We start from the raw sequence: 461,373 nt of genomic DNA on the forward strand, positions 1-461,373 counted from the left end.
CGGCACCGCCATAGACAAAGCGGGAGCGGTCGAGCAGTGTCGCCCCATCGGGCAGCAGCCTTTTATCCTTGTTGAGTTCCTCATAGCCACCCAAGGCGGATATGCCACCATAGAGAAATACGTTCTTACCTCTGTCGGAGAGAACAGGGAGCATATAGCCCACCTGTAAGAGTGCATCCTTGAGTTTTACGTTATAATCTCTGTACGGCATATTCTGCTGTTCATACTCAACTCCCACAAAGGTGTAGTTCTCCTTTTTGAGATAACGGGTTAGCGATATGCCTACACCGAAATTATCACCTGTAAAGAGTTTCTCACCCTTGATAAGTGGAACACTCCCTACGACCTCTATTCCCCTTTGCTTGGGTATCAGTCGCTGTGCCTGCGATGGCAGACTGAAAGCCATTGCCACCGCTGCACAAACCGATAAAATGATTTTCTTCTTCATAATGTCTACCATTTCAGTTTGAGGTTATCAATCTTCTTTGCTATCTGCAGGTCTTCTGCTGTTACATAAAAGGTCAGTGTACGCCCTCCGTTTCGCTCATAGAGTGTCACTTCAAGCTGCTTGTCTTCCGCCAAAGAAAACTGCTCGAGCGCAAACACAGTGTGTTCACTGCCCATGCCACGCACCTGCATCACCTGATGATAGGCACGAAGTGGCTGAAGCACCTGCTCTTGTATAGCGGTGCGCTTTGCCATCTTCTTATCAACCACCTTAAATGTGATAAAATCCACTGAGTACGGCATATTCGTACCGTTTTCCATACGGGTGTGGAAATACAGCAAGCCATTATGGGCATACAAGCCACGAAGCAGAAACTTCATGCCAAACTGCTGTGTGCCGATGTGCTTAATGCAGCGTCTGTCATTCTGATAGATAGTTTGCATCATCAGTTTTACTAATACGGGCGACTCGTTGCCGAGTTCCTTAAAGTAAATATCAGAGCGATTGCTTGGCAGTCTACCTTCCGTCGTGGAAGGAAAGTCTTTCATCTCGATACTTAACTTCTCTGGCTCATCGGCATATTTTACGTTGAAAGCATAAAAAGAGCCGTCCTCGCAGATGACACTCATATTGGTTTCCGTCTCAAAGTCCTTCACCGAAGCCTTTACACGCAGTACGTTCTCTGCATCCTCTGCCTTTCCTGCAATGATATTCTGTGAACCTAAGTCTACATAACGAATAGCAGAAGGGAAGATAAGATGCACGGTCTTGTCAAAGGTAACGTCCAGACCATACGGCAGTACGACACGTCCCGTTGGTATGGCACGGCTCATACCTTGAAACAGCTCTCCCGAAGTAAGTGGACGGTTTGGTGTCAGACCATCATTGTTTTCCTGTGCTGTGGCTGTTGCTCCCACCATGGCAAGCATAGCCATTGATAAAATAATTTTCTTCATTGTTCCTTTTGATTTGATGTTATTTTTTACTTATCATTTTCGATTGTTTTATTTGGACTGAACCAAGAAAAGGCGGTAGCCACCCTTGAGCGTTACCTTGATAGTACGCAGTTTCTTTTGAAGCAGCTGACTTGCACCCTGCATCACCCCACGGGCAGCCTCTGAGATAATTTGGTCTTTGGCAGAGGAAGCGAAGGTAAAGGATGTGCCCATTGAACCGCCGATGTTCGCCCCGACTTCCTTAAGCGCATTGATGTCCTCCGAACCTGGTATATACACACCCTCCTGTCCGTCCATGTCGTATGCCGAGAGTTTGACGGCTATGATGTGGCCGGACACTTCTATGCTTTTGATAAGCAGGTGCATACGGTTACCCTCAATCTTGGCAACGGCTATTAGTCGGCTCTGACGTGGAATGTGCAGTCCCTGTACCTTGGCACTTTCCAGCAGACGGAGTACGACATTGTCACCCTCCTTAAGAACAGTAGTCCTGTCCACTACAACTTTAAGCGTATTGCGCATTGTAGGTACAGCTGTGCTTGCGAGCGAATGAAAGCCCATATTACGAGCCTTCTTGCCGTATTCCTCCATAAAGTACACATCGCTCATAGGTTGGTCAAGTGAGGATACTATCTGTCTGCGCTCCGGCAGAACTTCCATTGCAGGCTTCTCATTCTGCATGGTCTTGCCCTTAGTAGCGTCAGAGCCACCAGCAGCTCCTTCCGTCTTCTCCTTTCCTGCCGTCAGACCATTATTGAAGGTAGGTGGAGTTGATGCTTTAGGGAGATACCTCGCTGCCATCTGATAGCTCTTTTCCATCAAGGCAAGCTGTCGTTTCTCTTCATTGTCCTCCCTGCTGTCTTTGGCAGAGAGTTCCTTTTTAAGGTTATCTATCTCCGAACGCAGGGCTTCACGCTCCTGCTCGTGTGGGTCGGGAGCGTAAAAGGAGTTCAAGAGGCGATTATTCTCCTCATAGCGATGCATGGAGCTTTCTATCTTTGCCGTAGAAGCAGCCGTCTCTGCACGCTGCGCCTCTGATGGAGCGGTGTTCTGTGCGAAATAGTCCGATAGTCTGCCCATCTCCTCACGGGTCTGTTCCTCCTCGTGTGCCTTGTCGCCTAATTCATAGGCTTTGAGCTTGTTTTCGGTGAGCTTTTCCGTCGTTGCCTGCGGGATGCTGTCATTGAGTCCCTGCTCCGCTGCAGTCTTATCCTTGCCCGAAGGCGCGAAGATAAACCACATCGAGAGGGCAAACAGCAGTCCCAGTCCTCCGAAGACCAAGCCTTTCTTCATTTGTTCTTTCTGTTTATTATCCATTTTCCTTGATTGTTTGATGATGTTGTAGGTAAAAATTGCCGTGTAACTCATGTAAAGTGCTGTCCGTCCGTATGGGACTGTCCGTCAGCTTTCCCGTGGGGATGGGTAGTTTCTCCTTCTTTGGAGGAAGGAAGAACTGCGCTATCATCCAAAGCGAGCAGAGCAGATAGATGAAACTCAGCCCATAGACGATTTCCTTTCTCTGCCTTATCGTGAGCCGTTCACACCGATGGCGGAGCCACAGGTGAAAGCGCAGATAGTGACGTGAGAGTAAAAAGTTTCTTTTCCTTGCCATAGCCTTATCGTTTATAAGTCTGTATGTCCCTGTTCTCCTTGACGAGGAAGTTCTCCATCAGGAAGCCTTGCGGGTTGTTGTCCGAACGGACAGAGTTCTGCAGCGTGCAGGTCGTAACAAGACTGCGCTCTGTAACGTTGCTCTGACGGACGATAAACTCCCGTGCATAAGTCGTTACCGTATAAGGGTAAGTATTGAAGTTGCAGTGGATAGAGTCCACCTCTATGCGCTGATTGACATTGCCCGATATGGCACGGTTATAATAGCCCTTCTCTGCCAAGTCCTTGTAATAGTTGAAAGCCGACTTGTCACACAGTACGAAGGCACGTTCCATGTTCTTCTCAATGGCATCCTTGTCAGGCGCAATGGTGAAGAACAGCTCATGGAAGCGACGTACATGCTCCCTTGCCTCTACGGGACGATTACGACTTGCATCCTGACTGAGGGCAAGCATGAGCGACTTTCCCTGGTCAAGCACATAGATTTTCTCCCGCTGCTCCTTAGCGAAACTGTACGAGGCATAGAGGGCATAACCACTTACTGCCACGCAGACGATGGCAAAGACAAAGGCGTAGAGCCTTATCTGTCTGAATGAGGTCTCGATGTTGTTGAGTGATTTGAATTCCATTTTTTTCTTTCCTTTTATAGCTGTTGATGAATTAAGCATTATTGCTCCATTTCTATTTTCCTTTGAGCAGCGCACCCTTGATACGTCCACCGACATTGCCGATAACCGACCCGGCACCTGCTGCGGCATATCGTCCGCCCGTGTAGGCACTTTGTGCACCGCGCTGTGCAGCTTGATTGACATTGCGACCATAAGAGCCGATACCGCCTCCTGCTTCGATAATCCAGCCTGCAACGGTGGGAACGCAGAAGTAACCCACGATACCGATAAGGAAGAAGACGATGTAGTACCACGTCCCCGAATCAGGCAGGTAGTTGGGGTCACTGAGCGCTTCGATGTCCTTCTGTACCATCAGCACCTGTATCTTCGTAAGCAGTGCCGTAAGGATAGAACTGACAGGCAGCCACAGGTATACAGAGATATAGCGTGAGAACCATGCTGTGAGCGAACCCGACAACCCGTCCCATACGGCAATGCCGAAGACTATCGGACCGAGAATGGCAAGAACGATGAGTATGAAGGTGCGCAGTGTGTCGATGATAAGCCCTGCAGCATGGAATAGGAGTTCTAAAAGGTCGTGTACCATCTTCATAATCCATTGCTTGGTCTGATAGGCAGCACGCTCGGCATACATACCCGCTATCGTCACGGCATCTTCAGGTCCGATGATGCCCATCTCCTCTATCTTTTGGTCGAACTTCTCGTTGGATACCAAGTAGGCTGTTTCGGGATTGCGCAGGTAGGCTTCCTCCTGCAACTTATCCCGTTTGGCGGTAAGCTCCGCCAAGTTGGTCTCCTGTTGGTGCACCATGCTTTCCGTTCCCTGCACTACGGGCGAGAGAACGGCATTCATCGTACCCAGTACGACTGTCGGGAAGAACATGATGCAGAAACCCAAGACAAAGGGACGGAGAAGGGGAAAGACGTCTATCGCCTCGGCACGGGCTATGGAAGCCCATACCCGAAGGGCAATATAAAAGAGCGCACCCAAGCCCGCAATACCCTTGGCAATACCCGTCATCTGGGCACAGAGGGGCATCATCTCGTCATAGGTCGAGTGTAGCAGCTCGTGTAAACTGGCAAAATCCATAAGCAAGTGTGTTTTATGAAAGTTCTTTCAAGTTCTTTTTTAGTCTGTGGATTTACCAATACCTGCTTGCCGTATTGCCGTAGAGTGCCTTGACGGAGGCAAGGTTGTTCTTTTCTCTTGCACGCACGTAGCTTACGGAGATGTTCTTCCTTGTGTAATACGACACGAGCGAGCGGTTTTCCCTAAGCGTGGTATAAATACGGTCGATGGCTTGCATACGCTCGTGGTCGTTCATCGAGAGGACACCCGACTTGACGATGGACTTGAGTTCCTTGAGACTCTCCCCACTCTGTTCCAAGAGCTTGGCATAGCCCGAAGCCATTGCAGCAAGTTCTGAAGGGCGGAAGTTCTTGTCCGAGAGCATTTTCTTATACGAGGTGACGTAAATCTCCGAGATGTCGCCCACCATCAGGATGCACTCCTTGACCTTGTAGGCATCTCCTATAAGGTTGTTCACCTTCTTCAGGGCATCATAATACTTCTTGGTGTCGTTGTAGAGTTTCTCCACCTCCTTGAATCCGTCAAGGGTGTTCTTCACCGTCTTGGAGGCGGTGGCAATCTCCTTGACCGAATTGACGATGTTGCCGGCAAAATTGCCGGGATCGGTTACCACCCACTGTGCGTGGGCCTTTCCGCTGAATAAAAGGACGGAGCCAATCAGCAGCATTAAAATTCTTGTTCTCATTGTTCTTTTTGTTTATGATGTGAATACTATGTTTGTCTGAATGTCCACTAAGGGATGTCTATTCAGCTTGCTGTTATAGGGATAAGTTGGACAAGTTAGTCCAAGTATTTGGACACGACTGTCTAATTGATTGGACACGTTTGTCCAATTGATTATCCACGTTTGGAGCATTATTTGTTTACGTTTGGCTAAACCAATACATTCTTTACATGTCTTGTCCGATTAACGATTTCGTGCAGCCCGTTTCTCTTGTGCAAGCTGCCGGATAGCCGTTTCGATGTCTCCACCGAGCTGTGCTGCCCTGTTCATTACCTCCACCTTCTCGGTTTCCTCCGTGGTGTAGGTCAGGTATTCCTCCATGCTCACTTCCGTGGCATAGACTGCACTCTGCATACCGCCCAAGCCTATCCATACCTCCTTGTAGAGCCTATTCGGGTCGTTGTTCTGGTTGATGGAGAGTATCTGGCTCTTCTCCTTTTCCGAAAGACCGAGCATCGCCTGTATGCCGTCGAACTTGGTCATGTACTTGCGCTGGTCAAGCAGTATCTTGCAGTCGGAGTTGTTGATGATGCTCTCCTTGACAATGGGTGATTGGATGATGTCGTCCACCTCCTGCGTTACGACAATGGCTTCCCCGAAATACTTTCTGACGGTCTTATACAAATACTTGATGTAGTCCGCCATGTTTGCCGAAGCAATCGCCTTCCACGCTTCCTCAATGAGTATCATCTTGCGGATACCCTTTAATCGGCGCATCTTGTTGATGAAAGCTTCCATGATGATAATCGTTACCACAGGAAAGAGGTCTTTATTATCCTTTACTTGGTCGATTTCAAAGACGATGAAGCGTTTAGAGAGCAGGTCGATGTTCTTGTCCGAGTTCAGCAGGAAATCATATCGACCACCACGATAGTATTGCTTCAATGTCGTAAGGAGGTTATTGATATTGAAGTCCGAGAGGGTTACCTTGATGTCTCGCTTTTCCATATCCTTTCGGTACACGTCCCGCAGATACTCATAGAAGGTATTAAAACAGGGTGTAACGCTGTGGTCAGCACATATCAGCTCGATATAGGAGTTTACGGCTGAACCAAGTTCGCCTGCCTCGGTCTTCGTGATATGCTCATCAGCACTCCTCCAGAGCGTGAGCAGCAGCGTACAGATACTCTCCCTTTTCTCTACATCGAAGAAGTAATCATCAGTATAAAAAGGATTGAAGGAAATCGGACTTTCATTGGTATAGGTGAAATACACACCGTCCTCGCCCTTGGTCTTGCGATGGATAAGTTCACACAAGCCTTGATATGAGTTTCCTGTATCAACCAAAAGGACGTGCGCCCCTTGCTCGTAATACTGGCGTACCATGTGGTTGGTAAAGAAAGACTTGCCACTGCCCGAAGGACCCAAGATGAACTTGTTACGGTTAGTGATGACTCCCTTTTTCATCGGTAAATCCGATATGTCCAGATGAACAGGTTTCCCCGAAAGGCGGTCAGCCATCTTGATGCCGAAGGGAGAGAGCGAATCCTTGTAGTTCGTCTCTGCCGTAAAGAAGCAGAGGGCAGGCTCGATGAAAGTATAAAACGACTCTTCTGCTGGAAAGTCTGCCGCATTGCCGGGTATGCCCGCCCAGTAGAGCGTTGCCGCATCAATGGTGTTGTGGCGAGGATGGCATTCCATAAGAGCAAGTGCAGAGCCCACGTCATTCTTGATCTGGCGAAGTTCTTCCTTATCGCTGCTCCATGCCAATACGTTGAAGTGGGCACGGATAGAGGTCAATCCCTGTGAGTGGGCAATATTGAGATACTCCTGTATCCATTCCTCGTTGATTTGGTTGCTACGGCTGTAGCGTGCCAGTGAGTGCATGTTTCTTGCCTGCTTTTCGAAGCGTTCCAAGTTGACATCGCTATCCTCGATGAAGAGATACTGGTTATAGATATGGTTGCAGGGCAACATCAGCCCTACGGGCGAGGCAAAGGACAACCTGCAATCCGAGCGGTCAGTGGACAGTCGCTCATATCGGCTATCCGTACTTACCGTTGTCGGCAGGTCATCCGTATCGGAAAGCGTATGCAGGCACAGGCGATTGTCGCCCACGCGCACAAGATCTGCTCCCAAGCGGATATCTTCCAAAGACGCATGCCCTTCTTCTGATAGAGAGAAATACCTGTCGAGTAGTCCACCCTTTTCATTTGTGCCAACCAACTCGTCTTCAATCATGCGGATAATCCTTATCTGTTCGGTATCATTGATGATACGCTCGAACTGGTCCACTGCTTCCATAAACTTCATCACCTCATCTTTGTTGGTGATTTCCTTGGGCAGCAGGTGTCCACGGCAGAGCGAAGAAAAATTGCTCTGCTGCGCCATACGCTGCTTGTTGGTCTTGGTCAGGAAGAGATAGACTGAGTGGTGGAGATACGGACGCTCATTGAAGTGCCGCTCAGAGGAACGGGCAAGGAAACTCAGTCCGCTATCAGAGAGCTTCCCTTGATAGTCCTCCTTGATGAACCAGTCCTGCTTGTGTACGATGCTGTAATTGGGTAGCACTTTTATAGCCTTGTGCCAGGCAGAGTGCATTGCTTCGTATTCTGTAGAGGTAACGGTAAAGAGTTCGGGCAGCTCCACACGGAAAGCCACCGTGATGTCAGCATCTTTGCTCACCATGCAGCCCTGCTCGATGGAGAGCAGCGGAAACTTCGACTCCAAGGTGGTTATCTTGCTTTTATTTCTCATTGCTTCGCTTTTTTTGGTTGAAGGTTACGGATAAGGTGGCAGACCGTACGGCGGTTCACAAGGTAGCGTGGGTGCATACGTACTGCTCCTTTTTTCATCAGCCCATATTGCCCGTACTTTCTATTCATGGTGAACGTTTGCCATACCACAAGGCTGGCACCCACTACGCCTATGATAAGACAGGTAATTTGGCTGACTCCACAGAGATAGAGAATGACCACAAGAATGAAGACGGCAAGCAAGCCTCCTGCAAAGAGGAAGAGATACTGTGCCTTCAAGCCCTTGAACTCTACCGTCCGGCCTACACCTTTGTTGATTTCAAATGCTGCCATCGCCTTACAGGAAGAAGCTTCTCAGGATAGTGGCAGCCACAATGAGGAAGATACACGCACCGAACCAAGAGGCTGCGGTCTTGCTCGTATCGGGGTCACCACTTGAAAACTTGTTGTATACTTTTATGCCTCCAATCAACCCCGCTACCGCCCCTACGGCATAAATGAGTTTCGTGCCGGGATCGAAGTAGGAGGTTACCATTTTTGTAGCTTCATTGATACCGGCAATACCATTGCCTTGTGCGTATGCTCCTATGGTGGCAGTCATCAGCAGGAGCATCATCAGTGTAATTTTTTTGTTCATTTGTATGTTATAATTTTAAGTGTGATAAAATTGCTTGTTCTTAAAAGGAAGGGGAAAGAGAGGCACATTTTCATGTGGAAACCTTGTAGCTGTTAATGAGCCGTTTTCTTTTCCCGCTTCCATCGTTGATTGTTTACAGATAATATGAAAGAGGCTTGTCGTCGTCATTATCGGATGAAGTGTCAGAAGCGCTTGAATCTGCCGGTATTGAGTTTTGAGAAAACAACATTGCTTGTTGCTCGCTTTGTTCTTCCGCTTTACGGATTTTCTCCAATAGCGAAGTTTGCTCACCCTGCATCTTGGCGATGTTCTCCTTGTACTTATCCAATAGATCTGAGTCTTGAAGCTGCCGAATGGTCTCTTTGACTTCTTTCTCATCAGCCTCCTCACAGTCCTTTGCCCATTTTTGCAGGCGGACTAAGTCACGTGCGAGGACGGACTGCCCTGACATCTCGGTTTCGTCCGATGTGGACTCAATGGGCAGAATTAATTCCTCACGGGCGACCTCATTCTCATCAACTCGCTCCATCTCGAAATCAACGTCCATCTCGTTGTCCCTTTCCTTCATGTCCTCTTTCTTTTCGGAGTTCTGAGGTGCAAAATTATTACTATTCTGCTCTGAATTTTCAGATGAAGAAGCAGAGGGAACTTGTGGGATAATAGGGGAAATGGAACGGCTTTTGCCAATCAGTACAAACTCGGCTTGATCTTCTTTTCCTTCTCCTTTTTGTCCGTCTTTTTCCTTCGTCGCTTCATTCTCCTTAGTCTGCTCATTGCCCTTTTTATTTTTCTTGATAAGGATGCCATACGGAGATACATACCGCATATAGAAGTACAGGATACCCAGCATTATCCAAATGATGATGAGTATCAGTATAAAACTGAAAAGTATTGTTTCCATCATAGTGTTATTGTTGTCTTGCGTCTTTGTTTTGCTGCCGCACTGTTGAGCAATTCCAAATGTTCACGCAGGTGTTCCCTAAGAATGTTGTCTATATATGCGGCTATGGAAACACGCTCCCCCAAGTCCTGCAACACGTTGCGCAGGTTCTGCAGCGTTTCCAGATTAATGGAGAAGGCTGTCCGCATTTGGGAGCGGACGGGATGAAAGTACAGGGAACGGTAGTCCTCTATGGAAAGGGAGGACACGCCGGGCTTTTCCATTCTCGGTTTCCTTTCCCGTTTCTGTTCCGTGTTCCCCGTTTCCTCTCTTTCAATTTCATCTACCAGTTTTTCTTTTGCTGTTTTCGTTTCTTTCGTCTCTTCTAAATTATTGTCTTCCTCCCCTGATGTTGCAGGGGAGGACTCAGTATCCTCGGAAGGGTCGAAGGAGTTTGGTATCGTGACAGGTTTCACCACGACATTGTCCTCTGCCATTTTCTTCAGCTTGTTTTCCAGCTGTTGCTTTCTTTCCTCAATCGTTGCCATTTTCTGTTTTCGTTTTTAGTTTGAGACGTTGAATTATCTCATTGACGAGTTCGTCCAGCCCCGTACCCGTTCGTAATCCCCTTGCAGGGGGCTGATAGGTAGAGCGGAACACTCCGCGCAGTCCGTATGTGGAAAGTTCGTGAGAGAAGCGGTGCGTGGCATATACATAGCCGGGCAGGAGCGTGAGTTCGTATTCGTCGATGAGCTTTGTATATTCATCGATGATGATGTTCCTTACTCTTCTGTCCACCTTGTTCCAGAACAGGATAATGTCCTTTATCCGAGAGTCGGACATCGAAACTCCAATCTCCGTGATAGTCTTGGCGTATGCCAGACATGAAACCAGCGACTGAATGTCGGCTTCAATCGGAGAAAGGATATAGTCCATCTGAAGGGACAGTTCCATCAGTTCGGTTGTTCCGGCATGTCCCGGGAAATCAAATATAACCAACTGGTACTTCTCGTTGCTGATACCGTCGATTTTACTTCGTGCAGTCCTGACGGCTTCCTTGGGTGCAGACTTGTAAATTCTGTATGCTTTTTTGCCAAGGTGATGAAAGTACTCCTGCATGGATTTGGAAAGCTCTTCGCTCTCCTGAACGATACTTTTCTCACGTTCCCTCAGTTTGTAGAAAGAGTCTTGCGACAGGTCGCAGTCCATCACGAAGAGGTTGATGCCTTGTTCGTAGTACAATATGCTGCTTACGATTTCGGCAAGAGTACTTTTTCCCACTCCTCCCTTTTGGGAAGAGAAGCCCAGAAAAAGGGGGCGTTGTTCTTTGTTCTCCATAATGATAATTTCTTAGTTCATATTATTTGTCTATTTGATGTTTGGATATTCTCTCATTATTAAGAGTCATCAGCAGACAGTTTGCTCTGACTGCGTATGGTTCGGGCGATAGTCCAAAAGGACGATTTCAAGTTCTTACAATTTGTTGTATTGACAATAGTTTGTCATGACAATAAATTGTTATGAATATGTATTGTTCCTTCTTGTCATCTTTGGTGCAAGCCAACGGTAATATGATATATTTTTTGCTTGTGTTATCATACCATTGTTCGCTCGTTCTGATTGCAAAATAAATGATATTTCTGCTGATTTTATTACAGCGATGAAGTGCAGGGAAATACGAGGAAAAAGAGTGAATATCTCTGATAATGAGATATTTGAAAATCTGACGTAACTTTGCAGGCGAGAATAATACATGGAGGTAACGTCCCGAAGCAGACACCCCAAAAGGGTGGATACTTCAATCGTATCAACTCTTGATATTGGCAAGGTGTGTCTTTGTCCGACAAACTCCGTTTCTGCCGACAAAGACCCTTGCCCCGAGGGGGGAGAGAATTACTCCAAAGTCGTAATTACAAAAAGGAAAGACAATGAATGATAAGATTGAACGATGGGACAGATGGGACACCCGTCTTCCCAATCCCAAAGACCAGCAGCGAGCGATTGATTTGTTTCAGCGTTCAGGGGCGCAGACCAAGTCGGATTTCGTGCGTGGTCGTATTCTTGGAGAGAGTTTCAAGGTGATAACGGTGGATAAATCCGCCGTGGAATATTACCGAAAACTCTCTGAACTGACGGCACAAATTCATAAGATTGGTGTGTTGTATAACCAGACCGTGCGTGCCATCAACAGCTATCACAGCGTAAAAACCGCACAGATTATGCTTGAAAAATTAGAAAATTTGTCGGCTCAAATTATCACCTTACAGGAGCAGGCTGTCAGTCTGACCATAGACTACCGCAAGAAATGATTGCCAAGATTTCTGCAACGGAGAACCTTGGAGGGGCACTCGGCTATAACTTCAAAAAGGTGGAGAAAGGGGAAGCAAGCATTCTCCTTGCCGCTGAGTTGTATCAGGACAAGGAGGGATATTATACGATGGAGGAGGTGTTTGCAGATATGGAAGCATTGATACCCAAGAAATGCCGTACCAAGAAAACGGTGTTCCATTGCTCCCTCAATCCTCACCCGGACGAGATACTATCCGATGAAACACTCACACAGATTGCCAAGGAGTATATGGAGGCACTGGGTTATGGCAACCAGCCTTATATCGTGTTCAAGCATAATGACATCGCCCGTGAGCATATCCACATCGTGTCGCTTCGAGTGGATAGCAAAGGACGAAAGATAAACGATAAGTTTGAGAAACGGCGAAGCAAGCAGATTACCGATGTCTTAGAGAGGAAATATAACCTTATTCCGAGTTCAAAGGTCAATGATAAGGAGGAAGCAGAAATGCCCAAGGTGGATATTGGTAAAGGAAACATCAGAGAGCAGGTGGCAATCGTTCTTCTCATGGTGCTTAAGCATTACCGATTCTGTTCCTTGGGCGAACTGAATGCCGTTCTTTCCGCATACAGCCTTACCGTGGAAGAAGTGAAGACGGAGTTTCGGGGAAGAAAATACGATGGGCTTGTCTATGTCCCGACTGACGACAAGGGCTACAAAATAAGCACACCCATCCATGCCTCGGACATTGGTCGTGGTATGGGCTATACTGCTGTACAGAACAGGATACAGAAATCAAAGCAAGCTATTAAGCCACTGATACTGGCAATAAGACACAGGATATTGGAAGTGATGTGTTCTTCTCCTCAAACAGAGAAGGCCCTACAACAAAGATTGGAAGAACAAGGCTTGCGTGCAGTAATCCGAAAGAACGAAAGCGGACGCATCTATGGCATCACATTCATTGACGATAAAGTGGGCGTTGTACTCAATGGCTCACGATTGGGCAAAGGATATGCCGCCAATGTATTCAACACCTATTTCTCTAATCCAACGCATAACCCATTCTTGGACAAGACGCTGTATGGCAGTCCTTCTGTCTGTTTGGAACAATCGGCAACTGTCCAGCCTTTACAATCCAATGCAGAGGAGGGTGATAACCTTGTCGATGAACTCATAGAGGATATGGTGGGGGACTCTTTCGTATCTACGGGCAACGATGATTGGAAAGAAGCGGCTTGGCAGCGTAAACTTCGCAGGCAAAGCAAAGTCAACCTCAGACGGAGGAAAAGATAGGTAAGGTATTTCAAACTTTGTTTGAGCAACATTCAAATGCAATTCAAATAACGATAATACAACAAATATAAAAGCAATACGATTATGGCACAAGAAGATGATTTAAGAGCATTGGGTAAAGTTATGGACTTTATGCGGGGCATATCGGTGATATTCCTCCTTATCAACTGTTATTGGTTCTGCTACGAGGCATTTCAGCAGTGGCACTTCACACTTGGTATCATCAATAAGATACTGATAAATTTCCAGCGAACGACGGGATTGTTTTCGTCTGTCCTCTGGACAAAACTCTTTTGCGTGGTTTTTCTTGCTCTCTCATGTTTGGGAACAAAGGGCGTGAAGGAAGAGAAAATCACGTGGCCGAAGATTTGGACGGTGCTTTTCTCTGGCTTTGTATTCTTCTTTCTCAACTGGTGGCTGTTGGTATTGCCCATCGGCAAGATCGGGGTAGCTTCCCTCTATATATTTACGCTGTCCGTTGGCTATATCTGTCTGCTGATGGGTGGCGTATGGATGAGCCGACTACTCAAAAACAACCTGATGGACGATGTTTTCAATACAGAGAACGAGAGTTTTATGCAGGAAACTCGGTTGATGGAGAATGAATACTCTGTCAATCTTCCTACACGCTTCTACTATAAGAAGAAGTGGAACAATGGTTGGATTAACGTAGTCAATCCGTTCCGTGCCTCAATGGTGCTCGGTACACCGGGTTCTGGTAAGTCCTACGCTATCGTGAACAACTACATCAAGCAGCAGATAGAGAAAGGCTTTGCCATGTACATCTACGACTACAAGTTCCCAGACCTTTCCGAGATTGCCTATAATCACCTGCTCCAGCATTTGGATGCTTACAAGGTAAAACCACAGTTCTATGTGATAAACTTTGACGACCCACGCAGAAGCCACCGTTGCAATCCCATCAATCCAGCCTTTATGACGGATATATCGGATGCCTATGAGAGTGCCTATACGATTATGCTCAATCTCAACCGCTCGTGGATTCAGAAGCAGGGAGACTTCTTCGTGGAGTCACCGATTATCTTGCTGGCTGCCATCATCTGGTTTCTGAAAATCTATGAGGACGGGAAGTATTGCACCTTTCCCCATGCCATCGAATTTCTCAACCGTCCCTACGCACAGATATTCCCGATACTCACTTCCTACGATGAACTTGCCAACTACCTTTCTCCTTTTATGGACGCATGGGAGGGTGGAGCGCAGGACCAGTTGCAGGGACAGATCGCCAGTGCCAAGATACCTCTATCACGCATGATTTCGCCGGCTCTTTATTGGGTGATGACGGGTGATGATTTCTCACTTGACATCAACAATCCTGATGAGCCGAAAGTCCTTGTTGTGGGCAACAACCCTGATCGACAGAATATCTATTCGGCTGCACTCGGACTTTACAACAGCCGTATCGTGAAGCTCATCAACAAGAAGAAACAACTCAAATCCTCGGTTATTATAGACGAGCTGCCTACCATTTATTTTCGTGGACTTGATAATTTGATTGCCACAGCCCGAAGTAATAAAGTAGCAGTGTGTCTGGGCTTTCAGGACTTTTCGCAGTTAACCCGTGACTATGGAGACAAAGAAAGCAAGGTGATTCAAAATACGGTGGGAAATGTTTTTTCCGGGCAGGTAGTCGGTGAGACGGCTAAGACGCTTTCCGAACGGTTTGGTAAGGTACTTCAGCAACGACAGTCCATGACCATCAATCGAAACGACAAATCCACCTCTATCTCCACACAGATGGACAGCCTTATCCCTGCAAGCAAAATCAGTAATCTCACACAGGGTATGTTTGTGGGTGCGGTGTCCGACAACTTTGACGAGCGTATCGAGCAGAAGATTTTCCATGCTGAGATTGTGGTGGATAGTGCCAAGGTATCTGCAGAAACAAAGACCTACGAATCAATTCCCACGATTGCAGACTTTACAAACGAAGATGGATCCGATAATCTCAAAGAGACCATCGAAGTCAACTATCGCAAGGTGAAGCAAGAGATACTATCGCTTGTGGAAACAGAGATTCAAAGGATAAAGAATACCCCTGTCTTATCCCATCTCTTTCCAGACAAGTAGCGCAAGCACAGATATAGCGTTGTGGATGTGGTGTGGTAATTAAAGAACAGAGTTATACTCACAAGTAAATTCTTATGATAGTTGTCAGTACTAACAAACTATGGCTGTAACAAATCGTTTTTCAATTTAGTCGTTTTAGGTGAGTGAGAAGTGTAAGATTGTACAGCTCGATATGGTTGGTGGAATGAAAAACGGGTATGGTGTATTTCCTAACTGATAAGATAGCCATAGTTTTTCAATTTATCGGTATAAATAAATTTGGCTTTGAAGAGGAAAGAGCTTTTAAGTATTACCAACAAAGTACGATTGGTACTCTGCCTACATTGAAGGCAACTACATGATTTATTTCTCTATCTTACAGCGATAGGCGGTTGTTTGATTTTACTTGCTATCTGTAAAATCCTTTTAAGCAAAGTGGTAACTGAAATTTCCAATACTCGTGCCATACTACAAATACCCAGCTCTTCTTTGGTCAGTTGAATGATTTCAGAATCAGTGTCAGGAAAATAGGCTTTGTCGGTGTAGCCGGTAATAACACGTTTCTGGCAATGTTTGCATTAGTAGCATTGTTTGCCATTGCGTTTCTTCTCATTTTTGATCATTTCCATTGAACAGCAATGTGGACATACTAACATGGATATTGCCCTCTTTCATCGCTTTATTACAATTAAAAAGGAAGTTACTGGACATTTATAATTCGCCCTATAATCCTTTGAAGTATACTTTCATTGCTTATTAATATAGATGCTGCACCAGTCATTCTGCTGATAATTTTATACTTGCAATCCGTTATCCTTACCTGCGCCATAAACACGCTGCCTTCTGCCGTTTGCCAAGGTGTATGTGATGTGGATGTTATGATACCATGGGCTGCTCCGTATGTTTCTGCATCGTAACCCTCAATTTCGATGCTTACCGTCATTCCTCTCGTTATCGTATTCACGTATTTATAGGGAATGTCTATTGTGCCTTGACGGGCATTTGTCATCTGTACCTTTGCACTGATGGTTTCGGGATAAGGTATAAAGTATGCACCTGCCAGTAGTCCCAATACCACAATGGTGATGATCGTGATGCCATAACGGACAATCCTTGATGGTATCTCTCCAATGATATGCCTTACCTTTTCGCTACGGAGTTCTATCTTGTCGTCTGCCATAATCTTCCTTTTTCTGCTGTTAGTTGCCCAATTCCAATTGATTCTTCACAAGGTTATAATATGCGCCTCTCTTTGCTGTGAGTACTTCGTGGTTGCCGATTTCTACCACCTTGCCTTTATCCAATACCACTATTTGGTCGGCATTCTTCACCGTACTTAGGCGGTGTGCCACGATAACTACTGTCTTGCCTTTGTAGAACTCGTCCAAATGTTCCACTATCATGCGCTCATTATTGGCATCGAGCGAGTTGGTGGCTTCGTCAAGGAAAATATAGTCGGGGTTCTTATAGACGGCTCTCGCTATCAATATACGTTGTTTCTGCCCTTGGCTCAATCCCACACCATCGCGACCAATCTTTGTGTTGTATTTTAAGGGCAGCCCCATCACATAATCGTGAATACAGGCTATCTCGGCAGCTTTCTGTAACCGCTGCTTGTCTATCTCGCCATCATCGACGGCAATGTTACGTGCTATCGACTCCGAAAAGATTACTCCGTCCTGCATCACCACCCCACACTGCCTGCGCCACCACTTCTTGTTGAGTGTGTTTATATCCGTTCCTCCAATGGTGATTTGTCCGCCCAATACGGGATAATAGCCTAACATCAGTTTGATAAGAGTAGTTTTACCGCTGCCCGATGCGCCCACAATGGCTGTTACCTTGCCTTTGGGGATTGTAAGGCTCACATCATCAATGATAGTTTTCAGTGCATGAGGGTCATACTTGAAGTTTACGTTTTCAAGGTCTATGCCTTGATTTTCTTCTTTCAGTGCCATTTCCAATCCTTGCTTTCCGTTCTCATCGTCCATGCGGTGTATCTCATTGATACGCTCAAGGCTTATTTTTACATCCTGCACCGAATAGAAGAAATTCATCAGTTGTTCTACGGGAGAGTTGAGTTGTCCGATGATGTATTGTACGGCGAGCATCATACCCAGTGTAAGCTGTCCGTGAATCACGGCTGTTGCTGCCACCACCGTGATGACGATGTTCTTCAGCTCGTTGATGCAGATGCTGCCCGCCTCCTGTGTCTGCTGGAGCTTCAGCGATTTCATCTGCACCCTGAAGAGGTCGGCCTGCACGTCCTCCCATTCCCAGCGACGTCGTTGCTCACAGTCCTGTAGCTTTATTTCCTGCATGGAAGTGATGAATTCATAGGTCTTGTTATTATTGATAGCCTGTTGTTCGAATAATTCATAGTCCAACACCTTTCTTCGTCTCAGGAAGAGCATCAACCATCCACCATATAAAAGGCTCCCCAAAAGGAAAATAAGGAATATTTGCCAATTATATGATAGCAATACAATACTGAATACGACGAATGTAAATATGGAAAAGGTGACATTCAGTGTCTGCTGTGTAAGGAAACTGTTAACGCGACTGTGGTCGTTCATTCTTTGCATGAGATCACCCATCATCTTTGTGTCGAAAAATGACATAGGTAACTTAAGCAATTTGATGAAGAAGTCGCTCACCAGCGAAATGTTTATCCGAATAGAGATCTGTAACAGCAACCAACGGCGAATAAAGTCAATAGCTGTACGGCTGAAGGTGAGCGTTAGTTGTCCCAGGAGTATCAACCAAATAAAACCAATGTCTTGGTTCTTGATGCCTACATCCACGATCGATTGGGTAAGGAAAGGTAGAATGAGCTGTAGTAGACTACCTACGAGTAGACCTAGGACAATCTGCCCGAAGTAACGGCGGTACTTTTTAATATAACCAAAGAGAAACTTGAAAGAGCGTTGCCCATTCTGATTATCTTTTTGAAACGGATTGGCATAGAATTTTGAAGTGGGTTCTAAAAACATTGCAATACCTTTTTCTTCGCTACCAGAACAGGTACTTATCCAATGCTTCTTGAATTCTTCTATATTGTATTCTACAAGTCCCTTACTTGGGTCAGCTATGTAGAAAGTTTTTCCTTTCTTAACTTTGTAGAGTACAACAAAGTGGTTTTGATTCCAGTGGAGGATGCAGGGAGAGGATATGTCTTTTATCTCCTCAACATTTATCTTACCGCATTCACAATCAAACCCCAACGCATATGCTGTGTTCCTGATGCTTAGCATGGATACGCCTTCTATTGTTGGACGGCACATCTTAGACAGGTAATTTGCAGAATATTTTTTTTTATAATACTTGCATATCATTTCTAAGCATGCTACTCCACACTGCATAGTATCATGTTGCAATTGATTTGGAAATTTATAACTTTTATTTAACAATGCCATCCTCATCGTCAATATTGTGAATCTTTTGCCTCAATGTTTGAGCTTTATGTCCTTTATTGAGGCTAAGCGAAACTTGTATATACACCATATTGGCTTTATCGGCATTCCACGATATGATGCTTTTGGTAAATTTGCTATTAGCATAATTCCTTTCGGAAAGCTTAATCTTACTTCTAAATGGATCCCATATCCCTGCGGTAAACATCCATTGTTTAAGGTGATAAGATGTAGAGAAATAGACAGCATCTTCTTGTGCTAAGTAAAGATTACCTCTAAATTCCTTACGGTTATTAATAATACCAAAATTCATACTCCAGTTCTTTGTTAAGTTCAAGTTACCCTCTACGTAGTAGTTCCATATTTTCTTCGAGTAGTCGAGATTGTCTTTCTGAAATAAAGTTTTTGAAAAAGCGCAGGATCCCGATAATGTTAATCGATCTTTAATAACTTCATAATTGAGAAAGGTACTTAGGGTATGAACTCGACTTTTATTATATTTATCCGTAACATAATAAATAGCACAATCATCAATATAGCTGTTCGGGGCAAAAGGATGGCGGCTGAACCTATACGAATAAGCTAGCTGAAAATATAATCTGCTGATATTGTAGGTGACATCAAGTCTATTATTATATTCTATGTAAGGACGTAAGTCAGGATTGCCCTTTTCTATCTCTATGGAATTCAACTTTCTTGTGATATTTGCCATATCTGTCAACTCTGGTATATGGGGAATAAGTTCTGTATTTAAAGAGAAAGTCAAATTATTGATTGGAGCATATGAAAATTTAATCATGGGGCGCATGAATCTTTTCGTATAGGAGATACTGTCCTTGTTATAGCTAACAATATTCCCTCCAAGTCCAATCTGATAACTTAGTTTCTTATAGCGACCAAGCAATTGTACATAACTAAACATGTCATAGCTGTCAGAATGGTCTTTCTTCATTATATCTTGGCTATAGTTGTTATTTGTTTTGGCATAATTTATCCTTACTCCTATAGAAAGATTATTCATGTCATTTATCTTATGTTCGTACAAGAGTTCCGGAATAAACGATAGACGCTTACCACGCACACCATACTGATAGTTAAATGAAATCATGGAAGACTGGTCCGTCTCCATAAAATTATATCTATAATTACTGGTTCTGCATGTTGTTAACAAGTCAAATATCAGATTATCCTTTTTCGAAATCTTTTGGAATGCATATATGTCAAATGAATATAAATTTGATTTGTACGTGGGTGTCAAAGCGGTGTTACTTATGAAGTTATTGAATGTGTACACTTTCTGTAAGGTTTCATCTTTGTTATTATTGTAGAATTCTGTGTTGAAATTAACGTTCAAAAGAAGTGATTTAGCAACATGACTATACACACCTTTAAGACTATGTTGCCGATAACTATAAACCGAGTTGTCGCCTTCTTTTATCTGTAAGAGCGAAAGCGGATCGGATACAAGCCTTGTGTCAATTCTGTTCTTGGTATAATGCCTGAGCTTATTGCTATAAATAAACGTGATTTGATCCTTTACGTTATTAAGTTTCAGAAAGATGTTATTTTCACTTGATAAAGTCGTGACAGCATCCATTGTTTTGAATCCGAATCCATAACCTTTTACCCCTTCCTTAGTCTTGACATTAAGGATTCCACCAAAATTTTGAGTAGCATATCTAACGCCAGGATTATCTATAAACTCTATCGACTTTATTTGGTTGGGTAAAATTGCAAGATATTCATCAGCAGTAGCTGGCATACCATTTATTTGATAGGCGACGCTTTTTCCATCAAACATTGTAATTCCCATTGACTCTTTGGAAATAATAGCATTAGGCAAATGGAGCTTATTAAGTACCCCCCATACATTGTTAGTACTTTCCCTAAGCTCTTTATTTGGATATATTATTAATCTATCCACCATTTTCTTATATCTTGAAGCTTTGATAACAACTTCTTTAAGCACTTGTGTCTCCTCTTCTAACATGATATTTACAGAGTCCTGTCCATCATATAGCCATGTTTTAGTTTTATAACCGATAGAAGAAAATGTTAATGTATTCCCTTTGGTAAGGTTGTTAATGGTGAACTCTCCATTTTCATCTGTTGTCGTCCCCCCCAAAGGTCTATTGTTATTCTGTACATATATTAAAATATTTACGAAAGGTATTGTTGCTTGTTTTGCATTTATTACTCTACCCTTAAGTCCTTCACCAAAAGATGTAAATGATATAGTCCCAAAAAGAATTAGCAGAAGATACCTCATATATATATATGCATTAAATTATTGATAAAAAGCTAAAGACACCTAATCTTATTTAGCTCTTTTTTTTGAGACTATTGAATTATTCAATAACTCAATAATATAGTCAACTTTTGAATAACCTTCTTTCAATACACAAAACTCTTTCGGTTCATCTAATAGAGACTGCGAACAACGTTTAGAACAGACAGGAAGCATATCACAATTTATGCATCGTTCAGGAATTTGTAAATTCATCCTGTTCATTAATTTAGTGTAGTCCCATATTATTACACCATCTTCTCTAAGAAATCCGCAAGAATTAGCTTCATTAAATTTTCGAGCTGTACACTTATAAACACGACCATCATAATTGATCACAACTTCATTTAGATTGTCGGCATAACAACTGCAAAGTTTATATTTCAAGTCAAGATATGTACATACAAATCCTCTTGTTTGACATTCCTTTACAAAGTTATTTATTATGCAATCGTCTATTTTCTTTTCATTCACTTGCCATACTTTATGTACGGCAATTGTTGCTCTTTGTGGATCCAAGAAAGGCTCTATATCAGATACCATTGATTGCAATCCTACACTTGTCTGTGGAGAAACATTTATGCGCAATACTAACTCATAATCAGAAAGATGCTCTTTTATTAAAGATAAAGATTCTAAGATTCTGTCATATGAACCAATTGCTTTCTTATCTTTGTACTTTCTTATTGTATTGTGAATATTTCTACATCCATCAAGAGTTATCTGGAATGTAGAATGGTATCCTTTTATTGCATCTACAAAATCTTTTGTTAATAGTGTAGAGTTTGTGGTAAAGTTTATGGTTATTTTAAACCCTTTAATGCTAGCAATAGGGTTTATTAGGGATAATATATGCAGAATCTTCTCTTTATACAATAAAGGTTCTCCTCCGAAAAAGCTTAAAGTCAACAACTCAAAGGGTGCTTTGTCATATTTTAACTTTATGTGCTTTATAATAGAAGAGATTGTATCTTCTCCTATCACAGAATTATCAATATGGTTTTCATAACAGTACCAACATCTTAAATTACAATCCATGGTCATATTGATAATCATGTGATAAGTTTTGCCCGAGAATTTCCTATCCATAACATCGCTAATATAAGTTGCTTTTTCATCAAAAAAATCAGGTATAAGCATACCTTTTTTACACAGATCATAGAATAGTTGGGGCTGTTCTTTCTCTAATTCTTCAAAATTCCCCATTAAAAGAAACTTATTTATATCTCTTTTATTGGTAATTAAAAAGGATACAGTATAGGCATTGAAGATAATACACGATTCTCCTTGTTCTATATAATGATTATATTTACTGATATTCATATTTAAATAATTTTGATAAGTGCAAGATTTCCTTGCACTTATCAAATTAATACTTCTGCTTATTTACAGTTACAATTGTCTAAGAATGTGTTTTCAGTAGACGAATCCTGTCTTGTGCATGAGCAATTATCCAAGAATGGAGATTCGATTTCTGTCCGATTGGATAATCCTCCGAGCGTTTCAGAGAGTAAGTCATCACTAAGAATTGTGATTTTATTAATCTTCTTCATAATTTTGATGTTTAATTTGCCTTCTTTTAGCTTCCGGCATTGCTTTGTAATGTCTGTTCAATAATATTGTCGACAAATTATCTTCTTGACGCTGCAAATATACATATACATATTGTTTAAAACAAGAAAAATAGTTTTTTTTTTTTTCAAAATTTGTATTTTCTTAGTATTTTAGCTACATTTGTAGCATTATTTACTATCTATACATTGTTTATATGGAAAAAAGATTTATTACATTAAAAGATTTCGAGATTACTCCCAACGAGAATGTTACTGAGCGTAGCCAAAAATTCCAAAGCTATATTGACCAAATGGAGCAGTTCGGCTGCAAGAGTTATTGGGTCATGGCAAAAACGGGAGTTGGAGCAAAAATGCAGATAGAGGGCTATGATGGTGAAGTTTCCGCATACATTTCCAATGATTACCTTGGTATGTCGCAAAGGACTGAGACCAAGGAGGCTGGCATAAATGCCGTCCTGAAATACGGTACAGGGGCAAGTGCCGCTCAAGCCATAGGAGGCTATTTAGACATCCATCAGCAGTTGGAACAAGGCATTGCAAAGTTCGTTGGTCAGGAAGATGCAATTCTCTTCTCATCTGGATTTGGTGCCAATGCAGGTTTGCTCCGTGCTATATTGGGAAAAAATGACATAGCCTACATTGATTCGTATATCCATACCAGTGCCACAAGTGGTTTAATTGGAACCAATGTAAAGCATATAGGACACAACGACATTGACTATCTTGACATGATCCTTGAACGGGAAACGGGAAAATATCAGACTCGATTGGTCATCATCGATGGGGTCTATTCCCAGAATGGAGATTTATCAAAACTTCCCCAATACATTGCGGTCTGCAAGAAACACAATTGTCTTCTTATGATGGATGACGCTCACGGCATTGGAGTTATGGGAGAAAACGGCAGAGGAACAGCCGAATATTATAATTGCTTGGGACAAGTAGATATTATTACAGGAACTTTCAGTAAGTCTTTCGGATGTGTCGGTGGTTTTGTTGCCGCGTCAGAAAAACTGATTCAGTATCTGAGATATTATGCTGACAGTAATGTCTTTTCCGCAGCAATGACTCCACAGGTTGCAGCATCTTCCCTAAAGGCACTGGAACTCATACAGACACAACCAGAGATTCGCAAGAAGTTGTGGACTAATGTCAATTATCTGCGCAAACGACTGACAGAGGAAGGCTTTGATATAGGCTGCTCCATATCAGCCATATTTCCTATTATGGTAAGAGACAATAAAAAAGTATACGAAATAGCACGAGAATTGCAAAAAAGATGTATCTTTGTAAGCGGTATCACATACCCTGCGGTAAGAACTAAGGAAGCACGGCTTAGAGTCAGCGTGTTGGCTTCCCATGAAACAGTACAGTTGGAACAATTGGTAACCGCTCTTGTGGAAATCAGAAAATCAATACCTTTTTAAATGGCAGAAGAAGAAAACAAAACCAAAAGATATAGAAGGACAAACGTCGACATACAGGCAGACATTATCAAGGCAGCAGAAAGTCTGATTAAGAAAAAAGGCTTTGCATCAATGCTGGTGACAGAACTTATTAAGAAAGCCAGGATTGAACCGCTTGTCTTCTATAACAGATATGACAATCTTAGCGAGTTTTATGATGAATTCGTTAAGAGATACGATTATTGGTTTAAGGGTGTCCTGACTGGAATTGAATTTCCGACAGATTCAAAATTAGGGTATATCAATATTCTCAAGAATCTGCAGGAGGAACTTCAAGAAAAATCTGTGATGTTAGAACTATTACGTTGGGAAATTGCAGAAGGGAATGAGACAACTGTTCGTACAGCCATGCTTCGTGAAATGCACACTTTGCCTCTTGTCAATATCTACGAGACAAAATTTAAGGATACAGACATCTCAGCCATATCTGCACTGATTATTGGTGGTATATATTACCTTAACCTGCATAGGGATCGCTCTAAATTTGCAGAAATAGACTTAAACACAGAGGTTGGTCGCAAACGCATAGAAAAAGCTTTGGAGGATTTAGGGAATATGATATTCCACTATCAAGATCTGACTGATTACAAACATACTGTTGCAGAGAAAATGAAAGAAAACGGCATTAGTGATGAAATCATTAAAAAATGCCTTAATTGAACGATACATAACAAGTATATTCCCCACTTATCTAGCGTGATAATTGGGGGATTTTTAAGTCGTCCAGTAAAACTTTTTTCTTCCAATCTGTGTAATAGAAATCGTCTTTAACACCACTTTTTTTGACTTTAAATCCAAAAAATAAGTCATTTTCTAATAAGAACAAGCATTTTTGTGATGCTTACTATTTGGAACTAAAATACAAGTCCCCATAGAGTAAAAATGCCTGTATCGCCTATAGATAAACGGTTTGCAGACTTTCAGTTTATTTTTTGTGAATAGCAATTGAATATTCTTATTATGGAAACGATATTCTAGCTAAGTGATTTTTGAGGTTATCCTGTAAACTAAGTACAACAGGTTATTTCACATAAATTCCTTTTATTTCCCACTTTTCCCGAAAACTTTTATATCTCTTCATATACCTATAATTTAGCTGCTTGATAAAAGTATTCACCATAAAAATTATCAAGCAATGGAATCAAACAGCAATGACAATTACGTGCTGGTCTTGGAAGACCGCACGGAAGTAAAAAATGAGCAGGAAGCGGGCAAGCTGTCCGTCGTGTCCGGTGTTGACGACAAGGGAAACCTCAAGACCACAGAGGCTGCCGCTGCCAATCAGGCAGCGTTCTTGAAGTTCAATAGCAAGGACGGACTTCTGAAGAACTTCATGGCCAACTTCCTCAAACAGTTTAATAACCCAACTCATTTTGGACTGTACAAAGTATTGGCAGACAATGTGGAGCAGGGCGTGGATAACCTGCGCACCATGCTGCAAAGCCGTGAGAAGCTCGAAAGCAAGCAGCAGCTGGCAGAGATTGGAGTGTCCTTTGAGGATTATCTGCCGCAAAAGAAGAATACCACTGCCATCGACCCCGAGAAAGTGGACTGGAAGATGCTCGACAACCTTGGACTGTCCCGTGAGAGATTGGAACAGAGTGGAGAGTTGGAAAAAATGCTTAACTGGCAGAAGACCAACCTCTTGACGATTGCCGTTCCCTTTGGCGAAACGACTATCTACACCGAAGCCCGCCTTGCGTTCCGTACGGACGATAATGGCAATATCGGTTTGGCAATTCATCCTTTGAGAAAAGAACCACAGCTTGACTTTCCCTATATGGGCTACAAGTTCTCTCCCGAAGAAAAGGAGCAACTCCTCACTACGGGTAATCTCGGCAAGACCATTGAAGTAACACCCAAGAATGGCGAACCTTTCTCTGCCTACGTCTCCATCGACCCGCAGACCAACGAAATTATAACCCTGCGTGCCGACCGTGTGAACATTCCCAAGGAAATCAAGGGCGTTACGCTCTCTGATGTACAATACAAAGACCTCGTGGAAGGCAAAGCCGTGAAGGTGGAAGGTATGACTGCCAAGAGCGGTAAGTCCTTTGATGCCACGCTTCAAGTTAATGCCGAGCGAAAGGGCATTGAGTTTATCTTTGGCGACAGCAAGAGTTTAAGAGAACGACAGGAACACAAACAGACACAGCAGCAAGGCATCCCACATAAGCTTTGCGGCTTAGAGTTATCAGATAAACAGCGTGAAGCCTTGGATAGCGGTCGTACACTATATCTAAAGAATATGGTGGATAAACAAGGGCAACCTTTCAACGCATACGTTCGTATGGACAAGGAGCAGAACCGCCCACGTTTTTACAAGTGGAATCCTGACAAGAAGCAGGAAACCGGCAAAGAAAAAGTGGTTACCGTAGCCGAAGAACACAAAACACAGGTAGCTGTCAATAACCACGGCAAGACGAATGAAGCCACCAAGGATGTGAAAGAGCCTCTCAAAACGGGACAGACACAACCTACTGCCGAGCAGAAGCAAAAGCAGGACGAGAACAAGCAGAAGAAGTCCCGTGGACGTAGATTGTAACCTTAAAACCATTCAGCACTATGACAACTTGTATTATTGCCGAGAAACCCTCGGTAGCCAGAGATATTGCCCGCATCGTAGGAGCAACGAGCAAGCAGGACGGATATATGGAAGGCTGCGGCTATGTCGTTACTTGGGCAATGGGACACCTCATCGCCCTTGCCATGCCCGAATCCTATGGTTTTTCCGCTTATAAGCGTGAGGACTTACCCATTCGTCCCAATCCCTTTCAGTTAGTGGTACGACAAGTGCGTAAGGACAAGGAGTATGTATCAGATCCAGCAGCATTGAAGCAACTCAAGGTGATACGCTCCTGCTTTGACAAGGCAGACCGCATCATCGTTGCCACCGATGCAGGGCGTGAGGGTGAGCTCATCTTCCGCTATATCTATCAATATCTAAATTGTCGAAAGCCTTTCGACCGCCTTTGGATAAGTTCACTCACAGACAAGGCTATCCGTGAAGGACTTTCCAATCTCAAACCTGGAAACTGTTACGACAATCTCTATCATTCCGCCAAGGCAAGAAGCGAAGCCGACTGGTTGGTGGGTATCAATGCAAGCCGTGCATTGTCTATCGCCCGCAAGGGAGGCTATTCTTTGGGACGGGTACAGACCCCAACACTTGCTATGGTCTGCCGTCGGTACATAGAGAATCGTGATTTTTCTTCCGTGCCCTATTGGAAATTATCCGTTCACACAGAAAAAGAGGGCTTGTCGCTGAAAGCCGTTGGCTGTAAAGACAATGAGAGTGAAGCATCGGCACAGACTGCTCTCGCTGCACTTCGCAGTCAGAGCCAGCTTACAGTGGAATCGGTCGTAAGAAAGGTGGCTGGTACACCGCCACCACTCTTGTACGACCTTACTGCCTTGCAGAAAGATGCCAACAGACGCCACGGCTTTTCTGCAGACAAGACCCTCTCGATAGCCCAAAGCCTCTATGAGAAGAAAATCACAACCTATCCACGCACAGGCAGCAGATATATCAGCGAGGACGTCTTTGAGGAAGTACCCGCCCTGCTCCACAAGATAGGTAAGCCCCTATCCAATCCGCTTAACCGCCACTCGGTGGACAACGCTAAGATAACCGACCACCACGCTATTATCCCCACGGGAGAAACACCTTCCGGCTTATTGGCGGATGAAGCAATCCTATATAATATGGTGGTAACCCGTTTTATCGAAGCCTTTTCGCCTGACTCCGAGGAAGAACGTATGCAGGTGCTGTTCACGGACGGCACCAACACCTTTACTTGGAAAGCATGCCGACAAATCTCCTTGGGCTGGAAAGCCGTGCAGAAAGAAGTCAAATCAGATGACGAGGAAGAGTTACTTGCCACATTGCCCAATTTAACAGAGGGTGAACTCCTACCACTTCTCAATGCCGAGATTACCGAACACAAGACCAAGTCGAAACCGCTCTATACCGAAGCCACCCTGCTCTCCGCTATGGAGAACGCAGGCAAGGAAGTGGAGGATGCAGAAAGCAAGAAGGCAATGGCGGAATGCGGTATTGGCACACCTGCTACAAGAGCCAATATCATCGAAACGCTCATCCTCCGTGATTATATCCGAAGGGACAAGAAAGCCATCATACCTACCGAGAAAGGGCTGGCAGTCTATGAGATTGTCAAGGACAAGAAGATTGCCAATGCGGAGATGACAGGCAGTTGGGAACTGGCTCTTGCCGCTATCGAGGCAGGTCAGATGCCGCCCGAAAGTTTTGCACAAGGTATCAACTCCTATATTAGTACCATCTGCGAGGAACTGCTCTCGCTTGCTTCTGAACAGAAGTCTTACCCGACCTACCGCTGTCCCAAGTGCGGCAGTGAGAGCGTGGGCATCTATGCCAAGGTAGCCAAGTGCAGAAACAAGGACTGCAACTTCCATGTTTTCCGCGAAGTCTGCGGCACGCTGCTCTTCGAGGACAATATCCGGGACTTGATAACCACAGGACGAACACCCGTCCTCAATGGCTTGACCAGCAAGGCCGGTAAGAAGTTCAACGCCCGTCTGGTGCTGAATGAAGAATATACCACATCCTTTGTATTTGAAAATAAGAAAGGAAAACAACGAGGGAGATAATCCCGACAGAAACGGAGAATTACAGATATAGGTTGGGAGATACAAGTATTGCCTCCCGACCTTTTTACCTCCACTTTATTAAAAGAAAACACTATGGCATACAATAAGAAAGAAGTCCTGCAAGCCAACACGGAAGCCATCCGTGTGGTCTTGCGATTAGAAAAAGAACGCCGCGAAGCCACCGAAGCTGAGAAAAGTATCTTACGGAACTATCAGGGCTTCGGTGGCTTGAAATGCGTGCTTAATCGCACGGACACCCCCGACGACATACGCTATTGGAGCAAGTCTGAGCAGAATCTCTTTGAACCTACCCAACAGCTCAAGCAGATGATTTATCGTGAAGCCTTAGATGCCAATACCGCCAAGCGGTATTGGGAGAGCATCAAGGCAAGTGTACTGACCTCCTTCTATACCGATACCCGTATCGTCACCGCCATTGCCGATGCTCTCACTTCTGTAAATGTACCCATACGTCGATGTTTGGATCCTTCGGCTGGCATGGGTGCCTTTGCCGAAACCTTTGCAAGGCAGGCTGGAGTTGTAGATGCAATGGAAAAGGACCTGCTCACTGCTCGTATCAGCCAAGCCCTGCACCCTTATGGCAAAGGTAACATTTTCGTCCGGAATGAGCCTTTTGAAGCCATTGGAGAGTTAGAAGACAAGGACAAGTATGACCTTGTAACAAGTAACATTCCCTTTGGTGATTTCATGGTTTATGACCGAGAATACAGCAAAGGCAAGGACGCTCTCAAGCGTGAGTCCACACGTGCCATTCACAATTACTTCTTCGTGAAAGGTCTGGACTGCATCAAGGAAGGTGGCTTACTGGCATTCATCACTTCACAGGGTGTTTTGGACAGTCCTCGCAATGAAGCCATACGTCGTTATCTCATGCAGAACAGCCGCCTTATCTCCGCTCTCCGACTGCCATCGGGTATGTTTTCAGACAATGCAGGAACGGACGTAGGCAGTGACCTCATCGTCCTGCAGAAGCAGACAGGTAAAGAAATCAGCAAGGGCATCGAACAGCAGTTCGTAGAAACCGTTTCTGTTCCCAAGGAAGAAGGCTCTTCTGTCGTCTTCAAGCATAACTCTCTTTTTGTAGGAGAATGGAAGGACATTTCTCATCGCACCATTGCCACAGAGCGCATAATGGGTACAGACCCTTACGGAAGACCTGCATGGGAGTATCGATTCACGGGAGGGATTGAGGAAATGGCAGAAAGTCTCCGAACACGAATCTCCCTTGAAATGGGACAACGTATCGACCGTAAGCTATATCAGACCGGTATACCGATGACAGAGGAAGAATGGCAGGTGAGGGTTGATGAAATGCTGCAAAAATTAGGAGTTTCCGTGCAGGCGGAAGGAAAACCGCAAATGCTGGAAACAAAGGAGGAAGACGATACTGACGCCCATAACCTCATGCCCGACAGTATCAGGAAACAGTTGCCAAAACTTTACAGCACGGAAAAGGAACTCATAGGCGATAAGGTTGCCTACGCACGCTATTTCTTCCCTATGGGAGCATACACAGCCTACCTTCTGGAATATGACCCCAAGAGCCGCATTGGTTTTGGTGCCGTCACGATGGGCTATGGCTGGGAACTTGGCAATATGTCCCTTGATGAGATGGAAGGCGTGAAGGTAAGAGGACTGGGGATTGAACGCGACCTGTATTTCTCTCCTAAGAAATTGCACGAGATAGCCGAGTTGGAAGAAATCGTCAGGGAACAATATACCAAAGAAGAAGTGGTGGCAGAGGAAATCAAGGAAGAAGCGGTAACAAATACAGAAGACACGGTTAAGAAGACTGTGAACGGTACTTCTGGAATCAAGATATCCAAGGAAGAGTTGGAAACTGAAACAGAAATTAATGTCGGGCAAGTCATAGAACCGGACGATTTTACCATTACCAAGGCACAGGCAACAGAAAATACCGTTTCCAATGGAGAGACTACTCCATTGCAACCACCATCATCGGAGTCTGTACCACAGCAATCTGTGTCAGAGCAACCATCCATAAACGTTGAACCTGCACCCGAAGGTGTACCCGCCTTGACACTTCACCGACAATACGAACAGGAAAGGTCGGAAATCCGTACGGATATTGAAGCCCCAAGAGAGATGAACGGACAGACGGTGTTCTTTGACGACGATCATCATCCAGTGGTGGACAATAATATGGAAGACATCGGACAACCGGAGCAGCTGTCACTGTTTGCCCCGGAAGAATACAGCCTTTGGACAAGAGAGGTCAGCCGTGTGAACAATGAAATCAAGGATAATTCAGGAACTTCACAGGCGCACCGTCCTGTAACACAAACTGCTCCCCAGAAACCATCGGAGTCCAAGATACAAAAGTCAGTAACCTCTCCTCAACGGCGTACCCGTAGTAGCAGGAAAGCAGCTTCTTCCTCTTCACGTGAGCCATCCCTTTTCGACTTCATGAACGAAGACGAGGAGCGCAAGCCAAAACCGATAGCGGAAGTCAGAAAGGAGTTTGACGCTTCCCCACGCCCTTTTCTCTCTTCGCCGGACTCTCACCTGAGGGACGGCTCCATTGTCGTGCAGAAAGGGCAGGTGGGGTTTCTTTCTGATCTGAAGCGACATCCCACCTTTAACCCGATGGACTTGCCGTATGCGCAGCTTTCCCGTCTAAAAAGCTATATCGAGATACGGGAGTGCTATCATCGTCTCTATGACTACGAGGCAGAGAACCATGCAGAAGACAGGGAAGACCGCAGCAGGCTCAACCACCTGTATGATGACTATGTTGCACGCTGGGGCTACTTTAACCAGAAGGCGAACACCGACATCATCAAGATGGATGCTACAGGCGTGGAAATGCTCTTCTTGGAACGCTCCGAAAACGGCAGGTACATCAAGGCGGACATCTTCGACCATCCAACGGCATTTTCTACCACGGAACTGACCGTTGCCGCAGACCCGATGGAGGCATTGGGTGCATCGCTCAACAAGTACGGTACGGTGGAACTTGACTATATGAGTTCGCTTTTACCTGATATGGAGGAAAGCGACATCATTTCTTCCTTGGAAGGTCGCATCTATTACAATCCCGAAGAGAATGCCTACGAAGTGGCGGACAAGTTCATTTCGGGCAATGTAATAGAAAAGGCGGAGCGTATCGAGTCGTGGCTCTTGGACCATCCCGACCACGAAGAGGCAAAGCAGAGCCTTGCTGCCTTGCGTGCAGCCACGCCAACACCCATTCCATTTGCAGACCTTGACTTTAATCTCGGTGAACGCTGGATACCTGCCAAAGTCTATGGCAGGTTCGCCTCGGAGTTCTTCGGGACGGATATTGGCGTATCCTACCATTCCAACATGGACGAGTATTCCATTGTCTGCGACCGAAAGAATGCCAATATCTGGCACAAGTATGCCGTACAGGGTGAGTTCCGCCGCTATGACGGTATCAATCTCTTAAAGCATGCCCTACACAATACCATTCCCGACATCAACAAGAGCAAGGAGATGACGGACAAGGTTACGGGAGAGACGAAAACTATCAAAGTAAGGGACGGACATGCCATACAGATGGCAAATGCCAAGATTGAGGAAATCAGGCAGGGCTTTGTTGATTGGCTCGGACGTACACCTGACACGTTCAAGCAACAACTCTCTGACCGTTATAATCGTCTTTTCAACTGTTTTGTGCGACCCAACTTTGACGGCACGCACCAGACGTTTCCCGACCTTGACCTCAGACGATTGGGTATTGCAGACCTCTACAAGAGTCAGAAGGATGCCGTGTGGATGCTCAAAACCAACGGTGGCGGCATCTGCGATCACGAGGTGGGAGCGGGAAAGACACTCATCATGTGTACGGCTGCCTACGAGATGAAGCGATTGGGACTCTCAAACAAGCCGATGATTATCGGACTAAAGGCAAACGTCTTCGATATTGCCGATACCTTTAGGAAAGCTTATCCTAATGCTAAGGTACTCTATCCAGGTAAGAACGATTTTAATAAGCAGAACAGACAACGTATCTTCAACGATATCAAGAACAACGATTGGGACTGCATCATCCTCACGCACGAGCAGTTCGGCATGATACCGCAGGCCTTGGAGATACAGGAAGCGATTATGCAAAAGGAACTGGATTCCGTGGAAGAGAATCTCGAAGTGTTGCGACAACAAGGAAGAGACATCTCCCGTGGGATGCTCAAAGGACTGGAAAAACGCAAGCAGACACTGGAAGCAAAGCTGCAGAACATACAGGACAGCATCGCTGAGCGTAAGGACGATGCCGTGGACTTCAAGATGATGGGTATTGACCACCTCTTTGTCGATGAGAGCCACCAATTCAAGAACCTGATGTTCAACACCCGCCATGACAGGGTGTCGGGCTTGGGCAATCCTGATGGCTCACAGCGTGCCTTAAACATGCTCTTTGCCATTCGTACCATACAAGAGAGGTCCGGCAAGGATTTGGGAGCCACTTTCCTTTCGGGAACGACTATTTCCAACAGTCTGACAGAATTGTATTTGCTCTTCAAATACCTCCGTCCGCAGGCTTTGGAGAAGCAGGGTATCAACAGCTTTGACGCATGGGCAGCCGTCTTTGCCAAGAAATCTACCGACTACGAGTTCTCCATCACAAACGACATCATTCAGAAAGAGCGGTTTAGGACGTTCATCAAAGTGCCCGAACTTGCCGCCTTCTATGCGGAGATATGCGATTTTCGCACTGCCAAGGACATCGGTATTGACCGTCCGGAGAAGAACGAGATACTACACAACATACCACCCACGCCCGAACAGGAAGTCTTTATCGGAAAGCTGATGGAGTTTGCCAAGAGTGGCGATGCCACGCTTTTGGGACGAGCACCTCTGAGTGAGAGCGAGGAAAGGGCAAAGATGCTGATTGCAACAGACTACGCCCGCAAAAGATTCAAGATATTTGTATCTTTCAGATAACCAATAAAATAAGAATGAATAATGGATAAATGGGTTACGACTTGGAAACGAGCGAGTTTCTTTCTCCTTCTTTATTCTGCAATGCCTCAAAGAACACTTAAATTGATTGTGCAAAGATAATGCTTTTCTGATGAAAACAGTGTGCTTTTACGGAAATAAATAGGAAACACACCTAAAAAATAATCACATACAAAGTCTAATGGGAGGAATTTGACGGGATTTTCAGCCTAATTATTAAGCCTGCAAAAAATACCCAGAATCAACTCTTTTGCATTGCAAAATAAGAAAAATGAAACTTTTTGGAGAAAAATCCTCCGAAAAATTTGGCAGATTGAAATAATTTGCATAATATTGCACTTATAAACACAGAACAAACGTTCTGTTCTAATTCTAGTATAATGAAATAATGGAAAAACAAATAGATAAAGAAAGCATAAGCAAAAGGGACATTATCCTTAATGAATCGTTCAGGCTGTTTCTGAAAAAAGGTTATGCAGCAGTATCATTTTCGGATTTAGTGGAAGCTACTGGCATTTCTCGTGGCAATATGTTCCATCACTTCAAGAATAAGGAGGATATATTCAATCATGCCGTTGATAGGTTTGTATTTGAATTCTTGACAAATGATGCTACAGACTTTCTTGAACTTACAAGCTCTACACCATTAAAGGACTTCATTGATAATCGTGTAGAAAACATCGGTCGCCGTATGAAATCATTTTTTATAATGACAAAAGGCACAGTCACTCCTGCCAATTTCATGTCATTTATCTTGTATCTGAAAGACAACTATCCGGATTGGAAAGAGAAATTTCAAGAATACGAGAAAAGAAAGAGCCTTGAGTGGAAAGAGGTGATAGAGCTTGCCAAACAGAAAGGAGAGATTACTCAAACTGTGGAAACAGAAAAGATTATATCTTCCATTAGAAATATATATCTTGGATTGTCATACAGAAGTGCATTGAGCAGCCAACTTTCTATTTCCGAATTGAAAGAGCAAATATACACAATATACTATTTAATAACCAAATAATATTCCTATGGAAAAAGCAGCATATATCAATAGCGTATCGGCATATCTTCCTAATTCTCCCATCGCCAATGAGGATATGGAAGACTATATCGGAAAAATTGGTGGAAATCCGTCAAGGGTTCGTTCCATTGTCCTTAGACAAAATGGCATCAAAACGAGATATTACGGGTTGGACAAAAATCAAAGCCTAACACACTCGAATGCAGAATTGGCAAAAGAAGCCGTATGTGGGCTGTTTGAAAATGGAAATATTCCTGACGACTTGACCCTTTTGGCTTGTGGGACAAGCACACCCGATCAATTGCTTCCTTCCCATGCGTCTATGGTTCATGGAGAATTAGCCAACTATCCTATGGAAATATTTTCCTCTGCAGGTGTATGCCTTACCTCATTGCAGGCATTGAAAATATGCTATAGCAATATTCTTGCAGGACTGCATCAAAAAGCTGTATGCGTGGCATCAGAATTAACTTCACCTGCATTGGTATCCAAATTTTATGACCCGGAGTATGAAGCTACACATGACAATCCTGACAAAGACCCTTATATGGCTTTTGAGAAGGATTTTATGCGATTTATGCTTTCTGATGGTGCAGGAGCGGTATTGGTGCAAGATCATCCCGAAGGAATATGTCCTCTCAAAATCGAATGGGTCGATATGACTTCCTATGCCAACGAACTACCTACCTGTATGTTCATGGCATCAGAGTTGCAAGAAGATGGGCGGCTCAAAAGTTGGAAGGAGTTCTCTCCTAATGAGATTAAGGAACGTGCCGTGCTTGTTGGCAAACAGGACATTCGGCAGCTAAAGAAATACATCATCAAGTACTGGGTAGACCATATCGAAACCGTACTTGCCAAACATCATGTAAAAGCAGAAGAGATAGACTATATTATACCTCATGTATCATCAATGTTTTTCTATGAGAAATTAAATGACGAAATTGCTGCTCGTAACATTGCTCTGACAAAAGAGAAGTGGTTTACAAACCTTACTTCTGTAGGCAACATCGGTTCGGCTGCCATTTATGTCGGATTGGAAGAACTCATAAGGACAAAAGAAATTAAACGTGGAAACAAGATACTTCTTCTTGTACCGGAAAGTGGAAGGTTCTCGTATGGAACAGTGCTTCTATCTGTATGATAGTTAGCCTCTGTATTTATGAAGTCCCTTGCAAGGAGTTTGTAAAAAACAAAAGAGAACGGAATAAGAATTAAAGAATAACTTGCATTTAGAAAAAATAAAAAACACAAGCTATTAGCTTGGAAGTTGCAGTTATCTGCAATGCAGTAATTCCTACCGAATAACTCGGGAAACTGTATGAAATAAAGGACGCGGATTCGAAAAGCGACATGAGTAGAATTATATAAACACTACTATCTATGATAGAAAATGATTTTATCACCATTATTGATGGAATTGAAAATTTAGATTCTAACTTAATGGGAATGTTGCATGGAGGTCTTTCTAACAACATGAATGATTGCAATTGTGGCTCGGGAAATAGCAATACGGAACAAACAGAACACGGTAGTAACGATTGTACTTGTGGATCAGCAAACAGTAACAAGATTGCAGCTCCTTCTGATTGCACTTGTGGGTCTGCAAATAGTAATAGTGCACATTCAACAATAAGACAATTACAATTTGGATAATCTTTATTAGCCATATCGAATTAGTTGGATTTAGTCCTGTTGATTTGATATGGCTTTTTATATATTCTTAAATATGAGTGATTTTATTATTTCTAAGTATTGCATTCCTTTTTTATCATCAGATGAAAAAGCTTATTTTTATTTGTCAAACAACAATTCTCTACATAAAGTGAGTCGTAAAATTTATGACTCGGTCTGCGAATGTAAAAAAAATCCTTCTTCAATAAGCCGTATTCCAGAGAAGATTTTCCAAAAATTGAAAACAGTCAATATCATTACCACTGTTGAAGAAGAAACCAATTATTACCGTAAAATAAAGATGGATTATTTTATGGAAGTTTTCTCCCATCAAAAACTACTTTTAACAATAGCACCAACAAGCGATTGTAACTTTAATTGTCCTTATTGTTTTGAAGAGAACAAAAGACCCATAAGAATGTCTGATGCCGTAATTGAAAATATAATTCTTTTTATAAAACGTTACAAACATCTTGAATATCTATATATTACATGGTATGGGGGAGAGCCGTTAATGGCAATAGATATTATAGAAAAAATTCTGAATAGAATTAGTATCGAGATACCAAATATTAAAATATCTCATCATTTCCTTGTTACAAACGGATATTTGATAAATGAAAAGATGCTTTCTCTTTTTTCCAAATATCCACTTAACTCAATTCAAATCACATTAGATGGCAATAAACCACGTCACGATAATTTGAGAAAACTAAAAAAAAGTGGGTTGGGAACTTTTGATAAAATAGTTAGAAATATTGACTGTATTTTGAAAAGCATGCCTAGTACGCAAATTTCTGTTCGCGTTAATCTTGACAAGGATAATGTTGGAGATTTTGAGAATATCAGAAATGAGTTGCTTGAAAAATGGAGTTCTTATCCAAATATAACAATATATCCAGGCATATTACGAATAGAAGACACTGTAAACAAATGTATGGGATGTCAATCTTTATTACACGATGACGTTCGAGATTTGTTTTATGGATTAACAGAAGCCGTCAATTTCTATCCTGTTTTACAAGGTAAAGGGTGTTCGGCAACTCATCTAAACTCCTTTTTAATTGGTCCTTTAGGAGAGTTATATAAATGTTGGAATGAACTTGGAGATAGCAAGAAAATAATTGGTTATATTAACGATCAAGACTTCAAAAACAAAGATTTAATACGAAAATATGTATTATCAGCCAATTGTTTTGAAGATGAAAAATGTAAGGATTGCGAATTTATACCTATTTGCATGGGAGGATGCGCCTTTTATCGAATCAAGAATATGTTTGACAATGGGAATTTTGACATTTGCTCACTCTACAAAGATAACGGAGTAATAGAAAAATGTATTTGTTTACATTTGGATAAACTGAGGATTAAAACACCTTCTATCTGAAATTTTAATATAATCTATATGCAAAGACTATTTTTGTTCGCGTTCATGGTTTGCACATTTAGCAACATAAATGCGCAGTATTCTATTATTGGAAAAGTCCTCATCGAGAATGGTGACACCCTTGAATCCAATGTAGAGCTGTACACCAAAAGCCATACGGTTGTCTCTGCCGTACAAACACAGAAAGGAATGTTTTCATTCTCAAATCTCGCAAAAAACAATTTTTATTATGTGGTTGCATCACATGTCGGATATACTACTGACACAATAAAGATAGACCGCATAACAAAGGATCTGAACATTGGGACAATGTTCCTTAAAGACAGTCTTACTACGTTGGACGAAGTTACCGTTGTGGGAAGCAGCATAAGTTTTCAAAATGGAAGCAAGAGAATTTTCCCCAATGAATTTCAAAGAAACAGTCCTGACGCTATGGTTATGCTTGACAAGATGAACCTGTCGAGGATTAATGTTGACCCACTAACAAAAAGCCTGACACTGAACGGTGGCGGAAGCGTTAAGACATTGCTTAACGGAAGGGAGGTATCAGCCGTTGAAATTGCTGCACTTTCCCCGGAAATTATACAGCGCGTAGAATACCACGACACGCCGGAAGCACGGTATGGCAATGCAGACGTGGTCTTGGATTTTATTACCAAAAACGACCAAGTTGGCGCAAGGGTTTACCTTTCTTTGTGGCAGGGGCTTTTAACGAGTTTCGGAGAGGACTACATTTCCTTGAAATTCAACCGCTGGAACAGCCAGTTTTCATTAGACTACAATATGGCATACCGCAATTGGAAACACCTCAGCAGGGAATATGAAGAGGACTTTAATCTGCAAAATGAGAACTTTTCGAGAACCGAACTGGGGCATCCTGGACGATACAGATACGACAATCACAACGTACATTTCAATTACAACTATCAGGAGAACAAGAAAATAATTAACTTTTCACTGGGGACAGCCATCCAAAATGCACCGTATAAAGAGTGGAACAGTGATTTACACTATAAAGGGACAGCACTCAACTTATACGACAATGCGAAATCATCGGCCACAAATCCTTATTCGCAACTATATATACAGTTGCCCATAGGAGAAAATCAACTATATGTAATGAATCTCTCTGGTCAATACAACAAAGGGAAATACAACCGTCTGTATCAGGAGGCAGACAACGAAAGTGAATCCAACCAATTCTGCAGTAATGTCCGTGAGATTCAAAAAGGCTATGCGCTGTCGCAATTATACGAGAACAGGCAGAATTGGGGAACTTTGACCATTGGAGCAAACTTCAACCAGCAGTTTACCAAAAGCGACTACAATTCAGTCCGAAACGATATGACACAGAAGCATCACACAGGCCAACGCCAGACCAACCTTTATTCTTATGCACAATGGGGAAAGGCATGGAGCGAACTTTATTGCCGAGTGGGCATTGGACTGAACCAGCGATGGATGCATGTGGGAGAACAAAAACAAAGCACCTTTACGATTCGTCCGATGCTATTCGTCCGTTATACCGTTTCTCCAAAAATCGAACTTCGTTATCAGGGGTCGGTCTCTAATATAATGCCTACACTTTCGGCTATTTCTGACTATTCACAGGATATAGATTTTATACAGATACAGCGAGGTAATCCTAATCTCAAGCCGCAGATTGATTTCTATAATGCGTTGGTATTCAATTATAAATTCACAAAAACAGCATTGGCTCTCTACTTGAATGAAACATATTCAAAGTCGCCAATCATGGAATGCACATATCTGGATAATGAAAAGGTGGTCAGAACCATGGAAAATCACAAGAATTTTCAGAACTATAATGCGGAATTTGAATATGGAGGGCAGCCTTTTGGCAATCTGCTGTCGTTCAAAGTTTATACCGGCTTAAAATTTTATAAAAGCAATGGCAACCAATACACTCACCGCAAAACAATACCCTACTATGGGGGTCAGGTTTCTGTTTACTATAAACAATTCACTATGAGATGGCAGTTTCGCAAGAATGTGCAGGACAGGTTTTGGGGAGAAACGCTTTATCGGTATGAAGACGGCCACATGTTGTCGTTTGGCTATCAGACAAATAAACTCAGCCTTTCTGCCGATGTGCTGAATCTGTTTTCTTTGAAGCATATTTCCGCACAAGAAAACTATTCAAGCGTGGCTCCTTACAAACGCTATGAATATCTTGATGAAACAAGAAATCTTATACGTTTAAACCTTACGCTGAACCTATCGTATGGTAAAAAATACAAGGAGGCTTCAAAACGCATAAACAGCAACACAAGCAGTGAATCATCCGTCATTAAAGGAGAGAAATAATAATAATTTTTGATTTTAATAATGAGTTTTGCAATAAAACGACAGCGAGATGCTATGGATTGCGGTCCTTCCTGTTTGGCGATGATAGCCAAACATTATGGACAGCAAGCTGATAAGGAGCAATTGCGGAAAATCTGTTCCTTAGGCAAAGAAGGTGTTTCTCTTCTTGGTATCAGCAAGGCTGCAGAAAACCTCGGTTTCAAGACCATTGGAGGACGTTTGAGTTTTGAAATGCTATACCAAGAGGATCCGATGCCTTGTATTATACACTGGAATCAGAACCATTTTGTCGTTGTCTATAAGATAAAAAAGCACAATAAAGGAAAATATACCGTATATGTAGCAGATCCGGGCAAGGGACTTGTTACCTATACCAAGGAGGAATTCTGCGAGCATTGGGTTAGTACCAAGACAAACGGTGAAGAAAAAGGTATTGTACTGCTCCTCGAGCCGACGGAACAATTCTATGCTCAAAACGATACGAAAGCAGTGCCGACTCAAAGGCGAGTGAAATTCCTCTGGAGCTATCTCAAGAAATACAAGCGTTTTTTTACGCAACTCATTCTCGGTTTGTTACTCGGCTCACTCCTGCAACTTGTCTTCCCGTTCCTCACCCAAGCTATTGTAGATACAGGTATAGGGGGAAAGGATGTCGGCTTTGTGTGGCTGGTGCTGCTGGCTGAGATGATGCTCCTCTTTAGCCGTACCGCCATTGACTTTATCCGCTCAAAGATACTCCTGCACATCTCCACCCGTATCAACATCTCGCTCATCTCAGACTTCTTCATCAAGCTGATGAAACTACCGATGAAGTTCTTCGATACCAAGCTGATGGGCGACCTTTTGCAACGCATTGAAGACCATCGCCGTGTTGAGCAGTTTCTTACCTCAAGCAGTCTAAGTCTGCTTTTCTCTTTCTTCACATTTCTGATCTTCGGTGTCGTTCTTGCTGTCTATAATCTCGGCATCTTCCTTGTCTTCTTGTTTGGGACATCGCTTTACGCAAGCTGGATAATACTCTTTCTCAAAAAGCGTAGACAGTTGGACTACAAATACTTTGAGCAGGCAGGGCGCAACCGTAATGTAACCTACCAACTCATAGGAGGTATGCAGGAAATCAAGCTGCAAGGATGCGAGCAGCGCAAACGTTGGGAATGGGAGGACGTACAAGCCGACCTGTTTAAGGTCAATCTGCAATCGCTCAATCTGCAACAAGTGCAACAGGCAGGAAGCATCACCATCAATGAGGTGAAGAACATCCTCATTACCGTACTTGCAGCCACAGCCGTAATACACGGAAATATGACACTCGGTATGATGCTGGCGGTACAGTACATCATCGGACAGCTCAACAGCCCTGTGGAACAACTCATCCAGTTTATCTACTCATGGCAAGACGTAAGCATCAGCCTTGACCGCATGAACGAAATCCACACCGAGACCAACGAGGAAAATGTCGAACGGACACATACCGCCTATACGGACAAGACCACCGAAGGACATTCCCTCACGATAAAAGACCTATTCTTCAAATATGATATCTACAGTCCGAAAGATATTCTCTCCGACATCAATCTCTCTATTCCCAACGGCAAGGTAACGGCAATCGTGGGAGCGAGTGGAAGCGGAAAGACAACGCTCGTAAAACTCCTTTTGGGATTCTATGAGCCATTAAACGGAAGTATTCAGATAGGCAATGCCAATTTGAGTGAATACAACCTCGGCTGGTGGCGAAGCCAATGCGGTGCAGTGATGCAGGAGGGATATCTCTTCTCCGATACCATTGCGAGAAACATCGCAATATCTGACGATGAACCCGACATCGAACGTATTCGTCATGCTGCCCGTGTAGCAAACATCGCAGACTACATCGAAGCCCTTCCTTTGGCTTACAACACAATGATTGGACAAGACGGACAAGGTATCAGTCAGGGGCAACGGCAACGCATTTTGATTGCAAGGGTAGTCTATAAGAATCCGATGTTCGTCTTCTTGGACGAAGCCACCAATGCCCTAGATGCCAACAATGAACGAGCCATTACTGAAAACCTTTCGGAGTTCTACAAGGGAAAAACCGTTGTCGTGGTGGCACACCGTCTTTCCACCGTCCGCAATGCCGACCAGATAGTAGTGCTTGACGAGGGCAAAATCACAGAAGTGGGTACACACGAAGAACTCACGTCCAAACGTGGCAAATACTTTGCCTTAGTGAAAAACCAATTAGAATTGGGTAACTGATATGGAAAAACAGGAAAATAAACAGGAACGGAGTTTTGAGCTCCGCAGCGAAAAAGTACGCAGCATCGTGGGGCAGATACCCTCATCTCTCGTTCGTTATGGTATTACTGCCATAGGAGCTATTTTGCTTTTTCTGTTAGCCGTAGCCTATTTCCTGCCTTATAAACAAGTGTATTTGGGAACGGCTACCGTACACGGAGCAACAACCGCAACACCAGCGGACAGCACAGATATAACCATCTTATTAAAGTTCGAGAATAAACGCCCCGACAATGTAAACGGACAAATGATTTATCTGCAATCTCCCTATAGAACGTTTGCCGGGCAGATACAGGACCTTTCTTCCGTCCGTGACACATTGGAGCGTCAGGAAGCCCTTTGCCGTTTCAAGGTAACTGAGATAAAATCTGTGGAAAACCAGACGGTAGATTTCCAGATAACTCGAACATCGGGCAATCTGCTGCAAAAAATGCTTGGGGGAATATAATCCCATCACACATTCCTTATCTCTCTCGATAGTCAATGGTTAAACTCACTGCTTTTTCACTACTCTTTTCCTTGATTTATCGCTTGCCATATTCTCTTATTTTTGTTTTTCTAATCACGACTTTGGAGTGATTTAATCCCCCCTTCGGGGCAAGGGTCTTTGTGGTACAAATGGCAATTTGTGGTACAAAGACACACCTTGCTGATGTAGAAAATGGGATTATAAGCCCATGCCGTGTTACTGCATTCACTGAATACAGTAACTCAGCGTAGGCTTGCATTCGAGGAATGCAGTACTTCAGAGTTTCCGCCATCTTTCCACATCATCTTTGTATTGGTCGAGATGTTCTCGAAGCACCTGCTCCACATATCCAGAAACGCTTGCTCCCTGCTCACCGATTTTCCTCACCACGAAGTCCAACTTTCGTTGAGTTTCCTCTGATACATACACGGCTTTGCGGTGGCTGTTGCGAAAGGGCTGGAGATATTTCCCCTGAAACTCGGATAATTGCTTCCTGTCCTTTGTTTTTCCCATTCGTTGATAATTCTCTTCGATAGAAGTAGCCCTTTCCGTTGGTGACAACTCTGTTTCTTGATAGGACGGTTGAGAATAGTCCTTGTGGCTCTCCTTGTCATTTTGTTCCTCAACTTTAACAGGCTCAAATCTTTTCTTTTCCTCTTCATAATCTATCGGCTGGTCAAAATCGGGCAACTCTTCGGGCTTGCGGAGCTTAACGCCATAATTGCCCATATCTCGAAGGGCTTGTTCCAGACGTTGTTTCCTTTGTTCATCTATTCTTGCCATAATTTCTTGGGTATTGCGTTATAATGTCTTTCGAGCATAGCTTGTATGTCGCTTTGCCTGTAAAGTATCTTGCCTCCGATTTTGCAGTAGGCTATCGTTCCGCTGTCCCGATAGTCCTGAAGTGTGCGGGTACTCAGACGTAACAGACTGCAAACCTCCTCGCCAGTGAGGTAAACCTCTCCGCCTAACATCGGTCGGGCTGTAGAACAATAACGCTCCAGTTTCTTCAAAGTACCCTCCATCAGTTGTGCAAACATCTGCATTTGAGGGTCTTGCTGTGTAATGATTTCATTCTCCGACATAATTCATTCATTGTTTGCGTTCAGTAAATTTGTGATGTCACTCTCCTTGTAATAACATTTATGCCCAATGATGGAAAAGGGTATTCTGCCTGTATCCCGATAAGATTGCAGGGTACGTTTGCTGATGCCGAGTCTGCGACATACGGCTTCGTTGTCGAGCCAATCGTCCTTTTCGGGCGGATTGCCGATGAGTTGTTCGATACGATGAATAAAGTCTGCAAAGTCGGAGCTGTGCCGCTCCCACGCTTTGCGGTCGATGATAATGAGTTTCATTTCCTTGATTTTGTTTTGATTACTTTATTGTTACTCGGCAAACGAACTAATATGCAGTCCATTGCCGTACTTATTGAGTGCAAAAGTAAACCCTCGGAAGCACCGCTGCAAGAAATGAGGAAAAGCAGGGAAATAGAAGGAAGAGAAGAGAAGTTAGTCTATCAGTCAGAAAAGCTCCTAAGCTTTCATTAAAAAGCTCTTAAGCTTTTTGTAAATTACTTATAAGCTTTTGTCAGATTACTTATAAGCTTTTTATAGATTGCTTATAAGCTTTTCATAGAAAGCTCCTAATCTTTAAGCGCAAAGGCTGGTAGCTTTCCCCATCAGATTTGGAGTCGCCGCAGAAAAACTCTTATGTTCTGTATAAGAATGGTATGATTGCGGTAATGAGAAGAGGTGCCGGTTCTTTCCTTTTATCACATAGCAATTATTCTCTCGACAGTTCGATAGTTCGACAAATCGATATGTAGAACTATCGATAGATAGTTTTATCGATAGATTATTTTGACGATATATAGTTTTGACAACAGATAGTCATGACAACAAATTGTACAAACAACAGATTGTCCGTATTATCGTCAGTCCTATCTGTTGTTGGTTGTTACGCCTTGCGTCCAAAGAGCCTGAGTATGCCGTATTCTTGTCGTGCCTATACTCTCTACGGCAGCCCTGCCCTGCAAGGTTGGGAGAGATGAATACAACCGCATGGCTATTGAAAATGGCAATACCACCTTGAAAAAGAAAAATCCTGCGGTGGAGATTCTTCTCTCCATCCGCAGGACTTGACCTTGTCAGGGCAGACAGGCTGCCGTTGTACCTTTGCACGATAAGAAACGGCATCAGGGACTTTGCGTGCGCCTTTGCTTACAACGCCTTCGGGCTTGCTTCCTCTGTCAGTCTGATTGTTGGTAGGTTGTTGCTCTCGATGAGCAGCACTATCGTGCCTGTGAGTTCGGTGTAAAGACGGTCGTATTGTCCGCTTGCGGCAAATGTGTCCGTCAAACCGAACTTGTCGAATGTGGCTTGAACAGCCTTGTTCGACAACAATATGGGTGCAAGCTTCTCAGGGAGTGGTGCAGGCAGTTCCCTCTCAAACTCGTTTTCCAACACGGATACAAGCGTATCATACTTGGAAAAATGCAAACCTTGATACAATACCTCACTTGCTATGCTCTCTGCTTCGGGGTGCGAAAAACCTTGTGCCACGGCATCGCAGTAAGCAGTGAGAGCCATGTCTGCCCGTGTGGTGATAAACTCCGTGTCGTGCAATCTTTCGGGGTGATGCTCACTCATATAACTTCTTAATTTCAACCGAAAGTAGGAAAGTTCCTGTTTGTTGTTCTCTTTCATAATCGTTTGGTTTTCAATCGTGAATAATAAATGTTTGGTAATTACTTCCTTTTTATGCTTGTTGCAATGGAACGTTCTGCCGTGCTATCGACTCACAATAACCTTCAAAGGCTGAATGCTCCCTGTCTGTGAGTGCAGTCATGTCCTCCTGTATCTTGTGGTCAGTTATCTTTCCGTATATTTGTGTCGTACCGATATTGCTGTGTCCGAGCATCTTGCTGAGCGTTTCCATCGAAATACCATTGGAAAGGCAAATCGTGGTTGAGAATGTGTGGCGAGCCATGTGAAAGGTCAAGCCTTTCTCTATTCGGCATATCTGCCCGATGTTCACACAAGCTAAAGATGCCTTCCTAATTGTGAGATTGGGGAATATCAAGTCGTCCGCTTTCTTGTCCTTGATATAGAGCGAAAGGATTTGCTTGGCAATGGGCAGAAGTGGGATAATCGCTTCCACATCGGTTTTCTGCCTTTTGATGCGGATTTCCGCCGTGCCGTCAGCATTATAGATGATATGCTTCGGTTTGAGCCGTTGCATATCCACACGAGCCAAACCGGTGAAGGCACAGAAAAGGAATAGTTGCCTTGCTCGCTCAAATTGCTTGTCAATGATGGGCGTTTGTAGTACTCGTTGCAGTTCCTCGGTTGTGAGATACCTGCGTGTTCGGTGTGGTAGTTCCGCCTTGTAGTCCACAAAGGGATCGATGCGGATGTATTTCTTCTGCTGCCCGATGCCGATGATTTTCCGTAAGAAAATGACAACAATCTGAATGGTGGCAAGGGAGAGATTGCGCTCTGATTTAAGGTAACCCGTTGGCGGAATTAATTTAGTGCGTATTTAATTCTTCCGATGGGTTTGTTATTAATAAAGTTGACATATTGTAATATGGTCAGCGCACTAATTTTCCCGATTATTCGGGCAAACAGACCATTTGTTATTTTCGCATAATTCCTGATAACCAAAAATTGATCTGTGAGTTGTGAGAAGAGAGTTTCAATCCTTTTTCTGGCTTTGGCAAAAGGGATTAATTTTGGTTTCCAATTCTTTTGGTTCAGCCTATATGGACATTCCAATCTAATGTGAGCCGTTTGGAAAAGATCGAGTTGAACATCAGCCCCTATATATCCCTTGTCGCCATAGATGTTACAGTCATGATAGACCAGCTTGACATCTTTCATATAATTGAGGTCATGCACGCTGGCCTTTGACAAGTCATAGGAGTGTATCACCCCACTTAACCCACAGAGTGCATTGAGTTTATAGCCAAAGTAATACATATTTTGAGATGCACAGAAGCCGAAATCCGGTGCTTGTGAGAAATCTCCCATTCGCCCCATCTTGCAACGCTTCCCTCTGGCAACCCTGCATACGGCTATCGGCTTGGAATCTACGAAGAATTGAGTTTCCCCACCGTCCATTTGGGCAGCGATTCTCTTTCGTATGTCTTCGCATAATCCTGCGGTATTCTTTCTACGGTCGTTGAATTGCCTGCGAGATATGAGGTTAGGTATTTTGTCTTTGTACTCCTGAAGCTTATAATCAAAAAGCCATTTTTCACTATCAATGCTCTCTGATTCCGCTGTCAAGGACAAGGCAACGACCTCCAAATCTGAAAATTTTGGCATGGGACCACGACGGGGTATATTTCCCTGCTCATTGACAAGGTTGTGAGAGAATTGCTTGCATATCTCAAGGATTTTGACGAATTTTGTGTATAAGTTGCACATACGAGGATTTGTACTTAATGGTTTTGACTTCACTAAGTTACTAAAAATCAACGATATGTGCAACTTTTTGTATATCATTATAGCTACATTTTAATTCCGCCAACGGGTTTAAGGTAGAAATCCAATCCTTCGATAAAGCCATAGTCCAGCTGTGCGTATCGAATATCTTCCTGGTCTAAGCGTTCACACAGATAGGATTTAATGAGCTGCGCTGCATAGATGTAATTGGCAAAAGTCGGCTTGGCAATCGTCAGTCCTACGCATGGACGCTTTTCTTCAATAAATAGTCGTGCTTCCTCCAAAAGAAAACCTTTGGGCTTGTCTTCTTCCATAAGTTCACGTTTCAGCAGCTCGGCAGTGATATAGCCACGTTGCCAGACTAATTCTTGATACTTCGCTTTGGCTTGTTCCTCTTTGCTTTGTAAATAGCGGTTGATTTCTTTTGTTTCTTCGCCTGTTCCTTTGCATCGTCCCTTATGGCTGTCCCAAAGTTCGGGAGCGATTTCCTTGCCCGTGCTGTATTGCACCTGCTCACCGTCTATGGTGATGCGTCCCATAATCGGGCAGCTGCCGTTTTTCTTTTGTTTGGAACGGTTGATATAGAATAGTGTCTTGAATGTGCTTCGTGCCATAATGTCAAAGTTTTAAGGTGAATGTATCTTGTATGCGTTGCTGCACTTTCTGCATATCTCGATGGATTCTCTCGGAGGAAACAGCTGCATAAATTTGTGTTGTTCTCAAATTTGTGTGTCCGAGCATACGGCTCACCGTTTCAATAGGAACGCCTGCCGAAAGCGTGATAAGCGATGCAAAGGTGTGTCTTGCCATGTGAAAGGTCAGCGGAGTTTCCATCCCGATGTTTCTCTGTATGTGGTGTATGCCATTGAGGATAACATCTGTGGTCGGCACGTCAAAGACAAAACCTGCACGCTTTCCCCTGTACCGCTCCATTATCGCCCAAGCAGGAGGAAGTACCTGTACACGGTATGGGGTCTTAGTCTTCATGCGCCTACCCTTGATGCAGAGTTCACCCTCTTCCAAGACGATGTTTTCCTCTCTGAGATTGCGCACGTCAGAGATAGCCAGTCCTGAAAAGCAGGAGAAGACGAACAAATCACGGACAATGCGGTAGTTCTCCCATTCAATCTCCAAGTCAATTATCTTTTGTAGTTCGTCTTGCGTGATGCTTCTCGGCTCGCCCTTTGGTCGCTCGTAACTGTAGCCCAAGAACGGATAGAAGTCCAGCACACCTTTCTTCACCGCCATGCGGACGATGGTCTGCAAAGTAGACAAGGTACTCGATATGCTGCTGCGTTTCAGTTGGCGGTCGATGGTAAGATAATACTCAAAACCCTCGATAAAGGTATTGTCCAACTGTGAAAGGGGAATGTCGCTTACCTTGTACTTCTTTTGTACATACTCACGGAGCAGGGAGAGTTGGTAGGTACGGAGTTTGAGCGTCTTTAAGGCTCGGTCGATACCGATACGTTCCTTTGTCTGTGTGAGATACTCCCCAAAACTCTCCAAGAGCAAGGCCTGACGGTGGATTTGCCCCTGATAGGCATCCCTCACGTCGGTGGCGGTAAAGGCTTCTTCTCTTTCACTGAATTCGTGAAAGCGTGCGTGAATGAGTGCGGTGCATTCACCGAGTTTCTGATTGACAGACACCGCCATTGCACTCTTGCCGACGAGCCGTTGCTTACGACTGTCCCAAAGAGTGAGAGGAGTCTTGCACTTGGTGGAGAATCCTGAATGGGTTCTGCCCACTGAGATGCGCCCGATGACAGGCACAAGTCCTTTCTTGTCGGTTCGTTTCGCCTGAACGAAGAACGATACTTTCAGCTTGTTTTCTTTCATTTTTCTGTCGTTTTTTCTAAATTTCCTTTGTTTGCAAAGGTACAGATGAACAAGTATTCCTGAGCGATGCAGAAAAATGAAAGATGAGGAATAAACACCTAAACAACAACTATTTACATTCAATCCGTAACCCCTTTTTGCTTTTTCTTCGATGGGTTACGATTTGGTAACGGAACTCCTGCCGTTTGATGCTCGTTTTTGCTAATCCCCATAATGGCAGGAAAATGCTAAATAATGATATTTCAAATAGTTACATTCCCTGTATTTCCCTCTGTTTCCCTTAATTCTTAATGACTGATTACGCCCGCAAGATGAGCCTTGACCTCAGAATGATAGATGAAAATGCTTACTCAGATCATATCGACAACAAGGCAAGCCATTGTGCCAAGATGCTCAATGACTATTACCGAAAGTTCGACGCACAGAAAGGTACACAGTTCGTTTTCTCTGATTTAGGTACTTATAAGCCCGGTGGACATTTCAATGTCTATTCGGAAATCAAGCGTAAGCTGGTAGAAGACTATCATATCCCGTCCTACGAGATACGCTTCATTCAGGAATGCAAGAACGAGAAGGCCAAGAAAGCGATGGTGGATGCCATGAACCGAGGCGACATCCGTATCATCTTCGGTTCTACATCCATGTTGGGTACTGGTGTGAATGCCCAGCAACGTGCCGTTGCGGTCCATCAACTTGACACGCCGTGGCGACCATCGGATCTGGAACAGCGTAACGGGCGTGCCATCCGTAAAGGAAACCTTGTTGCCAAGGAGTTTGCCGACAACAAGGTTGATGTGATTATCTATGCCGTAGAGCGATCGCTAGACAGTTATAAGTTCAACCTGCTTCACAACAAGCAGCTTTTCATCAATCAGCTGAAGACAAACACGCTTGGCAGTCGTACCATTGACGAGGGTTCAATGGACGAGGACAGCGGCATGAACTTCTCCGAATACGTAGCGGTGCTTTCTGGCAATACCGACCTTTTGGAGAAAGCAAGACTGGACAAGAAGATTACCACATTGGAATCAGAGCGCAAGAACTTCCTCCGTGAGCGTGATGCCGCAACGGGCAAGTTGGCAGAGATTGAGAGTTCTGTATCCTTCCATACGGACAAAATCAAAGAGGCACAGTCTGATTTAGCTCTCTTTGAGAAGTGTGTGGAGCGTGATGATGAAGGTACACCTATAAATAAACTGACAATCAAAGGTGTGGAAGACAGTACAGACATCAAGGCCATTGCTGCACGTCTGCAGGAGATAGACGAAAAGGCACGAACCAAGGGCGAGTACAACAAAATCGGTGAGATTTACGGCTTTTCCATCATGGTCAAGACAGAGAGTACTTCCAAGGACTTGTTCGACTGCTCGGTGAACCGCTTCTTTGTGAAAGGTCAGGAGAGTATTTACTATACCTATAATAACGGTAAGTTGGCAACAGACCCGAAACTCGCCTGCCAGAACTTCGTTAATGCTTTGGAGCGTATCCCGAAGGTGATAGAGTCGCATGAGAAGGAAATGGAAAAAGTAGCTGCTGGTAAGGAGGTTTACATTACTATTGCAAACAGCTCGTGGAAAAAAGAGGACGAGCTTCGCTCACTTAAAAGTGAAGCTGCGGAGCTGGACAGAAAAATAGTCTTAACACTTTCACCTCCGGAAGAGGAACAAGATGCAAAGGATGAAATGAAACAAGGAGAGGGTCTGTCCGGCAACAATCATTCTGTCGGGAAAGGGAATGATAACCTTTCTGTTCAGGATGCAGAAGAGGAGAAACATTCGCAGAGTTTCAAACCGAAATGGCGACATTATCCTTAATGTTATTCCTTAGTTCTCTCTATTAGATTTTGGCAAATAACGCTTGTTATTGCCAAAATCTAATAGATTACTTGTGTTGTTTACTATTTGCTTATCCTAAACCTTTCTTGAAGTTCGGATAGTGCATCTAACAGTTCTTCAAATGAAGGCTTTTTGCCATAAATCATTGATTCCATCATTGCCTGATAGTCTGATTTCCATTCTTCAAGAATATCTTTCCGGGGGACAATCCTGAGACGTTTGCGTACATCAGGAGTATAATCCACATCTTTCACTGAAGTATAAATTTCTCTATGATGACGAATAGATTCCCATAATGCATCATCTGCAATGGCTTTCTTTGCAAAATCTTTATTCATCATGACGTAAAGGTCATAAAGATGTCGGCTCTTGCGCTCTGCTATCATTCCGTGTCCGGGAATGGAGAAGAGTTCGTGAAGCAAAAACGCCTTTTCAAGGAATGTCTTTGCGGGAATAGCAGTATGAACGGCACTGTCAGCCAATGGTGTAATCGGAAGATGCTCTCCAATAATACTTTTAATTTGTATTGATTCTGTCGGTTCAAGCAATGAACGTGCACTCACTTCCAATACAATATCAGGGCGGAGATATGTAAGCTCCTTGTCAAAAACTGATTTATAGTGAAGATAAATCTGACGTGGTTCGGGATAGGTGGCGTCACCTTCGCCATTGGGTTGGGCATTAACTGTGACAAACGACTGCAAGCCTTGTCTTTTTAGTTCTTCACAAATCATAGGGGTTAGTTCCTCTAAAACAAAAAGCGATGATGCCTTGCGCAATTTCTTGATTTGTTTTTTTGTGAGATCTCCTTCAGGAGCACCAAGAAAAACAGGATTGACAGCAACATCTATATCTTCCGAGAATCGCTCTATAAGTTTCCAACCTTTGCTCAGACTTGTGCCGCCTTTGAAAACAAGATGCTCTGCTATAGGAAGTGAAAAGATAGTTTGCAAGATTGCAGTTACCCAAAAATCTTTCTCAATCACTTGTGCGGGTAACCCGACTTTATCTGCAATTGATTCATAGACGCTTTTCCGTTGTGAATCGGATAATCCAAGAAACCTATTCATATAGACCAACTATAAATTCCCTTACCTTTGAAGGCATCAGTTTGAGGTCGGCAACTTGAAGGTGAGGATTTTCGTTTAACTTCATTTTAATGGTAGCAACCTGCTCATCAGTCAGTTTCTCTACTTTCCAGTCTTTAAGGGCTGTTGTTAAGAGAAGGGCCAACCGGCTACGGATGGAGAAATATCTGGGAGAGGCGCGCTTGAATTTTATGTTTTTCCCTTCGCCAAGATTTATAGTACGTGAGACGCCATCGGTTAAGTAAGCTATGTTCATCGGTATCTGTTGAGTCAGTCCTAACTGGTATTGGGCATAAAGTCCCGTTGGGACAATTCTTGCGCCATCCCTTTTTGCCATTGCTTTGGCAATATCCTCAAGCGATGGAGGAACCATACCCAGGCCATATACTTTTTCCATTTTGGGGTAGCAATAAATGCCACGTGCAACCCTAAGCATCTGTCCTTTTTCTACGAGACGTTCCAAAGCCTTATTAACGGCATCTCGATTGCCATACGAAATAAAATCCCCCACAAAAAATACAGAACCGCGTCCGCACTTCTTTGATTTTATAAGTATTTTACTTTCAATGCTTTTTGTCATAATTATAATTGTATTTTGTCGCGAAATAATGCATTATTCACGACAACAAAGGTACATATAAAATCTCATAATCAGCACAAAAAACAGAGAAAAGTACGAGCTTAACGAGCTATGCCAGTATTAATGTACGTATTATCAATTTTGTAACCGTTATTTTGTAATGTAACTGCTTGCATTTACACAACAAAACAACAATAAAAACCAACAAATACGCATCACCAACTATCTCGCCTTCTCAGCATCTCGTCAATCTCTTCCCTGAGAAAAAGTAATCGTCCATTGGCTTTGAGATAAGGGATTTTTCCTGCCCAAACCCAGTTGTAAACGGTCTTTTGCTCCACTTTGAGAATCTTGGATACATCAATGATATCCAAGTATTCGGGTTTCAAGGGAGGATGGACTGTTGTATCAACAGATTGCTCTTGCAGGATCAGCAGGCGGTCGAGTTTGTCCTCGACACGCATCAGTTTATCAAACAATCGTTTCTGCCATGTATCTTCTGTATGATGTTCTAAGTACGACATAGTTCTCCTTTTTGATAGTTACCATTGGTATCTTGTGCCAAGATACGTTGTTCTTTCATATAGGCGATGTACTTCTTTGCGGTTCTGTCCTTGATTTCCATCTCGCGCATCAAGACCTCACAAAGTTATTGGTAAGTGAGCTTGAGGGGTTTTCTGAAAGCCTCTCTGACAACGCCGATAAGTTCATCGGTCTTGCGCTTTTCCTTGTCCTCCTTGGACTTCTCACCACGATAGACGTGCATGTCCTCTGTCTTATCCCAGCCGAAAAGCATCATCGGTACGTCCAACGGACTTCCGTCACGGACTTTCAATGCTTTTACGACCGAGTATTCGGGATTGTCGTCTTTCTCAATGGAGAGAATACCGGCCGCCTTGCGTTGCAGTTCCGAGCCTATATGACCACGGAGTTTGATACCATTCGGTACGAAGTGCAGCACGCAGATGATACAGGTATTATAAATCCCCGCCAAGCGATAAAGCTCGTCCACAATGGCAATACTTTCCGTTTCATCGTTGGCGGAACGTATTAAGTCGGCTATTCCGTCAATCACCACAAGATGGATGCCTCCATGCCTGTGATGGAACAAGTCCATACTCTCGCGGATAAGCTTCAGCCTGTCCTTGCGGGACAGAGAGGCAAGATACAGGGAATGGCAAAACTCCGGTACTGCCGTCAGAGAAGCCCTACGCAGTGTCTTACCCAAGTTCTTGTGCAGCTGTGCCTCGGACTGTTCCGTGTCATAGTGCAGGACTGCCAAGCCTTTGGGATTGGCGGTAATCTCCAATCCCAAGGTATTCTCTATCGGCAATCGTTTTTCTCCCAACGCTCCGGCAAGGATGGCTCCGACATAGTTGCTCTTGCCTGTCCCCTCACCTCCAGTAATGCAGAACAGATTGTCCTGCGTGCCGAGTGGCACACCGTTTACTGCTACTACTGATTTGGAAATGTCCGGTGGATTCTCATAGTCAATTTCACAGGAACGTAACATCATCATGGTTTGGCTGTATAGGTCTGAGAACATCTTGGCAAGCAGCTCTTTCAGTTCCTTTGCCCCGTTGCCCAAGGCAAAGAAATCTGAAATGTCTTTTTCAGACTTCGTACCACTTAGCGGAAGTGAAAGGTTCAATACTTTGTATTCTGCCAGATGTTCTGCTTGTCTGTGACTCTCGCGTACGCCTGTCTCGTCAGCATCATACAGAAGTATGATATGTCGAAAGCGAAGCTGAAGGCTCTCGATGATGCTTGTCGGTATCTGTGCCGTTTCACTGTTGAAGCAGATTGCATTGAAGCCGTGTGCATACAATGAGAGTACATCCTTTTCCCCGCCTGTAATGAAGAGCATATCTCCTTTGGCAGGAATCTGCTCCATTCCGAAGCAATAGGTGGCAGGCATCCGCCCACCATAAAGAAAGCGGATTTTCGGGCTGTGGGGACGGTATATTTTGACATACCCGTTTCCGATATAAGCAAAGATAGGTTCCGTAGGTGAGCCATAAAGTTCAAATTTTCTTCCATCAGAAGAAATACTCTCATAGCGTTTAAGACTCCGTACCCGAAAAAGGCGGAGTGTATCCTCATGGATGCCATAATGCCCCCAATAGTTCAGCAGCCCATTGTCAAATGGCTGTATCTCGAAACTGTATGGACGTTCTTCCTTACTTTCGGTAATGTCAGCCTTTGAACTTGGGATGACTAGACTTTTCTGAATCGGCGTAGCAATTTTGCCCTCACTACACCTCTCACCGTCATACAAAGAATACAGTCCCAGTTCTTGTACGATGATTTTCAAGACTTTTGGGAAATCGGTCTTCAGGTTTAGGCTGTGCAAGGTTGCCACAAACCAGAAACAGTCTCCTGAATAGGCGGTATCGCCATGATCATAGAACTTATAGGATGAGCTCTTCCTGTCATAGAAAATATGACAGGAAGCCCGCCTGTCATCATAGAAAGGACTGCGGAAGTTGCGATGAAGGTTCACCTCAAAGCCAAGGAAATGGGAGAACACGTTCAACCCTCCTTGTGTAAGCAAAAGTATTTGTTCTTTATCTATCATACTTTATCTATTTTTAGGATTAAGGCAAGAACTCATTATAAGATTGTCCTTGAAGCGGTTGAGTCGTCCGAGAATCTCATCGTTCCTCATCCCTGATACACGGAGCCGGCTACATTTCACGGCAATAATGATTGACTTGAAAAAGTAGCGCACATCGCCGCCCTCCGTGTAGCGGTAACGCACCAGCTGCTTCTTGCGCCAGCGGTAAAGGGTGGACTCTGAAACATTCAGAGTCCCGATTAGGTCTTTCGTGGTCATCTCCAGCTCGTCGTCAATGTCTTGGATAAGACGGGAGGTGCGCTCAACATACTGCTCAATACGATTGAGCTTGTCTATCAGTTCTTGATAGGCTTGGCTTTCTACTGCGATTATTTCCATCAGCGTAATCGTTTGGTTTTAATTGTTACATGTTCTATTCCGAGTTCACAGACTAACTGTGAAAGTCTTCTGAATGCTTCCTCAGTGAAAACCTCCAGGTGAATTTCTGCTATAGGTAAAGGATCAGTCTGCCCATTACGTGCAAGAAACTCGAATATTTTGGTAGGCTGGATGTCCACTTTAGAAGCGTACATCAGAACTTGATCAAGGGTCATTGCTGTCTTTCCTTTTTCCCAGCGCGAGATTCGGCTCGAACTAACTTTCAGAATAACAGACAGATACTCCTGCGAATAACCATTTTTCACTCTTGCCGACTTCAGCATTTCCAATAATTCTTTCATACTTATAAAATTACTAAAGCACTGTCACAAGAGCAACCCGCTACATGAAAATGTTTGCATACTATGCAATCTGTCTTGCAGCCAGTGCAAGTTTGTTTAACAGTAGCGGAACACATAATATATTGGCTAATATAATGATTTTAATCTGAAAAAAGACAATATGAAATACGGTTTAGACAATTAAAATTGTTTTAAAAAATACGCAGTGCAAGGTGCAAGACCCTTTATATATAAGGGCTTGCACCTTGCACTGGAAAATGTAGCAGTAAAATCTCTAAATATTTATGACGCAAAGATTTGGATGGTAGTACATTTTTATATATCTTTGTACCCAAGAAAAGAGAGCGGTTGAGCTTTCAATAGGTAGTCAGAATGGTAGTCATTAAGCGGTCAGAATACTGCTACAAAAATGCTACACTGATGATTTGTCAAAACATATAGAAAGTTTATATACAACGAGATACGAGAGTTTGGTTCACAAACCTCTCTGACTCTATTCTATAGTTAATAGAAACATATTCTTTCCGTTCACTTGTTGGTAGTATGTAGTCATATCGTAGTAACACACATAAGCAACTACTGACAACAACGTAATCCTTTTTCTTTCATCGGTTTATCTCATATTGTAGTAATGTAGTAAGAAAACAATGAAAGAAAAAGGATTGGAACATATTCAGCTATTGACACCCCTGTCATATATGATGATAGGAATGACAGAGTTCCTTGGACGCATCAACTCACTGCACACATGCCTTCTGAACAGGTGGGCTTCTATGCAGTCAAGTTGAAAGGAAAGGGCGATGATTGTCGGTAGTGGGTAAAGCGGTGCGTAGCCTCTTACCTCCTTATCTGTGGCAATCTTCCTTTCACCTGCATTCCTTTCATCTGGAGATAGGATGGAATCTTCGGTTATCGCCCGAAGTCTGCCACTGACTTTCTTCCATGTCACACCAAAGAACCTCGCAAGTTCGCCCTCGGTCATGGCTACATCGCCTGTACCCCTGCGGACAACCTGCATACCGTTTCCCCATTCAAAATAGCTGCGTGCTATGCTCTGTCGAGAATCTGTCCCTGTCTGCAATCTGTCTTCTGTATTCATGCCGTTTCCTCCATGCTTTCGTTTCTGCTTGCGTTAACAATCGTCATTGCCCCTATGGTAATAGCTTCCGTTTCCATTGTATCGTTTTCTTTGTTCTTCTCCTGATGTTTGGCGATGAGTTTGTTTATGTCCTCCGAAATCTTGCAGTCGGTTACCTGCGCATAAATCTGTGTACTTGCAATTGATGCGTGTCCCATCATCTTGGCGATGCTTTCTATGGGAATACCTGCACTTAGACACATCGTTCCGAAGGTATGTCTTGCCATGTGATAGGACAGGCGTTGCTTGATACCACAAGCCTTGCCTACGATGCTTAACTTCGCTGCTAACACACTTCTGCTGCAACAGGGTTGAAAGATAAGACGATTATCCATATCCGTATTATTGCCTTCTTCTTTCACCGCTTGTAGCTGCCTTTGTTGCTCGATAATCGTCTTGGCTATGGGATGTAACGGCACTATAAATTCTACTTTTGTTTTCTGACGCTCCTTTCTTATATACATCTGTCCGTCTGCGGCACTCTTGATATGCCCAAACATCAAGTGTTCCATATCCGTAATGGCTAAACCTGTGAAGCAGGAGAAGATAAACATCTGTCTGGCAAGCTCGGCATCACTATCACATATCTTCATAGCCATCAGTTTTTTCACATCACTCTTACTAAGAAAGCGGATAGCCTTTTCCACCTTTTCATATTCTGCATGCTCAAATGGATTATAACGAATGATGCGCTGGCTTACCGCACGGAACATTAAACGGCTCAGCCAACAAAGATAATTGTTGATGGTAGAGCCTTTCAATCCTTTCTTTTTAAGAAAGAAGCGGTATTTCTCAAACAATTCCTCTGTTACGTTTTGGATTTCTATATCCTTACCCCCTAAGTCCTTTATAAACTCGCACAGCTTCCTGTTAGCATAGCAAAGGTTAGTGTATGTACCTTCAGCCTTTGATTTGCCCACACCTTCCTTTACCGATTGTAGTTCTGTATTGCTAAACTCCAACAAAGTGGTGGGAGAAGTTGCAATGCCTTGCAATCTGTTTTTAAGCAGTTCAGCACTTACCACTCCGTCTTTAAGGAGCAGTTCCTGATAAGTATTCTCTACCAGTTCTCTAAATGATTGCAGTCGAAGATTGGTTTTCTTATTCGTTGTTGCTCCCTGTTTCGTGTTCCACTCCACAGCCTTACATTCTTCGTTTGTGGTAATGACAGAGTTCTTGCCATCTATCGTGATACGGCAGAGTATGGAGGTCAGACCGTTTGCCTTAGTCTTTTGTCTGTTGATATAAAACAGTGTTTTGAATGTACTTCTCATCATGTTTTTAGTTTTAATGCTACTATTGCTAAATGCTCATCTGCATATCCTCTGTGAAAGAAAGGAAACGCTCAAACTCCACAAACAGCTTCTGTGGCGTAACCTTTGCGTACCGCTCGGTCATACTCACGTTACTATGCCCCAACATCTTGCTTACCGTTTCTATCAGTACTCCTTGTTCAAGGGTAATGAGCGTGGCAAAGGTATGCCTTGCCGTATGCGTGGTAAAAGGAAAGGCTATGCCTGCTCTTAGGCGCAATGCTTTAAGATACGACTGATAGGTGGCATATTTCATCTGTGGCAATAGCCTTTCCCTTTCATCGCTCTTGTACTTCTCTATTATCCTGATGGCTTCGGGTAGCAACTTGATACGGCAGAGTACGCCTGTCTTCTGCCTGTTGAACTTCAGCCAAAGGCTTCCCTCTTCATCACGCATAAGATGTGCCTTACTTAGTTCCATCAAATCACAATAGGCTGCACCTGTATGACAGGCAAAGACAAACAAGTCCCTTGCGATTTCCATTTCCTCCTCCAACTCTCCAAACTGTATGTTCATTAGTTTGTCAAGCGAACACCTGTCAAGAGCTTTGGGTAGTTTCTTGTCGCCTTTGCTTACCTTGACTTTGTCAAACAATAAAATATCGGCTAATCCTTCACGATAAGCCAATCTGCATACCGTTTTCAGATGGGTAGCGGCATTATAGAACGTACTTTCCTGAAACCCACAAGTACCCATAAAGTATTGTTGGAAGTCGTAGATAAATTGTTCGGTAAGCTGTGAGAAAGCTAAATCAGCAACCTTATACTTCCTTTGTATAAAGTTCTGCAAATGGGTACGAGTGGAATAGTAGCCAAATATACTTTCCTCCTTGATGTCAATGCCGATATGGTTTTCTTTCTCTTTGATGAGTCTATCCAGTCTTTCAATAAGCATACACTTAGATTGAACGCTTCCTTGAAATTCCTCTTTTATATCAGTTGCATCAAATGGGCACCCTTTAGCTAATACAGCCTGATAAGCAGAATGGACGGACAATAATAAGTTTTCCAGCTTTCCATTCACTTCCACAGCCTCACGGCTCTTTCCGTCCATTCTACTTTCACGAGGATTCCACAAATCGGGATTGCAGGACAGTTTGCAACTGAACTGTGCAATACTCCTTCCAAGCGTGATACGTCCCATGATGGGAGCCTTACCTGACTTGTCCAAACTGCTCTTTTTGAGGTAGAGCAACACCTTCATCTTTACTGTTTTCATACGCTTTAATTTTTATGGGCAAAGTTACCCGAATTAAAGCGTTCTTCACTTATGCAGAAAACTGCCGACCAAAGCAACAAACACACGAACCAAATAATTTCAGTTACCTATATCTGCATTTAGTTACCTACTTCAAATCTTGGTAATGATTTAGTAACTGAACTTCTGCTTAAATCCGCACTTTCCTGCCTTTTACGAACAGAGCAGTTTTATGCAAATCATTTTGTTTCCTCCTCATTATCAGTAAGTTTGCACAAACTTAGATTTATCTTCATTTTCCTTGCTTACTTGCATCGCAAACAGGCATCAGTTGGCATACAAGTAAGCACTACTTGGAGTGTAAGTAGGCGTTGATTGGAACGCAGGTAACGGCTGGTTGCAAAACACTGTATCCCAGTCATGTCTTCAGCAGGCGTTCTGATACATGAAAAGAGGGCGTTCTGATGAATACAATGTAAAGTTCTTTCTTTATCAGACGCTTAATAAGAAAGACGCATGGCAGGTTCTAACAGTCACACATCATGCTACCATGACAACACTGCCGGACCGTTTTCAGAAAGCTGATCTCCATCCGGTGCAAACACTTCACTCTCCATCGCGGCAATTGTGTCGATACAGATCAGCTTGCCGTCATCCATCCGTATCATACGTCCACGTTCATCAATTTCCCTGACAATACCGGTGGCTATCATATATTTCCCACCTGATTTTTTCATATCTGGCTGGAAATAGGTAATCGAGACAACAGGATGTTCGGCCAGACGGAAGGAGAGACACGAGAGCTTGCGGTCGAGCAGCTGCCGGTCATCCTCCATCAGTTCCGCCTCCCGAACCGTACAGCGTGCCGTCTCGGCTATCGCTTCCTCATAGCCGGAAAGAGCAGCAAAAGGGGCGAACTGCGCTGCCCGACTATAGAGACTCATCTGTGGATGTCGCCTCGAAACGTGATGGTGAAGGTTGATAATGTCATCGTAATTACTGTCTTTCATGCCTTGTGCCCTCCTATCTGCCGGTTACGCTCCCTTGCCGTAGATCCTTCTTCAAAGTTCAGACCACGGAGCAGGGCGTTCTTTCCGAATCTTTTTTTGATGTTGATGATTGTCTCCTGCATCCTGCGTTCGCGGGTCAACAGTGTTTCTTCCTCCTTCCTGCGCTTCCTTACGGCCTCATAGTCCGTGAACATATCCAGTTCGACAGGTGCGGATGCAGCCTGCATCACTTGTTCTTCACAGACGACATGATTGGTAGAGATATTGAGCCTCCTGATGAGAAGTCTGCGGTCTGCAATTTCGTCATAAAGGGATAGGGCTGCCTTGGCAATCAGCTTCGATGAAGACGTGAAGCGGTGAAGAGCAGCCGACCCATGATCGCTTCTCGGGACCTTCCGGCCGTACCAGTCGACAGAGACCGGTCCCGTATATTCTCGCCCTGCCTGTAAGATGAGACTCTCACGGTCGTAGCCTATGGAAAGTACCAGCTGGTCGGCTACACAACGCTTCTCCACTAACTCCAAAGCGATAGCATCTGCCATTTCCTGCACGATGATTCTCGCCTTGTGGAAATCGTAAGCTTCTTGCAGTACCTGTCCGCTGCTCATCGAATTGTTTTCAGGCCGATAGGCTTTAATCATATCCATCGTACAGGGTTCCCATCCCCAGGCATGATCAATGAGCAGTTCGGCATTTACACCGAAAATCTTGTATAACAGTTCTTCTTGTTCGATGGAACAGCGGGCGATTTTCCCCATCGTGTCAATACCGTATGCCTGCAACCGTCGTGCGGTTCCTCTTCCTACACGCCAGAAGTCGGTAAGCGGCTGATGGTTCCACAGTTTCTCTCTGTAGCCCTGCTCGTCCAGCTCGGCAATGCGCACACCGTCCTTGTCGGCCGGGATATGCTTGGCGACGATATCCATTGCCACCTTGCAGAGATACAGATTCGTTCCGATGCCTGCCGTCGCCGTAATGCCCGTCTCGCGTAGCACGTCATGGATCATCTTCATTGCCAGTTCGTGCGCTGTCATCCTGTAGCTGTAAAGATAAGCCGTTGCATCTATGAAGACTTCGTCAATCGAATAGACATGAATATCCTCTGGTGCAATATAACGCAGGTAGATATTATATATCTGTGCGCTGTGCCGGATATAGTGTGCCATCCGAGGAACAGCGGCAATATAGTCTGCTTCCCAGTCCGGATGCAGCTCCAGTTCTTTCGCATTGCACGACTTTTCCGTCAATGTCTTCCCAGCCTGTTCCCTCCGTCTTCCGTTGACATCTCTCAGACACTGGATTACCTCAAACAGACGTGCGCGTCCAGGAATCCCATAGGACTTCAGTGAAGGAGATACGGCCAGACATATAGTCTTCTCCGTCCGGCTGACATCTGCAACGACAAGATTAGTCGTCAGCGGATCAAGTCCTCGCTCTGCACACTCCACACTGGCATAGAACGATTTGAGGTCTATGGCAATGTAGGTTTTCTTGTCTTCTCCGGCTTTTGTAGTCAACGCTGATAGTCCTTTGCAGTGTACGTCACATCAAACAGTACTTTCGATGGAAACTTCCCGGAATGATAGGTATATCTGAAGCTGAAGCCGGCATCCTTATACCCCTTGGTTCCCGGATCTCTTTTCAAAGCCTCACCCATAGCCTTCCGCAGTTCTGACTTTCTTGCAGCAACAGCCTGTCCGTTGTCTGCTGTCCCCAGGAGCGTATGGTAGTAATGGATGGTACGGGACGACGGCTCGAATACCATACTGTCCATCCTTGTATTGTTCACCTCGGGAGTCGGGCATCTCTTCGCCGTATATTCCTTACATTCCCGCGCCGCTCTGTCTTCCAGAGTACGGTGGCAGGCAGAGAGTGTCAACGGGAGCAGTGCGGCATAAAGCCATTGTTTCTTTCTCATTCGATTAATATTAAAAGCAGACCGGAGTACCTGTGCAAAGCTGTTGATGCACAGTTATTCCTCACCGCATATACGTTGCAAAGTTAATAAAAATTAGGCAATTTCTTATTTTCACGTTCTTAATTCTCAATAATAATGACTATATTTGCACTTTGAATTTATAGACAAACGGATGAATCATATAAGGAATTTCTGCATTATTGCCCATATTGACCATGGCAAATCTACTCTGGCCGACCGTCTTCTTGAACATACCCAGACGATCAGAATAACAGAAGGGCAGATGCTTGACGATATGGATCTGGAACGCGAACGAGGCATCACCATCAAGAGCCACGCCATTCAGATGGAGTACACTTCAGGGAAGGAGAAATATATTCTGAATCTTATTGACACGCCGGGACACGTCGACTTCTCCTATGAGGTCTCGAGGAGCATTGCAGCCTGCGAAGGAGCATTGCTCATCGTGGATGCGACCCAGGGCGTACAGGCACAGACTATTTCCAATCTCTATATGGCCATCGACCATAATCTGGAAATCATCCCCGTCATCAACAAGATAGACATGCCCAATGCCATGCCGGAAGAGGTGGAAGACGAAATCGTCGACCTCATAGGATGCGAACCGGAAGACATCATCCGTGCCAGCGGAAAGACCGGTGAAGGCGTACCGGAGATACTTGAAGCCATCGTCAGGCACATACCAGCTCCGAAGGGGGACGTGAAGGCACCGCTGCAGGCCCTCATCTTCGATTCCATCTTCAACTCTTTCCGCGGTATCATCACACTCTGCAAGGTCGAGAACGGCGTTATTAAAAAAGGAGACAAGGTGAAGTTCGTGCAGACAGGCATGGAATATACTGCCGATGAGGTGGGAGTATTGAAGATGGACATGATTCCTTCCTCGCAGCTGTCAACCGGCGAAGTCGGGTATATCATCTCGGGCATCAAGACTGCCACAGAGGTGAAAGTAGGTGACACCGTTACCCATATCGACACCCCATGCAAACACGCCATCGAAGGATTTCAGGAGGTGAAGCCGATGGTGTTCGCCGGTGTCTACCCTATCGATCCGAATGACTACGAGAATCTCCGTGCTTCTCTGGAAAAGCTCCAGCTCAATGATGCATCGCTGACTTTCCAGCCGGAAAGTTCACAGGCATTGGGATTCGGTTTCCGCTGTGGCTTCTTGGGACTGCTCCACATGGAAATCGTACAGGAACGTCTCGACCGCGAATTCAACATGGACGTCATCACCACCGTACCCAACGTAAGCTACAAGGTATATGACAAGCAGGGGAACGAAAAAGAGGTACACAACCCATCCGGTCTGCCCGACCAGACGATGATCGACCATATCGAAGAGCCTTACATCAAGGCTTCCATCATTACATCCAGCGAATACATCGGGCCGATTATGACACTTTGCCTTGACAAACGGGGCGAGCTTGTCAGCCAGAACTATGTGAGCGGCAACCGCCTGGAACTCATCTTCATGATTCCGCTGGGCGAGATTGTAATCGACTTCTACGACAAACTGAAGAGCATCTCCAAGGGATATGCCTCCTTCGACTATCATATCGACTCGTTCCGCCCGTCCAAACTGGCGAAACTTGACATCCTGCTGAACGGAGAGCCGGTTGATGCCCTGTCTACTCTGACCCACGAGAGTAATGCCGTCGTCTTCGGCAGGAGAATGTGCGAGAAACTGAAAGACCTGATTCCCCGCCAGCAGTTCGACATTGCCATCCAGGCAGCCATCGGTGCAAAGATTGTTGCCAGAGAGACCGTAAAACAAGTGCGTAAGGATGTGACGGCCAAATGCTACGGCGGTGATATCAGCCGGAAACGCAAGCTCCTGGAGAAGCAGAAGAAAGGTAAGAAACGCATGAAGCAGATTGGAAACGTACAGGTTCCACAGAAGGCATTCCTTGCCGTATTGAAGTTGGACTAAAGAAAAAAGAGAAACAAGAAAGGAAAGGAAAAATGAAAGAATTGGTAAACGATACAAGAGATATAGCACGCGAACTGGCGCGTAAATACAGTACAATGACCCACGAAGAACTGGATGTATTGGAAAGTATCCTCGTACCAATGAAATTCGCCAAAGGACAGATGATCCTCAGTGAAGGGGAAACCTGCAAGCATTTCTATTACATAGAACGAGGCCTCATCCGCCAGTTCTATTTCAAAAACGGCAAGCAGATCACTGAACACTTAGGAGAGGACCGGACCATCTTCATGTGCATTGAGAGCCTCTTCCGTGAAGAGCCTACGAGATTGCAGGTGGAAGCACTGGAGCCGACACTCGTCTATGCACTGCCCAAACAGAAGCTGGAGCAGGTGGCTCTCCACAATGTCAACATACAGATTCTCTACCGCAAGATACTGGAAGAGAGTCTCATCACCTCGCAGATACATGCCGACCTCGTGCGCTTCGAGACGGCACAGGCACGTTACAAACGGATGTGCAAGCTCAATCCGCAGGTCGTCCTCCGTGCTCCGCTTGTCTATATCGCCAGCTATCTGCAAATGACCCCCGAAACATTAAGCCGTGTACGTTCGTCGACATTGCTTGATGACTAAGTCGACATTGCCTGATGACTTTAGCTGATGACGACCAAGACAAAAGACAAATCTTTCTACCTTGCAGAATCTTCTGAGGTAGAAAGATTTTTTTTCGCTATCTTGTCCCGCTCCCGTTCTCTCTTCATTGACTGCCGGGAACGCCCCGGCAGCAGGAGAATAATCATCCGCCATAATGACTGTATCATCTTTTCAGGATAAAAAGCAGGCACTTCTTCTCATTCATTTGCAGAATAATAAGGAAGCTGCCATCTCATCTCTTTACATAACGACAAGTTATATAATGACAAGGTGCTCTTTACATAACGACAGGATGATGTATGAGCAAGACGACTTGCTGACAGCATACGTTCTGACAGAAAGACGGGGCTTCTTTTCCAACAATGTCAGAAGGTATAGGGCTATTCGGTGTAGAGGAACCGCTTGATGGATTTCTTGGGTGTCTTCTCGAACTCTTCCTCCTGGATTCTTATTTCAGCCACCTTGCAATAGGCCGGGACAATAGCATTCAGCTGCGTACGATTCTCCTCCATGATATTCTTAATATCTTCTGCATTAAGACCCAGGTTCTGGGCTTCGTCATAGTCAGGATGGACCAGCCCGAGGAGCTTCTCGCCACTTTGAATAACCAGGCATTCATTGACCAGCGGCAGTGAGTTCAGCTTGTCTTCAATCTCCTCCGGATAAATATTCTGACCGTTGCTTCCAAGAAGCATATTCTTCGAACGTCCCTTGATAAACACGTTTCCGTCATCGTCCATCAGGCCAAGGTCGCCCGTGTGGAACCACCCCTCTTTGTCAATCGTCCGGGCAGTATCTGCATCATTCTTATAGTAACCCAAAAGCACGTTAGGACCTTTCGTAAGGATTTCACCAGGCACATGAGACGGGTCAGTACTGTCAATACGAACCTCCTGATGAAGGGCAGCCTGACCGCAAGATCCCTGCCGGAAAGTATGCCAGTCACGATAACAGATTATGGGTCCACACTCCGTTGCGCCGTAGCCAACGGTGTAGGGGAAGTCAATACGGCGCAGGAAGCTCTCTATCTCACCGTTGAGCGCAGCACCGCCGATGATGATTTCATACAGATTGCCGCCGAAGGCCTGGTAAACCTGCTCACGTATTTTCTCACGTACCTTCTTGCTGATAACCGGCATGTTCAGCAGAAGACGCATACGGTTGTTCTGAATCTTCGGAAAAACTTTCTTACGGATGATCTTTTCGATGACCAGCGGCACTGCTATCATAATGACCGGTTTGACATCCAGCAGTGCCTGGGAGATAACGGCCGGTGAAGGGATGCGGGTCAGATAGAAGATATGGACACCTGACAGAAACTCGTAGATAAACTCAAAAGCCATGCCGTACATATGCGCCATCGGCAGAATACTGATCACATTACTGCCGGGCTTCACAACACCGCCCAGCACATGCTTGGCAAAGTCGGCATTGCTCCACAGAGAGCGATAAGGCAGCATCACGCCCTTGGAACGTCCGGTTGTCCCACTGGTATAGTTGATCAGAGCCAGTTCGTCCGGACTCTCTTCCCGATAGTAATGGACATGCTCCGGTCGGAAAAACTTCGGATACCGCTTGCCGAACTCTTCATTCAGATGTTCGCGGGCATAAGTCAGCTTGTCTGTACGGCTTACCACCAGAGAATAATCGGGTATGTAAATGATTCCTTCCAGCCCTGGCATCTTGGTGGCATCGATCTGTGTGACAACCACATCGCCGACAAAGAGGAGCTTCGCATCAGAATGGTTCACTATGTTATGAATCTGCTCCGGAAGGAACTCATGCAGGATGGGAACAGCTACGGCACCATAGGTAAGCACGGCCAGGAAAGCAGCAGCCCAGGCTGAAGAATTTCGGCCGCAAAGCGCAATCTTGTCGCCGCGCTGCACTCCGCTTGCCTCGAACATAATATGCAGTTTTTCTATTTTCCTGGCAACATCATGATACTGAAGGGTCTTCCCCTTATAATCTGTGAGCGCATCAAGGTCCCAATGGTCGATGATGCTCTTCTCAATCAATTCATTAAAACTCGGAATATGTTCCATTGCACATTTTTTCAATCTATGTGCAAAGGTACATAGTTATCAGCACATTTCAAAATATAATGTGCAGAAATATGCAATGAGCTGTCTATAATTCCTCATCCATAAGGAAGAAAATACAAAATGAGCAGTGCAGGACAGAATGTACCTCTGTCCCGCACTGCTTTAAATTTTATAGGACTTATAGGTGTCCCCTTTATTGATTCTGGACTTCCTGATAAAGATAACGCTTGATGCTCTTCTTCGGTGTCTTTGCAAACTCTTCATCACGCAATTCGATGGCAGAGAGTCTGCAGAAAGAGGGAAGGGCATCATTCAGCTCAATACGGTTCTGCTCCATGATATTCTCCAGGTCGGCTGTAGAGAAGTCCATTTCTTTTGCTTCCTCCATCTCGGGATAGACAAGTCCGACAAGTTCATTGCCACGTTGAATGATCACGCTCTCGCTCACCATGGTCATCGAGTTCAGCTTATCTTCAATCTCCTCCGGATAAACATTCTGGCCATTCGCCCCGAGAAGCATATTCTTGATACGTCCACGGATGAATACATGACCGTCCCTGCTCATTGTCGCAAGGTCGCCGGTATGATACCAGCCCTCTTCATCAAGCACCGCTTTCGTCGCTTCTTCATTCTTGTAATAGCCCAGCATGACGTTCTCGCCCCTGGCAAGAATCTCGCCCGGGATGTCTGCGGGGTCAGGACTTGCTATCTTCACTTCCATGTTGATGACAGGCGTTCCGCACGAGCCTCGTTGGAAATCCTTGTGGTCGCTGTAGGTTATCATCGGTCCGGTCTCTGTTGCCCCGTATCCGCTGGTGACGGGAAAGCCAATGCTTGTCAGGAAGTCTTCTATCTCCTTGTTAAGCGCCGCACCGCCAGTCATCACCTCATAGGCGTTGCCTCCGAAGACATCCGTCACTACGGCACAGATTCTCTCCTTCACTTTCCTGTTCACGACAGGCATCTTCAACAGCATCCGCGTAGCCTTGTTCTGCACCAGAGGAAAGACATTCTTACGAATGATTTTCTCGACAACCAGAGGTACGGCGACGACTATCGCCGGATGAATATCAGCACAGGCCTGGGCAATCAGTGAAGGACTCGGCAGACGAGTGAGGAAGAAAATGTGATTGCCGAAACAGAATTCGCAGATGAACTCGCAGATCATGCCGTACATATGTGCCATGGGTAGAATGCTGAGGACGTTGCTTGCCGGCTTGATATGCGGCTTAAAAGCCTCTGTCGCCCAGTCAAGATTGCTTCTCAGGCTGCGGTAGCTCAGCATGACGCCCTTTGAAAAGCCTGTCGTCCCGCTGGTGTAATTGATCAGGGCGAGGTCGTCCGGAGCATCCTTGAAATAGCACACATGCTCTGCATGAAAAAACTTCGGATACCTGTGCCCGAACATCGCATTGAGGTTTTCACGTGCATAGGTCAGTGTCTCCGAACGCGAAAGAATCAGGGAGGTATCCGGCAGATAGATGATACCCTCAAGAAGCGGCATCTGCTCCCCATCGATTGTCGCAGCGACTACGTCACCCACGAAAAGCAGTTTAGCCTCGGAGTGGTTGACAATATTATATATCTGTTCCGGCTTGAACTCATGCTGGACAGGAACAGCCACAGCCCCATAGGTAAGTGCAGCAAGAAAAGCAACCGCCCATGCGGAAGAGTTCCGTCCGCAAAGGGCAACCTTGTCTCCCCGCTTCAGGCCGCTGTTTTCAAAGAGGATGTGTAACTTCTCTATCTTCCGTGCCACGTCGTGGAATTGCAGTGTGGCCCCCAGATAATCGGTGAGTGCGTCCTTGTCCCAGTTATCCTTGATACTACTCTCTATATATGCATTAAAACTTTTTATGGATTCCATTGCACAAAAACATGATTTGCGTGCAAAGGTAAGTAAATTTCTGCACAGACACAAATGCTTTGTGCAGGAATTATATCCTCTGCCACCAAATTAGTTTTATTCATAAGCAGATGTCCATTATCAACTGCCTGTCTATTTATATTGTTTCTCAGGTCAGTCATAATAAGGAAACACGGAAAGCATCACATATACGTTGGATTCTGGACGGTGTATAAATTCACCGTGCAATTTCTGCATCAGGGAAAACGTCTGGTACCCCTGTTCCCGACCGGTCGGGAACAGGGGTACCAGATGCTGGGAACAACTGTCCCAGGCCTCGGGAACAGCAGTCCCATGTACCGGGATGAAATATGAATGTACACATGAAAACTGCGGAGAAGCATCAGACAGTGGAAAATATGGTCATAATCCGACGTTTCTCAGCTTTTTTTCGTACTTTTGCAAGCATGGTATGAGGACAGTTCCCATACACTCACGGAAAAGCTGGAACTTAATGGATAATAAGAAGGCAACGCTGGAACTGGGCACCAAGCCCGTCGGGAAATTGCTGGTGCAATATGCACTGCCGGCAATCATCGCCATGACGGCAGCTTCGCTCTACAATATCATCGACCGGGTCTTCATCGGACAGGTAGTAGGTCCGATGGCCATATCGGGGCTTGCCATCACCTTTCCGTTCATGAACCTTGCCAGTGCCTTCGGTGCGGCGGTCGGTGTGGGTGCCTCAACGGCCATCAGCGTCAAATTAGGACAACGCGACTATGAAAGTGCCGAGAATATCCTCGGCAATACCGTGACGCTGAACCTTATCATCGGAACTTCGTTCAGTCTGATCTGCCTCCTGTTCCTCAACCCGATTCTGCGCTTCTTCGGGGCAAGCGATGCCACGCTCCCCTACGCACGCAGTTTCATGGAGATCATCCTGGCAGGCAATGCCATCTCGCATATGTATTTCGGCATGAACGCCGTCCTTCGGGCAGCTTCCAAGCCGCGCCAGGCGATGATGGCAACCATCTTCACCGTGGTGATGAACATTCTGCTGGATGTCGTCTTCATCTGGTGGTGGCACTGGGGCATCCGGGGGGCAGCATCGGCCACGGTCATTTCACAGGTACTGGCACTCTGCTGGCAGATGAAGCAGTTTGCCAACCAGAAAGAGCTGCTCCATCTCAAGCGCGGCATCTACCGGCTGAAAAGCCATTTAGTAGAGAATATCATCGCCATCGGCATCTCCCCTTTCCTGATGAATGTATGTGCCTGTGTCGTTGTCATCTTCATCAACAACCAGCTGGTAAGATACGGTGGGGACATGGCTGTCGGTGCTTACGGAATTGCCAACAGCATTGCAATGATTTTCGTGATGTTCGTTATCGGACTGAATCAGGGCATGCAGCCGATAGCCGGCTACAACTATGGGGCGCAGCAGACCGACCGCCTGATGCGCGTGGTGAAGCTGTCCATTCTCGCAGCGACAGGCATCATGGTAACAGGATGGCTGCTGGCACATCTTGCCCCTTATTACTGTGCCCGTATGTTCACGACAGACAATGAACTGATACGACAGGCTATCAAGGCTATACGAATCAACATGATGATGTTCCCGTTCATCGGCTTCCAGATGGTAGTGACCAATTTCTTCCAGTGTATCGGGAAAGTGAAAATCAGCATCTTCCTTTCCCTCTCCCGACAGCTGCTGTTCCTTATTCCGCTGCTTGCTGTACTTCCCCGTTTCTTCGGACTGGACGGTGTATGGGCCTCCCTTCCGTCGAGCGACTTTACGGCCTCACTCGTTGCAGCCATCATCATGTCCGTCTATCTGCGGCGGCTGGTACGTCAGTCAAAGCAGTAACAAGATATTCAACCATAAAACCATAACCTGAAAGATGGAAAGAAAACTGATCATTACCGTAGGCAGACAAATCGGAAGCGGCGGCCGGGTTATCGCCAGAATGCTGGCGGAAGAATTCGGATGCCAGTTCTACGACCGTGAGATACTCAACCTTGCAGCCAAGGAGAGTGGATTTTCGGAAAAGTTCTTCGAACAGAACGATGAGCAGAAAGGGTTTCTGAAGACCCACTTCCACATACATCTCCCTCTCCTGGCAGACAATGATTTCTACAAAAACAATTTTTCTCAGGAAAGTCTTTACCAGTTCCAGAGCGATGCCATCCGTGAGGTGGCCGGGACAACCCCACGCTGTGTGTTCGTCGGAAGAACAGCCGATTACGTGCTGCGTGACAATCCCGACACGGTGAATGTCTTTATTACTGCCCCGATGGCCATCCGAATCGCCAATGTCCGTGAACGGCGAGGATGTACGGAAGAGGAGGCGAGGAAGGTCATCGAGAGCGGCGAAAGCGAGCGTGCCAGATACTACAACTACTACACGGCCAAGACCTGGGGCGCCGCCGAGAGCTACGACCTGTGTATAGATGCCGGCATCCTGGGACCGGAGGGAACAAAAGAACTGATTGGCGAGTTTATCAGAAAGAAAATCCAGCAATGAAGCGAATCGGCATAATTTCTGACACCCATGGCTATTGGGACGACAAATATGAATACTACCTCGGTGGATGCGACGAGATATGGCATGCCGGCGACATCGGTTCGATGGAGGTGGCAGACCGGTTCGAGGCTATGAAACCTCGCTTCCGTGCCGTCTGCGGCAACATCGACGACTATGACCTGCGTGCCCGTTATCGTGATATTCTGCGCTTCAAGTGTGAAGATGTTGATGTCCTGCTGAAACATATCGGCGGATACCCCGGACGTTATGACCGCTCGGTACAGGGGATGCTCTATGCGTCTCCCCCCGACCTGTTTGTCGACGGACATTCGCACATCCTCAAAATACAGTTCGACAAGACGTTGAATCTGCTGCACATCAATCCTGGAGCCGCCGGTATGCACGGATGGCACAAGGAACGTACATTGGTAAGACTGACCATCGAGGGCAATAAATTCACCGACTGCGAGGTTATTACATTAGGTGACAGGCTGTCAGGCCCGCAGACAACATAAAACAACAGACGACATGAAAATTTTCTTTATCTACGCCTGGCAGTTTATTGCTTATGCAGTTTCCTATGTTGCGATAACGTGGGCGATGAACGCATTATTCCGTACCTCAGCCTGCCCACCCGCCCTGTCGGAAAGGCTACTTACAAGGTGTGTTTTTCGCCATATTCATGACTGCAATAAACATGGTAGAATTCTGCTTTCGCAGATACAGGGACAAGAGAAGACGGCAGATCAGAGCAGAATACGACGAGATTCAAGACAGGAAAAAACAAACATATAATAATTAGTTATGAAAACCTATTTAGTAACAGGAGCTGCCGGATTCATCGGCGCCAACTACATCAAGTACCTGCTTCATAAGAAATATCTGGATGACGACATCAAGGTAATCATCCTCGATGCCCTCACCTATGCAGGCAACCTCGGAACCATCAAAGACGATATTGACGATAAGCGGTGCTTCTTCGTGAAGGGAGACATCCGTGACCGTGAACTCATTGACCGTCTGTTTGCAGAAAACGACATCGACTATCTTGTCAATTTCGCTGCAGAGAGCCATGTTGACCGTTCGATTGAAGATCCGCAGCTCTTCCTGTCTGTGAACATCCTCGGAACACAGAACCTCATGGATGCTGCACGCCGTGCGTGGGTGACAGGAAAGGACGGACAGGGCTACCCCACCTGGAAGGCCGGGAAACGTTACCATCAGGTGTCGACCGATGAAGTTTATGGCTCGCTGGGAGCTGAAGGTTATTTCACGGAACAGACACCGCTCAGTCCTCACAGTCCTTATTCTGCCAGCAAGACCAGTGCCGACCATTTCGTAATGGCTTACCGCGATACCTATCACATGCCGGTCAGCATCACCCGATGCTCCAACAACTATGGCCCCTATCATTTCCCGGAGAAGCTGATTCCATTGATCATCAACAACATTCTTGAGGGAAAGAAACTCCCGGTCTATGGTGAAGGGCTGAATGTCAGAGACTGGCTCTACGTTGAAGACCACTGCAAGGCAATAGACATGGTTGTGCGTGAAGGCCGTGAAGGAGAGGTGTACAACGTCGGCGGACACAATGAAATGAAGAACATTGACATCGTCAAGCTTACCATCAAGACCATTCATGACATGATGGAAAAAGACAAGAGCCTGCGCTCAATTCTCCGGAAGCAGGTGAAAGATGCCAATGGCGACATTGATATAGACTGGATCAACAACGATCTCATCACCCATGTGCCCGACCGTCTCGGCCACGATGCACGCTATGCCATTGACCCTGCGAAGATCAAGAACGAGCTGGGATGGTATCCGGAGACCCTATTTGCCGACGGTATCGTGAAGACAATCCGCTGGAATCTGGAACATCAGGACTGGATACAGGACGTGACCTCAGGTGACTACCAGAAATATTACGACAGGATGTATACTAAGAAAGGAAGATAATTAATACAGAGCATAAGAAGGAGACCGAGGAGTGGGCGGGAGTTAAAGACAAAATCCTTATTCCTGCATTCTTCCCGATGGATGGATTTGAGACCGGGACAATGGTTTGTTTTTCTCAGCTCCCCTCACTTTCTCACTCCCTTTTTCTCCTTTAACCTTATACCCCCTCTTATGAAGAAGATTTTGTTATTAGGATCAGGCGAACTGGGCAAGGAGTTTGCTATTGCCGCCAAACGTGCAGGGCAGTATGTCATTGCCTGCGACAGCTACGACAATGCACCGGCCATGCAGGTGGCAGACGAGGCTGAAGTCATCAATATGCTGGACGGTACGGCTCTTGACGCTGTCGTCGGATTTCACGAACCCGACCTTATCATTCCGGAGATTGAGGCCATCCGTACAGAACGGCTGGTAGACTATGAACGACAGGGCATACAGATAGCCCCTTCGGCACGTGCTGTCAACTTCACTATGAACCGCCGTGCAATACGCGACCTGGCCGCAAGCGAATTGGGATTGAGAACTGCAAAGTACTTCTATGCCAAGACCTACGAGGAATTCAAGGAGGCTGCAGACGAAATCGGCTTCCCATGTGTGGTAAAACCTTTGATGAGTTCCAGTGGGCATGGGCAGAGCTATGTTCACAATGACGACGAACTCCAGGAAGCGTTCAAGAATGCCATGGAAGGGGCACGCGGCGATGTAAAAGAAGTCATTATCGAAGAGTTCATCGACTTTGACAGCGAGTTCACCTTGCTTACCGTCACACAGAAGAACGGTCCTACCCTCTTCTGCCCGCCTATAGGCCATGTACAGAAGGGCGGTGACTACCGGGAGAGCTGGCAGCCTTATACCATTTCTGACGAGGCCTTACAACAGGCAGAACATATGGCCGACGAGGTGACGCGTGCGCTGACGGGCTACGGTATATGGGGGGTCGAGTTCTTCCTGACCAGGTCGGGCGAAGTCATCTTCTCGGAGTTGTCTCCCCGTCCGCATGATACAGGTATGGTGACACTGGCGCATACGACCAATTTCAGCGAGTTCGAACTCCATTTCCGTGCTGTGATGGGCCTTCCGATACCTGCCATCCACCTCGAACATGCCGGCTGTTCGGCCGTCATTCTCTCTCCTGTCGAGTCAGGTAAACCTCTGCCCTATAATCTGCTGGATGCCTGCAAGGAAGACCATACACGCCTGCGGATCTTCGGCAAACCGGTTGCACACATAGGCCGACGTATGGGTGTTGCGCTCTGCTATGATGAGATTGGAACCGACATGACCGCACTGCGTGATAAAACGAGACGTATTGCTGCAACCGTATTAGGCACTGATTCATATATGAAGAAGTGAAATATTGAAAGGATGGACTATTGAAATCGATGAATGATGAAGTAACTTCACTGGGGAAGATAATATCATTGCAGAAGGTTGTTGACCCTCGTGGTAACCTGACAGTAGCCCAGGGAATGAAGGACATCCCCTTTCACGTGGCTCGTGTTTATTGGACTTATGATGTCCCATCAGGTACTTCCAGGGGGGACATGCACATAAGCATTGCCGTGAATTCATTATTGCTGTAAGTGGATCATTCACCGTTACACTTGATAATGGGCATGAGAAAGAATCCTTCTTATTGAATCATCCTTATCAAGGATTACTTATTGAGACTGATATATGGCGTACACTCGATGATTTCTCATCGGGTGCCGTATGCCTTGTATTGGCTGAAAAAAACTTTGACGAGGCTGATTACATCCGCAACTATGATGATTTTATCGACTATTTAAGCCATAAGTAGTTATGAGGCAATACTTTTATCCCAGGATCAGCATAAGATTAATGGCCTTGATAGTACTGGTCTTTACGTGCTCGACAGAACCCGGCCTTTATTGAGCCACGTATTAATCTTGATATAGAATGTTTGAAGTAAGGCAATACACTAAAGAACAGGAATTTGAATGGGATGACTTCGTGCAGGAATCGAAGCAGGGGACATTCCTTTTCAATCGTTCTTACATGGATTATCATGCCGACAGGTTTCTTGATTGCTCGTTGATGATCTATCGGGAAGGACGGCTCTATGCCCTTTTACCTGCCAATAGAGTCGGTGCAACAATTTGCTCACATCAGGGACTGACCTATGGAGGACTTATTACAAATACAACTGCAACTGCCGTAGGAGTATGTGAGGCTTTCCTTGAAATCAACAAATTCCTCTATACACATGGAATACGGCGTGTCCTTTATAAATGCATCCCTTGGATCTACCATAAAATACCAGCGGAAGAAGATTTATACGCACTCTTTCACGTCTGTAGAGCGCACCTTAAATATCGGTATATAGCGTCTGCTGTTGATCAGACGAACCCTGTAAAATGGAGAAGAGATAGACGTCATGGTGTTAAAAGTTCCCTAAAAGAGAATCTGATAATCGAACGAAAGAGTGAGAAGTTAAGCCTATTTTGGAATATACTTACAGCAAACTTACGAGAAGTACATCATGCGAAGCCTGTCCATTCACTTGAAGAAATGACCTTGCTACATCGTCGGTTTCCCGACAACACTCCTTTGTATATGGCCAGACAAGACGAGAAATACCTTGCAGGAATCCTTCTTTATACCACACATAACGTCATTCATACACAGTATATATCTGCTACTTCGGAGGGGAAGGAACTTCATGCCATTGATGCCATTTGTTATCAGATTATCAAAGAAGACTATAAAGATGTACACTACTTCGACTTTGGCACTTCAAATGAGGACTCCGGATGTTTTCTCAATGCAGGGTTAATTCAGCAAAAGGAAGGCTTTGGAGGACGGGCTGTATGTTACGACCAATATGAATGGGAAATAACTGAAGATCTACTCACTTCTTCTTGTCTTCCAACAATACGTAAATAAAATGATCGACTACCTATCTCTCAAAGATATAACAGACCTCCACGGCGATGAAATCGCCAATGCCGTTGAGCGTGTCGTGCGTTCCGGATGGTATCTGCAAGGACAGGAAACAAAGCGATTCGAAGCTGATTACGCACAATTCATCGGCTCGGAACACTGCGTGACATGTGGAAATGGGCTCGATGCTCTCTCACTTATCCTCCGTGCCTACATGGACTCAGGACGGTTGAAGACGGGAGATGAGGTTATCGTACCAGCCAATACCTATATTGCCACTATCCTTGCCATTACCGAGAATAAATTGACTCCCATACTGGTTGAACCTGACATCAATACACTACAGCTTAACGATCAACTCATTGAGGCCGCTATAACATCGAAGACACGTGCCATCATGCTCGTACATCTCTATGGGCGATGTGCTTACACACCGCTGATCGGCGAGTTGTGTCAGTTTCACAACCTCCTTCTCATTGAAGACAATGCACAGGCACATGGCTGCTTTTGGGGCAAGAAGCGCACCGGATCCCTCGGTAATGCAGCCGCCCACAGCTTTTATCCGGGCAAGAACCTCGGCGCACTGGGCGATGCGGGAGCCGTAACGACTGATGACGAAGAGTTGGCACAGACAATCCGCAGTATTGCGAACTATGGCTCGGCAAGTAAGTATGAGTTCTCTTTCAAGGGTGTGAATAGCCGTATGGACGAGATTCAAGCAGCTGTTTTGGATGTGAAACTACACTATCTTGATCAAGAGAATAAGCGTAGAAAAGAGATTGCCAAAACTTACCAACAACGTATCAAGAATTCTTTAATCACAATGACTGCCGATGTCGACCGAGACAATGTATATCATATTTTCCCCGTCTTATGTGCCTCCCGTGACCGATTAAAGGTTTATTTAAATGACAAAGGGGTGCGTACAATGATCCACTACCCTATCCCACCACATCAACAAAAGGCTTATACAGAATGGAACCGGCTATCGTTTCCAACCACAGAGACCATCCATCAGCAAGAACTCTCCCTCCCTTGCAACCCGACAATGACTGATGCTGAATGTCAGAAGGTCATTGACTGTATAAATGAATATCAATAGAAAACTAATTATAACAAATATGAAACAGAAAATCTATATCGCAACGGTATGCCTTGCCCTCATTCCTTTTGGCACACAGGCAACCCATGCATCGACTATTGAAAACGCACCGGTCAGTTTGCTTACCTGTCCGGCTGATGCAGTGACGTTCACTTCCAAGCGTCCAAAGGAGACTGATAGACTCTTTAGGTCGGATGCTGTTGAAAAAGAAATACAGCGTATTGTGCGCCAACTAACAAATAAGCGTCTGGCCTGGATGTTTGAGAATTGCTTTCCGAACACGCTTGATACGACCGTACACTATGCTGAGGAAGCAGACGGAACACCTGATACTTTTGTATACACAGGCGATATTGCAGCCATGTGGCTGCGCGATTCCGGGGCACAGGTGTGGCCCTATGTTCAGCTGGCTGACAAGGATAAGAAACTGAAGAAGATGCTGGCAGGCGTCATCAACCGACAGATGAAGTGCATCAACATCGACTCTTACGCCAATGCTTTCAATAAGGAACCGGACCCGAATGGTGGCTGGATGAGCGACGAGACGGATATGAAGCCCGAGCTGCACGAGCGCAAGTATGAGATAGATTCGCTTTGCTACCCTATCCGCCTTGCCTTTGAATACTGGAAAGTGACAGGTGACACGAGTGTCTTTGGTGCAGAATGGCTCAAGGCCGTAGGTAATATTCTCAAGACCTTCCGAGAACAACAGAAGAAAGAGGGAAAGGGTAGCTACAAGTTCCTGCGCGTGACCGACCGTGCATTGGATACAATGAATAATGCAGGATGGGGCGCACCTGTAAAACCTGTAGGCTTGATAGCCTCTGCTTTCCGTCCATCGGATGATGCCACCACACTGCAGTTCCTCGTTCCATCTAACTTTATGGCAGTCTCGTCCCTGCGCAAGGCAGCAGAAATATTGACCAAAGTAAACAAAGAGTATAGACTCGCTTCCCAATGCACTGCCCTCGCCGATGAAGTAAGCGATGCGTTGAAGAAGTTTGCCGTATACAATCACCCGAAGTACGGAAAAATCTATGCCTATGAGGTAGATGGCTTCGGCAATTATTTCCTCATGGACGATGCCAATGTACCCAGCCTGCTCGCCATGCCTTACTTAGGTGACGTGAGTCTTGACGACCCGATATACCAGAATACACGCCGGTACGTATGGAGTGAAGACAACCCTTACTTCTTCCGTGGAAAGGCCGGTGAAGGTATCGGCGGTCCCCATGTAGGCTATGACATGGTATGGCCGATGTCAATCATGATGCGTGCATTCACATCACGTGATGACAATGAAATTCGCCGTTGTATAGAAATGCTGATGACGACGGATGCCGGTACGGGATTCATGCATGAAAGCTTCAATAAGGATGATGCGACAAAATTCACCCGTGACTGGTTTGCCTGGCAGAACACGCTCTTCGGCGAACTAATCGTGCGACTGGTGAATGACGGGAAATTAGACCTGCTCAATAGCATAAAGTAAGAACAAACATCCTTCTGATTATGCGTATGTAAAGTAAAAATGTTTATTAAGTGACAGATACTCCAGTGTTTTTATTTATTTAACATTATATATTTGCAGATATAACAAAATACAGATATCTTTGCAACGTGTTTTTCATGGTATTAGATTATTAAGGTTAGAAGATTACTTGTCGTGAGACAAGTAATCTTTCAGTCCCAGACGAACAGTCTGGGACTTTTTTTTTGCACAAATTTTCAGAAACCATGAACAAGGCAAGCATAGCTCGCAGTGCATTCTCTCCCGTCAGCTGAAGCCTTTTCTGTTTTTTGTAAAAGGTCATTGCGACAATTCTCTGGATTTTTTCGTTTCAGACTCATGGATTGCCTACATCTTTACTGCCAGAAAGACAGATATGGACAGCTTCGGTCTCTCCTCCTATCTATCTGCACAGTCTTGCTATGGAGATATACCGAGAGGATGTATAACCATGTCTTCAGAAAAGGAGAATCATATTTTAAAGCGTCTGGTACTCGCGGGAATAACGAAGCATTTGTTCCGTATATGTCTCTGTGTAATCCACCGTGATATCGCAGATTTTCCCCACCTTGTCATATACCGGTGTGAGCACCGGGTTGACAAATCCCTTGTAGGGAGCAATATCCAGATGCCTGTATCTGCGAAGCATCTCTTCATGGAGACCAGAGTCAAGATGAATAGCATATGTTTCAACCAGCTTCCGCGCTGCTTCAAAGTCACCCTCGCTTTTGATACGCTGTATCTCTGCCAGCTCGTATGCGAAGATTCGACGCAGTGCCGCATAATCATTGATGCGGACATAAGTCTTCCACTCCCTTGACTTTTCCTCTTCACGGGAGACCAGCTCGACAACATCTGAATCCGCTCCCAAGGCCATTGCCCACCGTGCGACAAGCGCACGGTTCTGCATATGCGCTTCCTCTATCTGCTTGTCAGGCTTTATCCGCACCTGCTGGGTAAGCAGGCCGTTCATCATATAACCGTAATACTGTGCCTTGTATGCTTCAGGACTGTCAAGCAGACCGAGTTCCAGCAATTTGTCATCAGCAATATAATATAGTCCGAAGAGATCCGCACGCGCCTCTTCGATGGTATTGCCATAATTCTTCAATGCGTCCGGATCCGTTCCCGGCAGCAGCCGTCCACTGCCATGTCCCAGACACTCATGCAGGTCAGTGTGCAGATCATCGGTCTTGTCGGAAAAGCGTTCCATCAGCTTGATCGTCTCATCATCTATGACGAACTCTTCACGGAATCCGTTTCCCTTGGCAGACATATTATATGCATGTGTAAGATTAGAAATGGTAACACTCTTTGAACCATGCTCTGAACGAATCCAGTCAGCATTCGGCAGATTTATTCCAATGGCTGAAGCAGGGTATTCGTCTCCCCCCAGCATAGCTGCACAAACCACATTTGCAGAGACACCCCTCACCTTCGGCTTACGGAAAAGGGGATTGACCGGAGAATGGTCTTCAAACCACTGTGCGTTGGCCGAAATGGCCTTCGTACGCCTGGTGGCATCAAGGTCTTTGTATTCAACGATTCCCTCCCAGGAGCCTTTCAGCCCCATCGGATCGCCATACACCTCAATAAAGCCGTTGACAAAGTCGATATGTCCGTCCTGCTCATGCAGCCACTCTATGGAGTACGCATCAAAATCATGAAGGTCTCCCGTTTCATAATATCGAATCAACAGACCGATTACGTCTCTCTGCCGCTTGTTCTCCGCAAACTCCTTTGCACGGTCAAGCCAATGCACAATCTTCCTGATGGCGGGACCATATCTGCCATCGGCTTTCCATACCTCTTCACGGACTATGTTTCCTTCCTTGACGAGTGTAGAATTCAATCCATAAGAGGGTGTTCCGACCGTCGGGCCGTTCTTTTTCAGCTTGGTATAGAAATCTTCAACCTCATGCTGGTTCACCCCTTCATAGAAATTGCATGCAGACGACAGCACGATATCTTTGCCATCGGCCTTGTCAACCCGCTTGGGAAGAACAGCAGGATCAAAGATGACTGGACACAGCTCATCCAACAGGGCTTCAACCGTTTCTTCCTCTTCAAGAGGCAGCGACCTGACATCCACAGCCATCACTGTACTGCGGAAGAAATCTTCAGAAAACAAAGGCACAAACTTGTCGCAGGCATAATGATGGTAAATTCCACTGGAAAACCATACCTGTTTCAGATACTGCTCCAGAGCACAGAAATCATCTTCCTGCCGGTTTCCCTGATAGCTATTATAAACAGCCTCCAGCGTCTTTCGGATGCGGAGGTTGTATTTGCCAAACTGATCGAATGTGATATCACGTCCAAATAGCGTTGCCTTCGAGAGGCAGTAAATCAATTGCTTCTGCCGGATGTCCAGTTCGCTGAACCCCGGAAGCCGATAACGCAACAGCTGTATATCGGCAAATCGTTCATCCTGAAAGCTAAAAGTTTCTTCTTCTGTTGATTCAATCATAGATGTTTTTATAACTTGCTCCTTGTTTAATCCCTTAAGCGTTTCTTTGAACGCGGCTCATCGGCGGGGAGCTGTGCCCGATGATGGATTCTGTAGTCACGCGGCGTGACCCCGTTGATGCGGTAGAAAGATGCATAGAACGACTGCCTGTTGGCAAAGCCTACCATATCGCTGATTTCTTCCATATTCAGCTCCTGATACCGCTTATCCACCAGAAGTGCCATCGCCTCCTCTATACGGAACTTGTTCACGAACGACGTATAGTTCATGTGGAATCGGACATTAACTACAGCCGAAATGTAGCGCGTGTTAGTTCCTAAGTCCTCAGCAAGCTGCTTGGCAGAATAGTTCTTGTCTTTGTAACGTTGCTGGATAAGGATGATATTAAGGATCTTTTCCTTCAGTTCATCCATAAGTTGCGGACTGACCAAACTACGGTAAGCGGCTACCTTTTCTTTTTTCTCTGTTAAATTGTACTTAGCCATAACCCGAGGATTTTTAGTTACCATTTCTGTTATTACTTTGCAAATATAATATATTTAATTAAGACTGTCAAGTTTATAGCAGGTTTTTTAATATCTATTAGTTATTAAATTTCGCTAAAAAAAACATACAAACGAATATGCTTTCATGCAAAAAGTTTACAATTCCCATCCTGACTTCTTCATTGTATAAGGTATTTCCGATTTATAATTTTCTTTTTCTTTTTACACTGTTCAAGTCATATACGCCATGTATTTCACAGGCTATTTTGTTGTTTTTTAACTATCTGATGTCACAAATGTTACCTTTTCAACTTTTTTTAATCGATAACTTTGCATCCATGATTACATTTTGAAACAAAAATACAGAACCAAAAACATGAAAGAGAACAAGATGTTCTGTTTCCAATGTCAGGAAACAGCAAAAGGAACCGGATGCACAATTCAGGGCGTATGCGGCAAGAAAGCAGAGACAAGCCGCTGGCAAGATCTGTTACTTAGTGTTGTAAGAGGTGTTGCCACAGTTACGGATGCACTCCGCAATGCAGGTATAGAGACCGACCAGGAGGTGGGTGACTATCTCGTTGATGCACTCTTCGCAACTATAACCAACGCCAACTTCGACGACCAGGCCATATTAAATAAGGTGGACAAGGGTGTAAGCCTCAAGCGCGACCTGCTGTCACTTGCCTGCGAGAATCATGTTGCACTGCCGGATTACCGGGAGGTAAAATGGGGCGGAGAAAAGGCAGACTACGAGACAGAAGGCAACCGTGAAGGTGTTCTCCGCACAGGGAATGAGGATATCCGCTCACTGAAAGAGCTGACCGTACTGGGTCTGAAAGGCATGGCTGCTTACTATGAGCACGCCTCACGCCTCCATGAACGCAACGAAGAAATCATTGCTTTCATGGAAAAAGCACTTTCCACCGTCACCGATCCGTCTGCGGACATGGACACCTTACTTTCGACTGTCATGGAAACAGGACGGTTCGGTGTTGATGCCATGGCATTGCTCGACAAGGCCAATACACAGGCCTATGGAAATCCGGAACTGACAAAGGTGAATATCGGTACAGGAAGCCGTCCGGGCATTCTTATTTCCGGCCACGATCTGAAAGACATCGAGCAGCTGCTTGAACAGACCGAAGGGACAGGCATTGATGTCTACACCCACGGCGAGATGCTCCCCGCCCACTATTATCCACAACTGAAGAAGTACAAGCATCTCGTAGGAAACTACGGAAACGCGTGGTGGAAGCAGAAAGAAGAGTTCGAGACCTTCAACGGCCCTATTGTCTTTACAACCAACTGTATCGTTCCCCCCTCACCGAAAGCGAGCTACAGGGACCGTGTCTTCACGACGAATGCTACGGGTTTCCCGGGATGGAAGCATATCGTGGCAGACGAAAGCGGACACAAGGACTTCTCTGAGGTGATTGAGATTGCCAAGACCTGTAAGGCACCGACAGCCATTGAGCAGGGCGAGATTATCGGTGGGTTTGCCCATGCCCAGGTATTCGCCCTCGCCGACAAAGTCGTCGAGGCTGTCAAGAGCGGTGCGATCCGCAAGTTCATCGCAATGAGCGGCTGCGACGGACGGATGAAGAGCCGTGATTATTACACGGAGTTCGCTTCGCGGCTGCCGAAAGACACGGTAATCCTGACCAGCGGCTGCGCCAAGTTCAAATACAACAAACTGAACCTCGGCGATATCAACGGCATTCCGCGCGTTCTGGATGCCGGTCAGTGCAACGACTCCTATTCGTGGGCGGTAGTGGCTTTGAAACTGAAGGAAATCTTCGGTGCAAACGACATCAACGACCTGCCGATCGAATTCAACATCGCATGGTACGAGCAGAAGGCCGTCATCGTTCTCCTTGCCCTGCTACACCTTGGAATCAAGAATATCCATATCGGGCCTACGCTGCCGGCTTTCGTTTCGCCTAACGTACTGAAAGTCCTGACTGAAAACTTCGGCCTCAGTGGCATTACCACTGTCGAAGAAGACCTTAAGAATATGGCAGGATAAGAAACTACCTCTAACCGCTAAGAAATGTAAATGCAAAGCCTCCCCCTCGTGGGAAGGCTTTCTTTTTGTAAAGAAAGTTCGCGCTCTTCCATTCTATGAGTTCTTACGTTCCTGCTCCGATATAAGGTCAAGGAAGGGACTGAGATGGATTGGTGAAATACAGAGTGAACAATGATTTTTCACTCCCATAACTCCCTCATAAACAACCACATAAAATCCATGTGCAAAAGAGGCTTAGTTGTACGTCGATTAGGCATCAATTGGCACCCAAGTAAGCACTGCTTGCGATGTTGGAAGGCGTTATCTGGGATGCAGGTGACGTACAGTTACGATACAGGCTGACTACGAACATTCCTTCGGCGTGTATCATGACAAAGGGGAAACAATGGTTCAAAGGCGATGAAAAGTAAAGTTTTTTGCTTCTCTTTTCATGTTCAACAGCACATATTTACGTCTTCAAGAAGCAACTTGAAACGGTCTGCCTGGAACGCAGGAAAATACCCACAGGGATTTCCGGAATCCGCTACAAACCTTCGATTCCTGCTTAATTTTAAACGGACGCGAAAGAATATCCTCTTCGAAAACTTTGATTATAAATTATAATTTGTATCTTTGTGCAATCATTAGAAGAAAAAACAATTTCAAGAGATATACGATGAAGAAAACAGCTCTTATCACAGGCATAACCGGACAGGACGGCTCCTATCTGGCGGAGTTGCTGCTTGAAAAGGGGTACGATGTGCATGGAACCATCCGCCGCTCGTCCGTGGATTTTCGCGAGCGTATTGCCCATCTCGAGGGACGGCCACATTTCCATCTGCACTATGCAGACCTCAGCGACTCTATGAGTATCCTCGGGGTAATCGGCAAGGTGCGTCCCGACGAAATCTACAACCTTGCCGCACAGAGTCACGTACAGGTCAGCTTTGATTCTCCGGAATTTACGGCTGATGTCGATGCAGTGGGCGTACTGCGCATCCTGGAGGCTGTCCGCCAGTTAGGGATGGCGGCGACCTGCCGTATCTACCAGGCCTCTACATCCGAACTGTATGGCAAGGTAGAGGAGGTTCCGCAGAACGAGAATACGCCGTTCCATCCTTACAGTCCATACGCTGTTGCCAAGCAGTACGGCTTCTGGATCGTGAGAGAATACCGAGAGGCATACAATATGTACTGCTGCTCGGGCATCCTCTTCAACCATGAGAGCGAACGACGCGGCGAAACATTCGTCACCCGGAAGATTACACTTGCCGCTGCACGCATCAAACAGGGCAAGCAGGACAAGCTCTACCTGGGCAATCTCAGTTCGCTCCGTGACTGGGGATATGCCAAGGATTACGTGGAATGTATGTGGCTGATCCTCCAGCAGGACAAGCCGGAAGACTTCGTCATTGCGACAGGCGTCCAGCACAGCGTACGGGAATTCTGCTACCATGCTTTCAAGCGGGTCGGCATCGAACTTGAGTTTACAGGTGAAGGCATGGAGGAAAAGGGTATCGACAAGGCAACTGGTAATGTACTCATCGAGGTAAGCCCCGACTTCTACCGTCCTACCGATGTGGTCAATCTTTGGGGAGACCCCACGAAGGCGAAAGCGAAACTGGGTTGGAATCCGAACAGCACCAGTTTCGAAGAGCTTGTCAACCTGATGGTAGACAGCGATATGGCCAAGGTGGCATCCGACGGTGCGGCAGAAAAGGTCAGGACCAATCTGGAAGAGTATCTGGAGAAAGGCATTGTGAAATAAAAAAGTTTTTCCCTACCTTATCTCTGTGCAGGAACCGCAACAGAAAAAGAGGACCCCCTGTTGCATCAGCAGGGGTGAGACAGGAAGACTTCCGTGTGAATACGATGCACAGACGAAAAGCAGAAGAATAAAGTTAAAAAGGAGAAATATAAAAAATGGTTGCCATTCCCCACCAGAAGGGATGACAACCAGTCTATATGCGAAACGCAACCTGCTAATTCACAATATAATATAACAAAGAATAACACCTTTCGGACATTCCGTCAGGAACTATCTTCCTACAGAAGGGGACGGAGGTGGTCTTCTGATTATGGACAAGAACAGTAAAATATACATAGCCGGACACCACGGCCTGGTCGGATCGGCAATATGGCACAACCTCGTCCAGCGAGGATATACAAACCTCATCGGACGAAGTCACAAGGAACTGGATTTAACCGACCAGCGGGCCGTCAAGCGTTTTTTCGATGAGGAGAAGCCTGATGCCGTCGTCCTTGCCGCAGCCTTCGTGGGAGGCATTATGGCAAACTCCCTGTACCGAGCGGACTTCATCATGCAGAACATGAAGATTCAGTGCAACGTCATTGAGCAAAGTTACCTGCATGGTGTGGAGAAACTCCTCTTCCTCGGCAGTACCTGCATTTATCCGAAAAAAGCACCGCAGCCCATGAGCGAGGACGCACTCCTGACTTCTCCGCTGGAATACACCAATGAGGAGTATGCTATCGCCAAAATTGCCGGACTGAAGATGTGCGAAAGTTACAACCTCCAGTATGGGACCAATTACATAGCCGTCATGCCGACCAACCTCTATGGACCGAACGACAATTTCCATCTGGAGAATTCTCATGTCATGCCGGCCATGATGCGCAAGATTTATCTTGCTAAACTCATTCATGAAAACAACTGGGATGCCATCTGTAATGATATGGACAAGCGTCCCATCAACCCGACGGACAGACTGAGCACTGAAATCGGGGAAGGAAATGTCGATGGAAAAAATACAAAAGACCGTATCTTGAAGGCCCTTTCCTTCTACGGAATCGAGAACAACAAGGTAACGCTGTGGGGTGACGGAAGTCCGTTACGGGAGTTCCTCTGGAGCGAGGACATGGCGGATGCCAGTGTCTACGTACTGTTGAATGTAGACTTCAAAGATATTATAGGCATCGAGAAATATTCAAGTGTCTTCTATGGCGCCAGAATTGACGGAGCAGTAGACCGCAACAATTCTGAAGGGCGCGGTGGAGCTATTCCCGCACTTGGAGAGATCCGCAACTGCCATATCAACGTCGGTACCGGCAAGGAACTGACCATAAAAGAACTGGCAGAACTTGTAAAGAAGACTGTTCACTTCGAGGGCGACATCATCTGGGATGCAGGAAAGCCAAACGGTACTCCACGGAAACTTATCAATGTAGACAAGTTGCACCGTCTTGGATGGACACACAAAGTGGAGATCGAAACTGGTGTAGAGAAACTCTATGCATGGTATCAGAAAAGCTTGAAATAAGAAGGAGGCCAGGCTGGTGGAGTTCCGTTTTATAGTCAGTTCCATCAGTCAGGCCATTTGATTCGGGATTGCTTTTCTCCCATAACAACATAAAAAGCCCTGACGATTCATTTATTTTAACCTTTAACAACATGAAGAAACAAGTATTACTGACCGCAGCCGTATTGACCGCAACAAGCATGACTGCACAGAAGCTGAAGTATCCGAAAGCTCCGAAAGACGGGACCATAGACACTTACTTCGGTGTCCAGGTGGCCGACCCATACCGTCCCTTGGAGAATGACAGTTCCAAGGCAACCGCCGAATGGGTGGCTGCAGAGAACAAGGTGACACAGGACTATCTTGCCCGCATTCCATTCCGTGGGAAACTTCTGAAACGCATGAAAGAACTGGCAAACTACGAAAAAGTATCTTCCCCTTCTTTCATCAAGGCTATTGGCAAATGGCTTTTCTATAAGAACAACGGCCTGCAGAACCAGAGTGTACTTTATATAATGGACCGTCTCGGCGACGAAAAGAATGCACGCATATTTCTCAATCCCAATCAGCTGTCAACCGATGGTACCGTAGCACTGAAGGGCATTTACTTTTCTCATAACGGGAAATATGCGGCTTATGCCATCTCCCGAAGCGGAAGCGACTGGCAGGAATTCTACGTGATGGATGCCAAGACCGGCAAGCTGCTCGACGACCATATCAACTGGGCAAAATTCTCAAGTGCAGCATGGCAGGGTGACGGGTTCTACTACAGCGCATACGATGCGCCGCAGAAAGGACACGAGTTCAGTAATGTAAACTCCGTCCAGAAGATTTACTATCACAGAATCGGCACGCCGCAGTCAGAGGATATTCTCTTCTATCAGAATCCCGCCAACCCAATGCGTTTCTATTCTGTCTACGTGAACGAGGATGAGACGATGATGTTCCTTTATGAGAGCGGTGCAGGTTCCGGCAATCGTGTCTATGTACGCGACTTGCGACAACCAGACAGCCAGTTCATCCAGATGACATCGAACCTCGACCTGCAATACAGCCTGATAGAGACCATCGGGGACAAGATGTATTTCCTCACGAATGACGGTGCACCGAAGAACCGACTGATGGTGGCTGACCTCAGACATCCTGGATTCAGCGACTGGAAAACCCTCATTCCGGAGTCCAAGGATATGCTTGAAGGAGTTACCTTTGCTGACGGAAAGATGATACTCAATTACATGAAGGATGCGTCCAATCATGCCTACGTCTATTCCATGGACGGGAAACAGCTTTCCGAAATCAAGCTGCCGACAGTAGGCAGTGCCGCTTTCTACGGCGACAAAGACCGAAAAGAGATCTTCTACTCATTCTCCTCATTCACTGTTCCGACAAGCAATTACCAGTACGATTTTTCCACAGGCACCAGCAAGGTTTACTCTGCACCAAAGGTCAAATTCAGGGAGTCCGATTATGTCAGCGAGCAGGTCTTCTACCCCAGTAAAGACGGAACCAGAATACCACTCTTCATTACCTACAAGAAAGGATTGAAGCGAAACGGAAAGAACCCGGTATACCTCTATGCCTACGGTGGCTTCAACATCGCCATGCCTCCTTACTTCTCTTCCAACCGTATTCCATTCCTCGAGAACGGTGGTATCTATGCACAGGCCTGCCTGCGTGGCGGAAGCGAATATGGAGAAGAATGGCACATTGCCGGCACAAAGATGCAGAAGCAGAACGTCTTTGACGACTTCATCGCCGCCGGAGAATGGCTCATCCGGAACAAATACACGAGCAAGGACTATCTCGCCATTGTCGGCGGCTCTAACGGCGGACTGCTTATAGGTGCCTGCATGACCCAGCGTCCCGACCTCTTCAAGGTTTGTATTCCAGAGGTCGGTGTCATGGATATGCTGCGTTATCATAAGTTCACCATCGGCTGGAACTGGGCACCGGACTATGGTACAAGTGCCGACTCAAAAGAGATGTTCGAGTATCTCCGTGCCTATTCCCCACTCCACAACCTTCGCCCAGGCACTCATTATCCGGCCACAATGATTACGACAGCCGACCATGACGACCGTGTCGTACCAGCCCACTCATTTAAGTTTGCCGCCACCCTGCAGGCTGACAATGCTGCCGATACACCTATCATCATCCGCATTGACACCAAAGCCGGTCATGGAAGCGGGAAGCCGCTGTCGAAACAGCTGGAAGAACACGCCGATATCTATGGTTTCATTCTGTACAACATGGGCTTGAAATACTAAAGAAGCCAGTAGGATAGTCCAGGAGTCAATGGAGCTTTCTCAACGAGCCCTTCACAGCATTCTGCTATTAGTCAGGGGGACGCTCCATTGTCTCCTATTGCTCCATGACATTAAATACTTATAATTGTCATAAGAATGCAGATACTGTTAGCATCAGCAAAGATAATGGTCAGTACCACAGAAGTACCGACTCCCACCACCCACCTGCCTCGTTTCCACAAGGAAGCGGGGCAGCTGGCATTAGAGATGGGCGGTCTCTCCGTGGAAGTGCTTGCTGGAGAACTCCACTGCAGCAAGAAGATTGCACTGGAGAACAAACTGCGTTATCAAGACTTTTTCTGCGAGGAAAGACTGCTGCCGGCCCTCCTCGCTTATTATGGGCAGGCTTATAAATGTCTGAAAGCACAGGATTACAGTCTGGATGACTTTTGCTTTGCCGACCAGCATCTCTGGATAACAAGTTTTCTATACGGGCTGCTCAGGCCTTTAGACCTCATCCACCCTTATCGTCTGGAGGGGAAATCCCGTCTCCGGTCAGCTGGAGGGAAAAATATGTTCTCCTATTGGAGACCCCGTCTTACGGATATGCTCATCGAATCCGTGAAGGCTGATGACGGCATACTTGTACATCTGGCAACTGAAGAGTTCCAGCATTTATTCGACTGGAAACGGCTGCAGAAGGAGATACATATTATTCAGCCACACTTCATGGTCGACCAGGGAAGCCGGCTAAAGGCTGTCAGCGTATACGCCAAGAGCTGTCGTGGTGCCATGACAAGTTACATCCTCCGCAACCGGATTACATCGCCTGACTGCCTGTCAGACTTTACATACGAAGGCTTCATTTATCAACACGACTATGGAAACGAAACGCATCCGCACTTTATCCTAAATGCCCGGGAATGCGGTCGCCCATAAAAGCGTACCCGACAGCATACGGCATAGCTTGTCATAGGACCACAACATTAATACAAAACAATGTAAATTATGTCAATAGAAGAATATCGCCAGCAAATCCTTACATCCTTGCTTTCCAGAACAAACGCTAAGGGAGAACTGTCTTTTGACGAATCATCTGCCAAGGAACTCCTTAATCAGTTATCAGACGAAGAACTCGAAGAAGGTATCCTTTTCAACACACCTGAAGATGTGGCTGACGTGCTGGCTGAAACAGAAGACTATAGGATTACAGGCTCGTGTACTGCTATGTAAATAAGGTTCTCCGTTAAATTCATAGAGCAGGAAATGAAACAGAGGTTTATAACATCCGGCAAATGCCGGCAGCATCTATCTGTAGTAAGCGGACCCGAATAAATATCAGTGCTTGCCTGGTAAACATTTCCCATGTAAGTCAGTAATCACTATCTTACAATATGAACAGTAACAGGGACGAACCAGGCTTCCCTGCAGATGTGTTGAGGCCTGCCACGCATTGTGTTGACGGTAAACACCGGTCGTGTTGATGCCCCACTCCATGCAATATATTGCCGGAACGGAATCAGCTTGTAGATGGAGAAGGGTTGTACTCCATTCCCTCTTCTTCACCTTTCAGCAGTCTGTTCTACCAGACTTAGCATCAGGAAACAGTCAGTATCAGTAATATCATACGTGCTCAGTATGTCTGCATCACTGCGGAACTCCTCTAAGAGGCGGGCACGTCCATTCCCGCTCTTTGACATCCATTCGTGGAACAGTCCGGCAGCATGCTGTATGTTCCCGAGTGCCCACTGGCAGTAACCGGCATTAAGATAATCCTCGTGGACCGGCGTGGCCGCAAGAAGCCTGTCATAAAGTTGTGATGCCTTGTCAAGACTCCTGTCCGACAACATCGCCCAGGCCAGTACACGTTTCACATTCATGTCTTCGGGATATTGATAGTCAAGACGGAACAATTCTTCACGCACTTCACCCGCCCTTCCCAGCTTCAGGAGTGCTACGCAGTGGTTCACCGTATAACCTTTATGTTCCGGATTCAACTCCAACAGTTTTGCATAGACTTCTTCTGCAGTACTGTAATCTTCACTGTCGAGTGCGGCCCGTGCCTTTCCCCTCAATGCCCACTGGTTGTCGGGCTCACTCTTCAAGGCTTCGTCAAAGAAATGATAAGCCGTCTCGGACCTGCCTGCCTCAATATTCGTATAGCCCAGCAGAATCGAATAACGTGGATCACTGCTCTGGAAAGTCGCAAGCAGTTCGGTAAGTCTGGTAAACTGGTGATGTTTATACAGGTGTAAAGCCAGTCGTAGTTTTACGTCGTCGAGTCCCGTTCCCATGAAGATCCGGTAGGTGAAAAAGAATGTATCAGCTACAAAATCGCCTTTTCCATTGTCCTCAAACGGATTGATGAAATCGCCTGATGAGCGATAAAGCCGGAAGAAACGATAGAGATCCTGTAGATAAGTGCGGCGGATGCTGACAGCGTCTTGTGGGTCTTCCGTTGCAGCCAGAGGCCCCAGGACATCCTCTGACTCCATTACTTCTTTCATGTTCTCTGGCAACTGATTGATAATATGCTCTAAAGCAAGTGCAAATGAATACTTGTCAGACTCGCAGAAATTCCCTTTGTCCATGAGAATACGCAGAAAGTTTGAGTCGCCGAAATTCCGCATCACAGGACGTAGAGCCGGATGCTCCAGATAGAAGGGCGTAAACCAGTTCACCACCTCGTTAAAGAACGGGAAGCGTTTCATCTGCCTGAAGCCACCGAAATAAATATCTGAACCCTGCTTCTGCATATCCATCATCTTACGTACCTTTTCTTCCATCTGCTCCATACGTCTGTCCTCCGCATCCTGATGAAGGATATTTTCGAGAGCATCCTCTTCCTTCTCGATGATACCGAGTCGGCCGACAGCAAGATTGGAATTACGCATGATGTCAGGCATGATGTCACGCTGTATCTTGTCATTGTCCTTCTCGGCATCCTGACTGTAGAAGAATTGTATCTGCAATGTAAGCAGTTCACGTGTAATGGAAGAGTCTGAACAAAGTTCACGTACAACATCGTCTTGTTCAGCAAAAATGTCCATTCCCTCAAACACAGACAGCACCCAGCCGACCAAGGCACGCTGGCGCACATATTCATCTGAAGCACGGCGGTAGACAGAGACAAGGGTCTTGAATTTGTTGATGTCGAACTGATTCATTGCTCCAAGGCTGATGGCACTTGCAATGATTTGCTGATCACCGGAAACAACCGTAGGGGAAAGCAGCAGGTCGGTGTAAAAAACACTGTCTTCCTCCGTCCACTGACAGGAAGTCCACAGGGCGTTGAAAAGGCGGTTGACAAACTGCTGATGGCGGTCGTATATCTCGGTTTGTCTTTGCTTTCTTGTGGATTCCGGCTGAAGCGAAAGCATGGCGACATCCGACACGAAAGTCTCCAGCACAGTACGTATGAAATCATGACTCATATTGAGATGGGCACTCACTCTGAAAGCATCAATGTATGCACCGATGTTCTTGCATCTCCAGCTGATTTCAAGATTAGCAGCAACCCTGTAAAGCCTCTGCAGCAACGTAGAATAGAGTGCCTCTCGCTGGCTGTCGGCATAACCTCTTCCCATATAGTCCACCATCAGCCGGTAATCATTCCGGATGGAGTCAAACTCCCCATGACCGATGAGTGACGGATGCTTTGCATAAAGGTGTTCCAACACTTCAATGGCCTTCCCCAGCCATTTGTCCATCAAGCAGTTAATTGTCTTGCCAAGAATTTCCTCTACGTTCACCGTTGTTCGCTTTTATTGATATTCGTTTCCCTTCTCCTTTCTTTTCCACTCGCCAGGAAGTTACGAGCCATGAGCAGGTCTGCCTTCCGGGGTGGTCCTGTCTTTGTGTACTTGATGTCGGGTAGCGCACGCACCGTAGCGTCGTCAGCCTTCATGTACTTCTTTATCAGTCCGGCATAATACTTCACACCGTTCTTGTTGACTAGGTCCACCGCCTTGTCGTATGCTTCAGCAAATGCCGCTTCTTCTGTCTGACGACGCACCTTGTCCATCACGGCAATTACACCAAGGTGTACACCGGCATCAGCCGAACTGAAGATGACGTTGTTGTCAGCTTGCAAGGCTTTCGTAGCCTGTGGTTCAGCAAGCCAATAGGCATCTATTTCATGATTCTGCAGCATATTCAGCCGTACCATGACATCATTGATCTGAACTCGGAAGACCTGGAATCTGGGTTCCCCCTTCTTCACGACAAGGTCGCTCAGCAGGTCGGTTGCAGAATATCGCGTCATTGCGATGATCTTGTCACTGAGGTCGGACAGTTTCCTTATCTTTTCCCCACGGTCGGCGACAAGTTGCCAGCTAAGGTTCGTATCTGTCAGATAGTGCATCAGCACCTTGCGCTTGTGTTTCAGCCGTTCCGCACGTACGAGATCGGTGAAAGCCGCCTGCACGCTTCCGCCAGCCATTGCGGTGTCGCAGTCCATCTGCGCATTGAACCTGCAGAGTCTGATATCTACTTTGGCCGTATCGTACAGCAGACTGTCCTTCAGCAGATATGCGGGAAGACAGTCCATTGTCGGCATCACAGCTATCTTGTAGGCTTTCTGATAAGCCTCCTGCTCTGCCTGTTTCCGTGACTGCTGCTCTGCCTGTATTTCCTTGCTGCTTTTGCCGCAGCTGACAAACACAAGCACCGCCAGTATGAGTAAGTAATCGATTCGCTTCATACAGTTGCAAATTTAAGAATAAATTTTGTAACTAAGAAAAAACTTATTACTTTTGTCCCACTTATGGCAAAGGACAAGATAGCTTATGTCTGCAGTAACTGCGGGCAGGAAAGTGCAAAATGGATTGGCAAATGTCCCAACTGCGGACAATGGAATACGTTCAAGGAAATCCGCATCGCTGCCGATACGGGCTCACAGGCAGCCCGCCATGCAGCCACGACACTGCGTAATGCAGCTTCGGGCGAAGCGGTTTCAGCTTTGGCGAACAAGCCGCAGCGGCTGCGTGATGTATCTTCACATGACGAACCACGGATAGATATGCACGATGGAGAGCTGAACAGGGTGCTGGGAGGCGGACTGGTACCGGGCAGCATCATACTCTTGGGCGGTGAGCCTGGTATTGGGAAAAGTACGCTGACTCTCCAGACAATTCTCCACATGGCGCAGCATGTACTCTACGTCAGCGGTGAGGAAAGCCCTCATCAGATTAAGATGCGCGCCGTGCGCATCACAAAGGATATTGCCGAAAACGTCATCATCCTGTCGGAGACATCTTTGGAAAGAATCTTCGAACACATCCGTGACGTTCAGCCAGAGCTTGTCGTCATAGACTCTATCCAAACCATTTCAACGGAGGACGTGGACAGCAGCCCAGGCAGCATCACACAGGTACGTGAATGCGCATCGGCGCTGTTGCGCTTTGCCAAGACGAGTGGCGTCCCCGTGATACTCATCGGCCACATCAACAAAGAAGGCAGCATCGCCGGTCCGAAGATTCTGGAACATATCGTTGATACCGTCATTCAATTTGAGGGAGATCAACATTATATGTACCGTATACTCCGCAGCATAAAAAACCGCTTCGGCTCTACTTCGGAATTAGGCATCTACGAAATGGAGCAGCAGGGACTGCGACAGGTAAGCAATCCATCGGAGCTTCTGCTCACAGAAGACCATGACGGACTGTCGGGTGTAGCCATTTCAAGTACTATTGAAGGTGTACGTCCTTTTCTTGTTGAGACACAGGCACTTGTTTCCTCTGCAGCTTATGGGACTCCACAACGTTCTGCAACAGGATTCGACCAACGCAGACTGAACATGCTGCTTGCCGTACTGGAGAAGCGGGTGGGCTTCAAACTCATGCAGAAGGATGTGTTTCTGAACATTGCCGGCGGTCTCCGTGTAACAGACATGGCCATGGACTTAAGTGTCATTGCCGCCGTACTTTCATCGAATGTCGATACACCGATAGAACAGGGATGGTGTATGTGCGGAGAGGTCGGCCTCAGCGGCGAAGTGCGACCGGTCAGCCGGATTGAACAGCGCATTGCTGAAGCCGAGAAACTCGGTTTCAGTCATATCATCCTCCCCAAGTACAACTTGTCGGGACTTGCAGGCAAATACAGCATACAGCTTCACCCTGTACGCAAGGTGGAAGAAGCACTCCGCAATCTCTTCGGATAACTTCTGTACAACAGAAAACAACGGAAGCAAGTCTGGCTCCATCTTCCCGCTGTACGGATCATTCGTCGATGTAGTCGCGGATGATATTGGCCCATACTTCATAGCCCTTGACGGTAAGATGAAGCCCGTCACGACAATACTCTGCCCGCATGGTTCTTGGATACGTACCCAAGAGAGGTGTATAGAGATCGATGAAGCGGAGGGCATGACGGTCGCAATAGTCTTTCAGCCTTCTGTTAAGCAATATTATCATATCCTCCTTCCCCCTCAGTAGCTTCCATGCTCCGACACTTTCATTCAGCGGCAAAAGACTTTGGACATAGAGCCGGGTATCTGGATTACGTCTGCGTATCGTCTCTATGATACGGACAATCCCCTGAAAGGTACGCTCAACCGTCCATCCATGACTCAGGTCATTGATGCCACACTCAAAGAATATCTTGTCAGGCTTGTAAGGCAGCACCTGATCGAGCCGGCTGTAAATACCGTGACTGTCATCGCCGATGATTCCTCGGTTAATAATCTTTGACGCATTTGGGAAAAATCTGTTCCAGTCCCCTCCATACTCTGAATGGCTGTCGCCCAGCATGATGATTGCACCTTCGGGCAAAGCCCCTTCACGGCGGAATTGATTCACCTTCATATTATAATGCTTCGAACCGTGATACGCAACATGCTGTGCCTGTCCTGAAAGGCAGGCAAAGAGGAAAGAAAGGAACAGAAAGAGAATCCTGATCATGTCAGTTTTTATTTTATCATTATTGTCAGATTACAAAAGTAAGAAAAAAGAGGCAGACGAGGAAAGAAAAGTCCGGTTATTATCCATAAAGAAATGATAACCGGACTCTTCAACAAGAGGATCTTCTTAACTTTTCTGCAGGGTCTGTCAGTTCATGCGACGCATCACCTTACGAAGGTAAGCCTGCGTCTTCGAGACGCTGTAACGAATACCACCGCTCCATAGGCGTATAGCCCTTTCGATACTGTTCAGCGGATTGTGAAAACTCTGGATGATGACGAACATCTCCTTTGACTTTGCTGCGCTGAAGCGGTCGGAAAGAGAATAACGCTTCTTGCTGCCGGAACTTCTGAGGATATTGTTGCACTCTTTCACCAAAACAGGCGAAATCTGCAGAACGCCCACATACGGACCATTAACAGCCGCTGCATTGCCTTTACTTTCAATCTGGATAATCGCATTCATTACCGGTTCCCAGTCGAATCCGTCACCCCTTGCAGATGCTTCACTGTGTGAAGCAAAAATCATTAAGAAACAAATACTTGCTACTTTTAAAATTCTCATCATTAAAACATTTCCGAAACCTTGGAAAGTAGTTCAAACGAGCTGCTTTCTACGGCGTGTTCCTATGTGAGAATGAGTTACCACCACGCCTCAGTTTCATATTAACGGTTGCAAAGGTACAAAAAATATTCTTGATAACCAACACTTTAAATTAAATTAATAAAGTTCGGGATGAATATCAATCTGTGAAAAGAGAGGTGTCAGGGGCGTATTCAATCCGTCAGTAAAAGCCTTCCTTCTGTCCAAGAAACGCCTGGTTTGGGGCTTTGAAAAAGAATGCTTACCTTTGCAATGCTCATCAAACCCATGGACTGTGCAGTACGGTATAGACGGCCTCTGCCTGTCCGTCCTTGCCCTGGCTATCCAAGGAGGCATCATAAAAAAACAAGCAACAAAAGAAATGGTAAAACGGAGACGGAAACACAGGAGGAGGAGACTGAAAAGCAAGAACAGGTTGTGGTGGCTGGGGGCCGCCTTTACCACAATGGCAGTAATACTTATCATCGATTTAAAACCGTGGAAAAGGCATCATGCGACAGTCAGTGATCAATGGCCGTACCACGACTTGACAAAAGGTGACTACGCCAAGGACTTCGATGGACTTGATATTTCCCGTCACCAGGGGAAAATACACTGGGACGAGCTTATAGCCGAGAATCCTCAGCTACAATTCGTCTATATCAAAGCTACTGAAGGAAGTTCCATTGTCGACCCTCTCTACAAGCGTAATTTCAGATCGGCAAAAGAACGGGGACTGCTGGTCGGTTCCTATCATTTTCTCACCAGCCGGACATCCATGCACAAGCAGGTAGAAAATTTCCTGGGAAATATCGATGTAAGCCAGCAGGACCTGCTTCTCCTTGTTGATGTAGAGAAAGACGGCACATGCGACTGGAGCCGTGACATCATCCAGAAGAACCTTTCCGAGTTTATCCGATTGGTAAAGAAACATACGGGGCAAGCCCCAATGATTTACACCAATGAGGCTTACTACCATATGAATCTCTATCCGGAGTTCAACCGCTACCGACTGTTCATCGCTAACTATAACCTACCTCCGGAACTCCCTGGTGCAAAGTATGATATATGGCAGTCAAGCAAGCACGGAAGAGTACATGGCATCTGGAACTACGTAGATGTAGACCGGCTACGTGATGGCGTATCTGTCAATGACTTCAGAATGCCTTGAAGAATCTTCCGCTGCCGACTGCATGTACCGGATGTCAGGCCAGACCTTCTATCTGTCCACGGACAATGTCGATCTTTTCTGCCTGTGGGATTTTAGGCAGACCAGGCATACGCATGATGTCGCCGGCAATAGCCACGATCATCTCTGCACCGCCATTAATGACAAAATCCCGGATAGTAATATCGAAATCCTTAGCTGCACCCACCTGCTTGGGGTCCTCGCTGAATGAGAACTGCGTCTTGGCAATGCAGACCGGGAAGCGGTCCATCCCCCATGCGTGGATACGGGCAAGTTTCTTTTCCGCCGATTTCTTGAGGATAACAGAGCGTGCCCCATAAATGTTCCGGGCAATCTTATTTACCTTTTCCTCTATGGTATCATCATCAGCATACGCCATACGGATTCTTTTTGCGCCCTGCCTGTCAATAGTCTCTACAATGAGACGGGCCAGATCTTCCGCACCTTCTCCGCCCTTCGCAAACACATTGTTCTCGGCGAAGCCTACCCCTAACATCTTGCAGTGCTCGGAAAGAAGTGCGATTTCCTCCTCGGTGTCATCTCCGTATTTATTCAGCGTCACAACTACAGGCTGTCCGAAACGCTGCATATTCCTGACATGGCGGTCGAGATTGGCAAAGCCTTCGACAAGAGCCTGACGCTCCTGTTCGTGAGGATCGCCCCCGACGAGTCCCCCATGCATCTTCAATCCACGCAAAGTCGTAACAAGAACCGTAACACGAGGATGTATTTCGCCCTTCCGGCATTTGATGTCCAGGAATTTCTCTGCTCCAAGGTCAGCACCGAATCCTGCTTCAGTCACGGCGTAATCACTCAATGACATGGCAATCTTTGTCGCAACCAGACTGTTACATCCATGGGCTATGTTCGCAAACGGACCGCCGTGGACAAGTGCCGGTGTCCCCTCGAGTGTCTGTACAAGATTCGGTTTAATGGCATCCATCAGCAAGACCGTTATCGCTCCGGCTACACCAAGATCGCGCACGGTGAATGGCTTGTCGTCGAAAGATATACCGAGAACCATGTTCTCAATACGCCGACGGAGATCAGCCTCACTGTCAGCAAGACACAGTGCGGCCATGATTTCGCTGGCAGGAGTAATATCAAAGCCCGACTGTGCCGGAAGTCCGTCGGTTGTGTTTCCAAGACCAGTGACGATATTACGCAGGCTGCGGTCGTTGACATCCAAGACACGTTTCCACAGAACCTGTTTCAATGTAAATCCCTCGCTGCGATGCTGGTAGATATAGTTGTCCAGCAAAGCTGCTATCATGTTGTGCGCACTCGTGATGGCATGGAAGTCACCGGTGAAGTGGAGATTGATCTTCTCCATCGGGACCACCTGGGCATAACCGCCGCCGGCAGCCCCACCCTTCATGCCGAAACACGGTCCGAGACTCGGCTCGCGCAGGGCGAGTACAGAGCGTTTTCCAATGCGGTTGAGTGCCATGGAGAGTCCGATGCTGACGGTCGTCTTACCGATTCCGGCACGTGTGGGGGAAATAGAACTGACGAGAATGAGACGGTTGCTGGCAACACGATCCTCATCGATCAGCGAAAGAGGAACTTTTGCCATGTACTTTCCATAATGTTCCAGGACATCAGCAGGAATACCTGCCGTAGCGGCAACGTCCTCGATTCGCTTCATAGCACACGAACGAGCAATTTCAATGTCTGATTTCATAGTTATATTTTTTGTATTAAGTTGTGTGGGCAAAGATAGGAAAAAAAAATGAATATCTCTATTTATCAGAGAAAAGTTTTCAATCTGCACAGGGAGTTTCTCCTGCCGGAAGCCGGCACAAAGGACCGCGCTCTGTCACTCAAACGAATTAAACAAGTTGAACCCGTCAATCAGGTTTAAAAGTAAGACAAAAGGTAATCGGCCAGGAACATTAAACTACAAATATCCAATATTCCCGAGTGCATGGGAAAGACATTCCCGAATACTTGGGAAGGCTGTTCCCAACATCCGGGAACACAGTTCCCAACCGGTTGGGAATTACTAATCAAGAAGACACTTTAATACAAAAAAGGGATTGCCCACATCGGAACAATCCCTTCTCATATTTCAAACGACCACACAGGGTGGAGGTTAAAGCTTTACTTCAGCTTAGCATAACCGTACTTTGCACAGGCACCGAGTTCCTCCTCAATACGAATGAGCTGGTTGTACTTGGCCATACGGTCTGTACGAGACATAGAACCCGTCTTGATCTGGCCGGAGTTTGTAGCAACTGCGATGTCAGCAATAGTTGTATCCTCTGTTTCGCCTGAACGGTGAGAGGTTACAGTTGTATAGCCGTGACGGTGTGCCATTTCGATCGCTTCAAGAGTCTCCGTGAGTGAACCAATCTGGTTGACCTTGATCAGGATAGAATTGGCTGCGCCCATCTTGATTCCCTTTTCGAGGAACTTGACGTTGGTAACGAACAGGTCATCACCGACGAGCTGGCAGCGGTCGCCGATGGCAGAAGTCAGCTTGACCCAGTTCTCCCAGTCGTTCTCATCGAGACCATCCTCGATAGAGTCGATAGGATACTTGGTGATGAGATGCTCGAGGTAAGCAATCTGCTCATCAGCTGTGAGCTTCTTTCCGTTAGGATCCTTCGGCATACCGTTCTTGAGCTGACGGTAGTCGTAGAACCATTTTCCACCTTCACATACAGCAAACTCAGAAGCGGCGCAGTCCATTGCAATCTTCACATCCTTGCCCGGTTCGTAACCGGCATCCTTAATAGCCTGAATGATTGAGTCGAGAGCATCCTCAATGCCATCGAACTTAGGAGCGAAACCACCTTCGTCGCCTACAGCCGTAGAGAGGCCGCGCTTCTTCAGGAGCTTTGCAAGAGCGTGGAACACCTCGGCACCCATACGGATACCTTCTTTCTCAGAAGGAGCACCTACCGGGCGGATCATGAACTCCTGGAAAGCGATAGGAGCATCAGAGTGTGCACCACCGTTGATGATATTCATCATCGGAACAGGCAACACGTAGGTGTTGGCACCACCGATGTAACGGTACAGAGGAATATTCAGAGCCTTGGCAGCAGTATGGGCTACAGCCAAAGAGACACCGAGGATAGCGTTAGCACCAAGCTTGCTCTTCGTAGGAGTGCCATCGAGTTCGAGCATTTTATAGTCGATTGCACGCTGATTCAGCACGCAGTCACCCTTCAATGCAGGAGCAATGAGGTTGTTGACATTCTCAACAGCCTTGAGGACACCCTTGCCCAAGAAACGCTTCTTGTCACCATCACGAAGCTCAAGAGCCTCGTTCTCACCGGTAGATGCACCGGATGGAACACTTGCACGACCCATAACACCGTTTTCGAGAGTCACCTCTACTTCAACTGTAGGATTGCCACGTGAGTCAAGAATCTCGCGAGCATGTACTTTTTCAATCTTCATAACTTATATGTTTATTAAAAATCAGTTGTGTCTGTATTATTTCTTCTTCCTTATGCCTTGCAAAGTTAATAAAAAAACTTGTAACCGCATTCTGTCAGGACCTTATATTTGTGTTTTTTGCAAAATTAACGTTTAGCCGATGAGAATGACCGTCACGCCACGTGCCGCCTGTGCTCCCATGACGAGAGCCTGTTCAATATCAGCGGTCTTGCTCGGTCCGGAAATAAAACAGCCATAGCCGTATTCCGTCATCTGAATGCGTGCGTATGCCTCGTGCATATTGCTGACGACCTGGTCGCAATGGACGAGAATGACAAGCTGCTCTGAAATAAAACAGACAGCTCTTTCTTTCATTGTCTGTGGGACCCATATACATCCGTTCTCGGCTACAGCGACTTGTCCTTCAACAACCCCGACCTCGGTACCGTTGAGTTCCTGTGCCTCAGATACAGTATCAGGATTGCGGTCGGCCTTTATTCCCTTGACATTCGAAGCAAGCACTTTACATTCGGGATAAGCCTGCCGGATGATCTCATTAATGTCGTCACCGGAGCTGGCTTCAATAACCCTGCACCCTACGCTGCAGCTCGTTTCAACAAATTTTCTGACAGCATCGGGATAAGTGAGACCCTTGCCAGACATTTCGGGCATATCAAACTGCCGGGTGGTATTCAGGTGCAATATACGGAATAGTTCATCTTTTTCCATTGATGGGTGATAGATTTTTGACTGTTGGACGATGATGGGGAGACGATGGGCAGAACACAATTACTTCCCGTTCTTCAATTCCTCCATCGCCTGTTTGAAGATGGCATGGAATGGTTTGCTGGCAAAGTGCGGCAAGGTGTGCCCGATACTCCACGGATTCAGTTTTATATCTGCCCACACCGCAGGAATATGGTTAGCCACAGATGAATTACGAAGGAGTGCGTCATAGACATGATAGTTCTCATAGACGGCTTTCATTCCCTCCGCCATCACCTTCTTTTCTTTGTTCTCTGTCCCATAATTTTCCAGTCTCTGGCGCCATCGATAAATCTGACTGCCAGGTGCCACCTTAGCCGGACATACACAATCGCAGCTCAGGCAGAGAGAGCATGCCGATACGTTTCCACTGTGTGCTCTGGGATCTTTCAGCATACCAAGGTTGACACCGATAGGACCGGGAATAAAGTAACTGTAGGAATAACCTCCCGATCGGCGATAAACAGGACAGGTATTCATACAGGCGCCACAGCGGATACACTTCAGGGTTTCCCAGTGTTCGGCATCGGCAATCATGTCACTCCGCCCATTGTCAACAAGGATGACATGCATCTCTGCTCCCGGACGGGGCTTCCGGAAATGAGAGGTGAATGACGTGGCTGGCTGCCCTGTCCCGCTACGGCTCAGCAAACGGTGGAATACTGCCAGTGAGGCATAGTCAGGGACGACCTTTTCCAGTCCCATGGCTACAATGTGCAATTTCGGAACAGAAGTAGACATATCCGCATTCCCCTCATTGGTGCAGACAACACAATCGCCTGTAGCCGCCACACCGAAATTACAGCCCGTCATCCCTGCGTCAGCATCTATAAAGTCTTTGCGGAGACTCTGGCGGGCACAATAGGTAAGATAGGTAGGGTCATGATTGCCAATATCCTTGGATATGCCTTTTGCCTCAAACATCTCCCCTACTTCGTCACGTGTCAGGTGAATTGCCGGCATGACAATGTGGGCAGGCTTCAGATGCATCAGCTGGAGAATGCGCTCACCGAGGTCAGACTCAACGACATCAATACCTCTTTTCATCAAATAGGAATTCAATCCGCACTCCTCCGTCAGCATGGATTTCGACTTCACCAGCTTCCTCGCCTTATGAGTTTCAAGGATACCGTATGCTATTTCGTTGAACTCCTGTGCATCCTTGGCAAAGTGGACAATAACGCCGTTCTTCTCCAAGTTCGTCACAAACTGTTCCAGATAATCGGCAAGATGGGTAATCGTGTGTGCCTTGATCCCGCTGGCCTGATCGCGCAGTTCTTCCCATTCGGGAAGCAGAGCCGCTGCTGCGTCACGCTTCTGACGACACGACCAGAAAGTCTGATCATGCCGGGAAATTTTCCCTTCGGGATTCTTCAGGAACTCCTTTGCTCTTTTTGAATGATATGTTGACATGCTGATAATTTGCGCTTCAACCTTATTATATATGTCTCATACCCCTGCAGCCAGTATCTCGGCCACGTGCATGAACTTCACTGAATATTTCTGTTTGGCCGATATGCCTTGCATGTGCATCAGACACGAACAGTCGGCTCCGGTGATGATTTCAGCACCGGTCGCCATGTGTGCTTTTACCTTGTCATTCCCCATCCTGCTGCTGACGTAAGGCTCCTCAACCGAGAACATTCCTCCGAATCCACAGCATTCGTCTTTCCGTTCAGGCTCTTTTACGGTAATGCCTTCTTTCAGTTCAAGCAGATCTATAATCTTGTTGAAAGGTTTCACCTGTAATTCGGACGGAGAGCTCAATCCCAGCTCACGTACGCCATGGCAGGAATTATGCACCGATACAATGTGGGGAAAACTGCCTGGAAGCTCCGTTATCTTCAGCACATCATGCAGGAACTCCACAAGTTCCATTGTCTTTTCGGGTGTCCGGCAGTCGTGGTCAAGTATCTGCGGATAGTTCATGCGTACAAAAGCGGCACACGAAACACTTGGAGTGACGACATAATCAAATTCTTTAAACTCATCCTCGAAACGTTCGGCCAGATGCCCTGACATACGCTGGAAGCCTCCGTTTGCCATCGGTTGTCCGCAGCAGGTCTGCCGTTCTGGATAGACCACATCTATCTTCAGCTTCCGCAAAAGCCTGTAAGTAGCTACGCCAACCTGCGGATAAAGTGCATCGACGTAACAGGGGATGAAGAGTCCGACTCTCATAAATCTGTATTCTCTTGTTCGTTTTGTATGCTACAAATTTAGAGAAAAAAACTCATACAGGAAAAGAAAGTCAGAAAAAACATTCTAAAAAAAGCATAGATTCTGCATGGAATCAGTGCTGCCCGGTAAACATTTCCCATGTAAGTCGGCCGTCAGTGTCTTACTATACATCATGGCCACAGGCATAGACAGGCCTTTCCTGCAGATGTGCTGATGCCCGTCACTCATGGAGTTGTCGGCAGACACCGGTCGTGCTGATGCCCCGCTCCATGCAATCTGTCGCTGGAACGGGGGCAAATTGTGGCCGGAGAAAAGCTGTGCCGGCAGAACTTCTTTGGTCCGGGGGCTTGTCTTTCCGGAAAAGAGTGTGGATTTGTCTGTTTAAAAGAGATTACGCATGGGAAATCATGCTGCTTATGTTTTATCGGACAGCATTGCCTATGGAACGTATTGTTACGTCCGTCGCTTCCATCTGCCATATATCTGTCTTGTTTTCTCATATCGGTATACGGCAGAAGCTTCGGGCCGACCTGTCTTTACGGTTCACGATACATGACACTGCCGTTTGCCTGGTGAGTCGCAAGGACAAGCACCTCGGCAATCTGTACATGTGCAGGGGCTGAGGCTGCATAAAAGACGACATCGGCAATGTCGGACCCTGTGAGGGGTTCAATACCTTGATAAACCTTACCGGCACGCACATCATCACCATGGAAGCGGATATGGGAGAAATGAGTCTCTACCAACCCCGGTTTAACGGTGGTCACACGTACTGCCGTATGGGCGAGGTCAATACGGAGCCCGTCACTTATTGTCTTCACGGCAGCTTTCGTTGCACAATAGACATTGCCGCCGGCATAGGCTGCATCGCCAGCTACAGAGCCGATATTGATAATATGTCCGCTGTTCCGCTTCACCATTCCTGGCACAACAAGACGTGTCATCGTCAGAAGTCCCTTGACATTGGTGTCGATCATCGTCTCCCAATCGTCGAAACTCCCTTCGTATTCAGGCTCCAGGCCAAGTGCCAGGCCTGCGTTGTTGACAAGGACATCAATCTGCTGCCAGTCGGGAGGCAGACTGTTGGTGGCGGCTGTCGCCGCCTTGCGGTTCCGTACGTCGAACGCTACAGCCAACACCCGCACATCTTCCGACTCAAGTTCTTTTTTCAATGTGGCAAGGTGCTGTACCCTGCGTCCTGTAATAATGACATCGTATCCGCCTTTTGCAAACCTGCGAGCACAGGCTTCACCAATACCACTGGTGGCTCCGGTAATCAATGCTGTTTTCTTCATCTTATGACAAATTTAATCGTGTCCACAGACTTTATTCTTATTCCCCCAATTGAAAACAGAGAGAACAACAGCCTTCCCTGTTATATACCATAATATAATGAAAAGAAAAAAGGCTGTACCAAAATGACTGACGGTAACAATCCACAGAAACACATAGTCTGAGCATTCCTGAAGGAAACCCGTTGACACACGGACAAGCCGTGCATCCTCACATCTTGATACAACCTGTCTTTAATATCAGGCAGGCGCCCTACCCCGATCCCGTCTCCGTCTACAATCAGTCTCCACGAAATCTGTGCAGTCCGCTATATACTCAGAAAGGGCCTTATCCCGAAAAAGGACAGTATCGGAAACGGAAACATACAGAACGAAAGCTGCCGAGACCCGAAACTGCCGATTCAGAATGGCAGGTCGTCAGTGGAGTCTTCTGCAGGCTGTGCCGGAGGGAACGGAGCTGTCTGTGCCGTTGCAGAAGAAGGGGCAGCCTGCTGGCCTGGAGCAGCAGCAACGGGGGGAACTCCTGCCTGCACCGCCGCAGCATCTACCCGTTGGATATTCCATGCCCGGACGTTATTAAACCAACGGCCATTATACTCATGCGCATCTATATCGAAGCTGACATTGATTTCTTCGCCGGCCTTGATGGCAAACTGTTCAATCCTGTCAGCACCGAATATATTGAAAACCATTTTCTTTGGATACTGATCATGTGTTTCAATGACATACTCTTGTGACTTCCATGGTCCGCGAGCTGAAGTGCCTTCACGTGCTGGAAGGACTGCAATTACTTTTCCTTGTAAATCCATTTATCTACTTGTTTTGGTTATTTTATTACTATAAACTGTCTGCGAAATTACTAAAATAGTTCTAAAATCCGAAACTTTTATACCTATTTTTTGTTTTTCACATCCCTTTTTCGTATTTTTGTACGTTGAAGTGGCGAGACGATGGGGGAAGGCTTCTGTCGGCTTGACAAATATGAAGCAAAATGAAAATATTAACTAAAATAGATACTAATGAGATTTAACCTTTCAAGTACTGCCTTGAGCAGCCGTTTGTTGACTCTCTCTCGAGTAATCAATAGCAAGAATTCCCTTCCAATCCTGGATTGCTTCTTGTTTGAAGTTCACGATGGACAGCTTACGATTACTGCATCAGACAGTGAGAATATCATGCGTGGGACATTAAATCTTGAGAATTGCGAAGGCGAGGGCGACTTTGCCGTGAACAATCACACAATTCTCGATGCCGTGAAAGAACTGCCCGAACAGCCTTTGGCACTGAATGTGAACATGGAGGAGATGAAAATCTATGTCACCTATCAGAATGGTTCGTACAATTTCCCCATCCTCGGTGCAGACGAATACCCCAAGGTACAGCCGATGTCTGAGACAGCCACTACTGTCACCATCGGGGCGGAAAAGCTCTCGGACAGTCTGACCCGTTCGCTCTTTGCAACAGCACAGGACGAGCTTCGTCCGGTGATGAATGGCATTTACTTTGACTTGAAGGAAGATGGTCTTGCCATCGTGGCCAGTGATGGTCACAAACTGGTCAGGAACAGGAATTTCTCTGTCAAGAGTGAGACCCCTGCGGCATTTGTACTGCCCAAGAAACCAGCGACATTGCTGAAGAACGTACTGTCCAAAGACGGCGGTGATGTCATTATCCGTTTCGACGACCGTTCAGCAGAAGTGTCTTTTGCAGAGGGCAACCTGGCCTGCCGGCTGATAGAAGGGAAATATCCGAACTACAACAGCGTGATTCCATTGGACAACCCTAATCAGGTTACCATCGACCGCAAGTCCTTGATCGGTGCTCTGCGCCGCGTGCTTCCGTTCGCAAGTGACTCTTCACAGCTGATCCGCTTTCACGTTTCATCAGGCTTGCTGGAACTTAATGCCGAAGACATCGACTTCTCAACAAGTGCCAAGGAAAGCATTGTCTGCGAGTATGGCGGCAATCCGATGAGCATAGGCTTCAAGGGATCAAGTATGCTTGACATCCTGAACAACCTTGAGAGTGACGACGTGGTCATCCAGCTGGCAGACCCCTCACGTGCAGGTGTGATTGTACCAGCTGTACAACCTGAGAATGAGGATGTTCTCATGCTGATTATGCCCATGCTGCTGAACGACTGACAAGCATAAGCTGAACAGATTTTACCGGGAGAATGGCTGTGTTTCTTCTACTATATGGCTATTCTCCCTTACAATTATTATATATTGTGGTATAGACCAACGATATGAAACTGAATTTGACAAAACCTCTGGTTGTCTTCGACCTGGAAACGACAGGGCTTGACCTTGTCAACGACCGGATTATCCAAATCTCCTTCATCAAGGTTCTTCCAGACGGAAAGGAAGAAAGAGAGAACATCTTTATCAATCCCGAAAAGCCGATTCCTACTGAAGTAACACAGTTGACAGGCATATCGGACAAGGATGTAACAGATGCACCGACCTTCAGACAGAAAGCAAAGGAACTTGCAGACAGATTCACTGGCTGCGATTTCGCCGGTTTCAATTCCAACCGTTTTGATGTACCGATGCTGGCAGAAGAATTCCTACGTGCAGGAGTAGACTTTGATTTTTCGAAGAGCCGGCTGATAGATGCGCAGAACATCTATCACAAGATGGAACGCCGCAACCTCGCTGCAGCATATAAGTTTTACTGTGGCAGAAAAATGGAAGAAGACTTCGAGGCGCATAAGGCCGACCAGGACACAGAGGCTACATGGCGTGTACTGCAGGGAGAACTCGACATGTATTCACCGGACCGACAGGAAGAAGCCGACCGTGTGCTGGCCAACGATATGGATGAGCTGGCCGAATTTTCACGTATGAACAATTTTGTTGACTTTGCCGGACGCATGGTATGGAAAGAGATGACTGACAAAGACGGAAATACGCTGCTTGATGCAGCCGGCAGGCCACGTCGTCACGAGGTATTCAACTTCGGGAAATACAGAGGCTGGGACGTGGCAGAAGTATTGCACAGAGATCCAGGTTATTACAGTTGGATGCTGGCAGGCGACTTCACCTATAACACGAAACAGGTTCTGACACGTATCCGGTTGAGAGAGTTTAACAACAAATGAGGAAATGCTGAAAGGAAAGAATATAGTATTAGGCATAACAGGGTCGATCGCAGCTTACAAGAGCTGCCTCATCATCCGTGAACTGATAAAAGATGGTGCAGAGGTACAAGTCGTCATTACGCCTGCCGGCAAAGAATTCATCACACCGGTCACACTGTCCGCACTGACACATAAACCTGTTGTCAGCGAGTTCTTCTCACAAAAGGACGGAACATGGAACTCTCACGTAGACCTTGGCCTATGGGCAGATGCCATGCTTATTGCGCCCTGTACAGCCTCTACTCTGGGGAAGATGGCCGGCGGAGTGGCAGACAATATGCTCATTACAACCTACCTCTCTATGAAAGCTCCCGTGTTTGTTGCTCCGGCAATGGATCTGGATATGTACAGACATCCTTCGACACAGAAGAACATAGAAATCCTGAGAAGTCATGGCAATCATATCATTGAGCCGGCCAGCGGATTTCTTGCCAGCGGACTGGAAGGAAAAGGAAGAATGGAAGAACCGGGGAATATCGTGAAGGCTATGGAGGATTTTTTCTCAAGTCCAACTGAAATAAAAGCGGATATCAGTGAGCTGAAAGGAAAGCGTATCCTTGTCACCGCAGGCCCGACCTATGAGAAGATAGACCCCGTACGTTTCATAGGCAACTATTCGTCGGGTAAGATGGGCTTTGCTTTGGCAGAGGATTGCTGCCGGCGAGGAGCAGAAGTTACACTTGTCGCCGGCCCGGTAAACCTTTCCTGCTCTGGCAGAATCCGCCGTATTGACGTAGAGAGCAGTGGTGAGATGTTTGAAGTTGCGACACAGGTATTCCCCCAATGCGATGCCGCCATACTCTGTGCCGCCGTTGCCGACTTCTGCCCAGAAGAAATTGCTGTCCGGAAACTCAAAAGGAAAGACGATGGACTGCTGCTAAAATTAAAACCGACGCAGGACATTGCCGCCGAAATAGGCAGAATGAAAAGAGGACGACAGCGTATCGTGGCATTCGCATTGGAAACTGACGAGGAAGAGAGCAATGCCCGGAAGAAACTTGAAAAGAAGAATGCAGACTTCATCGTACTGAATTCCACAAGGATTCCGGGGACGACTTTCCAGTCGGACGATAACCAGATTACGATTATCAACAATGAAGGAGAGAAGCATTACACAAAGAAGCCCAAGACAGAAGTGGCTCGGGATATTATTGATGAGCTTGTGTCTATTCTCTAAGAATACGCTGCAAGGACAGGAGCTGAATGCAAAAGTAACTGTGAATCATAGTCAGATTCAAGGTACGGATGCATCGGTCTTCGACAACCTCCAGCAGACTTTGGAACAGTTTATCAACACAAGACAGTGGACGCACTTCAACTTTCAGCGGAATGAGCGTATAGGCTGTAATTTTAATATTACAGTAAGCAAGTATGACCCGGGAAGCAACCTGTTCACCTGCTCGGCCCTGATACAGGCCAACCGGCCTGTCTACAATGCAGCCTACACGTCCACACTCTATAACAATCAGGACGGTGACTTCAACTTCACCTTTGCCCAGTACGACCAGATAGAATTCAACGAAGAAAATATAGACAATCAGCTGACGGCCTTGATTGCATACTATGCCTATCTCATCATAGGGATGGACCTTGACTCTTTCTCACCGATGGGCGGAGAAGATGTTCTCCAACGCTGTATGAACCTGACGAACAATGCGCAGAACCTTAGTTTTACAGGATGGAAGGCCTTTGACAATTCACGCAACCGCTTCGCCATCATTAACGATTATCTTGATGGGGCTATGAGGCCTTTCCGCCAGCTGCAATACGATTACTATAGAACAGGACTGGATGAAATGGCCAATAATGCCGAACGAGGCCGGACGAATATTACCACTGCATTGGAAAACGGATTGGAAAAAGCACACGAGAACCGTCCGACAAGCCTGTTACCGCAAATATGGACGGACTACAAGAAAGATGAGCTAGCCAATATATATAAAGGTAAGGGTACGCAAAAAGAAAAAGAACAGGTTTATAACATCCTCTTCGGTATTAATGCCAGTCAGAACACGACATGGGAAAAAATCAAACAATAGGAATCATACAGCCAGACTCCATCACCTTTAGCATTGACAAAAAGTTAGTAAAGATATGCTGAAACATCTATATATAAAGAACTTCACATTGATTGACCAGCTGGATATCGCCTTTCATTCTGGATTCTCGGTTATCACGGGAGAGACGGGAGCGGGAAAGAGTATTATCCTTGGAGCAATCGGCCTGCTTCTGGGCAACAGGGCAGACAGTAGACAGATAAAGCAAGGAGAAAAAAAATGTACCATCGAAGCTCATTTCGACCTCTCCAATTATGGTTTTGAATCTTTCTTTGAGGCGCATGACATTGATTTTGAACCAGAAGATACGATTGTCCGCCGCGAAGTGACAGCTACAGGGAAGTCGAGGGCTTTCATCAACGACACGCCGGTTTCATTGCAGATGATGCGTACTCTGGGCGAACAGCTTATAGACATTCACTCACAGCATCAGAACCTGCTCCTGCAGAAAGACGATTTCCAGCTGAATGTTGTGGATATTATTGCCCAGGACCGTAAGGAACTGACGGCGTATCAATCATCGTATCAGCTTTATAAAGATGCCGAGAAACATCTTTCAGAAATAAAAGAGCAGATTTCCAAGGCTAAGGAAAACGAGGATTTCATGCGCTTCCAGTTCGGCGAACTGTACAGTGCTGACTTGGTGGAAGGCAGGCAGGAGGAACTTGAAAAAGAGAGCAAAACACTCTCTCATTCAGAGGATATAAAGACAGCTTTCTATGAAGCTGACCATTTTTTGAACGACGATGATGAAGGCATTATCAGTAAGCTGACGGCAAGTCTTGAAAGCCTTGAGAAGGTAGAGAACGTTTACCCAAAGGCACATGAGCTGGTACAGCGTCTTTCCTCTGTACACATCGAATTGAAAGATATGGCAGATGAAATAGGAAGCGAAGCTGTAAACATCGACTTCGACCCGTCACGTCTGGACAATATCAACCGACAACTTGACCAATTAAACGCACTTGAACAGAAGTTCCATGTGTCCACAGAGAAAGAGCTGATTGAAATCAGGAATGATATGGAAAGACAGCTGAAGAATATAGACAACTGTGATGAGGAACTTGATGCGCTTGAGCAGGAAGTGAAGTCAAAGCTGGCTAGATGTGAGAAGCTGGCTGGAGAATTGACAGCCCGTAGACGGAAAGCAATCAAGACTATAGAAGAACAGATGAGCAGACGGCTCATTCCACTTGGCATTCCCAACGTCAGGTTCAAAGTAGACTTATCGGATAAGCCTTTGTCAATGGATGGCGCGGACAAGGTCCAGTTTCTTTTCTCTGCCAACAAAAGTACGGACATGGAACCGGTTGCACAGGTGGCTTCCGGTGGTGAGATTGCACGCGTGATGCTGTCGCTGAAAGCCATGGTGAGCGGTGCAGTGAAACTGCCAACCATCATCTTTGATGAGATAGACACGGGTGTCAGCGGCAAGACAGCACAGAAGATGGCGCTCATCATGCAGGAAATGGGCAATAACAACCGTCAGGTAATTTCCATTACCCACCTGCCTCAGATAGCAGCTCTCGGAAACTCACATTATAAGGTAGAGAAAGAAGAAACTACAGAAGGGACCCGCAGTCATATGTATGAGCTGACCGCAGAACAGCGTGTAGGCGAAATAGCCCAGATGCTTTCAGGTGCAGACATTTCTGACGCAGCCCTCCAGAATGCCCGCGAACTGCTGAGTCTCGGTAAGAAATAACCAAACAATCTTATGACAGTGCATACAATGAAAGAAAAAATGAATATGATTGTAAAGAGGGTTTCCCTCACCTTCGCTTTTCTCCTGGGCTTCTTGACAACGGTCGTCGCACAGCCTGGGACCGTAAAAAAAACAGCTGATGCCGCTTTCACACTGACCACCTTCAAAGCTGATGGAAGCATTCTGGCAACATCTAATGGCGTCTGTATCAGTACAGACGGTATTGCTGTGAGCCCATGGAAGCCCTTTGTCGGAGCTGACAAAGCTGTCATTGTGGATGCGAAGGGACAGCGACACGATGTGGCGTGTCTGCTTGGTGCCGATGAAATCTACAATGTGGCAAAATTTCAGGTGAGCGGGAAAACTTCGGCTGCACCTCTGGCAACAACAGTCTCTGCCAGTGAATCTCTGTGGATTACCCCCATGACAAAGAGCGGCAATGCTGTGAAGGCCGATGCTTCAAGTATCGAAAAATTCATGGACAGATACAATTATACGATTCTGACATCCGCTGCTACCGATAAGTTGAACGGCGCTCCAGTCGTCAACGCCAAAGGGCAGGTAATCGGCCTCTTCAGTATATCAGGTACTTCACAAAGCGCAACGGATGCAAACTATCCCAAGGATTTTGTATTGAAAGGGTTGTCACAGAATGATGCGTCCCTCCGCCAAAGCGGCCTCCGTATCGGTCTTCCACATACCTTGGAAGAAGCTGTCGTGGCATTAATGCTGTCATCAGAGAAGCCAGAGAATGTGCATGAGGCCGTCATCAAAGACTTCATAGAAAAGTTTCCACAGGCGAACGACGGCTATTTTGCTCTGGCAAATATGCAGATTGCAAAAGGAGAGATTTCCGATGCGGACAAAACACTGCAGACTGCCATAGAAAAAGCCAAGGCCAAGGACGAAGCACACTACAATTATGCCCGACTTGTCTATCAGAATGTACTCATCCCATCACTCGAGGAGAAAGTGAAGGCTGTCGGATGGAGTCTCGACAAAGCTCTGGGCGAAATCCAGCAGGCACAGTCCATCAAGCAGGTTGACGCTTACCGTCACCTTCAGGCACAGATTATCTTTGCGAAAGGCGACTATGAGAAGGCTTACACAGAGTTTGAAGCACTGACCAGGACAAAGTTCAATAATCCCGAACTTTATCTGGAGATGGCACAGAGCCGACAGCATCTGGGAGCTACAGACAAGGAGATTCTCGACCTGCTCAACAAGAGCATCGAACTCTGCGATACGCCCTACGTGTCTACTTCTGCACCTTATTTCTATACACGGGGGCAGCAGTTGGAGAAGATGGGCGAATATCGCAAGGCTATACAGGACTATTACACCTACGAATACTTCAATCAGGGACGGCTCGGTGCAGGCTTCTATTATATGCGTGAACAGTGTGAGGTGAAGGGACGTATGTGGCAGCAGGCACTGCAGGATATTCTCATTGCCTCACGCCTCGACCCCAAAGAACCACTGTATCCGACTGAGGCAGGAAGTCTTCTCCTGCGTCTGAACAAGATGGATGCGGCAGCAAGTGCCGCACGGCAGGCTATACAGCTGGATGCCTCCCTTCCTGACGCCTATCTGATCTTGGGCATTGCACAGTGTGAGAATAAACAGAAAGCAGAAGGATTCCGGAATATCCAGAAGGCAAAAGAACTGGGCAACAAGCAAGCCGAAACATTCCTGCAGAAGTACAAATAACATTTTCTGCCCCTGCGTAAACAGACAACCCGCTTTCACAATAACTGCAGTTACAGTATCTACACAATACTGTAGCTGCATTTTTTATGCACGGACATTTCCAAATCAGACTGATCCATACCTGGCAGACAGATCGTCTTCTACCGAGACCATATAAAAGAGGAATTTGATGAAAAACAAATAAATCTGTTAAAATCATAACTAATGATGATTATTTCTTAATCATTTACAATCTGTTTCAAATATAATACCTATATTTGCAAAACGAACAAGGTCAGATTCCTATGAAACTAAAAACCATCTTTACAAGAATGAAAAGTATGCTGGAGAATTTTCTGGCATGTATGTCATATAAGCAGAAAGTCGCCTTATCACTGCTATGCGGCATCATAGTAGGACTGACAGGTTTATTCCTTTATTTACTCCGTATACACACTTATATAGTAGGTGATGATCCTGCAGCGTGTATCAACTGCCACATCATGTCGCCATACTATGCAACATGGTCACATTCGGCACACGCCAGAAACACCACTTGCAACGACTGCCACGTACCGAACAACAACATGGCAGCCCATTACGCCTTCAAAGGAATGGATGGCATGAAGCATGTTGCTTATTTCGTGACCCACAGTGAATCACAGTCTATCGAGGCAGAAAAAGCATCCGCTGAGGTGATCATGGACAACTGCATCCGTTGCCACAAACAGCTCAACCAGGAGTTTGTCAAAACCGGACGTATCGACTACATGGAAGCAAAACGCGGTGAGGGGAAAGCCTGCTGGGACTGTCACCGTGATGTGGCTCACATGAACAAGAACTCTCTCTCCAGTACGCCGGGAGCCGAGTTCGTAGAACCTATGCCGCCGTCTCCCGTACCGCAGTGGCTGCAGAAAGCGTTGGGGAGAGAGTAAAGAATTCTCATCGCATCTTGAATTTCCCCACTACCCTCTTCTCACCCATCATCGCTTATCATCAATCACCCATCATCGCTTATCATCGCCCATCACCGCTTAATCATCCATAGAATAAAAATCAAAAACCTATAATTATGGCAAAAACATTAAAGAAATGGCAAGGCTGGTTGCTCTTCGGAGGAGCCATGGTCATTGTGTTCGTACTTGGTCTGCTCTGCTCATCCATGCTCGAAAGGAGAGCTGAAGTGGCAAGCATTTTCAATAACCGACGGACACAGATGACAGATTCCATCGTCGCACAGAACGAGAAATTTGCAGAAGACTTCCCACGCGAATACCAGACGTGGGCAATGACTGAAGACACGAGCTTCGTGAGCAAGTACAACTCTTCTCAGGAGGTTGACGTACTGGCCCAGCGGCCGGAAATGGTGATTCTGTGGGCGGGGTATTCCTTCTCAAGGGACTATAACACGCCACGTGGACACCATCATTGTATCGAAGACCTGCGGAAGATCCTGCGTACAGGAAGTCCAGGGGTCGATGGACAGGAAGACATACAGCCCGGTACCTGCTGGACCTGCAAGGGACCGGACGTTCCACGCCTGATGCGTGAGAAAGGAACGGATAAATTCTATGCTGCCAAGTGGAGCGACTGGGGACCAGAGGTCATGAACACCATCGGTTGCTCTGACTGCCATGATGCACGGACAATGGACCTTCGTCCCGCTCGTCCTGCACTCTATGAGGCGTGGGCTCGCGTCGGTAAAGACGTGAAGAAAGCCACCCATCAGGAGATGCGTAGCCTGGTCTGCGCACAGTGCCACACGGAATACTACTTTGAAAAGGAAAATGGCAATTATCTCCATTTCCCTCAGGAAAAGGGTATGACGTGTGAGGCAGCAGAAGAATATTACGACAGTATCGGCTTCTACGATTACATCAATCCGCTCTCCAAAACGAAAATCCTCAAGGCTCAGCACCCGGGTTATGAACTCTATCTGCAAGGCATCCACGGACAGCGCGGTGTCTCCTGTGCCGACTGCCATATGCCTTACATCTCTGAAGGCGGTGTGAAATTTACTGACCACCACGTGATGAGTCCGCTGGCACATATCGACCGTACCTGCCAGACCTGTCACCGTCAGGATGCCGAGACCTTGCGCCAGAACGTTTACGAACGCCAGCAGAAGATTTACGACTTCCGCACACACGTGGAGAGAGAGCTTGCCGCCGCCCATATCGAGGCAAAATTCGCCTGGGACAAGGGAGCGACGGAAGCGGAAATGCAGACAGCATTGTCCGATCTCCGCAAAGGACAGTGGCGTTGGGACTATGCCGTAGCAAGCCATGGTGCGGCCTTCCATGCGCCACAGGAAGTAATGCGACTCCTCGCCAGTGCCATGGAATATGCCAAAGATGCACGTCTGCAGATAGCTCGTGTCGTAGCACGTCACGGATTTACAGGTCAGATTCCTCTGCCCGACATCTCTACCAAGGCGAAAGCGCAGTCTTATATTGGGCTGGATATGCCAAAGCTCAAGAAACAGAAGAAGCAGTTCCTTGATACGATAGTACCAAGGTGGATTGAGACTGCACGCAAGAACAAACGGTTCATAACGAAACCTATGTAATCGGTTGACAGTTGACAGCTGAGAGGTGACAGTTACTTCTGTCGGCTGACGGCTGTCAACTGGCCAATATAAGTCTTCAATATAAGTCTAATGATATGATAATAAGAGAAGGTAGGTTCTATTAATTCATATATTAACGTGGGGTTATCCCCACAATAATGCAGTTATGGGGGTATCGGTCTCATAAGAGACCTTCATTCTCTATAGAAATGGTTTTATTCCCCTCATTTTTTATGTATTTTTTGACATCAAGACACAATTATCCTTTTCAAGAGAGAAGTTGTGGCTGATATTTGTTGATTTGGCAATATCTAAAGATGTTGTAAACAAGGCAGGTGAGCGCAAAACTCGCTTTTGCTCTGGCAATACCAATTGTTCTGACAAAGGAACCATGCATGGCTCCTTCAATGAAGCCGAAGACGTGTTCCACGCGGCATCTACACTTTGATTTCTTGCGGTTACGTTTCTTCTGCTTCTTGGTTAATGGATGATTGCGGTGTCCCTTCTCGCAGATGACGGGACGCATCGCATTGGCCTTGACAACATCTTCCCTGCCCTCATATCCAGCATCAAGATAAAGGCGCTGGCCTTTGTCCTTGTCCGTGATAAGCTGCGAGATAACATTGGAGTCATGGATGCTTGATACTGTGGTATGGTAGGACTCTATGAGTTTTGATTTCTTGTCAACCTTCGTATGACCTTTGTATCCATAATGTTTCTCTTCCCGTTTCTTAGTCCAACGTGCGTCAATGTCCTTGTGGCATTTCTTGTGTGGGTTGTCGTTCCAAAGCTCATCTCCCTTGCCGTTCTTGATGGTAGTGTTTTCCCTGCGAGTGTTGCGCTGCCTGGGGGCTTCAACGAAGGTGGCGTCAATAATCTTGCCTTCATTAAAGCTCAGACCTTTCGCATCGAGCAATTGACGGAAGTCGTCAAACAGGGTGTCAAACACACCGGCCTTGACCAGTTTATTCTTACATGCCCACACCGTCTTTTCGTCAGGTACGTCACTTACCGTATGTATGTTTAGGAACTCTCTAAAGCTGGTGCGGTCAATAATCTGATATTCTATCTGGTGGTCGCCCAGACCATAATAACGTTGGAGAAATATGACTTTGAACATAAGAACGACATCTATTGGTCTACGCCCTGCTGAAGTCTTACAATCCTCTGTGAGTAGAGTCTTCTCTAATGTGGAGCGAAAGAATTCGAAATCAACAAGAGCGGATACCTGCTCCAGCGGGTTGCCCATTGCGGAAAGAGCCTTGAGAGTAAACTCTTCTTCAAAGAGACTCTCCTGTTTTGATTGGCGATATGTAGTCGTTTTCTTCATAAGGTAATATCAATATTTATATGTAAAGGTACGACTTTTTTCGAAAATACGCAAGTAATTAGCTGATTAATAATAAGTTAATTTATAGAACACCTCAGAAGTGACAGTATAGTATATAACAAGGCAAGGGATTCTGCAATAAGAAGTGTTCGTACAGGCCAGGTAGCTCACAGATAAAAAAGTCCGCCATTCCTGTCAGACATAAAGAAAAGAGTGGTATGGGCATAAGGCTGATGTCAGGAAAACTGGACAGGGACAATGCCGACTTCATCTCTAAACCGAGTACGGCACTCAAGGAAGCATCTGAAACCGAATACCGGCCGGGTAGCATATAGATGAGCGGCAGGATGGACCTGGAACCCTTAAGTTACCGGCCTCTGAAAAAAGACTTTAAGGAAGAAAGTCAACAGTAAACACTCCCTACCCGCCCCGCCCGATTTCCCAGTTATCCCAGAAGCCGTCAAACTATCCAGCTGTCAACTATCAACTGTATTTATGTGGAACAAACCTTATTCGCTGAAAGAAGGAACAGCGATTGTTATCGGATTATTGGCTACAGGCACATTATTACAAGTGGTAATGGGCCCTTTGGAATGGAGAGTCTTCGCCTGGCCTGCCAACATCATCACGCTCGTTTTATTCGTTCTGGCACTTGTTGCAGTCTTCATGCTGCGCAGACAGTCCTATCTCTGCCGTTTCATGACCACCATGCAGGCGGCTGTTCCGGCTATTGCCGCAGCTGCAATGCTGACCCTTGTCATGGGCATAACCCGACAGGCGGCAGAAGACACAAATTCTTCTGACCCCATCGGACTGACAAAGATGCTGAATTTCTGGCCGTTTATCCTTGTCTATCTGTGGATGACGGCCATTGTCGGAGAGGTGGCTTTGAATCAGATAGCCCATTTTTCATGGCGGCGGCTGCCAACGCTGACAAGCCACACAGGCCTGTTTCTTGTTCTTGCATGCGGTACACTCGGCAGTGCAGATATGCTCCGAGTGAAGATGTATTGTGAGACAGGACAGCCGGAATGGCGTGGTCTGGATGCTTTCGGCAATGTCCATCATCTCCCTGTGGCCATTCAGCTGGAGAAATTCACAATCGATGAATATCCGCCTAAACTCATGATCATCAACAAGCAAGGACAACCGCTACCGCAGGAGAAACCGGAAAATCTGCTTGTAGAGAAAAATATGAGAACAGGACAGCTGCTCGACTGCAAGATTGAGATTCTCAAGCGCATTGACAATGCTGTCCCCGTCATGCTCAGCAAAATGATCGGTAAGATGCCTGAAGGCATGATGGCAAACATACGCATGGACTCTTTGGGGCAGGCACGCAACAAGAAAGGCTATACAGCTACGGATGCTCCCGGCTCTGCCTGTGCGTTATTCGTAAAAGTAACAACAGGGGGAAATCCAAATGGCAATCATGCTACAGCATTGACGAGAAGGCGGCGACACACGATAACAGGCTGGGTTACCAGTGGCAGTTACCTTTTCCCCTTTCAGGCTATCCAGCTTGCTGACGGCAGGATGCTGGCCATGCCCAACCGTGAGCCGCGCCGTTTCGCATCACTTGTTGACATTTACACACAGAGCGGACAGAATATCCGGACAGAGATAGAGGTGAACAGGCCGTTCGCCATTGAAGGATGGAAAATCTATCAGCTCAGTTACAACGAGCAAATGGGAAAATGGAGTAATCTGAGTGTCTTTGAATTAGTTAAAGACCCTTGGCTGCCAGTTGTTTACATAGGCATATTCATGTTGCTGTTTGGTGCAGTCGGAATGTTCCTGACAGCAAGTCGTAAAAAGGAGGAGAAGCTATGATCTGGAGTTACTTCATCGTTTTTGCACTGCTGTCCGTAGCCCTGTGGACGACAGGAGCATGGGCTGCATGGCGCAACCGGAGACGGCTGGCATTCGCAGCAACAGGATTGGGGCTTGCTGTCTTTTTTGCTTACATCCTCATAATGTGGATAACGCTGGAGCGGCCGCCGCTCCGCACAATGGGAGAGACACGCCTGTGGTATAGTTTCTTTCTTCCTCTGGCGGGCATAATCGTCTACAGCCGTTGGCAATACAAGTGGATATTGGGCTTCTCGACCCTCCTGGCGGCAGTCTTCGTCTGCCTCAATCTCTTCAGACCCGAAATCCATTCCAAAACGCTGATGCCGGCATTACAAAGCCCATGGTTTGCACCTCATGTGATTGTTTACATGATGGCATACGCACTGCTGGGCGCTGCAGTCGTCATGTCGGTGTACCTGCTTTTCTGCAAAAAGGAGGCCGGTACAGACAGAGAGATGGAAATAACAGACAATCTCGTCTACGTCGGACTGTCGTTTATGACTCTCGGTATGCTCATGGGCGCCATCTGGGCAAAAGAAGCCTGGGGACATTACTGGGCATGGGATCCGAAAGAGACATGGGCCGCCATCACCTGGCTGTCATATCTTGTCTATATTCATTATCGGCTGTACCGCCCCCGCTCCATCCGTCCTTCTCTGTGGATCATCATCATCGCTTTCTGTCTGTTACAGATGTGCTGGTGGGGAATCAATTACCTGCCGTCGGCACAGGGGATGAGCGTGCATACTTACAACCTGACCTGAACCAGGTTCAGTGATTATCTTTGTCCTGCCGGAGAAAAAGCCAGACCGGAAGCGCATACCGACGATGACGGGAAAGATGGCATACTAAAAAAACATTCATGCCAGCCTCTACCCGTCAGCTGTAAAGAACACCCGTTATAAAAGAGCCGCAGAACTCAATTATAACGGGTGTTCTGCTTATTTACAAGAGACAGAAACTGTCTACTATGAAAAGCAGCTTCCTCCAATCCGTTGTTCCCCCACCCGCTTTTCCCGGACAGGCAAGACAGCAGACCCTGCATGTCCACCATCGGCAAGACGCATCTGTCAACCTTCCCGACATGGTGATTACATGGGTTTCTATCAATTCGGGAGAACAGTGGCAGAAGCATCCATACATTCAGTCAAAGAAGTAAACCGATGTCCGACCCAATCAAAAAAATTTCACACAAAAGCGTTGGGAACAGGATTCCCAACGGCTGGGAAGCCTGTTCCCAACGCTTGGGACCTGCTTTCCCGACCGGTTGGGAACAGGCTTCACATGGTCTTAGCTGACATCTCGAAACAGAATGCCTTTCCTATTTTAATATAATTTAGACACTATTATTCGCTTCATCCATCATAATGTTGTACTTTTGCGATTCATTGAAACAGAAATAAAACAAGTACGACATAAATTGAAAGATCATGGCAGAATCCATTGACATCAAAGAGTTGAACGAACGTATAGAACGCCAGAGTTCCTTTGTAACGAACCTCACGACAGGAATGAACCAGGTGATCGTCGGTCAGAAACACCTGGTCGACTCACTGCTCATCTCACTGCTCAGCGACGGGCACATCCTGCTCGAGGGTGTACCTGGACTGGCAAAGACCCTTGCCATCAAGACGCTCTCGCAACTGGTCGACACGAAATACAGCCGCATCCAGTTTACCCCCGACCTGCTACCGGCAGACGTAGTCGGCACACAGATCTATTCGCAGAAGGACGAGGCCTTCCACGTGAAGAAAGGCCCTGTGTTCGCCAACTTCGTGCTTGCCGACGAAATCAACCGTGCGCCGGCAAAGGTGCAGAGTGCCTTGTTGGAAGCCATGCAGGAACATCAGGTGACCATCGGCGACGCCACCTTCAACCTGCCTGACCCTTTCCTCGTCATGGCCACACAGAATCCTATAGAACAGGAGGGTACATATATGCTGCCCGAGGCACAGGTGGACCGTTTCATGCTGAAGGTCATCATCGACTACCCTACACTGGAGGAAGAGAAACTTGTCATCCGCGAGAACCTGCAGGAAGCAATGCCGGAAATCAGTCCCGTCGTCAGTGCGGCTGAGATTCTCGAGGCACGCCGGGTAGTCAAAGATGTGTACATTGACGAAAAGATCATGCAGTACATCGCCGACATCGTCTTCGCCACACGCTATCCCGAACGCTACCAGCTACCGGAACTGAAGCAGATGATCACCTTCGGAGGAAGCCCCCGTGCAAGCATCAACCTTGCCAAGGCAAGCCGCGCCTACGCTTTCATCAGGCACCGCGGCTATGTCGTTCCGGAGGATGTGCGCGCCGTTGCGCACGACGTTCTGCGCCACAGAATCGGACTGTCATACGAAGCAGAAGCAGCCGACCTGACGACAGAGAGAATCGTCAGTGAGGTCATCAACAAGGTGCAGGTACCTTAATCTCCACCTTGAGGCAAGAAAGCTGGATAACAGAGAACGATCATCATCATTGGATATGGATACTACAGAATTGCTGAAGAAAGTCCGTAAGATAGAAATCAAGGCACTGGGCCTGAGCCAGAACATCTTTGCCGGGCAGTATCATTCTGCCTTCAAGGGACGCGGCATGGCCTTCTCGGAGGTGCGCGAGTATCAGTATGGCGATGATGTGCGCGACATTGACTGGAATGTCACCGGGCGTTTCCATCATCCCTACGTCAAGGTCTTCGAGGAAGAGCGTGAACTTACGGTGATGCTGCTGGTGGATGTCAGCGGCTCGCTCGACTTCGGCACTGTCGGGCAGCTAAAGCGTGAATGCGCCACGGAGATTGCTGCGACGCTGGCTTTCTCCGCCATTCAGAACAACGACAAGATCGGCATCATCTTCTTTTCCGACCATGTCGAAAAGTACATAGCACCGAAGAAAGGAAGAAAACATATTCTCTACCTTATCCGCGAAATGCTCACCTTTACGCCTGAAAGCAGAAAAACCGATGTCGGTGCAGGACTTGAGTACCTCAACAAGGTGATGAAGCGGCGCTGCACCGCCTTTGTCATCAGCGACTTCTACACCCGCAAGGACTTCAGTCAGGAGCTGCGGATAGCCAGCAAGAAACACGATGTCGTAGCAATTCAGGTATACGACCCCCGTGCGAAAGATATGCCCGATGTAGGGCTGATGAAAGTCGTGGATGCCGAAACTGGACATGAGATGTATATTGACACGCATGATGTCCGCCTGCGGAAGACGCATAATGCGTATTGGGAAGAAAGAGAGCGACGGCTCCATGAGACTCTGGACCAAAGCCACGTGGACAGCATGGCCGTAGCGACAGATGATGATTACGTGAAGATGCTGATGGAGCTGTTTTCAAAAAGAAGCCGATGAGAAAATATACAGTCATAATAACATTGCTTGTCCTGGCAGCAGTATGCCATGCGCAGGTACATGTGACGGCAAATGTGGATTCTGCCCGGATACTGGTCGGCGGACGCTCACATTACACTATTACCGTGCTTGCTCCCCAAGGAGCAAAGGTCTCCTTCCCCGAGTACAACAAAAAGAAGGAGATTCTACCAAGCATGGAAGTACTCGGCATAGCGACTGACACAACTCTGAGAGACAACGTACAGAAAATCAGACGTATATATACGCTGACGGCATGGGATGCACGGCACTATACAATTCCGGCACAGAAAGTGATGGTCGGAGGAAAAGAAAAGATGACCGGAACGGTCACACTGGATGTGCAGACAGTGCCTGTCGACACTGTAAAGAACACGCCCATGCCTCCCGATGGCATTCAGCGCGTTCCTTTCTCGTGGGGAGAATGGATACCGGTGGCTTTATCACTGGTTCTTTCCATTGTCCTCCTCGGCATATCATTTTATCTCTACAGGGTGCTCCGCAGCAGGAAGAGAGGATGGAAGCCGAAGAAGATACAAACGCTGTCGTTCTACGAACAGGCAAGACAAGACCTTGCCAAAATTTCCGCCAGCAGGAGATCGTATATCGAGCAGAAGGCATTTTACACAGATGTCACCAACGTTCTGAGAAAATACATCTCGCGGCGTTTCCACATCAACGCCATGGAGATGACCACCTGCGAGATTCTGGAGCACCTGCATGAAGCAGACGGAGAAACGGTTACAGAAGATCTGAAGGAAGTCTTCAACACCGCCGATCTCGTGAAGTTCGCCAAATACTCAACAGGTGAGAACGATATGGTTTTCTATCTTGACAGTGTAGCACGATTCATTGACAAAACGAAGGCCGATGAACCGGAAGAAGCAGCTGCCGAACCAGAGAGAGAGGAAAAGCCTCGTCCACACAGACTGCTCAAGCTGGCGGTCACGGTGTCCGTTGCCGCCTCCGTAGCTCTGATTGTCTATGCTGCATTCAAAGCTTATGCACTTCTGGTGTGACATATAAAGAAGAATATTGAAATGGAATTTGCCAATAGTGAATACCTTCTTCTTCTGCTGCTGCTGATACCTTATCTGATAGGGTATTTCCTCTGCGGCAAGGGAAAAGAACCGACGATGCGGATGAGCGATACTTTCGCTTACCAACATGCACCAAGAAGCTGGAGGGTGAGGATGATTCATCTTCCCATGGTTTTACGGTGCATGGTCTACACACTGACCGTCATTGTCCTGGCACGGCCGCAGACATACAATGCCTGGGATGACAAGGATACAGAAGGGATTGACATCATGCTGACAATGGACGTCTCGGCAAGTATGCTGACGGAAGACGTTTACCCTAACCGCATGGTAGTCGCCAAGGAAGTCGCCTCCGAATTCATCAGCGGCCGCCCCAATGACAACATCGGACTAACAATCTTTGCAGGAGAAGCTTTTACACAATGCCCCATGACCCTTGACCATGCGGCATTGCTGAACTTTCTTCATAGTGTCCGTACGGACCTCGTGACGAGCGGACTGATGCAGGACGGAACAGCCATCGGCATGGGGCTGGCAAATGCAGTCAGCCGACTTAAGGATTCAAAGGCCAAAAGCAAGATTGTCATTCTGCTGACTGACGGCAGCAACAATGCCGGTTCCATATCTCCGATGACTGCCGCTGCAATTGCCAGAAAATTCGGTATTCGGGTCTATACGATAGGCTTTGGAAAAGAGACAGGGGAAGAAATCGGAGCTATCGACTACAAGACACTGCAGGACATTGCCGTATCGACGAATGGAGAGTTTTACAGGGCACAGAGTCAGGCAGAGCTTTCAAGAATCTATCAGGACATAGACAAACTCGAGAAGACGAAGATGAATGCCAGGTCATACAGCCATCTGCATGAGGCTTATATTCCGTTTGCCTGGCTGGCACTGCTGATTCTCTGCCTTGACCTGTTGCTGCGCTGGACGGTTTTCAGGCGATTGCCATAAGGCCCGCCACTGTCACGGACAACATTGCAAACTTGTCTTACAAGATTAACTGAAGAATGTTTAGATTTGACAATCCCATCTATCTGTGGCTGTTGTTGCTGATTCCATTATCAGCAAGCATCTACTTATACTCCGTTCGCAAACGCAAGCAGAGAATAAGGAAATTCGGGAATCCGGAACTTCTGCACCAGCTCTCTCCGATGATAAGTCGGAGGAGAATGTGGGTCAAGTTCATACTGGAAGAGGCCATCCTGCTGCTACTTGTACTGATTGTCGCCCGTCCGCAGATTGGCAGCAAACTTGCCACCAGCAGACAGCGGGAAGGCATAGAGACCATCATCGCACTCGACATCAGCAATTCCATGCTTGCCGAAGACGTGTCACCTTCACGTTTGGAAAAGAGCAAGCTGCTTGTGGAGAATCTGATGAACAAATTCAGCGAAGACAAGATCGGCCTGATAGTCTTTGCCGGTGATGCGTTCGTACAGCTCCCGATAACGGGCGACTACGTCTCGGCCAAGATGTTTCTGGACAACATCAATCCTTCCCTGATAGGGACACAGGGGACTGACATCGGGAAAGCTCTTCAGCTTTCCATCAACAGTTTTACTCCGAACTCGAAGGTGGGAAAAGCCATCATACTGATTACGGATGGTGAAGACAACGAAGGCGGATCCGAAGCAATGGCAAAGCAGGCACGGAACAAAGGTATCAAGGTGTTCATCCTGGGAATCGGTTCCAAAGAGGGATCTACAATCCCGATGCCTGATGGCACTGATCTAAAGGATTCAAATGGTGAACCTGTGAAGACGCATCTTAACGAAGATATGTGCAGAAGGATTGCCACCGCCGGCCAGGGCGTGTATGTCCATGTTGACAACAGCAATGTTGCGGATACCGTCCTCGGCAAGGAACTCGGTAAACTGCAGAAAGGAGAAATCAACAATGTCCTCTACAGTGATTTTGACGAACAGTTTCAGGCTCTGGCCCTGCTTGTCGTCATCCTGCTCATTGCAGATGTCCTGATACTTGAAAGAAAGAAAAGACGATAACAAATGGCAAGACGACTTTATTTCATAATATATCTGTTGCTGGTGCTTGTCCCGGCCAAAGGGCAGACAGCCAGCCAGCTTACCAGAGAAGGCAACAGGCTTTTCTCATCAAGGAACTATGCGCAGGCAGAAGTGCTTTACCGTAAAGCTGTCGACAAGGAAGCGGACTATGCGATTGCCAATTACAATCTGGGCAGAAGCCTTCAGGCACAGGGGAAGAATGATGAAGCGGAAAAACAATATGAGAAAGCTGCGAGATTAGAAAAAGATCCAGTCCGGAAATCAAGCAGCTATAACAACCTCGGTACTATTCTTCAGGGAAAGAAAGATTATGTCAAGGCGATAGAAGCATATAAGAATGCCTTACGCTGTAATCCCGGTCATGCCAACGCCCGTTACAACTTTGAACTGTGCAAGCGTCAACAGAAGAAACAGCAGAAGAAGTCTTCTGGCAAAGGAAAGGCCAAGTCTGACAAAAAGAAAGACAAGAAGAACCCGAACAGGAATCCATCCCATAAGCAGCAACAGAAGAAAAGACAGCAGCAAGACAATCAAAGCATGAGCAAAGACAATGCCGAGCAGCTGCTCAATGCCGTCAAACAGCAGGAGAAAGAAACACAGCAACGGTTATCCAGAGCCATGCGGCAGCCTTCCGAGAGAAAACTCGACAAGAACTGGTAACATAGTAAAGAAAAAATTGAAGATATGAAACGCTATATATTTTTATTTCTTGTACTGTTGAATGTCTGCACCATACAGGCACAGCGTGTCCGGGTGGCCGCACCCAAGCACGTTACAGTGGGCGAGGAATTTCAAGTTGAATATACCGTATATACACAAGACATCCACAGGTTCCAACTGGGGAGACTGTCCGGCGGGCTTGAGAAAGTGTATGGACCGGCAACCTCTTCACAATCCAACTTCCAGTTCATCGACGGCCATGCCAGCAGTTCGTCTTCCGTTTCGTTTACCTATGTCTTCGTAGCTACAAGAAAGGGAATGTTAAGTATCGGGCCTGCCCGTATCATCGTAAACGGACAGGAACTGGCCTCAACTCCTGTGAGAATCAATGCGTCCGGCAATACCACCGCCCGTTCTTCTTCCGGTGGCGGTTACTATGACCCACAGGACGACCCACGTTCTGCAGCTACCACCATCTCATCAAAAGATCTGTTCATCAAGGTGAGTGCCAACAAGACAACTGTCTACGAGCAAGAGCCGGTGTTGCTTACCTATAAGGTCTACACCACAAAGAACCTCCGGCAGCTGATGGGCAAGATGCCGGACCTGGCAGGCTTCCACGTACAGGAAATTGATTTGCCACAGCAGAAGACCTTCCACAGAGAACGCATCGGAAACCGTGTCTACAATTGCGTCACCTGGAGTGAATATGTAATGTACCCTCAGATGACCGGAACTCTGAAGGTCCCTTCTCTGACTTTCCATGGCATTATCCAGGAATCCAACGGCTTCAATCCGTTTGAGGCTTTCGGTATTGACGGCGGGACGACAAACATCAAGAAGAACATCGTTGCTCCAGGACTGACTGTCAAAGTCCTTCCTTTGCCGGCACGTCCAGCGGAATTCTCCGGTGGTGTCGGCCATTTCAACCTTTCGGCCCAGCTAAATAAAAAAGAGGTGAAGGCAGGCGACCCGGTAACCATCCGTGTAGTCGTCAGCGGAACAGGCAACCTGAAGCTGATCCGGCAACCCATCATCCAGCTCCCTAAAGGATTCGAGGCGTATGACATCAAGACGACTGACAAGACACAGCTGACCACAAAAGGGGCAGAAGGCAACATGATTTACGACCAGGTCGTCGTACCGCATCAAGAAGGTGTCGTTTCCATCCCTCCCGTGAAGCTATGCTACTATGATCTGGCGCAGAAGAAATACGTCACATTGCAGACCGCTCCCATGGAACTGAAAGTATCAAGAGGTGATGGCACCTCCAAAGACATTCTGTCTGTAGACTTGCCGAACGAGGACATCCTACCTTTGAAGACCGGCGAAAGCTCACTCGACAAAGTCGGCAACTTCTTCTTCGGTTCTGCTCCCTACTATATCATTCTCATCTTGCTTCTAAGTACAGGAGGCATCCTCTCCTTCTGCTATCGCAACCGTTTCGCCCACCGTGTGGATATGGTGCTGAAACGGGGAAAGAATGCCAACCGCATAGCTGCAGGACGCTTACACGAAGCCGAGCTGCTGATGCTGAAGAACAAAAACCTTGAGTTCTACGATGAGGTGCTGAAGACATTATGGGGTTATGCTTCCGACAAGCTGGACCTGCCGGTTGAACAGTTGTCGCGTGACAACATCAGCGAACGGTTTGAGAAAATCAATGTAGCAAAAGAAGTGATTGACAAGTTCATCGCAGCTATCGACGAATGTGAGTTCGAACGTTATGCGCCCGGTGACGAGAAAGGAAATATGAAACGAACACTGGATACGGCCATGACGGCCATTTCAGACATGGAAGAGGCCGTAAAAGCACTGACCCCTCCGTCAAGGAAGACACGTATCTTCTTCCTTCTCATCTGTCTGTCCGTATTTTCTTTGCAGCTGGCTGCACAGACAAAGGCCGATGTCGACAAGATGTATCAGAAGGGAAATTATGCACAGGCTGTCAAGGGATATGAAAAACTGCTGAAACAGGGGGAATCAGCAGCCCTGTATTATAATCTCGGCAACAGCTATTACAGGCTTGACAACATCCCCCATGCCGTACTCTCCTATGAGCGGGCACAACGACTTGCGCCCGGGGACGAGGATATCCGCTTCAACCTCCAACTGGCACAGTCGAAGACGATTGACAACCTGACCCCCGAGTCGGAGATGTTCTTCGTAACATGGTACAAGGCACTGGTCAATTACCTGAGCGTTGATTGCTGGGCTTTTCTGGGTCTTGTCTGTCTGGCTTTGTCACTTGCAGCCCTTGTCGTCTATCTTTTCGTCGACTCAGACGGTTTCCGGAAAGCAGTGAAGGTGGCAGTGCCCGCCTTTCTCTTCCTTTTCCTGCTCGACACGTTCTTCGCTGTCCAGCAGGTGTATCTCCTGGATTCGGATGACCACGGCATCATCATGTCATCTTCCGCCGTTGTAAGGAAAACCCCCGACCAGCAATCAGCCGAAGCCTTCATTCTCCACGAGGGTTCCAAGGTCAGAATCATCGACCACAGCATGAGCCAGTGGACGGAAATCCAATTGAGCGACGGGCGTCAGGGCTGGGTAAGGACCAGACACATAGAAGCAATTTAAGCACGCTGCAAAACAGATCATATTCCACACAAGAATCCGACAATGAATTTAGACGCTCTGCAAGAACTGGACAGGTCGATACTGCTCGCTTTCAATGGAAGCGACAATCTCTTCATGGACAGTTTTATGCTCACGCTGACATCCGCCTACACATGGATAGCCCTCTATGCGTCTCTGCTTTATCTGGTCATCAAGAACAATGAGAACTGGCTCAAAATAATGCTCGTCGTCGGTGCTGTGGCATTAAGCCTGACAGTCGTCGACGGTGTCAACCTCGGTTTCATCAAGCCGCTCATTGCCCGGCCGCGTCCCCTGGAATCCCACGTGCTGCAGAGACTTGTCGTGGCAACGAACCATTACAGAGCGGAAGGCTACAGTTTCTTCTCCTCCCATGCAGCCAATGCCTTTGTCGTGGCAGTTTTTTTCAGCCTGCTGGTGCGTGACCGTATCTTTTCTGCCTTTATGACAGCATGGAGCATCACCCTTTCGGCCACACGTCTCTATCTCGGCGTACACTACCCCTCCGATATACTCGCCGGAATGCTGTTCGGAGCGGTCGTCGCAGCACTCGTCTATTATTTGTACTGCCGTATCTACGCCAGATGCAGCGACAAACTGCATTATATCTCTACAAAATACACGCAGACAGGCTACAGTTTCGCAGATATTGATGTGGTCATCTGTGTTCTTCTACTGACATTCATCTATGCGGCATTCCGTGCCGTCTTATCAATATAAAAAATCATGTCTGAAGATACGAAGCATATCTGTATTTCCAATTACAATTACCCACTCCCCGATGCACGCATCGCCAAGTTCCCTCTGTCCGAACGCGACCATAGCAAGCTCCTGCTCTACAAACACGGAGAGGTATCGGAAGACAAGTTCTATCAGCTTCCTGAATACTTGCCGAAAGGAGCACTGATGGTATTCAACAACACGAAGGTCATCCAAGCCCGTATGCATTTCCGCAAGGAGACAGGCGCACTCATCGAAGTCTTCCTCATGGAACCGGCCCAGCCTACCGATTACGAACTGATGTTCCAGACAAACCATGCGTGTGCATGGCTCTGCATGGTCGGCAACCTCAAGAAATGGAAAGAGGGGGCACTGAGACGTGCTTTTGAAATCAAGGGACATAAGCTGACACTCACGGCAACCATGGACCGCAGTAAAGTGCAGGAACAGGCCGGCGGCACCAATCACTGGGTCAACTTCGAGTGGGACAACACGAACGTGTCGTTTGCCGAAATACTCGAGGCTGTCGGCGAACTGCCTATCCCACCTTACCTCAACCGTGCCACCGAGGAAAGCGACAAGAAAACCTACCAGACGGTCTATTCAAAGATCAAAGGCTCCGTGGCCGCACCGACGGCAGGCCTCCACTTTACCGACAAAGTGCTGGAAGCCCTGGATGAGCACGGCATCGACCGAGAGGAACTGACTCTCCACGTGGGAGCCGGCACTTTCAAACCAGTGAAAAGTCACGAGATTGAAGGGCACAGTATGCACACAGAATTCATCGTCGTCCGCCGTCAGACCTTGGAAAAGCTACTGAAGCATGGTTGCCGTGCAATCGCCGTGGGAACGACGAGCGTCCGCACACTGGAAAGCCTCTATTATATGGGAGTGAAACTTGTATCAGACCCCGAGATCGCCGAGAAAGACCTTCATGTCAATCAGTGGGAACCCTACGACCTGCCGCATAATGCAGAAGGACTGGTGGAAACGGACGGAAAAGTGATAACCGTCGAGGACGCTGTCAGGCATCTGCTTGCCTATCTGGACAGGGACGGCCTGAATGCGCTGCACTCAAGCACGCAGATCATCATCGCTCCCGGCTACACATACAAGATTGTAAAAGCACTGGTCACCAATTTTCACCAGCCACAGTCAACGCTGCTGCTACTGGTGAGTGCCTTCGTGAAAGGCGACTGGCGCAAGATCTATGATTATGCACTCGGCCACGATTTCCGCTTCCTGAGCTATGGAGACTCGTCCCTGCTGATTCCATAATCCCCCTTGTGCAGACTGTTCCCAACCGGTTGGGAATCCGGGTCCCAGGCATCAGGAACACGATTCCCGGCCTTTGGGAACAGCATTCCCAACCGGTTGTAAACAGGCACACAGGACAGATGTGTACAACAGTCCGGACAACCGGACATACCATCAGGCATAGCTTACAAAGACCGGTTGTATCCCAACCCTTTAATTCCCAAAACAATAAAAACATGAAAATAGGAGACAAAGTAAGATTTCTGAGTGACACCGGCGGAGGCATCATCGCAGGTTTCAAAGGCAGGCTCGTACTGGTCGAAGACGAAGACGGATTTCAGATACCTACGCCGGCCAGTGAGGTCGTCGTAGTAGAGGATTCCGCCTCCGACCGTGCCAAGCTGCGCATCGACCAGCAACAGCGCAGGATGGAGAAAGGAGAAGATAACCGCAGCATCAGACAGCGGTTAACTTCCTCGGATACGGACGAAGCAATCGGGGAGGACTGGCGTGACATTGATACCGGTACCTTTCCTGACGAAGACCCCTCCATCAACTTTGAAGCTCCGGTAAAAGAACGCATGGGCGGGGATGAGCTTTCGCTCTATCTGGCTTTTACACCCACTGATATGAAGAGCCTCTCAACCACCCACTTCAAATCGTATCTTGTCAACGACTCCAACTATTTCGTCCATTTCGCCTATGCTGTAGAGAACGATAAGAAATGGAGTCTCAAGGCTGTGGGCGAGCTAGAACCGAACATGAAACTGCTTATCGAGGACTTTACGCTTGCCGACCTCAACGGCATGCTGCACGGCTGCATCCAGTTCCATGCTTACAAGAAGGACAAGGTCTTTACGCTCAAGCCAGCCTGTGACATCCAGGTGAACATCGATGCCGTGAAGTTCTACAAGCTCAATACTTTCCATGAAAGTGTCTTCTTCGATCAGCCGGCACTGGTTTATACACTGGTAGAGAAAGACAGGCTCACTGACCATCCGATGCTCGAGCCACTGACGAAAAATCCCCAGGATGAGGCGACTGCAAAGCTGAAAGCCGGCTGTTCATCCCTAAGCCGTCTTTCCGAAGAAGAACTTGAAAAGAAGACGGACGAGCTTGCCGGACGTTACAAGCTGGAACGCAGGAAGCCGGCGAAGCAGATACTCAATGACGACAAAATTGTCGTGGACCTCCATGCAGACCAATTGCTGGAGACGACAGCCGGAATGTCCCCGGCCGATATACTGGAATACCAGCTGGATGTCTTCCGCCGCACGGTCGAAGAGTACAAGGCGCAGCGGGGCAAGAAGCTCATCTTCATCCACGGCAAGGGTGAAGGCGTATTGCGCCATGCCATCATCCACGAACTGAACTACAGGTACAAGCATTATTCCTACCAGGATGCTTCCTTCCGCGAATACGGCTATGGAGCGACACAGGTAACAATCAGATAAAAGCACGGTTTATGAAGTACGGTCTTATAAAAGTCGCAGCAGCCATCCCGGCAGTGAAGGTTGCCGACACGAAGTTCAATCTCGTCGAGACGGAGAAGCAGATAGCCATTGCCGAAGGCAAGGGCGTGGAGGTCATCGTCTTCCCCGAACTGTCGCTGACAGGCTATTCCTGTCAGGACCTGTTTCACCAGCAACTGTTGCTGGATGATGCCGAGCAGGCAGTACTGTCGCTGCTCGATTTCACCCGCCAGCTGGACATTACCGCCATCGTCGGTGCGCCGGTTGCCGTCGGGCCGCTACTCCTGAACTGTGCACTGGTCATCCAGCAGGGCAGACTGCTGGGCATCGTTGCCAAGACATTCCTCCCGAACTACAGCGAGTTTTATGAGAAGCGGTGGTTCGCCTCTTCACAGGATCTGCGACCACAGCGTATTCATTTTGCCGGCCATCATATCTCCGTCACGCCTGATATGCAGATTTTCCGTACGGCACAAGGTGCCAAGTTCGCCATCGAAATCTGCGAGGACGTATGGGCACCGACACCGCCAAGCAACCATCTTGCCCTGGCAGGTGCAGAGATTATCTTCAACCTTTCTGCCAGCGACGAGCTCATTGGCAAGCACGCCTATCTGAAGTCGCTCCTTGCCCAGCAGAGTGCGCGTACCATCAGCGGATACGTCTACAGCAGCTGTGGCTTCGGCGAAAGCACGCAGGATGTCGTCTATGGCGGCAATGCACTGATCTTCGAGAACGGATCGCTCCTGGAACAGTCCGACCGTTTCCGGCTCGATGCCCAGCTGATCATCACAGAGATTGATGTGGAGAGGCTGCGCAGCGAACGCCGCACAAACAGTACCTTTGTCAATGCGCAACGACCGGTGGCTGCCGGACTGGCAGGCATTACAGGACAGGCAGGCGAACTGGGTACACGGATCGACTGCCTTCCACCGATCAACCCCATGCGGGAGTTCACACTTACCCGGCGGTTCGACAGCCACCCGTTCATTCCTAAGACGGAGAATATGAAGGAGGCCTGTGAGGAAATCTTCAATATCCAGGTCTGCGGACTGGCAAAGCGGATGGTCCATACAAACAGCAGGAAAGTCATCATCGGCATCAGCGGCGGACTCGACTCTACCCTCGCTCTGCTCGTAGCCGTCAGGACTTTTGACAAACTGGGATTCGACCGAAAAGGTATCGTGGGGGTCACCATGCCTGGATTCGGAACGACGGACCGCACCTATCGCAACGCCATGACACTCATGGAGAACCTGGGTATTACGATTCATGAAATAAACATTGCAGCTTCCGTATTGCAGCACTTCAAGGACATCGGGCACGATGCCACTGTACACGATGTGACGTACGAGAATGCACAGGCCCGTGAACGTACGCAGATACTGATGGATCTGAGTAACCAGCTGGGCGGACTTGTCATCGGTACAGGCGACCTCAGCGAACTTGCACTCGGCTGGTGTACCTACAACGGCGACCACATGAGCATGTATGCCGTGAATGTCAGTGTACCGAAAACGCTTACACAATATCTTGTCCGCTATGTGGCCGAGAGCAGTGTAGACGAAACCTCTCGCCGGACACTGAACGATATCGTCGAGACACCGATCTCACCCGAGCTGACGCCAGCCGACGACAAGGGCGACATTGCCCAGAAGACGGAAGATCTCGTCGGTCCTTACGAGCTGCACGACTTCTTCCTCTATTATGTCCTCCGCTGCGGCTTCCGTCCGTCGAAAATCTACTGGCTGGCGCAGAATGTATTCAGCGGTGTCTATGCCGACGGCGTTATCCTTCATTGGCTGCGCATCTTCTACCGTCGTTTCTTCTCCCAGCAGTTCAAACGGTCCTGTCTGCCTGACGGACCGAAAGTGGGCAGCGTCAGTCTTTCCCCACGCGGCGACTGGCGGATGCCTTCGGATGCGATGTCAACCGACTGGCTCAATGAGTTGGAAGGGCTGTCATGAGGCGGAAGTACTTCTTCCTTGTTCTCTTGCTGATGATTCCTCTGTGCATATCGGCACAGGGGAATATCCCTTTACTCCAGCTGCCAGTCATCGAGCTGTTGCAGTATCAGGTACAGAAAGGGAAGCGAGTGGTCGGACCCTTGCTTTTCAATAAATACGGTCTCCAGAAGATCCGGACAGAACTGATTGTTGATGCGGCAGACACACGTCAGCTATGGGGCTGGCACGTCATCCCCAATGCAGAGTACAACCCGATCCGACAACCTCTTTACCGACTCTTTGCAAAGAAAGACAACAGCAGCCTGGCTGTCATTGATGATAGAACCGGGACTTTACAGATAGTCTTTTGGGACAAGGGTTACTATCGCACGTTTACACACGACCTTCAGCTCCATGGCTATCAGCTCCAACGGGTCAAGCCGGCATCAAACGTTCTCCGGTTCAGGCATGAAGGCATCTCTCTGATCGTCGATATAACCGTATGGGCAGACCTGTACATCATTGAACTGCATAACCCGTGAGGCCATGGTATGCAGTACTTGCTGACAGCAGACTGGGAGCAGAGCTGCCAATAATCAATTACACAAAGCCTTTACGTTTTCCTGAACAGAACGTACCCTGTTATAAACATGGCTTCAGATTGCGACTGTCACGATATTGTACACTTCTGTCCAGCTGATTGGACAGACCAGACAGTCGACAAGAGCAGCCTGTACAGTTCAGGGGAAGATTAATACAGTTGATGGGATAAACCTGTGCGGTCCAGTCGGAAGTACCTGGAAACAGTTCCGTATAAGGAGGATTTCAAAAGCAACACTTGAGAAAAGTCGTTTTACAGGGATTATCTCTTCCCCCGAAGGGACTGTGTGCAGAGATAAAAAAAGGGCATCCGAAAAGGATGCCCTTAATATCAGCAGATTACCTCATCTACTAATTGATCATACTCGTCTATCGGAATGGAAGGAAGAGACTGAAATGGAAAGCAGATGCCAAGTTTATAGGCATTGGTGAGAAGAGGTAGGAAGCGGTCGTAATACCCTTTACCACGTCCAAGACGATGACGGGCAGCATCAAATGCCATTCCGGGTATCAAGGCGAAAGTAATAGAAGGGAAGTCAGTAAAGGCTTCCCCGACAGGTTCGAGAATACCATAGGAACTTTCCTTAAAGGAAGAGGGAGAGGTATAATGACGTATCTCCATCTCCGTTTCACTGACGACAACCGGAAGCAGAACCGTCTTCCCTTCAGCATGGAGCTGACGGATGAGGGCGTGAGTATAAACCTCATCGGGCAGGGAATTGTAGAGAAGTACTGTCTCGGCCGAACGCAGGCGCGGATGTTCCTGAACACGCCGAATGAGCATTGAAGACTGTTCTATCAGCTCTTCATGTGTAAACTGTTTTTTGAGAGATCGGACATAACGTCTGAGTTCCAGCTTGGAACTCCCCCTCAGAATCTCCTCTTGCAGGGAGGAAGAACCTGTGGCTGACGACCGGACCGTCGAAGCTGACCGAGCTAACAGGGTGTCAGCGATTGATGGAGACGACACAGTTTGAAATTTCCTCGTTTTCATGTTTCATCGTACTTTACGCTTTGTTCCTGTGTTCCGCCCCGGCATAAGCATGAGGATAGAAGGACTCCGGAACACATTAAGAGCCGACTTAATGGTCGCATCGTCAAGATTGACATACTCTATCCATGCCTGTTCGTCAAGCATATTATAGATAATCCTGCTGTTCAGATACTCTTCAAGGAGTGAATGTGAGCGCATGATCATCAGGTTGCGGCGGCGCAACCCGTTCCTATCTGCATAGTCGGCAAAGTCAGAGACGAGGTCCTGACGCTTCAGATAGTTTGCCAGTGGACGCATCTCAGAGAACTCACTGAGCTTCTTCCTGTTCCGGTCAGTATAATTGAAAGCATACTGCATCATCAGCCCGCTCATGGCAGCTTCTTTGTAATAGGAGGTGATGTTGACGGTATCTTCTGGAACGAAAATATCAGGAGTGATGCCGCCGCCGCCATAGACAGTACGACCGTTGTGTGTATGATAAGCCGGGCCGACGTGTTTGATGCTGTCCTGTGAGAAGAACTCGCCATGCTGATAACGCATGAGAAGGTCGTTTTCGTAGTCGGCATTGTCACCGGGTTTGAACGGCTTTTGTATGCAACGACCGGACGGAGTATAGTAACGAGCTATCGTCAGACGGATCATACTGCCGTCAGGGAACTGTATCTGCTGCTGTACCAGCCCCTTCCCGAAAGAACGGCGACCGACAATCGTAGCGCGGTCGTTGTCCTGCATGGCTCCGGCAAAGATTTCAGCTGATGAAGCCGATCCCTCATTGATCAGTACAACCATCGGTATATGCTGGTAGCTTCCCTTGCCGTCACTGCGATAATCTACCCGTGGGCTTTTCCGTCCCTGTGTATAGACAATGAGCCGGTTCTTGGGCAGGAACTCATTGGCCATTTGGACAGCTGCTTCAAGAATACCGCCGCCATTGTCGCGAAGGTCGATAACCAGATGGTCAGCTCCCTGAATATTCAGTGTCTGCAGAGCTGCAAGCATCTCTGCATAGGTGCGCTCGCCAAAGCTCTTGATGCGAATATATCCCGTCGAGTCATTGAGCATATAACAAGCAGAAACACTCTTGACGGAGACATCACCACGCGTCACGGTAAGTATCTTCACGCCCTGTTCACCATACCGCTTCACCCCGATCCTGACCTTGGAATCCTTAGGTCCTTTCAGCCTGTGCATCGCCTCCTCGTTGGTAACACCCTTGCCTACGAAAGTCTTACCGTTAATACTGACAATCTTGTCGCCTGCCAGCAACCCAGCCCGGTCAGCCGGGCCGCCCTTGATAACATTCTGTATGCGCAGCGTATCATCACGGATGACAAATTCAATCCCCACACCCGAGAACGAACCTTTGAGATCGTCCGTCGCCAGCTGTACATCCTTTGCACTGATATAGACCGAATGAGGGTCCAACTCTGACAGAATGGCCGGGATGGCCTTCTCGACAAGGTCGTCTATATTCACCGAATCAACATACTGATCATCTATGATATGCAGCAGATTGCTAAGCCGGCTGCTCCCACTGTTGATGATGTTCAATCGGTTGCCAGAGAAGTGATTGGCATAGAAAGTGCCGATCAATATACCGATGACGACACAGAGTGCCATCAGAAGCGGCATAAAACGGTTGGTTTTGTTCTGATTCATAAAGACCCCACCCCTGTCCTCTCCAAATAGATAAGAAGAAGTCAACAGGGTGCTCGCTGATTTACCTGTTATTATATATTTTCTTGTTGTAAAGTCTGGTTCTAAAAGCCAGCCTGACCGGTCAGCTTTATCTGTCAGACAATCTCTTCCATTATGCTACCTTCTCTCGGAAACAACATCAGAAGAAAGACAATCCGCCTCGTCAAGGCTTCTGTATTCCACTTCAATTCCTGCCCGCTTCAACAAGTCTATCCCATCCGTAAGCCGGTATTTCTCGGCATAGACGACACGACTGATACCGGCCTGAATGATGAGCTTGGCACACTCGATGCAGGGAGAAGCCGTCACATAGAGCGTCGATCCCTCACTGTTGTTACCGCTCCGTGCAAGTTTCGTAATGGCATTGGCTTCAGCATGGAGAACATAAGGCTTGGTGACACCAGCTTCATCCTCACACACATTCTCAAAGCCGCTCGGAGTTCCGTTGTACCCATCGCTGATAATCATCTTGTTCTTCACGACCAATGCACCCACCTGCCGCCGTTTGCAGTAGGAGTTCTCTGCCCAGATATGTGCCATACGGAGATAACGGTAGTCAACGGCAGCCCTGCTCCTGCCCTCTCGGAGGGAAGAAACTGCCGGATGATCTGTGAAATGTTCATTGTTCATTGTGCTGATAGGATTTTATAATCGGAAAAGGCAATATCAAGTAATGACAGGTGGAGGGACAAGAAATCATAAATAGAGATAAGCTATCGGGAAATGCCGTCTCTCTTCATTAACGCATCAATTGTCGGCTCTTGTCCACGGAAACGCTTATAGAGTGTCATGGGGTGTTCCGTTCCACCACGCGAAAGAATAGTGTCACGGAACCGCTGGGCGGTAGCCTGGTTGAAGATACCCTCTTTCTTGAAGACACTGAAAGCATCGGCATCAAGGACCTCCGCCCATTTATAACTATAGTAGCCGGCAGCATAACCACCTGCCATAATATGGGAAAACTGCACTGTCATACAGGTGTCCATACGCTGCTCGTCGATGATGGCGGGTGCCCATGCCTTTTTCTCGAATGGGATAATATCGTCGGTAAACTCGTCCTTCTGCGTATAATAAGCCATATCCAACAAGCCGAAGCTGACCTGTCGCAGACATGCCGTCGCTGCACCGAATGTGCGGCTTGACACAATCTTGTCAATCAATTCGTCGGGCATCACCTTTCCTGTCTGATAGTGGAAAGCAAACGTGCGGAGGAAGTCTTTCTCTACGGCAAAGTTTTCCATGAACTGTGAAGGTAGCTCCACGAAGTCCCACCAGACATTCGTCCCCGACAGACTCTCGAAGCGGGTGTTGGCAAACATCCCATGCAACGAGTGTCCGAACTCGTGCAGGAAAGTCTCCACCTCACCCAGCCTCAGCAATGCCGGCTTATCTTCGGTAGGCTTGGAAAGATTCATCACAAGAGAGGCGTGCGGACGTACGTTCGTCCCGTCCCTTTCAATCCACTGTCCCTGGAACTCGGTCATCCAGGCTCCATCCCGCTTTCCCTTGCGCGGATGAAAGTCGACATAGAGTACAGCCAGATAGCTGCCGTCCTTGTCGAATACTTCATAGGGCTTCACATCAGGATGATAGACCGGTATGTTCTTATTTTCCTTGAAGGTGATCCCATACAGCCGCGTAGCCAGTCCGAAGACCCCCTTGATGACATTGCCCAGCTCAAAGTAAGGGCGGAGCATCTCTGGGTCAAGGTCAAACTTTCTCTTCTTCAACTGCTGACTATAGTAAGCCACATCCCACGGCTCCATCTTGAAGTCATCGCCTTCCAGCTCCCGGGCCAGTGCCTTCACTTGCTCCCGTTCTTTGATGGCTGCCGGCTTATACGCCGTAATGAGGTCGTTGAGGAGCTTATAGACGTTCCCGACCGTTGTCGCCATACGATGCTTCATCACGTAATCGGCAAAGGTACCATAACCCAGAAGCTGTGCCATCTCACGACGGAGATTGACAAGCCGCCGGCATACCTCGAGGTTGTTCGTCGCATTGTCATTTATACAGAGTGTGTTACGGGCCATGTAGAGTTCTTTGCGCAGTTCACGCTCCGTGCTGTACATCATAAACGGTCCGTAGCTCGGTGCATCCAGAGTGAATATCCATCCCTCCTGTCCGTGCTCTTTTGCAGCCTCGTGCGCTGCTTCCCGTGCCGTTTCAGGCAGACCGTCAAGCTGTTTTTCATCCAGGATGTGCAGCGTATAGGCCTTGTTCTCCTTCAACAGGTTCTGCGAGAACTGCAACGAAAGCATGGAGGCCTCTTCCGTGAGCCTGCGCAGACGGTCTTTCCCTGCCTCATCCAGCAATGCACCGCTGCGTACGAAACCGTCGTAGCTGTTCTCCAGCAGCCGGTTCTCCTCCGGTGTCAACTCACGATGGTGCTCGTATACATATTTGATACGCTCGAACAGCTTGGGGTTCAGGCTGACATCGTTGCCATGCCGGGTGAGTATAGGGCTCATCTTCTGAGCCAGAGCATCCATCTTATCATTGGTTTCGGCACTTAACATATTGAAGAATGCGCTCTCCACCCGGTTCAGCAGATCATAATAATGTTTGCGACCCTTTACCTCATCCTCCGGTATGATGGTATTTTCGAAGGTTGGTGCTTCAGGGTTATTGATGATCTTCTCAATCTGTTCGTTCTCACGGCGGATGCCCTCCAGCATTGCCTCTTCATAGTCAGCGAGGGTAATACGGTCGAAAGGCACCGTGTCGTGCGGTGTATTGTAAGGCAGGAAGAAAGGATTGACACGTTCTTTCTTCTCCGGTTTATAATCTGTCATTTCTATTTTGCTTTCTCTTTATTTAACGTACAAAGGTAAGTTAAAAAAAGGAGAAACACCATATATAAAGCTGTATTTTAACGCAATTTTGTTTCTTTGGCAGACTCTTTGGCAGATTCAGACAATCGACCATTGTCGCTTGCTAAGATGAAAGACAGCAATGGAATGAAAGTCCGCTCTCGTACAGTCAGGACGAAGATGTCCATGGTTTTTCCTTTGCCATCAGAAAGAAAATACCTATATTTGCACCAACAATCAACAGACAAGGGAAAGATGATAATTGCAGATTTAAATGCAGCCAGTCGGTATTATGCCCTGCATCCAAGAATGAAAGAACTGATGGAATACATTCTCCACCACGATTTCAACGGACAGGAAGCAGGTCGCATTACGCTTGACGGCGGCAGCTTGTTCATCAATTTGGATGAAGTAGAACTGAGACCGAAAGATAGACAACGGTTAGAGTTCCATAAACGATACATTGACGTGCAGGTTCCCCTGTTGAAGGAAGAGACAATGGGCTGGACACCGATATCCGGGCTGGGCATCCCCGACATAGCCTACCGCTCCGATACCGATTGCGGTTTCTATACACAGGAAGCAAAAGAATATTTCAAGGTCCGGCCGGGACAATTTGTTCTCTTCTTCCCTGAGGATGCCCACGCCCCCGTTATAGGCGAAGGAAGACAGAGAAAATTAGTAGGTAAAATCAGGATATAACACATCTTTCCGTCATTGCAGAGAAGAAGAAAGGCATGCCCCACTCCAAGGACGCAAAAGACCGTCAGTACTCCCACCGGAGTTGACGGTCTTTTCTGTACAATCTCTTAACAGTATAAATATTCTTCCAAATTCATGAGAGGTCGTATCAAGATATGATGACGGATGTCCTCCCGGCTGTTATCCGGTTTCCCGATGAACACATACAGAATACGAATCCGTCAAAAATGTATACTGAAATCAACCCCAAGCTGGAAAGGATTGCCCAGCTGGGCAAAGGTGTAACGTTTACCGGTCGCCGCACTCTGTACGGCGAAGCTGTTATACTTCGTGTCGGTCAGATTGCGTACCCACAGGTTGATGTGCAGAGGGCCGAAATCGGCATCGGCATGGGCACCAAGTACCGCATAAAAGTTCTGACTGACTGTGTTCTGCTCATCCCAGTAGATCCTGCCCTGTGCAGAGAGGTTCATCCCCACGGTGACGCTGCGCAGATGGAAGCGGCTGGACGGATCGAGCAAGGCTGCCGGGTCAACGTCAATCCGATAGTCGGCACTTGCCCCCAACGTATGCTGTGGGACGAAAGGCACCCGCCTGTCTTTGTAATCGATGGTCCCACCGCCCGCAACCGAATCCGTATATTCATCAAAGCGAGCACTTGTGAAGCCATAGCTGATGGCATACATGAGCCTGTTGTCCAATGCGCCTCCCCGAAGAGCCGCCTCCAGACCGCATGAATGACTGCGGCCAGCATTCGTCATCACACGTCCGAAGCCGTAATTGCCAGCCATGACGGAGAGCTGCTGGTTGCGGATCTGCATATAATAGGCGGAAAGATCGAGGTGAAGCTGATTGTCGAGAAGGTTGAGATGTGTGCCCGCCTCGTAGTTCCAGCTCGTCTCCGGCTTATATTCAATTGTCTTTGCGATACGTTCATAATAAGCATCGTCATGTGCAATGTCAAGATCGGCGCGGGCAGCCTTGGCTGCCTTCGAGGTCTCTGTCTGGAGCACATCCGAGAACATCTCGAAGTTATAACCGCCGGCACGGTAGCCCTTTGACCACGTAGCGTAAACGTTGCTTCCGTTACGCAGACGGTAAGTCAATCCGATTTTTGGCAAGAGCTGATTGAAGTGATCGTGCTCATGACGGTTCAGCAGGGATGTTATGACCGGACTGATATTCACACCGAACACACTCTCCTGCAGGGCTACACGGGCGGATGTAACATAGTCGATTGCTACATGGGAGTAGTCGTAACGGAGTCCGAGCGTTGCCGTTAGCTGCCGGTTAAGGTCGATGTTGCTCTCATGGTAAACACCAAGATTGAACGTCGGCGTATGGAAAAGACCGGGCACAGGATCCATCTTCATCTTGACAGACACGCCGCCGGCACGGGCGATATTGGCGACAGCAAGTGCGCGTGCAGCAACATTGGCAGCCTCTTCGGACATTCCTCTGGCAATCATTCCCTGTGCGATACCACGTGCCATGGAATTGAGAATGCCGTTGTAGGCATAGTCGGTGATGGTTTTGGACAGATAGGCGTTCATATCCTCATCAAAATAAACCGGAGCGACGGTCTTCAGCCACTGATAAGAACCGAAAGCACCGAACGTCCAATGCCATTTGCCGTTGTTCCGGCTCTTGACAGACAGTTCCTCCAGGAGCGTGTTCCCATGCTGCCGCTGCGTAAGGTGCAGGAAGTCCTGTGGACGATAATCGATATCCATGAGCATATAGTCATGAAGATACTGCCACGAGGTCATGGAGTTCACGTCAAAGCCCTTTCCTGTGTACTTGATGCCTATCCCTGTATGAAAGATGTTGCGGCGATAATTCCCCTGCCGGTTCTGGTCGGGCGACTGCGTACCGGCCTTCAGCCCATAGAGCGGTGACGTGATGGGGGCTGCGGCAATCTCTTCCGATGTAACGACCTGCCCGTAAGGAAAACCGTTCTGCCGTGTATATTGATAATCTGCCATGAAGTCAAAGGACAGCCGGTCGGAGGGCCGCCAGAGGAAGCGCCCCTTTCCGCCGAACTCATTGATAAGATCGGCATGGGCACCGTTAAACTGATTGCGGAAAAATCCGTTCTGACCGGCATAGAATCCCGCCAGGGAGAATGCGGCCTTGTCATTCAGCCGTTCATAGTGGCTGGCTTCTATCTTGCGCAGGAGTTTCGTACCGACAGAGAGCCTGATGTCTGTCCCCTGATATTGAAAGGGATTACGGCTGTAAAGACGGATCAGTCCGCCTTCAGTGTTCATGCCATAAAGTGTTCCCTGAGGACCGTGAAGGACATCCACACGGTCGATGTCATAGGTATGGAAATTGAATGCGCTCCTGCTCAGTACCGGTATGCCGTCGACGTATATTCCCACGGCCGGAGAATAGACACGCGAGCCGATGCCACGCATATAGACAGAAGATGTGTAACGGCTTCCGTACTCGGGCATGACAAAAGACGGAACGAAAACGGAGAGCTGCCGCACGTCCTGCACATTGAGACTCTGCAGCTGTCCGCTGTCGAACGAGGTACTGCTCAACGGCTGCCAGCGAAGACGGAAAGCCTCCTTGGGCTGATCAACAATGACCACCCCATCAATGTCATACACTCGAGAAGTATCTCCTCTTTCGACGGTATTATCCGCATACGCCCCCATGGAAAAGGACGAAGCCACCAGAAAGGCAACACCCCATTTGAATTTGAACATAAACTCTTAATGCTTTACAATGCGTTGGTTTCTGCAAAGGTAAGAAGAAAAAAACTAATGCACAATCCTTATTTATTAGGAATATAGCAGAAATCCATAATGGACAACTGATTCCTGTCTGTTTTCCCAAACGCTTGGGAACAATGTTCCCAAATACTTGGGAGAGATGTTCCCAACACCTGGGACTACGATTCCCAGACAGTTGGGAATTATCATAAATTACAGTTTAATGTTTTTCAGTTGACTGCTTTTCGTCTTGCTTTTAAACTTGGCTGACGGGTTCAAGAACTTATTTCTAATTGTCGTTGAAAGTATCTTCCGTTTTGAAAGGCTTTAGAAAAAGAAATCAGCTCCCCATATAAGTACAGCGTAGCGCAGCACTTTCCCGATTGTGATACTGAGAACCGACAGTAGAATATTGGCACGTGTAAGTCCCAGCACAATCGTTATGGCACTCCCGAGAATGGGGAGAAAGGCAAAAAAGCCCATCCAGGCACCATGCCCGCCCATAAAGCGGTAAGCTCTGTCGATGGACGTTTTCTTCACATGAAAATAACGCTCAAGCCACTCCAGCTTGCCAAGCCTGCCAAGACCATAGTTGAACATTCCCCCCATCACATTACCGATACTGCCGTAAACAAGCAACAACACCGGATCGAGACCGGCAGCCAGAAGGCCGAGCATGACAGCCTCACTGCTGAACGGAAAGAAGCTCCCGGCAAGAAATGCCGACAGCAGCATTCCCCAGTAGCCATAATCTAAAAGGAGGTGTGTAAGAACGTCCATAAATTGACAAGCATAATGATGACGGCCGCATAAGAAAGGAGAATGAATATCCAGTTGGTGAGGCGGGTATGCGTCAGAGCGAAGAAATGTGCAATCAGCGGTGCTGTTGTCACAATCAACATACTCAGCAAAGCTTCATAGTGTCTGGGCTGAAGAAACAGAAATACGGCTGCGGAAAGATCGATGGTGATGAAAATCTGATAGAAAAGACGTGTGCGGATACTGTCATTATGCTTCTGGTTCAAGAAGTGGACAATTCCGATTGCAGCACATATCAACACAAAAAGAGCTATTACTATCTGGCTCATGTTCAGAGAATTAAAGAATAATGGTTCACCAAACACTGCAAGCTGGGTGAAGTGGTCTGCAAGAACGGAAATGTCTCCTTTGGCAGCCAGATAACCCGCAAAGAACCAGTAAGGAAGCATGACTCCAAGGACTGATGCAAAAAAATTACGGATACTTAATGCAAGGAGATTGGTTCGCATGACTATCCAGAAGACTGGAAGAAAGAAAAGAATCTGCACCCAGACAATGCTCACCATGCCGATACAGAAATAAGCATAGAACGTCCAGCCCGGTGCATGCGTGTCCTGGTAGCAGCGGAAGGCAAGGGTATAGTAACCCACCATGCCGAGCATGACAATGGCTGACCGGACAGACGGAAAAATGAACACGGCCATCGTAGTGAACACCAGAAACGCACAGGACACCATCCGGCTGTAGATACGGATGAGCGCATTGCCGTTGTTCAATTCCATCATAAGATAGGTGGACAACAGGAGGCAGATGCCAGGTACGATTACCGCCGGATTGTGTAATCCTGCAACAATCCATACAAGAGCAGCCGCTGTGACGACATACACTTGCGTCCAGCGGCTTTCAGCTATTTTATTTTGAAGACGTTTCTTTTGCATTGACAGGTGATAGGAAGCCTCGCCAACGTCCTCATAAGAAAGGATACACTGGCGGGGACAAATAATGATGGGTGGAGAATACTACAGGTCCTGGCCGATGTCACTTCTGAAATATTTATCCTTGAAGACGATCTTCTGTGCCTCGGCAAAGCTCTTCTGGAGTGCTTCCTCTTTGTCCTCACCATAAGAAGACACGGCGATGACACGGCCTCCGGCGGTAACGACCTGTCCGTCTTTCAGCACCGTACCGCTGTGAAAGACAACAGCTCCATCAACCTTGTCAAGTCCCGATATAGGATAACCCTTCACATAGTTCTCTGGATAACCACCGCTGACAAGCATGACACAGACAGCAGAACGCCTGTCGAACTCAACTTTCCGCTGGTCGAGGTTTCCCTCTGCGACACCTTCCAAGAGGTCTACAAGGTCGCTCTTCAGACGCAGCATGACACTTTCAGTCTCGGGGTCGCCCATCCGGCAATTGTATTCGATGACCATCGGCTCGCCATTCACATTGATCAAGCCGAAGAAAATGAATCCTTTGTAATCAATTCCCTCTTCCTTAAGACCTTCAACTGTAGGACGGATAATGCGTTCTTCTACCTTTTCCATCCATTCCTTAGTGGCAAAAGGAACAGGAGAGACGCTGCCCATACCGCCTGTATTCAGCCCTGTGTCGTGTTCACCGATACGCTTGTAGTCCTTTGCTTCTGGCAGAATCTGATAATGCGTGCCGTCGGTAAGAACAAATACCGAGCATTCGATACCAGAAAGGAATTCCTCAATGACGACCTTTGCTGAAGCATTGCCGAACATCCCCCCGAGCATCTCACGCAGCTCTTTCTTGGCTTCTTCAAGTGTCGGCACAATGAGCACACCCTTCCCGGCAGCCAGTCCGTCTGCCTTCAATACATACGGAGCCTTGAGCGTTTCGAGGAATTTCATGCCTTCCTCTATGGTTGTCCCGTCGAAAGTCTCATAGGCTGCAGTCGGAATATGATGGCGTTTCATGAACGACTTGGCAAAATCCTTGGAGCCTTCCAGTACCGCACCTGCCTTGGAAGGGCCGATAACAGGAATACAGGCCGTACGCTCATCTTCCTTAAAGATATCGTAGACACCCTTTACCAGCGGATCTTCGGGGCCGACGACAATCATGTCGACCTTTTTCTCAACGGCAAAATTCTTGAGGTTGTCGAAGTCGTCTACTGCGATTGCGACATTCTCACCGACTGCTTCCGTACCGGCATTGCCTGGTGCGATGAAGAGTTTGCTACACTTTGCACTCTGTGCAATCTTCCATGCCAAGGCGTGTTCACGACCGCCACTGCCTAAAAGTAATATGTTCATAATGCCTCCCACCCACCCCCTCCGAAAGGAGGGGGACAGACCTGCTGCACGTGGGTATGTATTGATGGTTATTGTATATAAAGTAGCCTTCCTGCCGCTGTCTCAGAAAAAACAGCTCCCTGAAAAGGCGTAAACATCAAGCTCTATTGGACTTTCCTCTTCCCGGAGGAGCTGGGAGAAACCAGATAATCCTCGAAATACTGTGTGATACGCTCATGCAGATGTACACTCTGATGCCCGCGCATATTATGAGGTTCACCAGGATAAACGTAGAAATCAGGCTGCGTACCGGCCGCAATACAGGCCTTCAGGAAAGAATAAGCATGCTGGGGCACGACCACCGGATCGTTCAGACCAATAATGATCTGGAGTTTCCCCTTGAGATTCTTTGCTTTCTGAAGGAGTGAAGTCTGGGCATAGCCATCCGGATTTGTCTGCGGTGTGTCCATATAGCGTTCTCCATACATGACCTCATACCATTTCCAGTCAATGACCGGGCCGCCGGCAACTGCTACTTTGAAGACATCCGGATAGTTGGTAATCAGTGAGATTGTCATGTATCCGCCGAACGACCATCCATGTACACCGATGCGGTCCTTGTCAACGTATGGAAGAGACTTCAGATACTTCACACCTTCCATCTGGTCTTTCATCTCTTCCTGCCCGAGATGACGGAACGTAGCCTGTTCAAACTCCTTTCCACGGTGTTCGCTTCCACGGTTGTCAAGAATGAAGAGCAGATAACCTTTCTGTGCCATATAGGTTTCCCATCCGCGTGCCCCCCAGTGCCATGAAGCCTCCACATTATGAGCATGCGGCCCGCCATACACATAGATGACCGTCGGGTACTTCTTGTTCGGATCAAATCCTACCGGCTTCACCATCCGCCAGTACAGGTCAGTCTTTCCGTCAGCCGCCTTTATCGACCCGCTTGTATATTCCGGTACGTTATATTCCTTCCACGGGTCAGCAGATGTGAAATAATCATGACGCTGCGGTCTTCCATTCAGCGTGACGACTTCGTACTTGTGAGGGACATCCGGCTCGCTGTAACTATCCATAAGTACACTGCCATCCTTGCTCAGCTTTGGATAGTGGCAGCCGCGGCCGTTGTCAAGCAGCGTCCGTTTTCCTGTCGCCACATTGACAAGCCACGCATTGCGCTGGATGGGATTACACTCATTGGAAACATAGATAATCCCCTTCTGCTTTGCATTGAAACCAAGGATATCCATGACTACCCACTTGCCACTGGTAATCTGCCTGATCAGCCGTCCGTCTTTATTGAAGAGGTAAAGATGGTTATAACCATCCTTCTGGCTCTGCAGGACAAACTCGTTCTCATTCCACGGAAGGAACTGGATAGGATGACAGGGTTCTACATATTTCGCATCCGTTTCACGGTAGAGTTCCTTCAGCTTAGCACCAGTTACGGCATCATACGATACCAGCCGGCAATCATTCTGGTCACGGTTGACTTCAAACATATAGACCGTTTTCTCATCAGGACTCCATGCGATGTTAGTGAAATAGCGGTCAGTCGGGTCACCGGCTTGAAGGTAAACCGTCTTTCCTGTAGTCAGGTCATATACGCCGACTGTGACCTTGTGGGATGTCTCACCCGCCATGGGATACTTGATTGGTGCAGCCTTGGCAGCGCGCGATTCGCCCTTCTCCGGTTTCCAGTCAAGTTCCGGAATGTCCACAAGAGGATAGTCAGCGACCATACTCTGGTCCATGCGATAGAAAGCCAGCCGGTTTCCTTTCGGACTCCAATAGAGCCCGCCGCTGATACCGAACTCGTCCCGGTGGACACTTTGTCCGTAAACGATATTGCGTGATCCGTCCGTCGTCAGCTGACGTTTCTGTCCCTTTGCATCAGTGACAAAGAGCTGGTTATCTGCAACGTAAGCCGTAGCCCCAGACTGGCTGTTCCACAGACGAGCCTGCAAGCCGGCCGGTCGGTCCGACCGCTGCTCAAGCCTGTGTGTCTTGAAGTTTACATATAAGTCCTCCCTGCCGTTCTGCACAAGCACAACCGGACGGTCGGCATACGGGAACTCGGCCGCATAGAGATGGCGGACGACCTCGTCCGACTTTTCCAACCCGGCCCATCTGTTCAGCTCATCCAACGAGAAGAGCTGTTTCTCTCTGCCACTCACCGGATCAACCAGCAAGCAGCTGTTCAGATCCTGCCGTACCAGTTTCCCGCCCCACCACGTAAGATAACGTGCTTCGGGGCGCATCTTGTAGAAGTTGGTACCGCCAAAGTTCAAATCCTCCAGTGTAAACTGTTTTTGTGCCATACTTCCAGTAGGACGGACAAGTCCCATCAGGGTACAAAGCCCCACGAGACCGAGAAAAGATTTAATCTTCATGTTTATACGTGTTTTTACCACGGAATCCTCCGCGCTTGTTAGATTTATCAAACCGTTTTCCACCAGACCTCCGGTCGTCCGCACGTCTGAACGAACGTCTGCGGTCGTCAATGCGTCTGGAAGAGCGTCTGCGGTCATCGTCATCACGTCCGAAGCGAGGCCGACGTTCATGGTCTTCACGGAACTTGCCGCCGTTGAATTTATTGCGTTCCAGGCTGTGGAAAGTGAATGAACGGATATCAGTCTCCGCATTCTCTTCGTTCTCTTCAAGCCGTTTCTTGAACTCGCGTTCTTTCTTGAAACGGTGTTTCTGCGCCATCTCCCGCTTCTCATCTTCGGTCTTCACAACTCCGCCCTCATGACGGAAGCTGCTCATCTTTCCGTCAAACATCTGATAGCGGCGAAACTCGCACTCCAGAGATCCGTTATAGACTGGTATCTTGATGCTGGGTTTCAGCCCAATCTGTCGGAAGCATTCCTCCCGGTAGGACAGAATCCACGCCTCATTGCCTATGAACTGATGCTTCAGCCGTTCCCCGATCATCTTGTAGGTACCGAGAAGGTTCGGTGTAGAGATGCGTTCTCCATAAGGTGGATTCATCACCATGATGCTCTTTTCCTTCGGCTGCGTGAAGTCCTTGAAATCCAGCTGTTCGATGGTCACATCCCGTGACAGACCGGCTGCAGCCACATTCATACGTGCCGTATTCACGGCTTTCATGTCAGTATCGTAACCATAGATATGATGGGTGAACTCACGTTCCTGCGAGTCGTCATTATAAATCATATCGAACAGTTCCTGGTCGAAATCGGGCCATTTCTCAAAGGCGAACTCCTTGCGGAACACGCCCGGCGAGATATTCCGGGCTATCAATGCTGCTTCAACAGGCAGTGTTCCCGACCCGCACATAGGGTCGATGAAGTCCGTTTCGCCCGTCCATCCCGTCATCAGGATCATACCTGCAGCCAGCACCTCATTCAGCGGAGCCTCGACACTTTCCTGTCGGTAACCGCGCCGGTGCAGCGACTCACCGCTCGAGTCCAGCGACAACGTCGCATCGTCCTCTGCCACGTGGATGTTCAGGCGGATATCAGGATTGCTGACAGAAATATTGGGGCGTGTGCCCACACGCTCACGGAACTGGTCGACAATAGCATCCTTCACCTTGTAGGTGACGAAGCGCGAGTTGGTGAACTCTTCGGAATAGACAACAGAATCGACAGAAAACGTCTTGCCGCTGAGGATATACTTGCTCCAGTCTATTTTCTTCACTTCCTCGTACATATCCTCAGCACTCTTCGCCTTGAAGTGTGCGATAGGCTTAAGGACTCGGATAGCCGTGTGCAGCTGGAAGTTGGCACGATACATCATTTCCTTGTCGCCGGTGAACGATACCATGCGGCGTCCTATCTGTACGTTGTTGGCACCTAACTGTGTCAGCTCTTTTGCTAATACTTGCTCCAAACCCATGAAGGTTTTGGCGATGAGTTCAAATTCTTGCATTTATGTGATTGTGATTTATAAGCAATGACAGGCGATGATGAACGGTGACTATATCCCGCCGCCGCCTTCGAAGTCGGTATCCAGTATATCTGTCTTGCTCTGCCTGTACTTCTTCGAGCGGGGACGCATATCCCGGGTAACCCATACATTGGCACCGATAACACATCCTCTTCCAATCGTGACACGGCCGAGAACGGTAGCATTGGCATAGACGATGACATCGTCCTGCAGAATCGGATGGCGTGGAATGCCTTTGATGGGCTTTCCGTCCTTGTCGAGCGGAAAGCTCCTGGCCCCCAGAGTCACTCCCTGATAAAGTTTCACATGATTGCCAATGACACACGTCGCACCGATGACGACACCTGTACCGTGGTCGATTGTGAAATGCGTACCGATTGCCGCGGCGGGATGGATGTCGATGCCCGTCTCTGAATGCGCCATTTCGGTTATCATACGCGGAATGAGCGGAACATCCTCCATTACCAGTTCATGCGCCAGCCGATAATTGATGATGGCCTTGATGGCAGGATAGCAGGATATGACTTCTCCCTGGTTGGCAGCCGCCGGGTCACCGTCAAAGGCTGCCTGTATGTCAGTTGAAAGTATCTTGCGTATGGTCGGGAACTTTGCAATGACACGTTCTGCAATCATATCTGCTTCCTCCTGCATACACCGCCGCATATCATCAGCATTCGGACAGTGGCAGTCCTCGTCGAAACACAGTCCTGCCATAACCTGACGGCTGAGCAGCTTGTGCAGCCGCTCCACGCTAACACCTATCTGATATTTGATGGTCTCGATATTGACAGACGACTTTCCGTAAAACCCTGGGAAAAGGATAGAACGTGAAAGGTCGATAATCTCCTCAAGCTCCTTTGCCGACGGCAAGGGATCTCCTTCACGGTGTTCATGGAAAAGACCTTGCAGTGCTTTCGGCTCCGAGAGCTCGTCCACAGTCCGGATGAGCTGCTGGGTGATGTCCTGTCTACTCATTGATAATCGTATCGAGATGTAATTACGTTGCAAAGATAATGATTATTATCGGATTTTTATAAGTTTGTTCAGGAAAAATATGGTAATTTTGCAGCCGACTCACAGAGTCCGGACAGGATACCGGATTCACCGGAATCTTTCTGAATTGTTACACTTTGATAGACAATGAAGTTTAAAATCGCCTTACGCCCCATCAGCATCTTTCTTTCACTCACACTCTGTACAGCAGTCGCCGCACACATTCTTTTTCGCCCTTCGACCAACCGTATCCGCCACCATTACGACGGCATCGACGTATCACACCACCAGGGCAGGATTGACTGGAAAGAAGTGGCGAAGGACAGAAACATACGATTCGTGTACATCAAGGCAACGCAGGGGACAACCATCAAAGACGAATACTACGACCGCAACATCAAGGGCGCACGCCGGCAAGGGCTGCGCTGCGGATCGTATCACTACCTCTCTTCGTCTACACCTGTCCGTAAACAGTTCCGACATTTCCTGAATACAATCCGCAAGTACAGACAGGATCTGATTCCGATGATTGATGTAGAACGTGAAGGCGTAAGAGGATGGACTCGCAGACAGGTGCAGGACAGCGTTGCCATGTTCGCCTCGCTGGTACGAAAAAATTTCGGAAAGAAGCCGCTTGTCTATTCACAGGCTAATTTCTATAATTCTCATCTTGCCCCCCGGTTCAACAGCTACTTCCTTTTTCTTGGCAGATACAGCCCGGCCCGGCCGGCCGTCAAAGGAACCGGGCGGCATAACATCTGGCAGTTCACCGAAAAGGGAAAGATCCGCGGTATTCACGGGCACGTGGACCTTGACCGATTCATGTCCGGAACCTCAGTCGCCGACATCCAGTTGTGAAAGCAGCTGCGGAGCATGGCATTCCCGACCGGTCGGGAATACTATTCCCAGACACCGGGAACAGTATTCCCGAATATCCGGGAATCTCCTTCCCAAGCACTTGGGAACAGGATATTCCGCAGTTTATCTTGAAAGGTGGATGTAGTCTTCAGCACGCCGACATGGCGGGAGTTCCACTGGAACATGGACAACAGGCCATTACCAGGGCGGATGTGAATTAAACATAAACTGACGGCAGAATACGGTCAGACCTGGATTATTATTCGTATTTTTGCATCCGCAGGCTTATAAGCACAGAACTGGAATCCCGGCTTCACGGAACGCCCAGACAGTTCATCCCGGCCTGTAAGATTAAGAAAAAAAGGTAAACGATGGTTATAGGATATCATTCTAAGAACAATGGCAAATCATCTGACAGCAAACTGACCATGCCCTTTCGCACCCTACTGTTGCTTCTCGTGCTCTCTGTCACGGGCGGTACGTATGCACAGGAATACCACGAAGCCCCCCCGCTGACGCTCCGTCCGCTGCTGCAACAGCTTGGGACCGAGCTCATGCAGGGAAAGACAGGGAGCATAGTCGCTGTCGACCCTGCCACAGGGGAAATTCTCTGCATGGTAACAAACTCACCCGACGGTCCCGACGATGCGCTCGCCATTGCTACCGCCTATCCTCCCGGATCGACTATAAAGCCCGCACAGGCCTTGGTCTTTCTTTCCGAAGGTCTTGTAAAAGCTGATACAAAGATAGCCTGCCGCAACGGATTCCGCGACGGAAACATCAGGGTGAAATGCCATCCTCACTACTCGCCGGAAACGCTGACAGGGGCTCTGGCCGTATCATGCAACACATGGTTCCTCAAATCATACCTGCTGATGCTGAACGACAGGCATAAGTACGGTTCCAAGGAAAAAGCCGTCAGCACATGGCACGACTATCTCGTAAGCATGGGGCTGGGCGGACCGCTGGGGATAGATATGCCTGGCGAGAAGGGCGGACTGATAGCCGGGGTAAACTATCTCACACACCGATACAAGACAGGGTGGGAGCCGAAGACCATCCTATGGGCCGGTATGGGACAAGGAGACATTACCGCAACACCGCTCCAACTCTGCAACCTGGCAGCCTCGATAGCCAACCGGGGCTTCTTCTTCACGCCGCACATCCATAAAAATACAGACCATACGCCCTTGCCTGCACGCTTTCTCACCCCTCACCAGACCCAAGCGTCCCCCGAAGCCTATGCCACGGTAGTTGCAGGAATGCGGCTGGCTGTGACCAAAGGGACCGCCACCGAACTCAACAGGACTTCCTACCCCGTATGCGGAAAGACCGGGACAGCCGAGAATGCGGGCAAAGACCATTCCGCTTTCATCGGATTCGCTCCCATGAACCGCCCGAAGATCGCAATCGCTGTGTACATAGAGCATGGTGGATTCGGTGCTGACATGGCTGCGCCGATAGCCGGTCTGATCATGGAGGAATACCTCAAAGGCAGACTGAGCCCGAGGTCTCTGGCAACCGCAAAGCGTCTGGAGCGTATGCAGACCCTGGAGAAGAGGGTGTCTTCTACAAAATAGACAGACAGGACAAGCAAGGGAGAGACAGTCCGATATACGTGTATCAGATTTCTGCCGGCAGTCTTCCGCCTGTCAAACGATGATCGGTCACGAATGAAAAGAGGCGCTTACTTACAATGTCGGCAACGTCAGGAGGGAAGCAAGCAGACCTTGGTCACATTGCCACTAATACCCGACCGGAAAACAAACAGGTACAAGCTCCTCGAGAAGGCTCATCCGAATCGAGGGTTTATCCAATCCCCAAGTATGGAAACAGAAGCCTTCTCCTCCTCCTGCTTTTGCCTGTCAGCGTTCCACCTGAAACACCCACCATTTGTTGTACGTTCAGCAGGAAAAGGCTATAAAATGGACAGGAGAAATCGACAAAGGGCCCAGCAATCATTTGCTGGACCCTTTGTCATTCACATTTCTGTGAGCGTTGAGCTTGATTTTTGGGTTTCCGCCTCACGGCGTCACCCAATCATCTTGCATCATTGTTATCCTTTAATCAATCTTCTGATTACCTTTAACTAAACCTATTTTCTTGAAACCTGAACAATCTCTCTTGTTCTACCTTAAACTAAATAACTAAAAACCTAAATCTATTACTACTAACCTAAACAATCTATATTTTGTCTTTCGACGATGCAAAAGTACTACTGTTTGCGTACACAGCAAAACATTTCCCTGAATTATTTCACCGAAGCCGCCGTTTTTTGACTTACATCAAGAGCTGATGCCGTCTGAGACAAAGAATCTGCCGAACAACATGAATGAGACAGTATATAGGTAAGAAACAGGGAATGAAAGGGAGGGAGGAAAAAAGAGCATACAGACCCGGAAAGGAAAAAGCTGTATCAGAAGTCCCACCTGAGAAATCTTCTGATACAGCCTTATGTTTCTTTCCTCTCAGCATAACGCCTTTCATAGAGCATCATACCTTCACCCTATAGCAATCTGCCGCTTATATGAGATACTGACTGGAGATACTCTCGTTGTTGAGGACACGCCGGATCGTCTCAGCAAACATATCTGCAACCGATATCTGCTTTACCTTTGAACAACGGGCTGTGTAAGGGATAGAATCCGTAAAGACCATCTCCTCCAGCGCAGAAGCCTCCACGCGCTCGGTAGCAGGACCGCTCATTACACAATGGGAAGCAATGGCACGTACACTCCTTGCACCAGCCTCCTTCATAATATCAGCAGCCTTGGCGATGGTACCGGCAGTATCAACCATGTCGTCAACGATAACGACATTCTTGTCTTTCACGTCTCCGATAATCTGCATGGTGGCAACAACGTTGGCACGGACACGCGTCTTGTTACAGAGCACCAGCGGACAGCCGAGGTACTTGGCGTATGTATTGGCACGCTTCGACCCCCCGACATCAGGACTGGCAATGACGAGGTCCTTCAGATGAAGGCTCTGGACATAAGGGAGCAGCACGCCGCTGGCATAAAGGTGGTCGACAGGAACATTGAAAAAGCCCTGTATCTGGTCGGCATGCAGGTCCATTGTCATCAGACGGTCGATACCCGCAACCCCCAGCAGGTCGGCTACCAGCTTTGCACCGATGCTCACACGCGGCTTGTCCTTGCGGTCCTGACGTGCCCAGCCGAAGTAAGGCATGACGGCGATAATCTGACGTGCAGAGGCACGCTTGGCAGCATCAATCATCAGGAGAAGCTCCATGAGATTGTCCGAGCTGGGGAAGGTACTCTGCACAAGAAAGACATCCTTGCCGCGGATGCTCTGCTCGTAGGAAACGACGAACTCGCCATCGGAGAAGCGGGTCATCACCAGATTACCAAGTGGACAGCCGAGGCTGGCACAGATTTTCTCAGCAAGATATCTCGTCTTTGTGCCTGAGAATACCAAAAAAGAGTTGTTTTCACTCATTTCTTTTCGTTGTTTATATTGATAAGGTATATAAATCTATCGCTTATTCTGCCTGCTACTGGCAAAAGGCACGCAGTCTTCGGAAGTGTTCAATGACGGGGCTGAAGTTCTGTTCACTGTGGATGCAGAACCTGTTCCAGAGGTCGTTACGGATTACCACACCGCCAAAACCCAGCGTACGCAAGGCCGCCAGGTCCGCCATCGTCACTCCTCCCATCGCATAGACATGCCGACCGAGAAGTCCCTGGTGTCCGGCTTCATCCAGTTCAGCACCCGACAGTATCTCTTCCTCGTCATCCGTTGCCTCGCAGGGCTGATGGATATTCTTCAGGAAAACATAGTCAGACTGCCTCTTCATCGACTTCAACAGCATAACATCATCACACGTTCTTCCCACCGTTCCACGGTAACCAGGGGGCACAGACACAGCTGCACTGTCCAGATGGATACCGCCCAGTGCGAACTCGTCTTTCATGTGAAAATGCTGATGTACTATGATTCTGTGATGAAATTCAGAAGGCAGAAGTGAAAGAAGACGCTCCAAATAAAGTGGGGATGTATCTGTCTTCGAGATGTGGAGACAATCCAGACCCTCCTCGAAGAGCATACTAATGATTTTGTCTTCTTCCACAAAATACGTGGACTTAGTCATGACGACCAGTTTCATGCCTTTACTTTATTTGCATTGCAAAGGTAGAGATTATTTCCGATAACTGCAAATTTTTCCTTATATTTGCAACATGAAAGTAAACCCATTGACCTACGACGAACTCTCCCGTCCTATGTATGTGCTGGAGGAAGCACGCCTCAGAGACAACCTGGCACTCATTGCCCATGTGGCAAATGAGGCCGGCGTTGAAATCATCCTTGCATTCAAGGCCTACGCTCTGTGGCGTACATTTCCCATCTTCCGCGAGTACATCAAGGCGACAACAGCTTCATCACTCTATGAGGCAAGGCTCGGATTCGAGGAATTCGGAGCCCCGACGCATACCTTTTCACCGGGCTACACCGATTATGAGATTGATGAGATCGCACGTTGCTCGTCCCACCTCGTCTTCAACTCCCTGACACAATACGAGCGTTACCACATCCGTACCAGGCTGGAGAACGAGCGGCTGAGCCTCGGACTGCGTGTCAACCCTGAGTATTCAGAGGTCGAGACGCTCATCTACAATCCCTGTGCGCCTGGCACACGCTTCGGCATATCATCCGACAGACTGCCCGACAGACTGCCCGATGACATAGACGGCTTCCATGTACACTGCCATTGCGAGAGTGGAAGTGATGTCTTTGAGCGCACACTGGCACACATAGAGGAGAAGTTCGCAGGATGGTTCCCGCAGCTGAAGTGGGTCAACTTCGGCGGAGGTCACCTCATGACACGGAAGGACTACGATGTTCCACGCCTTATCCGTACACTCAGGGATTTCAAGAGACGTTATCCCTGGCTCAAGGTAATACTCGAACCCGGGAGTGCCTTTGCCTGGCAGACCGGACCGCTCGTGGCACAGGTTGTCGATGTGGTGGAAGACCACGGCATCAAGACTGCCGTCCTGAATGTGAGTTTCACCTGCCATATGCCCGACTGCCTGGAAATGCCTTATCATCCTGCGGTCCGCAACGCCTGTCTGGCCGACGAAGACGGAAGTGCCAAGGGAGAACACACCTACCGGATGGGGGCAAACAGCTGCCTGAGCGGCGACTGGATGGGGTCATGGACCTTCGACCATGCACTGCAGGCAGGTGAAAACATTATCTTTGAAGACATGCTCCACTACACGACCGTGAAGACAAACATGTTCAACGGCATCAGCCATCCGGCCATCGCCCTGCTCCATCCGGACAACGAGCTGGAGGTTCTGCGTGAATATACCTATGAGGATTACCGTGACAGAATGGACTAATGGCACATTCTTTGCTATCTTAGCGATATAAGAAAACAACTATCAAGGAGGATGAATTATGGCATTTATAGACTACTATAAGATTCTGGGCGTAGACCGGAACATCCCACAGAAGGATGTACGTGCAGCCTACAGGAAACGTGCAAAGCAGTTCCACCCCGACCTGCACCCCAACGATCCGAAAGCAAAGGCCAAGTTCCAGGCTCTGAGTGAGGCTTTTGAAGTCATCGGAGATCCGGAAAAGCGTGCTAAGTACGACAAATACGGTGAGCAATGGCGCAATGCCGAAGCCTACGAACAGGCCGGCGGCTTTGGCGGATTCCAAGGAGAACAAAGCGGCGGACAGGCTGGTGGAAATCCTTTCAGCGGATTCGACTTCAGCAGCTTCGGCAGCGGAGGAGGAGGCTTCAGCAGCTTCTTCCAGGACCTCTTTGGCGGAGGAAGCCGCCGCCGCTCATCCGGATTCAACACCGGACGGGCATACAGGCAGCAAGCACCGGGACAGATGGAGGCCAACGTCGGCATCGATCTCTACACCGCTCTCCTGGGAGGTGAGATCATCATCCAGCTATCAGGTGGACAAAAAGTCAAACTGAAGGTAAAGCCATTGACACAAGGCGGTACGAAAGTCCGGCTGCGTGGCAAAGGCTATGACCGTGGCGATGGTACCTTCGGCGACCTCATCATTACTTACAACGTGAAGCTGCCGGACCATCTGACTGATCATCAGAAAGAACTGATTGAACAGATGAGAAGGGAGGGCTGACGGGAGTTCCACACGCATTTCCAAGCTGTTCTGACGAAAAGAACATCCATGCACACGGCAAGAGGAACAGCACGCTTCACAAAAAAAACAGAAAAGGGGGAGTGTCAATACGTCTATACGTGTTGACACTCCCCCTTTTCCGCATTACCTGCAGACCTGGAAGCCATCATTCCGGACCAGTAGATAATTAATGGGGATTATCATTTACCTCCACTGATTCTTTACTGTCAGTGTGCCGAGGGTAAACACGAATGGTGTTGAGGGTGTACGCCCATAGTGTCAAGGCTTAGTACGGATCATGTTAAGCATTATAATTCTCCTGAAAGTAAGCTTTCTGAATAATCGTGATTCCCCAATAAAGAGGCTGCCGCAGAAGAATATACTTTAGGATAAGACATAGTCTGGCATTCATTCACGGCAGATGCGCCTGTGATTGGTCTGCTGTGATTTTTTTCCTGTCACTGCTGTCACTCTGTAAATACGTATAACAGACTAATAGACAATGTATTAGTGAAGAATGTTAAAAGTGACAGCAAATGAGAAATAAACTTTTGCAGTAAACAGTCGGTAATCCTGTCCTCATTGTCAGCATCCTGGCCACTCTAAACTTTAGAAGATTTTTTATAAGCAGAATGAGTCTACCCCCACGAAAGATCTACTGTCCCATCATTCCCTTATATTCAGGCCCTCAGCTACTTCACTTCACGAAGCTGAACAAACATCCGTCATCGGAAAACCAGCACGAGCTGACGGCCAGCCAGAACAGCGACAAAGCCCAAAGCAAGGGAGGCAAGAACATAAAGGGCAGAGGGCAGAAAGGTATTTCCGTCTTCTATCAGTGCAACATTCTCATTCATGAACGTGGAGAACGTTGTAAACCCGCCGCAGAAGCCCGTCGTAAACAGAAGACGGACAGAAGGGCTCATACCGCCCTCATCCCCGGACAGTGACGAAAAGACACCTATCAGGAAACAGCCCACGACATTCACAGCCAGCGTTCCCCAGGGGAAAAGTCCGGGCACAGCCAGCTGGACAAACTTAGAAACAACCATCCTCAGGCTGCCGCCCACGAAGCTGCCGATCCCGACCAGCAATATATCCTTGAACATCTTGATTTTCTAAATTATAATACATTCTTCGGAATTGATGCAGCCCTCTGCCTACATATATGATTCCGTTCTTTTCCTGTAAGTATCCATATTCTCCAAACAGCCTGCCCGATTTCACGGAACAATCTGGCGGCAGGGATATTACTATCTGCACAGAGAAAAGTCAGTCCCCAGTACAGGGAACGTTGTTCCCGATGCATTGGGAACAATGTTCCCAACGACTGGAAACCATGTTCCCAACGGCCGGGGACCGTATTCCCATGTAGTTCTGCCGGACCCACAAAAGTGTCAGACTGATCAGAACACCAGGTTAAAGCCAAACCTGATGCCGCTCTTCGAGATACCCGGAGCGTGCGTATAGGTGAGGCGGCGCACGTAATCAACCTCCAGACACTTGAAGATATTATGTACACCCACTACGAGCTCCAGATAGGGATCGTGTGTCATCACACGTGTTCCTTCCGGGAACTTATACAGGTCAGGGTCACTGGCATTCTGGGGCAGGTAGGGATTGTTCTTGTCTGTCAGATGTCCCCACATACCCTTGAAAGCCATGTATTCACGCCACTTCAGCTTTCTGATGAGCGGAAGACGGTTGAAGAGCTTGCCTTCCAGATCCCATGCGAGATTGAATTGAGTATAGCGGTCGTTGAGGAATTCAAGGCTCTGCATGAGGTTGAACGTTCCCTGATGCTCGAAATAGGAGGTGTTGACAGGCGGCGTGATAAGAAACTGGAACGGAACTTTACTCCATTGCGCGCCTCCCTGCACCCGGGTGTCAATGTGGCCCCAGCTGCCCAGCCAGAACCGTTTATAGATTGAGACTTCCGTAAGATTGCTGTGAAAATTACCTCCCAGAATGTGGCGAAGCCCCAATGTGTGCGTCACCTTGAATTCCGGCGCATCAAGATTGACCTCCATACGCTGCTGCTTTGAGTTGACATAGGTCTGTCCGGGGCGGAAGTCAAGGCCGAGGATTATTTCCGTCATGCGCATCCTGTCTATCTGCGTGCCATCCATCTTCTCATAGATGAGCTTGCCGGTCGGCTTATTGACCTCTGTACGCAGTTCAAGACTGGTTGCCAGACCATAATCCGTCTCCCACATGAAGTTAATTTTCTGACGGTTATAGAAATACATTTTTTCTACCTTTACCGGACGGAATGCCATGAAGAAATTGTCCTTGTTGTGTATCAGATATTTATCGGACGGCGACTCGACGTCCTTGCTCAGCTCTACAGATACTTTCCGGATAGGGAATTCGATAGGCTGATAGTCAGGCTTGTTGAATGAATAGGTCACCTTGGCATCATAATAGTTGCGATGCGACTTCGTACCGTAGGCATAGTACCCCTCGAAGAACCAATGCGGGTTGAACTTGGCTGTGGTGCGGGCAGAAGCACGGAGACGGATTCCGTCGACAAAGTTCTTTGAAAGGAAGGTGTTGACCGGGCCGAGGTCTACCTTGCTCGGTGTTTTCTCCGATCCTGTTTCGATGAAGTTTTCTATCAGGGCCTTCGAGGCAAACATGACCCACTTGAAGTGCCTGGTCTTCGCCATCCGTTTGATGAACGAGTCCATCCCCGCTTCACTTTTCGTAAGCTGCGTTGTCCGGTGTGCCGCCCAGAATTCGTCGTCACGCATCTTGGCATTGGCATCATAGGCAATCTTCGCCTTTCCCTTGAAGAGCCTTTCGTCAATCGGATTGAAGGCATAGTTCGTCATACCGGTTGTCCGTATGACTACTGCCCGCTGCAGAAAGTCTGTCAGTTTCAGCTCGGCAATCATATTGTCGGTCGTCAGTGCCCAGTCGCCATTGCCCAGCTTGGTGAACTCCTGCTCGAACTTCATGGCATCCACGAAATTCACGCCAGTGTTGGCAGGCAGCTGCATATCACACTTTTTCACGTGCAGCGAACTGTCGTTCAGCACATACAGTTCACCACGGAAACCGAAGTCCTGCTGATTGGCAGGCATGAACTGAAGACGGATGCACTGGTCCTGGTTTACATAAACGGTATCATCAATATAGAAGTGATAGAATGAAATGGCAGTAGATCCTATCGGTGACGGGAAACGCTTCTGAAGGAGGTCGATCTGGTCGTCATAGAGATTGATGTCCTTGAAGAGATCCTTCACTATCGTGTTCAGGGCTTCTCCCGTTTGGATAAGTTTCGAGATACCCTTTGTAGACTGACCCAGTACAATATCTTTTTCATCGCGTGGATTCTTGCGGTAAATATGCTGTGTGAGGGTCTCGTCCACAGAGAGAGGGAGGATGAGCTTGTTGTTATAAGGACAGGTCTCTACCTGGTCGAGAAGCCATGGAGCCTTCTTGAACATGGAGCCTTCAAGTTCGTCAGGTGTGAGGTCGTTGACTGCCATCGTCACTTTCTGATACTTGTCATACTGATAAAAATCATGATTCTCCAGATGAGTCTGCTTCTTGGCAGCTATGACACGCCGCATAAGCTCCACTGCCGGATTGTCCTTCCGGGAATATCTGTGGCGGCGTTTCGCCTTTACCACGACTCCCTGCAGCTGCCTTGAATCAGCTATAAGTGTCACATGAAGCATTCTTGGCGTACTCGACGTAACCTTTATCCGGCGTGGTTTGTAGCCGACCGCCGTCACGGTAAGCAGTTCACCCGGTCTGCGCTCTATGGAGAAATGGCCGTCCGCATCACTCGACACACCTTCTTTCAAACTCCGATAGACGGCGTTAGCGTATGGAATACTGTCTCCCGTCTGCGCATCGACTACATAACATTGGAGCAGCGTACTATCCATGACGACCGGCTTTGAAGCTACCTTGGCCAGAGAATCCATCATCAGGAGGAGAGAATCAGTGGCCTGCATTATCGAGTCGTTCCCCGCCAGAAGTGAATCTCTGTCCAATGACAGGGAGTCACCGTGTGCAGGCAAGGTGTCTGTCCTGACAAACAAGGTGTCGAGCGTATACGCCTGTGCCGTAAAGGAGACTGACAGGAAAAGGAGAGCGAAAAAGAGTATCCCCATGAATGTCCGCCCTTCCTTCTTCGACCTGTCGGAATGGGAGCAGGAGAGGTTGTGTCTATTGAGATTTGAGAACATATTCATATCTTACATTGTTTTAGAGCAATGCAGGACAGCCCATAATGGTTATCCTGCACCTGAAGCCTCTCATCCTTCAGCAAGAGGGCAAAGAGGCTTTTCGGGAAGCCAGGGAAGATTTCTAATCAATCTCTTCATCTGCTTCGTATCCGCCCATTTCACGAATGGCATTCTTGAGCATCGTGTACTGTTCAAAGAGATTGTTGACGGCTTCCTCGCCACGTGTGAAATCGTGCATAGGGCTTTTGAGGAAGAAGCTCAGAAACCGCTGGATGCCATAACGGCCGGCACGTGCCGCAAGATCGGAGAGCAGTGCGAGGTCGAGAAGCAGCGGTGCTGCGAGGATGGAGTCGCGGCAGAGGAAGTTGATCTTTATCTGCATGGGATATCCCATCCAGCCGAATATATCAATGTTGTCCCATCCCTCCTTGTTGTCATTGCGGGGAGGATAATAGTTGATACGCACTTTATGGTAAATGTCTCCATAGAGGTCGGGCTGGTCATCGGCCTTGCAGATGGTCTCAAGGGTAGAGAGCTTGCTGACTTCCTTTGTATGGAAATTGGCAGGTTCGTCAAGCACCAGTCCGTCACGGTTGCCCAGAATATTGGTTGAGAACCAGCCTGCCAGTCCGAGGTTGCGGGTCTTGATGATGGGTGCAAAGCCCGACTTGACCAGTGTCTGCCCCGTCTTGAAGTCCTTGCCGGCAATCGGCATATGCATCTTCTCTGCCAACTCCCACATAGCCGGTATGTCAACCGTCGTGTTCGGAGCTCCCATGACAAACGGACACCCCTCTGCCAGTGCCGCATAGGCATAGCACATGGACGGTGCGATGTGCAAACGGTCGTCTGACTTCATGGCCATTTCCAACTGGCCGAGCGTCTTGTGATACTGCTCATCATAAGGAACATAAATTTCCGTAGATGCTGCCCAGATGACAACGATACGCGCACAGCCGTTCTGCTGCTTGAAGTTGCGGATGTCCTTCTGCAGCTCCAGTACCATATCCCAGCGTGTCTGACAGTCCTTGACATTGTCACCATCCAGACGTTTGGCGTAGTTTCTGTCAAAAGCAGCCTTCATCGGCCTGATAGCCATCAGTTCCTCACGTACCGGTTCTATATCTTTCGCCTTCAGGACTTCGGCATATACTGCAGCCTGATACGCATTCTGGGGATAGACGTCCCACGTTCCGAAGACGATATCTTCCAAATCCGCCAGCGGAACAATGTCCTTATAATGAAGATACTGCTTGGCAGCTCCTCGTCCCACACGGATCTTATCGTATTGGGTCATGGAGCCGACAGGCTTTGCAAGCCCCTTACGTGTCATTAACACTCCGGTCATGAAAGTCGTAGCGACTGCGCCGCAACCAACGACCATAATCCCTAACTTGCCCTCCGCGGGCATGACGTTTGTTTGCTTCATGTGACTTTACTGCAATATTATCTTAACGTATTCAAGTGGCATATATTGTCTTTGCACAGATTATAATTCATCTAAGCCCTTGATGATACGGTCCACCACACATATGTCAGGGTCATCCACCGTCCATCCTTCTCCCTTCAGCCATACCGTCTTGCAGCCTGTTCCGTGCGCCGGGAGAATGTCTTTCGCATAGCTGTCACCCACGACAACCACATTCTCTGGCCACTCCCTCAACGCCGCCACTGCCAGACGGAAGATCTGCGGATCAGGTTTCCGTACACCGACGACGGCACTTTCTGTAACAGTCTCGAAGAGAGAAGACAGTCCGAACTCATCAAGGACAATCGACATATTGCCATAGAAATTCGTCACCAGCCCAATCCTATGTTTCTTTTTCAGCCTCTCAAGCACTTTCCGAGCCGCCGTAATGTTGGCTTTTACCGAATTATACAGATCTTTCACGAGCGCATCCCGCAGTTTCACTTCCATTCGCCTATCATCATGCAACCATCCCTTATCAATCAGGAATCCGGTCTCTATCCTCAACTTCTCCGCCAGCATCTGTCGGAAAGTAAAGTCCGGCTGGATAATGTTCTGCCGGTCCAGAGTACGTTCAGCATATACATAGGCTTCACGGAACTGTGACTCTGTAATCGGGACACATTTTCGTTCATAGGCATGCCACAGCATCTTCCCCCAGTGACAGCCTGCTGTATCAAGAGTGCCGCCGAAGTCGAAGAGGAACGAAACCGGCTCTTTCTCCTCTATATTCCCAGAGGAGAAAAGATGAGACCGTGATGAAAATAACACATCGTCTGTTTCTTTGATCATGAGTTGATGATGATTGGTGAGAGTGTGTGGCCAGGATGACAGCTGACAGTAAGGAGAGGGAACAAAGAACGCCACTATCCGACTAACATCACCCAAGACTGTTCACATCGTTCTTTTCCGGGGACGACGAAGAGAAAGTGCTGCTGAAAGAGCTGCATACAGTGAGATTCCTGCACAGTTCCTCATGCCGCCTGTGCATATAGACATACAACACATTATACACGGTAATCTCAAACAAGAGATAGACCCATGGGCAGTTCAGCAGACAAGTGACATAGATGAGGATTGCCCGGCTGTTGAAAGTCAGGAGATTTGTGTAGGGCATCAAAGGCCGGCTGCCGGCCAGGAAGCGTTCCTTTACCTCCTTTGGCACTCCGTCAATGCTGCCATACTGTTCCTTCAAGGTGGCATGAAACTTCTGGAAAGCAGGGGTCCTGCGCTCCTGGCTCCGGCAATAATTCTGATAGTTTCTGTGAAAAGCTCGGTCCCAGAAAACACCTTTTTCTCCCTTCAGTCGCTCTGCTATGGCATGTTCCCGGGCGTAAGTGTCCAGTTCCGATCCTTCCCTGCCTTTCAGAAAATAGAGGTGTATCTGCCGGTAATAGTCGCTCAATGAACTTTGGGGAGAATGACACAGCAGGCCTGCCACAGCTGCCAGCCCCAGTCCCCAGAAACTCCAGACCTCTTCCGTACCGGGCATGGGCTGCCTCCAAAGCCGGAGAACGATGGCAAGATAAATAGCAAAGAACCACACTTCGCCGGCAAACCCGTCCAAACAACGCCCTTTCATCGACCGCTGATGAGTGAGCCGTGCAAGCTGACCATCTGTTGAATCGCAGAAATTAGCCAACATCAACAGAATAATCCCCAGCACGTTATGCAGCGTATCGGTGAAGAAGAACATGATACCGGCAGCCACTCCAAGGAAAATAGACAAGATGGTTATCGTGTTGGGGGTAACCCCCAGACGATGCCATAACAATGCAAATACCAGTCCGACGGGGCGTGTGAAGTGAATATCCAGCCATTCCTCGGTATCCGTAGATTTGAAGGAGGAACGGAGAAGAGCACGGAATCCCAGACCGCAGGCGACTTCTTGTCCTTGCACTTCATCCCAAAAAGAGGAATCAGAATATCCTTTCTGCTGTTTCTTTGTCATTTTCTTCAATATATATTAAGGTGGTGACAAACGGTGATGACAGACTGCAACCACTCTGTACCGCTTTCACACTAATTGCTTCTCTGGCTACTCAGAAGGAGGGCGGGGGCAGCTCTTTTCACTATCGCTCTCGCCGCTTCTTCCCTGCAACGTGAGAAACTCGGCCAGTCGTTGAAGTCGATGATCACGTAGTCGCTGTTGCGTTTGATGATGGCATCTCCACCATACACTGGCGTTTGCAGCAGCCGTGACAGCTTTTCGGCATCAGCCTGCAAGCAGCGGGATGAGAATGGATAATGCTGCGGCCTGCCGTTTACCTGATCATCTCCGAACTTCGTTCCGTCGTCGTCACCGGGATAGTAGCAACGGAAGAAGCCCGTACCTTCAACACCATAGAACTTGACAAGGTCACCTTGCACGTGTGCCTGGACAACGACATCCTGGATACCCCGCTGCACAAAACTGTCTTTTGCATGTGCAAGTTCGCCTTCATCACGGCAGAAACGCACATCGTCCCTGCACTGTGCGGCAACATCTCCGCGTTTTATCCAGTAACCGTCTGTTCCCTCATCAGGCGGGAGAGGAAGATGGTTGTCACGCATCACCTTCTCTATATTGCTCCGTCTGCAGGCCCGCACACCGGCCGTAGGATTGATGACTCGCACACCTTTCTTCTCCAACTGCTCCAGACAATCCATTGCTTCAGGAGTGCGTGCCATCGAGAACAGTTGACAGTTGACAGTTGACGGCTGGCGGCTGACAGCTGACGACGCAGACCGGGCAGACGGAACTGCTTGACAACAAGATGTAAAAAATGTCGTCAGATCTTCCTCACGAACAATCCTTGCATTCTCCAAAAGGCTCCCGACCTCCAGTAATATAGCCAGATCTTTCTCTACGGAATCAGGCGAAAAACGTTCTGCACGCTGTATCAGCAGACACTCCTTCTCGTCATCAAGAGCGGAATCAGCATTCATCCATCCTCTTTCCTTTGGGAGAAGCGGTATGAGCGAGGTGGCCTTCCTTATATCCTCCGCATGATCAATGTCGAACACCTGTGGCAGCAGAAAGGCTTCAATCTGCAGCCCCTCAGCAACAAGGGCACGCTGGAAATTGCGCATCCGGCTCTCCCCCTGCTCCACACAACATTCCAGGACAGAAAGTGTCCGAGGTGTCAGGCCATAAATGCCAGCCGATATGAAACGGGAGTCAGGGCGAGCAGTGTCATAATATCCATTGATGCGCATATCTTCATCAACGCCCACATAGAGAGGTTTCTCGTCGTCGATGTAATCCGTAACCCCCATCAAAGCATCCGCCCCCTGGGTTATCCTTTTCAGAAAAGACGACACATAATCATGGAAAATCCGCTCGTCAAAAACCGTATCAACCGTCGTCAGAATGAACGGCTCATCCTGCAGGAAATTACGCAACGCATGGAAACTGTGCATTGAGCTGGGGGTAGACTGTACCACATAATGCAGCGGAACCGGCTGTCCATACAGACCTTCACGCTGAATGGCCGACAGATGCTGCGCCACGGCGGGCATGTGCTCGTTACAGACAACTGCAATCTCCGTGGCATCATTCGCCATGAATATCCTGACCAGACGGTCGATGAGCCGTTCCTCCCCTACCCTCACCAGCGGTTTCGGATCGGTTATTCCCTCCTGTGCCAGCCTTGAACCATCTCCGGCAGCAATTATTGCAAACTTCATTACTGCAAACTTACATATTTTTTCGGAGTTTCATGTCAGTTGCATTCAAAAAGTTGAATCCCCGTCTACTATCATCTTGCTATCATCCAGCTGAACCGCACTCTTTGCAGCGTAAGGGAAAGTCTGCCGACTTCCCTCTCGGAACTATTTTATCACAGTTGCCTTGCGGATATGGACATCTGCCAGAGGACGGTCATGGGCATCAACCGCCAGCCGCTGAATGCGGTCGACGACTTCCAGTCCCTCCAGTACCTGTCCGAACACCGTGTACTGACCGTCCAGATGAGGCGTCCCTCCCACTTTCTTATATATATCACGCACTTCCGGAGTCATCTTCACCTTGCCGCCTGTATGTGCATCCAGTCGTTCCTGTGCCCGGTCAAGCTGTCCATCAGAGAACTTCACTCCCCATACGATATAGAACTGCGAGGCCGATGATTCCCATTTCGGATTGACATCATCAGGCTCACGTGCTGCCGCAACGGCACCACGCCGGTGCAGCAGTTCCGGATAATGTATCTCCGCAGGAATCGAATAGTTCTCTGGCGTATCGCCTACGGCATCTCCGGGCTTTGCCGTCTTCGACCCGAGATCGCCTGTCTGTACCATGAAATCCCTGATGACGCGGTGGAACAGCACACCATCGTATGCCCCACTGCGTACCAGCTTCAGGAAATTGTCACGATGGAGCGGCGTTTCATTGTAAAGCCGGATACGGATGTTTCCGCTGTCCGTCTCCAACAGAACTTCATGCCGCAGCGTATCTAATGACTGCTGCGCATACACACTGACTGCAAGAAGAGTCAGGAACAACGTACATAAAATCTTCTTCATCGTTTTCATAAATATTATTTCACGGCAAAGATAAGCATTTCAGAACAAATATCCTAATCCTGAAAGAACAAAAAAGTACGGCGAGTTCAGAATATGTTGAGGAAAGGATGTACCTTTGCACTCTCAAACGAGAACTCCGAAGACCATGCTCTTCGGTCTGTCCCCCGTGAAGGCAGCTCGCCGACAGACCGTTTCCAAAACCTGTAACAGGGAATGGCCCCCTCTCTTCAATGGGAAGGCCATCAGCTCCCAGACACCTGTCAGATAACACTTAGAACAAAAATGACACAAAAGAAAAGTATATTCCAGCGTCCGTTATGGGTAACTGTTTTCGCCCTCACTGCCGCCATTGCATGGGGATGGGCCTATCCGCTGATCAAGTCGGGATTTTCCGAATTCGGCATTACATCTGACATGACCGGGGCGAAAATGCTCTTCGCAGGCATTCGTTTCTGTATCTCGGGGCTGATAATATTACTCATAGCCGGTATCGGCAAACGGAACTTCAAGGTACGGGAAGCAGTTGACTGGTGGTATATCCTGCTCTTCTGCATGATGAATACCACACTGCATTACGCTTTCTTCTACTTCGGCCTCTCCCACAGCGAAGGCTCCCGGGCTGCCATCCTCAACTCGCTGAGCGTCTTCTCCGTCGTCATCTTCGCCTGCATCTTCTTCAAAAGCGACCGCTTGACGGTGAAGAAAATTACCGGATGCCTTGTCGGTTTCGCAGGAATCCTCTCACTGAACCTGGGAGGAGCAGACAGCGGACAGTTCACCTGGCTGGGCGACGGCATGATCATCCTCAACGCCCTGTGCGGTGCATCGGCATCCTTGCTCACACGGGGACTGGGACGACGCATTGACGTGTTTGTCGGAACGGGATACAGTCTGGCCATAGGTGGCGTACTGCTGATTGTTCCGGGACTGCTCATGGGAGGCCGGCTGCCGCAAACGACCCCATTGGGCATCACCTGCCTGCTGCTGCTCATTGCCATCAGCACACTCGGCTTCACACTCTACAACAAGCTGCTCACCTGTAATCCTGTCGGAAAGATAGCCATCTACAATTCTCTGATTCCCATTGTCGGTGCCGTCACCTCCTGTCTCTGTCTCGGTGAGATATTCTATATAAAGTATGTGATTGCCGGAGCATTGGCGGCAGGTGGAATATACCTTATCAATAAATAGGTGTTCTACAAACTGTAGCAGCAATCTAAGGAAATACAAAATCCTAGAAATCGACAGTCTACGATTGGTAAAGCAGTTTTACATTCCAGAACTATCACACACTCGTTTATTCTCGTCACAGCTTATACTGAAAAGGCGAAAATGTCAGGCAGGATTGCAGCCGACATCTACTTGCAGCCGAAGTAACGCCTGATTGCATCCCAAGTAACGCCTACTTGCACACCAACTGATGCCCTTTTAGCCCCTAAGTAAGCCTCTTCTCAATACTGATTTTTATCTCATTGTCTACCAGCCATTTACGATTCCCATCAACAGACCGTCGATTTCGTATCTAATAGATTCCTTACCGATTTCAAAAAAGAAAGGATTTGCCAAGTTGCACAGGTAAGGGAGGAGTAAATTTTAAGGACAAAACAATACCGGCCATCCTCATTTTGGGACATCTGCAAGATAACGCTGCTCCTCCCGGGAAAACCTCTGTGAAAAAGATGGAAACTATATGCTTTCCACCATAGAAGCAGGGGCCAGGGACAAGACCGTTCCTCCGTCTGGAAGCACTTCCGGACAACCTTAGATACAATAATCTGCCGCCTCCACCAGCCCCGACCGCATGGCGTAGCGCATAGCCTCGTGTACATTGTTGACTCCCAGCTTGCGAAAGATATTCTTACGATGCGTATTCACCGTATGGAATGACGAAAAACGTTTCTCGGCTATCTCACGCGTCGTCAGCCCCAAGGCAATCTCCTTTAAGATTTCAGTCTCTGTCTTCGTCAGCTTCACGACATCCCTGTCAAGGGATGCGGCCGGTGCCAGGAGCAGGTCCGCAGCATGCTGGCAGAGGAAACGGTGTCCGTGCAGCACATAGTCAAGGCACTGTTCTATTTCCGACAGCCTTGCATCCTTCATAAGCACACTGACCAGCCGGCCGGCATTGACAATGCTGCGGATGAAACCGATACTGAGGTCTTCGCTCCAGAGTATCAGGTGTGCAAGCGGATAACGCTGTCCGAGTACAAGAAGGTCGGCTGTACCGGAGAAATCGAACAGGGTATAATCCAGTATCAGGATGGCTCTCGGACACCCCTTCAGCTGGTGTATCAATTCAGATTTGTCACCTGCCACCTGACAGGATACATCTTCCATGTGCGAAAGGACATAGAACAGACTTGCCCGTGTGATGTCCTGATTATCTGCTATGATGATATGCTGCATTCTTTCCTTTTCAGTTTATTCTCGCTCCTGCGAATGCAAAAGTAGACAAAATAGTCGAGAATATAAAAAAAATATTGTAAGTTTGCATCATCATTATTCAAACACATTACCTGAAATGAAAAAACTGCTTTTCCTCGTAGCCGGACTGCTGATGGCAGCTGCTGCCAGCGCACAGGTACAACGGCCGAAACTCGTTGTCGGACTCGTTGTCGACCAGATGCGCTGGGATTATCTCTATTACTATTACAATGAATATGGAAACGACGGACTGCGCCGGCTGCTCGACCACGGCTTCTCGTATGAGAACACACACATCAACTACGCACCGACAGTAACCGCCATCGGGCATAGTTCCATCTTCACGGGGTCAGTCCCCGCAATTACCGGCATAGCTGGAAACTATTTCTATCAAGATGACAAAAGTGTCTATTGCTGCGAGGACAAGACCGTGAAGAGTGTCGGTTCAGACAGTCCGGAAGGACAGATGAGTCCGAGACGGATGCTGGCATCCACCATCGGCGACGAGCTGCAGATTGCAACCGATTTCCGGTCAAAGGTAATCGGCGTGGCACTGAAGGACCGTGCCTCCATCCTGCCGGCCGGCCATGCGGCTGACGGCGCTTACTGGTGGGACACATCTGCAGGACATTTTGTCACCTCTACATTCTATATGGACAGGCTGCCAAAATGGGTTGAAGCCTTCAACGAAAAGAACCATACTGCTCCCAAGTTCGATATCAAAGGCTCGACGCAGGGCGTGACGATGACCTTCAAGATGGCAGAAGCAGCATTGGAGAACGAGCAGCTCGGCAAGGGAAAGGAGACGGATATGCTCACGGTGAGCGTTTCACCAACGGATATAATCGGACATAAATACTCTACCCGAGGCGAGGAGAACCATGCCGTATACATGCAGCTGGACAAGGACCTGACACATTTCCTTAAGGTACTCGACAAGGAAGTGGGCGAAGGGAACTATCTGCTCTTCCTAACGGCCGACCACGGTGCTGCCCACAACTACAACTATATGCGGGAGCACAGGATTCCGGCAGGCGGATGGGATTACAAACAGACGGTAAAAGACCTCAATGCATATCTGCAAGGGAAATTCGGCATAAGTCCGGTAATGAGCGAGGACAATTACCAGATCTATCTCAACGACTCAATGATCTCTGCTGCGGGGAAGAAGAAGCAGGAAGTGATTGACGAGTCGATAGACTGGCTGAAGAAAGACCCGCAGTTCCTCTATGTCTTCGACGAGGAGAAGGTGACGGGAACAACCATGCCGGAATGGATCAAGGAACGCATGGAGAACGGTTATTTCCGCGGTCGGTCGGGGGAAATCGGCATCGTTACCCGTCCGCAGTTCTTCGGTGGGAAGGATTCGCCTTCCTTCCGTGGAACACAGCACGGGCAGCCGTTCCCTTACGATACGCATATTCCTTTCCTGCTTTACGGATGGAACGTCAGACACGGATCGACAGACACGGAGACACATATCGTCGACATTGCACCGACAGTCTGCGCCATGCTGCATATCCAGATGCCGAACGGCTGTATAGGAACGGCGAGATATCAACACTAAATTACAAACAACTTTTCTCTGCATGACACGTCACGGAATCCTTTCCCTGTGAAGAAAGAGAGACGGCCATGCAGACTCTATCTTATGCACATTGCAATTGCAGGAAACATAGGGAGCGGCAAGACGACCCTCACGACCATGCTGGCCAGACGGTACGGATGGAAGCCGAGGTTCGAGTCGGTGGACTACAATCCCTATCTGGAAGATTATTATAAAGACATTAAACGCTGGTCCTTCCCCATGGAGGTGTTCTTCCTGAAAGAACGTTTCAAGGATCTGCTGGAAATAAGGCAAAGTAAAGAGTCGGTCGTACAGGACCGCTCCATCTACGAAGGCGTCTACGTCTTTACGGAAAACAACTACGCCATGGGCAATCTTGACGACCGTGACTACGAGACCTACATGGAACTGTTCGAGGACATGACGGACGCTGTCCGCTTCCCCGACCTCATGATCTATCTCCGGTCTTCGGTCAGTCACCTCGTTTCCAACATAGAGAAACGAGGAAGGGAATATGAACAGAAGATGCCCCTGGATTATCTCGAGAGTCTCAACAGACGCTACGACGAGTTCATCAGGGACAAGTACAAAGGACGTGTCCTAACCATCGATGTCGACAAGCTCGACTATCAGCATCAGCCGAAGGACTTCGGATTCATTACCGACAAGATAGACCGGGCGCTGTTCGGATTGTTTTAGTACAGAATCCGCACCTGTCACACCGGAGGGAAGAAAAGTCCGAACGAAGGAGAAGACCGACAACATCACATAGATAAAACAAGAAACCATAGCCCTGCCGCCGGGAAAAACCATTTTCCTCAACAGGAAGATGACCGGAACCGGGCATTCACAGATACATACAATATGCATATAGCCATCGCAGGAAACATCGGAGCAGGAAAGACGACACTCACGAAATTGCTCGCTAAACGATACGGATGGAAAGCTCACTTTGAGCCTGTTGACAACAATCCGTACTTGGAAGATTACTACAGTGACATGACACGCTGGTCCTTCAACCTGCAGATATACTTCCTCAACAAACGATTCCGTGACATCGTAGAAATCTCACGGTCGGAAGAAACCATCATACAGGACCGCACCATCTTCGAGGACGCACGCATCTTCGCACCTAACCTTTACGATATGGGGCTGATGTCCGAACGTGATTTCAAAAACTATACGGACCTCTTCGATCTTATGCTTTCACTGGTCAAACTGCCCGATCTGCTGATTTATATCCGCTGCTCCATCCCACGTCTCATCGATCATATCCAACAGCGTGGGCGAGACTATGAGCAGACAATGCGCATAGACTATCTCAGAGGACTTAACCAGCGATACGAGGACTGGATAAAGACCTACAAGGGACATCTGATGATTGTGGACGGCGATACGACAGACTTCCAGGATAATCCGCAGGATTTCAAGCGGGTCACAGACATCATCGATGACCGTCTCTTCGGACTGTTCCCAATGGAATAAGGCACTTGTCCGGCAGAAAACGTCGAAAGCCGGTCGGGGCCATTGTACAGTGCCGTCATTCGCCAGCGTCACTTACACCACTATCGCCTGTCACGCCAGCCACCGCCGCCTGTCCTCATCCCATATCGTCATTACCTGTCTGCACCTGTCAACATTGCCCACTTCCCACTCCACCGGACAAACTGACGGTCCGAATCCTTTGGCATGATGTTTGTTCTGTAATAAGTACAACAATATTAATCCGTCCAGAGTAGGAGTAACCTTCTATTCAAAGGACAAATGCAAATCATATATAGAATGGAGAAAACCAAGACTCTGATAATCGGCAGCGGCCCGGCAGGCTATACCGCAGCCATCTATGCCGGACGCGCCAATCTCCGACCGGTGCTCTACTCCGGACTGCAACCTGGTGGACAGCTGACTACTACAACTCTCGTCGAGAATTTCCCGGGCTTTCACGAAGGAATTGATGCCAACCAGCTGATGAACGAAATGCGTCAGCAGGCTGCACTTTACGGTGCAGATCTCCGTGACGGTTCCATCGTGAAGGCTGACCTCTGCAGCCGTCCTTTCCACCTCGAAGACGAACGAGGCAACGAGATTGAGGCCGAGACCGTCATCATCGCTACTGGTGCCAGTGCGAAATACCTCGGTCTGGCTGATGAAGAAAAATACCGTGCCCAAGGAGTAAGTGCCTGTGCCACCTGCGACGGTTTCTTCTATCGTAAACGAACAGTAGCCGTCGTCGGAGGAGGAGACACTGCCTGCGAGGAGGCCATGTACCTCTCCGGGCTGGCGAAGAAGGTGTACATGATCGTACGGAAACCCTACCTGCGCGCTGCGGAAATCATGCGCAAGCGTGTGACTGAAAAGGAGAATATCGAGATACTATACAATACCAACACAATCGGTCTCTACGGTGAAAACGGCGTTGAAGGTGCTCATCTCGTCCGTTTCAAGGGCGAGAAGAACGAAGAGAAATATGACATTTCCATCGACGGTTTCTTCCTTGCCATCGGCCATACGCCTAACACAGAACTGTTCAAAGGACAGCTGGAGATGGACGACCATGGCTTCATCGTCACACGGCCAAAGTCTACTGCTACCAGTGTTGAAGGAGTCTATGCTGCCGGTGATGTGGCCGATCCTACCTACCGGCAGGGGGTTGTGGCAGCCGGCACTGGTGCCATGGCAGCCATAGAGGTAGACCGGTTCCTGCAGAAGCAGTAGCCCCCAGGTAGATTCTCCCCCAACAGCAGGGATATATGGACCCATGCGGACGTAAAAGCAGACTACGACGGACGTACGAGCCGTATATCCCTGTCTGTGTAAGATGGCCCTTTCAACGGCTGCAATATACCAGCAGCCCGATGCGGCTTCCTATTTCCACCATTTCACTATTCAGGCAAACAACTTAATACTACCGCCTTATGCGCAACATCCTGTCCATCCTGTGCAGTCTTGCCTTACCCGTCCTCGCCGAGGCAGCGGGCTATGGTTTTCTGATAACCGGTACAGCATCCTGCACGAACAAACCAAGTACAAATATGTCAAAAACCGATACCATCACGCCCAAAACGACGTTCACTCGTCCCGATGACGCTACTTTACGCAAGACTCTGACCGCCGAACAATATGCCGTCACACAGCAGGCAGCCACTGAACATCCTTTCACCAACGAGTATGATCATGAATTCAGGGAAGGCATCTATGTGGATGTTACGACCGGCGAGCCGCTCTTCTCTTCAGCAGACAAGTACGATTCTGGTTGCGGATGGCCGGCTTTCTCGAAACCTATCGACAAGAAACTCATCACCGGTCATACGGACACATCCCACGGCATGGTGCGTACCGAGGTGAGAAGTAGAACCGGGAAAGCCCATCTGGGACACGTCTTTGACGACGGACCGGCCGAGACCGGCGGAAAAAGATATTGTATCAACAGTGCTTCGCTGCGCTTCATTCCACTTGAGAAGATGAAGGCTGAAGGCTACGGAGCCTATATCAATTTAGTAAGACCCATGAAAGAAATCTATGTTGCGGGCGGATGCTTCTGGGGCACAGAGCACTATCTCAAGCAGATAGAAGGTGTCACGGGCACGGAAGTGGGCTATGCAAACGGAATCATCAAGAATCCGACCTATGAGGAGGTGTGTACAGACAAGACGCAGTTTGCAGAAGCCGTCCACATCACCTACGACCCGAAAGTCATCAGCTTGGAGTTCCTATTAGGCTTATACTTCAAGGCAATTGACCCGACAAGTGTGAACAGACAAGGCAACGACCGCGGAACACAATACCGCACCGGGGTCTACTATACCGATCCGGCCGATCTCCCCACCATCAATAAGGTCTTTGCAGAAGAACGGAAACGGATAAACGGAAAGATTGCCGTCGAAGTCAAGCCGCTGAAGAACTTCTACAAAGCAGAAGAATATCACCAGAACTATCTTGACAAACACCCTTCCGGCTACTGCCACTTGCCATCGGCACTCTTCGAGTATGCCCGCAAGGCTAAGATGAGGAAATAGGATATACGAGAATACAGAAAAGCGATTGGATGCCTTTGGGTGTCCAATCGCTTTTCTTTTGTGCCTATTCTCCCCGGAGACATTCTCCTAAATAGAGAACAGACCGTCCATCTCCGGGTTATCTGCTTGTCAACAGACCACTACGCTTCGGACGCTTGTATGAGCGGTAGTCATCGAGTTCAATCTCTACATCAGGCTCTACCAATTCGCCATTATGAGGCAGACGGAACTTCATGTACCTGATGTTCAATCCACGCTCAATCCATTGATTCTCATAATAGGTATGGATACCCAGTATTTCATGCGTCTTCTGGTCCATCTGGCCATCAACAGCTTCATCTCTTCCAAGTACATTGCCATAGAGATCTTCCGTCCGGTAAAGAACTGGAAGATGGTTTGCATTAACCATACAGGTCGTGTAGGTAAAGAGGAAATTTGAGTCTGTCTTCAGATGGATAATTCCGTCATCCACCAGAAAACGACGGTAACGGTTCATGAAAAAGGTGGATGTCAAACGTTTGTGTACATTCTTCATCTGAGGATCAGAGAACGTAAGCCATATCTCCTGCACCTCGTCTTCGCAGAAGAACCGGTCGATGATTTCAATGTTCGTACGAAGAAAAGCCACATTTTCCAAGCCTTCCTCCAAGGCCTGTCTGGCCCCGGTATAGATACGTGCGCCCTTGATATCTACCCCGATGAAGTTAATGTCCGGATAGACACGTGCCAGCCCGACAGTATATTCCCCTTTCCCACAGCCCAATTCAAGCACAATCGGGTTGTCATTATGGAAATACTGCGTACGCCAACCTCCCTTCATATCGAACGGAATCTCACTGATAACACTGAAAGGATATTGAAAGACATTACGGAACGTCTCCATCTCTGCGAATTTCTGTAACTTACCTTTACTCATGACTGCAAAGTTACAACAAAATTAAAGAATGAGGAAAGGCAGACCCACTTTTATCGTATCAGCATCCGTCATTGTCTGATAACAGAAACCTGCTCCTGCAAGCCCGACCGGATTCACAGGGCAACAACCTTACCTGCAAACCGCGAAATACAGAATATACAGGGTCTTCTTCTGTCAATCTGTCTGCCGCTTTGCCCAACCACTCTTCTCTCTCTCAACGAAACGACTTTATAATATTCCAAGTGACAAAACGTCAGATTCTCCTCTACAAAACATACACCAAAAGAAAAGGAGATGGGACAGCAACATCGTTACCCGACTCTGCCTATATTCCAGGCCACGTCCAGTTGCATTCCAAGTAGTTGAACAGAAAACGGCAAAACAATCAAACATAACAGCAAGAGAAGCCCACACATTGCCTTGTCAGCACCCAGCCCAATATAAGACCTCTATGAATATAAGGCTGTTTCCAGACCTGTTCCTGAGTTTTGAAGTCTTCCTCCAGACCTTCTCTACCCCACCCCGTTTCATGTTCAAATGGGCTTTGCATATTTTCCGATAAAACCAATATATGGAATCTTTTTTGTACCTTTGTAGCCCAAACAGATTCAGCATGGCAATCAAAGCAGCATTCTTCGATATTGACGGCACGCTGGTGTCATTCCAGACACATCAGATTCCAGCCTCGACAATAAAAACAATCGAGCAGGCAAAAGAGCGGGGAGTGAAGATCTTTATCTCCACAGGACGTCCTGTAGCCATCATCAATAACATAGATCCCATCCGTCACCTCATAGATGGCTACATCACCTTCAACGGCGCACGAACCTTCATCGGCGATGAAGACATCACACTGATGCCTATCCCGGAAGAAGAAGTACGCACAATGATTACTGATGCCAGCCGCCGGAACTATGCCGTCGTGGTGTGCGGCAAGGAAGACATTGGAATCCACAACCACACCAGCATCTTCGACGATGTGTTTGTACGTGGCTTAGGGGTCACCAACATCGACATCCACCAGCCCATAGAACCACTGCTGCACCAGCCTGTCCTTCAGCTTACGCCATTCTTCAGTGTGGAGGACGAGAGGCTGATCCTTCCTTCCATGCCCCACTGCATATCAGCCCGCTGGAATCCGAGATTTACAGACATAACCCTGCGGGGAGCCGACAAGGGCAATGCACTGCTGCAACTGACGAAGCATATCGGCATCAGTCCGGAAGAGTGTATTGCGTTCGGCGACGGCGGCAACGATATGAGCATACTCCATGCGGCAGGCATCGGTGTTGCCATGGGCAATGCCGATGAAGCGGTACAGGCTGCGGCCGACTATGTCACGACAAGCGTCGACGATGACGGAATACGGAATGCCTTCCTGCACTTCGGAGTAATCTCATAGACCGCAGATACGTTATCATCCTAAAAACGATTGCCGATATTCCCACATCGCTCTGTGATCAGATGTACGACAGAAACAACAAATAAGAGAAAATGACGAATGACAGAGAATGGATGAGCTGTATCAGATCAGAAGTGACTGCAGTTGTAAAAAAAGAAAGACAGACTTCGGATTTGAATTTATGGATAGCAGCAGGAATCATAATTCGAGATTATGACCTGTGTTTTCAGGACTGGCAGGAATCATGACCAACGGTCTTTCTATAATGGATTTTGAATAAAAAAAGTAGCAATGTCGAACAAAATAGAACGCTCTTCTCAGGAGAAACGGACCTCTTTCGTTGTCGTCTTCGCTTTCTGTGTAATGCTGGCCGAAGTCATCGTAGGCCTCTCTTCCCACTCCATGGCACTCTTTGCGGATGGAGTCCACATGGGTTCGCACGTGCTGGTCATCGGGCTTAACTGGGCTGCATACATATTGGTACGGCGGCTGGAAAGCAATGGGACAACGAAATATGACACAGACAAAATCCTGAATCTGTCGGCATTCACAAGCGGTATTCTTCTGATAATCATGGCCGTATTCATTATAGCAGAGGCCGTAGAACGACTGACAACGCATGGTGCAATTCAGAATTATGGACTTGCCCTCGTCACGGCAGCTATCGGTCTGGTGGCGAATACCATCAGCGCATCTGTCCTACACGGCCATCACGGCACTGCTGATTACAACAGCCATGCTGCCTACCTCCACGTCCTGTCCGATGCACTGACGGAAATCGGTGCGATTATCGGACTGCTCTGCGCCATGATCTGGGACATCACCTGGATTGATGCCGCCGTTGCAGTCGCCAGTGCCATGATTGTTCTCCGCTGGGCAAGACGTCTGCTATGGGACACAGGAAGGTCGCTGACAAGACTGTAACAGAGGGACTTCTCCTGTGAAAAACAGCATGGACGAGAAGTCAATTTCAACACTATAGAGATATTCCCAGCGGTTGGGAATGTTATTCCCGGCTGCCGGGAACATAACTCCCGACGGCTGGGAACCGTATTCCCATACGGTCGGGAACACGGTTTCTGTAAGACCGGGAATCTACAGGTACTGCAAAGATTGTTTCGATTGACAGAATCCGTTGCCTTCTCAGGCCTCTACGTTCCCCGTCCGTTTCAGCACTCCCCAGGTCTGCAGCTCGCCCTTGATTGCCTTGAGATAGCTCTTGAAAAGCACGTAATACATTATCCAACGATAGAAGAAGCGTTGGGGAATAATCCACAGCAACACCCACAGACGTTCATGCTCGAAAATATAAGCCATGATCGACACACTGGCATCCACGAGGAGGAACAGCAGGTAATAGAGGAATATCTGCCAGGCATTACCCGTAAACAGACCGAGCAGCATCAGAATATCTGCCAGTGGAGAGAAGGTCGGGATGATGTACTGGAAGATGAGCATATTCGGCATTGCCCACAGCCCGAAGCCGCCTTTCGACCTGGCGAAGAGTGACGAACGGTGCTTCCAGAAAGTCTGCATCACGCCGAAGGACCAGCGGATACGTTGTTTGACAAACTGCCGCACCGTCTCCGGGGCTTCGGTCATGGCGACGGCATAGTTCTCATTTTCAATGACGTATCCATGCTCGTTGATGCTCATGGTAAGGTCGCAGTCCTCAGCCAATGTGTCGGTTGTAAAGCCGCCGACCTCTTCCAACGCCTTCTTGCGGAAGGCACCGATGGCACCGGGAACAACCGTGACGGCATTGATGTTAGAATAAGCCATGCGGTCGAAGTTCTGGCTTGTCGTGTACTCGATAGCCTGCCAGTAAGTGAGCATATTGCGCTGGTTGCCCACCTTCACATTACCGGCCACGGCGCCGACCCTACCCGCCTCATCGGCAATGAAATGCCTCATCAGCCTGCTGACAGCATCAGCCTGCAACTGCGTATCGGCATCGACACAGACCACAAAGTCCGTCTTACAGGCTGCAATCCCATAGTTCAGAGCCGATGCCTTCCCGCCGTTCTTCTTTGCAAGGACAGTGACTTTCCCGTCGTTGCTGAACTTTTCCATGACCTTTCCGAGCGTATGGTCTTTGCTCCCGTCGTCCACCAGATAGATGTGGAGTGCCGGATAGTCCTGCTGTTTCAGATTGTCAATAGTGCGGACAATATTCACCTCTTCATTATAGGCAGGAACGATTACCGACACCGCCGGTGCCGTCTCGGCATCTATAGGAGCATAGCTCCGGCGGTTTTCTGCCCGCTTCTCACGTATCATCAGGATATACATGAAGACAAGCCTCAGGAAACCGAGAACCAGAAACACCAGAAAAAGGGCCGTGAGGAAGTCGCTGACATGGTAAATCAGTTCTGCCAGACTGAGGTTTGCCTGCATGGCATAATACTCCTTGCCTTTCTTTACCGGAGGCATGAGAGTCTGACGATTCATGCCGAGATACTGTTCCAGAGAGATGAACTGATAGCCTTCGCGCTGTAACGTCTCGATAATCCTGGGCAGCGCAGTGACGGTCGGCTTTCGTGTCGAACCGCCGGCATCATGCAGCAGGATGATATGTCCGTACTCGTTATGTACTCCATCCAGCACACGCCTGTAGATCTGGTCTGCCGTCACACCCGGCTGCCAGTCATTCGGGTCAATAGATTCTCCGACAAACAGATAATTCCTCCGACTTGCAATCACCATCGGCCAGATCTCCTCATGACCGGTGGGGTCGGCATCAGCGTTATAAGGGGCGCGGAAGAGAATAGTGCTCTGTCCCGTTATGCTTTCCAAGAGCATACGCGTCAGTTTCAGCTCGGCAAACGAACGCTGGTCGGAGTTCTCTGCCATGTCATGATGGGTGAAAGTGTGGTTTCCTATCGTGTTTCCGGCATCATAGACCTGCTTCACAAGAGGGAGGTTCTTCTCCATCTGCAATCCCACCATGAAGAAAGCCGCAGGCACACGATACTTTTTCAGCGTACTCAACACCGACGGCGTCCAGTGCGCATCAGGCCCGTCATCGAAGGTGAGGACAAGCTGCTTGTCCCCGCATCGGCCCAGCCGCTGAACGGTGTATGTGGCGGGAAGTTCCCTATAATGTTCTTCTGTTATCAGCCGGTTGTCCTTGTCAATGCTCACGGCGATCTTCCCCGGATGAGGTTCTGAGGTCACATTCAGCACCTCACCGGCACCGACGAAGTTGACATCATCCGTACCGCTAAGCTGCATCAGCCGCCCGATGGACATCCTGGCGACACTCTCCCATGACATATCTTTCCCATAGAAACGCCATATACGCTTGTCTTCCGTACCCAGCCGCCACACGGCATAGCCTGCTACATGGTACTCTGCTCCGAAGCGCATGATGTTGAATGTAGTGGCTGCATCGGGGAAAAATACCTGATGAAGACTGCCGTCATCCTCATTCTTATACGAGAAATTGAGGTTATAGGTATCATCATTGAAGCTGACGGCGGCTCCGGCATTCTGTGCAGAAGCCATCATCTGGTCGAACGAAACGGCAGTACCGCCTTTCTTTCCCTGCACCCAGTCATAGCCGTAAGCTGCCAGACCGAGCACGATCTTGTCGTTGGGAACATTCCTTGCAGCCCAGTCCGTCGCTTTCTCAACCCACCGCTGTGAACAGACAGGGCCGGGCTGGCTCGCTGCATTGTGTTCGTCATAAGCCATGAGAAAGAGGTAGTCGTCGTATTTAGCCAGTTCCGGCATATTGTAGTCGTCATTGAAAGCAGCGACGGCCTGTGTCACATAGAGACCTTGGGAATGGAAGACCTGCGCAAAATCCTTCACCAGAGTTATCAGCAATGCATCATCATTGATATCCAGTTCCTCCAGGTCAAGATTGATGCCGGAAAAGCCGTTCTTCCTGCATATTGAAGCCAGCTCGTTGATCATCGCCATGCGCTTTCGATCATTCCGCATAATACGTCCGATAGCTTCCGGACGGAAAGCAGAGCCATAGTTGTTCGTCAGCATGGGCAGAACCGGTATGCCTGCATGGCGCATGAACTTCAAGGCACGACGGTCTATCCTTATCTCTATCTTGTCCGTTCTGGGGTTGATGAAGAACCACTCCGGCAGCACCATATTGAGATGTTTCAGGTTGTTTTTCAATGACAGATAAGCGTGCTTATCCCAGTTCACATACCATGCCGAACGGACGCCCATACGTGGATCTGTCCATTCCGCAATGTACTTTGCCGTAACACGGTCTGCTTTGCCTACGAAACGGTGCTGCCTTGCCGCAACACCTGCATAGTTACTGTGCATCTTCTGTTCCTTGAAGAAATCGCGGAACGACTTGTAGGTCTTCGCCGTCTTACTGTCCTTCAGAAAAGGCGTACTGGCCAAGACCACCTTGCGGTAGTCGTGACGGAAAGGCATCTGAGGGCTTTCCTCCAAGGCAAACATCGCCAGAAAAACCACTCCCAGCAACAATACAATCGTCACAATAACACGCAACGTCCATTTGAACCGATTCCATCGTTGTTTCGAATCGGTTTGAAAAACCTGTTTGTCCATACTTGCAATCTTTTCTACTCTTTCTGATCCTGTTTATCCCAAACAGTACTGCAAAAGTATAATATTATCCAGTCAGCATGGAAGTTCTCCATGTAAAAAACAAAAAAGAACTATTAAATTAGTATAACGAACATAGGACATTCCGATGGGGAAACGCACAGGGACACTCCAAGAAACCTGCTGTCCCATCAGTCCAGACAGACAGCCTCCACCTTATTCTCCTGCAAAACAAACGATTCGTCCCTCACTCGTCACTCCTTCGATGACAATTCTATAATCCTTATGGAAGGTTTCCGGCAGCAGCAGACGAAAGCTGCGGCCACGCAGGGAAGGCCTCCAGATGGGTGTACGCCGGCTGGGAGTATAGCCCTGCGGCACCTGGTAACCCAGGGTGGTAAATGCCTTCGTATTTGTCAGTGGTACATCGGCCGCCTTGAAGTCGCCTTTCTTCGTCGTGATGGAGATAACACCCATACCGCCGATTGCTCCCCAGATAACCGTCGAACCGCTCTTGAATACATCTACTCTTTCCACGTCGGCCATCTGAATATTGTCCAGGTCATAGTCTTCATTGACAAATATACCGTCGATTGCGACGGCCGCCGGACGACGGCCGCCCACCGTCACACCACCCCTGACATAGCACTTCCCAAACTCCACTGTGACACCCGGGACTCTTCTCAGCAGTTCGTGCAGACAGGTCGCACCGATGTCCTCGATGTCGCGCAGTCCGAAGGAAAAATCGGCTGCATGGGCATAAGGGTCGGAGCGGGAAGCATAACTGGGACGATGGCTGAACACATGAACCTCTTCCATCCGGATACTTCCGTCCGGAATGTCCAGCGTAGCATCGACGCGCACCGTATCATCACCGCTCCATTCAAACGGAGGCACCGCTCCTGCATAAGGGGGGAACACATCTTCATCCAGCAGCAGTCTCACCCACGACTTCCCGGTCTTTGTAAACGCATTCAGGACATATTGCGTGCCTTCCGGGAAATCCATTCCCTCGAAAGAAAAACATCCCTTTTCATCGGTCTTTGCAGTTGCATAAAATCCTTTGTCAGGTGATATCAGATTCACTATGCCGTCCTTTATCGGCCGGTGGCCTGCCAGTGTCTCCACCTTCCCACGTATTACCGCCGAAATCTCTGCACCGTTTCCTCCTTTCCTACAGTCTCCTTTCATCACGTCACCCATACGGTATCTGCGCCAGACGTTCCCTTCAAGAAGTTCCTTCAACGTATCCTTTTCATCGAGAACCGAGGACGGTTCCTCCGGGAAACAATACAGGTCGCTGTCAAACAGCAAATGGTTGAAAATACCGGAGCTTCCTTTGCGATTATCCGACTCAACACGCTCGAGACGCAACGAGACGTCCATCGTCTCATCCGGCTTCAGTCCCTCTGCTTCGACAAGAAATGGAACAAGCCCCTCTGCCGTCCTGTGTGCATCGTCCCACTTCACCGAGACAGGACATTGTTCTTTCTCCGGGAACAGAAACCTGAGCTGCTCGTCAACCACATCAAAATTACTGTCAAGCAGCAGGAAAGAACAGACTCCGCCTTGGACAAGGCTGTCTCCATGAAGAATCGTCTCCTTATCCCCGTAAATCTTTCCATAATAGAACGGAACAGAACGGCAGTGTGCCAGCAGCCAGTATTCTTTCTGTATCCTGTCAGACACGCCTGTCAGTTTCACATGAATATCTTCTCCCGACTGACTGATGTCCAGGAGTTTCTCCCTCTTTTCCTTCTGCGGCCCGGAAGGACACGCATACTTATGCGGCAACAGCCGGCCGTATCCTCCGATAAAGATGCTTTTCAGGCTTTCGTATCCCTCCAGATCCAGCATGTTCCTTGTATAGGAACGAAGCATATAACGCCCCGCCGCCACACCTTCAGGAATATCTATCTGCCCCACAAATCCCTGATCGCTTCGAAGCAGACGAACACGCTTCACGACAAGCCGGTCCGGCCCCAGCAGTTCTACATACACATAACGGCTGAGGCTGTCAGGCTGATGCGTGATGGCATTCACCAGAAAAACACGGAAATGGATGCGCTGCCCTGCCTGATAGCTGTCAGCATCAGTACAGACATACGTCTTTTCTTGCGGGAAGAGCCTGACCTGCCGGAGAATGCGGTTCAGGAGCACATTGTCCGTCTGGGCGTACAGGGCCGTCTGGGCAAATATAAACAGGGTTGCGAAAAACAGTTTTCTCATATTATAAGGCATCAGTTAGTTCCATCCCGCCCATAGGTCTACGGGACGGGAAAACTGTCTGTAGAGTACAGTGCAAATTTACACAAAAAATCCCGGATTACGATGCAGGTGAAACAAAGAAAACTTTCTTTCAGGAAGAATAGCTTGCCAGACAGGGCCTCCGGATGAATCGCCAATATACTGACTTTAGAACCTACCTACCGTCTTTCAGCCTGAAGAAGGAAGATAGCGGAGGGGAACAACTGAAGAGGAGGTTGACTGATTTCTCCGTTCTGCTACGCACACCTAAAAGATTGAAAATCACCAGTTATGTCATAATAAAGTCATACAGGTTTCCTCTTTACCCTTACCTGCGGTCTAACTAAGCCTTACTTGAGACCTTACTAGGGCTTAATAGAGCTTCAATCAATGCTTAGTTGGAATCCAACTAAGCACCTTTTCCCAAGAGCAAGCATAACCACATCATTATCTGAAAGTTACGAAATGGGGAAAAGGTTATTCCGACTTGCATTCCCCAAATGCTGAATACGTGACTTTGTAAATTCTTTTCGGAAGAGGAAAAACGAATAGAAAAAAAGGAAGAAAGAAAGGAGAAGAAGCAGAGGGGCGACAGATTGTCTAACAGATAGCCGCAGAAAGCATATCGCCGGATTGCAGACTATGCGAGCAAGGTTCTGCACCTCTGCCCGCTGTTTTACAGAAACATTTTGTAATTTTGCAGTCCAGAAGACTGCAGCAACGGACAGGTACTCATGAACGACTTTCCGGCCATGTCTCTTTCCATTAAATGACAAAATGAAAATAAGACGATGATATATCCCAAGAACTTCGAACAGAAAATCGGTTTCACCGAAATAAGAACCCTCCTCCGAGAACGCTGCCTGTCACCATTGGGCAAGGAGCGGGTAGACGAAATGAGCTTTTCCACAGATGCCGGACAGATAAACACATGGATGGAAGAAATCAGGGAGTTCCGCCGGATACAGGAGGGACAGGATGATTTTCCGCTGGACAACTTCTTCGACGTACGCGAAAGCGTGTCGAGAATACGGCTGGAGGGGACACACATGGAAGTGGAGGAACTGTTCGATCTGAAGCGTTCACTGGAGACCATCATTGCTATCGTCAGCTTCCTGAGCCGTGGAGAAGAAACCGAACAGGGAGAGATACGCCACTACACTCCCGCCCTCTATGCGCTTGCAGACGGTATTGCAACCTTTCCCATACTTGTACAGCGCATCTCACAGATCATCGATAAATTCGGCAAGATGCGTGACAACGCATCACCCGACCTGCTGCAGATTCGTCGGGAACTTTCCCGGACGGAGGGGAGTATCTCACGGACGCTTTACAGCATCCTGCATTCGGCACAGGCGGAAGGACTTGTCGAGAAAGACGTTACGCCTACCCTGCGCGACGGGCGACTGGTCATCCCCGTCGCCCCAGGCCTAAAACGAAGAATATCAGGTATCGTCCATGACGAAAGTGCCACCGGACGCACTGTGTACATTGAACCTTCCGAGGTTGTGGAAGCCAACAACAGAATCCGAGAACTTGAAAATGATGAACGCCGAGAAATCATCCGCATCCTCACAGAGTTTGCCAAAAAGATGCGTCCGAACGTGCCGGAAATCCTCGATTCATACAGCCTCATGGCGGCAGTAGACTTCATCCGTGCAAAAGCCGAACTTGCCAGGCTCTTCCGAAGCTTTGAGCCAGAGGTGAGCGACAAACCACATATCGACTGGATAAGGGCTGTACATCCGCTCTTACAGCTGTCTTTGGAGCGCAAAAGCAGGAAAGATGCAAATCGTCTGTCATTAACGGACAACAGCCATGCGGATAAAGACTCAAATGACGAGATTTCTCTACAGGAAGACAATATCCTATCGGAAGAGGAGTATAAGACAGGGAACGTACCCCCATCTGTGGTCCCGCTTGACATACAGCTCACCAAGGACAAGCATCTCCTGATTATCTCCGGGCCTAATGCCGGTGGCAAATCGGTCTGTCTGAAGACGGTGGGACTGCTGCAATATATGCTCCAATGCGGGCTGTCCATCCCTGTCGGCGACCGTTCCACGACAGGGATCTTTACGGACATCATGATTGATATCGGCGACGAACAGAGCATCGAGAACGACCTCAGCACCTATTCCTCTCACCTGATGAACATGAAAATCATGATGCGCCATGCTACCGAACACACGCTCATCCTTATCGACGAGTTCGGAACAGGCACCGAGCCGCAGATCGGCGGTGCCATTGCGGAGGCGGTCCTGCGCCAGTTCTGGAAGAAACACGTCTGGGCGGTAATCACGACGCACTATCAGAATCTCAAGCACTTCGCCGAAAACCATCCTGGAACAGCCAACGGTGCGATGCTCTACGACCGCCATGAGATGCGCCCGCTCTTCCAGCTCGCCATCGGAAGACCGGGCAGTTCGTTCGCCATCGAGATTGCCCGGAAGACAGGAATACCCGAAGAGGTAATCCATGATGCAGCAGACATTGTCAGTTCAGACTATATTCAGAGTGACAAATATTTGCAGGATATTGTCAGGGATAAACGTTACTGGGAGAGCAAACGGCAGACCATCCACAGCCATGAAAAGGAGCTGGAGAAGCGGATTGCACAGTATGAGAAGGACATCGCCACACTGGAACAAAGCCGCAAGGACATTCTCAGACGGGCAAAGGAACAGGCTGAGGAAATCATCAAGGAGAGCAACCGGCGTATAGAAAACACCATCCGTGAAATCAGGGAGAAGCAGGCCGAAAAAGAAGAAACCAAGCGCATACGGCAGGAGCTTGCAGCCTACGAGGAGGGCTTGCAGTCTTCAAGTCAGCTTGACAAACCCGGAAAAAACAATAAAAAGAAGATGAAGGACAGCGGACTGCTGTCAGATGAGGACTTCCAAAAGAAAGTCGACAAAATAAAGAGCCGCAAGGAACGGCACGAACAACACCTGAAAGAAAGAGCCGGGAAGCAGCAGGCAGCCGCAGAAGCACTGAAGAATGCGGTGCGGAAACAGCAGACGGGCGGTGTGGTGAATGTAGGTGATGCCGTAAGGATAAAAGGTCTTACGACCATCGGGAAGGTAGAGGCTATCGATGGAAAACAGGCGACTGTCATCTTTGGCGATATGCGAACAAAGATGGCCATGAGCCGTCTGGAGCACGTAGATGCTGCCTCCCTACAAACGGAACAGCAACAGTTCCAGGCATATAATTACAGCCGCGAGACCCGTGAGACCATCGACAAGCACCGTAACCAGTTCCATCAGGAGCTCGACGTACGGGGCATGAGAGCTGACGAGGCCCTGAACCAGGTGCAATACTTCATCGATGATGCCATCCTTGTGGGAGCTGGACAGGTTCGGATTCTCCATGGAAAAGGCAATGGCATACTGCGCCAGCTCATCCGCCAGTATCTTGCCAGCATACCGAATGTAAAAAGCTATCGTGATGAGCATGTACAGTTCGGCGGTGCTGGCATCACAGTTGTGGAACTGTGAGCGGGTTTGGCGGACCCATTGCTTCATCACACAGACAATCAGAACGACAAAGGCAATAAAATCGATAGTGTCAGCGTTATATCATAATATGAACCATCTAAGTCTTTTGCACATACTCCGCAGCCAACGGAAGGATATTCTCCTGGCCGCCACCATCACGGTGATGCTGACGGCGTGTGGCGTGGACCGAAATATAAAGAAAGGTGAGAAGTACCTTGCCTTGGGCGAATATTACGATGCTGCGACACAGTTCAAAACAGCTTACCAGCGCACACCGCCCAAGGACAGACACCAGCGTGGCGAACTGTCATTGAAGCTGGCAGACTGCTACAGTCGCATCTCATCTTTCCAAAGGGCCATTGCTGCTTACCGGAATGCCATCCGGTATAAAGAAGATAACGGCGAAACACACAGGAAACTGGCTGAGAATCTGATGAAGAACGGCAGCTACACAGAGGCTGTAAAGGAATACCGCATCGCCCTCGATTCGCTGCCTGATGAACAGACCATTGCCCGAGGAATGCAAGCCGCATCAACCGCTGCTGCCGCAAAAGCGCATGGATCAAAGTACATCGTGAAGCGGATGGACGTGTTCAATTCGCGCCGACAGGACTACTCGCCCATGCTCTATGGTGACAAATACGAACAGCTGTATTTCACTTCGACGCGCAATGAGGCGAAAGGGGACGAGCCGAGCGGCATTACGGGAGTGAAAGCCGGGGACATCTTCCTAAGTGAGAAAGACGAAAAGGGGAAATGGGGCACACCGAAAGTCATTGTGTCCGGACTGAATACAGAGGCGGATGAGGGAACACCTGCCTTCTCCGCAGATGGCAGGGAGATGTACATCACGCAGTGTCTGACCGACCCCAGCTACCCACGTTACGCCCAGATAGCCGTCAGCAACCGTTCGGATGCAGCATGGGGAAAGGCAACAAAGCTGGAAATCAGCCGTGACACCCTGTCGAGTTTCGCCCATCCTGCGGTATCGCCAGACGGAAACTGGCTTTACTTCACAAGTGACATGCCCGGCGGGAAAGGCGGTCTCGACATCTGGCGGGTACGCCTTACAGGAGGTACGACAGGAGGGGTAGAGAACCTGGGAGACCCTGTCAACACACCGGGAGACGAGGAATTTCCGACATTCCGGCCAAACGGTGACCTTTATTTCTCCAGTAACGGACATGGCGGACTGGGGGGCCTCGACATCTACATAGCCAAGGCGGGCAGCGACCACCGTTATCACCTGGAGCATCCGGGCTATCCGCTTAACTCACAAGGTGACGATTTCGGCATGACCTTCGAGGGGCTGCACAACCGAGGCTTCTTCTCTTCCAACCGGGGAGACGGCCGGGGCTGGGACCACATCTACAGCTTCGAGCTTCCCGAAGTCATACAGACCGTCAAGGGCTGGGTCTATGAGATGGACGGTTATGAGCTGCCTGCCGCACAGGTGTTCATGGTGGGCGACGACGGAACCAACAGGAAACTGGCGGTCAAGGGAGACGGTTCTTTCGAGCAGGAGATACAGCCTGGCGTCAGTTACGTCCTCCTTGCAACCTGCAACGGTTTCCTGAATCACAAGGAAGAAATAAAGGTCAGTCCGGTTGAAGCATCCAAAGAACATACCCTCCAGTTCCCCTTGGCAGGTCTGCATGTCCCTGTGCTGATTGACAACATCTTCTATGATTTCGACAAAGCAACGCTCCGTCCGGAATCAGAGAAAGCCCTGAACGAACTCGTCAAGCTGCTGGAAGAAAATCCGAATGTAACAATAGAGCTTTCAGCCCACACCGATTACATCGGTTCTGCCGAATACAACAAACGTCTCTCACAGCGACGTGCGGATGCAGTAGTAGCCTATCTCACCTCACACGGTATTGTCCGCGACCGTCTCACACCGGTAGGCTATGGCAAGGAACGCCCCCAAAAGATACGCAGGAAGCTCACGGAAAAATATCCCTGGCTGAAAGAAAATGACATCCTGACAGAAGATTTCATCAAGAAACTCGACAAAGAAAAACAGGAGATTGCCAATCAGCTGAACCGCCGGACGGAATTCACTGTTCTCCGGACCACCTACGGGATGTTTGACGAGAAGGGCAACCTGAAGCAGCAGCCCAAGCCGAAAACGAAAAAGAACAGCGATGACAATGAAATCATCATCGACCTCAATCCCTGATTTCTCATCTTCGCTTATCATCGCCCATCATCGTTTATCATCATCACCCATGACAGCAACCCACACTCCTCTTCCCCCAGCCTTCACAGCCTATACCCGCACGCTCTTCGGCGATTCGCTCTACCAGCTTTTCCTGAAAGCACTGGAAGAACCGGCACCTGTAAGTATCCGGCTTAATCCTTTTAAACTGTCAATGAACAGCTGGAAGGTAAATGCGGAACTGAAGCCGCAACCCATTCCATGGTGCAGGGAAGGTTATTGGCTGGCGATCCGGCCCAGCTTCACATTCGACCCGTTGCTCCACGCCGGTGTATATTATGTGCAGGAAGCATCGTCCATGTTCCTGTCCCACGCTCTGCGCCACTGGGTGAAGCATCCCGTCATGGCACTCGATCTGTGTGCGGCACCAGGTGGAAAAACGACTTGCGCACGCACCGTTCTGCCCGAAGGGTCGTTCCTTTTCTCCAACGAGCCTATAGGGAAGCGGGCGCAGATACTGGCAGAGAACGTACAGAAGTTCGGTCATGAGGGCGTTGCCGTCACCAACAACTATCCTGGCGACTACAGGAAGTCCAGGCTGCTCTTCGATGTCATCATGGCCGATGTACCCTGCTCAGGCGAGGGAATGTTCCGCAAGGATCCGCAGGCCATTGCAGAATGGAGCACACAGAACATGGAGAACTGCCGGCAGCTCCAACGCAGCATCATTGCCGACATATGGGACAATCTGAAGCCAGGAGGCATTCTTATCTATTCCACCTGCACCTTCAATGCCCATGAGGATGAGGAGAATGTAGCATGGATTCTCAAGGAATACGGTGCAGAACTTCTCCCCGTACCTACGGAGAAGGCATGGAACATTACCGGTTCGCTTATCGGGAATCCGATGCAAGACACTCGTGCGTTCCCGGTCTACCGCTTCATTCCAGGCAGGACACGCGGAGAAGGATTCTTCATGGCTGTCATCCGCAAATGCGGAGAAGACGAGAGACTGAAATACGATACGCCAATATCATCTGACAAGGCCCTTGCCGAAGCACGTAAACACCTCCGGATATTATCCTGTGGCGTAAAGGAGGAGACACTGAAAGGCAAGAACCTCATTCCCGACCACACACTGGCACTCTCCCTCTCTGCCGACAAATCGGCTTACCCAAAGGTTGAAATCGATTATCCGACGGCAATCGCCTACCTCCGGCACGAGGCTGTCACACTGCCTGATGAGGCACCGAACGGTATCGTTCTGCTTGCTTACAAGGGACATCCGATAGGCTTTGCAAAGAACCTCGGCAACCGTGCCAACAACCTCTATCCACAGGAATGGCGGATCAAGAGCAGCCATACGCCGGAAAAGCCGGATGTCCTTACTGAAAGAACATAAACACATAAAGAAATATGCAACAATACCTCAATCTCCTCAACTGCATCCTCACAGAAGGAGCAGAGAAAGGCGACCGTACCGGAACAGGAACGCTCTCCGTCTTCGGCAACCAGATGCGCTTTGACCTGCGAGATGGCTTCCCTCTGCTGACAACGAAAAAACTTCATCTGAAAAGCATCATCTATGAGCTGTTGTGGTTCTTAAAGGGTGACACAAACGTACACTACCTGCAGGAACATGGTGTGAGAATATGGAATGAATGGGCGGACGAGAACGGCAATCTCGGTCCCGTCTACGGTCACCAGTGGCGTTCATGGCCCGACTACAAGGGAGGGACCATCGACCAGATCAGTAACGTAGTAGAAATGATCCGGCATTGTCCGGAGTCCCGCCGTATGCTCGTTACCGCATGGAATCCGGCGGAGGTCGACGAGATGGCTCTCCCCCCCTGCCACTGTCTTTTTCAGTTCTATGTCGCAGACGGAAGACTCTCCCTCCAGCTCTACCAGCGTTCGGCAGACACCTTCCTCGGCGTACCCTTCAACATAGCCTCCTACGCCCTGCTGCTGCAGATGATGGCACAGGTGACAGGCCTGGAGGCAGGTGAATTTATCCACACGACAGGCGACACCCATCTCTATCTGAACCATCTGGAACAGGCAAAACTACAGCTCACCCGTGAGCCACGTCCCCTGCCGAAGATGAAGATAAACCCTGATGTCAAGGATATCTTCAGCTTCAGATACGAAGACTTTGAACTGACCGATTATCATCCCTGGCCACATATCTCAGCAGAAGTAGCTGTATGAAAAAACAATGAACATGAACATAAACATCATCGCCGCCGTGGCTGCCGACCGGGCCATCGGCTACAGGAACGACATGGTCTATTTCATCCGTGAGGACCTGAAACGGTTCAAGCAGCTGACAACGGGACATACCGTTGTCATGGGACGCAGAACTTTTCATTCCCTGCCGAAAGGTGCGCTGCCCAATCGTCGGAACATCGTACTGAGCCGGACAGAAACTGACTTCCCAGACTGTGACGTCTATCCTTCACTTGACGAGGCTCTCCAGCATATCAGTGCCGGCGAACAGACTTTCATCATCGGCGGGGCCAGTCTTTACAAGGAGGCTCTTGGCATTGCCGACCGGCTTTATCTCACAGAAATCGCCGCCACCCCACCCCATGCTGATGTCTTCTTCCCGGTTTATGACAACGGAACATGGGAGATTGAATCGCAAGAGACACACCCTGCAACCGCAGACCATCCAGCGTTCGCTTTCGTCAATTACATTAGGAAAAAGCCGAGATAAGCCCAGCCCACACCTTCCAACGTCTCTTACAGATTCCCATTCCATTCTTTCCAGCACAGGACTGTTGCCGGAAGTCAGCCCGACACTCCCTGTACCATTACAGACAACATCTGTCCGAGGACAGTTACCGCAATGTAAACCAGCACAGGGAACAGCATTCCCGACCGGTCGGGAATGCTGTTCCCAAGCACCGGGAATATACTTCCCGGCCGTTGGGAACTGACCTCCCAACGGCCGGGACATAAAAAGACACATACAGACCAGAATGTGTCAAAGCACGAATGCCTTTTTGAAAGTCTTACAGTTTAAAACGTCACAACAAGAAAAGCCCATTTCAAAACTCCTTTGTGAGCAGAGAAATAGGCTTTTCCTTATTTTTAGAAAATATCGTCTTACAGACTGGAGGTTGTCAGACCGCCGGTTTTTATTTTGATGTACTCTCGCATCTTATAAAAACCACAACCAGCCTCTTCAGGCCTCCAACCCTATTCTACGACAAAATTATGCAAGTCAACGAACTTGCCGCGCTGGCGGCGTTCCTCAATCATACGTGCCAGCTTGGCCCTGCGGTGCGGTGCAATCCACTTGCGTCCGAAAATATTGGGAATGGCCACGCCAAGAGCGATACAAAGCAACACCAGCGATCCGTTGATGGCGTTCAGGACTGCAAATGTCACCTCACCGACAACACCTTGCATCTCAATGAGCCCGTAGAGCGCACGGTACATCAACACACCCGGGACAATCGGGATGACAGCGGGAATGGTGATACACTGGTGCGGTGTATGCAGGAGGTGTACGGCCTTGATGTTGATCAGCGAAATCAGTGCAGAGCCGCAAAGTGAACCCACTATCAGCCCCAGACCCAAGCCGATATTGCCCGTCGCCGGCCCGAGGTTGATGAAGTTGCGGGAGCATACACAGATAATGCCCCCGACGGCTATCCACGGCATCAGCCGGTAAGGAATGTTGTAAATGGTAGCAAAGCCCATAGCCGATACGGCTGCAGCAATGGCATACTCTATGAAATTATGGTGAGGTGTCATGGACAGATCCTTGACAAAGTTGTCAATACTGCCGCACTTGATGGCGATTGCAATGCCGAACGCCATAGAGACTACAATGAGCAGCGTGTTCATCGACCGGACCAATCCAGTATTGATATGATTGTCCAGCAAGTCGTTGACCGCATTAATCAAAGGAACACCCGGGACAATGTAAAGCGCACAGGCAAGAAGCGGATGCCATGGGGTCGAACTGTACAGGATGGGGCGAAGGAACGCAGGCAGTGCTTCCTGAACAGAAGGGAACGACAGATAAGACGACAGCCATGCCAGAATCGTACTGGCGAAAGCCGCAATTGCAAAATTGGCATAGACGTTCGAACCGGAATGGTTCAGGTACATCCGCAGACGGTTGCCGAAGATGGCAGCAAGGGAGGCATAGAAGAACGCCGTCCAGTCGCAGCCAAACTGGATGCAGAAACCGCCACAGGCAAAGCCCGCCCCGATGGCTATCATCCAGTCTGTATAATAATGTCTGCCGTGAGCAATCTTCTCAAGTTCTTCTTCATATCTGTCCAGAGAATAATCCTCCTGGATGGCGCGCCACGAAAGTTTCGAGATTTCCTGAATGGCAAGCATATTGATTACGTGCTTGTCACAACGCTGCATCTTCGAGAAGCTGTGTGTCTCGTCACTCACATTTACCTGAAGGATGTAATAACCGATGTCCATGTGCAGATTTTCCTTGGGCAGTCCAAGGTAAGCCGCCGTACGTTCCATATTACGTTTCACGCGGCTCGTATCTGCCGAACTCTCCATAAGAATCTGTCCTGTTCTCAGGAGTAAATCAAGTTTTCTGCGAAGGATCTTCTTGGAAGATGCCATCTGATTCTCGTCCATAAATAAACAATCTTTAGCTTGAAAAACGTTTGCAAAGTTACGATTAATTATCCACATAGGAAAATTACCCTGCAACAAATCAAGGTTTTATCCAGACTTTTCACACAGAAAGATAAAAAGATATGCTCCGTGGAGTCTGTGAGAGATTCATGGAAAAGAACAGGATACAGAAAACTTGGAGAGTGTTCCACAATATTAAAATTCCTATGAATGGAAGAATCCATTTTGCAGAACACTTGTTCCCAACCGTGGATGCATAAATTTCTTACCGTAGCGAATTTTCTTCCAACCACAGGAAATTTCTATTACTTCTATTCCATTTCTTAAGGGTGTGAGGGTACGCAAAAGTGTAAATGCCCTTTTGAAAGTCTTACAGTTTAAAATAATCCAATAGAAAAAGACCATTTCAAGACTCGTGTTCGAGTAAAGAAATGGTCTTTTTTTATTCTAAAAAGTACACTGCTTACAAATTAAAAGTCATCAAGTCGTTAATTTGGATTTTGACAATCCCTCATCTACCCAAAGAGTAAGAATGAAAAATAAACCTTGCAAGTAGCTAACAACACTACCAATAACAAATTGAATTATTCCGTGACAGGACGGACACCATTAGCTCCAGCCCGATAGTAGCTTTGTACAGGGTACACCATGGTGTCATATATGAACAGACCACAACCTTGGGAAATACTGCCTGGAACTGCCGACCAAAAGGAGCCTATGATGCCAACAGCTCGCAAAGTACCGTCTTTGTCGCTGCGATTACCCAAAGCAGGGAAATAGATGGTAACATCCTTATTACTGTTTGTCCAAAAATCATGACCGAAGTTGTTTTTGAACTTATTGGGATCGGTAATTCCATCAATGTTGAGATTACTCATATAAGTAGGTGTTCCTCCTTCAGATTTACCAGTGTCGGTAAAGCCAGTAAAGGCATTAGAGGCAGGCATCTTAAAGCCGACAGGACAAGGATCGTAAACAGTCTTAATGACAGGCGCATCATTACCATCTTCAGAAAGTGTTTCTGCATGACTGATGGCAGACCAAAGGTTCAAGTAAGAATAATCTTCAATAGAAGCATTCCCGGAGTCCCATAATGTGCTATGGACATAGAAAGTTTGAGGATTTTGAATAAGATTGACGAAAATATTACCGTTAACAGCTTCGACTTTTTCCTTTTTGATCGAGCCTTGAGCAAGTGTTGTTTCATCAACACCTGGGAAGGCATCCTTACGTCCCCACTGGTAGAGCGTCGCATAACCTCTTCTGATAATTCCGGGGTTCTGTGTGATGGTAATGTCAGTGTACTGCTTTATGCCGTTGTTAACAAGGTCTTGTTCGACACGGAACTTTACACTGCGGGGGGTATGGTAGGCGGTACTCTCCCATTGGGTGGGTGTCCAGCCGAGGGCCTCGGTAGTGAAGTTGTATTTCACACCCTGATGGTTCGTGACCTCAATTGGAGTGAGTGCGCTCTGTGGAGTGAACCACAAATGCCATGACCAGACAACCGTTCCGTTCTTTGTCGCAGCAATCACAGCATTACCACTCTTGATGTCGGAAGTCTTGACCTCAAACTGCAGGAAGGCATTACCGGAAGCGTCGTGTGAAATGACAGCAGTTCCGGCAGTAAGGTGAACGAGATCAGCTTTGTCGGCCCAGACAATTTTGGCACCGTTGACACCGGCATAGGCTCTTCCGTTGGTTTTTTCTATCCAAGGATCCGTGATAGCTTGGTTGTTGTGATCCCTAAACTTGCGTAATATATGTGGATCTTTAGAAGATGAACCTGAAAGAACATCACAGGTATAAGAATTTGGATTATATTTGCCTTTCTCTATAGCATTACCGTAAACAAGTGGGATGCGGTAGTAACCTGGAGCTGAGATAACATAGCAGTTGGCAGTACTGCGAGCAGTATGTCCACCCATCGTAGAAAGGTCATAGTAGTTACCAGCACTACCTAAGGGTATAGCTTTCTTGAGTTCCTCGTTACGTGAAAACAACAAGTCTTTCACTTCTGCCTTCTTAAGCATAGCTGTCCCAGTCTCGGCCACCACGCCTCCATCGCCTTCATTTTTACTAAGACCGACCAACCAATCCGGCTTCTCTGACATAGAGAAATTGCCGTCACCATTGGCGTCGTAGCCGATAACCTTCCAAGACACAGCCTGCTGCTCTCCGTCCTTCTCACGGTAACTGGTAATGGTGTAGTGCTGTGAGGTGGTCTCATCATAGTTGGCAGGACGGGACGGGTTGGTCGAGGTGAGAACGTAGGTCCAGTCAGAGTGCTTTTGGCTTATCTTGTAGGTACGGGTGGTGCCGGCTTTCCATTCGCCCTTGAGGTCAACGTTTATCTCTGTACCGTCTGTGAAGTGGATGTAAGCTTTCACGCCCTTGCCCGTAAGCACCTGCGGTATCATGAAGAATGTGTAGTTGTCTCCCGGCTTGCCCATGACAGTCGTGTTGGGGTTGTAGGCGGTGCTGACTACGATGTCCGAGAGAATGGCAGTACCGCGTACATCGGCGGAGTGATCCCATGTGGCACCAGCACCGCTAAACTCCTTGGAGAGCGTATACTTGCTCTTCATCACAGCATTGCGCAACTCGACACGGTCAATATACTTATTCCAAGAAAGGTTCTGACCAACAGCGAAGCGAATGGCAGTGAGGGCGTGGCGAAAGTCGAGGTCAGCTGTCGGAGAAACCCCATGCGTGGCATAATGTACGTGGCCCGTGCAAGCCGTCATGAAGTCTACCTGCTTCGTTACGTCAGACTCCGTCTCGAAGTCCACGGTAGGGCTTCCCTTCGCAGCAGAAGTTTTGCCGATGTTCATCTTCGTATAATTCTCCTTTGAAGGGAATACGGAAAAGAAGCAGGCGTGAGGGAGCGACCATTCCCATTTGATAGGGGTGTAGAGCTTGCCGTCACTCGTCGTCTTCTCGGCGTGGAACCACTCTGGAGTAGTCAGGATACTGGTGGCAGCACCGCTACGCAGACCTGTCGTTGAAAAGTCACCGTCAATGGCAGTCTTTATCTCGGCACGAGTGGCAGGATTATCCCTCACAGGGTTTACACCCTCAACAGTAGTCTCTATCAGGCAGATATCGTTCTTATTGTTACTCTGTACCTCCAGACGGCGGCCTGAGAAGTCGGCATCGGAAAGACTTGCAGATAAGACACTACGTGTCGTGCCACCTGAACCGCTGATAGACAGGGTCTGTACATCGTTTACGTTGAAGCCTACTAAGACATCACCGGCACCTCCTTGTCCAGACATTAAGTCATCATCGGCACAAGAGACGGCCGACAGCACTACACCGCCCACAAAGAGGGCTGAAAATACATAATGTAAGAATATCTTCTTCATTTTTACTTTTTTACTTTTTACTTTTTGTTCTTTACTCTTTACTGCATCTGAAATCTATCAGCCTTCGATATCGTCATCGTCGTCCCCATCTTCATCAGTAGGTGGAACTACATGGGGTTTGAAGTCCGTATCAGGACTACCAGTCAGCAGATAACTGTCACTGTCGATGTAGAGGGACGAGGCGGATGGTTTTAGGTAAATTTTCCGTTCGCTTAGTTTTTCTTTCTTCATACTGTGTTATTTTTATATTGTTTAAAAATGTTATGTGGAAGGTTAGGAATGTTCTTCGTTTCAAGACACGACGGACCGATACCGGTTTCCCCGACATTTGTCAGTAGCTAAAAACATCTTTGCATCTAATAATCTTACGATTCCTCCGTTCATTGTAGTTTCATTGTAGTATTGTAAAAATAGGATCTTTCCTATTTCTCCTTTTCCGCAGAAAACGAAATAGTACAAAAAAGCAAAGAAAACCTTGGACAGTCCTTTGCCTGCAACATCAGCGCGACATAGTTCATGCGCGCATAAAGGAAAATAAGAAATCGAAATCGGAAATAGGCCTAGCCTAAGAGAGAGAGAGAGAGAGAGAGAGAGAGAGAGAGAGTACAAAATTATTTGGAACTACCAAATAATTACATATTTTTTTCGTTTTTTTTTCTGCAAAGAAGTCCATACTGATACAGCAACATTTACACCTGTTACATAAGGTGAAAAACTGCACATTATCAATATAGTTCTCTGCTTTCTTCACTTGCAATCTCCTTAATACAGGTGCAAAGATAACAAAATCATTTAAAAACAAAAAATATGAGGGGGTAAAATCACTTTTGCCAAAGGAAAACTGTTTTGATTTCTATCTTGATACATATATGAGATTCTTTTTTACAGGAATGGGTACGGTAATCCTTCCGTTCCCACTTCCTGATTATATTGTCGGATATTAATGAAATAAGTGACGGATTTAAGGCAGGTCCTCCTCCGCCAACGCCTTACGAATATTCTCCTTTGCCACGGCCGGCCTCATTGCTTCCTCAAGCGGCATGCCTAACGGTGTTATACATTTCACATAGGTGAAACCGGCATGCAGCAAAGCCTCCGCACCAGACACTCTCCCTGCTATCAGCATCACAGGTACACGTTTCCGGATGCCGTATTCCAGCACTCTGCCAGAAATCTTCCCCATCAACGTCTGTTCATCAGCACTCCCCTCTCCTGTTACAATCAGGTCCGCCCCATCGACAATCTTGTCAAATCCGGCCGTCTCTAAGAGAATGTCAGCTCCAGACTTTGCTTTCGCATCCATGAATTGCAGGAAAGCATACCCCAGCCCACCTGCCGCACCGGCACCACGATCCCATGAACAGTCATGGCCCAGATGAGCCGCTGCCATACGAGCAAAAGTACGTGCCCGACGCTCCAGGCTGGCTGCCATCTGGGGTGTTGCCCCTTTCTGGGGAGCGAACACGGCAGCTGCGCCCTGTTCACCCAAGAGGGGATTATCAACATCCGATGCCAGCGTGATATCCAGATTCTGCGGAAGTCTGTCGTGCCATCCTGCTCCAAAGGCATCCTTCAAAGCTGCCAGCATTCCCAGTCCACAATCGCAGGTAGCCGATCCTCCGAGTCCAACGACAAACCTTCTGAACCCTCTCCGGAAGGCATCAGCGAACAGTTCGCCGACTCCGTAAGTCGTAGTATGCAGAGGATTCAGTTCCTGTTTTCTAAGAAGACTGATACCACAGGCTGAGGCAGTCTCGAGAATCACAGTGCCGTCTGCACTCACTCCATAGGCTGCCCTGATGGGGCGCATGAGTGCATCGTGGCAGCCAACTGTAATTTCCTTACAGTCCAAAAGCTGCGAAAAGACTCCCAGCATACCGTCGCCCCCATCCGTGACAGGAATCCTGACGACCTCGGTATCCCTCCAATGCTCCCGGACTCCTGCCTCAGCAGCAGCCTCAGCTTCCACAGAAGAAAGACATCCCTTAAAGCTATCAATTGCTAAAACGACACGCTTCATAACAACCGCAAAGATATTAAGAAATCTTGAATTATTTGGAATTTACATCTATTATATATATCTTTGCAAGATGAACAGTAATTAGATGCCTTTATGAAACAGTTTTTCAAATTCGTTTTTGCTTCGTTCGTGGGAATGCTTCTCTTCAGCATTGTCATGGCTTTCTTTGCACTCATCACCGTCGCAGGTATGATTGCATCGCAGGATGCAACCAAAGAGCCAGAAGCAAATTCGGTGCTCGTACTGAATCTTTCAGGACAGCTGACAGAGCGGGGCGAAGACAACATCATCAGCCAGCTGCAAGGCAGTACGACAGGCAGCATCGGTCTTGACAACCTGCTCGAAGGTATCCATAAGGCAAAGAAGAACGGCAACATCAAAGGTATATACATTGAGGCAGGGGCTTTCGCAGCCGATTCATACGCCTCGATGCAGGCTCTGCGCAATGCCCTGCTTGACTTCAAGAAGAGTGGAAAGTGGATCATTGCATACGGAGACACCTATACACAGGGAACATACTATCTGGCATCTGCCGCAGACAAGGTCTACCTGAACCCACAGGGACAGATAGACTGGCATGGACTGGCCTCCCAGCCTGTCTTCATAAAGGACCTGCTGGCAAAGGTCGGCGTAAAGATGCAGGTTGTGAAAGTGGGTGCCTACAAGAGTGCTCCGGAAATGTTCACGGGCGACAGAATGAGCGATGCCAACCGGGAACAGACCGCTGCCTACCTGAACAGTATCTGGGGAAACATAACCAAGGAAGTCGGTGCAAGCAGGCAGCTGTCCGTCGTACAGCTGAACGCATACGCCGACAGCATGATAACCTTTGCAGCACCGGCAGATTACGTGAAGATGAAGCTCGTTGACGGACTTGTCTACACAGACCAGATGAAAGATTTGGTAAAGAAGCAGTTAGGCCTCCCATCCGACAAAGACATCCCACAGGTTTCGGTCACTGATTTGAAGAATATCGAAGATGAGAGTCAGAAAGAAGATGACAATCAGATTGCCATCTACTATGCCTATGGCGACATTGTCGACGGGGCGGCCGGCGGTATGTTCGCACAGGGTCACAAGATTGACGCACAGACCGTATGCAAGGACTTGGAGGCACTGGGAAAAGACAAGGACGTAAAGGCGGTTGTACTGCGAATCAATTCGGGCGGCGGTTCTGCTTATGCCTCTGAACAGATCTGGCATCAGATCATGAAACTGAAAAAACTGAAACCGGTTGTCGTAAGCATGGGCGGCATGGCGGCATCGGGAGGATATTATATGTCAGCCCCGGCTAACTGGATTGTAGCAGAACCAACAACGATTACCGGGTCAATCGGCATCTTCGGGATGTTCCCTGATGCCAGTGGTCTGTTTGCAGAAAAATTAGGAGTAAAGTTTGACGAGGTGAAAACCAACCGGCATTCAGACTTCGGAACACAGGCACGCCCGTTCACAGAAGAGGAGATGGCCTTTCTCGGCCAATATGTCGACCGGGGGTACAGACTCTTCCGCCACCGTGTGGCAGAAGGACGCAGAATGACTGACGAACAGGTTGAGAAGATAGCGCAAGGACATGTCTTTACCGGACAGGATGCACGGAAAATCGGACTCGTCGACCAGCTTGGCGGACTGGATGTAGCCCTCATGAAAGCTGCCAAGCTGGCCAAGCTGTCCGGTTACAGCACTTGTTCTTACCCGGAAGAGCCAGGCATCATCGAGCAGCTGTTAGAGCAGACAAAGCCAGACAACTACCTCAGCGAACAGCTGAGAGCCAACTTAGGCGACTATTATGAGCCGTTCTCCCTGTTGAAGACGCTCGGCCGCCAGAGTGCCATTCAGGCACGCCTGCCTTATTTCCCCAACATCCACTAACCGAGAATGGAAGGAGACCATATCAAGATAAACAGATGGCTGTTACCTTTCAGCTGGCTTTATGGCCTTGCCGTAATCATCCGTAATGAGCTGTTTGAGCTGAATATTCTCAAGACCCGACGGTTTGACATCCCGGTCATTTCTGTCGGCAATATTACCGTGGGGGGGGCTGGAAAGACTCCTCACGTGGAATATCTTATACGGCTGCTGAAGGACAAGATGAAAGTGGCAGTGCTTTCACGTGGATATAAGCGCAAGAGCCGTGGCTACGTACTGGCCGGCAACAACACGCCCATGCGTGAAATCGGTGACGAACCTTACCAGATGAAGATAAAATTCCCGGATATCCGGGTAGCTGTAGACAAAAAACGGTGCGAGGGAATAGACCGTCTGACAACTGATGAGGAAACAAAAGACACAGATGTCATCCTTCTGGATGATGCCTTTCAGCACCGGTATGTACAGCCGGGCATCAATATTCTTCTGGTCGACTATCACCGGCTCATCATCTACGACAAACTTCTTCCAGCAGGAAGACTGCGCGAGCCGCTGTCAGGCAAGCATCGCGCCGACATCGTCATCATCACGAAATGTCCTGACACTCTCAACCCGATAGACTACCGCGTATTGAGCAAGGCAATGGAACTCTATCCTTTCCAGCAGCTTTATTTCACGAAATTGGAATATTGCCCACTTGAGCCGATCTTCCATAAAGGACTGTCCATACCGCTGACAGAGATAAGAGGAAAGAACGTTCTTCTGCTCACGGGCATAGCATCTCCCAGGCAACTGGAAACAGATATCAATGCCTATACGGGCAACAACGCACTGACCATGCTTTCGTTTCCCGACCATCATTCATTCACTCAGAAGGACATCAGGCGCATCAATGAGGCTTTTGCCGGCATGGAAGCACCCAGAATGATTATCACTACCGAGAAAGACCAGGCACGTCTTATGGGTATTGAAACTCTATCGGACGACGTTAAAGACAACATCTATGCCCTCCCGATCAAAGTAAGATTCATGCTTGACAAGGAGGAAACATTCAACAAAAAAATAATATCCTATGTACGAAAAAATTCAAGAAACAGCATCTTGGTTAAAAGAGAGGATGAGCACAAGACCAAAGACGGCAATCATTCTGGGAACAGGCCTCGGACAATTAGCTTCAGAGATAACTGACAGCTACGAATTCTCTTATCACGACATACCCAACTTTCCAGTCTCGACAGTAGAGGGACATGCCGGGAAACTGATTTTCGGCAAACTCGGCGGCAAGGACATCATGGCCATGGAAGGACGTTTCCATTTCTATGAAGGATATGGGATGAAAGAAGTTACCTTTCCTATTAGGGTGATGTACGAACTGGGCATCGAGACGCTGTTCGTTTCCAATGCCTCCGGAGGTATGAATCCAGAGTTCAGGATTGGCGACCTGATGATCATCACTGACCACATCAATATGTTCCCGGAACATCCTCTGCGCGGACGGAATTTCCCGACGGGCCCCCGCTTCCCGGATATGCACGAGGCTTACGACCACAAACTGGTTGCGCTGGCCGATGAGATAGCAAAAGAGAAGAACATCCGTGTAATGCATGGCGTTTATATGGGTGTACAAGGCCCCACATTCGAGACTCCGGCTGAATACCGTATGTATCACAAGATGGGGGCTGATGCTGTTGGCATGAGTACAGTGCCGGAAGTCATCGTGGCACGCCACTGCAATATCAAGGTCTTTGGCATCAGTGTCATCACTGACCTCGGCGGATTCGATGTGCCTGTAAAAGTCAGCCATGAAGAAGTACAGGAAGCAGCGAATGCCGCACAGCCACGCATGACAGAGATAATGCGGGAGATTATCAAACGTTCATAATATCCGTTCTGACAACATAGACACAGACACGCAGAAGATGTCTCTTTCATCAAAAAGTCTTACAACATATAAGAATTCTCTTATAGAAGACATACAGGTGGAAGGGACATATGTCTTTTGACTGAATGTCAATTAAACCGGTACTAAATGGAAATAAAGGAAATCGGCGAATTCGGTCTGATTGACCGTATCAAAAGGAATATCAAACCATCCAACAGCTCAACTGTCATGGGTATTGGCGATGATGCTGCCGTCATTCACTATACAGACAAGGAGACGCTCGTCTCCTCACAGTTATTCATGGAAGGCGTGCAATTCGACCTTACTTATATTGACATGGAACACCTTGCCTACAAAGTGGCAATGATTACGATGAGCAATATCTTTGCAATGAACGGACATCCTCGTCAGCTCACAGTTTCCTTAGGTCTGGGCAAACGGTTCAAGGTGGAAGATATAGACCGGTTCTATGCCGGGCTGAACAAAGCCTGTGCAAAATGGGAAGTTGATATCGTAGGGGGGGATATAACCTCCTCATATACCGGGCTCGCCATCAACATTACCTGCATCGGCGAGGCTGGTAAGGATGATATCGTCTATCGAAAGGGGGCAAATGAGACCGATCTTGTCTGTGTGACAGGTGATCTGGGAGCAGCCTATATGGGACTGCAGATTCTCGAACGTGAAAAGACCGTCTACTACCAGCAGGTAGAGGAATATAACAATAAGGTGAAAGAGGCACAGAGCAGAAAAGACACGAAACGGCTTGAAGCACTGCACAGGGAGCGTTCTGCCATCGATGACTTCCAGCCCGATTTTGCAGGAAAAGAATATATCATCGACCGGCAGCTGAAACCTGAAGCACGCGGTGACATTATCAACCGGCTTCGTGAAGCCGGCATACGCCCCACATCCATGACAGACATTTCAGACGGATTGGCAAGCGAACTGAAGCAAATATGCGGAATGAGCCACTGCGGATGCAGAATTTACGAAAAGAACATTCCTATTGACTACCAGACGGCAGCCACCTGCGAGGAATTCAACATGAACCTGACGACTGCTGCTTTGAACGGTGGAGAGGATTATGAGCTACTATTCACTGTCCCCATCGGAGACCATGAAAAGATAGAGAACATGGAGGGCATCAGACAGATAGGATACATCACAAAAGAATCCTTGGGTGCTTACCTCATCACCCGGGATGGCAATGAGTTTGAACTCAAGGCACAGGGATGGCCCGCGAACAAAAATTAAGACATCTGCTAAAGAATATGAACGCAAGGAAAAATATTTAGAAAAGTTTGGAGGAACAAAATAAAAGCACTACCTTTGCATCGCAATTCAGGAAGAGTGCTAACAAACACTAAAAAGTATTGCAGAAAGATGGTGCCATAGCTCAGTTGGTAGAGCAAAGGACTGAAAATCCTTGTGTCCCCGGTTCGATTCCTGGTGGTACCACTCCTCCTTTCATCAGGGCGGTTCTCGAAAGAGGCCGCTCTTTTTTCGTGTCGTTCTGTCCGGGAAACGGACAACATCCGTTCCAAAACAGGCCATAAAACAGAGACTTATAATATCCGGCAAATACCAGCATTATATATCTGCAGTTCCAGAGTCCCAGCAAGGGACAGTGCAGTCGGGTGAACATTTCCCATGTAAATCAGCCATCAGTGTCCAACTGTATATGAGGGCGTCAGGAATGAACCGGCCTCTCCTGCAGATGTGTTGAGGCCCATCACTTATGGAGTTGTCGGCAGACACCAGCCGTGTTGACGGCCCGCTCCATGCAATATATTGCCGGGACGGGATCGGCTTGTAGCTGGAGAAGAGCTGTTGCCGGCACGACTTATTGGAGCAAGAAGCTTGCTTTTCCGAAAACAATGCGGAATTGTCCGTTTAAAAGAAATTACACATGGGAAATCATACTGTTTGAGTTTTTATACAGCATTCAATAAACATAAGTGCAGGAAAGGGGAATAACATAAACTCGGGAACCAGTCAGTCCCACACGTTAAAGCCATACACTTTACACGAAAGTCGTCTACGCATTCAACGGAAGAACCCTATAATTGCAATACAAGCAATACCGGATATATGGTATATTTTCATTAATTTTACACTTTTGTGATTCACACGTTTACATCCGATAATCTGTTTCTCATACGATCCATACTTTAGAAGGGTCAAGCATTCCTTATAGAGTGTCCGACGTATCTGTGGACATACCCTATCCGCCGATTCCGTATCGACAAAGACAAGCAAATGTGCAGAACCGAGAAACAGACCATCAGTTTTTAACATTCCAAAGACTTACAAACAGTTTGGTTAACAACTGATAATTTTCCAACGGAAATTTGCGAGATAGACGAATATCAATTATCTTTGCAGTGTTTTCCACAGGAAACAACAAAGACATTATCAGCTGGATGGCATACAGTGCCCTCTGGCAAGTATAAACAGAAAAAGAAAGACTGAAGAATGAAACGTACAGCAACACTTGTGACAGCCATGATGGCATTTGCGCTGACTGCCTGTACACAAAACAACAAGCCTTCCGGAACTTTGGAAAAACAGATGGACTCGGCGCAGACAAAAGGAAAAACAGAAGTAAATAACCAAAAAGAAAAAAAAGAGAAAAAGATGAATGTAAAAGAAATGACCGTAGAGACATTCAAAAAGCAGGTGATGGATTTCGAGAAGAACCCCGACAAGTGGTCGTTCAAGGGTGACAAACCTGCCATTATAGATTTCTATGCGACATGGTGCGGGCCCTGCAAGGCCACAGCCCCTGTCCTGGAGGAAATAGCAGGTGAGTATTCCGGTAAGATTGATGTCTACAAGGTCGACGTAGACAAAGAGGCAGAATTGGCTGCTCTCTTCGGCATCCGCTCGATTCCATCATTGCTTTTCATCCCCAAGACAGGTGAACCGACGATGAATACAGGTGCGATGAACAAGCCGCAGTTTGAACAGGCTATAAAGTCTGTCTTGCTGAAGTAAGACTCCATAACAACAGTAATGGACAATCATTGCATTAACAGAATCCGTGATATTTTTCGTTCCATCATGGCTTTTGAAGGCAGTCTGCAACGGCAGCTTGGGCTGAACATCAATGAAACCATGCTGCTCTGCCTGCTTTCAGAACATGATGGACCGATGCTTGCAGGTGAAATCTCCGACAAGATGGGATTGACACGCTCAAACACTTCCAAAGTGATTGCCGCACTGGAACGTGCCTCACTTATCCGACGCCGTGCCTGCTCTCAGGACGGCCGCTGCCAACGTTTCCACATCACCAGACGCGGGATGGAAAAGCTGGAACAGCTTCACTGTGAATCCATCTGTGTGCCAGATGAACTGAAAGACATGATGCAGGTACAAGTCCATGATACCTTGTAGGAAAGAAATGGGAATCAAGACTTCCTTCTTCGAATCAAAACATCAAGAATCTGCTTATCGGCAGGTAGATAACCCTGCAGGATGCTGTATGCGGAGGAATAATACTATCTTTTTTTCTCAACCGGAACACAGCACCATCGAGACACTTTGAGCATGACGCTCAGCCCGGGGACTTCTTTCAGAAGATAATACTTCTTGCTCGAGCGGACCAGCCGTCCACTCAACCCTTTCAGCGGACCGAACCGCACATAGACTTCGTCTCCCGCTTTCATTCGTGCTTCCTCAGACGAAAGGAACTTGCGCATGGTAATCTCCGGATTACACATCAGGCGGAACTCATACATCTGTCCATGAGGAATAAGCGCATACTCCTGCGAGTCCTTAGATTTCCTCAGAACGCTTATCTTATAGTTTGCAGTCTGGATAATCTTTCTGAACAGCTTCTCGTCAGCCAACTGCTTTACAAAGATAAGATTACGGACAACAGGACGCAATACCTGACGTGGCCTTCCGTTATGCCCCTCAATATCAATATACTTTTCAGGGATGAAGCATTCCAGCCCTTGTTCCCTGAAGAAAGTCCTGACATCCTCTAGCCGGAGCGTAAAGAGTCTCACCGCATACCAGGAAGCTCCGTCGTCTACAATTTCTTCTGTATATCTTGCTGCCTCTGCCATTGTATCTGCAAAAATAATAAATATATGTCAGATATGTAGCCAGTTTTCCATAATTCTTTTCCCATCCGGTGTCAAGACACTTTCAGGATGAAACTGTATGCCGTGGATGTCATAGGTTCTGTGATGCAATGCCATAATCAGCCCCTCGTCACTCTCTGCCGTTATCTCAAGGCAGTCGGGCATGCTTTCCCGTTCTACAACCCAGCTGTGGTATCTTCCCACAGGAAACTGTCGTGGCAGACCGGCGAACAATGGTGTGTCGGCAACCTGTGTCACCTTTGCAGAAACACCGTGGAACACATCGGACAGATTCAGCAGTCTGGCACCGAATACCTCTCCGATGGCCTGATGTCCCAGGCAAACTCCTAAGATAGGCCTTATACCGGCATAACGGCGGATTACATCCAGCAGCAATCCCGCCTCTGACGGAATACCGGGTCCAGGACTCAAAACAATACGGTCGAACGCCATCAGGTCCATGAGGTCGAACCGGTCATTGCGGAGAACCGTCACATCCGCTCCCAGTTCCTTGATCATATGGACGAGATTATAAGTAAAAGAGTCGTAGTTGTCAACGACTGCACATTTCGTTCTCATTGGCATTATTGACGCATTTGAAAGTACTCAGGTTATCTCAGTTTGTCGAGAAAAACCTTCAGCCGGGTTGTGTCTTTAAAGGCTGGAGCCGTCTCGAACTCTTCGTTCAGGTCGATGCCGTAGAACCGGGGATGTGAAAAAGACTTCAGTCTATCTGTATTCTTCGTCCCAATCGCTCCGCCCAGAAAGAAAGGAACATCTCCTCTGTATGCTTCCAGCAAGGTCCAGTCATCCATTCCCGCCTGCAGGTCAAAGAGAAAGTAGTCCACGCTATCAGCAAAATCCTTATATAATTCCATATCTTCACGGCATGTAACCGCAATACGTTTCATAATCCGTATCCCGGCATGGATGTCCGGGTCGAGGGTGCGGCGCAGGTTGTCTATCATAACGGTACTCTCTTCTCCGTCAAGCTGGACGATGTCAAGCCCATAGTTGACAACGCGCATAACAATGTTCTGCGGCATATCATCGGCAAAGACACCGCATAGCAGATATTTCTTCGTCTGACCACACCTGCCATTCGAAAGAATGGGAGACAGACTGCCGTAATCGGGTATAATGCCGGAATATGACGGAATCTGGCTGACATAACGTTCGCTTCCAGGGCGAAAATCAAGTCCTATCCAGTCTGCACCAGTCTCCAAAACATCGTGAATATTACGGGCTTCACGCATACCACATACTTTTATGATCATGATGATGTAAAATGCTCAAATGGTTTCACGCTGCAAAATTACATAAAAAACCTGAATTAAACCTCTGTACAGTCAGGAGAACCGCTTTCTTTCCCAAACGGATTAACGGATTTCCAAAGGACGACAACAGAAGCAATCAGACGGGCATTCCTGTCGAACCAAAAGACAGGACAGCAGTGGTCACATGAAAATATTATTGTAAACGGATATAATAATATCATTTCCCCAACGTTTAGAAGACATAAGTAACTCTCAACAAAACTTTTCAATCAGCCTATGATAAGATCATTTACCTCTGAAGAGCTGAAGCCGTCTGAAAAGACACTTCACATCATCCGGCAGATAGCCTACACCTATCGTGTCATCAGAATCAACGGTAAAATGCAGTCTCTTTGCCTGAACTAAGAACAATATGGAAACAATCGTATCACCCTCACTGCTCTCTGCCGACTTTCTCCATTTGGACAAGGAAGTTGAGATGATCAACGAGAGCGAGGCAGACTGGCTGCACATGGATGTCATGGACGGTGTATTCGTCCCCAACATTTCTTTCGGTTTCCCTGTTATCAAGGCCGTCGGCAAAGCCTGCCGCAAGCCGATGGACGTACATCTGATGATTGTACATCCAGAGAACTACATCCAGCAGACAGCCGATGCAGGAGCCGCCATCATGAATGTACACTATGAGGCGTGTGTCCACCTGCACCGGACGCTCCAGGCTATCCGTGCAGCAGGCATGAAAGCCGGCGTGACGCTGAACCCGTCAACACCTGTAAATGTCCTTGAAGACATTATCGGGGACATTGACATTGTCCAGCTCATGAGTGTGAATCCTGGGTTCGGCGGACAGAAGTTCATCGAGCACAGCATCCGGAAAGTGCAGCGGCTCCGCCAGCTCATTGAGCGCGAGAGCAGCCGGGCACTCATCGAAGTAGATGGCGGCGTGCAGGCAGAAACGGCTCCCCGGCTTGTCGATGCCGGCGTAGACATCCTGGTCAGCGGCAGTTATGTCTTCAAGGCCGATGACCCCAAAGCTGCTATCCATGCGCTGAAAGGACTGAGGAAAACGTCGTCGGACCGTTCATAGGAACGGTGAAAGCAGGTGGGCGAACCATCCGCGGAGACGCTGCCAGGGCGTACGCCATTGTCTCCATCTTGCTTCCGTGAGTCTGAAGCAGTCTTTCTTCTGTGCCTCGAACAGCTCGTCCAGCTCATGCGTGGTGCAGGCATCAAGGATTACGGCGTTCTCCTCGCGGTCCCACCGCAGGCTTCTCGCATTGAGATTGGCCGACCCCACCGTACAGAACTGGCCGTCTACCATGATGATTTTCGTGTGGTGAAAGCCCGGTTCATACATCCAGACCGTGCAGCCGTCTTTCATCAGCCGGTGTGCATTGTAGAATCCACAGTCGGGCGTCAGAGGGATGTCGCTCTTCACACTTAGCAGTATTTCCACTTTCACCCCCCGCTTTACCGCATTGCGAAGTGCTTTCTTCAATGCGTGGCTCAGCGTGAAGTAGGGGTTGATGAGCTTTATACTGTCCTTTGCATCGTTGATGGCACTGAGATAGAAATAACGGATGATATCTTTCGTGACGTGTGGTTCACGGTTGATGATACCCACCATCTTCTTCCCCGCACTCCTGCAAGTGTCCGGTTTCAGTCCTTTTATGTAGTCTGCACCGGTTATGCCCCGATAGTACTTTGCACCATGCACGTTCTTTCCGGAGGCAAGCAGCCACATCCGCAGAAAGATCTTCTGAAGTGTGTTGACCTCGTCACCCTCGATCCGACAGTGCATATCGTGCCACGACCCTACCACCTTCGTACCTTTTATATAATAGTCGGCCACATTCATGCCGCCCGTGTAGGCGATCTTCCCGTCGATGATGACGATCTTGCGGTGGTCACGGTTGAAGAGGTCGTGCAGCCATGGGAACTCCATCGGCTTGAACTCATAGATTTCAATGCCCTTTTCACGGATTGCCTTCAGATGCCGTTTCTTCATCGGACGGTTGTTGCTTGCATTGCCGAAACCGTCGAAGACGGCCCTCACTTCAACGCCTTCCTTTGCCTTTGCGGCCAGATGGCGTATCAGTTCCTCGTTGATGGAGTCGTTGCGGAAGTTGAAGTATTCCAGGTGAATGCTCGAGCGTGCCTGGTCAATTGCCTTGAACAGGTCGTCGAACTTCTCCTGTCCGGTCGTCAGCAGGGTGACGGAATTGTCATGAGAAAAACTCACCCCTTTCCTGCGGAGCTGATTGACGAGCAGGGAGTCAGCTCTTGTTTCCGAAGATGTATGTTCCCCCGGAACAGTCACCCTCACATTGCTTTGCGCTGAAAGCAGGAGGGGGAAAGACAGGCAATATAACGCCATCACGGTTGTGATGGCGTTTCTTTTTTTATGATTCACGATTATCACTCTCATTTTTCTTCAATGGCAGACAACAGCCTTGCAGGTGCCGGATGCCTTGTCTGTCATGTGTCAATATCACTGTCAGGACGGATGAAGCCTGTTCCTACAGCATACAGCTGTAATGGTCGACGACACCCAGCAGATGCCTCTCCGCATCGCATACCAATACGGTATGAATCTTGTTCTGGTGCATGATCCGCTGGATTTCCGTTATCTTAGTCGCCGGCAGAACCATCTTCGGTTCTCTCGTCATGATGTCGCTCACGGTATGGTCGAAGAACTCCGCCTGCCATCGCTCCATCGCACGGCGGATGTCGCCGTCGGTTATCAGCCCGACGACTTTTCCGTCAGAGAGCGAAACGCCCAGTCCCAGCTTTCCTTTACTGACATGGATGATTGCCTCGCCCAGATGCATCTTCTCCGGAATGATGGGCAGGTCGTCCGAACGCATCACATCCTGCGCCGTTGTCAACAGACGTTTGCCCAGCTCACCACCCGGATGGAACTGTGCGAAGTCCTGTGGTTTAAAATCCCTGACACGCATCAGTGCGACCGCCAGCGCATCGCCCATGACAAGCGCAGCGGTCGTCGAACTCGTCGGGGCAAGGTTCAGCGGACAGGCCTCCTTCTCCACCCACACCTTCAGGTGGGCTGTGGAGTATTTCGCCAGCAGCGATTGCGGGTTGGCACTCATGCCGATGATGGGAATGTCCATGTGGAGTACCATCGGGATGAAACGGAGCAGCTCGTCTGTCTGGCCGGAATTGGAAAGGGCAAGGACAACATCGTCCTTCGTCATCACTCCCAGGTCACCATGATAGACATCCAACGGATTGACAAAAAATGCAGGTGTGCCGGTAGAAGAAAGCGTCGCCGCAATCTTGGCACCGATGTTCCCGCTCTTCCCCACTCCGGTGACGATGACCTTCCCCGTACAGTGATACATAAGGCTCACCGCCCTGTCAAAGTTCTCGTCCAGCTGGTTGATCAGGTTGAACGCAGCATCCGTTTCCTCCTTGATGCACTGTATGGCATACGCCCTCACCTGTGTCAGTCTTTGTTCTGCTTCCATCATATCAGCTTCCCGATTAATCCGTCCAGTTTGTCCAGTTCAAGCATATTGGCCGCATCCGACAGACCGGCGTCCGGGTCGGGGTGTACCTCAAAGAAATATCCTGTCGCACCGAAGGCCTTGGCTGCCAACGCCATGGAAGGCACGAACCTGCGGTCGCCGACGGTCTTCCCGTCTCCTGCGCTCGGACGCTGCACACTGTGCGTACAGTCCATGATGACACGTGGGACAATCTCCTTCATGTCAGGGATGTTGCGGAAGTCGACTACAAGATTGTTGTAGCCGAAGCTGTTGCCGCGTTCCGTGAGCCATACCTCTCCGGCCCCGCTTTCCATGCACTTCTGTACAGGATAGCGCATATCGCGCCCGCTGAGGAACTGCGCTTTCTTTATGTTGACCGTCTTCCCCGTCCTGGCAGCAGCTACAAGCAAGTCGGTCTGCCGGCAGAGGAAAGCGGGAATCTGAATGACATCCACGACCCTGCCCACGGCCTCTGCCTGGCAGCTCTCGTGTATATCCGTCAGTAGGCGCAGCCCGTATTTCTCCTTGACGGCCTGCAGCATGGCAAGTCCTTTTTCGAGTCCAGGACCGCGAAAGGAGTGCAGGCTCGTCCGGTTCGCCTTGTCAAAGCTCGCCTTGAAGATAATGTCTATCGCATATTTCCTGTTCAGCCGCACGAGTTCAGCCGCAACAGTGTCAAGCAGTTCCGGAGTCTCGATGACACAGGGACCTGCAATGAAAATTGGTTTATCCATCATATACTTGAAATCTACAGCTCCTGTTTCGCAGCCAGCATCGAGTTTCTGCCTTCAGGAGCAATGCAAAGTTATATATAATAAGGTGAACCGGCAAGAGTTTAACGTTCATTTACATCCTTGATGCAAAACTTATGGATAAAATTTGGTGGTTTAACCTAAAAGTCTTTACTTTGCAGCCAGATAAAGAAACTTCCTTGATTGTTTTGACGGTCAGAAGTTCCATTAAGAAAGATAATATTCAGTATTAACAATTAAAAGTTTTCTATTATGAAAAAGGTTTTAATGACACTTGCAGTTGCATTCATCGCAGTTGCAGCAAACGCACAGGTTTACGTAGGTGGCAATGTCGGCATCGGTTCTTCTAAGAGCGGTGATGCTGATGCAGTCACAACTTACAAGGTCCTCCCGGAAATCGGCTACAACATCAACCAGAACTGGGCCATCGGTACAACCGCAGGATGGGGCAAGGGCAATCCTGTCAACATCGAGGGTGAAACCCAGAACTATTTCACGGTAGAGCCTTACGTTCGTTACACTTTTGTACGCAGCAAGTACATCAATGCTTTCGTTGATGGCGGCTTCGGTTATACTCATGTCAACCATGCCCATGGCGCAGCTGCTTCCGTAAACGCATGGTCAGTAGGTGTAAAACCGGGTATCTCTGTAAACCTCAGTCCGAAGGTAAGCTTCGTAGCACACGTAGGTTTCGCCGGCTGGAAGTCTGCTAAGGCTGATGTTGATGGAGCTAAGTCAAGCGATGCCTGGGGTGTAGACCTCGACGGCAACAACGTTACATTCGGTGTCTACTACAACTTCTAAAGAGCACTGTTCTGAACAAACTTAATATTTATAGAAGAGGGATGCGTCACTTAGACAGCGCATCCCTCTTTTTCTTTTTCAGTCCTCCGGGGGCTTCGGCCTTCATGCTGTCGTCCGATACATTTTGTCTGGACGAGCAGCCGGAAGAAGATCAATAATGTATATTTCCCCGGCAAGATTGTAAAATTAACGGAAACACATACCCTTCCTTCACTACAGAGTGATGCCATCCTAAGCATCCGCCGAGGAGGAAAGGCATCGGACAAGTCTGACGGGAATCTGCCGCATTTGCAAACCGCTCACAGACAGGCAGGTAACACGTCCGTGCGAGAAGGTGCTTAGTTGCATCGCAAACAGGCCTCAACAGGCTTGCAAGTAAGCACTGTTTGGAACGCAATCAGGCGTTAGTAAGAACCCAGGAAACGGCCTGTCACGATTCCGGTGTCTGTTTTCCGTTCGGGGAAAGCTCCTGCAACAGGATATGACAGGATGTTTCCCGTCCAGAATGTAAAGTTATTTTCCAATCCGGACATTCCTCCCTGATGTGGCTTTTGATCAGTCTCCCTGCTGATGCCTGAGTGTGATTTCACGCTGCGGGAATGGAATCTCGATGCCGTTTCTGTTCAGGGTATCATAGATACATTCCATGATGACACTGTCGTCGGTTCCCTGTGTAAGCACATTCACCCATACAAGAATCTTCAACGTGATACAGCTGTCATCGAAGCTCTTGAGCAGTACATTGACCGGTTTCTTCTCGTAAGTGATTCCCAGAGCCGTAATGGCATCGATGAGCAGGGCTTTTACTTCCTTGATGTTGCTGCCGTATGCCACGCCCACTTCCAGGATGTCCAGTTCGTAGCCATGGTTCTTCGTCATGTTCTTGTAGTTCTTGGTGAAGAGCTGGGAGTTCTGGAAGGCGATGATCGAACCGTCGAGCGCCTCAATCAAGGTTGAAGTATAGCTGATGGAACTGACACGTCCCCGCACGCCTTCGCAGATGATGTAGTCGCCGATCTTGATGCGTCCCGTCATGAGAGAGATGCCGTAATAGATGTTCTCGAGAATATCTTTCATGGCAAAACCAATACCCGTCGACAGACCGCCCGTCACGACAACCAGCCATGTGTTGCTGATTTTGAAGACACTGAGGGTCGTCAGCAGCCATGCCCCCCAGACGACTACCTGCAGGACATTGATGTACATTGTTCCCCGGGCTGCCGCCGTGGAGGGGTCACTTCTCTGGAGGTACAGCTTGATGGCATCCCGGACTGTCTGGTTCAGGTAGTTGAAGACGAACCACAGAATGGTTACCAGGGCTATCGAGTAAATGCTGATTCTGAACTTGTCGGAATTGATGAAGTCTGTCCGGAACAGTTTCCAGGTCAGGTCGCTGAGGTTGAAGACGTCAGTAGCCCAGTAGACAGCGAGGATGAACGATATGACCAATGCAGTCGGGATGAGGACGGCATCGACGAAACGGATGAGCCATATTCTGCCGACAGGCATGTTCTTTACCGGATGTCTCTTCTTGTACTGGTCCAGATAATCGTGGAAGAAAGCGATTGTCAGTATGCAAGCCAGCTGCATTGACCACCAGATGATGCCCTGCACCGCCAGCATCGTGTAGCCGATCCATGAACTTACAAGGGAGAACATGAATACGAACAGCGAGAAGTAGGCCAGATTGAGGTCGTAACGCGGAACCAGTCCGTGATATTTGCAGATCATCCTTGTCTGCCACAGCGCATTGACAAGCAGCAAGGGCGGAAACAGCAGCGTCACGATGGAGCCGGGCAGCATGACGATGCGGAAAGTGATGACCGTGAAAGCCACGACGATTAGCGGATAGTAAATGCGATAGGTGTTATGTGTCTGCGACCCGTCCACACGCAGGAGCAGGGAGGCGAAGATGACGGCCAGCATCCAGGTGTATTCCAGGAGCAGGCTGCAGGCCATGTGGACGAAGTTGGAAGGCGACAGCAGACGGATGATGACCAGGATGATGCTGAATGTGACGACGGAGGCGAGCATGATGATGCAGGTGCGTTTGGCAAGGAAGGCATGGCTTTTCTGCTCGAAACGGTCGGTCTTCATCACCTTCGTGACCAGAAAACGGATGCTCATGTAATTGATGAAGATGGCAATCAGGCCGTATACGAGTATCATGCTGAAGAGCGTGATGATCCATCTCACATCCCACTGCGACCTCACGACGCTCTGCGGCGTGTATTTCTCGGAGAGCGAGGAGTTCATGTGGCTGATACGGTAGGGTGCCGTCTTGAGAAACTTTATATAGTTGTCACTCCCGTTTGCGAAAATGCTTGCCTGGATTTCCTCGTATCTCTGCTGTGCGTAAGTATCGAGCGCCTGCAGCTGATGACGGTTGTATTCATAGTACTGGATGTATTCCTGATAGGAATCGTTGCGCTCTTTCAGCATACGACGGATGCTTACGGCAAGGGTAAGACAGACATTGCGGTCGGTCTTCATCCGTGCGGTAAGTCCGAAGGTGTACATCGTGCTGAGCACGTTGATGAGCGAATCATAGCGTGCAATCTCCTCATTGCTCTCCGTGATGAGGTCGTGGAACGGGCGGGTACGGTTCTGGAAGTCCTTCCACAGCTCCGTTGCCTGCTGGCATGCGTAGGTGAGGTCGAAGATGTTGTCGGCTTTCTGAGAATAGAGCATCAGTGACACCTGTGCCGACTTGTCGCCGATTTCCTTCAGCTGGTTCATCACCTGCTCGTTCACGTACTTCGACTTGTTGAGCTGTTTCGTCTGTTCAAGATGCTGCGTGATCAGTTCGTGCCGAAGCACGGAGAGAGAATTCTTCAGCGAATCTTCCTGCAGGACGGCACGTGCCGGAAGCGTGAGGAGGAGCAGCGAAAGGGTGATAAAGAATAGCTTTCTGCACATATCTGTTTTATTGAGAAGATGACTCTTGCAGGTCAAGGTGTTCTGCATGGACAGTTTACGAATATCCATACAGTCCCGTCCGGCCGACGGACTGCCAGGGAACACGCCCCGGCATCCGGGCCACGGTCACCTCATTCCTGGTTTCTTAATGCGTACAAAGGTACGGAAAGTTTGTCGTTTAGAATTGAAAAAGAGAGGAAAGGTAGAGCCGCAAACGGTTTTTATGGCCTGACAAGGCCTGTAAACGAATAAAAATGTGTAAGTTTGCACGAAAAAAGAAAAATATGATATTGATTGCAGACAGTGGCGGATCCAAGACAGACTGGGCATTGGCCGGACGGACGAACGATAACAACAGGTGCGTCCTGAAGGTCCGTACACAGGGACTGAATCCGTTTCACCAGCCGAAGCATGTCATTCTGAAGATACTGGAAGAAGAACTGAAACCGGCACTGCAAAGAGCTGTAAATCAGGACAGGACCTTCCGGGGAGAAACAGACACGGACGGGAGGGTATCGCAGATTGCTTTTTATGGGGCTGGCTGCACGGAAAGCCTTGCACCTATTGTCAGCGAGGCACTTGCAGCAGCCTTCCCCACAGCAGAAGTCATGGTTGACAGAGACCTGCTGGGTGCAGCCCATGCCGTATGCGGCAGTGAAGCGGGTATCGCCTGCATTCTGGGAACAGGTGCCAACAGCTGTCTGTATGACGGCGGACGGATTGTGGCGAATGTGCCCCCCCTGGGGTATGTCCTGGGCGACGAAGGCAGCGGGGCGGTATTGGGCAGGCTGTTCCTCAACGGCATCTTCAAAGGCGATCTCCCGGCAGAGCTGCGTGAGAAATATCTGTCGTGGAGCGGTCTGACCTATGCCGGAATCATAGACAGCGTCTATCGGCAGCCGCTGGCCAACCGCTTTCTGGCCGGTATAGCAAAGTTTGTAAAGGACAATCTGCAATACACTGATTTAGAACGTCTGGTAAGCCGGAACTTTGATGATTTCTTTCAGAAGAATGTCATGAAGTATTCCGCTTCTCCCATCCGTGCGGTATCTGCCGTGGGAGGCATTGCCGCCGCCTTCGAACAGCAGTTGAGGGAGAGTGCCCGACGGTTTGACTATGAGGTGGGAAAGATAATTGCCGCCCCCATAGACGGCCTGATAGAATACTACACGTAGCAGATTTGCATAGAGAAAAGACAGAAGGTAAAAGAAGACAATGCACGGACATACAGACAACTATACTTTCCTGACACAAGGTCCGATACACCGTGTGATCATCACCATGGCAATACCGACCATCATCTCGATGCTGGTGACGGGACTGTACAATCTTGCGGACACATTCTTTGTCGGCAAGATTGATACACAGGCGACGGCAGCAGTAGGAATCGTCTTCTCCATGATGTTCTTCGTGCAGGCCATGGGGTTCTTTTTCGGTCATGGGTCTGGGAATTATATCTCACGTGAGCTGGGCGCACGCCGGCATGGCAATGCGGTCAAGATGGCTTCGACGGGGTTCTTCAGTTCGTTCTTCTTCGGACTGGCAATCCTTGTCCTGGGCGAAATCTTCCTCACGCCGCTCTCTGTGATGCTCGGGAGCACGCCTACCATCCTCCCTTATACGGAGGACTATATGCGCATCATTCTCCTTGGCGCGCCCTTCTTGACCTCCTCCCTTACGCTGAACAACCAGATGCGTCTGCAGGGAAATGCCAACCTCGCCATGTATGGAATCGTGACCGGAGCCGTACTGAATGTCCTGCTCGACCCGTTCCTCATCTTCACCTGTAGAATGGGGGTCAGCGGAGCTGCCTGGGCTACGGTCATCGGACAGGCAGTATCATTTGCCATACTCTTCCTGATGACACGACGAGGAGAAAACATAGCCATCCATTTCCGTAACTTCTCACCTTCCCGGCAGGCTTACAAAGAAATCTTCTATGGAGGAAGTCCGTCGCTCATGCGGCAGGGGCTGGCCTGTGTGGCGACAATGTCGCTGAATGTCGCTGCCGGCGTGTATGGCGATTCTGCCATTGCGGCAATGAGCATTGTGGGGCGCATCGCCATGCTGTCTTTTGCCGCCGTCATCGGTCTGGGGCAGGGATTCCAGCCAGTCTGCGGCTTCTGTTATGGTGCCGGACTGTATGACAGGCTGAAAGAAGCTTATAAGTTCACCGTAGCCATCGGAACAGCCTTCCTGATAATCCTTGCCGTTGTCGGCTGGATTATCAGCGGGTCGCTCATCGGAGTCTTCCGTGACGACCCGGAGGTGATAGCCGTCGGCTCCGTAGCACTGCGCTGGCAACTATGCACCTTCCCTCTCAATGCGTTTATCCTCGCAAGCAATATGCTTGCACAGACCTGCCGCAAGCCCTGGAGGGCAAACACGCTGGCAGCTGCCCGGCAGGGCCTGTTCTTTATTCCGCTCATCTTTCTACTCCCCTCTTGCTACGGACTGACGGGGGTAGAGATGTGTCAGGCGGTCAGTGACGTGTGTTCGTTTGCGCTGACGCTGCCCATCATCATCTATACTTTCCGCGAGTTCACGCGTGAGGCTGCCGAAAGAAAGGAGGCAGCATGAACACCTTGCATATAAAGAACATGGTCTGTGACCGCTGCAAGATGGCTGTCAGGCAGACACTGCAGCACGTGGGGCTTCATGCCCTGAAGGTTGATTTAGGTGAGGTTACCCTTGAGGAGAGTCCGTCGCCCGACCAGCTGGCAGCGCTCCGTGAAGAGCTGGAACAGATCGGCTTCAAGCTCCTTGATGATCGGCGGCAGCAGACGGTAGACCTTGTCAAGTCGGCACTCATCAAGCGGGTTCTTTATCAGAAAGAGACTCCAGTGACAACGATCAGCGATTATCTCTCGCAGGAGCTGCACCAGGACTACAGCGCACTGTCCAAGCTCTTCTCGGAGACTGAGGGTAAAAGCATAGAACGCTATTTCATAGAACTGCGCATTGAACGGGTGAAAGAGCTTATCTGCTATGATGAGCTGACCCTCACGCAGATAGCCCTGCGTATGCATTATTCTTCCGTAGCCTATCTTTCCAGTCAGTTCAAATCGGTAACAGGGCTGACACCGTCGCAGTTCAAGGCCGCCGAAGGCAACCGCCGCAAGGCACTGGACAGACTTTAGAAATGGCCGGAAGGGGTCTGGAAGCCATACGGGGCAGCAAAAACTTCAACGCATCGGCTTCTTCCGCCATCTCTCCGACTTTCCTGATTTACCGGACATTTTCGATGACAACAAATAAAAATATGAATGAAATCCTTGGCAAATCAGAGATTAAATGGTAACTTTGCACTCGTTTAGCAAAATCAGACATTTAAAATAGTTGGATGAAGAATGACAGAATGAAATTCAAGTACCGCGTGAACGAGCAGATTCGCGTTCGGGAAGTACGTGTGGTAAGCGACAACGGGGCCGAAGTGATGCCTACAAGGAAGGCGTTGGATCTGGCTCATAAAGAAGGAGTTGACCTTGTGGAGATTTCTCCTAACGCACAGCCACCGGTTTGTCGTATCATCGACTATTCCAAGTTCCTCTACCAGCAGAAGAAGCATCAGAAGGAATTGAAACAGAAGCAGGTAAAGCAGGAAGTAAAGGAGATACGCTTTGGTCCGCAGACTGACGAGCACGACTACAACTTCAAGCTCAAGCATGCACAGGAGTTCCTCAATGCAGGCAACAAGGTGCGTGCATACGTCTTCTTCCGTGGCCGTTCCATTCTCTTCAAGGAACAGGGCGAAGTGCTGCTGCTTCGCTTTGCCAATGACCTTGAGGAACTTGCAAAGGTTGAGCAGCTGCCGAAGCTCGAAGGCAAGAAGATGTTTCTCTATCTTGCCCCGAAGAAGGCCGGTGTCGCCAAGAAGAGCCAGCAGAAACGTGACCGTGAGGAGGCAGAGGCCGGTGCAAAGAATGCCGTCGAGGCTGCTCCCGAGGAGAAAAAAGCAGAGGGAGGATTGTTCGCCAATGCAAAGAACGGTGCTGATGCGCTGAAGAAACTGAATATTGACTAATGCTCATCGAGACTCCATCCGGCAGGAGGGAGCGAAATGGGCGGCCTGTGCGTAACGTCCTGGTATATACGTTGCCACAGATGATGAATAAATAACAATTTAAAAATTAACAAAAATGCCAAAACAGAAGACAAATTCCGGCGCAAAGAAGAGATTCACATTCACCGGTACTGGTAAGATCAAACGTCATCATGCTTACCACAGTCACATTCTGACTAAGAAGACAAAGAAACAGAAGAGAAATCTTGTTCACCAGACGCTCGTGGATGGTAGCAACCTGAAGCAGGTACGCGACCTGCTCAAACTCCGTTAATTCATTAGTCAAACAACATTAAAAGGAAAGAAAAACTATGCCAAGATCAGTCAATCATGTTGCTTCCAAAGCAAAGAGAACAAGAATTCTGAAGAAGACCAAGGGTTACTACGGTGCCCGCAAGAATGTCTGGACGGTAGCAAAGAACACCTATGAAAAAGGTTTGACTTATGCTTATCGTGATCGCCGTAACAAGAAACGCAACTTCCGCGCACTGTGGATTCAGCGTATCAATGCCGCTGCTCGTCTCTATGACATGAGCTACAGCCAGCTGATGGGTGCGCTGCACAAGGCAGGCATCGAAATCAACCGTAAGGTGCTTGCAGACCTTGCTGTCAACAATCAGGAGGCTTTCAAAGCCATTGTTGACAAGGTGAAATAAATCACGAGACGAAAGATACTCACACTACAGGTGAGTTCCGCCATAACACAAAAGAGCTGTCGCCCCCCTTTCCGGGCAACAGCTCTTTTTCTGTTGAGAGTAAGCACCGTTGGTATTGATGGTATTCACCATCGGTGTCAAGACCCGACACGAACGGCATCAGGCATTATAATGCCCGGACAGAAGCAGTTTGTCCATCGCAGATATGCTTGTGACAGATCAGCCGTAAAATTCTTTTCCTGTCACTTCCGTCACTCTTTAGAAATATATAACGTATTGACGCGCAACGTATTCATGAAGAATGTTAAAAATGACAGCAAATCAAAAATAAACTTTTGTTGTAAATAGCCGGCGGTTTTATCCCTATTCTCAGCATCCTACCACTATAATTTTCAGAGGTTTTTTATAAATCGAATGAGTTTTGACCCCACAAAATACCTACTGAACCATACTTTCAATTTTTCTTTCGGAAGAGTCTGTGTCTTTATAATCTTTAGAAAGCAGGTTTCTCCATACGCAAAAAAAAGAGTCCTGATACAAACTCAATGCTTGAGTTTCCAGGACTCTTTCTATAAAAGTGAATGTTTATCGTCTTTATGGGATTGTCGGTCTTGGCATGAAAGGCTTTATCCCTTTACGGCTTTATATACTTGGCTTTTATCTCTGCATAATAAGACTTATCATTTCTTCCGCCGTGACTAACTGCTGATTTCCTGTAGCCATGTCTTTCAGTGTAATCTTGTCTGCCTCTATCTCCGACTCGCCCGCAAGAGCAACAAAACCGATGCTCTTGGCATTGGCATAGCTCATCTGTTTCTTCATCTTTGCGTTGTCCGGATACATCTCGGCACGAATACCGGCCTGTCGGGCGGCTGCAATGATTGGCATACAATAGGCCGTCTCTTTCTCACCGAAGTTGATGAATAGCAGTTGCGTGCCCTGCACGCTCTCCTTAGGATAGAGATCAAGTGCATTCAGCACATCATAGATGCGGTCTGCACCAAAGCTGATACCTACTCCAGACAGTCCCGGCATACCGAATATTCCCGTGAGATTGTCGTAACGGCCGCCACCTGTGATGGATCCGATCTGTACATCGAGGGCCTTCACCTCGAAGATGGCGCCGGTGTAATAGTTCAGACCACGTGCCAGGGTAAGGTCAAGCTGAATCTCATTCTTCAGTCCTGATGTCTTCAGCATGTCAAGAATGAACCGAGTTTCTTCAACGCCCTTCAGGCCGGTCTCGCTGTCTTTCAGTAATTCGGCAATGACCGCAAGTTTCTCTTCGTTCGTTCCTTCCAGCTTGATGACAGGCTGCAGCTTCTCAATGGCTTCTTCCGAGATGTTGTTCTCGCGCAATTCAGCATTCACGTTGTCAAGTCCGATCTTGTCCAGCTTGTCGATGGCAACAGTAATGTCCACGATCTTGTCCTTTTCACCGATAACCTCAGCAATTCCGGTCAGGATCTTCCGGTTGTTTATCTTGATCTGTACCCGCACACCAAATTTCGAGAAGACCGTATCGACAATCTGCATTAATTCGACCTCATTCAGCAAAGAGTCAGACCCCACGACATCGGCGTCACACTGGTAGAATTCACGGTAACGTCCCTTCTGCGGACGGTCGGCACGCCATACGGGCTGAATCTGATAGCGTTTGAAAGGCAGCTGAAGTTCTTCACGATGCATTACGACATAACGTGCGAAAGGTACCGTGAGATCGTAACGTAATCCTTTCTCACAGAGCTTTGTCTGCATCTTGAGCGTGTTGCGTTCTGTCAGCTCGTCATCGCTGACAGACTTCAGATAATCTCCAGAATTGAGAATCTTGAAGAGGAGCTTGTCGCCTTCCTCACCATATTTTCCCATGAGCGTATGCAGCGTTTCCATAGCCGGGGTTTCAATCTGCTGGAAGCCATAGAGTGCATATACCTGCCTGATAGTATCGAATATATAATTTCTCTTGGCCATCTCCTCGGGACCGAAATCGCGTGTTCCTTTGGGGATGGAGGGTTTATTTGCCATTTTCTTTCATTTATGTTTAAAGTGATGGAAGAGCCTGTGTGAGAAATGCCATCGCACATTCTCTCTGCCGCTTATCACCATTTATTCATATTACTTAAATCACAAGACAATTGTCTGCTCACGGTCCGGACCGACAGAAACGATACCGATACGGGTCTCAAGGAAATCTTCAAGGAAAGCGACATAGTCACAGAATTCCTTTGGAAACTCCTCTGCCGACTTGCATTGTGTCATGTCTTTCTTCCATCCACGGAACTCTTTGTAGACAGGCTGTACATCATCTATTTCGTAGGGGAAATCCGTCGTCTGTGTGCCATCGGGCAATTTGTAGGCTACACAGGCCTTGATGGTCTCAAAACTGTCGAGGACATCACTCTTCATCATGATGAGTTCTGTAACACCATCAACCATTACCGAGTAACGGAGCTGGACGAGATCGATCCAGCCGCAACGGCGCTCACGGCCAGTAACAGCACCATACTCATGTCCAAGGTCACGGATTTTCCTGCCGGTTTCGTCAAAAAGCTCCGTGGGGAAAGGGCCGGAGCCGACACGCGTGCAGTAGGCTTTCATGATGCCATATACGTTACCTACTTTGTTGGGGCCTATCCCCAGTCCGGTACATGCACCGGCACAGATAGTATTTGATGACGTTACAAAAGGATAAGAACCGAAATCGACATCCAGCATTGTTCCCTGCGCACCTTCACAGAGAATGTTTTTTCCGTCACGCAGCAGGTGGTTTATTTCATGTTCGGAATCAACAAAACGGAATTCCTTCATGTATTCAATGCCCTCCATCCAAAGTTTTTCCGTCTTTTCAAAATCGTGAAAATCGGTCCATCCAAGTGCTGAAAGCATCTTCATGTGACGTTCCTTGTGTTCTGCGTATTTACGATCAAAATCACAAAGGATGTCGCCGACCCGCAGACCGTTCCGGCTAACCTTGTCGGTGTAGGTAGGTCCGATACCTTTACCGGTCGTGCCCACTTTGTCCTTGCCTTTTGCAGCCTCGTATGCACGGTCAAGGATACGGTGCGTAGGCATGATGAGGTGTGCTTTCTTAGAGATGTGCAGACGTTCTTTCAATGGATGTCCGCTCTTCTCCAGTTCTTTTGCCTCTCCCATGAACAAATCTGGAGCCAGAACCACACCGTTCCCGATGATATTCACCTTTCCGCCTTGGAATATACCGGACGGAATGGAACGCAGAACGTATTTCTGTCCTTCGAACTCCAGCGTGTGTCCTGCATTAGGACCTCCTTGGAAACGAGCCACTACGTCGTAGTGCGGTGTGAGCACATCTACGACCTTTCCTTTACCTTCATCACCCCATTGGAGACCCAACAGGACATCTACTTTACCTGTGTTCATTTGCTTTTATGTGAGTTTTTTACCTTGCCTCTTAGCTATTGTCTTGCTTTTCTGACGTGAAAGGACAGTCTGACAGCGTGAGCAGATTCCATATATATATAAGGAAAAACCATCCCTGCGGAACCGGTGGAACTTCGTGTTGCTGATCGCATCTGCAATCTCCGGTGATTCAATCTCTGTAACAGTTCCACACACAGTACAAATCTGATGGATATGATCCTCATTATCATAGCATGCTTCATATTTGGTCTGACCGATGAAACGATGCCTGACGACGAGACGCAACTCTATGAAAAGCCGCATCGTATTGTAGAGTGTGGCACGCGAAACCCGGAAGTTTCTTGTTTCCAGCTCCTTGCCAAGCTCTTCCAAGGAGAAATGTCCTCCCATATCATACACCGCATCCAGAATGGCATAACGCTCTGACGTCTTGCGATGATTATTTGCTTCGAGGTATTCATCCAGAATATCCCGAACTCTCTTTTTGACTATGTCTTTAGTCACTGCTAACTGATTAAATTCGCACAAAGATACCAATTTTTGACTATATAACGATTGTGTGGCAATAAAAAATAAGTTAAATATACAGGCGGACTCCATGCTGCATCCTCCGGTATTGCGAGTCACCTAAATTGATTGGAAGACATCTTCGTGGAATCTGTGAAAGAGTTCGGTTTCAGAAAATATCCAAGGCATCAATGTAATGAGTACAAATTCCGGCTCACGTAAAGGTGGCCGGCATAGAAATATAAAAAGGACTCACGGAATCGAGAGTCCTTTACTTGAGGTGCCTAGCGGAATCGAACCGCTCTACATGGTTTTGCAGACCATTGCCTAACCTCCCGGCCCAAGCACCATAGCTGTTTTGATTTTGCGAGTGCAAAGATAATCAATAAATTCTGTCTGGCAAAACATTTCACAGACTTTTTTAAAAAAGACTATACGGATTCTATCGGGACACGTCTCAATACAGTTCCAAGAGCCATAAGGCAAGCAGATGGATGTAAAGAACGACAGAAAGGCCACCCAGGACAATCTACTTGAAACAGACAGGCCTCTTACGTCCTTTCAATTTCTGCTTCGCCTTCAGCTGGTCGTGCAAGGCACAGCCTGCACACCCATGACAAGGGTCACTTGCCGAACGAAAGGCCTGCCATATCCGATAGACGACATAACCGAAGGCGGAAAGGAGCACAATGACCAAGACAACGTACTGCCACATACAGACCTCCTTTCAATATCAGACCGGCGTGTCTGTCGGATTATCCGCAAAAAGATCCTCTGTGAAGTTGATTTCATCATCGTCAAACCACTTCGACAGTTTCCCCCGCGCTTTCCCCTTCATCTCTTCGTCAACCGAAGTCCACACCTTTCCCAATGCATAGAGCAGAACGGTGAGGTCATCGCCCAGTCCCGCAATGGGAATAGCATCCGGCACGACATCAAGCGGCGAAATAAGGTAGCCCAGCGCACCGATGATGACAGCCTTGTCCTTCAACGAGACCTTGTCACTTTGTATCAGGTAGTACAGAATCAATGCCACGTAGACCAGCTTTGCGCCAGCACGTTTCGCGATGCGCTGTATCTTCTCTATGAAGCTCTGCTGGGAGAACTTGTCCTTGTATTTCTGCAAATCAGGTAAATCCATACAATCTTTACAATTAAGATAATCACTTGAAAGCCAGCACACAGTCAACATATTCCTTAACCGTCGGGTAATCACGGTTGACACGGCGTATCCTGTTGCGGACCCATGCCTTCATCAGAATTCTGTATATAAGAAACAGCACCAGTCCCACGGCAATGGCAGCAAGCACATTCCATACTCCTTTGAAAGGCAAAGAAGTATCCGGGAAAGCAGACAGTACCAGTATCGGCAGACAAAGCAGGATGCCGGCAACCGTATAGCGTGACCGCTCCGTCCCCTCACTGTCCAAGGCTGCCTGGTAATCAAAGAGATAGTCGGAAAGGACTTCTTCATTCACGCCGGCAGGCATCTGCGGAAAGCCCATCTCGTCCTTATGGTTTCTGATCCGGTTTTCTACCGTATGCTGGAAATCGTCCAGCACAGTAACATATTGCTCTTCTAAATCTTTCATGCACGTGTAAGTTTTATAATCCATGAAGGACGTTTCCCCCGCTTCATCATCTTCAACATAGAAGACTGTACAGAGAAGGGTATGTATAAGAAAAAAATAAAGCAGTGCCCCTGTAAGCCGGGTTCCGTCTCTTCCTCATCTTTCGATAATAGGAAGATGCCTGTCATTTATCTAATTTGCAGGTCACCCTGCAACTCAAGCATTCTACCCTCCGTTGTGCTTGCGCTCGGGCGGGCAGCCCTCAGACAACGGTTTACATGAACTTGCAGCTCCTGAACGGCACAGCCAGACGGTCGCCCGTCTGCCGGTGGTCTCTTACACCACCTTCTCACCCTTACCATCCCGGCGGGACGGCGGTTATTTTCTTCTGCCTACATCTACTGTCACCAATAGCTTCTATTTTCGGAAGCAGGATGCCCTTTGCTGCCCGGACTTTCCTCTCGCATCCATTACAGACACCAGCGACAGAGCCGGGACACTGCCTTATTGTGGGTACAAAGATAATGGAAAACATGGAAAAAGCAAAATTTTTCCTCGGTAATCTAAGCAAAATGTATTCAAACATGATGTGAGAAGAATAAAGTGTACAGTATATCCTCCTTTTTCGTCTCTCCATCGTCTGCTCCAGATGTTTCTGAATGACACATGAGACATACATACCGGTCATCACCAAAGGAAATGAGGATAAAACGCTTTTCGCTTTTAAAAAGGGTACGAAAGGTGCTCTCCATTGAATGTGTGGACAGCCGTTGTGCAGAGTATATGGCTTTAACGTGAAAGACCGGTCGTTAACTGATTCCATATATCTCCCCTTCCTGCACTTACATTTTCCTGAATGCTGCCCGATAAAAACTTTAGCAGTAGCCTTTCCATGCATAATCTCTTTTTTAAAGAGATAAATCCACATTGTTTTCGAGGAAGTATGCCCCTGACCAGAATAAGTCATGCCGGAGTCAATTCTTTATCAGCTACAAGCTGCACGTCCCGGCAATAAATGACAAGGAGTGGGCCGTCAACACGGCTGGTGTCTGCCGACAACACAGTAAGTGACGGGCATCAGCACATCCGCAGGGAAGGCCGGTTCATTCCTGTCGATATGGCGTACAGCAAGACGCTGAAAACTGACTTACACGGGAATGTCTGCCGGACAGCACTGATAATTATTCGGGGGGCGGGTAATGCAGATATGCAATGCCGGAATCTGCCGGACATTATAAACCTCCGCTTTATTTCCTGTCCATACCTTTAACGGAAGAACAAGAAATAGATGTATCTGATATGCCATTTTTCCATCAGCAGATCAGATACACCTTATATTATTCTATCATATTCAGTTCAACTGGTCCGAACACTAATAGGCATGGTCATCCTCCGCAATTTCCTTGCGGTCGATTGCCTTTCTGTCAATGGCCCGCCAGGCATAGACAATGTATGCCAGGACAAACGGAACAAGGAAGCTGACGTAGAACATGGCCTTGAGCGTGAACTCGCTTGACGAGCTGTTCTGTATGGTCAGCGAACTTTGGAGGTCGGCCGTCGACGGATAGTAAGCCGTGTTGTTCCATCCCGCAATAAGAAAAAGAACAAGAATCACGAGTACGACACCGATGCCGGCAGGCCAGATGCCACGGACATAATCAGGCTTGAGGACGGTCCTGACAATTCCAAACAACAACAACACAACGCCTGCAAGAAGAACGACAGCCAGCGGCCACATAGTCAGGAGATTGTTCAGATACTTCATAGGCTCCATCACGATCACTCCGGCCTCGTTGACCGCATAACCGTCGCCCAGCAGGACTACGGCAAGGAAAGGAAGGAAGAAGAAAAGAAACAGCACCGTATTGACAAACAGCTGCCTACGAATACGTCCACGGACAATGTCGTCATCCACATTATTATTGATATACAGCGTACCGAGGATGCGTGCAAGGAAGACAACAGAGACACCGAAGACGACTACCCACGGATTGAGCAGAACATCCAGTCCGCGCGAACCGTTTGCCCAGTGAGAGATGACAGGCTGCATGGCATCGGTGATGTTCCCTTTCTCTATGATAAAGTTGGAACCCGTGAAGAAAGTCGCCACAGCCCCGCCCAGCAGCAGCGGACCAAGAATGCCGTTGATGACCAGACATACCTGGAAGGTGCGGACACCGAAAAGGTTGCCTGCCTTATTCTGAAATTCATAACTGACAGCCTGGATAATGAATGTGAACAGTATCAGCAGCCACACCCAATAGGCACTGCCGAAACTCGTGCTGTAAAACAACGGAAATGAAGCAAAGAATGCTCCGCCGAATGTGACAAGTGTGGTGAACGTGAACTCCCACTTGCGTCCCGTCGAATTGACGAGCAGTCGACGTTCCTCCGGCGTCTTTCCTAACTGGAATATCATGGAATTCGCTCCCTGTACGAAGAGCAGGAAGACGAGTAATGCACCTAACAGCGAGATGATGAACCACCAGTAATGTTGCAGAAAATCGTATGTCATAGTTCTGGTCCTTTCTTGATTTGCTTACACATGATACTTATCTCCACTGCCAGCATTGCGGTGAAGAGAACGAGGAAGAGGAAGAAGGTGAATGCGATGCCGCCGCTTGAGAGGTCGCTTACCGCTGCCCATGTGGGAAGCATATCCTGGATTGTCCAGGGCTGGCGACCGAACTCTGCCACAAGCCATCCGCTCTCACTGGCAATATAAGCCAGAGGTATCAGCACAATGCCCAGTATCTGCAGCCAGCGGGGACGGGTAATGTCCTTCCTGTAAACGATGAAGAGCATGACGGCAAACACAAGGATGAAAAGTCCCCCCAGGCCAACCATGATACGGAAGGCCCAGAAGTTCACGGGAATGAACGGCACCAGCTGTCCGGCATCCTTGATATAGCCGTAACCGAAATACTTCATGTCGCGTTCCAGAATCTTCCGGTTGGCATCCTTGTTCTTTCCGGCACGGAAGTCCCTGAGAGCCTGAATGGCATTGCGGCCACGCTCCTGCTTCTCTTTCAAAGAAGGTTCTTTCGTCCCATCAGCTTTCTGGTAGCCGTTGATTACGTCTCTTACACCTGGGACAAAACCATGGGAATCGTGCGTTGCAAGGAGAGAGAGCAGGTTGGGAACAGCCATCCGCATGGGTGGTTCGGCATCTGTCATATAATCCGGCTGCCTGAAAGGATCGACCAAGGCTACGCCCGTAAGTCCCTGACCAGTACCGCCCTCATAGAGAGCCTCCATGGCTGCGAGCTTCATGGGCTGCGTCTGTGCAACCATATAAGCGGAGTTGTCACCCGTGAGAGCTGTCAGCAAAGAGGCTGCAAGACCGACGACAGATCCGATCTTTACACTTTGCATGGCCAGTTCCGTATGACGCTTGCGGAGCAGATACCAGCAGCCCACGCCGACGGTGAACGCTGCTCCCAGCACCCACGCAGAAGTGACAGTGTGCGTGAATTTGTCGATGGCAAACGGACTCAGAGCCACATCCAGGAATGACGTCATCTCATTGCGCATTGTTTCCGGATTGAAAGTGCAGCCGACAGGATACTGCATCCATGCGTTGGCCACGAGAATCCACCATGCAGAAATAGTAGCTCCCAGCCCTGTGAGCCATGTGGAAGCAAGATGGAAACCCGCTGACACCTTGTTCCAGCCGAAGAACATCACGGCGACGAAGGTCGACTCCATGAAGAAAGCCAGGATTCCCTCGATGGCAAGCGGGGCACCGAAAATATCGCCGACGAACCAGGAATAGTTGCTCCAGTTCGTTCCGAACTCGAACTCGAGGATGATGCCGGTGGCGACCCCCATGGCAAAGTTGATGCCGAACAACCGCTGCCAGAAGCGGGCGGCCATACGCCAGAACTCCTTCCGGGTGCGATAATAACAAGTTTCCATGATTCCCATGATGACCGCCAGACCCAGCGTCAAGGGAACGAAAAGCCAGTGATAGATGGCTGTCAGTGCAAACTGCGCACGCGACCAGTCAACTGTTCCTGGATCAATGGTTAAGAGTAGGTTTTCCATTGTTTTCTGTTATTTGTTTAAAAGTTAAGAATTGAATGTCCTTCTATCAGCGTGAAGGGAAGGATCCGCCTGCGTATGCGCTACCGTTTCATCAGCTGCTGCTCGATGAAGTCGACCTCTCTTCCGGGTTTTGCCTTCTGCTTCAGAAAGTTCGGAAAGAAGAATACTTTCAGCACAAGGAAGATGATAATCAGCTTGACTATTATCACCGTCCACAGCGTCTTGCCCAAAGTCATGTGCCGGAAACCGTCGTAGTAAAGGTCGAAGACACGGTAAATGAATCCCTTCTTGTTCACAGTATGAAATAGTTTTCTACTTGTATTTTATACAGATTACGTCTGCAAAGGTAAACAAATATTCTCAAAGTTGTTCTATATTTCCCTAAAAATAGGCGTAATTTTGTATTTTAAAGATTATCAACGTGCTTTTCAGGTATATTCCCTGTAAAAAAGTGTACTTTTGCAGGGAATATTTTTAGAACCCTTTAGGTAATGAAGAAACTATTCAACATATTGATGCTGATCAGTATCTCCCCCGGCATCCAGGCACAGGAAGTGTATTCCCTGCAGCGATGCCGGGAGCTGGCCTTGCAGAACAACCGCCAGCTAAAGGTGTCTCGTATGGCGGCCGATGTGGCCGAAAACACACACAAGGCGGCCAAGACGAAGTATCTGCCACGTGTCGACGCTCTTGCCGGATATCAGCATTTCTCACGGGAGATATCACTTCTGAACGACAAGCAGAAACAAGCTCTTGGTAATCTCGGCACCAATACGGTCGGACAGCTGGGAGGACAAATCGGACAAAACCTCAGTTCCCTGGTACAGCAGGGTCTCATCAGCCCGCAGGCAGCACAGCAGCTTGGACAGGTTCTCGGTAGCATAACAACACCGCTCACCCAGGCTGGGAACAACATCGGACAAAGTATCAACGATGCCTTCCGCTCAAACACAAAGAACATCTACAGCGGCGGCATCATCGTCAATCAGCCCATCTATATGGGCGGGGCCATCAAGGCTGCAAACAACATGGCAGCCATCGGTGAGCAGGTTGTCGAGAACAACATCAGTCTCAAACGGCAGCTGATTCTCTACGGTGTGGACAACGCGTATTGGCTTGCCATCTCGCTGAAAAAGAAAGAAGCCTTGGCCATACGCTACCGCGACCTTGCACAGAAGCTGGACGACGACGTAAAGAAAATGATACAGGCAGGCGTGGCAACACGTGCGGACGGCCTCAAAGTTGATGTTGCCGTCAACACGGCAGATCTGCAGATAGCCCATATCCAAAGCGGCGTTTCACTGACAAAGATGGCATTATGCGAACTTTGCGGCCTTGAATTGGACGGAGACATAAGACTGTCAGATGAAGGGGACGCCGACCTTACCCCTACGCCATCAGCGCAGTTTGAAGTGCGAGATACGACCGGTTCAGACAGTAGAGAGACCGCCGACGTGCGGCCAGAGCTTCGACTGCTGCAGAATGCTATTGACATGAGCCGGCAGAACACCAAGCTCGTACGTTCACTCTATCTTCCCCACGTGCTGCTGACAGGCGGCTATTCATTATCCAACCCCAACCTCTTCAATGGTTTTCAGAAACGATTCACCGACCTTTGGAACATCGGCATAACCGTCCAGGTTCCGATATGGAACTGGGGCGAGGGGAAGTATAAAGTGCGGGCAAGCAAGACGGCAACGAGCATTGCACAACTGGAAATGGATGACGCACGCAAGAAAATAGACCTTGAAGTAGAGCAAAACCGTCTCCGCCTCAAAGATGCCAGCAAACAGCTCGCTACAGCCCATAAAAACATGGAGGCAGCAGAAGAAAATCTGCGCTGTGCAAACATCGGATTCAAGGAAGGCGTCATGACTGTAACCGATGTCATGACAGCTCAGACTGCCTGGCAGACAGCTCGGACAGCAATCATTGATGCCGAAATCAATGTCAAACTGGCACAGACAGGATTACAGAAAGCACTTGGAATCCTCTGAATATTGAGAACCGGGACTTGAACTTTACTATCAACTCAAAAGTCAAACATCAAATCGCAAACCGCAATAAACAAAGAAATATGTCAGCTAAATCACAACATAGAAACATCCTTCTTGCCGTTTTAGGCCTTGCATCAGTCGTCGTCCTCGTTGCTGTTATCGGCTATTTCACAATAGACAGGACGCAGGAAGTGATACAGGGAGAAGTGGAAGTAAGCGAATACCGTGTCGCCTGCAAACTCCCAGGCCGGATTACGGATATAAAGGTAAAGGAAGGTGACTTCGTCCATAAGGGTGATACCCTCGCCACACTGGCCATCCCCGAAGCCAGCGCACAGGAAAAAGTGGCAGAAGCGACTGCCGGAGCAACAGATGCTCTAAGCGCACTGGCCGAAGCACCGACACGCCACGAGACCGTAGAAAGTGCCTACCAGCTCTACCAGCAGGCCATTGCAGCCAACGGTATTGCAGAGAAGACCTACGGGCGTATGCAGCGGCTCTATGACGAAGGTGTAATGACAGCACAGAAACGTGACGAGGCCATGGCAGCCTACGAAGCAACGAAAGCCGGCGTAGAGGCTGCCAAGGCGCAGTGGGAACTTGCCAAAAACGGTGCACGGCAGGAGACGAAAGAAGCGGCGAAGAAGCAGGCACAGGCCGCACGGTCCGCCATCGACGTGGTCCGTTCCGTACTGAAAGAGACCGTACAGCGTGCAACCGCTGACGGTGAAGTCGAGACTATCTATCCGAAGGTCGGCGAACTCGTCGGTCTGGGAAGTCCCATTATGAGCATCTCCATGGTCGATGATATCTGGGGAACATTCAACGTCCGTGAGGATCAGCTCAAGAAGATAAAGGTTGGAACCGTTCTGAAAGTCTACGTGCCAGCCCTCGACAAAAACATAGAGATGCGCGTGACCTCTTTGAAAGATCAAGGCTCCTACGCCGTATGGAAAGCGACAAAGACCAACGGACAATATGACCTCAAGACGTTCCAGGTGAAGGCACGGCCTACAAAGAAAGTGGAGGACCTGAAGGCCGGTATGTCGCTGATACTGAAATAAGCGGTCTTATCCTCCTCCATAGACTGCCTGACAGGCATTCCCTGCGGACCTTTCATCGCCTATCATCGCACATGATCGCCGCCATCACTTGTCACTGCCCGTAAAAATCAGTCCAGGATGTTTCCCATTGCAATGAAGAAACTATCTCTCTACATAAGAAGAATCGTCAACATCTCTGCCCGGGAGGTGGAGCTGATGATTCACAACCCCATCTACATCTGCTGCATGGTGGTGTTTCCACTTGTCGTTATTTTCTTCTTCACGTCCTTGATGAACGAGGGACAGCCAGAAGAACTACCCTGCGGGATCGTCGACAACGACAACACTTCCACGACACGCGCCATGGTCCGGCAGCTGGATGCTTTCCAAAGCACACACGTTGCAGGCTACTACAACAGTGTTGCCGAAGCACGCAAAGCCATACAGCGCAATGAAATCTACGCCTTCCTGTATATCCCGGAAGGCACAACAGCCAGACTTATCTCCCAGCGTCAGCCGAAAGTATCCTTCTATTACAGCAACGTGACTCTCGTCGCCGGCAACATGCTTTTCAGGGACCTCAAGACAATAACGACACTCAGCTCGGCGGCCATGGGGTCGGCAAAGCTGCAGATGCTGGGCAAGACTCCTATGGAAATCAAGAATTTCATCCAGCCAATAGCACTCGACCTGCACATGGTAGGCAATCCATGGATGAACTACAATGTCTATCTGAGCAGTATCATGATTCCCGGCATATTGATTCTGTTCATGTTCCTCATCACGGCCTACTCCATCGGAACAGAGCTGAAATTCGGAAGAGCACACAAGTGGATGTCGATGGCTGAAAACAACATTTTCATAGCCCTGACAGGAAAGCTCCTGCCACAGACGCTCGTCTTCATGAGCATCTTCTTAGGCTATGAATGGTATATCTATGGTCATCTGGACTTTCCGCATCCCGGCGGCCTGCACATGATTCTTCTGCTTGCAGCCCTGACGGTTCTGTCTTCCCAGGGATTCGGCGTATTCGCCTTCGGACTGATGCCTTCCCTGCGAATGTCAATGAGTATATGTTCGCTGTGGGCCGTCGTGGGATTCTCGGCCTGCGGTGCGACCTTCCCGCTCTTTGCCATGGACGGCATGATAGAATCCTTGGCCCAAATCATCCCGTTGCGCCACTACTATATGATTTATCAGATATGCATCTTCAACGGTTATCCACTGATTGATGCGTGGGTGAATGTCGTTGCCCTGGTGGCTTTTGCAACCCTGCCCATTCTTGTGACACACAATATAAAACGGGCTATGGTGGAGTATGTGTATATACCCTAAAGACCGCTCCCGCCCCCACATAACTGTCATCTGTTATCCATCATCGCTTATCATCGCCTATCATGTCAGAATCAACCTCCTCACACACTACCACACAGAAAGCAGACAGAGGACTGCTGGGTTTCCTCTCCTCCATATGTTACATCTGGTGGCTGGAAACAAAGAGTACGGTAAAGGACGAAGGAGTATTGATTTTCTTCCTTCTCGTCCCCCTTGCCTACCCTCTGCTTTATTCATGGATATACAACAATGAGGTTGTCCGCGAGGTACCTGTCGCAGTCGTCGACCTCTCCCACTCCGCTTCTTCCCGTGAATTCATCCGTGATTTCGATGCCTCGCCGGATGTACATGCCGCCTGCTATTGCAACAACTTGCAGGAAGCACAGGACCTGACAGGCAAGCAGGTCGTGCATGGAATTCTCTATTTCCCGGAAGATTTCGACAGGACATTGAACCGTGGCGAACAGACACACGTGGGTGTCTACTGCGACATGAGTCTGATGCTGACCTACAAGGCCATCTACCAGACGGCACAGGCCGTATCTCTCGAGATGGGAGCTGAGCGGCAGAAGCCACGCTCGTTCTCGTTTACGGAACGCGACGAAGAGCTGAACACCGAGCCCCTGTCGGTTGATGCACAGCCTATCTTCAACACGACAGGAGGCTATGGAAATGCTATCCTGCCTGGCGTGCTGATCCTCATCCTGCAACAGACACTGCTCCTGGGCATCGGTCTCTCTGCAGGAACAGCGCGAGAGAACAACCGTTTCCAGGACCTCGTTCCTATCGGCAGACATTATGACGGCATCATGAAGATTGTATTGGGAAAATCCTCCTGCTATTTCATGGTCTATTGCGTCATGTCAGCTTACATCACCATGGCTGTCCCCTATTTCTTCAGTTTTACAATGCTTGCACGTCCCGCCGACCTTTTCCGGCTTCTCCTGCCTTACCTGCTGGCAGTCATCTTCTTCGGTATGGCCCTCTCCTGTCTTGTACGCTATCGGGAGAATGTGATGCTGCTGGTAGTCTTCACATCCGTACCGTTCCTTTTTCTCACAGGTGTTTCATGGCCGCAAAGCAACATTCCCGGTATATGGCAGGGCCTCAGCTGGCTCATCCCGTCCACTTTCGGTGTACGTGGCTACCTGCGGATATCGTCCATGGGAGGGACTGTCAATGACATTCTGCCCGAAGTCCGTGCACTGTGGACACAGGCTGTCGTCTATTTTGTCATAACCTGCTTCGTGTACAGATATCAGATCATCAGTGCGCGCAAGCATGCCATCGCTCATTACCAGATGATACAGAACAGCATCCGAGCGGCACGTGAAAAGCAGGCAGCCGACAAATAATCCCGCCGCTGCCCCACTCCTGTGAGCGAAGTCATCCTTGGAGACTGTCATGCATCACAAGCAACAATCTTCTGTTACCGTACCTCTATTTTCACGGAAATACTTACCTTTGCACGTGCGGAAGACGACTTACACTGCAAAATAAAGGTATAGAAAGGGGCGGTGATACAGTAACAGCATCTGTCTTACCTCTTGCTTCTACATCCTCCCTCCGTCCTTCCACGGTCATCTTTTTTGAAGAAAACATGATAGTTTGCATAGCAGAGAAACCCAGTGTTGCGAAAGACATAGCCCGGATTCTTGGAGCCGACAAGCCCTGCAATGGTTACATGGAAGGCAACAACTACCAGGTGACATGGACCTTCGGCCATCTTTGTGAGCTGAAAGAGCCGAATGATTACTTCGCCAACTGGAAGCACTGGAGCCTGGCGGCACTCCCTATGATTCCCCCACGCTTCGGCATAAAACTCATCGAAGACGAAGGCATCAAGAAGCAGTTTGCCGTCATTGAGAAGCTGTACCACTCGGCCGAACTGATCATCAACTGTGGTGATGCCGGTCAGGAAGGAGAACTGATCCAACGCTGGGTAATGCAGAAAGCCGGCATAAAATGCCCGGTGAAACGACTGTGGATATCCTCCATGACCGATGAGGCCATCCGTGAAGGATTCGCTCACCTGAAAGAGCAGCAACAGTACCAGCCGCTTTACCTCGCCGGTCTCTCTCGTGCCATCGGCGACTGGCTGCTGGGTATGAATGCCACACGCCTCTACACTTTAAAGTATGGAAACAACAGCTACGGGAAAGGGCAGATTCTGTCCATAGGACGAGTCCAGACCCCGACACTTGCCCTCATCGTACAACGGCAGAAGGAGATAGACAATTTCAAGCCGGAACCCTACTGGGTGCTGGCAACCGTCTATCGTGACACACAGTTCACGGCAACGAAAGGAAAGTACAAGTCCAAGGAAGAAGGCGAACAGGCCTTCTCCACCATCGAGGGGAAACCGTTTACCGTCACAAACGTGACGAAAAAGAATGGGGCAGAACAACCCCATCAGCTCTACGACCTTACTTCGCTGCAGGTAGACTGTAACCGCAAGTTCGGCTTCTCTGCGGAAATGACGCTCAACACCGTCCAGACCCTCTATGAAAGGAAATTCACAACTTATCCTCGTGTGGACACCCAGTTCCTTTCAGACGACATATACCCGAAGTGTCCACAGATCATGAACGGGCTTTTCAAGACGGCTTTCGCAGGTAAACGTCCCTATGCCGGCCTTGTCAAGACATTAGGCGGAAAGCCCTTGTCCAAGACAAAACGTGTGTTCGACTCTTCGAAAGTAACTGATCACCACGCTATCATCCCGACAGGAATTCCACCACAGGGGCTTACTGATGTAGAACACAAGGTTTACGACCTCATTGTCCGGCGTTTCATCGCCGCCTTTTATCCCGACTGCAAATTCGCCACGACTACCGTTTCGGGCAAGGTGGACGAAATCGAGTTCAAGGTATCGGGAAAGGAAATACTGGATCCTGGATGGAGAATCTGCACTGACACACCGGCCAGCCCTGTCCCCTCGGCAGAAGGACAGGGGGAGGGAACTGCCACTTCCCCCCTCCTTCCCACTTTCGCCAAGGGAGAGTCCGGGCCGCACACCCCCACCCTCACGGAGAAGCAGACCACCCCGCCCAAACATTATACGGAAGCCTCGCTGCTCCGTGCCATGGAGACAGCCGGAAAGCTCGTTGAAGACGAAACGCTACGTGCCGCCATGAAAGCTAACGGTATCGGACGGCCGTCTTCACGTGCCGGAATCATCGAAACGCTCTTCAAACGGCATTATATCCGGAGAAAACGGAAAAGCATAGAAGCAACCGACATGGGAATCGCCCTCATCGACACAATACACGAGAAGCTCCTCACTTCTGCTGAACTGACTGGTATATGGGAGAAGAAACTCCGCGACATCGAAGCGGAAAAGTATGATGCCGCACAGTTCATCAGCGAACTGAAGCTGCAGATTACCAGCATTGTCAATGATGTCCTGGCCGACAACTCCAACAGGAAGATAGGACAGGCTGATGGGAAAGAGGGAGTATGACGATAAAGAGAAACCGCTTTTTTTCTACAGACAGCCGGCAGACGAAACGAAGCGAACAGCCGGCAGACTCACTCGTGGAGGTGCAGGAAACCGGCCTCAACATATGGGAAGGGTGTTCCCAGCCGTTGGGAACACCCTTCCCGGCCGTTGGGACAGCAAGTCCCAACCGGTCGGGGACTGTCTTCCCAACAGTCGAAATTAATATATTTTCGCCTTTCTCCTTGTGCTGTTTTAATTTATATTATTATCTTTGCACCGATTATTTCGAAATAAAACGTCTCTGCTCGTCCGATACCGGGTGGCAGACTGTAAACTCTGATCGAATAAATGAAACAATTCAGATTGGTGGACAACATCATCGGATGGCTGGCATTCCTGATTGCAGCCTTCGTCTATTGTTCCACGATTGAGCCGACAGCCAGCTTCTGGGACTGTCCCGAATTCATTACAACAGGCTACAAACTGGAAATCGGGCATCCTCCCGGGGCACCGTTCTTCATGCTTACGGCCAACCTCTTTTCGCATTTTGCAAACGACCCGACACAGGTGGCACGCATGGTCAACACCATGAGTGCATTGCTTTCGGCAACGTGTATCATGTTCCTTTTCTGGACGATTACCCATCTGTCACGCCGACTGATTGTCCGTGACGGTGACACACCGTCGCTTGCAAAGACCATCGCCATCGAGGGGGCCGGGCTCGTCGGTGCACTGATTTATACTTTCAGTGACACATTCTGGTTCTCTGCCGTCGAGGGAGAGGTATATGCCTATTCGTCTGCCTTTACGGCCGTCGTATTCTGGCTTATCCTGAAGTGGGAAGACAATGCAGACAAGCCGCATTCCGACCGCTGGCTGGTACTGATTACCTATATGACCGGTCTGTCCATCGGCGTACACCTGCTCAATCTCCTTTGTATTCCTGCCATCGTACTGGTTTATTACTATAAGAAAGTGCCGGAAGCCAACCTGAAAGGGTCGCTCTTTGCACTCGCACTGTCAGTAGTGATCGTGGCAGCCGTTCTTTACGGAGTCGTCCCAGGTATCATCACGGTGGGCGGATGGTTCGAGCTGTTCTTTACGAACACACTGGGTATGCCGTTCAACACGGGTACCATCGTATATATCATCCTGCTCGTCGCCGCTTTCGTCTGGGGTATCTATGAGACTTACCAGAACAACAGCAACCGCCGGCAGAACCTTGCTTTCCTTGCCGCACTGGCATTGATCGGCATTCCGTTCTACGGATATGGCTGGACGGCTTTCTTCACGGGTGTCGTCGTGCTGGCCGTCGTCTATGTACTGCTCCAGTGGAAACGTCCTGTCAACAGCAACGGCAGGAAAAAATCCATTGCACTTGTCTCTTCACGCGCAAAGAACACGGCACTGCTCTGTATGCTGATGCTGATTATCGGGTATTCTTCGTATGCGCTGATTGTCATCCGTTCGACGGCCAACCCGCCGATGGACCAGAACTCACCCGAAGACATCTTTACTCTGGGCAGCTACCTGAGCCGCGACCAGTATGGCGACCGGCCGCTGCTATACGGACAGGCCTACTCCAGTCAACCGGCCGTGGCCGAGGATGGCATGCACTACAAATTCGACGAGGGAGCACCTGTCTATGAACGAAAGGAGAAGGCTTCGAAAGATGAAAAGGACTCCTACTTCCTCGTCCGTCATAAGGCGACACAGGTGTTTGAGCAGAATATGTTCTTCCCACGGATGTATGATTCAGGCCATGCAGCACAGTACGAACAGTGGATGGGCGGAATCACCGGACACGACGTGGACGGAGTGAAGATGCCGACACAGTTGGAAAACATCAGGTTCTTCCTCTCTTACCAGTGTAACTTCATGTACTGGCGTTACTTCATGTGGAACTTTGCCGGACGACAGAATGACCTGCAGGGTAACGGCGAGCCGGAACATGGCAACTGGATTACCGGCATATCATTCATCGACAACGCACTCTATGGCGACCAGAGCAAAATGCCGGACGAGCTGAAAGCCAACAAGGGACACAACGTGTTCTACTGTCTGCCCTTGCTGCTCGGTCTGATCGGACTGTTCTGGCAGGCATGGCGCGGGAAACGCGGTATCCAGCAGTTCTGGGTCGTCTTCTTCCTGTTCTTTATGACGGGTCTGGCCATTGTCATTTACTTGAATCAAACACCCAGTCAGCCACGTGAGCGTGATTATGCTTATGCAGGTTCATTCTACGCATACGCCATCTGGTGCGGACTGGGAGTACTGGCTCTCTACGACTGGGCACGCAAGCTGAAGGCCGCACCGGTGCTCTCGGCATCCGTCATCTCGCTCGTGTGTCTGCTTGTACCTGTCCAGATGGCATCCCAGACATGGGACGACCACGACCGTTCCGGACGTTACACCTGCCGTGACTTCGGGCAGAACTATCTCAATTCATTGCAGCAGAAGGGCAACCCTATCATTTTCACCAATGGTGACAACGACACCTTCCCGCTCTGGTACAATCAGGAAGTAGAGGGAGTGCGTACGGATGCACGTGTCTGCAATCTCTCCTACCTGCAGACAGACTGGTACATCGATCAGATGCGCCGTCCGGCTTACAACTCTCCGAGTGTGCCCATCTCATGGCCACGTCTTGATTATGTAAGCGGAACAAATGAGGCCGTACAGGTTGCACCGGAATTCAAACAGCAGATTCTCGACTTCTACAAGCAGAATCCGGCAGCGGCAAAAGCACAGTTCGGGGACGATCCGTTCGAGCTGAAGAACGTCCTCAAGTATTGGGTCCGTTCCAAGGATCCTCAGAATCATGTCATTCCTACTGATACGCTCTACATGACGATCGACAAGGAGGCTGTCCGCCGCAGTGGCATGATGCGTCCTGGAGACTCGATTCCCGACCGCATGGTCATCTCTCTGGCAGGCAGGCAGGCCCTCTATAAGGGCGACCTGATGATGCTCGAGATGATTGCCAACTGCAACTGGACCCGTCCGCTCTATGTTGCCATCACCGTCGGTTCGGAAAACTTCATGAACCTCGGCGACAACTTCATCCAGGAGGGGCTCGCAAACCGTATCACGCCTTTCTATACACAGAACGGACAGAATGAGAACGGTGTCAATCTGCGTAACTTTGATACGGAGAAGACCTACGACGTGATGATGCATCGATTCAAATGGGGGGGACTCTGCAAACCGGGGCTCTACATCGACGAGACTGTGGCACGTATGTGCTGGACGCACCGGCGCGAAATGGCCGACCTCGCCCTCCATCTCATTGCCAAAGGCGAAAGGGGGAAGGCACTGAAAGTTCTGCAGAAAGTCGAGAAAGAGATTCCTTATTACAACGTACCGGTCAGCTACATGAGCGGATCCGGCGATATGGCGCGTGCATACGCACTGCTGGGACAAAAGGCCAAGGCGCACCAGATTTATGATGCGTTGTGGAAGATTTCCTTGCAGTACGCCAACTACTACATGAGCCTGTCTCCACGCTACTTCGATATGTCACAGAGTTCATGTAAGATGCACTTCCAGATTATGATGAACCTTGTCAACGAAAACGACCGCTTTGACCGCACATGGGCTAACAGTCATGCAGCCCAGTTGACGAATCTCTTCAAACGGTTCCAGAGTTTGGGCGGTTCACTGCAACAGGAATCATAAAATTCTAAACTTGCAATGGAAACAGTAAAAGCCGGAGTCTGGCCGTCCTCAACAGACCGCCATACTCCGGCTTATTGCTGATATCCAGCACTGCCCGGCATCACTCGACAACCGACATTCACCTGTCCATCATCATCCAACATTCATCATCCGCCACCCACCATCATGATCATCGAACGACCCGCCCGCTGGCTTCGTCTCTTCTATCCACACGCCCTTTGGCGCATGGACAAGTATGACCATTCTGTCTACCTCACATTCGACGACGGACCGATACCCGAAGCCACCCCATTTATTCTCGACGTTCTCGACAGATTCGGAGTCAAGGCCATGTTCTTCATGGTTGCCGACAATGTAAGGAAATATCCGGAACTGTATCAGGAGGTGCTCCGGCGCGGTCATAAAGTGGGCAATCACACCTACCATCACCTGGGCTCTTTCAGACACTGGGCACTGACCTATGCCGTAGACGTCACCAAGGCGGATGCGCTGATTCAGAGCCCTTACTTCCGACCGCCACACGGTTGGCTGCGCCATACCGTCTACTGGTGGGTGAAACAGAACTATCGTGTAGTGATGTGGGATCTCGTCACACGCGATTACTCCAAATGGCTGACAGCCGAAGATGTCGTGTACAATGTGAAGCATTATGCCCGCAACGGTTCCATCATCACCTTCCACGATTCCCTCAAGAGCATCGATAAGCTCCGTACCGCCCTGCCTGAATCCTTGCAATGGCTCACAGACCAGGGCTACAAGTTCAAGGTGTTTCCGGATGACCCGGCAGATACCCACTTCTGACCATCAGCCGATACCACCCGTCCCACCATTTGCCATCGCCCATCACCGTCAAACCACCTCCTCCCTCCGGGGAGGGTCGGAGGAGGCCATTCCATCATCGTCTATGTCTTCATCCGCCCTCAACAGGCAAACAGCTACAGGACTAAGTGCTTCTTCCATCAAGTCCTTTGCCCGCTCACTCGGTTTCTTCTCATGCGGAATAGCCAAGGCTGGACCAGTCGACGAGTCCACTGCACAGCAATATCGCAGATGGCTGGATAACGGCGAGGAAGCATCTATGGCTTACATGGCGAACTACCAGGAAAAACGGCTCGACCCACGTCTTCTTGTCCCTGGCGTGCGTAGCATCATTTCTCTTGCACTCAACTATGCGCCATCCCGGCTGCTCCCGGAAGGAGAATACCAGTTTGCAGCCTATGCACTCGGTCAGGACTACCACAACCTGATGAAAGAAAAGATGAGGAAGCTGGCAGAAGAAATAAAAAACCGACAGCCTCTCCCTTTGGAAGAAGATCTTTCGATACGCTGCTTCTGCGATACGGCCCCCGTCCTTGAACGCTACTGGGCACAGAAGGCTGGATTGGGCTGGGTGGGGCGCAACCACCAGCTTATCATTCCTCATGCAGGTTCGATGTTCTTCCTTGGCGAGATATTCCTTCCCTTCGACGTTGATGCCTATGACGAACCGATGCCCAACCGTTGCGGAAACTGTCATCGCTGCATAGATGCTTGTCCGACACATGCGATTGTTCCTGGAGAGGACTTCCATGCCAGACGCTGTCTATCCTATCAGCTCATTGAGAACCGTGGAGAACTCTCCGAAGAAGCCAAAGCTGCTATGGGAGACACCATCTATGGCTGCGACCGATGCCAGACAGCCTGCCCCTGGAACCGATTTGCAACTCCCAATACTGAGCCGGATCTGCAACCCAAGCCTGAACTGCTCAGTATGAACAAGGATAAATGGCATCATCTTACGGTCGAAGACTACAGGCGGCTGTTCAAGGGATCCGCTGTCAAACGCGTAAAGTTTGAAGGACTGATACGCAACATCACAGCTAAGGAATCATGAAATCACAGCTGTCTGACAAGCATTTACCACACATCTGAAAGCCCTTTGCAAACTTCAATAGCCAACATCCATGATAGGATATGCAGGCTGAAGGCTTTCTACGCAGCCCATCCAAGTAGAGAAAGGTAACATTTGTTTCCGCTTTCCGGCATGGCATCGAATTTGCATCATCTCCGACAGCAAGATAAACATCATAAGTTACAAAGGAGATAAAGAATATGGCTAAATTGGAAAAAGGAATGGTATTCAATGCAAAGAATGTAATTGACTATGCTGAAGGAGGAGTTGTAAGCAAAGAACTCGTACACAGCAATGCCGGAAGCGTCACTCTCTTCAGTTTTGATGCAGGACAAGGTCTGTCAGAACACACAGCGCCGTTCGACGCACTCATCCAAGTCATTGATGGAAGCATGGAGTTGACGGTTGAGGATGTCAAGCACGTAATCAACACAGGAGAGAGTTTTGTCATTCCAAGCGGAGCACGGCATTCCGTAAATGCTGCTGACCGATTCAAGATGATAATCACGATGATAAGAGGATAAAGCGAAACAAAACAATAATCCTCACTTGGGTAAGTTTCACTATCAGATACATACTATACGTTCCGGTGCGACATACCCTGCCCCAGGGCTTTCCAAGTCTCTTTCCCGACTTCATGCCATCTTCCGACGGGAGTGCAGCCTGCTGCACGTCCAAGGTAATTTGACTGGAAGGCAGAGGTAAGAGATTTTTCTCGTATGCTCTGTTCCATATATATGACATTTAAATGCCATGGGGAGAATCAGTCCGAACCTACCAAATAACAGATGTCTCAGTTCACGGAACAGGGTCGCAACCGACCAATTAACCGTTAAATCTTTCTAACAAAAGATACGAACAAGCAGAAATATACTTATCTTTGGCAACGATTCAAAAAATACAATGCGAGGAACATCATCCAAAGAATATAATTCAAGAACATCAAATCACTTAAACTGGGAAATTATGAAGAAAGTATTTATCATGGCGATTGCCGTAACAGTAATGACACTGACAGGTTGCAAGGACAGCAAGACAACTGCACCCAAGGCCGATGCAGACTCAACTATGACAGATTCTGCGATGACGGATTCTGCCGCAACAGGCAACCGGAAAACAGAAGCTACGCCTACGGCAGACCAGCTTATCGGCCAGCTCAATGCGAAAGTAAAGGCAAACGACGGCAAAGGACTGGCAACACAGCTTGCTACAGTCATGAAGCAAATGGAGGAAATGAGCCGGAAAGACCCGAAGAAAGCACAGGAGTACATCACCAAAGTACAGCAATGGGTACTGGACAACGGGAAGACCATCCAGTCCATACTGAAGGCATCTGGCAATGAACCAGAAATGCAGGCCATCACCGGGGCTGTCAATGCTGCGACCAAGAACGACCAGAAAGCAATCAATGACGAAATGGACAAAGCGAAAGAGAAGATGAAAGAAGCTGCCAAGTCAGCAACACCTGAACAGAAAGAGGCCGCTAAGAAGGCCGTTCAGGACGCAGCCGGAAAAATGCAAGGGAAAGCCGGAGAAGCAGCCAGGAAGGCAGTGAAAGACCTTTTCTGACGTCTATCATGATCAGAATAGAAAATGCAAGAAGAGAACAGGCAGGAACAATCGCACGGCTAATCATGGAAGCCATGGATCCTGCCTGTTGCCAATGGTTTGCCGGACCAGACCATACCTTGGAAGACTTCCATCAGCTGATGGAACGACTGATAATGCGGAAAGACTCACAGTACTCCTACCGCAACACGCTGGTAGCTGTAACCGACAGCGGGGAAGTGGCAGCCGCCTGTGTCAGTTACGACGGAGCTTTGCTCCGCAAGTTGAGGCAGCCCTTCATCGAAGAAGCCCTGACAACCTTCGGCCGGGACTATTCGAGCATGAAAGACGAGACCGCAGCCGGTGAGCTATATATAGATTCTCTCTGCGTGGAAAAGGCTTTCCGCAGGCAAGGGATAGCAGGCCTCCTGCTCAATGCCACCATAGAAAAAGGAAGAACAATGAACCTCCCGACAGGACTGCTTGTAGACACAGGCAATCCTAAGGCCGAACGGCTTTATCATCACATCGGGTTTTCCTACGTGGATGACAACGAATGGGGAGGACACAAAATGAAACACCTGCAGAAACCACTCGGATAACCTCCTGCTCTGGAATCAGACCAGTATAACGGAGATTGAATCCCCTTCACCAAGACAGCCGGAAACAGGCTGCAACCGCACAATCTGGATTGTACGGCTGCAGCCTGTTTCCGTTTCAACACATCCCGACCGACGGCACCGTCCCCATGAAAGGGATGTCATCAATGATGTTCCAGGAGAATCTGGACAATGCGCTCTGCCGAACGACCATCCCAACGCTCGGGAATTCCACACTTCTTCCACCGTCCGGAGACCACGTCTTCGAGGGCACGACGGAGCAGGTCGGCATTTTCGCCGACAAGGACATTGCTTCCCACCTTTACCGTCTCAATATGTTCCGTATAACTGTTCAACGTAATACAGGGCACGCTGTTGAAGGTAGCTTCCTCGGCTACGTTCCCAGAATCGGTTATGATACCTCTTGCGTGGGCCGTAAGACAGGAAAAATCAAGATAGCCAAGCGGGTTGACAATATGAAGATTGTGCAGATTGATATTCTTCTTCAGAGCAAGAGCCAGGACGACCTGTACGGCAGAATCGCGCAGAGGAGCGATGACGGGCAGCCCGGCGGCCGTCTCCACCAGCACACGGAGCATCTTCTCAAGATTCTCCGGGTCGGCCAGCAAAGCCTTGCGGTTCAACGTGAAGACAAGGTAGCCTCTCTCCTTCAGCGGCAGGCCAGACAGTGCCTCAATATCCGAAAGCCGCATCTTCTCAATGCGTTCACGGTTATAGCGGATGTTATCAATGAGGATGTTCCCCACCATATATACCTTTGAAAGCTCTGCACCTTCCTTGTTGGCAATGCTGTTGTTGCTGAATCCTGCCGTAAAGAGAATGTCGGAAAGACCGTCTATGACAAGACGGTTGATTTCCTTCGGCATGGTTATATCAAAGGATCGTGTACCTGCTGCTATATGTGCCAGCGTAATGGCCTGTTTCTTGGTTACAATGGCAGCAGCCATTGTTGAAGCCAAATCGTCGACGACAATGACAATATCCGTAGGATTCGCCTGCAAATACTGCTCGAACTTGGACATCACCTGCCCTGTCAGCTCATTCAGATTCTCACATTCAACACCAAGGCAGACATCAGGCCGACGGATGGAAAGACTTGCAAACAGTCCGTCCTCCAGTGTCGGATCATCGGCACGTCCCGCATAGACAAGCGAATAAGAAACCCCTCTACGCTTTTCACTGCCAGAAAGCCTGTCGATGACCCTGATGATGGGTGCTACTTTTATAAAGTTGGGACGTGCTCCACAAAAAACACAAAGATTGATACTTTCCATCAATTAGCCTTTAAACATATCTTTGATTCCACCGATAGAACCCATGAGGTTGGTTGCCTCGAACGGAAGGTAGACCGTCTTCTGATTGCTGTTCTGTGCAAGTTCCGTGAGCATCTGGATATACTTCTGTGCAATAAGATAATTGGCCGGATTCGTACACTGCCCTACTGCATCCGTGATTTTCTGAATGGCAATGGCTTCTGCCTCTGCCTTGCGGATACGTGCCTGTGCCTGACCCTCGGCTATAAGAATCTGCTGCTGCTTGTCAGCTTCGGCACGGTTGATGGCAGCCTGCTTCTCGCCTTCCGACTGCAGGATGGCCGACTGCTTCTGCCCTTCACTGGTAAGAATCGTGGCACGCTTATTCCGTTCTGCCTGCATCTGTTTCTCCATGGCCTGCGAGACGCTTGCCGGAGGAGTTATATCCTGAAGTTCTACACGGTTCACCTTGATGCCCCATTTGTTCGTTGCATCATCGAGCACCGAACGCAGCTTGGTATTAATAGTATCGCGCGAGGTCAATGTCTGATCGAGTTCCATCTCACCGATGATGTTGCGGAGTGTCGTCTGCGTCAGTTTCTCGATGGCGTTCGGCAGGTTGTTGATTTCATAGACCGCCTTGAACGGATCGACGATCTGGAAATAGAGCAGTGCATTGATCTGCATCTGAATGTTATCCTTGGTGATGACATTCTGACGGTCGAAGTCGTACACCTGTTCGCGCAGGTCGATGGAATTGGTATAGGTATAACGCCCGGCACGCAGGGCAACGATGTCCTTTGCATGGTCGATGAAAGGAATGATGACGTTGATGCCCGGCTGGAGCGTTGCATAATATTTACCCAGGCGTTCGATGATTTTTGTCTCGCTCTGTGAGATAATGACGATTGACATCTTGGCAAATACAATTGCCAACACAACAAATGCAACCAGCACATAAGTTAAAATATCCATAAGCATTAATTTTTATACTGTCCTCTTTTCACCCCTCTGCAGGGAGAAGAACAGGACAGAAGGTTTGAAAAAATGTTTCCAATCAGCTGTCGGGCACGCATCAGCAACGCTCAACAGTAGCAATAATAGAGTCGAGCCAGAGAACCCGCACGCCCTTCCCCCTGCCAATTTCCGTACCGTCAACCGACTTTGCCTTCCACGAGTCGCCGTCGATTTTCACTCTTCCGTATCCACCAGCCTCAATCGTGTCCGTCACTTTTCCTTCACGGCCGATCAACGCATCTACGTTGCTTCTTCTTCCATCTGCACCCTGGTGGAGATACTTCAGTGCTACCGGGCGAATCAGAAAAATACTCAACACCGTAAAGACAACGAACACAATGACCTGTACAACGACACTATCCGCGAATACAGAGACGAGCGAAGCACAGAAACTTCCTATGGCAAAACACATGATGTAGAAGTCTCCGTTCATCATTTCCAGTATCAGACAGACGAGGCCGACCAGCACCCATGCCAGCCATAGATTTTGTACCAGATAATCAATCATAGTTTCAAGGGTTTGATTTCGTCCGTAAAGATAGTAATAAAACCTGATTCTGTCAAATCTTCACAGGAAAAAGAGTTAAATAGTGAGGATTTTCCCGTTTCCACTCTCTCAGACTATCATTATAAACACGGGAAAGCACTTTCTACTGTCATTGCAAAGCAGCTCAAATCCGAATGAAAGCAGTCTATACTGACCAGGAGTACATTTCCGCATCAGCCGGGACAACCGGAAAATCCGCTCTGTACGGAAAGGAAAGATGTTTACATTCTTCCGCCATGACAACGATGTTTTTCTCTATTGCGACGGAATTGAACAAGAGGGAAGTGTCAGACAGAATCGAAACATACCACTGTCTGCATCCCGACTAACGCCTGTCTGGGATTCAATCAGTGCTTACCTGCACGCCAATTAACGCCTGTTTGCAACGCAACTAAGCACCTTTTCTTATACAGGGGACTATTCTGCTGATTACAAGCTGTTTACAGGTCTTCCTAAACACTCATTTCCCTCCCCGTCATCCATCTCTTTCGGCTTTCCCGACGATAACAGATTCCCGGTAAAACAATCAATACAGAGAAAGTGAATCCACAGATTGGAATCGGAAAACATTTTACAAAATTCCATTTTGTCCTTGAACACCGATGAACTGCTGCCCCTGAACTCTCTTCACTGCACAACGACGGTAGCATAAAAAGCAAATACCGACAAAAGTAACCTCTGCTGCTGTAAGCCTCTCAGGCGAGCAGCTTTCCCTTTCTTTCTGAGAGAGCATAGCAGGCTATGAGGCTGAAAGAGAAAGCAGAATATTGCCGCACGCATAAAAGCAACATCCTGGGTAAATTCAATGTAACAAGGGAATCTGAGAAATGTGGATAATGTGGGACGCTTATCCTATAAACAGATTACGGCTATCCGTCTCCCACCGATGGCGGAAACAGATAGCCGTAAAATAATAATTCTGAAAAAGGAAGAACAGCCAGATCAACGCCGCTTACCCGATCGCCTGGAAGACGCAGAACCACCGATATGAATAGTTCCGGCTGCCCGTGTCGTGCCTGATGTCACCACACGACTACCAACACTTCCATGATAATACTTCTCCGCTTCCGGCAGCCACCGCTTGATATTCTCTATACGACGGGCATCTGAAGGGTGATCGCTCAGCACTTCTGTACGGTTGCTGCCGGTACTCGAAGCCATGCGCTGCCAAAAGGTAACGGCATTCGCCGGATCGTAGCCTGCCATGGCAGCAAAAATCAGTCCCATGTAATCCGCCTCACTCTCATTGTCACGGCTGTACTTCAGATTGCGGAAAGAGAAGTAGCCGCCGGCCACCTGTGAGGCGATGTCGCCCACCCCACTGCCGACCGTGGAGTTCAGCACCGTTCCCAGGATGTTTGTCCCCATCTGCTGGTTCATCTGCTTGGTCAGCTGTTCCGCACTGTGCTTGGCCACGGCGTGTGCGATTTCATGCCCCAGCACAATGGCCAGACTGGCTTCGTTCTGCGTATAGGGAAGCAGACCCTCGTAGACGACAATCTTTCCGCCGGGCATACAGAAGGCATTGGCCTGTTTGTCCTGGACAAGATTGAACTCCCATTTGAAATTGTTTATCTCACTGGCATAGCCATTGTTGCGCAGGTAGGTCTCTACGGCATGGGCGAGATTGCGCCCTACACGCTGTACCATAGCCGTGTTCTTCGCATCCGTAGAACGCTTGGCTGATGCCATGAACTTGGCATATTCCTGGTTGCTGAGACTGAGAAGCTGGGCATCAGAAATACTGATGCGGTGTGTACGACCTGTCAACGGTACCTTCGAGGCCGTGCCGCAGGCTGTCATCAAGGCAACGACAGCTGACATGAATAAATACTTGATCTTCATCTGATTTACCGTTTTTTATAACTTTCTACCTGCGAAAGTACGACATTTTTTGTAAGAGACAAACAAAACGACTGCTTTTTTAAAAAGGTTAACCCTGAAACGGCGCATCCTCACGGCTGCACCATAGAACATCAGGCCGACTTTCCGCTTTTCCCGATCTCATCCGTGACAGGAACGAAACCGCTCACGACAAAACTGGTGATACCCAGCAATGCCACAAGGAAGAAGAAACGGCGATAGCCCGCATACTCCTGGAGGAAGCCTGTAAACCATCCCGACAGAACGACGGAAAAGGCTGTAATGGCCGTTCCTAAAGAATAGGTAAAGGTGGAATGCTTACCCCTCGTACAATGAGTAAGCCATACCACGTAGACCGTCAGGCCAAGACCCGCCCCGAACTGCTCGGCCAGCATACAGAAATTAATGACCGAAAGGGTGGAGACAAAGTAATAACTGAGATAGACAAAAAGGAACTTGGGCAGCGTCAGAGCCATGACAAACGGCCAGAGCCAACGCTTCAGCCCGTCTCTGCGCACCAGTCCCGCTCCCAAGGCACAGCCCGCAATCAGCGAAAACGTGCCTACCGTACCCAGTACCAGCCCTAACTCCTGGGGAGAGAGAGCCAGTCCGCCGTTGCTCCCAGGATCTATCAAGAAGAGTGGAACAATCCGGAAGAACATCCCTTCAGGCACCAGAAAGCAGAAGAGAAAACAGAGATTTGCCACATAATGAGGACGGCGGACGAAAGCAGCCTTGACATCATGCCACCACTGGCGTGTCACCCCGCTCCAGATAGGGAGGCCGGCATAGTGACGATCTTTCGGGAGTACGACCGCATGGAAGCCCGTGAGGCAGGCCATAAGGACTGACAAGATCCAGAAAACCGTTGCCCATGAAGGGCGGACGGTCCGGTTGATTACCTCCAGATTGCCGGCCACCGTTACTGGAAGAGCCATCCCGACAATGATGGAAAAGAGATAGAAGACGGTACGGACACCGAAAAAAGCAGGACGATGACGCAGTGCGGCTTCTTTTTTATAGAGCCGTTCGATCGCCACATCATGCAATGCCGCAGCCGTGGCCATGACCATCAGGAAAAGAACCGTCCACTCGAACCAGCGGACGGAAGGGACAACCATTGCCAGTCCTGCAAAGCACAGGAGCATGACAGCCTCCGTCAGAACGATCCAGAAACGTCTGCTTCCATACCCTACAACCAGCCTGCCCAGTAGAGGACGAAGGATAAACGGCAGCAGAAACCAGGAGGCGGTCAGCGTGATGGCACCGTTAGAAAGCCCCATCCTGTTGAAGTAGACCAATGAGGTCATCAACAGTATCACATAAGGAAGCCCGCGTGTAAGATAGAGCGTCGGAAGCCAGAGCCAATGGCTGTGCCACCGGTTCTCTATGGGTATTCCGTTGATGATAGTCTGATCCTCATGCATCTGGAGTATATCTTACAGGTTCATACCGTTGTCCGACGGCTTTACTTGTATCGTTTCTCGATTACTGCCGTCTGGTAGTAGTGGTGCAGAATCTCGTCGTAAGGATAACCCTTCTCGCCCATCACGGCGGCACCGATCTGACACAGCCCTACGCCATGTCCCCATCCGGCTCCGGCGAGATGGAAATGCCGGGGAACGCCGTTCACGACATCACGGGCATCTACCACGAATGCCGAACTGTACAGATGGCTCTCGCTCAGCACGCGCCTTATCTCCAGCTCCTTGCCGATGATACGGGTAAGTTTCGTTCCAACGATCTTCAGACGGCTGATACGGCCGCTTCTGCCACGCTCTAGCGGCTGAAGGCCGATGATTTCTCCGAAGTCGAATCCGCTTTTGCGACGAATCAGTTCAGAAAGTTCTTCCTGTGTGTAGTCTACGGTCCAGCGGTAAAAATCATGTGTCTCCTGGTCGTAATTGTTCAGAACCTGATGCAGGACAGCCGTGTCCTCCGTGTTGCAGAACGCTTCAGGAGAAGAAAGAATCCATGTCCGTGCGGCTTTCTCTTCGGTCAGGTCTTCCGAAGGAGCCGTCCCCAGGGGCGCCTTGTCTGCCACTGAATGCAGGTAGGGTTTGCGGATATTGTCCCAGCAGTACTGGAACTCCTCCGTGACACCGCCGCAACACTTGCTGAAACGGGCATCACATATCTTGCTGCCGTCCATCAGCAACACTCCCCGAGTAGCCCTGATGGCCTCTTCGACGTGCGGACTTGTCGCTTTCGTAATGCCCTGGTAACGCTGACAATGGTCGTCTGCACAGACATCAAACAGCTTGTGTGCGTCGCCGTCATACCATACGATGCCTTCTTCTTCCGACACCTTTACAGGTGCAAAGGCCTTCTGGACACCCATTTCTATGGCCTTCCGCCTTCTCATCTGCACCAGCAGCCAGCTACGGGATATAACGGCATGGGCTTTCAAGAGCTCCAGCGACGACGTGGCGCGCATCTCACTCGAAATGACACTTGCCAAATACCGTTCTACCGGGAGCACATTGACTGCCCAGATTTTATCTCCGTCAATGACAAGCTGAAGGCTGCCGGCAAAAGTCTGCTCTTCTTTTCGCTCCCAATGGAAGTCTGCTCCGATCGTCACATCCTCCAAGGTGAAAGACGCATCATCGTCTGCCGGCGTAAAACTAAGCTCCTGATAGCGACCGAATCCCCAAAGCATCTTTCCTTCCATGAGCTTCACAGTCTGTTCACCGCTTACCGTCCGGTTACCAAGAATATAAGCCCCATTCAAGCGGAAGCGTATCTCCTTACCGCCCAATATGCCTACCGACACGACAGGCTCTGTCCGCCAGTCGTCAAAAGCGGCATCTACAGCCTCATTGCGGACCTGCTTCACGACTTCTGCCATTGCCTCGTCCGACAAAGACACCTCACGCAGGACAGCCCGGGCACGCTCTCCGGTCATGCGTTCAAAGTCACTCTGACGAGGCAATATCAGCAGTCCTGCCATGTCCAGGCTGCCCGGGCTAACCAGACACTGTGTCTCTTCCTCAGCCGAATAGCAGTCGGGACGGTGCTTCGCACGTGGGAACACGACCGTGACAAACGCATCTCCGCTGCGCCACGCTACAATATTCATCATCGGTTCGGTCTCGTCTTCTTTCAAAGGAAGAGCTTCATACACATAGCTGAACAGTGCGGCATCATGTGCTTCCGTACGACTTACGATGGCAAGAGCAGGACAGACGTAATCCTTTATTTCATAAATTCCTTCTGTATTGTTCAGCTTCAACAGCGGTTCCGCCATCTTGCGGAGCTGCTGCCAGTCTCGCTGCAAAGGCAGAATACCGCTTGTCCCAGCCTGGAAATGCAGGTGATCCGGCGCACTGGCACCGCATTTCGGGCCGTTGTAGAACACCATCAATTGCGGATAAGCTCTCAGAAGGCGGTGTATCTGTACGTAATTATCGGCGATGGCCTGTGGCTGATGCTTGCTGGCAGGAATGGTAAAATGAGCCGGGAGTATCGGAAACGGATTGACAAGAATGTCGAAATCGTCACAAAAAGGCAATGCGGTCTGTTCAGCCGGACGGTTCTTCCCGCAGAGGAAGCAAGGACGATTGGCCAGCGAGGCCTTGTCAATCTTCGCACCTGTGCTCACCAAGCGTGCAGGATTGAACTGTACAAGGACCGGCCCCGTCTCACGTGTCTGTACACACTTCAGCTCTTCATAACGCCGGGCAGCGTCTGGCCACTGTTCCAGCTGGTTATGGAAGAATTCGGTCAGCCCTTTCTCCCGCTCCCTGTTCTGTTTCTGACGAGCCAGAATCTCAATCGTCCGCAGCTGATCCTTATAGTGGTTGTTGACATTCACCTTATCAATACTCAGCACGGCATCACTGTTTCCGCCCCAGCGACGGCAGAGGTACAGCTCATCATAAATCCTTCCGATACGGAAACGGCGGCTGAAAGCAAGCCCCATGGCATAGTCTTCACCGTAACTGGTATTGGGAAACCGCAGCTGGCGGGCCAGCGGGGTGAAGAAGGCACGCGGTGCACCGAGACCGTTGATACGCAAAGCATTGTTGCAGCCGTTGTCCGCTGTCCACTCACTGTGGCTGATCAGGCCCGGCGGAAGCGTGTTGAGATTGAAGTCGCACATACGGTACGAGCCTACAATCATCGCCGCCTTCTGCTCATGGAAGGCATCGACAATGGCCTGCAAGGTGTTCTCTGACGAATAAAGGTCGTCACTGTCCAGCTGAACGGCAAAGCGACCGCAATGCACATCATGGATGGCATAGTTCCAGCAGCCGCCTATACCAAGGTCGGTACGGTCTGGGACGAGATGAATCAGCCGTTCATCATTCCGGAAAGATTCGAGTATCTCCGTTGTCCCATCCGTCGAATGATTGTCCACGACGATAACATTGAAGGCGAAATCAGTCTTCTGCGAGAGTGCCGACACGACCGCATCACGCACCGTCTTCTCACGGTTGAAGACCGGGATGACTACCGAAGCCTTTACAGGAAACGACTCTTCATAGAAATCAGGCTGCTCGTAATGTGCCGTGTCCACCAGTGCGCCGATAGAAGAAAGGTGCTCGGTTGCTACACGCTCCATCTCTATCTGGGCCTCACGGTTGCGCGGGTCCACATAGTCGAACTGCTTCACACCGCTGGCACGCAGGTCGTCTTCTTCCTCGGTGTACAGATATTCAGCCAGATGGAAAAGCCTTCCACACCGGCTCAGATGAAGACGCAGGTCATACCAGCCGGCAAACTCCCAGTCCTCTGCCGCTTCCCTTGTGACGTACGCTTTCAGGTACTCAGTCTTCAGAAGCACGACAGAACCGAAGTCGAAGTCATCCCGGACGCTTCCTAACTGATAGTCGGTCACCGGATGTTTCACGGTCTTTCCGTCTTCGACAGCATAACGGTCGGCGTACACCATCACAGCAGCGGTCTCCTCGGCCACCTGCAACATACGTTCAACAGCATGACTGCCCAGTGTCACCGGACCTCGTTTTAAGTAAAGCAGGGTGTATTCACCTCCTGCATACGCCGCCATCAGTCGCATTGTATCCGACGAAAGCAGTCTGCCTATCCGCAGGAGATCCGTATGAAGGGGCATGATCTCCATGACCTGATGCTTCTCCACAAGCAGATGTATCTGCTGCACAACGCCCGTCTGCCACAACTGTGCAGAATTTGACATGATGGCATCGAAACTGCCATCAGGTATAAAACAATCTATCCTTCTGTTCTTTTCCATCTTAGCGTGTGTTCTGTTTATTCCGTATGCAACATCCCCGGGGCAGGCAATGGCATCAATTCCCTGTCCAAGAGACTGTCCTGAAAAATCCCCAACCGGCCCGGACAGAAAGGCCGGCAGGCGACAGACCGGCTTGCACAGCACAGCCAGCAGGCTGATATTTCTTAAAGCGGCGTGGTGAAGATATACGTACGGATAACCCAATAGGACAGGATACCGGCAAGGTATCCAGCCAGTGCTATCCATGAGATACGTTTCATATACCAGCCGAAGGTAATCTTCTCCAGCCCCATGACGACGACACCGGCGGCCGAACCGACGATAAGCATCGACCCACCGACACCAGCACAGTAAGCCAGCAGCTGCCAGAAGATTCCGTCAACCGCCATGTCACCTGTAGCAGCAACAGGATACATACCCATGCTTCCGGCGACGAGCGGTACATTGTCGACAATGGACGAGAGTACGCCGATGATGCCCGTAACGGCATAATGGTTACCGTTGAACGCAGTATTCAGACCGCTGCCAAGTTCCTTCAGGACACCCACTTCTTCCAGGCAGGCCACAGCCATCAGAATACCTAAGAAGAAAAGAATCGTCGACATATCAATGCGGCTCAGCAGATTGCTGACACGCTTTGAGAAATGAACATTGTCACCTCTTCTCCTGTGAATACTACGGTAAAACAGTTCGGTCACGGTCCACAAAATGCCCAACACAAGGAGAATGCCAGCGAAAGGAGGGAGGTCGGTGAGGTAATGGAACAGCGGTACAAGACAGAGACCGCCCACGCCGACAGCAAAGATAGCCTTGCGCTGCATGCCGGTGAACTCCAGCATTTCCCTGTCGCCCGTCAGGTCGTTCGCCAGATCGTCGTATTCAATATTCCCCTTCAGTGCCGTCTGCAGCAGAAGTGCCGGTACCAGCATCGACACCAGAGACGGGATGAGAATCTCACTGATGACACCGCCGGCCGTGATCATGCCCGCATTCCACAGCATGATTGTCGTGACGTCTCCGATAGGAGAAAAAGCACCGCCCGAGTTAGCGGAAACGATCACCAGCGAGGCATAGACAATGCGGTCTTTCCTGTCGTGGACAAGCTTGCGCAGGATCATGATCATCACGATACTTGTCGTCAGGTTGTCAAGAATGGCTGAAAGAAAGAAAGTCATGAAGGCGATCTTCCACAGCAGACCCCGCTTCGTCTTGGAGTGCATGACGTTCTTCACCCAGTTGAAGCCGCCATTCTGATCGACGATTTCCACAATAGTCATCGCCCCCATCAGGAAAAAGAGCGTTGTGGCTGTGTCACCGAGATGCTCGGTAATCAAAGCATTCACGAAAGACACAATCTGATCTCCAGTGCCCTTGAAACCGGGATGCATCAGCTGTGCGAACGGTACCGGATCGAGCATGTAAAGAGTCCAGCAGAATACAAACATCAACAAGGCGATTGCGGCCTTGTTGACCTTCGTCAGGCTCTCCATCGCAATGAGGGCATAGCCCAGGACGAAGACGACGATAACAGCAATTGTTAGTGTTGACATCAATGATTCTTGTTTCGATTATTTCTAAGGCACAAAGGTAAGCAAAAGAAATGAGTTGGGACATAAAGAATGCAAATTAATTGAGCAAAAGACAACCGCATTCGGCAAAATGTAGTATATTTGCAGAGAAAGCAGGAAGGAAGCGGGAATCCACCATCACCGCCCATCACCCCATCACCGCCTATCATCCCCCATATCCCCCTAAAACAATGAACAAAGAAATACAATCCCTTGTCAAGCAGCTCAACGCTGCCTCCAATGCTTACTACAACGGCCGTGAAGAACTCATGACCGACTACGAGTGGGACGCTGCCTTCGACCGGCTCAAGAAGCTGGAAGAACAGACCGGCATCGTCCTCCCCGACTCCCCGACACAGAATGTCTCGGCCGACAATGTAGCCGGAAAGAAAGAGAAACATGAGTTTCCGGCCCTGTCTCTGGCAAAGACCAAAAAGGTTGAAGACCTTGCCAGATGGACAGAAGGAAAGCCCATCTGGCTCTCCTGGAAACTGGATGGCCTGACACTTGTCGCCACTTATGACAACGGACGGCTGACAAAAGTCGTCACCCGGGGCAACGGGCACATCGGCACCAACATCACCCATCTTTCCAGAGCCATCGAGGGCATCTTGCAGACCATCCCCTACAGAGGCCATCTCGTCATCCGTGGAGAAGCCGTCATCAGCTACCCCGACTTCGAGAAGTTCAATATGGAGTCGGAGGAAGAGTATGCCAATCCCCGCAACCTCGCATCAGGATCGCTCACGCTGAAAGATATCAACGAGGTCAAGCAACGCCACCTGCACTGGATTCCTTTCACCCTTGTCTATACCGAGGAGGAAATCGGCTCATGGGGCGAACGGATGGCATGGCTTGAACGACAGGGATTCCATCCGGTAGACAGAGAACTCATCTCACGGCCGACGGCCGGGAATATACAAGCCGTCATCGACAGCTGGTCTTCCCGTGTCACCGGACAAGCCCTCAACACCCGTTATCCGGAAGCTGACACCCAACGCTTCCCCTACCCCGTCGATGGTCTCGTCATCACTTATGACGACACGGCCTATGCCGCAACCGGATCGGTCACAGGGCATCATGCCACACGTGCCGGCTACGCCTTCAAATGGCAGGACGAGCGGGCGGAAACGGAACTGGACTACATAGAATGGTCATGTGCCGCATCTACGATTTCGCCGGTCGCCGTTTTCCAGCCTGTCGAACTGGAGGGGACGACCGTCAAGCGTGCCTCGCTCTGCAACATCTCTGAATGCGAACGCCTGGGAATCGGCGGCAAGGGCACAAAAATCGCCGTCATCAAGGCAAACAAAATCATACCGAAGGTTGTCAGTGTCATTGAACGGATGGGCATCTTCCATGTCCCGGAGACCTGTCCGGTATGCCGGTCGGCGACAGAAGTCGTGGAGAGTGAGGCCAGCGGGACACGGACACTGCACTGCACGAACGACCACTGCCCTGCCAAACAGCTCAAGAAGTTCGGTCGTTTCGTTTCCAAGGAGGGGGTGAACATCGACGGACTGTCCGAACAGACTGTCCAGAAGTTCATCAACCTGGGCTGGATTTGTGAGTATGCCGACTTCTTCCATCTCAACGAACATGCTCTGCAGCTGCGTACCATGGACGGTTTCGGAGACAGGAGTGTCAGCAAACTCCTGGCGGCCGTTGAAAAGGCAAGGAGCGTGGAAGCCCGCCGGCTGCTCTTCGCACTCAACATTCCGCTGGTCGGACAGGATGTATGCAACCGTCTGCTTTCAGCCTATCCGCTGAAAGAACTCATCAGGACTGCTACGGAAAGTACTGACGATGATGTGTTTTCAACCATTCCCGGTATCGGACCGGAAAAGAGTGCGAGCTTTGTCCGGTGGATGAAAGACGCAGACAACCAGCCTGTGCTGCAACACTTGCTGGCCGAACTCAACGTCAGGCAAGCCTCGTCCGCGCCGACAGGCAGCGGCTGCCAGGGACTGACATTCGTCATTACGGGCGATGTCCATCATTACAAGAACCGCAATGAGCTGAAAGCCTATATCGAAAGCCAAGGCGGTAAAGTTACCGGTTCGGTTTCCAAGTCTACTGACTTTCTCATTAACAATGATGTAGAAAGCACTTCGGGCAAAAACCAGAAAGCCAAGGCTCTCTCCATCCCCATCATCTCTGAGGAAGATTTCATCGACCGTTTTGCACAGGGTTCCGCCTCCGGCTTACCCGCACAGAGGACAGAAGAAACATTATTCCAAGACTGATAGAATCATTCTTCGGATAACCCCCTCCTCATCCCGAATTCACATACAAAGACAGAGTATCATACTTCTTTGATTCTCAAGCTGTTATATCCAGCGTTTAAAAAGGTGCCTACTTGCACCGCAAGTAAGGCCTAATTGAAGCCCAAGTAGGCCTTACTTGAACAGCAAGTAAGGCCCTTTTGGAATCCAGACTGACTATATCCTAAATTTGAACAGCTTATATGATATTTTTGAATGAGAATCCTCAAAAAAAAATTAAATATAACACTTGCAAATATGGTTTATTCTTCATAAATTTGCGTGTGAAAACATAGGTGACTTTATTCACTACCTAAAATTAATTAAATGACATTACATGAGGCTATTATTTGCGTATTAAAAACTCATAGTACAGCTATGAGCTGTTCTGATATCGCAAAAGAGATATACTCTAAGAAACTATATCTACAAAAGAATGGATCAATGGCCCCGCCAAGGCAGATAAGAGCACGTGTTAAGAAATACCCTCAGTATTTCGTTATAAAAGATGCAAAAATACATCTAAGCAAATCAAGTGAACTCACGAAAAAGCTACAAGAAAAGAAGACATTCAACTTACACCAACTCTCTTTTCTGCCTCATTTACATGGAGAGGACGGAGTAAAAAAGAAATCAATTACACAAGTAGTCTCTCCTGATTTCAAAAAGGGGTTCATGCCTTGGATAGACAAGAATACCAAAGTACTTATCTTAGGAACTATGCCTGGAGATATTTCGACAGAACAACTGTCATACTATCTAAATCCAAGCAATACTTTCTGGAAAATTATGAATAGGCTTTTCAATTCTACCGACCATTTTGAGAAAAGTAGGGATTTCCTAAGTTCAATTGGTATAGGTCTGTGGGATGTATATAAAGAAGGTATTAGAAAAGGTAGTCTTGATTCAGGTTTTTCTATCCATCCAGTACCTAATGACATCAAAGGGTTCATTAAAAAACATAAATCTATAAAATACATTGTCTTTAATGGAAAGGAAGCCCATGATGCGTTCTTGAAAGAAATAGGTGATGTCAATGTATCCTGTATAGTGATGCCTTCTACGTCATCGACCAATACCCATATGACTTTTGATGAAAAGTTTGATGCCTGGACTCAACTAAAGAAAATACTAAAACAAGTAAAGCATAATTCAACACCATAAGCTTTTAGACCTTCTTCCATCATCAAAAATCATCCCAATTACTTGAGCCTCCAACCTCCTGTTTCCTGTTTGAATGATGTCCAAAATCATTCGTAGGAATCCCCTTCTATACGCATGGAATCAGAGGATGTCAGGTTCTTTTATCTGTAAGATAATTCAATAGAAGAATTAAAGCGAGTATGTTAAAATACAAATTAACGACTTGACAAGTTTTAATTTGTAAGTAACGTACTCTCAAAAGAAAAGAGCATTTCTTTACTCAAACACGAGTTTTGAAATGGTCTTTTCTCATTGGATTGTTTTAAAATGTAAGGTTTTCAGAAGGGCATTTACATTTTGACACACCCTCGATAAATTGTATATCTTGCGGACAGACGAGGGCATCTATCCCCTACTTGGCTATGTGACACGCTTTTTTTAGAAGACTTATTTTCCAAAGGGATTTCTCAGAACGTCCACTTGGCCGCCACCGTTGGGATGGCATAGAAGCGGTTGTGCTCGCCGCGGTCGTTCCAGACGAAGTTGTTGCTGATTTCCACCTCAGAACCCAGAGAGAGGTTCACGTTCTTCATGCCTTTCAGCGTGTTGAGGTTGAACCAGAACTGCGGTTCAGATACCATGATCAGCTTGCCGTTCACGTCCGGATCGTACCAGACATCACAGAACCCGCTGAAGGTACAGAGGCCATGCGCAAAGGTTGTTCCCCACACCTCCGTCAGCTGGAAGCTATTGTAAGGATGCGCACCCGTGTGCCCGTTCTTGAAATAATACTTATACATCAGCTGCACGCTGAACGTCTTTGAGAAGTCTTTTGAAGCCCAGTTCCATGCGCCGCCCAGAAGCATGGAGTGCTGGTAGCGGTTACCGTAGTAGCCCCCGGGAGTCTCGCCGGAACCTACGCCGCCGTTGTATTCCACGTGGGCAGCCCACTGCTTGTTCTTCGTCAGGTTGAACTCACGGGCAATCTCCCAGTAAGCGCCGATCGTACCGTCGTTCTTGTAGTCAATGTCGGTGAACATGAAGGTGGAACCCCATGTGTCAGGCTTGAACATCTCAACCGTCGTCGTCACCGTCGTACGCGATGAGAGGTCGTTGTAGAGATTGTGACCAAGGTCGTAATGAAGCTGTAAATTCTGTGCCTGCGCACCACTAAAAGCTGCTACCAAAAGGATAGCGAGGGAAAAGAATCTTTTCATATCGTTTTTAAATAATGATTGGAAAACTGCTGCAAAGTTACAAAAAAACCTTAAACTATCCTTGTTATAGCAAAAGAATCGTTAACTTTGTAGCTGTATGAGAATAGACATCATCACCGTATTGCCGGAGATGCTGGAAGGGTTTGTCCACGAGAGCATCCTTGCCAGGGCAGAGAAGAAGGGACTGGCAGAGATCCGCCTGCACAATCTCCGTGACTATACGAAGGACAAATGGCGGCGTGTAGACGACTATCCGTTCGGCGGACAGGCGGGCATGGTCATGCAAATCGAACCTATTGACAACTGCATCGCCGCCTTGAAGGAAGAACGAGACTATGACGAAGTCATCTTCACGTCACCCGACGGTGAGCCGTTCAGCCAGCGTATCGCCAACGACCTCTCCATGGGAGGAAACTTCATCATTCTTGCGGGGCATTACAAAGGTATTGATCAGCGCGTACGCGACCACCTCATCACACGGGAGATTTCCGTCGGCGACTTCGTCCTGACAGGCGGTGAACTGCCGGCAGCCATCATTGCCGACGCCGTTGTCCGGCTTGTCCCGGGTGTTATCAGCGACGAACAGAGCGCACTTTCCGACTGCTTCATGGACGATATGCTCTCCGCCCCCATCTATACCCGCCCCCGCAGCTACAAGGGGTGGGAGGTGCCGGAAATCCTGCTCAGCGGGAACGAGGCGAAAATCAGACAATGGGAATTCGACCAGGCAATGGAGCGTACCCGGCGGCTGCGTCCCGACCTGCTGAGAGAGAATAAGTAAGAAGATTCTTTATTTATCAACTTCTAATACATTAACTATTTATGTCACAAATGAAAGAATTACCACAGGTCGGCTTCTCTGAAGCCGCACAGAACTTTTTCAAGAAGTGTTTCCAGTTCAAGGGACGCATCCGCCGTTCAGAGTATTGGTGGGGTGCGCTGACTGTCGCCATCGCTTCGGCCGTCCTCTCACTCATTCCGTTTGTCGGATGGGTCGCACTCATTTTCCTTGCCATAGGCGGAATATCCATGCTGTTCCGCCGTCTGCACGACACAGGCCGCAGCGGCTGGTGGTGGGGCTGCCAGACAATTATCGGACTGGTTGCAGGCGCACTCTTCTTCTCCGCCATCGATTTCCATGCTTATATGATGGCGGCTCAGTCTCAGGATGCAACTGAGATGATGAGGGTTCTCTCTGCCGGCATGACAGGCGGTGCGGGTATCTTCGCCTTGCTGCTTTATCTGGTCAATGGAGCACTGGGTATTGTCATCTTCGTCTTCACGCTCCTCGACAGCAAGCCGGAGGCCAACAAGTACGGGGAATCACCCAAGTATGTTGTAGAACAGACCGAAGAGTAGGAAGGTCGCTTGTCTGGAAACAAGACTTCTATCTTTCCAGATAGACCCTTTCTGAATCAAAACACAGGGGCGTACGAATTCGTGCGCCCCTGTGTTTTGATGTTGTCTCTGATTTTCAGCGACTCTGTCCTTGACATTTCCCGGGGACAGTCCAGCTAAAACAGCCGTACACTGCCGACAGACGTACGGATGAACCGCAGACGGGCAGACTATACAGATAACAGAGGTGCCAGACAAGACCGATGACAATAAAAAAACAGAGACAGACAACCTCGTCTGCCCCTGTTGATCATCTATCCGATACATCCTCCTCTACTATCTGTGTGAAATCCCCTGGGTCTTCACAATGATATATTGCAGAGCTGCTTTACAAGTTTTCCATGAACCATTCTGCCACCTGTCTCAACAGGTGGTTGCGGGTATTGCCGCCGTAGATAGAGTGGTTACGATTGGTGTAACAGTTCTCCTTGAAATCCTTGTCGGCCTGAACCAGTGCCTCAGAATATTCAAAGGTGTTCTGCGGATGAACATTGTCATCGGCCATACCATGGCAGATCAGCAGTCTGCCGTGCAGCTTCCCGGCACGGTTGATGGGATTGACGGCGTAACCGGAAGTATTCTCCTGTGGTGTACGCATATACCGTTCCGTATAGACGGAATCGTAGAACCGCCAGTCGGTCGGCGGTGCAATGGCTACGCCCGCCTTGAACACATCACGTCCCTCGCTCATGCTCATCAGGGTATTGAAACCGCCGAAGCTCCAGCCCCAGATACCGATACGTGCCGCATCGACATACGGCTGTCTGCCCAGCCACAGGGCCGCCTCCACCTGGTCCTTCGACTCCAGATCGCCGAGCTTCAGATAAGTACACTTTTCAAACTCTGCTCCCCTCGCACCTGTGCCGCGGCCGTCCACCGTCACTACGATGTAGCCTTTCTGTGCCAGGTAATAATCGAACATACCGCCGTTGCCCATCGAACCGACACCCCAGCTGTCAACCACCTGCTGGCTGCCCGGCCCGCTGTACTGGTGCATGATGACCGGATACTTCTTCTTTGCATCAAATCCGGCGGGTTTCACCATCCATCCGTTGAGCTTCACTCCCTCCGATGTCGTAAATGTAAAGAACTCGACACCGCCGTTGCCATACTTCGCAAGTTTCGTCTGCAGTTCGTCATTGTTCAGCACTTCGCGTACCTCCTTGCCCTTGTTGTCATAGATAGCATAGACGTAAGGATGGTTACGGTCGCTCCATGTATTGAGGAAGTATCTGTAATCACCGGAGAACGCAGCGGCATTCCAGCCTGCATGGGCAGAAAGGCAAGTCAGCCTGCCGGACTTGTCGGCGACATAGACCTCCCGCTGCATCGGCTTGCGGGCAGCTGCCTGGAAGTAGGTGTTGCCGGTCTTATCATCATATCCATAGATTTCCGTCACGTCATAGTTGCCCTTGTCTATCTGGCGCAGGAGCTTCCCTTCTTTGCTGTATAGATAAAGGTGCATATAGCCGTCACGGTCGGAAGGCAGCAGAATGTAATCCTTCATGATTCTGATGCCTTCCATCGCTTCTTCCTTCACATACTTGGGCACACGCTCTCTGATCAGCAGCCGGCACGCTCCTGTCTTGGGATTGGCAGCATAGAGATTCAGTTCGTCCTGGTGCCGATTCATCGTATAGAGAATGATCCTGTCTGCATCAGCAGTCGTCTTGATGCGGGGGATATAACCATCCGCTGCCAAAGGCAGGTCATACTTGCGCACACTGCCGTCACCTAATGAATACGCCCATGCGCTTACCTGTGAATTGTCCTCGCCGGCTTTCGGATATTTGTAGCTGTATTCTCCAGGATAAGTCTCATACTTATTGAATGCAGGATGCGAGCCTTTGAAAAGCTGTAGGGAATAGGTCTTCACCTTGCTTTCATCGTACCTGATCCAGCTCAACGTCCTGCTGTCAGCACTCCATGCAAGTGCGTTGTTAAAGCCGAACTCCTCCTCGTTCACCCAGTCGGGCAGACCGTTGATGACCTTGTTGAACGCACCGTCGGTGGTGACCTGTCTGACATTCTCGCCATCCGTGATGTAGATGTTGTTCTTATGGACGTATGCAATCTGCCGCCCGTCAGGCGAAAAAACAGGTATCTGTTCTGCCCCGTCTTTTGAAAGTTTCTTCAGTTGTTTCGTCTTCACTTCATAGAGATAGAAGTCTGCCGTAAATGAACGGCGATAGATGCGGTTGGTATTCGTCTGCAACAGCAGCCGGCATCCATCGGCCGAAATCTGATAGTCATCAAAAACCTTGAGCAGCCCTTCCTTGACATCGGAAAGGTCGAAGATGACACCGGTCGGTTTACCTGTTCTGAAGGAATACTTCACCACCTGCCGGCCGTCGGCCGACACCTGTGCATATTCCGAAGTACCTTTCAGAGGATTGACACCCGAGATACGTTTCGCCCAGAATACGCCACTGGTGATGTCTTTCAATGAAATCGGCTCTCCTGCCATCAGCTGGAGAGCTGTCAGCATAGCAGCACACATAAGGATTGTTCTTTTCATAAATTCAAGTTTTAACATCGCAAAAGTATAAAATAATCCGTAAATTTGCAAAAGAATGGAACAATATTATCGTGACTTCGGGAACTGGCTCCGCACCCAGTTTCCTTTCAGAGTACAGAAAATATCGGTCAATGCTGGCTTCACCTGTCCGAACCGGGATGGGAGAACAGGGTACGGCGGCTGCATCTACTGCAACAACCAGACCTTCAATCCGACCTACTGCGACAACGGAAAGAGCATTACACAGCAGCTTGAAGTCGGCAAGCGGTTCTTCTCCAGGAAATACCCGGACATGAAATACCTTGCTTATTTCCAAGCCTATACCAACACCTACGGAAGCAACAACCGCCTCAAAGCCCTCTACGAGGAAGCACTTGCCGTGGAGGATGTCGTCGGACTCGTCATCGGCACACGGCCCGACTGCATCAACGACACCCTCTTAGACTATTTTGAAGAACTCAACCGCCGCACATTCCTCATCGTTGAATATGGCGTGGAAACCTGCAACGACAGCACACTGCGCCTCATCAACCGTGGACACGACTTCGCCTGTGCTCGCCAGGCTATAGAAAAGACCGCCCGCCGCGGCATCCGTACCGGTGCGCATATCATCCTCGGTCTGCCTGGTGAAGATGCAGAAGAGAGTCTCCGGCAGGCGCCAATCATTTCTTCTCTCCCACTGACGACACTGAAAATCCATCAATTGCAGATCATCCGGGGTACCCGCCTTGCGAAAATGTATGCTGACCATCCCTTTCATCTTTACACCGTTGAGGAATATATCCGGCTCATTGCCGCCTACATCCGTCTGCTCCGTCCCGACCTCATACTCGAACGCTTCGTCAGCCAGAGCCCTGCCGACCTGCTCATTGCGCCCAGATGGGGGCTGAAGAACTATGAATTTACCCACCGCCTGCACAATTATCTGAAAGGTATGCGGACAACACATGAATACGGACAATGTATAAAGGAAGAACGAACATAGACCGAATAACGGAAGAACAGACGAAGCCATCAACGACTATGACATTCTGTCTCTTTCATCTGACACGATGTCACACAAAGGCCAAAGGCACAGGATTTGAGTGACAGACAATATAAAAAAAAACGAATACACTTCGATGCCTATAACCATAAGGCTGAAGAAGATATAGAAAGGAGACTGAAGAATGACATTTGAGAAATTTACAATTAAAGCACAGGAGGCTGTCCAGAGTGCGGTGAACACCGCACAGCGCAACGGGCAGCAGACCATCGAGCCGCTACACCTGCTTGCCGGCGTGATGGACAAGGGAAAAGATGTGACGAACTACGTCTTCCAGAAGCTGGGTGTGAACGCACAGACCGTAGAGAATGCCGTCCAGAGCGAAATGAGCCATCTGCCGAAAGTATCGGGCGGTGAGCCTTATTTCTCCTCTGAAGCCAATCAGGTGATGCAGCGCACGTTGGACATCTCGCAGAAGATGGGCGACGAGTTCGTCAGTATCGAGCCGATGCTGCTGGCACTGCTGGCGGTCAACTCAACGGCAAGCCGGATTCTGAAAGATGCCGGATGTGCAGAGAAAGAGATGACAGCAGCCATCAACGACCTGCGACAGGGACAGAAGGTACAGACGCAGAGCGGTGACGAGAACTACCAGTCGCTGCAGAAATTTGCCCGCAACCTTGTCGAGGATGCCCGTGCAGGAAAGCTCGATCCGGTAATCGGCCGTGACGAGGAAATCCGCCGTGTACTGCAGATACTGTCCCGCCGTACGAAGAACAACCCGATTCTCATCGGTGAACCGGGCACAGGAAAGACGGCTATCGTCGAGGGACTTGCCGAAAGAATTGTCCGTGGCGATGTACCGGAAAACCTGAAGGACAAGCAGCTCTACTCGCTGGATATGGGGGCGATGCTCGCCGGAGCAAAATACAAAGGTGAGTTTGAGGAGCGGCTGAAGAGCGTCATCAAGGAGGTGACGAAAGCCGAAGGCAACATCATCCTCTTCATTGATGAAATCCACACGCTGGTCGGTGCAGGCGGCGGCGAGGGTGCCATGGATGCCGCCAACATCCTGAAGCCGGCTCTAGCACGTGGCGAACTGAGGGCCATCGGTGCGACAACATTGAACGAGTACCAGAAATACTTCGAGAAGGACAAGGCCCTGGAGCGTCGTTTCCAAACTGTCATGGTAGATGAGCCGGACGAGCTGGATGCCATCTCCATCCTTCGTGGACTGAAAGAACGCTACGAGAACCACCACAAGGTACGTATCCAGGACGATGCCTGCATTGCGGCCGTGAAGCTCTCAGAACGTTATATCTCCGACCGTTTCCTGCCCGACAAGGCCATCGACCTGATGGACGAGGCAGCTGCCAAGCTGCGCATGGAGCGCGATTCCGTACCCGAGGAACTGGACGAGATAACCCGCCGGCTGAAACAGCTCGAGATTGAGCGTGAGGCCATCAAGCGGGAAGACGACAGCGAGAAGATCGCACAGCTCGACAAGGAGATTGCCGAACTCAGGGAACAGGAGCATAGCTTCCGTGCAAAATGGGAAGGCGAACGTGCCCTGGTGAACAAGATTCAGCAGGACAAGCAGGAGATGGAGAACCTCAAGTATGAGGCCGACCGTGCTGAGCGTGAGGGCAACTACGAGCGTGTCGCTGAGATCCGCTACTCGAGGCTGAAGCAGCTGGAAGACGACATCAAGAACATCCAGCAGCAGCTGCAGGCCACGCAGGGCGGACAGGCCATGGTGCGTGAGGAGGTTACCGAGGACGACATCGCCGAGGTGGTAAGCCGCTGGACAGGCATTCCTGTCACGAAGATGCTGCAGAGCGAAAAGGACAAGCTGCTCCATCTGGAGGACGAACTCCACAAGCGTGTCATCGGACAGGACGAGGCCATCACGGCCGTGGCAGATGCCGTGCGCCGTTCACGTGCCGGCCTGCAGGATCCGAAGAAACCTATTGCATCGTTCATCTTCCTCGGAACAACGGGTACAGGTAAGACCGAACTGGCAAAGGCATTAGCTGACTATCTTTTCAACGACGAGTCGATGATGACCCGGATTGACATGAGCGAGTATCAGGAGAAATTCAGCGTCACACGACTTATCGGTGCGCCTCCGGGGTACGTAGGTTACGATGAAGGAGGCCAGCTGACCGAGGCCGTACGCCGCAAACCTTACTCAGTCGTACTCTTCGACGAGATAGAAAAGGCGCATCCCGACGTGTTCAACATCCTCTTGCAGGTACTGGACGACGGACGACTGACGGACAACAAGGGGCGGACGGTGAACTTCAAGAACACGATTATCATCATGACGTCCAATCTGGGGTCGCAGTATATCCAGCAGCAATTCGAGAATCTCACCGATTCCAACCGTGAGGAAGTCATCGAAAAGGCGAGGACTGCCGTAATGGAAATGTTGAAGAAGACCATCCGTCCGGAGTTCCTCAACCGTATCGACGAGACCATCATGTTCCTGCCGTTGACAAAGGAGCAGATCGGAGGTGTCGTACGGCTGCAGCTGGAGCGTGTGAAGGCTATGCTCGAACCACAAGGCATCAACCTCCAGTGGACCGACCCTGCCATCAGCTATCTGGCCGGGGTAGGCTACGATCCGGAGTTCGGCGCACGTCCCGTCAAGCGGGCTATCCAGCGGTATGTGCTGAACGACCTCAGCAAGTCTCTGCTTTCAGGCAGTGTCAACCGTGACAAGCCGGTCATCATCGACTGCTTCGGTGAGGGACTGACCTTCAGGAACTAAGCATTCACAGCATCCTCTTCCCAAGGTGGGAGAGGTGCCGAAAACAGAGAACAGATCCATATAGTAAAATCAAACAAGACAAAGCGGGAGAAGTCCGGAATGGACTTCTCCCGCTTTGTCTATATGGGGTGGGACGTTTTCTAATACTTATAATCCTTTGCCAGTCCGCCTGCACTCGTCTCTTTGTACAGTGACGGAATGTCGTGCCCGGTCTGCTTCATCACCTCCACTACCCGATCAAACGATACGCGGTGGTGTCCGTCGCTGAACGAGGCATACAGCTGTGCGTCCAGCGCGCGGCAGGCAGCAAAAGCATTGCGCTCTATACAGGGAATCTGCACCAGACCGCAGACGGGGTCGCAGGTCATGCCCAGATGGTGTTCAAGTCCCATCTCCGCAGCATACTCAATCTGTGAGGGCGTACCGCCGAACAACTGGCAGGAGGCGGCCGATGCCATGGCACAGGCCACACCGACCTCGCCCTGACAGCCTACCTCTGCACCGGAAATCGACGCATTGTACTTCACGACATTGCCGAAGAGACCAGCCGTCGCCAGGGCATGCAATATTTTCGTCTCGGAAAACTCGTGTCCTTTCGCCAGATGATAGAGTACTGCCGGCACAACCCCGCAGGCCCCGCAGGTGGGAGCTGTGACGATTGTCCCGCCCGAAGCATTCTCTTCGCTGACAGCCAATGCGTATGCGTAAACCATCCCACGGCTCTGCAGGGACGGCTTGTAACCGCGTGCCCTTATGTAGTAAGTAGGGGCTTTGCGTGCGAGGTTCAACGGTCCGGGCAATGCACCCTCACTGTCAAGACCACGCTCGACAGCCGCCTGCATGGCATGCCACACCTCACGCAGATAATCCCAGAAATCACCGGTCTCGCATTGCTTCACATATTCCCAGTAGCCCCGTCCATGATGTTCGCACCAGGACTGGATGTCCTTGAGCGTGTGCAGGTCGTATACAGAATCCTGATGGAAACAGTCGCCTGTAGCCTTCCCCTCCGACAGAGCACCGCCGCCGATGCTGTAGACCGTCCATTCGTCTTCTATTTTCTGATGGCTATCATACGCACGGAACACCATGCCGTTGGGATGATAAGGCAGGAACACCTCCGGTTCCCATTTGATTTCCACCGGGGCTACCGCCTTCAACACGTCGATGACGGCCTTGTCCGTCATGTGTCCCCTGCCCGTAGCAGCCAGACTTCCATACAGTGTCACCTCGAAACGCACTGCCTCCGGATGGCGGCCGGCGAAGATGACGGCGGCCCGCTGCGGTCCCATCGTATGGCTGCTCGACGGTCCTTTTCCGATTCTGAATATTTCTCTCAGTGATTCCATACTGGTTTACCCTTCAATACCTCTTTTACTCTTTTTATTCTATTGTGCTGCAAAATTACGAAAAAAAACCGCAACGATACAGCATACGACACATAAATTATCAGGCAGACATTTAAGGGGAAACCTTTCACCGTCGCAACTTTTTCAGTAACTTTGCAGCCATCATTTCATATCTACCAACAGTGAAAACAATGGAAAAAGAAGACCATATCAACCGTGCGCTGGTTTTCATGGAAAACCTCGAGAAGCTAGGCGAACAGTTACGCAACGCCCAGCAGCAGCTGGTATTGACGATGGAGCACATGCTGGCAATGGAACAGAACCACCAGACGGACACGGATGAGTACCGTGAGCAGGAGAGGCACTGCAGAAATCTTCATGCAATAGTCGACAAGTGGCAGCCGGTCTATGAGGAGAAGATAGAGATGCTGAAAGAAATCAAAAGAGCAGCCGGGAAATAAACAGACAATATATGGAGAAAGAGAAGAAGAAAGACAAGGGCGGCATGATGAGTGTCATTGCCGCCTTGGGAGCCAACGTACTGGTGGCCATATCGAAGTTCGTGGGATTTGCGGTCTCGGGGTCGGCCGCCATGCTGAACGAATCGATCCACAGCATCGTGGACTGCGGCAATGAGATACTCCTGCTGGTGGGCAATCGGCAGGCAGAAGCGAAAATTAGCGAACGGCATCCGTTCGGACAGGCACGTGCCAAGTACTTCTACAGCATGGTCGTAGCCATGATGCTCTTCTTTGCCGGCGGTGCGCTGGGCATCATGGAAGCGGCACAGAAACTGTTCCACCCGGAACACAGCGTGGAGAACACATGGCTGGTCATGGCGATTCTCCTCCTCGGACTGATGGTGGAAAGTGCCAGCCTGCACGTCGCTTTCAAAGAAATAAAGGAGCTGAACAGAGACCGACTGCCGCTCTACCGGTTTCTGCGGGAGAGCCGTCACAGCGAAATTCTCATCATCTTTGCCGAAGACAGCTGCGCCGTCGTTGGTCTGCTGATAGCTCTGGCCGGCACGCTCCTGAGCCATTTCACAGGCAATCCGTTCTACGATGCACTGTCGGGTGTGCTGATCGGCGTACTGCTCTGCACCGCAGCCCTCTTCCTCGCACGTGAATTCTACAGTCTGCTCATCGGCGAGAGCGTTACAGAGAAAGATCTGACACGCATCAAGACCTCGTTCAACCGACCGGAAATCAGCCGGCTCATCAACATCAAGACCATCCATCTCAGTCCTACGGACATCCTCGTCACGACAAAGATTGACGTGAAGGACGAGTACAAAGCCTGGACCCCGGAACTGATCAATGACATCGAACGGCATATACGTGCGGCTTTCCCGGCCTACAACATTTACATTTATATTGAGACGGATAAATACCGGGAAGATTACAAACGGTGAAGAGGATGGGGCTGTGCCAAAAGTTCATAGGACAGTCAAAGCAGGGACAGACACCCCCGCCTCTGTCTGCAAACAGCTCCTCCGTAATGCAGTCCGACAAAACTCAAGCGACATGATTTGACCGTCAACACCACTGGTGTTTACCGCCAACACGATAGGTGACAGGCATCGGCACATCTGCAGGAAAGGCCTGTCCAATCCTGTCACTGTCATATACTGTAAAATGGCAATGGACACTTATTCAAGTTTCCATTGCCATTTCTTCATGTCGACACATCCGTTCGGACGGAAGGTGATGCCCTCCGCTTCCAACAGCCGGCGTTGCTCCTGCCAGCCGGGAACCGTGCGTCCGGCGCTGTTGACGACCCTGTGACAGGGCAGTCCGTCGCTCTCCGCCGCCCCATGCAGCACGCTTCCAACCAGACGGCAATGAGTGGGATGACCCGTAAGCCAGGCCACCTGACCGTAGCTAAGTACCCTCCCACGAGGGATAGATGCCACAATGCTATATACGTCCTTGCGGAACGAAGCGATGTCTACTGCCATCAGAAATTCAAAGGAGGCTGACGGAAGGTTGTTACCTTATTATTCTCAAATCCTTACAGGGACGGCACAGAGGCCGTCTGTAAGGACGTATATGTTCAGAGTTCAGCCTCAACAGCCTTCCGCACTTCCTTGAGGTCGACTGTCGGCTCGAAGCGGGCTACCACCTCGCCGTTGCGGTTGACGAGAAACTTAGTGAAGTTCCACTGGATGTCGTTCTGCTTGCGGAGTTCCGTGTTCGCCTTGTTGTACAGGTCCTCCATCACGGCCGCCAGTTTAGCCTCATAAGCACCGCCGGCATATCCCTTCTGGCTCTTCAACCACGCATAGAGCGGGAGTTCGTCGGCACCGTTCACATTGCTCTTCTTGAACTGCGGGAAGTCTGCTCCGAACTTCATCGTGCAGAACTCACGGATTTCTTCATCCGTACCGGGAGCCTGATGGCCGAACTGATCGCAGGGAATGTCAAGGATTTCCAGCCCCTTGTCCTTCAGGCTGTGGTACATAGCCTCCAGGTCTTCATACTGCGGAGTGAAGCCGCAGCCGGTTGCCGTATTGACGATGAGCAGCACCTTCCCCTTGTATGTTCCGAGACTTACCTCGTTGCCTTTCTTGTCTTTCAGATTGAAATCGTAAACTGTTGCCATAATTCTTTTCTTTATTTAATTCTAATATTGTTTTCTTATCATCTAAATATCAAACAGAACTGTTCCTATACCGAACCCACGGCCAGTTGCAGAGCATCAACGCCCTGACTGCTGCAAACATTTCTATATAGTAATCTTTCCAACTTCCGTTTGACGATGCAAAGATAAAACAAAGTCATTACACCGCTAACGATCACGGTCAGATTTAACATCATTTCATAACAAATCCCTATTTCCTCATCGATGTTAATCCAACTTAACAGTTAGGCTATTACCAGCAACTGCTACAACCAATTCTTCCAACTTGTACCACCTGCCCATCACATTTTGGATAGTTTTTTAGGCAGAAAAGAAAACGCCCAGGAATCCGATGAGACTCTGGACGTTATGATATTGCAAAAATAAAAGGATGCGGACACTAAGCTGCGGTTGCAATCCACTCATATACGAAACTGCATACACCGAAGAGGAGGATGCCTGCCATACAGACGGCCAAAGCGAACTTTGTGTTGCAGTCACTCCTGAAGGCCGGCAACGGATTGTCGGTGCGGACAATGTACATCGCCTTGACTATCTTGAGATAGTAGTAGAGTGAAACGACCGTATTGACCAGCGCAATGAAGACAACGGCGTATGCCCATGCGCCCATCGTCGTGTTGATGTCGGCGCCGTTGACACCCGACATGAACACGAAGAACTTGGAGAACATTCCTGCAAACGGAGGGATGCCACCGAGCGAGAACATGGCCAGGGTCATCAGGAAGCTCAAGCGAGGGTTGGTCCGGTAGAAGCCGTTATAGTCGCTGATATTGGTCTTGCCGCCATTGTTCTGCTCTACGACACTGATAATCGTGAAGACTGCCATGTTGGCAACCACGTAAATCAAGACATAGTAACTCAAGGCAGTAACCGAGTTCTCCCAGTCGTTGCCGATGGCAGCCAGCATGATGTAGCCCGCCTGTGAAATGGAGCTGAATGCCATGAAGCGTTTCAATTCACCCTGCCGTACTGCAAAGAGGTTTGCAATGGTGATGGAAAGCACCACGACGATCATCAGCAGCACGTGCCAGTAGACCATGATACCGCCGAAGACATGGAAGAGAATACTCAGCAGCGTAAAGGCTGCAGCTCCCTTGGAAATGACGCTCAGATAGCCGGTAACAGTTGTCGGCGCACCCTGATAGGTATCAGCCGTCCAGAAGTGGAACGGCACGAGGGAGATCTTGAAGCCGAGACCGCTGAAGAAGAAGACAAGTCCCATGATAGTCAGCGGAGTTGCCTGCATCTTTGCAGCAACGTCTGCAAAGTAGAGTGTACCGAACTCACCGTACAGAAAGCTGATGCCATAAATCATCACGCCACTTGAAAAGGTGGCCGTCAGGATGAACTTGGCAGCAGCCTCGGCAGAGTCCTTACGGTACATATCGAAGGCTACGGCACATGCCAAAGGTACGGAAGCCATCTCGAGTCCGAGGAAGAACATCAGGAAGTTTCCGGCACTCATCATGGCGAACATACCCAGAAGCGTCGAGACAATGAGCATATAGAACTCTGCTTCCTTCCCGCTCTTCGCTACCCATACACGGCTCTGCAGGACAACGATGAAAGTACCCATGGAAAGAATGGCCTTCATGACATTGACAGCGGAAGACGTAACGTACATACCGCCGAATGCCGTCTGTGCCTCCATCGGAAGCAGGCATACGAACGTGTTGAGCAGAAGGAGCACAGAAGCCAGCGGATTGAACCACCTGCGCTCTTCAGTCTTTGCCGTTGCGAAGTCGGCAACGAACAAAACAATCAGGACAGCAACGAGACTTGCCTCCGGAATCATCTTAAAGAAATCACTATAATTCATTTCGCCAGTTTGTTAAAGATTACCCAGTGTTGGTACATATGCGATGATATGGTCGAAGATAGGATGAACGGCATCGATGATCATGTTCTCGAAGAAGAGCGGGCAAAGCCCCAGCCCGGCAACACAGAATATCAATGCACCGACCGCAAAGCGTTCGTCCCATGTGGCATCGTGCAGCTCATAGAACTTCTTGTTAGGTATCGCCTGGAAGAGAATCTTTCCGACAACACGGAGGATGTAAACTGCCGTGATGACGATGGCCGTACAGGAAATGATGGTTGCCACACGATGGAACATACCGGCATTCTCGAACGAACCTACGAAGATGGTCATCTCGGCAACGAAACCGGAGAAGCCCGGCAGACCGAGGTTGGCAAGGCCGGCAACAACGTATGATACGGCGAGGAATGGGATGACTTTCATCAGGCCGCCGAGGTAACGGACATCACGTGTCCCTGCACGGTGGTAGATCATACCGATGCAGGCGAAGAACAAGGCAGTCATCAGACCGTGAGAAAGCATCTGCAGGATGGCTCCCGTGATAGCGGTCTGAGTCATCATCAACAATGCGAAGAGCACCATGCCGCAATGGGACACTGAAGAGTAGGCATTGATGTATTTCAGGTCAGTCTGTACACAGGCTGACAGGGCACCATAGACGACGGAGATAGTCGTCAGCACGAGGAATACCGGTGCCCATGTCTGCAAAGCATCCGGCATCAGGAACATCGCAATACGCAGACAGCCATAGCCGCCGAGCTTCATCAGTACGCCCGCATGGAGCATGGAGACTGCCGTCGGGGCAGAAGCATGACCGTCGGGAGACCATGTGTGGAACGGGAACAGTGCGCCGAGCACACCGAAGCCGATGAATACAAAGGGAAAGAAGATGTTCTGTGCGTTCTTGGGCATGGCATGCATACGTGCCAGCTCAGTGACATCCATTGTGGTGGCACCGCTGAAATAGTAGATGCCGAGAATACCGAGTATCAAAAGGGCTGATCCGCCCATCAGCATCAGGGTAAGCTTCATGGCAGAATACTCCTTCGGTCCTGTACCCCATACACCGATGAGGAGGTACATCGGAATAAGTGCCACCTCGTAGAACATGAACATCGTGAACATATCCGTAGAAATGAAGAAGCCAAAGACACCTGAAGCCAGAAGCACGAACCAGAGGAAATATTCTTTCTTCATCGGTTCGAGCTGCCAGCTGGCAAAAGTACCCGTGAAGACGATGACGGCAGAAAGCAGAATCATCACGACGGAAATACCGTCCACACCTACCGAGAAGGCGATGTTCAACGGTTTGAACCACATTACGGAATTCGCCAACAGCATCGCATCATGATTACCTGCGTTGCGCTGCTGAACGAAATAGACAGTCAGCCAGATTGCACCTACCAGAAGTGCCGTAGAGCCGGCTACCATCACGCCGCGTACCTGATTATCGTTCTTGGCAACCCACAGGCCGCAGAGCATCAGGACGGGGATAATTACAAATATAGTTAATATCCAACTCATTTTTTTAAATCAAGCAAAGTAATACTAATGTTAATGCTACTGTACCGGTGATGAACCATACAGCATACTGGCGGACATCACCACTCTGCCAGGAGCGGATGGATTCACCAGCCTCCTGTGTACCCCAGGCCATGAAGTTGAATGTGCCATCAATAACATGACGGTCGAACCATGCAATGGGGATAGAGAAGCAACGGAACACAATCTTGTGTGTGAAGAACTGCCAGGCATCATCGATATAGAATCTGTTGAGGGCTGCCTTGTGCAGACGCGGGAATGTACGCTGCAAAGCATCAGCAACAGGCTGCTGCTTGCCTGCATACATCCAGGTGGCAAGCGCAATGCCGATGACGGCTGCAATGATACTGGTCGTGGCAATGCTCCAGTCGATGTGGATGTCGTAGTTCAAACCGTTGGCACTTACAAAATGACCGAATGGAATCCAGCCTGCACAGACGGAGATGGCTGCGAGGAACACCAGCGGCCCCCACATAACGAAAGGAACTTCCTGTGGACGGCGACGGTTCTCTGGGTCCTGCTCATAGTAAGACTCGCCCCAGAAGATAACATAGTAAAGACGGAACATATAGAATGCTGTCATACCGGCCACGATGGTCATGATCCATTTCAACGCCTGACCTTCAACACCCGGCAGCGCATTGCAGGCGGAGATGATCTCATCCTTCGAAAAGAAGCCTGCAAAAGGAGGAATACCGGCGATTGCCAGACAGCCAATCAGGAAGCAGATGTTGGTAATCGGCATGTACTTGTGCAGTCCGCCCATATACTCCTTGAAGTTGCTGCCGATGATGACAATGATTGCACCAGAGCAGAGGAAGAGCAGTGCCTTGAACATGGCATGGGTGAAGAGGTGGAACATGGCAGCCATATAACCGAGGCCGCCATGATGGAGATACTCGGCACTGTTGAACGAACCGTTCCTGCTGTCATAGAAGCAGACACCGAGCGCAACAAGCATATAGGCAATCTGCGAGATCGTAGAGAAGGCCAGACCTCGCTTGATGTCACGCTGTGTACAGGCTACAGCTGCTGCATAGAAGGCTGTGAACGCTGCAATCCACGCAATCCAGTGAAGCTGTTCCTGCGCACCGAACTGTACGTAGATCGGAAGTAGAGAAGCAACCTGGAACACACCGGCAACGACCATGGTGGCCGCATGAATCAAGGCAGACACCGGCGTCGGACCCTCCATGGCATCCGGCAGCCAGATGTGCAGCGGGAACATGGCCGACTTACCGGCACCGCCGATGAACATCAGGAAAAGTGCCGTCGGCAGTACCCAGGCAAGTGCCGGGTTAGCAGCCAATGCCGTTAGCTTGCCGACAAGACCGGGATTGACATTGAGGTCGTAGTTGAATGTTCCTACATAGAAGCTAAAGAACAGGATACCAATCAGGAAGAACAGGTCAGCGAAACGTGTGACGATAAAAGCCTTCTTGCTGGCATGTACTGCTGCGTGCTTCGGGTAATAGAACCCGATCAGCAGATAAGAGCATACACCCACCAGCTCCCAGAACAAATACATCTGGAAGATATTGGTAGCCACCACGAGTCCGAGCATGGACATCGTAAAGAGCGACAGGTAAGCATAGAAACGCTGGAAACCGTGCTCATACTCCTCAAACTTATAGTTCTCGTCACGTTCAGCCATATAACCGAACGAATAGATGTGAACCATGAAACTGACAGTAGTAATGACGATCAGCATCATCACACTGATAGGCGAAAGGCGCAAACCAATATTAAAGGTCAACAGATCTGTAAACTTCAACCAGGTGAGGTTGAAAGTCGTAACAGTCGGGTACACACCACTTGCCAGACGGCCGTCAGTCACGTTGAAAGTCTCGCCCATGGCAGTGTACTCGCCCGTATAGAAGAAATAGCGGTAAGCCGTGTAGAGACTGAGAACAAACAGCGTGCTCACCACGCAGGCACCGATGATGCCGGCCACCTTGCGAGGCATCTTCATTCCGAACAATCCAAGCACAATAGCACTCAGGAACGGGAGAAGAAGTATCAAAAATGCGTAATCAAACATATTTGTTTTCTCTTTATAATTTCATATTTTCAATACTGTTCACCTGATCGCTGTGGAAATGACGGTAAACATTGATGATGATTGCGAGTGCAACAGCCGACTCGGCCGCGCTTACACCGATGGAGAAGAGCGTGAAGAACATTCCCTCATACCCATCAGGAAAGAGCAGGCGGTTGAATGCTGCGAAATTGATATCCACGCTGTTGAGGATTAACTCTACGGAGATAAGCATTGCAACAAGGTTGCGACGGGTCACGAACCCGAAGACTCCGATGAAGAACAACAGTCCGCTAAGGACAAAGAAATATCCTACTGGTATCATTTGCTTTCCTCCTTTTTCTTATTGTTCAAAATAACGAGACCGCCGATAATGCAGGCCAGAAGGAATACGGAAATGAACTCGAACGGGAGCACATAACCGTATTTGTCGGCACTCATCAGCGTCTGACCGACAACATCCATGGAAATTTCCTTGGACAGTGCGTCGCCGTTCACGACCGTACTACGGATGAGTTCGTTCTTCAGAAGAACGACGGTTACCGTCCCCAGACCTGCCAGGGCAATGGCAGCTGCAAGGAATGTACGTTTGCCCAGCCAACGCTCGGAGAGTCCCTGCAGGGTACGCTTGCTTACCAGCTGGATTGCAAAGATGTACATCATGGTGATGCCGCCGGCATAAATGCTGATCTGGACGGCACCCAGAAAAGTATAATCAAGCAGGAAATAGAGACCCGCAACGCCGAAGAGGACAAACAGCAATGCTGTAGCAGCCCGCATGATACGCTTCGTCGACACGCAGAATACGGCGGAAGCCAGTATTACAACGGCGAGAACCGCAAACATAATTAATCTTGCCATATCTCTGATCCTTTATTTCTTTTTAGTATTGAATGTCCCGACCTTCCAGTCGGCACCGCCGTCGATGACCTCGGGCAGAGAGCCACCCTTGTAGACTTCCTTGTCAAGATGGAGAACCAGCTTGGAGCGGTCGAAGACAGCATTCTCGAAATCGTTTGTAAACTCAATTGCATCGAAGTTACAGGCATTGACGCACAGCTCACAGAACATACAGTCGCCCAAGTCGTACTGATAATCCAGGAGCTGTTTCTTCTTTCTGCCTGTTTCCAGATTGGTAACCATCTCCGATGCTATCTTGATAGTACCGTTCGGACAGGCCTTCTCACACATGGTACAGGAAGTACACTTGTAATTTCCTTCTTCGTCACGCTTGAAGACCAGCCGGCCGCGGTGACGCTTGGCTACATGAAGGGTTGTCTTGCGGTTCTCAGGATACTGCTCGGTAGACTTCGGTGTGAAGTATTCCTTCATGGTCACCTTCATACCCGTAGCAAGCGTCTTGAGCGCACTCCCGACCTCACCAAAATATGATTGTTTCTTATCTTCCATTCTCTTTAACCGTTAATAGTGAATGTCCAGCCAAATGCAACACATACGGTCATCAACACGAGGATGACCAGTGACAGCGGCATGAGATACTTCCACTCCAATTTCAGAATCTGATCGACACGAAGACGTGGGAAAGTCCACTTGATCCACATCAGCAGGAATACCACTACGAAAGTCTTGCCGAGGAACCAGACGATACCCGGAATATAGTTCATAACAGCATCGAAGCTGTCCAGACCGATATTCAATGGAGCCCAGCCGCCTAAAAACACGGTCGCGGCGATACCTGACACGACAAACAGATTAAGGTACTCTGCCAGGTAATAGAAGCCGAATCCCATGCCGCTATACTCCGTATGGTAACCGGCTGTCAGCTCACTCTCAGCCTCGGCCAGGTCGAACGGACCACGGTTCGCCTCGGCGTTACCGGCGATGCAGAACACAAGGAATGCCAATATGGCGGGAATATGTCCCTGTACAATCAGCCACTGCCACGGTCCCGTCTGTGTCTCGACAATGCCGGACACCTGCATCGTACCCGTCAGGATCACTGCCGAAATAAGGCAGAGTCCCAGTGACAGTTCGTAAGAAATCATCTGTACCGCACCACGCATGGCCGAAAGAACAGAATACTTGTTGTTACTGCCCCAGCCCGCAAGGAAGATACCCAGCACACCGATGGAACTGATGGCCGTCACGAGGAAGATGCCCACGTTGAAATCCAGGATATGCGCTCCGTTGTTCCAAGGCAGGAAAGAGAACGTACCGACAGAGGCGATGATGACCAGGAAGGGCGCAAGATAATAAAGCAGCTTGTCAGCCTTATCAACGGCAAAAATCTCCTTGATCAGCATCTTCAGCACGTCGGCAAAGACCTGCAGGGTCCCCCACCAACCTACTCTGACAGGACCGATACGGCACTGGAAGTAAGCACAGACCTTACGCTCCATGAAGATAAGTACGATGGCAAGCAGAGCATAAGCAAGGAGAATCGCCAGTCCCACCACGACGCACTCAATCAGAACAGTCCAGAAATTGCCCAGCCCACACGTGATGCGGAGCAATTCATCGAACCATGTTGTTACTATTCTAAAATCGAACATAGTATGATTTTAATTCTTAATTGATTACTTTAATGATAGCCTCGTCAGCGGTCAATATCCGGGATGACGAAATCGAGCGCAGCACCGGTCGTCACCAGGTCGGCAATCTTCTCGCCGCGCAGCATCTTGTCCATCGCACCAACCAGCGTCAGACCCATCGGGCGGAACTTCAGCCGGTAGGCCGTCTTGTCCCCACGTGAATCCAGATAAGCACCGAATTCACCGCTGGCTCCCTCGACAGAGAAGTACCACTGTCCCTCTGGAACCTTGATAATCGGCTTCTGCTTGACATAGAACTCACCCTCAGGGATATTGTCAATCAGCTGTTCAATGATATTGAGACTCTGGTAAATCTCCTGGATGTGGCAATAGTAACGGTCCATGGAATCGCCATGCGTCAATGTGACCTGTTCAAAGTCCACCTTATCATACATAGCGTATGGATGGTTCTTGCGGACATCATTCTTCCAGCCGCTGGCACGACCGGCAGGTCCTGTCACGCCATAGCTGATGCAGTCCGTTTCATTCATAACACCGATGTTACGGAAACGCTGATGGGTAATGACGTTGTCGCCGAAGACATCCAGATACTCCTGTACCATCGGACGCAGATACTTGCAGAGTTCCTTGACGTTGGAAACGAAGTTCGGATCAATGTCAGCCTGCAGGCCACCTATTCTATAATAGTTCTGTATCAGCCGGCCGCCGGTTGTCTCTTCCATCACGTTCAGTACGTGCTCACGATCGCGCATTCCATAAAGGAAAGCCGTAAGCGCACCCAGGTCCTGAGCGCAGCAAGCCGTGTAAAGGAGATGGTTGTCTATACGCTGCAACTCATCCATGATCGTACGGATATAGCGGATGCGGTCGGACAGTTCTATGCCCATGCCCTCCTCAATGACACCGACAAGCGCATGACGGTGCATCATGGCCGACAGGTAGTTCATACGGTCGGTCAGTGCCAGCGTCTGAGGATAAGTGAACTGTTCGCAGAGTTTTTCGATGCCACGATGGATATAACCCAGATGCGGATAGATCCTGGTGACGGTCTCACCGTCCAGCACCGTCTGCAGACGAAGCACACCGTGGGTAGAAGGGTGCTGCGGACCGATGTTCACGACGAAATTGTCATCTGTAAACAAAGGATGTTGTGTACCGACAAGCTCACCCTCCTTGTTGAGATTCCACTCCGTGGTAGAATCAAGTTCGACATCATCCTCCGTAGTGTACATATTCTTTGCAGGATCCATGTCGTAATCCTTACGCAGAGGATACCCCTTGAAGTCGTTTCTCAGGAAGAGACGGCGCATATCAGGATGACCGAGGAACTTGATGCCATAGAAGTCGTAGACCTCGCGTTCAAGCAGATCGGCATCTGCCCACAGATTGAGGACTGAAGGAATGACGGATTCCTCCCCTACTCTCTTCGCAAGCTGCTTTACGGAACAGCGTTCGTGCGTATCCGTGTTCTCAAGAATATAGATACATCCAAGCCCTTCTTCTGCGCCAAAGTCTTCGCCGACAACAGTTACAAGGTAGTCGAAATGCTTTTCATTCTTAAGCTTTGCCATTTCCGAAGCAAAGCCATCAAAACCGAATTCTATATTTTCTAATTTCATTCTCGCGTACCTTATATATTATTTGTTCGTAGCATTCTCGTCGGCAGCTTTCTTTGCAGCATCAAGCTGATCAATTTCCTTGCCGAGCCTCTCGACATCTTCCTTTGTTACCGGCTGGCTGACGACAATCGTCTCCTTCTTCGTCGCAACCGTTTCAGAAGACGGAGCTGCAGGCTTCGCGGCAGCTGCGGGCTTTGCAGCAGGACGCACCGGTTTGGGTGCCGGCTTCTTGGCAGCCTCCCATGCCGATTCACGCTTCTCCTTTATCTCTTCAGGGTTGATGCCCAGTTTCTCCTCAAAAATCAGCTCTTCATTGCTCTTCCCGAGTTTACGTTCCTCGGCCGTCTGTTTGTGGTTGACACCGCCGAAGAATTTCTCCACCTTTACCTTGCGCTGGAGCTGCATCATACCGTAGATGATTGCCTCCGGACGCGGCGGACAGCCAGGGATATAGACATCCACCGGGATGATTTCATCGATACCGCGCATGACATGATAGCTGTCCTTGAACGGACCTCCCGATATGGCACATCCGCCAACAGCCACGACATATTTCGGTTCGGCCATCTCGTCGTACAGACGTTTCAAAGCCGGAGCCATCTTGTTCGTAATCGTACCGGCACACATGATCAGGTCGGCCTGACGGGGAGAGTTGCGTGTCACCTCAAAACCGAAACGTGAGAAGTCGTAACGTGCACAGCCGACAGCCATGAACTCGATGCCACAGCAGGACGTTGCAAAGGTCAGAGACCAGAGAGAGTTGCTGCGGCCCCAGTTGATGAGCTGGTCCAGATTGCCGAGGACAAGGTTTGTACCGCCGTCGTTCAGTTCGCTTGCCATCTTGCCAAGCGTATCATTGTCCTTCCACTCTTCGTAGGGAAGAGACTTGATTTTTGGCTTCCTTATTTCCATTCCAGTGCTCCTTTCCGCCAAGCATACGCAAGGCCAAATACCAATACCAGCATAAAGAACCCGATCGTAGCGAGTGCCAGCGGGCCGAATGTCTTTACAACGACCGCCCAGGGATAGAGGAAAACGGTCTCCACGTCAAACATCAGGAAAAGAACAGCAAAGAGGTAGTAACCGATATGCACTGGCAACCAAGAGGTTCCATAGGTCGGAATACCACACTCGTAAGGCTCACCCTTTGCCGGATTGTATGAACGCGGCCCGATCAGCTTAGCGATAGCATAAGCTGCCACTACCAAGAACGCGGCCGTTATCAGAACGGTAACAAAAAGTGTGAAATACATAAACTTTTATATAGCTATAATTTAAATGTGCAATCTTGCTCTGGTTAGACATGTCTTAAAACGTGTGCAAAGATACAAAAATATTTGAGAACCTGTGCAAACAAAACAGAAAAACATACGAGTTTTTGCAAACTCCACATTACAAACCTGCCCATTGCCGATTTCATACTGCCAACGGACTTAACGACTGATTTAGCGTAAAGCAGCAGAACGGGGCGGGATAACAGACGCTATTATCTGTTTGGAAGGCAAATGGCTGCAGATTGACAACGTCCGGACTCCGTTCCGTGACAGCGTTCGCACCGCCGACATCCCCCTCTCCGCCCGCATTCTCCGGTCAGGCAAAAAGCACTTTGATCTTTTTCAAGTTCTCCAAGGCCACCTCCCTTCCCTGGTCGTATGTGGCCTGCATCTCCGAGGGATCGTGTGAGATGTGCCCGATTGTCAGCTTTCCTTTCGGCCGGAGGACAAGCGTACCGGGCTTCTTCTCTTCTGCACGGACATATTCGAGCTCTTCATTGTACATGACGTGCCGCTGTTCCAATGCCCTTACTATATGCGGGTGACGGTGCAGCCATATACGCATGAGTGGCATGAGAGGGTTCGGTTCCTTGACGAAGCCTTCGGGCTGCGTCAGGACAACGAGGTTACGTGTATAGCCTTGCTTCTGGAAGAAACGGAGAGGGATGGAGTCGGCAATCCCGCCGTCCAGCAGTTTCTTCCCCTCGACCGTGACAATCCTTGCGGCGATGGGCATGGAAGCCGAGGCACGGATGTATTCCAGACAGTTGTCATCGACCTCCGCCAGCCGACGGTATTCCGCCTTGCCTGTTCCCACATTCGTGCATACCGCCCAGAACTCCATAGGATTCTCCCGGAAAGCATCGACATCGAAATAGTCGATATGACGGGGCATGTAATGGTAAGCATACTCGCCGCCGAAGTAATCGCCCGTCGTCAGGAGCGACCGCAGGGAGGCGTAACGCCAGTCGTGTGCCAGTTTCCGGTTATATCTGAGTACCCGGCCCGGCTGATTCGATTTCATGTTACAGCCGAAAGCCGCACCAGCCGACACACCGATGACACCATCGGGAGATATGCCGTTTTCCATCAGAACATCCATCACACCGGCGGAGAAAAGTCCGCGCATAGCACCACCTTCCAGTACAAGTCCTTTCTTCATGATTGCTTTTCAATCCTTCGTTTACCATTGGCTGCATTCCATGGCAGCAGGATGCAGGAAAGCATGGGCTGTACGCCCTGCAGACCGGTTCCTTACAGGCATACGGGATACACCCCTCCTGCTGTCTGATGCCATCTCAGAAGTCAACGGGCACAAAGGTACACAAATCCTGCAGAAAAGCAAGACAAAGACAGTAGATAATGCCGTTAAATGCGAAGAGAAATGCTTTTGGGTAGATTCTCCTATTTCAGCCATGCTGATTTCTCCGTATTCCTCCTGAAAGGGCATGACGGCCAGTACCCCTCATCACAAAAAATCCTCTGACCCCGCAGAAAGAAAGCTCTGAAAGGTGGCAGGGAAAGCCTGTTCTATCACTTTGTTTTGCAGTTCATGTCAGTCTGGATTTCAAAAGGGCCTCACCTGGCATTCAAGTAAGGCCTACTCGGGCTTCAATTGGGCGTTACTTGCAGCGCAACAGAGCACCTTTTGAAACACGACTGCAACTACCTGTGAATCAAAAAGTTCCATACATGATTTTTACGTACATGACATTCATCGTACAGAGACTGTGAAAACCTCCACATTTCCTGTCTCAATACGATTCCGGATACCGTGAGAGACAGAAGCCTCTAAACTGAATGAATGTAAATTTATCCACGATTCTAACTTAAGAGCCGTTAAGGGGAAAAATCAAAGTGTTAAAATCGGATAAAGATAACTGACAAAATGGCGGTTTAACAATTTTTGCTCCTATATTTGCACCCACTAAAGCCGTCGGAGAGACATAAGCAGACAATGCCAATCTGACACATCAGGACGAAATTAACGAACAAAAAATATGAAGAATTTATCAAAGTATCTGGCAGGTGCAGCATGCGTTACTGCCCTCGCCTTTTCTACAGGAGCTTTCATTAAGGTTTATGCGGCTGAAGCTCCTGTCGTCGCACCCGGCCAGCCGGTCGACCTGACCTACGCTTCGGCCAAAGCCCTTCCAGCCGTGGTACACATCAAGTACGTACAGAACTCGAAGACACAGACCGTCGATGTCCAGGACGATCCGTTCGGCGGATTCTTCGATCCGTTCGGATTCTTCGGCAATCCCGACCAGGGGAATGGCGGAACACGCCGGCAGAAAGTGCAGACTCCGAAGAGAGAGGCTACAGGCAGCGGTGTCATCATCTCGCCGGACGGCTATATCGTAACGAACAACCACGTTGTGGAGGGGGCTGACGAGCTGACCGTCACGCTGAACGACAACCGTGAGTTCTCTGCCCGCATCGTGGGGACTGACAAGCAGACAGACCTTGCCCTGCTGAAAGTGAACGCCAAGGACCTGCCGACACTGCCCATCGGCGACTCCGACAAGCTGAAAGTGGGCGAATGGGTCATCGCCGTCGGCAACCCCTACAACCTCAGCTCTACCGTCACGGCCGGTATCGTGAGTGCCAAGTCGCGCGGACTGGGTGCCACCCAGAACGGCATTGAGAGCTTCATCCAGACCGATGCCGCCATCAATCCGGGCAACTCCGGCGGCGCACTGGTCAATACTCAGGGCGAGCTTGTCGGCATCAACGCCATGCTCTATTCTCAGACGGGCGCATACAGCGGCTATGGCTTTGCCATCCCGACAAACATCATGAACAAGGTGGTTGACGACATCAAGAAATACGGCAGCGTACAGCGTGTCATGCTCGGCATCCAGGGCGGCGATGTTCTCAACTACATCAATGCGCAGAAAGAGGACGGCAAGAACGTCGACCTCGGCACGAACGAAGGTGTCTACGTCAACGAGGTGTCCGAAGACGGCAACGGTTCTTCCTTGGGCCTGATGAAGGGCGATGTCATCACCAAGTTTGACGGTCAGAAGATCACCCGTATGTCCGAACTCCAGCAGGCTCTCAACAGCAAACGTCCGGGTGACAAGGCCTCCGTCACCTACCTCCGCCACAAGAAGGAAATCACCAGGACGATTACGCTGAAGAATGCACAGGGTACGACGAAGTTCATTGAACAGGCCGACATCGACGTACTCGGCGGACAGTTCCGTCCTGTCCCGGAGGCCCTGAAGAAGCAGTTGAACATCAACTACGGTCTTGAGGTGCTGAAAGTCAGCAACGGTGCGCTGAAGTCGGCCGGTATCAGCCGCGGTTTCATCATCCAGAACGTAAACGACACGATGGTGAAGAGCATCGACGACCTGCAGAACCTCGTCAAGAAAGCCTCAACCAGCAAGGACCCCGTACTCTACATCCAAGGCATTTACCCGACCGGCAAAAAGGCTTACTTTGCCGTTCCACTGTCCGACTGAACACGGCATCCGGTGTCCTGAAGGACACAGAACCGGCAATACAATCAACCTCCGTCCTCATGTCTCTGCATGAGGACGGAGGTTTTCCGCATTATAATAAGGTAATATTTTCACGGTTTTATTTGTTCAACTCGCTGAATTTGTGTAAATTTGCCGTCACTTTACATAATGCCACGCACATGAGACAATTGAAAATCACAAAATCGATTACGAATCGGGAGAGTGCCTCTCTCGACAAGTATCTACAGGAAATCGGTCACGAAGAAATGATCAGTATCGAAGAGGAAGTCGAGCTTGCCCAGCGGATACGGAAAGGTGACCGGAAGGCTTTGGAACGTCTGACAAAAGCCAACCTGCGATTCGTTGTCTCTGTTGCCAAGCAGTATCAGAACCAGGGCCTCTCCCTGCCAGACCTGATCAACGAAGGAAACCTCGGTCTGATCAAGGCTGCCGAGAAGTTCGACGAGACCCGCGGCTTCAAATTCATTTCCTATGCCGTCTGGTGGATCCGCCAGAGCATCCTGCAGGCCATCGCCGAGCAGAGCCGTATCATCAGACTGCCGCTGAATCAGGTGAGTTCCGTCAACAAAATCAACAAGATACTGAACCAGTTTGAACAGGAAAACGAACGGCGGCCAAGTATCGGCGAGATAGCCCAGAGCACAGACATTCCCGAAGAGAAGATTGCCGATGCCATAAAAGTCAGCTCACGTCACGTGTCGGTAGATGCACCTTTCTACGATGACGACCAGAGCAGCCTGCTGGATGTCATACCGAATGACAACGTCCCGTCTACCGACAGGGGACTGGTGGAGGAGAGCCTGCGCGAAGAAATAGGAAGAGTCCTTCAGGTACTCGAAGACAGGGAGAAGAAAGTGGTGGAGGCTTACTTCGGGATAAACCAGCGTGAAATGACCCTGGAAGAAATCGGAAGCAAATACAACCTTACCCGCGAACGCGTCAGACAGATAAAGGAGAAGGCCATACGACGTCTGCGCCAGCAGACCAACAGCAAGGTGCTGAAAGCATATTTAGGACAATAACATTAACACCGTAAGATTTTTATAATGAAGATGAAACTCCAGAGGATATTCATCGTTGCAGCACTGCTGCTGGGATGGGCAGGCGGAAGCTGCGCCAAAGGATACAAACCTGCAAAGGTCTATATGTTCGGCTTTGCAGCCTCTTTCAACGATTCTACCATTTACATGACGAATATCCAGAAGGTCGACGCATATCTTGTAAACGACCGTACACACTTCCTTGCCAATCGTGAGGACTACTCCTACCAGCTCCGTTCCTATCTGCAGAACAGCGGTTTGGAAGCCTATCCGACCTGTGCCACACTGTTCGCAGAGAGTGAGAGGGCGGCTATGAAGAAATATCTGAAACTGAGGAACCGGTATGAAAAGGGCAAAAAGAAATATGTCATCAAGGGAGTTACGGAAAGCCAGTTCAACTACAAGACCGTAGAGCCCGACGAACTTTCGGCATACGGCAGTGTACAGACAAAGGTGAAGAAAGGAAAGAAATCGAAAAAGAAAGCACAGGCTGTAGAAAATGGAGATAAATAACTTCAACATAGCCGACTTTGACATACAGATAGCCTTCCACGACACGACGGTCAACGGAATGCATCTGCTGAGTTCATTCAAGCCTTTCAGCATCAGTAAATCTTCCGGCAATATCCTTTTCCGGCTGACGGTTGACGACACACTCCGCCCCGTCCCGAAAGAGAAACGGCAGCGCATTCGCACCTTCGACACAGGAAACGGCGACACCGTCGTCGACCGTGTGGATGATGGAAGCTATCAGTATATCATCAAGGACATCCACGGGGGCGACTGCTGTCTGCTGCAGTGCAACAAGGACTTTACAGACTGCCGCTGTGCGCTCAACGGCAGCAGGAACATGCGCATCTTCGGACTGAACAATGCGCTGATGCTCATCTTCGCCTTTGCCGGAGCACACAAGGAGGTGCTGCTGATTCACGCCTCCCTCGTCCGCAACAACGGCTATGGCTACGCTTTCATCGCTAAGAGCGGGACAGGGAAATCCACACAGGTCAGTATGTGGCTGCGCTATATCCCCGGCTGTGACCTGATAAACGATGACAATCCCATCATAAGAATCATCGATGGAGAAGCATGGATATACGGCAGTCCCTGGAGCGGGAAGACACCATGCTACCGCAACGTCAAGGCACGACTGGGAGCCATCACACGCATCGACAGGGCAACGAGCAATTCCATTGACAAGCTCAATGCCATATCGGCTTTTGCCTCTCTCCTGCCCTCTTGCTCCAGCATGAAATGGGACTCCCCCATTTACAATGCCATCTGCGACACACTGACAAAGCTCGTGGAGACCGGCAGGATATTCACCCTGCACTGCCTGCCCGACCGGGAAGCGGCGGAAGTCTGCTTCCGAACCATAGCGAAGAAGCAGGACTTACAAGACTGAGATCCATGGCAGAGACAACCCTTGCTACATCTGAAATCCAGTTTGCCAATGCCGACTTCCTGCCCGAAGTCGTCAAGATACTGAACCAAGGACACACGGTTACACTGCGGCTTCGCGGCTTTTCCATGCGTCCCTTCCTCGAGAACGACCGCGACAAAGCCTTGCTGGTGAAACCGTCTGCCGTGAAAGTGGGCGACCCCGTCCTGGCAGAAGTCTCCCAAGGGCACTATGTCCTGCACCGCATCGACCGGCTGGAAGGCGAAGATGTGACCTTGCGGGGGGATGGCAACCTCGGCGTAGAGCATTGTAAAAGGGAGGACATTGTAGGGGGCATCATCGGATTCTACCGGAAAGGACGGATACGGATGGACCGTACCGACGGATGGAAATGGAGGCTGTACAGCTTCTTCTGGGTACGGCTTCTTCCTGTCCGACGATACCTCCTCGGCATCTACAGGAGACTTTGGATTCCGTGCTTCGGACCGGTCTGACCCGTCAAATCACAAACCGATAATCATTAAATCAACGATTACAAGCATGAAAGTAAAAAAAGGATTCAACCTCCGTGAAGTATGCGGAGAACATATCATCGTTGCCGAAGGGGACGAGAACATTGACTTCAGTAATATCATCTCCATGAACGAAAGCTCTGCCTATCTGTGGGAAGAAGTACAGAACAGGGAGTCCTTTACCGTAGACAGTCTCGTGGAACTGCTATGCAACCAGTATGAGATTGACGAGGACACAGCCCGCAAGGATGCTACCACACTTGCTTCCCAATGGGCGGCAGCCGGTATCATCGAGGGAGAAGACATCCCGGAAGGAGAAGTCGGGAAGCCCGCTGTCAAAGACGAAATAAAACTGGAGGACAGTCCACAAGAACCGGAGAGGGAGCAGGAACAACCCCGGCGAAAGGGTTTCTTCAAACGTATTTTCGGCTGAAGGCATACGCTTAGAAAAAATAGAAAAAGACGAAGACAAAAGCATACATGGCCGGAACGGACAAGAATGAAAAAGCCGGAATGACGTATGGCAAGTCCCCGAAACCATCAAAGGACGTGACTGTAGATCTTTCGTGGGCGTAGACTCATTCTACTTATAAAAATCTCCTAAGGTTTAGAGTGGCAGGATGCTGACAATGAGGACAGAATTACCAACCGTTTACTGCAAAAGTTTATTTCTCATTTGCTGTCACTTTTAACATTCTTCACTAATACATTGTTTATCAGTACTCTATATGTATTTACAGAGTGACGGCAGTGACAGGAAAATAATTTCACAGCAGACCGATTACAGGCGCATCTGCCGTGGATGAATGTCAGACTATGTTTTATCCTGAAGTATATTCTTCTGAGGCAGACTCTTTATCGGGGGATTATGATGTTTATTCTGAAAGCTTACTTTCAGGAATAACAGACTACTTCTATCCGATTATAATACTTAACGTGATCCGTACTGAGCCTTGACACCATGGGTGTACACCCTCAACACCATTCGTGTTTACCCTCAGCACACTGACAGGAAAAAGTCAGTGTGGATGTAAATGATAATCCTCATTCATTATCTACCGGTCCAAAAGACTTTTTCAGAAACTGTCTGAATACAAAAAACCCCATTTCCGTTTTATCGGAAATGGGGTTTTTGTTATTCTCAAGTCAGTTCTGACCCGGCAATGAACACCGGTCTTTACTTTGCATAAGCAACAGAACGGGTCTCACGGATAACAGTTATCTTCACCTGTCCGGGATAAGTCATCTCGTTCTGGATCTTCTCCGCAATCTCAGAACTGAGCTTCTCGCTCTCTGCATCGTCCATTTTGTCAGCACCTACGATGACGCGAAGCTCACGACCGGCCTGGATGGCATAAGTCTTCGTCACACCGGGATAACTCATCGCAATGGCCTCGAGGTCGTTCAGCCGCTTGATATAGGCCTCGACTATCTCGCGACGAGCACCGGGACGGGCACCGGATATCGCATCGCAAACCTGTACGATCGGAGCAAGAAGAGTCGTCATTTCCACCTCGTCGTGATGGGCGGCAATGGCATTGCATATATCCGGTTTCTCCTTGTATTTCTCGGCAATCTTGCCACCATAGAGAGCGTGTGGGAGGTCGGTCTCTTCATCAGGAACTTTGCCGATATCATGCAGCAGCCCCGCACGCTTTGCCTTCTTCGGGTTCAGCCCCAGTTCGCTTGCCATGACAGCACAGAGATTGGCCGTTTCACGGGCATGCTGCAAAAGATTCTGACCGTAAGAAGAACGGTATTTCATCTTACCTACGATACGGATCAGCTCCGGGTGCAGGCCATGGATGCCAAGGTCAATAGCTGTACGCTTACCCGTCTCGATAATCTCGTTGTCAAGCTGCTTTTTCACCTTGGCGACAACCTCCTCGATGCGTGCCGGATGAATACGACCGTCAGCAACCAGCTGATGGAGAGCGAGCCGGCAGATTTCGCGGCGAACAGGATCAAAGGCAGAGATGACAATCGCCTCCGGCGTATCGTCGACGACAATTTCAACACCCGTTGCAGCTTCCAGAGCACGGATATTACGCCCTTCACGGCCGATGATACGTCCCTTGACCTCATCACTGTCGATATGAAAGACACTTACCGAGTTCTCGATGGCGGTCTCGGTGGCAACACGCTGGATCGTCTGGATGACGATTTTCTTCGCCTGCTGGTTGGCATTGAGCTTTGCCTCGTCTACGATTTCATTGACGTAAGATGCAGCATCGAGCCTTGCCTGATCCTTCAGGCTCTCTACCAGCCGCTTCTTTGCCTCTTCCGAACTGAGGCCGGAGAGTTCTTCGAGCTTCGTACGTTCCTGCTCCTGCATCTTCTCAAGATCCTGCTGTTTGACCTGAAGCAGTTTCTTCTCGTTGTCGACACGCTGCTGCTGCTGCTCTACATCCTGTCTGCGACGGTTGATTTCTTCCTGACGCTGGTTCAAGGCAACCTCACGCTGCTTCAGCCGGCTCTCCCCCTGCTGTATTTTCAACGTACGCTGCTGCACTTCCTTCTCCAGTTCACTCTTCTTGTTGAGGAATTTCTCCTTTACCTCCAGGAGCTTCTTCTCCTTGATTACATCAGCCGCCTTCTCGGCTTTTTCCATCGTGTCTTTGTATTTCCCCGTCAGGATATAACGGAAGACGGCAAACCCGCCGGCACATCCTGCTGCAAGGCAGACCACAGCTATGATAACTGTTACTATTGGACTCATTGATTCTTGTTTATGAATTAAATAAATATTCCCGTTATTTCTTCAGCGCATCTTCTATTTCAGAAGTGAGTTTCCCGAGAATATCATTAAAAGGGGCAGTATCATTACGCACACCCTCCTTCTTATACCGCAATGCAATATCAAGCATGGCCATATATATAATATCCTTATCTTCCTTCTTTCCTTTGAAAAGCGTGGAGTAAGTATTGATTGTGTCAGTAATGAGCTTGGCTGCCGAACGATAATACTCTTCATCCTCACGCGGCACATTCACAGTGAGTTCCGTATTGTATACGTGCAACCTTATACGTAGCTTATCGTCTGCCATTATATTCTTTGTTATTTCTCACTTAAAAGCGTGATGCACTTGTTTACGTCACGAATCAGTTTTGAGACACGCTTCTGTGCCGTCTCCATATCACCGTCCGTAACTTCAAGCATCTTAGCCATCTTCAACACATTGTAGTCGTCATGCGCCTGATCCAGCTCTCTTTGCAGCTGCTTTATCTCCTGCTCACGCCGGTCGACAAGCGTGTACAGTTCGTCATTCTCCCCTTTCAGTTCTTCATACTGAAGGAGCATCTGACGAACACGCGTCGCAAACGTATTCAGGATCTTCTCATTCGCATTCATAGCTAATCTGTCCGTTTTGGCTACAAAATTACATTAAAGTTTCTATTCAGGCAAATATCTACCTGATTATTTTGACGCTGCGCCTTCAGCCGGTTTCGGTTCTTTCTTGGCCAGCATCACAACCTGATAGACGAAGTCTGTCGTCCACTTCCGGCTGAATCCCAGCCGGTGGTCGTACTGCCGGACAGACATGACCGCCTTGACGACACCGGGATCAGAGAAGCTGTTCTTCTCATAGATATCGTTTACCGTCTTCTCAGTCATGGCATAGATTGCCTTTTTGAAGAACCCCGGCACACGCAGCTTGAACTTCATCAGATTGCCAACCAGCATCATCAGGTCCTGCGTGAATCCCTGGAACATATATAGATAAGGCTGAACATCCTGCATCTTCTTGCAGTTCTTTTTGATGCTAGCATCGATCTCATTGAAGAATCCGTCATCCAGATTGTAAATGTTCTTCATCGTCTTGCGCACACTCGCTTTCTCCCCCGGGCCGAGTTTGTTGTTCAGCGTCGGCACACGGAAAGTCTGCTTATAGGTACGAAGGTCAGGAAGCATGGCTAAATTATTGATGCCCAAACGGTCGGCAAGGACAGCCTGGAAGTAGACCCGAACCAGCGTCATATAGTCTTCCATGCCCCCGGCCCGATGTTGTTTCTCATCTTTCTTCCCTAAGATTTTTGATAGAAATCCCATATTCTGTTTATAGTTTTAAAGTAATTAAGAAGTACTTTATTCGTTTTATCGATTGCAAAGTTAATAAAAAAACACGAAAAGTACCCAACAAGTATACGTTTTCTCTTTTTACAGACTCTTTAATTCAATTTAAATTATTACCTTTGCAGACAAACAATTTATACAGATGAGAGAGTATAACGGCAACGATTTCATAAAATGGTTAGTTACCTTCAATGATTTTATCATCTTGAATGTAACGATGCTTGCCTTTATGCTTGTTTCCCCGGAGCATTCTCCGGCTTTCATCCACACTGATCCCAAGCTCTTCTTCTTTTTCGGAAACAGTGCAATGGTCGTTGCCCAGCTTTTCCACTCTACCATTGTCCACCTCCGGCATCTTACCTTTCACGAAATGCTGCTGCGTGTCTGCAAACTCGTCCTCACTCAGGCCGTTCTTGCCGCCGTCTTCATCCATTTCATGAAAGGAAACCACAATCTCTTCAGGTTTACTGCTGAATTCGGAGCTGTCCTCTTCGTACTGATAATGCTGGCACGGATCATCGAACGCTGGCTTTTGCGGTGGTATCGCCAACGTGGAGGCAACAGCCGATCGGTGTTGCTTGTCGGGAAAGATCCAGCCCTCATCAATGTCTACCGAGAGCTGACGAACGACCCGTCTACAGGTTACACCATCAGCGGCTATTATGCAGACACACCCATTGACAACCTGCCAGGAGACATCTCTCTGGAGTACAAGGGAACAATCGAAGACCTCAACAGGAGCATGGATCCATCCGTCGAAATCAGACCCTACGATGAAATATTCTGCAGTATGTCACACAATGATTCTGAAGAAATCGTAAGACTGATGCGGTTCTGCGACGACCATGTCATCCACTTCCACTACGTTCCCCGGATGTTCGCCAATTACCAGCTCAAGCTAAGGGCAGAACGCGTGGGCAGTCTGGACCTTTTCACCAATCATGTGGAACCGCTGTCGAACATGGGAAACAAATTCATCAAAAGGCTTTTCGACATCGTCGTCAGTTCCCTGGTATGCATCCTCCTTCTGCCGTTCATCCCTATCATTGCCCTCTGCATAAAGCTGCAAAGTCCAGGCCCGGTGTTCTTCAGACAGAAAAGGACCGGACTGAACGGAACCAGCTTCTGGTGTTACAAGTTCCGCAGCATGCACGTCAACAATCAGTCGGACACGGCGCAGGCAACCAAAGATGACCCGCGCAAGTTCCCGTTCGGCAATTTCATGCGCAAGACCAATCTGGACGAGTTTCCCCAGTTCTTCAATGTCCTGCGGGGGAACATGAGCATCGTCGGGCCGCGTCCCCACATGATCTATCACACGGAACTCTATTCCGAACTGATAGACAAATACATGGTAAGGCATTTCTCCAAGCCCGGCATCACCGGCTGGGCACAGGTCACCGGATACAGGGGTGAGACCAAAGACCCGAGACTCATGGAGGAAAGGATAAAACATGACATCTGGTATATCGAGAACTGGACGTTCTGGCTTGACATGAAAATCATCTTCATGACGGCCCGGAGCATTATCCATCCGGACAAGCACGCCTATTGACGCCTCTGCACGGCACAGGTCTGGAGAACATGGAAAGAACAGACAACAACTACTAAATAAAAACAGATTTCAAACGACACTATTATGAAAGGTATAGTTCTTGCAGGGGGATCGGGCACACGCCTTTACCCTATCACCAAAGGAATAAGCAAACAGCTCATCCCCATCTACGACAAGCCGATGATCTATTACCCTGTCTCCGTGCTGATGCTGGCAGGGATAAGAGAGATACTGATTATCTCCACCCCTTTCGACCTGCCGGGATTCAAACGGCTCTTAGGAGACGGAAGCAGCTTTGGCGTACACTTTGAATATGCAGAACAGCCGTCACCCGACGGACTGGCACAGGCTTTCATAATAGGCGAGCAGTTCATCGGAAAGGAGGCCGTGTGTCTGGTCCTGGGCGACAACATCTTCTACGGGGCGGGCCTCAGCAGCCTGCTGCAAAGCAGTGTAGAACGTGCAGAGAAGGAAAACAAGGCAACCGTCTTCGGCTATTACGTCAACGACCCGGAACGGTATGGCGTTGCAGAATTCGATGCAGACGGGAAATGCCTCAGCATAGAGGAAAAGCCGGAACGCCCCAAGAGCAACTACGCCGTCGTAGGACTCTACTTCTATCCCAACAGCGTCGTCGAAACGGCCAAGAACATAAAGCCTTCGGCACGGGGAGAACTGGAAATCACGACCGTCAACCAGTGCTATCTGCACCAGGACAAGCTGATGGTGCAGACGCTGCAGCGTGGTTTCGCATGGCTCGACACCGGCACCCACGACAGTCTGTCTGAGGCGAGCACATTCATAGAGTGCATAGAGAAACGGCAGGGACTGAAGGTAGCCTGCCTGGAAGAGATTGCCTACAAGAAAGGCTGGATATCAATGAAAAGGCTGAAAGAAGAAGCCCGCCCCATGGCAAAGAACAACTATGGGAAGTATCTCCTCCAGCTTGCCGGAGAGAACGCATAACCCATGTGACACGGACACTCACACCACGAAAATAAAGAACAATAAATAAATATGGAAGAAAAAACAAACTTTGAAAAAGGACAGGAGCAGGAGACGCAGGAAAGACAATCCGCCTTCGACTTTGCCGTCCTCTACCGAACCATTATACTCAACTGGTACTGGTTCATCCTTTCACTGGTCATCTGCGGCGGCTTAGGAGCCATCTACCTCAGATACGCCACCCCGAAGTACCAGTCTACAGCCAAGCTGCTGATCAAGGATGACGACAGCAACAGCAAGCGCGGACAGTCTTTGCAGAACATGACGAACCTCGGCATCATCTCCAATTCTGCCGGCATCGACAACGAGATGGAGATTCTTACTTCACATTCCATTGCGGAAGATGCCATCAGAGACCTGAAGCTCTATGTGGACTACTCGACGAAAGGCAGGATCAAGGATATCATTCTCTACCGTGACCAGCCGCTCAACGTCGACATAGACCGTGCGCATCTCGAGAAGCTGAACCAACCTGTCGACCTGACCATCACGAGGAACGGGACAACCTACATTGTCAGCGGAACTTACTCCGTTCCCACAGACGAGAACGAAAGCGAAGGACCGTTCTCCCTCAACAGGAAGTTCACCTCTCTTCCCGCAACCATTGCCACACGTGCCGGCATCATCACCATCAGCTCCAACAACGGGCATAGCTTACATGACGGCCAGACCCTGAAAGTCGAAGTCCTATCGCCGAAGATGGCATCAAACAAATACGTCGGCGAGCTTCAGGTGGCACAGACCTCGAAGACGACCTCCATCGCACAGCTGCAGCTGACGGACGAGGTGCCCCAGCGTTCGCTCGACTATCTCAAGCAGCTTGCCATCGTCTACAACCGGCAGGCCAACGAGGACAAGAACATCGTCGCCCTGCGTACTGAAAAGTTCATCAACAGCCGTCTGCAGAAAATCAACGCCGAACTCGGCAAGACCGAAGGCCAGCTGCAGAACTACAAACAGCAAAACGGCATGGTGGAACTGAAGCTGAACGCCGGCAATGCCGTCACCAACCAGAATGAATCCGAACTGAAACTGGCGGATATACAGACACAGATCGAGCTTTTCAGCACCATTGCACAGGAGGTTGAAAGTTCGTCGAGAAACCTTTCGCAGGTAATTCCTTCCAACGTCGGGCTGGACGACCAAAGCTCCACTTCGCTGATCAACAAATACAACGAACTGGTACTCGAACGCAACCGTCTGCTACGCAGTGCGTCCGAAAACTCGCCGGTAGTAGAGCCGCTCACCGCCCAGATACGCGAACTGAACGGAAACATCCGCCGCGCTATCTCAACAGCACGCCAGAACCTGCAGATCCAGCGTGACGCGCTGGCAGCCCAGGTCAGCAAGTTCAACGAACAGGTTGCCGAAACTCCGCAGCAGGAACGTATGCTGACACAGATCGGCCGCCAGCAGGAAGTCAAGTCGGGTCTGTACCTCATGCTGCTTCAGAAGCGTGAGGAGAACAGCATCTCTCTGGCCGCGACAGCCGACAAGGGAAAGCTCATTGACGATCCGCAGCTCGTCGGCAAAATCAGTCCGAAATCAGCCATCATCATGCTCATCGCCCTGCTGCTCGGCCTGGCCATCCCGGCACTGGTGATATTCCTGCTGCAACTCTTCCGCTACAAGATCGAAGGCCACGAGGATGTGGCACGGCTTACGAAACTGCCGATCATCGCCGACGTGGCCATTGCCAGCAACACGGCAAAAGGCAAGGCCGACATCGTTGTACACGAGAACCAGAACAACCAGATGGAGGAGATCTTCCGTTCTCTGCGCACCAACCTGCAGTTCATGCTGCACGAAGGACAGAAAGTGGTGCTCTTCACCTCATCAACCTCCGGCGAAGGAAAAACCTTCACGGCTGCCAACCTTTCCGTCAGCTTCGGTCTTCTGGGCAAGAAGGTCATCCTGGTAGGTCTCGATATCCGTCGTCCGCGTCTGGCAGAGCTGTTCGGCATCAACGACCACAGGCACGGCATCACCAACCTGCTCGTGAAGGATGCCCCCACTGCCGCCGATGTACAGGAACAGATTCTGCCTTCCGGCGTCAACAAGAACCTGGATCTCCTTATGGCCGGTCCTATTCCGCCCAACCCCGCCGAGCTCATCGCACGCAACTCACTTGAGGCAATCATCAAAGCCTTGAAGGACAAGTACGATTACATCATGATTGATACGGCTCCAGTCGGACTGGTAACCGACACGCTTCAGATTGCCCGTGTGGCCGACGCCTCCATCTATATGTGCCGTGCCGACTATACGCCAAAGTCGAACTTCGAGCTGATCAACGCACTGGCCAACGAGAAGAAGCTGCCGAACATGGCAATGGTGTTGAACGGAATCGATATGTCCAAGAAGAAGTACGGCTACTATTACGGTTACGGACGCTACGGCAAGTACGGACGCTACGGGCGTGGCCTGGGCAGCTATGGATATGGGAAGAACGGCAATTACGGAAGCTACGGCAATTACGGAAACTACAGCAACAGCCACTATGGAAACAAGGACGACCATTCTATAAAGAGGTAAAAGCCAGAACAGGAAAATGACAATTGCAATTGATTTCGACGGGACCATCGTCGAACATAAATATCCGAAAATCGGTGACGAAATTCCTTTCGCCACCGATACCCTGAAGATGCTGATCAAGGACGGACACCGCCTGATACTGTGGAGTGTAAGGGAAGGCGACCTGCTCCAGGAGGCGGTTGACTGGTGTCATGCCCGCGGGGTTGAGTTCTGGGCCGTCAACAAGGACTACCCGGAGGAGGAGAAAGACAAGAACAACCATTTCTCCAGAAAACTCAAGGCGGATATGTTCATTGACGACCGCAACTTCGGCGGACTGCCGGACTGGGGTACCATCTATCAGATGATTACCGCCCACGAGACCTGGGAGAGCCGCGGCTTCGGTCATCAGTCTTTTGAGGACCACCAGCCCCGGAAGAAGAAGCATTGGTGGAATCTTTGAGGCACATTGGTTCTGCGCCGTTTCTGGCACAAGAGGCAGTATTCCCAACCGGTCGGGAACCGTATTCCCAACCGCTGGGAACAACAGTCCCGGCCGCCGGGAACAGCCGTCCCAGCCGATGGGGAACAATCCTTCCCGGCAATCAGGAAAATACCGGCTGCCGACAAACCGACAGACCTACTGGCAGACAGAAACGTCTCCAAGAACGGGGAATCTTCCCTGAACAAGAAAGGAAAAGCAAGGAGGTGTGTCAAAATTCAGAATTCAGAAACCCCTCCTTATCATATTGACGGTTTCAACCCCTCATAAACATCAAAGCAACCGCTATCATCGAGTTATTGATTCTTTGGTAGCGGTTGTTCTTCACAAATGACAGCTGTCTTTAGTTGGAAGCGGGTCTTGACACACCCTCTTGTCAGTTTTCTCACTATGTTAAAAATATCAATATCCCAAACATTTTCAATTCCAAAATTTTTCATTTTCAATATAAGACGCTATCTTTGCAATAGCAAATATTGTATATATTAATGGCTACAGCTGAGCAAATTTTATCACTGATACGTAATCATCTAAACAATGATGATGCACAGTTCAGAAAGGTTGCCCTGCAGATTTCCGCTGTGGAGGCAAGAAGTGGTCATGCCATAGTAGCACGTACTATACAAGAAATGCTCAATCAGAAGAATACCTCCTTAAGGACAATGCGTTTAGTATCCAAAAACAAAGATGTAGATGATTTGCTGTTGCAAGTGGATACTTATGAAGACATGAAAAGTTTGATCGTCGCTCAAGGACTTAAAGAGAAATTAGAAAGAGTCGTCAAAGAGTACCTAAAGAAAGAAAAACTAAGAAAGTATGGATTGGCAAATCGCCGAAAACTATTGCTGTATGGAGCTTCAGGAACAGGCAAGACGATGACAGCCAATGCCATTGCAAAGGAATTTAACTTGCCGTTCTTTGTCGTCAGGACAGAAAAGGTGGTAACAAAGTTCATGGGAGAAACGGGGCAGAAACTTGGACGTATCTTTGATTTCATCAGCGATATTCCTGCTGTATATCTATTTGATGAGTTTGATGCTATAGGCTCTCAGCGTGGAATGGATAATGAAGTCGGAGAACAGCGAAGAATTCTTAACACATTCCTGCAATTGTTGGAACGGGATGATTCCGACAGCTTTATTATTGCAGCTACAAACAGCATAGAATCCATAGACAAAGCCATGTTTAGGCGATTTGATGATGTTATTGAGTATAAATTGCCAGATAAAGAACAGCGATTGACTTTACTGCATGAATATCTTTATACTGCAAAAGACTTGGATTTCGCTTCAGCAGAGCCTTTGTTTGAAGGTATGAGCCATGCTGAAATCAAAATGGTATGTTCTGACATTTTCAAGGAATCTCTTCTTAATAAAAAGAAGATAGAACTTTCACTGGTTCAAACCATTGTGAATATGCGTCATCAGTTAAGCTATCAAATCAGCTAAACAATGGAACGATATGCATAAAAAACATTTCTATTTAGGCAACAACATAGCCGAAGCTCAGGATTTCTCGCCACGGAGCCAAAAAATTAAAGGATATCAACTTCCTCAAAGAGATAGAACAGCACATTCCACGTTGGTGAGAGAATGTTATAAAGCAGCAGTTGCTCATGCCATTACTTGCCAAGAAGAAAGAGAACGACAAGGTTTCCCTGTAGCAAACGGAGTGTATGTTGACTTGGAAATGGATAAAAAGTTTGTTCCTGATTCGCTGGGTAAACAGGATGGGAATGGCGGTGCAACCATTATGAAAGTCACGGATAAAGGTAATAATTCGAGCGTTGACGTGACTGTATTCGTGAAAAAAGACAAGAAGGACTGGCTTGAAAAGAAAGTTGACAATTATGAAAATAAAAACACACTAAAAGGGAATCCTTGCAATGAAAAGATAATAGCTCCAATTAATGACATAGTAGCAACAGATACCAGGACTCTCTATATCTCAGCGTCAGAATTCGATGCGATACCAGAAGATGGTTTGTTCCGCTACGAATTGTGGTTAAGCCATAGTAAGGAAAATGACAAGGGAACTATAGAAACAACTTTGTTGCAACTGGGAATAGAGAAAATTGCAGAACCATTGCTTTTTGATGGCGTTGATGTATGGCTGATAAAGGCTGATAAGCAACAACTGAGTTCGCTTCCTCTTTCATTAGGCTATATTGAAAGCATTCGTCCTTACAAAGAACCATCAATTCTCACAAGTAGTAATCCTGTGAATAGAGAATGGAATGAACTCATAAGAAATGAAATCACATATTGTGATGATGCGGAGAATGTGATAGTGGGTATATTGGACTCAGGGGTAAACAATGAGCAAGAATTGTTAAAACCTTCACTGCCAAATGAGCGTATGGGTATAGCTATTGGTGTGCAGGAAGCAACAGACAAAACCGATCATGGTACAGGTATGGCAGGACTTGCCTTGCTGGGCGATTTGACGGATATAGCTTACCAACGAAACAAAACGGTAGATGTGCATCATTCGTTGTCCTCTATTAAAATTTATGAGAATGGGCATGAAACACCCAATGAATTTTATGGATCCGTCATAGAAGAAGCTATTGACAAAGCGGCAAATATGGGAGCTTCCATACAATGTATGGCTATTACAGACGAAAGCTCATACAATGGAATAGCCACGTCAAGCTCAGCAGCACTTGATGAAAGTATCTACCATCAAGGACTGTGTGACAGGTTGGTTTTAGTATCTGCAGGGAATGTAGAGACGAGTGGTGTTGATTCTGACCATTATATTGAATCTTGTAAAGCAAATGCCGTAAAAAGCCCTGCACAAGCATGGAATGCACTGACAGTTGGAGCTTATACAGAAAAGGCAGCTGTAAACGACCCTGCCTACAGACCCTTGGCTTCCTTAGGAGGTATTTCGCCATATTCTTGCAGCTCGTTCCCATGGAATGAAAAACGTAACAAACCTGAAATTGTAATGGAGGGTGGCAATGTGGCTTACCACAACTTGTTAAAAGAAACGGCACATCATGATTTGAGTCTTGTTACTACCAGTAATAATTTACAAAAACCTTTGGAGCCGTTTTGTGCTACAAGTGCCGCAACAGGATTGGCTACAAGGCTTGCAGCACGGATAAAGGTAGAAAATCCACGATTGTCAATGCTTTCCATTCGTGGTCTGATGGTACATTCCGCTCGATGGACTGACGAAATGAAGCGTATTGACAACATAGAGGAGCGTATGTCTCTATGTGGATATGGTGTACCTGATGAGGATATAGCATTATATAGCAATGAAAAATATACTACCTATATCTTTGAAAATCAACTTAAACCTTATATAGAAGGAGACAGTAGCAATATTTATGGGCAGATGCACTTCTATGATTTGCCGTGGCCAAAAGAATTATTGGAAGAAATGGGTAGTGAAGGCGTAAGAATTCGTATCACCTTATCTTATTATGTAAAGCCTTCACCAGGTTATGCAGGAAGAACCAATAAGTATCGCTATCCATCCGCAACATTACATTTCGATCTGAAGACTGCTACTGAAACGCAAGAAGAGTTCCTTTGTCGTCGAAATAAATATGAGGAGGGCATTTCTACGAAAAACGATACTAACAGGTGGACTGTCAAACAACAAAAAAGGGAAAGGGGTACAGTACAATCTGACTGGATAAAATGCACTGCTGCAGATTTGGCAGAGATGGATAAAATAGTTGTATTTCCTGGGCCGGGATGGTGGAAAAATAGAAAATTGACTAATGTGGATAATATAGTATCCTATTCTCTTATTGTATCTATAGAAACGAAAGAGACAGATATATACACTGCAGTAGAAGCAGCTATCGAAAATCGCATTGGGATACAGATCGCACAAGAAACATAACAAACCATTCTGCGTAAGCAATGCGTAAAAAAAATTGAGTCATGGAAACTCAGTGATACTACACAAGATGCAAAATAGAGAGAAGACTCTCTTTTCTATCTTCGGAAATGCCGTCGTGGTCTCTTTACTTCTTCTTCCTCTTCTTTCGTAGATAGTCTATAGTTTTCAATTTCCTGCTGGAGATTCTTAGCGTGTTCTTCAAACATGAAATTCTGGAAAGGAGTACTTGTCCCCTCTTCCCTTGATGCGATTAAAACGTTGATGTAATCAGCCTTGTCTTCTTTTAGCACCTGAGAGGATACAAGTCCAAACTCATTCTGCAGATGATTCATAATCAGCCTTGACATCCTGCCGTTACCATCTACCCACGGATGAATTGTGACGAGCTTCAGATGTGCATCAAAACTCAATTTATATTGCTCATATATATCAGGACTATCAAAGTAGTTGCCCACGTCTTTCGTTTATCTCATCACAGAAATCCTTTAATTTCTGTGGTACTTTTAGGTAGTTCATATATGACTTACCGCCAAATTCCGTTGTTACATTAACCAACCGTAAATCTCCTTAAGAAGAATCAAATGAGCCTCCGAGTGTGTTGTATTCTCCTCCTGTTCTTCTCATCACTATTGCAGAGAGTTCTTTCAGCATGGAAACAGAGAAAGGTGTATGTTCTTTAGATAGGTCCATACTTCTTTCATAAACCTCTTTCAAGTCAAGGTTCATATTCTGTTCTATGATGTTTTTTCCCTTGGCTGTAATACCATTGTCAAAAAGCAGCTGGTTTTCAACTTCCGTCATTGTAGGACCTTCAATAGCCGTTGAATGAGCTACGATGGAATACAAATGGGATTTATCGCAATCTATCTGTTCTTGAAAACCCGATTGCCTATACTCCTCTAATATGACCAAAAATGCCAGCCTGTCCATTGCTACTTAATTTTCTCAATCGCAAATATACTAAATTATATAAGCTCTAAAAACATCTTAATAAAAAATGCCCGTTCGGCCGATAGGCCAGCATAATATTATAAATTCGTCCTCTGTTACTCGTCGTACGTCATACAAATAATCGAGACCTCTGCAAAATCCTTCAATTAACATGGACTTATAGCACACTCTCATCAACACCTGAAGAAATGTTGTGTGTCAACACTGGCTGAAGAAAAGAGCAGAAGTGGATAAATAATACTGTCTTATTTCTGAAGCCGGTGCAGACGACGACGCAGATAAGCCTTGTAAATCATGTGCCACCAGCGTGAGAGCGGACGTCCCCAGATGGTTTCAGACGGGAAATCCAGCGCAAAGTGCAGATTCCTGTAAATTTCAACAAAGTACTGCGAGTAGACGGATTTCCCTGCAAAAGAATAACGCTTGTCATGAAAGCCGAAGTTACCGGCCTGTAACATTTCTGACACCAGCATCCTGCCGATCCTTTCGTCAGGCTTCAACAGCAGATACTGTTCAGGAAGCCCCAGAGTTTCCTTCATCACATACATTACAGCCGCAGCAAACTTGTACATCCCTGTCTGACGGAAGATGCGGAGCGTCTTCCGGCGTTCCTCTTCGTTGAAGCCGCGAAGCAGCAGGTAATAATAATCTATCATCTGCCGCAGGCCGATACCCTCGAAGAAGAAATGGTGCATGAGGTGAGACATCTGGAAAACCCGGTTGAAATCGTCCGTCAGGGTGTACATATACCCCAATCCGTCAGGAAGTTCCGTCAGGTTTTCAAACTGTGCGGCCTTGCATTGATTGAAAAAGCGGCGCAGCCGGTATTCATGCCATAGATTGCCCATGAAGGACGGGAAGAAATGTACTTCGACAGGGGTTTTGAAACAACCGACTTCTATATGATGATAGCCTATTTCTCCGCAGCTGTCCAGCTGTCTGGAGATACGGATGACATCCAGGGTCTTCGCATCTGTCCAGAGATCGATGTCACCTGAAGTCCGCATATAAGGGTCGGGGTACATCAGGGCATTCGTCTGCCCTTTCAGCACGCAGCCATGCACACCATGTTTCTTCAGCATCAAGGCCGTAAGTTCCGAGGCATCCTTGTAGGCCTGACGGTTGGCCTGCCCGATAACCGAACAGCTGCCATACCATTTAAGGACCTGCTGCCTGCCGGGACGATGTTCGGACTGGGAAAGCCGCTTGATTCCATGAAAAAAGACACCCAGAATGGCTTGCTTGTAACCGAAGTCATAGAGGGCGTCCCAATCCATCTCGGCCAGACCGGCAGGTTCGGCCGCATCTTCCTGCAGACAGAAGCGCAGGAAGTCAAAAAAAATTGCAGATAATTTTATTTCTTTCTCATCCATTTGTGACAATTCATTTCCACAGCATCCCCCGTCAAGAAACATCTTTCCTGTCAAGAACGGAATACTTACTGTTATTGCTCACATATTCCGGTACGATTTCTTTCATCTTGCCGACAATTGCCATGTCGTCATAAGTTCTGCTCAGCAAGACCAGCGCATCGATCTGCCTGCTCACAGTTTCATAGTCGTATTCACGCACCTTGGCTATGCGGATTTTGTCGTGGAAACTGGGGAGGGTGTTCTCGGTCGTGCTCAGCACCTCTTCATACAGTTTCTCACCGGCACGCAGACCTGTGTACTTCACCTCAACATTCTTGGCCCCGGAAAGTCTGATCATCCGTCGGGCAAGGTCGGCAATCTTGACCGGTTTTCCCATATCGAAGACGAAAATCTCTCCGCCGCTCCCGTGTGTTCCCGCCTCAAGCACCAGCTTGCAGGCCTCCGGAATCAGCATGAAGAAACGGATGATGTTGGGGTCGGTGACCGTTACCGGACCACCTGCCTTGATCTGCTTCTCAAACAGCGGTATCACGGATCCGTTGGAGCCCAGCACGTTTCCGAAGCGGGTGGTGACGAACTGCGTAACAGGTTTGCCCCCGGCCTGCTCGTTGATTTTCTTGTTCAGGCTCTGGCAGTAGATTTCGCAGATACGCTTCGAGCATCCCATCACGTTCGTCGGGTTGACGGCCTTGTCGGTGGAGATCATCACGAACTTCCTGACACCGTACTTCACACTGAGGTCGGCAATCACCTTCGTTCCCCAGATGTTGTTCTGTATGCTCTCGGAAGGATTGTTCTCCATCATCGGGACGTGCTTGTAGGCGGCGGCATGGAAAACATAATCGGGGCGGTAGGTCTGGAAAATCTTTTCCATGCGGGCTTCATTGGCAATGCTGGCAACGATAGTGTGGGCCTTGATTTCCGGCCAGTCGAAGTGCATCATCAGCCGGATGTCGTGCTGCGGAGTCTCCGCCTGGTCGATCAGGATCAGTTCCGCTGGATGATAGATGGCAATCTGTCGCACCATTTCAGATCCGATGCTGCCTGCCGAACCCGTTATCATGATTTTCTTTCCACGCAGGAGACGGCCGATAGCGTCCATGTCTACATGGATCTGTTCGCGTGGAAGCAGGTCCTCAATACTGATTTCCTTGAGCTGCACGTCGGTATAATCGTCGTCCTTGCTCCACTCCTTCTCACCCGAAGTGATGTAAATCCGGATGCCAAGTCCCAGAAGGATGTCCTGCAATGCCTGGTCATTACGGAAACGCTCGTTCTGCAAGGGAGAAACCAGGACTGCCTGGATGTTCAACTCCCGGATGCGGTCCGCAAGGTGATCATCCACCACAAAAATCTTCGTTCCCATGAGGATACGCCCTTTGATGGACGGGTCATGTGCAATAAAACCCTTCAGCAGGAAACGGCAAGGCTGCTCGCTACGGATGATTTTCGCCAGACCAACGCCACCGTCCTTCACACCGTAGATGAGTGTGCGCTTTCCCTTGTCCGTATTGAACAGGACATCGTAGACCGACTTCGTCAGGATGCGGAACGCCATCATGCCGATGGTTGCGACAAGATACATGGCTGCAATCTGCCGGCCTTCGAGCCGCACAAACTCCAGGTCCCAGTGATAGACTACATAGTGCATTATCTCGGCAATGCCGAGCGAGAGCAGCATGGCCAGCGCCACACGCTGCAGATCGACAAAAGAAGAATAACGGATGATGCCCGAATAGGTGCGGAAAAGCTTGAAACCTATCAGATTGAATATCATGTACATGAAGATGGTCTTGCTCAGCAGGACAATGTTCCCCAGGGCAACCGCCCCGTGATAATAGAGCCAGAAGACAAAGATGCCGGAAAGATAACAGATAAGAATGTCTATGCCCAATACGACCCAATAAGGCAGAGCATTGATAGAAAGATACCAGTTAAAGAGCTTGTCGACTATCTTCATATGCCATTCAAGAATTAAGTACAAACCTGCTTTGAATGCAGAAAGCAGATTCGCAGAACCATTTTAATAGTTTTAATTTAGGCTGCAAATTTAATCAAAAAAACTTAAACGTCCTAATTTAAGTTGCGGAGAATTAACTTGGTAGGTGAGAATTCACAATTTCTTACATCACCTCACATCCATCTGGATATGGTAAAGTCCGGCATAGAGACCGGGCTGATGGGTGAAAGTGACGATGACATCTCGCTCCCCATAAACTGCCAGTACATTCCCGTGTTCTAGGATGAAATTGCCGTCCGACGCACGATACTCCCCCCCTCCAAGCACCTTATAACCGGCTTCGACAGCCTGTCGGGCAAAGAAGAGCATCTCATCTTCCGACCCCGTGAAGAGATTGATGCGGTCTATGGAGAGCCTGCCGCCTGCGGAAGAACCGAAGAATCCGATCTGCCGTGGATTGCTGCCTGTCACCCTGTCTCTGCCGTTCTGTACATCATAAGTCATATTGTGATGGAAGATGATTTCCTTCTGTGTGCCATAGCCGTCGATTGTCTGTGAAACATCCAACCGAAATCTCCTGCCCAACGCCGCCAGTTCGGCCGTACTCCTCATACGTTCGCCATCGACGTTCAGCAGGCTGTACAGATCAGGAAAAGAAAAAAAGTATGGGGGAATGCCTGAGACAGCAGATACCCCAAACACTTTCACCGGGGCGGAACCGCCTGCCGGACCGTCTGGATACCTTACGTCCGCTGCCAGCCTTTCCTCCTTTGTCATTGCCTTTGAAGACCTGACATGAGTATTCTTACGGTCCGACATGACAGCCGCATGAGCCGGCAGTCTGCCTGAAACCATCTGCACATCTTCACGATCTGCATTACAGGCCATGGTCTTTCCCGTGTTGCCTTTCTTTCCCTTTACTTCCGACACATGGATTCCCTGCCTCTTCGAGACGGTCTTCGACTGCGCCATGATCAATGCCTCATCATGGCGGTAACGCTCGCAGAAGGCATCTTCATTGGTGGTCTTGTCTATATAATGGTCCTTCCCACCCCGCGTCTCGCTGACTTTGGTACCATTGCGCCATAGGGTGGTATATTCAAGATGACCGTTTTCATTGTAAGTATAACAGGGTCCGTCAAGGACTCCATTACGATAACTCAGCTTCATTCCGATATTGCCGCTCGGGAAGAAGGACAAGGCACGGCCGTCTGCCTTGCCGTTCCTGTACTGCATGACAGACTCCACCCTACCCGACTTGTGGAAGGTCCGGCACACGCCGTCCAGTACCGTGTTGCGGTCGTTCTGCCTGCTGAGGGAAATGTAATGCTTCTCGGCCTGCAGCTGTCCGGTGATGAAATAGTCGTAGAACATCTTCCGTCCGCTGTCGTCAACCGCCAGGACACGGTAATACGAAGCCTTGTCGGCACTGGCGACACCTTGCCAGCGGCTGTTGTAGAAGATAGCACCATGAGGAATGTAGGCACGTGACATCCGCTGGGCCGGCACCAGTGTAGGGACAAAGCACGCAAGCAGGATAAAGTACAGACGTATCATATTTCAATCTCTAATTTATCCGCAAATATACATCAACGGAGCTGAAAAAAAGAATTTTCTTATGTTTTTTCTCAAAAGAAAGGTTATATTTCAAAACAAAGTAGTATCTTTGTCACATCATCGGAATATAACTGAAAATCGATTAACTATGCCAGAACAAAGAAAGACGATCAAAGACTTTAGACAGCTCATCAACCTTCTCAAACAGAAGAAGATATGCAGACGTACCGTTGTGGTATGGCCGGAAGACGGTCATACACAGGAGGCTGTCAGCAGAGCAGCACAAGAAGGATTCATCGAGCCGGTACTGGTCTGTTCTGAAGAAACCCGGAAAAACTATGCCGGAGCACATGGTTTCAGGTCTGTGACCGTCCAGGGAGCTGAAGAAGCAGCACGGAAAGCTGTCGGACTGGTAAGGGAGAAGCAGGCTGACATCATCATGAAGGGCTTCCTGAACACGGATGTACTGCTGCGTGCCATACTGGACAAAGAGCTCGGAATCCTGCCGAAAGACACGGTGCTGACACATATCACGGCTGCCCGGCTGCCAGAATACCACAAGCTGCTCTTCTTTACAGATGCCGCCGTCATCCCCACACCGACCGACCAGCAGCGTCGGGAACAGGTAAGATACCTCGTTGATTTCTGTCATGCCTTCCAGATTGAATGTCCCAAGGTTGCCCTTATCCACTGTTCCGAAAAGGTGGATGAACGCCATTTCCCCTATACAGCTTCTTATTCCACACTCCGGAAAGAAGGAGAGTCCGGAGCTTTCGGTCCCTGCATCATCGACGGTCCGCTGGATCTGAAGACATCCTGTTCGGCTGAAGCCATGAAGGTCAAACAGATCTGCTCGCCCATTGGAGGTGATGCTGATGCACTGGTATTTCCCGACATCGAGGCCGGCAATCTGTTCTATAAAGCCGTCACCCTCTTCTGCCATGCCGAGACTGCCGCCGTCCTCCAAGGTACAATGGCACCCGTCGTGCTGCCCAGCCGAGGCGACACCATCGACTCCAAGTTCTACAGCCTTGCCCTTGCAAGCCTGATTTCCAAGTAACAGATAAACATAGACAAGCAGCATATAATATATTAATGTGTAACCAAGCGTTGTGGCACACAAGCCCATACATATATTAAAATTAGGTATAACAAGACGTTATGGCATACAAGATATTAGCAATCAACCCCGGATCAACATCCACAAAGATTTCACTTGCGAACGACGACCAGCCGGTATTTGTGGCAGACATTGCCCACTCCCAGGAAGAGCTGCGCATATTCAAGCGCATATCCGACCAGTTCCACTTCCGTAAGCAGGTCGTCATCGAGGAACTGAAGAAACGCAACGTCCCACTCGACTTCGATGCCGTCATCGGACGGGGCGGACTGGCTAAGCCTGTCCCCAGCGGTGTCTTCGCCATCACGGAAAAGATGATCATCGACCAGCAGCAGGCCATCCACCAGCACGTCTGCGACCTCGGCTGCATGATTGCCGACGAGATTGCACGGGACATACCGGGCTGCCGGAGCTTCATCGCCGACCCGGGAGTCGTTGACGAAATGGAGCCGGAGGCACGCGTTTCGGGCTCTCCGCTGATGCCGCGGATGTGCATCTGGCACGCTCTGAACCAGAAAGCCATCGGCAGACGGTTCGCCAAGGACATGGGGACAACCTACGAGAAACTGAACCTGATCATCTGTCATCTCGGAGGAGGAATATCCATTGCCGCCCACGACCACGGCCGGGCCATTGATGCCAACAACGCCTTAGACGGCGAAGGTCCGTTCTCGCCGGAGCGGGCCGGCACTCTGCCGGCAGCCGACCTGATTCACCTCTGCTTCAGCGGGAAATATACCGAGGACCAGCTGCTGAAGAAAGTAAGTGGACAGGCAGGCCTCATTGCCCACCTCGGCACGAACGATCTCAAGGAGATAATGAACTGGATAAAAGCCGGCGACAAGCATGCCGAAGTCGTGGTGTCAGCCATGATATGGCACATCGCAAAGAACATTGCCGCCGAGGGGGCCGTGTTGTATGGGAAGGTGGATGCCATCCTCCTGACAGGCGGCATGGCAAAATGCGACTATATCATCGAACGGCTCAAGCGTCGGCTCAATTACCTTGCGCCCATCCACGTCTATCCGGGACAGGACGAGATGAAGGCACTGACAGAGAACGCCCTGGCCGTCCTGCGGGGAGAGAGAGCGGCACGAGACTATTGAGACGTGCCGCAAACAAGCAAGAACCTAAACAACTCAACTATCATTTTATAATTTAAAACCAAATCTTATGAAGGTACATGAATACCAGGCAAAGAAATTCTTTGCAAGTTATGGACTTCCGGTGGACCGCAACATCGTTTGCAAGACTCCCGAAGAAGCTGTGGCTGCCTACAAGCAGTTAGGTGTTGAGAAAGCCGTGGTGAAAGCACAGGTTCACACGGGTGGACGAGGGAAAGCCGGCGGCGTGAAGCTCGGAAGCAACGAAGCCGAAATCCGGCAGCATGCCGAAGCCATCCTGGGCATGAACATCAAGGGTTTTGTCGTTGACAGAGTTCTCGTCAGCGAAGCTGTTGACATTGCATCGGAATACTATATGAGTATTCTCGTCGACCGCAAGTCAAAGTGTCCGATGCTGATGCTGAGCCGGGCGGGAGGCATGGACATTGAACAGGTTGCCAAGGAAACACCGGAGAAAATAGAGAAAATCGTCATCGACCCCGTTGTCGGCATGAGCGATTACCTTGCACGTGAGGCGGCTTTCAAGCTCTTCGACAACATGGCACAGGTGAAGCAGGCTGTACCTATCTTCAAGAACATCTATAGACTATTCACCGAAAAAGATGCCTCTCTGGCTGAAATCAACCCGCTGGTCATGCTGAAGGACGGCACGCTGAAAGCCATCGATGCCAAAATGACCTTCGACGACAATGCCCTCTTCCGCCACCCGGACGTTGCCTCGCTCTTCGAACCAACCGCTGAGGAACGCAAGGAGCGTGAAGCCAAGGACAAGGGATTCAGCTACGTGAACCTGGGCGGAAGCATCGGATGTATGGTGAACGGTGCCGGACTTGCCATGGCGACCATGGACATGATCAAGCTATATGGCGGCGAACCGGCCAACTTCCTTGACATCGGCGGCAGTTCCAACCCCGAGAAGATTGTCGAGGCCATGAAACTTCTCCTGAGCGACGGGCACGTAAAGGTGGTGCTGATCAATATCTTCGGCGGTATCACACGCTGCGACGACGTTGCCAACGGGCTCCTCGAGGCCTTCAAGGTAATCAAGACAGACATTCCTATCGTCATCCGCCTGACGGGGACCAACGAAGCCGAAGGCAGAGCCATCCTCGAAGGTACTCACTTCACCGTCGGCACCAGCATGGCCGATGCAGGACACAAGGCAGTAGAACTGAGCAAAAAACTTTAAAAACACAAAAGCTATGAGTATTCTGATCAACAAAGATACCAAATTAATCGTACAGGGTATTACAGGTCGCGACGGCAGTTTCCACGCATCAAAGATGAAAGAATATGGTACTAACGTGGTGGGCGGCACCTCTCCCGGAAAAGCCGGTCAGGAGGTCAGCGGCATCCCTGTGTTCAACACCGTAAAGGAAGCTGTGGCAGCAACCGGTGCCAACACATCCATCATTTTCGTCCCTGCACCTTTCGCAAAGGATGCCATGCTCGAAGCGATTGACGGCGGCATAGAACTCGTCATCTGCATCACCGAGGGCGTTCCTACTCTTGATGCCGTTGCCGCACAGCGTTATGCAAGGATAAAAGGGGTGAAGGTCATCGGTCCGAACTGCCCGGGATTGATTTCTCCGGAGGAGAGCATGGCAGGAATCATGCCTACCAATATCTTCAAGAAAGGACATACAGGCGTGATCAGCCGCAGCGGTACACTTACCTACGAGGTCGTCTACAACCTCACACAGGCTGGTCTGGGACAGTCTACGGCAGTCGGTGTAGGCGGCGACCCGGTCGTGGGGCTTTACTTTGAAGACCTGCTCCGTATGTTCCAGGACGACCCCGAGACGGACAGCATTGCACTCATCGGAGAAATCGGCGGCGATGCAGAAGAACGTGCAGCCAGATTCATCAAGGAGCATGTAACAAAGCCTGTGGCAGTGTTCATCTCCGGCCAGCAGGCTCCTCCGGGCAAGCAGATGGGCCATGCCGGAGCCATCATCTCAAGCGGTTCGGGCTCTGCAAGTGAGAAAATCGCTGCCTTCGAGGCTGTCGGTGTACCGGTAGCACGTGAGACAAGTGAAATCCCGGAGCTGTTGAAGAGACAGCTGGGCAAGTGAACAAATAGATTTCCCCGACCGTCATGATAAGACGGTAATGAGAAATACATCCATGACGGATTCCCACCATGGGGCAGCACAGCAGGCTGACCATGGTGGGATTTTTCATGGAGTTGACCTATCATGAACTGTCGGACAGGACACGGAATGAAAATCCCCGGGCCTCGGGACACCTGTTCCCGACCGGTCGGGAACAGGTGTCCCGAGGCCCGGGAAGCATAGTCCCAAGCGATTGGGAACAATAGGCACAAGACTTGACTTTGACATCATCCTGACTGATATTTGTCCGACACTCTGTTTAACACCCGGACACATTTGGCCGTCTTCTTCTTCCGCTCTGCATTACAAAGACCATCACAGGATAAAAAAGACAGGTAATATTTTGTTTTTACTTGATAAAACGCTATCTTTGCACCATAGACATTGAGAATTCCGACCTGAAATCATATAATCATTACCTAAATATAGAGTCATGAGAAAAACAATTCTTCTTACAGCAATGGTGCTATGTTCAGCCTTCGGCTATACGCAGACACCGAAGTGGATCAATAATGTCAGGCTGTCCGGCTTTGGTATCGTGCAATACCAGTACAACGGACTGCACAACGGAAAGACCGACAAGTCGAACACTTTCAATCTGCGTCTGGGACGTATCTCGCTCGACGGGCGCATCCTTGACGACTGGTACTGGAAAGCACAGCTGCAGTTCAACGGCAACACATCCACGTTGGGAACGTCGCCGCGCATGGTAGACCTCTTCGCCGAATGGCAGAAATACGACTTCCTCCGTGTGAAAGCGGGACAGTTCAAGAATCCCTTTACCTTCGACAATCCGATTCATCCTATTGACCAGGGATTTATGAGCGTGGCACAGAGCGTACTGAAACTGGCCGGCTTCTCCGACAGGGCTGGGGCACACCCCTCCAACGGCCGTGACATCGGCATACAGATACAGGGCGACTTCCTGAAGAACAAGGCAGGCAGAAACCTCGTTCACTATCAGGTGGGAGTGTTCGACGGACAGGGCATCAACGTGAAGGATGTAGACCAGCAGAAGAACCTTATCGGCGGCGTATGGATAATGCCCGTAGAGGGAATGCGGCTGGGCTGGTTCGGCTGGACGGGATCATACGCCAGGAAAGGATACTGGACAGATGAGGCCGGCAATCCCCAGACCGGCGTACGCAGCCTGCAACAGCGCCGTTATGCTTTCTCGGCTGAATACAAAACGAATGACTGGACGGTCCGTTCAGAGTTCGTCCATTCCACAGGTTATGCTTTCGCAAAGACACTGAGCCATACGGATGACGCTGCTGCCAGTGACTGCAACCTCAGTGCTGACGGCAACAAGGCACAGGGTGTCTATGCCCTGGTCATCGCACCGATCATTCCCGGAAAGTTCCATGCCAAGGCACGCTACGATATGTACCAGCCATCGGACGGGGCGCAGAAACAACGCACACAGTACGATCTGGGACTTGACTACGAATTCAACAAGAACCTTGAAATAAGTGGTATTTATTCCTATGTCCACGATCGTTCCCAGCACATCCCAATGGGACATCCCGATTACTCAATGTTTGACCTGGAATTAAGTTTCCGCTTCTAAACTTGTGATGTCAAGCCAAACGGCCGTATGACCAATATTGTCCGCGGGCAACGCTTGCCTATACATCAGGCAAGTGTTACCTGCATTGTGAGCAGGATTGTATATCCATATCAACGTATAACAGATAAAGAAAAGATGCCTGTTGGAGGCTGTATGCCAGGCAGCAGACATGATCAATACGATGCAGTACAGGGTATCCCCAATGCAACAACACGGTCGCGGATAGCATCCAGTTCCTCATGTGTTGCCTTGCGGAGAAAACGGTCGGGAGTCTCGCGGTCGATAGTGTAAATCATAACCTCTCGAGGGGCTATCTCCTTGACGGCTTCAAGCCATGGAGCGATGAAAGATTCAGAGGTGTTGTCAACATCTTCCCCACCCTCAGTTGTACCTTTCAGGAACATTGTCTGGATAATGGCCTGCCCATTGAAAGCCTTGATGCCGGCAATGATACGGTTCACGTCGTAGGACGGCTGGACAGGACGGTCCACCTTGTTTATATAACCGGGGCTGATGGTGTCGAGCTTCAGGATGTTGTTGTCCACTTTCGAAAGTGCCTCGTGTATCTTCGGACGATGGATGAAGGTAGAATTGCTGAGGACGGAAATCTTCGCCTGCGGGCAGTATTCGTTGCGCAGGCGGATGGTATCGTCGATGATTTCAGCAAAATGAGGATGCGATGTCGGCTCTCCATTGCCGGCGAAAGTCAGCACGTCAGGGTGTACGTTCTCCCGCAGCATCTCTTTCAGCTTCGCTTCCAGCGCCTTGGCAACGACTTCACGGGCGGGATGAGGGGTCTTCGTCTTATGGTCATTGTTGAAGCCGCATTCACAGTAAATGCAGTCGAAGGTGCATATCTTTCCGTCTGCCGGCATCAGGTTGATACCCAGCGAAATGCCCAGGCGACGGCTATGGACGGGACCGAAAATGGGGGAAGGATAGATGATCGTACTCATTTCATTTTCATTTAAGATGTGAAAGACGAGGGATATGCATGCAAAGATAAAACAAATAAATTACATCGTTGAGCTATGGCAAAGGAAAAGTAAAAGCAAGTCTAAATAAACTATAAATTCTTTTGCCGTTCTTTTATTTTGCTGTATCTTTGCAGCAATTTCGGTGTATTACATCTTTTCGGAAATGGCAAAAAGAAGAAACAAAGCCCGCAGCCATCACAGCCTGCAGGTCGTTACACTATGTATCAGTACGGCAATGGTTCTGATGCTGATTGGCATGGTCGTACTGACAGGCTTCACCAGTCGCAATCTCAGTTCTTATGTAAAGGAGAACCTCACCATCACGATGATTCTCCAGCCAGATATGAGTACGGAAGAGAGTGCCGCACTCTGTCAGCGCGTGCGCTCGTTGCATTACATCAACAGCCTCAATTTCGTCAGCAAGGAACAGGCTTTGAAAGAGGGGACACGCGAACTGGGAGCCAACCCTGCCGAATTTGCCGGGGAGAACCCATTCACCGGGGAGATAGAAATACAGTTGAAAGCCAATTATGCCAACAACGATTCCATCAGGAATGTTGTCCAGGAGCTGCGTACCTATCGTGGCGTAAGCGACATCACTTATCCGCAGAGTCTGGTAGAGAGCGTAAACCACACACTTGGCAAAATCAGTCTGGTACTGCTGGTGATTGCCGTTCTGCTTACGATTGTTTCTTTCTCTTTGATAAACAATACCATTCGCCTGAGCATCTATGCACGTCGCTTTTCCATCCATACGATGAAACTCGTGGGAGCATCATGGAATTTCATCCGTGCCCCGTTCCTGCGCCGTGCCGTGCTGGAGGGTCTGGTCTCCGCCCTGCTGGCCATCGTCGTGCTGGGTGTCGGAATATGTTTCCTCTATGATTACGAGCCGGACATTACAAAGGTGCTGTCATGGGGGGCACTGGTCATAACGGCAGCTGTCATGCTGGCTTTCGGCGTTCTTATAGCCGTTTTCTGCTCATGGCTATCAGTAAACAGATTCCTTCGCATGAAAGCCGGCGACCTGTATAAAATATGAACCAAAAGTAAAAAGGTAAAAGAAGAAAAGGCTGACCATCATCGCCTATCATCACTTATCCCCCTTCCTCCTATCATCGCCTATCATCGCCTAAGAAAATATGAACAAAAGAAATTTAGCTTTCGGAAAGGCCAACTTCATCCTGTTGGCAGTCGGTATCGCCATTGTCGTCATCGGATTCATCCTTATGAGCGGCGGTTCCTCTAACGAGACTGTTTTCGACCCGAGCATATTCAGTACACGGCACATCAAGGTTGCGCCGGTCGTGACCTTCATCGGGTTCGTCTCCATCATCGGTGCAATACTCTATCAGCCGAAAACGCCTAAAGACGTGGAGGTATAATGACTCTTCTACAGACCATCATCATCTCCATCGTCGAAGGACTGACAGAATTCCTTCCTGTGTCCTCGACAGGACACTTGATCATCACACAGAATCTTATGGGTGTGCAGCAGGGCGATGCTTTCGTCCATGCCTTCACATTCATCATCCAGTTCGGTGCCATCCTCTCCGTAGTATGCCTGTACTGGAGACGGTTCTTCCACATTGACCATACACCTGTACCAGCCGACTGCAAGTCGCCCTTTCTCAGGATGATACATCCTGTCCGGTTCTACTGGCTGCTTTTTGTGGGCGTGCTGCCGGCTGTTGTCATCGGTATGGCTGCAAAGAAGAGCGGACTGCTCGACTGGCTGCTCGACTCTGTATGGGTCGTAGCGGTAATGCTTGTCGTGGGCGGTGTGTTCATGCTTTTCTGTGACAGAATTTTCAACAAGGGCAAGGAGGAGAACAGAGTAAACGAGAAAAGAGCCTTCAACATTGGTCTGTTCCAGTGCCTGTCGGTCATTCCTGGAACAAGCCGCTCAATGGCAACCATCGTAGGAGGCATGGCAAACGGGCTGACACGGAGGCGGGCAGCAGAGTTCTCATTCTTCCTGGCCGTACCGACTATGGCGGGTGCGACCTTGCTCGACCTGCTCGACCTGCTGAAAGAAGACGGTTCCTGGGCTACGGCACATAACCTGACAATGCTGGCTGTAGGCTGTATTGTTTCGTTTGTCGTTGCGCTGCTGGCCATGAAGTGGTTTGTGAACTTCCTGGCGAAGTATGGCTTCAGGTGGTTCGGCTGGTATCGTATCATCGTGGGAGTCGTCATCCTTGTGATGCTGCTCTCCGGTATGTCACTGAACATGGTTGACTGAATTTTCACCTACAATATATTCTGATGAACTTCAAGGAAGGAGTAGTTATTCCCATCGACAAACCCTATGGAATCACAAGTTTCAAGGCTTTGGCACACATACGCTATCTTTGCACACAGGCAAACGACGGAAAGGTGAAAATCGGCCATGCCGGAACACTTGATCCCCTGGCAACAGGTGTCCTCATCCTGGCTACAGGAAAGATGACCAAGCAGATAGAAACCCTGCAAGCACACACGAAGGAATATACGGCGACATTCCAGTTAGGTGCGACTACTCCAAGCTATGACATGGAGCATGAAGTGAACGGGACTTTCCCGACGGAACACATCACACGTGAACTGATTGACGAGACCCTACCACGATTCGTAGGCGACATAGAACAGATACCTCCAACGTACAGTGCGGTGAAAGTAGACGGGAAACGCGCCTTCAACTACCGCAGGAACGGAGAAGAGGTGACGCTGAAGCCCAAACATATCCATATTGACGAGATAGAAGTGCTGGACTTTGACACAGCAAAAATGCGGATCAGACTCCGTATAGTCTGCGGTAAAGGAACCTATATCCGGGCATTGGCACGTGATTTCGGGCGTGCCGTGAACAGCGGAGCCTATCTCACGGCATTGCGCCGCACACGTGTCGGAGACGTGCGGGTAGAAAATTGCATCAGTTACGACCAGTTCGACAACTGGCTCCAGCAGCAGAAAATTGAAAAACAATAAACTTCCCAAATAGCAATATGAAGCTTTCACAGTTTAAATTCAACCTGCCCAAAGAGCAGGTAGCCTTGTACCCACATTCATCCGACCGTGTACTCACACGCAGCGATGGCAGTACACAGACCTTTACGGTCACGCGCCGGGACGAAGGTCGCCTGATGGTACTCCACCGCACATCCGGCAAGATTGATATGTTCAAGGGGGAAGTCAAGGGTGAACCAAAGGAAACGGATTTCATCCGTTTCAAGGATGTGCTCAGCTACTTCGATGAGGGGGATGCCTTCATCTTCAATGACACGAAGGTATTTCCTGCCCGCCTGTACGGAACGAAGGAGAAAACAGATGCGAAGATAGAGGTGTTCCTGCTCCGCGAGCTGAACCAGGAGATGCGGCTCTGGGACGTACTGGTCGAGCCGGCACGTAAAATCCGTATCGGCAACAAGCTCTTCTTCGACGAGTCCGGCACGATGGTGGCAGAAGTCATCGACAACACAACCTCCCGTGGCCGCACGCTCCGTTTCCTCTACGACTGTCCGCACGATGAGTTCAAGCGTGAGCTGTATGCACTGGGAGAAGCTCCGTTGCCGCGTTACATCATAGACAACCGCCCGAAAGAGAAAGGGGAAGAGTTTGCCCATGCCACAGCTGACGATATGGAGAATTTCCAGTCGGTTTTTGCAAAGAACGAGGGGGCTGTTTCCGCACCGGGTACCAACATCCATTTCTCTGAACACATGATGAAGATGATGGACATCCGCGGCATTAAAAAAGCCTTTATCACCCTGCATTGCGGTCTGGGGACTTTCCATGACATCGAGGTAGAAGACCTGACAAAGCACAAAATGGACTCCGAAGAGATGCACATCAATGCCGATGCCTGCCGCATTGCAAACAGTGCCAAGCAGGCAGGACATCATCTCTGTGCCGTTGGTGCGAGCGTTGTAAAGGCGACGGAGACGGCAGTGGGAACAGATGGCATGCTGAAAGAATACGATGGCTGGACAAATGAATTCATCTTCCCGCCCTACAACTTCGGCTTTGCCGACTCCATGCTGGTCAACTTCTATCATCCTTATTCTACATTACTGATGGAGACAGCTGCCTTCGGCGGCTACGACCTCGTGATGGAGGCATATGACAAAGCGGTAAAAAACGGCTATATGTTCGGTTGTTTCGGCGACTCCCTGTTGATTCTCAACGATTGATATGCACACAGTTTACTTGGCACTCGGCACAAACCTTGGCGACAGGAAGGCCATCATGCACGAGGCGATAGAACGAATCGAAAACAAGATTGGCACAGTCCTGCGCCAATCTTCTTTTTATGAGACAGAGCCCTGGGGATTCGAGAGCCCCAACCGCTTCCTCAATGCCTGCGTATGTGTTTCAACACCCCTTGCCCCCCGGCAGCTGCTTGAGACATCACAGGAGATAGAACGTGAAATGGGCAGGACGAAGAAAACAGTCAATGCACAATACACCGACCGTATCATTGACGTGGACATCCTGCTTTATGACAAGCTAAGTACCCATGAACCAGACCTTATCATTCCCCACCCGCTCATGCAGGAACGTGAATTTGTAATGACCCCATTAAAAGAAATATGGGAAGAATAACTTATCTACACAAAGAGAAGCAGACTTGGCCTACCCTTTCAACCTCTTCCAAATTCCTACAAACTGATTTTTAATATAACAAACCAATAGATTTGGCTAACAGAATAAACAAATGAAGAAGATATTTTTAGCACTGACTTTGTTTGCAAACATCCTTTTCGCTAACGCTAACCCGATTACGGAAGAACAGGCCTTAAAGATCGCATCCAAATATATCAACAATCCGAAACTCACAGACAACACACCCCAGACACGCTCATCAGAAACGCATGAACAGCCTGCATATTATCTGTTTACAAATTCTAACGATAAGAAATTCGTCATCATATCAGGCGAAAACAGGCTGAATGAAGTTGTTGCTTACGGAAATTGTAAGTCGAACGATGTCAACAGTCAGTCAACTTACGTCACCCAATTCTTAAAAGACTATGAACGCATAGTGAAAGCTGTGCGAACCAATGTTCTACAAGTACCTCAGAAACAGGGCCCGATCAAGCGGAGAGTAGAGCCATTACTCACTTGCAAGTGGAGTCAATACTACCCTTTCAATAAATACACACCGGTTATCAGCAGCCGGACAACACCTACCGGATGCGTTGCAACAGCTACCGCACAGTTAATGTTCTATCATAAGTGGCCCCAGAATCGCCCAACCGACTATGTAGCAACTACGGGAGATGAAGCAAGGAAAAGTACAACTTATTGGTGGAATGACATGAAGAATACTGTTGCGGAGATGCGCTCAGACCGTTCAGCACAAGCAGTCGGTGTCTTGATGCGTGATATTGGCAAAGCTGTCAGGATGAGATACTATCACAGAGGAAGCGACTCTAATTTGCAATACGCCTGCAATGCCCTTCGACACACATTCAATTATACAGTGAAGTTCCTTGATAAAGACTTCCTGCCTGCAAACGAGTTCCACAATGAGGTGGTGAAAGAAATATCTGAAGGGTATCCTCTTTTAGTTGCAGGAGGCAACCACGCTTTTGTTTTTGATGGCTATGATGAACGAGGATATATTCACATCAACTGGGGTTGGGCAGGTGAATACGATGGATATTTCGATATTAACACTGTCTATCTGAATGTTCAAGGATATGGGTTAACAGGTTCTTTCTGGGATGAAATGCAGGTCTTGTGTGTCCATCCAAACAACGGGAAAGCCACTCCTTTACCAGACATACCACGGGGATTAGACGCTCGGGCGACCACGACTTTTTCAATTGACAAAACAAAAGGGACAAGAACTGATTCCTTTATTGCCGAGATTAAAAAATTAGGAACATATAGTTCTGTTAAGGGCGAACTGGGAGTATTTACAGGAAAGGTTGGCCTTGCACTGTATGATAGTAATGACAAGCTGGTAAAAGTCTATCAAACAACAGGTACAGACCATGTTTGGGCATCCATCTTCACTTCCATGTCATTCGATGTAAACAACTTTAACTTCGACGGAGTTCCTAATGGAAACTATCGTTTAGTACCTGTTTACTCAGAGGTGCTCGATACACAGACCGAAGAGCATGGGGAATGGACACGTGTCAACCATACCAATGAGATGCAAGTACAGCTGACAGACAATGAAGTGAATATCGAAACAGATAATCCAAAAGACATCGTTGTGATGGAGAAAGCACCAAGCCTACTTGCTCCGTTCTATTTTGACTCTGGAAATTACGCTGCTTTCAGTTTCACCATGTACAACCCTGGACGAGAAGAAGTGCGCGGCGACTTGGTAATGACACTTAAAAATACTGTAACAAACGAGGAATTCAATGGCTTTCTACTCACTCCAAATGTTGTGGCACAACGACTGGGAAACACTTCTTTTGCAATCAATATGCTTCCACAATACTATAATTCGGGAAGAGTCGGTGCCTTGGGAGTAGGAACCTACAAGGTAACCTTTTCCATAAGAGCCACTCGTAATGGCTCGGACGTGCTGATACCTGTTACAATGAAGCAACCTTTCGAGATAGAAGTGCTGCCACATAATGATGAAGGTACAATTGAATTTAATTATGTTGACTTCTTAGCGGATGGCAAGGACGCAAACTATACAACCTTTGAACTCAACAAAACAAAAGAGATAGGCCTGCAAGTCCATTCAAGAGTCAGTGGATATCAAATCAGAAATGGTTATCGCGGACCCATCTACTATCGCCTGCTCGATCTGACAAACAGCAGATGGATTGATTTAGGTGCTGTCAACAACGTATACCTACCTTGTGATGCTGCAAATAATGCAACCCAGACACGTATCACCTTCCCTACATCTAAGTTAGAAGCCAATCACACTTACGAAGTACACATAGATGTCGAACGAAAAGGAAAACGTCAGGATGTGTGGAATACGCTTGCAATGCGTCATGTATTTTATACTATCGACGAGTTGAGACCTGCAGGAATCGACTTCTCAAAAAATGATAATAAAACCTCAAATGCCATCTTCTCCCTACAAGGTATTCGTCTTCAACAGTCATGGAAAGATCTGCCAAAAGGAATTTATATCATTGATGGAAAGAAAGCAATAAAAAGATAAAGAGGTCCATCCAGAACTCGGGATGATAAAGTCTATCCACTATAAGGGAAAACCTTTACACCTTTCACAATATAAGTTCATTTTTCTTTTGCTGTCATTTTTAACATTCTTCGTAAACATTCTGTAAATCATCAGCTTATATGATTGCGAAGAGTGATAGAAGTGACAGGAAAAGACGTTTGAAGAACATGACAATATGCCCCGAATGCAAAATGCTGTATAGACTAAATGAAAAAAGGTAAGAAAGAGAAGCCTAAAAAACGCTTCATCTTTCCTACCTTTTATTTTGCTGCCGGCGATCTTACTTGCGGAGACCCAGTGCCTTTACAATGGCACGGTAACGGTTGACGTCACGGTCGTAGAGATAGTCGAGCAGAGCACGGCGCTTGCCTACGAGCTGCGTCAGCGAACGAGTCGTAACATAGTCTTTATGGTGCTTCTTCACGTGCTCGGTCAAGTGCTTGATACGATAAGTGAAAAGCGCAATCTGACTCTCTGCAGAACCCGTGTCTGTCGTGTTCTGTGCCTTGCCGTACTGTGCGAAAATTTCCTCTTTCTTGGTCTTGTCTAAATACATGCTTTTGTTTTGATTAATGTGACTTGCTATTACATCTTTCCGTCGTTAGCCGCCTTAATCACAACGGGTTACGACCTCAAATGCATCGGACTCTCCGAAAATGCTGTGCAAAGTTACAACTTTTTATTGGAACGACAAGCGATTTCCATTTTTTATTCGTAATTTTGCACCGTAATTAAGCGTAAGTTTTTTTAAGGTAGATAAATGCAAGACATTCGTAACATCGCAGTTATTGCGCATGTCGACCACGGAAAGACAACCCTGGTTGACAAGATGATGCTCGCTGGCAAACTTTTCCGTGACGGACAGGACAACAGCGGTGAAGTTCTCGACTCCAATGACTTGGAGCGCGAACGAGGGATAACAATTCTGAGCAAGAACGTAAGTATCAACTGGAAAGGAGTCAAAATCAATATTCTCGATACACCGGGACACTCCGACTTCGGCGGTGAAGTGGAACGTGTGCTGAACATGGCAGACGGCTGCCTGCTGCTGGTAGACGCTTTTGAAGGGCCGATGCCGCAGACACGCTTCGTGCTGCAGAAGGCTTTGCAGCTCGGATTGAAGCCAGTGGTTGTCATCAACAAGGTTGACAAGCCCAACTGTCGGCCGGAAGAAGTCTATGAGATGGTATTCGACCTCATGTGCGACCTCAATGCCACGGAAGAACAGCTGGACTTCCCTGTCGTCTACGGTTCGGCCAAGAACGGCTGGATGGGGGCAGACTGGAAGAAGCCGACGGACAACATTGAATACCTGCTCGACCTTATCCTTGAGGCCATCCCTGCACCGAAGCAGCTGGAGGGAACGCCGCAGATGCTGATCACCTCACTGGACTATTCAAGCTATACAGGACGCATCGCCGTAGGCCGTGTACACCGCGGCACACTGAAAGACGGGCAGAACATCACCATCTGTCACCGCGACGGCACACAGGAACGCACGAAAATCAAGGAACTCCATACTTTCGAGGGTATGGGGCACAAGAAAACGGACCATGTGGATTCCGGCGACATCTGTGCCGTAATCGGTCTGGAGAAATTCGAGATCGGCGACACCATTGCCGACTTCGACAATCCGGAGCCACTGCCGCCCATCGCCGTGGATGAGCCGACGATGAGCATGCTCTTCACCATCAACGACTCTCCCTTCTTCGGCAAAGAGGGAAAGTTCTGTACTTCCCGCCACATCAGTGAACGCCTGAACAAGGAACTGGAGAAAAACCTTGCCCTGCGTGTCCGCCCGGTGGAAGGTTCCATGGACAAGTGGATTGTCAGCGGACGCGGTGTGCTCCACCTTTCCGTTCTCGTCGAGACAATGCGCCGTGAGGGCTACGAGCTGCAGGTGGGACAACCGCAGGTCATCTACAAAGAAATCGACGGTAAGAAATGCGAGCCTATCGAGGAGCTGACCATCAATGTGCCGACAGACTTCTCAAGCAAGATGATCGACATGGTAACACGCCGGAAGGGTGACCTGCTCGGTATGGATGCCGAAGGCGACCGTGTGAACATCACCTTCGAGATTCCGTCACGCGGCATCATCGGCCTGCGTACCAACGTGCTGACAGCCAGTCAGGGCGAGGCGATCATGGCACACCGTTTCAAGAACTACCAGCCGTTCAAGGGCGAGATTGTCCGTCGCACCAACGGCTCGATGATTGCACTTGAAAGCGGTACAGCCTACGCCTACGCTATCGACAAGCTGCAGGACCGGGGAAAGTTCTTCATAGATGCGGGAGAAGAAGTCTATGGCGGACAGGTTGTCGGCGAACACGTCCACGACAACGACCTCGTCATCAATGTTACCAAGGCAAAGCAGCTGACCAACGTCCGCGCCTCGGGGTCCGACGAGAAAGCACGTGTCATCCCCAAGACGGAAATGAGTCTGGAGGAATGTCTGGAGTATATCAAGGGCGACGAATACGTCGAGGTAACTCCGAAGAACATCCGTATGCGTAAAATCACACTTGACCATCTGGAGCGCAAACGCCAGAACAAGGAATAGAAGGCCTCATTCCCAAGGAAAACGTATCAAGATACAAGACTAACCCGTTGGCGGAATTAAAATGCAGGATTATGCGAAGACATACGAAAGAGAATCGCTGCCAAAATGGACGGTGGGGAAACTCAATTCTTCGTAGATTCCAAGCCGATAGCCGTATGCAGGGTTGCCAGAGGGAAGCGTTGCAAGATGGGGCGAATGGGAGATTTCTCACAAGCACCGGATTTCGGCTTCTGTGCATCTCAAAATATGTATTACTTTGGCTATAAACTCAATGCACTCTGTGGGTTAAGTGGGGTGATACACTCCTATGACTTGTCAAAGGCCAGCGTGCATGACCTCAATTATATGAAAGATGTCAAGCTGGTCTATCATGACTGTAACATCTATGGCGACAAGGGATATATAGGGGCTGATGTTCAACTCGATCTTTTCCAAACGGCTCACATTAGATTGGAATGTCCATATAGGCTGGACCAAAAGAATTGGAAACCAAAATTAATCCCTTTTGCCAAAGCCAGAAAAAGGATTGAAACTCTCTTCTCACAACTCACAGATCAATTTTTGGTTATCAGGAATTATGCGAAAATAACAAATGGTCTGTTTGCCCGAATAATCGGGAAAATTAGTGCGCTGACCATATTACAATATGTCAACTTTATTAATAACAAACCCATCGGAAGAATTAAATACGCACTAAATTAATTTCGCCAACGGGTTTGCTGATTACTTTTTCATTGAACTCTGGTTGGAGGGCGCGGCCGGAGAGGGGGCAAAGCCCCGAAAAAAAATATTGCCGACCGGCTTCGCCGGTATGTAAGCCTGTGGCTTTGAAGGCCACAGGCAATCAATCAAATGAATCGAATTATTCTGAGACGGGACGGACGGAGAACCCGTACGACCGCATGCTGCCGTCCTGCGGGTACACGCCGCCCGAGCCGAAGTACAGGTTGCAACCGGTGTCCGCGTCGCCCGGGACAGCCGACCAATAGTAGCCGCCGAGGCCCACGATGTCCAGCGAACCGCCGGCGTAGTAGTCGCGATAACCCGAAGCGGGGAAATATACGGTGGCATCGGGAGAAGTGATTTTGTTGTTGAAGTTCCAACCCATGTCCCAAGCACCGCTGACGTTCCATTCGGATGGTGTATTGCTGTTGTTACCCATAGTAGTGAAGCCGGTGAAAGCGTTGGAGGCAGGCATCTTGAAACCTGCGGGGCAGGGATCATAGACGGTCTTGACCACGGCATTGTCATTGAAACCGGTTGTGGTGTTGTCCATCGACCAGAGGTTGTACTGACTGTAACCGCTATACCAAGTTGAGCCATCAGTGTAGAAAGTCTCGGGATGCTGGATACCGTTCGTGACGGACATATTATTGCCGCCGTTCTTGTTGAAAGTGCCTTCAAGAACATCATCTGTTCCAGGGAGCGCATCCTTGCGACCGAACTGGTAGAGAGTGGAGGAAATCTCCTTGACGCTGCCGGGCTCCTGCTCAATAGTAATAGTAGCATGCTGCTTGCCGGGTGTTTTCTGACCAACCGCCTGCTCAAACTTGACCTTGACGATACGGTTTTTATCGTAGATAGAGCCGTCCCATTTGAGGTAGGCGAAACCGAGCGTCTGCTTGGTGAAGTTGTAGTCCTTATTTTGGTAGTTGGTGTATTTCACGGTCTCAAGTACATCCTTGTGGTCGAACCACAGATGCCAAGACCACATGATAGTGCCGGCAGCGTTCTTCACGGCGATGACGGCGTTACCGTTTTTGATCTTGTCGGCGGGAACGTGGAAGTTGAGATAAGAGTTCTGACCGCTGCCTGTTACCGAAAGGCTGGACGCCTCCACGATGCCGCTCTGGTCGGTCCACACGATGCTGGCCTGCGTGGCAGGATTGCCGGAGTTCTGCACGTTGATGTAGGGAGAGGTGATGTTCGCTCCGGCATGGTCCTTGAAGTTTTTCAGAATATAAGTACTTGTGTTCGAGGTCTGATAGGAGCTGCTGTTGGTTGCCCCGTTCTTGATGGCGTTGCCATATACGAGCGGTATCTTGTACCAGCCCGGAGCGGAGATGAGGTAGCAGTTGGCTGTGTTACGTTGTGTGTCATTGCCCTTGAAGTCGTGCTTGGACAGGTCGTAGGGGCTGCCGGCACTGCCTTTCTGTGCGGCATCGTGCAGCACCTTGTTGTACATGGCTAAGCGGTCGGTGATGTCTTTGGTGACGGTGGCAGAGCCTGTTTCTCCGGCGGCGAGAATGCTGCCGTCGCCCTCGGTCTTGCTTAGCGAAAGCCAAGCGGGCTTGACGGTGGTTTCGGTTTCCCATGTCACGCCGCCGTCCTTGCTCTCCTGATAGCTCACCACCTTCCATTTCACGGGTTGCTGCACGAGAGGGCTTACACTGTTGTCATTGCGGTAGCTCTGCACGGTGTAGGTGCCGGCATCGGTTTGGTCGTATTTGAGCTTATTGTTGTTAGACCGCACCACAGTAAACACATAGTTCCACTTGGATTGGTCCTCTGTCAGGGCGTAGGTCTTGGTGGTGCCGGGCTTCCATGTGCCGGAGAGGGTGGAAGTGAGCACCTTGCCGTCGTTGAGGGTAACTTTCACTTGTACATTATTGCCAGTGAGTACCTGCGGGATCATGTAGAAAGTGAAGTTGTCGCCGGGCTTGCCCACGATGATGTTGTTCACAGCCTCGGCGGTGCTCACGTTCACCGAACCGTCGCCGCCAAGGGTGAAGGTGGCGGGGGTGCTAAGGCTCGACCATGCCGCACCCGCGCCGGTGGCATCGGTTGGCAGCGTGTAGTGTCCCTTGCTCATGGCATTGACAATCTCCACCTTGGTGATGGTCTTGCTCCACGAGAGGTTCTGCCCTACTTTGAAGCGCACGGCGGTGAGGGCGTGGCGGAAACGGAGGTTGGTTTCGGGGGCGACAAAACGCACGGCATAATGCACCTCACCCGAGCAGGCGGTCATGAGGTCTCGCTGGTCAGTCACTTTAGGCTCCACCTCGAAGTCAACGTATGGCACCGCGGTTCCATCCGGCGAGAGCGTGAGCTTGGCGTAGGAGACCTCCCGAGGCGACACGGCGAAGAACTTGCCGTAGGGCTGTTCCCACGACCACTGTATGGGTGTTACGAGGGTGCCGTCGGGGTTGGTGTCCGCGTTGTAGAACCACGGCGTATTGATGCTGCCGGAAGATGTGCCGCGGAAGCCGATGGTGGAGAAATGTCCCAGTTCATCAATCTTCGTGATGTTGGCGCGGGTTTGGGGCGCGTCGGTCACCTGCGCAGGGGGAGGATTCACACCTGCCGTGGTGGTCTCGATGAGGCAGGCATTGTCGGCTCCCGACACGGGGAGTTTCTGCGAGGTGAGATCCTCGGGCGTGAGGCCCTGCATGGCGAGTCCATTGGCGAAGCCCACACGGGTAACGGGACCGGCGAAGGCGCGGGTGTTGCCGGCAACGGGTGTTACCATGGCGTTTTGAGCGTCGTCCTGCGCGTTGCTCACGTTGAAGGTTACGGCTGTGCCTTTATCTCCGTCGTTCTTACCGCCGCCATTGGCGAGGTCGTCGTCGGCACAGGAGGCGAGCATGCCCAATGAGGCAAATATGCCCGACAATAATAAAAGTTTCGTTGTTTTCATTGTCTTCTTTTTTTTGTTTGCATAGTCATTAAAAAATGCACGAAAGGGGAAAAGTCTCGGACTTTACCATCCGACCATAGGGAGTGCATGCGGTGTCAGTCGTCCCATCCTTCCCACATGTTGAACTGCTTGGCACCGCTGATTTCGGTGTCATCGTCGTCCTCTTTTGGATCTTCTATGGACACTCCAGGCTGCACATTGGGGCTGGCCGCCATGATCTGCGCGTCGGCACCCACCTTGATCACTTCTGCCATAGGCCTGACATAGGGCCTTTTCTCGAATTCTTTTTTGTTCATGACCTTTTCTTTTATGTTACATTAGTTACCCGTTGGCGGAATTAATTTAGTGCGTATTTAATTCTTCCGATGGGTTTGTTATTAATAAAGTTGACATATTGTAATATGGTCAGCGCACTAATTTTCCCGATTATTCGGGCGAACAGACCATTTGTTATTTTCGCATAATTCCTGATAACCAAAAATTGATCTGTGAGTTGTGAGAAGAGAGTTTCAATCCTTTTTCTGGCTTTGGCAAAAGGGATTAATTTTGGTTTCCAATTCTTTTGGTTCAGCCTATATGGACATTCCAATCTAATGTGAGCCGTTTGGAAAAGATCGAGTTGAACATCAGCCCCTATATATCCCTTGTCGCCATAGATGTTACAGTCATGATAGACCAGCTTGACATCTTTCATATAATTGAGGTCATGCACGCTGGCCTTTGACAAGTCATAGGAGTGTATCACCCCACTTAACCCACAGAGTGCATTGAGTTTATAGCCAAAGTAATACATATTTTGAGATGCACAGAAGCCGAAATCCGGTGCTTGTGAGAAATCTCCCATTCGCCCCATCTTGCAACGCTTCCCTCTGGCAACCCTGCATACGGCTATCGGCTTGGAATCTACGAAGAATTGAGTTTCCCCACCGTCCATTTTGGCAGCGATTCTCTTTCGTATGTCTTCGCATAATCCTGCATTTTAATTCCGCCAACGGGTAAGACTACGATTTGACAACTTCCAAGCTGTAAGTCGGGACTCTTTAAAAGAAAAGGAAAGCCCATTTCTCTACTCACAAACGAGTTTTGAAATGGGCTTTTCTTATTGGGCCGTTTCAGGCTGCAAGACTTTCAAAAAGGTATCTGTATGTCGGCTATATGGTAGCGGAAGGAATGAACCGGGCTTCCCTGCAGATGTGCCGATGCCCGTCACTTATGGAGTTGATGGTAAACACCAGTCGTGCTGACGGCCCGCTCCTTGCCATACATTGCCGGGGAGGGGGCAGCTTGCAGCTGAGGAAGACAGCCGGTAAACCTTATTCGATCAGGAGGGCTACTTACCGAAAACAATGCGAGACCGTTTAAAAGATCTGTTTAAAAGAGTTTATGTATAGGATATCATGCTGTTTGGATTTTATCGAGCAGCATTCAATAAATATGAGTGCAGGAAAGGGAAATGAATGGACTCGGGTAAACGGTCAGTCCTGCACTTTAAAGCTATACGCCCAGAAGCATTTACTTCAGTACCTTGGAAAGGAACCTGGACGTATAGCTCTCCCTGTTCTTCGCTACAGCTTCCGGTGTCCCGCAGGCCAGCAAACGACCGCCGCCGCGTCCGCCCTCGGGTCCCATGTCGATGATGTAGTCGGCAAGTTTGATGACATCAAGGTTGTGCTCGATGATCAGGACGGTGTTGCCACGGTCGACAAGTTTCTCCAAGACACCCATGAGGATTCGGATGTCTTCAAAGTGAAGTCCCGTCGTCGGCTCGTCAAGGATATAAAGCGTCTTGCCCGTGTCCCGTTTGGCAAGTTCGGTAGCCAGTTTGACACGCTGGCTCTCCCCACCGGATAGCGTGGTGGAACTCTGTCCGAGCTTGATATATCCCAACCCGACATCCTGCAGGGCTTTTATCTTCGGCAGAATCTGCGGTACGTTCTCGAAGAACTCCACCGCCATGTTGACCGTCATGTCCAGCACATCGGCAATGGACTTGCCTTTGAAGCGCACCTCGAGCGTCTCACGGTTGTAACGTTTTCCATGACATACCTCGCAAGGTACCATCACGTCGGGCAGGAAATTCATCTCGATGGTCTTGTAGCCATTGCCGCCACAGGCCTCACAGCGTCCACCTTTCACGTTGAAGGAGAACCGGCCGGGCTTGTAGCCACGTATCTTGGCTTCCGGAAGATTGACGAAGAGCTGGCGGATGTCCGAGAATACGCCGGTATAAGTTGCAGGGTTGCTGCGGGGCGTACGGCCGATTGGGCTCTGGTCGACATTCACCACCTTGTCTATATTGTCGATGCCTTCAATCTTCTCGTACGGCATCGGACGTTTGAGCGATCGGTAGAAGTGCTGCGAAAGGATGGGCTGGAGGGTCTCGTTGATCAGCGTGCTCTTCCCAGACCCCGACACACCTGTAATGACAATCAACTCGCCCAAAGGAAATGTTACATCTACATCCTTAAGATTGTTTCCCTTGCAGCCGACGAGGCGGATGGTCTTTCCGTTGCCTTTCCTTCGGCTATCGGGTATCTCAATGGCCCGCTCACCATTCAAGTACTGGGCGGTAAGCGTATGGGTCTTGAGCATATCGGAAGGCTTACCCTGGAACACTACCTCGCCCCCTTTGCGCCCGGCCTTCGGTCCGATGTCCACAATCCAGTCGGCAGCCCGCATCATGTCTTCATCATGCTCTACGACAATCACCGTGTTGCCCATGTCGCGCAGCTCTTTCAACGAGTTGATGAGACGTTCGTTGTCACGCTGATGCAGTCCGATGGACGGTTCGTCAAGGATATAAAGTACGTTGACAAGCTGTGAACCGATCTGCGTGGCAAGTCGGATTCGCTGGCTCTCACCTCCGGAGAGCGTGGCACTCTGACGGTTCAGCGCAAGATAATCAAGCCCGACATCAAGCAGGAAGTCAATACGTTTGCGGATTTCCTTTACTATTTCCACGGCAATCTTACGCTGCTTTTCGTTCATGTGATCCTCCACGTGACCGACCCATTCTTTCAGCTCGGCTATATCCATCTCTGCCAGTTCGGCGATGTTCCGGTTCCATATCCTATACGACAACGCCTCACGGTTCAGACGGTGTCCGTGGCATTCAGGGCACTGTGCCTCGGCTATGAACTGGTCAGCCCACTTCTTTCCGGCCGTGGAGTCGTCATTCTCCATGACCGTACGGAGATACTTGATGATGCCGTCGAAAGAAACGAAGTAGTCGGAAGTGGTATGGACAAGCTCCTTGGCAATCTTCAGTTTCTCCAGCGAACCATATAACACTTCCTCCATTCCTTCCTTAGGAATGTCTCTGACAGGTGTCTTGAGGCTGCAATCGTACTTCTTCAGCAATGCTTCAATCTGCCAGAAAATCATCTGGTTCTTGTATTTCCCTAAAGGAACAATGGCCCCGGCATGGATGCTCTGTGTATCGTCCGGTATCACCTTCTTCAAGTCGATCTCGTCGATGACCCCAAGTCCTTTGCACTGCGGACAGGCACCTTCAGGCGAGTTGAACGAGAATATATTAGGAGCAGGATCCTTATAGGCTATCCCCGTCACAGGATCCATGAGCCGTTTGGAGAAATACTTGGCTTCTCCGCTTTCATGGTCAAGAATCATAATCAGGCCCTCTCCCTGCTTCATCGCTGTCGACACGGTCTTCGCCAGCCGCTCCCGAAGTGTGCCTTCTTCCGTACAACCGAGTTTCATCTTGTCGACAACCACCTCGATGTTGTGGTTCTTGTAACGGTCCACTTTCATGCCGCGTACCAGATCCAGCATCTCTCCATCCACCCGGATGTACAGGTAGCCCTTGCGGCGCATCTGCTCGAAGAGTTCACGATAATGTCCCTTGCGGTTGCGGACGAGCGGGGAGAGGATATAGATCTTTCGGCCCTGATAGTCGGACATGATCATATCAACCACCTTTTCTTCGGTGTACTTCACCATCTTCTCGCCGCTCACGTACGAGTAGGCCTCGCCGGCACGCGCGAACAGCAGACGAAGGTAATCGTATATCTCGGTCGTCGTACCGACGGTAGACCGCGGGTTCTTGTTCGTTGTCTTCTGCTCGATGGAGATGACCGGCGACAGTCCTGTTATCTTGTCTACATCGGGACGCTCCATGTTTCCGAGGAAGTTGCGGGCGTATGCCGAGAAGGTCTCGATGTACCTGCGCTGTCCTTCGGCGAAGATGGTGTCGAAGGCCAACGAGCTTTTCCCCGAACCGGACAGTCCGGTGAAGACGGTAAGTGAATTGCGTGGGATGGTTATGTCTACATTCTTCAGATTATGTACTCTGGCTCCGAAGACTTCTATCTTTTCGTTCATTGCAGGTGGTGGGTGTGGTGGGTGATAGATGGTAAAGGATGGGGATAATGACTGTGGGGGGATGAACGCCTATCACAGCCATCACCTCGTAACCGAATAGCCTCTCAGCAGGTTGACATCCCGCCGGATGCTGAACTCCCTGCCGTCAGCCCCTCTGGCAGTAACATTGACGAAATAAGTGCCCTGGGCTACATCCCGGCCCTTGTACTTTCCGTCCCATCCACCGGCCGGATCATCCCATTCATAGAGCTTCTGCCCCCAACGGTTGAAGATGACGGCCTTGAATTCGACAATGCTTTTATAGCCCGGCTTGGCACGGTACACGTCGTTGATGCCGTCGCCATTGGGTGAAAAGGCATTCGGCATCTGCAGGCTGCTTTCGCTGATGGAAACATTGATGGCATTGTAGCGTGTAGTGTCACCGGCCAGGATTTCATAGAGAACGACACGTGTCGTTCCGGCCTCTGTGAAGGTATATTCCGTATTCTCATCATAGCGGATGAGATAAGCTGTCCGAGGATTATTCTGACTGAAGAAATGCCACTCGTAATTAGTGGCAGGATCATTTTCAGACGGCGGATTGGCCGAAAAAGCTACCGTCAACGGTGCCGAGCCGGCATAGGTCTCTCCTGCCGCCATCGTGTTCGTCTCTCCGTTGGCATCGGTGAATTTGCCTGCAGGCTGGCAGTCCTGTGCCCGGGTCGAGACAGAGAACAACATGGTCAGCATCATGGGGAGCAAACTTGTCATACGTGGCTTCATTCCTGTTATCTCTTTATACATTGCCGTAAATCGTAGAATCATGCAAAATTACATATTTTTTCTCATTCAAACAAGCAAAAGCACAAGCCAGTGACATATATATTATATGGTAGCCTTGTTTTTGTGTTTTTTTTCATTCTACGCCTTTTGGTTACAGATTTCTTTTGTATATTTGCACTGGTAATTTCATTTCGTTACTTTCCAAAATAAAAACATAAGTGCATGAGAACTTATCTGAAATATCTCTTTTTATTATTCGCTATGACATTCAGTTATAGCGTCCTCGCACAGAGTGTCCAGTGGCGCGACCAGCACAAGGTAAAGCGCAAGGAGACCATCTTCGGCATTGCGAAAGAGTATGGCGTTTCCATTCCGCAGCTCCTTGATGCGAATCCCTCCATGAAACAGCCAGGCTATGAGCTGAAGAAAGGCGACCTGATCTTTGTCCCTTTCTCCAAGGAGGGTGACTTCAGGCCTGACGGAACAGTGATGGGGAAAAACGCCAAGACCGCTAAACCGACCAAGCCTGTTGCGCCGGTGCCAGCCAATGCCATCCGCGTAGGTGTCATGCTTCCACTGCACAACCAGGATGGTGACGGCAAGCGGATGGTAGAATATTACCGGGGCCTGCTGCTGGCACTCGACCAGCTGAAGGGCGAGGGTATAACGACTGATGTCCACGCCTGGAATGTGCCGAAAGGAGCCGATATCCGCAGCACGCTGCTCGAACCGAACGCATCCAAGCTGGATATCATCTTCGGGCCGCTTTACTCCGATCAGGTGAAGCCTCTGGCGGACTTCTGCCGTACCAACGGTATCAAGCTCGTCATTCCTTTCTCTATCACAGGCAACGAGGTAGAAACGAATGCGAATGTATTCCAGGTCTACCAGACTGATGCCTCGCTCAACAACAAGGCAATAGCCTCTTTCCTGGAACGTTTCCAGAAGTCGCACCATCCTGTTTTCATCAACTGTAAGGATGCTTCCAGCCAGGTAGGCGACTTCACTTCCAGTCTGAGGAGACAGCTCGAACTGCAGAAGATCAAGTACGACCTGACCAGTACCACCTCTTCCGCCTCCGACTTCGCCAAGCATTTTTCTGCTTCCTGTCCCAACGTTGTAATCGTCAATTCAGAGAAAAGTCCTCAGCTCAATGAGGTGTTCGCCAAACTGGAACAGATGAAGAAGACACGTCCAGGCATCGCTGTCACCCTCTACGGATACAACCAGTGGTTCGTCTATCAGGATTATGACCTGGACCAGTTTTTCAAATACAACACCTATATCCCCTCCACTTATTATTACAACAAGGCGGCTGACAAGACAAAAGAGCTGGAAGCGAAATACACGGAAAAATATGGCGAGCCAATGTCAAAACAATATATACCGCGCATGGCACTTACCGGCTACGACCAGGCAGAGTTCTTCATCCGCGGGCTGAAGGCACATGGGAAGAACTTCAAGGGTACGGCTTCGGAGGTAAAGTACCGCCCGCTGCAGACGCGTTACGACTTTGTGCGCATCGGACAGGGCGGATATATCAACGACCATTTCCAGCTGGTTCACTTCAAGACAGACCAGACCATGGAGAACCTCGTCTACTAAAGGCGTAGGAAAGTCCCCTGTTTGAAAGATGAAATACAAGATTCCAATTCTATTCTTCACCGTCCTGTCTGCACTGCCTATGACCGTCGTGGCGCAGATAGGACAGCATCGCAACGATTTCGCCATCGGTGTGAACGGCGGCGGCATCCTCTCCAACGTGGGTTTCAACCCCAGCGTGACGCAGTCTTTGCATGGCGGCGTGACAGGCGGACTGAGCGTGCGCTATGTCTGTGAGAAGTATTTCAACACCATCTGCTCCATTTACGGTGAGGTGAACTATGCCGCCGTCGGGTGGAAAGAGAAAATACAGACCGGAACGGACCAGCCCGTCATCAATGCCAACGGAGAGGCGGAAGCCTATTCGCGCACTGTCAACTACATCCAGATACCCGTCTTTGCCCATCTGGCATGGGGACGTGAACAAAACGGATTCAATTTCTTCTTCCAGGCCGGCCCGCAGATAGGCCTGTACCTCAGCGAGTCCACGTCCAAGAACTTCGACACGCCGAACCTCGCCACCGACGGTACAGGACGAAGCAATGTCACCGTAGCACAGGAGTCGATGCCGGTAGAGAAGAAGTTTGACTATGGCATCGCTGCCGGACTGGGCATGGAATACAGCAAACACCATATCGGTCATTTCCTGTTCGAAGCCCGGTATTATTACGGACTTGGCAACATCTACGGCAGTTCAAAGAAAGACTACTTCGGCAAGTCCAACTATGGGAACATTGTCGTCAAGGCGACCTATCTCTTCGATCTGACAAAAACAAAGTAATAATTAACCTAAAATTTTATCCTTATGTTTGAGAACCAACCCAAAGCACTGTACGCATTGGCACTTGCCAATACGGGTGAGCGATTCGGCTATTATACCATGATTGCCGTGTTCGCATTGTTCCTGAGAGCGAATTTCGGATTAGCACCGGGAACGGCAGGCTTGATCTACAGCATCTTCTTAGGCCTCGTTTATTTTCTTCCACTGATCGGCGGCATCATGGCCGACAAGTTCGGCTATGGCAAGATGGTAACCATCGGAATCGTAGTCATGTTTGCCGGTTACCTCTTCCTGTCTGTCCCTCTGGGCGGAGGAACAGTAGCGTTCATCGCCATGCTGGCAGCCTTGTTCCTCATCAGTTTCGGAACAGGACTGTTCAAAGGCAACCTGCAGGTGATGGTGGGCAACCTCTACGACACGCCTGAGCTGGCCGGCAAGCGCGATTCGGCCTTTTCCATCTTCTACATGGCAATCAACATCGGTGCTCTCTTTGCACCTACCGCAGCCGTAAGAATCAAGGAATGGGCAGAGACATCTCTCGGCTATGCCGGCAACGACGCCTATCACTTCTCATTTGCCGTAGCCTGTGTCTCGCTGATCGTGTCAATGGCCATCTATTATGCTTTCCGGAGCACCTTCAAGCACGTGGAAGGCGGCGAGCGGAAGAAAGACAAGGGAACGGAAACAGCTGTCGAAGAACTCACGCCCCAGCAGACGAAGGAACGGATAGTAGCCCTTTGCCTCGTCTTCGCTGTCGTCATCTTTTTCTGGATGGCATTCCATCAGAACGGCCTTACACTGACCTATTTTGCAGATGAGTTCGTCAATCCTACTTCATCAGGCATCCAGAGCATGGCATTCGATGTAGTCAACCTGGTCATGATTGTCTTCATGGTCTACAGTCTGATGGCTTTCTTCCAGAGCAAGACACCCAAGGCGAAAGGCATTGCAACTGTCGTGTTCCTCCTTGCACTTGGCGTATTGGTCTATAAGTATAACAATATTTCCGGCACGGTTGATGTCAGCGCACCTATCTTCCAGCAGTTCAACCCGTTCTATGTGGTTGCCCTGACTCCTGTCAGCATGGCCATCTTCGGTTCTCTGGCAGCCAAGGGCAAGGAGCCGTCTGCCCCCCGGAAGATTGCATACGGCATGATTGTCGCAGGCTGTGCCTATTTCCTGATGGTGATGGCATCACAGGGACTGCTCACTCCGACCGAACAGAAAATGGCAAAGGCCGCAGGCGAGACCGTTCCGTACGCTTCCGCCAACTGGCTGATCGGAACTTACCTCATACTGACCTTCGGCGAATTGCTGCTCAGTCCGATGGGCATCAGCTTTGTCAGCAAGGTAGCTCCCCCGAAGTACAAGGGTGCGATGATGGGCGGCTGGTTTGTTGCCACGGCCATCGGCAACCTCCTCGTAAGTGTAGGCGGCTATCTCTGGGGCGGTCTGTCCCTGACGGTTGTCTGGTCGGTATTTATCGTCCTCTGCCTCCTCTCTGCTGCATTCATGTTCCTTATGATGAAACGGCTGGAGAAAGTGGCATAGACACTCTCTGGCAGAAGACGACCAGAAGGCTGTGGCCTTTGCACTGCTGACCGGCAGGCTTCAGAGTCAGTCATTTCATTATCCGAGTAGGAGACAATCACCCATCACAGGGGGTTGTCTCCTACTTCCGTATTTACCGCCTCCTACAAAAAGGGATACCAAAAGACAGCTCCACGACTTGACAACCTCTAACCTGTAAGTTGCAATCCTCCAGAAAACAAGGGAAAGCCCATTTCTCTACTCACAGACGAGTTTTGAAATGGGCTTTCCTTATACTGTAAGACTTTCAAAAGGACATTTGCGTTTTGACACGCCCTCCGCCGTGTCTTTCAGGATCAGCCACTCTGCCGGTCATCCATTGCCATTTCCTTTCACGTACACTTTCCGGTGCCAGGATCCTACGTTGCGGAGCTTGCCCTCCTTCGTCAGCCGGTCAGCAATACGGTAGGAGTAGGCAGAAGAGAGATTGAGCCGGCGACGCAGATCGGCAACGGTGATAACGGGCTTTATGGCGAACAGCTCATCGATGGCGTTGTCAATATCCTGGGCTGTAGGAACAGAGCTCACGCCCTGTTCATAGGTGATGTTGTTGAATTCCGTGGAACGAAGTCTCTCTTTCATTTCAGCATCAGGACGGAACTTCACAGTACGAACTTCGGGATTATGCAGACGGTAATGGTGCGAACGAGGATCCTCGTAGATGTCTCCCTTCACTGCGAGCGAGAAATACCCAAGTCCCGGCAGATGCACCGCATTTCCCGCCATGAGCTGGTGTGCAACCTCGTCATTCAAGGCTCTGACCGCCCCGATCAGGTCCGCATGGGTCAGCGATGTTGAATGCTCTATCTCTTCTCCGATCTGATCCAATTCCACAGTCTGGTTGTCTATGGCTACAGCTCTGTACTCTGCGTTTTTCGGCAGTCTTCCGTATGTCTTCAAAAGTTTGTAGTTGACGGTCATATCATTCTTTATTCAGGTGTTCTGATTCATATTTCACAGCTTGCCGCATCTTCATCTCACATATAAGGTATCTTTTTTTACACGTAAATAAGAAATTTTCATCGTGCAGATAAATCATTCTTCACGCATAGATAAAACACTCTTTACATATAGACAATCTGCTAACTGCGTACAAAGATAAAACAAAAACTTTAGATAAACAAATGAGTCAGCGAGAGAAATACCGCACATTCCCTCCTCTTCCCCCATTTCTCCCATATCCCCACGCTATTATGACCCGATGTGCCTTCGAGGTTCTTTGCAGGCAGTTGTGTCCGGTGCGATGCCAGCAGCTTCAGCCGGGATTGTTTTTTTAGCGTTGCAACATGGCAGAGTCTCCCATCTTTTTGCTACCTTTGCACGCAGAACAATTATACAGATCATCTATTAAAAAGAAAAAAATGAAACCTACATTATTGCTTCTTGCGGCAGGAATGGGAAGCCGCTACGGCGGGCTGAAGCAGCTCGACGAACTGGGACCCAACGGTGAGACCATCATGGACTACTCCATCTATGATGCCATTCAGGCTGGATTCGGCAAGATTGTCTTCGTCATCCGCAAGGATTTCGAGGAGCAGTTCCGCAGCCAGGTGCTGTCAAAGTATGAGGGACATATCCCTGCCGAGCTTGTTTTCCAGAGCATTGATGCACTGCCGGAGGGATTTTCCGTACCGGAAGGGCGCGAGAAGCCATGGGGAACGAACCATGCCGTACTGATGGCGAAAGACGTCATCAAGGAGCCTTTCTGCGTAATCAACTGTGACGATTTCTACAACCGCGACTGCTTCAAGGTAATCGGGAAGTTCCTTGCAGACCTTCCGGAGGGGGCCAGGAACCGCTATGCCATGGTGGGCTTCCGCGTCGGCAACACGCTGAGCGAGAACGGTACTGTCGCACGCGGCATCTGTTCTACCGATACCGAAGGCAACCTGACAACCGTTGTGGAACGTACGGAGATTGAGCGTCGGGAGCGAGCAATCAAGTACAAGGACGAACAGGGTAAGTGGGTAGCTGTCGGCGAGAACACACCGGTCTCCATGAACGTATGGGGATTCACGCCCGACTATTTCGACTACAGCGAGTCTTATTTCAAGGAGTTCCTCTCTGACCCGAAGAACATGGAGAACAGGAAGTCTGAATACTTCATTCCGGTGATGGTGAACAAACTCATCAACGACGGCACAGCTACCGTGAAGGTGCTCGACACGACCAGCAAGTGGTTCGGTGTCACCTACGCTGCCGACCGCCAGGGCGTTGTAGACAAGATCCGGTCGCTTGTCGACGAAGGGGTCTATCCTTCCAAATTGTTCTGACAGAAGAATTCCCTGCCCTGCCCTATCCTGTCCCCTTGTTTTATGGAGGAAAGATGACACAAGGGCAGGGATTCATTTTCCCGCTTCTGTCCAGCATCCTCATCCACCCCTCATCACCGCTTACAAACACCTGTTACCGCTTACAGAAATAATGGAATTAAATTTACTGACTCTCGAAGAGACAGCGACCCTGCGCAACCTTCTTTCCCATGCAACGCACATCGTCATCTGCGCCCACAAGTCGCCGGACGGTGACGCCATCGGTTCGTCACTGGCATGGATGCACTACCTGAAGCAGACCGGCAAGACCGACATCAGGGTCTGCATGCCTGATGCTACCCCCGATTTCCTACATTGGCTGCCAGGACATAATTCCGTTATCCGTTACGACCGGCGTCCCAGAGAGGTGGAGAAGGCTTTCAGAGAAGCCGACCTTGTCTGTTGCCTCGACTTCAACCAGAATTCACGTGTAGATGCCATGCAGGAGGTTCTTGAGAGCAGCAAAGCAGCCCGACTGCTCATCGACCATCATCTGGAGCCCGACACAGGCAATGCTCTGACCATCTCTCACCCGGAGATGTCGAGCACGAGCGAAATCGTCTTCCGGCTGATCAGCCAGCTGGATGGCTATAGGGACATGACAAAGCCATGTGCAGCCTGCATTTATTGCGGCATGATGACCGACACGGGTGGATTCACCTACAATTCCTCACGTCCCGAGATATTCTACATCATCGGCCAGCTGCTGGCAAAAGGAGTCGACAAAGACGAGATTTACAACCGGGTATTCCACAATTATTCCCCCAACGCACTCCGTCTTCGCGCCCACATCATACTCAACAAGATGAAGGTCATAGAGGAACTGCACGCCTCCTACTACACGGTAACGAAAGAAGAGATGACACAGTTCCACTTCATCAAAGGCGATATGGAAGGGCTTGTGAACGTCCCGCAGCAGATCAAAGGTCTCAAGCTGAGCATATCCCTGCGTGAGGATACGGAGAAGCCCAGCCTCGTACTGGTCAGCCTCCGCTCCTGCAACGGTTTCCACTGCCAGCCCATGGCGGCAAGGTTTTTCAACGGTGGCGGACATGCTGATGCGTCAGGCGGAAAACTGCACTGCACCATCGAAGAAGCAGAACAGATTGCCATCAGGGCAATACTTTATTACAAGGATGAACTACAGTAAATCTTCCCTTTCCCTCCATGGCTGTCATTGTCAGTCTCCATCCGATGTCGCCACACTGCCCCACTATCTCCGGACACACTCCCTCTCCCCGGCCTGAGGACGCTTTTTATCATCACCGGGGACACTAAAAAGTCCTGTATTTTCTTGGCAGAACAGCGAAAAGTCCGTAACTTTGGCGAAAACAATAAAAACGAAGCCCATGATTACGCAAGACAACTTCAACCAGGAGTACGCTGATCCTATAGAAGAGCAGCAGATCCGCCATTTTGTGTGCATAGAGATGGGACGGCAGATACATCGATATATCAAGGCCATGCACGGCAGCAAACAGCAGATGCTGCGCTTTGAAGAGCATCTGAAAGACCTGCCACTGCGCGAAAAGGAAACTGCCATAGCCCGGTACATCGACCTCAACCGGAAAGCCATCAAGGGACTGGACATGAAGATTGTCTTGGCCCGGGCGATGGCCAATTACTCCGATACCTTCGATTACCTTGTCACGCTGGTAAACGACAAGCGGAAGATGGTCAGATACCTGAATCTCATCCGTGAGATTTACATCCAGTATCATGAGGTGATCGAGCGCAAAGGGAAATTCGGCATTCTTGACCACAGAGGGCGTACACTTGTCGAGCCCAAGTATGATTTCCTACGCACCTGCTATGTCTACGTCGATGACCTGCGTACAATGCCGGTCATTGCACAGTTGGACGGAAAACTCGGTCTGATTCTTCCCGACGGAAGAGATACGGTCGTCGCACCTTTCGACTACGACAGTATTTCATTGAGAGACGACCCGCCTTACTTTGAGGCAAGGATAGGAAAGAGAAAAGTCCTGCTGACCACAGACGGGAGAGAACAATGAGACTGCCACACAAGCAAAAGGGCTGTATCCGTTTTCCACAGATACAGCCCTACATATATTGAAGCCTGTTCAGATTTTCTTCAACAAAGCCGACAGTCCCTCGAGCTGACTCTGCCACATACTGATTTTGCTGTTGACCTTCTCAACATCCAGATCCTGGTTCAGTTCCGGAGAATCACGTTCCTGCTTCAACAGACTGATGTACTGATTTACCAGTGCCATCTTCGCCTGCACTGTCTTCTTCTTCGGATAGCCACGCTTGTCAACTTCGCGCTGATACTGTTCTGACACCTCATTGATCTTACGACCGCATTCCTCATACTGACCCAGCCACTGCTGGAAAGCCGCACTGACCTTCTTATTCTCTACCTGTGTCGTCTTGGCAGAATCACCAATCTGCTCGTATGTGCTCTGTGCCATACCCGCCATAGGGCATACCAGCAAAGCCATGACCAATAATTCCTTAACTCTCATAACTTTGTTCTTTAAAATAAATGTCGGCTACAAATATAAACCAAATATCAGAAAGAACCAAAAGTTTTTTGTAATTTTGCATTTTACCATTGCTCCTTTAAAACTCTTTTAAGAGTCGATAAGAAATAACACCGAATGATGTTGGAAGGAAAGAAGAAAGAAACAACGAAGTATATTGAGGTGAAAGGTGCCAGGGTCAACAACCTGAAGAACATCAATGTGAAGATTCCTCAAGGACAGTTCATAGCCATCACAGGCGTGTCGGGTTCGGGGAAGTCATCACTTGCCTTCGACACGCTTTATGCCGAAGGACAGCGCCGGTACGTCGAAAGTCTCTCTGCATACGCCCGGCAGTTCCTGGGCAGGATGTCGAAACCGGAGGTCGACTTCATCAAGGGCCTTCCACCGGCCATTGCCATCGAGCAGAAAGTCGTCTCGCGTAATCCCCGCTCGACTGTCGGCACTTCTACCGAAATCTACGAATACCTGCGCCTGCTCTACGCACGCATAGGCCGCACCTTCAGCCCCATATCAGGCGAAGAAGTGAAACATCATTCCGTAGAGGATGTGATTGAGAAAGTGGAATCCTACTCGAAAGGGACAAAGTTCTGCATCCTTGCGCCGCTTCATATCGTTGAAGGCAGAAGCATACAGCAGCAGCTTGAGATGGAACTGCAGGAGGGCTATGCCCGCATCTATGCCGGCGGCGACTTCATACGCATTGAAGACTGGCTGGCTGCACATCCTTCCAATGAAGAAAGGAATGGAAAAACACAAGAAGCAACGGAAAGAGTCTGTCTGGTCATCGACCGTATGGCTGTTGACAGTTCCAAGGACGCAATCAGCCGGCTCACCGACTCCTGCGAAACCGCCTTCTATGAGGGCGACGGCAATATGCAGCTGATGATTCTCCCTGCCAGGATCACCTACGACTTCTCTACCCGATTTGAGGCCGACGGCATCCGTTTTGAAGAGCCGAACGACAATATGTTCTCTTTCAATTCCCCCCTCGGGGCCTGTCCCACGTGCGAAGGGTTCGGACGCATCATCGGCATCGACGAGAAGCTGGTCATCCCCGACTCCTCCCTCTCCGTCTATGACGGCTGCGTGCAATGCTGGCACGGCGACAAGATGGCCACGTGGAAAGAGGAGTTCTGCCGGCGGGCGGCAAAAGACGACTTCCCCATCTTCAAGCCCTACTATGAACTGACGAAGTCGGAGAAGGAGAGCCTTTGGAAAGGACTGCCCAGCGAGCGGAAGGCAGACATCCACGACCGCGTCTGCATCGATGCCTTCTTCCAGATGCTGAAAGAGAACCAATACAAGATACAGTACCGCGTCATGCTGAGCCGTTATCGGGGCAAGACCGTATGTCCGGACTGTCACGGCACGAAGCTGAAAAAGGAAGCGACATGGGTGAAGATAGATGGAAAGGCCATCACTGATCTTGTAGATATGCCCATCGTCAATCTCAAGGAATGGTTCGACCGGCTGGAACTGACGGAACATGAACAGGAGATCAGCAAGCGGCTGATGACCGAAATAAAGAACCGGCTGCAGTTCCTGCTGGACGTCGGTCTGGGCTATCTGACGCTCAACCGGCAGTCAAATTCGCTGAGCGGAGGCGAAAGCCAGCGCATCAACCTCACCACCTCCCTCGGCTCGTCACTCGTCGGATCGCTCTACATCCTCGACGAGCCCTCCATCGGACTGCACAGCCGTGACACAGCCCGCCTCATCCATGTACTGAAAGAACTCCAGGCATTGGGCAACACAGTGATTGTAGTAGAGCATGACGAGGAAATCATGCGTGCTGCCGACTACCTGATTGATGTCGGGCCGGATGCAGGCCGCCTGGGCGGCGAAATCGTCTTCGAGGGAAAAGTGTCGGACATCCAACAGATAAAGAACAACGTTGAAGATGCAGCCGACAAGGCATCGCGACAGCTGCTGGAGCAATATCCACGCTCTTATACCATCAAGTATCTCACCGGTGCAGAAGTCATCAAGATCCCTGCCGGCCGACGCCCATGGAACATGGCGATAGAACTGAAAGGGGCACGCATGAACAACCTGAAAGGAGTGGACGTAAAGTTTCCGCTGAATGTACTCACTGTCGTGACAGGAGTCAGCGGCAGCGGAAAGTCATCCCTCGTAAAAGGAATCCTCTATCCTGCCCTCAAACGTCACCTGGACGAGATAGCCGACACGCCGGGCGAATATTCATCGCTGGGCGGCGACTGGAAACAGATCAGACACGTAGAGTTTGTAGACCAGAACCCCATCGGCAAGAGCACACGTTCCAACCCGGCTACCTATGTGAAGGCATACGATGAAATCAGAAAGCTCTTCGCCGAACAGCAGCTATCCAAACAGATGGGCTACACACCGCAGTATTTCTCGTTCAACACCGAGGGCGGCCGATGCGAAGAATGCAAGGGTGCGGGAGTCATCACGGTGGAAATGCAGTTCATGGCCGATCTCGTGCTGGAATGTGAAGAATGTCACGGACAGCGTTTCAAGCGTGAAATCCTCGACGTACAGTTCCAGGGAAAGAACATCAACGACATTCTGAACATGACCGTTTCCGAGGCTATCCAGTTCTTCAGCAAGCATAAGCGCAGGGCGATTGTCAGCAGACTGAAGCCCCTGGAGGATGTCGGCCTGGGCTATATCAAGCTCGGACAAAGCTCGTCGACACTCTCCGGCGGCGAAAACCAGCGTGTCAAACTCGCCTACTTCATCGGACAGGAGCAGCAGGAGCCGACGCTCTTCATCTTCGACGAACCGACGACAGGCCTGCACTTCCACGACATCCAGCGGCTGCTGCATGCCTTCGATGCCCTCATCGACCGTGGGCACAGCATACTTGTCATCGAACACAACCTCGATGTCATCAAATGTGCCGACCACGTCATCGACCTCGGCCCCGACGGCGGCGACAAGGGCGGACAGCTCGTCGCAGCAGGTACGCCTGAGGAGGTTGCCCGATGCAAGGACAGCCTGACAGGGAAGTATCTGGCGGCGAAGCTGGCGGCCGACAGCTGACCATCTATACGCCGGACAGCTACAAAGCTCCCGTCATAAGGAGTATCGTGAACTGCGTTCCCGGCACTTGGGAACAGCATTCCCGACATCTGGGAACAGCATTCCCAACGCCTGGGAACAACATTCCCATATGACCGGACACCGCCCCGACCGTATGGCGGGACTCCGGCAATCGCCTGTCCTAGGGATTCAAGCCAACGCATACAATTGAAACAACAAATACATAACTGAATATGAACTACTACACAAAACAGCTCTTCCTGCCAGCAGGAGCTGCAATGCTGATGCTGGTACCATCGGCATCACACGCACAACAGTGGGACGACCAGATTCTCGTCTCACAATGCAACGAACAGTACACCTTGACGCTTGAACATGGGAAACCCATTGTGAAGAACTCAAAGGAAATTACCTACCAGTCGAACTCGACCGGCACGGTACGTCCGGAGACCGACATACTGTACGGCGAGTTCATCACCTTGGACGACGTGTCGGGAAGAGGACAGAAGACCTACCAGAACGTCACGCCAGAAAACGTATTCTATGACGACACGAAGGCTTGCGTCATACAGGGCTATATCGACAAGAAAGGAAAGACCTGCAGTGCCTCCTACGAACGGACTTTCAAGGACATCAAATACTTTACACGGGTGTACCTGCTGGAAAACTACTTTATCCGTAACAAGACCGTGACAATCACCATACCCAGGCAGCTGGCAGGATACAGCATCAAGGAGATGAACTTTCAGGGATTCAACATCCAGACAAGTCACAAAACGACAGCGGAGGGTGACATTTATCAATACACCATGACGAATGCCTGCCGTATGAGGCAGGAGAAGATGATGCCACCGGTATCGAATGTCTATCCTTATCTGCTTGTCACAGGACCATTCAAAGACGTGAACGACCTCTACAGCTGGTCGAAGGAAATGGCCAGTGTCGACTGTGAGATACCCGATCTGAAGAAACTGTTACAGGAAATCAACAAAGACAGCAAGACGGAAGAGGACCACATAAGCAATACTTATCGGTGGATTCAGGATCATATCCGCTATGTAGCCTTTGAAGCCGGACTTTCAGGACATCGCCCGGACACCCCTAAGGAGGTGCTCCGCAAACGGTATGGAGACTGCAAAGGCATGGCTCTGCTGCTGAAGACCCTCCTCAAGGCACAGGGGTTTGATGCCCGGCTGACGGACATCGGTACGGATGAGATTCCTTACAGAATGAGCGACGTGCCGACACTCGCCAGTGCCAATCACGTCATCTGCACGCTCTTTTACAAGGGGAAGACGCACTATATCGATGCAACCTGCAACCACATACCCTATACATACACCCCGCAGCACATACAAGGTTCGGAAGCAATGATAGAGAACGGAGACAGACCGCTGATGCAGATCGTACCGGTACAGAGAGCTGACGCATCCATCGACAGCCTTGTCTATCAGTACAGCCTGCAGGGAGATGCACTTGTCGGCAAAGCTGCCTACAGCCTCCGCGGCGACATGAAGGAGTGGTTCATGAGCACGATAGACGATGCCGGCAACAAGAACCGCGACGACATCCTGGTCAGCAATCTGAACTCCGATGCCCACAGCATGACCGTGACAGACGTGAAGTGGGCCGACAAGGATGCCCGCCACGAATGGGCACGCTTTACGGGCAGCATCACCAACAAGGCGGCTATACAGCTGATGGACGGAGAAGTCTACATCGAGCTGAATCCGCACAACAACCTCTTCGACAGCCGCATCGACACCACCCGGCGTGTCAACGACTACTATCTGCCTGTGCGATGCAACATTGTCAGGCAGGCTGTCTTCACGGTCCCTGCCGGCTACAAGGTTGACTATCTGCCACCTTCCAAGACTTTTTCAACCCCGGAAGGTGTGCTTACCTGCAGATTCTCAAGGAAGGGGAACACCATTGTCTTCCATCAGAAAATGCAGATCAATCACCGCCGCATACCGCTTGCCAATATCCCGAAATGGAACGAGACCGTAAGCAAATGGAAAGACGCCTGCAACGAACAGGTGGTGCTCAAGCGGTGAAGGAGGCAACGGAGCTTGACTTTTCAGCTCTAGACTGTTTTCCGCCCCTACTACAACAATAAAAACATCTGACAACATTATGAATATGAAAAAACAATTAGCAATGCTGCTGCTGGTGCTTCTTTCACTGCCGGCAATGGCTTTCGACAACGACGACTATCTGAAGTACGTCCAGAAAGTGAAAGAAGAGGTGTGGGGCAAAGACCTGCCACAGTTCAACAATCGCACCGTCCCGGCCCGGTACAAGAACGAGTCGGCCGTGGTCATGGCTTTCTACGAGGAGCTGACCGTTGACAAAGGCACGAGTTTCAACTTCTTGGAACTCGGAGTCACCGCCAACAACAAAGCCGTCCATATCCGGCGCTACCTCGTGAAAATCAACGACAAATCTGCTCTGGAGAAATACTCTACCTTCGATATTCGGAGCTATGAGAAGTCGCACAACGCAGGATGGTGGACGGACATACACAAGAGTGTCCTCGGTGTGAAAGTCATCAAGCCGGACGGCACCGTCAAGGAAGTGAGCAATGACGAATACAAGAATGACGACGAAGGCAAGAACGGAAAGGACAAGCGTGCCAAGCTGGCCGTACCCGACCTGCAGGTAGGCGACATGATCGACTACTTCATCTACGATTACGACAAGCTGAAAGAGGAAAACATCGACCCGGTGCTGTTCCTCTTCGGCGGAAAATATCCTATCCTCGACTACCAGATCCACTGCGCCATCGACAAGCACCTCTGCACGCAATACCGCACGATGAACGGTGCTCCGGACTTCACCGCCAGCGAGAAAGACGGCGACATCGTGCTGGATGTCCATGCAAAGAACATCGACAAGACGTTCCCCGACTACGCCTATAATCCTATCATGCAGGCACCTTACACCATGCTCTATGTGACAGCGGACGTTACACTGGAGTATATGCCGAAGAGTGCGAAGAAGAAAGGGCTGCAGGCGAACCCTCCGGCCGAGGTCATACAGGAAGATGCCTGGACACCCTGGGCCGAGTACAAACTGAAATGGACTCTCAACAAGAAATTTGAAAAGGCTGTAAAGGAAGCGAAGAAACTGGGCAGTGACGAGGAAAAGGCCGATTACGTGTATAACTTCATGGTAATGAAGACCCTGGTCTTCAAGAGACCTTACGAAAAAGCATTCGATTTCTCAAACCTGTTTCCTTACGTCCTTGACAAGCTGAAAATTCCCTACTCACGCGCATTGGTTACCAACAGTTATAACGAGCCTATGGACAAGCTCATCAACTACGGCAACGCGACACGTTTCATCATGCTCAAGAGCGGTAAATGCTACTTCCCGCTCGAGAATGCCATCAGTTCGGACATCATCCCGTCCATCTACCAGAACCGGGATGCCATCAGCACCGGCAAACCCAAGAAATTCCAGAAAGGACCGTTCACAAGGTTCAGGCTCGCTCTGAGCAAGGCTTCCGACAATGTGGAGAAAGAGGAAATCGATGCTGCCATTGACGGTACGATACTGAACATCGTCCGGCAGACGACACTCACGGGATGCGAGAAAGAAGACGTCATCCCAGGATTGACGACAGCCGACGAATTGAGCAAGGCATGGGGTGCGCCCTACGGCTACCAGGGCTTTGCCGACGAGCTTTTCCTGAAGCCGAACGAGGCAAAGGCAAGGGCGGCAGAGCGTGCCGAACAGGACAAGAAAGCGGTGGCGGAGAACTTTGCCGAGGAAATCAAAGCCTATCATGACAAAGCTCCTGTGAAGATCAATGCGACAACCGTGAACAGCTGCGGCGAGAACAACAAGCCGTTTGCCTATACGACCGACTATCAGATGGACGGACTGGTCAAGAAGGCCGGCCGTAACCTTGTCGTTTCCGTGGGGCAGCTTTTCGGACAACAGGTACATATTGAGGGCCGGGACCGCCAGCGCGACACTGATGTCAACTATGACTACCCCAGCACACTCGCTATTACCGTCAGGCTTGATATTCCGTCAGACTATGTCGTATCAGCGGAGAGCCTGCGGAAACTCAACAATAATGTTGACAACGAAGCCATGTCTTTCAACACAAAAGCCGATGTAGACAATGACAAGCTGATCATCACATTTCAAAAGGTTTATAAACAGCAGCGTGTCCCTGCTGCCGGATGGAGCCAGCTGCTCGGTGTCCTCGATCGTGCCTATGAATTTACAAGCCGGCAGATTGTCTTGAAAAAGAAGTAGAAGCAGCGCCTGATCAATATACAATAAAGCAATCATCCCAGACAGTAACAAAAAAATGTCTGAGATGATTGCAGATTCACAATTCATAAGAATCTATTTTCATCAGTCTTGACTTCACAGGCAGATTTCCTTGTATACCACGAATAAGAGCCGAGAAATAAGCCTGTCTATGCTTTTAACGGAAGAATCGAAAAAAAGGGAGCCAACCTCACGGACAGCTCCCTTTGATTACCATAAGTCCTATAGATATGAAAAATTATAATTTACTGATGATTCCCTCTTCTGTACCACGCACGAAATCCACGATACTACGGATTTCTGCGGAGTCAGGCACCTGCTGGTCTATCTGGATGCAGGCATCGAACACGGATGTCTGCCCATGGAACAACAGACGATAGGCATTGGCAATATGCTTCTGGACCTTTTCTTCCACCCCTGCTGCCTCTCCGATATTCGGATTAACGCCGTGATAGCCCGCCGGGCTGCCGCCTGCAACAATATAAGGCGGCACGTCCTTCGAAAAAGTCGTGCCGGCCTGTACCACGGCATACTGCCCTACACGGGTATTCGCTTTCTCGACGACATTAGACAGAATGACTGCACCGTCATCGATTTTACAGTCGCCCGCTATCTTTGCACCATAGCCGAAGATGCAACGATCGCCGACAACAGTGTCATGGCTGATATGCGCACCCTCCATCAGGAAGTTGTTTGAACCGAGAACCGTCTTGCAGCCGCGATGCGTGGCACGGTTGACAACCACATTCTCACGGATGATATTGTTGTCGCCCATGACAAGCTCGCTCTTCTCGCCTACGAAGTTGAAATCCTGCGGAAGGGCAGCAAGTACAGAACACTGATGAATCTTATTTCCGTTTCCCATCCGTGTACCGTTCAGAATGCTCACGAAAGGGAAGATAATGCAATTGTCGCCTATGACAACATCATCCTCTATATATACAAACGGGAATATCTTACAGCCGTCTCCAATCTTTGCCTTTGGGGACACCTCGGCTTTTGGACTGATTACGCTACTCATAATCTTGAAAATTAAATGATGAATTACTTGGAACCGCCACCAAGCGCATTGTAAAGGTTTACAATTGCCTGCAGCTTCGAAAACTGCTCCTGTACCTGTGAAATCTCGGCATTGAGCAGGCTCTGCTGTGCGGTGATGACCTCCAGATAAGTGCTTGAACTCTGTGCGTAAAGCATCTGCGTGTCGTCTACGTTCCTCTTCAACACACCGATTTGCTGCTTCCGCAGCTGTTCTTTCTCATTCGCCGAATTATAGGCAACAAGTGCATTGCTGACCTCCGACCCGGCTTTGAGAATGCTGTTCTGCCATGTGTTGTAAGCCTGCTTGTACTTGTCCTGCGCCACACGCAGACCGGCCTTCAGCTGTCCGCGCATGAAGATGGGCTGTGTCAGACTACCCACGACGCTCAGCAACAGCTTGCCGGGGTTCACCATGCCATTGCTGTTGGTCCAGGCACCCGTCGGCGATATGTTCAGTGCAGGATAGAAACGGCTACGGGCCTCCTGAATGTTATAGAAGCACTGCGCCAGTGCCATCTCGTTGGCATGGACATCAGCACGGTTGCTCAACAGCTGCACACCAATGCCGCCGGAGAAGCTGGTCGGCAGGCTCTGGCTATCCAGACTGCCTCGGGCTATACCCTGTGCCGGTTCACCGAGAAGCAAGCTGAGCGTATTTTCCGTCTCACGAATCTGCCTGCGGATGTCAGCCGACTGCGTCTGTACACTGTAATACGCTGACTCCGCACTCTGTACGCTTGTTGAGCGGGCACGCCCGTACTCCATCTGCAGCTTCATCATGTCCCAGGTGTTCTTCGTCAGCCCTGACATATCATCGACTATCTGCTTCTGCTGATCGAGCATCAAGAGCGTATAATAGAGATTGGCGACACTGCAGATAAGCGTAGTCTGCACTGAAACCTGATAGTCATGCGACTGGATGAGCATCATCTGTGCCGCCTTCTTCGCCGAACGCAGCTTTCCGAAGAGGTCTACATCCCAGCTGGCAGAAACCGGAAGGGTGTAAGCCTGTGTCGATGACGTGTGTGACCCGAAGTGAGAGATGGTCCCTGTCGGTGCGAATACGACTGACGGCAGGAAGGCCAGCTTGGAAGTCTTGACCTGCTGTTCGGCAATGTCAATGTTCAATGCGGCATTGAGCAGGTCTGGGTTATTGTTGAGTGCTTTCTCGATAAGTGCCTGCAACTGCGGGTCCGTGAAGACACTGCGCCATGGAAGATTGCCAAAATCGTTGGCACCTTCCAGTGTCGCCTTGTCATCGACAGGATCGCGCACAATGCCGTTCACCTTCACGTCAGGACGCTCATAAGTGCCATAGAGACTCTTGCAGCCTGTCAGTGACAGAGCTGTGAGAGCCAGGATGAATATATTTCTTTTCTTCATTATCGTTCGTTTATTATTACTCTTCAACTACATAATCGGTAGCAGGTCCCTTGACATACTGCTCAAGTTCTTTCTTGACTTTCCGGTCTGCCTCATCATCGAAGACGAGCGGCTTGACGCATTCCTGCAAATACTGGAATACAGAGAACAAGGCAGGTACGACAAAGACCTGACAGAGCGTACCGATCAGCATACCGCCGACAGCAGCAGCACCCAGCGTCTGGTTGCCGTTATGTCCTACGCCACTTGCAAACATCAGCGGCAATAGACCGATGACCATCGCCAGTGATGTCATCAGGATAGGACGGAGACGTGCTCCGGCCCCCAGGATGGCCGCATACTTGATGGCCATACCCGTGCGGCGGCGTTCAAGAGCAAACTCGACGATAAGGATGGCGTTCTTTGCCAGCAGGCCCACTAGCATGATCAGGGAAATCTGCATATAGATATCGTTGCTGTGACCGAAGAGCATCGTGAAGATGAACGCTCCTGCCAGACCGAACGGAATGGAGAGGATGACTGCCAGCGGCAGGATGTAACTCTCATACTGGGCACTCAGAATCAGGTAAACGAAGACAAAGCAGAGGATGAAGATCATTGCAGTAGAGTTCGACGACTCCTGTTCCGAACGTGTCAGACCTGAGAATTCATAGCTGTATCCCTGTGGAAGAACCTGCTTGGCAACCTCCTCTGCAGCCTGGATAGCCTGACCGGAAGAATAGCCGTCGGCCGGTGTAGCCGTCACGGAGATGGAGGTAAAGAGGTTGAAACGTGCAATGTTCGATGGACCGTAAACACGCTTCAGCGAACAGAACTCGCTTACAGGTGCCATACCTGAAGCTGTGCGCACGTAAATGTTGCTCAACCCGGACTCGCTCATCCTGCTTTCCGCAGTTCCCTGTATCATGACACGGAAGAGCTTTCCATAGGCATTGAAGTTAGAGGCGTACATACCGCCATAATATCCCTGCAGCACAGAGAGGATGGCGGCCGGTGACGTACCGGCCTGCTTGGCCTTGGCGACATCCACATCAACCATGTACTGCGGATAGTTAGGGTTGTACGTGGTAAGCGCACGGCTGAACTCCGGACGTTTGTTCAGCTCCTTCAGATAGGTCTGCGCAATATTGAAGAACTTGTTGAGGTCGCCGCCCGTCCTGTCTTCCAGCGAGAACGAGAGACCGTTCGACATGGCATAACCCGGAATCATAGGCGGTGCGAACGCTATCACCTGTGCGCCCTTGATGCTGGCTGTCTGCTTGTAGATCATGCCCAGCACCATGTTGGATGACGTAGGGTCGATGAAGAGACCGGCAATACCGGCACCTGTGAAGACCGACTTGATACGGTCGAACAGACCGTACTCACGCTCGGCAAACGGTTTCAGCTTGATGATGAAAGTCGCCTGGTCGGAACCCTGACCTGCCAGGAAATTGTAACCTACAATCTGCTCCCGGCGTTCGATGTAGGGGTTGCTTGCCAGCATCTTGTCAATCTGGTCGGTCACCTTCTGCGTCTCGGCCTGTGAGGTACCCGGCGACATACTTACCATGGCGAACAGCGTACCTGTATCCTCATCCGGCACAAGACCGGTCTTGGTAAAGGTCATTGCCAGTACAAGAGCGATGACGCCTACAACGACCGCAATGCCTGAAATCCACTGGTGCCCGATGATCTTCTCGACAATCTTCTGATATCTGCCGTTGACTTTCTCATACTGGACATTGAAAGCGGCATGGAAACGGTCAATGCGTGAGAGTTTCTTTCCCTCTTCATCCTTGCCGTGCGGCTTCAGGAAGATGGCGCAGAGAGCCGGGGAAAGCGTCAGAGCATTCAATGCAGAGATAACGATAGACACGGCCATCGTCACACCGAACTCACGGTAGAACGTACCGGAAGTACCCCCGATGAACGATACCGGGACGAACACGGCAGACATCACCAGGGTAATAGAGATGATGGCTCCCGAAATCTCGTTCATCGCATCAATGGCTGCTGTCAAGGCACTCTTATAGCCCAGGTCGAGCTTGGCATGGACAGCCTCGACCACCACGATGGCATCATCGACCACGATGGCAATCGCCAAGAGCAAGGCCGAGAGCGTCAGCAAGTTGATGGAGAAGCCGAATACCCAGAGGAAGAAGAATGTACCGATCAGGGCCACCGGCACGGCAATCATAGGAATCAAAGTCGAACGGAAGTCCTGCAAAAAGACATATACGACAAAGAACACCAATACCAGCGTGATTATCAGCGTACGTATCACCTCTTCGATGGAAGCGAAGAGGAACTCGGTTACGTCCTGCTCTATCGTCACCTTCATGCCCGGCGGCATCTGCTTCTGTGCATCAGCCAGAGCAGCCTTCACATTGTTGGCGATATCCGTAGCATTGGACCCTGCAATCTGATTGACCATACCGATGACAGCCGGACGGTTGTTGTTCTTTATCGCAACAGAATACTGCAGACCGCCCATTTCAACCTTTGCCACATCACGCAGGTGAAGGGTCTGGCCATTCGTGTTGCTCGAGATGATGATATTGCCATACTCTTCCGGGGTCTTCAGACGGCCCTTGTAGCGCATGGTGTACTCGTACTTCAAGTTGCTCTGCTCGCCGAAAGAACCTGGTGCAGCCTCGATGTTCTGCTCTGCCAAAGCCCCCGAAATGTCAGACGGCACCAGTCCGTACTGCTTCATCTTCTCCGGCTGCAGCCAGATGCGCATGGAATAAGTCTTCACACCCGGTGTCTGCACATCACCGACTCCGCTGATACGCTTCAGCATCGGCACGATGTTGATGTTGTTATAGTTCGTCAGGAACTCGTCGTCATATCGACCGTCGTCCGTCGTCAGCGAGTACATGACCACATTGGAGGTCTGTCGTTTCGATACCGTCACACCCACTCGCGTCACCTCTGCCGGCAACAGTGCCTGTGCCTGCGACACACGGTTCTGCACATTGATGGCAGCCATGTCAGGGTCAGACCCCTGTTTGAAGTAGACCGTAATCATAGCCGTACCGTTGTTTGTGGCGGTAGACTGCATATAGGTCATGTTCTCCACACCGTTGATACTCTCCTCCAAAGGCGTGATGACAGAGTTCAATACCGTCTGGGCATCAGCACCCTGATACGAGGTCATGATGGAAATCGTAGGAGGGGCGATATCCGGATACCGCTCGATGGGCAGCGACACCAATCCAATCGCACCCAGAAGTACGAAGAAGATGGATATAACCGTCGAGAGTACCGGTCGTTTGATAAAATTCGTAAATGTCATAATACTGGTTGTTAAATTGCGGATGTCAGATGCTGACGTATTGTCGTCTATCCTCTTCAGGGAGATGGGATGATGGCTTGTCACCGGACATCATCACCTGACGTTCAACACCTGTCAACTATTTGTCTTCTCCCTTCATCGCCTTCAGGAAGCCTGATGCAGAGCTTTGGTTCTCGCCGAGTTTTTCCGATTTCCTGATGGCTTCGTCGTATTCAGCCGGCGTGAGAGCTTTGATCTGCGCACCGTCTTCAAGGCTCGAGACACCCTTGGTCACGATACGGTCGCCCATCTTCAGACCACTCGTCACAATGTAATTGATGCCGTCGTTCTGCGGGTCGACGGTAATCTCGCTGTAATGCACCTTATTGTTACCATCCACCTTGTAGACGAAAATCTTGTTCTGAACCTGCACGGTTGCCTCCTGCGGTACCAGCAGCGCGTGGTTGTTGCTCCGGGCAATGACAATCTGACCGCTGCCGCCGCTCTTCAGCAGATGCTCCGGGTTGGGAAAGCGTGCGATGACGCTTACCGTTCCCGTAGCGGCATCGATGACACCGCTTGTCTTGACGATTGCACCCTCGTGGTTATAGGTAGAACCGTCAGCCAGCAACAGGCTTACACCCGGGAAAGCCTTGATGGCATTGGCCAGTCCATTGTCCTTGCGGCTCAGATTCAATATGTCAGATTCGGTCATCGAGAAGTAGACCTCCATGGAAGAAGTATTGCTGACCGTCGTCACGGGCTGGGCCGATGACGGACTGACCAGTGCCCCCTCCTTGAAGGGAAGACTGCCGATATAGCCCGATGCCGGACTCTTCACGTAACAGAAACCAAGGTTATCCTTCGCCGATGCGAGCATGGCCTGCGCCTGACGTACGCCCGCTTCCGCCTGGCGCACAGCAGCATTGGCCGATGCCACACCGCTCTGTGCCTGACGCACAGCAGCCTGTGCCGTTTCGTAGGCATTCTTTGCCGACTGCAGCTCATAGTCGCCGATCACCTTGTTATTATAGAGGTTCTTGCTGTTGCTGTAGGTCAGACGGGAGGTAGCTGCCTGCGCATTGGCAGAGTTCAGACTTGCATTGGCCTGCACAACACCGGCCTGTGCCTGTGCGACACTGCTCTGTGCCGAGTTGACCTGTGCTTGTGCCTGACGGACAGCAGCCTGATAGGTCGCATTGTCAATGACAAAGAGCACCTGTCCGGCACGGACATATTCGCCTTCATGTACATTCAGCTTAGTGATGAAACCACTGACCTTCGGACGCACCTCCACATCCTGTACACCCTTGATGGTGGCAGGATAAGTCGTCTTCAGCTGTGCATTGGATGCTCCAATCGTAATCACGGGATACTCATTACTTGTCGGGAGTCCCTGCCGACCGCCGCCGCAACTGGTGAGTAACGCCACTGCCGCCAAGGCAGACAGTAAGATTTTATTTTTCTTCATACCTACAATAGTTATATATTCTCTTTCATTTCATTTCTATATGGCAGGATCAATCCCGATGCGTCCCGGCCGTTTCTCTAAAAACAACACACGTTGAAAACCGAATAAACACCTATCAGTTTCCAACGTGCAAAAGTACACATTAATATCGGAAGTTCCCGCATTCATAGTTCCCCTTTTAACAATATTTGTCTATATCAGTTCCAGTTCTGCGGCCTTCTTCCTCAACAGTGCCAGCAGAGGTTCACGCTCATTGGGCACCTGGTTGTCGAGCACGGCATCCTTCAGCGTCTGCTTCAGCGTCCCCACCTCTCTGCTCGGTCTGAGATGGAACATCTCCATAATCTCATTGCCGTCAATGCAGGGCTGCAGCAGACGTTTGTAGTCGCGCTCCTTGAGGTCCCTGAGCTTCTCGCGGACAATGCGGAAATTGTCAAGGAAGCGTTTCTTCCGTACAGCATTCTTGCTTGTTATGTCTGCTTCGCAGAGCGTCATCAGGTCGTCAATATCGTCGCCGGCATCGTTCATCAGCCGGCGGACAGCCGAGTCCGACACCTCCTCGTCGGCGATGACGATCGGCCGCATATGAAGGTCGACCAGCTTCTGCACATACTTCATCTTGCTGTCCATCGGCAGCTTCAGCCGCCGGAAGATAGCCGGAACCATTTTCGCCCCCACGAAGTTATGGTTATGGAAAGTCCAGCCGGCTGCCGCATCCCAACGCTTGCACTTCGCCTTTCCTATGTCGTGCAGCAGGGCGGCCCATCGCAGCCAGAGATTGTCCGTATGCCTGCAGATGTTGTCCAGCACCTCCAGCGTATGGTAAAAATTGTTCTTGTGCGCCCGTCCGTTCCTTGTCTCGACCACATCCAGCGCGACGAGTTCCGGGAGAATGAGCTGCAGAAGCCCGCAGCGGTACAGATCGACAAAGCCCTTGCTGGGTGTCGGTGTCATCATGATTTTGTTCAGTTCCTCCTCGATGCGTTCCCCGCTGACGATTCTGATCCGGTCGGCATTGCGTTCCAGGGCCTCGAAGGTTTCATCCTCAATGAGGAAATTGAGCTGTGTGGCAAAGCGCACGCACCGCATCATGCGCAGCGGGTCGTCAGAAAAGGTAACGTCAGGGTCGAGCGGTGTACGGATAATGCCGTCCCAAAGGTCGTCGACACCGCCGAAAGGGTCGACAAGCTCGCCGAAGCGTTCCCTGTTCAGGCAGACGGCCAGCGCATTGATAGTGAAGTCGCGGCGGTTCTGGTCGTCCTCCAGCGTACCGTCCTCCACGACAGGCTTCCGGCTGTCGTGGCTGTAACTCTCCTTCCGTGCCCCGACGAACTCCACCTCCGTGTCCTTATACTTCACCTGTGCCGTACCGAAATTACGGAAGACGGACAGATGCGCCTTCTTCCCCAGAACGGACTTCAGCTCGCTTGCCACCTGAATACCGCTTCCCACGACCACCACGTCAATATCATTCGACGGACGTTCCAGGAACAGGTCGCGCACATAACCGCCTACCACATAGCATTCAAGGCCCAGTTTGTCGGCCGCACCTGAAATATGATGGAAAATATCTTTATCTAAAAGCTGTGCCAGTTCGGCATCTGAGAGATCTCGCATAGAATAATGTTGTTTTTTATAATATAAAAAGCATTGCAAAGTTACACAAATTACTTTAGTTCTACAAATGATACGGAGAATAAGGTGAAAAACGAGCAGACCTCCACTGTATCATCAACTGCACATTTGAAGGATAATTTCATAAGATAAACAAATACAACGAAAAAAGTATATGCAGCAAACATTCCCAACCGCTTGGGAATGCGAGTCCCAAGCCTCGGGACAGCTGTTCCCAAGCAATCGGGAATGCAAGTCCCAGGCGGTCGGGAATACAGTAGCTGTCGTGTGTGGTTACGACCACACCATAGCTACCATCCTGACTGCCGGGTGTCTGTTTGTGTAACCGGTCATCCTGCGACCCCGCCTTGCCGACACCCTATCGATGCCTTGCAATCACCTTTCCGTATGGGAATAGTTGTTAATTCATTCGTTTATTACAATGAAAATAAGTATTTTTGCAGTCAAATCAAGATAAGACAATGACAAGTCAACAGACAAAGACACAGCAGGAATTTCAGGACGTGCTCGCTGAATGCAGAAGCCTTTTTGCAAAGAAGCTCCACGACTATGGCGCATCATGGCGCATCCTGCGCCCATCATCCCTCACCGACCAGCTTTTCATCAAGGCGAAACGCATCCGATCGCTGGAAATCACGGGGGAGAACCTGGTGGGAGAAGCTGTCCGTCCGGAGTTCATCGCCTTGATCAACTACAGCATCGTGGGACTTATCCAGCTGGCAAAAGGCTTTGTCGACAGCGTTGACATGAGTCCGGACGAGGCATTGGCACTCTATGACAGCTATGCAAAGGAAGCCTACGAGCTGATGATAAAGAAGAACCATGACTACGGCGAGGCATGGCGCGATATGCGTGTAAGCAGCTATACCGACCTTATCCTCACGAAAATAGAACGCATCAAGGAAATCGAGGACCGCGGCGGAGAGACACTCGTCAGCGAGGGTATCGATGCCAATTACATGGACATAATGAACTATGCCGTTTTCGGGGCCATCAAACTGCATGAATAAAACCAAGTCCATATCGGTAAATGTGTGCCGTGCGCTGCTGGCACTGACGTTCATCTTCTCGGGATTCGTCAAGGCAATCGACCCGCTGGGATCGCAGTACAAGATTGCAGAATACCTGGAGGCCGTACAGCTGTCGGCATACGTCCCGGACTGGGCACAGCTGATGCTGGCCGTGGGACTGTCGGCCGTAGAGTTCACACTGGGCGTACTGCTGCTGCTCGCCATCCGCCGGCGGCTGGCAAGCAAGGTGACTCTGGCATTCATGGCAGTGATGACGGCCGTGACGCTGTGGCTCACCGTCAGCGACCCCATACAGGACTGCGGCTGCTTCGGCGATGCCATACGCCTTACGAACACACAGACGTTTCTCAAGAATGTCGTCCTGCTGTCGGCTTCTATCGTCCTGACACGATGGCCGCTGTATCAGGTGCGGTTCATCTCGAAGACCAACCAGTGGATAGCCTTCTACTTCACCATCGCCTTCATCCTCACGGCTTCCCTGTTGAGCCTCTACCACCTTCCCATCTTCGACTTCCGCCCCTATCACATCGGCCAGAACATCAAGAAGGGAATGGAGATACCGAAAGGGGCGAAGCAGACTGTCTACAAGACCACCTTCATCTGCGAGAAGAATGGCGTTACCAAGGAGTTCACGGAGGACAACTACCCTTATGACGACTCGACATGGGTGTTCAAGGACACCCATCAGGAAATCCTGGAGCAGGGCTACGAGCCGCCTATCCACGACTTCTCCATCACCGACCAGCAGACCGGCGACGACCTGACGGACAGCATACTGACCCGGGACGGATATACCTTCCTGCTCATCGCCCCCGTGCTGGAGCGTGCCGACGACAGCAACTTCGGCGAAATCGATGCCGTCTACGAATACGCCAAGGAGAACGGATACGGTTTCTACGGTCTCACAGCCAGTACTGAGAAGGCCGTGAAGCACTGGCGGGACATCACCGGTGCGGAATATCCTTTCTATACGACGGACGGCACGACACTGAAGACCGTCATCCGCAGCAATCCGGGGCTGGTGCTGCTCTACAAGGGAACTATCATCAACAAATGGAGCCACAATGACCTGCCGCAGCAGGCCGAACTCAACGCACCGCTCTCGCTGATAGAAACCGGACGGGAACCGGAAGACAGGACATGGACAAAGATTGTACTGATCATCGTCTGCTATGTCTTCCCACTGGCTTTCCTGATTGCTGCCGACCGCATCTGGTCGTGGACAAGATGGGTGCGAAAACGTGAGGAATGGCTCAGGCAGAAGGAAGACTGGCTGAAGCAGAAAGAACAGTCAAACAAATTATATCAACTCTTAAAACGTAAAAGACAAATGAGAAAGAAAATTGTAGCAGGTAACTGGAAGATGAACGAGACCCTGCAGGAGGGTGTCGCACTGGCAAAGGAAATCAACGAGTCGCTGAAGGCAGAGAAGCCGAACTGTGACGTTGTCATCTGTACGCCGTTCATCCATCTTGCAAGTGTTGCACAAGTGCTGGACAGCAGCCTCGTAGGTCTGGGTGCAGAGAACTGCGCCGACAAGGAAAAAGGTGCCTACACGGGCGAAGTGTCAGCAGCGATGGTAAAGAGCACGGGCGCACAGTACGTCATCCTCGGGCACTCGGAGCGTCGCCAGTACTACGGCGAGACAGCAGAGATTCTGAAGGAGAAGGTACGTCTGGCACTGGCCAACGGCCTGAAGGTCATCTTCTGCTGCGGCGAGACCCTCGAGGAGCGCGAGGCTGAGAAGCAGAACGAGGTGGTAAAGGCAGAACTCGACGGTTCCGTATTCAACCTCACGGCAGAGGAGTGGAAGAGCATCATCCTCGCTTACGAACCGATCTGGGCCATCGGTACCGGCAAGACCGCCACATCCGACCAGGCGCAGGAGATGCTGGCTTACATCCGTTCAATCGTTGCAGAGAAGTACGGCAAGGAAGTGGCCGAAGAGACCTCCATCCTCTACGGCGGCAGCTGCAAGGCAAGCAACGCTCCCGAACTGTTCGCCAAGCCTGACATCGACGGCGGCCTGATCGGCGGTGCTTCGCTGAAGGCTGCTGACTTCAAGGGCATCATCGATGCTTGGAAGAAGTAACCAACAGAAACAAAAAAAAGGATTCTATTGGCCTTCTTTTGCGCCAATAGAATCCTGTTTTAACTATTACAGATAATGAAAAGACTCCTTACAATCATAATGTTCATGCTGACAGCCGTTGTGGCGGCAGATGCCCAGGGGTCGGTGACGGTGACACAGAGTGCCGAAATCGACGCACTTGTCAACGGAAAGAAAGCAGCAAAGAAAACGAACAAAGACCGGAAAAAAGTAGAGAGTCAGCATGAGACAGCACGCCCGGCGGTCAAGCCACAGGAAACAAGGCAGCTGGCTGTACCTAAGCTCAACGACCACAAGCCGGAGATCGCACGGCCGGACAACAGCACCCTGCAGCCCCGTGAGGCTGTGAGGACAAAACTGGTAAAACGTTTAGTCAGAAGACCGCACGTCCCTGCACCGGACGAGATGGAAGACACGCGTCTTGTGACCAGACGAGTCAGGAAAGGGATAAAGAAGGTGAGAGGATTCCGTGTACAGGTCTTCAGCGGCGGCAACACACGCATAGCACATCAACAGGCGGACAAAGCCGGACAGAAAGCCAAGGAACTGTTCCCTGAGCAGCCGGTGTATGTCCATTTCTATCCCCCGCGCTGGATGTGTCTCGTAGGCAACTTCACCAGCTATGATACAGCAAGAAGAGTCATGCGGGCCATCCGCAAAGGAGGCTACCCGCACGCCAACGTAATCCGCACGATGGTGACCATCAAGACTTCACAGTTTGTCGACAATTAAATACAAGTTACACCTTATATAATATAACAGCGACAGCCAGACTATGGGAACAGGCAATATATCCCGGACAAGATATGCCCACCCAAGGGACGCTGTCAACCAGAAACAAGAATAATATGACTCCAGAAACACAATTCCGTGAAGGATTAGATGAACTGGCAGCACATTACCGAAAGGTGCTCACTCTCTTAGGAGAGAACCCTGAAAGAGAGGGATTGGAGAAGACCCCGATGCGTGTTGCCAAAGCTATGCAGGTATTGACACGCGGCTATACGCAGGATCCGCACAAAGTATTGACCGATGCGCTGTTTGAAGAAAAATACAATCAGATGGTCATTGTCAAGGACATTGACTTCTTCTCCATGTGCGAGCATCACATGCTGCCATTCTATGGCAAGGCGCATGTGGCGTACATCCCGAACGGACACATCACGGGACTGAGCAAAATCGCCCGTGTCGTGGACATCTACGCCCATCGGCTGCAGGTACAGGAACGCCTGACGGAACAGGTCATGCAGTGCATCAACGACACGCTGAAGCCACAGGGAGTGATGGTTGTCATAGAAGCAAAGCACATGTGTATGCAGATGCGTGGCGTGGAAAAGCAGAATGCTATTACCACAACAAGTGCATATAGCGGTGTATTTGAATCAAGCAAGACACGTAATGAGTTCATGGACTTGCTGCGTGGAGAAACCAAGAGAATATAATTTAAACACTATTATAAACTAAAACTTAAAGACATGAAAAGAACAATGAATACCACTGTAGTTGTAGTCTGCGCACTTGTAATAGCATTGTTTACTGCAAGTTGCTCAAAAGACAACGACATGACAGATGCTGAGAAAAATGCAACACAGGCTCTCAACAACATTGCTGGAAACTATAAAGGTAACTTGGCTGCCACTTATGGGATAACAACAACAAACTGGCCGGGAATCAATTGGACTGTAGACAAGAATTCTACCATTACAGTCAACAACTTCCCATACCAATTGTTGGCAAATGGAGTCTCTAAGAATACTGCATCTTCGCTATATACTACTCTCGCTAACGAGAAGCAAAGACCGCTGAAATTGTATATTACGACCGTACAACCACAAGACAATAAGGTGTTTTTCAACTTATCATCTAACTTCAAGTTTGATATTACAACAGCCAACGAAACTTATGAATTAGCAGGTGCCGTTTCCTTTAACAATAAGCAGTTCAACAGTAGTTATACAATGAACAACTCTGAAATGCAAATGCAATTCACTATATATAAACTGGTGAAAATAAACAAGGCACATGCAACTGCAATTATACAAGAGGATTTTGATACACCTGTTAGCTTCTATCTGGAAGGATATAAGATGTAAATGAAAATTTATTTCATGGGATATAAGACGAGTAGTCTACCTTTACTATAAGATAAAAACATTAAAACAAAAGTATATGAAAAAGATTATGACACTTGCAGCTATGGCACTATGCACCCTCACTTTATGCCTCACAAGCTGCTCAAAAGACGACAACGGAGATAAAGAACTATCAACCGAAAAGTTCATTGAAGAACAAACAAAGATCTTAAACATCATTTCCGGCAAGTATAAAGCGCTTATTCGTGCCAGCGGAAAGAATGGAGGCCTTTTTGCCTATTCAAATTTGACAATCGACAAGAACGGACAAGTAGTTTGCAAAGATTTTCCTTACGAAGCACTCGCTCTTGGAATTTCTGAGTTAGACAACAATAAAGAAGCTATCAGACTTCGTTCAGCGTTAACAGCAGCTCCAACAGCCCCTCTTTCTTTCCGACTCTTAGGTGACCCCAAAACAAAGAAACCTGCAGATTTCTATGCACTCCCGATAATCAAAACAACCATCAAGAACGATTATGGTACTTATAACATAATCGGACACATGAAGACGGATGTCCTCAGGGCACACTATGACGCAAAGACGTCCAGCCTTACAATGACTTTTATCATCAACAAGCTAACCAGAGTTATAGAACGACAGGGAAACTCTGAATATAAGGACCAGACAAAATTTACCCACCCTGTTGAATTTGAGATAAGTACATTAGAAAAGAAGAAATAGAATGAAGTTTATTTCATGGAATGTAAATGGGCTTCGCGCCTGTGTAGGAAAGGAATTTGAACAGCAATTCAAAGACTTGGATGCAGACTTCTTCTGTCTGCAAGAGACAAAGATGCAGGCGGGACAGCTTGACCTCAGCTTCCCTGGATACGAATCTTACTGGAATTATGCTGATAAGAAAGGCTATTCCGGTACGGCAATATTCACAAAGCATAAGCCGCTGAACGTAACTTATGGAATTGGCATTGATGAGCATGATCATGAGGGACGTGTGATTACACTCGAGATGGATGACTTCTACCTCGTAACCGTCTACACCCCGAACTCACAAGACGGGCTTCGTCGATTGGATTATCGTATGAAGTGGGAGGATGACTTCCAAGCCTATCTCCACAAACTCGATGAGAAAAAGCCTGTTGTAGTATGCGGTGACATGAATGTTGCCCATCAAGAAATAGACCTCAAGAATCCAAAGACGAACCGCAAGAACGCTGGCTTTACCGATGAAGAGCGTGAGAAGATGACCCAGTTGCTGGGCAATGGCTTCATTGACACCTTCCGCACACTCTATCCAGAGCAGGTAACCTACTCCTGGTGGTCGTACCGTTTTCGTGCGAGAGAGCGGAACACAGGCTGGCGTATTGACTATTTCCTCATTTCCGAACGTCTGCGAGACCGTCTCGAAGATGCCAAGATCCACACGGAAATCATGGGAAGCGACCACTGTCCGGTAGAAGTTGACTTGAAATAAAGACTTCTTCGTATGCGTGCCCAGACTAAGACTTTACTCCTGATGGCTGCTGTCCTGGCAGCCGTCATCGTCTATGCCGTTATCCCGACAGAAATAACAATGGGCAGTTACAGACTTCGCAAAATAACACTTGCCAATCTCTCACGGCCACATATTGAGAAGATACTGCCGACAAAAGACTCTGCAAAGAAGGTGCTCCACAACCAGACCGTACTCTTCATCGGCGACTCTATGGTAGAAGGTCTGTCACGCAGGATGGGGGATTACGCCGGTGAAAACGGACATAAGCTCTACACCGTCATCTGGTACAGTTCATCCACCGAAAGCTGGGGGACGACACATACACTGGAACACTATATCGCTCAATACAAACCGACGTATGTTCTCATCTGCCTTGGAAGCAATGAACTCTTCGTCAACGACCTTGCCAGCCGGGCGCAATATGTACGCAACATCGTGAAGAAGTTGGACGGCATCCCCTTTGTCTGGATAAGCCCTTCTGACTGGAACGGCGACACAGGCATCAATGATGTCATACAGGAGAACGTCGGAGCTGGGCATTTCTTCGATAGCCGTAATCTCAAGCTCAAACGTGGCAGGGACCATTACCACCCGACATGGGCGGCCGCTGCCTACTGGATGGACACTGCTGCCAGATTCATTGCCAGCCGGCAGTGTGCCAACCCGCTACAGCTGAACAAGCCCAACACCCACCATAAGGCAACCCGTACGAAGCTCCTGCAGCCTTCCTTCGAAGGTTTTAAATGAGACGGAGACAGCTAAAAACGAGACTGACTCATGGCAAATATAACACAGCTGACAACCACCTTGCTTGATTTCTTGTCCACACAAGACAAGAGCTGGTCGCTGTGTACGCTGGCGTTCATGGCATCCTTCCTCGTGTTCTTTGCCATTTATATCGGACTGAACCGCTACCGTCAGCCGTGGACAAAGGCATACGTCATCGCATTCAGCCTCTTCTTTGCCTACAAAGCCAATGGAATACTGATGCTCCTGCTCCCCATAACGGCAATCTCCTCATGGTATCTCACACGATTCATGATGCGGCTGAAGCGGGGAAAAATACGTAGGACAGGACTGTTCCTCGTTATCCTGACGGAACTGATGCCCCTGCTCTACTACAAATACACGAATTTCATGCTCGAGATTTTCCATGAAATCCTGCACAGCAACTTCTCTCCAGAGAAGATACTGTTGCCCGTGGGAATCTCGTTCTTCACATTCCAGGCCATCAGCTATACAGTTGATGTCTACAAGGGACGTTACCCCAAGACCGCAGAACTGACCGACTATACATTCTATCTCACCTTTTTCCCGCTCCTCATCGCCGGTCCTATCACCCGTGCCGAAGTTCTCTTGCCACAAGTCGAAATACCGAAGAAAAACATCGATGACGGACTTGTATATAAGGGACTGTGGCTTATTATTTGCGGAATGGTCAAGAAAGCACTTATCGCGGATTATATTGCACAATACAACAACATTGTCTTTGATGCCCCCACAATACAGACCGGCTTCGGTGACCTGATGGGTGTACTGGGCTTCTCGGTGCAGATCTACTGCGACTTTTCGGGTTACAGCGACCTTGCCATCGGTGTTGCAGCCCTCATGGGGTACGAACTGAAAGACAACTTCAACTTCCCTTACCAGAGCCTGAACCTCACCGAGTTCTGGCATCGCTGGCACATTTCCCTCTCCACATGGTTCCGCGACTATCTCTACATTCCTTTGGGAGGCAACCGGAAAGGGGCAGTACGCACCTATCTCAACAGTTTTCTGGCCATGATTGTCGCCGGCTTGTGGCACGGTGCTTCATGGATGTTCGTCGCATGGGGAGTCCTTCATGGCATAGGTCTGGTCATCCACAAGTTCTGCAATCTCAACGGTCTGAAGCACATCCCCGACCATCCGGCAGTAAAAGTCTTCAGCTGGTGTCTCACTTTCGGCTACGTAACCTTTGCGTGGATCTTCTTCCGCTCACCAGACATGACGACCGCCACGACTTTGATAACAAATATCATCCAGACAACAAGCTTCGCCGATGCCTATACCTTCCTTATGAAATATCCACTATGGCTCACTGCCGTTCTTGTCGTCCTCGAGCTTCACAGTATCCGGGAATCCGATTACAAGTGGCTGCAAGCAAAGTTCATCCATTCTCCATGGTTTGTCAAGCTGATTATCTTTGCCGTGGTTCTGCAAACAGTCATCAACTTCAGCCAGCACAGCATACAGCCTTTCATCTATACACAGTTCTGACACCGGACTGTAGAAAACATTTTCTGTAAAACGCTGAATTCCACACTATGAAATGGGAAATACAGGCACTCCATCATTAGGTCGAACTATCCTTGTCCTCTTCCACCCAACCATAAAACAATTTTTCTCCAAGATAAATTGTCCACGACAGGCTTCGCTCAGCTTGCCGCGGACAGGTTTTTATAGAGGATTTTACAATCCAGCTTGAAAAAAACAAGCTTAAAAAAAGTAACTCTGAAGCTGCGTCTCCCGACGTAGAGACATCAGATCTAATCCCGTAATATTAATTAAAAACACTTCTAATATATTACTGTGCAGGATTTAAAACGTCAGATATCAAGCCTCACAAAGCACAGATTACAGCTGTTCATGCCCATCGGGGACTGAAGCCCCCTACTGAAGCAGTTCTGCATAATGCTTGAGGTTCACTTTCTCCATCTTTCCATCGGGATGCGTCACCATCATATAGTTGAAACGGACCTGACCCGCTGCATAAGCAACAACCCCCACACTCCCGTCACGCAGGTTAAGCGTCAGGTAGCCGTCACGCTTTCCGTTCCGGTAATTGCAGTGCCACTTTTCCTTCCCATTAGGGTAGTAAGCCGTCACATGACCATCAAGTACCGTGTTGGCATCATTTCCCAGATCAAGGAAAGCATAGCCCCCTTCGAGCCGCTTCTGCCCGCTTGGATAAAAATCCTGGAAGATATCCCGTTCCTTTCCTTTGTAGGTCTCCTTTGCAAGAAGCCGGTAGTAGGCAGCTTCGTCACGGTCAGACACCACCTTCATCTGATGATTGTAGAATATCGTATCACGAGATACTACTACTGTCGTAACGCCTTCACGCGCAAAAGATGTCGCAGAAACCAGGCACACAAATGTTGCCAAAAGTAATTTTCTCATTGTTGTATAGGTCTTTAATTATCGTTTTGATACCGCAAAATTAGTGCTTAGAAACGATACCACCAAATAAAAACAGAAGTAATTTTTGATTATTTTTCAGGCCTCTGCAGTTGTAATTTACAACTGTTAGAAACATCAAAAAGTAAATAAAACAACCCGTATTTATTTGAAAAAGAAAGCAAACTATACAATATTCAGCAAGATTATGGGAAGAAATTGTCATTTTGTCAAATAGTTGACATATATCAACCCAACGTGTAACGTTCCAAAATAAGGACATTCCACTTTGTCATCAGGATGCTATTTGAAGTGCAGAATGAGCGGCAGGAAGTATCTCCTTGCCACCGGTTCTCCATTACGGACAGCCGGCTTCCACCCATACATCATCTGAAGGGCAGAGGCTACGGCACGGTTCAGCCGGATGTTACGGACTGTCAGGAACACGATATCCTTCAGGGATGCATCCTTATCGACAATGAAAGAGACGTAAACCTTTCCGTCAGACACCGGACCTGTCTGGAGATCGGTATAGGGAATATTCCGGCCGATGGCTGCAGCAATGTTTCCTTCGAACTGCGGCTGTGACTCTACAGAGAGAGAATCGTCAGGCGAGGAAAGATAGATGTCCTTAGCAGGAAGCATTTCCCTGCTGGCAAGCGGTATCGGCTGTTTCAGCCACTTCTTGAAATTTTTTGAGAAAAGCACATCAATAACCGCATTGTCAACCTCCGACCATACACCTCCGGCATTGTCTGCACCGAGGTCGAAAAGTGTTCGCTGCCCCATCAAGGCAAACTGTCCCGGAAGCATGTCCCAGTCAATCGAGTCGAAGGGGGAAGCATTCGAAGTGGTATCCAGCACTTCACAGAACTGGTAACGTATGCCGGCATTCTGCCACAGCCGTGTCTGGTTGAACACGTCTTTCTGTGTCAGCATCCGGTTGTTGAGCAGGTCGAAGGTAAAATACGAATGGTTCGAGACGACAACAGACGACTCATTGCATTTCTCCATCCGGGCAAGGAAGGAGATATACCTCCCCGGCTCCAGCCACAGACAGCGCAGGTGCATCTCACAATAACGCTGTATGAACGTCCTACCCTCCTCTATCGTCTGCTTCTCCTCGCCATGCGCTGACAGGAACGACCGCCGGCCGGCCTCATAACTGTCTGACGGCTGCCCGAAAAAGAACGTCGTAAGACTGCGCTGCAATTCAGGCAGCAGGGAACCATTCAGCCCTTTAGGCCATTCCATGTCCATGGAGATACAGGTCAATGTGTCGGCCTGCAGGCACAAATGGGTGGATGTCTCATAGAGCATGGCATCCCGGGAAGCGACGGCTGTCGACGGCTGTGCCGCTGCGACAAGGCTCACAGCCAAAGAGAGAAATAAGGGGAAAACTCTGCCGGTCATCGTTTATGAAAGATTGTCTGTCGTTTCTTCTGCACTTTATCTTCTCCTCGTAAAGGAATCCTCGAGCTGCATCTCGCCCGTAAAGCGGATGGACTCTCTTCCACTGGGGTTCACAATGAGCGAGGCCGCAGCATTGTCGAACACTTCCAATACGATCTGAAAGCTTTCATATTCGTTGCGCGTCGTCATGAAGATACGCCGTCCGTCCTTCATCGCCTCTTCCTTATAGCTCGTGAGCGGCTCCAAAAGATGCATGCCCCCACCCGATCCATAAGGCATCTGGTATACCCTGCCGATATAAGGGAGGGAAAGGCCGACCGAATCCCCACTCACCTCGATGCACCAGTCGTCTGTCATGTAAACGGAAGGACCGCGCATGGGATACATCCGGTCTACGAAAACACGATAACGGCGTTCACCCAGATGGGCTTTCACGGCGGCTGTCCGCAACTGCTCCACCTGTTTCCTGGGGACGGCGTTGCCCTCGGAATCATAATAAGTCGTAGCACAGCCTACTGCCAGGACGGCCACGAAAAGGAACAAGAACAAACGTTTCATTATTCACCTCACTTTCTTTTGAATCGATAAGTATTCTTTCCTCTGTCTATTCTATCTTCTCTATCTTCGGCGCACCCATCTTCTCTATGGCAGGAGCTGTCTGCCGGGCAGGAGGGTCAGAAGAGGGAACTGCATCAGGTGCAGGTGCAGGAGCAGGAACCGGAGCCTCACTGTGATCGTCCTGAAGGCTTCCACCGGCAGGCTTTTCCTCATCCGCCTTCGCAGCCTTTCCTTTATCTGCTTCAGCTGCCTTCTGCTCATCCGTCATCATGTCCTGCCTCGACAGTTTCGCTTTCGGCCAGAGGTAGTCGCCTACAATGTCTATCGTGTCTCTGTCGGCATTGCGCTGCAGTTCTTCCTCCTGAGCTTCATCGGTCAATGGGGTATCGTCCTCGGCCACAATAAAATTATAGGCCAGTCCCAAAAGGACAAGGACTACCAGTCCGCAAAGCATCTTGAAGGTCAGCGTACTGGTGAATTTACGTCGTGTGTGCTGATTTGACATCGTCTTGCTGTTTTCTTTCCAGTTAAGAATCTGTTTACACTTTCGGAAGAACAACTATCCATCTGTTCTCCTTCTATCTGCAAAGATAAACATTTAAAAGGAGAATCTGACGAAAGGAAGATAAAAAAAGTGAATCCAGAATCAGTATTCCAAATCATCCGAAAGGTATCTCTCAACAACAATTAAAAATAAGTTCTTAAAACCGTCAACCAAGTTTGAAAGCAAGACAAGAAGCAGTCACCCTCCAAACATTAGACTGCACAACCCGAAACATTAAACTACACTGGAAGACATCGTCCAGACTTTGGGAACAATGTTCCCAACCGATTGGGAATACCGTTCCCGGTCACTGGGAATGATGTTCCCAAAGGCTGGGAATGATGTTCCCGAGCGGTCAAATCATTCGTTACCTGTGTAGAACCGAAATGAATACAGAGCTGCTTGTACTTTAAGAAAGAGTGCCTATTCCTTAATGCGGATACACGCATTGGCAAGGATGGCTGTAAGACCGCCGGTGGTAATACCACTTGAAAAGATGTTCCGAATGACATCGGGCATCTTGTCGAGGATGCCGGGCACTAACTCCACGCTCAGGCCCATGGCAAAACTGATGGCCATGACGAGAACCGCCTTGCGTGTTATCTCCGTTGCGGCGATGATACGGATGCCTGCTGCTGCGACCGTACCGAACATCAGCAGTGTCGCTCCGCCCAGCACCGCATCGGGGATGAGCGAGAAAAGCTGGCCGACAACCGGGAAAAGTCCCAACAGCACCAATGCTCCGGCGATGAAATAACCTACATAGCGGCTGGCGACCCCCGTGAGCTGTATCATACCGTTGTTCTGGGCGAAGATGGAGTTAGGGAAGCTGTTGAAGACAGCGGCCAGGAAAGAGTTGAAACCGTCGGCAAGGACTCCTCCCTGCGCCCTTTTCAGGAAGACGGGACCCTCGACGGGTTCGCCCGATATAAGCGAATTGGCAGTAATGTCGCCGAAAGCCTCAACCGCCGTGACGAGATAGATAAGCCCCAGGCCGATGATCGACCCCACGTCGAAATGCAGTCCGTATTTGAAAGGAACAGGGATGTTCAGGTTTCCGGCACCGCTGATGCGTGAGAAATCAATCAGATGAAGCGCATAAGCGGCCACACAGCCTATCAGCAGACCCAGTACGATAGACCCCATACGCAGGAAACGGTTGGACGAACGGTTGAAGAAGATGATGCTCACCAGTACCAGCAATGCCAGCCCCAGGTTCTGCAACGAACCGAAAGTACCGCCATCGACCGCCGACTGACCGCCGCCGCAGGAAGTGATACCAGCCTTGATCAGGCACATACCGATGAGCGAGACGACGATACCCGATACCAGCGGCGTAATGATCTTCCGGGTGTAAGGCAGCAGACGACTCACCACCATCTCGACGACCGATGCCACCATGCAGGCACCGAAGATGTAGCTGAGCCCCAGTCCGACATCCATCTTGCCGCCGACCACACCAAGCATCCCTGCTCCGATGATCGGACTGATGAACGAGAAAGACGTTCCCTGGATGCAGAGCAGCCCCGTCCCGACCGGACCGAACCTGCGGCACTGGACGAAAGTGGCCAGCCCCGACACGAAAAGCGACATAGAGACGAGGAAGCCGGTGGTCTCCAGGTCGAACTTCAGCGCAGAGCTGATGATGAGCGGCGGCGTGATGATAGCGACGAAGATGGCCAGCAGATGCTGCAAGGCGGCAAACAGCGTCTCACGGAGAGGCGGACGGTCGTTCAGACCATAGATGAGTTCCTTGGACTTTTCCATTCTTTTACTTTTTAAATGCTATATACAATAAGGTGTACCATGCTTTAGGAAGCGGGAGGGGCTGGTATGCCACTTCAACGGCAGACGGATTCATCCTGCAACGGTAGCGGGCATGGAAGCCACTGAAACAAAAAAGGCGGGCACGAAGCCCACCTTGGTTTTATTCTTCTCTCAATTTGATTTCACAGTTGTCAAGCGACTCGATGATCGCCAGGCTCTCGCAGCGAACGCCTGCCGCCTCAATCACGTCACGCCCGTGCTGGAACGCTTTCTCGATGATGAAGCCCATTCCTACCAGTTCGGCACCGGCCTGCCGGCAGAGGTCGATGATGCCTTTCGCCGCATTGCCGTAGGCAAGGAAATCGTCGACGAACAGCACCTTGTCGCCTTCGCCCAGATATTCCTTGGAGATGACGACGTGGTATTCCCGCTGTTTGGTGAACGAGAAGACCGTCGTCGAAAGCATATCCCCCATTGTCGAGGGCTTCTTTTTCTTGGCGAAGACCACCGGGAGGTCGAGCAGGAAGCCCATCATGATGGCCGGTGCGATGCCGCTTGCCTCAATGGTGATGATCTTGTTGATTTCGGTTGACGCATAACGGCGGATGAACTCCACGCAAACCTGCTTCATCAGGTTAGGATCCATCTGATGATTGATAAACTTGTCTACCTTCAGGATACCGTTCGGAAAACATTTCCCATCCTTGAGGATACGGTCTCGTAATGCTTTCATTGTACAATTAATCGTTAGTCGGTTTCGGGAATTAATTGCCTGCAAAAGTACTAAAAAGATTGAACATAGCGGGTATGACATCCGCTTTTTTCACCAACTTCCCTGCAGAAAGGCACATTGACACCGACAGGTCACCGCAATTCCGAAAAGTTTTATTACTTTTGCAGCCGTTTGCCGGAAGGACAATGACTGTCCGAGCCGGCTTTTTATTCATTTTTTATATGTACAAACCAACAATTCAGAAGCGCAGCGCCCTGAAGTTCAAACACTTCTCCAACCACGGCTACTCGCTCTTCGCCGTTCTCGGCAAAGAGGTGCTGATTGGCGTACTGAGCGTCGCTACCTTGCAGCATGCTACTGCCAAAGGCATCAGCATCGAGGCTGACAAGGCCGAGACCGACTCGACTGCCAGCCGGAACGTGATGCTACAGGAAGTGAACGTGACGGGAACGCGCGCACCGCTGACAGTCAGTCAGCAGGCGAGAATGGTAACTGTACTGAGCCGTGAGGATATCCAGGCGGCGCCGGTACAAAGTGTAAATGATCTGCTGAAATATGCCGCCGGAGTTGATGTCAGGCAGAAAGGTCCTCTGGGAGCCTTGACCGACGTAAGCATCCGCGGCGGCAACTCCGAGCAGATCACCGTCCTCCTCAACGGCATCAACATCTGTGATGCACAGACTGGGCACAACGCCTTTGACTTCCCCGTCGACATCAGCGAGATTGAACGGATCGAAGTTCTCGAAGGCCCGGCAGCCCGCGTTTACGGCACATCTTCTTTACTGGGTGCCATCAACATCGTAACCCGGACACCGGAAAAGACAAGCCTTTCCGCCCATGCAGAGGGCGGTTCCTACGGCTACTTCGGTGTCGGCATACGGGGAAACATCGCATCCGCCAACCGGTGGAACAACCAGCTGTCGGCCTCTTACACCCGCAGCGACGGATATCTCCGCAGCAAGGCCGGCAGCCTCAATGCGGATTACCGTACGGCAAAAGCCTTCTATCAGGGCAACTACACGGATGAGGACATGGCCGTGAGATGGCACGCCGGACTGAGTGTAAAGGACTTCGGGGCAAACACTTTCTATTCCGCACGGTATGACGACCAGTTTGAACATACCTTCAAGACCTTCACCGCTCTGCAGGCCGAGAATCTGCACGGACGCTTCCACATCCGCCCGTCCATCTACTGGAACCGCAGCATGGACCGCTTCGAGCTTTTCCGTGATGCCCCTGACAAATATCCGTTCAACTATCACCGTACCGACATCTATGGTGTGAACCTCAATGCTTATTTCGACTGGACGCTCGGACGGACGGCTGTGGGTGCGGAACTCCGCAACGAAGACCTCGTCAGCGGCAACCTCGGCGAACCGCTCTCCCGGCCGAAACACATCCACGGGACAGACCGTGACTACACCGTAGGACTGAACCGGACGAACATCCAGTTCATCCTTGAACACAACATTATCCTCGAACGTTTCACCCTCTCTGCCGGTCTGATTGCCGTCAGGAACAGTCAGGCGGATATGCCCATGCGTGTCTATCCGGGCATCGATGCCAGCTACCGCATGGGAAACTGGAAGCTGTATGCCTCCTACAACTCGTCGCTCCGTATGCCGTCGGTCACGGAACTGTTCTATTCCGTCGGCGGCTACAAGGCCGACAAGCATCTCCGTCCGGAAGAACTCTCGGCACTGGAAACAGGCTTGAAGTACGATGACAAGGGCATCACCGCAAAGGCAAGCCTCTACTGGAACCATCACCGGAACCTCATCGACTGGATTTCCGACGGCACCAAGGATGCCAATGGAGCACTGGTATGGAAGAGCGTGAACTTCGGGACAATCAACGACTTCGGTGTGGAAGCAGCGGTCGACCTCAACCTCCACCAGCTCCTCCCCACCCAACGTTTCTTCAGGAAGATAGGTGTAGCCTATAATTTCATCAACCAGGACAAGGCCGAAGAGAAAGGCAATGTGAGCAAATATACCTTGGAATACCTGAAGCACAAGCTGGTCTGCACACTCCAGCTCAACCTCTGGCACAGCCTCGACCTCGGTCTGAACTACCGATTCCAGCACCGCATGGGAAGCTACATCGACACGAACAACGAGCGGCACGATTACAGAAGCTACGGCATCGTTGACGCAAGGATGAGCTGGAATGCACAGAAGTGGGCGGCATACGTCGAGGGGAACAACCTCTTCGGAACGCATTACGTCGACTACGGAAACGTACCGCAGCCCAGTGTGTGGGTCGTTACAGGTATCAGCATCCATCTGTAAGCCTCTATCTTATATTGGCTTATGAGTCTTCCCAATAACCGGGGAAGAAGCCTTTTGCTTTCTACATTAATAAAAGGAGTGAGACTGTATCAAGACAATGACTTTGATACGGTCTCACCCCTTTGTGGTTGATACAGCCAGACGTATAATCACTCACATAACGGTGAACACGTACATACAGCGAGACAAGCCCCATAAGACTAAAACAACGTATGAGAACAAGTAACAGCATTCTTCCGACAACTACTAAAATTAACTTATAGATATTTACGTATGTTAATTATCGGGCGTCGAATGCGTAATTCCATCCCCTGAAATGTTATATTTGTAGTATAAAACCTAAAAAGGGGCAATTGTGTCCGGCCGGTTCATGGAACTTTCCCATATCCTCATCCGGGACAGAGGCACACCTAAGCAAACGGTATCATCCGGAAGCAGAGAATACAACGTATTCCACTGACTACGATATCCCCTGACAGGTTTCACCTAAATCGAATAAGATTATCAACAAATACAAATTACGAATGAGAAAAGGAAAGATTCTACCAGTAAGTGTTTTCCTGTCTTGCTGCTGTCTGAATGCTTTTGCCAGCAGTCATGCCGGTCTGTCCGGCAACTTTGGCAAGAACGTTATTGCCGCAGCTGTAAAGGCGAATGCCTCAAAGATTCAGGGGACACAGCAGTCGGATGGTGATGTAAAGGTCACCGGAACCATCGTTGACAACACGGGCGAGCCGGTCATCGGCGCAACGGTCCGTGTCAAGGACACGCAGAACGGCACGACAACCGACCTCGACGGCAAGTTCGCACTTACGGCGCACAAGGGTGCGACACTTGTCATCAGCTATATCGGAATGAACACCGAGGAAGTGAAAGTCACCGGCAATGCTCCACTGACGGTTACGCTGAAAGCCGAGGCACACCAGATTGAAGAGGTCGTGGTAACGGCTCTGGGTATCAAACGCTCGGAAAAGGCATTGAGCTACAACGTACAGAAAGTAGGCGGTGAGAGCCTTACAACGGTCAAGAACCCCAACTTCATGAACTCTCTCTCCGGCAAGGTGGCCGGCGTGAACATCAACGCCTCTTCTGCCGGCATGGGTGGTGCTGCCCGCGTCGTGATGCGCGGTCCGAAATCCATTACCCGCAGCAACCAGGCGTTGTACGTCATCGACGGTGTACCGGTGAACAACACTTCACAGGGTGAAATCAGCGGCGGCGCATTCAGTTCGCAGCCGGGTTCGGAAGGCATTGCCGACATCAACCCCGAGGACATCGAGTCGATCAGCGTCCTCAGTGGTCCTGCCGCTGCAGCCCTCTACGGTTCGGCTGCCGCACAGGGCGTCATCATGATCACCACCAAGAAAGGCAAGGAAGGCAAGGTGAGCGTGACGGTCAGCAACAGTACACAGTTTGCCAACCCGTTTGTGATGCCGGAGTTCCAGAACTCCTACGTCAACCGTGCCGGCGAGGTGAAGTCGTGGGGTGCCAAGACACCGTCGGCCTACGGCAACTACGAGCCCAAAGACTTCTTCAATACCGGTACGAACGTACAGAACAACGTGTCGCTGACTGCCGGTACCGACAAGAACCAGACCTACATCTCCCTGGGTACGACGAACGCAAGAGGTATCATCCCCAACAACAAGTACGACCGTTACAACTTTGCGTTCCGCAATACGACAACGTTCCTGAACGACCGGATGACGCTCGACTTCAGTTTCAACTACATTAAAGAGCACGATACGAACCTGACGGCTCAGGGCCAGTACTTCAACCCGCTGACAGCCGTCTACCTGTTCCCACGCGGTGAGAGCTTCGATGCCATCCGCACATTCGAAATCTACGACGAGTCGAGAGGCATCAATGTGCAGAACTGGAACTTCGGCGACGCATTGAGTATGCAGAATCCTTACTGGGTGGCAAAGCGCATGGTACGCTCCAACAACCGCAGCCGCTACATGGTCAGCGCAAGCCTGAAGTACAAGATTTTCGACTGGATGGATGTAGTGGGCCGCCTGCGCTGGGATGATGCCAACACGAAGCAGGAGGACAAGCGATATGCTTCTACCACGAACCTCTTTGCCCACTCAAAATACGGTTTCTACGGATATGACAAGGTGAACGACCGTTCCCTCTACGGCGACTTGATGTTCAACATCAACAAGACGCTGGACGACTTCTCCGTATCAGCCAACCTCGGTGGTTCGTTCTCTCGCATCAAGTACAATGTAACCGGTTTCCAAGGCGGTCTGAAAGCTCCGTCCAACCTGTTCACACCGAACGCCATCGACTACGGTACGGCTACGGCAGACAACCGTCCTATTTATACTGACAATGCCCACAAGATCAACTCCCTCTTTGCCAACGTCGAACTGGGATGGCGCAGCATGCTGTTCATGACCCTCACCGGTCGTAACGACTGGGATTCGGCACTGGACGGTACCGACAACGTGTCTTTCTTCTATCCGTCAGTAGGTATGTCCGCCGTCATCTCGCAGATGGCGAAACTCCCGTCATGGATCAGTTACATGAAGGTACGCGGCTCATGGGCATCGGTAGGTTCGGCCATCTCGCCCAACATCACCTCACCGTGGCGCTACGTCTACAACCCGGCATCCGGCACTTACAGCACCGTTACCTACAAGTTCCCGAAGAACTTCCGTCCTGAGCGTACCAACTCGTGGGAGGCTGGTCTGACGACACGGTTCTTCAACAACGCTCTGACCTTGGATGTCACGCTCTATCAGTCGAACACCAAGAACCAGACATTCCTCCGTCCTATCACCGGCGGACAGGGATTCACTTCCGAGTATGTACAGACCGGTAACGTGCGGAACCGCGGTATCGAGCTGTCACTGGGCTACAACCACACATGGGGCGACTTCGCATGGAGCAGCAGCTTCACTTACAGTGCCAACCGCAACAAGATCGTCGAGCTGCTCAACGACCCGAACGAAGTCATCAACCAGGGCGGTCTAAATGGTGCGAACATCATCCTGAAAAAGGGCGGCACGATGGGAGATGTCTACATGACGAGCGACTTCAAGCGTGACGCTGAAGGCAACATCGCTGTCAAGGACGGCAATGTATCACAGGTGAACCTTCCCAACCCATCCTACCGTGGCTCCGTACTGCCGAAGGGCAATATCGGTTTCTCCAACGACTTCTCATGGAAAGGCTTTAACCTCGGTTTCGTTGTCACGGCACGCTTCGGCGGTATCGTCATGTCGCAGACACAGGCGCTGATGGATGCCTACGGTGTTTCCAAGGCTTCTGCAGAGGCACGCGACAAGGGTGGCGTAGCCGTCAACAAGGGTCTGGTTTCAGCCGAGAAATACTACTCTGTAGTCGGTGGTGACAACCCCATCTGGTCTGAATACATCTACAGTGCAACCAACGCACGTCTCCAGGAGGCCCACCTCTCTTATACTTTCCCACGCCGAATGCTTTCCGGCATGGAGCTGACGCTCGGTCTGACAGCCAACAACCTGTTCATGATCTACAACAAGGCACCATTCGACCCGGAGGCAACAGCGTCAACAGGAACCTATTACCAGGGCTTCGACTACCTCATGCAGCCGAGCCTCCGCACACTTGGTTTCAACGTAAAACTGAAGTTCTAACTATCACACTGATTTAATCAATTCGAAATGAAAAAGAACAATATATACAGAACTGTCACTGCCTGCACCTTTGCGAGTGCGGTACTATTCTCAATTCCGTCCTGTACGGATGGCTTCCATGAGGCCAACCGTCCGGGGACAGGAGCCTCTGCAGAGGATCTGAACCGTGACAACTACATGACATCCTCGTTTATCGTTCAGATGGAGAACGAAGCTTTCCCTGAGCAGGAAAACACCTACCAGATGAACCAGGACCTCATCGGCAACTACCTGAGCCGCTACATGACCTATGCCAACAACGGTTTTGCCGAGAAGAACTTCGCCCGCCTGAATGCTCCCAACGGATGGGTGCGCTATCCGTTCAAGGACTCCATGCCCAAGACGGTATCGGCCTTCAAGGAGATTGCACGCGTCACCAACGGTCAGGGACTGAACTATGCCTGGGCACTGATTCTCCGCGCACAGTCGTTCATGCGGCTCACGGATATGTACGGTCCGATTCCCATCGGGGCAGATCCCAACGACGGCAACGCCTACTCTTCACAGGAAGATGTCTACAAGAGTCTGATTGCCGATCTCAATAAAGCAACCGGAATCATCAGCCCGCTGGTGGCTGCCAACCCCGACCTTACCGTCTCTGCAGAGCATGACAAGGTATATCAGGGCAAGTTTGCCAAGTGGCTGAAATATGCCAATTCGCTGAAACTCCGCATTGCCATCCGCATCCGCTTCGTTGCTCCTGCACTGGCAAAGCAGCTGGGCGAACAGGCCGTACAGGATGGGGTCATCACGAGCAATGAGGACAACTGCACCATCGCTTACACACCCAACGGACAGTACAAGACCTCTGTTGAGTGGGGCGACAGCCGTGCCTGTGCCGACCTTGAATGCTATCTTGCAGGTTATAACGACCCGCGTCTCGCCAAGTTCTTCAAGCCGACAGAGGAAGCAGGCCCACGTGCCATCATCGGCTGCCGGGCTGCTGCCAAGATCGGAAACAAGACCACAGCCGACAAAGCCTACTCTGCCGCCAACATCAACCAGAACAGCGAGGGCGTATGGCTCACCGCTTCCGAGATGGCTTTCTGCCGTGCGGAAGGAGTGCTGGCTGGCTGGAGCAACATGGGCGGGACAGCCCAGTCGCTCTATGAGGAGGGCGTAAGACTTTCCTTCGAGCAGTGGGGCGCAGGCGATGCGACAAGCTATCTGGCCGACAACACGTCCACTGAAGCCGATTATGTCGATCCCATCAGCGAATACGGCGGCAATGTTAGTGCCGTAAGCAACATCACCATCAAGTGGGACGATGCGGCTACCGATGACCAGAAGCTGGAGCGGCTTGCCACACAGAAGTGGATCGCCATGTTCCCGAACGGGCAGGAAGGCTGGTGTGAAATCCGTCGTACAGGCTATCCGAAGGTGTTCCCTCTGGCACAGCCGACCGACTACAGCATCCAGGTTGCCAACCGCATTCCCTTCGACATAGACGAGGCTACCAACAACAAGGACAACTACCTCAAGGCCGTACAGCTGCTGAACGGAGCAGACGACTACGCTACCAAGATGTGGTGGCAGCGCAGATAAAACATCATTCATCAACAAACATTCGATAGAAAATGAAGAATATAATCAAGATATTCCTGCTTTCCGCCTGCGCTGCAACGGCTTTCACAGCCTGCAGCGACTGGACAGAAACAGAGACAAAGAACGGAGCCGACCTCACCCACTCCAACAAGTCCGAGGCGTATTACGCACAGCTCCGCAACTACAAGAAAACCGACCATGCCGTAGCTTTCGGCTGGTTCGGCAACTGGACAGGAACTGGCGTGACGTATGAGAACTCCTTGGCAGGCCTTCCTGACAGCACCGACTTCGTTTCTCTGTGGGGCAACTGGAAGAACCCGACCGAGGCCATGCTCAACGACCTGCGGTTCGTTCAGCAGACCAAGGGCACGAAGGTGCTCATTTCCTGCCTTGTCTTCGACATCGGCGACCAGATCACCCCGACACAGACAGACAAGTCCATCACCTGGAAGGAATGGCGGCACAAGTTCTGGGGATGGGGCGACGACGAGGCTTCACAGATTGCCGCTACCGAAAAGTATGCCAATGCCATCTGCGACACGATCGACAAGTACGGTTACGACGGCTTCGACCTCGATGCCGAGCCAGACTATGCACAGCCTTTCGCTACAGAAAAAGAGCTGTGGGTCAACCCCAAAGTCATGGAGGCTTTCGTAAAGACCATGTCCAAGCGCATCGGCCCGAAGTCGGGTACAGGACGTATGTTCGTCGTCGACGGACAGCCTGAAAGAATCCCGGCAGAGTATGGCAACGACCTCAACTACTTCATTCTCCAGGCCTATGCAAGCTCAAGCAATTACGGCCTGAACGAACGTTTCGCCGTACAGGCAGACCATTTCAAGGATCATCTTACACCGGCACAGGTGGCCAGGAAGATCATCGTATGCGAGAACTTTGAAAGTTCTGCCGGCACAGGCGGCGCCAGGTTCACCCTGGACAACGGTACGGTCGTTCCCTCCCTGTGGGGTATGGCTTACTGGCGACCCACCTATGACGGCGTGTCCTACAGCAAAGGCGGCGTCGGCACCTACCACATGGAATACGAATACAACGTTTCCGGACAGACCGGCAACTATCCGTTCCTGCGCAAGGCCATCCAGATCATGAACCCATCTATCCATTAATCAAGACTATCAAATGATGAAATACAACATTTCAAAGCACGTCATGGGAGGGCTCGCAGCAGCCTCCCTGATGCTGCTGACAGCCTGCAACAATGCGGAATACTCTCCACTTTCCAACCAGGCTTACATCGCACAGACCAATACCAACGGCAACTCCAACGAAAAGGTAACCATCGGCAACACCGCCGTAACCACCTCTGTGAACGTGCGCCTGTCCGACCCGGCTATGGGAAACAGCACATTCGAGGTCGTGACAGACGAAAGCGCACTCGATGCTTACAACCAGCGCAACGAGACTTCCTACAAGGTTCTGCCGAAGGATTTCTACAGCCTGTCAGGTTCTGAAGTGACCATTGAAGCCGGGAAGACAACCTCATCGGCCGTAACACTGACCATCAACCCGTTGACACAAGCACTGAAGGAAAGCGGACAGAAGTATGCCGTCGCGCTTCGCCTGAAGAGCAAGGACGGGAAATATGACGTGCTGAACTCCGGCAGCACGATGGTTTACCTGCTCGACCAGGTCATCTACCAGGCAGTACCGACCATCAACGCATCGCACAACATCCACTTCACCATGCGCCAGGCATACGACCTGAACGAGTGGACACTGGAGTTCAACGTCAACATGAGCGAGCTGGGCAAGGGCCTGGGCGAGCTGAACAACCAGGCACTCTTCGGTGCATGGGGCAGCAACGGCGGTGAAATCTACACCCGCTTCGGTGATGCTCCGATCGAGGGCAACCGCCTGCAGATTAAGACGCAGGGCACACAGATGAACAGCAAGATGCTCTTCGATGCGAAAAAATGGTATCACATCGCCTTCGTCTGCACAGGAACGAAGCTCTACCTCTACGTCAACGGCGTACTCGACAACTCCATGTCGCTGCCCGGCAATGCGACCAACATCGCCAGCCCGATCAACTTCGGCAACACCGATTACCTCAGAGCCGACGTAAAAGTCAGTGAGCTGCGCTTCTGGACCAAGGCACGCACACAGGCACAGGTGCTCAACAACATGTACGCCTGCGACCCGAAGAGCGACGGTCTGGAAGCCTACTGGAAACTGAACGAGGGACAGGGCGACACCTTCGCCGATGCGACAGGCCACGGCAACACCGGCAAGTGCGTGGCTGTTCCTGACTGGGAACAGAATGTAAGAATCGATGGAAAATAAGTTTTAAAACAAGACCCAATCATGAACAAGAATATCATCAAGACAGTGCTGGCAGGCTCAATGGTAGCCGCCGTACTGACAGCCTGCCAGAGCGAACCGGAAGTGGGAAGCTCGCTCTACCCTACTGCAGAAGAGAACTACGACACAAAGGCCTATCTCTACACCGGTACAGGCGACGACAACAAGGTCACGCTGTCAGGGGTGAAATCGGCAACGGATGTCACCCTGGCGAACGACAGTGCGCTGATCTACGTACGCCTCTCCTCACCGGCAGACAAGGACGTTACCGTCAGCGTGGCTGCTAGCACCGAGAATGTCAAGACGCAAGGCAATGAGGAAGTGATGGGCACGAATGCCATCCAGCTGAACCGGACGACCGTCACTGTACCCAAAGGGCAGGTGACAGCCTCCAATCCTGTCGTCGTGAAGCTGAAGGCGGGCGACGACCTCAAGAAAATCCCCATGCTGAAGAACGGTGTCGTTGCCGTAGCCATCACATCCGTTGACGGTGCGGCCGCCGGCAGTTCCTACAACACAGCACTGGTGGCGACCCGTTTCAGTTTCGAGAACATCAATCCCGCCGGCGAGCTGAACTACGACAAGAGCATCAGCTACGACCAGTACACCATGTCGACCAACCTCAGAGGAATGAATGCCAGCAAGCTGAACGACGGCAGCAAAAACACGTACATCTACACCTATATGTCCTACGGTCCGGTGTTCACCATGGCGTTCAAGAAAGAGACCCGCCTCACCGGCATCGGCGTTCTTTCTGCATTCACGTCCTACAACTACGGTGTCAAGGAAGTTGAGGTATTCACCAGCATGGACGGTACGAAATGGACAAGCCAGGGCACGGCTACGGCAGCAACCCCCTATGACGACGACAACCCGCTGCCCATCGTCTTCTCTGCACCGGTAACCTGCAAGTATGCGAAGGTAAAGATTCTCTCCTCCTTCCATACCAGCAGCAGGCCCCTCTTTGCCGTGAGCGAGATATGGGCGTTTGAATAAGCAAGCCCGAGATAACAGTCCACAGGTGTATCAAACAGCCCGATGACCAGCCGGCAGGAATAATCCTTCCCGTCCGTCTTTGGCACAGCCGCCACATCAGGCAGGCAGGGAATCTGTCCTGCAGACCAGATATCCCGATACACCTTTCTACATTCCTGAAAGCAAAGACTCCGAAGCACAAGACCCTCTGCGGTCTGTCTGCTCCGGAGTCTTTTTTTGTCTTTTCACAACAGCGTGCCTCCACTTGGGAACAGTAGATATTTAGTGTCGTACAGACAGATGTCAGCTGCATTCTATACAGGCCTTAGTTGGAAACTTATGCGTGTGTTAATGCGAAAAAATCATTCAAAAAGTTGCATCATATTGGATATATATATTCGCAATATATTAATTAATAAAACCACCTGGTAGTAGACAATTAAGTTAGTGTCCTTAAAGCACTATTATAGAATAACTTTAATTTAGTAGAAGATATGACAGATGCAATTGTAATATTGCTGATTAGTTTACCACTGATTATAATCGGAAGAACGATCAACTCAGATTCTTCAATTAATTTTGGGACAAGAATTCCCAAATCCGAACTTAAGAGTGAAGAGGGTATCAGAAGATTGAAGAGAATAAAGATTGCACTGATGCTGGCAGGAGCCATAACCCTTGCCGGCGGTATATCATGTATCATTTTCGAGTGGGAAGAGCTTCTCTTTTGGATTATGCTTATCCCGGTAACGATAGCTGTCATTTATATGTTGTTACAGCTGTGTATGATCCAAAAGAATAAAAAAACATATACAGTTATCACATTGGTTTTCATTGGTTTCGTCATCATTCTCCCCCTTATTGATAATACTTCCAAAGACTGAAAATGACGACGATACTATCATCAAAAATGACACTTTGTTTATTGAAGGATTATACGCAAAAGAAACACCGATATCAAGCATAACCTATATAAACGGAAGTGCAATAGTACCTCCAATCGAAATGAGGACAAATGGAATATCATTTGGGGTCCTTAATGTCGGTCATTTCCGAACCAAAGACCAAAAGGATGTTTTATTGTATTTACATTCTGACGAGACGAATGTGACACATATCAAGACAAGTAACAACGAAGGTGTCTTCATCAATTTCAAGGACCCGGCTAAATCTGCTGGCTTTTCAAATAAACTGAAGGGGTCATATCTTCATCAGCCTACCCCATCCAACTAACACTGTCCATCAAAAAAGCCCCCTCATCAAAGAAAGTATGCCAGCCTTGGCTTCTGCCGCAATCCGTCTGCATTCTGACAACAGATTGCAGGAGTGTGAGCCGTCAGCACGGATGGCGTTTACCAACAATACGATTAGTGTCAGGCGTCAACACATCAGCAGGATATCAGCTTTCGTCATTACCATAACATTTTGCAAGAGAGAATGCCGACTTATACAGAAAACGTCTGCCAGCAATAACTCCCAATCTCTAAAAGGATAAACACTATTGTAAAAATGCGTTAATACGAAACAACTCTTTTCAAATGTTGCACCGGCTTGAATATTATTTAGGTAGGCTCTATACAGGTTCTAATAATTTCCTTTCCTCTAAAGAAAAGTAAATTCTTTATTCCACTGGTCCATAAATCACAGTTTTTTATGTAAATTTGCAAAATGAATCCTTGCTAAAGAAGCAATGGGAGAAAGAATAAAGATTCACAAATATAAAATCATAAAGGGAGAAGCATGCTGATAGACTATAAGAAAGTAAACATATATCAGGACGAACGGCAGATTCTGAAAGATGTAGACTTCCAGGCCGGACAGGGAGAGTTCATCTATCTCATCGGGCGTGTCGGCTCCGGAAAAAGCTCACTACTGAAGACGTTCTACGGCGAGCTGGATATTGACAGCGAAGATGCCGAAAAGGCCGTCGTCCTCGGCGAGAAAATGCCTGACATCAAACGGAGCCGTATTCCGGGCCTGCGCAAGCAGATGGGCATTATCTTCCAGGACTTCCAGCTGCTGCACGACCGATCCGTGGCAAAGAACCTCAAGTTCGTCCTGCAGGCAACAGGCTGGAACGACCGGAAGAAGATCAGCCGGCGGATTGAAGAAGTGCTGGAACAGGTGGGCATGACCGACAAGAAAGACAAAATGCCCAGTGAGCTGTCAGGCGGCGAGCAGCAGCGTGTCGCCATTGCACGTGCCCTGCTGAACACGCCGAAAATCATTCTTGCTGATGAGCCGACAGGCAACCTCGACCCGGAGACAGCCGCCAACATCGTGAGCATCCTAAAAGCTACCTGCCAGACAGGGACGACGGTGATCATGTCGACCCACAACATCAGCCTCCTGGACCGTTTTCCTGGCAAGGTCTACCGCTGCAAGGATGGCGGACTAAGCCGGCTCACCGACAAGCATGAAGCCTGCGACCTGGACGAAGAGACAACGCCCATAGAGCCGATCATCGAGCCGGCACAGGACGAATAAGCAGACGGCGTACAGCGTAAATCCACATACAGAAAAGACAGAAGATGATGAAAGTAATGAAATTCGGAGGCACATCCGTCGGCTCGCCGGAGCGGATGAAAGACGTAGCCTCACTGATAACAAGGTCTGGAGAACCCACATTCATCGTGCTCTCCGCAATGAGTGGAACGACAAACACACTGATAGAGATTTCCGACTACCTCTATCGGAAGAATCCCGAAGGTGCCAACGAACTGATCAACACCCTTGAACAGAAGTACCTCGGACACATCGAAGAGCTGTATTCCACAAAAGAATACAAACTGAAGACACGTGAGTTCCTCGGCGAAGAATTCAACTATCTGCGTTCTTTCACAAAGGACCTGTTCACCTCGTTCGAGGAAAAAAGCATCGTGGCACAAGGCGAAATTCTGTCTACCAACATGGTAGTGAACTACCTTCAGGAGCAAGGCATCAAAGCCACATTGCTACCGGCACTCGACTTCATGCGCACGGACAAGAACGCCGAGCCCGACGGTCAGTACATCAAAGATCACCTGACCGCCATCATGAAAGAGAATGAGGGCTATCAGATCTATATCACACAGGGCTTCATCTGCCGCAATGCCTACGGCGAAGTGGACAATCTGCAGCGGGGCGGATCGGACTATACGGCATCGCTTGTCGGGGCTGCCATCAATGCCGAAGAAATCCAGATCTGGACAGACATCGACGGAATGCACAACAACGACCCGCGCGTGGTAGAGAAGACCGAAGCCGTGCGCCAGCTGAACTTTGAGGAAGCTTCTGAGCTGGCTTACTTCGGGGCAAAGATTCTCCACCCCACCTGCGTGCAGCCGGCAAAATACGCCGGCATCCCGGTCCGGCTGAAGAACACGATGGATCCGGACGCTGAAGGGACCATCATCAACAACACCCTCGTGAAGGGCAAAATCAAGGCGGTCGCCGCCAAAGACAACATCACGGCCATCAAGATAAAGTCGAGCCGTATGCTCGGTGCATCCGGCTTCCTGCGCAAGGTATTCGAGATCTTCGAAAGCTACCAGACCCCCATTGACATGATTGCGACCAGTGAGGTGGGCGTGTCGATGACCATCGAAAACGACAGCCATCTGGCGGAGATTGTCGACGAACTGAAGAAGTACGGCACTGTCACCGTCGATGCAGAGATGTGCATCGTCTGCGTTGTCGGCGACCTCGACTGGAGCAATGTCGGCTTCGAGACACTGGCAACGGATGCCATGAAGGACATTCCGGTCCGCATGATCAGCTTTGGAGGCAGCAACTACAACATCTCCTTCCTGATCAGGGAGACCGACAAACAGCGCGCACTGCAGTCGCTGTCGGATGTCCTATTCAAGTAATAGAACCGGCAGCAGACCGACTTACAGGACACCCGTTCCGGAAGCGGACGCACGGCTTGAGGCCCGCCACCAGATGACTTTACAGCCCTATGTTCCACACGTCCTTACGGATAGCCGCATAATAGGATAACGCCACTATACGATGCAAATCAGACAGATGACCAACAGATTTCCGACAGACAAGTTCAAGCATATCGATACCCCTTTCTACTATTACGACTGCAACCTCCTTCGGGAGACTCTGCAGGCGATCCATGAAGAAGTGAGGACACACGCAGACTTTATCGTTCACTATGCTGTCAAGGCCAATGCCAACGCAAAGGTGCTGAAGATAATCAGCCAGGCAGGAATGGGGGCCGACTGTGTGAGCGGAGGCGAGATACGACGCTGTCTGGACAGTGGCTTCCCTGCGGGCAGCATTGTCTATGCCGGCGTGGGGAAGGCAGACTGGGAAATCAATCTCGGGCTCGACCACGACATCTTCTGCTTCAATGTGGAGAGCGTCGCCGAGCTGGAGGTCATCAACAGTCTGGCTGCGAGGAAAGGGAAAGTGGCGAACGTATGTTTCCGCATCAACCCGGATGTAGGAGCGCATACACATAAGATGATCACAACCGGACTGGCAGAGAACAAGTTCGGAATCGCCATGCAGGACATGGTGCCGGCCATCCGGGAGGCGGAAAGGATGGCGAACATCCGCTTTATCGGGCTGCACTTCCACATCGGTTCACAGATTCTCGACATGACGGACTACCGCCACCTGTGCAGCCGGATCAACGAAATACAAGACGGTCTGGAGGAGCAGGATATAAGGGCGGAGAACATCAATGTAGGCGGCGGACTGGGTATCGACTACACACAGCCGGACAGCAAAGCAGTACCCGAGTTCAAGGCTTACTTCTACACCTTTGCCCGCTATCTGAAACTGCGGGAGGGACAGAAGCTCCACTTTGAGCTGGGACGTGCCGTCGTCGGACAGATGGGAAGCCTCATTACCCGTACGCTCTACGTAAAACAGGGAATGGCAAAGCAGTTCGCCATCGTGGACGCCGGCATGACCGACCTCATCCGTCCCGCCCTCTACCATGCCAGACATGAGATAGAAAATCTGTCGAGCGATGGACCGGAACAGATCTATGATGTTGTGGGTCCCATCTGCGAGTCAAGTGACGTTTTCGCCAAGGACATCCCGCTGAATACCGTCCACCGGGGCAACCTGATTGCACTTCGGTCGGCCGGGGCATACGGCGAAATCATGGCTTCGCAATACAACTGCCGCCGGCAGCCTGTCGGCTACCTGTCTGACGAGCTTTAACAAAAACAATGCAACAAGTAAATGTTCACCTTTGATCATACAACCCTCCTCTTCTCGGCTGTGCTGTTGGCCGTGGCACTGCTGACGACCCTGTGCAATCCTTTCTTCCGCAGAGTGAGGATATCAGAACACCGGCCTGCAACGCCCGAGGCTGATGGAGAAGACACAACGGAGAGAACAGACGAAGGAGGGAAAGCTGTCGGAAGTTCGGCTATCCCTATGCTTCCGGCCGTCTCCATCATCTTCACGCCGCATGACAATGCGGAGGAGCTTTCGAAAAATCTCCCATGCTATCTGGACCAGTACTACCCGACTGATTTCCAAGTAATTGTCGTCGCTCCGCAGAACGACCATGAGACAAGTGATGTGCTGAAACGCTTCGCAGGTAACAAAAGACTCTACACGACCTTCATTCCCGAGTCATCTCGCTACATGAGCAGGAAGAAACTCGCCATCACACTTGGCGTGAAGGCAGCGAAACACGACTGGGTGATGATGGCAGACATCTGCTGCCGCCCGCAGAGCGAGGACTGGCTGCGGACGATAGCCGGCAACTGCACCGCCGGAAAGGAGCTTGTGGTAGGTTATACCCGGTACGAGGATAAGACACCAGGCTACCGCCGGTTCGAGCGATATTACCAGGCACGCTACTTCATGCGCGAGTACCAGCACGGCAAGGCTTATGCCTGCCCTTTCAACGCCCTGCTCTTCCGCAAGAGCGTCTTCCTGGACGAAGAAGGATTCCGGGGAAACCTCAAGTACCTGCGCGGCGAGTTCGATTTCATGGTGAACAAATACGCCCGGGACAGCAATCTCGCACTGGAGAATGCTCCCGGGGGAACGCTCATCGAGGAAATGCCGACAGAGAAGACCTGGATGGGCCGGCACCTCTTCTATATGGAGAACCGCCAGCACATGGAACATACTTTGCGGCATCGCTTCCTCCCATGGCTGGATCAGACGGCACTGCACGGCAACTACCTGCTACAGTGTACAGCCCTCGTTGCAGGCTTACTGTCTGGCTTCTGGACCGTTGCAGCCGCTGCCGGACTGGCACTTGTACTGACCCTTGTGCTCCGTATCCTCATCGGCAGGAAGGCACTGAGGCGGTTCGGCATGGACCTGCCGGCCTGGAAGGTCATTACCTATGAGATTGCAATCGCATGGCATCACCTTGGGTACAAGGTCAGATACCATCGTGCCAACAAGTACGACTTTATTTCTCACAAACTCTAAATGCGCATCATCCATTACATAGACGGCATAGAAGCCGGCAAACTGCTGTCAGACCATTTCCTGCGACTTGCCACGGCACAGCAGGAATATGCCGAGGTCAGGATCGTCACGCGCCGGGACGACTTCAAGAGGGTGTCTGATGAATTTCATGCAGACATCGTACACATCCATGCCTGCTGGGATTACAAAGCCGCAAGATGTGCTGCTCAAGCTGTCGGAAAGGGCTGTCCCGTCATACTGTCGCCCCACTGGGGACTTGACAGGCATACACGCATGGCAGAACGGAAACTCACGAAGCACATAAAGGCGATTCTCTACCAGAAGAGAATGGTGCAACAGGCTGACGCAATCCTCGTCTCCAGCGAACATGAGAAGAAGGACATTCTCCGGCTGGGATGGACGGAACGCATCGACGTGGTGGCTGACTGTGTTCTGGACAGGCAGCAGAGTGATGATGCAATGGCACATCAGGCAGTCGACTTCTACCGCAAAGTCCTCGACACACGCTATCAGCTTGCCATGACGGCCATGGAGAAAGATGCCATACCGAGCCTGCTGCATGCCGGATTGGCACAGGAAACGACACACAATCTTCTGTCCAGTGAACAGTTGCTGAACCTGCGGAGCCTAAATCCCGGACAATGGCAGCGCATCCTGCTCTATGCCGATGACGAAGGAGTCAGAGACATCATCGGCAACGGCATCAACCGTCTGCAGCTCAATGCACCCGACATCGATACAACGGCCATCCGGCGGTACGCCTTGTCGGCATCCAAGAACACAAATTCTGTAGACGCAAAGGAACTGTCCGGCAGCCAGCCACTCATGCGTCAGCGGCTCAACGACAATCTCAACCGGGATGAGATGCTGATCAGACAAATCATCATCATGCTGGCAAACACACGGCAGGTGGAGCGCAAAGGAAGCTTGACCCTGCGCCAGCTGGCAGACCTCTATACAGCCATCAAGTACAATGACTATGATGAGGACCGTCTGGCAGAGGTGCTCCGTCATCTGCGCATCTATCGCTACGCACGCCGCATCATCCAGCTCCTCGCTGAGAAGGTGCAGCTGAAAGAGGGATTCATGCCCTTCCCGCCGCTCAATGACAGACAGACAAGGCGTATCCTAAGAAAGAATTTCACCCAAAGACATTAGCACATGACAAACAAACATTACAATCTGAAGAAAGACGAGCGGTATCTGCAGCTGCTGGCAAAATCGTTCCCGAATATTGCCGATGCCACCACGGAGATTATCAACCTTGAGGCCATCGCACACCTCCCGAAGGGCACAGAGCACTTCCTTGCCGACATACACGGTGAATACCAGGCCTTCCAACACGTGCTGAAGAATGCCTCTGGAAACATCAAGCGAAAAGTAAACGAGCTCTTCGGCGACACCCTCCGCAGCACAGAGAAGCGCGAGCTGTGTACTCTGATCTACTATCCGGAACAGAAACTGGAACTCGTCAAACACGAGGAAAAGGACATAAAGGACTGGTATCACATTACCATCTACCGTCTGGTAGAGGTGTGCCGCGACGTGTCCAGTAAATACACCCGCTCAAAGGTACGCAAATCCTTGCCGGCAGATTTCTCCTATATCATACAGGAGCTGCTGCACGAACATTCGGATGACAAGGACAAGACCGACTATGTGAGCGCCATCATCAAGACGATCATCTCTACCGGACGTGCCGACGACTTCATTACGGCCATCTGCGAAGTCATACAGCGGCTGGCCATCGACCAGCTGCACATTCTGGGCGATGTCTACGACCGCGGACCAGGCGCCCACATCGTGATGGACACCTTGCAGAACTACCACACATGGGACATCACCTGGGGGAACCACGACATCCTGTGGATGGGAGCCTGTGCCGGCAACGATGCCTGCATCTGTAACGTCATCCGCATCGCCCTGCGTTATGCCAACATGGCTACCATCGAAGACGGATACGGCATCAATCTCATCCAGCTGGCCACCTTCGCCATGGACGTATACGGCAATGACCCCTGTGAAGAGTTTATGCCGAAAGTGTCGAAAGACAACCCGCTTGACGACCGCAACATGACGCTGACCGCACAGATGCACAAGGCCATCAGCATCATACAGTTCAAGATAGAATCGCAGATGATCAGCCGCCATCCTCTATGGAAAATGGATGACCGCCGCCTACTCCACGCCGTCGACTACAAGAAAGGAACCATCGTCGTGGACGGAAAAGAATACAAGATGCGCTCCTGCAACTTCCCGACCATCAACCCTGGGCAGCCCGACCAGCTCACCGAGGAGGAACAGGCACTCATCGACCGGCTGCACCATTCGTTCACGTCAAGCGAAAAACTGCGCAGCCATATCCAGTCGTTGCTCCGCCACGGCTGTATGTACAATATCGTCAACCACAACCTGCTCTATCATGCCTCCATCCCGCTTACAAAAGACGGAAAGCTGAAAGAGGTGGAGATAGCACCCGGGGAGAAGCTGAAAGGGAAGGAACTGCTCTACCAGACAGGCATGAAGATCCGTTCTGCTTTCCAGTCGAACAACGACCTGCAGACCGAGGAAGAACACCAGGATGCCGTCGACTTCTTCCTCTATCTATGGTGCGGACCAGACAGTCCCCTCTTCGACAAAGCCAAGATGGCCACCTTCGAACGCTATTTCCTTGCCGAGAAGGAAACCCACAAGGAAGAGAAAGGCTACTATTTCAGTATGCGCGACAACGAACAGATTGTCGACATGATCATGGACGAATTCCATGTACCGCAACCCAACCGCCACGTCATCAACGGCCATGTTCCTGTCCATGTCGTCAAGGGCGAGAACCCTATCAAGGCCAACGGCAAGCTGATGGTCATCGACGGGGGCTTCTCGCAGGCCTATCACAAGGAAACCGGAATAGCAGGCTACACTCTCGTCTATCATTCCCGCGGCTTCCAGCTCGTCCAGCACGAGCCGTTCACGTCGGCTGAAGATGCCATCAAACGGGGGACAGACATTGTCTCGACAACCCAGATCGTAGAGATGAACCAGCATCGCCTCCGCGTGGAAGACACTGACAAGGGTATGGAACTGAAGCTCCAGATTGAAGCGCTCAACGAACTTCTCTATGCCTACCGCTGCGGTTTCCTCACCGAGCACGAGCGGAAGACACCGCCCAAGGCATAAAAACAGAGCAACAGAAAAACAGCGTAACAGCAGGGAAAAAGTATGGTAGTAGCCGATTCCACCAAGGAGATGCCGGCATCCATACTTTTTCCCTGCTGTTACGCTGTTTTAGAACCTGCACCTTAAATAAATACGCCGGTTCGATAACACACTTCCCCAGACACGGAATCACAATACCGTCTCATGCAGATGCAGTCTGAAAGCAACACAGAACAAGGAAGACCTGTACAACAGCTATTTGTGTCTGCTTTCTATTCCTATTGTCCTACTTGGAAACAAGAATATATACGCCGCCTTTGACCGTCGGGAAACTGATTTCATCATTGCCTGTGCATTCATAAGCAAGCGGTTTTCCATCGCCTGCCGTCAACTTGAAATCATCTGCCACACCGGCATACTTCACCACACAGACCGTGCCCGCATGAGAGACTATCCGTATTTCCTCCGCCCGGGCTTTCACCCAGGTAATGTCGACCGTGAAGTTGCCGACAGCCTTCAGCCCCTTGACAGCACCCTTGGTCCAGAAGTCCGTCGGCAGAGCAGGGAGAATAACGAGCTTGCCGTTGTAGCTCTGCAGGAGCATTTCGGCAATGCCGGCCGTATAGCCGAAGTTTCCGTCAATCTGATAAGGTGCGTGTGCATCCCAGAGATTCTCATAGATTCCGCCCGCCCGCTCGTCCACGTCCGTCGACCAGGTCTGCTGCAAGGCCCGCCGGATAAGGTTGTGGCAGTGCAGTCCCTCGTGAGCACGGGCATTGAGATTGATTTTATGGCCGAGCGACCAGCCTGTTCCGTGACCGTCTCCACGGGCAAGCAGCGATGTACGGGCTGCCCGGAACACGGTCTTGTCGCCGTCTTCACTGATCTGGCTGCAAGGATAGAGCCCCATCAGGTGGGAGATATGGCGGTGCGTCCTGTACTCGTCCACACCGACCCTGCCCGGGTTGTCAAACTGTGAAGTGTATTTCCATTCACGCAGATAAGTCTGTCCGTCAGCGGGATTGACCTCCGTATGGCAGCCGTCATCCAACCTGGCGAAACAACCGGCAAGCGAATCAAGGAACGTCCTTGAGACCATATCGTCACCAAGCACCTTGATGGCCTTGCGTGTACTGTTGAACAGATCCCAGACCAGCTGCTGGCTGTGTGCAGTGGCATTCTCCGTCGGTCCGTGCTCCGGCGACCACTCGTCAGGGCACTCGTAGGTGCCGTCCGAGGCCTTCACCAGTTTTCTGAGCCAGTAGTCGACAGCCGACTTCATGACCGGGAACGCCCGTGTACGCAGGTATTCCCTGTCCATCGTGTACATATAGTGCTGCCACAGATGCTGGCAATACCATGCATTGGCAACGGTATAGGTATCGGCAAAGGTGGTGCCGGATCCATAGATGTTATTCTCCGTAGGCAATGTCCATCCTGCATCCACATGACCCATGTCTTTTGCAAAGCGGTGCCAGGAAGGTCTCACGCAGGCTTCACGATAAATATAATCAAGGAAAGGACGGTGCAGTTCCGAGAGGTTGGTCGGCTCTGCAGGCCAGTAATTCATCTGCACATTGATGTTGGCATGGATATCGGCGTGCCAGGCCGGCGTGTTGCTGTTGTTCCAGATTCCCTGCAGATTGGCAGGAAGAGAGACACCACGGCTGGAGCTGATGAGCAGGTAACGCCCGTAACTGAAGTATAGCTCCTCCAGGAAGAGGTTGTCATGCGGATTGTCACGATAGCTGCTGATCAGCTGTGGGGTCGAAATGTCAGCCTTGCTGTCGCCGAGTGTGAGCTGACAACGGTCGAAGAGCGACCTGTAGTCGGCCTTGTGGGCAGCCAGCAGTGCGGCATATCCCTTTCGCTGTGCGCTGTCGACGGTAGCCGCTGCACGACCGGCAAGACGGCCGGATCCGGCAACATACTCCGGTGCATCAGGGTCGAAGTCGGTCAGCCCACGGAGGAAAACCGTCATGCAGTCAGCATTGCTCACCTCGATAAGTCCTCTTGCATTTTTCCTGACCTTACCGCCTTCGGTCACGACACGTGCAGTACAGCAATAACTTTCAGGCGTGGCAGCGCCACCGTCTTTCTGTCGGGCAATCTGCCCATCGAAGGTAATCGTAGCCTGATTTACCTTGTCCACCACATAACGTACATGTCCTCCGTTCTGGTCCATCAGCGCAAGCGTCGTGCTGATTTTCCCTCTCTGCGAGGCTGTGTAACGGATAACGATACAGCTGTCAGGATTGCTTGCGAAGTAAGTACGGCGGTACGCCACCCCGTCCATGCAGAACTGCACACCTGCCACGGCATTGTTGATGTCAAGGTAACGCACATAATCCGTCACCTTCTTCATGCCGTGGCTGCTGATGAAGAGGTTGCCGAAGTTAAGATAACTGCCATAATCAGCCGTGCTGGTCAAGCCACCGAGCTTACCGCTCCATAGGGTCTTGTCGTTGAACTGCACGTCGTCAACAGCTACCTGTCCCATCAGGGTTGCCCCGAACTGACCGTTACCGATGGGCAGACAGGAGGTCATCCAGTTTGTTGCTGGCTTTGTGTACCATAGCGTATATTTGTTTTCAGGCCTGAATGCAGCAATGCCTTCAACACGTACCGGCTCGTCAGCAGATACAAGATGGGAAACATGACCTCCTTCCCTGCAAACGAACCCTGTCGTTTCAGGACTGTTCTGCCGGACGCAGTCCGCTGGTCTCTCTTCTGCAAGTGCGCCTGCACTCACTGCAAGAAGCATGGCCGCAAGCCAGATCTTTGTTTTCTCGTTCATTTATAGATAGACATATCCTATGTATCGGATGGGGCTTACCCGGTCTTCGGACAGGTTCTTAGTTTTCAATTGAACACAAACTTTTGTTTCTGTGTGACAAAGATACACCATTTTTTTGAATCTGCGACGTGTTAAAGAGGTCTTTTTGATAATCAGGTGGTCAAACTAAAACTCATGCCATAGGCAGAGGCAGCCAATCAGACTACAAGCATCTTATACCGAACTCACGTGGAAACGCTTCAATCCAATCGGTTGAACGGATTGTTCCCGACCGGTTGGGAACAGAGTTCCCAAGCGTTGGGAACACGAGTCCCAGGCGTTGGGAATACGAGTCCGGGACGTTGGGAATACGAGTCCGGGACGTTGGGAAAAGTGCTCCAGATGCAGTTTACAATGTTTGGGGTTGACTACCTTTCGTCCTGCGCTTAAACTTGACTGACAGGGGTAAGCTCCTTTGCTATGTTCTGACACAACATAAACAAAAAAGAAGGATACCGCCAGGGCAATATCCTTCCAATACCAATATTTCCGTACCAGGGCATCCGGTTCCCCTATGGAGAAGAGAAAACAGGATGCAGTCTTTCCTACAGGAATACACACCCCATACATCTGCAAACAGAAGTCCGACAAAGATGTACAGAACAGCATTCCTGCATCCAGAGACTACAACGTTCCGTTGTTAGCCTGGCGGACCATCTCGGAAGAAGCATAGAGATATACTTCCACACGACGATTCGCCTGGCTAATCGTCTTGTTCTCAATAGGGTTGGAGCTGCCAAAGCCCTGTACCGAACGAATCTGACGGCCGGTAACGCCCCGCCCCTTCAGGTAAGACGACACCGCCTCGGCACGACGCTGTGACAGCGGCAGGTTGATATTGTCGTTACCGGAAGCGTCAGTATAGCCCTGTATGGCAACGTCACAGTTGGAGTTACGCTTCATCAGGGCAGCGAACTTTGTGAGGTCGTTCTTGGCAGAAGCGCTTAATTTGGAACCGTTCAATGGGAAGAGGATACCCGAATCGAAGGTGACCTTCACACACTCCAGTCCGTTGGCATCCGTCACTTTGTCGACACGGGCGTTGGGAAGAGTCTGGGCAGTCTCACGTGCCACCTTGTCCATGTGACGGCCGATAAGTGCGCCGGCTCCGGAGCCGATGGCACCGCCAATGGCTGCGCCAATCGCCGTGCTCTTCCCATTGTGACCTATAATCTGACCGACGATGCCGCCGAGTGCCGCTCCGGCACCACCGCCAATCAACGTTCCTGTTCCCTGTTTTGTCTGACAACTTACGACAGTCAGTAAACACATCCCGGCTGCCATCATTTTCATATTCTTCATAACCAAAACTGTTAATTGATTAATAATTATCCTTTACTTTCCAAGGATTGGCCTTTGCAGCCGCACCTGCATAAATTAATTCATGCAAAGTTAAACAAATATATGCTGTGAGGCATCTATTGCCAACATTTTTTTGTATTTTTGCAGAAAATTAGCTGCACTCGACAAATGGAAGCGAGCTTCCTTTGCACTCGTTTGCATAATTCCTGCACAAAATTATCAATTCCCGGAAAAGGGACAAAAGGGAAACTCCTACAAGAAAACGGAAATCCCCTAAAAGTGCAGAACAAAGCAGAAAAAGACTTATGGCAAAAGAACTGAAACACATGACCAAGAGAGCAGAGAACTACTCTCAATGGTACAACGACCTGGTAGTGAAGGCAGAACTGGCAGAGCAGTCTGCCGTACGCGGCTGCATGGTCATCAAACCCTACGGCTATGCCATCTGGGAGAAGATGCAGGCACAGCTTGACAAAATGTTCAAGGAGACCGGCGTACAGAACGCCTACTTCCCGCTACTGATTCCGAAGAGCTTTCTCTCCCGCGAGGCTGAACACGTGAAGGGATTCGCCAAGGAGTGTGCCGTGGTTACCCATTACCGACTAAAAGCAACGGAGGACGGCAACGGCGTCGAGGTCGACCCCAATGCGAAACTGGAGGAGGAACTCATCATCCGCCCTACGAGCGAGACTATCATCTGGAACACCTATAAGAACTGGATTCACTCATGGCGCGACCTGCCGCTGATGTGTAACCAGTGGTGCAACGTCATGCGCTGGGAAATGCGTACACGTCCGTTCCTCCGCACATCGGAGTTCCTCTGGCAGGAGGGTCACACCGCTCATGCTACACGTGAGGAGGCAGAGAAGGAGGCACAGACCATGCTGCACGTGTACGCTGACTTCGCTGAAAAATGGCTTGCCGTACCTGTTGTGCAGGGCGTGAAGAGCGAGACGGAGCGTTTCGCCGGTGCTTTGGACACCTATACCATCGAGGCCATGATGCAGGACGGAAAGGCCCTGCAGAGCGGGACCTCCCACTTCCTGGGACAGAACTTCGCCAAGTCGTTCGATGTCACTTATCTCAACAAGGACAACAAGCCGGAGTATGTATGGGCAACATCATGGGGGGTCAGCACACGCCTGATCGGTGCGCTCATCATGACCCACTCTGACGACAACGGCCTGGTTCTCCCTCCGCGTATCGCACCGATTCAGGTGGCCATCATCCCTATCTTCAAGGGAGAGGAACAGCTGAAGGAAATCACAGCTAAACTGCAGCCGATCATCGACCAGCTGAAAGAACTGGGCATCACTGTCAAATATGACGATTCCGACAACAAGCGTCCGGGATTCAAGTTTGCCGACTACGAACTGAAGGGTGTACCTGTACGTCTGGCTATGGGGGGCCGCGACCTGCAGGACAACACCATCGAGGTAATGCGCCGTGACACACTGGAGAAAGAAAACGTCAGCTTCGACGGCATCGTCGGGCGTGTGAAGAGCCTCCTTGACGACATTCAGGACAACATCTTCAAGAAGGCAAAGGACTTCCGCGACGCACACATCTACGAGTGCGAGGACTATGAGGAGTTCAAGGAGAAGGTAAAGGACGGAGGCTTTTTCCTCTGCCACTGGGACGGTACCGAAGAGACCGAGGCGAAGATCAAGGAAGACACTCAGGCCACTATCCGCTGCGTTCCTTATATGTTCGAGCAGACACCGGGTACGGACATGGTAAGCGGAAAGCCGGCCAAGTATCGCGTCATCATTGCAAGATCCTATTAACAGCCGGAGGCAGGGATTGAACCATCATCCCTGCCTTCCACCACCTAATAAACATTTAAACTAAACAACAACGCTTATGAAAAAGACATTTCTGACTTTTGCATTGCTCCTTGCCGTCACAGCATTGAATGCACAGACGCTCATCAAGGTTGCTCTCCAGAAAGGCGACAAGGCAACCTATGAGAACGTGACCAGCATCAATGCCGCTTCGCCTATGGGTGGCGGATCACAGAACGTGAAGATTACGAACAAGACCTGCATCGAGGTAAAGGATGCCGCCGCTGACGGTTACAAAGTGGTGTTCCTCACAAAAGACACGAAGGTGGAAGGAAACAAAGACGTGGCAATGCAGATGGGGGACAGAATCAGTCGGTTTATCGACGAAGTGCCGGTCCTCTTCCAGGTTGATGCGAACGGCAGCCTGCAGAAGCTGCTGAACTATGAAGAGGTGGTGGCGAAGATGAGCAAGGCCGCCCTTGCAGAAATCGATTCGATCTACCTGAAGAACCCCGATATGGAGAAAGCCTCACCGAAGGCAAAGATGATCATGGCACTGAACGACCTGTTCAGTGAGAAGAACATAACAGAGAGCTTCAAGGAAAAATGTCTCTTCAATCTCTACGGCAAGACACTGAAGACCGGTGAAAAGGAGAACAAAGAGATGCAGGGGATTAAAATGGCTGTCACGTATGACGTCAGCAACATCCTCGGCATGCTCTCTGTCGTAGCAAAGAGCAAAGCCGACATGGATGAAAACGAGACCAAGACCTTCCTGATCAACACCATAAAGAAAATGGGACTCGGCGAGGAGGTAACCTCGCAGATCGAGAACAACTGGGGACAGATGAAAGCCATGGGCATGACCCACATCGACATGGACGGGACTGACACCTATCATTTTCTCAAGAACGGATGGGTAAACGATCAAACCTACACAGGAAAGACGAAGATGATGGGCATGACCATGGACATCGAGTCGACATCGAAACTGACTGAGCACAGCTGGAAATAAGTCGTTTTGTCCGCCGTCATCTTCAACCATCAGCTATCTCCTCCCCTCACAATCAAGCCATCCGAGAATGTGTCCAATATCCAAGTAGGAACAGACCTGGGATATTTGACGCATTCTCCATAGGGGAGGTGAACGCTTTTAAAAAAGCATAAAAATCCCAAACGAGGCTGTATCTCGCTTGGCATTTCACATATTTATATGTACCTTTGCAAGCCGTATCAATTGGGATAACGGAAAAACCGCTATATTTTAAGGAGGAAACAGTACAGAATTCATGAGACAACTTAAGATTTCTAAAAGTATCACCAACCGCTCAAGCGAGGCACTGGACAAGTATCTTGTAGAGATTGGGCGCGAACCGATGATTACCGTAGACGAAGAGATTGAGCTGGCGCAGGAAATCCACAAAGGTGGCCGCAAGGGCGAGCGTGCCAAGGAGAAACTGATCAAGGCCAATCTCCGCTTTGTCGTCTCTGTAGCTAAACAGTATCAGCACCAAGGACTGTCTCTCACCGACCTTATCGACGAAGGGAACATCGGGCTGGTAAAAGCAGCGGAGAAATTTGATGAGACACGTGGTTTTAAGTTCATCTCATACGCTGTCTGGTGGATTCGTCAGAGCATTCTGCAGGCCATCGCCGAGCAGAGCCGTATCGTGCGCCTGCCGCTGAATCAGGTGGGAGCTATCTCCAAGATCAATCAGGTGACGAACGAGTTTGTACAGAAACACAACCGTCGTCCGTCTATCCATGAGCTGGCAGAACTGACCGGCATTGATGAGGCACGCATCCGCCAGAGCCAGAGTGCAGACAATCACCACATGAGTATCGACGCTCCATTTAGCGATGACGACGACAACTCAATGAGTGACATGCTGTCGTCGGGTGACGACTCACGCACCGACCGTGGCGTTGACTTCGAGTCAATGTCAGACGACCTTCGTGCCGTTCTTCAGAACACATTGAAGGATCGTGAGATAAAAATCGTCACCGAATGCTTCGGCATCGGCTGTCAGGAGAAAGGTCTGGAAGAAATCGGGACAGAGATGGGTCTTACCCGTGAGCGTGTTCGCCAGATTCGCGAGAAAGCGATTGAAAAGATTCGTGAAAGCGGGAATGCACGCGTGCTCATGAAGTACTTGGGCTAAAAAAGACAAAAGATAGATTTCAATTATAAAAAAAGATGTGTCTAAGTAGGCACATCTTTTTTTCGTATAAAGCACGGTAATAAATAGTTGCTGGGCTTTATCCATTGCTCCTTAATGAGAGATGATAACTTATATCATTTTATCTCATTCTTGAAAGTAAGTTCTTCTTCATTGTTCCTCGTTATTTACGTATCAGCTCCTCAGCATAAGAAAGTTGAGTATCTTTCCCCAACAAGAAATCATTTACCTTCATAGGTACAAGGTAGTGAGGCTTAATGCCTTTGCCCTCTAATGGGAACCCCTTAGGAGAATACTTAAAAGGATGACCGATTGGAATCCAGTAGTACATTCCATACGTGGTCTTAAACAAACGAGGATTACCACCAGTATCACCCGCAGAAGGCGTACCAACAACGATAGCATCACCACTCTCTTTCATTGTTATCAGAAAGCTCTCAGCAGCAGAAGCCGTAACAGGTCCTTCCAAGACAATCACCTTGCCCTTATAAGCATCCGCAGAAGGCGACAATTTTGTGCCGTTCCAAATCGTCCGTTCACCCTTTATCAGGTGCTGTGCTATGAAATCCCCGACACTACTGTTTCCTCCTGTATTCTCACGTATATCCACAATAAGATATGGAAGATTGTTTAATGACTTCAAAGCCTCACTAAACTGCTTATCAACACCCTCTACCATACTTCTCACATCAATATATCCAATCTGTGAGGACAGTCTTTTCCACGTCACATCTTGTTCTTTATTCTTTGTGGGGATATATTGAGATTGAAGATGAATTGTGAGCGTTAAAGGTTTACCTTGTCGGATAACGTCCAGTCTCTTCACTGAATCCGTATAGCTCCATAGTATATTCTTTGCTGAATACAGGTAACGTGCAGCATCAGTAGAAGCAGAAACATACTTGCTTTTATCAGTTACCCATTTATTTACTGGCACTCCATCCACCGAAACAATCTCATCTTTATCCCGCAAACCAGCTTTAATTGCAAAGTTAGAAGGCTTGTCAACGAACACCCGATTATCAATCACAATAATTTGATCTCCCTGTATAAACCAAGGTTCCTCTATGGATACATTATCTGCGTGGGCACATTTCAGATTACCAAAGAACTCCTTTATCAACAATGAATAAGCCACCTTCGACTGCATAGTATCAAGACGCTGAATGTAGACAGTATGAATCGAATCAAGATTTAGATGCTTCTCATCTTTATATACATACCGCTCTTTGACGAGGTTGAACATCTCTTCAAAGTCATTTCGGAAATCTTTTGGCTCGACGGGTATCTTGTCTGCATTATATACTTGTACATCTTCCCATTTTAAAGACGTACGTTTCTGATTCCAAACGTAAAGAACAAAGGCTGTAACTAATAGTCCTAAAAACACAAAGGTAAAAAATAAGATAAGCTTCTTCATCATATTTCAAATGGCATAATTTGTTCGTCACAAAGATATAAAAAAAATATTATACATCAAATTGAAACACATAAATAAGATAAATAAAAGCAATTATCATTTTTGTAAAAGCGCAAGAACCGCTTTGCAGCAAGTCTTTCACTTCTAAGTAACTGAGAAAGATAATAAAACAAGATCACCAACGTTATATAATGTATGAAACGTAAGGATATTCAGAAATACATATTACTACTATTGTTCATGGTGACAGCCCAGCTGGCATTTGCACAATCGTTCACACTGCAAGGGAAGGTTTCCGACAAGGAAGGCAACCCTATTGAGTTGGCTTCTGTCATGGTTGTTTCGCAGGGAAAGCTGTCGATGACCAACCTAAAAGGCGAGTTCAGCATGCAGTTGCAGAGTGAAGACTCCGTGAAGGTGCGCTTCTCAATGATTGGCTACAAGACCAAGACAAGGATTCTCGTGCGCCCAAAGGGAAAGCAGACACTACTCGTACAGCTTGCTGACGACAACGAATTGCAGGAGATCGTAGTGCAGGGTAAAGCCAAACAGCACGGAACAACGGAAGAATTAGATATTCAAAAAAACAAACAAGGACCCTCTACGTCGGGCAATGCTGTCGAAGAAATGGTACAGACACAGGCTGGTGTTTCGACCCACTCAGAGCTATCCTCACAATATAACGTGCGTGGTGGTACCTTCGACGAGAACTCTGTGTATATCAATAACATAGAAGTGTTCCGTCCCTTCCTTGTGCGAAGCGGACAGCAAGAAGGACTCTCTATTATCAATCCCGACATGGTAGAGAGCGTTGGTTTCTCAACCGGTGGATTCGAAGCGAAATATGGTGACAAGATGAGTTCAGCCTTAGACATCACCTATAAACGCCCGAAGAAGACCGAAGCCTCTATTTCTGCCTCACTTTTAGGTGCCAGTGCCTACCTCGGATTAGCTACGAAGAAGTTGACGTGGACCAATGGTGTGCGTTATAAAACCAATCGTTACCTCCTCGGATCACTCCAGACAAAGGGCGAATATCGTCCGTCATTCCTTGATTATCAGACTTATCTCTCATGGCAACCCAACAAACGTTGGCAGGTAGACTTCATCGGTAACATCTCTGACAACCGTTATAACTTCGAGCCAGAAGACCGTGAGACAAACTTCGGTACGCTGCAGAACGTGAAGAAGTTCCGTGTCTACTTCGATGGACAAGAAAAAGACCTCTTCCGTACCTTCTTCGGTTCGCTGGCTATCACACGCCATTTGAGTTCTCGCACAGACCTCTCCCTCCTCGCATCGGCTTTCACAACGAAGGAGCAGGAGCGTTACGACATTCAAGGACAGTACTGGCTGACACAGACGGAGACGTCTGAAAACCTCGGTGTGGGTACGTATATGCAGCATTCTCGCGACTATCTCAATGCTAATGTGCAGAGTTTGAAGCTGATGATGCAGCACCGTGCAGGCAAACATAAGATTGAGGGTGCAGTGACCTATAAGATTGAGCGTATCAAGGAGAACTCTGCCGAATACGAATATCGTGATTCAGCGGGCTATAACGTACCTCATACAGGGCGCGACCTGAAGATGATCTATTCGCTCCGGGCACGTAACGAACTCAATGCAAAACGCTTTGAAAGCTATCTGCAAGACACGTGGAACTTTCAGACACGCGACTCAGTCCCTACCCTCTTCACCTTGAATTACGGCGTACGCTTCGCTCACTGGAACTTCAACGGTGAGAGCCTCTTCTCCCCTCGTGCATCCCTTACCATCACACCGGGCAGAAACCGCAAACTCAGCTTCCGTCTTGCCGGCGGGCTCTATTATCAGGCACCGTTCTATAAGGAACTCCGCGATACATCAATGGTCAACGGCATCACATACGCCACACTCAACCAGAAAATCCGGGCACAGCGTTCCATCCACGCACTGGCCGGCATATCCTATCGCTTTGAGATGTTAGGCCGCCCCTTCAAGTTCACAGCCGAAGCATATTACAAGGCCCTCTCACGGCTTGTACCCTACTCGGTTGACAACGTGAAAGTGACATACTATGGGGAAAATACAGCTACAGGACGTTCCACAGGACTCGATTTAAAGCTCTTCGGAGAGTTCGTACCCGGTACAGATTCATGGCTGACCCTTAGCGTAATGAACACCAGCATGAAGCTGAATGGCAAGCGGATTCCTCTCCCGACCGACCAACGGTATGCGCTTCACCTCTACTTTACTGATTTCTTCCCAGGCTCTACACGATGGCGTATGTCGTTGAGACTGACTTATGCAGATGGACTTCCATTCTCTGCCCCACATAAGGAACTGGAGAACAATACCTTCCGTGCGTCCGCCTACAAGCGTGCCGACATGGGCATGAGCTACCGTCTGTTGGACAATCATGATGGCAGCCGCAACACTGTCTTCAAGAACATCTGGCTTGGAATAGACCTTCTGAACCTCTTCGGCATCAACAATGTCAACTCCTACCATTGGGTAACGGACATTGCCGGACAGCAATATGCCGTTCCGAACTATCTCACAGGAAGACAAATCAATGGGCGCATCACGATTGAATTCTAAGTCTGCACCCGAAGCTCATCGCTCAGAACCACATCAGAAACTCTGTTGCACACAATGAAAACGAGCGTGTGTAAAATCCCTATTGTCACTAAAATCAACTGACAATAAAAAATGGGACAGTAGATTTTTCATGGGGGATAGACCCATTCTACTTATAAAATGATCTTCTAAAGTTTAGAGTGGACAGGATGCTTGACAATGAGAACAGAATTACCGACTGTTTACTGAAAAAGTCTATTTCTCATTTGCTGTCACTTTTAACATTCTTCACTAACACATTGTTTATTAGTTTGTTATATAAATTTATAGAGTGACGGCAGTGACAGGAAAATAATCTCACAGCAGACCAATCACAGGCGCATCTGCCGTGGATGAATACCAGACTATGTCTTAATCCTAAAGTATATTCTGCTACGGCAGCCTCTTTATCGGGGTTATTCAGAAAGCTTATTTTCAAGAATAACTACTTCTATTCGATTATTATAATGCTTAACGTGATCCGTACTAAGCCTTGACACCATTGGTGTACACCCTCAACACCATTCGTGTTTATCCTCAACGCACAGACAGGAAAGAATCAGTGTGGGTGTAAATGGTAATCCCCGTTAATTATCTACTGGTCCATTAATTATCTACTGACCCAAAACAACCGTTATCAAAGAGCTGGAAGTTCAATGATAACGGTTGGTTTAGACGATAAACAGGTGTGGAAACTGTCAATAAGAAAGAAGACTTCTCACTAATCTATGTTTTGGCACACCCTTGTTTTTTCATTTATTCTGTATCGGTTCAAGAGAGCCTGACGAGCGTCAGTTGTTTACCGTACCGCCGACAATATCGAGCAACTCTGAGGTGATGGCAGCCTGACGCGACTTGTTGTATTGCAAATTAAGCGATCGAAGCAGATCGTCAGCATTGTCCGTAGCAGTCTGCATGGCCACCATGCGTGCTGCATGCTCGGAGGCATTGCTGTCCAGAAGAGCCGTAAAGACCATGTGATGGAGCAGCTTCGGCACCAGTGCCCTCAATACCGTCTGCAAGTCAGGCTCAACGATGAAATCGTCATTCAGAGGCACAACGGTTTCATTTCCGGTCTTCTGCTCTGCCGTCTTCCTTTTTTTCTTGAGATAATCCTGTGCGGCCTTTGTCGTCAGGTCAGATGACAAGTCACGTTCTGTATTGGCACTGAGTTCTTCCTCGAGGTCAATCGGAAGGAATTTCTTGCGCTGGAGAATCTGGCTGCCAGCACTCTTGAAGTGATGATAAATAATCTCCACCTTATCGTACTCGCCATCCAGCCATTTCTGTCCCAACTCCTTGGCAATGTTCCGGCACTCCTCCGAGTTGGGCTTGTCTGCAAGATTGGGATAAGGACACACACAGGTATATCCCCGCTTCTTTGCCGCCTCAGCCACCTTTCTTCCCACTGGATAAATTGTTATATCCTTGTCTGTCAGCCCTATGGAACGGTATTCATCTATCGCCTGCTGCATAAGTTTGATGACATTGGCATTGAATCCGCCACAGAGAGAACTGTTGGAAGAGAAGACCAGCAAAGCTACACGTTTCACAGGACGCTGTACGTCGAACGGAGTCTCCGTATCGGGCGTAGAGACAAGGAAAGTCCTGAGAATATGCTCGAGCATAGCCTCGTAAGGAAGCATACACTCGATGGCATACTGCGCATGGTGCAGCTTGCTCGAGGCTACCATCTTCATCGCACTCGTAATCTTGCGGGTACTCTGGACACTGGCTATACGAGTCTTGATTTCCTTTAACGATGCCATTCTTTATTGTCTTTATTTATATTGTCCGGCAATATTGCCCATGACTTCCTCTATCACCTTTACAGAAGTATCTTCCAGTTTACCGGCAGCCAGTTCACTGATAACATCGGAATGAGCTGAACGCATACTGTCGAGAAACTGGTCCTGACACTGGCGGACCTGGTCTACCGGTACATCACGCATCAGTCCATGTACGCCACAATAGAGGATGGCAATCTGCTCACCCACCGGCATCGGACTGTACTGCGGCTGTATCAGCAGCTGGTTGTTCTTACGCCCACGGTCGAGCGTCATGGCCGTCACCTTGTCCATATCGGACGAGAATTTGGAGAAAGCCTCCAGCTCACGGTACTGCGCCATATCGATCTTCAGCGTTCCCGCCACCTTCTTCATACTCTTGACCTGTGCCGATCCACCTACACGAGAAACAGAGATCCCCACGTTAATGGCAGGCCGGAAGCCCTGATTGAAGAGGTCGGACTCAAGATAAATCTGACCGTCGGTAATGGAAATCACGTTGGTTGGGATGTAGGCGGACACGTCACCTGCCTGTGTTTCGATAATCGGCAGGGCCGTAAGCGAACCACCGCCCTTGACATGACCCTTCATGCACTCCGGCAGATCGTTCATCTTCTCGGCAATTTCCTGCTGGTCGTTGATACGTGCTGCACGCTCCAGCAGACGGGAGTGGAGATAGAAGACATCACCCGGATACGCCTCACGTCCGGAAGGACGACGGAGAATCAGTGACACTTCACGATAGGCAACCGCCTGCTTCGACAGATCATCATAGACGACGAGGGCAGAGTAACCCCGATCACGGAAATACTCACCGATGGCAGCACCGGCAAACGGCGCATAATACTGCATTGCAGCAGGGTCGGCAGCCGTTGCACTGACGATAATCGTATAAGGCAGTGCGCCGTGGTCCTTCAGATTCTGTACCAAGGCTGCTACGGTAGAGGCCTTCTGACCGATGGCGACATAGATACAATAGACCGGCTGTCCCTGCTCATAGAAGCTTTTCTGGTTGATGATGGCATCAACAGCGATGGCGGTCTTGCCCGTCTGCCGATCACCGATGATCAACTCACGCTGGCCGCGTCCGATAGGAATCATCGAGTCAACAGCCTTCAGACCTGTCTGAAGCGGTTCCTTCACCGGCTGACGGTAGATGACACCTGGGGCCTTTCTGTCCAGCGGCATCTCGAAAGCATCAGTCAGATCAAGATCTCCCTTTCCATCGATTGCCACTCCCAGCGGATTGACTACACGTCCCAAGAAGCTGTCATTGACCCGGATGGAAGCAATACGATGTGTACGCCTGACGCTCTCTCCCTCCTTGATGCCTGCTGTAGGCCCGAGGAGAATACAACCGACATTGTCTTCCTCCAAGTTCATGACAATCGCCATAGTGCCATTCTCAAATTCAAGCAACTCATTAGCTTCTGCATTGCGAAGGCCATAGACGCGAGCCACGCCATCGCCGACAGTCAGTACAGTGCCGACTTCATCAAACTTCTCCTCCGAGTTGATGCCCTGTAGTTCCTTTGCAAGAATCTCAGACACCTCACTTGGTTTAATTTTATCTGACATGTTATTGATTTATTACTTTTTTAATTGTGTGAGGATAGCATTCAGCTTGTTCTTCACGCTGGCATCCATTCTGTAAGTATCGTACTCGAGGATGAAACCGCCGATGAGTGAAGAGTCGACTTCAGTGTTGAATTCGACAGTGCCATGTGCCCTGGACTGTACGAGCGCTTTCATCTTGTCTTCTGTCTGGGAAGAAACAGGAGAAGCGGTGATGACCTTTCCACAGATGATGTTCTTCTGCTTGCGATACAGAGCGACATAGTCATTCGCCATGAACTGAAGCAGTTCCTCTCTGTCCTTCTTCATTACAAGGGAAAGGAAGTCTCCTACCAGCTCCGGACTGTCTTCTCCACAGGCTACTTCCAACAGCTTGCGCTTCTTCTCCTTCGGAAGCATCGGACTTTCAATCGTCATGCGGAGTTCCGGTGCCTGAAGATAACTCCGGGCAAGGGCCTGCATGACGACATATACCTTGTCCTCGAGTTTTTGCTCACAGGCACACTTCAACAGCGCACGGGCATAGCGAACCGATATTACACCTGTATTCATAAGCGATTATTTACTTTCTGTTCCGTTAGTAGAAGCAACTTCATCCAACAAGCTGTCAATAAGCCGGGTCTGCTCGGCAGAGCCGGCAAGCTCCTTGTGCAGAATCTTCTCGGCAATCTGAACCGAAAGTTCAGCTACCTGCGAACGGATGTCACGGATGGTAGCCTGCTTCTGGTTTTCTATCTCAGCCTTGGCTTCAGCGATGATGCGGGCACTCTCTTCGTGTGCCTTCTCCTGTGCCTGTCCGACTATGGCATCACGTGTGTCAGACGCTTCCCGAAGAATCTGCGCCTGCTTCTCACGTGCCTCCATAAGCAGCTCCTCACCTTGTTTCTGAATGTTGGCAAGCCTCTGGTTGGCCTCCTCTGCCTTGGCAAGACTCTCGTCGATATACTCCTTGCGCTCGTTCACCATCTTGATGATGGACGGGAAACCCCATCTCCATAAGATGAAGAAGACCACCAGAAAGACAAGGGTCATCCAAAAGAGCAAACCGCCATCTGGCAATAATAATGACATAAGCTGCTAAATTACTTTTCTTACCAATTTTGTATAAATAGCCTTCAACTCCAGTTTAGAAAACGCAGAGAAGAGCAATGATTGCTGCAAAGAAAGCAACACCCTCGACAAGGGCAGCCGCAATAATCATTGAAGAACGAAGGTCACCGATTTTCTCCGGCTGGCGTGCCATGGCATCCATAGCCTGTCCACCGATACGACCAATACCAAGACCTGCGCCTACGGCTGCGATACCTGCACCGATAGCGGCGCCCAACTTTGCAGTTTCTGCTGCTAATAACAATGATGTCAACATAGTTTTTTGCTTTTAAATATTAATTGTTTTTATTTTCTTCTATTTCCAGGGCAGCAGGGAGAGGCTTTACACCGAGCCTTGGCTGCCTTTTTAGCCGGTTACCGGGGTGCTGAGAGAAAGAGCGATGGCAGGATTCTGATGAAGCTATCGAGACTAGCGGAACTATTGGAACTTGGCGATAATAGAGAGACTAGAAAAGCTATCAGTCCTATAACGAGGCCGTCACGACTGGCATCTATAGCTTTCAAGCAGCCGGAAATGCCAGCCTAACCGCTATATTGCCGCCCCCCGCAGCGTCTTCCGGCAGACAACCGGCGGGCTGCTTATTTATCAGCCCGTACTTCATGTACACGTGCCAGAGAAATGAACACTGCGCTCAGCATTGTAAATACCAATGCCTGAATGAAGCTGACCAGAATTTCAAGCAGCATCATGAAGATGCTCATACCCACACTCACTACCGTCATTGAAGAGCTAAGTACAACACCCATTGTCGCCATGATGAAGATGATACACGTCAATGCAAGGGCAATGGCATGGCCTGCCATCATATTGGCAAAGAGACGGACCATCAAGGCGAACGGTTTTGTAAAGATACCGAAGATCTCGATAATCGGCATCAAAGGTACCGGCACTTTCAGCCACGCCGGTACATCCGGCCAGAAGATGTCCTTCCAGTAATGCTTCGTCCCAGAGATATTGGTTACCAGGAACGTACAGACAGCAAGGAAGAACGTAATGGTAATGTTACCCGTCAGGTTGCCGCCACCCGGCGGGAACGGTACGATCCCCATCACATTGGCGACGAAGATGAAGAAGAAACAGGTCAGCAGATAAGGGGCATACCGGTCAGCCTCCTTGCCCAGCGTCGGCCTGATTACCTCATCATATACATACATCACGAACATATGCATCAGTCCCGTGAAACCCTTCGGTGCCTTGTCCGTAACATTATGCCGCCGGCACCACCGTGCAGGGATGAGTATGCACAGCAGCAGCAGGATGGCATCGATGAACAGAACGCATACGGACTTCGTTATCGACAGGTCAAAGGGCCGCACTTCCGTTCCGTCCTTCTGCAGTTCGACGATTCTCCGCTCGTAGTTACCCTTTGTCGCAATGAACAGGTTCGGATTGTTCCTGCAAGGGCGGTAGCCGGCATGAGGACCGGCTTCCAACGGTTCCTCGGCAAAATCCTCCGCCCAACCCGTGTACCAGCCCGTGGAGGTTTTCACGATGACCGGCAGATTGATGACGACCGGCTTGTCACCGATGTTGGTGACATGCCACTCATACGAGTCTTTGATGTGTCCCCACAATATGCCCTGCAGATCGACACCTCCGCCTTTGTTCTCGGATGCTGCCGCACCAGGCAGAAGCAGGAAGAGCATCACGACCATGCAAAGCAAATGCTTGAGATATTTCATTCGTCAATTATTGTTTTATTGTTCTTTTCCACTTTTGAAAAATAGATGGTGTCGAAGGCCAGCAGTACGATGTAGAAGGCCATGAAGACAACGGCGAAACCCATCACCCTCGTGCGGTCCTTCACCGCAAAGGCATAGACCAGGACAACCAGGAATGCCAGCAACATACGCAATGCCGAGGCGGCAAGATAGAACTTCCCCAGTATGCCCGGCGACTTTCCGGCTACCGCCTTCCAAGCCCCTCCATAGACGGAGATGGTGACGAGCGAGAACAGTGCGCTGATTGTCAGCATATAGGCATAAGACGAGTGCATTGTCAGCTGCACCACAAGCATACCCGAAAGATAGAGCCCTGCAATGATCCACAGGCTGATCTTCTGATACCTCTTATAAACCTTGTTACAGTCCATCCGCACCGCCGTCTGTCCCTTGTCCCTCAGATTTCCACACAAAGGCTCACCTCGTTCTTCTTCACCTCGACGAAACCGCCGACGATCCGAAGCTCTTTCTTTATGCCTTTTACGCTGTAGACGACCTTGCCTTCAACCAGTGTCGAGATGATCGGTGCGTGGTCGTTGAGTATTTCAAACTGACCTACAGTCCCGGGGACCAGCACGCTGTCGACCTCGCCTGTAAAGACAACCCTCTCCGGGGAAACTATCCTAAGTGTCAACATAGACAATTCAATTACTTTTCTTTCCGTTCAAGGGGATGATTACTTGCTAGCCTCCAGAAGGTGCTTGGCCTTCTCCTTGGCATCTTCAATCGTACCGACATTCAGGAACGCCTGCTCCGGCAGATCGTCGACCTCACCGTCCAAGATGGCGTTGAAGCCCTTGATGGTCTCTTCGATAGGAACCATGACTCCTTTGACACCTGTGAACTGTTCGGCGACGGTAAACGGCTGGGAAAGGAAGCGTTGTACCCGGCGGGCACGGTTCACGACCAGCTTGTCCTCGTCCGAGAGTTCATCCATACCCAGAATGGCGATGATGTCCTGCAGTTCATTGTAATGCTGCAACAGCTGCTTTACTCGCTGCGCACAGTCATAGTGCTCCTTGCCGACAATCAGCGGGTCGAGGATACGCGACGTACTGCCCAGCGGGTCTACCGCCGGATAGATACCCAGCTCGGTAATCTTACGGCTCAGCTCGGTCGTTGCATCCAGATGGGTGAACGTGGTGGCCGGAGCCGGGTCGGTCAGGTCGTCAGCCGGTACATAGACAGCCTGTACAGAAGTGATCGAGCCGCGCTTTGTCGAGGTGATGCGTTCCTGCATGGCACCCATCTCACTGGCCAGCGTCGGCTGGTAACCTACAGCTGAAGGCATACGTCCCAGCAACGCCGAAACCTCTGAACCTGCCTGCGTGAAACGGAAGATGTTGTCGATGAAGAACATGATATCGGCCGGTTCACCGTTCTTGCCGCCATGGTCACGGAACTCCTCGGCAACGGTCAGACCCGAAAGCGCCACTGAGGCACGTGCCCCCGGCGGCTCGTTCATCTGTCCATAGACAAGGGTAGCCTGCGACTTCTGTATTTCCTCCTGATCGACAAGCGAGAGATCCCACTTGCCTTCTTCCATCGCCTTGCGGAACTTCTCGCCATAGCGGATGACGCCAGACTCCAGCATATCACGGATCAGGTCGTTCCCCTCACGGGTACGCTCACCCACACCGGCAAACACAGAGTAGCCGTTGTGGCCCTTGGCAATGTTGTTGATCAGCTCCATGATGAGCACCGTCTTGCCCACGCCGGCACCGCCGAAGAGGCCGATCTTGCCACCTTTCATGTAAGGTTCAAGCAGGTCGATGACCTTGATGCCTGTCTGGAGCATCTCCTTGTGCGTAGACAGTTCTTCGAACTTCGGTGCCTCACGGTGAATGGGGTAAGCCCCCTCCATCTTCAGAGGTTCCATACCGTCGATAGGCTGGCCGATGACGTTCATCATGCGTCCCTTGATCTGCTCTCCTGCGGGCATGACGATAGGGCTGCCTGTCGGTACGACTTCAAGACCGCGCTGCAGCCCTTCGGTATTGTCCATAGCCACACAGCGCACGGTATCCTCCCCGATGTGCTGCTGTACCTCGATGATCAAATCCTGCCCGTTCGGACGCTTTACGCGCAGGGCATCGTAAATCTTAGGCAGAACCTTTTCAGGATTCTCTCCCTTGGTATCAAAGAATACATCGATAACAGGACCGATAATCTGGGAGATATGCCCATTAATCTGTGACATAAATATCTTTATTGTTTTTTATTATTACTTTCTTCTACAAACGGACAGGTGCAGATCATGTACCGCAATCAGATGCTCAGCTCGTCGAGTACCTTGATGAGTTTCCTGTCGAAAGGCTTGTCTGAACGGATCGCCTCTGACAGGGGCACGTAGACGACTTCATTATTCCTCACGCCTACCATGATGTTGCGCTGTCCCTGCATAATGGCCTCGACGGCCCCCACTCCCGTACGGCTTGCCAGGATGCGGTCGCGTGCCGACGGACGTCCGCCCCTCTGCAAGTGCCCCAGGATGGAGACACGCACATCATAGTCGGGAAATTCCTTGCGCACACGGTCGGCATAATACATCGCCCCGCATTTGGGACTCTCTGACACGATGACGATACAGCTCCGCTTCGATTTACGAATGCCGCGTTCCATGAAACGTGCCAGCTGGTCCACATCCGTCGAATCCTCCGGGATAATGGCCGCCTCGGCTCCGCTGGCAATGGCCGAGTTCTGGGCGAGAAATCCCGCATCACGTCCCATCACTTCGACAAAGAAGATGCGCTCGTGGCTCTGTGCAGTATCACGGATCCGGTCGACACACTCCACTATGGTGTTCATCGTCGTATCATAGCCGATAGTATTGTCCGTCCCATAAAGATCGTTGTCGATGGTGCCGGGCAGGCCGATACAGCAGATGTCAAATTCCTGTGCGATTTTCATGGCACCTGTCAGCGATCCGTTTCCACCAATGACAACCAGTGCATCAATGCCTGCGGCAACAAGGTTGTCATAGGCTTTCTTCCTGCCTTCTTCCGTAGCGAATTCCTTAGAGCGCGCCGTCTTCAGGATGGTACCGCCCTGACCGATAATCCCACTGACATTCTCGGTTGTAAAAGGACGTATATCGTTTGTAATCAGTCCGTCATAGCCGCGATAGACCGCCTTTATATCGAAACCGTTGTAGATACCCGCTCTTGTCACAGCACGGATGGCCGCATTCATACCCGGTGCATCACCACCGGAAGTCAAAATACCGATTGTCTTTATTTTAGCCATTTTGTTATTTTAGAATTCCCTTATCATGCGCAAAGATAACAAATAAAAAACATATAAGCAAAATACAAAAGGAAAAAATACGCACTGACATCGAAAAAGAATCTTCCACATACCGTGTCACATCGCAGCAATGCTCCGATTGTTCCCAAGCCTTGGGAACCGCAGTCCCAAGCACCGGGAATCCTGTTCCCAACCGTCTGGGAACAGGATTCCCAGACGGTTGGGAACAAGGGCCTGCAGCAGAGTCTGGCATACGGGGATGTGTCGACTTCCCCTGTCCGTATGCATCTTTTCCTTACAAGGAGTGAAATACCGGGAGAAAACGAAGGGGCTGTGAAAAGTCCATATAGTAGCTAAAATAGGGACAGACGCCCTCGTCTGTCCCTACGGTATGGATGTGTGACACACTTTCTTCGTTTGCTATCTTTCATTCAGGAAAGCCCTTATACGCCCTCTTCCTCGGAGATCTCCGCCTCTGTCTTCTGCTTCTCGGGGAGGGGCTGGTCGCCGGGAGTGTCAAGCTGGGTAGCCTTGGTGATGCGCAGATGGCTCATATTGTCGAGCGTCACGTCCATGGGCACATACTCGTCGCTGTTCGGGTCAGGTGATCCGACGCTGGCACCGAAATAGAGTGTCTTTCCCTCGGCACGGTCGAACATGAAGCCGACAAGTGCGCCGTCCCTGCCATACTGGCTGTCTGCACACTCTCTGAAGTCGTCTTTCGTGAATGTACGGTCGTAGAAAAGCGAGCCGTCCTGCCGCAGTACCTGAAGCAGAATCTTGTTGTCGTAATACTCTCTGCCGTCCTCGTCGTGTACCATGGCGAGCGACTTGTCCGCAAAGCGGCGGATGCGTATCATAAACGTACCCCCCAGCCACTTCACTTTCTTCTCATACAGGAAGTCGGACAGACGCTGCGGACCACTCGGCACCTTGGGTTTCGGCACTATCTTCGTGATGATGTCGTTCGATTTCTTTTCCTCCTTGCAGGAACTTATCCCTATGAGCATCAGCCCCATGACCAGAAGCTGGAACATTCGTCTTGTCATAATCTGTGATTCTTGTTCACAAAAGTAAGCATTTTCCTTGAACCCTGCAAGAATGAGGAATGAAAAAGGAGCGTCCGCACCCTCCCCTGCCCGGAGCAGTCCATGAGGAGAGAAAACGTGGGTAGGGAAAGGAGACGAGATCCTACGACCGCCTTACAGGCACTCCTTTATCAGCTTTATCAGCTGCTCCTCCCCCAGCCCGGACCGCTCCGCCGCCATGCGGATGGTAGCTTTTTTGAGGATAATCCTGCCCAGAGGCGAATTCAGCATCTTGAAGGAGGGATAGCGTGCAGCAAGTTCCTTCCTGAGGTGAGGATAGATGTCAAAGAGATCTTTCAGACGGGTATCTGAATGGATTTCGAGGGAGCCGACAGAGGGGGCGGACCGCCTTTCTTCCTTACCGGCATCATCGGAATCGCCATTGGACACAGGCATTCCCGTGGTTTTGTCTTTTCCCGCCCATGTCAAGAGGGTCTGCGACCCCTCCAGTTCACGGATATGCGTACAGTCCTGCATCATCTCCAATACACCGCGGAAACGTCCCTCTGCATCACGCACGGCAATATAGACGATGTAGATGAACACCCCGGGCTTGTTGATCCAGAACTCGGCCTTTTCCTGCTCTCCGCTGCGGAATTTCTCAACAATTTCCTTCACGATATGCACGCTCTTCCGTGGATGGCAGTTGACAACCTGCCGTCCGATAACGTTCTTCGACCTTGGGAAGATGCGATGGTCGGTGTCTGAATAGAACTTCACCAGTTCGTTCTCGTCCACGAACGAGATGTCTACAGGCAGATGCTTGTAGATGAGATTGATCTGTTCCAGTGTCAGTTTGCCCGTCGTCACATCCAGCTCCTGCTGCGGGCCGGCCGAATAGCCATACTTACTGAGCAGTGCCTGAAGGTCAGCGGCAAAGGCTGCGCCGGATGCCTGCGGCTGGGAGACAGGGGATGAGGTGTTCTCCACGCTGAAGAAGGCAAAACCGATTTCCTGATCTCCCGACTTCATGTCTTCAAACTCCTCGGGAGTGATGAGGGCAAGCGATGTGGGGTAAAGAATGGTCTCTTCCTTCTCCATCAGGTCGCGGGCATGGGCCACAAGCACCGGCTGCGCAGCGATGAACCGCTCTTCCTCACCTTTCTCCAGCAGCTCTGCAGCCTCCCTGATTTCATCCCGGATGAGATCGTCGAAATTCCACATCGTCGTAGTAGGTCGGTCAAATCCCTTCTGTTCCAGCAACGGGTAGAGCTGGTTCTGCTTGCGTTGGTAATGAACAGGGTAACGGCGTATCTGGTCATAGAGTTCCAACCACTGGTTCTTGATCAGCGGGTACTGCACGAGATCTTCCACGGCAAGCATCAGCCGGCGCATCTCATCGTTCTCCTTGTAGTAATGTGAAAGCGGATGGTCTGCCGGAAGTTCCGGGCGACTGTTGTCCATGAAGCCGTCCAGCAGTTCCATTACCTTCCGCATATCCACCCGGATGCACTCGTCGTCATCGCCGGCTTTCAGGTTCTGCTCCATATAGGCAATGTGATAGGGACGGATAGTACCCACTTTCGTCCGCATCACATCCCGGGCCTCCTCAAGCGTAATCTGCCCGGTCTCATACTTCTCTTCTGTTTCCAGCAGAGTCCGCATCTTCTCCATCTCAATCTTCGGGAGAAAGTCTTTCATCTTATTTGCCATAAATGCTACTGATTAATTGTTTCTGCCGCAAAGGTAATGTTTCCCGCCGGACGCCAGGATAACAAATGTGCCTCCAGAAAGTTAAATAACGATAAATCCTACCTGCAAACCATGAAAGAGGACCTTCACTGCCGTCAAAGATGTGGCATTTCCTGTGTTGCAGACAGAATTATGCAGTCTATCCTTTGCAAGAAAGGGGATTTATCCCTAACTTTGCAAACAGCAAACCACAATATGAAATATAAAAGGATAACAAGAAATGAAAAGTTTAAGACTACTGTCCCCTCGCAACCCGGAGGACACAAAGGCATCACTCATACTGCTGGCATCACGCCTCATCTTCGGACTCACATTCGCCAGCCACGGTCTTGACAAACTGGAGCATTTCGCCGAGACGGCAGCTCATTTTCCTGTACTGTTCGGCATGGACGGCGACGTGGCGGTCGCATTAAGCATCTTCGGCGAACTTATCTGCGGGGTTGCATTCGCCATAGGCTTCCTCACACGGTTGACAATCCTGCCGATGATTTTCACCATGTTCGTGGCCTTCACCACCGTCCATGGCGGGTCGGTCAGTGGCGGCGAACTGGCTTTTCTCTATCTCGTTGTCTTCGTTCTCTCATGGTTCGACGGTGCCGGTAAATATTCTGTCGACGGCTTCATTGCCGACAGACTGAAAAGCACAGACTGAAAACGGAACAGACGTCTTACCAGCACTCCAATTCCTCTGCTATCTCTGGCATCGTCTCACGTCGGAACACAGGGCTCTTCACACCCGAACGTTTTTGGCGGCGGTAGTCCTCAAGGAGACGGAAGGCATACTTGCCAAGAGTGAAAATCGCTACGAGGTTGCAGACGGTAATCAGTCCCATGAAAAGGTCGCCGAGACTCCATACAAGATCGAGGCTGGCAACCGCACCGAACATGACCATCACGCCGCCGGTAATCACGCGCAGGAAGATGATTGCCGAGGGACGATGTGTCAGGAAACGCACGTTGGCCTCGCCATAGTAGTAATTGCCGATAATGCTGCTGAAAGCGAAGAAGAAGATGGCTATGGCGACGAAGACTGGACCGGCACTGCCCACCTCGCTTTCCAGCGCACCCTGCGTGAGCAGGATTCCCGACTCGGAACTGTTGGTGTAGATACCGCTGATGATGATGATGAAAGCCGTGCAGCTGCATACGAGCAGCGTGTCGGTGAACACGCCGAGCGACTGGATAAGCCCCTGCTTCACGGGATGGGTGGTCGAGGCTGTGGCAGCAATGTTAGGAGCCGACCCCTCGCCGGCCTCATTGCTGAAGAGACCGCGCTTGATGCCGTTCATCATCGTGGCTCCCAGCCCTCCACCGGCAACAGGTCCGATACCAAAGGCGTTCTCTACGATTATACGGAAGACATGAGGAATGAGCTGGATGTTCATGGCGATGATGACAAGCGCAAGAATCACATACCCCACCGCCATCAGCGGGACGAGAACGCTGCTCACTTTTGCAATGCGCTGAATGCCGCCGAAGACGATTGCCAGCGAGAGTACCGCAAGCACTACACCCATCCAGAAAGGGTCTACGGAAAAGGCTTTCTGCATGGCACCGCAGATGGTATTGCTCTGTACGGAGATATAAGCCATGCAGAAGGTCATGGTGATGAGTACGGCAAAGAGCTGCGCCATCCACCGGCAGTGCATGCCGTGCAGGATATAATAAGCAGGGCCGCCGATGAACGAGTCGGCATGACGACGCTTATAAAGCTGGGCAAGCGTCGATTCGACGAAAGCTGTCGCTGAACCCAGCAGAGCTATCACCCACATCCAGAAGACAGCCCCCGGACCGCCGATGGCGATGGCACTTGCCACGCCGGCAAGGTTTCCTGTTCCTACACGTGAGGCTATTGAAACCGCAAAAGCCTGGAAAGACGAAACATGTTTCTCACCGTCACCATGCTTGCCGGTAGACTCGCCCAGAAGCCGTATCATCTCCCCTATCATGCGGAACTGTACGAAACGTGTTTTCCACGTGAACCACAAGGCACAGGCAATAAGTCCTGCTACAAGAATGCAGGACCACAGAAAATCATTGATTGACACGATGGAAGTATTCAACCATCCGTCAGCAGAAAAGAAATCCCTCATGGGTTAACATTATCCGATTGAGCCGCAAAAATACGAAAAACGATTGAGAATATTCCCGGTCGGCATAGAAAAAATTGTCTTTGAAATTGACTTTCACGATATTTTCACTAACTTTGCAGACTACTAACAACTGATAAACACATGGTACGAAAAAGAAAAAGCAAGTTCAGAGACGTATTCGAGTTTCTCATGATTGCACTGGCGATGGTCATCGGCAGCTTCGGCTGGTGCGCCTTCCTGCTGCCTCACCATATTACCATCGGAGGCATCGCCGGTATCGCATCCGTAATACAATGGGGCTTCGACATACCCGTACAGTACACCTACCTCATCATCAACGGTATTCTGCTTTTCGTTGCCCTGAAGATACTCGGATGGAAGTTCTGTGTCAGGACCATCTTTGCCGTCCTGGTGTTCGCCTCTTCCACATCAATCCTACGGGAGGTGTTTGCCGAGCATGCGCTCTTTGCCAACGAACCGTTCCTCGCCTGCGTGGTGGGCGGCGTACTGTTAGGAATCGGAGTAAGCATCGCCTTGCAGTATAATGCCAGCTCGGGCGGGTCGGATGTCATCGCAGCAATGATCCACAAGTACCGCGACATCTCGCTCGGACGGGTCATCCTGGTCTGCGACCTCTGCATCATCACCTCGAGTTATCTGGTCCTGGAAAACTGGGAGAAGGTCATCTACGGCTATATCGTCCTCTTCGTCATGACTTATATGGTGGATTATCTCATCAGTGGAATGCGCGGGTCGGTACAGTTCTTCGTCATCTCGGAACACTGGGGAGAGATCGGCACGGCAATCAACAACGATGTAGACAGAGGCTGTACCCTGATCGAGGCACGTGGCTTCTATACAGGAAAGAAGGTGGGTATGCTCTTTATCATCGCCCGCCGTTCAGAGGCGCACTCCATCTATCAGGTCATCGACGAGATCGACCCCAACGCCTTTGTTTCGCAGGGAGTCGTAAACGGAGTCTACGGTATGGGATTTGACAGGATGAAGGTGCCGCACAAAAAGAGAACCGTCGAGGAAGCGGTCAAGGGAAAAGCATAACGAAAATAAAGGAGAAACAGGCAAGATGGATATTCAGGAACTAATGAACAGACGCATCGCCGTACTGCTTTCGGGAGGTGTTGACAGTTCGGTCGTGGTGTATGAATTCGCACGGCTCGGCCTGCATCCCGACTGCTTTTATATAAGAATCGGTCCGGAAGAGAAGGAGGAATGGGACTGCAACTCGGAAGAGGACATGGAGATGGCGACCGCCGTGGCCCGCCGCTTCGGCTGCAGGCTGCAGGTCGTCGACTGCCATAAGGAATACTGGAATCAGGTGACACGCTACACGATGGAGAAGGTGAAGACCGGCTTCACGCCCAACCCCGACGTAATGTGCAACCGGCTGATTAAGTTCGGTGCCTTCGACGAGAAGATGGGACACGACTACGACCTCATCGCCACAGGACACTACGCACAGACCGAATGGATTGACGGACGAAAATGGCTCACGACAAGCCCTGACCCTGTGAAGGACCAGACCGACTTTCTGGCACAGATCTATGACTGGCAGCTGAAGAAAGCTCTCTTCCCCATCGGACACTACGAGAAGGACGAAGTACGCAGGATTGCCGAACGCGAGCATCTCATCAATGCGCACCGCAAGGACTCACAGGGCATCTGCTTCCTGGGCAACATCGACTACAACGAGTATGTGCGCCGTTACCTGGGTGAACAGACCGGTGACATCATCGAACTCGAGACTGGGAAGAAGATCGGCGAACACCGGGGACTGTGGTTCCACACCATCGGACAGCGCAAGGGGCTCGGGCTCGGAGGCGGTCCCTGGTTCGTCGTACGGAAAGACGTAGACAAGAACATCCTTTATGTAAGCCATGGCTACGATCCCGAGACGGCCTACAAGAGCAACTTCCCGCTGCACGACTTCCATTTCCTTACAGAAGGCATCACGGAACTGCCGGAGAAGATTACCTTCAAGATCCGCCACACACCGGAGTACCATCCGGCAAGGGTCGAACAGCTGCCGGACGGAAAGTGCATCATCCATTCAGCCGGGCGCATCCACGGAGTAGCCCCCGGACAGTTCTGCGTCGTCTATGACGAACACCACCACCGATGCTACGGATCAGGCGAAATCACGTTGTAGGCAGATCTTCCTTCACCTTTCCGGACAAAGCCACCGAATACACAGAACGGAGGGTTTCTCTGACACGAGGATTTCGACCGGACATCACCTGCATTTCAACCAAGCCTCGGCTGACGTTCAATCAGGCCTTGGTCGAGCTTCAACCGGGCGTAAATTGAAGTCTTGTCAGGCACCGTTTTTCACATCGGCGATAACCATCTGCAAATCAATGGACCTGCGAAGAATATTACCGACAGACAGAAACAACAGCCGAACCTCACTCCATCTCTTCCAAAGAAAGCGGCAGAGGGAATGAAAAATGCAGATTCACCACTTGCCCATTTCTGCTCTGCAAGCAGAGAACCTTCCTGAAAGAACAAAAAGAAAAGACCATTTCCATACTCAAAGACGAGTTCTGGAAGGGTCTTTTCTTTTGGGATGGGTTTATACTGAAAATGGACCAGTAGATAATGAATGGGGATTATCATTTACACACGCTGATTCTTTACTGTCTGTGTGTTGAGGGTAAACACGAATGGTGTTGAGGGTGTACCCCAATGGTGTCAAGGCTTACTACGGATCACGTTAAGCATGATAATCGGATAGAAGTTGTTCTTGAAAGTTAGCTTTCTGAATAACCCCGATAAAGAGGCTGCCGCAGAAGAATATACTTTAGGATTAAGACATAGTCTGGCTTTCATCCACGGCAGATGCGCTTGTGGTCAATCTGCTGTGAAATTATTTTCCTGTCACTGCCGTCACTCTTTAAATACATATAACATACTAATAAACAATGTATTAACAAAGAATGTTAAAAGTGACAGCAAATGAGAAATAAACTTTTTCAGTAAACAATTGGTAATTCTGTCCTCATTGTCAGCATCCTGACCACTCTAAACCTTAGAAGATTTTTTTACAAGTAGAATGAGACTGTCCTCCGAAAGATCTACTGTCCCTGTAAAATACCAAGAACGGTGTTTATATTTTGGAATATCCTCAACCGTCAGCATATTCACACCGCCTCATGCCTCCACCTGCCAAATAGCCGGAGCAGCTCTCCCGTCCAGAGGACAAACGAAGTAGAAACGATGATGGCAATCCAGTCTGACAGACTGATAGGTGTGACATTGAACATCCTTCCGCCCAATTGCACAATGACAATCTGACCGAAGAAGATGAGCAGGACGATGATGCCGAATCCCCTGCATCCCTTGAAGTGGAAGGCACTGCGCCCTGTAGCGAAGGCACGGGCATTGAACATATTCCAGAACTGCAGCATGACGAAGAACGTGAAGAAGAGGCTCAATTCGTAGCTGGTCAATTCACGCTGTCCCGCACGATGCCATATGAGGAGTCCGGCCATCGAACGGACAGGCGCATACTCCAGCAGATAGAGCAGACCCAACAGCAGGACGAAGAAGGAACCACCCACGCCGATGATCTGCCGGGCCATGGACGGCGTGATGATAAACGCACGGCGGTCGCGTGGCTTGTCGTGCATGACGGCCTCCGACGGCGGAAGCGAGGCAAGTGCCATGGCGGCAAAGGTGTCCATGATGAGGTTGACCCACAGCATCTGGGCTACCGTAAGCGGGCTCTGCGTCCCGATCAGTGCGCCCGCCAGCACGATGAGGCAGGCTGCAACATTCACCGTCATCTGGAAGAGAATAAACCGCTGTATGTTCTGATAGAGCGAACGGCCCCACATCACCGCCCTGCCGATGGAACGGAAGGAGTTGTCGATGATAGTGATGTCAGACGCCTCCTTGGCAACGCTCGTACCGTCGCCCATCGACAAGCCGACGTGGGCAGCCTTCAGGGCCGGCGCATCATTCGTACCGTCGCCGGTGACAGCCACCACCTCGTTCTGCGCCTGCAGTGCTTCGACCAGCCGCCGTTTATCCATCGGACGCGCACGGGCGATAATCTTCAGACTGCGGACACGACGGGCAAGTTCGGCATCACTGAGTGCCTCGAACTCCGGTCCGGTGATGACATTGCGGTCGCCGTCACGCTCGGTCCACAGTCCCACCTGCCGCCCGATTTCCTTGGCAGTACCCGGCGTATCACCCGTCACAATCTTCACGTCGATGCCCGCTTCGAGGCATTCACGGACGGCTGCCGGCACCTCCTTGCGTACAGGGTCGGCAATCGCCACGATGCCTTGGAAGACAAGTCCGTACGGCTTTTCTTTCACCGAGTCGAGCAGCTTCACGATGGCCCCCTCCTGTAGGCTGATACCCACATCGTCGGGCAGAATCATGCAGGCGAAGCCCAGTGTGCGCATTGCCTGGTTCTGCCACGCAAGCAGCTGTGCATTGATTTCGTTCCACGATCCGTTACCCATGACGGAGGTGCAGTAGTGACGGATGATGTCCGTTGCACCTTTTATATATAGGACGGTCTTGCCAGGCAACAGAGCCGACCGCACAAGCGTCCCCATACATTTGCGTTCAGTGGAGAAAGGGAGTTCGTCGATGACCTCTGCCTGCGCACGCAACCGACGGTAGTCGCATCCCTGGGCGTGCAGCCAGAGCAGGAGCGCACCCTCCGTAGGGTTTCCCAGAACTGTCGGATGCAGCGGGTCTGAGAAATCGAGAGATGCCGTCGAATTGACGGAGATCCCTTCTTCAGCCAAAGCCTGATGCTCGGCGGTACTACAATCTATCTCCATTTCACGCACCCGCATCTGGTTCTGCGTCAACGTTCCGGTTTTGTCGGTACAGATAACCGTCGTTGCCCCCATCGTTTCGCAGGCGTGCATCTTGCGCACAAGGTTGTTGGTCCTGAGCATACGGCGCATGGAATAAGCCAGCGAGAGCGTCACCGCCATAGGCAGCCCCTCGGGTACGGCTACGACGATGAGCGTCACACAGATCATGACAGAGTCGAGCAGATACTGCAGGAAATATATCCAATTGAAATCGCAGCTGAGGAAGAACACCACCAGACGTGCAATGAGGATGAGGACGGCAATGGCATAGCTTGCACGGGTGACGAGACGTCCGAGGCGTTCGAGCTGTTCGGTGAGCGGTGTCTTCACGCTGTTGTCAATATGGGATGCCACGAAAACCTTGCCGTTCTCGGTACTGTCGCCGACCTTCTCCACACGGAAGACACCGTGTCCCTCCATGACTTTCGTCCCACGGAGCACATAGTCCGTTGGGAAAGTAGCCTCCTTGTCGAAGTCGGCCTCGTGCGTGCTCTTGCGGCAGATAGGTTCGCCCGTAAGCGACGACTCGTCAACATGAAGGGCTGTCGCCTCAAGCAGTACGCCATCGGCCGGCACTTCCGCTCCCGTCTCCAGCAGAACAATGTCGCCCACGACAACCTGTCGTTTCGGAATCTTCGTCGTATTGCCGTTACGGATTACCTCCACAGGTTCGTCATCATCTACCTGGTTGAGGATAGCGAACGCCTTGTTGGCTCTCTCCTCAAAGAAGAAAGCCATCCCTGTAGCAAGGAGAATGGCAATGAAAATGCCAGCAGGCTCGAAAAAGACTTCATCGCCTTCGTCCAGACCGTAGTACTCATAGAAGGAGATGCCGACGGAAAGAAGTCCGGCGATGAGCAGGATAATAATCAACGGATCGCTGAACTTTCCCAGGAAACGCTTCCACAGCGGGGTCCGGGGTGCTGGCGTAAGGAGATTTTCACCATATTTCTGCCGACTGTCGGAAACCTCCCGGTCGGTAAGTCCTGAATATGTCTTTTCCTGATTCATAATGTCTTGTCAATGTGAGAAAACTGCAATAAGCGAGGGTGAGGGACGCAGCAGCCGGTGATGGAAAAGCCCTCCCCTGCCTGCAAGCACATTCCGCTCTTTGGAAAGGCCGGGAAAGCATCGGAGCAGGATTTTCTAAAGTGCGTTCTTCACCTCTATATAATTCTTGAACAGCCATGAGTGCCCTTCAGCAAGGAGCTTGACAATCTCGGCACACAGAAAAAGGCCGATGAAAACCGAAAGGATAAAAAGAATGCTGAAGCCGAAGAATATCCAGAGGTCACCATCAGCATACTTCTCCTGGAAACGGCGAAGCCGTGAGGACGACCTTGCAACGAACTCGCTGGTCGTCTCCGTGGCATTCTTCAATGTCTCGCCGGCCTGCAGAGAGGCATGAAGAGCACGTTGGGAAGCATCAAGCAACTTGGCACGCATTTCAGCGAGTTTCTCCTTTGAGGGGGCACTGATGAGATGGGTTGAGACCGTGGGAAGCGAGCCGGCTTTTTTTGCCCCGACGGGTGTGGATGCAGCCAAAGGAATGACAGACCGTGCGTGCGTCCGCAACGGCTCCGGCTCATCAAACCTGCATTTCAGCACATTACCACAATAAGGACAACGATATTTCATCGTCCCATACCTTTCAGTCTCAGCCACGAAGTCGCGACCGCACTGGTTGCATTTGACAGTATATCTCATGACGCGGCAAAATTATAAAAAATAGTTGAGACAAGTGCAGGAAATAAAGAAAAACCTCCCTTACCGAAATCTCTATCAGCCATGCTGCCCGCCCGGTCCGGAACACCCGCCTGTCTCCATCGTCATCCCTACAATCTCCGTATGCTCTTCTCTGCCAAGACAGCACCATAAATCCTCTGTCAGACAGCAACAGATGGGCGGGTAACATACAAAAGGTTATTCTTTCAAATCAATTGAACATCAAATGCACCCAGTATAACAGAACTACAGGACAGAGACTTTTCATGTGTCATGTACGAGTAACGTTTCAGCAGCAAGTAATCCTCTTAGAGGCTCTGCCGGAGATGCCGTCTCGTTTGAAAGAATTCGTATAATTCACTCGCCTACGACTTATCAACACGCTTGTCAAAGGACACTCCGTAAGTCGGACTTTGTCCGGGAAATAAAAACGGAGCTGTCCAAATCATGCAAACAACAACAGCACTGCTCGCCGAACAGTTACTTCTTCTTGTAATTTGCTAAATACTGCTAATATTTTCCGGAAGTGTCTACAAATCGGCTAAACCATTGTCTCTTTATCAAATCAAGAATCTTATCAAAATCAATGAAAATGAAAAAACTTATCGTACTGCTCTTTACTTCCCTGCTCTCATTGAACGTATGTGCCAGGGATTGCGGTCCCAAATGGTTGGAAAAAGCCGTGTTCTATCAGATTTATCCTTCTTCCTACATGGATACTGATGGAAACGGCATCGGTGATCTTAGAGGAATTATCCTGCGGCTCGATTACATTCAATCGTTAGGGGTGAATGCCTTATGGCTGAATCCTATTTTTGAGTCGGGGTGGTTTGACGGAGGGTATGATGTCATTGATTTCTATAAGGTTGACCCTCGTTTTGGTACGAACAGTGATGTTGTCACACTTGTCCGGGAGGCGCATAAGCGGGGAATCAAGGTCTGTCTTGATCTTGTAGCCGGGCATACGAGTGACAAGTGCGCATGGTTCAGGGAATCGATGGGGAAAGACCGCAACCTGCGTTACAGCGATTATTATATCTGGACCGACAGCATTTCTGACCAAGACAGAAAAGACATCGAACTGCGCAAGCAGGATCCTGATCCAACTTCTAGTACACGTGGTAAGTTCGTTGATGCGGATGCTCCCCGTGCAAGATACTACCTGAAGAATTATTTTGCCTGTCAGCCGGCATTGAACTACGGTTATGCCCATCCTGACCCGAACCATCCGTGGGAACAGAGCGTTGATGCGCCAGGACCGCAGGCGGTAAGGCGAGAGATGCGCAATATCATGGCATTCTGGATGGACAAAGGCATTGACGGCTTCCGCGTAGACATGGCACAGTCGTTGGTGAAAAATGACTATGACGGAAGCGAACTGAAGAAGTTGTGGACAGAGATGCGGCAGTGGAAAGACTGGTATTACCCGGAGTGTGTCCTCATCTCAGAGTGGTCGAGACCGACGGAAGCTATCCCCGATGGTTTCAATATCGACTTCATGATGCACTTCGGAATTCCAGGATACCCTTCTCTGTTCTTTGCAAAAGACACTCCATTCGGCGAGCGTCATTCTTACCCCTATTGCTACTTCGACAAGTCGGGCAAAGGCATAGTAAAGGAATTCATCGAGAACTTTTCCGAAGCTTATGCCAAGACACGCAGTCTGGGATACATTGCCCTGCCGACAGCCAATCATGATTTCCAGCGTATGAACATAGGTACACGCAATACGCCCGACCAGCTGAAAGTCGCATTTACATTCCTCCTGACCATGCCTTGCATACCTTTTATATATTATGGTGACGAAATCGGCATGATTTCCCAGCGTGATTTGCCGAGCAAGGAAGGAAGCAATGAACGCTCGGGGAATCGTACACCTATGCAATGGGCACCGGGTCCTACGGCTGGCTTCTCCACCTGTCGTCCGGAACAGCTTTATTTCCCCGTGGCAACGGATGGAGGAAGGATTACCGTGTCAGAAGAAGAGAAAGACAGACATTCGGTGCTGAACTTCGTGCGCTCACTGGTGGCACTCCGACAGTCGTCAGCAGCTCTGGGCAACACGGGTGACTGGCGGCTTCTGAGCGATGTAGACAAGCCTTACCCACTGGTTTATCAGCGCAGTGCAGGTGATGAAACCTACATAATCGCCGTAAATCCAAGCAGTGCTTCCGTCCGTGTGAACCTCCCAGCCATCTCTTTCTGTAAAGGAAGTACCGTTTCTCTCGTGGGAAAGGCTTCATGCAAGCCGGAGAAAGGCAGTCTGGACATAAGGATGGGCGGCGTTTCTGCAGCTGTCTTCAAGCTGAGAGACTGAACGGCAAGAAATGGCAAGCGACACTCAAGTACAGGTGTCTGTCTGTACGTTGAAAATAAAGATTGTTAATAGTGAATATGTAAATTAGATTTTAGTTATTTGGTTACATTCGGTTTTAGTTATTTGAAGTGATTTTATTGACTGTTTACAGACAAATATCATGAAACAAAGATTTTCAGGGTAACAGAGACAAAAGTGCCTAGTGTAGCAGTGATTGCTATCTGACATTTCTGTCTCAGTTTTCAGGATAAACAAGGAGAGTATGTTCCACCTCGGCGGAATATACTCTTTTTTTGCCATCCGCTGAAGACGGATTGCAGCATTCAAGCTGTTACGCATAAACCTGTAAAGGCCTCCTGCGGACGACACCGGTTGGCTTCGGCAAGAATACTGCTACGGACGACATTGTCGATACCGAGATGATGTAGCCTCTAAGCTCCCGTCTTCATGCCGGTCTTCACTCCACAGATAAACATTTCAAAACCAATGAATCGGGCCTCCATCACAGTCAGAGTTCGTACCTATCACCACTGGTGTCTCAGCCCGTTACGATTGGTGACTGCCCTTGTATCAGATAATGTCTGCGACTGACAGGAAACAACCTTGTCTGTCTCTTGCCATGCTTACTGTCATTGCTTTTCAGAACTGCAGTTTCATCTTATTCCACTAAACATCAGCTTAGCATAGTCCATGGGGCCGGAATATATCCCGCCACTTACCCTTCCTGTAACAGAGATTCTGGTTAAAGAAGTATAAATAATGGCATTTCCTTACACTTGCTGTCCACAAATACGACTCCATTTTGTCTTAATGATAAAAACGACAAAGTGCCTATGAAGAGTTCTGACTATGACAAGATAAACAGCAGTATGGATTTCTTTCGTCTGAAGGACAGGAAGTTCATAATGTGGCGTCTGCTCCAGACACAGGAGCTGGATGATTTCTGGAATGACTTTGTTGTCTGCCATCCAGAACTGAAGGCGGAGTTCGACGAGGCTGTCCGCATCAGTGACAGTCTACGGATAAACGATGCCCACTATGCTGGCACGGATGTCCTGCTGGAAAGAATACAGAAGACGCTTTCGGCGAAACAGCACAATGCCCGCATCCTGCGTATCTCGAGGATTGCAGCTGTGGCAGCTGTGTTCCTGTTGTTGTTCGTGCCGGCCCTGTACTTCGGTTATGTACATTACATGAAGCCATCCGCGGAACAGGCCTATACTCTGTTGTCCGAAGACAGGAGAGTGAATACGGAAGAACTGTTACGGGAGATGCGGAAAAGCAAGGATGTGGAATTGCTGGTAGACGGGAAACGTCTCACTTTCAGACATCTCGGGGAACTGACCGTAACGGACGGAAAGGTTATCTATGGTAAGTCAGGGTCCGTCAGCGGAAAGACCTGCCACCTATACGTGCCCGCAGGAAAGCGCATTGCCATCATGCTTGCTGACGGAACAAAACTGTGGGTGAACTCACGTACGGAAGCAGAAGTCCCCACAAAGTTCGCAGGAAGTACGCGTGATGTGAATGTGGACGGAGAGGTTTTTGCTGATGTGACGAAGAATCCACAGCAGCCTTTCATCATTCATACAAGTTGTATGGATGTGACGGTGAAAGGTACCAGCTTTGATGTCACGGCATACAGCCGTGAGCGCGAAGCAGCTGTCGTGCTGGTACGTGGCAAGGTGCAGGTTGATACCCGCAGAAACGGCAGCATGATGGTTTTGCCCAGCGAGCGGGTCTCTCTTGCGAACGGACGACTGTCCAAGCGGACAGTCGATGTTTCCGACTACGTAAGCTGGAAGGACAACTACCTGTCCTTCAATGATACGCCGGTAAGTGAAGTCCTGAAAAAAGTCAGCAGTTGCTATGACATTCGCTTTGCAGAAGTGGATTCCGGACTCAATGACAAGAAAGTCAGTGGCAAGCTCTACCTGTCGGATAATGTTGACGACATCCTTTCATCCATAGCCCTGCTGACATCGTCTGCCTACACACGAGAGAAGAATATGGTTAAACTTGTTAGAAAAGGAAGGAAACAATGCCTATGAAGTGACATCGGAACATGGAAAAGGTCAGGCTGTGGATGCGACACGCCTGACCAGAACAATCGAAAAACATTGAACAATCAATATCATTCAATTTTTATCTATTACAAATGCAAATGTATAAATCTAAATCTACTTTTCACAGCAACTCTTGCCGTTGTTATGGAAAAATAGCAAAAGTTACATTTTATTCTCTTTTGCTGTTGTTCTCATGTATCCAGGATATTCCTGCACGGGAGCTGGGGACACAGAACCTGACGGTCACGCTGACAGTGAACAATACTACAGTCAGGAGCATCATTGACAGAATAGAACGGTCAGAAGGGTATGTATTCGTTTACAATAGCGACGTGAAGAACGAACTGAACAGGAAAGTCTCACTGCGTGTGGTCAATGAAGACATAGATGCAGTCCTTAACCGTCTTTTTTCCAATACAAACATCTCTTATAAGAGAATGGGCAAGCAGGTGACCTTGTTCCGGAAACAGAACGGAAATCCGCATGCTGCTGATGCCGTCATGGTACCTCAGCCCCAGCAGACTCCGGAGAAGCACAGCATCAGGGGGCGGATTGTTGACGAGAACAATGAGCCTGTCATCGGTGCGACCGTGAAAGTCAACGGAAAGAATACTGTCGGTGCGGTGACTGACATGGACGGCAACTATATCCTGAACAATGTATCTCCACGTGATGTAATCACCATTTCCTATATTGGAATGAAGCCACAGTATATCACAGTCGGCAGCAAGAATGTACTGAACATAATAATGAAGGCTGACGACAATACGCTGAATGATGTTGTCGTGGTGGGTTACGGAACCCAAAAGCGTGAATCCCTGACAGGTTCCATCTCCATGGTGTCATCCAAAGACCTGACAGTCACGCCGCAGGTGAGTGCTTCCAATATGCTGACGGGTCGTGTGCCGGGTCTGATCACGACACAGACCTATGGCATCCCGGGCAGCGACAATGCGACGCTGAGTATCCGCGGCTTCGGAAATGCTCTTTTCATCGTGGATGGAGTAGAGCGTGACGCACGTTACATCGATCCTAACACGATAGAGTCCATTTCCATCCTGAAGGATGCTTCCAGTGCCATCTACGGATCACGTGCCGGTAATGGCGTTGTCCTGATTACGACAAAGCGTGGCAATCAGAGCAAGCCGACCATTACAGCCGGAACTACGCTGACCCTACAAAGTGTCACTGCCATGCCGAAGACCGTATCGGCTGGTCAGTATGCAGAATTGAAACGGGAAGAGTTCTACAATGCAAATGGAGAGCATACGGCACAGACACCGCCTTTTACAGAGGAGCAGGTACAGAAATACTATGACGGGACAGATCCTCAATATCCAAACACGAACTGGTATGACCAGATTATACGGAACTGGGCGCCTATGCTGCAGTACAATGCTTCCATTCGCGGCGGGAGTGACCGATTCTCTTATTACAGTTATTTTGGTTATACCAAGCAAGAAAGTATCTTCAAAACCAATTTCGGCAATTATCAGCGTTATGCCTTCCAGACCAATCTGGATGCAAAGGTAACGGACCGGATAAAGATCCAGCTGTCTGTTGCCGAAAACATTGATGACAGGAATTATCCATCGACAAATGTTTATTCCGGAACGGCAAGTCTATGGGGCTATTTCTGGCAGACGCTGCCCACTTATCCTGCAAGTTTCCCTAACCCTGAGTATCACTCTTATGCCGGTGGCGGCGGAACGGGTGGCGTGCATTTGGTAGCAGACAGAGATATTACTGGATATAGCCGTTCAAAGAACTACCTGACGAATATATCGGGAACATTGACCTATGACTTCAAGTATGTTCCGGGGCTTTCCTTCAAAGCTTTCATAAACTATGCCAAAGCTGATTATCCGACGAAGATCTTCCATAAGCCAGTCTCTTTTTATACGTATAATTACGAGAATGACAAGTATAACCTTCAAGGAACTTACTACAATAAGGCTTCACTCGATCAGACGCAAGGCTATTCCCAGGTCATAACTTCTCAATTCTCACTGAACTATGAGCAGCTGTTTGCCAAGCTGCATCGCATAAAGGCAATGGCCCTTTTCGAGAGTGTTGATACGAAAAGTGATGAATTGAGTGCTGGAAGAACGGACTTTCTTACTTCATCAATTGACCAGATGTTTATGGGAAGTACGATGACGGCACGTAACAATGGCAGTGCATCAGAGAACGGTCGTGCCAGCTATGTGGGACGTCTGAATTATTCTTATGCAGACAAGTACCTGCTGGAACTCATCCTCCGTGCTGATGCGTCAGCCCACTTTGCTCCGGGACACCGATGGGGCTGTTTCCCTGGTGTCATGGTCGGGTGGAGAATCGACCAGGAAAAATTCATGAAAGACATGAAGTTCGATGCCTTGAAACTTCGTCTGAGCTACGGACAGATGGGTAATGATGCCATAGGCGATTTCCAGTATCTTTCCGGCTACAAGCTCTATGAAATGACTTATTTGCTGGGTAACACCTCTACAAATGGCATTAAATCTACAGGACTTGCCAACCCGGACATGACATGGGAACGTATGCATATCTCCAATGCGGGTATTGATTTCTCCTATAATCACCGTATGATCTATGGGTCTTTTGAAATGTTTTATCGTAAACGTTCCGGCATCCTTGCACGACGCAATATATCCTTGCCGAATACGTTCGGTGCAACACTTCCGTTGGAGAATCTGAACAGTCAGGATACAAGAGGATGGGAACTGGAGCTGGGTACAGCCGGACATTTCCATGACCTTTATTATGATGTCAAAGCTAACTTCTCTGGTTCCCGTTCTAAATGGATCCATTATGAGGAGCCTGATTATACCGATCCTGACCAGATACGTCTCTCGAAGAATTCCGGAAAATGGGTGGATAGAACTATAGGATATATTTCCAACGGACTGTTCACATCCCAAGAGCAGATAGATAATCTTGCTTATTCTTATCCTGGTGGAAACGGCAGACTAAGACCTGGTGACCTCATCATTGTCGACAGGAACAATGATGGTACAATCGACTGGCGGGACCAGGCTGTTATCGGCAAGGGGACCGTTCCTCATTACATGATGGGACTTAATTTTAATCTCAGCTATAAGGGATTTGATTTGTCCATGTTGTTCCAAGGAGCTTTCGGATTCTATAAGAAATTAATCTTCTCCGGAGGAGAGAACTACTATTCCTTTGTCTATGATAAACGATGGACAAAAGACAACAATGATCCCAATGCTTTAATTCCAAGACTGAGTGGTGCTCCTACCAACAGTTACGTTACACAAAATAATTTTGTCAAGTCAGATTATGTCCGCTTAAAGACATTGACAATCGGATATACTGTTCCTGAGAGACTTCTTTCCAAATTAGGTTTACAGACATTGAGACTGAATGTATCAGCATATAATCTGTTAACGTTCAGTAAATTGAACAAATATAATTTTGACCCGGAGGCTCCTTCTGGTGAAACAGGACGGTCATATCCTCTGAATAAGACAATTTCATTCGGGTTGGATGTTTCATTCTAAAAGAAAAGAACATGAAGAGTTTGAAAAATATTCTGTTTATATCAGCTTCAGTACTTGTGCTCAGCTCCTGTACTGACAATCTTCTTGACAGGGAACCTTTGAATATAATTTCTGATTCTCAGGTCTATACTGACAAGACATTGGCTGATGCTAAATTGACGCAGGCATATACACAGATGTGTGTGATGATCAATGAGTGTCCCCGCCTCAACAACCCTAAAAACGGGTATTGGGAAACGACAAGTGATGACTGGAACGGCCCATTTATCATTAATGAGATTGCTGATGAAAGTGTCAGCAACTGGATAAAAGGACAGTCCAGCACTGTAAAAGGTTCTGGCATATCCAACTCTGGTGGAATTCTTGAATGGTGGGAGGACGCTTATGAGGTAAACCGCATTCTTAATGAATTCATGGAGAAAATGGAAAAATCTTCTTTTGCAGATGCATATAAGAAAGAACGCATTGCAGAAGCTCGTTTCCTACGCGCATTCAACTACTTCTATATGGTCAAGCGATACGGCGGTGTACCACTTGTCCTCAAGGCGCAGATGCCGACAGACCCTGAAAGCGAATTGTATGTATCTCGCAATACGGAAAAGGAAGTTTATGATTTCATCTTGTCGGAGATGGATAAGATTGTTACAGACCTGCCGGCGCGGGCAAATACGGAACTTGGACGGCCAAGTCGTGGCGCCGCCATGGCACTGAAGGCGAGGGCTGCCTTGTACGCCGGTAGTATTGCCCAGTTCGGTAAGGTTCAGTCGGGGGGGCTGTTAGGCATAGAATCTTCTTTGGCTAAGGACTATTACCAGCAGTGCTACGATGCCTGCAAACAGATAATGAACTGGGGCGAATACAGTCTCTATGACGGGGATGCAGACAAGACGCAGAACTTTAAGAACGTCTTCCTGAAAAAGAACAACAGCGAAGACATCATGGTCATTCAGCATGATGCCACACAGCGTACAACATCTGGCGGCAATGGATGGATCTGGGACTTCTTCCAGTGTCCACATCCACAGGCGTGGGGTGCCGGAAACCAGAATGCACCTTATCTGGAAATGGCAGAAGCATTTGAGCATATTGACGGAACTCCAGGCACACTGGACAAGACAACACTGGAAAATAGGCTTTGGTCAATGGATGAACTGTGGGCCAACAAGGATCCAAGGTTCTATGCAACGATATGGACGCAGGATACCAAGTGGCAGAACAGAAAGGTTGACTTCCATAACGGTCTGATACTTCCTGACGGAACCATCAAGGGGGACGGTGCTTATCAGGGTGTAGCAGCTGCTGGTGACCAGTATATTGACAATTATAGTTATGGGACGGGATTTGGCGTGATGAAGTATCTGGATGAGACGCATGACAATACAGGCGAACGTGCTACTTCCAGTACGGACTATATTCTGTTCCGTTATGGAGAAGTATTGCTGAATTATGCTGAAGCTGCCTTTGAACTGGGCAAGACCGCAGATGCGCTGGATGCAATCAACAAAATCCGTTCCCGTGCCGGAATAGCAGCCTTAAGTACCGTCAACCGTGAGCAGATCAGACATGAGCGTAAGGTGGAACTGGCTTTTGAGGGACACCGCTATTGGGATTTGAGAAGATGGAGGATTGCCAAGGATGTCATTCCTGTAAACCGTTCGGGATTGCGCTATATCCTGGATTACAATACCCGTAAATATCAGGTAAAGGTCTTGGAAAATTATGATGGTGTCACGCCTCCTGTCTTTGAGAATCGGAATTACTATTTCCCAATTACGGCCAGTCGTATCTCTAATAATAAGAATCTCGTAGAAAACCCAGAGTATTAATTAAAAAGTATGTAAAATGAAAAAAGATAATAACCAAAAACTGTCAGTTTTGTGGAGTTTATTATGCCTGTTCTTTTTTGTTATACTGTTTAACAGCTGTTACAATAATGAAGATGATCCGGTATATGAGAACCTAAAAGAGCTTGTCGTATCCAATACAGCTGTCAACCTTGAATATGGTGACTCCACGACCGTGACAATATCTCAGGGAAATGGTGGATATGAGGCTGTTGCTGAAGACAACTCCATCGCAGAAGTCTCTGTTATTTCAAATACGGTCAAGATAAAGGCTTTGAAGTCCGGCTCTACCAATATCACCGTCAGGGATCAGAAAGGAAAGACGCAGAATATTGTGGTAACCGTCGCAGCACCCGTCAATATAGAGACCAATGAGTTCATCACAGTATGGAAAACAGACAATGAGGGTACCTCTAATTCCACTTCTGTAACATTACCTGTTTCAGGCAGCTATATTGTAAAGTGGGAAGAGGTCGGCAAGTCTTCACATAAGGGGCAGGAGGAATATTCCGATATTACTCCAGCGAATTATCCGACAATAGACTTCGGTTCTGTAGGAATGTATCGTGTAAGGATAACGGCAAAAGATGCGGAGAAGCCTTTCGGCTTTATCTTTGACACCTATTCTGCTCCGGCTCTGGACGGATTGAAACTTATCAGAGTAGAGCGTTGGGGCGTGAATAAGTGGCCTTCTGCAGCAAGTATGTTCGCCCAGTGCCGTAATATGGATGTTACGGCAACGGATGTTCCCGACTTTTCGGCGTGTGACGGTAAAATGTATAATATGTTCTACCATTGTGAGAATCTAGTTGGCAATACCAGCTTTGCAGAATGGAATGTCAGCATGATGTGGCATATGAATGAACTTTTTGCATACTGCTATAAATTCAACCAGAATATCAATGCATGGAATACGAAAGGGGGCTATCTGATGTCAGCTATATTCAAAGGCTGTACAGTCTTTAATCAGCCACTTGACAACTGGAACTTGAAGAATGCCGCTAATCTGTCCGGTTTCTTTGAGAATGCCACCAGTTTCAATCAGGACATCAGTTCCTGGGAACTTCCCAATGCAGAGAACCTGTCATATATGTTCAATCATGCAACAGCATTTAACCGAAGCCTGGGAAGCTGGACATTGGAGAAAGTAACCAATATGGAGGAGATGCTGACGAACTGCGGCATGAAGTCTAAGAATTATGATGCAACCTTGAAAGGCTGGGCAGAAAACGCCAAGACTCCGAACAATATGAAGTTGGGGGCAAATTCTCTGGTTTATTCTTCTGCCGGAAAAGACGCACATAAAATATTGACGGATACCAAAGGATGGACAATCACTGGTGACAGTTATAATGCATCTGGCAATTGAATTATCCAAATAACGTGAGTTCAGGGGGGCTTCTCCTGAACTTACGTTAAACAGAAGTCTGATAGTTGTTGTATGAGTATGTGGAATTCCTATGCAACAACCGTCTGGGCAGATATCTATTAAAGGAAACTTAAAACATGATTACAATGAAAAAGAATGATATGGTCTCACTATTTGCCTGCCTGGTAATAATGACATCCTGTGGAGGAAGCGATACGACCTCTGGACCAGATGGCAGAGGACTTACCCCAGGCAATGGAGTGATAGAACTAAAGGACAATCAGAAGGGACTTTCAAACCCAGGTATGGGATGGAATCAAATGTACTACACATTCGATGATGTGCCCGTTCTTACCGGAAACGACAAAGCGGATAACCTGAATTGGATTCCTTGTGATATACTCTCTTTCAGGGTCAGTTGGGCTAAGATGGAACCTAAAGAAGGACAGTATAACTGGAAAGTCATTGATAATGCTGCCAACTATTGGCTTTCAGAGGGGAAACGGCTGGCATTTAAGTTCTATACAAACTTTTTATGGGATAATCCAGACAGGCAGGCAACTCCATTGTGGTTGAAAGATGCCGGTGCCAAAGGACATTATCTTGATGGGAACAATAATCCAAGTGATGATTCCTGGATGGCGGATTATGGGGACCCCATCTTGCTGGAAAAGCTGGAAAATTTTTACAAAGCAGTTGCAGCACATTACAGTGCTGATAAAATTGAGTTTATAGAACTTGGCTCTATTGGACGGGTCGGTGAAGGAAACAGCTATCAGATTGGGGTGGAACCAACCGAGACAGAACTGAAAGCACATATCAATCTTCTGCGAAAGTGCTTCCCGAAAACACAGTTGTTCATAAATGATGATCATGGAGAAGCAGCTTGCCTCTATGCAAAGACTCTTGGGTATGGAGTTGACGACCATAGCATAGGCGTAGATGCCTCTGTTAATCCTCCAGGAAGGGCATATAACAAATCTATCATTGACAAGTTCCATGACGGGAAATCTATTATCGGTCTTGAAGATGACACATGGCTTCTTCCCGACGGCTGGTATTTGAAACAGATGACTGACGCTCATGCAAATTATTGTCGTATCCATACTTCCCCATCAAATCTGAGGAAAGCGGACGTACGCAAGATTGTTAATCAGATGAATTTGAAAATGGGATACAGGATTCAATTCCCGAAGATTTCTGTTCCGACTTTTATCCAGAGGGGACAATCACTGAAGATAAGCTATTCCGTGAGGAATGCTGGAGTAGGATACTGTCAGGTTACCTGTTATCCGCATTTCCTGTTAAAAGATTCCAATGGAAAAGAGGTCACCTCTGTTACTGATCTGGGGTTTGACCATCAGGACTTAATGTCAGGAAGTGACAATGCTACCTTGAATAGAAATGTATCTTTGACTATTCCAGCAAATGCAGTTACAGGAAACTACACCTTATACATATCTATGGTAGACGAGGCAGGAAAGCCATGGATTAAATTACCATATGATGGTGATGATGGCAATAAACAGTATAAAATTACTCAGGTAAACATCAAGTAATCTAATATACGGCAACTCCCTCTCGGTTTCCCTGTCTACCCAGCATTCTGTTTTAGATGCTGGGAGGGGACTGTTGCCTAAAAAATACAAAAAGAATGAAAAAGACGATTGGCATCGCCCTTCTTTGCTGTCTCTGCTCCATGTCCTCCATAGCGGCAGATTACACCCTTGCCTCACCTGATGGCAAAGTCAGGGGTGTTATTTCTGTAGATCAGAAGACAGAAGTCGGGATTATGTATGGAGGAGTTAGTTATCTGCGTATTCCATGTGTGGCTATGGAAATATCCCAGGAAGTATTGGGAGAAAATGTAAAAGTAAGAAATACAGTCAGACACTCTGTCCGTCGTACAGTATCTCCTTTATACGGAATAAACGCCAGCATTCCAGAATCTTATAATGAATTGCAGCTGGACTGTAAAGGCAACTACTCCATAGTGTTCAGGGCTTACAATGAAGGAATTGCATGGAGATTTGTAATACGAAAGGGAAAGCATCTGATTGTGAAAGATGAAAAGATAGACTATCAATTCAAAGATAATTATACAGCTTATTTCCATCCGCTGCTTTCAGAGTCTGATTACAGAATACAGAAGGTGTCTGACAGTGGACAGAAGTACAATTATTCAAGCATGCCAGTGCTGGTGAAGACCGATGACGGGGTAAACATTCTGTTGCATGAATCTGGAGTAATGGACTATCCGTGTATGAGCCTGAAGCCGGACTCTTCGCAACCTAACACGCTGACGACTGGCCATGCCCGTTTCCCGAAAGTGGCTGAACCTGGGGGATACAACAACTTCAACCTGGTAGTGAAGCGTACGGAAGACTATATCGCCAGGACATCAGGCAACAGGGCTTTTCCGTGGAGGATAGTGGCTTTTGCAGCCAAAGACAAGGATATTCTGAATAACCAGCTGGTCTATCTGCTGGCTCCAGAGACAAGACTGGCGGACACGCAATGGATAAAGCCAGGAAAGGTCGCCTGGGACTGGTGGAACGGACTGAACATTTCAGGCGTTGACTTCCGTTCAGGTTTTAACACTGCAACCTACAAATATTATATTGACTTCGCTGCCAGAAATGGTATTGAGTATGTGAATCTTGATGAAGGATGGGGAGATCAGTTCGATTTGCTGAAAGTACGTGACAGTATCAATATGCAGGAACTGGCAGATTATGCCAGAAGCCGTGGTGTAGGATTGTTCCTATGGTGCGTATGGCATACGCTGGACCGACAGATGCCACAGGCTCTGGCACAGTTTGAGAAATGGGGAATAGCCGGACTGAAAGTCGATTTTCTTGACCGTGACGACCAGCTGGTCGTCGACTTTGAGGAACGTCTGCTGAAGGAAGCAGCCAAACATAAGCTGCTTGTCAACTTTCATGGAGCCTATCATCCGAACGGTATGGAGCGGGCTTATCCGAACTGTATCAATGTAGAGGGAGTGAAGGGGCTGGAATGGGACAAAATTGCAGGCACTGACGGCGCGACGCCACAGACAGCCGTAACAATCCCGTTTATCAGAATGTTTGCCGGACCGATGGACTACACGCCCGGAGCAATGTCAAACTACAATCAGGAGGAATGGCGCATCATCAAGGAACGGCCTATGAGCCAAGGAACACGCTGCCAGCAGCTGGCAATGTACGTCGTGTATTATGCGCCGCTGCAGATGCTTGCCGATTCACCAACGGCCTATATGAAGGAACCGCAGTTCACGAAGTTTCTGGCGAGCATCCCTACCGTGTGGGACAAGACATTACCGCTGGACAGCAAGGTGGGAGAATACGTGAATATTGCTCGGAAGAAAGGCAACACATGGTATGTTGCGGGCATGACAAACTGGATGCCACGTGACCAGCACATCAGATTTGACTTTCTTGACAAGGGACGTGAGTATGTTGCAGAGATTGTCAGTGACGGTGTCAACGCCGACAAAGTAGGCAGTGACTATGTCATGGAAAAAAAAGATGTTCACGCAGGTGACGAGCTAAATCTGCGGATGATGCCGGGTGGAGGATACACCGTCAGGCTGACACCTAAGGATGAAAAGCATGATATTGTTGTCTTCGGTGACTCGCGTGTACAGATGGCAGGTGACTGGAATCTCAGAATGAACCGTACTGATGTCACGAATGCAGGTTTCGGCGGTTTCACCACCTCACACTTCATCTGGCTTGTCGATCCGTACGTAATCCAAAGGCATCCACGTCTGTGTTTCCTTGAAGGAGGCTGCAATGATATTGGTGCAGGAATACCGCTGGAGAGAGTCAAGCAGAATTTCCGTTCACTGGTTGACAGCCTGATGGCGCATGGCATTGAGGTCGTACTTAATACAGTAACCTATCCGACAGAGCAAGACCCGAAAGAGCAGAATTTCAAAACGGAGATGATGGACAGTGTGAATACTTTCCTCTTCGGTCTGGCCAGGGAGAAAGGACTTCCTTGCATTGACCTTAACCCTTTGCTTACAGAAGGAAAGCGGTTGAAGAAGGAATACGCATTGGACAACGTGCATTATACCCCTGCTGCCTATGCCATCTGGGTACGTGAAATGGAGAAGATACTGAAAGCAAAGGGCATCTGATGTATAGTTTGTTGAGAGAAATATTGATTTAATAAAAAAATATGAAAACTAAGATTGCAAGCCTTGCAATGCTGTTACTCCTGCTACCCGTGGCAGGAGTCTGGGCACAAGACAAGATAAAGACATGGGACGAGCTGGACAGACGGCCGATACCGAAGTGGTGGACAGATGCTAAATTCGGCATATTCATCCACTGGGGTGTCTATTCCGTTCCAGCATACGCCCCTGTGAAAGAAGTGAAAGGAGTATATGAAAAGTATGCCGAACACTATGAAGCGCGACTGAAATCGGGTAACAAGCTGTTCACTGATTTCCACAACCGTACGTATGGAAAGAACTTCAAGTATGCCGATTTCGCACCGATGTTCAGGGCGGAGCATTTCCATGCGGACGACTGGGCGAAGCTTTTCTGCAAAGCAGGGGCACGTTATGTTGTTCTGACATCTAAGCATCATGACGGTTTCTGTCTCTGGAACAGCCGATATTCGCCCCACTGGAACAGCGTCGTCATGGGACCACACATGGATATCATGGATTCCATTTCCCGTGCTGTGACCTGTCAGGGAATGCACTTCGGTTTCTATTATTCCTTGCTGGAGTGGTCGCACCCGCTGTATGACAAGAAAACGATCGGCCGATGGGTCGATGAACATATGCTTCCGCAGTTGCAGGAACTGGTTGTAAAATACAAACCTGACGTTATCTACGCTGATGGAGAATGGGACTATGACAGTGAGACTCTCAAGAGCCGTAAGTTCCTTTCATGGCTGTATGATGAATCTCCCGTGAGGAACTCCGTCGTAGTCAATGACCGCTGGGGCTATGAAACGCGTAGCAAGCATGGAGATTACTATACGACAGAATACAACCTCGTCCATCAGAAGGAGGGCATTGGTGACAAGGCTTCTCATCCCTGGGAAGAAAGCCGTGGCATAGGGACTTCCTATGGCTACAACCGCTTTGAACGTGCGGAGGATTATCTGTCGTCCAAGGATCTGATCCGTCTGCTTGTCCGGACGGTTGCCAATGGAGGAAATCTTCTGCTGGACGTAGGGCCAGAGGCAAACGGCTTAATCCCCGTCATCATGCAGGAACGGTTGCTGGATATGGGAAAGTGGCTGGAGGTCAATGGGGAAGCAATCTACTCTTCACACCCATGCAGGAATCTGACAGTAAGGAACAACAACGTTTACCTCACCCGGGCACATGGCAATCTGTATGTGATCGGCACAGAATGTCCTGACGGACCTGTGGTTATAGACGGTATCTCAAAGGCCGGACGTGCCAGCCTTCTGGGAGAGACAAAGGGAAGGATTGCAACTACTTTAAGAAAAGGAAGACTGACTGTCAATATTCCTCCTCTCAGTATCTGCCACCTGCCTTCACCTTTAGCATGGGTTGTAAAGGTTGAGGATGTGTACTGATAGACATGAGGCTGGTTCTGTCTGAACCAGCCTCTCATAGGAGTATGGGATATAATCAATAAATACAAAGGATATATGAAACGTTTATATTGTCTGCTGTTTATGCTGTTGGTTCTGGCTCGTATAAATGCCGGGACTCCGGTTAAGATATTGGCTATAGGCAACAGCTTCTCTGAAGATGCCGTGGAACAGAACCTGCATGAATTGGCTGCGGCAGAAGGGATAGAAACCGTCATCGGGAATATGTACATTCCAGGTTGTCCGTTGGAATTACATGCCAAGAACATGAGGACTGATGCCCGGGCTTATCGTTACCGGAAGATAGATGCTTTCGGGAATAGGGTTCAGGTCGACAGTATGTCATTAAGCAAGGCACTGGCTGATGAGGACTGGGACTACATCAGTCTACAGCAGGCCAGCCAGTTGTCAGGGCTCTATGACTCTTACCAGCCTTACCTTCACGCTCTGATAGCTTATATCAGAGCGCACGTTCCAACCAAGGCAAAGATTGTTTTTCATCAGACTTGGGCGTATGCCCAGAATTCGACACGAGCGGGATATGAGAACTATGGTAAGAATCAGATGAAAATGTATCGGGCAATCGTAAGAGCCTCTGGGCAGGCTATGCGCACAGAGCCTATTGCGCTGCTGATTCCTTCGGGAACAGCCATCCAGAATGCACGTATGTCGTCCTGTGGAGACACAATGAACAGGGATGGATTTCATCTTGATTTGCTCTATGGAAGGTATACCGCCGCCTGCACTTGGTTTGCTGTACTGTTCCGCAGAAAAGTTGAAGGAAATCCGTATGCACCGAAAGGCATGACACCGCAGCAGGTGCAGATTTCACAATGGGCGGCAGATGCAGCTGCAAGGCATCCCTATGAGGTGACGAAAATAAAACTTTAACATGGTCATAAAATGAAAAACAGAACTATTATAATCCTGACCGCCCTGATGTTGGATTGCGGCTACGTAGCAGCACAGAATGTGGACAGACAATCGCCGGGCCAAGATGTGAAAGATTATATTCAGCAGTCGTGGAAGAAAACACTACGATACAATCCCAAAGACTCGGCTGATCATATAGGTCTTCCGAAGCCCTATACTGTACCTTGTATTTCCGGGCATTTCCAGGAGATGTATTACTGGGACACCTACTTCACGAATGTAGGACTGCTTCTGGATGGACACATTGAATGGGCTATTGACAATACCGAAAACCTGGCTTCTTTAGTGGAGCGTTTTGGAAAGGTGTTCAATGGCAGCCGATATATGTACAGGTACAATTCTCAGCCACCTTATCTTTGCATGATGGTAGCGGACATATATGCCAGGACAGGTGACAAGGAATGGCTCGGGAGAATGTTCGGGACACTGGAAAAAGAATACAGATTCTGGATGACGCATAGAATGACACCCTGCGGACTGAACCGTTATTCCAACGATGTCATTGACAAGCAGAAGGACCGGGGTATGGCACAGTATGCCAAGTCCCGGACGAAGTGTAACATTGCACTGGACAGCCTCTCGGAAAGAGAAGTAACAACCTTTGCTTCCCATGCACGTGCAGAGTGTGAGTCGGGATGGGATTTCACGCCACGTTTTGAAAACAGGTGTGAGGATTTCTGTCCTGTGGACCTGAATGCCAATCTTTTCTATTACGAGCAATCCCTTGCCCGCTTCTGCCGTATACTCGGCATGCCGCTCAAGGCAGGGAAATGGGAGAAAGCTGCAAGAAGACGTAAGCGTCTGATACAGAAATATATGTACAATGCAAAAGACTGTCTTTATCATGATTACGATTATGTCAACAGGCGGCTCTCACCAGTCAGGTCTGCTGCTGTCTTCAGTCTGCTGTTCTCCAGAGTGTTGTCTGCGGGCAATGCCAGATCCGTGGCCAGACACGCATTGAAAGTACTGGAATTCCCTTATGGGATAGCAGCAACAGAAAAGAATGATTATCATGGCACCTATCAGTGGGCTTACCCCAACGGTTGGGCTCCGCTGCAATATATCGCCATCAAGGGATTGGAGAACTATGGCATGACAACTGAAGCCTATCGGTTAGCACACACCTATGTAGACGGGCAGAATCGTATTTTCGCACAGACCCATAATCTTTGGGAAAAATACAATGTGGTAGAAGGCAGTACACGTGTAACCAGCGAAGGGGAGTATGATATGCCCCCGATGATGGGATGGACGGCCGGGGTCTATCTGTATGCATTACAATATGTAAAGCGTCACAAACACAGATAAGTTCTCAGTCAGTATATAAAATCGTTGCTGTCCGATTAAAATTAAATAGCATGATTTCCCATACGGAATCTACTTTGAACAGGGAATTCTGTATTGTTTGCAGCAACCCCCTCATCAAATCAACTTTGTCATCTTTTCAACTGCAAAACAGCATCATATTGTCAAGGTGTTGAGTGTTCACACGACTGGTGTTTGCCGACAACACTACACGTGGCAGGCAGCAGCACGCAGGCTGGAAGCAGGAAGCCCCTCTCAAGGAGTTAATGACTAACCTATACAGGAGATTGTATGCCGGACTGCTATAATATAACCGGACTGCTATAATATAAAATGAGCATAGACAAATGTCGGGGACATTATTTTACCGAACGGAAAGTCTATGCTCGATTCATGAAAATCTGAAAAAGGAAAAGGAGTGTCAACGGATTGCCTAACTTACGGCTCTCCTCTCGTAGACACATGATAGCGCGATATACAAGTTTTCTTACAGATCCGGGACTGATATCTAACAATTCTGCTATTTCCTCGTAACTCAAGTTCTGCATATATCTCAAGTAGATGGCCTCACGTTGCCGATCAGTAAGTGTATTCAGCAAATCTTCTACTATCTCCTTGATGTCCGATTTCTCCTCTTCATCTATAATCGTATCCAGAACGGTGACTTCTGTAGTGAAAGGCAACCGGTTTATATCGGTCTCGGATAGTTTCGAGTGCTTCCGCCACACATTCAACATGTTATTTCTGAAAGCCCGGAAGAGGTAAGACGGAAGACTACACACCTCCGTCAGTTCCTTCCTTTTAAGATACAAGGTACAGAATACGTCATGTATGGCATCTTCACACAAATTCATATCGAACCCCAGACTCTGTCCATAAGCCAACAAATCGTTTACACATAGAGAATAAATAGAGGAAAAGATGTCTTTACTGTCTTCCTCTGTTTCGCTGTTCTGAAAGATTTGCCAATAGGCATTCAGCCTTTTATGTCTTTCTTGATTGGTCATGATTTGCTGTTCCATTCAAAAATGAAAGATGACATAACTCGGACTAACATAAAATCCTCTTATTGCTTGAAATAACATATTTCGGTAATGCAAATTTAGTCATTTTTTTGAGATTATAAGCTAAAAGAGGCCTAAAAATTAAGTAACAGGCCCAAATAAAGCAGAATCAAAAGGAGGGATGTCCACACACTGAATCCTTAAAGAATTATAAAATATAATATAAAGTTACGCTATTGTAAAAGTAAAGCTCTACTTTTGCACTCCAGAAAAGTTACGGTGCGCATCCTCCATGCATGGTGACTGATAAAGGAAAGATGCTCGAGCGGTTGAAGAGGCACGCCTGGAAAGCGTGTAAACGCCTAAAGCGTTTCGGGGGTTCGAATCCCCCTCTTTCCGCTGTTTCAGGTAGTTACACGTCTTTATTTAATCCTATTATTTGTTTTTATAATTCAAAGTATTGCACAAAAATGCACTATTTTGCACTATTTTGCTGCATAACACCTGCAAATAGCCTGCAAATAGGGGCATACGTTTCATCTCTGTCATCAACAGACACATGAGCCGTATGCCCCTATAAAATTGCTATGGATGCCAGCTCAAGGCTGGACATCGGATTCCCTACGAACTAAGTGGAGGAGGAGCGAAACATAACGTCAGAAGGAACTCCCTCATGCAAGGGATGATTACCTGACAACGCATTTCCTTCCATTGACCACGTAGACACCCTTGGCGAGACCATTGAGACTGGTGACACCCTTGGCAACACAGACACCGTCAAGTGTATAGACATCGAAAGCGACAACATTGCTGACAGGACCGGAGATGCCATTCGTCGAATCCTTGACGGTGAGCTTCGCCGGGAAGTAGGAGAAGACGTAGTTGGCAGCAACCCCTCCGCTGACTTCAATGGTGTACTCTCCGGGAACATCGAAGGAGGTTACCACCTTTCCGTTGTGGTCCTTGACGGTGAAGACAGGAGCTTCGGTCAGTTCTACGGTCGTTTCATTGTTCTGCAACCCATCCACCGTGTAATCGAAGACAGGCTTCTGCTTTATCTCGACAGTCACGTCTTTCGCCCTGAGGTTGGCCGTAGCCTTCTGGACAAACAGATAGCCGTTGACAAACTCTACCTGCTCCTCCTTGATGGTTCCACGCGAGACACTGATGACATACTTGCCTACCGGCGATGCAGGCGTGGCCTCGCAAGTCAGCACAGGCAAGCCCTCTACATAGTCGCCCCTCATCTGCCAGCCGAGCTTCGGGTTCTCGCTGCCATAGGTCCTGGTGGTATTGCGCACCTTGATCGTAGTACCGAACTCAACGATATTGAAGTCTTTCCACTGACCGCTGCGCTTGTAGAGTGTCTTCGTCCCGGAAGGAACCTGCAACTTGATGGACTCTCTGTTGAGGTCGGAAAAGACGCTGCGTCCCAATGCCGGCACGCTCTTGGCATAGATCCGGATTACCGCAAGGCTGTTGGCACCGACGAAAGCCTCGTCACCGATGGACGCAACCGTAGCCGGCAGCGTGACCTTCGTCAGGTTGCCGCATCCGGCAAATCCATAGTTATGAATCTTGGTGATACCTTTCCCGACAGCGAAGTCGTCCGAATTATAAGGCATCACAGAGATGATTTCTGTCATGTCCTTTGTCAGCAGCATCTTTCCGTCGAAGACATAATCACAGTCGTCACCGGTCGGTATGGACACCGACTCGAGCCGCGGCATACCTCCCAATGCACCGTCGGCAATGGCTGTCGTCGTCTTGGGAAGGACAAGTCTGTGCAGCCGTCGGCAGCCATAAAACGCCTTTTCGGGTATTTCATGTTTCTTACCTGCAAGTTTCCGAATACCGCCGGTAAGGTAAGGCTCACCTCCCTCGACCAGCTCAGCATCGCCGAGATCGAGTTCCGTCAGCGAACTACGAAGCATCTTTCCGTCCATACTGCATCCTGCAATCTGCCGGATGGTACGCAGGTCCGTCGAGTTGATCAGTCCGTTCACCTTCAGCTTGGAGATTCTTTCATAAAGAGAGTCTTCGACGAGCGACGCCAGCTTGCCAGGTTCACTGACATTGACCGTATCCTCGACCAGCTCGCCTCGTATGCCCTCAAAGCCGATGATCATATCCTGCCCTTCCGAAAACTTAAAGGAACCGGGATTCAGGAGACTGATGTCATAAAATCCATCGGAAGAACCTTCCCATCCCCAGTTGATCCACACCTTGCCGGTGGCATCATATCCGCAAAGTACAAAGGCATGACCGCCGTTACCGCGATCCACGCCCGTATAGAAGATGGCACGGCGTTCGTTCAGTTCATTGAAGATGATGTCCATCCATCTTTCCTCTTTGTAACTGCTGCGCCGAAGCATCTGCGTTGTCTCGGGATAGCCCAGGTTGCGTTTGAGCCCTTCACAGGCATTCTCCGTGTAAGTACCCGATCCGTCGGTAGCATACATCATGTCGGCAGCCACGCCGCAGTCGAGCATCAGCTTTGCCACAGCGTTGCCCTGTGCCGTGGTGTACTTTCCTTTATAGCTGTCGATCATGTTTCCCCAGTCATAGACACTCTCATCATAGTTGACGGTCACTTTCTTCATGCTTCCGTCCGCCTGCTTGACATTCACGGAGTGTGTACCCGTACCACTCTGCGGATAACCGTTGTAGTACATGATCTGTGCCATGGCGGTAGCGACACATCCGGTCACGGCTCTTCCCGTACCGCCATACCCCTGCCAGCTACCGGTACCGGAAGAGGTTGCCTGGGGGCAGAGGTCGTTGTAAGGTTTCTCCTGTCCCCAACGCGACGTGACAAGGGCGGGAACCTGAGCGGCATACTTGTTCTTGTCGGGGACCACCACCTTACACGGCACGCCGCTCTTCACAATGCCGTTGATGGCCTCTTCGGCAGCAGCGAGATACCATTTGAAGCCCTCGTTCTTCGTATTCTTGTCGAACGTGCTGTTCGAATAGGCGATGACAGCCGGTACGAGGTCGTCGTTGCCCACGATGACGAAACCGCCCTTCTTATAACCCATGACGGTGTATGCACTGTTTTTCAGCAGCGGTTTGAGGTCGTCCTTGTGTGCACGGGTCATCCGCAGTGTCGGCGACTGACTGAACACCTGCTCCGCTGCCGCCTTGATGGCAGCCTTTGTCCTTGGTGCTGCCGAAACCGACAGTACCATGCCCAGTACGAGCAGCAGGCTTATGGATAATCGTTTTCTATAGTTCATCATAATAATATGGTTGTGGTCGTGTCCGGCTTTCCGGCAGGGGAACTCCTTCCCGGAAGCTGATTTACAGCAGAGACGGCACGATTCGGTTTGTTGATATAAAAACGCATAGACGGAGTCAGAGCCCTGCAGAATGGGTCCTGACTCCGTTTGTAGTCAATTCTCTAATAAGAATCGGTGCTTATTCATCACTTGATAACGGTCTTCTGGCCATTGATGATATAGACGCCCTTTGCCAACGAACGCAGGCTCTTGGCACCCTTCATTATCTGCTTGCCGTCGATGGTGTAGACATCGTAAACCGTCTCGCCGTCAGCATTGATGCGCTGGACGGCTGTTGCCACACTGATTTCCGCAGGTGCAGACTCTGAACCGTCGGCATAGACAGCCGTCACACAGTACTTGTGCTCCTTGTTGTCCGGAGCCTTGAGGTCGTCGCTGACAAGTTTACTGGTGCTTCCGATCAACTCACCGTCACGATAGATGTTGTAGGAAACTGGTCCTGAACCAGCCTCGAACTTCGCATCGTCAATCATGAAGATGAATGCCTTGTCCTTGCTTGTGATATGATGGATGGCAAAGTACTTGGTCCCCTCGGGTACGTCAACACTTACTTCCGTCCATTGAGCAGCATCCTGTACGTGCGTGTCGCCAATCTTCACGAAGCTGTCAGGATCACTACCGCTTGTTGAAGACAGTACGTCGAAGCTCTCTGCTCCGCTGCCGTCCGTAGCCTTGAGATTATTGACCCAGAAGCTGACGGTCTGCGCCTTGCCAGAAAGCTGCGGACTGATGAGCCAGTTGTTGGCATCAACGAAATTCTTGCCAGACTCATCAACCTGATATATTGCTACAGCAGCCCTGGTGCCGGAATGCGGATCAAGTCCCTGTCCTGACTTGAACAGGTCAGACGGCTGCCAGTTGAGGAATGCGAACTCCTCGCCCTGATGCTGATACTGTGTGCCTTGGGTGAGACTTCCTGCACGTCCATGGTCGTTGTCAACCGTTGTCCAGTCGCCGAAGCTGGTACCCCATGCCTCATAACTCTCGAAGTCGTCTGTAACACTGGTTATCGTCGTTGCCGGTGCATCCCAAGCCAACTTCACAGCAGTAGCCGACCCGCTCTTCTCTCCACGGAGGTTCTGCGGGGCCTTGACATCTGGTGTCTCAAGACTGACATCGGCGGTCGCCTCATTGTTGTCTGGTTCGAGATCGCCGTCCAAGGTGACTGTCGCCTTCACGCTGAGCTTGTCTGAAGCGTCCAGACTGGTCGTCTTGTAATCAACAGAGAGTACGTTGTTCTGCATGAAAGAAAGACTCTTTCCGAGGGTTTCCTCCTTGACAACCTTATTGTTGACCGTAAGGGCAACCTTGGCTTTCTCAACCTTGTCGAGACCGAGGTTGGTCACCTTCACACTGAACTTGGCTGTCTGTCCTTTCTTGAGGCTTTCGGGTGCGGTCAGTTCCACACCTGCATCTTTCTGATACGGGTCGGCAATGTTGATGTTGTCAACATATACGGCATCGTCAGAAACCTCATCGGCAGTACCGACAACACGCAGCAGGACGTAATCCTCATTGGCCAGTTCGGCAGGGATATTCACAATGTGATTCTTCCACTTACCATCGTTGACAGCTCCCGTATTGGTCCATACAGCTTCCGTCACTTCTCCGTTCTTCTTCTGGAAACGCATTTCCACCTTCGCCTTGGGCGCTCCATCGCCACGATAGTCGAAGATGAGTCTCGGGTTCGCTGCACCACGCAGGCTCGTCTTACCCATGACAATGGTCGATACACCCGGCCGTGACGGACGGAAAATCAACGAACCGTTGTCATCGTCGGACGAAACATCGTTGGTGAGAGTCCATGCAGTATTAGTGCCGGAACGTTCAAGACCGACGAATTTGTCCTCAACGGTGCCATCCTTGAAACTGTTGTGGAATGGTAGCGTATAAGGCGTACCGACAATGAGTGCGCCGGCTGCCCATGCACTCGTACCTGCTACGTTCACGGCATTGACAGCCCAGTGCTGGTACTTCTGCTTGCCTTCGTTGGTATTCAGGCCTTTGACGGTATATCCGGTCGAGCCTTTGACATCAGCGATCTTGTCGCCCAACTTGCCGTCATCCGTAACGCTATGGATATTATAGGTAACCTCTGCCGGGAGAATGATGCCCTTGTGTACACCTGTCGGAACATCCCAGTCGAGCTTGACAGTCGTTGTCTGGTCGGTTGTCTTGATCTTGCCCAACGCCGGGACATCCTGCCCTACATAAACATTGACAGATGCCTTCGAGCCGAAGTCGTGAGCATTGTAAGCAATAACCGTATAGGTATTGTTACCGTTTACGGCGGCATCGTCGACAATCTGCAGTGCCGAACCTGGCGCCGGAGCCGTGATGGTCTTCACGACACGCTCACCGCTGCTGACAACAATCTTCGTGAGGTCAGAGAGAGCAGAACCGTCAATGGCCTTGGTCGGTGCATTGAACTTCAGCGTAGCCTTCAGCGCAGCCGTCGGATCGGCAGTTGCTGTCAGATTGTCCACCATGGCCGGTGCCTTCGCATCAGCAGCAACTTCCACAGAGAGGGAGTCGAGGACGATTCTGAATCTGTCAGGATCAGAAATGGCATGGAAACCAATGTAGTAGTTCCCGTCCGCAGCCGGTTCTATCCGCTTGGTAAATTCCTGATACTTGGAACTTGTAAGATCCGTTGACGGGAGTATCTCATTTGCCATTGCGGCAACCGTATTGGCATTACCCCACTTCACCTCCAGACGTTCTGGGAAATTGCCCAGTCCGGCAGCAGCCTTGAACGATACATTATAGGCCTTGCCCTGCTTCATCTGAATCGGTGGTGAAATCAGCCAGTCATCGGCAGCGTTCTTCTTGTTGTAACGATATACGCAAGAACCACCCTTGGAACTGTTCCAGCCCCATGTGCTCTTGTCCTTATTCACGTCGAGAACCGTGTAGAGCTTGAAGCTTGCGGCAGTCGGGAAATCATCGAAGAACGGCACTTCGAGTGCATTACCGAAGATCTTTCCTTCGCTTGTCGCAATTGCACTCCGCTTCGACCCGTTAATGGCCTGTACGGAATAGGAATAAGCCGACAGCTTACCCTTCGGGACTACTTCGCTGAAAGAAGTTGCAGAGATACTCTCGGCCACCTTCGTACTTTCTTCACCTACGTTGCGGAAGACATCATAGGTGAGAGGACCCATGTATCCGTTGTGCAGACCTTCCGTCGGAGCTTCCCAGGTCACGGTTGCCTTACCTGTTGTTTCGTCAAGGCCCATTGTCAGATCTTTGACGATATCGGGCACATCATAACCGACATAGGTCGTCAGTTTGACACGAGGACCCTTACCGGCATCATTGCTGCAGAAGACGATGAAATTAACGACTCCTTCGCTGACCGTCACATTGGCCTCAACCTTCTTTCCAGCTTCAGCCGTTCCGTTCGCTACTTCTTTACCGTTGGCGAACACCTTGTACGAGACGTTACCGGTCAGGCTGCTGCCGTCGTACTTCTTGTCAGGAGCCTTGAACGAAACCTTGCCGCTGAGCGCACCGTTGGCGAAGTCGGCCTTGAGGTCGCTGGCTGCTGCTGGTGCTCCGTTGGCTGTCGCCACTGCCGGGAAGTTGAGTGCCACGAGCATCGCCGGCTCCGTATAGCTGCCGACCGGTGTCACGTGTCCGTCGCCCAAGTCGACCGTATAGAGCTGGAACTTTCCGTCCTTGTCGGTCGAAGCCCAGAAGAACTCGTTGGTCCGTACGTCGAACTCGCCGCTCTGGGTGTAGTACTGTCCCTTGGCATCGGCAATCTCTACACCGGTAGAGCCCTTCTTCGTTTCAGCACCTGTCGAACGGTCAATCTGGTAGAAGTCACCTTCCTTGCTGACACCATAGGCGAAACCGTCATTGGCAATACCCAGTGCCACATAGGTGTGCTGGGCAGGAGCGATGGTGGTACGCGTCAAGGTGGTGTAGTCTATGACACCCCACTCAAAATTCTTCAGGTCGGCGGTGTAGAATTCTCCGAACACCTCTCCCGTCGTCGGGTCAGTAGCCGTTTCAGTAGCGATCAGACTGTAGTCTCTGACGCTCTTGGGCTGTTCTTCCAACTGCCAGGTCTCTGTGTCGAATGCATAATGCGAGAGCAGGAGAATACCATAAGGAGCATAACTCGTATCGAGGTATATGCCGTGAAGCACTCCGTCTATCATTCCGCTTCCGCCATTGAAATAGCCTTTCTTGTAGTCGGAGAGCAGTTCGAAATTGAGGTTTGCCACCGGGTGGAACGAATACATGCCCATGAAACTGTTGGTGAGGAGATTTCCCCACATGGTCAGGTCAGGATTGAGGGTCAGTCCTAAACCCCAGTTGCAAACCTACTTCTCTTAAGCGCATAATTTCATAAGTATTTATTACCTTTGCATCATGAAGAGTGACCAACTATTACGTTGCATCTTTCCAGATGTACTTGCCGACTACTTTGATGTTGTCGATATTCAAGAGGGTGTTTCCCAGTTTGACTTTTGGCTTGACGAGCGTAACTTTATGGAAAAGTCAGACCATAAGTTAGGCACTGTAAGCAGTTATGGTTTTACCAGCGAGCGTGTAATTCAGGACTTTCCTCTTCGTGGCAAAGCCGTCTACCTCCATGTTCGCCGACGCAAGTGGCGTGACAGTTCCAACGGAGAGATATTTACTTATTCATATGATGACTTGACGGCTGAGGGCAGTAAACTATCCCCCGAGTTCGTTTCTTTTTTAAAAGAATAGAATTGAGTCCACTGCAGAGAGCATCGCAAGCATCGGTGCGCACTATGGCGTAAATGGCAAGCAGTTATCCACACAGTACAAGGAACATTTCAGTGACTACCGCAGCTGGGATCAGTTGGATCATGCTCAAGACTGGCTATTGTTTGAAAATAACATAGGTGAGAGTCTAAGTATTGATGAGACCTGTCTAAGCAGTGGCGAGGTCTATACTTTTCTGACCAACAAGGCGGGAAAGGGCAGAAATGGAACTTTAGTGGCTGTGGTTAAAGGGACCAAGGCAGAGGACGTTATTCAGGTTGTCAAGAAGATAGACCTGTCCAAACGAAAGACTGTCAAAGAGATAACACTTGATTTGTCATCTTCGATGATGCGCATAGCCCGTGCCGTTTTTCCCAAAGCACTCATTACCAATGACAGGTTTCATGTGCAGAAACTGTATTATGATGCTCTGGATGACATGCGTATCGCTTACCGGTGGATGGCAAGGGATAAAGAGAATGAGGAGATAAAAGAAGCTAAAAGTGAGGGAAAGGAATATATACCATTTAGATACAGCAATGGTGACACGCGTAAGCAGTTGCTCGCCAGGGCAAAGTTCATATTGACCAAGCACAGGACCAAGTGGACTGAAGCACAGAAAGCCAGGGCGGAAATCATCTTTGAACATTATCCTACACTGAAAAAGGCATATGATCTGGCTATGAAACTTACCGATATTTATAACATCAAGAGCATCAAGGATGCTGCAAGACTGAAGCTGGCTAAATGGTTCAATGAGGTTGAAGAGCTGGGAGTGGACAATTTCTACACGGTGATTGACACGTTTGAAAATCATTATCAAACCATACTCAATTTCTTTGTAAACAGAGCAACAAATGCAAATGCTGAGTCATTCAATGCCAAGGTTAAGGCATTCAGGGCACAGTTCAGAGGAGTCACAGATATTCCTTTCTTTTTATATAGGCTTATGAAATTGTGT

Annotated in this window: 350 protein-coding genes, 3 tRNA genes, 1 other RNA gene and 8 pseudogenes (3 of these 362 only partly in view); 189 read left to right on the plus strand and 173 right to left on the minus strand. The window is 49.2% G+C overall.

The window, feature by feature from the left end; genetic code table 11:
* From DYH27_RS03980 to DYH27_RS04040, 13 genes are all read right to left on the minus strand, one after another.
* On the minus strand, positions 1-460 hold the 5' portion of the coding sequence (locus DYH27_RS03980) for a conjugal transfer protein TraO (protein WP_029216678.1). It extends 134 nt beyond the left edge of the window; the window shows 460 of its 594 coding nt (coding positions 1-460); its start codon is at positions 458-460; the stop codon falls past the left edge of the window.
* Positions 454-1,404 carry a conjugative transposon protein TraN gene (gene traN / locus DYH27_RS03985; protein WP_029216679.1) on the minus strand — a complete coding sequence of 317 codons (951 nt, stop codon included), beginning with the start codon at positions 1,402-1,404 and terminating at the stop codon, positions 454-456. The genes DYH27_RS03980 and traN overlap by 7 nt, the downstream gene beginning before the upstream one ends.
* A 48-nt stretch (positions 1,405-1,452) precedes the next feature.
* Positions 1,453-2,721, minus strand: a complete 1,269-nt coding sequence (gene traM / locus DYH27_RS03990; RefSeq protein WP_025068483.1) for a conjugative transposon protein TraM — start codon at positions 2,719-2,721, stop codon at positions 1,453-1,455.
* Positions 2,714-3,016 (minus strand): hypothetical protein, encoded by a 303-nt coding sequence (locus tag DYH27_RS03995; RefSeq protein WP_025068482.1) that lies wholly within the window; start codon positions 3,014-3,016, stop codon positions 2,714-2,716. The genes traM and DYH27_RS03995 overlap by 8 nt, the downstream gene beginning before the upstream one ends.
* Positions 3,017-3,020: 4 nt before the next feature.
* Positions 3,021-3,644, minus strand: coding sequence for a conjugative transposon protein TraK (traK, locus tag DYH27_RS04000; protein WP_025068481.1), 624 nt, complete (start codon positions 3,642-3,644; stop codon positions 3,021-3,023).
* A 52-nt stretch (positions 3,645-3,696) separates the two neighbouring features.
* A complete protein-coding gene (traJ, locus tag DYH27_RS04005) occupies positions 3,697-4,734 on the minus strand; it encodes a conjugative transposon protein TraJ (protein WP_115337994.1) in 1,038 nt (345 codons plus the stop codon).
* 52 nt (positions 4,735-4,786) lie between these two features.
* The gene (locus DYH27_RS04010; protein WP_023926585.1) at positions 4,787-5,419 is read right to left on the minus strand and encodes a DUF4141 domain-containing protein; all 633 of its coding nucleotides are present in this window, start codon (positions 5,417-5,419) and stop codon (positions 4,787-4,789) included.
* Between the two features lie 222 nt (positions 5,420-5,641).
* A complete protein-coding gene (locus DYH27_RS04015; protein WP_115337996.1) occupies positions 5,642-8,155 on the minus strand; it encodes a TraG family conjugative transposon ATPase in 2,514 nt (837 codons plus the stop codon).
* Positions 8,152-8,487, minus strand: a complete 336-nt coding sequence (locus DYH27_RS04020) for a DUF4133 domain-containing protein (protein WP_025068446.1) — start codon at positions 8,485-8,487, stop codon at positions 8,152-8,154. The genes DYH27_RS04015 and DYH27_RS04020 overlap by 4 nt, the downstream gene beginning before the upstream one ends.
* Before the next feature lie 4 nt (positions 8,488-8,491).
* On the minus strand, positions 8,492-8,791 hold the full coding sequence (locus DYH27_RS04025; protein WP_029216681.1) for a DUF4134 domain-containing protein: 300 nt from the start codon (positions 8,789-8,791) through the stop codon (positions 8,492-8,494).
* A 133-nt stretch (positions 8,792-8,924) separates the two neighbouring features.
* Positions 8,925-9,695, minus strand: coding sequence for a hypothetical protein (locus DYH27_RS04030; protein ID WP_025068448.1), 771 nt, complete (start codon positions 9,693-9,695; stop codon positions 8,925-8,927).
* Positions 9,692-10,219 carry a DUF3408 domain-containing protein gene (locus tag DYH27_RS04035; RefSeq protein WP_025068449.1) on the minus strand — a complete coding sequence of 176 codons (528 nt, stop codon included), beginning with the start codon at positions 10,217-10,219 and terminating at the stop codon, positions 9,692-9,694. Before DYH27_RS04035 ends, DYH27_RS04030 begins: the two co-directional genes overlap by 4 nt.
* A complete protein-coding gene (locus DYH27_RS04040) occupies positions 10,206-11,009 on the minus strand; it encodes a division plane positioning ATPase MipZ (protein WP_025068450.1) in 804 nt (267 codons plus the stop codon). Before DYH27_RS04040 ends, DYH27_RS04035 begins: the two co-directional genes overlap by 14 nt.
* Positions 11,010-11,599: 590 nt before the next feature.
* Between DYH27_RS04040 and DYH27_RS04050 the strand changes: the two genes are divergently transcribed.
* From DYH27_RS04050 to mobC, 3 genes are all read left to right on the plus strand, one after another.
* Positions 11,600-11,980 (plus strand): plasmid mobilization protein, encoded by a 381-nt coding sequence (locus DYH27_RS04050; protein WP_025066457.1) that lies wholly within the window; start codon positions 11,600-11,602, stop codon positions 11,978-11,980.
* Positions 11,977-13,257, plus strand: a complete 1,281-nt coding sequence (gene mobB, locus DYH27_RS04055; protein WP_025068451.1) for a conjugal transfer protein MobB — start codon at positions 11,977-11,979, stop codon at positions 13,255-13,257. Before DYH27_RS04050 ends, mobB begins: the two co-directional genes overlap by 4 nt.
* 84 nt (positions 13,258-13,341) lie before the next feature.
* Positions 13,342-15,348: a conjugal transfer protein MobC gene (gene mobC / locus DYH27_RS04060; RefSeq protein WP_115337997.1), complete on the plus strand. Its 2,007-nt coding sequence runs from the start codon at positions 13,342-13,344 to the stop codon at positions 15,346-15,348.
* A 679-nt stretch (positions 15,349-16,027) separates the two neighbouring features.
* On the opposite strand, the gene DYH27_RS04065 is transcribed toward mobC, so the two are convergent.
* From DYH27_RS04065 to DYH27_RS04080, 4 genes are read right to left on the minus strand one after another with little or no spacing between them, the layout of a single operon-like run.
* The gene (locus DYH27_RS04065) at positions 16,028-16,507 is read right to left on the minus strand and encodes a hypothetical protein (RefSeq protein WP_025066539.1); all 480 of its coding nucleotides are present in this window, start codon (positions 16,505-16,507) and stop codon (positions 16,028-16,030) included.
* 19 nt (positions 16,508-16,526) lie between these two features.
* A complete protein-coding gene (locus DYH27_RS04070; RefSeq protein WP_051132063.1) occupies positions 16,527-18,743 on the minus strand; it encodes a peptidase domain-containing ABC transporter in 2,217 nt (738 codons plus the stop codon).
* On the minus strand, positions 18,727-21,009 hold the full coding sequence (locus tag DYH27_RS04075; RefSeq protein WP_025068455.1) for a TonB-dependent receptor: 2,283 nt from the start codon (positions 21,007-21,009) through the stop codon (positions 18,727-18,729). Before DYH27_RS04075 ends, DYH27_RS04070 begins: the two co-directional genes overlap by 17 nt.
* A 48-nt stretch (positions 21,010-21,057) precedes the next feature.
* Positions 21,058-22,350 (minus strand): radical SAM/SPASM domain-containing protein, encoded by a 1,293-nt coding sequence (locus DYH27_RS04080; protein ID WP_025068456.1) that lies wholly within the window; start codon positions 22,348-22,350, stop codon positions 21,058-21,060.
* 445 nt (positions 22,351-22,795) lie between these two features.
* Here DYH27_RS04080 and DYH27_RS04085 point away from each other — a divergent pair, with 445 nt between their 5' ends.
* The 12 genes from DYH27_RS04085 (at position 22,796) to DYH27_RS04135 (ending at position 42,790) form a co-directional block, all read left to right on the plus strand.
* Entirely contained in the window at positions 22,796-24,028 is a 1,233-nt protein-coding gene (locus tag DYH27_RS04085; RefSeq protein WP_004352629.1) for an aminotransferase class I/II-fold pyridoxal phosphate-dependent enzyme, read from the plus strand.
* Positions 24,029-24,727 carry a TetR/AcrR family transcriptional regulator gene (locus DYH27_RS04090; RefSeq protein WP_004352624.1) on the plus strand — a complete coding sequence of 233 codons (699 nt, stop codon included), beginning with the start codon at positions 24,029-24,031 and terminating at the stop codon, positions 24,725-24,727.
* A gap of 475 nt (positions 24,728-25,202) precedes the next feature.
* Positions 25,203-26,612 carry a DUF4099 domain-containing protein gene (locus DYH27_RS04095; RefSeq protein ID WP_025068470.1) on the plus strand — a complete coding sequence of 470 codons (1,410 nt, stop codon included), beginning with the start codon at positions 25,203-25,205 and terminating at the stop codon, positions 26,610-26,612.
* Positions 26,613-26,632: 20 nt separating this feature from the next.
* Positions 26,633-28,696 (plus strand): type IA DNA topoisomerase, encoded by a 2,064-nt coding sequence (gene topB / locus DYH27_RS04100; RefSeq protein ID WP_029216649.1) that lies wholly within the window; start codon positions 26,633-26,635, stop codon positions 28,694-28,696.
* Between the two features lie 93 nt (positions 28,697-28,789).
* Complete coding sequence (locus tag DYH27_RS04105) at positions 28,790-33,643, plus strand: DUF2958 domain-containing protein (protein ID WP_025068381.1); 4,854 nt, start codon at positions 28,790-28,792, stop codon at positions 33,641-33,643.
* Between the two features lie 406 nt (positions 33,644-34,049).
* Entirely contained in the window at positions 34,050-34,676 is a 627-nt protein-coding gene (locus tag DYH27_RS04110; protein WP_006948478.1) for a TetR/AcrR family transcriptional regulator, read from the plus strand.
* 7 nt (positions 34,677-34,683) lie between these two features.
* Positions 34,684-35,820: a StlD/DarB family beta-ketosynthase gene (locus DYH27_RS04115; RefSeq protein ID WP_004354729.1), complete on the plus strand. Its 1,137-nt coding sequence runs from the start codon at positions 34,684-34,686 to the stop codon at positions 35,818-35,820.
* Between the two features lie 239 nt (positions 35,821-36,059).
* Entirely contained in the window at positions 36,060-36,332 is a 273-nt protein-coding gene (locus DYH27_RS13365) for a hypothetical protein (RefSeq protein WP_023925221.1), read from the plus strand.
* A gap of 73 nt (positions 36,333-36,405) precedes the next feature.
* Positions 36,406-37,737 (plus strand): radical SAM/SPASM domain-containing protein, encoded by a 1,332-nt coding sequence (locus tag DYH27_RS04120; RefSeq protein WP_018910187.1) that lies wholly within the window; start codon positions 36,406-36,408, stop codon positions 37,735-37,737.
* 18 nt (positions 37,738-37,755) lie between these two features.
* Positions 37,756-40,065, plus strand: coding sequence for a TonB-dependent receptor (locus DYH27_RS04125; protein ID WP_023925220.1), 2,310 nt, complete (start codon positions 37,756-37,758; stop codon positions 40,063-40,065).
* Positions 40,066-40,086: 21 nt separating this feature from the next.
* Positions 40,087-42,303 (plus strand): peptidase domain-containing ABC transporter, encoded by a 2,217-nt coding sequence (locus DYH27_RS04130; protein ID WP_006948484.1) that lies wholly within the window; start codon positions 40,087-40,089, stop codon positions 42,301-42,303.
* Between the two features lies 1 nt (position 42,304).
* Entirely contained in the window at positions 42,305-42,790 is a 486-nt protein-coding gene (locus DYH27_RS04135; RefSeq protein ID WP_004352882.1) for a hypothetical protein, read from the plus strand.
* 297 nt (positions 42,791-43,087) lie between these two features.
* On the opposite strand, the gene DYH27_RS04145 is transcribed toward DYH27_RS04135, so the two are convergent.
* The 8 genes and pseudogenes from DYH27_RS04145 to DYH27_RS04180 form a co-directional block, all read right to left on the minus strand.
* Entirely contained in the window at positions 43,088-43,594 is a 507-nt protein-coding gene (locus DYH27_RS04145; RefSeq protein ID WP_004352896.1) for a DUF3408 domain-containing protein, read from the minus strand.
* Complete coding sequence (locus tag DYH27_RS04150) at positions 43,582-43,896, minus strand: helix-turn-helix domain-containing protein (RefSeq protein WP_004352880.1); 315 nt, start codon at positions 43,894-43,896, stop codon at positions 43,582-43,584. Before DYH27_RS04150 ends, DYH27_RS04145 begins: the two co-directional genes overlap by 13 nt.
* Before the next feature lie 3 nt (positions 43,897-43,899).
* Complete coding sequence (locus tag DYH27_RS04155; RefSeq protein WP_004352884.1) at positions 43,900-44,169, minus strand: helix-turn-helix domain-containing protein; 270 nt, start codon at positions 44,167-44,169, stop codon at positions 43,900-43,902.
* An 864-nt stretch (positions 44,170-45,033) separates the two neighbouring features.
* Positions 45,034-45,519, minus strand: coding sequence for a DUF1896 domain-containing protein (locus DYH27_RS04160; RefSeq protein WP_006948486.1), 486 nt, complete (start codon positions 45,517-45,519; stop codon positions 45,034-45,036).
* Between the two features lie 52 nt (positions 45,520-45,571).
* Positions 45,572-46,324: pseudogene (locus DYH27_RS04165) on the minus strand (site-specific integrase); the annotation flags it as partial.
* Positions 46,325-46,338: 14 nt separating this feature from the next.
* On the minus strand, positions 46,339-47,319 hold the full coding sequence (locus DYH27_RS04170) for an IS982 family transposase (protein ID WP_036876464.1): 981 nt from the start codon (positions 47,317-47,319) through the stop codon (positions 46,339-46,341).
* Positions 47,320-47,351: 32 nt separating this feature from the next.
* Positions 47,352-47,876, minus strand: a pseudogene (locus tag DYH27_RS04175) (Arm DNA-binding domain-containing protein); the annotation flags it as partial.
* Between the two features lie 4 nt (positions 47,877-47,880).
* The gene (locus DYH27_RS04180) at positions 47,881-49,101 is read right to left on the minus strand and encodes a site-specific integrase (protein ID WP_004352891.1); all 1,221 of its coding nucleotides are present in this window, start codon (positions 49,099-49,101) and stop codon (positions 47,881-47,883) included.
* Positions 49,102-49,388: 287 nt separating this feature from the next.
* On the opposite strand from DYH27_RS04180, the pseudogene DYH27_RS04185 reads away from it, so the two are divergent.
* Positions 49,389-50,915: pseudogene (locus DYH27_RS04185) on the plus strand (helicase C-terminal domain-containing protein); the annotation flags it as partial.
* Positions 50,916-50,998: 83 nt separating this feature from the next.
* Here DYH27_RS04185 and DYH27_RS04190 read toward each other — a convergent pair.
* The 12 genes and pseudogenes from DYH27_RS04190 to DYH27_RS04245 all read right to left on the minus strand — a co-directional run bounded on the left by DYH27_RS04190 (position 50,999) and on the right by DYH27_RS04245 (position 62,478).
* Entirely contained in the window at positions 50,999-52,006 is a 1,008-nt protein-coding gene (locus DYH27_RS04190; RefSeq protein WP_025068457.1) for a nucleotidyl transferase AbiEii/AbiGii toxin family protein, read from the minus strand.
* On the minus strand, positions 51,999-52,604 hold the full coding sequence (locus DYH27_RS04195) for a DUF6088 family protein (protein WP_025066592.1): 606 nt from the start codon (positions 52,602-52,604) through the stop codon (positions 51,999-52,001). The genes DYH27_RS04190 and DYH27_RS04195 overlap by 8 nt, the downstream gene beginning before the upstream one ends.
* A gap of 215 nt (positions 52,605-52,819) precedes the next feature.
* Positions 52,820-53,128 carry a helix-turn-helix domain-containing protein gene (locus DYH27_RS04200; protein WP_025066591.1) on the minus strand — a complete coding sequence of 103 codons (309 nt, stop codon included), beginning with the start codon at positions 53,126-53,128 and terminating at the stop codon, positions 52,820-52,822.
* A pseudogene (locus tag DYH27_RS04205) lies at positions 53,116-55,182 on the minus strand (AAA family ATPase). Before DYH27_RS04205 ends, DYH27_RS04200 begins: the two are co-directional and overlap by 13 nt.
* 3 nt (positions 55,183-55,185) lie before the next feature.
* A complete protein-coding gene (locus tag DYH27_RS04210; protein WP_025066590.1) occupies positions 55,186-55,560 on the minus strand; it encodes a hypothetical protein in 375 nt (124 codons plus the stop codon).
* Positions 55,560-55,883, minus strand: a complete 324-nt coding sequence (locus DYH27_RS04215) for a helix-turn-helix transcriptional regulator (RefSeq protein WP_004353888.1) — start codon at positions 55,881-55,883, stop codon at positions 55,560-55,562. Before DYH27_RS04215 ends, DYH27_RS04210 begins: the two co-directional genes overlap by 1 nt.
* 691 nt (positions 55,884-56,574) lie before the next feature.
* Positions 56,575-57,000 (minus strand): hypothetical protein, encoded by a 426-nt coding sequence (locus tag DYH27_RS04220; RefSeq protein WP_025068071.1) that lies wholly within the window; start codon positions 56,998-57,000, stop codon positions 56,575-56,577.
* Complete coding sequence (locus DYH27_RS04225) at positions 56,997-58,313, minus strand: site-specific integrase (RefSeq protein ID WP_169447817.1); 1,317 nt, start codon at positions 58,311-58,313, stop codon at positions 56,997-56,999. The genes DYH27_RS04220 and DYH27_RS04225 overlap by 4 nt, the downstream gene beginning before the upstream one ends.
* 28 nt (positions 58,314-58,341) lie before the next feature.
* Positions 58,342-59,571: a site-specific integrase gene (locus DYH27_RS04230; protein ID WP_025068073.1), complete on the minus strand. Its 1,230-nt coding sequence runs from the start codon at positions 59,569-59,571 to the stop codon at positions 58,342-58,344.
* A 524-nt stretch (positions 59,572-60,095) separates the two neighbouring features.
* The gene (locus DYH27_RS04235; protein WP_029755011.1) at positions 60,096-60,494 is read right to left on the minus strand and encodes a hypothetical protein; all 399 of its coding nucleotides are present in this window, start codon (positions 60,492-60,494) and stop codon (positions 60,096-60,098) included.
* Between the two features lie 62 nt (positions 60,495-60,556).
* Positions 60,557-62,077, minus strand: a complete 1,521-nt coding sequence (locus DYH27_RS04240; protein ID WP_025068075.1) for a Y-family DNA polymerase — start codon at positions 62,075-62,077, stop codon at positions 60,557-60,559.
* Positions 62,074-62,478, minus strand: coding sequence for a hypothetical protein (locus DYH27_RS04245; protein ID WP_025068076.1), 405 nt, complete (start codon positions 62,476-62,478; stop codon positions 62,074-62,076). Before DYH27_RS04245 ends, DYH27_RS04240 begins: the two co-directional genes overlap by 4 nt.
* Before the next feature lie 172 nt (positions 62,479-62,650).
* Here DYH27_RS04245 and lepA point away from each other — a divergent pair, with 172 nt between their 5' ends.
* On the plus strand, positions 62,651-64,432 hold the full coding sequence (lepA, locus tag DYH27_RS04250) for a translation elongation factor 4 (RefSeq protein WP_025068077.1): 1,782 nt from the start codon (positions 62,651-62,653) through the stop codon (positions 64,430-64,432).
* A gap of 32 nt (positions 64,433-64,464) precedes the next feature.
* Positions 64,465-65,064 (plus strand): Crp/Fnr family transcriptional regulator, encoded by a 600-nt coding sequence (locus DYH27_RS04255; protein ID WP_004352233.1) that lies wholly within the window; start codon positions 64,465-64,467, stop codon positions 65,062-65,064.
* 401 nt (positions 65,065-65,465) lie between these two features.
* Here the strand turns inward: DYH27_RS04255 and DYH27_RS04260 are convergent, their stop codons facing one another.
* Both DYH27_RS04260 and DYH27_RS04265 read right to left on the minus strand, forming a co-directional pair.
* Positions 65,466-67,130, minus strand: a complete 1,665-nt coding sequence (locus tag DYH27_RS04260) for an AMP-binding protein (protein ID WP_029216598.1) — start codon at positions 67,128-67,130, stop codon at positions 65,466-65,468.
* Positions 67,131-67,323: 193 nt separating this feature from the next.
* Positions 67,324-68,997, minus strand: a complete 1,674-nt coding sequence (locus DYH27_RS04265; RefSeq protein ID WP_025068078.1) for an AMP-binding protein — start codon at positions 68,995-68,997, stop codon at positions 67,324-67,326.
* A gap of 493 nt (positions 68,998-69,490) precedes the next feature.
* Between DYH27_RS04265 and DYH27_RS04270 the strand changes: the two genes are divergently transcribed.
* The 9 genes and pseudogenes from DYH27_RS04270 (at position 69,491) to DYH27_RS04310 (ending at position 78,961) form a co-directional block, all read left to right on the plus strand.
* Complete coding sequence (locus DYH27_RS04270) at positions 69,491-70,846, plus strand: MATE family efflux transporter (RefSeq protein ID WP_029755012.1); 1,356 nt, start codon at positions 69,491-69,493, stop codon at positions 70,844-70,846.
* 34 nt (positions 70,847-70,880) lie between these two features.
* The gene (locus DYH27_RS04275) at positions 70,881-71,504 is read left to right on the plus strand and encodes a cytidylate kinase-like family protein (protein ID WP_025068079.1); all 624 of its coding nucleotides are present in this window, start codon (positions 70,881-70,883) and stop codon (positions 71,502-71,504) included.
* Positions 71,501-72,019: a metallophosphoesterase family protein gene (locus DYH27_RS04280; protein ID WP_025068080.1), complete on the plus strand. Its 519-nt coding sequence runs from the start codon at positions 71,501-71,503 to the stop codon at positions 72,017-72,019. The genes DYH27_RS04275 and DYH27_RS04280 overlap by 4 nt, the downstream gene beginning before the upstream one ends.
* Before the next feature lie 289 nt (positions 72,020-72,308).
* A complete protein-coding gene (rfbB, locus tag DYH27_RS04285; RefSeq protein WP_013671313.1) occupies positions 72,309-73,463 on the plus strand; it encodes a dTDP-glucose 4,6-dehydratase in 1,155 nt (384 codons plus the stop codon).
* Between the two features lie 171 nt (positions 73,464-73,634).
* Positions 73,635-74,816, plus strand: a complete 1,182-nt coding sequence (gene purT, locus DYH27_RS04290; RefSeq protein WP_025068081.1) for a formate-dependent phosphoribosylglycinamide formyltransferase — start codon at positions 73,635-73,637, stop codon at positions 74,814-74,816.
* 29 nt (positions 74,817-74,845) lie between these two features.
* Positions 74,846-75,264: pseudogene (locus DYH27_RS04295) on the plus strand (sugar 3,4-ketoisomerase).
* A 119-nt stretch (positions 75,265-75,383) separates the two neighbouring features.
* Positions 75,384-76,370: a GNAT family N-acetyltransferase gene (locus DYH27_RS04300; RefSeq protein ID WP_025068083.1), complete on the plus strand. Its 987-nt coding sequence runs from the start codon at positions 75,384-75,386 to the stop codon at positions 76,368-76,370.
* A gap of 1 nt (position 76,371) precedes the next feature.
* Positions 76,372-77,469 carry a DegT/DnrJ/EryC1/StrS family aminotransferase gene (locus DYH27_RS04305; protein ID WP_025068084.1) on the plus strand — a complete coding sequence of 366 codons (1,098 nt, stop codon included), beginning with the start codon at positions 76,372-76,374 and terminating at the stop codon, positions 77,467-77,469.
* A 19-nt stretch (positions 77,470-77,488) separates the two neighbouring features.
* The gene (locus DYH27_RS04310; RefSeq protein WP_025068085.1) at positions 77,489-78,961 is read left to right on the plus strand and encodes a glycoside hydrolase family 125 protein; all 1,473 of its coding nucleotides are present in this window, start codon (positions 77,489-77,491) and stop codon (positions 78,959-78,961) included.
* A gap of 496 nt (positions 78,962-79,457) precedes the next feature.
* On the opposite strand, the gene DYH27_RS04315 is transcribed toward DYH27_RS04310, so the two are convergent.
* Together DYH27_RS04315 and DYH27_RS04320 are read right to left on the minus strand one after the other, a co-directional pair.
* Complete coding sequence (locus DYH27_RS04315; protein WP_025068086.1) at positions 79,458-81,449, minus strand: dipeptidyl-peptidase 3 family protein; 1,992 nt, start codon at positions 81,447-81,449, stop codon at positions 79,458-79,460.
* A gap of 26 nt (positions 81,450-81,475) precedes the next feature.
* Complete coding sequence (locus DYH27_RS04320; protein WP_025068087.1) at positions 81,476-81,934, minus strand: helix-turn-helix domain-containing protein; 459 nt, start codon at positions 81,932-81,934, stop codon at positions 81,476-81,478.
* 376 nt (positions 81,935-82,310) lie between these two features.
* On the opposite strand from DYH27_RS04320, the gene hcp reads away from it, so the two are divergent.
* The 7 genes from hcp (at position 82,311) to DYH27_RS04350 (ending at position 90,681) form a co-directional block, all read left to right on the plus strand.
* Positions 82,311-83,963 (plus strand): hydroxylamine reductase, encoded by a 1,653-nt coding sequence (hcp, locus tag DYH27_RS04325; protein ID WP_025068088.1) that lies wholly within the window; start codon positions 82,311-82,313, stop codon positions 83,961-83,963.
* A 287-nt stretch (positions 83,964-84,250) separates the two neighbouring features.
* On the plus strand, positions 84,251-84,373 hold the full coding sequence (locus DYH27_RS13650; protein WP_262510582.1) for a hypothetical protein: 123 nt from the start codon (positions 84,251-84,253) through the stop codon (positions 84,371-84,373).
* A gap of 245 nt (positions 84,374-84,618) precedes the next feature.
* On the plus strand, positions 84,619-85,710 hold the full coding sequence (gene gmd, locus DYH27_RS04330) for a GDP-mannose 4,6-dehydratase (protein ID WP_029216599.1): 1,092 nt from the start codon (positions 84,619-84,621) through the stop codon (positions 85,708-85,710).
* 310 nt (positions 85,711-86,020) lie between these two features.
* Positions 86,021-87,223, plus strand: coding sequence for a GDP-L-fucose synthase family protein (locus tag DYH27_RS04335; RefSeq protein ID WP_029216600.1), 1,203 nt, complete (start codon positions 86,021-86,023; stop codon positions 87,221-87,223).
* A 131-nt stretch (positions 87,224-87,354) separates the two neighbouring features.
* On the plus strand, positions 87,355-89,469 hold the full coding sequence (locus DYH27_RS04340) for a prolyl oligopeptidase family serine peptidase (RefSeq protein ID WP_029216601.1): 2,115 nt from the start codon (positions 87,355-87,357) through the stop codon (positions 89,467-89,469).
* 135 nt (positions 89,470-89,604) lie between these two features.
* The gene (locus tag DYH27_RS04345; RefSeq protein ID WP_025068092.1) at positions 89,605-90,387 is read left to right on the plus strand and encodes a YaaA family protein; all 783 of its coding nucleotides are present in this window, start codon (positions 89,605-89,607) and stop codon (positions 90,385-90,387) included.
* Between the two features lie 69 nt (positions 90,388-90,456).
* Positions 90,457-90,681 (plus strand): hypothetical protein, encoded by a 225-nt coding sequence (locus DYH27_RS04350; RefSeq protein WP_025068093.1) that lies wholly within the window; start codon positions 90,457-90,459, stop codon positions 90,679-90,681.
* A 329-nt stretch (positions 90,682-91,010) separates the two neighbouring features.
* Here DYH27_RS04350 and DYH27_RS04355 read toward each other — a convergent pair whose 3' ends face one another.
* Both DYH27_RS04355 and DYH27_RS04360 read right to left on the minus strand, forming a co-directional pair.
* Positions 91,011-93,200 (minus strand): tetratricopeptide repeat protein, encoded by a 2,190-nt coding sequence (locus tag DYH27_RS04355; RefSeq protein ID WP_025068094.1) that lies wholly within the window; start codon positions 93,198-93,200, stop codon positions 91,011-91,013.
* On the minus strand, positions 93,197-94,150 hold the full coding sequence (locus tag DYH27_RS04360) for an ABC transporter substrate-binding protein (protein WP_025068095.1): 954 nt from the start codon (positions 94,148-94,150) through the stop codon (positions 93,197-93,199). Before DYH27_RS04360 ends, DYH27_RS04355 begins: the two co-directional genes overlap by 4 nt.
* Positions 94,151-94,213: 63 nt before the next feature.
* Here DYH27_RS04360 and radA point away from each other — a divergent pair, with 63 nt between their 5' ends.
* On the plus strand, positions 94,214-95,614 hold the full coding sequence (gene radA, locus DYH27_RS04365; protein WP_025068096.1) for a DNA repair protein RadA: 1,401 nt from the start codon (positions 94,214-94,216) through the stop codon (positions 95,612-95,614).
* 58 nt (positions 95,615-95,672) lie between these two features.
* Here the strand turns inward: radA and DYH27_RS04370 are convergent, their stop codons facing one another.
* Both DYH27_RS04370 and DYH27_RS04375 read right to left on the minus strand, forming a co-directional pair.
* The gene (locus DYH27_RS04370; protein WP_025068097.1) at positions 95,673-96,353 is read right to left on the minus strand and encodes a GDSL-type esterase/lipase family protein; all 681 of its coding nucleotides are present in this window, start codon (positions 96,351-96,353) and stop codon (positions 95,673-95,675) included.
* Positions 96,354-96,500: 147 nt separating this feature from the next.
* Positions 96,501-96,920, minus strand: coding sequence for a hypothetical protein (locus DYH27_RS04375; RefSeq protein ID WP_025068098.1), 420 nt, complete (start codon positions 96,918-96,920; stop codon positions 96,501-96,503).
* A gap of 310 nt (positions 96,921-97,230) precedes the next feature.
* On the opposite strand from DYH27_RS04375, the gene DYH27_RS04380 reads away from it, so the two are divergent.
* Complete coding sequence (locus DYH27_RS04380; RefSeq protein ID WP_036860609.1) at positions 97,231-98,106, plus strand: glycoside hydrolase family 25 protein; 876 nt, start codon at positions 97,231-97,233, stop codon at positions 98,104-98,106.
* A gap of 34 nt (positions 98,107-98,140) precedes the next feature.
* Here the strand turns inward: DYH27_RS04380 and DYH27_RS04385 are convergent, their stop codons facing one another.
* The 7 genes from DYH27_RS04385 to DYH27_RS04420 form a co-directional block, all read right to left on the minus strand.
* Entirely contained in the window at positions 98,141-99,808 is a 1,668-nt protein-coding gene (locus tag DYH27_RS04385) for a formate--tetrahydrofolate ligase (protein WP_029216602.1), read from the minus strand.
* A 419-nt stretch (positions 99,809-100,227) separates the two neighbouring features.
* On the minus strand, positions 100,228-101,535 hold the full coding sequence (eno, locus tag DYH27_RS04390; RefSeq protein WP_004352200.1) for a phosphopyruvate hydratase: 1,308 nt from the start codon (positions 101,533-101,535) through the stop codon (positions 100,228-100,230).
* A 132-nt stretch (positions 101,536-101,667) separates the two neighbouring features.
* A complete protein-coding gene (locus DYH27_RS04395; protein WP_013671292.1) occupies positions 101,668-102,243 on the minus strand; it encodes a LutC/YkgG family protein in 576 nt (191 codons plus the stop codon).
* A gap of 60 nt (positions 102,244-102,303) precedes the next feature.
* Positions 102,304-103,692, minus strand: a complete 1,389-nt coding sequence (locus DYH27_RS04400; RefSeq protein ID WP_025068100.1) for a lactate utilization protein B — start codon at positions 103,690-103,692, stop codon at positions 102,304-102,306.
* 36 nt (positions 103,693-103,728) lie between these two features.
* Positions 103,729-104,460, minus strand: a complete 732-nt coding sequence (locus DYH27_RS04405) for a (Fe-S)-binding protein (RefSeq protein ID WP_004352193.1) — start codon at positions 104,458-104,460, stop codon at positions 103,729-103,731.
* Positions 104,461-104,996: 536 nt separating this feature from the next.
* Positions 104,997-105,755: an SDR family oxidoreductase gene (locus tag DYH27_RS04415; protein ID WP_025068101.1), complete on the minus strand. Its 759-nt coding sequence runs from the start codon at positions 105,753-105,755 to the stop codon at positions 104,997-104,999.
* Between the two features lie 398 nt (positions 105,756-106,153).
* Positions 106,154-106,561, minus strand: a complete 408-nt coding sequence (locus DYH27_RS04420; RefSeq protein WP_004352203.1) for a DUF3127 domain-containing protein — start codon at positions 106,559-106,561, stop codon at positions 106,154-106,156.
* Between the two features lie 210 nt (positions 106,562-106,771).
* On the opposite strand from DYH27_RS04420, the gene dnaN reads away from it, so the two are divergent.
* The 8 genes from dnaN (at position 106,772) to nrfA (ending at position 116,914) form a co-directional block, all read left to right on the plus strand.
* Complete coding sequence (dnaN, locus tag DYH27_RS04425; RefSeq protein ID WP_004352113.1) at positions 106,772-107,896, plus strand: DNA polymerase III subunit beta; 1,125 nt, start codon at positions 106,772-106,774, stop codon at positions 107,894-107,896.
* A gap of 104 nt (positions 107,897-108,000) precedes the next feature.
* Positions 108,001-108,855, plus strand: a complete 855-nt coding sequence (locus tag DYH27_RS04430; RefSeq protein ID WP_025068102.1) for a 3'-5' exonuclease — start codon at positions 108,001-108,003, stop codon at positions 108,853-108,855.
* Between the two features lie 4 nt (positions 108,856-108,859).
* On the plus strand, positions 108,860-110,071 hold the full coding sequence (gene coaBC, locus DYH27_RS04435) for a bifunctional phosphopantothenoylcysteine decarboxylase/phosphopantothenate--cysteine ligase CoaBC (protein ID WP_025068103.1): 1,212 nt from the start codon (positions 108,860-108,862) through the stop codon (positions 110,069-110,071).
* Positions 110,049-110,933 (plus strand): type IX secretion system protein PorD, encoded by an 885-nt coding sequence (gene porD, locus DYH27_RS04440; protein WP_025068104.1) that lies wholly within the window; start codon positions 110,049-110,051, stop codon positions 110,931-110,933. The genes coaBC and porD overlap by 23 nt, the downstream gene beginning before the upstream one ends.
* 55 nt (positions 110,934-110,988) lie before the next feature.
* On the plus strand, positions 110,989-112,656 hold the full coding sequence (gene recN, locus DYH27_RS04445) for a DNA repair protein RecN (protein WP_025068105.1): 1,668 nt from the start codon (positions 110,989-110,991) through the stop codon (positions 112,654-112,656).
* Positions 112,657-112,683: 27 nt separating this feature from the next.
* On the plus strand, positions 112,684-114,366 hold the full coding sequence (locus DYH27_RS04450; RefSeq protein WP_025068106.1) for a tetratricopeptide repeat protein: 1,683 nt from the start codon (positions 112,684-112,686) through the stop codon (positions 114,364-114,366).
* Between the two features lie 284 nt (positions 114,367-114,650).
* Entirely contained in the window at positions 114,651-115,280 is a 630-nt protein-coding gene (gene nrfH / locus DYH27_RS04455; RefSeq protein ID WP_025068107.1) for a cytochrome c nitrite reductase small subunit, read from the plus strand.
* Between the two features lie 137 nt (positions 115,281-115,417).
* Positions 115,418-116,914 carry an ammonia-forming cytochrome c nitrite reductase gene (nrfA, locus tag DYH27_RS04460; RefSeq protein ID WP_025068108.1) on the plus strand — a complete coding sequence of 499 codons (1,497 nt, stop codon included), beginning with the start codon at positions 115,418-115,420 and terminating at the stop codon, positions 116,912-116,914.
* 268 nt (positions 116,915-117,182) lie between these two features.
* Here nrfA and DYH27_RS04465 read toward each other — a convergent pair whose 3' ends face one another.
* Positions 117,183-118,244 carry an IS5 family transposase gene (locus DYH27_RS04465; RefSeq protein WP_004352316.1) on the minus strand — a complete coding sequence of 354 codons (1,062 nt, stop codon included), beginning with the start codon at positions 118,242-118,244 and terminating at the stop codon, positions 117,183-117,185.
* A gap of 495 nt (positions 118,245-118,739) precedes the next feature.
* On the opposite strand from DYH27_RS04465, the gene DYH27_RS04470 reads away from it, so the two are divergent.
* The 14 genes from DYH27_RS04470 (at position 118,740) to DYH27_RS04540 (ending at position 135,732) form a co-directional block, all read left to right on the plus strand.
* Positions 118,740-120,077: a cytochrome c biogenesis protein ResB gene (locus DYH27_RS04470; RefSeq protein WP_025068265.1), complete on the plus strand. Its 1,338-nt coding sequence runs from the start codon at positions 118,740-118,742 to the stop codon at positions 120,075-120,077.
* Complete coding sequence (gene ccsA, locus DYH27_RS04475; protein ID WP_025068266.1) at positions 120,074-120,862, plus strand: cytochrome c biogenesis protein CcsA; 789 nt, start codon at positions 120,074-120,076, stop codon at positions 120,860-120,862. The genes DYH27_RS04470 and ccsA overlap by 4 nt, the downstream gene beginning before the upstream one ends.
* Positions 120,863-121,528: 666 nt before the next feature.
* Entirely contained in the window at positions 121,529-122,524 is a 996-nt protein-coding gene (locus DYH27_RS04485) for an AAA family ATPase (protein ID WP_025068268.1), read from the plus strand.
* Positions 122,525-122,579: 55 nt separating this feature from the next.
* Positions 122,580-123,452: a DUF58 domain-containing protein gene (locus tag DYH27_RS04490; protein ID WP_029216636.1), complete on the plus strand. Its 873-nt coding sequence runs from the start codon at positions 122,580-122,582 to the stop codon at positions 123,450-123,452.
* Positions 123,449-124,489: a hypothetical protein gene (locus tag DYH27_RS04495; RefSeq protein WP_025068269.1), complete on the plus strand. Its 1,041-nt coding sequence runs from the start codon at positions 123,449-123,451 to the stop codon at positions 124,487-124,489. The genes DYH27_RS04490 and DYH27_RS04495 overlap by 4 nt, the downstream gene beginning before the upstream one ends.
* 21 nt (positions 124,490-124,510) lie before the next feature.
* Positions 124,511-125,467 (plus strand): vWA domain-containing protein, encoded by a 957-nt coding sequence (locus DYH27_RS04500; RefSeq protein ID WP_025068270.1) that lies wholly within the window; start codon positions 124,511-124,513, stop codon positions 125,465-125,467.
* Between the two features lie 56 nt (positions 125,468-125,523).
* Positions 125,524-126,519: a VWA domain-containing protein gene (locus DYH27_RS04505; protein WP_025068271.1), complete on the plus strand. Its 996-nt coding sequence runs from the start codon at positions 125,524-125,526 to the stop codon at positions 126,517-126,519.
* A 3-nt stretch (positions 126,520-126,522) separates the two neighbouring features.
* The gene (locus tag DYH27_RS04510) at positions 126,523-127,200 is read left to right on the plus strand and encodes a tetratricopeptide repeat protein (protein ID WP_025068272.1); all 678 of its coding nucleotides are present in this window, start codon (positions 126,523-126,525) and stop codon (positions 127,198-127,200) included.
* Between the two features lie 24 nt (positions 127,201-127,224).
* Positions 127,225-129,780: a BatD family protein gene (locus DYH27_RS04515; protein WP_025068273.1), complete on the plus strand. Its 2,556-nt coding sequence runs from the start codon at positions 127,225-127,227 to the stop codon at positions 129,778-129,780.
* Positions 129,781-129,822: 42 nt separating this feature from the next.
* The gene (locus DYH27_RS04520) at positions 129,823-130,518 is read left to right on the plus strand and encodes a phosphatase PAP2 family protein (RefSeq protein ID WP_025068274.1); all 696 of its coding nucleotides are present in this window, start codon (positions 129,823-129,825) and stop codon (positions 130,516-130,518) included.
* Between the two features lie 6 nt (positions 130,519-130,524).
* Positions 130,525-131,796 (plus strand): S-adenosylmethionine:tRNA ribosyltransferase-isomerase, encoded by a 1,272-nt coding sequence (locus DYH27_RS04525; protein WP_025068275.1) that lies wholly within the window; start codon positions 130,525-130,527, stop codon positions 131,794-131,796.
* 215 nt (positions 131,797-132,011) lie between these two features.
* A complete protein-coding gene (locus DYH27_RS04530; RefSeq protein ID WP_025068276.1) occupies positions 132,012-133,229 on the plus strand; it encodes a DUF2027 domain-containing protein in 1,218 nt (405 codons plus the stop codon).
* Between the two features lie 11 nt (positions 133,230-133,240).
* Positions 133,241-135,211, plus strand: a complete 1,971-nt coding sequence (locus DYH27_RS04535) for an NAD(+) synthase (RefSeq protein WP_025068277.1) — start codon at positions 133,241-133,243, stop codon at positions 135,209-135,211.
* Positions 135,208-135,732, plus strand: a complete 525-nt coding sequence (locus DYH27_RS04540) for a hypothetical protein (RefSeq protein WP_025068278.1) — start codon at positions 135,208-135,210, stop codon at positions 135,730-135,732. The genes DYH27_RS04535 and DYH27_RS04540 overlap by 4 nt, the downstream gene beginning before the upstream one ends.
* 389 nt (positions 135,733-136,121) lie before the next feature.
* Here the strand turns inward: DYH27_RS04540 and DYH27_RS04545 are convergent, their stop codons facing one another.
* The 4 genes from DYH27_RS04545 to DYH27_RS04560 all read right to left on the minus strand — a co-directional run bounded on the left by DYH27_RS04545 (position 136,122) and on the right by DYH27_RS04560 (position 141,277).
* Complete coding sequence (locus DYH27_RS04545; RefSeq protein WP_025068279.1) at positions 136,122-136,784, minus strand: 5-formyltetrahydrofolate cyclo-ligase; 663 nt, start codon at positions 136,782-136,784, stop codon at positions 136,122-136,124.
* A 3-nt stretch (positions 136,785-136,787) separates the two neighbouring features.
* Positions 136,788-138,443 (minus strand): S41 family peptidase, encoded by a 1,656-nt coding sequence (locus DYH27_RS04550; RefSeq protein ID WP_025068280.1) that lies wholly within the window; start codon positions 138,441-138,443, stop codon positions 136,788-136,790.
* A 156-nt stretch (positions 138,444-138,599) separates the two neighbouring features.
* Complete coding sequence (locus DYH27_RS04555) at positions 138,600-139,112, minus strand: deoxycytidylate deaminase (RefSeq protein WP_025068281.1); 513 nt, start codon at positions 139,110-139,112, stop codon at positions 138,600-138,602.
* An 83-nt stretch (positions 139,113-139,195) separates the two neighbouring features.
* Positions 139,196-141,277: a M3 family metallopeptidase gene (locus tag DYH27_RS04560; protein WP_025068282.1), complete on the minus strand. Its 2,082-nt coding sequence runs from the start codon at positions 141,275-141,277 to the stop codon at positions 139,196-139,198.
* A gap of 273 nt (positions 141,278-141,550) precedes the next feature.
* On the opposite strand from DYH27_RS04560, the gene DYH27_RS04565 reads away from it, so the two are divergent.
* Entirely contained in the window at positions 141,551-141,997 is a 447-nt protein-coding gene (locus tag DYH27_RS04565; RefSeq protein ID WP_025068283.1) for a YhcH/YjgK/YiaL family protein, read from the plus strand.
* A gap of 221 nt (positions 141,998-142,218) precedes the next feature.
* On the opposite strand, the gene DYH27_RS04570 is transcribed toward DYH27_RS04565, so the two are convergent.
* From DYH27_RS04570 to DYH27_RS04600, 7 genes are all read right to left on the minus strand, one after another.
* On the minus strand, positions 142,219-144,714 hold the full coding sequence (locus DYH27_RS04570) for a TonB-dependent receptor (protein ID WP_029216637.1): 2,496 nt from the start codon (positions 144,712-144,714) through the stop codon (positions 142,219-142,221).
* A gap of 333 nt (positions 144,715-145,047) precedes the next feature.
* The gene (locus DYH27_RS04575) at positions 145,048-145,500 is read right to left on the minus strand and encodes a YqaA family protein (protein ID WP_004354502.1); all 453 of its coding nucleotides are present in this window, start codon (positions 145,498-145,500) and stop codon (positions 145,048-145,050) included.
* Entirely contained in the window at positions 145,473-146,417 is a 945-nt protein-coding gene (locus DYH27_RS04580) for a hypothetical protein (RefSeq protein ID WP_029216638.1), read from the minus strand. The genes DYH27_RS04575 and DYH27_RS04580 overlap by 28 nt, the downstream gene beginning before the upstream one ends.
* An 81-nt stretch (positions 146,418-146,498) precedes the next feature.
* The gene (purD, locus tag DYH27_RS04585; protein ID WP_025068284.1) at positions 146,499-147,767 is read right to left on the minus strand and encodes a phosphoribosylamine--glycine ligase; all 1,269 of its coding nucleotides are present in this window, start codon (positions 147,765-147,767) and stop codon (positions 146,499-146,501) included.
* Positions 147,768-147,910: 143 nt separating this feature from the next.
* Entirely contained in the window at positions 147,911-150,145 is a 2,235-nt protein-coding gene (locus tag DYH27_RS04590) for a S9 family peptidase (RefSeq protein WP_025068285.1), read from the minus strand.
* A complete protein-coding gene (locus tag DYH27_RS04595) occupies positions 150,135-151,649 on the minus strand; it encodes a THUMP domain-containing class I SAM-dependent RNA methyltransferase (protein WP_029216639.1) in 1,515 nt (504 codons plus the stop codon). The genes DYH27_RS04590 and DYH27_RS04595 overlap by 11 nt, the downstream gene beginning before the upstream one ends.
* A 48-nt stretch (positions 151,650-151,697) precedes the next feature.
* Positions 151,698-152,642 (minus strand): serine O-acetyltransferase, encoded by a 945-nt coding sequence (locus DYH27_RS04600; RefSeq protein ID WP_025068286.1) that lies wholly within the window; start codon positions 152,640-152,642, stop codon positions 151,698-151,700.
* A 165-nt stretch (positions 152,643-152,807) separates the two neighbouring features.
* Between DYH27_RS04600 and DYH27_RS04605 the strand changes: the two genes are divergently transcribed.
* The 3 genes from DYH27_RS04605 to DYH27_RS13370 all read left to right on the plus strand — a co-directional run bounded on the left by DYH27_RS04605 (position 152,808) and on the right by DYH27_RS13370 (position 156,030).
* On the plus strand, positions 152,808-153,518 hold the full coding sequence (locus DYH27_RS04605) for a glycoside hydrolase family 25 protein (RefSeq protein ID WP_025068287.1): 711 nt from the start codon (positions 152,808-152,810) through the stop codon (positions 153,516-153,518).
* A 371-nt stretch (positions 153,519-153,889) separates the two neighbouring features.
* Positions 153,890-155,098 (plus strand): penicillin-binding transpeptidase domain-containing protein, encoded by a 1,209-nt coding sequence (locus DYH27_RS04615; protein ID WP_029216640.1) that lies wholly within the window; start codon positions 153,890-153,892, stop codon positions 155,096-155,098.
* Between the two features lie 752 nt (positions 155,099-155,850).
* Positions 155,851-156,030, plus strand: a complete 180-nt coding sequence (locus tag DYH27_RS13370; protein WP_162163064.1) for a hypothetical protein — start codon at positions 155,851-155,853, stop codon at positions 156,028-156,030.
* Positions 156,031-156,041: 11 nt separating this feature from the next.
* On the opposite strand, the gene DYH27_RS04620 is transcribed toward DYH27_RS13370, so the two are convergent.
* Together DYH27_RS04620 and DYH27_RS04625 are read right to left on the minus strand one after the other, a co-directional pair.
* Positions 156,042-156,980 (minus strand): ribose-phosphate pyrophosphokinase, encoded by a 939-nt coding sequence (locus DYH27_RS04620; protein WP_025068289.1) that lies wholly within the window; start codon positions 156,978-156,980, stop codon positions 156,042-156,044.
* A 55-nt stretch (positions 156,981-157,035) separates the two neighbouring features.
* The gene (locus tag DYH27_RS04625; RefSeq protein ID WP_029216641.1) at positions 157,036-157,647 is read right to left on the minus strand and encodes a thiamine-phosphate pyrophosphorylase; all 612 of its coding nucleotides are present in this window, start codon (positions 157,645-157,647) and stop codon (positions 157,036-157,038) included.
* A gap of 73 nt (positions 157,648-157,720) precedes the next feature.
* Between DYH27_RS04625 and nspC the strand changes: the two genes are divergently transcribed.
* Both nspC and DYH27_RS04635 read left to right on the plus strand, forming a co-directional pair.
* A complete protein-coding gene (gene nspC, locus DYH27_RS04630; RefSeq protein ID WP_025068290.1) occupies positions 157,721-158,887 on the plus strand; it encodes a carboxynorspermidine decarboxylase in 1,167 nt (388 codons plus the stop codon).
* A gap of 58 nt (positions 158,888-158,945) precedes the next feature.
* A complete protein-coding gene (locus DYH27_RS04635; RefSeq protein ID WP_004354508.1) occupies positions 158,946-159,653 on the plus strand; it encodes a DnaJ domain-containing protein in 708 nt (235 codons plus the stop codon).
* A gap of 725 nt (positions 159,654-160,378) precedes the next feature.
* Here the strand turns inward: DYH27_RS04635 and crcB are convergent.
* The 7 genes from crcB to DYH27_RS04670 form a co-directional block, all read right to left on the minus strand.
* The gene (crcB, locus tag DYH27_RS04640) at positions 160,379-160,762 is read right to left on the minus strand and encodes a fluoride efflux transporter CrcB (RefSeq protein ID WP_013671252.1); all 384 of its coding nucleotides are present in this window, start codon (positions 160,760-160,762) and stop codon (positions 160,379-160,381) included.
* 297 nt (positions 160,763-161,059) lie between these two features.
* Positions 161,060-163,861 (minus strand): DUF5686 and carboxypeptidase-like regulatory domain-containing protein, encoded by a 2,802-nt coding sequence (locus DYH27_RS04645; protein ID WP_029216384.1) that lies wholly within the window; start codon positions 163,859-163,861, stop codon positions 161,060-161,062.
* A gap of 115 nt (positions 163,862-163,976) precedes the next feature.
* The gene (locus tag DYH27_RS04650) at positions 163,977-165,284 is read right to left on the minus strand and encodes an inositol-3-phosphate synthase (RefSeq protein ID WP_029216385.1); all 1,308 of its coding nucleotides are present in this window, start codon (positions 165,282-165,284) and stop codon (positions 163,977-163,979) included.
* A gap of 60 nt (positions 165,285-165,344) precedes the next feature.
* Entirely contained in the window at positions 165,345-166,115 is a 771-nt protein-coding gene (locus DYH27_RS04655; RefSeq protein WP_025067438.1) for an HAD family hydrolase, read from the minus strand.
* 88 nt (positions 166,116-166,203) lie between these two features.
* Positions 166,204-167,283, minus strand: a complete 1,080-nt coding sequence (locus DYH27_RS04660; RefSeq protein WP_025067437.1) for a CDP-alcohol phosphatidyltransferase family protein — start codon at positions 167,281-167,283, stop codon at positions 166,204-166,206.
* Between the two features lie 62 nt (positions 167,284-167,345).
* Positions 167,346-168,992 carry a sugar phosphate nucleotidyltransferase gene (locus tag DYH27_RS04665; RefSeq protein WP_029216386.1) on the minus strand — a complete coding sequence of 549 codons (1,647 nt, stop codon included), beginning with the start codon at positions 168,990-168,992 and terminating at the stop codon, positions 167,346-167,348.
* 144 nt (positions 168,993-169,136) lie between these two features.
* Entirely contained in the window at positions 169,137-169,835 is a 699-nt protein-coding gene (locus tag DYH27_RS04670) for a peptidylprolyl isomerase (protein ID WP_081640741.1), read from the minus strand.
* Between the two features lie 273 nt (positions 169,836-170,108).
* On the opposite strand from DYH27_RS04670, the gene DYH27_RS04675 reads away from it, so the two are divergent.
* On the plus strand, positions 170,109-171,017 hold the full coding sequence (locus DYH27_RS04675; protein ID WP_013671245.1) for a DMT family transporter: 909 nt from the start codon (positions 170,109-170,111) through the stop codon (positions 171,015-171,017).
* A gap of 570 nt (positions 171,018-171,587) precedes the next feature.
* Here the strand turns inward: DYH27_RS04675 and DYH27_RS04680 are convergent.
* Positions 171,588-172,232, minus strand: coding sequence for a helix-turn-helix transcriptional regulator (locus DYH27_RS04680; RefSeq protein ID WP_025067435.1), 645 nt, complete (start codon positions 172,230-172,232; stop codon positions 171,588-171,590).
* A gap of 115 nt (positions 172,233-172,347) precedes the next feature.
* Here DYH27_RS04680 and DYH27_RS04685 point away from each other — a divergent pair, with 115 nt between their 5' ends.
* From DYH27_RS04685 to DYH27_RS04705, 5 genes are all read left to right on the plus strand, one after another.
* Positions 172,348-173,817 carry an alkaline phosphatase family protein gene (locus tag DYH27_RS04685; RefSeq protein WP_025067434.1) on the plus strand — a complete coding sequence of 490 codons (1,470 nt, stop codon included), beginning with the start codon at positions 172,348-172,350 and terminating at the stop codon, positions 173,815-173,817.
* Positions 173,818-173,901: 84 nt separating this feature from the next.
* The gene (locus DYH27_RS04690) at positions 173,902-174,516 is read left to right on the plus strand and encodes a deoxynucleoside kinase (RefSeq protein ID WP_004354557.1); all 615 of its coding nucleotides are present in this window, start codon (positions 173,902-173,904) and stop codon (positions 174,514-174,516) included.
* A 165-nt stretch (positions 174,517-174,681) separates the two neighbouring features.
* The gene (locus tag DYH27_RS04695) at positions 174,682-175,302 is read left to right on the plus strand and encodes a deoxynucleoside kinase (RefSeq protein ID WP_004354517.1); all 621 of its coding nucleotides are present in this window, start codon (positions 174,682-174,684) and stop codon (positions 175,300-175,302) included.
* Between the two features lie 297 nt (positions 175,303-175,599).
* Complete coding sequence (gene trxB / locus DYH27_RS04700) at positions 175,600-176,532, plus strand: thioredoxin-disulfide reductase (RefSeq protein ID WP_025067433.1); 933 nt, start codon at positions 175,600-175,602, stop codon at positions 176,530-176,532.
* Positions 176,533-176,732: 200 nt separating this feature from the next.
* Positions 176,733-177,833: a bifunctional methionine sulfoxide reductase B/A protein gene (locus DYH27_RS04705; protein ID WP_013671241.1), complete on the plus strand. Its 1,101-nt coding sequence runs from the start codon at positions 176,733-176,735 to the stop codon at positions 177,831-177,833.
* Between the two features lie 118 nt (positions 177,834-177,951).
* Here DYH27_RS04705 and trmB read toward each other — a convergent pair whose 3' ends face one another.
* A complete protein-coding gene (gene trmB, locus DYH27_RS04710; RefSeq protein ID WP_025067432.1) occupies positions 177,952-178,749 on the minus strand; it encodes a tRNA (guanosine(46)-N7)-methyltransferase TrmB in 798 nt (265 codons plus the stop codon).
* Positions 178,750-179,362: 613 nt separating this feature from the next.
* Here trmB and DYH27_RS04720 point away from each other — a divergent pair.
* A complete protein-coding gene (locus DYH27_RS04720; RefSeq protein ID WP_025067430.1) occupies positions 179,363-180,151 on the plus strand; it encodes a Cof-type HAD-IIB family hydrolase in 789 nt (262 codons plus the stop codon).
* A 291-nt stretch (positions 180,152-180,442) separates the two neighbouring features.
* Positions 180,443-181,075 (plus strand): cation diffusion facilitator family transporter, encoded by a 633-nt coding sequence (locus tag DYH27_RS04725; protein WP_004354522.1) that lies wholly within the window; start codon positions 180,443-180,445, stop codon positions 181,073-181,075.
* A 219-nt stretch (positions 181,076-181,294) separates the two neighbouring features.
* Here DYH27_RS04725 and DYH27_RS04730 read toward each other — a convergent pair whose 3' ends face one another.
* Positions 181,295-184,699 carry a glycosyltransferase gene (locus DYH27_RS04730; protein WP_025067429.1) on the minus strand — a complete coding sequence of 1,135 codons (3,405 nt, stop codon included), beginning with the start codon at positions 184,697-184,699 and terminating at the stop codon, positions 181,295-181,297.
* 213 nt (positions 184,700-184,912) lie between these two features.
* On the minus strand, positions 184,913-186,925 hold the full coding sequence (locus tag DYH27_RS04735; RefSeq protein ID WP_025067428.1) for a TonB-dependent receptor plug domain-containing protein: 2,013 nt from the start codon (positions 186,923-186,925) through the stop codon (positions 184,913-184,915).
* Between the two features lie 809 nt (positions 186,926-187,734).
* On the opposite strand from DYH27_RS04735, the gene DYH27_RS04740 reads away from it, so the two are divergent.
* The 5 genes from DYH27_RS04740 (at position 187,735) to DYH27_RS04760 (ending at position 195,323) form a co-directional block, all read left to right on the plus strand.
* Positions 187,735-190,443, plus strand: a complete 2,709-nt coding sequence (locus tag DYH27_RS04740) for an endonuclease MutS2 (protein WP_025067427.1) — start codon at positions 187,735-187,737, stop codon at positions 190,441-190,443.
* A gap of 88 nt (positions 190,444-190,531) precedes the next feature.
* Positions 190,532-192,625, plus strand: coding sequence for a PorE family type IX secretion system protein (porE, locus tag DYH27_RS04745; RefSeq protein WP_025067426.1), 2,094 nt, complete (start codon positions 190,532-190,534; stop codon positions 192,623-192,625).
* Positions 192,626-192,674: 49 nt separating this feature from the next.
* Positions 192,675-194,006 carry a methyltransferase RsmF C-terminal domain-like protein gene (locus DYH27_RS04750; protein WP_004354561.1) on the plus strand — a complete coding sequence of 444 codons (1,332 nt, stop codon included), beginning with the start codon at positions 192,675-192,677 and terminating at the stop codon, positions 194,004-194,006.
* 14 nt (positions 194,007-194,020) lie between these two features.
* A complete protein-coding gene (locus DYH27_RS04755) occupies positions 194,021-194,815 on the plus strand; it encodes a thymidylate synthase (protein WP_004354532.1) in 795 nt (264 codons plus the stop codon).
* Between the two features lie 13 nt (positions 194,816-194,828).
* Positions 194,829-195,323: a dihydrofolate reductase gene (locus DYH27_RS04760; protein WP_004354535.1), complete on the plus strand. Its 495-nt coding sequence runs from the start codon at positions 194,829-194,831 to the stop codon at positions 195,321-195,323.
* 485 nt (positions 195,324-195,808) lie between these two features.
* Here the strand turns inward: DYH27_RS04760 and DYH27_RS04765 are convergent, their stop codons facing one another.
* The 4 genes from DYH27_RS04765 to DYH27_RS04780 form a co-directional block, all read right to left on the minus strand.
* Complete coding sequence (locus DYH27_RS04765) at positions 195,809-197,227, minus strand: threonine/serine exporter family protein (protein ID WP_004354534.1); 1,419 nt, start codon at positions 197,225-197,227, stop codon at positions 195,809-195,811.
* Between the two features lie 584 nt (positions 197,228-197,811).
* On the minus strand, positions 197,812-200,595 hold the full coding sequence (locus DYH27_RS04770) for a hypothetical protein (protein WP_004354516.1): 2,784 nt from the start codon (positions 200,593-200,595) through the stop codon (positions 197,812-197,814).
* Between the two features lie 57 nt (positions 200,596-200,652).
* Positions 200,653-200,826, minus strand: coding sequence for a hypothetical protein (locus DYH27_RS13375; RefSeq protein ID WP_169447813.1), 174 nt, complete (start codon positions 200,824-200,826; stop codon positions 200,653-200,655).
* A gap of 730 nt (positions 200,827-201,556) precedes the next feature.
* The gene (locus DYH27_RS04780; protein WP_004353343.1) at positions 201,557-202,615 is read right to left on the minus strand and encodes a glycerate kinase family protein; all 1,059 of its coding nucleotides are present in this window, start codon (positions 202,613-202,615) and stop codon (positions 201,557-201,559) included.
* A gap of 93 nt (positions 202,616-202,708) precedes the next feature.
* On the opposite strand from DYH27_RS04780, the gene sppA reads away from it, so the two are divergent.
* The 7 genes from sppA to DYH27_RS04825 all read left to right on the plus strand — a co-directional run bounded on the left by sppA (position 202,709) and on the right by DYH27_RS04825 (position 209,765).
* The gene (gene sppA, locus DYH27_RS04785; protein ID WP_004353350.1) at positions 202,709-204,487 is read left to right on the plus strand and encodes a signal peptide peptidase SppA; all 1,779 of its coding nucleotides are present in this window, start codon (positions 202,709-202,711) and stop codon (positions 204,485-204,487) included.
* 6 nt (positions 204,488-204,493) lie between these two features.
* Entirely contained in the window at positions 204,494-205,672 is a 1,179-nt protein-coding gene (gene lpxK / locus DYH27_RS04790) for a tetraacyldisaccharide 4'-kinase (protein ID WP_004353387.1), read from the plus strand.
* Entirely contained in the window at positions 205,557-206,366 is an 810-nt protein-coding gene (locus tag DYH27_RS04795) for a purine-nucleoside phosphorylase (protein ID WP_081457106.1), read from the plus strand. Before lpxK ends, DYH27_RS04795 begins: the two co-directional genes overlap by 116 nt.
* A 147-nt stretch (positions 206,367-206,513) precedes the next feature.
* Entirely contained in the window at positions 206,514-207,623 is a 1,110-nt protein-coding gene (locus DYH27_RS04800) for a thiamine-phosphate kinase (protein WP_025067424.1), read from the plus strand.
* 131 nt (positions 207,624-207,754) lie between these two features.
* Positions 207,755-207,827: transfer RNA gene (locus DYH27_RS04805), tRNA-Phe, on the plus strand.
* A gap of 1,017 nt (positions 207,828-208,844) precedes the next feature.
* Positions 208,845-209,366: a thioredoxin gene (gene trxA, locus DYH27_RS04820; protein ID WP_025067422.1), complete on the plus strand. Its 522-nt coding sequence runs from the start codon at positions 208,845-208,847 to the stop codon at positions 209,364-209,366.
* Positions 209,367-209,384: 18 nt separating this feature from the next.
* Positions 209,385-209,765: a MarR family transcriptional regulator gene (locus DYH27_RS04825; protein WP_025067421.1), complete on the plus strand. Its 381-nt coding sequence runs from the start codon at positions 209,385-209,387 to the stop codon at positions 209,763-209,765.
* A gap of 104 nt (positions 209,766-209,869) precedes the next feature.
* Here the strand turns inward: DYH27_RS04825 and DYH27_RS04830 are convergent, their stop codons facing one another.
* From DYH27_RS04830 to DYH27_RS04840, 3 genes are read right to left on the minus strand one after another with little or no spacing between them, the layout of a single operon-like run.
* Complete coding sequence (locus DYH27_RS04830) at positions 209,870-210,442, minus strand: UpxY family transcription antiterminator (RefSeq protein WP_025067420.1); 573 nt, start codon at positions 210,440-210,442, stop codon at positions 209,870-209,872.
* A 27-nt stretch (positions 210,443-210,469) separates the two neighbouring features.
* Positions 210,470-211,045, minus strand: coding sequence for an anthranilate synthase component II (locus DYH27_RS04835; protein ID WP_025067419.1), 576 nt, complete (start codon positions 211,043-211,045; stop codon positions 210,470-210,472).
* A gap of 26 nt (positions 211,046-211,071) precedes the next feature.
* The gene (locus DYH27_RS04840) at positions 211,072-211,737 is read right to left on the minus strand and encodes a phosphoribosylanthranilate isomerase (RefSeq protein ID WP_025067418.1); all 666 of its coding nucleotides are present in this window, start codon (positions 211,735-211,737) and stop codon (positions 211,072-211,074) included.
* 276 nt (positions 211,738-212,013) lie between these two features.
* On the opposite strand from DYH27_RS04840, the gene DYH27_RS13655 reads away from it, so the two are divergent.
* Positions 212,014-212,142: a hypothetical protein gene (locus tag DYH27_RS13655; protein WP_004353378.1), complete on the plus strand. Its 129-nt coding sequence runs from the start codon at positions 212,014-212,016 to the stop codon at positions 212,140-212,142.
* 7 nt (positions 212,143-212,149) lie between these two features.
* On the plus strand, positions 212,150-212,824 hold the full coding sequence (gene rpe, locus DYH27_RS04845) for a ribulose-phosphate 3-epimerase (protein ID WP_025067417.1): 675 nt from the start codon (positions 212,150-212,152) through the stop codon (positions 212,822-212,824).
* Here rpe and DYH27_RS04850 read toward each other — a convergent pair.
* The 3 genes from DYH27_RS04850 to kdsA form a co-directional block, all read right to left on the minus strand.
* Complete coding sequence (locus tag DYH27_RS04850; protein ID WP_029216387.1) at positions 212,819-214,165, minus strand: phospholipase D-like domain-containing protein; 1,347 nt, start codon at positions 214,163-214,165, stop codon at positions 212,819-212,821. The two genes, rpe and DYH27_RS04850, sit on opposite strands and share 6 nt — an antisense overlap.
* A 91-nt stretch (positions 214,166-214,256) precedes the next feature.
* Positions 214,257-215,228, minus strand: coding sequence for a KpsF/GutQ family sugar-phosphate isomerase (locus tag DYH27_RS04855; protein ID WP_025067416.1), 972 nt, complete (start codon positions 215,226-215,228; stop codon positions 214,257-214,259).
* Positions 215,225-215,983: a 3-deoxy-8-phosphooctulonate synthase gene (gene kdsA, locus DYH27_RS04860; RefSeq protein ID WP_029216388.1), complete on the minus strand. Its 759-nt coding sequence runs from the start codon at positions 215,981-215,983 to the stop codon at positions 215,225-215,227. The genes DYH27_RS04855 and kdsA overlap by 4 nt, the downstream gene beginning before the upstream one ends.
* A gap of 267 nt (positions 215,984-216,250) precedes the next feature.
* Here kdsA and DYH27_RS04865 point away from each other — a divergent pair, with 267 nt between their 5' ends.
* Positions 216,251-216,802 (plus strand): outer membrane beta-barrel protein, encoded by a 552-nt coding sequence (locus tag DYH27_RS04865; RefSeq protein ID WP_004353370.1) that lies wholly within the window; start codon positions 216,251-216,253, stop codon positions 216,800-216,802.
* Between the two features lie 555 nt (positions 216,803-217,357).
* Here the strand turns inward: DYH27_RS04865 and DYH27_RS04870 are convergent.
* Positions 217,358-219,721 (minus strand): mechanosensitive ion channel family protein, encoded by a 2,364-nt coding sequence (locus DYH27_RS04870; protein WP_029216389.1) that lies wholly within the window; start codon positions 219,719-219,721, stop codon positions 217,358-217,360.
* A gap of 284 nt (positions 219,722-220,005) precedes the next feature.
* Between DYH27_RS04870 and DYH27_RS04875 the strand changes: the two genes are divergently transcribed.
* From DYH27_RS04875 to rplT, 6 genes are all read left to right on the plus strand, one after another.
* Complete coding sequence (locus tag DYH27_RS04875) at positions 220,006-220,896, plus strand: ATPase (protein ID WP_025067415.1); 891 nt, start codon at positions 220,006-220,008, stop codon at positions 220,894-220,896.
* 40 nt (positions 220,897-220,936) lie between these two features.
* Positions 220,937-222,301: an MATE family efflux transporter gene (locus DYH27_RS04880; RefSeq protein ID WP_029216390.1), complete on the plus strand. Its 1,365-nt coding sequence runs from the start codon at positions 220,937-220,939 to the stop codon at positions 222,299-222,301.
* Complete coding sequence (locus DYH27_RS04885; RefSeq protein WP_004353402.1) at positions 222,298-222,861, plus strand: helix-turn-helix domain-containing protein; 564 nt, start codon at positions 222,298-222,300, stop codon at positions 222,859-222,861. Before DYH27_RS04880 ends, DYH27_RS04885 begins: the two co-directional genes overlap by 4 nt.
* 203 nt (positions 222,862-223,064) lie before the next feature.
* Positions 223,065-223,745: a translation initiation factor IF-3 gene (gene infC, locus DYH27_RS04890; RefSeq protein ID WP_004353392.1), complete on the plus strand. Its 681-nt coding sequence runs from the start codon at positions 223,065-223,067 to the stop codon at positions 223,743-223,745.
* Between the two features lie 115 nt (positions 223,746-223,860).
* Positions 223,861-224,058, plus strand: a complete 198-nt coding sequence (gene rpmI / locus DYH27_RS04895) for a 50S ribosomal protein L35 (protein WP_004353376.1) — start codon at positions 223,861-223,863, stop codon at positions 224,056-224,058.
* 37 nt (positions 224,059-224,095) lie between these two features.
* The gene (rplT, locus tag DYH27_RS04900; RefSeq protein ID WP_004353347.1) at positions 224,096-224,440 is read left to right on the plus strand and encodes a 50S ribosomal protein L20; all 345 of its coding nucleotides are present in this window, start codon (positions 224,096-224,098) and stop codon (positions 224,438-224,440) included.
* Between the two features lie 657 nt (positions 224,441-225,097).
* Here the strand turns inward: rplT and hisS are convergent.
* The 11 genes from hisS to DYH27_RS04955 form a co-directional block, all read right to left on the minus strand.
* A complete protein-coding gene (gene hisS, locus DYH27_RS04905) occupies positions 225,098-226,465 on the minus strand; it encodes a histidine--tRNA ligase (protein WP_013671207.1) in 1,368 nt (455 codons plus the stop codon).
* 99 nt (positions 226,466-226,564) lie between these two features.
* Complete coding sequence (locus DYH27_RS04910) at positions 226,565-227,839, minus strand: adenylosuccinate synthase (RefSeq protein WP_013671206.1); 1,275 nt, start codon at positions 227,837-227,839, stop codon at positions 226,565-226,567.
* Between the two features lie 6 nt (positions 227,840-227,845).
* The gene (locus tag DYH27_RS04915; RefSeq protein ID WP_004353373.1) at positions 227,846-228,343 is read right to left on the minus strand and encodes a Fur family transcriptional regulator; all 498 of its coding nucleotides are present in this window, start codon (positions 228,341-228,343) and stop codon (positions 227,846-227,848) included.
* 281 nt (positions 228,344-228,624) lie between these two features.
* Positions 228,625-228,695, minus strand: a tRNA-Cys gene (locus DYH27_RS13380).
* Between the two features lie 180 nt (positions 228,696-228,875).
* On the minus strand, positions 228,876-229,061 hold the full coding sequence (locus DYH27_RS04920) for a FeoB-associated Cys-rich membrane protein (protein WP_013671205.1): 186 nt from the start codon (positions 229,059-229,061) through the stop codon (positions 228,876-228,878).
* A gap of 18 nt (positions 229,062-229,079) precedes the next feature.
* A complete protein-coding gene (locus DYH27_RS04925) occupies positions 229,080-229,487 on the minus strand; it encodes a YkvA family protein (RefSeq protein WP_013671204.1) in 408 nt (135 codons plus the stop codon).
* A 22-nt stretch (positions 229,488-229,509) separates the two neighbouring features.
* Positions 229,510-229,938, minus strand: a complete 429-nt coding sequence (locus DYH27_RS04930; protein WP_025067414.1) for a hypothetical protein — start codon at positions 229,936-229,938, stop codon at positions 229,510-229,512.
* Positions 229,939-230,035: 97 nt separating this feature from the next.
* An RNA gene (gene rnpB, locus DYH27_RS04935) (RNase P RNA component class A) lies at positions 230,036-230,420 on the minus strand.
* Positions 230,421-231,289: 869 nt separating this feature from the next.
* Positions 231,290-232,432, minus strand: a complete 1,143-nt coding sequence (locus DYH27_RS04945) for a cytochrome d ubiquinol oxidase subunit II (RefSeq protein ID WP_025067412.1) — start codon at positions 232,430-232,432, stop codon at positions 231,290-231,292.
* Positions 232,429-233,964 carry a cytochrome ubiquinol oxidase subunit I gene (locus DYH27_RS04950; RefSeq protein WP_025067411.1) on the minus strand — a complete coding sequence of 512 codons (1,536 nt, stop codon included), beginning with the start codon at positions 233,962-233,964 and terminating at the stop codon, positions 232,429-232,431. The genes DYH27_RS04945 and DYH27_RS04950 overlap by 4 nt, the downstream gene beginning before the upstream one ends.
* A gap of 80 nt (positions 233,965-234,044) precedes the next feature.
* Positions 234,045-234,260 (minus strand): DUF4492 domain-containing protein, encoded by a 216-nt coding sequence (locus DYH27_RS04955; RefSeq protein WP_004353353.1) that lies wholly within the window; start codon positions 234,258-234,260, stop codon positions 234,045-234,047.
* Positions 234,261-234,455: 195 nt separating this feature from the next.
* Between DYH27_RS04955 and DYH27_RS04960 the strand changes: the two genes are divergently transcribed.
* The 11 genes from DYH27_RS04960 to DYH27_RS05010 all read left to right on the plus strand — a co-directional run bounded on the left by DYH27_RS04960 (position 234,456) and on the right by DYH27_RS05010 (position 249,500).
* Positions 234,456-235,961, plus strand: coding sequence for a TolC family protein (locus DYH27_RS04960; RefSeq protein WP_029216391.1), 1,506 nt, complete (start codon positions 234,456-234,458; stop codon positions 235,959-235,961).
* Between the two features lie 80 nt (positions 235,962-236,041).
* Complete coding sequence (locus DYH27_RS04965) at positions 236,042-237,025, plus strand: HlyD family secretion protein (protein WP_004353360.1); 984 nt, start codon at positions 236,042-236,044, stop codon at positions 237,023-237,025.
* A 132-nt stretch (positions 237,026-237,157) separates the two neighbouring features.
* Positions 237,158-238,339, plus strand: coding sequence for an ABC transporter permease (locus tag DYH27_RS04970; protein ID WP_029216392.1), 1,182 nt, complete (start codon positions 237,158-237,160; stop codon positions 238,337-238,339).
* A gap of 62 nt (positions 238,340-238,401) precedes the next feature.
* Entirely contained in the window at positions 238,402-239,694 is a 1,293-nt protein-coding gene (locus DYH27_RS04975; RefSeq protein WP_025067410.1) for an ABC transporter permease, read from the plus strand.
* Positions 239,695-239,939: 245 nt separating this feature from the next.
* Complete coding sequence (locus DYH27_RS04980; RefSeq protein WP_013671195.1) at positions 239,940-241,802, plus strand: DNA topoisomerase 3; 1,863 nt, start codon at positions 239,940-239,942, stop codon at positions 241,800-241,802.
* Between the two features lie 327 nt (positions 241,803-242,129).
* Positions 242,130-245,459 (plus strand): glycosyltransferase family 117 protein, encoded by a 3,330-nt coding sequence (locus tag DYH27_RS04985; protein WP_025067409.1) that lies wholly within the window; start codon positions 242,130-242,132, stop codon positions 245,457-245,459.
* 165 nt (positions 245,460-245,624) lie between these two features.
* Positions 245,625-246,260: a polysaccharide deacetylase family protein gene (locus DYH27_RS04990; RefSeq protein WP_029216393.1), complete on the plus strand. Its 636-nt coding sequence runs from the start codon at positions 245,625-245,627 to the stop codon at positions 246,258-246,260.
* A gap of 103 nt (positions 246,261-246,363) precedes the next feature.
* Positions 246,364-247,332 carry a tRNA epoxyqueuosine(34) reductase QueG gene (gene queG, locus DYH27_RS04995; protein ID WP_051132043.1) on the plus strand — a complete coding sequence of 323 codons (969 nt, stop codon included), beginning with the start codon at positions 246,364-246,366 and terminating at the stop codon, positions 247,330-247,332.
* 218 nt (positions 247,333-247,550) lie between these two features.
* On the plus strand, positions 247,551-247,874 hold the full coding sequence (locus tag DYH27_RS05000; RefSeq protein WP_025067407.1) for a cupin domain-containing protein: 324 nt from the start codon (positions 247,551-247,553) through the stop codon (positions 247,872-247,874).
* A gap of 442 nt (positions 247,875-248,316) precedes the next feature.
* Positions 248,317-248,919 (plus strand): biopolymer transporter, encoded by a 603-nt coding sequence (locus tag DYH27_RS05005; RefSeq protein ID WP_025067406.1) that lies wholly within the window; start codon positions 248,317-248,319, stop codon positions 248,917-248,919.
* A gap of 8 nt (positions 248,920-248,927) precedes the next feature.
* Positions 248,928-249,500, plus strand: coding sequence for a GNAT family N-acetyltransferase (locus DYH27_RS05010; RefSeq protein ID WP_013671190.1), 573 nt, complete (start codon positions 248,928-248,930; stop codon positions 249,498-249,500).
* Between the two features lie 161 nt (positions 249,501-249,661).
* On the opposite strand, the gene DYH27_RS05015 is transcribed toward DYH27_RS05010, so the two are convergent.
* The 7 genes from DYH27_RS05015 to nhaD all read right to left on the minus strand — a co-directional run bounded on the left by DYH27_RS05015 (position 249,662) and on the right by nhaD (position 260,966).
* Positions 249,662-250,792 (minus strand): UDP-N-acetyl glucosamine 2-epimerase, encoded by a 1,131-nt coding sequence (locus tag DYH27_RS05015; RefSeq protein ID WP_025067405.1) that lies wholly within the window; start codon positions 250,790-250,792, stop codon positions 249,662-249,664.
* Positions 250,793-250,795: 3 nt separating this feature from the next.
* Positions 250,796-251,746, minus strand: coding sequence for an SPFH domain-containing protein (locus DYH27_RS05020; protein ID WP_004353381.1), 951 nt, complete (start codon positions 251,744-251,746; stop codon positions 250,796-250,798).
* A gap of 100 nt (positions 251,747-251,846) precedes the next feature.
* Positions 251,847-252,296, minus strand: coding sequence for an NfeD family protein (locus DYH27_RS05025; protein WP_004353339.1), 450 nt, complete (start codon positions 252,294-252,296; stop codon positions 251,847-251,849).
* Between the two features lie 981 nt (positions 252,297-253,277).
* Positions 253,278-254,180 (minus strand): M48 family metallopeptidase, encoded by a 903-nt coding sequence (locus DYH27_RS05035; protein ID WP_025067403.1) that lies wholly within the window; start codon positions 254,178-254,180, stop codon positions 253,278-253,280.
* A 131-nt stretch (positions 254,181-254,311) separates the two neighbouring features.
* The gene (locus tag DYH27_RS05040; RefSeq protein ID WP_029216394.1) at positions 254,312-255,625 is read right to left on the minus strand and encodes an MFS transporter; all 1,314 of its coding nucleotides are present in this window, start codon (positions 255,623-255,625) and stop codon (positions 254,312-254,314) included.
* 41 nt (positions 255,626-255,666) lie between these two features.
* Positions 255,667-259,416, minus strand: coding sequence for a DUF4922 domain-containing protein (locus DYH27_RS05045; protein WP_025067402.1), 3,750 nt, complete (start codon positions 259,414-259,416; stop codon positions 255,667-255,669).
* A gap of 164 nt (positions 259,417-259,580) precedes the next feature.
* Positions 259,581-260,966 carry a sodium:proton antiporter NhaD gene (gene nhaD, locus DYH27_RS05050; RefSeq protein WP_025067401.1) on the minus strand — a complete coding sequence of 462 codons (1,386 nt, stop codon included), beginning with the start codon at positions 260,964-260,966 and terminating at the stop codon, positions 259,581-259,583.
* Positions 260,967-261,175: 209 nt separating this feature from the next.
* On the opposite strand from nhaD, the gene ligA reads away from it, so the two are divergent.
* Positions 261,176-263,230 carry an NAD-dependent DNA ligase LigA gene (gene ligA / locus DYH27_RS05055; protein ID WP_029216395.1) on the plus strand — a complete coding sequence of 685 codons (2,055 nt, stop codon included), beginning with the start codon at positions 261,176-261,178 and terminating at the stop codon, positions 263,228-263,230.
* 345 nt (positions 263,231-263,575) lie between these two features.
* Positions 263,576-264,412: a DNA-deoxyinosine glycosylase gene (locus tag DYH27_RS05060; RefSeq protein ID WP_025067400.1), complete on the plus strand. Its 837-nt coding sequence runs from the start codon at positions 263,576-263,578 to the stop codon at positions 264,410-264,412.
* 446 nt (positions 264,413-264,858) lie between these two features.
* On the opposite strand, the gene DYH27_RS05065 is transcribed toward DYH27_RS05060, so the two are convergent.
* Entirely contained in the window at positions 264,859-265,608 is a 750-nt protein-coding gene (locus DYH27_RS05065; protein WP_025067399.1) for a nucleoside-specific channel-forming Tsx family protein, read from the minus strand.
* A gap of 97 nt (positions 265,609-265,705) precedes the next feature.
* Between DYH27_RS05065 and trmD the strand changes: the two genes are divergently transcribed.
* On the plus strand, positions 265,706-266,389 hold the full coding sequence (trmD, locus tag DYH27_RS05070) for a tRNA (guanosine(37)-N1)-methyltransferase TrmD (RefSeq protein ID WP_025067398.1): 684 nt from the start codon (positions 265,706-265,708) through the stop codon (positions 266,387-266,389).
* Positions 266,390-266,430: 41 nt separating this feature from the next.
* Positions 266,431-266,967 (plus strand): DUF805 domain-containing protein, encoded by a 537-nt coding sequence (locus DYH27_RS05075; RefSeq protein ID WP_004353379.1) that lies wholly within the window; start codon positions 266,431-266,433, stop codon positions 266,965-266,967.
* 367 nt (positions 266,968-267,334) lie between these two features.
* On the opposite strand, the gene DYH27_RS05080 is transcribed toward DYH27_RS05075, so the two are convergent.
* The gene (locus DYH27_RS05080; protein ID WP_029754960.1) at positions 267,335-269,524 is read right to left on the minus strand and encodes a S9 family peptidase; all 2,190 of its coding nucleotides are present in this window, start codon (positions 269,522-269,524) and stop codon (positions 267,335-267,337) included.
* A gap of 55 nt (positions 269,525-269,579) precedes the next feature.
* Here DYH27_RS05080 and DYH27_RS05085 point away from each other — a divergent pair, with 55 nt between their 5' ends.
* A complete protein-coding gene (locus DYH27_RS05085) occupies positions 269,580-270,509 on the plus strand; it encodes a TIGR01212 family radical SAM protein (protein WP_029754961.1) in 930 nt (309 codons plus the stop codon).
* Between the two features lie 184 nt (positions 270,510-270,693).
* Complete coding sequence (gene clpB, locus DYH27_RS05090) at positions 270,694-273,282, plus strand: ATP-dependent chaperone ClpB (RefSeq protein WP_013671177.1); 2,589 nt, start codon at positions 270,694-270,696, stop codon at positions 273,280-273,282.
* Positions 273,283-273,422: 140 nt separating this feature from the next.
* Here the strand turns inward: clpB and DYH27_RS05095 are convergent, their stop codons facing one another.
* Positions 273,423-274,631, minus strand: a complete 1,209-nt coding sequence (locus DYH27_RS05095; RefSeq protein ID WP_029216396.1) for an L-serine ammonia-lyase — start codon at positions 274,629-274,631, stop codon at positions 273,423-273,425.
* A 191-nt stretch (positions 274,632-274,822) separates the two neighbouring features.
* On the opposite strand from DYH27_RS05095, the gene DYH27_RS05100 reads away from it, so the two are divergent.
* Together DYH27_RS05100 and DYH27_RS05105 are read left to right on the plus strand one after the other, a co-directional pair.
* Positions 274,823-275,092 carry a hypothetical protein gene (locus DYH27_RS05100; RefSeq protein WP_025067396.1) on the plus strand — a complete coding sequence of 90 codons (270 nt, stop codon included), beginning with the start codon at positions 274,823-274,825 and terminating at the stop codon, positions 275,090-275,092.
* Positions 275,093-275,103: 11 nt separating this feature from the next.
* Complete coding sequence (locus DYH27_RS05105; RefSeq protein WP_025067395.1) at positions 275,104-276,045, plus strand: cation diffusion facilitator family transporter; 942 nt, start codon at positions 275,104-275,106, stop codon at positions 276,043-276,045.
* A gap of 237 nt (positions 276,046-276,282) precedes the next feature.
* Here the strand turns inward: DYH27_RS05105 and DYH27_RS05110 are convergent, their stop codons facing one another.
* From DYH27_RS05110 to DYH27_RS05170, 13 genes are all read right to left on the minus strand, one after another.
* Complete coding sequence (locus tag DYH27_RS05110) at positions 276,283-276,591, minus strand: MGMT family protein (RefSeq protein ID WP_004353523.1); 309 nt, start codon at positions 276,589-276,591, stop codon at positions 276,283-276,285.
* Between the two features lie 95 nt (positions 276,592-276,686).
* Positions 276,687-277,235, minus strand: a complete 549-nt coding sequence (locus tag DYH27_RS05115; protein ID WP_025067394.1) for a glutathione peroxidase — start codon at positions 277,233-277,235, stop codon at positions 276,687-276,689.
* A gap of 418 nt (positions 277,236-277,653) precedes the next feature.
* The gene (locus DYH27_RS05120) at positions 277,654-279,093 is read right to left on the minus strand and encodes an NADH-quinone oxidoreductase subunit N (RefSeq protein ID WP_025067393.1); all 1,440 of its coding nucleotides are present in this window, start codon (positions 279,091-279,093) and stop codon (positions 277,654-277,656) included.
* Between the two features lie 12 nt (positions 279,094-279,105).
* A complete protein-coding gene (locus DYH27_RS05125; RefSeq protein WP_025067392.1) occupies positions 279,106-280,617 on the minus strand; it encodes a complex I subunit 4 family protein in 1,512 nt (503 codons plus the stop codon).
* 4 nt (positions 280,618-280,621) lie between these two features.
* Entirely contained in the window at positions 280,622-282,676 is a 2,055-nt protein-coding gene (locus DYH27_RS05130) for an NADH-quinone oxidoreductase subunit 5 family protein (protein WP_029216397.1), read from the minus strand.
* Positions 282,677-282,689: 13 nt separating this feature from the next.
* Positions 282,690-282,998 (minus strand): NADH-quinone oxidoreductase subunit NuoK, encoded by a 309-nt coding sequence (gene nuoK, locus DYH27_RS05135; RefSeq protein WP_004353540.1) that lies wholly within the window; start codon positions 282,996-282,998, stop codon positions 282,690-282,692.
* Positions 282,995-283,534, minus strand: coding sequence for an NADH-quinone oxidoreductase subunit J family protein (locus tag DYH27_RS05140; protein ID WP_004353527.1), 540 nt, complete (start codon positions 283,532-283,534; stop codon positions 282,995-282,997). The genes nuoK and DYH27_RS05140 overlap by 4 nt, the downstream gene beginning before the upstream one ends.
* A gap of 12 nt (positions 283,535-283,546) precedes the next feature.
* Positions 283,547-284,083, minus strand: coding sequence for a 4Fe-4S dicluster domain-containing protein (locus tag DYH27_RS05145; RefSeq protein WP_025067391.1), 537 nt, complete (start codon positions 284,081-284,083; stop codon positions 283,547-283,549).
* Between the two features lie 5 nt (positions 284,084-284,088).
* Entirely contained in the window at positions 284,089-285,186 is a 1,098-nt protein-coding gene (gene nuoH / locus DYH27_RS05150) for an NADH-quinone oxidoreductase subunit NuoH (RefSeq protein ID WP_004353515.1), read from the minus strand.
* 44 nt (positions 285,187-285,230) lie between these two features.
* Positions 285,231-286,805, minus strand: coding sequence for an NADH-quinone oxidoreductase subunit D-related protein (locus DYH27_RS05155; RefSeq protein WP_004353542.1), 1,575 nt, complete (start codon positions 286,803-286,805; stop codon positions 285,231-285,233).
* Positions 286,806-286,823: 18 nt separating this feature from the next.
* Positions 286,824-287,717: an NADH-quinone oxidoreductase subunit B gene (locus DYH27_RS05160; protein WP_025067390.1), complete on the minus strand. Its 894-nt coding sequence runs from the start codon at positions 287,715-287,717 to the stop codon at positions 286,824-286,826.
* Complete coding sequence (locus DYH27_RS05165) at positions 287,708-288,058, minus strand: NADH-quinone oxidoreductase subunit A (protein WP_004353518.1); 351 nt, start codon at positions 288,056-288,058, stop codon at positions 287,708-287,710. The genes DYH27_RS05160 and DYH27_RS05165 overlap by 10 nt, the downstream gene beginning before the upstream one ends.
* Before the next feature lie 337 nt (positions 288,059-288,395).
* Positions 288,396-289,241 carry a patatin-like phospholipase family protein gene (locus DYH27_RS05170; protein WP_004353532.1) on the minus strand — a complete coding sequence of 282 codons (846 nt, stop codon included), beginning with the start codon at positions 289,239-289,241 and terminating at the stop codon, positions 288,396-288,398.
* 838 nt (positions 289,242-290,079) lie between these two features.
* Between DYH27_RS05170 and DYH27_RS05180 the strand changes: the two genes are divergently transcribed.
* The 6 genes from DYH27_RS05180 to DYH27_RS05205 all read left to right on the plus strand — a co-directional run bounded on the left by DYH27_RS05180 (position 290,080) and on the right by DYH27_RS05205 (position 294,954).
* Positions 290,080-291,549, plus strand: a complete 1,470-nt coding sequence (locus DYH27_RS05180) for a trypsin-like peptidase domain-containing protein (protein WP_004353547.1) — start codon at positions 290,080-290,082, stop codon at positions 291,547-291,549.
* A gap of 179 nt (positions 291,550-291,728) precedes the next feature.
* Positions 291,729-292,592 carry a sigma-70 family RNA polymerase sigma factor gene (locus DYH27_RS05185; protein ID WP_025067388.1) on the plus strand — a complete coding sequence of 288 codons (864 nt, stop codon included), beginning with the start codon at positions 291,729-291,731 and terminating at the stop codon, positions 292,590-292,592.
* Between the two features lie 24 nt (positions 292,593-292,616).
* Entirely contained in the window at positions 292,617-293,123 is a 507-nt protein-coding gene (locus DYH27_RS05190) for a hypothetical protein (RefSeq protein WP_004353535.1), read from the plus strand.
* A complete protein-coding gene (locus DYH27_RS05195) occupies positions 293,110-294,012 on the plus strand; it encodes a hypothetical protein (RefSeq protein WP_025067386.1) in 903 nt (300 codons plus the stop codon). Before DYH27_RS05190 ends, DYH27_RS05195 begins: the two co-directional genes overlap by 14 nt.
* A gap of 5 nt (positions 294,013-294,017) precedes the next feature.
* Positions 294,018-294,503 carry a S24/S26 family peptidase gene (locus DYH27_RS05200; protein WP_025067385.1) on the plus strand — a complete coding sequence of 162 codons (486 nt, stop codon included), beginning with the start codon at positions 294,018-294,020 and terminating at the stop codon, positions 294,501-294,503.
* A gap of 46 nt (positions 294,504-294,549) precedes the next feature.
* Positions 294,550-294,954, plus strand: coding sequence for a PqqD family protein (locus tag DYH27_RS05205; RefSeq protein WP_004353533.1), 405 nt, complete (start codon positions 294,550-294,552; stop codon positions 294,952-294,954).
* Between the two features lie 744 nt (positions 294,955-295,698).
* Here the strand turns inward: DYH27_RS05205 and rny are convergent.
* From rny to DYH27_RS05225, 4 genes are all read right to left on the minus strand, one after another.
* Positions 295,699-297,240 carry a ribonuclease Y gene (gene rny, locus DYH27_RS05210; RefSeq protein ID WP_004353534.1) on the minus strand — a complete coding sequence of 514 codons (1,542 nt, stop codon included), beginning with the start codon at positions 297,238-297,240 and terminating at the stop codon, positions 295,699-295,701.
* Positions 297,241-297,274: 34 nt separating this feature from the next.
* Complete coding sequence (locus DYH27_RS05215; protein WP_004353526.1) at positions 297,275-297,568, minus strand: cell division protein ZapA; 294 nt, start codon at positions 297,566-297,568, stop codon at positions 297,275-297,277.
* A gap of 11 nt (positions 297,569-297,579) precedes the next feature.
* Positions 297,580-297,873 carry a hypothetical protein gene (locus DYH27_RS05220; RefSeq protein ID WP_004353544.1) on the minus strand — a complete coding sequence of 98 codons (294 nt, stop codon included), beginning with the start codon at positions 297,871-297,873 and terminating at the stop codon, positions 297,580-297,582.
* Positions 297,874-297,939: 66 nt separating this feature from the next.
* Entirely contained in the window at positions 297,940-298,572 is a 633-nt protein-coding gene (locus DYH27_RS05225) for a hypothetical protein (RefSeq protein WP_004353545.1), read from the minus strand.
* A gap of 166 nt (positions 298,573-298,738) precedes the next feature.
* On the opposite strand from DYH27_RS05225, the gene DYH27_RS05230 reads away from it, so the two are divergent.
* The 6 genes from DYH27_RS05230 (at position 298,739) to DYH27_RS05260 (ending at position 308,036) form a co-directional block, all read left to right on the plus strand.
* Positions 298,739-300,151, plus strand: coding sequence for an undecaprenyl-phosphate glucose phosphotransferase (locus tag DYH27_RS05230; protein WP_025067384.1), 1,413 nt, complete (start codon positions 298,739-298,741; stop codon positions 300,149-300,151).
* 84 nt (positions 300,152-300,235) lie between these two features.
* Positions 300,236-301,117, plus strand: coding sequence for a glucose-1-phosphate thymidylyltransferase RfbA (gene rfbA / locus DYH27_RS05235; protein ID WP_025067383.1), 882 nt, complete (start codon positions 300,236-300,238; stop codon positions 301,115-301,117).
* A gap of 51 nt (positions 301,118-301,168) precedes the next feature.
* Positions 301,169-303,691, plus strand: coding sequence for a GumC family protein (locus tag DYH27_RS05240; protein ID WP_025067382.1), 2,523 nt, complete (start codon positions 301,169-301,171; stop codon positions 303,689-303,691).
* 16 nt (positions 303,692-303,707) lie between these two features.
* Positions 303,708-304,133 carry a BT0820 family HAD-type phosphatase gene (locus tag DYH27_RS05245; RefSeq protein ID WP_013671159.1) on the plus strand — a complete coding sequence of 142 codons (426 nt, stop codon included), beginning with the start codon at positions 303,708-303,710 and terminating at the stop codon, positions 304,131-304,133.
* 527 nt (positions 304,134-304,660) lie between these two features.
* Positions 304,661-305,620, plus strand: a complete 960-nt coding sequence (locus DYH27_RS05255) for an AAA family ATPase (RefSeq protein ID WP_025067380.1) — start codon at positions 304,661-304,663, stop codon at positions 305,618-305,620.
* Between the two features lie 13 nt (positions 305,621-305,633).
* The gene (locus DYH27_RS05260) at positions 305,634-308,036 is read left to right on the plus strand and encodes a S8 family peptidase (protein WP_025067379.1); all 2,403 of its coding nucleotides are present in this window, start codon (positions 305,634-305,636) and stop codon (positions 308,034-308,036) included.
* Between the two features lie 95 nt (positions 308,037-308,131).
* On the opposite strand, the pseudogene DYH27_RS05265 reads toward DYH27_RS05260, so the two are convergent.
* The 4 genes and pseudogenes from DYH27_RS05265 to DYH27_RS05280 form a co-directional block, all read right to left on the minus strand.
* A pseudogene (locus tag DYH27_RS05265) lies at positions 308,132-308,966 on the minus strand (Fic family protein).
* 266 nt (positions 308,967-309,232) lie between these two features.
* Positions 309,233-310,360, minus strand: coding sequence for a nucleotidyltransferase family protein (locus DYH27_RS05270; protein ID WP_025067378.1), 1,128 nt, complete (start codon positions 310,358-310,360; stop codon positions 309,233-309,235).
* 31 nt (positions 310,361-310,391) lie between these two features.
* Positions 310,392-312,320: a polysaccharide biosynthesis protein gene (locus tag DYH27_RS05275; protein WP_029216398.1), complete on the minus strand. Its 1,929-nt coding sequence runs from the start codon at positions 312,318-312,320 to the stop codon at positions 310,392-310,394.
* Positions 312,321-312,488: 168 nt separating this feature from the next.
* Complete coding sequence (locus tag DYH27_RS05280) at positions 312,489-313,877, minus strand: toxin-antitoxin system YwqK family antitoxin (protein ID WP_025067377.1); 1,389 nt, start codon at positions 313,875-313,877, stop codon at positions 312,489-312,491.
* A gap of 148 nt (positions 313,878-314,025) precedes the next feature.
* On the opposite strand from DYH27_RS05280, the gene DYH27_RS05285 reads away from it, so the two are divergent.
* The 5 genes from DYH27_RS05285 to DYH27_RS05305 all read left to right on the plus strand — a co-directional run bounded on the left by DYH27_RS05285 (position 314,026) and on the right by DYH27_RS05305 (position 319,805).
* A complete protein-coding gene (locus DYH27_RS05285; protein WP_025067376.1) occupies positions 314,026-314,937 on the plus strand; it encodes a phosphate acyltransferase in 912 nt (303 codons plus the stop codon).
* Between the two features lie 101 nt (positions 314,938-315,038).
* Entirely contained in the window at positions 315,039-316,103 is a 1,065-nt protein-coding gene (buk, locus tag DYH27_RS05290; RefSeq protein WP_025067375.1) for a butyrate kinase, read from the plus strand.
* A 67-nt stretch (positions 316,104-316,170) separates the two neighbouring features.
* Positions 316,171-317,310: an ADP-forming succinate--CoA ligase subunit beta gene (gene sucC, locus DYH27_RS05295; RefSeq protein WP_025067374.1), complete on the plus strand. Its 1,140-nt coding sequence runs from the start codon at positions 316,171-316,173 to the stop codon at positions 317,308-317,310.
* 13 nt (positions 317,311-317,323) lie between these two features.
* Positions 317,324-318,196 carry a succinate--CoA ligase subunit alpha gene (gene sucD, locus DYH27_RS05300; RefSeq protein ID WP_029216399.1) on the plus strand — a complete coding sequence of 291 codons (873 nt, stop codon included), beginning with the start codon at positions 317,324-317,326 and terminating at the stop codon, positions 318,194-318,196.
* 472 nt (positions 318,197-318,668) lie between these two features.
* The gene (locus tag DYH27_RS05305) at positions 318,669-319,805 is read left to right on the plus strand and encodes a porin (RefSeq protein WP_029216400.1); all 1,137 of its coding nucleotides are present in this window, start codon (positions 318,669-318,671) and stop codon (positions 319,803-319,805) included.
* Positions 319,806-319,978: 173 nt separating this feature from the next.
* Here DYH27_RS05305 and DYH27_RS05310 read toward each other — a convergent pair whose 3' ends face one another.
* Complete coding sequence (locus DYH27_RS05310) at positions 319,979-320,761, minus strand: radical SAM protein (RefSeq protein ID WP_004352340.1); 783 nt, start codon at positions 320,759-320,761, stop codon at positions 319,979-319,981.
* Positions 320,762-320,945: 184 nt separating this feature from the next.
* On the opposite strand from DYH27_RS05310, the gene DYH27_RS05315 reads away from it, so the two are divergent.
* The 7 genes from DYH27_RS05315 (at position 320,946) to DYH27_RS05345 (ending at position 327,911) form a co-directional block, all read left to right on the plus strand.
* Entirely contained in the window at positions 320,946-321,824 is an 879-nt protein-coding gene (locus DYH27_RS05315) for a cell division protein FtsX (RefSeq protein ID WP_025067373.1), read from the plus strand.
* Between the two features lie 100 nt (positions 321,825-321,924).
* Positions 321,925-322,167 carry a DUF3098 domain-containing protein gene (locus DYH27_RS05320; protein WP_025067372.1) on the plus strand — a complete coding sequence of 81 codons (243 nt, stop codon included), beginning with the start codon at positions 321,925-321,927 and terminating at the stop codon, positions 322,165-322,167.
* Positions 322,167-323,027, plus strand: a complete 861-nt coding sequence (locus tag DYH27_RS05325; RefSeq protein WP_025067371.1) for an undecaprenyl-diphosphate phosphatase — start codon at positions 322,167-322,169, stop codon at positions 323,025-323,027. Before DYH27_RS05320 ends, DYH27_RS05325 begins: the two co-directional genes overlap by 1 nt.
* A 23-nt stretch (positions 323,028-323,050) precedes the next feature.
* Positions 323,051-323,752 carry a tRNA pseudouridine(55) synthase TruB gene (gene truB, locus DYH27_RS05330; protein WP_025067370.1) on the plus strand — a complete coding sequence of 234 codons (702 nt, stop codon included), beginning with the start codon at positions 323,051-323,053 and terminating at the stop codon, positions 323,750-323,752.
* A gap of 17 nt (positions 323,753-323,769) precedes the next feature.
* The gene (locus DYH27_RS05335; RefSeq protein ID WP_004352368.1) at positions 323,770-324,954 is read left to right on the plus strand and encodes an S-adenosylmethionine:tRNA ribosyltransferase-isomerase; all 1,185 of its coding nucleotides are present in this window, start codon (positions 323,770-323,772) and stop codon (positions 324,952-324,954) included.
* A 1-nt stretch (position 324,955) separates the two neighbouring features.
* Positions 324,956-325,366, plus strand: a complete 411-nt coding sequence (gene folK / locus DYH27_RS05340; protein ID WP_004352374.1) for a 2-amino-4-hydroxy-6-hydroxymethyldihydropteridine diphosphokinase — start codon at positions 324,956-324,958, stop codon at positions 325,364-325,366.
* 112 nt (positions 325,367-325,478) lie between these two features.
* Complete coding sequence (locus DYH27_RS05345; RefSeq protein WP_025067369.1) at positions 325,479-327,911, plus strand: C10 family peptidase; 2,433 nt, start codon at positions 325,479-325,481, stop codon at positions 327,909-327,911.
* Between the two features lie 301 nt (positions 327,912-328,212).
* Here DYH27_RS05345 and rpsO read toward each other — a convergent pair whose 3' ends face one another.
* Positions 328,213-328,488, minus strand: a complete 276-nt coding sequence (rpsO, locus tag DYH27_RS05350; RefSeq protein WP_004352334.1) for a 30S ribosomal protein S15 — start codon at positions 328,486-328,488, stop codon at positions 328,213-328,215.
* A gap of 204 nt (positions 328,489-328,692) precedes the next feature.
* On the opposite strand from rpsO, the gene typA reads away from it, so the two are divergent.
* Together typA and DYH27_RS05360 are read left to right on the plus strand one after the other, a co-directional pair.
* Positions 328,693-330,495 (plus strand): translational GTPase TypA, encoded by a 1,803-nt coding sequence (gene typA / locus DYH27_RS05355; RefSeq protein WP_004352346.1) that lies wholly within the window; start codon positions 328,693-328,695, stop codon positions 330,493-330,495.
* A 63-nt stretch (positions 330,496-330,558) separates the two neighbouring features.
* Positions 330,559-331,197 (plus strand): annotated as a pseudogene (locus tag DYH27_RS05360) (IS982 family transposase); the annotation flags it as partial.
* Between the two features lie 160 nt (positions 331,198-331,357).
* Here DYH27_RS05360 and DYH27_RS05365 read toward each other — a convergent pair.
* The 5 genes and pseudogenes from DYH27_RS05365 to DYH27_RS05390 all read right to left on the minus strand — a co-directional run bounded on the left by DYH27_RS05365 (position 331,358) and on the right by DYH27_RS05390 (position 339,223).
* Positions 331,358-334,132 carry a fimbrillin family protein gene (locus DYH27_RS05365; RefSeq protein WP_051132064.1) on the minus strand — a complete coding sequence of 925 codons (2,775 nt, stop codon included), beginning with the start codon at positions 334,130-334,132 and terminating at the stop codon, positions 331,358-331,360.
* 95 nt (positions 334,133-334,227) lie between these two features.
* On the minus strand, positions 334,228-334,428 hold the full coding sequence (locus DYH27_RS05370; RefSeq protein ID WP_029216696.1) for a hypothetical protein: 201 nt from the start codon (positions 334,426-334,428) through the stop codon (positions 334,228-334,230).
* 41 nt (positions 334,429-334,469) lie between these two features.
* A pseudogene (locus DYH27_RS05375) lies at positions 334,470-335,108 on the minus strand (IS982 family transposase); the annotation flags it as partial.
* A gap of 536 nt (positions 335,109-335,644) precedes the next feature.
* A complete protein-coding gene (uvrA, locus tag DYH27_RS05385) occupies positions 335,645-338,473 on the minus strand; it encodes an excinuclease ABC subunit UvrA (protein WP_025067763.1) in 2,829 nt (942 codons plus the stop codon).
* Between the two features lie 81 nt (positions 338,474-338,554).
* The gene (locus tag DYH27_RS05390; RefSeq protein WP_390893166.1) at positions 338,555-339,223 is read right to left on the minus strand and encodes a gliding motility-associated C-terminal domain-containing protein; all 669 of its coding nucleotides are present in this window, start codon (positions 339,221-339,223) and stop codon (positions 338,555-338,557) included.
* Positions 339,224-339,457: 234 nt separating this feature from the next.
* Here DYH27_RS05390 and DYH27_RS05395 point away from each other — a divergent pair, with 234 nt between their 5' ends.
* From DYH27_RS05395 to DYH27_RS05405, 3 genes are read left to right on the plus strand one after another with little or no spacing between them, the layout of a single operon-like run.
* Positions 339,458-340,840 carry an amino acid ABC transporter substrate-binding protein gene (locus DYH27_RS05395; RefSeq protein ID WP_025067765.1) on the plus strand — a complete coding sequence of 461 codons (1,383 nt, stop codon included), beginning with the start codon at positions 339,458-339,460 and terminating at the stop codon, positions 340,838-340,840.
* 28 nt (positions 340,841-340,868) lie between these two features.
* On the plus strand, positions 340,869-341,618 hold the full coding sequence (locus DYH27_RS05400) for a porin family protein (RefSeq protein ID WP_025067766.1): 750 nt from the start codon (positions 340,869-340,871) through the stop codon (positions 341,616-341,618).
* Positions 341,619-341,642: 24 nt separating this feature from the next.
* Positions 341,643-343,169, plus strand: a complete 1,527-nt coding sequence (locus DYH27_RS05405) for a peptide MFS transporter (protein ID WP_025067767.1) — start codon at positions 341,643-341,645, stop codon at positions 343,167-343,169.
* A gap of 351 nt (positions 343,170-343,520) precedes the next feature.
* Here the strand turns inward: DYH27_RS05405 and DYH27_RS05410 are convergent, their stop codons facing one another.
* A complete protein-coding gene (locus tag DYH27_RS05410; protein WP_025067768.1) occupies positions 343,521-344,129 on the minus strand; it encodes an HU family DNA-binding protein in 609 nt (202 codons plus the stop codon).
* A 440-nt stretch (positions 344,130-344,569) separates the two neighbouring features.
* On the opposite strand from DYH27_RS05410, the gene DYH27_RS05415 reads away from it, so the two are divergent.
* The 3 genes from DYH27_RS05415 (at position 344,570) to DYH27_RS05425 (ending at position 347,535) form a co-directional block, all read left to right on the plus strand.
* A complete protein-coding gene (locus DYH27_RS05415; RefSeq protein ID WP_025067769.1) occupies positions 344,570-345,481 on the plus strand; it encodes a glycosyltransferase family protein in 912 nt (303 codons plus the stop codon).
* A gap of 151 nt (positions 345,482-345,632) precedes the next feature.
* The gene (locus DYH27_RS05420) at positions 345,633-346,670 is read left to right on the plus strand and encodes a DHH family phosphoesterase (RefSeq protein ID WP_029216484.1); all 1,038 of its coding nucleotides are present in this window, start codon (positions 345,633-345,635) and stop codon (positions 346,668-346,670) included.
* A gap of 199 nt (positions 346,671-346,869) precedes the next feature.
* Positions 346,870-347,535, plus strand: a complete 666-nt coding sequence (locus DYH27_RS05425) for a hypothetical protein (protein ID WP_025067770.1) — start codon at positions 346,870-346,872, stop codon at positions 347,533-347,535.
* 69 nt (positions 347,536-347,604) lie between these two features.
* Here DYH27_RS05425 and DYH27_RS05430 read toward each other — a convergent pair whose 3' ends face one another.
* On the minus strand, positions 347,605-348,009 hold the full coding sequence (locus tag DYH27_RS05430; RefSeq protein ID WP_025067771.1) for a hypothetical protein: 405 nt from the start codon (positions 348,007-348,009) through the stop codon (positions 347,605-347,607).
* A 135-nt stretch (positions 348,010-348,144) separates the two neighbouring features.
* Between DYH27_RS05430 and uvrA (DYH27_RS05435) the strand changes: the two genes are divergently transcribed.
* The 3 genes from uvrA (DYH27_RS05435) (at position 348,145) to DYH27_RS05445 (ending at position 355,329) form a co-directional block, all read left to right on the plus strand.
* Complete coding sequence (gene uvrA / locus DYH27_RS05435) at positions 348,145-351,057, plus strand: excinuclease ABC subunit UvrA (protein WP_013671138.1); 2,913 nt, start codon at positions 348,145-348,147, stop codon at positions 351,055-351,057.
* Between the two features lie 233 nt (positions 351,058-351,290).
* Positions 351,291-353,114 carry a transglutaminase domain-containing protein gene (locus DYH27_RS05440; RefSeq protein WP_013671137.1) on the plus strand — a complete coding sequence of 608 codons (1,824 nt, stop codon included), beginning with the start codon at positions 351,291-351,293 and terminating at the stop codon, positions 353,112-353,114.
* 85 nt (positions 353,115-353,199) lie between these two features.
* Positions 353,200-355,329 carry a DUF3857 domain-containing protein gene (locus DYH27_RS05445; RefSeq protein WP_025067772.1) on the plus strand — a complete coding sequence of 710 codons (2,130 nt, stop codon included), beginning with the start codon at positions 353,200-353,202 and terminating at the stop codon, positions 355,327-355,329.
* 256 nt (positions 355,330-355,585) lie between these two features.
* Here DYH27_RS05445 and lpxA read toward each other — a convergent pair whose 3' ends face one another.
* From lpxA to DYH27_RS05470, 5 genes are all read right to left on the minus strand, one after another.
* Complete coding sequence (lpxA, locus tag DYH27_RS05450) at positions 355,586-356,368, minus strand: acyl-ACP--UDP-N-acetylglucosamine O-acyltransferase (RefSeq protein ID WP_013671135.1); 783 nt, start codon at positions 356,366-356,368, stop codon at positions 355,586-355,588.
* A gap of 23 nt (positions 356,369-356,391) precedes the next feature.
* Positions 356,392-357,771 carry an efflux transporter outer membrane subunit gene (locus DYH27_RS05455; protein ID WP_025067773.1) on the minus strand — a complete coding sequence of 460 codons (1,380 nt, stop codon included), beginning with the start codon at positions 357,769-357,771 and terminating at the stop codon, positions 356,392-356,394.
* Positions 357,772-357,787: 16 nt separating this feature from the next.
* Positions 357,788-361,051 (minus strand): efflux RND transporter permease subunit, encoded by a 3,264-nt coding sequence (locus tag DYH27_RS05460; RefSeq protein WP_025067774.1) that lies wholly within the window; start codon positions 361,049-361,051, stop codon positions 357,788-357,790.
* 118 nt (positions 361,052-361,169) lie between these two features.
* A complete protein-coding gene (locus DYH27_RS05465; RefSeq protein ID WP_029216485.1) occupies positions 361,170-362,501 on the minus strand; it encodes an efflux RND transporter periplasmic adaptor subunit in 1,332 nt (443 codons plus the stop codon).
* A 192-nt stretch (positions 362,502-362,693) separates the two neighbouring features.
* Positions 362,694-364,118: a CCA tRNA nucleotidyltransferase gene (locus DYH27_RS05470; RefSeq protein WP_013671131.1), complete on the minus strand. Its 1,425-nt coding sequence runs from the start codon at positions 364,116-364,118 to the stop codon at positions 362,694-362,696.
* 479 nt (positions 364,119-364,597) lie between these two features.
* On the opposite strand from DYH27_RS05470, the gene DYH27_RS05475 reads away from it, so the two are divergent.
* From DYH27_RS05475 to DYH27_RS05515, 9 genes are all read left to right on the plus strand, one after another.
* A complete protein-coding gene (locus DYH27_RS05475; RefSeq protein WP_025067775.1) occupies positions 364,598-365,146 on the plus strand; it encodes a DUF1599 domain-containing protein in 549 nt (182 codons plus the stop codon).
* On the plus strand, positions 365,139-367,259 hold the full coding sequence (locus tag DYH27_RS05480; RefSeq protein ID WP_025067776.1) for a BT_3928 family protein: 2,121 nt from the start codon (positions 365,139-365,141) through the stop codon (positions 367,257-367,259). Before DYH27_RS05475 ends, DYH27_RS05480 begins: the two co-directional genes overlap by 8 nt.
* A 75-nt stretch (positions 367,260-367,334) precedes the next feature.
* Positions 367,335-368,009, plus strand: a complete 675-nt coding sequence (locus tag DYH27_RS05485; RefSeq protein ID WP_025067777.1) for an SPOR domain-containing protein — start codon at positions 367,335-367,337, stop codon at positions 368,007-368,009.
* 116 nt (positions 368,010-368,125) lie between these two features.
* Positions 368,126-368,719, plus strand: coding sequence for a GTP cyclohydrolase I FolE (folE, locus tag DYH27_RS05490; protein ID WP_025067778.1), 594 nt, complete (start codon positions 368,126-368,128; stop codon positions 368,717-368,719).
* A gap of 33 nt (positions 368,720-368,752) precedes the next feature.
* Positions 368,753-369,370, plus strand: coding sequence for a DUF4840 domain-containing protein (locus DYH27_RS05495; protein WP_025067779.1), 618 nt, complete (start codon positions 368,753-368,755; stop codon positions 369,368-369,370).
* Between the two features lie 76 nt (positions 369,371-369,446).
* Complete coding sequence (locus tag DYH27_RS05500; RefSeq protein WP_013671126.1) at positions 369,447-370,091, plus strand: hypothetical protein; 645 nt, start codon at positions 369,447-369,449, stop codon at positions 370,089-370,091.
* 1 nt (position 370,092) lies between these two features.
* The gene (locus DYH27_RS05505) at positions 370,093-370,842 is read left to right on the plus strand and encodes an exodeoxyribonuclease III (RefSeq protein ID WP_013671125.1); all 750 of its coding nucleotides are present in this window, start codon (positions 370,093-370,095) and stop codon (positions 370,840-370,842) included.
* Between the two features lie 12 nt (positions 370,843-370,854).
* Entirely contained in the window at positions 370,855-371,610 is a 756-nt protein-coding gene (locus tag DYH27_RS05510) for an SGNH/GDSL hydrolase family protein (protein WP_013671124.1), read from the plus strand.
* 30 nt (positions 371,611-371,640) lie between these two features.
* Positions 371,641-373,122, plus strand: a complete 1,482-nt coding sequence (locus DYH27_RS05515) for an MBOAT family O-acyltransferase (protein WP_029216486.1) — start codon at positions 371,641-371,643, stop codon at positions 373,120-373,122.
* 393 nt (positions 373,123-373,515) lie between these two features.
* On the opposite strand, the gene DYH27_RS05520 is transcribed toward DYH27_RS05515, so the two are convergent.
* From DYH27_RS05520 to xpt, 6 genes are all read right to left on the minus strand, one after another.
* Positions 373,516-374,025, minus strand: coding sequence for a toxin-antitoxin system YwqK family antitoxin (locus DYH27_RS05520; RefSeq protein ID WP_025067780.1), 510 nt, complete (start codon positions 374,023-374,025; stop codon positions 373,516-373,518).
* A gap of 300 nt (positions 374,026-374,325) precedes the next feature.
* Positions 374,326-375,435: an energy transducer TonB gene (locus tag DYH27_RS05525; RefSeq protein ID WP_025067781.1), complete on the minus strand. Its 1,110-nt coding sequence runs from the start codon at positions 375,433-375,435 to the stop codon at positions 374,326-374,328.
* A 36-nt stretch (positions 375,436-375,471) separates the two neighbouring features.
* Positions 375,472-375,993, minus strand: a complete 522-nt coding sequence (locus tag DYH27_RS05530) for a DUF4251 domain-containing protein (protein ID WP_029216487.1) — start codon at positions 375,991-375,993, stop codon at positions 375,472-375,474.
* 46 nt (positions 375,994-376,039) lie between these two features.
* On the minus strand, positions 376,040-376,498 hold the full coding sequence (locus DYH27_RS05535) for a hypothetical protein (protein WP_025067782.1): 459 nt from the start codon (positions 376,496-376,498) through the stop codon (positions 376,040-376,042).
* A gap of 462 nt (positions 376,499-376,960) precedes the next feature.
* A complete protein-coding gene (locus DYH27_RS05540; protein WP_029216488.1) occupies positions 376,961-378,304 on the minus strand; it encodes a nucleobase:cation symporter-2 family protein in 1,344 nt (447 codons plus the stop codon).
* A gap of 160 nt (positions 378,305-378,464) precedes the next feature.
* Positions 378,465-379,037: a xanthine phosphoribosyltransferase gene (gene xpt / locus DYH27_RS05545; protein WP_013671117.1), complete on the minus strand. Its 573-nt coding sequence runs from the start codon at positions 379,035-379,037 to the stop codon at positions 378,465-378,467.
* A 221-nt stretch (positions 379,038-379,258) separates the two neighbouring features.
* Between xpt and DYH27_RS05555 the strand changes: the two genes are divergently transcribed.
* The 13 genes from DYH27_RS05555 to DYH27_RS05620 all read left to right on the plus strand — a co-directional run bounded on the left by DYH27_RS05555 (position 379,259) and on the right by DYH27_RS05620 (position 399,408).
* Positions 379,259-381,328, plus strand: coding sequence for a TonB-dependent receptor plug domain-containing protein (locus DYH27_RS05555; RefSeq protein ID WP_029216489.1), 2,070 nt, complete (start codon positions 379,259-379,261; stop codon positions 381,326-381,328).
* 524 nt (positions 381,329-381,852) lie between these two features.
* On the plus strand, positions 381,853-384,954 hold the full coding sequence (locus DYH27_RS05560) for a SusC/RagA family TonB-linked outer membrane protein (RefSeq protein WP_013671115.1): 3,102 nt from the start codon (positions 381,853-381,855) through the stop codon (positions 384,952-384,954).
* A gap of 27 nt (positions 384,955-384,981) precedes the next feature.
* Positions 384,982-386,538 carry a RagB/SusD family nutrient uptake outer membrane protein gene (locus DYH27_RS05565; protein WP_025067784.1) on the plus strand — a complete coding sequence of 519 codons (1,557 nt, stop codon included), beginning with the start codon at positions 384,982-384,984 and terminating at the stop codon, positions 386,536-386,538.
* A gap of 32 nt (positions 386,539-386,570) precedes the next feature.
* On the plus strand, positions 386,571-387,662 hold the full coding sequence (locus DYH27_RS05570) for a glycoside hydrolase family 18 (protein WP_013671113.1): 1,092 nt from the start codon (positions 386,571-386,573) through the stop codon (positions 387,660-387,662).
* A 13-nt stretch (positions 387,663-387,675) separates the two neighbouring features.
* Positions 387,676-388,839 (plus strand): DUF1735 and LamG domain-containing protein, encoded by a 1,164-nt coding sequence (locus DYH27_RS05575; protein WP_013671112.1) that lies wholly within the window; start codon positions 387,676-387,678, stop codon positions 388,837-388,839.
* Positions 388,840-388,860: 21 nt separating this feature from the next.
* The gene (locus tag DYH27_RS05580; protein WP_025067785.1) at positions 388,861-389,853 is read left to right on the plus strand and encodes a discoidin domain-containing protein; all 993 of its coding nucleotides are present in this window, start codon (positions 388,861-388,863) and stop codon (positions 389,851-389,853) included.
* A 473-nt stretch (positions 389,854-390,326) separates the two neighbouring features.
* On the plus strand, positions 390,327-390,716 hold the full coding sequence (locus tag DYH27_RS13535; protein WP_025067786.1) for a hypothetical protein: 390 nt from the start codon (positions 390,327-390,329) through the stop codon (positions 390,714-390,716).
* Between the two features lie 856 nt (positions 390,717-391,572).
* Positions 391,573-392,319, plus strand: coding sequence for a cell division ATP-binding protein FtsE (locus DYH27_RS05595; RefSeq protein ID WP_025067787.1), 747 nt, complete (start codon positions 391,573-391,575; stop codon positions 392,317-392,319).
* Between the two features lie 47 nt (positions 392,320-392,366).
* A complete protein-coding gene (locus DYH27_RS05600) occupies positions 392,367-393,683 on the plus strand; it encodes an aspartate kinase (RefSeq protein ID WP_025067788.1) in 1,317 nt (438 codons plus the stop codon).
* A 157-nt stretch (positions 393,684-393,840) separates the two neighbouring features.
* Positions 393,841-394,998 (plus strand): diaminopimelate decarboxylase, encoded by a 1,158-nt coding sequence (gene lysA / locus DYH27_RS05605; protein ID WP_029216490.1) that lies wholly within the window; start codon positions 393,841-393,843, stop codon positions 394,996-394,998.
* Positions 394,999-395,019: 21 nt separating this feature from the next.
* Positions 395,020-396,234, plus strand: a complete 1,215-nt coding sequence (locus DYH27_RS05610) for a glycosyltransferase family protein (protein WP_029216491.1) — start codon at positions 395,020-395,022, stop codon at positions 396,232-396,234.
* Positions 396,235-397,392: a glycosyltransferase gene (locus DYH27_RS05615; RefSeq protein WP_025067789.1), complete on the plus strand. Its 1,158-nt coding sequence runs from the start codon at positions 396,235-396,237 to the stop codon at positions 397,390-397,392.
* 3 nt (positions 397,393-397,395) lie between these two features.
* Positions 397,396-399,408, plus strand: coding sequence for a fructose-bisphosphatase class III (locus DYH27_RS05620; protein ID WP_029216492.1), 2,013 nt, complete (start codon positions 397,396-397,398; stop codon positions 399,406-399,408).
* Between the two features lie 265 nt (positions 399,409-399,673).
* On the opposite strand, the gene DYH27_RS05625 is transcribed toward DYH27_RS05620, so the two are convergent.
* Complete coding sequence (locus DYH27_RS05625; protein ID WP_081640761.1) at positions 399,674-402,184, minus strand: glycoside hydrolase family 95 protein; 2,511 nt, start codon at positions 402,182-402,184, stop codon at positions 399,674-399,676.
* 663 nt (positions 402,185-402,847) lie between these two features.
* Positions 402,848-403,525, minus strand: coding sequence for an OmpA family protein (locus DYH27_RS05630; RefSeq protein ID WP_004352415.1), 678 nt, complete (start codon positions 403,523-403,525; stop codon positions 402,848-402,850).
* A 305-nt stretch (positions 403,526-403,830) separates the two neighbouring features.
* Here DYH27_RS05630 and proS point away from each other — a divergent pair, with 305 nt between their 5' ends.
* The 3 genes from proS (at position 403,831) to DYH27_RS05645 (ending at position 407,471) form a co-directional block, all read left to right on the plus strand.
* Positions 403,831-405,312: a proline--tRNA ligase gene (gene proS / locus DYH27_RS05635; protein WP_025067790.1), complete on the plus strand. Its 1,482-nt coding sequence runs from the start codon at positions 403,831-403,833 to the stop codon at positions 405,310-405,312.
* 76 nt (positions 405,313-405,388) lie between these two features.
* A complete protein-coding gene (locus DYH27_RS05640) occupies positions 405,389-406,324 on the plus strand; it encodes a hypothetical protein (RefSeq protein WP_025067791.1) in 936 nt (311 codons plus the stop codon).
* 274 nt (positions 406,325-406,598) lie between these two features.
* Positions 406,599-407,471, plus strand: coding sequence for a sigma-70 family RNA polymerase sigma factor (locus DYH27_RS05645; protein WP_004352439.1), 873 nt, complete (start codon positions 406,599-406,601; stop codon positions 407,469-407,471).
* Positions 407,472-407,652: 181 nt separating this feature from the next.
* Here the strand turns inward: DYH27_RS05645 and DYH27_RS05650 are convergent, their stop codons facing one another.
* Entirely contained in the window at positions 407,653-408,909 is a 1,257-nt protein-coding gene (locus DYH27_RS05650; RefSeq protein WP_025067792.1) for a S41 family peptidase, read from the minus strand.
* A 195-nt stretch (positions 408,910-409,104) separates the two neighbouring features.
* On the opposite strand from DYH27_RS05650, the gene DYH27_RS05655 reads away from it, so the two are divergent.
* On the plus strand, positions 409,105-411,492 hold the full coding sequence (locus tag DYH27_RS05655; protein WP_029216494.1) for a TonB-dependent receptor: 2,388 nt from the start codon (positions 409,105-409,107) through the stop codon (positions 411,490-411,492).
* An 809-nt stretch (positions 411,493-412,301) separates the two neighbouring features.
* On the opposite strand, the gene DYH27_RS05660 is transcribed toward DYH27_RS05655, so the two are convergent.
* The 12 genes from DYH27_RS05660 to DYH27_RS05720 form a co-directional block, all read right to left on the minus strand.
* On the minus strand, positions 412,302-413,279 hold the full coding sequence (locus DYH27_RS05660) for a F0F1 ATP synthase subunit gamma (protein ID WP_025067793.1): 978 nt from the start codon (positions 413,277-413,279) through the stop codon (positions 412,302-412,304).
* A 12-nt stretch (positions 413,280-413,291) separates the two neighbouring features.
* Positions 413,292-414,875: a F0F1 ATP synthase subunit alpha gene (atpA, locus tag DYH27_RS05665; RefSeq protein WP_025067794.1), complete on the minus strand. Its 1,584-nt coding sequence runs from the start codon at positions 414,873-414,875 to the stop codon at positions 413,292-413,294.
* 12 nt (positions 414,876-414,887) lie between these two features.
* The gene (locus DYH27_RS05670) at positions 414,888-415,424 is read right to left on the minus strand and encodes a F0F1 ATP synthase subunit delta (protein WP_025067795.1); all 537 of its coding nucleotides are present in this window, start codon (positions 415,422-415,424) and stop codon (positions 414,888-414,890) included.
* A 6-nt stretch (positions 415,425-415,430) separates the two neighbouring features.
* Positions 415,431-415,943: a F0F1 ATP synthase subunit B gene (atpF, locus tag DYH27_RS05675; protein ID WP_025067796.1), complete on the minus strand. Its 513-nt coding sequence runs from the start codon at positions 415,941-415,943 to the stop codon at positions 415,431-415,433.
* Between the two features lie 55 nt (positions 415,944-415,998).
* Entirely contained in the window at positions 415,999-416,238 is a 240-nt protein-coding gene (gene atpE / locus DYH27_RS05680; protein ID WP_004352373.1) for an ATP synthase F0 subunit C, read from the minus strand.
* Between the two features lie 323 nt (positions 416,239-416,561).
* Complete coding sequence (atpB, locus tag DYH27_RS05690; RefSeq protein WP_013671095.1) at positions 416,562-417,665, minus strand: F0F1 ATP synthase subunit A; 1,104 nt, start codon at positions 417,663-417,665, stop codon at positions 416,562-416,564.
* The gene (locus tag DYH27_RS05695) at positions 417,662-418,075 is read right to left on the minus strand and encodes a hypothetical protein (RefSeq protein WP_025067798.1); all 414 of its coding nucleotides are present in this window, start codon (positions 418,073-418,075) and stop codon (positions 417,662-417,664) included. Before DYH27_RS05695 ends, atpB begins: the two co-directional genes overlap by 4 nt.
* A 26-nt stretch (positions 418,076-418,101) precedes the next feature.
* Positions 418,102-418,341 (minus strand): FoF1 ATP synthase subunit delta/epsilon, encoded by a 240-nt coding sequence (locus DYH27_RS05700; protein ID WP_004352409.1) that lies wholly within the window; start codon positions 418,339-418,341, stop codon positions 418,102-418,104.
* Between the two features lie 39 nt (positions 418,342-418,380).
* The gene (gene atpD / locus DYH27_RS05705) at positions 418,381-419,904 is read right to left on the minus strand and encodes a F0F1 ATP synthase subunit beta (RefSeq protein WP_013671092.1); all 1,524 of its coding nucleotides are present in this window, start codon (positions 419,902-419,904) and stop codon (positions 418,381-418,383) included.
* Positions 419,905-419,972: 68 nt separating this feature from the next.
* Entirely contained in the window at positions 419,973-420,950 is a 978-nt protein-coding gene (gene pfkA / locus DYH27_RS05710) for a 6-phosphofructokinase (RefSeq protein WP_004352470.1), read from the minus strand.
* A gap of 443 nt (positions 420,951-421,393) precedes the next feature.
* Positions 421,394-421,999, minus strand: coding sequence for a DUF4738 domain-containing protein (locus DYH27_RS05715; RefSeq protein WP_025067799.1), 606 nt, complete (start codon positions 421,997-421,999; stop codon positions 421,394-421,396).
* 153 nt (positions 422,000-422,152) lie between these two features.
* Positions 422,153-423,691 (minus strand): DUF438 domain-containing protein, encoded by a 1,539-nt coding sequence (locus tag DYH27_RS05720; protein WP_025067800.1) that lies wholly within the window; start codon positions 423,689-423,691, stop codon positions 422,153-422,155.
* 259 nt (positions 423,692-423,950) lie between these two features.
* Between DYH27_RS05720 and DYH27_RS05725 the strand changes: the two genes are divergently transcribed.
* The gene (locus DYH27_RS05725; protein ID WP_025067801.1) at positions 423,951-424,382 is read left to right on the plus strand and encodes a DoxX family protein; all 432 of its coding nucleotides are present in this window, start codon (positions 423,951-423,953) and stop codon (positions 424,380-424,382) included.
* Positions 424,383-424,398: 16 nt separating this feature from the next.
* On the opposite strand, the gene DYH27_RS05730 is transcribed toward DYH27_RS05725, so the two are convergent.
* Positions 424,399-425,823 carry an alanine/glycine:cation symporter family protein gene (locus DYH27_RS05730; protein WP_004352369.1) on the minus strand — a complete coding sequence of 475 codons (1,425 nt, stop codon included), beginning with the start codon at positions 425,821-425,823 and terminating at the stop codon, positions 424,399-424,401.
* Between the two features lie 141 nt (positions 425,824-425,964).
* On the opposite strand from DYH27_RS05730, the gene DYH27_RS05735 reads away from it, so the two are divergent.
* Positions 425,965-426,882 carry a YitT family protein gene (locus DYH27_RS05735; RefSeq protein WP_004352344.1) on the plus strand — a complete coding sequence of 306 codons (918 nt, stop codon included), beginning with the start codon at positions 425,965-425,967 and terminating at the stop codon, positions 426,880-426,882.
* A 25-nt stretch (positions 426,883-426,907) separates the two neighbouring features.
* Positions 426,908-427,990 (plus strand): tRNA 2-thiouridine(34) synthase MnmA, encoded by a 1,083-nt coding sequence (gene mnmA, locus DYH27_RS05740; RefSeq protein WP_029216495.1) that lies wholly within the window; start codon positions 426,908-426,910, stop codon positions 427,988-427,990.
* Between the two features lie 179 nt (positions 427,991-428,169).
* Here the strand turns inward: mnmA and DYH27_RS13280 are convergent, their stop codons facing one another.
* The 3 genes from DYH27_RS13280 to DYH27_RS05750 form a co-directional block, all read right to left on the minus strand.
* The gene (locus tag DYH27_RS13280) at positions 428,170-428,457 is read right to left on the minus strand and encodes a hypothetical protein (RefSeq protein ID WP_147287456.1); all 288 of its coding nucleotides are present in this window, start codon (positions 428,455-428,457) and stop codon (positions 428,170-428,172) included.
* Between the two features lie 524 nt (positions 428,458-428,981).
* A complete protein-coding gene (locus tag DYH27_RS05745) occupies positions 428,982-431,693 on the minus strand; it encodes a calcium-translocating P-type ATPase, PMCA-type (protein ID WP_029216496.1) in 2,712 nt (903 codons plus the stop codon).
* Between the two features lie 135 nt (positions 431,694-431,828).
* Positions 431,829-432,389 (minus strand): hypothetical protein, encoded by a 561-nt coding sequence (locus DYH27_RS05750; RefSeq protein WP_025067802.1) that lies wholly within the window; start codon positions 432,387-432,389, stop codon positions 431,829-431,831.
* A gap of 610 nt (positions 432,390-432,999) precedes the next feature.
* Here DYH27_RS05750 and DYH27_RS05755 point away from each other — a divergent pair.
* The 10 genes from DYH27_RS05755 (at position 433,000) to DYH27_RS05800 (ending at position 451,363) form a co-directional block, all read left to right on the plus strand.
* The gene (locus DYH27_RS05755) at positions 433,000-434,724 is read left to right on the plus strand and encodes an alpha-amylase family glycosyl hydrolase (protein ID WP_025067803.1); all 1,725 of its coding nucleotides are present in this window, start codon (positions 433,000-433,002) and stop codon (positions 434,722-434,724) included.
* 833 nt (positions 434,725-435,557) lie between these two features.
* The gene (locus DYH27_RS05760; protein ID WP_013671081.1) at positions 435,558-436,775 is read left to right on the plus strand and encodes a FecR family protein; all 1,218 of its coding nucleotides are present in this window, start codon (positions 435,558-435,560) and stop codon (positions 436,773-436,775) included.
* 194 nt (positions 436,776-436,969) lie between these two features.
* Positions 436,970-440,317, plus strand: a complete 3,348-nt coding sequence (locus tag DYH27_RS05765) for a TonB-dependent receptor (RefSeq protein ID WP_244595146.1) — start codon at positions 436,970-436,972, stop codon at positions 440,315-440,317.
* A gap of 11 nt (positions 440,318-440,328) precedes the next feature.
* Entirely contained in the window at positions 440,329-442,143 is a 1,815-nt protein-coding gene (locus tag DYH27_RS05770; protein ID WP_025067805.1) for a RagB/SusD family nutrient uptake outer membrane protein, read from the plus strand.
* A gap of 49 nt (positions 442,144-442,192) precedes the next feature.
* Positions 442,193-443,530 (plus strand): BspA family leucine-rich repeat surface protein, encoded by a 1,338-nt coding sequence (locus DYH27_RS05775; RefSeq protein WP_244595148.1) that lies wholly within the window; start codon positions 442,193-442,195, stop codon positions 443,528-443,530.
* A gap of 146 nt (positions 443,531-443,676) precedes the next feature.
* Positions 443,677-445,089: a DUF4832 domain-containing protein gene (locus tag DYH27_RS05780; RefSeq protein ID WP_025067807.1), complete on the plus strand. Its 1,413-nt coding sequence runs from the start codon at positions 443,677-443,679 to the stop codon at positions 445,087-445,089.
* A gap of 95 nt (positions 445,090-445,184) precedes the next feature.
* Entirely contained in the window at positions 445,185-447,677 is a 2,493-nt protein-coding gene (locus DYH27_RS05785) for a glycoside hydrolase family 97 catalytic domain-containing protein (protein WP_029216497.1), read from the plus strand.
* A gap of 41 nt (positions 447,678-447,718) precedes the next feature.
* Complete coding sequence (locus DYH27_RS05790; RefSeq protein WP_025067808.1) at positions 447,719-449,101, plus strand: alpha-L-fucosidase; 1,383 nt, start codon at positions 447,719-447,721, stop codon at positions 449,099-449,101.
* Between the two features lie 75 nt (positions 449,102-449,176).
* Positions 449,177-450,010, plus strand: coding sequence for a DUF4886 domain-containing protein (locus tag DYH27_RS05795; RefSeq protein WP_025067809.1), 834 nt, complete (start codon positions 449,177-449,179; stop codon positions 450,008-450,010).
* A 12-nt stretch (positions 450,011-450,022) separates the two neighbouring features.
* Positions 450,023-451,363: a trehalase family glycosidase gene (locus tag DYH27_RS05800; protein ID WP_025067810.1), complete on the plus strand. Its 1,341-nt coding sequence runs from the start codon at positions 450,023-450,025 to the stop codon at positions 451,361-451,363.
* A gap of 377 nt (positions 451,364-451,740) precedes the next feature.
* Here DYH27_RS05800 and DYH27_RS05805 read toward each other — a convergent pair whose 3' ends face one another.
* Positions 451,741-452,382: an RNA polymerase sigma factor gene (locus DYH27_RS05805; protein WP_025067811.1), complete on the minus strand. Its 642-nt coding sequence runs from the start codon at positions 452,380-452,382 to the stop codon at positions 451,741-451,743.
* Between the two features lie 293 nt (positions 452,383-452,675).
* Between DYH27_RS05805 and DYH27_RS05810 the strand changes: the two genes are divergently transcribed.
* Positions 452,676-452,763 (plus strand) — tRNA-Ser (locus DYH27_RS05810).
* A 287-nt stretch (positions 452,764-453,050) separates the two neighbouring features.
* On the opposite strand, the gene DYH27_RS05815 is transcribed toward DYH27_RS05810, so the two are convergent.
* Both DYH27_RS05815 and DYH27_RS05820 read right to left on the minus strand, forming a co-directional pair.
* Positions 453,051-455,606, minus strand: coding sequence for a C10 family peptidase (locus DYH27_RS05815; protein ID WP_029216498.1), 2,556 nt, complete (start codon positions 455,604-455,606; stop codon positions 453,051-453,053).
* A 185-nt stretch (positions 455,607-455,791) separates the two neighbouring features.
* Positions 455,792-459,955 (minus strand): choice-of-anchor J domain-containing protein, encoded by a 4,164-nt coding sequence (locus tag DYH27_RS05820; protein ID WP_029216499.1) that lies wholly within the window; start codon positions 459,953-459,955, stop codon positions 455,792-455,794.
* A gap of 94 nt (positions 459,956-460,049) precedes the next feature.
* Between DYH27_RS05820 and DYH27_RS05825 the strand changes: the two genes are divergently transcribed.
* Positions 460,050-460,394, plus strand: a complete 345-nt coding sequence (locus DYH27_RS05825) for an ISAon1 family transposase N-terminal region protein (protein ID WP_025068505.1) — start codon at positions 460,050-460,052, stop codon at positions 460,392-460,394.
* Position 460,395: 1 nt separating this feature from the next.
* Positions 460,396-461,373: the 5' portion of an ISAon1 family transposase gene (locus DYH27_RS05835; RefSeq protein WP_455430468.1), read on the plus strand. The gene runs 6 nt beyond the window's last position; only the first 978 of its 984 coding nucleotides appear in the window; it begins with the start codon at positions 460,396-460,398; its stop codon lies off the right edge, out of view.
* Positions 461,360-461,373 carry the final stretch of a hypothetical protein gene (locus tag DYH27_RS05840; protein WP_029216644.1) on the minus strand. The gene runs 316 nt beyond the window's last position, so 14 of the gene's 330 nt are visible here — the last part of the coding sequence; its start codon lies off the right edge, out of view — the gene reads right to left on this strand; its stop codon occupies positions 461,360-461,362. The genes DYH27_RS05835 and DYH27_RS05840 overlap by 20 nt on opposite strands.

Source organism: Prevotella denticola (genome assembly GCF_900454835.1).
Taxonomy (GTDB): domain Bacteria; phylum Bacteroidota; class Bacteroidia; order Bacteroidales; family Bacteroidaceae; genus Prevotella; species Prevotella denticola.

What these genes read in the sequence shown, in the direction of transcription:
- traN (WP_029216679.1), bottom strand. Translation starts at nt 1,404, where the DNA reads ATGAAGAAAATTATTTTATCAATGGCTATGCTTGCCATGGTGGGAGCA.
- traM (WP_025068483.1), bottom strand. Translation starts at nt 2,721, where the DNA reads ATGGATAATAAACAGAAAGAACAAATGAAGAAAGGCTTGGTCTTCGGA.
- DYH27_RS03995 (WP_025068482.1), bottom strand. Translation starts at nt 3,016, where the DNA reads ATGGCAAGGAAAAGAAACTTTTTACTCTCACGTCACTATCTGCGCTTT.
- traK (WP_025068481.1), bottom strand. Translation starts at nt 3,644, where the DNA reads ATGGAATTCAAATCACTCAACAACATCGAGACCTCATTCAGACAGATA.
- traJ (WP_115337994.1), bottom strand. Translation starts at nt 4,734, where the DNA reads ATGGATTTTGCCAGTTTACACGAGCTGCTACACTCGACCTATGACGAG.
- DYH27_RS04010 (WP_023926585.1), bottom strand. Translation starts at nt 5,419, where the DNA reads ATGAGAACAAGAATTTTAATGCTGCTGATTGGCTCCGTCCTTTTATTC.
- DYH27_RS04015 (WP_115337996.1), bottom strand. Translation starts at nt 8,155, where the DNA reads ATGAGAAATAAAAGCAAGATAACCACCTTGGAGTCGAAGTTTCCGCTG.
- DYH27_RS04020 (WP_025068446.1), bottom strand. Translation starts at nt 8,487, where the DNA reads ATGGCAGCATTTGAAATCAACAAAGGTGTAGGCCGGACGGTAGAGTTC.
- DYH27_RS04025 (WP_029216681.1), bottom strand. Translation starts at nt 8,791, where the DNA reads ATGAACAAAAAAATTACACTGATGATGCTCCTGCTGATGACTGCCACC.
- DYH27_RS04030 (WP_025068448.1), bottom strand. Translation starts at nt 9,695, where the DNA reads ATGATGGAAACAATACTTTTCAGTTTTATACTGATACTCATCATCATT.
- DYH27_RS04035 (WP_025068449.1), bottom strand. Translation starts at nt 10,219, where the DNA reads ATGGCAACGATTGAGGAAAGAAAGCAACAGCTGGAAAACAAGCTGAAG.
- DYH27_RS04040 (WP_025068450.1), bottom strand. Translation starts at nt 11,009, where the DNA reads ATGGAGAACAAAGAACAACGCCCCCTTTTTCTGGGCTTCTCTTCCCAA.
- DYH27_RS04050 (WP_025066457.1), top strand. Translation starts at nt 11,600, where the DNA reads ATGAATGATAAGATTGAACGATGGGACAGATGGGACACCCGTCTTCCC.
- mobB (WP_025068451.1), top strand. Translation starts at nt 11,977, where the DNA reads ATGATTGCCAAGATTTCTGCAACGGAGAACCTTGGAGGGGCACTCGGC.
- mobC (WP_115337997.1), top strand. Translation starts at nt 13,342, where the DNA reads ATGGCACAAGAAGATGATTTAAGAGCATTGGGTAAAGTTATGGACTTT.
- DYH27_RS04065 (WP_025066539.1), bottom strand. Translation starts at nt 16,507, where the DNA reads ATGGCAGACGACAAGATAGAACTCCGTAGCGAAAAGGTAAGGCATATC.
- DYH27_RS04070 (WP_051132063.1), bottom strand. Translation starts at nt 18,743, where the DNA reads ATGGCATTGTTAAATAAAAGTTATAAATTTCCAAATCAATTGCAACAT.
- DYH27_RS04075 (WP_025068455.1), bottom strand. Translation starts at nt 21,009, where the DNA reads ATGAGGTATCTTCTGCTAATTCTTTTTGGGACTATATCATTTACATCT.
- DYH27_RS04080 (WP_025068456.1), bottom strand. Translation starts at nt 22,350, where the DNA reads ATGAATATCAGTAAATATAATCATTATATAGAACAAGGAGAATCGTGT.
- DYH27_RS04085 (WP_004352629.1), top strand. Translation starts at nt 22,796, where the DNA reads ATGGAAAAAAGATTTATTACATTAAAAGATTTCGAGATTACTCCCAAC.
- DYH27_RS04090 (WP_004352624.1), top strand. Translation starts at nt 24,029, where the DNA reads ATGGCAGAAGAAGAAAACAAAACCAAAAGATATAGAAGGACAAACGTC.
- DYH27_RS04095 (WP_025068470.1), top strand. Translation starts at nt 25,203, where the DNA reads ATGGAATCAAACAGCAATGACAATTACGTGCTGGTCTTGGAAGACCGC.
- topB (WP_029216649.1), top strand. Translation starts at nt 26,633, where the DNA reads ATGACAACTTGTATTATTGCCGAGAAACCCTCGGTAGCCAGAGATATT.
- DYH27_RS04105 (WP_025068381.1), top strand. Translation starts at nt 28,790, where the DNA reads ATGGCATACAATAAGAAAGAAGTCCTGCAAGCCAACACGGAAGCCATC.
- DYH27_RS04110 (WP_006948478.1), top strand. Translation starts at nt 34,050, where the DNA reads ATGGAAAAACAAATAGATAAAGAAAGCATAAGCAAAAGGGACATTATC.
- DYH27_RS04115 (WP_004354729.1), top strand. Translation starts at nt 34,684, where the DNA reads ATGGAAAAAGCAGCATATATCAATAGCGTATCGGCATATCTTCCTAAT.
- DYH27_RS13365 (WP_023925221.1), top strand. Translation starts at nt 36,060, where the DNA reads ATGATAGAAAATGATTTTATCACCATTATTGATGGAATTGAAAATTTA.
- DYH27_RS04120 (WP_018910187.1), top strand. Translation starts at nt 36,406, where the DNA reads ATGAGTGATTTTATTATTTCTAAGTATTGCATTCCTTTTTTATCATCA.
- DYH27_RS04125 (WP_023925220.1), top strand. Translation starts at nt 37,756, where the DNA reads ATGCAAAGACTATTTTTGTTCGCGTTCATGGTTTGCACATTTAGCAAC.
- DYH27_RS04130 (WP_006948484.1), top strand. Translation starts at nt 40,087, where the DNA reads ATGAGTTTTGCAATAAAACGACAGCGAGATGCTATGGATTGCGGTCCT.
- DYH27_RS04135 (WP_004352882.1), top strand. Translation starts at nt 42,305, where the DNA reads ATGGAAAAACAGGAAAATAAACAGGAACGGAGTTTTGAGCTCCGCAGC.
- DYH27_RS04145 (WP_004352896.1), bottom strand. Translation starts at nt 43,594, where the DNA reads ATGGCAAGAATAGATGAACAAAGGAAACAACGTCTGGAACAAGCCCTT.
- DYH27_RS04150 (WP_004352880.1), bottom strand. Translation starts at nt 43,896, where the DNA reads ATGTCGGAGAATGAAATCATTACACAGCAAGACCCTCAAATGCAGATG.
- DYH27_RS04155 (WP_004352884.1), bottom strand. Translation starts at nt 44,169, where the DNA reads ATGAAACTCATTATCATCGACCGCAAAGCGTGGGAGCGGCACAGCTCC.
- DYH27_RS04160 (WP_006948486.1), bottom strand. Translation starts at nt 45,519, where the DNA reads ATGAAAGAGAACAACAAACAGGAACTTTCCTACTTTCGGTTGAAATTA.
- DYH27_RS04180 (WP_004352891.1), bottom strand. Translation starts at nt 49,101, where the DNA reads ATGAAAGAAAACAAGCTGAAAGTATCGTTCTTCGTTCAGGCGAAACGA.
- DYH27_RS04190 (WP_025068457.1), bottom strand. Translation starts at nt 52,006, where the DNA reads ATGAATAGGTTTCTTGGATTATCCGATTCACAACGGAAAAGCGTCTAT.
- DYH27_RS04195 (WP_025066592.1), bottom strand. Translation starts at nt 52,604, where the DNA reads ATGACAAAAAGCATTGAAAGTAAAATACTTATAAAATCAAAGAAGTGC.
- DYH27_RS04200 (WP_025066591.1), bottom strand. Translation starts at nt 53,128, where the DNA reads ATGTCGTACTTAGAACATCATACAGAAGATACATGGCAGAAACGATTG.
- DYH27_RS04210 (WP_025066590.1), bottom strand. Translation starts at nt 55,560, where the DNA reads ATGGAAATAATCGCAGTAGAAAGCCAAGCCTATCAAGAACTGATAGAC.
- DYH27_RS04215 (WP_004353888.1), bottom strand. Translation starts at nt 55,883, where the DNA reads ATGCTGAAGTCGGCAAGAGTGAAAAATGGTTATTCGCAGGAGTATCTG.
- DYH27_RS04220 (WP_025068071.1), bottom strand. Translation starts at nt 57,000, where the DNA reads ATGAATACAGAAGACAGATTGCAGACAGGGACAGATTCTCGACAGAGC.
- DYH27_RS04225 (WP_169447817.1), bottom strand. Translation starts at nt 58,313, where the DNA reads ATGAGAAGTACATTCAAAACACTGTTTTATATCAACAGACAAAAGACT.
- DYH27_RS04230 (WP_025068073.1), bottom strand. Translation starts at nt 59,571, where the DNA reads ATGAAAACAGTAAAGATGAAGGTGTTGCTCTACCTCAAAAAGAGCAGT.
- DYH27_RS04235 (WP_029755011.1), bottom strand. Translation starts at nt 60,494, where the DNA reads ATGAGTCTCTATAGTCGGGCAGCGCAGTTCGCCCCTTTTGCTGCTCTT.
- DYH27_RS04245 (WP_025068076.1), bottom strand. Translation starts at nt 62,478, where the DNA reads ATGAGAAAGAAACAATGGCTTTATGCCGCACTGCTCCCGTTGACACTC.
- lepA (WP_025068077.1), top strand. Translation starts at nt 62,651, where the DNA reads ATGAATCATATAAGGAATTTCTGCATTATTGCCCATATTGACCATGGC.
- DYH27_RS04255 (WP_004352233.1), top strand. Translation starts at nt 64,465, where the DNA reads ATGAAAGAATTGGTAAACGATACAAGAGATATAGCACGCGAACTGGCG.
- DYH27_RS04260 (WP_029216598.1), bottom strand. Translation starts at nt 67,130, where the DNA reads ATGGAACATATTCCGAGTTTTAATGAATTGATTGAGAAGAGCATCATC.
- DYH27_RS04265 (WP_025068078.1), bottom strand. Translation starts at nt 68,997, where the DNA reads ATGGAATCCATAAAAAGTTTTAATGCATATATAGAGAGTAGTATCAAG.
- DYH27_RS04270 (WP_029755012.1), top strand. Translation starts at nt 69,491, where the DNA reads ATGGATAATAAGAAGGCAACGCTGGAACTGGGCACCAAGCCCGTCGGG.
- DYH27_RS04275 (WP_025068079.1), top strand. Translation starts at nt 70,881, where the DNA reads ATGGAAAGAAAACTGATCATTACCGTAGGCAGACAAATCGGAAGCGGC.
- DYH27_RS04280 (WP_025068080.1), top strand. Translation starts at nt 71,501, where the DNA reads ATGAAGCGAATCGGCATAATTTCTGACACCCATGGCTATTGGGACGAC.
- rfbB (WP_013671313.1), top strand. Translation starts at nt 72,309, where the DNA reads ATGAAAACCTATTTAGTAACAGGAGCTGCCGGATTCATCGGCGCCAAC.
- purT (WP_025068081.1), top strand. Translation starts at nt 73,635, where the DNA reads ATGAAGAAGATTTTGTTATTAGGATCAGGCGAACTGGGCAAGGAGTTT.
- DYH27_RS04300 (WP_025068083.1), top strand. Translation starts at nt 75,384, where the DNA reads ATGTTTGAAGTAAGGCAATACACTAAAGAACAGGAATTTGAATGGGAT.
- DYH27_RS04305 (WP_025068084.1), top strand. Translation starts at nt 76,372, where the DNA reads ATGATCGACTACCTATCTCTCAAAGATATAACAGACCTCCACGGCGAT.
- DYH27_RS04310 (WP_025068085.1), top strand. Translation starts at nt 77,489, where the DNA reads ATGAAACAGAAAATCTATATCGCAACGGTATGCCTTGCCCTCATTCCT.
- DYH27_RS04315 (WP_025068086.1), bottom strand. Translation starts at nt 81,449, where the DNA reads ATGATTGAATCAACAGAAGAAGAAACTTTTAGCTTTCAGGATGAACGA.
- DYH27_RS04320 (WP_025068087.1), bottom strand. Translation starts at nt 81,934, where the DNA reads ATGGCTAAGTACAATTTAACAGAGAAAAAAGAAAAGGTAGCCGCTTAC.
- hcp (WP_025068088.1), top strand. Translation starts at nt 82,311, where the DNA reads ATGAAAGAGAACAAGATGTTCTGTTTCCAATGTCAGGAAACAGCAAAA.
- DYH27_RS13650 (WP_262510582.1), top strand. Translation starts at nt 84,251, where the DNA reads ATGTTGGAAGGCGTTATCTGGGATGCAGGTGACGTACAGTTACGATAC.
- gmd (WP_029216599.1), top strand. Translation starts at nt 84,619, where the DNA reads ATGAAGAAAACAGCTCTTATCACAGGCATAACCGGACAGGACGGCTCC.
- DYH27_RS04335 (WP_029216600.1), top strand. Translation starts at nt 86,021, where the DNA reads ATGGACAAGAACAGTAAAATATACATAGCCGGACACCACGGCCTGGTC.
- DYH27_RS04340 (WP_029216601.1), top strand. Translation starts at nt 87,355, where the DNA reads ATGAAGAAACAAGTATTACTGACCGCAGCCGTATTGACCGCAACAAGC.
- DYH27_RS04345 (WP_025068092.1), top strand. Translation starts at nt 89,605, where the DNA reads ATGCAGATACTGTTAGCATCAGCAAAGATAATGGTCAGTACCACAGAA.
- DYH27_RS04350 (WP_025068093.1), top strand. Translation starts at nt 90,457, where the DNA reads ATGTCAATAGAAGAATATCGCCAGCAAATCCTTACATCCTTGCTTTCC.
- DYH27_RS04360 (WP_025068095.1), bottom strand. Translation starts at nt 94,150, where the DNA reads ATGAAGCGAATCGATTACTTACTCATACTGGCGGTGCTTGTGTTTGTC.
- radA (WP_025068096.1), top strand. Translation starts at nt 94,214, where the DNA reads ATGGCAAAGGACAAGATAGCTTATGTCTGCAGTAACTGCGGGCAGGAA.
- DYH27_RS04370 (WP_025068097.1), bottom strand. Translation starts at nt 96,353, where the DNA reads ATGATCAGGATTCTCTTTCTGTTCCTTTCTTTCCTCTTTGCCTGCCTT.
- DYH27_RS04375 (WP_025068098.1), bottom strand. Translation starts at nt 96,920, where the DNA reads ATGATGAGAATTTTAAAAGTAGCAAGTATTTGTTTCTTAATGATTTTT.
- DYH27_RS04385 (WP_029216602.1), bottom strand. Translation starts at nt 99,808, where the DNA reads ATGAAATCAGACATTGAAATTGCTCGTTCGTGTGCTATGAAGCGAATC.
- eno (WP_004352200.1), bottom strand. Translation starts at nt 101,535, where the DNA reads ATGAAGATTGAAAAAGTACATGCTCGCGAGATTCTTGACTCACGTGGC.
- DYH27_RS04395 (WP_013671292.1), bottom strand. Translation starts at nt 102,243, where the DNA reads ATGGAAAAAGATGAACTATTCCGTATATTGCACCTGAATACCACCCGG.
- DYH27_RS04400 (WP_025068100.1), bottom strand. Translation starts at nt 103,692, where the DNA reads ATGTCAACATATCATTCAAAAAGAGCAAAGGAGTTCCTGAAGAATCCC.
- DYH27_RS04405 (WP_004352193.1), bottom strand. Translation starts at nt 104,460, where the DNA reads ATGAGAGTCGGACTCTTCATCCCCTGTTACGTCGATGCACTTTATCCG.
- DYH27_RS04415 (WP_025068101.1), bottom strand. Translation starts at nt 105,755, where the DNA reads ATGAAGAAAACAGCATTGATTACCGGAGCCACCAGTGGTATTGGTGAA.
- DYH27_RS04420 (WP_004352203.1), bottom strand. Translation starts at nt 106,561, where the DNA reads ATGGATTTACAAGGAAAAGTAATTGCAGTCCTTCCAGCACGTGAAGGC.
- dnaN (WP_004352113.1), top strand. Translation starts at nt 106,772, where the DNA reads ATGAGATTTAACCTTTCAAGTACTGCCTTGAGCAGCCGTTTGTTGACT.
- DYH27_RS04430 (WP_025068102.1), top strand. Translation starts at nt 108,001, where the DNA reads ATGAAACTGAATTTGACAAAACCTCTGGTTGTCTTCGACCTGGAAACG.
- coaBC (WP_025068103.1), top strand. Translation starts at nt 108,860, where the DNA reads ATGCTGAAAGGAAAGAATATAGTATTAGGCATAACAGGGTCGATCGCA.
- porD (WP_025068104.1), top strand. Translation starts at nt 110,049, where the DNA reads ATGAGCTTGTGTCTATTCTCTAAGAATACGCTGCAAGGACAGGAGCTG.
- recN (WP_025068105.1), top strand. Translation starts at nt 110,989, where the DNA reads ATGCTGAAACATCTATATATAAAGAACTTCACATTGATTGACCAGCTG.
- DYH27_RS04450 (WP_025068106.1), top strand. Translation starts at nt 112,684, where the DNA reads ATGAAAGAAAAAATGAATATGATTGTAAAGAGGGTTTCCCTCACCTTC.
- nrfH (WP_025068107.1), top strand. Translation starts at nt 114,651, where the DNA reads ATGAAACTAAAAACCATCTTTACAAGAATGAAAAGTATGCTGGAGAAT.
- nrfA (WP_025068108.1), top strand. Translation starts at nt 115,418, where the DNA reads ATGGCAAAAACATTAAAGAAATGGCAAGGCTGGTTGCTCTTCGGAGGA.
- DYH27_RS04465 (WP_004352316.1), bottom strand. Translation starts at nt 118,244, where the DNA reads ATGAAGAAAACGACTACATATCGCCAATCAAAACAGGAGAGTCTCTTT.
- DYH27_RS04470 (WP_025068265.1), top strand. Translation starts at nt 118,740, where the DNA reads ATGTGGAACAAACCTTATTCGCTGAAAGAAGGAACAGCGATTGTTATC.
- ccsA (WP_025068266.1), top strand. Translation starts at nt 120,074, where the DNA reads ATGATCTGGAGTTACTTCATCGTTTTTGCACTGCTGTCCGTAGCCCTG.
- DYH27_RS04485 (WP_025068268.1), top strand. Translation starts at nt 121,529, where the DNA reads ATGGCAGAATCCATTGACATCAAAGAGTTGAACGAACGTATAGAACGC.
- DYH27_RS04490 (WP_029216636.1), top strand. Translation starts at nt 122,580, where the DNA reads ATGGATACTACAGAATTGCTGAAGAAAGTCCGTAAGATAGAAATCAAG.
- DYH27_RS04495 (WP_025068269.1), top strand. Translation starts at nt 123,449, where the DNA reads ATGAGAAAATATACAGTCATAATAACATTGCTTGTCCTGGCAGCAGTA.
- DYH27_RS04500 (WP_025068270.1), top strand. Translation starts at nt 124,511, where the DNA reads ATGGAATTTGCCAATAGTGAATACCTTCTTCTTCTGCTGCTGCTGATA.
- DYH27_RS04505 (WP_025068271.1), top strand. Translation starts at nt 125,524, where the DNA reads ATGTTTAGATTTGACAATCCCATCTATCTGTGGCTGTTGTTGCTGATT.
- DYH27_RS04510 (WP_025068272.1), top strand. Translation starts at nt 126,523, where the DNA reads ATGGCAAGACGACTTTATTTCATAATATATCTGTTGCTGGTGCTTGTC.
- DYH27_RS04515 (WP_025068273.1), top strand. Translation starts at nt 127,225, where the DNA reads ATGAAACGCTATATATTTTTATTTCTTGTACTGTTGAATGTCTGCACC.
- DYH27_RS04520 (WP_025068274.1), top strand. Translation starts at nt 129,823, where the DNA reads ATGAATTTAGACGCTCTGCAAGAACTGGACAGGTCGATACTGCTCGCT.
- DYH27_RS04525 (WP_025068275.1), top strand. Translation starts at nt 130,525, where the DNA reads ATGTCTGAAGATACGAAGCATATCTGTATTTCCAATTACAATTACCCA.
- DYH27_RS04530 (WP_025068276.1), top strand. Translation starts at nt 132,012, where the DNA reads ATGAAAATAGGAGACAAAGTAAGATTTCTGAGTGACACCGGCGGAGGC.
- DYH27_RS04535 (WP_025068277.1), top strand. Translation starts at nt 133,241, where the DNA reads ATGAAGTACGGTCTTATAAAAGTCGCAGCAGCCATCCCGGCAGTGAAG.
- DYH27_RS04540 (WP_025068278.1), top strand. Translation starts at nt 135,208, where the DNA reads ATGAGGCGGAAGTACTTCTTCCTTGTTCTCTTGCTGATGATTCCTCTG.
- DYH27_RS04545 (WP_025068279.1), bottom strand. Translation starts at nt 136,784, where the DNA reads ATGAAAACGAGGAAATTTCAAACTGTGTCGTCTCCATCAATCGCTGAC.
- DYH27_RS04550 (WP_025068280.1), bottom strand. Translation starts at nt 138,443, where the DNA reads ATGAATCAGAACAAAACCAACCGTTTTATGCCGCTTCTGATGGCACTC.
- DYH27_RS04555 (WP_025068281.1), bottom strand. Translation starts at nt 139,112, where the DNA reads ATGAACAATGAACATTTCACAGATCATCCGGCAGTTTCTTCCCTCCGA.
- DYH27_RS04560 (WP_025068282.1), bottom strand. Translation starts at nt 141,277, where the DNA reads ATGACAGATTATAAACCGGAGAAGAAAGAACGTGTCAATCCTTTCTTC.
- DYH27_RS04565 (WP_025068283.1), top strand. Translation starts at nt 141,551, where the DNA reads ATGATAATTGCAGATTTAAATGCAGCCAGTCGGTATTATGCCCTGCAT.
- DYH27_RS04570 (WP_029216637.1), bottom strand. Translation starts at nt 144,714, where the DNA reads ATGTTCAAATTCAAATGGGGTGTTGCCTTTCTGGTGGCTTCGTCCTTT.
- DYH27_RS04575 (WP_004354502.1), bottom strand. Translation starts at nt 145,500, where the DNA reads ATGGACGTTCTTACACACCTCCTTTTAGATTATGGCTACTGGGGAATG.
- DYH27_RS04580 (WP_029216638.1), bottom strand. Translation starts at nt 146,417, where the DNA reads ATGCAAAAGAAACGTCTTCAAAATAAAATAGCTGAAAGCCGCTGGACG.
- purD (WP_025068284.1), bottom strand. Translation starts at nt 147,767, where the DNA reads ATGAACATATTACTTTTAGGCAGTGGCGGTCGTGAACACGCCTTGGCA.
- DYH27_RS04590 (WP_025068285.1), bottom strand. Translation starts at nt 150,145, where the DNA reads ATGAAGATTAAATCTTTTCTCGGTCTCGTGGGGCTTTGTACCCTGATG.
- DYH27_RS04595 (WP_029216639.1), bottom strand. Translation starts at nt 151,649, where the DNA reads ATGCAAGAATTTGAACTCATCGCCAAAACCTTCATGGGTTTGGAGCAA.
- DYH27_RS04600 (WP_025068286.1), bottom strand. Translation starts at nt 152,642, where the DNA reads ATGAGTAGACAGGACATCACCCAGCAGCTCATCCGGACTGTGGACGAG.
- DYH27_RS04605 (WP_025068287.1), top strand. Translation starts at nt 152,808, where the DNA reads ATGAAGTTTAAAATCGCCTTACGCCCCATCAGCATCTTTCTTTCACTC.
- DYH27_RS04615 (WP_029216640.1), top strand. Translation starts at nt 153,890, where the DNA reads ATGGTTATAGGATATCATTCTAAGAACAATGGCAAATCATCTGACAGC.
- DYH27_RS13370 (WP_162163064.1), top strand. Translation starts at nt 155,851, where the DNA reads ATGAGACAGTATATAGGTAAGAAACAGGGAATGAAAGGGAGGGAGGAA.
- DYH27_RS04620 (WP_025068289.1), bottom strand. Translation starts at nt 156,980, where the DNA reads ATGAGTGAAAACAACTCTTTTTTGGTATTCTCAGGCACAAAGACGAGA.
- DYH27_RS04625 (WP_029216641.1), bottom strand. Translation starts at nt 157,647, where the DNA reads ATGAAACTGGTCGTCATGACTAAGTCCACGTATTTTGTGGAAGAAGAC.
- nspC (WP_025068290.1), top strand. Translation starts at nt 157,721, where the DNA reads ATGAAAGTAAACCCATTGACCTACGACGAACTCTCCCGTCCTATGTAT.
- DYH27_RS04635 (WP_004354508.1), top strand. Translation starts at nt 158,946, where the DNA reads ATGGCATTTATAGACTACTATAAGATTCTGGGCGTAGACCGGAACATC.
- crcB (WP_013671252.1), bottom strand. Translation starts at nt 160,762, where the DNA reads ATGTTCAAGGATATATTGCTGGTCGGGATCGGCAGCTTCGTGGGCGGC.
- DYH27_RS04645 (WP_029216384.1), bottom strand. Translation starts at nt 163,861, where the DNA reads ATGAATATGTTCTCAAATCTCAATAGACACAACCTCTCCTGCTCCCAT.
- DYH27_RS04650 (WP_029216385.1), bottom strand. Translation starts at nt 165,284, where the DNA reads ATGAAGCAAACAAACGTCATGCCCGCGGAGGGCAAGTTAGGGATTATG.
- DYH27_RS04655 (WP_025067438.1), bottom strand. Translation starts at nt 166,115, where the DNA reads ATGATCAAAGAAACAGACGATGTGTTATTTTCATCACGGTCTCATCTT.
- DYH27_RS04665 (WP_029216386.1), bottom strand. Translation starts at nt 168,992, where the DNA reads ATGAAGTTTGCAATAATTGCTGCCGGAGATGGTTCAAGGCTGGCACAG.
- DYH27_RS04670 (WP_081640741.1), bottom strand. Translation starts at nt 169,835, where the DNA reads ATGAAAACGATGAAGAAGATTTTATGTACGTTGTTCCTGACTCTTCTT.
- DYH27_RS04675 (WP_013671245.1), top strand. Translation starts at nt 170,109, where the DNA reads ATGACACAAAAGAAAAGTATATTCCAGCGTCCGTTATGGGTAACTGTT.
- DYH27_RS04680 (WP_025067435.1), bottom strand. Translation starts at nt 172,232, where the DNA reads ATGCAGCATATCATCATAGCAGATAATCAGGACATCACACGGGCAAGT.
- DYH27_RS04685 (WP_025067434.1), top strand. Translation starts at nt 172,348, where the DNA reads ATGAAAAAACTGCTTTTCCTCGTAGCCGGACTGCTGATGGCAGCTGCT.
- DYH27_RS04690 (WP_004354557.1), top strand. Translation starts at nt 173,902, where the DNA reads ATGCACATTGCAATTGCAGGAAACATAGGGAGCGGCAAGACGACCCTC.
- DYH27_RS04695 (WP_004354517.1), top strand. Translation starts at nt 174,682, where the DNA reads ATGCATATAGCCATCGCAGGAAACATCGGAGCAGGAAAGACGACACTC.
- trxB (WP_025067433.1), top strand. Translation starts at nt 175,600, where the DNA reads ATGGAGAAAACCAAGACTCTGATAATCGGCAGCGGCCCGGCAGGCTAT.
- DYH27_RS04705 (WP_013671241.1), top strand. Translation starts at nt 176,733, where the DNA reads ATGCGCAACATCCTGTCCATCCTGTGCAGTCTTGCCTTACCCGTCCTC.
- trmB (WP_025067432.1), bottom strand. Translation starts at nt 178,749, where the DNA reads ATGAGTAAAGGTAAGTTACAGAAATTCGCAGAGATGGAGACGTTCCGT.
- DYH27_RS04720 (WP_025067430.1), top strand. Translation starts at nt 179,363, where the DNA reads ATGGCAATCAAAGCAGCATTCTTCGATATTGACGGCACGCTGGTGTCA.
- DYH27_RS04725 (WP_004354522.1), top strand. Translation starts at nt 180,443, where the DNA reads ATGTCGAACAAAATAGAACGCTCTTCTCAGGAGAAACGGACCTCTTTC.
- DYH27_RS04730 (WP_025067429.1), bottom strand. Translation starts at nt 184,699, where the DNA reads ATGGACAAACAGGTTTTTCAAACCGATTCGAAACAACGATGGAATCGG.
- DYH27_RS04735 (WP_025067428.1), bottom strand. Translation starts at nt 186,925, where the DNA reads ATGAGAAAACTGTTTTTCGCAACCCTGTTTATATTTGCCCAGACGGCC.
- DYH27_RS04740 (WP_025067427.1), top strand. Translation starts at nt 187,735, where the DNA reads ATGATATATCCCAAGAACTTCGAACAGAAAATCGGTTTCACCGAAATA.
- porE (WP_025067426.1), top strand. Translation starts at nt 190,532, where the DNA reads ATGAACCATCTAAGTCTTTTGCACATACTCCGCAGCCAACGGAAGGAT.
- DYH27_RS04750 (WP_004354561.1), top strand. Translation starts at nt 192,675, where the DNA reads ATGACAGCAACCCACACTCCTCTTCCCCCAGCCTTCACAGCCTATACC.
- DYH27_RS04755 (WP_004354532.1), top strand. Translation starts at nt 194,021, where the DNA reads ATGCAACAATACCTCAATCTCCTCAACTGCATCCTCACAGAAGGAGCA.
- DYH27_RS04760 (WP_004354535.1), top strand. Translation starts at nt 194,829, where the DNA reads ATGAACATAAACATCATCGCCGCCGTGGCTGCCGACCGGGCCATCGGC.
- DYH27_RS04765 (WP_004354534.1), bottom strand. Translation starts at nt 197,227, where the DNA reads ATGGACGAGAATCAGATGGCATCTTCCAAGAAGATCCTTCGCAGAAAA.
- DYH27_RS04770 (WP_004354516.1), bottom strand. Translation starts at nt 200,595, where the DNA reads ATGAAGAAGATATTCTTACATTATGTATTTTCAGCCCTCTTTGTGGGC.
- DYH27_RS13375 (WP_169447813.1), bottom strand. Translation starts at nt 200,826, where the DNA reads ATGAAGAAAGAAAAACTAAGCGAACGGAAAATTTACCTAAAACCATCC.
- DYH27_RS04780 (WP_004353343.1), bottom strand. Translation starts at nt 202,615, where the DNA reads ATGAAGCGTGTCGTTTTAGCAATTGATAGCTTTAAGGGATGTCTTTCT.
- sppA (WP_004353350.1), top strand. Translation starts at nt 202,709, where the DNA reads ATGAAACAGTTTTTCAAATTCGTTTTTGCTTCGTTCGTGGGAATGCTT.
- lpxK (WP_004353387.1), top strand. Translation starts at nt 204,494, where the DNA reads ATGGAAGGAGACCATATCAAGATAAACAGATGGCTGTTACCTTTCAGC.
- DYH27_RS04795 (WP_081457106.1), top strand. Translation starts at nt 205,557, where the DNA reads ATGTACGAAAAAATTCAAGAAACAGCATCTTGGTTAAAAGAGAGGATG.
- DYH27_RS04800 (WP_025067424.1), top strand. Translation starts at nt 206,514, where the DNA reads ATGGAAATAAAGGAAATCGGCGAATTCGGTCTGATTGACCGTATCAAA.
- trxA (WP_025067422.1), top strand. Translation starts at nt 208,845, where the DNA reads ATGAAACGTACAGCAACACTTGTGACAGCCATGATGGCATTTGCGCTG.
- DYH27_RS04825 (WP_025067421.1), top strand. Translation starts at nt 209,385, where the DNA reads ATGGACAATCATTGCATTAACAGAATCCGTGATATTTTTCGTTCCATC.
- DYH27_RS04830 (WP_025067420.1), bottom strand. Translation starts at nt 210,442, where the DNA reads ATGGCAGAGGCAGCAAGATATACAGAAGAAATTGTAGACGACGGAGCT.
- DYH27_RS04835 (WP_025067419.1), bottom strand. Translation starts at nt 211,045, where the DNA reads ATGCCAATGAGAACGAAATGTGCAGTCGTTGACAACTACGACTCTTTT.
- DYH27_RS04840 (WP_025067418.1), bottom strand. Translation starts at nt 211,737, where the DNA reads ATGATCATAAAAGTATGTGGTATGCGTGAAGCCCGTAATATTCACGAT.
- DYH27_RS13655 (WP_004353378.1), top strand. Translation starts at nt 212,014, where the DNA reads ATGATAAGATCATTTACCTCTGAAGAGCTGAAGCCGTCTGAAAAGACA.
- rpe (WP_025067417.1), top strand. Translation starts at nt 212,150, where the DNA reads ATGGAAACAATCGTATCACCCTCACTGCTCTCTGCCGACTTTCTCCAT.
- DYH27_RS04850 (WP_029216387.1), bottom strand. Translation starts at nt 214,165, where the DNA reads ATGAGAGTGATAATCGTGAATCATAAAAAAAGAAACGCCATCACAACC.
- DYH27_RS04855 (WP_025067416.1), bottom strand. Translation starts at nt 215,228, where the DNA reads ATGATGGAAGCAGAACAAAGACTGACACAGGTGAGGGCGTATGCCATA.
- kdsA (WP_029216388.1), bottom strand. Translation starts at nt 215,983, where the DNA reads ATGATGGATAAACCAATTTTCATTGCAGGTCCCTGTGTCATCGAGACT.
- DYH27_RS04865 (WP_004353370.1), top strand. Translation starts at nt 216,251, where the DNA reads ATGAAAAAGGTTTTAATGACACTTGCAGTTGCATTCATCGCAGTTGCA.
- DYH27_RS04870 (WP_029216389.1), bottom strand. Translation starts at nt 219,721, where the DNA reads ATGTGCAGAAAGCTATTCTTTATCACCCTTTCGCTGCTCCTCCTCACG.
- DYH27_RS04875 (WP_025067415.1), top strand. Translation starts at nt 220,006, where the DNA reads ATGATATTGATTGCAGACAGTGGCGGATCCAAGACAGACTGGGCATTG.
- DYH27_RS04880 (WP_029216390.1), top strand. Translation starts at nt 220,937, where the DNA reads ATGCACGGACATACAGACAACTATACTTTCCTGACACAAGGTCCGATA.
- DYH27_RS04885 (WP_004353402.1), top strand. Translation starts at nt 222,298, where the DNA reads ATGAACACCTTGCATATAAAGAACATGGTCTGTGACCGCTGCAAGATG.
- infC (WP_004353392.1), top strand. Translation starts at nt 223,065, where the DNA reads ATGAAGAATGACAGAATGAAATTCAAGTACCGCGTGAACGAGCAGATT.
- rpmI (WP_004353376.1), top strand. Translation starts at nt 223,861, where the DNA reads ATGCCAAAACAGAAGACAAATTCCGGCGCAAAGAAGAGATTCACATTC.
- rplT (WP_004353347.1), top strand. Translation starts at nt 224,096, where the DNA reads ATGCCAAGATCAGTCAATCATGTTGCTTCCAAAGCAAAGAGAACAAGA.
- hisS (WP_013671207.1), bottom strand. Translation starts at nt 226,465, where the DNA reads ATGGCAAATAAACCCTCCATCCCCAAAGGAACACGCGATTTCGGTCCC.
- DYH27_RS04910 (WP_013671206.1), bottom strand. Translation starts at nt 227,839, where the DNA reads ATGAACACAGGTAAAGTAGATGTCCTGTTGGGTCTCCAATGGGGTGAT.
- DYH27_RS04920 (WP_013671205.1), bottom strand. Translation starts at nt 229,061, where the DNA reads ATGTGGCAGTACGTTGTCTTGGTCATTGTGCTCCTTTCCGCCTTCGGT.
- DYH27_RS04925 (WP_013671204.1), bottom strand. Translation starts at nt 229,487, where the DNA reads ATGGATTTACCTGATTTGCAGAAATACAAGGACAAGTTCTCCCAGCAG.
- DYH27_RS04930 (WP_025067414.1), bottom strand. Translation starts at nt 229,938, where the DNA reads ATGAAAGATTTAGAAGAGCAATATGTTACTGTGCTGGACGATTTCCAG.
- DYH27_RS04945 (WP_025067412.1), bottom strand. Translation starts at nt 232,432, where the DNA reads ATGACATACGATTTTCTGCAACATTACTGGTGGTTCATCATCTCGCTG.
- DYH27_RS04950 (WP_025067411.1), bottom strand. Translation starts at nt 233,964, where the DNA reads ATGGAAAACCTACTCTTAACCATTGATCCAGGAACAGTTGACTGGTCG.
- DYH27_RS04960 (WP_029216391.1), top strand. Translation starts at nt 234,456, where the DNA reads ATGAAGAAACTATTCAACATATTGATGCTGATCAGTATCTCCCCCGGC.
- DYH27_RS04965 (WP_004353360.1), top strand. Translation starts at nt 236,042, where the DNA reads ATGTCAGCTAAATCACAACATAGAAACATCCTTCTTGCCGTTTTAGGC.
- DYH27_RS04970 (WP_029216392.1), top strand. Translation starts at nt 237,158, where the DNA reads ATGAAGAAACTATCTCTCTACATAAGAAGAATCGTCAACATCTCTGCC.
- DYH27_RS04975 (WP_025067410.1), top strand. Translation starts at nt 238,402, where the DNA reads ATGTCAGAATCAACCTCCTCACACACTACCACACAGAAAGCAGACAGA.
- DYH27_RS04980 (WP_013671195.1), top strand. Translation starts at nt 239,940, where the DNA reads ATGATAGTTTGCATAGCAGAGAAACCCAGTGTTGCGAAAGACATAGCC.
- DYH27_RS04985 (WP_025067409.1), top strand. Translation starts at nt 242,130, where the DNA reads ATGAAACAATTCAGATTGGTGGACAACATCATCGGATGGCTGGCATTC.
- DYH27_RS04990 (WP_029216393.1), top strand. Translation starts at nt 245,625, where the DNA reads ATGATCATCGAACGACCCGCCCGCTGGCTTCGTCTCTTCTATCCACAC.
- queG (WP_051132043.1), top strand. Translation starts at nt 246,364, where the DNA reads ATGTCTTCATCCGCCCTCAACAGGCAAACAGCTACAGGACTAAGTGCT.
- DYH27_RS05000 (WP_025067407.1), top strand. Translation starts at nt 247,551, where the DNA reads ATGGCTAAATTGGAAAAAGGAATGGTATTCAATGCAAAGAATGTAATT.
- DYH27_RS05005 (WP_025067406.1), top strand. Translation starts at nt 248,317, where the DNA reads ATGAAGAAAGTATTTATCATGGCGATTGCCGTAACAGTAATGACACTG.
- DYH27_RS05010 (WP_013671190.1), top strand. Translation starts at nt 248,928, where the DNA reads ATGATCAGAATAGAAAATGCAAGAAGAGAACAGGCAGGAACAATCGCA.
- DYH27_RS05015 (WP_025067405.1), bottom strand. Translation starts at nt 250,792, where the DNA reads ATGGAAAGTATCAATCTTTGTGTTTTTTGTGGAGCACGTCCCAACTTT.
- DYH27_RS05020 (WP_004353381.1), bottom strand. Translation starts at nt 251,746, where the DNA reads ATGGATATTTTAACTTATGTGCTGGTTGCATTTGTTGTGTTGGCAATT.
- DYH27_RS05025 (WP_004353339.1), bottom strand. Translation starts at nt 252,296, where the DNA reads ATGATTGATTATCTGGTACAAAATCTATGGCTGGCATGGGTGCTGGTC.
- DYH27_RS05035 (WP_025067403.1), bottom strand. Translation starts at nt 254,180, where the DNA reads ATGAAGATCAAGTATTTATTCATGTCAGCTGTCGTTGCCTTGATGACA.
- DYH27_RS05040 (WP_029216394.1), bottom strand. Translation starts at nt 255,625, where the DNA reads ATGCATGAGGATCAGACTATCATCAACGGAATACCCATAGAGAACCGG.
- DYH27_RS05045 (WP_025067402.1), bottom strand. Translation starts at nt 259,416, where the DNA reads ATGGAAAAGAACAGAAGGATAGATTGTTTTATACCTGATGGCAGTTTC.
- nhaD (WP_025067401.1), bottom strand. Translation starts at nt 260,966, where the DNA reads ATGTCAACACTAACAATTGCTGTTATCGTCGTCTTCGTCCTGGGCTAT.
- ligA (WP_029216395.1), top strand. Translation starts at nt 261,176, where the DNA reads ATGAACAAAGAAATACAATCCCTTGTCAAGCAGCTCAACGCTGCCTCC.
- DYH27_RS05060 (WP_025067400.1), top strand. Translation starts at nt 263,576, where the DNA reads ATGACATTACATGAGGCTATTATTTGCGTATTAAAAACTCATAGTACA.
- DYH27_RS05065 (WP_025067399.1), bottom strand. Translation starts at nt 265,608, where the DNA reads ATGAAAAGATTCTTTTCCCTCGCTATCCTTTTGGTAGCAGCTTTTAGT.
- trmD (WP_025067398.1), top strand. Translation starts at nt 265,706, where the DNA reads ATGAGAATAGACATCATCACCGTATTGCCGGAGATGCTGGAAGGGTTT.
- DYH27_RS05075 (WP_004353379.1), top strand. Translation starts at nt 266,431, where the DNA reads ATGTCACAAATGAAAGAATTACCACAGGTCGGCTTCTCTGAAGCCGCA.
- DYH27_RS05080 (WP_029754960.1), bottom strand. Translation starts at nt 269,524, where the DNA reads ATGAAAAGAACAATCCTTATGTGTGCTGCTATGCTGACAGCTCTCCAG.
- DYH27_RS05085 (WP_029754961.1), top strand. Translation starts at nt 269,580, where the DNA reads ATGGAACAATATTATCGTGACTTCGGGAACTGGCTCCGCACCCAGTTT.
- clpB (WP_013671177.1), top strand. Translation starts at nt 270,694, where the DNA reads ATGACATTTGAGAAATTTACAATTAAAGCACAGGAGGCTGTCCAGAGT.
- DYH27_RS05095 (WP_029216396.1), bottom strand. Translation starts at nt 274,631, where the DNA reads ATGGAATCACTGAGAGAAATATTCAGAATCGGAAAAGGACCGTCGAGC.
- DYH27_RS05100 (WP_025067396.1), top strand. Translation starts at nt 274,823, where the DNA reads ATGGAAAAAGAAGACCATATCAACCGTGCGCTGGTTTTCATGGAAAAC.
- DYH27_RS05105 (WP_025067395.1), top strand. Translation starts at nt 275,104, where the DNA reads ATGGAGAAAGAGAAGAAGAAAGACAAGGGCGGCATGATGAGTGTCATT.
- DYH27_RS05110 (WP_004353523.1), bottom strand. Translation starts at nt 276,591, where the DNA reads ATGGCAGTAGACATCGCTTCGTTCCGCAAGGACGTATATAGCATTGTG.
- DYH27_RS05115 (WP_025067394.1), bottom strand. Translation starts at nt 277,235, where the DNA reads ATGGCAACAGTTTACGATTTCAATCTGAAAGACAAGAAAGGCAACGAG.
- DYH27_RS05120 (WP_025067393.1), bottom strand. Translation starts at nt 279,093, where the DNA reads ATGAATTATAGTGATTTCTTTAAGATGATTCCGGAGGCAAGTCTCGTT.
- DYH27_RS05125 (WP_025067392.1), bottom strand. Translation starts at nt 280,617, where the DNA reads ATGAGTTGGATATTAACTATATTTGTAATTATCCCCGTCCTGATGCTC.
- DYH27_RS05130 (WP_029216397.1), bottom strand. Translation starts at nt 282,676, where the DNA reads ATGTTTGATTACGCATTTTTGATACTTCTTCTCCCGTTCCTGAGTGCT.
- nuoK (WP_004353540.1), bottom strand. Translation starts at nt 282,998, where the DNA reads ATGATACCAGTAGGATATTTCTTTGTCCTTAGCGGACTGTTGTTCTTC.
- DYH27_RS05140 (WP_004353527.1), bottom strand. Translation starts at nt 283,534, where the DNA reads ATGGCAAGATTAATTATGTTTGCGGTTCTCGCCGTTGTAATACTGGCT.
- DYH27_RS05145 (WP_025067391.1), bottom strand. Translation starts at nt 284,083, where the DNA reads ATGGAAGATAAGAAACAATCATATTTTGGTGAGGTCGGGAGTGCGCTC.
- nuoH (WP_004353515.1), bottom strand. Translation starts at nt 285,186, where the DNA reads ATGTTCGATTTTAGAATAGTAACAACATGGTTCGATGAATTGCTCCGC.
- DYH27_RS05155 (WP_004353542.1), bottom strand. Translation starts at nt 286,805, where the DNA reads ATGAAATTAGAAAATATAGAATTCGGTTTTGATGGCTTTGCTTCGGAA.
- DYH27_RS05160 (WP_025067390.1), bottom strand. Translation starts at nt 287,717, where the DNA reads ATGGAAATAAGGAAGCCAAAAATCAAGTCTCTTCCCTACGAAGAGTGG.
- DYH27_RS05165 (WP_004353518.1), bottom strand. Translation starts at nt 288,058, where the DNA reads ATGTATTTCACACTTTTTGTTACCGTTCTGATAACGGCCGCGTTCTTG.
- DYH27_RS05170 (WP_004353532.1), bottom strand. Translation starts at nt 289,241, where the DNA reads ATGAAGAAAGGACTTGTACTGGAAGGTGGTGCTATGCGCGGACTTTTC.
- DYH27_RS05180 (WP_004353547.1), top strand. Translation starts at nt 290,080, where the DNA reads ATGAAGAATTTATCAAAGTATCTGGCAGGTGCAGCATGCGTTACTGCC.
- DYH27_RS05185 (WP_025067388.1), top strand. Translation starts at nt 291,729, where the DNA reads ATGAGACAATTGAAAATCACAAAATCGATTACGAATCGGGAGAGTGCC.
- DYH27_RS05190 (WP_004353535.1), top strand. Translation starts at nt 292,617, where the DNA reads ATGAAGATGAAACTCCAGAGGATATTCATCGTTGCAGCACTGCTGCTG.
- DYH27_RS05195 (WP_025067386.1), top strand. Translation starts at nt 293,110, where the DNA reads ATGGAGATAAATAACTTCAACATAGCCGACTTTGACATACAGATAGCC.
- DYH27_RS05200 (WP_025067385.1), top strand. Translation starts at nt 294,018, where the DNA reads ATGGCAGAGACAACCCTTGCTACATCTGAAATCCAGTTTGCCAATGCC.
- DYH27_RS05205 (WP_004353533.1), top strand. Translation starts at nt 294,550, where the DNA reads ATGAAAGTAAAAAAAGGATTCAACCTCCGTGAAGTATGCGGAGAACAT.
- rny (WP_004353534.1), bottom strand. Translation starts at nt 297,240, where the DNA reads ATGAGTCCAATAGTAACAGTTATCATAGCTGTGGTCTGCCTTGCAGCA.
- DYH27_RS05215 (WP_004353526.1), bottom strand. Translation starts at nt 297,568, where the DNA reads ATGGCAGACGATAAGCTACGTATAAGGTTGCACGTATACAATACGGAA.
- DYH27_RS05220 (WP_004353544.1), bottom strand. Translation starts at nt 297,873, where the DNA reads ATGAATGCGAATGAGAAGATCCTGAATACGTTTGCGACGCGTGTTCGT.
- DYH27_RS05225 (WP_004353545.1), bottom strand. Translation starts at nt 298,572, where the DNA reads ATGGGATTTCTATCAAAAATCTTAGGGAAGAAAGATGAGAAACAACAT.
- DYH27_RS05230 (WP_025067384.1), top strand. Translation starts at nt 298,739, where the DNA reads ATGAGAGAGTATAACGGCAACGATTTCATAAAATGGTTAGTTACCTTC.
- rfbA (WP_025067383.1), top strand. Translation starts at nt 300,236, where the DNA reads ATGAAAGGTATAGTTCTTGCAGGGGGATCGGGCACACGCCTTTACCCT.
- DYH27_RS05240 (WP_025067382.1), top strand. Translation starts at nt 301,169, where the DNA reads ATGGAAGAAAAAACAAACTTTGAAAAAGGACAGGAGCAGGAGACGCAG.
- DYH27_RS05245 (WP_013671159.1), top strand. Translation starts at nt 303,708, where the DNA reads ATGACAATTGCAATTGATTTCGACGGGACCATCGTCGAACATAAATAT.
- DYH27_RS05255 (WP_025067380.1), top strand. Translation starts at nt 304,661, where the DNA reads ATGGCTACAGCTGAGCAAATTTTATCACTGATACGTAATCATCTAAAC.
- DYH27_RS05260 (WP_025067379.1), top strand. Translation starts at nt 305,634, where the DNA reads ATGCATAAAAAACATTTCTATTTAGGCAACAACATAGCCGAAGCTCAG.
- DYH27_RS05270 (WP_025067378.1), bottom strand. Translation starts at nt 310,360, where the DNA reads ATGGATGAGAAAGAAATAAAATTATCTGCAATTTTTTTTGACTTCCTG.
- DYH27_RS05275 (WP_029216398.1), bottom strand. Translation starts at nt 312,320, where the DNA reads ATGAAGATAGTCGACAAGCTCTTTAACTGGTATCTTTCTATCAATGCT.
- DYH27_RS05280 (WP_025067377.1), bottom strand. Translation starts at nt 313,877, where the DNA reads ATGATACGTCTGTACTTTATCCTGCTTGCGTGCTTTGTCCCTACACTG.
- DYH27_RS05285 (WP_025067376.1), top strand. Translation starts at nt 314,026, where the DNA reads ATGCCAGAACAAAGAAAGACGATCAAAGACTTTAGACAGCTCATCAAC.
- buk (WP_025067375.1), top strand. Translation starts at nt 315,039, where the DNA reads ATGGCATACAAGATATTAGCAATCAACCCCGGATCAACATCCACAAAG.
- sucC (WP_025067374.1), top strand. Translation starts at nt 316,171, where the DNA reads ATGAAGGTACATGAATACCAGGCAAAGAAATTCTTTGCAAGTTATGGA.
- sucD (WP_029216399.1), top strand. Translation starts at nt 317,324, where the DNA reads ATGAGTATTCTGATCAACAAAGATACCAAATTAATCGTACAGGGTATT.
- DYH27_RS05305 (WP_029216400.1), top strand. Translation starts at nt 318,669, where the DNA reads ATGAGAAAAACAATTCTTCTTACAGCAATGGTGCTATGTTCAGCCTTC.
- DYH27_RS05310 (WP_004352340.1), bottom strand. Translation starts at nt 320,761, where the DNA reads ATGAGTACGATCATCTATCCTTCCCCCATTTTCGGTCCCGTCCATAGC.
- DYH27_RS05315 (WP_025067373.1), top strand. Translation starts at nt 320,946, where the DNA reads ATGGCAAAAAGAAGAAACAAAGCCCGCAGCCATCACAGCCTGCAGGTC.
- DYH27_RS05320 (WP_025067372.1), top strand. Translation starts at nt 321,925, where the DNA reads ATGAACAAAAGAAATTTAGCTTTCGGAAAGGCCAACTTCATCCTGTTG.
- DYH27_RS05325 (WP_025067371.1), top strand. Translation starts at nt 322,167, where the DNA reads ATGACTCTTCTACAGACCATCATCATCTCCATCGTCGAAGGACTGACA.
- truB (WP_025067370.1), top strand. Translation starts at nt 323,051, where the DNA reads ATGAACTTCAAGGAAGGAGTAGTTATTCCCATCGACAAACCCTATGGA.
- DYH27_RS05335 (WP_004352368.1), top strand. Translation starts at nt 323,770, where the DNA reads ATGAAGCTTTCACAGTTTAAATTCAACCTGCCCAAAGAGCAGGTAGCC.
- folK (WP_004352374.1), top strand. Translation starts at nt 324,956, where the DNA reads ATGCACACAGTTTACTTGGCACTCGGCACAAACCTTGGCGACAGGAAG.
- DYH27_RS05345 (WP_025067369.1), top strand. Translation starts at nt 325,479, where the DNA reads ATGAAGAAGATATTTTTAGCACTGACTTTGTTTGCAAACATCCTTTTC.
- rpsO (WP_004352334.1), bottom strand. Translation starts at nt 328,488, where the DNA reads ATGTATTTAGACAAGACCAAGAAAGAGGAAATTTTCGCACAGTACGGC.
- typA (WP_004352346.1), top strand. Translation starts at nt 328,693, where the DNA reads ATGCAAGACATTCGTAACATCGCAGTTATTGCGCATGTCGACCACGGA.
- DYH27_RS05365 (WP_051132064.1), bottom strand. Translation starts at nt 334,132, where the DNA reads ATGAAAACAACGAAACTTTTATTATTGTCGGGCATATTTGCCTCATTG.
- DYH27_RS05370 (WP_029216696.1), bottom strand. Translation starts at nt 334,428, where the DNA reads ATGAACAAAAAAGAATTCGAGAAAAGGCCCTATGTCAGGCCTATGGCA.
- uvrA (WP_025067763.1), bottom strand. Translation starts at nt 338,473, where the DNA reads ATGAACGAAAAGATAGAAGTCTTCGGAGCCAGAGTACATAATCTGAAG.
- DYH27_RS05390 (WP_390893166.1), bottom strand. Translation starts at nt 339,223, where the DNA reads ATGACAAGTTTGCTCCCCATGATGCTGACCATGTTGTTCTCTGTCTCG.
- DYH27_RS05395 (WP_025067765.1), top strand. Translation starts at nt 339,458, where the DNA reads ATGAGAACTTATCTGAAATATCTCTTTTTATTATTCGCTATGACATTC.
- DYH27_RS05400 (WP_025067766.1), top strand. Translation starts at nt 340,869, where the DNA reads ATGAAATACAAGATTCCAATTCTATTCTTCACCGTCCTGTCTGCACTG.
- DYH27_RS05405 (WP_025067767.1), top strand. Translation starts at nt 341,643, where the DNA reads ATGTTTGAGAACCAACCCAAAGCACTGTACGCATTGGCACTTGCCAAT.
- DYH27_RS05410 (WP_025067768.1), bottom strand. Translation starts at nt 344,129, where the DNA reads ATGACCGTCAACTACAAACTTTTGAAGACATACGGAAGACTGCCGAAA.
- DYH27_RS05415 (WP_025067769.1), top strand. Translation starts at nt 344,570, where the DNA reads ATGAAACCTACATTATTGCTTCTTGCGGCAGGAATGGGAAGCCGCTAC.
- DYH27_RS05420 (WP_029216484.1), top strand. Translation starts at nt 345,633, where the DNA reads ATGGAATTAAATTTACTGACTCTCGAAGAGACAGCGACCCTGCGCAAC.
- DYH27_RS05425 (WP_025067770.1), top strand. Translation starts at nt 346,870, where the DNA reads ATGATTACGCAAGACAACTTCAACCAGGAGTACGCTGATCCTATAGAA.
- DYH27_RS05430 (WP_025067771.1), bottom strand. Translation starts at nt 348,009, where the DNA reads ATGAGAGTTAAGGAATTATTGGTCATGGCTTTGCTGGTATGCCCTATG.
- uvrA (WP_013671138.1), top strand. Translation starts at nt 348,145, where the DNA reads ATGATGTTGGAAGGAAAGAAGAAAGAAACAACGAAGTATATTGAGGTG.
- DYH27_RS05440 (WP_013671137.1), top strand. Translation starts at nt 351,291, where the DNA reads ATGAACTACTACACAAAACAGCTCTTCCTGCCAGCAGGAGCTGCAATG.
- DYH27_RS05445 (WP_025067772.1), top strand. Translation starts at nt 353,200, where the DNA reads ATGAAAAAACAATTAGCAATGCTGCTGCTGGTGCTTCTTTCACTGCCG.
- lpxA (WP_013671135.1), bottom strand. Translation starts at nt 356,368, where the DNA reads ATGAGTAGCGTAATCAGTCCAAAAGCCGAGGTGTCCCCAAAGGCAAAG.
- DYH27_RS05455 (WP_025067773.1), bottom strand. Translation starts at nt 357,771, where the DNA reads ATGAAGAAAAGAAATATATTCATCCTGGCTCTCACAGCTCTGTCACTG.
- DYH27_RS05460 (WP_025067774.1), bottom strand. Translation starts at nt 361,051, where the DNA reads ATGACATTTACGAATTTTATCAAACGACCGGTACTCTCGACGGTTATA.
- DYH27_RS05465 (WP_029216485.1), bottom strand. Translation starts at nt 362,501, where the DNA reads ATGAAGAAAAATAAAATCTTACTGTCTGCCTTGGCGGCAGTGGCGTTA.
- DYH27_RS05470 (WP_013671131.1), bottom strand. Translation starts at nt 364,118, where the DNA reads ATGCGAGATCTCTCAGATGCCGAACTGGCACAGCTTTTAGATAAAGAT.
- DYH27_RS05475 (WP_025067775.1), top strand. Translation starts at nt 364,598, where the DNA reads ATGACAAGTCAACAGACAAAGACACAGCAGGAATTTCAGGACGTGCTC.
- DYH27_RS05480 (WP_025067776.1), top strand. Translation starts at nt 365,139, where the DNA reads ATGAATAAAACCAAGTCCATATCGGTAAATGTGTGCCGTGCGCTGCTG.
- DYH27_RS05485 (WP_025067777.1), top strand. Translation starts at nt 367,335, where the DNA reads ATGAAAAGACTCCTTACAATCATAATGTTCATGCTGACAGCCGTTGTG.
- folE (WP_025067778.1), top strand. Translation starts at nt 368,126, where the DNA reads ATGACTCCAGAAACACAATTCCGTGAAGGATTAGATGAACTGGCAGCA.
- DYH27_RS05495 (WP_025067779.1), top strand. Translation starts at nt 368,753, where the DNA reads ATGAAAAGAACAATGAATACCACTGTAGTTGTAGTCTGCGCACTTGTA.
- DYH27_RS05500 (WP_013671126.1), top strand. Translation starts at nt 369,447, where the DNA reads ATGAAAAAGATTATGACACTTGCAGCTATGGCACTATGCACCCTCACT.
- DYH27_RS05505 (WP_013671125.1), top strand. Translation starts at nt 370,093, where the DNA reads ATGAAGTTTATTTCATGGAATGTAAATGGGCTTCGCGCCTGTGTAGGA.
- DYH27_RS05510 (WP_013671124.1), top strand. Translation starts at nt 370,855, where the DNA reads ATGCGTGCCCAGACTAAGACTTTACTCCTGATGGCTGCTGTCCTGGCA.
- DYH27_RS05515 (WP_029216486.1), top strand. Translation starts at nt 371,641, where the DNA reads ATGGCAAATATAACACAGCTGACAACCACCTTGCTTGATTTCTTGTCC.
- DYH27_RS05520 (WP_025067780.1), bottom strand. Translation starts at nt 374,025, where the DNA reads ATGAGAAAATTACTTTTGGCAACATTTGTGTGCCTGGTTTCTGCGACA.
- DYH27_RS05525 (WP_025067781.1), bottom strand. Translation starts at nt 375,435, where the DNA reads ATGACCGGCAGAGTTTTCCCCTTATTTCTCTCTTTGGCTGTGAGCCTT.
- DYH27_RS05530 (WP_029216487.1), bottom strand. Translation starts at nt 375,993, where the DNA reads ATGAAACGTTTGTTCTTGTTCCTTTTCGTGGCCGTCCTGGCAGTAGGC.
- DYH27_RS05535 (WP_025067782.1), bottom strand. Translation starts at nt 376,498, where the DNA reads ATGTCAAATCAGCACACACGACGTAAATTCACCAGTACGCTGACCTTC.
- DYH27_RS05540 (WP_029216488.1), bottom strand. Translation starts at nt 378,304, where the DNA reads ATGGAAAAGTCCAAGGAACTCATCTATGGTCTGAACGACCGTCCGCCT.
- xpt (WP_013671117.1), bottom strand. Translation starts at nt 379,037, where the DNA reads ATGAAAGCATTACGAGACCGTATCCTCAAGGATGGGAAATGTTTTCCG.
- DYH27_RS05555 (WP_029216489.1), top strand. Translation starts at nt 379,259, where the DNA reads ATGTACAAACCAACAATTCAGAAGCGCAGCGCCCTGAAGTTCAAACAC.
- DYH27_RS05560 (WP_013671115.1), top strand. Translation starts at nt 381,853, where the DNA reads ATGAGAAAAGGAAAGATTCTACCAGTAAGTGTTTTCCTGTCTTGCTGC.
- DYH27_RS05565 (WP_025067784.1), top strand. Translation starts at nt 384,982, where the DNA reads ATGAAAAAGAACAATATATACAGAACTGTCACTGCCTGCACCTTTGCG.
- DYH27_RS05570 (WP_013671113.1), top strand. Translation starts at nt 386,571, where the DNA reads ATGAAGAATATAATCAAGATATTCCTGCTTTCCGCCTGCGCTGCAACG.
- DYH27_RS05575 (WP_013671112.1), top strand. Translation starts at nt 387,676, where the DNA reads ATGATGAAATACAACATTTCAAAGCACGTCATGGGAGGGCTCGCAGCA.
- DYH27_RS05580 (WP_025067785.1), top strand. Translation starts at nt 388,861, where the DNA reads ATGAACAAGAATATCATCAAGACAGTGCTGGCAGGCTCAATGGTAGCC.
- DYH27_RS13535 (WP_025067786.1), top strand. Translation starts at nt 390,327, where the DNA reads ATGACAGATGCAATTGTAATATTGCTGATTAGTTTACCACTGATTATA.
- DYH27_RS05595 (WP_025067787.1), top strand. Translation starts at nt 391,573, where the DNA reads ATGCTGATAGACTATAAGAAAGTAAACATATATCAGGACGAACGGCAG.
- DYH27_RS05600 (WP_025067788.1), top strand. Translation starts at nt 392,367, where the DNA reads ATGAAAGTAATGAAATTCGGAGGCACATCCGTCGGCTCGCCGGAGCGG.
- lysA (WP_029216490.1), top strand. Translation starts at nt 393,841, where the DNA reads ATGACCAACAGATTTCCGACAGACAAGTTCAAGCATATCGATACCCCT.
- DYH27_RS05610 (WP_029216491.1), top strand. Translation starts at nt 395,020, where the DNA reads ATGTTCACCTTTGATCATACAACCCTCCTCTTCTCGGCTGTGCTGTTG.
- DYH27_RS05615 (WP_025067789.1), top strand. Translation starts at nt 396,235, where the DNA reads ATGCGCATCATCCATTACATAGACGGCATAGAAGCCGGCAAACTGCTG.
- DYH27_RS05620 (WP_029216492.1), top strand. Translation starts at nt 397,396, where the DNA reads ATGACAAACAAACATTACAATCTGAAGAAAGACGAGCGGTATCTGCAG.
- DYH27_RS05625 (WP_081640761.1), bottom strand. Translation starts at nt 402,184, where the DNA reads ATGAACGAGAAAACAAAGATCTGGCTTGCGGCCATGCTTCTTGCAGTG.
- DYH27_RS05630 (WP_004352415.1), bottom strand. Translation starts at nt 403,525, where the DNA reads ATGAAGAATATGAAAATGATGGCAGCCGGGATGTGTTTACTGACTGTC.
- proS (WP_025067790.1), top strand. Translation starts at nt 403,831, where the DNA reads ATGGCAAAAGAACTGAAACACATGACCAAGAGAGCAGAGAACTACTCT.
- DYH27_RS05640 (WP_025067791.1), top strand. Translation starts at nt 405,389, where the DNA reads ATGAAAAAGACATTTCTGACTTTTGCATTGCTCCTTGCCGTCACAGCA.
- DYH27_RS05645 (WP_004352439.1), top strand. Translation starts at nt 406,599, where the DNA reads ATGAGACAACTTAAGATTTCTAAAAGTATCACCAACCGCTCAAGCGAG.
- DYH27_RS05650 (WP_025067792.1), bottom strand. Translation starts at nt 408,909, where the DNA reads ATGAAGAAGCTTATCTTATTTTTTACCTTTGTGTTTTTAGGACTATTA.
- DYH27_RS05655 (WP_029216494.1), top strand. Translation starts at nt 409,105, where the DNA reads ATGAAACGTAAGGATATTCAGAAATACATATTACTACTATTGTTCATG.
- DYH27_RS05660 (WP_025067793.1), bottom strand. Translation starts at nt 413,279, where the DNA reads ATGGCATCGTTAAAGGAAATCAAGACTCGTATAGCCAGTGTCCAGAGT.
- atpA (WP_025067794.1), bottom strand. Translation starts at nt 414,875, where the DNA reads ATGTCAGATAAAATTAAACCAAGTGAGGTGTCTGAGATTCTTGCAAAG.
- DYH27_RS05670 (WP_025067795.1), bottom strand. Translation starts at nt 415,424, where the DNA reads ATGAATACAGGTGTAATATCGGTTCGCTATGCCCGTGCGCTGTTGAAG.
- atpF (WP_025067796.1), bottom strand. Translation starts at nt 415,943, where the DNA reads ATGTCATTATTATTGCCAGATGGCGGTTTGCTCTTTTGGATGACCCTT.
- atpE (WP_004352373.1), bottom strand. Translation starts at nt 416,238, where the DNA reads ATGTTGACATCATTGTTATTAGCAGCAGAAACTGCAAAGTTGGGCGCC.
- atpB (WP_013671095.1), bottom strand. Translation starts at nt 417,665, where the DNA reads ATGAAATATCTCAAGCATTTGCTTTGCATGGTCGTGATGCTCTTCCTG.
- DYH27_RS05695 (WP_025067798.1), bottom strand. Translation starts at nt 418,075, where the DNA reads ATGGACTGTAACAAGGTTTATAAGAGGTATCAGAAGATCAGCCTGTGG.
- DYH27_RS05700 (WP_004352409.1), bottom strand. Translation starts at nt 418,341, where the DNA reads ATGTTGACACTTAGGATAGTTTCCCCGGAGAGGGTTGTCTTTACAGGC.
- atpD (WP_013671092.1), bottom strand. Translation starts at nt 419,904, where the DNA reads ATGTCACAGATTAATGGGCATATCTCCCAGATTATCGGTCCTGTTATC.
- pfkA (WP_004352470.1), bottom strand. Translation starts at nt 420,950, where the DNA reads ATGGCTAAAATAAAGACAATCGGTATTTTGACTTCCGGTGGTGATGCA.
- DYH27_RS05715 (WP_025067799.1), bottom strand. Translation starts at nt 421,999, where the DNA reads ATGACAAGACGAATGTTCCAGCTTCTGGTCATGGGGCTGATGCTCATA.
- DYH27_RS05720 (WP_025067800.1), bottom strand. Translation starts at nt 423,691, where the DNA reads ATGGCAAATAAGATGAAAGACTTTCTCCCGAAGATTGAGATGGAGAAG.
- DYH27_RS05725 (WP_025067801.1), top strand. Translation starts at nt 423,951, where the DNA reads ATGAAAAGTTTAAGACTACTGTCCCCTCGCAACCCGGAGGACACAAAG.
- DYH27_RS05730 (WP_004352369.1), bottom strand. Translation starts at nt 425,823, where the DNA reads ATGAGGGATTTCTTTTCTGCTGACGGATGGTTGAATACTTCCATCGTG.
- DYH27_RS05735 (WP_004352344.1), top strand. Translation starts at nt 425,965, where the DNA reads ATGGTACGAAAAAGAAAAAGCAAGTTCAGAGACGTATTCGAGTTTCTC.
- mnmA (WP_029216495.1), top strand. Translation starts at nt 426,908, where the DNA reads ATGGATATTCAGGAACTAATGAACAGACGCATCGCCGTACTGCTTTCG.
- DYH27_RS13280 (WP_147287456.1), bottom strand. Translation starts at nt 428,457, where the DNA reads ATGATAATCCCCATTCATTATCTACTGGTCCATTTTCAGTATAAACCC.
- DYH27_RS05745 (WP_029216496.1), bottom strand. Translation starts at nt 431,693, where the DNA reads ATGAATCAGGAAAAGACATATTCAGGACTTACCGACCGGGAGGTTTCC.
- DYH27_RS05750 (WP_025067802.1), bottom strand. Translation starts at nt 432,389, where the DNA reads ATGAGATATACTGTCAAATGCAACCAGTGCGGTCGCGACTTCGTGGCT.
- DYH27_RS05755 (WP_025067803.1), top strand. Translation starts at nt 433,000, where the DNA reads ATGAAAAAACTTATCGTACTGCTCTTTACTTCCCTGCTCTCATTGAAC.
- DYH27_RS05760 (WP_013671081.1), top strand. Translation starts at nt 435,558, where the DNA reads ATGAAGAGTTCTGACTATGACAAGATAAACAGCAGTATGGATTTCTTT.
- DYH27_RS05770 (WP_025067805.1), top strand. Translation starts at nt 440,329, where the DNA reads ATGAAGAGTTTGAAAAATATTCTGTTTATATCAGCTTCAGTACTTGTG.
- DYH27_RS05780 (WP_025067807.1), top strand. Translation starts at nt 443,677, where the DNA reads ATGAAAAAGAATGATATGGTCTCACTATTTGCCTGCCTGGTAATAATG.
- DYH27_RS05785 (WP_029216497.1), top strand. Translation starts at nt 445,185, where the DNA reads ATGAAAAAGACGATTGGCATCGCCCTTCTTTGCTGTCTCTGCTCCATG.
- DYH27_RS05790 (WP_025067808.1), top strand. Translation starts at nt 447,719, where the DNA reads ATGAAAACTAAGATTGCAAGCCTTGCAATGCTGTTACTCCTGCTACCC.
- DYH27_RS05795 (WP_025067809.1), top strand. Translation starts at nt 449,177, where the DNA reads ATGAAACGTTTATATTGTCTGCTGTTTATGCTGTTGGTTCTGGCTCGT.
- DYH27_RS05800 (WP_025067810.1), top strand. Translation starts at nt 450,023, where the DNA reads ATGAAAAACAGAACTATTATAATCCTGACCGCCCTGATGTTGGATTGC.
- DYH27_RS05805 (WP_025067811.1), bottom strand. Translation starts at nt 452,382, where the DNA reads ATGGAACAGCAAATCATGACCAATCAAGAAAGACATAAAAGGCTGAAT.
- DYH27_RS05815 (WP_029216498.1), bottom strand. Translation starts at nt 455,606, where the DNA reads ATGATGAACTATAGAAAACGATTATCCATAAGCCTGCTGCTCGTACTG.
- DYH27_RS05820 (WP_029216499.1), bottom strand. Translation starts at nt 459,955, where the DNA reads ATGTGGGGAAATCTCCTCACCAACAGTTTCATGGGCATGTATTCGTTC.
- DYH27_RS05825 (WP_025068505.1), top strand. Translation starts at nt 460,050, where the DNA reads ATGAAGAGTGACCAACTATTACGTTGCATCTTTCCAGATGTACTTGCC.